The organism is Hafnia alvei (assembly GCF_964063325.1).
Taxonomy (GTDB): Bacteria; Pseudomonadota; Gammaproteobacteria; order Enterobacterales; family Enterobacteriaceae; genus Hafnia; species Hafnia alvei_B.
This window is the reverse complement of sequence record NZ_OZ061315.1, coordinates 1,436,079-1,897,451: the sequence shown is the minus strand read 5'-3', so window position 1 is coordinate 1,897,451 and position 461,373 is coordinate 1,436,079. Positions and strand designations below refer to the sequence as shown.

Annotated in this window: 406 protein-coding genes, 10 tRNA genes, 3 other RNA genes, 7 pseudogenes and 1 other annotated feature (2 of these 427 running past the window's edge); of the genes and pseudogenes, 212 read left to right on the top strand and 214 right to left on the bottom strand. The window is 48.5% G+C overall.

Annotated features, from left to right (window positions below; translation table 11 throughout):
- Positions 1-343: the 3' portion of a universal stress protein gene (locus AB3Y96_RS08940; RefSeq protein WP_072307376.1), read on the top strand. The gene continues 95 nt to the left of window position 1, outside the view; the window shows 343 of its 438 coding nt (coding positions 96-438); its start codon lies beyond the left edge, outside the window; its stop codon occupies positions 341-343.
- Positions 344-440: 97 nt separating this feature from the next.
- Here AB3Y96_RS08940 and AB3Y96_RS08935 read toward each other — a convergent pair whose 3' ends face one another.
- From AB3Y96_RS08935 to AB3Y96_RS08905, 7 genes are all read right to left on the bottom strand, one after another.
- Positions 441-890, bottom strand: a complete 450-nt coding sequence (locus AB3Y96_RS08935) for a DUF1367 family protein (protein WP_072307375.1) — start codon at positions 888-890, stop codon at positions 441-443.
- 3 nt (positions 891-893) lie between these two features.
- Entirely contained in the window at positions 894-1,151 is a 258-nt protein-coding gene (locus AB3Y96_RS08930) for a hypothetical protein (protein ID WP_367298996.1), read from the bottom strand.
- 2 nt (positions 1,152-1,153) lie between these two features.
- Positions 1,154-2,491, bottom strand: coding sequence for a replicative DNA helicase (locus tag AB3Y96_RS08925; protein WP_046360908.1), 1,338 nt, complete (start codon positions 2,489-2,491; stop codon positions 1,154-1,156).
- A complete protein-coding gene (locus AB3Y96_RS08920) occupies positions 2,491-3,546 on the bottom strand; it encodes a replication protein (RefSeq protein ID WP_367298995.1) in 1,056 nt (351 codons plus the stop codon). Before AB3Y96_RS08920 ends, AB3Y96_RS08925 begins: the two co-directional genes overlap by 1 nt.
- Positions 3,539-3,688, bottom strand: coding sequence for a hypothetical protein (locus tag AB3Y96_RS08915; protein ID WP_020303618.1), 150 nt, complete (start codon positions 3,686-3,688; stop codon positions 3,539-3,541). Before AB3Y96_RS08915 ends, AB3Y96_RS08920 begins: the two co-directional genes overlap by 8 nt.
- Before the next feature lie 21 nt (positions 3,689-3,709).
- The gene (locus AB3Y96_RS08910; RefSeq protein WP_046457143.1) at positions 3,710-4,003 is read right to left on the bottom strand and encodes a CII family transcriptional regulator; all 294 of its coding nucleotides are present in this window, start codon (positions 4,001-4,003) and stop codon (positions 3,710-3,712) included.
- 106 nt (positions 4,004-4,109) lie between these two features.
- Positions 4,110-4,337 (bottom strand): AlpA family transcriptional regulator, encoded by a 228-nt coding sequence (locus tag AB3Y96_RS08905; RefSeq protein WP_004092509.1) that lies wholly within the window; start codon positions 4,335-4,337, stop codon positions 4,110-4,112.
- Positions 4,338-4,413: 76 nt separating this feature from the next.
- Between AB3Y96_RS08905 and AB3Y96_RS08900 the strand changes: the two genes are divergently transcribed.
- The 4 genes from AB3Y96_RS08900 to AB3Y96_RS08885 all read left to right on the top strand — a co-directional run bounded on the left by AB3Y96_RS08900 (position 4,414) and on the right by AB3Y96_RS08885 (position 6,439).
- Positions 4,414-5,091 carry a LexA family protein gene (locus tag AB3Y96_RS08900; protein ID WP_367298994.1) on the top strand — a complete coding sequence of 226 codons (678 nt, stop codon included), beginning with the start codon at positions 4,414-4,416 and terminating at the stop codon, positions 5,089-5,091.
- A 256-nt stretch (positions 5,092-5,347) separates the two neighbouring features.
- The gene (locus AB3Y96_RS08895; protein WP_035504242.1) at positions 5,348-5,641 is read left to right on the top strand and encodes a hypothetical protein; all 294 of its coding nucleotides are present in this window, start codon (positions 5,348-5,350) and stop codon (positions 5,639-5,641) included.
- Positions 5,631-6,050, top strand: coding sequence for a helix-turn-helix domain-containing protein (locus AB3Y96_RS08890; protein ID WP_367298993.1), 420 nt, complete (start codon positions 5,631-5,633; stop codon positions 6,048-6,050). Before AB3Y96_RS08895 ends, AB3Y96_RS08890 begins: the two co-directional genes overlap by 11 nt.
- On the top strand, positions 6,041-6,439 hold the full coding sequence (locus AB3Y96_RS08885; RefSeq protein ID WP_367298992.1) for a hypothetical protein: 399 nt from the start codon (positions 6,041-6,043) through the stop codon (positions 6,437-6,439). The genes AB3Y96_RS08890 and AB3Y96_RS08885 overlap by 10 nt, the downstream gene beginning before the upstream one ends.
- A 35-nt stretch (positions 6,440-6,474) precedes the next feature.
- Here the strand turns inward: AB3Y96_RS08885 and AB3Y96_RS08880 are convergent, their stop codons facing one another.
- The gene (locus AB3Y96_RS08880; protein ID WP_367298991.1) at positions 6,475-6,666 is read right to left on the bottom strand and encodes a hypothetical protein; all 192 of its coding nucleotides are present in this window, start codon (positions 6,664-6,666) and stop codon (positions 6,475-6,477) included.
- 352 nt (positions 6,667-7,018) lie between these two features.
- On the opposite strand from AB3Y96_RS08880, the gene AB3Y96_RS08875 reads away from it, so the two are divergent.
- The 21 genes and pseudogenes from AB3Y96_RS08875 to AB3Y96_RS08775 all read left to right on the top strand — a co-directional run bounded on the left by AB3Y96_RS08875 (position 7,019) and on the right by AB3Y96_RS08775 (position 17,695).
- Positions 7,019-7,291, top strand: coding sequence for a hypothetical protein (locus AB3Y96_RS08875; RefSeq protein ID WP_230676563.1), 273 nt, complete (start codon positions 7,019-7,021; stop codon positions 7,289-7,291).
- A gap of 10 nt (positions 7,292-7,301) precedes the next feature.
- Positions 7,302-7,523 (top strand): hypothetical protein, encoded by a 222-nt coding sequence (locus AB3Y96_RS08870; RefSeq protein ID WP_367298990.1) that lies wholly within the window; start codon positions 7,302-7,304, stop codon positions 7,521-7,523.
- 35 nt (positions 7,524-7,558) lie between these two features.
- Complete coding sequence (locus AB3Y96_RS08865; protein WP_367298989.1) at positions 7,559-7,753, top strand: hypothetical protein; 195 nt, start codon at positions 7,559-7,561, stop codon at positions 7,751-7,753.
- Positions 7,754-7,785: 32 nt separating this feature from the next.
- On the top strand, positions 7,786-8,019 hold the full coding sequence (locus tag AB3Y96_RS08860) for a hypothetical protein (protein WP_367298988.1): 234 nt from the start codon (positions 7,786-7,788) through the stop codon (positions 8,017-8,019).
- A 128-nt stretch (positions 8,020-8,147) separates the two neighbouring features.
- Complete coding sequence (locus tag AB3Y96_RS08855) at positions 8,148-8,531, top strand: DUF2528 family protein (RefSeq protein ID WP_367298987.1); 384 nt, start codon at positions 8,148-8,150, stop codon at positions 8,529-8,531.
- 266 nt (positions 8,532-8,797) lie between these two features.
- Positions 8,798-8,932: a protease FtsH-inhibitory lysogeny factor CIII gene (locus AB3Y96_RS08850; protein WP_020303614.1), complete on the top strand. Its 135-nt coding sequence runs from the start codon at positions 8,798-8,800 to the stop codon at positions 8,930-8,932.
- A 109-nt stretch (positions 8,933-9,041) separates the two neighbouring features.
- Positions 9,042-9,320 carry a host nuclease inhibitor GamL gene (gamL, locus tag AB3Y96_RS08845; protein WP_008814380.1) on the top strand — a complete coding sequence of 93 codons (279 nt, stop codon included), beginning with the start codon at positions 9,042-9,044 and terminating at the stop codon, positions 9,318-9,320.
- A pseudogene (locus AB3Y96_RS08840) lies at positions 9,320-10,138 on the top strand (PD-(D/E)XK nuclease-like domain-containing protein); the annotation flags it as partial. The gene gamL and the pseudogene AB3Y96_RS08840, both read left to right, overlap by 1 nt.
- Positions 10,131-10,967, top strand: a complete 837-nt coding sequence (gene recT, locus AB3Y96_RS08835) for a recombination protein RecT (protein ID WP_072307689.1) — start codon at positions 10,131-10,133, stop codon at positions 10,965-10,967. The pseudogene AB3Y96_RS08840 and the gene recT, both read left to right, overlap by 8 nt.
- A gap of 3 nt (positions 10,968-10,970) precedes the next feature.
- Entirely contained in the window at positions 10,971-11,153 is a 183-nt protein-coding gene (locus AB3Y96_RS08830; RefSeq protein WP_072307688.1) for a DUF1317 family protein, read from the top strand.
- 10 nt (positions 11,154-11,163) lie between these two features.
- Complete coding sequence (locus tag AB3Y96_RS08825; protein WP_367298986.1) at positions 11,164-11,562, top strand: hypothetical protein; 399 nt, start codon at positions 11,164-11,166, stop codon at positions 11,560-11,562.
- Positions 11,549-11,941, top strand: coding sequence for a hypothetical protein (locus AB3Y96_RS08820; RefSeq protein ID WP_367298985.1), 393 nt, complete (start codon positions 11,549-11,551; stop codon positions 11,939-11,941). The genes AB3Y96_RS08825 and AB3Y96_RS08820 overlap by 14 nt, the downstream gene beginning before the upstream one ends.
- On the top strand, positions 11,934-12,440 hold the full coding sequence (locus AB3Y96_RS08815; RefSeq protein ID WP_367298984.1) for a hypothetical protein: 507 nt from the start codon (positions 11,934-11,936) through the stop codon (positions 12,438-12,440). The genes AB3Y96_RS08820 and AB3Y96_RS08815 overlap by 8 nt, the downstream gene beginning before the upstream one ends.
- Positions 12,433-13,362 (top strand): hypothetical protein, encoded by a 930-nt coding sequence (locus tag AB3Y96_RS08810; RefSeq protein WP_367298983.1) that lies wholly within the window; start codon positions 12,433-12,435, stop codon positions 13,360-13,362. The genes AB3Y96_RS08815 and AB3Y96_RS08810 overlap by 8 nt, the downstream gene beginning before the upstream one ends.
- Positions 13,362-13,550 (top strand): hypothetical protein, encoded by a 189-nt coding sequence (locus AB3Y96_RS08805; RefSeq protein ID WP_072307685.1) that lies wholly within the window; start codon positions 13,362-13,364, stop codon positions 13,548-13,550. The genes AB3Y96_RS08810 and AB3Y96_RS08805 overlap by 1 nt, the downstream gene beginning before the upstream one ends.
- On the top strand, positions 13,551-13,859 hold the full coding sequence (locus tag AB3Y96_RS08800) for a hypothetical protein (RefSeq protein ID WP_072307684.1): 309 nt from the start codon (positions 13,551-13,553) through the stop codon (positions 13,857-13,859). It begins immediately after the preceding gene.
- A 207-nt stretch (positions 13,860-14,066) separates the two neighbouring features.
- The gene (locus AB3Y96_RS08795) at positions 14,067-14,306 is read left to right on the top strand and encodes a DUF4060 family protein (protein WP_367298982.1); all 240 of its coding nucleotides are present in this window, start codon (positions 14,067-14,069) and stop codon (positions 14,304-14,306) included.
- A 17-nt stretch (positions 14,307-14,323) separates the two neighbouring features.
- A pseudogene (locus AB3Y96_RS08790) lies at positions 14,324-15,500 on the top strand (IS3 family transposase).
- A 63-nt stretch (positions 15,501-15,563) separates the two neighbouring features.
- Positions 15,564-16,106: a phage N-6-adenine-methyltransferase gene (locus AB3Y96_RS08785; RefSeq protein WP_367298981.1), complete on the top strand. Its 543-nt coding sequence runs from the start codon at positions 15,564-15,566 to the stop codon at positions 16,104-16,106.
- A 198-nt stretch (positions 16,107-16,304) separates the two neighbouring features.
- On the top strand, positions 16,305-16,652 hold the full coding sequence (locus AB3Y96_RS08780; protein ID WP_224452600.1) for a helix-turn-helix domain-containing protein: 348 nt from the start codon (positions 16,305-16,307) through the stop codon (positions 16,650-16,652).
- Positions 16,553-17,695, top strand: coding sequence for a site-specific integrase (locus AB3Y96_RS08775; protein ID WP_367300301.1), 1,143 nt, complete (start codon positions 16,553-16,555; stop codon positions 17,693-17,695). The genes AB3Y96_RS08780 and AB3Y96_RS08775 overlap by 100 nt, the downstream gene beginning before the upstream one ends.
- Before the next feature lie 10 nt (positions 17,696-17,705).
- Here the strand turns inward: AB3Y96_RS08775 and AB3Y96_RS08770 are convergent.
- Together AB3Y96_RS08770 and AB3Y96_RS08765 are read right to left on the bottom strand one after the other, a co-directional pair.
- Positions 17,706-17,781, bottom strand: a tRNA-Lys gene (locus tag AB3Y96_RS08770).
- A gap of 111 nt (positions 17,782-17,892) precedes the next feature.
- Entirely contained in the window at positions 17,893-18,561 is a 669-nt protein-coding gene (locus AB3Y96_RS08765; RefSeq protein WP_072307355.1) for a gamma-glutamylcyclotransferase, read from the bottom strand.
- A gap of 611 nt (positions 18,562-19,172) precedes the next feature.
- On the opposite strand from AB3Y96_RS08765, the gene AB3Y96_RS08760 reads away from it, so the two are divergent.
- From AB3Y96_RS08760 to AB3Y96_RS08740, 5 genes are read left to right on the top strand one after another with little or no spacing between them, the layout of a single operon-like run.
- Positions 19,173-19,742 (top strand): spore coat protein U domain-containing protein, encoded by a 570-nt coding sequence (locus AB3Y96_RS08760; protein WP_072307353.1) that lies wholly within the window; start codon positions 19,173-19,175, stop codon positions 19,740-19,742.
- 36 nt (positions 19,743-19,778) lie between these two features.
- Positions 19,779-20,285, top strand: coding sequence for a spore coat U domain-containing protein (locus AB3Y96_RS08755; protein ID WP_072307352.1), 507 nt, complete (start codon positions 19,779-19,781; stop codon positions 20,283-20,285).
- Between the two features lie 15 nt (positions 20,286-20,300).
- The gene (locus AB3Y96_RS08750; protein ID WP_367298980.1) at positions 20,301-21,062 is read left to right on the top strand and encodes a molecular chaperone; all 762 of its coding nucleotides are present in this window, start codon (positions 20,301-20,303) and stop codon (positions 21,060-21,062) included.
- 20 nt (positions 21,063-21,082) lie between these two features.
- On the top strand, positions 21,083-23,485 hold the full coding sequence (locus AB3Y96_RS08745) for a fimbria/pilus outer membrane usher protein (protein WP_367298979.1): 2,403 nt from the start codon (positions 21,083-21,085) through the stop codon (positions 23,483-23,485).
- The gene (locus AB3Y96_RS08740) at positions 23,439-24,461 is read left to right on the top strand and encodes a spore coat U domain-containing protein (RefSeq protein WP_367298978.1); all 1,023 of its coding nucleotides are present in this window, start codon (positions 23,439-23,441) and stop codon (positions 24,459-24,461) included. Before AB3Y96_RS08745 ends, AB3Y96_RS08740 begins: the two co-directional genes overlap by 47 nt.
- 11 nt (positions 24,462-24,472) lie before the next feature.
- Here the strand turns inward: AB3Y96_RS08740 and amyA are convergent, their stop codons facing one another.
- Positions 24,473-25,954, bottom strand: a complete 1,482-nt coding sequence (amyA, locus tag AB3Y96_RS08735; protein WP_367298977.1) for an alpha-amylase — start codon at positions 25,952-25,954, stop codon at positions 24,473-24,475.
- Positions 25,955-26,324: 370 nt separating this feature from the next.
- Between amyA and AB3Y96_RS08730 the strand changes: the two genes are divergently transcribed.
- Both AB3Y96_RS08730 and AB3Y96_RS08725 read left to right on the top strand, forming a co-directional pair.
- Positions 26,325-27,815: an efflux transporter outer membrane subunit gene (locus AB3Y96_RS08730; protein ID WP_367298976.1), complete on the top strand. Its 1,491-nt coding sequence runs from the start codon at positions 26,325-26,327 to the stop codon at positions 27,813-27,815.
- Between the two features lie 174 nt (positions 27,816-27,989).
- A complete protein-coding gene (locus tag AB3Y96_RS08725) occupies positions 27,990-30,374 on the top strand; it encodes a DUF3772 domain-containing protein (protein ID WP_367298975.1) in 2,385 nt (794 codons plus the stop codon).
- 43 nt (positions 30,375-30,417) lie between these two features.
- Here AB3Y96_RS08725 and AB3Y96_RS08720 read toward each other — a convergent pair whose 3' ends face one another.
- From AB3Y96_RS08720 to cbiD, 45 genes are all read right to left on the bottom strand, one after another.
- On the bottom strand, positions 30,418-31,785 hold the full coding sequence (locus AB3Y96_RS08720; RefSeq protein WP_072307345.1) for a VasL domain-containing protein: 1,368 nt from the start codon (positions 31,783-31,785) through the stop codon (positions 30,418-30,420).
- Positions 31,786-31,818: 33 nt separating this feature from the next.
- On the bottom strand, positions 31,819-32,256 hold the full coding sequence (gene tssE / locus AB3Y96_RS08715) for a type VI secretion system baseplate subunit TssE (protein ID WP_040045974.1): 438 nt from the start codon (positions 32,254-32,256) through the stop codon (positions 31,819-31,821).
- Positions 32,257-32,259: 3 nt separating this feature from the next.
- Positions 32,260-32,808 (bottom strand): type VI secretion system lipoprotein TssJ, encoded by a 549-nt coding sequence (tssJ, locus tag AB3Y96_RS08710; protein ID WP_072307344.1) that lies wholly within the window; start codon positions 32,806-32,808, stop codon positions 32,260-32,262.
- Positions 32,789-33,874 (bottom strand): type VI secretion system baseplate subunit TssG, encoded by a 1,086-nt coding sequence (gene tssG, locus AB3Y96_RS08705; RefSeq protein WP_367298974.1) that lies wholly within the window; start codon positions 33,872-33,874, stop codon positions 32,789-32,791. The genes tssJ and tssG overlap by 20 nt, the downstream gene beginning before the upstream one ends.
- Positions 33,838-35,601, bottom strand: coding sequence for a type VI secretion system baseplate subunit TssF (tssF, locus tag AB3Y96_RS08700; protein WP_367298973.1), 1,764 nt, complete (start codon positions 35,599-35,601; stop codon positions 33,838-33,840). Before tssF ends, tssG begins: the two co-directional genes overlap by 37 nt.
- Before the next feature lie 77 nt (positions 35,602-35,678).
- Complete coding sequence (gene tssA / locus AB3Y96_RS08695; RefSeq protein ID WP_072307341.1) at positions 35,679-37,271, bottom strand: type VI secretion system protein TssA; 1,593 nt, start codon at positions 37,269-37,271, stop codon at positions 35,679-35,681.
- 163 nt (positions 37,272-37,434) lie between these two features.
- Positions 37,435-38,481 (bottom strand): DUF6708 domain-containing protein, encoded by a 1,047-nt coding sequence (locus tag AB3Y96_RS08690; RefSeq protein WP_367298972.1) that lies wholly within the window; start codon positions 38,479-38,481, stop codon positions 37,435-37,437.
- 270 nt (positions 38,482-38,751) lie between these two features.
- Positions 38,752-39,735: a putative type VI secretion system effector gene (locus AB3Y96_RS08685; protein WP_367298971.1), complete on the bottom strand. Its 984-nt coding sequence runs from the start codon at positions 39,733-39,735 to the stop codon at positions 38,752-38,754.
- A gap of 37 nt (positions 39,736-39,772) precedes the next feature.
- Entirely contained in the window at positions 39,773-40,756 is a 984-nt protein-coding gene (locus tag AB3Y96_RS08680; RefSeq protein WP_367298970.1) for a putative type VI secretion system effector, read from the bottom strand.
- A complete protein-coding gene (locus AB3Y96_RS08675; RefSeq protein ID WP_367298969.1) occupies positions 40,753-41,019 on the bottom strand; it encodes a hypothetical protein in 267 nt (88 codons plus the stop codon). The genes AB3Y96_RS08680 and AB3Y96_RS08675 overlap by 4 nt, the downstream gene beginning before the upstream one ends.
- A gap of 327 nt (positions 41,020-41,346) precedes the next feature.
- Positions 41,347-42,327, bottom strand: a complete 981-nt coding sequence (locus AB3Y96_RS08670) for a putative type VI secretion system effector (protein ID WP_367298968.1) — start codon at positions 42,325-42,327, stop codon at positions 41,347-41,349.
- Between the two features lie 472 nt (positions 42,328-42,799).
- Positions 42,800-45,880 carry an ImcF-related family protein gene (locus AB3Y96_RS08665; protein WP_367298967.1) on the bottom strand — a complete coding sequence of 1,027 codons (3,081 nt, stop codon included), beginning with the start codon at positions 45,878-45,880 and terminating at the stop codon, positions 42,800-42,802.
- Between the two features lie 283 nt (positions 45,881-46,163).
- Entirely contained in the window at positions 46,164-47,294 is a 1,131-nt protein-coding gene (locus tag AB3Y96_RS08660) for a hypothetical protein (RefSeq protein ID WP_367298966.1), read from the bottom strand.
- Complete coding sequence (locus AB3Y96_RS08655; protein ID WP_046457902.1) at positions 47,291-47,548, bottom strand: PAAR domain-containing protein; 258 nt, start codon at positions 47,546-47,548, stop codon at positions 47,291-47,293. Before AB3Y96_RS08655 ends, AB3Y96_RS08660 begins: the two co-directional genes overlap by 4 nt.
- Before the next feature lie 9 nt (positions 47,549-47,557).
- Positions 47,558-49,900: a DUF2235 domain-containing protein gene (locus tag AB3Y96_RS08650; protein WP_367298965.1), complete on the bottom strand. Its 2,343-nt coding sequence runs from the start codon at positions 49,898-49,900 to the stop codon at positions 47,558-47,560.
- Positions 49,888-50,397 (bottom strand): DUF3304 domain-containing protein, encoded by a 510-nt coding sequence (locus tag AB3Y96_RS08645; RefSeq protein ID WP_367298964.1) that lies wholly within the window; start codon positions 50,395-50,397, stop codon positions 49,888-49,890. The genes AB3Y96_RS08650 and AB3Y96_RS08645 overlap by 13 nt, the downstream gene beginning before the upstream one ends.
- An 81-nt stretch (positions 50,398-50,478) precedes the next feature.
- A complete protein-coding gene (locus AB3Y96_RS08640) occupies positions 50,479-50,985 on the bottom strand; it encodes a DUF3304 domain-containing protein (protein ID WP_367298963.1) in 507 nt (168 codons plus the stop codon).
- Between the two features lie 81 nt (positions 50,986-51,066).
- A complete protein-coding gene (locus AB3Y96_RS08635; protein ID WP_367300300.1) occupies positions 51,067-51,441 on the bottom strand; it encodes a DUF3304 domain-containing protein in 375 nt (124 codons plus the stop codon).
- A gap of 212 nt (positions 51,442-51,653) precedes the next feature.
- The gene (locus AB3Y96_RS08630; RefSeq protein ID WP_367298962.1) at positions 51,654-52,172 is read right to left on the bottom strand and encodes a DUF3304 domain-containing protein; all 519 of its coding nucleotides are present in this window, start codon (positions 52,170-52,172) and stop codon (positions 51,654-51,656) included.
- An 81-nt stretch (positions 52,173-52,253) separates the two neighbouring features.
- On the bottom strand, positions 52,254-52,751 hold the full coding sequence (locus tag AB3Y96_RS08625) for a DUF3304 domain-containing protein (RefSeq protein ID WP_072307328.1): 498 nt from the start codon (positions 52,749-52,751) through the stop codon (positions 52,254-52,256).
- A gap of 34 nt (positions 52,752-52,785) precedes the next feature.
- Positions 52,786-53,547, bottom strand: coding sequence for a DUF4123 domain-containing protein (locus AB3Y96_RS08620; RefSeq protein ID WP_046450039.1), 762 nt, complete (start codon positions 53,545-53,547; stop codon positions 52,786-52,788).
- Between the two features lie 13 nt (positions 53,548-53,560).
- Positions 53,561-55,948: a type VI secretion system Vgr family protein gene (locus AB3Y96_RS08615; protein WP_072307327.1), complete on the bottom strand. Its 2,388-nt coding sequence runs from the start codon at positions 55,946-55,948 to the stop codon at positions 53,561-53,563.
- On the bottom strand, positions 55,942-58,710 hold the full coding sequence (gene tssH, locus AB3Y96_RS08610; RefSeq protein ID WP_367298961.1) for a type VI secretion system ATPase TssH: 2,769 nt from the start codon (positions 58,708-58,710) through the stop codon (positions 55,942-55,944). The genes AB3Y96_RS08615 and tssH overlap by 7 nt, the downstream gene beginning before the upstream one ends.
- A gap of 207 nt (positions 58,711-58,917) precedes the next feature.
- On the bottom strand, positions 58,918-59,409 hold the full coding sequence (locus tag AB3Y96_RS08605) for an Hcp family type VI secretion system effector (RefSeq protein ID WP_025802740.1): 492 nt from the start codon (positions 59,407-59,409) through the stop codon (positions 58,918-58,920).
- An 87-nt stretch (positions 59,410-59,496) separates the two neighbouring features.
- Positions 59,497-61,206, bottom strand: coding sequence for an OmpA family protein (locus AB3Y96_RS08600; RefSeq protein ID WP_367298960.1), 1,710 nt, complete (start codon positions 61,204-61,206; stop codon positions 59,497-59,499).
- A 12-nt stretch (positions 61,207-61,218) separates the two neighbouring features.
- Complete coding sequence (gene tssL / locus AB3Y96_RS08595) at positions 61,219-61,878, bottom strand: type VI secretion system protein TssL, short form (protein WP_072307324.1); 660 nt, start codon at positions 61,876-61,878, stop codon at positions 61,219-61,221.
- The gene (tssK, locus tag AB3Y96_RS08590) at positions 61,875-63,224 is read right to left on the bottom strand and encodes a type VI secretion system baseplate subunit TssK (protein ID WP_367298959.1); all 1,350 of its coding nucleotides are present in this window, start codon (positions 63,222-63,224) and stop codon (positions 61,875-61,877) included. The genes tssL and tssK overlap by 4 nt, the downstream gene beginning before the upstream one ends.
- A gap of 18 nt (positions 63,225-63,242) precedes the next feature.
- The gene (tssC, locus tag AB3Y96_RS08585) at positions 63,243-64,796 is read right to left on the bottom strand and encodes a type VI secretion system contractile sheath large subunit (RefSeq protein WP_072307322.1); all 1,554 of its coding nucleotides are present in this window, start codon (positions 64,794-64,796) and stop codon (positions 63,243-63,245) included.
- Between the two features lie 25 nt (positions 64,797-64,821).
- The gene (gene tssB, locus AB3Y96_RS08580) at positions 64,822-65,322 is read right to left on the bottom strand and encodes a type VI secretion system contractile sheath small subunit (protein ID WP_025802730.1); all 501 of its coding nucleotides are present in this window, start codon (positions 65,320-65,322) and stop codon (positions 64,822-64,824) included.
- Positions 65,323-66,279: 957 nt separating this feature from the next.
- Complete coding sequence (locus tag AB3Y96_RS08575) at positions 66,280-66,924, bottom strand: hypothetical protein (protein ID WP_367298958.1); 645 nt, start codon at positions 66,922-66,924, stop codon at positions 66,280-66,282.
- Positions 66,925-67,533: 609 nt separating this feature from the next.
- Positions 67,534-68,124, bottom strand: coding sequence for a cob(I)yrinic acid a,c-diamide adenosyltransferase (cobO, locus tag AB3Y96_RS08570; protein ID WP_367298957.1), 591 nt, complete (start codon positions 68,122-68,124; stop codon positions 67,534-67,536).
- A gap of 17 nt (positions 68,125-68,141) precedes the next feature.
- On the bottom strand, positions 68,142-69,788 hold the full coding sequence (locus AB3Y96_RS08565) for a fumarate hydratase (protein ID WP_367298956.1): 1,647 nt from the start codon (positions 69,786-69,788) through the stop codon (positions 68,142-68,144).
- Positions 69,789-69,943: 155 nt separating this feature from the next.
- Positions 69,944-70,867, bottom strand: a complete 924-nt coding sequence (locus AB3Y96_RS08560) for a LysR substrate-binding domain-containing protein (protein ID WP_072307318.1) — start codon at positions 70,865-70,867, stop codon at positions 69,944-69,946.
- A gap of 32 nt (positions 70,868-70,899) precedes the next feature.
- On the bottom strand, positions 70,900-71,964 hold the full coding sequence (gene cobT, locus AB3Y96_RS08555; protein ID WP_367298955.1) for a nicotinate-nucleotide--dimethylbenzimidazole phosphoribosyltransferase: 1,065 nt from the start codon (positions 71,962-71,964) through the stop codon (positions 70,900-70,902).
- 59 nt (positions 71,965-72,023) lie between these two features.
- Positions 72,024-72,782: an adenosylcobinamide-GDP ribazoletransferase gene (gene cobS, locus AB3Y96_RS08550; RefSeq protein ID WP_072307316.1), complete on the bottom strand. Its 759-nt coding sequence runs from the start codon at positions 72,780-72,782 to the stop codon at positions 72,024-72,026.
- A gap of 25 nt (positions 72,783-72,807) precedes the next feature.
- A complete protein-coding gene (locus AB3Y96_RS08545; protein ID WP_367298954.1) occupies positions 72,808-74,343 on the bottom strand; it encodes a cobyric acid synthase in 1,536 nt (511 codons plus the stop codon).
- A complete protein-coding gene (locus AB3Y96_RS08540; protein WP_072307608.1) occupies positions 74,340-75,185 on the bottom strand; it encodes an ATP-binding cassette domain-containing protein in 846 nt (281 codons plus the stop codon). The genes AB3Y96_RS08545 and AB3Y96_RS08540 overlap by 4 nt, the downstream gene beginning before the upstream one ends.
- Positions 75,186-75,187: 2 nt before the next feature.
- Positions 75,188-75,865, bottom strand: a complete 678-nt coding sequence (locus AB3Y96_RS08535) for an energy-coupling factor ABC transporter transmembrane protein (RefSeq protein WP_367298953.1) — start codon at positions 75,863-75,865, stop codon at positions 75,188-75,190.
- Positions 75,852-76,133, bottom strand: a complete 282-nt coding sequence (locus tag AB3Y96_RS08530) for an energy-coupling factor ABC transporter substrate-binding protein (RefSeq protein WP_367298952.1) — start codon at positions 76,131-76,133, stop codon at positions 75,852-75,854. Before AB3Y96_RS08530 ends, AB3Y96_RS08535 begins: the two co-directional genes overlap by 14 nt.
- Entirely contained in the window at positions 76,130-76,867 is a 738-nt protein-coding gene (gene cbiM, locus AB3Y96_RS08525; protein ID WP_072307312.1) for a cobalt ECF transporter S component CbiM, read from the bottom strand. Before cbiM ends, AB3Y96_RS08530 begins: the two co-directional genes overlap by 4 nt.
- A 3-nt stretch (positions 76,868-76,870) precedes the next feature.
- On the bottom strand, positions 76,871-77,584 hold the full coding sequence (locus AB3Y96_RS08520; RefSeq protein WP_072307607.1) for a cobalt-factor II C(20)-methyltransferase: 714 nt from the start codon (positions 77,582-77,584) through the stop codon (positions 76,871-76,873).
- A 136-nt stretch (positions 77,585-77,720) separates the two neighbouring features.
- Positions 77,721-78,446: a precorrin-3B C(17)-methyltransferase gene (locus AB3Y96_RS08515; RefSeq protein WP_072307311.1), complete on the bottom strand. Its 726-nt coding sequence runs from the start codon at positions 78,444-78,446 to the stop codon at positions 77,721-77,723.
- A gap of 36 nt (positions 78,447-78,482) precedes the next feature.
- Positions 78,483-79,256, bottom strand: a complete 774-nt coding sequence (locus AB3Y96_RS08510; protein WP_367298951.1) for a cobalt-precorrin-4 methyltransferase — start codon at positions 79,254-79,256, stop codon at positions 78,483-78,485.
- Positions 79,249-79,818: a decarboxylating cobalt-precorrin-6B (C(15))-methyltransferase gene (locus tag AB3Y96_RS08505; protein ID WP_072307309.1), complete on the bottom strand. Its 570-nt coding sequence runs from the start codon at positions 79,816-79,818 to the stop codon at positions 79,249-79,251. The genes AB3Y96_RS08510 and AB3Y96_RS08505 overlap by 8 nt, the downstream gene beginning before the upstream one ends.
- Before the next feature lie 22 nt (positions 79,819-79,840).
- Positions 79,841-80,983, bottom strand: coding sequence for a cobalt-precorrin-5B (C(1))-methyltransferase CbiD (cbiD, locus tag AB3Y96_RS08500; RefSeq protein WP_367298950.1), 1,143 nt, complete (start codon positions 80,981-80,983; stop codon positions 79,841-79,843).
- Between the two features lie 734 nt (positions 80,984-81,717).
- Here cbiD and cobA point away from each other — a divergent pair.
- From cobA to AB3Y96_RS08440, 12 genes and pseudogenes are all read left to right on the top strand, one after another.
- Positions 81,718-82,500, top strand: coding sequence for a uroporphyrinogen-III C-methyltransferase (gene cobA / locus AB3Y96_RS08495; RefSeq protein ID WP_072307307.1), 783 nt, complete (start codon positions 81,718-81,720; stop codon positions 82,498-82,500).
- Positions 82,501-82,587: 87 nt separating this feature from the next.
- On the top strand, positions 82,588-83,448 hold the full coding sequence (locus AB3Y96_RS08490) for a GHMP kinase (protein ID WP_072307306.1): 861 nt from the start codon (positions 82,588-82,590) through the stop codon (positions 83,446-83,448).
- Positions 83,449-84,104: 656 nt separating this feature from the next.
- Entirely contained in the window at positions 84,105-84,551 is a 447-nt protein-coding gene (gene glmS / locus AB3Y96_RS08485) for a methylaspartate mutase subunit S (protein WP_046360770.1), read from the top strand.
- Positions 84,548-85,939: a methylaspartate mutase accessory protein GlmL gene (gene glmL, locus AB3Y96_RS08480; protein ID WP_072307305.1), complete on the top strand. Its 1,392-nt coding sequence runs from the start codon at positions 84,548-84,550 to the stop codon at positions 85,937-85,939. Before glmS ends, glmL begins: the two co-directional genes overlap by 4 nt.
- 14 nt (positions 85,940-85,953) lie before the next feature.
- Positions 85,954-87,399 carry a methylaspartate mutase subunit E gene (locus AB3Y96_RS08475; RefSeq protein ID WP_072307304.1) on the top strand — a complete coding sequence of 482 codons (1,446 nt, stop codon included), beginning with the start codon at positions 85,954-85,956 and terminating at the stop codon, positions 87,397-87,399.
- Positions 87,399-88,643, top strand: coding sequence for a methylaspartate ammonia-lyase (locus tag AB3Y96_RS08470; RefSeq protein WP_367298949.1), 1,245 nt, complete (start codon positions 87,399-87,401; stop codon positions 88,641-88,643). Before AB3Y96_RS08475 ends, AB3Y96_RS08470 begins: the two co-directional genes overlap by 1 nt.
- Before the next feature lies 1 nt (position 88,644).
- Positions 88,645-90,018, top strand: coding sequence for an acyclic terpene utilization AtuA family protein (locus AB3Y96_RS08465; protein ID WP_072307302.1), 1,374 nt, complete (start codon positions 88,645-88,647; stop codon positions 90,016-90,018).
- Complete coding sequence (locus AB3Y96_RS08460; protein WP_072307301.1) at positions 90,015-90,332, top strand: DUF4387 domain-containing protein; 318 nt, start codon at positions 90,015-90,017, stop codon at positions 90,330-90,332. The genes AB3Y96_RS08465 and AB3Y96_RS08460 overlap by 4 nt, the downstream gene beginning before the upstream one ends.
- 276 nt (positions 90,333-90,608) lie before the next feature.
- Entirely contained in the window at positions 90,609-91,925 is a 1,317-nt protein-coding gene (locus AB3Y96_RS08455) for a dicarboxylate/amino acid:cation symporter (RefSeq protein WP_072307300.1), read from the top strand.
- Between the two features lie 229 nt (positions 91,926-92,154).
- Positions 92,155-93,120 carry a glutaminase A gene (gene glsA, locus AB3Y96_RS08450; RefSeq protein WP_367300299.1) on the top strand — a complete coding sequence of 322 codons (966 nt, stop codon included), beginning with the start codon at positions 92,155-92,157 and terminating at the stop codon, positions 93,118-93,120.
- 224 nt (positions 93,121-93,344) lie between these two features.
- Positions 93,345-93,716 (top strand): annotated as a pseudogene (locus tag AB3Y96_RS08445) (tyrosine-type recombinase/integrase); the annotation flags it as partial.
- 238 nt (positions 93,717-93,954) lie between these two features.
- Positions 93,955-94,812: a MerR family transcriptional regulator gene (locus tag AB3Y96_RS08440; RefSeq protein ID WP_367298948.1), complete on the top strand. Its 858-nt coding sequence runs from the start codon at positions 93,955-93,957 to the stop codon at positions 94,810-94,812.
- Between the two features lie 277 nt (positions 94,813-95,089).
- On the opposite strand, the gene AB3Y96_RS08435 is transcribed toward AB3Y96_RS08440, so the two are convergent.
- Positions 95,090-96,267 (bottom strand): IS3 family transposase gene (locus AB3Y96_RS08435; protein ID WP_168780213.1). Its coding sequence is split into 2 segments (ribosomal slippage): positions 95,090-96,009 and positions 96,009-96,267, totalling 1,179 coding nucleotides; the frame shifts between segments, so codons are not numbered across the junction.
- A gap of 72 nt (positions 96,268-96,339) precedes the next feature.
- On the opposite strand from AB3Y96_RS08435, the gene AB3Y96_RS08430 reads away from it, so the two are divergent.
- Complete coding sequence (locus AB3Y96_RS08430; RefSeq protein WP_367298947.1) at positions 96,340-96,675, top strand: PLP-dependent transferase; 336 nt, start codon at positions 96,340-96,342, stop codon at positions 96,673-96,675.
- Between the two features lie 92 nt (positions 96,676-96,767).
- Entirely contained in the window at positions 96,768-98,027 is a 1,260-nt protein-coding gene (locus AB3Y96_RS08425; protein ID WP_081329515.1) for a nitrate/nitrite transporter, read from the top strand.
- 343 nt (positions 98,028-98,370) lie between these two features.
- Here AB3Y96_RS08425 and AB3Y96_RS08420 read toward each other — a convergent pair.
- Positions 98,371-98,458: transfer RNA gene (locus AB3Y96_RS08420), tRNA-Ser, on the bottom strand.
- A 271-nt stretch (positions 98,459-98,729) separates the two neighbouring features.
- Between AB3Y96_RS08420 and yccA the strand changes: the two genes are divergently transcribed.
- Positions 98,730-99,392, top strand: a complete 663-nt coding sequence (gene yccA / locus AB3Y96_RS08415; protein WP_367298946.1) for an FtsH protease modulator YccA — start codon at positions 98,730-98,732, stop codon at positions 99,390-99,392.
- 191 nt (positions 99,393-99,583) lie between these two features.
- Positions 99,584-99,913 carry a sulfurtransferase TusE gene (tusE, locus tag AB3Y96_RS08410; RefSeq protein ID WP_046457935.1) on the top strand — a complete coding sequence of 110 codons (330 nt, stop codon included), beginning with the start codon at positions 99,584-99,586 and terminating at the stop codon, positions 99,911-99,913.
- Here the strand turns inward: tusE and yccX are convergent, their stop codons facing one another.
- Positions 99,914-100,192 carry an acylphosphatase gene (gene yccX / locus AB3Y96_RS08405; protein ID WP_367298945.1) on the bottom strand — a complete coding sequence of 93 codons (279 nt, stop codon included), beginning with the start codon at positions 100,190-100,192 and terminating at the stop codon, positions 99,914-99,916. It lies immediately after the preceding gene.
- A 108-nt stretch (positions 100,193-100,300) separates the two neighbouring features.
- Here yccX and rlmI point away from each other — a divergent pair, with 108 nt between their 5' ends.
- Positions 100,301-101,494 carry a 23S rRNA (cytosine(1962)-C(5))-methyltransferase RlmI gene (gene rlmI, locus AB3Y96_RS08400; protein WP_367298944.1) on the top strand — a complete coding sequence of 398 codons (1,194 nt, stop codon included), beginning with the start codon at positions 100,301-100,303 and terminating at the stop codon, positions 101,492-101,494.
- A gap of 158 nt (positions 101,495-101,652) precedes the next feature.
- Complete coding sequence (gene hspQ / locus AB3Y96_RS08395; RefSeq protein ID WP_025801019.1) at positions 101,653-101,973, top strand: heat shock protein HspQ; 321 nt, start codon at positions 101,653-101,655, stop codon at positions 101,971-101,973.
- 54 nt (positions 101,974-102,027) lie between these two features.
- Here the strand turns inward: hspQ and AB3Y96_RS08390 are convergent, their stop codons facing one another.
- Complete coding sequence (locus tag AB3Y96_RS08390; RefSeq protein WP_367298943.1) at positions 102,028-102,444, bottom strand: CoA-binding protein; 417 nt, start codon at positions 102,442-102,444, stop codon at positions 102,028-102,030.
- Between the two features lie 201 nt (positions 102,445-102,645).
- Between AB3Y96_RS08390 and AB3Y96_RS08385 the strand changes: the two genes are divergently transcribed.
- Both AB3Y96_RS08385 and AB3Y96_RS08380 read left to right on the top strand, forming a co-directional pair.
- A complete protein-coding gene (locus tag AB3Y96_RS08385; protein WP_367298942.1) occupies positions 102,646-103,155 on the top strand; it encodes a DUF2057 family protein in 510 nt (169 codons plus the stop codon).
- Positions 103,156-103,259: 104 nt separating this feature from the next.
- Complete coding sequence (locus tag AB3Y96_RS08380) at positions 103,260-103,718, top strand: methylglyoxal synthase (protein WP_043492573.1); 459 nt, start codon at positions 103,260-103,262, stop codon at positions 103,716-103,718.
- Positions 103,719-103,762: 44 nt separating this feature from the next.
- On the opposite strand, the gene helD is transcribed toward AB3Y96_RS08380, so the two are convergent.
- Positions 103,763-105,817 carry a DNA helicase IV gene (helD, locus tag AB3Y96_RS08375; RefSeq protein ID WP_367298941.1) on the bottom strand — a complete coding sequence of 685 codons (2,055 nt, stop codon included), beginning with the start codon at positions 105,815-105,817 and terminating at the stop codon, positions 103,763-103,765.
- 210 nt (positions 105,818-106,027) lie between these two features.
- On the opposite strand from helD, the gene AB3Y96_RS08370 reads away from it, so the two are divergent.
- Together AB3Y96_RS08370 and yccS are read left to right on the top strand one after the other, a co-directional pair.
- Positions 106,028-106,474 carry a YccF domain-containing protein gene (locus AB3Y96_RS08370; RefSeq protein WP_367298940.1) on the top strand — a complete coding sequence of 149 codons (447 nt, stop codon included), beginning with the start codon at positions 106,028-106,030 and terminating at the stop codon, positions 106,472-106,474.
- A gap of 11 nt (positions 106,475-106,485) precedes the next feature.
- A complete protein-coding gene (gene yccS, locus AB3Y96_RS08365) occupies positions 106,486-108,621 on the top strand; it encodes a YccS family putative transporter (protein WP_072307291.1) in 2,136 nt (711 codons plus the stop codon).
- A 70-nt stretch (positions 108,622-108,691) separates the two neighbouring features.
- Here yccS and AB3Y96_RS08360 read toward each other — a convergent pair whose 3' ends face one another.
- Positions 108,692-109,312, bottom strand: coding sequence for a TfoX/Sxy family protein (locus AB3Y96_RS08360; protein ID WP_168780341.1), 621 nt, complete (start codon positions 109,310-109,312; stop codon positions 108,692-108,694).
- A 221-nt stretch (positions 109,313-109,533) separates the two neighbouring features.
- On the opposite strand from AB3Y96_RS08360, the gene sulA reads away from it, so the two are divergent.
- Positions 109,534-110,043, top strand: coding sequence for an SOS-induced cell division inhibitor SulA (gene sulA / locus AB3Y96_RS08355; RefSeq protein WP_072307290.1), 510 nt, complete (start codon positions 109,534-109,536; stop codon positions 110,041-110,043).
- Positions 110,044-110,400: 357 nt separating this feature from the next.
- A complete protein-coding gene (gene ompA / locus AB3Y96_RS08350) occupies positions 110,401-111,456 on the top strand; it encodes a porin OmpA (RefSeq protein ID WP_072307289.1) in 1,056 nt (351 codons plus the stop codon).
- 122 nt (positions 111,457-111,578) lie between these two features.
- On the opposite strand, the gene matP is transcribed toward ompA, so the two are convergent.
- Positions 111,579-112,037 carry a macrodomain Ter protein MatP gene (gene matP, locus AB3Y96_RS08345; RefSeq protein WP_072307604.1) on the bottom strand — a complete coding sequence of 153 codons (459 nt, stop codon included), beginning with the start codon at positions 112,035-112,037 and terminating at the stop codon, positions 111,579-111,581.
- Positions 112,038-112,245: 208 nt separating this feature from the next.
- Here matP and AB3Y96_RS08340 point away from each other — a divergent pair, with 208 nt between their 5' ends.
- Positions 112,246-113,991, top strand: coding sequence for an AAA family ATPase (locus AB3Y96_RS08340; protein WP_367300298.1), 1,746 nt, complete (start codon positions 112,246-112,248; stop codon positions 113,989-113,991).
- A gap of 68 nt (positions 113,992-114,059) precedes the next feature.
- Positions 114,060-114,578: a bifunctional 3-hydroxydecanoyl-ACP dehydratase/trans-2-decenoyl-ACP isomerase gene (gene fabA / locus AB3Y96_RS08335; protein ID WP_025801007.1), complete on the top strand. Its 519-nt coding sequence runs from the start codon at positions 114,060-114,062 to the stop codon at positions 114,576-114,578.
- Positions 114,579-114,676: 98 nt separating this feature from the next.
- Here fabA and AB3Y96_RS08330 read toward each other — a convergent pair whose 3' ends face one another.
- The 7 genes from AB3Y96_RS08330 to rlmKL form a co-directional block, all read right to left on the bottom strand.
- Positions 114,677-115,618: a LysR family transcriptional regulator gene (locus tag AB3Y96_RS08330; protein WP_072307287.1), complete on the bottom strand. Its 942-nt coding sequence runs from the start codon at positions 115,616-115,618 to the stop codon at positions 114,677-114,679.
- Positions 115,619-115,943: 325 nt separating this feature from the next.
- The gene (rmf, locus tag AB3Y96_RS08325; RefSeq protein ID WP_004095659.1) at positions 115,944-116,111 is read right to left on the bottom strand and encodes a ribosome modulation factor; all 168 of its coding nucleotides are present in this window, start codon (positions 116,109-116,111) and stop codon (positions 115,944-115,946) included.
- A gap of 260 nt (positions 116,112-116,371) precedes the next feature.
- Entirely contained in the window at positions 116,372-116,932 is a 561-nt protein-coding gene (gene pqiC / locus AB3Y96_RS08320) for a membrane integrity-associated transporter subunit PqiC (RefSeq protein WP_072307286.1), read from the bottom strand.
- Positions 116,932-118,572 carry an intermembrane transport protein PqiB gene (gene pqiB, locus AB3Y96_RS08315; RefSeq protein ID WP_367298939.1) on the bottom strand — a complete coding sequence of 547 codons (1,641 nt, stop codon included), beginning with the start codon at positions 118,570-118,572 and terminating at the stop codon, positions 116,932-116,934. The genes pqiC and pqiB overlap by 1 nt, the downstream gene beginning before the upstream one ends.
- On the bottom strand, positions 118,565-119,833 hold the full coding sequence (gene pqiA / locus AB3Y96_RS08310) for a membrane integrity-associated transporter subunit PqiA (RefSeq protein ID WP_367298938.1): 1,269 nt from the start codon (positions 119,831-119,833) through the stop codon (positions 118,565-118,567). The genes pqiB and pqiA overlap by 8 nt, the downstream gene beginning before the upstream one ends.
- 103 nt (positions 119,834-119,936) lie before the next feature.
- A complete protein-coding gene (locus tag AB3Y96_RS08305) occupies positions 119,937-121,841 on the bottom strand; it encodes an ABC transporter ATP-binding protein (protein WP_367298937.1) in 1,905 nt (634 codons plus the stop codon).
- 3 nt (positions 121,842-121,844) lie between these two features.
- The gene (gene rlmKL, locus AB3Y96_RS08300; RefSeq protein WP_072307282.1) at positions 121,845-123,971 is read right to left on the bottom strand and encodes a bifunctional 23S rRNA (guanine(2069)-N(7))-methyltransferase RlmK/23S rRNA (guanine(2445)-N(2))-methyltransferase RlmL; all 2,127 of its coding nucleotides are present in this window, start codon (positions 123,969-123,971) and stop codon (positions 121,845-121,847) included.
- 474 nt (positions 123,972-124,445) lie between these two features.
- Between rlmKL and ydfZ the strand changes: the two genes are divergently transcribed.
- A complete protein-coding gene (gene ydfZ / locus AB3Y96_RS08295; protein ID WP_367300297.1) occupies positions 124,446-124,649 on the top strand; it encodes a putative selenium delivery protein YdfZ in 204 nt (67 codons plus the stop codon).
- A gap of 205 nt (positions 124,650-124,854) precedes the next feature.
- Positions 124,855-125,958 (top strand): YcbX family protein, encoded by a 1,104-nt coding sequence (locus AB3Y96_RS08290; protein WP_367298936.1) that lies wholly within the window; start codon positions 124,855-124,857, stop codon positions 125,956-125,958.
- Positions 125,959-126,028: 70 nt separating this feature from the next.
- Here the strand turns inward: AB3Y96_RS08290 and AB3Y96_RS08285 are convergent, their stop codons facing one another.
- Complete coding sequence (locus AB3Y96_RS08285) at positions 126,029-126,577, bottom strand: cell division protein ZapC (protein WP_072307280.1); 549 nt, start codon at positions 126,575-126,577, stop codon at positions 126,029-126,031.
- A gap of 185 nt (positions 126,578-126,762) precedes the next feature.
- Positions 126,763-127,773 carry a quinone-dependent dihydroorotate dehydrogenase gene (pyrD, locus tag AB3Y96_RS08280; RefSeq protein WP_367298935.1) on the bottom strand — a complete coding sequence of 337 codons (1,011 nt, stop codon included), beginning with the start codon at positions 127,771-127,773 and terminating at the stop codon, positions 126,763-126,765.
- Between the two features lie 294 nt (positions 127,774-128,067).
- Here pyrD and ssuE point away from each other — a divergent pair, with 294 nt between their 5' ends.
- Positions 128,068-128,637 (top strand): NADPH-dependent FMN reductase, encoded by a 570-nt coding sequence (ssuE, locus tag AB3Y96_RS08275; protein WP_072309942.1) that lies wholly within the window; start codon positions 128,068-128,070, stop codon positions 128,635-128,637.
- Positions 128,638-128,692: 55 nt separating this feature from the next.
- Here ssuE and pepN read toward each other — a convergent pair whose 3' ends face one another.
- The gene (gene pepN / locus AB3Y96_RS08270; RefSeq protein ID WP_367298934.1) at positions 128,693-131,311 is read right to left on the bottom strand and encodes an aminopeptidase N; all 2,619 of its coding nucleotides are present in this window, start codon (positions 131,309-131,311) and stop codon (positions 128,693-128,695) included.
- A 474-nt stretch (positions 131,312-131,785) separates the two neighbouring features.
- Here pepN and AB3Y96_RS08265 point away from each other — a divergent pair, with 474 nt between their 5' ends.
- From AB3Y96_RS08265 to AB3Y96_RS08245, 5 genes are all read left to right on the top strand, one after another.
- Entirely contained in the window at positions 131,786-133,516 is a 1,731-nt protein-coding gene (locus AB3Y96_RS08265; RefSeq protein WP_367298933.1) for a GGDEF domain-containing protein, read from the top strand.
- A gap of 219 nt (positions 133,517-133,735) precedes the next feature.
- Entirely contained in the window at positions 133,736-134,941 is a 1,206-nt protein-coding gene (pncB, locus tag AB3Y96_RS08260) for a nicotinate phosphoribosyltransferase (RefSeq protein ID WP_367298932.1), read from the top strand.
- Between the two features lie 265 nt (positions 134,942-135,206).
- Positions 135,207-136,607 carry an asparagine--tRNA ligase gene (gene asnS, locus AB3Y96_RS08255; protein ID WP_072309938.1) on the top strand — a complete coding sequence of 467 codons (1,401 nt, stop codon included), beginning with the start codon at positions 135,207-135,209 and terminating at the stop codon, positions 136,605-136,607.
- A gap of 330 nt (positions 136,608-136,937) precedes the next feature.
- On the top strand, positions 136,938-138,050 hold the full coding sequence (gene ompC, locus AB3Y96_RS08250; RefSeq protein WP_367300296.1) for a porin OmpC: 1,113 nt from the start codon (positions 136,938-136,940) through the stop codon (positions 138,048-138,050).
- 305 nt (positions 138,051-138,355) lie between these two features.
- Positions 138,356-139,549, top strand: a complete 1,194-nt coding sequence (locus tag AB3Y96_RS08245) for an amino acid aminotransferase (RefSeq protein WP_072309936.1) — start codon at positions 138,356-138,358, stop codon at positions 139,547-139,549.
- 72 nt (positions 139,550-139,621) lie between these two features.
- Here the strand turns inward: AB3Y96_RS08245 and AB3Y96_RS08240 are convergent, their stop codons facing one another.
- The 7 genes from AB3Y96_RS08240 to cmoM form a co-directional block, all read right to left on the bottom strand.
- Positions 139,622-140,269, bottom strand: a complete 648-nt coding sequence (locus tag AB3Y96_RS08240) for an MBL fold metallo-hydrolase (RefSeq protein ID WP_367298931.1) — start codon at positions 140,267-140,269, stop codon at positions 139,622-139,624.
- 83 nt (positions 140,270-140,352) lie between these two features.
- Positions 140,353-140,901 (bottom strand): YcbK family protein, encoded by a 549-nt coding sequence (locus tag AB3Y96_RS08235; protein WP_072309934.1) that lies wholly within the window; start codon positions 140,899-140,901, stop codon positions 140,353-140,355.
- 178 nt (positions 140,902-141,079) lie between these two features.
- Entirely contained in the window at positions 141,080-142,813 is a 1,734-nt protein-coding gene (ldtD, locus tag AB3Y96_RS08230) for a L,D-transpeptidase (protein ID WP_367300295.1), read from the bottom strand.
- 310 nt (positions 142,814-143,123) lie between these two features.
- Entirely contained in the window at positions 143,124-147,578 is a 4,455-nt protein-coding gene (gene mukB, locus AB3Y96_RS08225) for a chromosome partition protein MukB (protein WP_367298930.1), read from the bottom strand.
- Complete coding sequence (mukE, locus tag AB3Y96_RS08220) at positions 147,575-148,303, bottom strand: chromosome partition protein MukE (protein ID WP_025800984.1); 729 nt, start codon at positions 148,301-148,303, stop codon at positions 147,575-147,577. Before mukE ends, mukB begins: the two co-directional genes overlap by 4 nt.
- The gene (gene mukF / locus AB3Y96_RS08215; RefSeq protein WP_367298929.1) at positions 148,284-149,606 is read right to left on the bottom strand and encodes a chromosome partition protein MukF; all 1,323 of its coding nucleotides are present in this window, start codon (positions 149,604-149,606) and stop codon (positions 148,284-148,286) included. The genes mukE and mukF overlap by 20 nt, the downstream gene beginning before the upstream one ends.
- A complete protein-coding gene (gene cmoM, locus AB3Y96_RS08210; protein ID WP_367298928.1) occupies positions 149,603-150,400 on the bottom strand; it encodes a tRNA uridine 5-oxyacetic acid(34) methyltransferase CmoM in 798 nt (265 codons plus the stop codon). Before cmoM ends, mukF begins: the two co-directional genes overlap by 4 nt.
- A 164-nt stretch (positions 150,401-150,564) precedes the next feature.
- On the opposite strand from cmoM, the gene elyC reads away from it, so the two are divergent.
- Both elyC and AB3Y96_RS08200 read left to right on the top strand, forming a co-directional pair.
- Complete coding sequence (elyC, locus tag AB3Y96_RS08205; RefSeq protein WP_367298927.1) at positions 150,565-151,335, top strand: envelope biogenesis factor ElyC; 771 nt, start codon at positions 150,565-150,567, stop codon at positions 151,333-151,335.
- The gene (locus tag AB3Y96_RS08200) at positions 151,332-151,595 is read left to right on the top strand and encodes a hypothetical protein (RefSeq protein WP_072309929.1); all 264 of its coding nucleotides are present in this window, start codon (positions 151,332-151,334) and stop codon (positions 151,593-151,595) included. The genes elyC and AB3Y96_RS08200 overlap by 4 nt, the downstream gene beginning before the upstream one ends.
- A gap of 12 nt (positions 151,596-151,607) precedes the next feature.
- On the opposite strand, the gene AB3Y96_RS08195 is transcribed toward AB3Y96_RS08200, so the two are convergent.
- The 6 genes from AB3Y96_RS08195 to AB3Y96_RS08170 form a co-directional block, all read right to left on the bottom strand.
- Complete coding sequence (locus tag AB3Y96_RS08195; RefSeq protein ID WP_367298926.1) at positions 151,608-152,975, bottom strand: 8-oxoguanine deaminase; 1,368 nt, start codon at positions 152,973-152,975, stop codon at positions 151,608-151,610.
- On the bottom strand, positions 152,950-154,431 hold the full coding sequence (locus AB3Y96_RS08190; protein WP_175421626.1) for a uracil-xanthine permease family protein: 1,482 nt from the start codon (positions 154,429-154,431) through the stop codon (positions 152,950-152,952). The genes AB3Y96_RS08195 and AB3Y96_RS08190 overlap by 26 nt, the downstream gene beginning before the upstream one ends.
- Before the next feature lie 115 nt (positions 154,432-154,546).
- A complete protein-coding gene (locus AB3Y96_RS08185; RefSeq protein WP_367298925.1) occupies positions 154,547-155,950 on the bottom strand; it encodes a nucleobase:cation symporter-2 family protein in 1,404 nt (467 codons plus the stop codon).
- Between the two features lie 440 nt (positions 155,951-156,390).
- Positions 156,391-157,284: a YcbJ family phosphotransferase gene (locus AB3Y96_RS08180; RefSeq protein ID WP_072309963.1), complete on the bottom strand. Its 894-nt coding sequence runs from the start codon at positions 157,282-157,284 to the stop codon at positions 156,391-156,393.
- 156 nt (positions 157,285-157,440) lie between these two features.
- Complete coding sequence (kdsB, locus tag AB3Y96_RS08175) at positions 157,441-158,196, bottom strand: 3-deoxy-manno-octulosonate cytidylyltransferase (protein ID WP_367298924.1); 756 nt, start codon at positions 158,194-158,196, stop codon at positions 157,441-157,443.
- A gap of 4 nt (positions 158,197-158,200) precedes the next feature.
- Complete coding sequence (locus tag AB3Y96_RS08170; RefSeq protein ID WP_072309924.1) at positions 158,201-158,377, bottom strand: Trm112 family protein; 177 nt, start codon at positions 158,375-158,377, stop codon at positions 158,201-158,203.
- 458 nt (positions 158,378-158,835) lie between these two features.
- Here AB3Y96_RS08170 and AB3Y96_RS08165 point away from each other — a divergent pair, with 458 nt between their 5' ends.
- On the top strand, positions 158,836-162,060 hold the full coding sequence (locus tag AB3Y96_RS08165) for a molybdopterin cofactor-binding domain-containing protein (RefSeq protein WP_367298923.1): 3,225 nt from the start codon (positions 158,836-158,838) through the stop codon (positions 162,058-162,060).
- Positions 162,061-162,070: 10 nt separating this feature from the next.
- Complete coding sequence (locus AB3Y96_RS08160) at positions 162,071-162,529, top strand: (2Fe-2S)-binding protein (RefSeq protein WP_367298922.1); 459 nt, start codon at positions 162,071-162,073, stop codon at positions 162,527-162,529.
- 261 nt (positions 162,530-162,790) lie between these two features.
- On the opposite strand, the gene AB3Y96_RS08155 is transcribed toward AB3Y96_RS08160, so the two are convergent.
- The 13 genes from AB3Y96_RS08155 to ansB all read right to left on the bottom strand — a co-directional run bounded on the left by AB3Y96_RS08155 (position 162,791) and on the right by ansB (position 178,341).
- Positions 162,791-164,035 carry a winged helix-turn-helix domain-containing protein gene (locus AB3Y96_RS08155; RefSeq protein WP_367298921.1) on the bottom strand — a complete coding sequence of 415 codons (1,245 nt, stop codon included), beginning with the start codon at positions 164,033-164,035 and terminating at the stop codon, positions 162,791-162,793.
- A 137-nt stretch (positions 164,036-164,172) separates the two neighbouring features.
- A complete protein-coding gene (locus AB3Y96_RS08150) occupies positions 164,173-164,382 on the bottom strand; it encodes a cold-shock protein (protein ID WP_004095731.1) in 210 nt (69 codons plus the stop codon).
- Between the two features lie 206 nt (positions 164,383-164,588).
- Entirely contained in the window at positions 164,589-164,798 is a 210-nt protein-coding gene (locus AB3Y96_RS08145; RefSeq protein WP_004095733.1) for a cold shock domain-containing protein, read from the bottom strand.
- Positions 164,799-165,117: 319 nt separating this feature from the next.
- Positions 165,118-166,104 carry a tetraacyldisaccharide 4'-kinase gene (lpxK, locus tag AB3Y96_RS08140; RefSeq protein ID WP_367298920.1) on the bottom strand — a complete coding sequence of 329 codons (987 nt, stop codon included), beginning with the start codon at positions 166,102-166,104 and terminating at the stop codon, positions 165,118-165,120.
- Positions 166,101-167,849, bottom strand: a complete 1,749-nt coding sequence (msbA, locus tag AB3Y96_RS08135) for a lipid A ABC transporter ATP-binding protein/permease MsbA (protein ID WP_367298919.1) — start codon at positions 167,847-167,849, stop codon at positions 166,101-166,103. Before msbA ends, lpxK begins: the two co-directional genes overlap by 4 nt.
- A gap of 36 nt (positions 167,850-167,885) precedes the next feature.
- On the bottom strand, positions 167,886-170,153 hold the full coding sequence (locus AB3Y96_RS08130) for a DNA internalization-related competence protein ComEC/Rec2 (RefSeq protein WP_367298918.1): 2,268 nt from the start codon (positions 170,151-170,153) through the stop codon (positions 167,886-167,888).
- 252 nt (positions 170,154-170,405) lie between these two features.
- Positions 170,406-170,690, bottom strand: coding sequence for an integration host factor subunit beta (ihfB, locus tag AB3Y96_RS08125; RefSeq protein WP_004095742.1), 285 nt, complete (start codon positions 170,688-170,690; stop codon positions 170,406-170,408).
- An 85-nt stretch (positions 170,691-170,775) separates the two neighbouring features.
- The gene (gene rpsA, locus AB3Y96_RS08120) at positions 170,776-172,452 is read right to left on the bottom strand and encodes a 30S ribosomal protein S1 (RefSeq protein ID WP_072309917.1); all 1,677 of its coding nucleotides are present in this window, start codon (positions 172,450-172,452) and stop codon (positions 170,776-170,778) included.
- A gap of 221 nt (positions 172,453-172,673) precedes the next feature.
- On the bottom strand, positions 172,674-173,363 hold the full coding sequence (cmk, locus tag AB3Y96_RS08115; protein WP_025800967.1) for a (d)CMP kinase: 690 nt from the start codon (positions 173,361-173,363) through the stop codon (positions 172,674-172,676).
- A 349-nt stretch (positions 173,364-173,712) separates the two neighbouring features.
- Positions 173,713-174,993: a 3-phosphoshikimate 1-carboxyvinyltransferase gene (aroA, locus tag AB3Y96_RS08110; protein ID WP_367298917.1), complete on the bottom strand. Its 1,281-nt coding sequence runs from the start codon at positions 174,991-174,993 to the stop codon at positions 173,713-173,715.
- Between the two features lie 153 nt (positions 174,994-175,146).
- Complete coding sequence (gene serC / locus AB3Y96_RS08105) at positions 175,147-176,235, bottom strand: 3-phosphoserine/phosphohydroxythreonine transaminase (RefSeq protein WP_367298916.1); 1,089 nt, start codon at positions 176,233-176,235, stop codon at positions 175,147-175,149.
- Between the two features lie 275 nt (positions 176,236-176,510).
- Positions 176,511-177,203, bottom strand: a complete 693-nt coding sequence (locus AB3Y96_RS08100; protein WP_367298915.1) for a DUF421 domain-containing protein — start codon at positions 177,201-177,203, stop codon at positions 176,511-176,513.
- Between the two features lie 91 nt (positions 177,204-177,294).
- The gene (gene ansB / locus AB3Y96_RS08095) at positions 177,295-178,341 is read right to left on the bottom strand and encodes an L-asparaginase 2 (protein ID WP_072309913.1); all 1,047 of its coding nucleotides are present in this window, start codon (positions 178,339-178,341) and stop codon (positions 177,295-177,297) included.
- A 143-nt stretch (positions 178,342-178,484) separates the two neighbouring features.
- Here ansB and ycaO point away from each other — a divergent pair, with 143 nt between their 5' ends.
- The 3 genes from ycaO to pflB all read left to right on the top strand — a co-directional run bounded on the left by ycaO (position 178,485) and on the right by pflB (position 183,965).
- A complete protein-coding gene (gene ycaO / locus AB3Y96_RS08090) occupies positions 178,485-180,245 on the top strand; it encodes a 30S ribosomal protein S12 methylthiotransferase accessory factor YcaO (RefSeq protein WP_367298914.1) in 1,761 nt (586 codons plus the stop codon).
- Between the two features lie 518 nt (positions 180,246-180,763).
- Positions 180,764-181,621: a formate transporter FocA gene (focA, locus tag AB3Y96_RS08085; protein ID WP_025800961.1), complete on the top strand. Its 858-nt coding sequence runs from the start codon at positions 180,764-180,766 to the stop codon at positions 181,619-181,621.
- 61 nt (positions 181,622-181,682) lie between these two features.
- A complete protein-coding gene (gene pflB / locus AB3Y96_RS08080) occupies positions 181,683-183,965 on the top strand; it encodes a formate C-acetyltransferase (RefSeq protein ID WP_072309910.1) in 2,283 nt (760 codons plus the stop codon).
- 720 nt (positions 183,966-184,685) lie between these two features.
- Here the strand turns inward: pflB and AB3Y96_RS08075 are convergent.
- Together AB3Y96_RS08075 and AB3Y96_RS08070 are read right to left on the bottom strand one after the other, a co-directional pair.
- Positions 184,686-189,602, bottom strand: a complete 4,917-nt coding sequence (locus tag AB3Y96_RS08075; protein ID WP_367298913.1) for an Ig-like domain-containing protein — start codon at positions 189,600-189,602, stop codon at positions 184,686-184,688.
- 85 nt (positions 189,603-189,687) lie between these two features.
- Entirely contained in the window at positions 189,688-190,278 is a 591-nt protein-coding gene (locus tag AB3Y96_RS08070) for a helix-turn-helix transcriptional regulator (protein ID WP_367298912.1), read from the bottom strand.
- A gap of 732 nt (positions 190,279-191,010) precedes the next feature.
- Here AB3Y96_RS08070 and AB3Y96_RS08065 point away from each other — a divergent pair.
- The 3 genes and pseudogenes from AB3Y96_RS08065 to AB3Y96_RS08055 all read left to right on the top strand — a co-directional run.
- Positions 191,011-191,213 (top strand): annotated as a pseudogene (locus tag AB3Y96_RS08065) (tyrosine-type recombinase/integrase); the annotation flags it as partial.
- Positions 191,214-191,301: 88 nt separating this feature from the next.
- Positions 191,302-192,042: a pyruvate formate lyase 1-activating protein gene (gene pflA, locus AB3Y96_RS08060; RefSeq protein WP_168780343.1), complete on the top strand. Its 741-nt coding sequence runs from the start codon at positions 191,302-191,304 to the stop codon at positions 192,040-192,042.
- Between the two features lie 538 nt (positions 192,043-192,580).
- Positions 192,581-193,036, top strand: coding sequence for a PTS sugar transporter subunit IIA (locus AB3Y96_RS08055; protein WP_043492328.1), 456 nt, complete (start codon positions 192,581-192,583; stop codon positions 193,034-193,036).
- A gap of 76 nt (positions 193,037-193,112) precedes the next feature.
- Here the strand turns inward: AB3Y96_RS08055 and AB3Y96_RS08050 are convergent, their stop codons facing one another.
- From AB3Y96_RS08050 to lrp, 11 genes are all read right to left on the bottom strand, one after another.
- Positions 193,113-194,252 carry an MFS transporter gene (locus tag AB3Y96_RS08050; RefSeq protein WP_367298911.1) on the bottom strand — a complete coding sequence of 380 codons (1,140 nt, stop codon included), beginning with the start codon at positions 194,250-194,252 and terminating at the stop codon, positions 193,113-193,115.
- A 116-nt stretch (positions 194,253-194,368) separates the two neighbouring features.
- Positions 194,369-194,956: a 4Fe-4S dicluster domain-containing protein gene (locus AB3Y96_RS08045; protein ID WP_367298910.1), complete on the bottom strand. Its 588-nt coding sequence runs from the start codon at positions 194,954-194,956 to the stop codon at positions 194,369-194,371.
- A complete protein-coding gene (gene dmsD, locus AB3Y96_RS08040) occupies positions 194,956-195,570 on the bottom strand; it encodes a Tat proofreading chaperone DmsD (protein WP_367298909.1) in 615 nt (204 codons plus the stop codon). The genes AB3Y96_RS08045 and dmsD overlap by 1 nt, the downstream gene beginning before the upstream one ends.
- Before the next feature lie 113 nt (positions 195,571-195,683).
- Positions 195,684-196,544, bottom strand: coding sequence for a dimethyl sulfoxide reductase anchor subunit family protein (locus tag AB3Y96_RS08035; RefSeq protein ID WP_367298908.1), 861 nt, complete (start codon positions 196,542-196,544; stop codon positions 195,684-195,686).
- Between the two features lies 1 nt (position 196,545).
- Positions 196,546-197,166 (bottom strand): DMSO/selenate family reductase complex B subunit, encoded by a 621-nt coding sequence (locus AB3Y96_RS08030; RefSeq protein ID WP_072309178.1) that lies wholly within the window; start codon positions 197,164-197,166, stop codon positions 196,546-196,548.
- A 10-nt stretch (positions 197,167-197,176) separates the two neighbouring features.
- A complete protein-coding gene (dmsA, locus tag AB3Y96_RS08025; protein ID WP_072309177.1) occupies positions 197,177-199,621 on the bottom strand; it encodes a dimethylsulfoxide reductase subunit A in 2,445 nt (814 codons plus the stop codon).
- Positions 199,622-200,106: 485 nt separating this feature from the next.
- A complete protein-coding gene (gene serS, locus AB3Y96_RS08020; protein ID WP_025800951.1) occupies positions 200,107-201,399 on the bottom strand; it encodes a serine--tRNA ligase in 1,293 nt (430 codons plus the stop codon).
- A 108-nt stretch (positions 201,400-201,507) separates the two neighbouring features.
- Positions 201,508-202,851: a replication-associated recombination protein A gene (locus AB3Y96_RS08015; protein WP_072309176.1), complete on the bottom strand. Its 1,344-nt coding sequence runs from the start codon at positions 202,849-202,851 to the stop codon at positions 201,508-201,510.
- A 26-nt stretch (positions 202,852-202,877) separates the two neighbouring features.
- Positions 202,878-203,489, bottom strand: coding sequence for an outer membrane lipoprotein chaperone LolA (lolA, locus tag AB3Y96_RS08010; RefSeq protein ID WP_072309175.1), 612 nt, complete (start codon positions 203,487-203,489; stop codon positions 202,878-202,880).
- Positions 203,490-203,778: 289 nt separating this feature from the next.
- A complete protein-coding gene (locus AB3Y96_RS08005; RefSeq protein ID WP_367298907.1) occupies positions 203,779-207,555 on the bottom strand; it encodes a DNA translocase FtsK 4TM domain-containing protein in 3,777 nt (1,258 codons plus the stop codon).
- Positions 207,556-207,755: 200 nt separating this feature from the next.
- Positions 207,756-208,250 (bottom strand): leucine-responsive transcriptional regulator Lrp, encoded by a 495-nt coding sequence (lrp, locus tag AB3Y96_RS08000; RefSeq protein ID WP_008812989.1) that lies wholly within the window; start codon positions 208,248-208,250, stop codon positions 207,756-207,758.
- Between the two features lie 793 nt (positions 208,251-209,043).
- On the opposite strand from lrp, the gene trxB reads away from it, so the two are divergent.
- The 5 genes from trxB to infA all read left to right on the top strand — a co-directional run bounded on the left by trxB (position 209,044) and on the right by infA (position 214,879).
- The gene (gene trxB / locus AB3Y96_RS07995; protein WP_072309173.1) at positions 209,044-210,009 is read left to right on the top strand and encodes a thioredoxin-disulfide reductase; all 966 of its coding nucleotides are present in this window, start codon (positions 209,044-209,046) and stop codon (positions 210,007-210,009) included.
- A gap of 267 nt (positions 210,010-210,276) precedes the next feature.
- Positions 210,277-212,049 carry a heme ABC transporter permease/ATP-binding protein CydD gene (cydD, locus tag AB3Y96_RS07990; RefSeq protein ID WP_367298906.1) on the top strand — a complete coding sequence of 591 codons (1,773 nt, stop codon included), beginning with the start codon at positions 210,277-210,279 and terminating at the stop codon, positions 212,047-212,049.
- A 2-nt stretch (positions 212,050-212,051) separates the two neighbouring features.
- Entirely contained in the window at positions 212,052-213,773 is a 1,722-nt protein-coding gene (gene cydC / locus AB3Y96_RS07985) for a heme ABC transporter ATP-binding protein/permease CydC (RefSeq protein WP_367298905.1), read from the top strand.
- A 60-nt stretch (positions 213,774-213,833) separates the two neighbouring features.
- The gene (aat, locus tag AB3Y96_RS07980; protein ID WP_172721411.1) at positions 213,834-214,565 is read left to right on the top strand and encodes a leucyl/phenylalanyl-tRNA--protein transferase; all 732 of its coding nucleotides are present in this window, start codon (positions 213,834-213,836) and stop codon (positions 214,563-214,565) included.
- A 95-nt stretch (positions 214,566-214,660) separates the two neighbouring features.
- Complete coding sequence (gene infA, locus AB3Y96_RS07975; protein ID WP_002211347.1) at positions 214,661-214,879, top strand: translation initiation factor IF-1; 219 nt, start codon at positions 214,661-214,663, stop codon at positions 214,877-214,879.
- A 168-nt stretch (positions 214,880-215,047) separates the two neighbouring features.
- Here infA and clpA read toward each other — a convergent pair whose 3' ends face one another.
- Positions 215,048-217,324: an ATP-dependent Clp protease ATP-binding subunit ClpA gene (gene clpA / locus AB3Y96_RS07970; protein WP_025800943.1), complete on the bottom strand. Its 2,277-nt coding sequence runs from the start codon at positions 217,322-217,324 to the stop codon at positions 215,048-215,050.
- A 26-nt stretch (positions 217,325-217,350) separates the two neighbouring features.
- On the bottom strand, positions 217,351-217,674 hold the full coding sequence (gene clpS, locus AB3Y96_RS07965; protein ID WP_004095820.1) for an ATP-dependent Clp protease adapter ClpS: 324 nt from the start codon (positions 217,672-217,674) through the stop codon (positions 217,351-217,353).
- A 587-nt stretch (positions 217,675-218,261) separates the two neighbouring features.
- Between clpS and cspD the strand changes: the two genes are divergently transcribed.
- Together cspD and AB3Y96_RS07955 are read left to right on the top strand one after the other, a co-directional pair.
- Positions 218,262-218,483: a cold shock-like protein CspD gene (gene cspD / locus AB3Y96_RS07960; protein WP_367298904.1), complete on the top strand. Its 222-nt coding sequence runs from the start codon at positions 218,262-218,264 to the stop codon at positions 218,481-218,483.
- A gap of 363 nt (positions 218,484-218,846) precedes the next feature.
- Positions 218,847-219,797 carry a VirK/YbjX family protein gene (locus AB3Y96_RS07955; RefSeq protein ID WP_367298903.1) on the top strand — a complete coding sequence of 317 codons (951 nt, stop codon included), beginning with the start codon at positions 218,847-218,849 and terminating at the stop codon, positions 219,795-219,797.
- Positions 219,798-219,843: 46 nt separating this feature from the next.
- Here AB3Y96_RS07955 and AB3Y96_RS07950 read toward each other — a convergent pair whose 3' ends face one another.
- The gene (locus AB3Y96_RS07950; RefSeq protein WP_072309166.1) at positions 219,844-221,514 is read right to left on the bottom strand and encodes an ATP-dependent endonuclease; all 1,671 of its coding nucleotides are present in this window, start codon (positions 221,512-221,514) and stop codon (positions 219,844-219,846) included.
- A 223-nt stretch (positions 221,515-221,737) separates the two neighbouring features.
- On the opposite strand from AB3Y96_RS07950, the gene AB3Y96_RS07945 reads away from it, so the two are divergent.
- The 7 genes from AB3Y96_RS07945 to AB3Y96_RS07915 all read left to right on the top strand — a co-directional run bounded on the left by AB3Y96_RS07945 (position 221,738) and on the right by AB3Y96_RS07915 (position 231,893).
- Positions 221,738-222,637, top strand: coding sequence for a lysine exporter LysO family protein (locus AB3Y96_RS07945; protein WP_072309165.1), 900 nt, complete (start codon positions 221,738-221,740; stop codon positions 222,635-222,637).
- Between the two features lie 213 nt (positions 222,638-222,850).
- Positions 222,851-224,503 (top strand): hydroxylamine reductase, encoded by a 1,653-nt coding sequence (hcp, locus tag AB3Y96_RS07940; RefSeq protein WP_367298902.1) that lies wholly within the window; start codon positions 222,851-222,853, stop codon positions 224,501-224,503.
- A 66-nt stretch (positions 224,504-224,569) separates the two neighbouring features.
- A complete protein-coding gene (gene hcr / locus AB3Y96_RS07935) occupies positions 224,570-225,571 on the top strand; it encodes an NADH oxidoreductase (RefSeq protein ID WP_367300294.1) in 1,002 nt (333 codons plus the stop codon).
- Positions 225,572-225,831: 260 nt separating this feature from the next.
- Positions 225,832-227,553 (top strand): ubiquinone-dependent pyruvate dehydrogenase, encoded by a 1,722-nt coding sequence (poxB, locus tag AB3Y96_RS07930; protein ID WP_367298901.1) that lies wholly within the window; start codon positions 225,832-225,834, stop codon positions 227,551-227,553.
- Between the two features lie 246 nt (positions 227,554-227,799).
- The gene (gene ltaE / locus AB3Y96_RS07925; protein ID WP_367298900.1) at positions 227,800-228,852 is read left to right on the top strand and encodes a low-specificity L-threonine aldolase; all 1,053 of its coding nucleotides are present in this window, start codon (positions 227,800-227,802) and stop codon (positions 228,850-228,852) included.
- A 287-nt stretch (positions 228,853-229,139) separates the two neighbouring features.
- Positions 229,140-230,585 carry a DUF2867 domain-containing protein gene (locus AB3Y96_RS07920; protein WP_072309160.1) on the top strand — a complete coding sequence of 482 codons (1,446 nt, stop codon included), beginning with the start codon at positions 229,140-229,142 and terminating at the stop codon, positions 230,583-230,585.
- A 288-nt stretch (positions 230,586-230,873) separates the two neighbouring features.
- Entirely contained in the window at positions 230,874-231,893 is a 1,020-nt protein-coding gene (locus AB3Y96_RS07915) for an NAD(P)-dependent oxidoreductase (protein WP_025800933.1), read from the top strand.
- On the opposite strand, the gene AB3Y96_RS07910 is transcribed toward AB3Y96_RS07915, so the two are convergent.
- On the bottom strand, positions 231,887-232,747 hold the full coding sequence (locus AB3Y96_RS07910) for an N-acetylmuramoyl-L-alanine amidase (protein ID WP_367298899.1): 861 nt from the start codon (positions 232,745-232,747) through the stop codon (positions 231,887-231,889). The two genes, AB3Y96_RS07915 and AB3Y96_RS07910, sit on opposite strands and share 7 nt — an antisense overlap.
- A 174-nt stretch (positions 232,748-232,921) precedes the next feature.
- Here AB3Y96_RS07910 and AB3Y96_RS07905 point away from each other — a divergent pair, with 174 nt between their 5' ends.
- Positions 232,922-233,242 (top strand): heavy metal-binding domain-containing protein, encoded by a 321-nt coding sequence (locus tag AB3Y96_RS07905; protein ID WP_025800931.1) that lies wholly within the window; start codon positions 232,922-232,924, stop codon positions 233,240-233,242.
- A 43-nt stretch (positions 233,243-233,285) separates the two neighbouring features.
- Here the strand turns inward: AB3Y96_RS07905 and AB3Y96_RS07900 are convergent, their stop codons facing one another.
- The 3 genes from AB3Y96_RS07900 to AB3Y96_RS07890 form a co-directional block, all read right to left on the bottom strand.
- Positions 233,286-234,686: a M24 family metallopeptidase gene (locus AB3Y96_RS07900; RefSeq protein ID WP_367298898.1), complete on the bottom strand. Its 1,401-nt coding sequence runs from the start codon at positions 234,684-234,686 to the stop codon at positions 233,286-233,288.
- A 162-nt stretch (positions 234,687-234,848) separates the two neighbouring features.
- Positions 234,849-235,217, bottom strand: a complete 369-nt coding sequence (locus AB3Y96_RS07895) for a helix-turn-helix domain-containing protein (protein WP_072309157.1) — start codon at positions 235,215-235,217, stop codon at positions 234,849-234,851.
- Between the two features lie 25 nt (positions 235,218-235,242).
- Positions 235,243-235,857, bottom strand: coding sequence for an FMN-dependent NADH-azoreductase (locus tag AB3Y96_RS07890; protein WP_367298897.1), 615 nt, complete (start codon positions 235,855-235,857; stop codon positions 235,243-235,245).
- Positions 235,858-235,993: 136 nt separating this feature from the next.
- Here AB3Y96_RS07890 and AB3Y96_RS07885 point away from each other — a divergent pair, with 136 nt between their 5' ends.
- From AB3Y96_RS07885 to AB3Y96_RS07805, 17 genes and pseudogenes are all read left to right on the top strand, one after another.
- Positions 235,994-236,911, top strand: a complete 918-nt coding sequence (locus AB3Y96_RS07885; RefSeq protein WP_072309155.1) for a LysR substrate-binding domain-containing protein — start codon at positions 235,994-235,996, stop codon at positions 236,909-236,911.
- Positions 236,912-237,132: 221 nt separating this feature from the next.
- A complete protein-coding gene (artP, locus tag AB3Y96_RS07880; RefSeq protein WP_025800926.1) occupies positions 237,133-237,861 on the top strand; it encodes an arginine ABC transporter ATP-binding protein ArtP in 729 nt (242 codons plus the stop codon).
- A gap of 68 nt (positions 237,862-237,929) precedes the next feature.
- Entirely contained in the window at positions 237,930-238,661 is a 732-nt protein-coding gene (artJ, locus tag AB3Y96_RS07875; protein ID WP_367298896.1) for an arginine ABC transporter substrate-binding protein, read from the top strand.
- A gap of 167 nt (positions 238,662-238,828) precedes the next feature.
- Positions 238,829-239,545: an arginine ABC transporter permease ArtQ gene (gene artQ / locus AB3Y96_RS07870; RefSeq protein WP_367298895.1), complete on the top strand. Its 717-nt coding sequence runs from the start codon at positions 238,829-238,831 to the stop codon at positions 239,543-239,545.
- Positions 239,545-240,213: an arginine ABC transporter permease ArtM gene (gene artM / locus AB3Y96_RS07865; RefSeq protein ID WP_072309153.1), complete on the top strand. Its 669-nt coding sequence runs from the start codon at positions 239,545-239,547 to the stop codon at positions 240,211-240,213. The genes artQ and artM overlap by 1 nt, the downstream gene beginning before the upstream one ends.
- Positions 240,214-240,443: 230 nt before the next feature.
- A complete protein-coding gene (gene artJ, locus AB3Y96_RS07860; protein ID WP_072309152.1) occupies positions 240,444-241,175 on the top strand; it encodes an arginine ABC transporter substrate-binding protein in 732 nt (243 codons plus the stop codon).
- 511 nt (positions 241,176-241,686) lie between these two features.
- Positions 241,687-244,200 (top strand): type VI secretion system Vgr family protein, encoded by a 2,514-nt coding sequence (locus tag AB3Y96_RS07855; RefSeq protein ID WP_367298894.1) that lies wholly within the window; start codon positions 241,687-241,689, stop codon positions 244,198-244,200.
- Positions 244,197-246,368 (top strand): DUF3274 domain-containing protein, encoded by a 2,172-nt coding sequence (locus AB3Y96_RS07850; protein WP_367298893.1) that lies wholly within the window; start codon positions 244,197-244,199, stop codon positions 246,366-246,368. The genes AB3Y96_RS07855 and AB3Y96_RS07850 overlap by 4 nt, the downstream gene beginning before the upstream one ends.
- On the top strand, positions 246,368-247,093 hold the full coding sequence (locus tag AB3Y96_RS07845) for a hypothetical protein (RefSeq protein ID WP_367298892.1): 726 nt from the start codon (positions 246,368-246,370) through the stop codon (positions 247,091-247,093). Before AB3Y96_RS07850 ends, AB3Y96_RS07845 begins: the two co-directional genes overlap by 1 nt.
- 50 nt (positions 247,094-247,143) lie before the next feature.
- Positions 247,144-247,863: a hypothetical protein gene (locus AB3Y96_RS07840; RefSeq protein ID WP_367298891.1), complete on the top strand. Its 720-nt coding sequence runs from the start codon at positions 247,144-247,146 to the stop codon at positions 247,861-247,863.
- Positions 247,864-247,943: 80 nt separating this feature from the next.
- Positions 247,944-249,121: pseudogene (locus AB3Y96_RS07835) on the top strand (IS3 family transposase).
- Positions 249,066-249,350 (top strand): hypothetical protein, encoded by a 285-nt coding sequence (locus AB3Y96_RS07830; RefSeq protein WP_367298890.1) that lies wholly within the window; start codon positions 249,066-249,068, stop codon positions 249,348-249,350. The pseudogene AB3Y96_RS07835 and the gene AB3Y96_RS07830 overlap by 56 nt, the downstream one beginning before the upstream one ends.
- Positions 249,351-249,400: 50 nt before the next feature.
- Entirely contained in the window at positions 249,401-250,120 is a 720-nt protein-coding gene (locus tag AB3Y96_RS07825) for a hypothetical protein (RefSeq protein WP_367298889.1), read from the top strand.
- Positions 250,121-250,126: 6 nt separating this feature from the next.
- Positions 250,127-250,618 (top strand): hypothetical protein, encoded by a 492-nt coding sequence (locus tag AB3Y96_RS07820; protein WP_072309319.1) that lies wholly within the window; start codon positions 250,127-250,129, stop codon positions 250,616-250,618.
- A gap of 73 nt (positions 250,619-250,691) precedes the next feature.
- Positions 250,692-250,946, top strand: a complete 255-nt coding sequence (locus AB3Y96_RS07815) for a PAAR domain-containing protein (RefSeq protein ID WP_367298888.1) — start codon at positions 250,692-250,694, stop codon at positions 250,944-250,946.
- Complete coding sequence (locus AB3Y96_RS07810; protein WP_367298887.1) at positions 250,946-252,370, top strand: hypothetical protein; 1,425 nt, start codon at positions 250,946-250,948, stop codon at positions 252,368-252,370. The genes AB3Y96_RS07815 and AB3Y96_RS07810 overlap by 1 nt, the downstream gene beginning before the upstream one ends.
- Before the next feature lie 275 nt (positions 252,371-252,645).
- Positions 252,646-253,134, top strand: coding sequence for a methylated-DNA--[protein]-cysteine S-methyltransferase (locus AB3Y96_RS07805; RefSeq protein ID WP_367298886.1), 489 nt, complete (start codon positions 252,646-252,648; stop codon positions 253,132-253,134).
- On the opposite strand, the gene rlmC is transcribed toward AB3Y96_RS07805, so the two are convergent.
- The 7 genes from rlmC to AB3Y96_RS07770 form a co-directional block, all read right to left on the bottom strand.
- Positions 253,122-254,255: a 23S rRNA (uracil(747)-C(5))-methyltransferase RlmC gene (gene rlmC / locus AB3Y96_RS07800; RefSeq protein ID WP_367298885.1), complete on the bottom strand. Its 1,134-nt coding sequence runs from the start codon at positions 254,253-254,255 to the stop codon at positions 253,122-253,124. The two genes, AB3Y96_RS07805 and rlmC, sit on opposite strands and share 13 nt — an antisense overlap.
- Before the next feature lie 101 nt (positions 254,256-254,356).
- Complete coding sequence (locus tag AB3Y96_RS07795; protein WP_072309314.1) at positions 254,357-254,854, bottom strand: YbjO family protein; 498 nt, start codon at positions 254,852-254,854, stop codon at positions 254,357-254,359.
- 152 nt (positions 254,855-255,006) lie between these two features.
- The gene (gene potI / locus AB3Y96_RS07790; protein ID WP_025800918.1) at positions 255,007-255,852 is read right to left on the bottom strand and encodes a putrescine ABC transporter permease PotI; all 846 of its coding nucleotides are present in this window, start codon (positions 255,850-255,852) and stop codon (positions 255,007-255,009) included.
- The gene (gene potH / locus AB3Y96_RS07785) at positions 255,852-256,814 is read right to left on the bottom strand and encodes a putrescine ABC transporter permease PotH (RefSeq protein WP_367298884.1); all 963 of its coding nucleotides are present in this window, start codon (positions 256,812-256,814) and stop codon (positions 255,852-255,854) included. The genes potI and potH overlap by 1 nt, the downstream gene beginning before the upstream one ends.
- A 10-nt stretch (positions 256,815-256,824) precedes the next feature.
- A complete protein-coding gene (potG, locus tag AB3Y96_RS07780; RefSeq protein ID WP_040045867.1) occupies positions 256,825-257,958 on the bottom strand; it encodes a putrescine ABC transporter ATP-binding subunit PotG in 1,134 nt (377 codons plus the stop codon).
- Positions 257,959-258,111: 153 nt separating this feature from the next.
- Positions 258,112-259,218: a spermidine/putrescine ABC transporter substrate-binding protein PotF gene (gene potF / locus AB3Y96_RS07775; protein WP_072309336.1), complete on the bottom strand. Its 1,107-nt coding sequence runs from the start codon at positions 259,216-259,218 to the stop codon at positions 258,112-258,114.
- Positions 259,219-259,618: 400 nt separating this feature from the next.
- Positions 259,619-260,110, bottom strand: a complete 492-nt coding sequence (locus AB3Y96_RS07770) for a YbjN domain-containing protein (RefSeq protein ID WP_072309311.1) — start codon at positions 260,108-260,110, stop codon at positions 259,619-259,621.
- A gap of 142 nt (positions 260,111-260,252) precedes the next feature.
- Between AB3Y96_RS07770 and AB3Y96_RS07765 the strand changes: the two genes are divergently transcribed.
- Complete coding sequence (locus tag AB3Y96_RS07765) at positions 260,253-260,447, top strand: DUF4250 domain-containing protein (RefSeq protein WP_072309310.1); 195 nt, start codon at positions 260,253-260,255, stop codon at positions 260,445-260,447.
- On the opposite strand, the gene rimK is transcribed toward AB3Y96_RS07765, so the two are convergent.
- From rimK to AB3Y96_RS07750, 3 genes are read right to left on the bottom strand one after another with little or no spacing between them, the layout of a single operon-like run.
- Positions 260,444-261,331, bottom strand: a complete 888-nt coding sequence (gene rimK / locus AB3Y96_RS07760) for a 30S ribosomal protein S6--L-glutamate ligase (RefSeq protein WP_367298883.1) — start codon at positions 261,329-261,331, stop codon at positions 260,444-260,446. The two genes, AB3Y96_RS07765 and rimK, sit on opposite strands and share 4 nt — an antisense overlap.
- Before the next feature lie 27 nt (positions 261,332-261,358).
- Positions 261,359-262,081, bottom strand: a complete 723-nt coding sequence (gene nfsA / locus AB3Y96_RS07755) for an oxygen-insensitive NADPH nitroreductase (RefSeq protein ID WP_072309308.1) — start codon at positions 262,079-262,081, stop codon at positions 261,359-261,361.
- Positions 262,065-262,370: a YbjC family protein gene (locus AB3Y96_RS07750; RefSeq protein WP_072309307.1), complete on the bottom strand. Its 306-nt coding sequence runs from the start codon at positions 262,368-262,370 to the stop codon at positions 262,065-262,067. Before AB3Y96_RS07750 ends, nfsA begins: the two co-directional genes overlap by 17 nt.
- A 155-nt stretch (positions 262,371-262,525) precedes the next feature.
- Here AB3Y96_RS07750 and AB3Y96_RS07745 point away from each other — a divergent pair, with 155 nt between their 5' ends.
- Positions 262,526-262,789, top strand: a complete 264-nt coding sequence (locus AB3Y96_RS07745) for a GrxA family glutaredoxin (protein ID WP_004095905.1) — start codon at positions 262,526-262,528, stop codon at positions 262,787-262,789.
- A gap of 73 nt (positions 262,790-262,862) precedes the next feature.
- Here the strand turns inward: AB3Y96_RS07745 and ybjM are convergent, their stop codons facing one another.
- On the bottom strand, positions 262,863-263,255 hold the full coding sequence (gene ybjM / locus AB3Y96_RS07740; protein ID WP_072309306.1) for an inner membrane protein YbjM: 393 nt from the start codon (positions 263,253-263,255) through the stop codon (positions 262,863-262,865).
- Between the two features lie 331 nt (positions 263,256-263,586).
- On the opposite strand from ybjM, the gene AB3Y96_RS07735 reads away from it, so the two are divergent.
- Complete coding sequence (locus AB3Y96_RS07735) at positions 263,587-265,275, top strand: aspartate:alanine antiporter (RefSeq protein WP_072309335.1); 1,689 nt, start codon at positions 263,587-263,589, stop codon at positions 265,273-265,275.
- Between the two features lie 296 nt (positions 265,276-265,571).
- Positions 265,572-265,895 (top strand): annotated as a pseudogene (locus AB3Y96_RS07730) (capsid portal protein); the annotation flags it as partial.
- 1,158 nt (positions 265,896-267,053) lie between these two features.
- On the opposite strand, the gene AB3Y96_RS07725 reads toward AB3Y96_RS07730, so the two are convergent.
- Together AB3Y96_RS07725 and AB3Y96_RS07720 are read right to left on the bottom strand one after the other, a co-directional pair.
- On the bottom strand, positions 267,054-267,440 hold the full coding sequence (locus tag AB3Y96_RS07725; protein WP_367298882.1) for a hypothetical protein: 387 nt from the start codon (positions 267,438-267,440) through the stop codon (positions 267,054-267,056).
- A 533-nt stretch (positions 267,441-267,973) separates the two neighbouring features.
- Positions 267,974-268,318 (bottom strand): hypothetical protein, encoded by a 345-nt coding sequence (locus AB3Y96_RS07720; RefSeq protein WP_367298881.1) that lies wholly within the window; start codon positions 268,316-268,318, stop codon positions 267,974-267,976.
- A gap of 212 nt (positions 268,319-268,530) precedes the next feature.
- Between AB3Y96_RS07720 and AB3Y96_RS07715 the strand changes: the two genes are divergently transcribed.
- The 6 genes from AB3Y96_RS07715 to AB3Y96_RS07690 all read left to right on the top strand — a co-directional run bounded on the left by AB3Y96_RS07715 (position 268,531) and on the right by AB3Y96_RS07690 (position 276,219).
- Positions 268,531-268,809, top strand: coding sequence for a helix-turn-helix transcriptional regulator (locus AB3Y96_RS07715; RefSeq protein ID WP_367298880.1), 279 nt, complete (start codon positions 268,531-268,533; stop codon positions 268,807-268,809).
- A 469-nt stretch (positions 268,810-269,278) separates the two neighbouring features.
- The gene (locus tag AB3Y96_RS07710) at positions 269,279-270,523 is read left to right on the top strand and encodes an MFS transporter (protein WP_367298879.1); all 1,245 of its coding nucleotides are present in this window, start codon (positions 269,279-269,281) and stop codon (positions 270,521-270,523) included.
- A gap of 314 nt (positions 270,524-270,837) precedes the next feature.
- Positions 270,838-271,446 carry an undecaprenyl-diphosphate phosphatase gene (gene ybjG / locus AB3Y96_RS07705; protein ID WP_072309298.1) on the top strand — a complete coding sequence of 203 codons (609 nt, stop codon included), beginning with the start codon at positions 270,838-270,840 and terminating at the stop codon, positions 271,444-271,446.
- A gap of 259 nt (positions 271,447-271,705) precedes the next feature.
- On the top strand, positions 271,706-272,470 hold the full coding sequence (gene deoR, locus AB3Y96_RS07700; protein ID WP_168780212.1) for a DNA-binding transcriptional repressor DeoR: 765 nt from the start codon (positions 271,706-271,708) through the stop codon (positions 272,468-272,470).
- 922 nt (positions 272,471-273,392) lie between these two features.
- Complete coding sequence (locus tag AB3Y96_RS07695) at positions 273,393-274,682, top strand: HAAAP family serine/threonine permease (RefSeq protein WP_072309297.1); 1,290 nt, start codon at positions 273,393-273,395, stop codon at positions 274,680-274,682.
- Between the two features lie 169 nt (positions 274,683-274,851).
- Complete coding sequence (locus AB3Y96_RS07690; RefSeq protein ID WP_072309296.1) at positions 274,852-276,219, top strand: L-serine ammonia-lyase; 1,368 nt, start codon at positions 274,852-274,854, stop codon at positions 276,217-276,219.
- Positions 276,220-276,601: 382 nt separating this feature from the next.
- Here AB3Y96_RS07690 and AB3Y96_RS07685 read toward each other — a convergent pair whose 3' ends face one another.
- Positions 276,602-277,810, bottom strand: coding sequence for a serine hydrolase (locus AB3Y96_RS07685; RefSeq protein ID WP_367298878.1), 1,209 nt, complete (start codon positions 277,808-277,810; stop codon positions 276,602-276,604).
- Between the two features lie 252 nt (positions 277,811-278,062).
- Here AB3Y96_RS07685 and AB3Y96_RS07680 point away from each other — a divergent pair, with 252 nt between their 5' ends.
- From AB3Y96_RS07680 to AB3Y96_RS07670, 3 genes are all read left to right on the top strand, one after another.
- Positions 278,063-279,364, top strand: coding sequence for an FAD-dependent oxidoreductase (locus AB3Y96_RS07680; protein WP_367298877.1), 1,302 nt, complete (start codon positions 278,063-278,065; stop codon positions 279,362-279,364).
- Complete coding sequence (locus AB3Y96_RS07675) at positions 279,361-279,639, top strand: ferredoxin family protein (protein WP_367298876.1); 279 nt, start codon at positions 279,361-279,363, stop codon at positions 279,637-279,639. The genes AB3Y96_RS07680 and AB3Y96_RS07675 overlap by 4 nt, the downstream gene beginning before the upstream one ends.
- A 92-nt stretch (positions 279,640-279,731) precedes the next feature.
- On the top strand, positions 279,732-280,304 hold the full coding sequence (locus tag AB3Y96_RS07670) for a glycerol-3-phosphate responsive antiterminator (RefSeq protein WP_072309293.1): 573 nt from the start codon (positions 279,732-279,734) through the stop codon (positions 280,302-280,304).
- Positions 280,305-280,361: 57 nt separating this feature from the next.
- Here AB3Y96_RS07670 and AB3Y96_RS07665 read toward each other — a convergent pair whose 3' ends face one another.
- From AB3Y96_RS07665 to AB3Y96_RS07645, 5 genes are all read right to left on the bottom strand, one after another.
- A complete protein-coding gene (locus AB3Y96_RS07665; RefSeq protein ID WP_367298875.1) occupies positions 280,362-281,321 on the bottom strand; it encodes an electron transfer flavoprotein subunit alpha/FixB family protein in 960 nt (319 codons plus the stop codon).
- Positions 281,318-282,115 (bottom strand): hypothetical protein, encoded by a 798-nt coding sequence (locus AB3Y96_RS07660; RefSeq protein ID WP_367298874.1) that lies wholly within the window; start codon positions 282,113-282,115, stop codon positions 281,318-281,320. Before AB3Y96_RS07660 ends, AB3Y96_RS07665 begins: the two co-directional genes overlap by 4 nt.
- Positions 282,116-282,127: 12 nt before the next feature.
- Complete coding sequence (locus tag AB3Y96_RS07655) at positions 282,128-283,492, bottom strand: MFS transporter (protein WP_367298873.1); 1,365 nt, start codon at positions 283,490-283,492, stop codon at positions 282,128-282,130.
- 109 nt (positions 283,493-283,601) lie between these two features.
- Positions 283,602-285,056 (bottom strand): FAD-binding oxidoreductase, encoded by a 1,455-nt coding sequence (locus AB3Y96_RS07650; protein ID WP_367298872.1) that lies wholly within the window; start codon positions 285,054-285,056, stop codon positions 283,602-283,604.
- A gap of 120 nt (positions 285,057-285,176) precedes the next feature.
- Complete coding sequence (locus tag AB3Y96_RS07645; protein ID WP_072309288.1) at positions 285,177-285,962, bottom strand: SDR family oxidoreductase; 786 nt, start codon at positions 285,960-285,962, stop codon at positions 285,177-285,179.
- Between the two features lie 415 nt (positions 285,963-286,377).
- On the opposite strand from AB3Y96_RS07645, the gene AB3Y96_RS07640 reads away from it, so the two are divergent.
- From AB3Y96_RS07640 to AB3Y96_RS07625, 4 genes are all read left to right on the top strand, one after another.
- Entirely contained in the window at positions 286,378-287,673 is a 1,296-nt protein-coding gene (locus AB3Y96_RS07640) for a nitrate/nitrite transporter (protein ID WP_367298871.1), read from the top strand.
- 28 nt (positions 287,674-287,701) lie between these two features.
- On the top strand, positions 287,702-289,153 hold the full coding sequence (locus tag AB3Y96_RS07635) for an FGGY-family carbohydrate kinase (RefSeq protein ID WP_367298870.1): 1,452 nt from the start codon (positions 287,702-287,704) through the stop codon (positions 289,151-289,153).
- A gap of 260 nt (positions 289,154-289,413) precedes the next feature.
- Entirely contained in the window at positions 289,414-289,680 is a 267-nt protein-coding gene (locus tag AB3Y96_RS07630; RefSeq protein WP_072309284.1) for a type II toxin-antitoxin system Phd/YefM family antitoxin, read from the top strand.
- Positions 289,677-289,976 carry a type II toxin-antitoxin system RelE/ParE family toxin gene (locus tag AB3Y96_RS07625; protein WP_367298869.1) on the top strand — a complete coding sequence of 100 codons (300 nt, stop codon included), beginning with the start codon at positions 289,677-289,679 and terminating at the stop codon, positions 289,974-289,976. The genes AB3Y96_RS07630 and AB3Y96_RS07625 overlap by 4 nt, the downstream gene beginning before the upstream one ends.
- Before the next feature lie 42 nt (positions 289,977-290,018).
- Here the strand turns inward: AB3Y96_RS07625 and AB3Y96_RS07620 are convergent, their stop codons facing one another.
- From AB3Y96_RS07620 to AB3Y96_RS07605, 4 genes and pseudogenes are all read right to left on the bottom strand, one after another.
- Positions 290,019-291,347 carry a cytochrome c gene (locus AB3Y96_RS07620; RefSeq protein WP_072309282.1) on the bottom strand — a complete coding sequence of 443 codons (1,329 nt, stop codon included), beginning with the start codon at positions 291,345-291,347 and terminating at the stop codon, positions 290,019-290,021.
- A gap of 12 nt (positions 291,348-291,359) precedes the next feature.
- Positions 291,360-293,144: a GMC family oxidoreductase gene (locus tag AB3Y96_RS07615; protein ID WP_025800878.1), complete on the bottom strand. Its 1,785-nt coding sequence runs from the start codon at positions 293,142-293,144 to the stop codon at positions 291,360-291,362.
- Between the two features lie 3 nt (positions 293,145-293,147).
- Positions 293,148-293,885: a gluconate 2-dehydrogenase subunit 3 family protein gene (locus AB3Y96_RS07610; protein ID WP_072309333.1), complete on the bottom strand. Its 738-nt coding sequence runs from the start codon at positions 293,883-293,885 to the stop codon at positions 293,148-293,150.
- A 435-nt stretch (positions 293,886-294,320) separates the two neighbouring features.
- Positions 294,321-294,959: pseudogene (locus AB3Y96_RS07605) on the bottom strand (homoserine/threonine efflux transporter).
- Between the two features lie 224 nt (positions 294,960-295,183).
- On the opposite strand from AB3Y96_RS07605, the gene AB3Y96_RS07600 reads away from it, so the two are divergent.
- The 3 genes from AB3Y96_RS07600 (at position 295,184) to AB3Y96_RS07590 (ending at position 298,661) form a co-directional block, all read left to right on the top strand.
- Positions 295,184-296,077, top strand: a complete 894-nt coding sequence (locus tag AB3Y96_RS07600) for a leucine-rich repeat domain-containing protein (RefSeq protein WP_367298868.1) — start codon at positions 295,184-295,186, stop codon at positions 296,075-296,077.
- 38 nt (positions 296,078-296,115) lie between these two features.
- Positions 296,116-296,934, top strand: a complete 819-nt coding sequence (locus AB3Y96_RS07595) for an MBL fold metallo-hydrolase (protein WP_367298867.1) — start codon at positions 296,116-296,118, stop codon at positions 296,932-296,934.
- A gap of 530 nt (positions 296,935-297,464) precedes the next feature.
- Complete coding sequence (locus tag AB3Y96_RS07590; RefSeq protein WP_367298866.1) at positions 297,465-298,661, top strand: MFS transporter; 1,197 nt, start codon at positions 297,465-297,467, stop codon at positions 298,659-298,661.
- Positions 298,662-298,670: 9 nt separating this feature from the next.
- Here the strand turns inward: AB3Y96_RS07590 and AB3Y96_RS07585 are convergent, their stop codons facing one another.
- Positions 298,671-299,192 (bottom strand): GNAT family N-acetyltransferase, encoded by a 522-nt coding sequence (locus tag AB3Y96_RS07585; protein WP_367298865.1) that lies wholly within the window; start codon positions 299,190-299,192, stop codon positions 298,671-298,673.
- Positions 299,193-299,386: 194 nt separating this feature from the next.
- Between AB3Y96_RS07585 and rimO the strand changes: the two genes are divergently transcribed.
- Positions 299,387-300,703 carry a 30S ribosomal protein S12 methylthiotransferase RimO gene (gene rimO, locus AB3Y96_RS07580; protein ID WP_367298864.1) on the top strand — a complete coding sequence of 439 codons (1,317 nt, stop codon included), beginning with the start codon at positions 299,387-299,389 and terminating at the stop codon, positions 300,701-300,703.
- A 200-nt stretch (positions 300,704-300,903) separates the two neighbouring features.
- Here the strand turns inward: rimO and AB3Y96_RS07575 are convergent, their stop codons facing one another.
- Entirely contained in the window at positions 300,904-301,731 is an 828-nt protein-coding gene (locus tag AB3Y96_RS07575; RefSeq protein WP_367298863.1) for an SDR family oxidoreductase, read from the bottom strand.
- Positions 301,732-302,071: 340 nt separating this feature from the next.
- Here AB3Y96_RS07575 and hisL point away from each other — a divergent pair, with 340 nt between their 5' ends.
- The 16 genes from hisL to AB3Y96_RS07495 all read left to right on the top strand — a co-directional run bounded on the left by hisL (position 302,072) and on the right by AB3Y96_RS07495 (position 318,093).
- Positions 302,072-302,122, top strand: a complete 51-nt coding sequence (gene hisL, locus AB3Y96_RS07570; protein WP_102961614.1) for a his operon leader peptide — start codon at positions 302,072-302,074, stop codon at positions 302,120-302,122.
- Positions 302,098-302,223: a sequence feature (His leader region), on the top strand. It overlaps the preceding gene by 25 nt.
- 56 nt (positions 302,224-302,279) lie before the next feature.
- On the top strand, positions 302,280-303,179 hold the full coding sequence (gene hisG / locus AB3Y96_RS07565; RefSeq protein WP_004095958.1) for an ATP phosphoribosyltransferase: 900 nt from the start codon (positions 302,280-302,282) through the stop codon (positions 303,177-303,179).
- Between the two features lie 5 nt (positions 303,180-303,184).
- Positions 303,185-304,522 (top strand): histidinol dehydrogenase, encoded by a 1,338-nt coding sequence (gene hisD / locus AB3Y96_RS07560; RefSeq protein WP_367300293.1) that lies wholly within the window; start codon positions 303,185-303,187, stop codon positions 304,520-304,522.
- On the top strand, positions 304,522-305,625 hold the full coding sequence (hisC, locus tag AB3Y96_RS07555; protein WP_367298862.1) for a histidinol-phosphate transaminase: 1,104 nt from the start codon (positions 304,522-304,524) through the stop codon (positions 305,623-305,625). Before hisD ends, hisC begins: the two co-directional genes overlap by 1 nt.
- Positions 305,622-306,689 (top strand): bifunctional histidinol-phosphatase/imidazoleglycerol-phosphate dehydratase HisB, encoded by a 1,068-nt coding sequence (gene hisB / locus AB3Y96_RS07550; RefSeq protein ID WP_367298861.1) that lies wholly within the window; start codon positions 305,622-305,624, stop codon positions 306,687-306,689. The genes hisC and hisB overlap by 4 nt, the downstream gene beginning before the upstream one ends.
- A complete protein-coding gene (gene hisH, locus AB3Y96_RS07545) occupies positions 306,689-307,291 on the top strand; it encodes an imidazole glycerol phosphate synthase subunit HisH (protein ID WP_367300292.1) in 603 nt (200 codons plus the stop codon). Before hisB ends, hisH begins: the two co-directional genes overlap by 1 nt.
- A 14-nt stretch (positions 307,292-307,305) precedes the next feature.
- Positions 307,306-308,043 (top strand): 1-(5-phosphoribosyl)-5-[(5-phosphoribosylamino)methylideneamino]imidazole-4-carboxamide isomerase, encoded by a 738-nt coding sequence (gene hisA, locus AB3Y96_RS07540; protein WP_367298860.1) that lies wholly within the window; start codon positions 307,306-307,308, stop codon positions 308,041-308,043.
- On the top strand, positions 308,025-308,801 hold the full coding sequence (gene hisF / locus AB3Y96_RS07535; RefSeq protein ID WP_367298859.1) for an imidazole glycerol phosphate synthase subunit HisF: 777 nt from the start codon (positions 308,025-308,027) through the stop codon (positions 308,799-308,801). Before hisA ends, hisF begins: the two co-directional genes overlap by 19 nt.
- On the top strand, positions 308,795-309,424 hold the full coding sequence (hisIE, locus tag AB3Y96_RS07530; RefSeq protein ID WP_367298858.1) for a bifunctional phosphoribosyl-AMP cyclohydrolase/phosphoribosyl-ATP diphosphatase HisIE: 630 nt from the start codon (positions 308,795-308,797) through the stop codon (positions 309,422-309,424). Before hisF ends, hisIE begins: the two co-directional genes overlap by 7 nt.
- A gap of 361 nt (positions 309,425-309,785) precedes the next feature.
- Positions 309,786-311,057, top strand: coding sequence for an MFS transporter (locus tag AB3Y96_RS07525; protein ID WP_367298857.1), 1,272 nt, complete (start codon positions 309,786-309,788; stop codon positions 311,055-311,057).
- A 9-nt stretch (positions 311,058-311,066) separates the two neighbouring features.
- Positions 311,067-311,822 (top strand): oligogalacturonate-specific porin KdgM family protein, encoded by a 756-nt coding sequence (locus tag AB3Y96_RS07520; protein ID WP_367298856.1) that lies wholly within the window; start codon positions 311,067-311,069, stop codon positions 311,820-311,822.
- A 27-nt stretch (positions 311,823-311,849) separates the two neighbouring features.
- Positions 311,850-313,067 carry an alginate lyase family protein gene (locus tag AB3Y96_RS07515; protein WP_367298855.1) on the top strand — a complete coding sequence of 406 codons (1,218 nt, stop codon included), beginning with the start codon at positions 311,850-311,852 and terminating at the stop codon, positions 313,065-313,067.
- A 15-nt stretch (positions 313,068-313,082) separates the two neighbouring features.
- Complete coding sequence (locus AB3Y96_RS07510; protein ID WP_367298854.1) at positions 313,083-315,137, top strand: heparinase II/III family protein; 2,055 nt, start codon at positions 313,083-313,085, stop codon at positions 315,135-315,137.
- A gap of 291 nt (positions 315,138-315,428) precedes the next feature.
- Entirely contained in the window at positions 315,429-316,319 is an 891-nt protein-coding gene (locus AB3Y96_RS07505) for a glyoxalase (RefSeq protein WP_367298853.1), read from the top strand.
- Between the two features lie 59 nt (positions 316,320-316,378).
- Positions 316,379-317,755, top strand: a complete 1,377-nt coding sequence (locus AB3Y96_RS07500) for an alginate export family protein (RefSeq protein ID WP_367298852.1) — start codon at positions 316,379-316,381, stop codon at positions 317,753-317,755.
- Between the two features lie 71 nt (positions 317,756-317,826).
- Positions 317,827-318,093: a DksA/TraR family C4-type zinc finger protein gene (locus AB3Y96_RS07495; protein ID WP_072309264.1), complete on the top strand. Its 267-nt coding sequence runs from the start codon at positions 317,827-317,829 to the stop codon at positions 318,091-318,093.
- A gap of 27 nt (positions 318,094-318,120) precedes the next feature.
- Here AB3Y96_RS07495 and AB3Y96_RS07490 read toward each other — a convergent pair whose 3' ends face one another.
- The gene (locus AB3Y96_RS07490; protein ID WP_367298851.1) at positions 318,121-319,296 is read right to left on the bottom strand and encodes a M20 aminoacylase family protein; all 1,176 of its coding nucleotides are present in this window, start codon (positions 319,294-319,296) and stop codon (positions 318,121-318,123) included.
- Between the two features lie 364 nt (positions 319,297-319,660).
- Between AB3Y96_RS07490 and AB3Y96_RS07485 the strand changes: the two genes are divergently transcribed.
- Both AB3Y96_RS07485 and torA read left to right on the top strand, forming a co-directional pair.
- Positions 319,661-320,824, top strand: a complete 1,164-nt coding sequence (locus AB3Y96_RS07485) for a NapC/NirT family cytochrome c (RefSeq protein ID WP_072309262.1) — start codon at positions 319,661-319,663, stop codon at positions 320,822-320,824.
- Positions 320,825-320,836: 12 nt separating this feature from the next.
- Positions 320,837-323,353, top strand: coding sequence for a trimethylamine-N-oxide reductase TorA (torA, locus tag AB3Y96_RS07480; protein WP_072309261.1), 2,517 nt, complete (start codon positions 320,837-320,839; stop codon positions 323,351-323,353).
- Between the two features lie 135 nt (positions 323,354-323,488).
- Here the strand turns inward: torA and AB3Y96_RS07475 are convergent, their stop codons facing one another.
- Positions 323,489-323,758 carry a type II toxin-antitoxin system YafQ family toxin gene (locus AB3Y96_RS07475; RefSeq protein ID WP_072309330.1) on the bottom strand — a complete coding sequence of 90 codons (270 nt, stop codon included), beginning with the start codon at positions 323,756-323,758 and terminating at the stop codon, positions 323,489-323,491.
- A gap of 35 nt (positions 323,759-323,793) precedes the next feature.
- On the bottom strand, positions 323,794-324,054 hold the full coding sequence (locus AB3Y96_RS07470) for a type II toxin-antitoxin system RelB/DinJ family antitoxin (protein ID WP_072309329.1): 261 nt from the start codon (positions 324,052-324,054) through the stop codon (positions 323,794-323,796).
- A gap of 336 nt (positions 324,055-324,390) precedes the next feature.
- Here AB3Y96_RS07470 and AB3Y96_RS07465 point away from each other — a divergent pair, with 336 nt between their 5' ends.
- Positions 324,391-325,569, top strand: coding sequence for a sugar efflux transporter (locus tag AB3Y96_RS07465; RefSeq protein WP_367298850.1), 1,179 nt, complete (start codon positions 324,391-324,393; stop codon positions 325,567-325,569).
- A gap of 71 nt (positions 325,570-325,640) precedes the next feature.
- Here the strand turns inward: AB3Y96_RS07465 and AB3Y96_RS07460 are convergent, their stop codons facing one another.
- The 8 genes from AB3Y96_RS07460 to AB3Y96_RS07425 all read right to left on the bottom strand — a co-directional run bounded on the left by AB3Y96_RS07460 (position 325,641) and on the right by AB3Y96_RS07425 (position 333,405).
- Positions 325,641-326,384, bottom strand: a complete 744-nt coding sequence (locus AB3Y96_RS07460) for a 2-dehydro-3-deoxy-phosphogluconate aldolase (RefSeq protein WP_367298849.1) — start codon at positions 326,382-326,384, stop codon at positions 325,641-325,643.
- Positions 326,371-327,495, bottom strand: a complete 1,125-nt coding sequence (locus AB3Y96_RS07455; RefSeq protein ID WP_367298848.1) for a D-glucosaminate-6-phosphate ammonia lyase — start codon at positions 327,493-327,495, stop codon at positions 326,371-326,373. The genes AB3Y96_RS07460 and AB3Y96_RS07455 overlap by 14 nt, the downstream gene beginning before the upstream one ends.
- Before the next feature lie 11 nt (positions 327,496-327,506).
- Positions 327,507-328,373: a PTS system mannose/fructose/sorbose family transporter subunit IID gene (locus AB3Y96_RS07450; RefSeq protein ID WP_025800854.1), complete on the bottom strand. Its 867-nt coding sequence runs from the start codon at positions 328,371-328,373 to the stop codon at positions 327,507-327,509.
- On the bottom strand, positions 328,370-329,122 hold the full coding sequence (locus AB3Y96_RS07445) for a PTS sugar transporter subunit IIC (protein WP_025800853.1): 753 nt from the start codon (positions 329,120-329,122) through the stop codon (positions 328,370-328,372). Before AB3Y96_RS07445 ends, AB3Y96_RS07450 begins: the two co-directional genes overlap by 4 nt.
- Before the next feature lie 58 nt (positions 329,123-329,180).
- The gene (locus AB3Y96_RS07440; RefSeq protein WP_046458054.1) at positions 329,181-329,666 is read right to left on the bottom strand and encodes a PTS system mannose/fructose/N-acetylgalactosamine-transporter subunit IIB; all 486 of its coding nucleotides are present in this window, start codon (positions 329,664-329,666) and stop codon (positions 329,181-329,183) included.
- 48 nt (positions 329,667-329,714) lie between these two features.
- A complete protein-coding gene (locus AB3Y96_RS07435; RefSeq protein ID WP_139130956.1) occupies positions 329,715-330,146 on the bottom strand; it encodes a PTS sugar transporter subunit IIA in 432 nt (143 codons plus the stop codon).
- Between the two features lie 131 nt (positions 330,147-330,277).
- Positions 330,278-333,070, bottom strand: a complete 2,793-nt coding sequence (locus AB3Y96_RS07430; RefSeq protein ID WP_367298847.1) for a transcriptional regulator DagR — start codon at positions 333,068-333,070, stop codon at positions 330,278-330,280.
- A gap of 80 nt (positions 333,071-333,150) precedes the next feature.
- Positions 333,151-333,405, bottom strand: coding sequence for a YkgJ family cysteine cluster protein (locus AB3Y96_RS07425; RefSeq protein WP_061554160.1), 255 nt, complete (start codon positions 333,403-333,405; stop codon positions 333,151-333,153).
- Between the two features lie 301 nt (positions 333,406-333,706).
- On the opposite strand from AB3Y96_RS07425, the gene mtr reads away from it, so the two are divergent.
- Together mtr and yeiP are read left to right on the top strand one after the other, a co-directional pair.
- Entirely contained in the window at positions 333,707-334,957 is a 1,251-nt protein-coding gene (mtr, locus tag AB3Y96_RS07420) for a tryptophan permease (RefSeq protein WP_072309257.1), read from the top strand.
- Positions 334,958-335,114: 157 nt separating this feature from the next.
- Positions 335,115-335,687 carry an elongation factor P-like protein YeiP gene (yeiP, locus tag AB3Y96_RS07415; RefSeq protein ID WP_004096007.1) on the top strand — a complete coding sequence of 191 codons (573 nt, stop codon included), beginning with the start codon at positions 335,115-335,117 and terminating at the stop codon, positions 335,685-335,687.
- Positions 335,688-335,781: 94 nt separating this feature from the next.
- On the opposite strand, the gene uxuA is transcribed toward yeiP, so the two are convergent.
- The gene (gene uxuA / locus AB3Y96_RS07410) at positions 335,782-336,972 is read right to left on the bottom strand and encodes a mannonate dehydratase (protein WP_367298846.1); all 1,191 of its coding nucleotides are present in this window, start codon (positions 336,970-336,972) and stop codon (positions 335,782-335,784) included.
- A gap of 460 nt (positions 336,973-337,432) precedes the next feature.
- On the opposite strand from uxuA, the gene AB3Y96_RS07405 reads away from it, so the two are divergent.
- Positions 337,433-338,899 carry a mannitol dehydrogenase family protein gene (locus tag AB3Y96_RS07405; protein ID WP_367298845.1) on the top strand — a complete coding sequence of 489 codons (1,467 nt, stop codon included), beginning with the start codon at positions 337,433-337,435 and terminating at the stop codon, positions 338,897-338,899.
- Between the two features lie 81 nt (positions 338,900-338,980).
- Here the strand turns inward: AB3Y96_RS07405 and AB3Y96_RS07400 are convergent, their stop codons facing one another.
- The 3 genes from AB3Y96_RS07400 to AB3Y96_RS07390 form a co-directional block, all read right to left on the bottom strand.
- Positions 338,981-340,516, bottom strand: a complete 1,536-nt coding sequence (locus tag AB3Y96_RS07400) for a cyclic diguanylate phosphodiesterase (RefSeq protein ID WP_072309254.1) — start codon at positions 340,514-340,516, stop codon at positions 338,981-338,983.
- 182 nt (positions 340,517-340,698) lie between these two features.
- On the bottom strand, positions 340,699-341,442 hold the full coding sequence (locus tag AB3Y96_RS07395; protein ID WP_367298844.1) for a GntR family transcriptional regulator: 744 nt from the start codon (positions 341,440-341,442) through the stop codon (positions 340,699-340,701).
- Between the two features lie 228 nt (positions 341,443-341,670).
- Positions 341,671-341,994 (bottom strand): hypothetical protein, encoded by a 324-nt coding sequence (locus AB3Y96_RS07390; protein ID WP_072309252.1) that lies wholly within the window; start codon positions 341,992-341,994, stop codon positions 341,671-341,673.
- A 366-nt stretch (positions 341,995-342,360) separates the two neighbouring features.
- On the opposite strand from AB3Y96_RS07390, the gene AB3Y96_RS07385 reads away from it, so the two are divergent.
- The 4 genes from AB3Y96_RS07385 (at position 342,361) to cycA (ending at position 346,922) form a co-directional block, all read left to right on the top strand.
- On the top strand, positions 342,361-343,347 hold the full coding sequence (locus tag AB3Y96_RS07385) for a GTP-binding protein (RefSeq protein WP_367298843.1): 987 nt from the start codon (positions 342,361-342,363) through the stop codon (positions 343,345-343,347).
- A gap of 35 nt (positions 343,348-343,382) precedes the next feature.
- Positions 343,383-344,087 (top strand): phosphatase PAP2 family protein, encoded by a 705-nt coding sequence (locus AB3Y96_RS07380; RefSeq protein ID WP_367298842.1) that lies wholly within the window; start codon positions 343,383-343,385, stop codon positions 344,085-344,087.
- Positions 344,088-344,486: 399 nt separating this feature from the next.
- On the top strand, positions 344,487-345,071 hold the full coding sequence (gene mepS, locus AB3Y96_RS07375; RefSeq protein WP_004096016.1) for a bifunctional murein DD-endopeptidase/murein LD-carboxypeptidase: 585 nt from the start codon (positions 344,487-344,489) through the stop codon (positions 345,069-345,071).
- Positions 345,072-345,518: 447 nt separating this feature from the next.
- Positions 345,519-346,922: a D-serine/D-alanine/glycine transporter gene (gene cycA / locus AB3Y96_RS07370; protein ID WP_072309249.1), complete on the top strand. Its 1,404-nt coding sequence runs from the start codon at positions 345,519-345,521 to the stop codon at positions 346,920-346,922.
- Between the two features lie 117 nt (positions 346,923-347,039).
- Here cycA and wzz(fepE) read toward each other — a convergent pair whose 3' ends face one another.
- The 3 genes from wzz(fepE) to dinG all read right to left on the bottom strand — a co-directional run bounded on the left by wzz(fepE) (position 347,040) and on the right by dinG (position 351,689).
- Entirely contained in the window at positions 347,040-348,155 is a 1,116-nt protein-coding gene (gene wzz(fepE) / locus AB3Y96_RS07365; protein ID WP_072309248.1) for an LPS O-antigen length regulator Wzz(fepE), read from the bottom strand.
- 318 nt (positions 348,156-348,473) lie between these two features.
- Entirely contained in the window at positions 348,474-349,406 is a 933-nt protein-coding gene (gene ybiB / locus AB3Y96_RS07360) for a DNA-binding protein YbiB (protein ID WP_367298841.1), read from the bottom strand.
- Positions 349,407-349,499: 93 nt separating this feature from the next.
- Positions 349,500-351,689, bottom strand: coding sequence for an ATP-dependent DNA helicase DinG (dinG, locus tag AB3Y96_RS07355; protein WP_367298840.1), 2,190 nt, complete (start codon positions 351,687-351,689; stop codon positions 349,500-349,502).
- Between the two features lie 454 nt (positions 351,690-352,143).
- Between dinG and proV the strand changes: the two genes are divergently transcribed.
- From proV to proX, 3 genes are all read left to right on the top strand, one after another.
- Positions 352,144-353,343, top strand: a complete 1,200-nt coding sequence (gene proV / locus AB3Y96_RS07350) for a glycine betaine/L-proline ABC transporter ATP-binding protein ProV (RefSeq protein ID WP_072309245.1) — start codon at positions 352,144-352,146, stop codon at positions 353,341-353,343.
- On the top strand, positions 353,340-354,443 hold the full coding sequence (gene proW / locus AB3Y96_RS07345; protein ID WP_367298839.1) for a glycine betaine/L-proline ABC transporter permease ProW: 1,104 nt from the start codon (positions 353,340-353,342) through the stop codon (positions 354,441-354,443). Before proV ends, proW begins: the two co-directional genes overlap by 4 nt.
- Positions 354,444-354,652: 209 nt before the next feature.
- Positions 354,653-355,648, top strand: coding sequence for a glycine betaine/L-proline ABC transporter substrate-binding protein ProX (gene proX / locus AB3Y96_RS07340; protein ID WP_367300291.1), 996 nt, complete (start codon positions 354,653-354,655; stop codon positions 355,646-355,648).
- A 64-nt stretch (positions 355,649-355,712) separates the two neighbouring features.
- Here the strand turns inward: proX and AB3Y96_RS07335 are convergent, their stop codons facing one another.
- The 9 genes from AB3Y96_RS07335 to AB3Y96_RS07295 all read right to left on the bottom strand — a co-directional run bounded on the left by AB3Y96_RS07335 (position 355,713) and on the right by AB3Y96_RS07295 (position 364,496).
- Entirely contained in the window at positions 355,713-356,798 is a 1,086-nt protein-coding gene (locus AB3Y96_RS07335; RefSeq protein WP_367298838.1) for an aminotransferase class V-fold PLP-dependent enzyme, read from the bottom strand.
- A 55-nt stretch (positions 356,799-356,853) separates the two neighbouring features.
- A complete protein-coding gene (locus tag AB3Y96_RS07330) occupies positions 356,854-358,155 on the bottom strand; it encodes a YhfT family protein (protein ID WP_072309241.1) in 1,302 nt (433 codons plus the stop codon).
- 10 nt (positions 358,156-358,165) lie between these two features.
- On the bottom strand, positions 358,166-358,519 hold the full coding sequence (locus AB3Y96_RS07325; protein WP_072309240.1) for a DUF2620 domain-containing protein: 354 nt from the start codon (positions 358,517-358,519) through the stop codon (positions 358,166-358,168).
- A gap of 9 nt (positions 358,520-358,528) precedes the next feature.
- Complete coding sequence (locus tag AB3Y96_RS07320; protein ID WP_072309239.1) at positions 358,529-359,419, bottom strand: phosphotriesterase-related protein; 891 nt, start codon at positions 359,417-359,419, stop codon at positions 358,529-358,531.
- Positions 359,412-360,647 (bottom strand): phosphopentomutase, encoded by a 1,236-nt coding sequence (locus AB3Y96_RS07315; protein WP_367298837.1) that lies wholly within the window; start codon positions 360,645-360,647, stop codon positions 359,412-359,414. Before AB3Y96_RS07315 ends, AB3Y96_RS07320 begins: the two co-directional genes overlap by 8 nt.
- The gene (locus AB3Y96_RS07310) at positions 360,640-361,815 is read right to left on the bottom strand and encodes a YhfX family PLP-dependent enzyme (protein ID WP_072309237.1); all 1,176 of its coding nucleotides are present in this window, start codon (positions 361,813-361,815) and stop codon (positions 360,640-360,642) included. The genes AB3Y96_RS07315 and AB3Y96_RS07310 overlap by 8 nt, the downstream gene beginning before the upstream one ends.
- Before the next feature lie 96 nt (positions 361,816-361,911).
- On the bottom strand, positions 361,912-362,268 hold the full coding sequence (locus tag AB3Y96_RS07305) for a PRD domain-containing protein (protein ID WP_367300290.1): 357 nt from the start codon (positions 362,266-362,268) through the stop codon (positions 361,912-361,914).
- Between the two features lie 20 nt (positions 362,269-362,288).
- The gene (gene yhfZ, locus AB3Y96_RS07300) at positions 362,289-363,191 is read right to left on the bottom strand and encodes a GntR family transcriptional regulator YhfZ (RefSeq protein ID WP_072309236.1); all 903 of its coding nucleotides are present in this window, start codon (positions 363,189-363,191) and stop codon (positions 362,289-362,291) included.
- Positions 363,192-363,437: 246 nt separating this feature from the next.
- A complete protein-coding gene (locus AB3Y96_RS07295; RefSeq protein ID WP_072309235.1) occupies positions 363,438-364,496 on the bottom strand; it encodes an FUSC family protein in 1,059 nt (352 codons plus the stop codon).
- Between the two features lie 209 nt (positions 364,497-364,705).
- Here AB3Y96_RS07295 and sbcB point away from each other — a divergent pair, with 209 nt between their 5' ends.
- Together sbcB and rarD are read left to right on the top strand one after the other, a co-directional pair.
- Positions 364,706-366,130, top strand: coding sequence for an exodeoxyribonuclease I (sbcB, locus tag AB3Y96_RS07290; RefSeq protein ID WP_367300289.1), 1,425 nt, complete (start codon positions 364,706-364,708; stop codon positions 366,128-366,130).
- Positions 366,131-366,357: 227 nt separating this feature from the next.
- Positions 366,358-367,284: an EamA family transporter RarD gene (rarD, locus tag AB3Y96_RS07285; protein ID WP_072309233.1), complete on the top strand. Its 927-nt coding sequence runs from the start codon at positions 366,358-366,360 to the stop codon at positions 367,282-367,284.
- A 5-nt stretch (positions 367,285-367,289) separates the two neighbouring features.
- On the opposite strand, the gene AB3Y96_RS07280 is transcribed toward rarD, so the two are convergent.
- The 6 genes from AB3Y96_RS07280 to AB3Y96_RS07255 all read right to left on the bottom strand — a co-directional run bounded on the left by AB3Y96_RS07280 (position 367,290) and on the right by AB3Y96_RS07255 (position 372,999).
- Complete coding sequence (locus AB3Y96_RS07280) at positions 367,290-367,619, bottom strand: helix-turn-helix domain-containing protein (protein WP_072309232.1); 330 nt, start codon at positions 367,617-367,619, stop codon at positions 367,290-367,292.
- Positions 367,609-367,998: a type II toxin-antitoxin system RelE/ParE family toxin gene (locus AB3Y96_RS07275; RefSeq protein WP_052123004.1), complete on the bottom strand. Its 390-nt coding sequence runs from the start codon at positions 367,996-367,998 to the stop codon at positions 367,609-367,611. The genes AB3Y96_RS07280 and AB3Y96_RS07275 overlap by 11 nt, the downstream gene beginning before the upstream one ends.
- A 163-nt stretch (positions 367,999-368,161) precedes the next feature.
- The gene (locus AB3Y96_RS07270) at positions 368,162-369,550 is read right to left on the bottom strand and encodes an APC family permease (RefSeq protein ID WP_072309231.1); all 1,389 of its coding nucleotides are present in this window, start codon (positions 369,548-369,550) and stop codon (positions 368,162-368,164) included.
- Positions 369,540-369,761 (bottom strand): ABC transporter permease, encoded by a 222-nt coding sequence (locus AB3Y96_RS07265; protein ID WP_367298836.1) that lies wholly within the window; start codon positions 369,759-369,761, stop codon positions 369,540-369,542. Before AB3Y96_RS07265 ends, AB3Y96_RS07270 begins: the two co-directional genes overlap by 11 nt.
- Before the next feature lie 263 nt (positions 369,762-370,024).
- On the bottom strand, positions 370,025-371,347 hold the full coding sequence (gene gabT, locus AB3Y96_RS07260; protein WP_367298835.1) for a 4-aminobutyrate--2-oxoglutarate transaminase: 1,323 nt from the start codon (positions 371,345-371,347) through the stop codon (positions 370,025-370,027).
- Positions 371,348-371,580: 233 nt separating this feature from the next.
- Positions 371,581-372,999 (bottom strand): glutamine synthetase family protein, encoded by a 1,419-nt coding sequence (locus tag AB3Y96_RS07255; protein WP_025800826.1) that lies wholly within the window; start codon positions 372,997-372,999, stop codon positions 371,581-371,583.
- A gap of 216 nt (positions 373,000-373,215) precedes the next feature.
- On the opposite strand from AB3Y96_RS07255, the gene puuD reads away from it, so the two are divergent.
- From puuD to sanA, 11 genes are all read left to right on the top strand, one after another.
- Positions 373,216-373,998: a gamma-glutamyl-gamma-aminobutyrate hydrolase gene (gene puuD / locus AB3Y96_RS07250; protein ID WP_072309227.1), complete on the top strand. Its 783-nt coding sequence runs from the start codon at positions 373,216-373,218 to the stop codon at positions 373,996-373,998.
- A 12-nt stretch (positions 373,999-374,010) separates the two neighbouring features.
- Positions 374,011-374,568 carry an HTH-type transcriptional regulator PuuR gene (gene puuR / locus AB3Y96_RS07245; RefSeq protein ID WP_025800824.1) on the top strand — a complete coding sequence of 186 codons (558 nt, stop codon included), beginning with the start codon at positions 374,011-374,013 and terminating at the stop codon, positions 374,566-374,568.
- An 82-nt stretch (positions 374,569-374,650) separates the two neighbouring features.
- Complete coding sequence (gene puuC, locus AB3Y96_RS07240) at positions 374,651-376,147, top strand: aldehyde dehydrogenase PuuC (protein WP_367298834.1); 1,497 nt, start codon at positions 374,651-374,653, stop codon at positions 376,145-376,147.
- A gap of 5 nt (positions 376,148-376,152) precedes the next feature.
- Complete coding sequence (locus tag AB3Y96_RS07235; RefSeq protein WP_072309225.1) at positions 376,153-377,433, top strand: FAD-binding oxidoreductase; 1,281 nt, start codon at positions 376,153-376,155, stop codon at positions 377,431-377,433.
- 267 nt (positions 377,434-377,700) lie between these two features.
- Positions 377,701-377,964 carry a hypothetical protein gene (locus tag AB3Y96_RS07230; RefSeq protein WP_367298833.1) on the top strand — a complete coding sequence of 88 codons (264 nt, stop codon included), beginning with the start codon at positions 377,701-377,703 and terminating at the stop codon, positions 377,962-377,964.
- A 250-nt stretch (positions 377,965-378,214) separates the two neighbouring features.
- The gene (locus tag AB3Y96_RS07225) at positions 378,215-379,432 is read left to right on the top strand and encodes an MFS transporter (protein ID WP_367300288.1); all 1,218 of its coding nucleotides are present in this window, start codon (positions 378,215-378,217) and stop codon (positions 379,430-379,432) included.
- A gap of 128 nt (positions 379,433-379,560) precedes the next feature.
- Positions 379,561-379,968, top strand: coding sequence for a CidA/LrgA family protein (locus tag AB3Y96_RS07220; protein ID WP_072309223.1), 408 nt, complete (start codon positions 379,561-379,563; stop codon positions 379,966-379,968).
- Positions 379,968-380,660, top strand: coding sequence for a CidB/LrgB family autolysis modulator (locus tag AB3Y96_RS07215; RefSeq protein WP_072309222.1), 693 nt, complete (start codon positions 379,968-379,970; stop codon positions 380,658-380,660). Before AB3Y96_RS07220 ends, AB3Y96_RS07215 begins: the two co-directional genes overlap by 1 nt.
- A 196-nt stretch (positions 380,661-380,856) precedes the next feature.
- Positions 380,857-381,741, top strand: coding sequence for a cytidine deaminase (gene cdd, locus AB3Y96_RS07210; protein ID WP_367298832.1), 885 nt, complete (start codon positions 380,857-380,859; stop codon positions 381,739-381,741).
- A gap of 294 nt (positions 381,742-382,035) precedes the next feature.
- On the top strand, positions 382,036-383,733 hold the full coding sequence (locus tag AB3Y96_RS07205) for an NAD-dependent malic enzyme (protein WP_072309220.1): 1,698 nt from the start codon (positions 382,036-382,038) through the stop codon (positions 383,731-383,733).
- A gap of 218 nt (positions 383,734-383,951) precedes the next feature.
- Positions 383,952-384,701: an outer membrane permeability protein SanA gene (sanA, locus tag AB3Y96_RS07200; RefSeq protein ID WP_072309219.1), complete on the top strand. Its 750-nt coding sequence runs from the start codon at positions 383,952-383,954 to the stop codon at positions 384,699-384,701.
- A 95-nt stretch (positions 384,702-384,796) separates the two neighbouring features.
- Here sanA and AB3Y96_RS07195 read toward each other — a convergent pair whose 3' ends face one another.
- The 10 genes from AB3Y96_RS07195 to AB3Y96_RS07150 all read right to left on the bottom strand — a co-directional run bounded on the left by AB3Y96_RS07195 (position 384,797) and on the right by AB3Y96_RS07150 (position 399,710).
- On the bottom strand, positions 384,797-386,434 hold the full coding sequence (locus tag AB3Y96_RS07195; RefSeq protein ID WP_367298831.1) for a S8 family serine peptidase: 1,638 nt from the start codon (positions 386,432-386,434) through the stop codon (positions 384,797-384,799).
- Positions 386,435-386,628: 194 nt separating this feature from the next.
- Positions 386,629-388,821 (bottom strand): EAL domain-containing protein, encoded by a 2,193-nt coding sequence (locus AB3Y96_RS07190; RefSeq protein WP_367298830.1) that lies wholly within the window; start codon positions 388,819-388,821, stop codon positions 386,629-386,631.
- A gap of 531 nt (positions 388,822-389,352) precedes the next feature.
- Positions 389,353-390,363 (bottom strand): galactose/methyl galactoside ABC transporter permease MglC, encoded by a 1,011-nt coding sequence (gene mglC / locus AB3Y96_RS07185; protein WP_072309216.1) that lies wholly within the window; start codon positions 390,361-390,363, stop codon positions 389,353-389,355.
- Between the two features lie 45 nt (positions 390,364-390,408).
- The gene (gene mglA, locus AB3Y96_RS07180; RefSeq protein WP_367298829.1) at positions 390,409-392,001 is read right to left on the bottom strand and encodes a galactose/methyl galactoside ABC transporter ATP-binding protein MglA; all 1,593 of its coding nucleotides are present in this window, start codon (positions 391,999-392,001) and stop codon (positions 390,409-390,411) included.
- Between the two features lie 112 nt (positions 392,002-392,113).
- Complete coding sequence (gene mglB, locus AB3Y96_RS07175) at positions 392,114-393,112, bottom strand: galactose/glucose ABC transporter substrate-binding protein MglB (RefSeq protein ID WP_072309214.1); 999 nt, start codon at positions 393,110-393,112, stop codon at positions 392,114-392,116.
- Positions 393,113-393,447: 335 nt separating this feature from the next.
- On the bottom strand, positions 393,448-394,446 hold the full coding sequence (galS, locus tag AB3Y96_RS07170; protein ID WP_367298828.1) for an HTH-type transcriptional regulator GalS: 999 nt from the start codon (positions 394,444-394,446) through the stop codon (positions 393,448-393,450).
- Between the two features lie 257 nt (positions 394,447-394,703).
- A complete protein-coding gene (gene yeiB / locus AB3Y96_RS07165; RefSeq protein ID WP_367300287.1) occupies positions 394,704-395,852 on the bottom strand; it encodes a DUF418 domain-containing protein YeiB in 1,149 nt (382 codons plus the stop codon).
- Positions 395,853-396,128: 276 nt separating this feature from the next.
- Positions 396,129-396,791 carry a GTP cyclohydrolase I FolE gene (folE, locus tag AB3Y96_RS07160; protein ID WP_072309212.1) on the bottom strand — a complete coding sequence of 221 codons (663 nt, stop codon included), beginning with the start codon at positions 396,789-396,791 and terminating at the stop codon, positions 396,129-396,131.
- Positions 396,792-396,952: 161 nt separating this feature from the next.
- Entirely contained in the window at positions 396,953-398,113 is a 1,161-nt protein-coding gene (locus AB3Y96_RS07155) for a YbfB/YjiJ family MFS transporter (RefSeq protein WP_072309211.1), read from the bottom strand.
- A 1,003-nt stretch (positions 398,114-399,116) separates the two neighbouring features.
- Entirely contained in the window at positions 399,117-399,710 is a 594-nt protein-coding gene (locus AB3Y96_RS07150) for a lytic polysaccharide monooxygenase (RefSeq protein ID WP_367298827.1), read from the bottom strand.
- 637 nt (positions 399,711-400,347) lie between these two features.
- Between AB3Y96_RS07150 and AB3Y96_RS07145 the strand changes: the two genes are divergently transcribed.
- The 8 genes from AB3Y96_RS07145 (at position 400,348) to AB3Y96_RS07110 (ending at position 407,881) form a co-directional block, all read left to right on the top strand.
- Complete coding sequence (locus AB3Y96_RS07145; protein ID WP_367298826.1) at positions 400,348-400,845, top strand: transcriptional regulator; 498 nt, start codon at positions 400,348-400,350, stop codon at positions 400,843-400,845.
- Positions 400,846-401,137: 292 nt separating this feature from the next.
- Complete coding sequence (locus AB3Y96_RS07140) at positions 401,138-402,094, top strand: putrescine utilization regulator PtrR (protein ID WP_367298825.1); 957 nt, start codon at positions 401,138-401,140, stop codon at positions 402,092-402,094.
- Positions 402,081-403,205 (top strand): S-(hydroxymethyl)glutathione dehydrogenase/class III alcohol dehydrogenase, encoded by a 1,125-nt coding sequence (locus AB3Y96_RS07135; protein ID WP_367298824.1) that lies wholly within the window; start codon positions 402,081-402,083, stop codon positions 403,203-403,205. Before AB3Y96_RS07140 ends, AB3Y96_RS07135 begins: the two co-directional genes overlap by 14 nt.
- 74 nt (positions 403,206-403,279) lie before the next feature.
- Positions 403,280-404,122: an S-formylglutathione hydrolase gene (gene fghA / locus AB3Y96_RS07130; RefSeq protein WP_367298823.1), complete on the top strand. Its 843-nt coding sequence runs from the start codon at positions 403,280-403,282 to the stop codon at positions 404,120-404,122.
- 214 nt (positions 404,123-404,336) lie between these two features.
- Entirely contained in the window at positions 404,337-405,575 is a 1,239-nt protein-coding gene (gene moeA / locus AB3Y96_RS07125; RefSeq protein WP_367298822.1) for a molybdopterin molybdotransferase MoeA, read from the top strand.
- A 2-nt stretch (positions 405,576-405,577) separates the two neighbouring features.
- The gene (gene moeB / locus AB3Y96_RS07120) at positions 405,578-406,345 is read left to right on the top strand and encodes a molybdopterin-synthase adenylyltransferase MoeB (protein ID WP_367298821.1); all 768 of its coding nucleotides are present in this window, start codon (positions 405,578-405,580) and stop codon (positions 406,343-406,345) included.
- A 137-nt stretch (positions 406,346-406,482) separates the two neighbouring features.
- Positions 406,483-406,881 carry a VOC family protein gene (locus tag AB3Y96_RS07115; RefSeq protein WP_072309203.1) on the top strand — a complete coding sequence of 133 codons (399 nt, stop codon included), beginning with the start codon at positions 406,483-406,485 and terminating at the stop codon, positions 406,879-406,881.
- Between the two features lie 178 nt (positions 406,882-407,059).
- Positions 407,060-407,881, top strand: a complete 822-nt coding sequence (locus AB3Y96_RS07110) for a hypothetical protein (protein ID WP_081329594.1) — start codon at positions 407,060-407,062, stop codon at positions 407,879-407,881.
- A 69-nt stretch (positions 407,882-407,950) separates the two neighbouring features.
- On the opposite strand, the gene mdoH is transcribed toward AB3Y96_RS07110, so the two are convergent.
- The 3 genes from mdoH to AB3Y96_RS07095 form a co-directional block, all read right to left on the bottom strand.
- A complete protein-coding gene (mdoH, locus tag AB3Y96_RS07105; protein ID WP_367298820.1) occupies positions 407,951-410,500 on the bottom strand; it encodes a glucans biosynthesis glucosyltransferase MdoH in 2,550 nt (849 codons plus the stop codon).
- On the bottom strand, positions 410,493-412,061 hold the full coding sequence (locus AB3Y96_RS07100) for a glucan biosynthesis protein G (RefSeq protein WP_175421611.1): 1,569 nt from the start codon (positions 412,059-412,061) through the stop codon (positions 410,493-410,495). The genes mdoH and AB3Y96_RS07100 overlap by 8 nt, the downstream gene beginning before the upstream one ends.
- A gap of 413 nt (positions 412,062-412,474) precedes the next feature.
- Positions 412,475-412,870, bottom strand: coding sequence for a DsrE family protein (locus tag AB3Y96_RS07095; RefSeq protein WP_247650243.1), 396 nt, complete (start codon positions 412,868-412,870; stop codon positions 412,475-412,477).
- Between the two features lie 129 nt (positions 412,871-412,999).
- Between AB3Y96_RS07095 and AB3Y96_RS07090 the strand changes: the two genes are divergently transcribed.
- The 4 genes from AB3Y96_RS07090 (at position 413,000) to AB3Y96_RS07075 (ending at position 416,728) form a co-directional block, all read left to right on the top strand.
- Positions 413,000-413,374: a MysB family protein gene (locus tag AB3Y96_RS07090; protein WP_072309201.1), complete on the top strand. Its 375-nt coding sequence runs from the start codon at positions 413,000-413,002 to the stop codon at positions 413,372-413,374.
- 201 nt (positions 413,375-413,575) lie between these two features.
- Positions 413,576-415,285 carry a LytS/YhcK type 5TM receptor domain-containing protein gene (locus AB3Y96_RS07085; protein WP_367298819.1) on the top strand — a complete coding sequence of 570 codons (1,710 nt, stop codon included), beginning with the start codon at positions 413,576-413,578 and terminating at the stop codon, positions 415,283-415,285.
- The gene (locus AB3Y96_RS07080; RefSeq protein WP_072309199.1) at positions 415,282-416,016 is read left to right on the top strand and encodes a LytTR family DNA-binding domain-containing protein; all 735 of its coding nucleotides are present in this window, start codon (positions 415,282-415,284) and stop codon (positions 416,014-416,016) included. Before AB3Y96_RS07085 ends, AB3Y96_RS07080 begins: the two co-directional genes overlap by 4 nt.
- Before the next feature lie 181 nt (positions 416,017-416,197).
- Positions 416,198-416,728, top strand: a complete 531-nt coding sequence (locus AB3Y96_RS07075; protein ID WP_367298818.1) for an HdeA/HdeB family chaperone — start codon at positions 416,198-416,200, stop codon at positions 416,726-416,728.
- A gap of 88 nt (positions 416,729-416,816) precedes the next feature.
- Here the strand turns inward: AB3Y96_RS07075 and glk are convergent, their stop codons facing one another.
- The 3 genes from glk to AB3Y96_RS07060 all read right to left on the bottom strand — a co-directional run bounded on the left by glk (position 416,817) and on the right by AB3Y96_RS07060 (position 419,178).
- Entirely contained in the window at positions 416,817-417,782 is a 966-nt protein-coding gene (gene glk / locus AB3Y96_RS07070) for a glucokinase (protein ID WP_072309198.1), read from the bottom strand.
- A 166-nt stretch (positions 417,783-417,948) separates the two neighbouring features.
- Entirely contained in the window at positions 417,949-418,653 is a 705-nt protein-coding gene (locus tag AB3Y96_RS07065; RefSeq protein WP_367298817.1) for an aspartate/glutamate racemase family protein, read from the bottom strand.
- A gap of 72 nt (positions 418,654-418,725) precedes the next feature.
- The gene (locus AB3Y96_RS07060) at positions 418,726-419,178 is read right to left on the bottom strand and encodes a multidrug/biocide efflux PACE transporter (RefSeq protein WP_072309196.1); all 453 of its coding nucleotides are present in this window, start codon (positions 419,176-419,178) and stop codon (positions 418,726-418,728) included.
- A 107-nt stretch (positions 419,179-419,285) separates the two neighbouring features.
- Between AB3Y96_RS07060 and AB3Y96_RS07055 the strand changes: the two genes are divergently transcribed.
- Entirely contained in the window at positions 419,286-420,155 is an 870-nt protein-coding gene (locus AB3Y96_RS07055) for a LysR family transcriptional regulator (protein WP_072309195.1), read from the top strand.
- A 15-nt stretch (positions 420,156-420,170) separates the two neighbouring features.
- Here the strand turns inward: AB3Y96_RS07055 and AB3Y96_RS07050 are convergent, their stop codons facing one another.
- Entirely contained in the window at positions 420,171-421,844 is a 1,674-nt protein-coding gene (locus AB3Y96_RS07050; protein ID WP_367298816.1) for an alpha-keto acid decarboxylase family protein, read from the bottom strand.
- Between the two features lie 222 nt (positions 421,845-422,066).
- Here AB3Y96_RS07050 and mgrA point away from each other — a divergent pair, with 222 nt between their 5' ends.
- Entirely contained in the window at positions 422,067-423,056 is a 990-nt protein-coding gene (gene mgrA / locus AB3Y96_RS07045) for an L-glyceraldehyde 3-phosphate reductase (protein ID WP_367298815.1), read from the top strand.
- On the opposite strand, the gene AB3Y96_RS07040 is transcribed toward mgrA, so the two are convergent.
- A complete protein-coding gene (locus tag AB3Y96_RS07040; RefSeq protein ID WP_367300286.1) occupies positions 423,053-423,595 on the bottom strand; it encodes a sugar O-acetyltransferase in 543 nt (180 codons plus the stop codon). The genes mgrA and AB3Y96_RS07040 overlap by 4 nt on opposite strands.
- A 218-nt stretch (positions 423,596-423,813) precedes the next feature.
- Between AB3Y96_RS07040 and AB3Y96_RS07035 the strand changes: the two genes are divergently transcribed.
- The gene (locus AB3Y96_RS07035) at positions 423,814-424,230 is read left to right on the top strand and encodes a DUF2502 domain-containing protein (RefSeq protein ID WP_072309191.1); all 417 of its coding nucleotides are present in this window, start codon (positions 423,814-423,816) and stop codon (positions 424,228-424,230) included.
- A gap of 77 nt (positions 424,231-424,307) precedes the next feature.
- Here the strand turns inward: AB3Y96_RS07035 and AB3Y96_RS07030 are convergent, their stop codons facing one another.
- Positions 424,308-425,543 (bottom strand): Nramp family divalent metal transporter, encoded by a 1,236-nt coding sequence (locus tag AB3Y96_RS07030; RefSeq protein WP_072309190.1) that lies wholly within the window; start codon positions 425,541-425,543, stop codon positions 424,308-424,310.
- Positions 425,544-425,960: 417 nt separating this feature from the next.
- Here AB3Y96_RS07030 and AB3Y96_RS07025 point away from each other — a divergent pair, with 417 nt between their 5' ends.
- Positions 425,961-427,163, top strand: a complete 1,203-nt coding sequence (locus tag AB3Y96_RS07025) for a NupC/NupG family nucleoside CNT transporter (protein ID WP_072309189.1) — start codon at positions 425,961-425,963, stop codon at positions 427,161-427,163.
- 225 nt (positions 427,164-427,388) lie between these two features.
- Here AB3Y96_RS07025 and AB3Y96_RS07020 read toward each other — a convergent pair.
- Together AB3Y96_RS07020 and AB3Y96_RS07015 are read right to left on the bottom strand one after the other, a co-directional pair.
- Positions 427,389-427,464, bottom strand: a tRNA-Ala gene (locus AB3Y96_RS07020).
- Between the two features lie 82 nt (positions 427,465-427,546).
- A tRNA-Ala gene (locus tag AB3Y96_RS07015) sits at positions 427,547-427,622 on the bottom strand.
- 264 nt (positions 427,623-427,886) lie between these two features.
- Here AB3Y96_RS07015 and AB3Y96_RS07010 point away from each other — a divergent pair.
- Genes AB3Y96_RS07010 through AB3Y96_RS07000 form a run of 3 tightly spaced genes read left to right on the top strand, consistent with a single transcriptional unit; the run spans position 427,887 to position 428,623 of the window.
- Positions 427,887-428,285: a DNA-binding protein gene (locus AB3Y96_RS07010; protein ID WP_072309188.1), complete on the top strand. Its 399-nt coding sequence runs from the start codon at positions 427,887-427,889 to the stop codon at positions 428,283-428,285.
- Between the two features lie 25 nt (positions 428,286-428,310).
- The gene (locus AB3Y96_RS07005; protein ID WP_072309187.1) at positions 428,311-428,499 is read left to right on the top strand and encodes a hypothetical protein; all 189 of its coding nucleotides are present in this window, start codon (positions 428,311-428,313) and stop codon (positions 428,497-428,499) included.
- Positions 428,483-428,623: a hypothetical protein gene (locus tag AB3Y96_RS07000; RefSeq protein WP_168780210.1), complete on the top strand. Its 141-nt coding sequence runs from the start codon at positions 428,483-428,485 to the stop codon at positions 428,621-428,623. Before AB3Y96_RS07005 ends, AB3Y96_RS07000 begins: the two co-directional genes overlap by 17 nt.
- A 5-nt stretch (positions 428,624-428,628) precedes the next feature.
- Here AB3Y96_RS07000 and gltX read toward each other — a convergent pair whose 3' ends face one another.
- A complete protein-coding gene (gene gltX / locus AB3Y96_RS06995) occupies positions 428,629-430,044 on the bottom strand; it encodes a glutamate--tRNA ligase (protein WP_063585590.1) in 1,416 nt (471 codons plus the stop codon).
- A 274-nt stretch (positions 430,045-430,318) separates the two neighbouring features.
- Here gltX and AB3Y96_RS06990 point away from each other — a divergent pair.
- From AB3Y96_RS06990 to AB3Y96_RS06950, 9 genes are all read left to right on the top strand, one after another.
- Positions 430,319-430,394: transfer RNA gene (locus AB3Y96_RS06990), tRNA-Val, on the top strand.
- Between the two features lie 55 nt (positions 430,395-430,449).
- Positions 430,450-430,525, top strand: a tRNA-Val gene (locus AB3Y96_RS06985).
- A 67-nt stretch (positions 430,526-430,592) separates the two neighbouring features.
- A tRNA-Val gene (locus AB3Y96_RS06980) sits at positions 430,593-430,668 on the top strand.
- A 47-nt stretch (positions 430,669-430,715) separates the two neighbouring features.
- Positions 430,716-430,791, top strand: a tRNA-Val gene (locus AB3Y96_RS06975).
- A gap of 69 nt (positions 430,792-430,860) precedes the next feature.
- A tRNA-Val gene (locus AB3Y96_RS06970) sits at positions 430,861-430,936 on the top strand.
- 7 nt (positions 430,937-430,943) lie between these two features.
- Positions 430,944-431,019, top strand: a tRNA-Lys gene (locus tag AB3Y96_RS06965).
- Between the two features lie 48 nt (positions 431,020-431,067).
- Positions 431,068-431,191: non-coding RNA, RtT sRNA (locus AB3Y96_RS06960), on the top strand.
- A gap of 48 nt (positions 431,192-431,239) precedes the next feature.
- Positions 431,240-431,363, top strand: a non-coding RNA gene (locus AB3Y96_RS06955) — RtT sRNA.
- A gap of 48 nt (positions 431,364-431,411) precedes the next feature.
- A non-coding RNA gene (locus AB3Y96_RS06950) (RtT sRNA) lies at positions 431,412-431,535 on the top strand.
- A gap of 154 nt (positions 431,536-431,689) precedes the next feature.
- Here AB3Y96_RS06950 and AB3Y96_RS06945 read toward each other — a convergent pair.
- Positions 431,690-432,355, bottom strand: coding sequence for a hypothetical protein (locus AB3Y96_RS06945; RefSeq protein WP_072308117.1), 666 nt, complete (start codon positions 432,353-432,355; stop codon positions 431,690-431,692).
- A 280-nt stretch (positions 432,356-432,635) separates the two neighbouring features.
- Positions 432,636-433,352 (bottom strand): transcriptional regulator, encoded by a 717-nt coding sequence (locus tag AB3Y96_RS06940; protein ID WP_367298814.1) that lies wholly within the window; start codon positions 433,350-433,352, stop codon positions 432,636-432,638.
- Between the two features lie 466 nt (positions 433,353-433,818).
- Between AB3Y96_RS06940 and pgaA the strand changes: the two genes are divergently transcribed.
- The 4 genes from pgaA to AB3Y96_RS06920 are packed head-to-tail and all read left to right on the top strand — an operon-like array spanning position 433,819 to position 439,511.
- Complete coding sequence (pgaA, locus tag AB3Y96_RS06935) at positions 433,819-435,753, top strand: poly-beta-1,6 N-acetyl-D-glucosamine export porin PgaA (protein WP_367298813.1); 1,935 nt, start codon at positions 433,819-433,821, stop codon at positions 435,751-435,753.
- Positions 435,750-437,852 (top strand): poly-beta-1,6-N-acetyl-D-glucosamine N-deacetylase PgaB, encoded by a 2,103-nt coding sequence (pgaB, locus tag AB3Y96_RS06930; RefSeq protein WP_367298812.1) that lies wholly within the window; start codon positions 435,750-435,752, stop codon positions 437,850-437,852. The genes pgaA and pgaB overlap by 4 nt, the downstream gene beginning before the upstream one ends.
- A complete protein-coding gene (pgaC, locus tag AB3Y96_RS06925) occupies positions 437,849-439,150 on the top strand; it encodes a poly-beta-1,6-N-acetyl-D-glucosamine synthase (RefSeq protein WP_072308113.1) in 1,302 nt (433 codons plus the stop codon). Before pgaB ends, pgaC begins: the two co-directional genes overlap by 4 nt.
- Positions 439,107-439,511: a hypothetical protein gene (locus tag AB3Y96_RS06920; protein WP_072308112.1), complete on the top strand. Its 405-nt coding sequence runs from the start codon at positions 439,107-439,109 to the stop codon at positions 439,509-439,511. The genes pgaC and AB3Y96_RS06920 overlap by 44 nt, the downstream gene beginning before the upstream one ends.
- A gap of 49 nt (positions 439,512-439,560) precedes the next feature.
- Here the strand turns inward: AB3Y96_RS06920 and AB3Y96_RS06915 are convergent, their stop codons facing one another.
- The 3 genes from AB3Y96_RS06915 to zipA all read right to left on the bottom strand — a co-directional run bounded on the left by AB3Y96_RS06915 (position 439,561) and on the right by zipA (position 443,003).
- Entirely contained in the window at positions 439,561-439,782 is a 222-nt protein-coding gene (locus AB3Y96_RS06915; protein WP_025800774.1) for a DUF3820 family protein, read from the bottom strand.
- 86 nt (positions 439,783-439,868) lie between these two features.
- Complete coding sequence (ligA, locus tag AB3Y96_RS06910) at positions 439,869-441,905, bottom strand: NAD-dependent DNA ligase LigA (RefSeq protein WP_367298811.1); 2,037 nt, start codon at positions 441,903-441,905, stop codon at positions 439,869-439,871.
- 78 nt (positions 441,906-441,983) lie between these two features.
- Positions 441,984-443,003, bottom strand: coding sequence for a cell division protein ZipA (gene zipA, locus AB3Y96_RS06905; protein WP_072308110.1), 1,020 nt, complete (start codon positions 443,001-443,003; stop codon positions 441,984-441,986).
- A 231-nt stretch (positions 443,004-443,234) separates the two neighbouring features.
- Here zipA and cysZ point away from each other — a divergent pair, with 231 nt between their 5' ends.
- The 6 genes from cysZ to AB3Y96_RS06875 all read left to right on the top strand — a co-directional run bounded on the left by cysZ (position 443,235) and on the right by AB3Y96_RS06875 (position 448,954).
- Positions 443,235-444,020: a sulfate transporter CysZ gene (gene cysZ / locus AB3Y96_RS06900; RefSeq protein ID WP_072308109.1), complete on the top strand. Its 786-nt coding sequence runs from the start codon at positions 443,235-443,237 to the stop codon at positions 444,018-444,020.
- 189 nt (positions 444,021-444,209) lie between these two features.
- A complete protein-coding gene (gene cysK / locus AB3Y96_RS06895) occupies positions 444,210-445,178 on the top strand; it encodes a cysteine synthase A (protein ID WP_072308108.1) in 969 nt (322 codons plus the stop codon).
- Between the two features lie 386 nt (positions 445,179-445,564).
- Positions 445,565-445,822, top strand: coding sequence for a phosphocarrier protein Hpr (gene ptsH / locus AB3Y96_RS06890; protein WP_002441228.1), 258 nt, complete (start codon positions 445,565-445,567; stop codon positions 445,820-445,822).
- A gap of 50 nt (positions 445,823-445,872) precedes the next feature.
- Positions 445,873-447,600 carry a phosphoenolpyruvate-protein phosphotransferase PtsI gene (gene ptsI / locus AB3Y96_RS06885; protein ID WP_072308107.1) on the top strand — a complete coding sequence of 576 codons (1,728 nt, stop codon included), beginning with the start codon at positions 445,873-445,875 and terminating at the stop codon, positions 447,598-447,600.
- A 46-nt stretch (positions 447,601-447,646) separates the two neighbouring features.
- A complete protein-coding gene (gene crr, locus AB3Y96_RS06880) occupies positions 447,647-448,156 on the top strand; it encodes a PTS glucose transporter subunit IIA (RefSeq protein ID WP_025800768.1) in 510 nt (169 codons plus the stop codon).
- Positions 448,157-448,384: 228 nt separating this feature from the next.
- Positions 448,385-448,954 (top strand): protein K, encoded by a 570-nt coding sequence (locus tag AB3Y96_RS06875; protein ID WP_367298810.1) that lies wholly within the window; start codon positions 448,385-448,387, stop codon positions 448,952-448,954.
- 103 nt (positions 448,955-449,057) lie between these two features.
- Here the strand turns inward: AB3Y96_RS06875 and cysM are convergent, their stop codons facing one another.
- The 10 genes from cysM to AB3Y96_RS06825 all read right to left on the bottom strand — a co-directional run bounded on the left by cysM (position 449,058) and on the right by AB3Y96_RS06825 (position 460,108).
- The gene (gene cysM / locus AB3Y96_RS06870) at positions 449,058-449,939 is read right to left on the bottom strand and encodes a cysteine synthase CysM (protein WP_367298809.1); all 882 of its coding nucleotides are present in this window, start codon (positions 449,937-449,939) and stop codon (positions 449,058-449,060) included.
- A gap of 122 nt (positions 449,940-450,061) precedes the next feature.
- The gene (gene cysA / locus AB3Y96_RS06865; RefSeq protein WP_063585598.1) at positions 450,062-451,156 is read right to left on the bottom strand and encodes a sulfate/thiosulfate ABC transporter ATP-binding protein CysA; all 1,095 of its coding nucleotides are present in this window, start codon (positions 451,154-451,156) and stop codon (positions 450,062-450,064) included.
- The gene (cysW, locus tag AB3Y96_RS06860; RefSeq protein WP_046449816.1) at positions 451,153-452,031 is read right to left on the bottom strand and encodes a sulfate/thiosulfate ABC transporter permease CysW; all 879 of its coding nucleotides are present in this window, start codon (positions 452,029-452,031) and stop codon (positions 451,153-451,155) included. Before cysW ends, cysA begins: the two co-directional genes overlap by 4 nt.
- Positions 452,031-452,867 carry a sulfate/thiosulfate ABC transporter permease CysT gene (cysT, locus tag AB3Y96_RS06855; RefSeq protein ID WP_175421593.1) on the bottom strand — a complete coding sequence of 279 codons (837 nt, stop codon included), beginning with the start codon at positions 452,865-452,867 and terminating at the stop codon, positions 452,031-452,033. Before cysT ends, cysW begins: the two co-directional genes overlap by 1 nt.
- 2 nt (positions 452,868-452,869) lie before the next feature.
- A complete protein-coding gene (locus tag AB3Y96_RS06850) occupies positions 452,870-453,874 on the bottom strand; it encodes a sulfate ABC transporter substrate-binding protein (protein WP_367298808.1) in 1,005 nt (334 codons plus the stop codon).
- Between the two features lie 220 nt (positions 453,875-454,094).
- Positions 454,095-454,994 carry a Dyp-type peroxidase gene (locus tag AB3Y96_RS06845; protein WP_046449813.1) on the bottom strand — a complete coding sequence of 300 codons (900 nt, stop codon included), beginning with the start codon at positions 454,992-454,994 and terminating at the stop codon, positions 454,095-454,097.
- Between the two features lie 222 nt (positions 454,995-455,216).
- Positions 455,217-455,801, bottom strand: coding sequence for an RpoE-regulated lipoprotein (locus AB3Y96_RS06840; RefSeq protein WP_367298807.1), 585 nt, complete (start codon positions 455,799-455,801; stop codon positions 455,217-455,219).
- A gap of 128 nt (positions 455,802-455,929) precedes the next feature.
- A complete protein-coding gene (locus tag AB3Y96_RS06835) occupies positions 455,930-456,397 on the bottom strand; it encodes a DUF2919 domain-containing protein (RefSeq protein ID WP_367298806.1) in 468 nt (155 codons plus the stop codon).
- A gap of 77 nt (positions 456,398-456,474) precedes the next feature.
- Complete coding sequence (locus AB3Y96_RS06830) at positions 456,475-456,900, bottom strand: GNAT family acetyltransferase (RefSeq protein WP_025800759.1); 426 nt, start codon at positions 456,898-456,900, stop codon at positions 456,475-456,477.
- Between the two features lie 91 nt (positions 456,901-456,991).
- A complete protein-coding gene (locus tag AB3Y96_RS06825) occupies positions 456,992-460,108 on the bottom strand; it encodes a beta-galactosidase (protein WP_367298805.1) in 3,117 nt (1,038 codons plus the stop codon).
- Between the two features lie 203 nt (positions 460,109-460,311).
- Between AB3Y96_RS06825 and amiA the strand changes: the two genes are divergently transcribed.
- A complete protein-coding gene (gene amiA / locus AB3Y96_RS06820) occupies positions 460,312-461,184 on the top strand; it encodes an N-acetylmuramoyl-L-alanine amidase AmiA (protein ID WP_367298804.1) in 873 nt (290 codons plus the stop codon).
- Positions 461,185-461,304: 120 nt separating this feature from the next.
- Positions 461,305-461,373 carry the beginning of an oxygen-dependent coproporphyrinogen oxidase gene (hemF, locus tag AB3Y96_RS06815; protein WP_367298803.1) on the top strand. The gene runs 849 nt beyond the window's last position, so 69 of the gene's 918 nt are visible here — the first part of the coding sequence; the start codon lies at positions 461,305-461,307; its stop codon lies beyond the right edge, outside the window.

The window sequence follows — 461,373 nt, the reverse complement described above, 5'->3', positions numbered from 1 at the left end:
TGCTCGTATCCATTTTGTTTCAGTAATTCCGTCCTATCAGTACGCTGCAACGTTGAGTTTTGCATTTACAATGGATGCTCTTAATGAGAGCAAAGTGAAAGATATCGCTTTAACGACACTCAAAGGAATTGTTAGCAAATTCAATATTTCTGATGACAGAATTGAACACCATATTATTTCTGGCGGAACTCCAAAAGATCAGATTCTTAAACTTGCAGAGAACCTAAATGCAGATTTGATTGTCATTGGATCCAATCGCCCGAGTATTGCCACATACCTCATAGGGTCTAATGCTGCTGCCATAGTGCGGCATGCAAAGTGTTCAGTGCTCGTAGCTCGCTAGTTAATGGCCCGCTTTATTCAGCGGGCATTTCATATTTGCATATATAACTCCTATACCCGACTAACAGTGCTATCAATTTAGTAAAATTGCCCCTTATCTAGAAGAAGCTCTGTAGCTGATTGAGGATATTTCCGTCTCTCGTTCCGGCGAAAATATGCTTGATGGCTGCGTTAATCATTGCGTTGTAGCAACGTTCGAACTCATCCGTTTCCATGTTCGCGTATGACAAGCTCTTGGCCTCAGTTCGTATCTCACCATTTAGCCTTACTGTCTGCTCGTAAAAACCAGCGAGTATCGTTAGGTCTTTTCGAAACCGATCAAACTGGCTGTGCTCATCCATATGCTCAAGACCTGCATTGTTTGCACTCCAGTGCTGAAAGCAGAATTTGAAGAAGACGAAAATCTTTTTGTGAAATGTCGGATTGCGAGTTAGCTTGAAATCAGCGGTGTAGACTTCACCGTTTTTGAACTTGGTTAGGCGGGGTAAATCGTGTTCGAACATTGGTACAAAAACGCCACCGGCATTTTTAACCATGTCGATTTGCAAATATCACTCCCCCTTAACCTTGATGCCAGCGGCGCGGATCGCTTTAATTGCATCTTCCTTAAAATTGAACACACCATCTGACCAAACATATCTCTCACCGCTATCGATTTGCTTCAGGCTTGGTAGCTCAACCTCCACCGCCTCGCGGCTTGCTTGCCAAGACTCAAGCGCAACAACCCAAACGAGCTTAAAGTATGACTCTTCAAGCAAGCCTGCATATCTGTCTTGAAACCACGCTTCAAACTGTTCACGACTTGTCATGACTATCTCCACTCCGATGCTTGCTTGTTGTCATTCTGATTGGCTGCGTACCGGCGCGCGGCCTCATCCTGTTCAATGTTGACGAAGTGCCCATTCTTCCATCCCATGTAAAAAGTCTTTGGCTGGCCAGAACGATATTTCCCAACGATGATTTCGGCGATCCCCTTCATGTTGCTGTTGTCGTGATAAACCTCATCGCGGTACGGGAAGATAATCACGTCTGCATCCTGCTCTATCGCCCCTGAGTCCTTCAGGTCTGCCAGCGTTGGGCGCTTGTCAGGTCGAGTCTCAACACCACGATTAAGCTGTGAGAGCAAGATAACGGGCACTTTGCTGCGCAGGCTGAACTGCTTGAGCTTCCGTGTAATCTCTCCGATCGCTATGTCGTTACGCTCTGCCTTTGGCTTTTTCATCAGGCCGAGGTAGTCGATAGAAACAAAGCTGAGGCCGCCGTCCATGTTCAACCGTTCGGCATGTGAGATTATTTCATCAACGCTCATCGCCTCATCAAGCACATAGTTTTCTTCGCCCTGAAGCATGCCGGTAGCGGCTGTTAGTCGAGTGAACTGCTCGGGGATCATATCCAGAGGGTTACGCAGTGCGCCGATAGCTAGACCAGAGCGATCGGCAACGTGGCGTTCGACGACCTGCATCTCTGACATCTCCATGGAAATCATTAGGCCGCGGCCTTTCTGGTGACCAATTGAGTTGCCGATGTTGATCGCCAGTTCCGTTTTGCCCATGCCCGGTCGCCCAGCGATGATTATCAGGTCAGTGCGATCGAATCCCCCGTACTCGTTATCCATCGGCTCAATACCGGTTTTGAGATACAAGCCTGACTCAGCGCCTTTCATGCGTTTCTCCAGAACATCCATGTAGTCCGGCAGTAGGTCACCAATCTTGCGCGGCAGCCGGTCATTGGTTTCGAATTGCAGGTTCGACAAAATACCGCTGACTTCGGCGATCCGCTCGTTTAGGTCATGAGTGCCAGCTTCACGAAGCAACGAAGCCGCCTTGGTTAACTCAGCCTCCCCCTTTCGCAACATCCAGCACTGGCGAACACGCTTGGCCCACGCCTTGATGTTTGCAGCAGACTTGCAGCGAGCAGATACGGACAAAACCAGATCCCGAGTTTCACCCGATACCCCTTCCTGAACCGTAAACGGGTCAATCGGTTCGCACTTGTTCAGCAGCGCAACGATAACGCGGTACATGTTCTGCAAGTGGAAGTTCGCAAAGGCCTCGATAGGAAGCTTCCCAGCGATTTCAAGGCAATCAACGTGGTCGCCTTTGATAATCATTGAGCCAATCAGCTGCTCTTCAAAATCGTAACTGTCCATCAGTCCTCCCTACCCAAAACTTCATCGATAATTCGTTGAGTTAACGCTGTTTCGATTCCGTATTTTTTGCCACTTGGATTCTCTCCACAGGCCCATGCACTTGGCTTGTAACCAAACTCGATGTACCCGTTGATGAACGTGTCGATATCGGTTGGCTCTTTGCCAAGTTCTTTGCACTGCTTGAGGTAGGAAGCCCATAGGCGCTTAAGACCGCTCTCCACGGTGACGGTGAAACTACGCATTTTTGGTAATCCGTGTTTCTCCGCTTTGCAGTTCCAAGTGTTCTTGAAACGTTCGCGATCGAATACCTGTGATTTTGAGCGTGGATTTGTTCCCAATGCTCGAGGATTAGTTCCTGCTTGGCGGGGTGTTTTTTTGCTCACATCCAGCAAGCCCACATCGTGGGTTTGGGTATGTTTTAATTCTTGTTTAATAACTTCTTGTTCATGTACTCCGCACTTACCTTCGGCGTTACCTTCTGGTGAATGGCTTAAAGCCGCGCCAGCACTGGGTTTGTTACCTTCGCTATTACCTCCGTATTTACCTCCGGCATCATTACCTCCGGCTATACCGCTTAAAGCCGCGCCAGCACTGGGTTTGTTACCTTCGGCACCATTTTTGTGGTTATTGCCATTTTCTTGATCAGCTATGAGCTGGTAATCGCTATAGTTTGTGATTGATATCACTGTCCCATGGCGGTTACCTGAATAACTCAACATGCCCTGTGATACAAAAAAGTCCAACATTCGGCGAACCTGCTGAGGGCTTTTCTCTTTACCTTCTGCATCGCGTAATTTTCGACACAGTAGGTCATATTTGGTGACCAACTGCCCCGCCGCCAATGACCATTCGACACCGTTAAAACTAACTGTACGGGGTTTGTGAGTGGCTTGACCGATCAGCCTGACCCATAAGGCCAACTTACCAACATCAAGCGCCCAATCAGCGGAGAGGAGACTTCTGAATAGGGCAAAGTGCCCCATCTTCTGGTTCTCCATCCTGATACTCCTGACGACCGTTTTATCAACAAAGTTCGCATAAGCAACGTTACCCATCGTTCTTACCCTCACTGGCCTTCTTCTCTGGTAGCAAAGCCTTTAACTTCTGAATAAAGCCCAAGTTAACCGAGCGTAAAAACTGATCTCTTATGATGCTTTTATGAGTACTTTGCTGGACATATCTCCAGTCTTTTTGCATACTAACCTCCTGTGAATGAGCTCAAAAATTCATAGTGATCTGAGAGTCGTCAGCTGTTCCCGCAGTTGGCGACTTTTTCTTTTGTGGCAATACCGATTCCACAGCCTGACGCGCTACCTCACGAATCAAACTGGTTTCCCATACCTTCTCTAGCAGTACGAACATCGTTGCCATGTCGCGGATATTGAGGCGGCTTACTTTCGATTCGTGCCACCCTGCTTGCTTTGCTAACTCTCGGTTAGTCTTCTGCATCATCCGGCAGCGGAGTTCTGTCTCCACTTCGTTGATGCGCTTGCTATAACTTGCATGTTCCATTGATTAAAATTTCCGTGTTGAATAAATAGTTACACCACCGGTGTAGGTGGTTGGGGTTTCCCCACATTGCGGCAGGGAGGCCATGACTGTTAAAGAGCGGTGTTGCTTAAGCTGCTAGTAAATTTTGTTTACTAATGTCTAAAATTTCAGACGCGCGGTATTTACCACCTGAAATGCTTTCAATTTGTTGTGCGTATTTGGTTTTCCCAAAAAACTCAGTCTTAGGAAGAAAGCCATTTTTGAGCCATTTATAAACGGCTCTTTCGCTAACCCCACAAGCCTTAGCTACTTCAGGAATACCAATACCTTTGATTGGTTCGTCTAGAGTTTGCATAGGTTATCCTTTTCGTACTTTCAGTACAGATTATGATTGAACTGAAAGTTTTTGCAAGTGGTTTACTATCGTACTCATGGTACAAGTCGAGAAAGTGCGTGAAGAGTTTGCCCAGCGGCTAGCGCAGGCCTGTAAAAATGCTGGATTAGATGAACATGGACGCGGGATCGCTATTGCCCGAGCACTAGGTGTTTCATCTAAAGGAGTGAGTAAATGGTTCAATGCTGAGTCTTTACCACGCCAAGCAAAAATGAATGAACTCGCAAAATTCTTGCGAGTCGATGTCATGTGGTTGCAGCATGGAAATCAGGCTCTCGATCGCAACGTTACAAACCCAATCCCTTATTCTCGTGGAAACTTGTACCCAGTCATTAGCTGGGTAAGCGCTGGAGCATGGGCGGATGCTTGTGAACCGTACACAATTGAAGAAATTGATGAATGGTATGAGTCTGATGCAAAAGTTTCTGGCTCTGGATTCTGGCTTCGAGTCCAAGGCGATTCAATGACGGCCCCCACAGGGCTTAGCATTCCAGAAGGAACACTTGTCCTCATCGATACAGGCAGAGAGCCGGGCAATGGGAGCTTAGTTATAGCTAAGTTAACTGATGCAAATGAAGCTACGTTTAAGAAATTGATTATTGATGGCGGGAGTAAATACTTGAAGGGATTAAATCCTGCATGGCCTCTCATACCAATTAACGGTAACTGCAAAATCATTGGCGTAGCCATAGAGACCAAGCTTCGACTGGTTTAGCCCAATGGACTGAAGATACGTTTTAGGGGGTGTAACTAAGTTTGAACTCGCGAGGCATTGTAATCAGCGATGAATCAGCATTTTCTGCCAAACTGGCTTGTATTCTGCAAGTTAATATATATATTAACTCCTAGGTGGTGATAAATTGAAAGGCTCCATACAGGGTGAGTGTCATCGCATAGTGCATTGCAAGGGAGCATTGAAGTCCCTCGGTGAGTCCCTAAAAAGTGTAACTCCTGCAAAGAAGCAGAAAAGTATGCTGATATCTCTCACTCTACAGCTTGAACGACTAGTTTCTGGAAAGAGAACACCTGATTTAAGTGCTCGCAAGGAAGGGGTGTTGCCATCACTGAATGGTAAGCCAGCAAAAAATTTCTGGGCTATAAAAAAGATCCCAATTAGAGGTTATTACTGGGAATCTGACAGACATGATATGACATTCTTCATGAGTCATTATATATACAAAGACTTTGATCGACTTGATGATGCAGACGTTCAAAAGGTAAGAAATAACTGGGAAAGAATCGAGCGAGGCTGTGATGATTGCTAACAATATGTTTAGTGATGAAGATTTTGTTTTTCCTGAGGTTGGAGAGCGAGAGATGGCGTGTGAACGCCTGATTTTCAACACAACCGAGGATCTTCTTTTGGCAATGCAGGATGCGAACATTTCACAGTCAGAACTTGCTAAAAAGATGGGGAAATCTAAAGCCCATGTGTGCCAGTTGCTTGACGGCTCTAGAAATATGACTCTCAAAACTCTTTCTGATATGGCATATGCATTAGGAGCAATTGCAAAAGTTGTCATACTAAGAGGGGGGGTTGATGTTTCACATGTTGTTGCCCCTGAATTAAAACAGCTTGCATGGAACATGAGTGATGTCAGAAAAAATCCTGTACAGACCATCAAGATTACTATTAAAGCCAGTAATGCGGAATACCAAACAAAATGTTACTAAGTGAATTGCAACTTATTGAAGCATCAGTAATTAACAGCTCAATTATGCGCATAGGAGATTCTTATGGCGGAGATGTTACTTTTGAATATGGTAGCCTAAATTTTGAAGCTGGAGGCCATCTGCTTTCCAATCCGGAATTATCGGTGATTGCTGTTAACGCTAGCCCCTACGGATATAGCTATGATTCTGAGAGTTCTGCCAAAGTGTTTTCGTTGAAAATGGATATCAAAATGGTTTACACATATCCAAAAGATGAAAAAATAGATGCAGATTTTCTTATTGATAACACTTGGTATTTCTCATCATTCATGAAAACTTACTTCAAATTCTTTGCCGATACACTGCTTGTACAATCTGGGATTAAAGGAATCTCCCTTCCCATGAATTGACCTATCCCCGCCCCCGAGCGGGGTTTTTATTGCCCTCACTCCTTCATCGCCTCCGCTGCCATTATGTACGTAGCCCTTCTCTTCTCGTCATACTCAATCTGGGCGAAAGATTCCAACATTGAAATGATGTACTCCTTCTTCACCTCTTGCTCGTAAGACACCAGATTTAACGTTGCCTTTCCTACCGCCTCGCATAAGTCGTTGTAACCGATCGCGTTCTTTTCCATATTCCCTCCTGTTTTGCTCACTTTATCACCTACAAACCAAGAAATTCATTAAATCAAAAAAATAAATTTCATTAAGTTTCAAATACTTTACCTAAAAGTACACAAACAAAATCAAATTTCGTACTTATGGTACTTGCTGTTTATGTACTATTGGTTCAATATAATCACATCAACACGGCAGGACGCACTAACCAACAGGAAGTTGGATGCTCTTTAACAATCAGAAGGTATGCCGAGAGGTGTACACCAAAGTTAAGTTGGCTTTGGCGGTGATGTGAATTGCAGGGCTAAGACCCAACCAGAAGATAAGCATCTGGCGCATCACAGCCAAAGCTAACTAACGGAGAAATCCATGAACGCAAAACAACGCTGCAAATTACGCCGTTTAGAACGCCGTAGTGAAGAGAGAAATTCAGCCAATGCAGAGCGCCGGTTGGCACGAAAAATCGCTACCACGCTCTCTGGATGCTCAGAGAGAACAGTAAAAGCACTATCCCTACCGACACCGAGAGCAGCTAAAGAGTTGGTAGAGGTAGAGCATAAGCAGCATCGGGTTGTGTCCGGCGTCAACATTTCAGCGTTCGGGCGTCAGAAGATTCGCGGGAAGAGCATTCCCTTAATTTAGAGAGGTAGGTATGGAGATTGAGTCGAGCAAAATTCATGTTTTGGATATGATTAATATCCATCAGGGATGGAAAGCTGGATGTGGGATTGTAATGGTTAGCGAAGAGCACACTCAAAGCCGCTGCGATGAATTAACCACGGCTGGATTACTGGTAAAAACAGATGATGGGTGGTTCAAGGTTTCGGAAAATGGAAGCCAATATTTAAAGGAATACTACAAGAAGGTCGCTTAGGTGGCCTTTTTTATTGGGTGAACAAGGGGTGTGAGATGGAAGAAGCAAGAAAAGAGTTTGAGCTTTTATGTCCGCTCAACGGATTGAAAAAAGACAACCCAATCATTCTTTCTGCAAATACTGGCGTTGTCTATCGTGATGCCAAAACCCAGCAGGCATGGCGCTTCTTCTTAAAAGGATGGAGAGCCAAATCAAAAGCACTGGCAAAGAATAGTGAACAGGCCGCCTAGCGGTCTTTTTTATACCCAGAATGGAGATAGATATGAAAGGTGATAACGGCGGGCCTGCATTTCCAAATGTTCCAGATGGAGCTGGTGATAAGTGGGCTGATTGGGATAAGGGAATGTTTCTGCGTGATTACATCGCAACCAAGGCCATGCAGGGAGCTATTGCAAACAATAGTTTTGCAGATACAGGCAGTGACCATGAAATTGAGTGGGTTGTAAGACTCTCATACAAATATGCAGACGCAATGCTAAAAGCCCGTGGCGAGTAATGCACCTAGCAGGTATTCACTGAGTATCTGCTGTGAGCAATCCCGCTCATAACTGGAGAATGACTGCTCTGGTTAGCTGACACGTTTTGCCCCTCTCGTTAGGGGCTTTTTTATGGCTGGAGGAAAGTATGCCGAACATAAAACGCTACGAAATTGATTACGACTGGAAGGCTAATGTTACCGTTGAAATTGACCATGACATTGTTACTGATGACGCATTACACGAACTAAACAACTTCTGGAGCAATGCAGAATGGCGTGTTGAGCAGCACGACGGCGTTCTTAATGCAGTACTGAAAATGCTGGCGCGGGAAATCATCTATATCCAGTTTACTGCCGGCTACACCATTGACGGATTGATTAAACAGTTCGATTGGGATTCGGGTAACGGGCAGGAAGGTTGGCCGCCGATGGATGGCAGCCATGGCATCAAAATTATCGACACCGAAGATTTGGACATTGATTACGACGACATGTCGATAAAAGTGAAAACCGTACCACAGGTCGCTTAGGCGGCCTTTTTTATACCCAAATTTCATGCAAAAAAAAGACCTGATACGGATGCAGGATATCAGGTCGAACAAGGCCATATAGCGATATATGACAAGTCAAAGCCCACTTCTGGGGTGGATGTCCATTATATCAGTTTATCCATAGTGATTTTGTGCTTACGCCTGTTGTTCATAAAGCGTTGATATACCCCATCTAAACAAACTAATTCATCGCAAAGCGTAGGCGTTTTGCAATGAAACCAACAATCAATAACTAGGAGTTACCCATGATTTATGCAATCGCGGGTTGCCCGAACATGGGCAACCTCAAACAGTCGCACTTACGTAATTTAATCGAGCGAGCGAAAGATGCCGCCCGCCGTCTTATCGACTTATTGAATCAGCCCGGTAATCCCTTATGAGCTACTCAGTAAAGCTACTTCGAGCATTGGCTATGGAGTCATGCCGGTTACGAGATGGTGTCTTATGGGATATAGCAAGCGACCTAGCAAGGGTTAACGGAGGTGTGAAGTGAACGCATACCAGTTGCAGGATTACATTGAAGATCAGCGAATAAAGCAAAGCGACGCCGAACTTGAGCGTCAGAATTGGATTGATAATCGCGCAGAAGAAATCCTTTCAGAGTACCCAGATGGGCCAGAGTCATTTGCTGGCTTTAACCTTCCTGAATCGGTTCGGATGGGCTTGTATACATCAAAAGCTAAAGATGCATACAACGAGTTCATCACGGTAATGGCATGGGAACGAGCAGAAACCGAATGGAACGATAAGTATGGATGGGCGGCATGATAGAAACAGGCATTTATTATGATATTTCAAACGAAGATTATCATGCTGGTGAAGGGATTAGTAAGTCGCAGCTGGATGATATTGCAGTAAACCCAGCTTTTTATTTATGGCGTAAAAACGCCCCAGTTGATGAAGAGAAGATTAAATCTCTCGACATGGGCTCAGCTCTACATTGCTTGTTACTTGAGCCTGATGAGTTCGACAAGCGATTTATCGTGGCCCCTGAGTTCAATCGCAGAAGCAATGCAGGGAAAGAGGAAGAAAAGGAATTTCTTAAGCAATGCGAAGGATTGAACAAGACAATCATGACCTCTGATGAGGGACGTAAATTAAAGATTATGCGCGAAAGCGCCCTCGCCCACCCTACAGCAAGATGGATGCTTGAAGCTCAAGGGGTTCAGGAGGCGAGCATCTATTGGGAAGATAGTGAGACAGGCGTTTTATGCCGTTGCCGACCTGACAAAATGATAACTGAGTTCAACTGGTGCTTAGACGTTAAGAGCACAGCGGATATGGATAGATTCGGTCGATCATATTACGACTACCGATACCACGTCCAAGACCCGTTCTATTCAGATGGGTATCACAAGCAATTTGGCGAGCATCCTACCTTCGTATTCCTCGCGATCAGCACATCAATAAATTGTGGTCGTTATCCAGTCAAAATCTTCACTTCAGATGCACAGGCTAGACAGGCTGGGCGTGAAGAATATAAGAGAAATCTACGCACCTATTCTGAATGTCTGTCCACAAATGAGTGGCCGGGCATCGAAACATTATCACTCCCTTATTGGGCTAAGGAATTAAGAAATGAGTAGCCAGCCACCAATTGCAACCGCAGACCTGCAGAAGACACAGCAATCCAAACCGCCAGCAGAAAAATCCCCAGAACAAACTCTTGTAGCATTCATGAATCAGCCAGCGATGAAAAATCAGTTGGCAGCCGCGCTACCGCGACATATGACTGCTGATCGGATGATCCGCATCATCACTACCGAAATAAGAAAAAACCCGGAGCTGGCAGGTTGTAATCAGCAGAGCTTTATCGGTTCCGTAGTTCAATGCTCACAACTTGGCCTTGAGCCCGGAAACTCTTTAGGCCACGCATACCTCCTGCCATTCAATAAAAATAAAAAGAATCCATCAACGGGGAAATGGGAAGTCGTTAGCAAGGATGTGCAGTTAATCATTGGGTATCGCGGGATGATTGACCTAGCACGACGGTCTGGTCAGATAGTTAGCATCTCTGCCCGTACAGTTCGTGAAGGGGATGAGTTCAAGTTTGAGTACGGGCTAAATGAAACCCTGACACACATACCGGGCGAGAACGAAGATGCAAAAATCACTCATGTTTATGCTGTAGCAAAGCTGAAAGATGGCGGCGTACAGTTCGAAGTTATGACCTTCAAGCAAGTTGAAAAGGTTCGCAGCCAAAGCAAAGCAGGAAACAGCGGTCCGTGGTCAACCCACTGGGAAGAAATGGCGAAAAAGACCGTCATTCGCCGCCTATTTAAGTATCTTCCAGTCAGTATCGAAATGCAGAAAGCCGTCATTATGGATGAGAAAGCCGAGGCTGGACTTGATCAAGAGAACGCCTCAGTAATTCACGGAGAGTATTCAGTAGTTGATGGAAGTAGCGAGGAATAAGCCTTGTGGCATCCTCACAATGATATCCGAGTGGGGAAAGTAACCATTCCCTACTCAGGAAAAAACAACGGCTGGTTACTCCCCGATAACACCTTCACATCCAATCCAATAAAAGCCCAGCGACTAGCAGAAAAACATAACGCCTTTCTAACGAAACTGGCGCGCGAGCTGCATTGGTCCGCATAGGTAGATATTCATGAACAACCTACCAATCCAGACATACGAATCAGTAGTTCAGCAGCGTGATGCGCTGGCGGCTGAGAATACAGCGATGAAATCAATCATCCAAAGCGTCAAGGAAATGGCGTTTTCTAATCGTCGAAACGCACACAATTGCGGCCCATTCAAAATGACAGATTTGTGTGGTGACTTGATAGCGGAAAGCTCAGTTGTGACACCAGCCACCGACGCATTCACCCGTGAGCTGATGGCAAAAGGTGTTGATGCTTTAGCTGTGAAATACAGAAACATGATTGAAACCATGCATCCAGACACCATCGCATACGGTGCATTAAAGCAGGAGTTTGAGTCAGTAATCAAAGAGGCTAATAAGTTCGCAGCTCAGCTTCGCAAGGGGATTAATGATGCACAGTAACAGCAAAGGGCGCGAGTACTTCATTTTGAGCGTTCATCACTGCTCTCGCGATGATGCATTCATTTTGATGTTTAGAAGCGATGACTCTGGATACGCATTCCGACTTCATGCTGCTGGGCGTTATACAGAGAAACAAGTGATGGAGCGCCCTGATTATTACAACGATGGCGACTGCAATATAGCCGTGCCATGCGATGTGATTGAGTCTTTATCCCCCCCTGCTCCAGATGGTTACTTTGACGATAACGGCGGTGTTGTTGTTCTGAATAATGCAAAGAACTGGCGTAAGGCCATAAAGGACGCCGTAGCCAAACCAAAGTATGAACCAAAGCCAGAATATCCACGCGCACGCAGAAGCAAGGAGCAGAGCAATGACTAAGTTAACGCAAAAGCACACTGATTTACTCTGCCACTCTCTCGGAATCAATGAGCACCAACGCGAGCCGTACCGAAACCACTTCCTCGCTGGCGATGGACATAGCGATAACGCAGTGCTTATAGAGCTTGTCGAAGCTGGATTTATGACCGCTCAAGCAGCGCCAAAAATGTGGGGCGATGGGACTGTTTATGTTGTGACTGAAGTTGGAAAACAAATTGCGATCAATAGTTTGCCGGAACCAAAAAAGCTAACTAAGGCGCAGGCCAGATATCAGCATTACTTAGATGTTGACGACTGCTATCACGACTTTGCGGCGTTTCTTGGCTTTCAACCTCCAGAACGCGAATACGGGTACTCATGGGAGAATCGCGGACTGATTCGCTTTCGAAGTCCACGAGCTACCGGCAAGTGGTGCAAAACAGTTAAAGAAGCAAAAGCAAGCTATAAAGCTGCGATGAAAGCTAATAAAGAATCAGGTAAGGAGTGGTCTTATGTCTAAGTTAACAACTGATCGTTTAGAGACTATCGCTACATGGCGTGAAAAGTACGGGAATGGTGCAAATGTCATGATTCCCGCTGAAGAAGCAGAGTTGATGGCTAGACAGCTTCTGGCATACGAGCAAGCAGCTAAGAATCCTGTGGCGTGGACAGATAGCGATGAGCTGGAGGATGCAAGGAAGGGGTATTCCGCGTACCTGTTTGCGATTGATGGAGAAGCTAATAAATTCGCTGACCCCCACCGAAAAATCATGCTCTATGCAGCACCGGTATTACCTAAACAGCCCGAACTTGTAGATTTGAGTCAGCAGGTGGAAATACTAAATAGAATCTTGAATTGGATATTAAAAGAGCTTCCAGTTCCGACTCAAAAAGCCTCGGCAATGGCTATCCGATTAAGTTCTGTGATTGACATTATTTCAGACCTTGAGATTACAGCACCCGCACAACCTGTAATACCAGAACAGTCAGAACTACGCTACGGCGATAACGTCCTGTGGTTCTTGAATGAGCTTGCGGCTTTTGATGCATCTGACATCGATAGTGATGATTTTGACGTCTACGGCGAGGATCGGAACGGCATGGAAGGTTGCGCCACTATCAGCATTACAGAACTGGCAGCAGATGCCGCTAAGTTGTTATCAGCACAACCTGTAAGCGAGCCTTACAAGTTGCCTCAAGGCTGGAAGCTGGTTCCATGCAAGCTAACGGCAGAGAACGGAGCCAAGTCATGCATGATTGGTGAATTCACTGAGCAGACAGAGATTAGCTGCCCCGAATGCTTTGGTGATGATGAGTGTGAAACTTGTGATGGTAGCGGGATTATCGAGGTTACGGTTCCCGTCCGTTGGACAACCATCAAGGATATTTGGTCTAAAGGGATTGAACACTTTGCCGCAGCCCCTGCGCAGGAGAGCGAATAATGGCAATTCTTAATTATGACCCAGCAGATCCGGACAAAATGAAACTGCCAGTGGGTAAAGCGTGCGGTGATTGCGTACATATTCGGCGTTGTAAAGCCATTTTCGGGCACGCTGAATCGGATACGTATTGCGATTGGTCACCCTCTCGCGCTGCATTTTCAACGCCTACAGCACAGGAGCAGAAATAGATGACCGTCACATTTAACGGATTTTTAGCATTCGAAAAGTATGAGCCGAAGCCAGAAGATGTATGCAATTTCTGCAAAGGAATTTGTGGCAAAGAAAATATGGTTGGTGGGCCTGATGGATTATCAATATGTCTACCATGCATTGAGCTTTGCAATGAAATTGCTCAGGAACGCAAGGCTGCGGAGCGAGAGAAGCAAATCAGCGAAATTACCAGCTTGCTAGATGGATTGCCTGACTCCTGGCAGAACCATGAAGCGGCGGCAGCTCTCTATGATGCTGGCTGGCGTAAGGTTGATAAGCCATGCTGATAGCCGGTTATATCCTTCTAGTCAGCGCCTGCGGATTAGATGCTTGCGATGCCCTCCCCGTTACACCTGAAGTTATGCCAAAAGAAACCTGTGAACAATGGATAAAGCTGATTCATGAGAAGCGGCCTAACCACGTTCTAATGTGCTTACCAGTTAACCAAGATTAATAGCCGCCTAACCAGCGGCTTTTTTATTGCCGGAGGATGCATGCGACACATCATCAAGGGTAATCCAGAGAGTACAGAAAGAGCGGCTATAAAGGCTGCTCTCAATCTCCATCAAGCCAAGTACGGAGACTATGGGCCAACCAAGAAAGGCGTCACGTACACAATCAAAGTTAGCGAAGAGAAATTCTTCATAGAGATTATCAACCGAGAAAAATCATATGTGGTGAAGTGGAATACTAAATCTGGCCACCTGAATAGAGGTGATATCATCGCCTCATAGTCAAAACAGGTGACATTATGACCGGACGTAACAGACGCAATTTTAGCCCCGAGTTTCGCCTCGAAGCTGCCCAGCTTGTACTCGATCAGCACTACAGCGTTGCCGCCGCTGCAACAGCAATGAATGTCGGTAAATCCACGATGGATAAATGGGTTCGCCAGCTTAAAGAAGAACGCGCAGGGAAATCCCCAAAGGCCTCTCCGATGACGCCTGAGCAACTTCGCATTCGTGAATTAGAAAAACGACTACAACGTGTTGAAATGGAAAACGATATATTAAAAAAGGCTACCGCGCTCTTGATGTCAGACTCCCTGAACAATTCTCGTTAGTTGAGAAACTCAGGACGCGGTTTCCTGTTGCCTTTATTTGCAATGTGTTCGGGATCCATCGCAGTAGCTATCGGTACTGGCTAAGCCGACCGCAGAAACCTGATGCAAAACACATCGTTATACTTAGCCTAGTTCGTGAAGTTCATCATGCCAGTAATGGCTCTGCGGGGGCCCGGAGCATTGCCGATATGGTCAGCGCAAAAGGTGTTCCGTTGAGTCGCTGGCGGGCCAGTAAGATAATGAAAGAGCTGAATATTATTAGTTGCCAGCAACCGGAGCATCGCTACAAAAAAGCCACAAAAGAGCATGTGGATATCCCTAATCATCTGGATCGCCAGTTTGCAGTAACGGAACCTAATCAGACCTGGTGCGGCGACGTGACCTACATCTGGACGGGCAAACGCTGGGCTTATCTGGCGGTTGTTCTGGATTTATTTTCTCGCAAGCCAATAGGCTGGGCGATGTCGTTTTCTCCGGACTCAGTTCTGACAGGAAAAGCATTAACGATGGCCTGGGAAACCAGGGAAAACCGGCTGACGTTATGTATCATTCTGACCAGGGAAGTCACTATACCAGCAGGGAATTCAGACGGTTATTGTGGCGTTATCGTATAAAGCAAAGCATGAGTCGACGAGGGAACTGCTGGGACAACAGCCCAATGGAACGATTTTTCCGCAGCCTGAAATCAGAATGGGTCCCGAACTGTGGATACGCTAATTTTAGCGAAGCAAATAGATCAATAACGAATTACATCATTGGTTATTACAGCCAGCTCAGACCCCACCAATATAACGGTGGCTTAACACCCAATGAATCAGAGCGATTGTTCTGGAAAAACTCTAAAACTGTGGCCAGTTTTTGTTGACCACTTCATGGCTACATCGATGATGCGGCCTAGGGATTTATCCAAAGTGTGGGGGAATGCAGCGTGAGTGAATTTGCTAGCAATACGCCGCTAGAACATAAAGACCGGTGGCAGACGCCGATAGAGGTATTCGCCGCGCTTGATGCTGAGTTTGGTTTCTATCTCGACGCGGCAGCCGACCACGGAAACGCCTTGTGTGCCAGATATCTGACAGAGCGCGATGATGCATTGAATAGCGAATGGGTAAGCTACGGCGCTATCTGGTGCAATCCGCCCTACTCCGCAATAACTCCGTGGGTAGAAAAAGCCGCTGAGCAGTGCAAAGCACAAAGCCAGCCGGTTGTGATGTTACTCCCTGCTGATACATCAACCGGTTGGTTTTCTCTGGCGCTCGAGTCTGTTGATGAAGTCCGTCTAATCACTGGTGGTCGATTGTCATTCATCAATGCCGGCACCGGAAAGCCAGGTAAAAACGGAAACAGCAAAGGCAGCCTGTTATTTATCTGGCGCCCATTCATCAAACCACGTTGCCAATTCACAACCGTATCACGCGACGAACTGATCGCAATCGGCAGCAGCATTATGGCGGGAGTGAAAGCGGCGTGACATGACAGCAGAACAAGATAACGCGATAAGAAATGTAGCAAGAACCCTTCTCACCGAACTCCGCAGCAAAAAAACAACCTCACATACCGCCAGTTACTCGATAAGCATTCAGCAAAGATAGCGCCCCTATGCGGCAGTTTTAAGCCGTGGATGGTGCTGTCTTGCTACTGCATGAAAGTGACGGATAAGGATAAATAGATGGAGAAATTCAGTCTCGACACAGATGAGGCATGCGAATTCCTCGGGATATCAAGACCAACATTAACAAGATGGGTAAAAACAGGAAGGCTCATCGCGACACGTAAAAACCCTACCAAAGCTAAATCACCCTACCTCTTCACTCGCCAAGCATGTATTGCCGCACTTCAAGATCCGCTGCACACTGTGGCGGTGAGCGCGGCGGATGCGACAGGAGAAATACCATGTCACTCTTCCGTAGAGGAAAAATATGGTACGCGAGCATCTCTATCCCGGGTGCGAAGCGTATTAAAGAATCACTTGGCACAGAAGACAAGCGGCAAGCTCAGGAGCTGCACGACAAATTAAAGTCTGAGTATTGGCGTGTTGATCGCCTCGGAGAACTGCCAGATATATTGTTCGAAGAGGCATGCCTGCGCTGGATAGAGGAGAAGTCAGATAAGAAGTCACTTGATACCGATAAAAGCCTGATGGGATTTTGGCTGTCACATTTTGAAGGTGTGAAGTTAAAGGATATTACTGAGGCCAAGATATACGCTGCAATTAGCAAAATGACTAACAGGCGTCATGAGGAAAACTGGAAGAATAAACTCGAGGCGTTAGCTAAAAAAGGGAAGGATGCACCTCCATTCAAACCCAAGCCAGCAGCAACAGCGACGAAGGCCGCACACCTATCGTTGATGAAGTCCATAATGCGAGCAGCAGAAAGAGAATGGAAGTGGCTAGATAAGGCACCACTGATAAAGGTTCCACAGCCTAAGAATAAGCGCATACGGTGGCTTGAGCCACATGAGGCTGTTAGGTTAATTGATGAGTGTCCAGAACCACTAAAGTCTGTTGTCCGCTTTGCTTTAGCAACCGGCCTGCGCCGATCAAATGTACTTGATCTCGAGTGGCAGCAGATAGACATGCAAAGGAAGGTAGCTTGGATTAATCCTGAGGAAAGCAAATCAGGGAGAGCGATTGGCGTAGCCTTAAATGATACCGCGGCCAAAGTCTTGCGTGAGCAGATTGGAAAGCACCAAAAATTCGTGTTTGTTCACACGCATGCTGCAAACCGCTCCGATGGGTCTATTACACCGGAGATCAGGAAAATGCGCGTAGATAGTAACAAGGCTTGGAAGTCTGCATTAGTTAGAGCTGGAATTGAAAACTTCCGCTTTCACGACTTGAGGCATACATGGGCGAGCTGGTTAGTTCAAGCTGGAGTGCCGCTTTCAATTTTGCAAGAAATGGGAGGCTGGGAATCTATCGAGATGGTTCGGCGGTATGCACACCTAGCGCCTAATCATTTAACTGAGCACGCCAAGCAAATTGATGTGATATTTGGCGATTGTGTCCCAAATATGTCCCACATTGGAAATATACAGATGGAGGTTAATTCTAAGTGATTGAATTTGTTGGTGGGTCGTGGCGGGTTCGAACCGCCGACCAATTGATTAAGAGTCAACTGCTCTACCAACTGAGCTAACGACCCAACGGCGGTGATTATTCTCTTCTGTGATGTTTGCGTCAATCATCACACAATCCCTGAGCGAACGGTTGGTGTCCGCCTAGGTTTACGAAATGTTTAAGAAACACGCATCATTCACCGCAGTGACTTCGCTTGCTGAATCTGACGCACGCAGCGCGCCAGTTCTGTGATGTTGTGATCGGGCATGCTGTGTTGTTCTAGCGCGGAGTCTAAAGAGAATAAATACTCCGCGTTGGTGCCCAGCACACCGCTTGCCTGAGAAATCAGCGCTGCCACGGTATTCAATGCCGAACAAGATTCATATAGAGGGTGTTCACGGTCGGTGATAAAGGTAATGCCCTTTACTTCTCGGCCATCCGAAAGAGTCAATGAGCACCACTGTGGAGTATAAACTCCTGCTAGCATCTCACGCGTCCAAAGTATCTGCAGTTCGCTACGCGCATTTTCGTCTGATAAGCGAAATGCTAATCCACGCGTCTCGCCTCCCGGTTTTAAACCCAACATACGTCCCGGAGTACATTCAGAGCCACGCCCTGCTAATAGACGAATATTAAAATCACGTTGCCAGCCTTTTAAGAACGCGGGCTGCACCTCGGCAAATTCAAGCAACGGATTCCAAATAAGTGAACCATAGCCAAAAACCCAAATCCCCTGCCCTTCGGGGCAACTCTCAATCACATCATTCAACGACGCATTCAGCTGTGCTGGCGTCCAGAACAGGTTTTCTAATGCTGAGTAGGTTTTGGCATAGTCTTGCGATTCTAATAACTTTCGAGTTAACACGTTAACCTCCCCCGCGCAGAAAACAACGACAGTGAATTTAAACTAATCTATAGATGGTTTTAACTCAACTGTCATCATGCGCCGTGTGGCGGTTGTGAAGTAATCAAATATTTCGAATGATGTATAGGGCGATGGAGGTTTCACAGATAATGATCATAATCGACCAAAACGCCGCCATAAATTGAGATTTGTTTTTAAGAAAAGCATGAAAGGATTGCATAATCTGTTTGCCCATCAGGCGTGACCACTAATGTGTATAACAATGCTACTCCCCCGAAAATATTTCTGCAAATTATCAATTTTAGTTGATAACCCAAAAACTCCCGTCGAATAGTTTTATTCCGTTTCCCATTAACGAATCTCCCTTATATTTTGCCTTTATTTTCTCCTTTATTAGATAACGAGAAGCGTTCTCATCCTTTGTTAATTTATCCCTAAATAACCGTAAATTGTGTTTTGTCACATAGTAGTGGTCATTTTTTATCACTTGGGCTACATTTGTAATATAGGCCTTAAATATAAGAATTATTGAAGCTTTTGCTTTGTTTACGCGTTTCACCAGCTAGGAATTAATTGCTGTTTAGTAGTCTACTTACCATGAGGGACGGATAATGAAGCTACGGTTTATTTTCGCAATCGCAGCTAGCGCTGGCTTGTTTGCCGCACCAGCGATGGCAGCTACGACAACGGGTACCGTTGCCGTAACATTAACACTTACCAACGGCTGTCTAGTCAACGGATCACCTGCGCAAACGGCGGTTAACTTCGGCTCGTTGAACTTTGGAACATCCGTTGCGACCTTTGATACATTAACTGCCACCTTTACCGGTGGAGGCACCGGCGGTAATACGTTTAACGTGCAGTGTACATCTGGCGCAACCTATACCGTCGCGCTCACCAGCAGCCTCAATGCCGCGCCTACTACGGTCTACGGCACTGTCGGCACCCCCGGGCGTTATTTGATCAGCCCAACTGCCACCACGCAAGGTATTGCCTATAGCGTTTATGGAACCTCAGGCATGACAACTGCATTGGCGAACGGCGCCCCGTTAACAGCGGTGAGCACCAGTGGAAACACGAACAGCTATGCGTTATGGGCCAAAATCGTTGGCGTTGCGAACAGCACAAACGTATTAGCAGGTGCTTATGCTGACACGTTAAACATTACCATTACTTATTAATTAGCCGTGAAAAAGCGGGCATGGTGCGCATTAGATATGACGCTTCCACCGCTTTTAGCGGCGACGTTGCTGTGGGGGCTCACGCTGGGGAGCGCCTACGGCATCATCACTGCGCAGTTTAAAGCACAGGCCACCATCGTGGCTGGCTGTGCCGTTTTGGGTACGGGAAGTCTATTTGGCACCTTGAGCTTTGGTACCTATTCCGGCACGGGTACCGGCAGCGTTAGCGGCACTTTTGTGCAAAACACCTCGCTGACGCTGGCGTGTACTCCTGGTGTGTCGCTGAGTATGGCCATCAATGGCGGTTCTAACTTCACGACGGTGCGCAACGTGATGCAAAGCGGAAATAGCCTGCAGTTGCCCTATCGTATTTATTCCAATGCAGCGCACACCAATGAAATCATCGTGAACCAAAACGTTCCACTCAATATTTCCAGCTCCAATAACAATATTATTTTGCCGATTTACGGCGTATTACAACTTAACGGCTTTAGCCCTTCAGGGAGCTACACCGATACATTAACGGTGACGCTTACTTGGTAAATCAAGGAGATAATAATGAGCAACCTCCAGCGCGCTACGCATCATCTTTGTATTATTCTGGGCAGTGCGCTATTAAGCACCATCGTCCCCGTAAATGCCTATGCCGCCACAAATATGTTGATCTGGCCAATCGATCCCGCCTTAGGTGCCAACGATAATGCCACTGAGCTGTGGCTAGAAAATAAAGGTGCCGCGGCCGCCACGATGCAAATTAGAGTTCTTGGCTGGAAACAGGTTGCGGGAGAAGAAAACTATCGGAGCCAACAAGACGTTGTCGCAAGCCCTCCCATTGTGAATATCGGCGCGGGGAAAAAACAATTAATCAGGCTAATCCGTCAATCCCCAACGCCTGCTGGGCAAGAACAAGCGTTCCGTATTCTGATTGATGAAGTCCCCCCTGCCGAGCGCTCTACGGGGTCTCAGGCAGGGGTGTCATTGTTAATGCGCTATTCGCTGCCTTTATTTGTGTACGGCGACGGCGTTAATTTCCAGCGCAATGCGGCAGAACCGGTACATCTTAGCCAAAGCCAACTGAGCTGGAAGATGACCACCAATAATGGTCACCCGGCTATTGAGGTCACCAACCGTGGTACGATTCACGCACGCCTGAGTAAGGTCTCGATTAATGGTAAAACGATGGCCGATGGACTACTCGGCTACGTCCTCGCCGGATCCTATCGGACGTGGCCTTTGCCAGCCGGAGTCACTCGAGGCCAAATGCTAAAGGCTGAAGTAAATAGCGACAGCAATATCTGGCAGTCAGGTCCGGCGCAATAGCCGCCCTTTAAGATGCCGTCGTGAAAGCCATCAGGGTTTGGCGCAGCCACGCTGTGTCACTTATGGTCACATTAAGTTTGCCCGGTATCGCACTGGGCGAATCGGGCAGCAGTGAGCTGCCGCCACCGCCCACAGCCAGCATCGTTAATCAAGACCAGCACTTTCGTTTAGCCTTAGTGATCAACCGGTTCGATACCGGCAAATTGAGTGCTGTTATCCTACGCAACGGTCATTTTTATATTTCATCGTCAGAGCTCATTGGCCTTGGCCTGCCTGCGGATAAATTTCCTGCGCCAGAAACAGATTTAACCGCTGACACAAATATCGAGACGCACTATGACAGCGAAGGTCAGCGTCTGTTACTCCAAGTACCCACTGATTGGCTGCCCAACCAATCGGTATTCACCGGTAATCCAACCCAGCAAACTCAAGCCGTTGCCGGCAGCGGTGCGCTATTCAACTATGACGTTTACACCAGTCGAACATCAGGAGCGGCAACCCTTTCATCGGCATGGAACGAATTCCGTATTTTTACCCCTGCTGCAACGCTGTCCAGCACCGGTATTTTGCGTAAAAGCTTTGGGGGCAACGGTAGCGACGTTGATGAAGGTTATCGACGCTATGACACCACCTTAAGTGGGGTAAACGAAGCGCATGCTTTCAGTTGGCAAGCGGGGGACCTCATCACCGGAGCACTCAGTTGGAGTAACAGCGTACGATTAGGCGGTATCACCGTCGGCCGTGATTTCTCCGTTCGGCCCGACATCATTACCTATCCGCTTCCTGCTTTTAATGGGCAAACAGCGGTGCCCACCACGGCGGATATCTTCATTAACGGCTATCAGTCGGCCAGCACTAATCTTGAGCCAGGGCCGTTCACGCTTACCAACCTGCCTTATGTTAACGGTGCGGGAGAAGCGGTGTTAGTCACTACTGATGCGCTGGGCCGTCGCGTCTCCACCACTCAGCCTTTTTACGTCGCCAGCACCTTATTAAAACCGGGGCTTTCTGACGCGTCACTGTCGCTTGGCGCAATACGCCGCGATTACGGTGAAAAAGATTTCTCCTACGGAAGCGCCGCCGCCAGTGGCTCCTATCGTTACGGTATAAACGATTACCTCACGCTGGAAACTCACGCTGAAGGTGCATCAGAATTAGCACTCGGCGGGCTCGGCTCATTGGTTAAACTGGGCTATCTGGGCGTGCTCAATACCTCGGTAACCACCAGCACCATGTATGGCAAACGCGGAAATCAATATGATTGGGGATACCAATACAGCAATTCGCGTTTCAATATTGGCACTCAGCACAGCCGCCGCGATAAAAACTTTGGCAACCTCGCGCTGTATGACGAACCACAGAGCAATTCCGACCAGTCCTCATATTCACTGAGCAAAAGCAGCGATCAATACTCGGCGGCAATTTCACTAGACCAGCTCGGCAGCTTTGGTTTGGCCTACTTTGATATTCAAAGCTTTGCGGGCGACCGTACCCGACTGCTGAACCTGTCGTGGAATAAAAGTTTATGGGGCAACAGCACCGTTTACGTATCAGCCAGCCGCGATCCCTCGCAGCAAGATTGGGCATTGGCGCTATCGATTCAAATTCCATTCAACGCCTTTGACAACGTCAGCGTTACCACGCAGCGCAATGCGACGGGCGAAAATCAGCAAACCATCGCCTATGACCACGCGATGCCAAGCGACGGTGGATTTAAGTGGAATCTGGCCTACGCCAACCAGTCACAGCAAAGCAACTATCAGCAGGCCACGCTCGGCTGGCGCAATGAACATGTTCAGCTGCAAGGCGGCGTTTATGGCCCATCGGATAATTATACCCAATGGGGAGAGATGATGGGCGCGGTGGTGTATATGGACAACACGCTGCTTACGGCTAACCAGATCAACGACTCCTTTGTGATCGTCAGCACCGATGGCTACCCCAATATTGGCGTCAATTTTGAAAACCAACCTAAAGGCACCACGAACCGTCAGGGATACATGCTGGTGCCGGGTGTCTCCTCGTTTTACCCATCAAAATTCAGCATCGACACCTTAAGTTTACCGGCTGATATTTACGCCGATACCACGGAGCAACGCATTTCTGTACGCCGAAACAGCGGTTACGTGGTGCATTTCCCGGTTCGCGAACGCCGTGCTGCCAGCGTGATCTTGCACGATCAAACCGGAGCCGCGATCCCTCTGTCGAGTACCGTATCGCAGCAGGGAAAACCAGACACCTACGTCGGCTGGGATGGATTGGCCTATCTGGAAAATCTGGATCGTCAAAACACATTGCGCATACGCACACCCAATGGGCAAAACTGTACTGTTAATTTCAGTCTACCCGACCAACATTCACAAAAGCTGAGTACCTATGGGCCATTTGTCTGCCAACTTAGCGCCACTGCGGAGAACCAGTAACATGAGGATCTTGCTCACCGTTATGACCACTTTAGTTGCTAGTTTCTTTTTCTCTCCCACTGCGCATGCTCTTTGTACGCTCACAAAGCCTGTGATAGTGAATTATGGCACTCAAAGCTCTGTCGTGGTCAACGCCACGTCCCAATCGCAGACGATAAATATTCAATTAACCTGCACCACGGTGCTAAACATCGCAGCGCCGGGATTTATCAACGTCAACTTTGCCAGCGCAACGCCCGCAAACACGCCACGAGCGTTGCTAACCAGCGGCACCACAACGGATACCATTCCCGTTCAACTAAACTGCATTCCACGAACGTGTACGCCGGCTAAGGAAATTCAAGTTGCCGATACAGCCGCAGTTTCCAGCGCAACGCTGCTAACACTGTTAAGCAATACCCAGTATAACCTCCCATTTACCATCCAGACTGTCATTGGCCAGTCAGTGGCTGCTGGAACCTATACCGCGTCCCTCAATCTTAATATCAGCTGGAGTATTTGTACCGTCGGCGCAATTGGTATCTGCGCAATCCCCGATCCCGGTTCTGATACCCTGTCTATCCCGATCACCCTTATCGTCGCCAACGACTGCGCCACCATTACCGCGCCCGATATCAATTTCGGCAGTGCGCCAGTGGCGGGTAGCTTTAGCACCCAATCAGGAACTATCACCTTAGTTTGCACCAAGAGCGCAACCTATACCGTGGGAATAAGTGATGGGCAAAATGCCAGCGGTGGCGTACGCAATATGCTTAATGGCGTAGCAAATTTACTCAGCTACGATATCTATCAGTCAACCAGCAATAACCGCTGGGGATCGGTCGGCAGCCAGCGCTGGAGCAGCACTGCAGCCACCACCACCAGCCCTGACACCATGACCAAAACCTATAATTACACGGCTAAAATATTTCCTACCCAGAACACGCCACCAGCCGGCGTTTACAACGATACGCTAATCGTCGACGTGGCCTTTTAAAGCGTGATCGTTCACTCCTGCAAAACCCAAACGCTGACGCTCCCCGCCGATACGGGGAACTCAGCGCTGGCATCATCACCTGCGGTAACCACATCGGCATGGTTGCCGAGAAAATCATAAAACTGCCGCCCGGCCAAACCCTCTGCCAGTTGCACATGCTTAGATGCCACATCGCCATTGGTCATGATCACCACACAGCCCGGGGCTTCCTCGGTGCCGTCGCGCACAAACGCCACGCACTGCGGCGCGTCAAAATAATCGTGCTGCGCGCCGTTGGCAAAACGCTGGCGTGCTTCAATCAATTTTTCAAGCTCAGGAATAACGGGCATGATGATTTCATAATCCTCACCGTCATCGCCTTTATCGGTATAGGTCGCACCAAACAGATCGGGATAAAAAACGCAGGGCACGCCCTGTTCGCGCAGCAGAATTAACGCATACGCCAATGGCTTAAACCACGGTTCCACCGGCGCCTCCAGCGACTGCAACGGCTGAGTATCATGGTTCGCCACCAGCGTTACCGTATTCTCAGGCGCACTCGCCACCAGCGTGTCAGCAAACAGCGTGGAAAGATCGTAATCACTGCCCGATTTAGACGCATGATGAAATTTGGTATGCAGAACAGAATCAAACAGCATCAGTTTGTTTTCTGTTTCTTGCAGATAGTTCTGCAGCGCAGCAACCTCCGGTGACCAATATTCCGCCACGGTAAATAATTCGCGGCCAGAATGCTCACGCAGATGATCGAGCCATTGAGAATAAAACCACGCGGGAATATGCTTCACCGCGTCTAGACGAAATCCATCGCAGGGTACGGAATCCAATAACCAACGCCCCCAGAATTTTAATTCCTCGTTAACCGCCTCATTACGGAATTCAATATCGGCCCCCATGAGATAATCATAATTGCCGTTTTCTTTATCAACATCATCGCTCCAGCCCTCTTCGCCGAAATCGTTCATGATCTTGAAAATGCCGTTTTCATTCGGGTCTTCAATATAGTCCACGCCGCTAAAACAGCGATAATCCCAAACAAACTCAGAGTATTTCCCCTGTCGCCCGGGAAATACGAAACGCGTGTAGGCTAATGCTTCAAAAGAGCTATCGTCGATATCATTGCGGTTATGCTCTTCAACGCGGCGCACATGCACGCGCTCTTTCTCATCCGCCCCCAGTTTGTGATTCAACACGGCGTCAAACAGCACCTGCAGACCGTGCGCTTGCAAACACTGCGCCGCATGTTCTAATCCAGCCCTATCACCGTATTTAGTTGGCACGCTCCCTTTCTGGTCGAACTCGCCGAGATCGAAGAGATCATAAGAGTCATACCCCACAGAGTAGCCGCCGCTGGCCCCCTTATACGCAGGTGGAAGCCAAACGTGGCTTATCCCCAATCGAGAAAGAGACTCGGCTTTATCAGCCACCTCGGGCCACAATTTCCCGCCGTCCGGGTAATACCAGTGAAAGAACTGAAACAGCGTGGTTTTTTTCATCGTGAGTCATCCCTAAAAAGGCCGAACCATAAGCATGGATGAAAAATCCACACTCAACCAAAAATATTCACAGAAAGCATCTAACGACGTGCCACGGTTCGGTTTTCTCTCTGACGGTAGGTTGTATATTTCATTGAGGTATTTTATTAAATAAAAGAAAAATACATTCATTTTAAATATGAATTAAAAACATAATTACTGAGTTGGAATAACTCTACCGCGCTATATTTGTTTTTTAGAAAAAATAACTCATATCCGCACAACTGCATAAAACAAAAATAATAAAAGCCTTTAATGTTCGCGTACTTATTACTTCACCATTAGATTAATAATAAAATTATACCTAATTATTATTAATTCAAGCCAAGCCATGAATAAAACAAATAAAAAAAGCCCGTCTATTATTCCAAGCCACTCGCTATTACGTGCCAGTTTGCTTATCGCTGTATCTTTAGCCATCGGCGGCTGCGCGATGATCCACTCAGATAAAGCACCGCTGCCGCAAACCGACCTCAGCCAAATACACATCAACGATGCCCCCGCTGGGGCACGGCGCGCATGGCCTGGAAGCCACTGGTGGCAAAATTATCATAACCCTCAGCTCAACCAACTGGTTGAGCAAGCGCTTGCCGACTCCCCCACGCTTGCCGTGGTTCGTCAACGCGTAGAAATAGCCAAAGCGCAAACCGATCGAGCACGCGCCGATGATTTACCCATCGTGAATTTCGGTGCCGACGTTGAACGCCAGAAAATGTCGGCTGAAGGTGTGATGGGGCCTTTTGCCCTTGACGATCCGGCCACCGGCACCACGGGACCGTGGTATACCAACGGCACCTTTGGTTTGCAGGCCAGCTACGATCTGGATTTATGGGGGAAAAATCGCGCTCAGGTCCAATCTGCTCTCGGCGTTTACAAAGCACGACAGGCGGAACTGGCTGAGAGTGAACTGCTGGTTTCCTCCGCCGTAACCCAAATCTATTGGGATATTCAAACCGTTAAAGCACTGCAGGCCACGCTCATTGAGGTCAAAGCGCAAGAGGCCATCATCGCCGATACGGATCGCAAGCTTTACGACCAAGGCATTATCTCTTCGCTCGAACAGACCGAGACCGAAACGCAATTTACCAAAATCGATGAACAAATCGATGCATCGCGCGGCAATTTGCTCTTGTTACGGGCAAATTTGCAGGCGCTTGTCGGGCTAAAAACGCCGTTACCGGCGCTTAAAACGGTGCCGTTACCTGACGTCATTAGCACCCTACCGCAGAATTTAAGCTACGAATTACTGGCTCGCCGCCCCGATTTGCAAGCCGCGCACTGGTATATCGACGCGTCATTAAGCCAAGTCGATGCAGCCAAAGCCGCGTTTTATCCGAATATCAACCTGATGGGGTTCTTACAGAACGATGCGCTACACCTCAGCGATCTGTTTCGTGGTTCCGCCCAGCAAATGGGCGGCATATTCGGCTTAACGCTACCTATTTTCGATGGTGGACGCCTTAACGCCAATCTCAGCATTGTACAAAGCGACAGCAACCTGAATATCGCCAGCTACAACAAAGCGGTAGTGAATGCCATTACTGATGTCACCAAGGGCATTACTCAGCTACAAACCCTCGCCGCCCAAAGTGCCCACCAAACCGAAGTGGTGACCGGAGACCAAAAAATCTGGTCGCTCACCCAAATGCGCTTTCAAGCTGGCGTCATCAGCGGGGTTAACGTGGCAAAAGCCAAGCTGCCGCTGCTGGCAGAGCAAACCAAGCAGATCGAACTGCACGGCCGTTGGATAGACGCAGACATCAACCTCATCAAATCACTCGGCGGTGGATACCGAGCCGAAGCCACATCGCGCAAGTCATAAGCAAACACGTCATCAATAAATAGCGGCAACAAAGTCTCTCTTTGCTGCCGCGTATTCGCCCCGTTGCTACCTCACATGTAAACGGGTTCACAAAATGATTCACAAAACGCCTACTATTTTCTCTATAATTAACGAATAGTTATCATAAAAATGCCTAAATGAGATCCTTTGTACATGCTGAAAATGCTAAAAACCTACGCGCTGTTGGTTATGTTGCTAACAACGCCGCTCATGAGCCATGCCGCTAGCAGCAGTACACAGCAGGTTACAGCGAGTACGCATGTAGACAGCGGCGTCTTGCAGAAAAAACTTGATACCATCAAACAACAGGTTGCTAACGCCCAGCACGAAAAACTACTCGGTCAACTCAACAGTGAAACGCTACAACTGGCTGAAGAGGCCGACGCCAAGGCCGCCGAGCTCACCCCAGAAATCGCACAAATACAGGCTCAGCTTGACGTACTCGGCCCCAAATCCGCCGATGAAACGCCAGTGGTTACCCAGCAAAGAACAGCGCTGAACCGCACTAAAACCCAGCTAGATAAACAAATTGAACAAGTTAATACGGTAAAAACCAATGCCGCTAATCTCTCCACCCAAATTAATAACCTGCGCCGCTCGGCGTTAAAATCTCAGATCGCGCTTAATTCAGGCACCATTCTGGGACAAAGCTTTTGGTCTCCGATTCTTTCATCACAGAATCACGATCTAGATAAGTTCAGCGATTTTAATCAACAGCTAGCCAACGCTTGGGACAACGCTTGGCAACCCGGCTGGAAAGCAGGATCGGTGTTTTATATCTTGCTGGCGCTGGCCTTTGGCGTCTTCAGCCATGCCGTGTTGGATAAACCGGTCAGCGCCATGATGCAACGGTGGTTACCCGAAGGGCGCCTACGCCGTAGCGTACTCGCCTTCAGCACCACCGTACTCACCGCCGTGATGCTCGGTACTAGCGCCCACTTCCTGTGCTATCTGTTCATTCGCTTGCCCGACACGTCGCCGATGCTGCTCGAATTTGCGCACACGCTGGTGCGGTTAACCATCTTTTCTAGCCTGATTGCCGGACTGGGTAGCGCATTATTATCCAATCGCCATCCCTCTTGGCGGTTGCCAAACATTTCCGATAACGCGGCCAAAGCCTTAGCGCCTTTTCCGGTCCTTATTGCTACCGCCGTTTTTATTTTCAGCATTCTTGAACAACTCAATAATCTGGTGGGCGCCAGCATCGCCGCCACGGTCTTTTGCAGCGGATTATTATCACTGCTGGTGGCGCTGATTGCGATTTTCATGGCGGTACGCGTCACCCGACTGCGCCACGGACGAAGCACCAATAACGAACAGCCGAGCGCACGTTCGGCGCTGGCCGGATTCATTCATCTGGCGATCAGCGCCACGTCGTTTGCCATTATTATCGCCCTGCTCACAGGCTACATTCTGCTGGCCCGCTTCCTCACCTATGAACTGATCTGGGTATGGCTGGTGTTGGCCTGCTTGTATCTGCTGATTCATCTGATGACTGACCTATGCGAAAGCATATTCACACCCAGCAACCCGTCAGGAAAAATACTCAAAAACACGCTCAGCCTAAGCGACCGCCATCTCTCGCTAGCCGCTACGCTGTTCGCCGCGGTTGGCAAAACGATGTTGGTACTGTTTGCGGTGACCGCGCTGCTGAGCGGAACCTACGGTTCGACCACGCCGCTCGCCCTGCTACAAAAAGTCGTCGAAATTTGGCGCGGCAAAGGGTTAGGCGGCGTCACGATTATCCCAGCACACGCCCTCAATGCCGTGCTGTGCTTGGTTATTGGCTGGTACATTCTACGCACCGCGCGCCGTTGGCTAGATAACGATTTCCTGCCAAAAACCATGATGGACCGCGGCATGCGTGCCTCATTAGTGACGTTGTTCACCAACGTCGGCTACGTGCTGATTATCTTACTCACGCTCTCTACGCTGGGCATTGAGTGGAATAAGCTGGCGTGGATCGTCAGTGCCCTCTCGGTCGGTATCGGTTTTGGTTTGCAGGAGATCGTAAAAAACTTTATCTCCGGCCTGATTTTGCTCACCGAGCGTCCGGTCAAAGTTGGTGATTTAATCAGTATCAGCGGCGTTGAGGGCGATATTCGCCGCATCAACGTCCGTGCCACCGAAATCCAGCTCAGCGATCGTTCCACCGTAATTGTGCCCAACTCCCAGTTGATTTCACAAAACGTTCGCAATGCCACCATGGGTAATGCGCAAGGCGTGGTGACGATTGCGCTCACCTTCCCGTTGGATATCGATCCTGAGCAAACGCGCACGCTGCTGCTCGACGCCTATCACCAGCATGTTGCCATACAGCCGGCGCCCGCGCCGTCGGTGAGCTTCAAAGAATTGGGGCCAAACGGCATTGTGCTCAGCGTCACGGGCTATGTGGCGAGCCCTCGCGTGGTGAGCGGTACCAAGAGTGATTTACTGTATGAGATTTTGAAAAGACTCAGAGCGGCAGGCATCAGTCTGAGTCAAAGCCAGACGATGGTAATTGAAAGAGCGCCATCTGCGGCGCTAACAGAAGAGTAAAAACCACGGGCAACACCGAAAAAAGGCGTTGCCCGCTGAAAACCTACAACGACCTCGGTTCCATCATCAGCAACATATAACGACTTTGCAGCTGTTTAAAACGGTTATCGATCTGCCGAACCAACGCCGGAGAAACTGTTCCGGCGTTTTGCTGTTCAGATAACTGCCGCAGCAGCTCCTCCAACGGCGGTGATTTCACCAGCGGCTGTTGAATAGCAAAAATCGACGATTTCAACTCCGAAACGGTCATATATTTCCCCCGCTGCTCGTCTAATCCATTGAGCTTATTGGCCAGCTGTTGCAAACGGGTTTGCGCCAAATGCCAATCATCAAGCGTATCACTGGCCGCCGCCTGCGCGTTCAAATTGAGCAGCCATCCGGCAGCCAGCTGATCGACCGCCGGCGTTTGCGGCCACAGCGTTTGCGCCTGCTTAACCAGCTGAGAAGCATAGTTCAGCGACCAAAGCGCGGGTAATGAATTAATATTTTCCAACTGCTTTTGCGTTGCCGCCACCATGTCATTGGTCAACGTAGGCAGCTTCTCGGCTTTCTCGGTGCGCAGCGTATTCATCTGCGCAGGCGATAACGGCTGCGGTAACGGTTCTACCGTGGCTAACAACAGATTACGCACGGGCTCCTGATGCCATGCATTCCAGCTCCATAACCCCGCACTGCCCACCAGCGCCATGCAAATTAATCCGGTTGCAAAACCAAGCCAGTGGCTTTTCTGAATACCGCTTGCGGTGTTTTCCACCCGCATGATCACCGGCTTTGCCTCGGCCTGAACCACGTACACCAGCGGTGAATCATCCCGCATTTCAGGCCCAGCAATCGACATCGACGGTCGCGCCGCCAGCGTGCTTCCGCCCTGTATCGCATTATCGCCGTCTAAACTTTCCAACCGAAGCGCGGTGTTATGCATCAGATGATATAACCCATCTAACTGGCTAAGATGCTTCAGCTCCAAACGCGCCAGCACTTCGCTCAGGTGTTCCAGCAGCGTTTCGGTGCGATAAATAATCGGCAAGTCACCATACTTAAACACATAGCCACGCAGCAGTTGCTGCAGGCGCGTGGCGAGCCAACCCAGAATTTCCATGCGCGCATGGGTTTGCGCGGGCCAAAACACCGGCCACTGATGCGTCAATAATCCATCGACAAGCACCAACCCCTCTTCAATGCCCGCCAATCCCGCACGATGCGCGCGTGCCAGCGTATAATAAGCGGTCGTTTGCAGCTCAACCCCGTTTTGGCGAAAAAGTCCCAGACACAGCTGTTCCACTTTTTGCCAATCGACGTCAGGACGCGCAGGGTGTGTAAGCTTACTCAGCTCATCGCGCAGTGCGGTAAATTCGCTCAGCGTGCGCGGATCGCCGCCGGTACGTAAATGTTGTTCGGAGAAAGAAGCCATGCGTAAGTGAAGCTCCGTAAAAAGAAAGAAAAACTAAGCGGAAACAAACTGCTGCTGTTTGAGATGGCGCACCAACACTTTACCCTCGGGTGCAAACTCCGTGCCGAAGCGCACCAGACCCAGTTCTTTTAACTGAGCCTCGAGGGTGTATTCCAAATGACCGCTGCGCGTTTGGGGCAGCAGCGTAATCGACAGGCTTTCAAGGCGCGGTTCATACTTTAATAACGTCGCCGACAGCAGCGAAAGCAGCCCATGCGCTGAGCCCGGCATGCCTTGTAGGATCTGGCTCATATCGGGCAGACCATAGTCGGGCAAATGCGCCAAGGTACCAGCGCGGCTATTAAGAATGCGCTGCATGTTATCGAGCACCGATAAAATCACCTGGTCACGCTCGCTCACCCGCTGCAAATCCAGCTCGCCGCCAAAGTTCAGCGTCAGCATTTCATACAATGAAGGATTTTGAGAGGTCATGGCCTAATCCTTCACCGGTTTAAGGCTAAGGGCGTTATTTCTCAGCTCGATAATTCGTGGATCATCGGGCAACAAATCCTCGCGGTCGATAACCAACCGCCAGCTATTTTTCTGCATATCCGGCATACGGAATAACCCAACAACCGCCACAAACTTGGCGTCTTTTTCCATCGGCATATTCAACGACGCGCCGGTGCCCGGTTTCACCACCACTTCACGCTCGCTGAGCAAATCCGCTTTAAGGCTTGCATCGCCGTCTACCAGCAGGCTTTGATAATCCAGCTGTTCGAACGCTTTGCTATCACGCAATTGATAAACCCGTACCAGCGTCGGCACCGACAGCGCACTCATATCCTTCGCGTCGGTGTTAAGCGCCTCGCGGGCGCTGAAATCCAGATGCAGCGTTTTTATCTTTTTGTAAAATATCGATTTAGTCACCGATGCTGTACCGTCTGCGACGCTCTGCGTCAAGCCGCAACCCGCGAGCAACAACACGGACAACGCCATCGCTGTCGCCTGCAATGTACGGGGCTTAGAAGCGAAAATTGACATGCTTAACCTCTCTGTTCGCCGTATTCGGCTGTAATCCTTGATAATGCCCCAAGTTAACCGTGATCTCGTTGGGTAACGCTAAAGCCGCAGGAGCGACGGCATGCAGGCCTAACAAACCGGTTAAACCAAGCTGAATCGGCGTTTTACCGAGTACCGGCGGCGGCAACATGGTGGTCGGCAGCACCAGCTTCAGCCGTGCATTGCAGCGCCATCCTAGATAAACCCGCAGTAAAACCATCAAATCGGTATGCAGTTGCCCCCCCGGCAGCCAGCCTTTCGCCTCGTTCAAATCCGTGGTGTGCAGCGTGAGCAACAGTTGGGTGTTCACATCGGTACCGGTTGCGCCCAATACGGCACGCTGCGACAAATTAACCCGCTGCGTTTGCCCCAGTCCGGCCGGCTGTTTGAGCACAATTTGCTGGCGATCGTGCGGCGTGACCACCGCCGTGGTTTTCGGCGCCAGCAGTCTCACTAACGCCATCACCCCTTCGGCGGTGCGCGTGGGTAAGCGCATCACGCTCAGCAGCGCCAAAAACCGCGATACCGGCGTGGCAATATGTGAAGAGGTACCGGGTATCCCCAAACCAATCAGCCCCAATAGGCACTGCGAGGTTTCATCCGTTCCGCCCGTTTGAAACGTGGCCGGATAGGAATACTTGCGCCAAATACGATAAAACTGAGTAAAAATGCGGTGATTGAAGATATCCAGAAACGCTTCCAGCGCCTCATGTCCTTCTCGCCTCTGCGCAATATCGTCGAGGTATGAAGTCGGCAGCGGTGAATCAACGCCGTATAGCCCCAAAAACGTAGTACGCACCGTCGGTGGACGCTCGGGATGAAACTCGTCACTTTCCAGCGATTTCAATTCACTGACGGGAAATCCCATACCGGGATGAGGACGAAAACGCACCGGATCGTCATGCGGGCTGGCGGTACTGCCCAGCGCCGGTCTTTCAGGCGCTACCCGCTCCAGCAGCTGACAAAAGCGATAGACGTTAACCTCCGACATGCGCCCTTGCAGCGCCGCCATTAGCCCGGAATGCGCTGACTTTGATTCTCTTTCCATTGCAGACATTTCCCTGAAGGTTGCAGTATCAACGTAAGCTGGTTAAACAGATGAATATCGGCATACAGCGCAAAGAAGCGGCTGAGCATTTCACCAAACAGGCTGATATCCCCCTCGCCGGAAAAACCATTGCTGTCCAGCGTGACCTCAATATCCACGCCGCGCAGCAAAAAGCCCTTCTCAAAGCGCTGGATCAGATGATGTTTCACGTCAACAATCGCCGCTAAGCGACGGCGGTTAAGTTCATCGCCCGTCCAGTCATACAGCGAAAGCGTGCCGCGCAGCACTTCGGCGTTATCCATCATCGGCAGGAAGTTCGAACCAAGGTGGCTTAATACCCGCCAGTGAAAACGATCGCGCGTCGGCGGATAGCACGGCATGGTTGGCGCGCACAGATTTCGCACCGACAGTTTGGTTTGTGTCGACTGCACCACCGTATCCAACAGCGTGCTTTGCAGCGCCTTACGCGGCAGTTGACCGTTGGTACCGGTCAGGCTCAGCGACAGGTTTTCTTCCGCGAGCAGCTTATCGCTGTCGAACGCTTCGCCGCCGAGGATCAGCCACGTATCGTGCAGCCCAGAAGCACCGCGTTTCACTCGGGTATGGAAATAACGCTCCGGCGCGTCGTAGCGCATCATGCCGCCTTTATGTCGGAAGCTGCTGAAAGGCACGTAGGTTTGATGTCCGGTGTGTTTCGACGAGACCACGCTGTCGACCGAATAGATCTCAGTGTGTCCATCCTGCAAGCGCATCGGACGCAGCAAATAGTCGGTCTCCAGCGGCGAAAGGCGCAGCGGGTCAGCCTCTAGCGGGAAGAGATTAATCACCGGAACACAGTGCAAACGCAGGTTTTCAGCGTCAAACGGCATGTCGTACGGCCACAGCTCGTTCAGCACAACCTCGATCTCAAACCACGGCAATTCAGCAGGCAGTTCAAGCTGATCCAGCCCGTTCAATCCCACAAACATGAATTTCTGCCGGAAGGTGAAAAACTCCAACAACAGCTGATAGCCGCTAAAGGCACTTTCCCCTTTCGGCCACAGACCGTCCTGCTCGCCAAACCCCAGCGGCGAAAAATAGCCGTCGATACGCTGACGCTCGGCCCGTTCCGGTAAACGCAGGTACATGGCCTGTGTTTGCAGCGTTAACGCCTGATGCAGCGCGCTCGCCACCGGACTATCCGCGTTCAAATAAAGCGGTACACGGCTAAGATCGACTTGCGCCCAGTCGGCCAGTTCGCTGCATTCAAAGCGGAAACGGATCACCGAACGACCGTCCGGCTCAGTGCTCAGCCCCACCTGAGATAAATTCAACGGCAGCAGATCGAGATCCTGCGTGGTGCTATAGCGACAGCGGGTTTTCTGCTGCCCCACCGGCTGCGACATCACCTCAAAACCGCGAGCCACGCGCTCGCTGTGTTTCATCTGCGACCAGTCCGGCGAGAGCTCCACGATAGAAAGCGACGGAATTGTGCGCAAATAATGCGGCCACAGCAGACTCACTAACCCTTCGGTGAGTTCTGGCAAATCGTCATCCAGCTTTTCGCGCAGTCGCCCCATCAAGAAGGCAAAGCCTTCAAACAGACGTTCCACGTAGGGATCGCGCGCGCCCACCTTATCCAGATTAAGCATGGCCGCGCGGTCAGGATGCGCTTCGGCAAATTCTTTACCTGCTTCACGCAGATAGCGCATTTCTGCTTCAAAATAGCGCAGAGTTAAATCATCCATGCGAATTGTGTTCTCATGAGAAAGGTTAAAAAATAGGGGGAGGTAAAACCAAAATCAGGCCATTGTCTGCGGCAGTATCAGCCACACAGCACGGCGGCTCTCACCGGATCGATGTTCACCAGCCCGGCTAACAAGGTTTCCATACGCCGTGCCAGCGCCGCTTTATCGCTATCATTGCGCTGCGATTTCAACCGTAGCAGTTTCAGCAGACGGGCTTTCACCTCGAAACTCAGCGCCGGCTCCCATTCCGCTAGCGTCAGCTGGGACGGGTTAATATCCAGCTCGGTTAACAGATGCAGCGCCATCTCATTTTTACCGTACTGCTCAGCAATACGCGCCATCAACAGCCGCAACAACCAGCGATTACGCGGGGTATGGATACCCGAGCGGGTGCTTAGCCACGTCAGCGCGGCTTCAACGCCATCGCTATCGGCCTGTGCCAACGCTTCACCTTCCAGCGCCAACACGTCGTCGTCGCCCTGCGGCTGAGTCGACGCCGGCGGCGCAGCCCACTGCTCTTGATTGCCGCTCACATGCTGAGTGATCCAATCGCGGGTCACCTCATCGGCAAACGGTGTACCGTCGTTGTAGGTCATCTCTTCCAAACCCGGCAACCGCTCTAAAAACATGCCCAAATCGCGTTTCACGATATCGCCCCACGCGTCATAAGGATGGCCTTGTTTGCTCAGGCTTTGGCAGGCATACCACTGCAAATCGAGCCAAAAATGATTCACGCCTTCGGCATACATACGCTCAACCTGTTCCAGCAACTCATTCCAACTTTGTTGCATATATAGGCGTTTAAGCTGGGCGCGGTTGTCGGCCCGCGGCGGCGTTAAGCGCGTATTCCCCGAGGCATCCTGCGGCGGCAACTGATGCACCGTATCCCAACGCAGGCTTTTCATCAGCCGACTGCTCGACAGCCAGCCCTGCGGCTGATCGCGCAGGTAACGCGCCAGTTCTCGCGCCTGATCGAGCAAATCACGTCCTGATTGGATCTGCTTGAGCGTGGGTAAGCCCAGCGTCGATCCCGCCTCTTCCTTTTGCCCCGCTGGCGCGCTGTTCTGCGGCACCACGGCGTCTAAACCACCCGCCTGCGCTAAACGTGCATCCAGCGCCGAATAAAGCCCGCCGAGCGATGGACGCTCCTCCTCTGGCCACACCTGCATTGCGCTGTCCAACAGCGCCAACGCGGCCACCGTGCGCTCCACGTCGGCTTTCACCACTTCCGGATAACGCGACAGGCTATCCAGCACTTTGCTGCTGGTCAGCCACTCCATCGCCACCTTGCGGCTATGCGCACGCAGCGGTAACACCGTATCGCTAAAGCGAGACACCACGCCCGCCAGCAGCGTTAAGCCATCGGCAAGCCCGGTTTCTCCATCGCGATGCAGCCGCGCCCAAAGATAATAGGTCGCCACCCGCACGTCTTTGCACACGGCGGTCAACAGCTTTTCGGCTAACTGACAGATAAGATCGGTATCAGCGCCCGACAGGCGGTTAACCTCTTCACGCATGCGCTGAAAATCATCGTCGTAGCCCGGGTCTTCCCCCGCAGGCGCATCGGCGCTAATCGGTAACAGCCATTTGTCCCACAGCGCCACCTGCTCGCCCGCCAATGCCAAAGCATCGCGCCCGTTCATGCTGGCGGCGATTAATCCCTGTAGCATTATTCATTCTCCAGCATAGAGTTATAATTTTACGTCGGTAAGTTAACTTAATATTCGATAACGAAAGGTCGTGTATTTTTGATGGGGTTTAACATGCAACTGCAAAAGGGTCTAAATAAAAAATGTGCTATTTATAAAACTGGCGATTTTACATACTTTAAATTTAATCTTTACGTTCAAGAGTTTTCATTTTCCTTGCCCGCATTTTATCAATACAACGATGCGATTTATCCATTCCCAACATCCAAAGGGCTATAGACTTTGGATTATCGGCCGCACTCATATCGAACGGATCGTTTGGGTCTATAACACAAGCAGCCTCAACTTCTGGTGTCCAAAAAGGACGTCTGCTGGTATACATAGCAAAAACTCGCCCAGGCCAAGCAATAAGAGCCAACACCATCATTATGGGCATAACGACAAGTGGCGCTCCGTAATACACCGTTAATGCATACCAATAGCCGAAAAAAATCCCCTCACGTTTCTTTTCCACCGGTGGACAAAGTTTAATAATGTCAGCAACAGCCTCGGGGCCTTCTTCCATATAACGACGTATAAATTCCCAATAACGATGCAGCGCAACATGATTTGAGGCCGAGGCTGCCAAATTAAATGTTTTCATTACGGTTTTTCCATCTTGGTCGAGAATGTGACCGCGAATATCGTAATTTTTTCTTTTTGTGTATTTATGCGCTAAAACATCCCCCGTTGTAAAAAATATATCATCCCATTTTACGCTGTATATCTCACTCTCTAAACTAAAGACATGCACCAACTTATTTTTACGATCAAAACGAATTGGGTAATGAGTCCTAACAAAGCATTCTTTTTTTAACATAAAAAAGGAAACTAATAGAAATATTAAAAAACCGCCTCCAGCAATAAAACTAAAAACATAATAAACTGTTCCATTATTAAATCCATGCATGACAATATCTATTATTGCCTCCCCCCAAAAAGCAAAGATTGCCCATATCGATAATATAAACATACTCAACATCACACTGGTCAATATTCCCTTGAATTGATAATATTTATCGACTAACTCCATATAGCCAGAAGTTAAGCGGATGACCGACAAATCATCCGCGATACGTTGGCTATTTAAATCAAGAACTACACCTTGCTTAAGTTGGTGATCTCGTTCATCTTGAGTGAGTGTCTGCTCTATGCGCCATTTATAATTAATAATTAAACCATCGTAATCCATCTCAGTGGACGCCCCTTACTAATAATAGTTAGGAAAAATAAAAAATGAAATTATGGTTAAATTTAAAGCACTTATATTAAATGGAGGAGTGCCTTACTTTAATCCAGTCTCAAACCATTACCACCCCTAATTAAAACAGACTACCAACGAACTATAAAAGCAGCTAACAGCCCAAGGTACACTTTATTAAATAATAGCCATTTCAACATATAGAATACATACACCCCTATTTAATCTTCTGTTTAAAAATAGGCTTTAGTCTATAAGTAATTAATAGTAATAGTAGTAATTAACCGTACATTCCCTATCCGGCCAATCCGGCTCATTTTGCTTCGAAGGCATCTCTTTAGACTTTAGTTTTTTCTTCGTTATTTTAATTAAGTCCACTTCTGTCGGCTCCTTGAAGCCTAAAGCCTCAAATATCAATCCAGCTAGGACATAATTCTGTTTCGGGTTTTTTCTTTCCAATCTATCGCTAATAAAATAAATTATTGGCTCAGCGACAATCCAAAATAACACCATATACATCAGTATTCTTAAGGTTAGGGCGCCATTCCAAGCTAGCGGAATGAAAAAGAGAAGAATAATAAATGAGATAACAAACCTGACATACAACCTACAACTTTTAATATAACCATCTAGTCCCTGATCACAGTTGGGTGTGACACTGATAGTTCTTCTATCTGGATGAGTAACAGCATAAATTACGTACTCCCCATTTTTTTCCATTGCGGCCATTTCGACATAATCGCCGACTTGAATATTAGTTTTCCCTAGCCAGCCATAAAATAGCTTTCCGTTTATCTTGCCACGGATAAAATCACAATAGCTTCTCATTCTTATAGAACTTTGGGATGTCACTGCAGAACCTGCGGCATTACCAATCATAGCCAAAAGCAAGGCACCTACCTGTTCATTCTCTTCATGCTTAGCAAATGCTTCCGGATCATATTCTCGCTCTTGAAAATAGCCAACGACTTTCATAACATCAATTTCCTCCACAATACCAGCCACCTTCACCAATCGTTTTCGCGGAGGTAGTTCTGGTGCTGGAGGCGCAGTGGCGAGCAATGCATCCACATCAGGTATATCTTTATTTAACAAACTTTCAATCTGCGCTTCAATTTCCTCACGTTCTTCTGGCACCCGCTCAATTCTTTTATTTTTAACTACAATTTCAGTTTCGATATCTTCTCGGCGTGAAGCAATTTCTTCAAAGTCGATATACTCATCAACATTTCTATGGCGGATCATGCTAGTATTAATCCTAAAAATAATTATGATTTAAGAATCAATAATAATAATTATAATTTATGGTACATTGTTTATCAGGCCAAATGGGGTCATTTCTCTTTGCAGGTATCTCTTCAAACTTTATTTTTTCCTTCGTAATTTTAATTAAGTCTACTTCTGTCGGATTTTTGAAGCCTAAAGTATCAAATATTAATCCTGCAAGAACATAATTTTTTTTAGGGTTTTTTCTTTCTAGCTTAGAACTAATAAAATACATTATTGGCTCCAAAACCCAATACACAATAAAAGAAATAAATAGTATTGGCAATGTCAATCCTCCTGCTATTGCTAGTGGAACCAATATTATTAATGCAACTATAAAGTTAAAAACTCTCACATAGAGCCTAGTGCTTTTTATATATGCATCTAACCCCTGGTCACACCTAGGTGTTACACTAATGGTTCTTCTTTCAGGATGGGCAATAGCATATATTACATACCCTCCATCTTTTTCCATTGCGGCCATTTCAACATAATCACCGACTTGAATATTGGTTTTCCCTAACCAACCGTAAAAGGGCTTACCATTTATCCTTCCGCGGACGAAATCACAGTAGCTTTTCGATCTTACAGAACTTTGTGATGTTACCGCAGAACCTGCAGTATTACCGATCATAGCTAAGATCAAGGCACCTACCTGTTCATTCTCTTCATGCTTAGCAAATGCTTCCGGATCATATTCTCGCTCTTGAAAATAGCCAACGACTTTCATAACATCAATTTCCTCCACAATACCAACTACCTTCATCAATGGCTTTCGGGGAGGCAACTCTGGAGCTGGGGGTCTAGTGGCAATTAAGGCCTCAACCGCTGGAATGTCTTCTTTTAATATTTTTTCAATCTGTGCTTCAATTTCTTTGCGCTCTTCTGGTGCTCTTTTAATTCTTTTTTTCTTTACACCAATATCAATATGTAGTCCACTAAGTTGTAATTCTAAATCGTCGAAATTAATATAATCATCAAACTCCTTATTAAACCTCATAATATTAATCCTATTGACTCTTCAAGTCTTGCTGATTGATCTTCATATATGCTATTTCGTTCACTTTGAGAAACTATCATAAAAGTGCTTTTTAAATTATTATCAGACTCGCTTCCAAACACGCCAGAACGACACCACTTCTGTAAATCATTATCTGTAAAAATAGCGATATATTGTTCAATAGCAAATATTAAAAACATGACTTCCCAACTTCCCGGCGCCGCAACGGTAATATTACCGTCTTTCATAGAAATAGATGCCACGCCACATTCCAAACGCAATTATGTCTTTGCCGTAATAACCACTGAATCCTCTTGGCTAGCAATACTCTTTCGAGGAGGCAACCATGGAGCAAGGGGTCTAGTGGCAATTAAACCCTCAACCACTCGAATGTCTTATTTTAATATTTTTTCGATCTATACTTCAATTTCTTTACGCTCTTCTGGCACTCTTTTAATTCTTTTTTTACGCCAATATAAATATGCAGTCCACTAAGTTGTAACTCCAAATCTTCGAAGTTAATATAATTAGCAAATTTCCTACCAAGACTCATGCTAGTGCTTATCCTAAAAATACTCATATTTTAAAAATCAGTAGTAGTAATAATAATTGACGGTACACGCCCTGTCCGGCCAAGTGGGATCATTTTTCTTAATCATAATATTCTTAGACTTCAATTTTTTCTTAGTAATTTTAATTAAGTCCACTTCTGTCGGGTTCTTGAAACCTAAAGCCTCAAATATCAACCCCGCTAGGACATAATTCTGTTTCGGGTTTTTTCTTTCCAATCTATCACTAATAAAATAGATTATTGGTTCAGCTAGAACCCCAAATAATCCAATATACATCAGCATTCTTAATGTTAGGTCGCCATGCCAAGCTAATGGTATTAAAAATAGAAGGATAAAAAAAATGATAATAAACTGCAAATACAGTCGACAACTTCTAATGTAGCCATTTAGTCCCTGATCACAGTTGGGTGTGACACTGATAGTTCTTCTATCCGGATGAGTTACAGCATAAATTACATATTCCTCATTTTTTTCCATTGCGGCCATTTCGACATAATCACCAGCTTGAATATAGGTTTTTCCTAACCAACCGTAAAAGGGCTTACCATTAATCCTACCGCGGACGAAATCACAGTAGCTTTTCACTCTTACAGAACTTTGTGATGTTACCGCAGAACCTGCAGTATTACCGATCATAGCTAAAACCAAGGCACCGACCTGTTCACTCTCTTCATGCTTTGCAAATGCTTCCGGATCATATTCTCGCTCTTGAAAATAACCCACAACCTTAATGATACTAATTTCATCTATAATACCACTAAGCTTAATCAAAGAACTTGTTGGTGGTAATATGGGTTTGACTGGCTCATTTTCTAAAATTGCTTCAAGTTCAGCAATTCTATTTTCACAGTCTTTAATTTCAGATTGAAGTTTTTTTTGACAACTTGGATATTCACAAATCATCTCATTGCTGACATCTATTTTTATTTTCAATGATAAATATTGATTTTTTAAACTATCATAATCAGTAAACTCATCGAAATATCTATTTTTACTCATAAACAGCTCAAATTATATCTTCAATTTTTTATTGCGGCTCACACTTTAAGTCACGATCCTTTCTAGTTTCTAGTAAGCTAGTGTTTTCTAGTCGCGAATTTTGATCATAACCAAACACACTATTCCGGCGCTATACTTGCAAGTTACTATCAATAAAAACAGCAATATATTCCTCCATAAAATATCGATTGGTAAATAACCTCTACTTTTAGGATCTGCTTTATATACTGGCTTGTCTGGACTTTGAGTGGCTTTCACTGGAGATGTTTTATAATAGTCAGGGTCTTACCAATCTTTCCCCAAAAACATATCGTAAAAATCCAGAAGACTAGATGGATGAAAATAATCTGACATCAGCAATAAAATTTCTAACCTTGTTCCTATTCGATTTTACGTGAGTAGTCTTCTCTATCATCTTCACGAGCTGTATTTATTCTTTTTCTATTCTCCACCTGACAAACACCACTCTAAATTACTCCTCCCCCAACACGCTGTTATTACTGACCATCGCGTCTGACGCGCCCGCGTTCACCACAAAAATTTTGCTCGGCAAACTAAACCCACGCAGTTTAAGCAATGCCAGCGGGCCGCTGCCCAGTTGAGTGCGCAGGATCCACGACAGCGTGAGGCCGTCCGGCGTATCCAGCGCTAAGCGATAGCTGCTTTCATCCAGCTTGGTGACTTTGGCTTTTTCTAGCCAATGGATTAGCCCCCAACTGCCCTGATAGTCGCCGAACAGGCGAGCGCCGCCGTTAACGCTGGTCCACGTCAGCATCACGCCCGGCTGGTAGGTGGCGCCCGGCCAATTGAAACTCTGCCAGCTTTCCATTTGGTTGAAATAGCGCAGACGTTGGCCGTCAATAGCCAGATTGGTTTCCACCACGTTGCGGGCAGGCTGGGCGCGCAGCTCAAAGTGCACGCCTTGGCTGCCGTCGGTGAACAGCACGTCTGCCAGCTGGCTTAGCTGGTTGATGGCCTGTAAAAACTCAGGATTAAACTGAAGCCCCTGACTGTTGATTTGATCCGGCACCCACGTGTTGCCCTCTTTGTGCAGCACGCCCGCCAGCTGACGCGTGAGGAACTGTTCGATTCGCCCAGAGTTCGCGCGAATAAACTGGCCAAGCATCGGCAGAGAAGCGTCGTTACCACTATTGGCAAACGGATAGCGTCCAGCAAAGGCGCTGTTCCAGTTCGCCACAATCGAGGTTTGCCATTGGGTATTTAGGCTGGCGGCAGAAGGTTGCAGCACCGTTTGCCAAGCCTGAGTCAGCGGCTGCACAAACATTTCACGGCCAAAACCGCTCCACTCTTCGCCCAGACTGGCCGCCATCAGGCTGCCGTAATCCTGCGTTTCCGTCAGATCGACCGTTTTACCTTGAAACACCGTCTGCGCCATTTGCTGCGTCATCTGCTGCGGATCGGACGCGTTCGCCACCTGTTGCAGCTTCAGTCGCACCCGCGTAACGCGAGTTAAAAAGGTTTGTAGGCTCAGCGAACTATCAGCATTCATCACGCCGTTCGTGGTAGCGCCCTTGCCCATCAACGAAAGCAAAGGCCCGAAGGTGCTATCCAGCGGCCCCGTCGGCCCGCTGACGCGCTGATCGATCACCGGCGCTTTCTCTTTATGCAGCAGGTTTTGCGCCGATTTCATTAACGAATCCGATAGCGCTTCGCCGCGCTGTCCGGTTTGCCCCTGATAAGCCAACGTATTCAGCAACGCAATCAGCGGAGACTGGCGCACATCGCTCATCAGAGTAAGTTGGTCGGTCACATCAGATAAATTCTGCGCTTTCTTCCAGTGCAGGCTGTTTAAGAAATCCAGCCACGCGCCGCTGAAATCGGTGAAGTAACGCTCGGTGAGGCGCGCTTTGAGCGCGTCAGGAGAGACATCCGCCGAAGCGGGATGTTTGTTATCGCTCAGCACCCAGTCGATCTCTTCACGCCGCGACGACACCGCATCGTCGATGGCTTTCTGCACCTGACCGTCCCACGCCTGGCGCGTAAACATCCCCGGCACCACCTGATCGGTGGTAAACAGCGACTGCGCATCGGTATCACCCACCATCTGCGCCAGCCCCATATCCGCGTAGTTTTGCGCGACGGACTGCAACATGTTTTGATACAGCGTGGCTTCGGCGTTACGCTGCCCAATCTGATTGAGCAACACCTGCCGAACCTGCGCCACCAGCGCGGTATCAGGCTTAATCCGCCACTCAGGATGAGCGGGTAGATTTTCGGCATAAAACGTCCACAGGCTTGGCGCAATTCCCCGCCACAGGCCAGGGGCAACGCCGGTGCGCGTTGGCTCATTGGCGCTCAGCACGCGGGTAAGAAATTCGGCATCGGCTTTGTCTGGATTCGCCATCATCAAATAGGCTTTCAGGCTGTCGTATCCGGCGCGTGCCAGCTTGGCGCGCTTAGGGCTATCGGGCGGCAGCGCGGCCATTTCACTCAGGTTACGATGCAGCTCGGCGGCGGCCTGCTCGCGAATCAACCGCAGACTGGCCGCGTCGTAATGTGGCCACAGCGCGCCTTCTAGCGCGTCATTTTGGCTTAATCCAAACTGTTGATACCACGGCACCGTATGCGCGGCCCGATACTGCAGCTGACCGAGCGTATTGCCAAACAGCTGTAGCGCAACCAGCTGTTCCATCGGTTTAGCATTGGATTTATTCAGCAAATCAACCTGATCGCGCACCGTGGCAATCTGTGAACGATTGGTGAAAAACGACAGAATACTGCCCGCGAACCACAGCAGCGCCAGCGCCATCACGGCATAATAAGCGCTCTGCTCCCAAGAGAACCCGACCCGACGGCCACGCACTGCGCGATCGTTCAACACGCCCTGCCAAGCCGCATCCGGCAGCCAGCCGTGCTGAGCAACGCCGGATTTGGCCGCCAGCGGCAAACTGAACATTAGCCCACGCAGCGACAGCGCCGACGCATATTCGCGCAGCATCGGCGTTAGCGCCTGCTGCCAATGAGCGATGCCCTTACGCTCTAAACGATTTGCCAAACGTAATAAAAAGTCATGGCTGTTTTTCAACAACACCTGCGTCATACCGCGCTGACGCAGCGGCGCGACCAGCTTCTGTAAACTGGCGGCCAGTTTCTCCGGCGAGTTTTTCTCGGGGAACAAACACCCCACCGGCTGGGTAATCCGGTCGTCCTGCTGCCACGCGCTGTCACACACCTGCCACAGATAAACCGGTGCCTGCTGCTTTAAAATCTGCCCACGTTTTTGCAGCTGACGGCAGCCCTGATCGATAACGCCAGCCTGCGCGCTCTGCTGCTCATTCATCACCCACACCACGCCATCCAACGGACGGCGACGGCGCAGCTTACGCAGCCCCAACAGCCACGCCTCATCCGGCTCCGCCTGCACACCACCGCCCCACAGCAATAATGTGCCCTGCCCCTCCAGCCATTGCTGGGTGGTTAACCCCGGCGCGATAGCTTCCGCCGCCGTGTTTTCGCCAACGACTAGCAGGATGCGAATTTTATTGCGCCATAGGAGGCCGTGGCGGGCGCGGAGGTGGGTGATGAGTTGCACCCAATCACCCTCTTTTTTTGTCTCTACACTTTTTTTCGTTTTTATATCTGACAAAACACGCGAACGGGCAAGCTTATCCCAAATAAAAATAAACAAGGGACAAAACCAACTCAGTATAAACCAGCACCCTACACCCCATAATAATAACGTTGGCAAAGATAATTCTGGAAATTTAAAATAGGGTCCAACAAATAAATATAGAAAGATGCCAATAACCACTAATAGGAAAATAACGATTAAATAACCTATAACTAAACGCACCAACGAGCTCGGATTATCTTTTTTATCGGTTGCCATAAGGAACGGTCACTCCAATAACCATTTTATTTTCTGTACACTGACTCATCCAGCCACAAGGCTGCTGTATATCTAGCGTGTGAAGAAGCGACATTGATATCGCTATATAAGGAGATATTTCACCTAGCGCCCCCCAATAAGGGGTAAGAATATGTTCAATGGCCGACCATCCTCCAGGCTGAAATTCAGCCATACTTTTCTGGTCCATCGCGAGGCAACATTCTGGCATATCATCCAAATGGGCATAGCGTTCTAGGTGACGAGCAGCTATACCAGCCTCTACATCCGATGCAACATCGATTTCCTCAGCACGATGTAATAGGGCTTTACCTGCTTGGCTCGCTATCCAAGCAAAACCAGCCTCTCCCGCAGGAATAGCGTCAGCAGATTGAGATAAACTATAAGTGCCTGCACAAAGCATCCATTTATTAGCATCGACACTCTGCTGGAAAACATCAATAACGTGGTCTATATCATCAATGCACTTTAAATCTAATCGTACAAATGAAATATTATTGACCGCAGACTTTATTGTCTCAATAAATACCTGAAAACTTGCCTCATCGCCGAACCAACTAACATAAGCAAGGCTTTGCCATCGTGATTTTATTTCTGGACTATTAATCAACTGCTGAGCCAAATGGCGTGCTAAACCCTGTTCTCGTACCATTGGCATATTTAATAACAGTGGATAACGTAGAGATAACAACGTTGGATTATTGGGAGGAGGTGTTCCCCCTGTCATTATTCCAGAATATAACGATTGCTCGTCACCTAATGGGCCTATTAAGTAAACCTTTTCAATGGCAATACCTAGAGAACGTTCTTGCCACCAATCATTTTGCTCTTGTTCAACAACCTGCTGATAGCTGCTGCGATTCTTCAATCCAATCTGTAGCAGTAGGTAGCGGATAGCAAGTGCAAGTGCCCAAAATAAAGTAGGAAAACCTATGATGAAGAACCAAAAGGCCAAACCGGAGGGAGCTTGCTCTGTTGAGCGTAGAAGTAGTGCCAGAAACGAACCGATTAACCAAATAGCAGCGAGCAATATGCCCCATCGTCGCCAACCAATAGGCCCAGGAGTGATATAATCGGGGTATTCTGGCGGGAATTTCATGGTGCAATATCCATCTGAGCCAACGAGCTAACCAGCGTACAACCACATTCGCAACGGTGGCCGTCCAACGCTACGGCCTTTCCATTAATCGTGCTGCCCGATGCGCCTTGAGCAATGCGGGTTGCGCCATGTTTATTACATACTGCGCTGTCACCCACGCAGGATATCGGCTTGCCAAAGGCGTTATAACTGCCGCCCGTCACTTTGCCACCATATTCTTTCAAGGTGTCACCCACACGAATCACCTTTTTCATTTCACCCCCCTATGCCACTTTAGTCACATCACTGGGTTCATCAATGCCGAGGTAGCTGCTCAGATAATCCATTCTCTGATTGTGCTGAGCGCCTATCGCCTGTCGTTTTTGGCTGCTGGCAAGTGCACCAATATCTTTGGTCGGCGCAAGCAGTTCCATCGCATTCGGGAGCAGTGGCACATCCAATCCGGTTGCTAAATCGACAATTTTATACTCTGCCGACATCACACCGATGGTTCCCGCCACGCCACCGAGCACGTTCTGTACGTTTTTCTGCTTCACCGTATAAATCACGCCACCGACCAACGTTGCCGTACCAACAACTTTGCCTGCAACGGCTATCAGCGACAGATCTTTATTACCTTCACTACCGCTGTAGATCATGCGATAGCGAAAATAGCCTGCCCACATTTCACGTGAATCTAATTCATAGTGCATAAACCACGCGCGTGAGTCGTGAATTTGCTCATCATATAGCGCACAAACCAAGGCCATTTGCGGATCTTTAGTCACGCTTCCCAGTCGATCGATAAACAGTTTGGAATACAGGCTGTTACCAGCCGCTTTCATCTCGTTGTATTCAACTTGCACATCATCGCTATTAATGAGGTATATGGCATATTTTGGGATCGTATCGAGGATCACCTGTGCCACGCTATTTTGCTCACGATTCCAATCGTAATAATCGTGTTCAAACTCACGGGCGGCTTCGCGTAGCTGCTGTTTATCCAGAGTGGGTTCAAAACTTGGAATACCTTGCTTATCTTTATCACCCTGATACTCAGGGTTATCTGGATATTTTCTGGCCATTTCTCGGTCGTTTTTAATACCATTGACATCAGCTGTATACTTGTTCTTTGCGGCTTTCTGCTTCTCATCATCCCACTGCGTGGCATTTGTATAAAAGCCCTGCACCTGATAGCTACCGCGTGCATAACGCCCAATACGCCACGCGGTGATCCACCCCATCTGCTCCGCAATCTTGGTTTCAAGCGAATGGCTTAATAGATGAGGCTCATAGCCCAATACAGTTTTGGTTTCACCACTCTGCTGCGTTTCTTCTTTTCCAGCGAGGATAGTTTCACGCCATGCATTGAACCGCTCAACTAATATTGGAGATACATGAAACTCAGTAAGTGAGTCAGATGACATTGCGAACGACGGCGACTTAGACTTAATCCCCTCTGGGATAAGCTTTGCTGGGACTGACAACGGAGCACCTGCATCAAAAGCGGCCGCATACATATCTTGCAATATAATTTGCGATAGTAATTCGCCATCTCCGCCAAGTGCTTTGCCTTGATCTCCTTTAGGATACCCACCGCCGATATCCGAGTGCATACCCGGGTATATAACCTCTTTTGCATAGCTCGGGTATGTGCCATTTGGCCTGCGAATAGTATCGAGGGGGAAGCTTAAGCGCTGTTCATGGGCGGCCACAAAGTGTTGGCAGCATTTCACATACTCAGGATATTTTTTTTCATCAGGCAGTTGCTGAGTACCATCCGCCCAGCCCATATGCCCAGCGGCAAAAGGCGCAACGTGTGCAATACCCACTGAGGGTACGGTATCCAAAATACCGAGAAACTCGATGCTAAGCGGCAATCCTAAAATAGTTTGCTCCGGCAGTTCAGCGCCCTTCGGAGTTGTAAACATCTCGCTTAGCCAATTTACAAAGGTGCGTGCTTCCGCCGCCCCGCGAGAAAAACCATAAACGAAAAGCTTAATCTCCAATATTTTAGGGGTTGCTGTATTAATTTCACTTCGAAGTGACTCTAACAAATTATTAAGCACGTTGCGGCGATTCACCTCTCCAGTGAGTGGCCAATGGGCGCGCATATCAGCAATTTTTTGCTTAGCGATGGAGTCATCGAATCTTTGCTTAGTAGCTGCAAATGTGAGGGCATCAATGATTCTCAATAGAGCCCAATTGATTCTATCTTCCCCACCTGATGCAAATGCTAACCCTGAACCAGAATAATCTAGTTCACCTATTTTTGGAAAAGGTGTGCCTACACCAGGAATATAATATGACTGGTAGCCATCTTCAGCACCAGTTTGTATTGACGCATGATACAACTTAGCAATATTAGTCGGGTGCACTGGATTAGCTTTTGAATCATTTTCGTCATTATTTCCTGTGCCATCAAAAAACAGACTGATATGCAAACTATGCCTACAGGAAAATCCATTTTTTTTATCTGATGACTTATTGCACTCAAGCAAATATTTTTTCTCTTCTTTTTTTTGCTTAAGATAATTATCTTCAACCTGAAGTTTAGTTATAGGTAGCCGCCCAGCAAGCGGAAATAATGGTGGAGCCCACGCTGCACTTTTATTTATCTCGGACATATTTTTGGCTCCGGCATATTCAATGGTTCTTTTATTGGATACTCAGGGCTACCATATCCCCAGCATGACGTTGTGACTTTAACTTTGTCACAAGGTAAAAAATGGACTGTTAAACCGCATCGTTTAGCTCCATATTGAGGGACATCAACTACAGCTAATTTATTGACGGAATGAGCAGAAATTTTCTGTTTCCATTCTTGAAATTTTTTCTCATCGCCATAACCAGGGAAATCAATATTCTTAGTGTCAACAGATTTCCATTTTACTTGAACCTTCATTCCAGGACGCCATTTATCTGGCAATAAAATACAACACGTATTCCCTCCCACTAAACCTCCATACCCATTCACTGAAAACCGAGAAACTTCTTGCCTAGTATGATTCATCCCTCTTAAGTCGCCACCAGTCATATCATCATCACTGGCGAATGAGCAACCGGTCGTCAATAGCGTCAACAGCACCAGCATGCCACCGCAATTCCTTAATGTTCTATTCATCACCCTCTCCTGTTTGGATTAGCACCATTATGGTTATTTACTTCACACTTTAATAAATAATCATAATGGTACCCACAGTATTTATCTTGGGCATGTTTTCGGCTCCGACATATTTAAAGGTTCTTTTATTGGGTATTCGGGGCTACCATATCCCCAGCATGATGTTGTGGCTTTAATGTTATTGCAGGGCAAAAAATGCACTGTTAGCCCACACCTTTTTTCGCCATATTTCGGTATCTGAACCATCGCACTATGACTTGTATAACGCGATGCATGCTCCGCATAAGCCTTCCTATACTCGTCCGTTCCTAAAGGCGGTAATCGTTCATATGGTTTTGGATCTACACTCCATTTAACCACCGCACTCATACCCGGACTCCACTTATTAGGTAACAAAACACAACATGTATTTCCCCCAACAAAACCTCCGTAATCATTTACTGAAAATCGAGTTATCCCTTGTTTTGTATGATTTACTCCCCTTAAATCCCCACCGGTCATATCATCGTCACTGGCGAATGAGCAACCGGCCGTCAATAACGTCAACAGCACCAGCAGGCCACCGCAATTCCTTAATGTTTTATTCATCACCCTCTCCTATTTGGATTAGCACCATTATGGTTATTTACTCCACATTTTAATAAATAGTCATAATGGTACGCATGATATTTATCTCGGACATGTTTTCGGCTCCGGCATATTCAGTGGTTCTTTTATTGGGTATTCGGGGCTACCATATCCCCAGCATGACGTTGTGACTTTAACGTTATTGCAGGGTAAAAAATGCACTGTTAGCCCACACCTTTTTTCGCCATATTTCGGTATCTGAACCATCGCACTATGACTTGTATAACGCGATGCATGCTCCGCATAAGCCTTCCTATACTCATCCGTTCCTAAAGGCGGTAATCGTTCATATGGTTTTGGATCTACACTCCATTTAACCACCGCACTCATACCCGGATTCCATTTATTAGGTAACAAAACACAACATGTATTTCCTCCAACAAAACCGCCGTAACCATTTACTGAAAATCGAGTTATTCCCTGTTTTGTATGATTTACCCCCTTAAATTTCCACCGGTCATATCATCGTCACTGGCGAATGAGCAGCCCGTTGTCAACAGCGCCAGAAGCACCAGTACACCACCGCAATTCCTTAATGTTTTATTCATTACCCCCTCCCGTTTGGATTAGCACCATTATGGTTATTTACTCCACACTTTAATAAATAGTCATAATGGTACATACAGTATTTATCTTGGGCATGCTTTCGGCTCCGACATATTTAAAGGTTCTTTTATTGGGTAATTTGGATTTCCATATGCCCAGCAAGATGTTGTGGCTTTAACTTTACCGCAGGGTAAAAAATGCACTGTGAGGCCACATCTTTTTTCTCCATATTTAGGGATATCTATAATAGCACTATTATTTTTATAGCTGGCTTCATGCTTAGCCAAAGCTTGTTCATCAAATCCATAGCCTCTCGTTTTTCTTTTTATTTTTATTTTTTCTCGAGGGTTTGGGTCTGAAACCCACTCAACTTGCACCTTCAAACCAGAACGCCAAGTATTGGGTAATAAAATGCAGCATGAATCCCCTCCCACAAAACCGCTATATCCATTGACTGAAAAATTAGTAATTCCTTCTTGTGTATGATTCACTCCCCTTAAATTCCCACCGGTCATATCATCGTCACTGGCGAATGAGCAACCGGTCGTCAATAGCGTCAACAGCACCAGCATGCCACCGCAATTCCTTAATGTTTTATTCATCACCCTCTCCTATTTGGATTAGCACCATTATGGTTATTTACTCCACATTTTAATAAATAGTCATAATGGTACGCATGATATTTATCTCGGACATTTTTTCGGCTCCGGCATATTCAATGGTTCTTTTATTGGGTAGTCCTCTCTACCATATACGGAACATATCGCCGTTGCTTTAACTTGATCGCAAGGTAAAAAATGAATAACTAAATCACATGCTTGGTTATATTTAGGTATATCTATTACCTCACTATGATTTTTATAGTTAGCAGCATGTTTCGCGTAAGAGGTTCTGTATTCATCAGTACCCAGTGGTGGTAGTTTCTCGTTGGGATTGGGGTCTGACATCCATTTAACTTCTACTTTTAGACCCGGCCGCCATTGATCAGGAAGCATTACACAACAGCTATACCCGCCCATTTGCCCCCTATAATCATTGACCATAAAACTGCTAATTCCCTTTTGGGTATGGTTCACTCCGGTTAAATTTGCGCCACTGGAGCTTTCACCAGAAACCACCGTCCCTGAGGTTAATAATGTGGCAAGCATGACCATATTTCTTACCACTATCGTTTTTTTCATTTTATAACGTCCTTGTTGTAAAGATGAGTGAGTATTAGCACTCTAAATGGTGCTGCTCGATAAAATCAGCAATATCGCCAAGAAAACCTTGTTCGGTTATGCGCACTGCCACACGATAGTAATGGGAGAAATTATGTTCCTTGGAAAAGGCGTTATTGCGAAACCGTTCTGAGCTGGCAATATTTTCGGCATCACTCATACAGGCAATTCTCTCAAACTGATTATCATCCAGAGATATCTCAAAATCACTCATGACAAAATTCACTTCTGGATTAAAACTGCCAGCCAGCCAAACAGGTGATTTATCCCTATCCATCCAGCTCCAAAAAAGGGCAATATCCGTTAGCCGTTTCTTTTGTTCAAGATTAAAAACATCCGTTACTAAAAGAGGAAATACGCGGGTATCATAAAAACGCAACAGGCCAAATTGTTCCCCCCATTTAGCGACGGATATTTTTTTCAAATGCTCGCACAACAGATCAAAAGAGAGTGGTGAAACCAGCATTAACAGTCTTGGGGTTCCAGAGAAATGTTCCATTAGCTCAGACAGCCATGCTTTATGCTGCCATATATCCAGTTGAACGCGCATAAGCAAAGGGGCTTGTTCAAGCAGCCCCTCTTCGGGCGTATCATCGAATAACGAAAACCATTTTATTTCTGGTTGCATACGCTGCAAGGACGAGACTATGGGCTGCTGCCAAGCAGCCTGATCGACAAGAATATCGATATAGTTTAAATCCGTCGTCGTACACACTTTTTCGATTTGAGACAGCCAAAGCTGGCGTTTTTCACTCACGTTTTCGTTCCTTCTATTGACGCAATACAAATCCGGCAGCTTCTTCCTGCGCCTTTTTCAAACACTCTTTGCACACCGATTGAGGGAGCTCAGGCAGAGGAAAATCCTCACTCGCAGGCGTATCCCAAACGTGTGTGCCTTTCAAACTTAAACGGCTTGGCCCGTGAATCTCAATCTCACCCTGTGGCGTTAAACGAATATAAGCCCCGCCGCAGCCAATGGTGATACCGTTTTTTGCAGTCAACTGTAGATGCCCTTGCACCGACTGTATGGTAACGTCTTTCAGTGCGGTTAAGGCCATCGTATCAGCATGGGATTCAATGGTTAATGCGCCTTTACCTGAAACTAAACGCATACCTTCCTGCTGAGCCAATAGCGATATTGCCTGACTTGAATTTGCAGAAATACGCTGTGCGCTCGCTAAGTTTATCTCTCCTTGGCTTTGCAGATAGAGCGCTTTGCCGCTTTGTAGCATCACGGTTTCTGGACTGACGGCACCTATTCCCTGTGGTGCACTCATCAGAAGTGCCGCACCGGTTAGCTGCGTTGCTTGTGTCAGATAGTTTTTTAAACTCTCGCTTTCAGGCTGTAAATTGTGATGGGACTGGGTGATGGTTCCCCAATCCGTCATTTGGCTTATGGCTCCCTTGATCAAGCTTACCGCCTGATCCATCTCCAACACCTTCCCACCCGCCTTTGGCTGGCCGTCGGCGCTGATGAAAATCCCCTTCCCCGCCCTTATCGCGCCCCAGTCGTCGGTGCGCAGTTCGAAGCCTTCGCCGCGTTGCTGTTTTTGGCTGTCGACCAAATGGCCGAGGTTGAGCTGGGTTTTGCCGCCGTATTCGGTGCTGAGTTTGATGTGCTCTTTGCCGCGTTCGTCGTCGAGGCGCAGTTTGTTGTTGGCGGGGGTGCGTAACACGTTGCGTTTGTAGTTTTGCAGCGTGACGTGGTCGCCGTGTTTGGAGTCGTGCAGCGCGTAGGCGATGTACGGTCGGTCGGGGTTGCCCTCTTCGAACGCAATCGCCACTTCGGTGCCCGCCAGCAGCGGTGCGTGTAGGCCGTAGGTATCACCGGCATACGGGCGCGCTTGGCGTACCCACAGGCTTTCGCAGCCGGCCTGCCACTCGTCGCGGTCAAAATCAAACGACACGCGGTAGCGGCCATCTTTATCGATGTGGCTGTAGGTGTCATTCACCACGGTGCTGGTGACGCGGGCCGGAATGGTGCCCGCCATCACTGGTTTGGCGCTGGGCTCGGGGCGGAAACAGACGTTTTCAGAATACGGGATGGCGGTGAATTCAACTTCGTAACTTTGGTCACGGCGCGCTTTGCTGCGGATTGCCACGATCACCGCACCTTGGCGGAACGCCTCGGGCGCATCGCCATCCACTTTGAGCTCTTGCCCTGGCGACAGCGCCGCCGAAGTGGTGAAGCCGTGCAGCAGGGTTTGTTGATTTAGATAGCGCTCATGACGCAGGCGCGCATAGAACGCGCCGCTCTCAGGATCAGACTGCGGGCTGTTTTTGTCGCCCGCCGCCAGATAATTATCCGCGTAGTGATAGGCTTCGCCGTAGGTGGTTGTGTCGCCGCGGGTGACGTCAACGTCGCCATCCATCCACGACTGGGCTTGGCGGTAGTTGTAGTCTCGGGTGGTAACGCGATTTTCGACCACCTGATGAGCGCTGGTTAATCCCCATACCGATTCAACGCCAACGTCATTCATGCCCGACGGATTACGCAGCGGCAGGCTGGTGCCGAACTGGTAATGCTGTTGATCGTCATAGAATTCCACGACGTCGATATTAAGTTTAGGGTCAGCGGTGAAACGGAACCAGATGCCGATTTCGGCCAGCAGGCGGCTGATAAATTGCAGATCGTTTTCGCCGTACTGCATCACCAGTTCACGTTTTGGATAGGTGTGCGCCAGCGTGAACAGGAAATCTTGCCCTTTGAAACCGTGGCGATCGCGCAGGATCTTTTCCACGATCTCCGGCACCGAAAGGTTTTGGTAAATCGCGTGCTGATGGCTTTTCGCCAGCAGCGCCAAGCGCGGAACCAAGGTCACTTCGTAGCGGCTTTCGTCACGGGAAGTAGACAGACGCTTGAAGCGCTGGATCACCCCGTGCACCGTGCGCAGCGGCTGCATAACCGGCGGCGTCATCGACAAAGAAGAGGCCAGCACATTCGGCGTGGCGTTCAGGGTGAACGTGGCGTCCTGCATCAGCATCTGCGCGGGCTGGATGTCTTTGGCCGAGCTGGTGAATTCAATGGTGTAGCGATAAGGCTGGCTAAGATGCTCTTCGCCAGTGAACGCCAACACGTCCAGCGGAGCCGTGTTGTCCCAGACCTTCAGCACATGGTGGCTGTGATCGAACATCAGTTGAGCCGCAGTATTTAACATGTCACCCTCGCTTCGGCGGTTATCGCGCCGTCTGAGTTAGCGTTCTTTTTGTCAGCGTTCTTTTCGTTACCGTTCAGCTCATCACCGCGATCTTCGTCACCGTTCTCTTCATCACCAAAATCCAGCGTAATGCCGTCTTCGTCGTTGTAACCCAATGTCAGGCTGTTTGGTTTTCGCTGCTGCGCTAAACGCTGTAATAGCTGCTGGGAAAGCACCGGTAAGATCTGCTGATTGAGCAGGCTGTCGATGTTGCGCGCGCCGGTATCCGGCAGCAGGCAGGCCTCGACCAGCGTGTCCATCAGGCTTTCTTCGATGTGGCAAGTCAGTCCGTAATGACGCTGAAGACGTTTTGCCACCTGCCCTAATTTGATGGCCACAATGCGGCGGAGCGCCACGGCGTCTAGCGGGCGATAAATCAGCGTCTGGAAACGGGCGAGCAAGGCTGGCTGGAAATGATCGCGCAGGATCGGGCGCAGCAGCTCTTGCAGCATACCGTCCGAGGCCTCTGGCTGTTGTTCTAACAGCGCCATCAGCTGATCGCTGCCCAAGTTGGCGGTCATTAAAATCACGGTATTGCGGAAGTCGATCTCGCGCCCTTCGCCGTCGCGCATAAAGCCACGATCGAATACCTGATAGAACAGGTTTAAAACGTCGCGATGCGCCTTCTCAACTTCGTCGAGTAGCACCACGCTGTATGGTCGCTTGCGTACCGCCTCGGTCAAAATCCCGCCCTGACCATAACCCACGTAGCCCGGAGGTGAGCCTTTAAGCTGGGAAACGGTGTGCGCCTCTTGATACTCGGACATATTAATCGTGATCAGCGATTTTTCGCCGCCGAACAGGTCATCGGCCAGCGCCAATGCGCTCTCGGTTTTGCCCACGCCGCTCGGGCCAACCAGCAGGAATACGCCGAGCGGGCCGTTCTCCGAGGTTAAACCGGTTTTAGCGGCGCGTAACCGCTGCGCCAGCGCGCCTAGCGCAGCCGGTTGGCCAATAACGCGCTCGCCCAGCTGATCTTCTAACTGCAGCAGGCTGGTTTGTTCATCTTTCAACAGGCTGCCCAGCGGCACGCCCGTCCAGTCGGCGATCACGTTCGCCACGGTGCGCACGTCAACGTCGAGAGAAAGCAGCGGCTGATTGCCCTGAATTGCGCTCAGCTGCTGTTGAATAGCGGCACGTTCGGACTGGCGGCTGAGATCTTGGCGTACTTCCAGCAGCGTTTGGGTAAGCTCGCGCTCTTGCTGATATTGGGCATCGAGCTGCGCCTGTTGGCTGAGCAATTCGGCGCTCAGTTTTTCAATCGTGCCAAGTCGTTCGCTGTCGGCGCCGCTGCTGAGCACCAAATCTTGCTCGATAGCCAGTTTCTCCATCTCCAGCGATGCTAACTGAGCGTTAATCTGGGTGAGCTGTTCAGGCACGGTATCCAAGCTCATACGCACGCGGGCGCTGGCGGTATCCAGTAAATCCACGCCTTTGTCCGGCAGTTGTCGTCCGGTGATATAACGGCGCGACAGCGTGACCGCCGCTTTCACCGCCGCATCTTGGATATGCACACCGTGGTGGGTGGCGTAGCGCTCTTTCAAGCCGCGCAGCATCAGGCACGCCATCTCATCGTCGGGCTCGTCGACTTTGACCATCTGGAAACGGCGTTCTAACGCGGCGTCACGTTCGAAATACTGTTTGTATTCAGACCACGTAGTAGCCGCAATGGTGCGCAGCTCGCCGCGTGCCAGCGCCGGTTTCAGCAGGTTAGCGGCATCTGCGCCACCGGCCTGATTGCCCGCGCCGATAATGGTGTGTGCTTCGTCAATAAACAGCAGAACCGGTTCGGGCGCTTGCTGTACCGCTTCGATGACGTTTTTCAGTCGCTGCTCGAATTCACCTTTCACGCCTGCGCCTGCCTGTAGCAAACCGAGATCCAGCGTGCGTACGCTCACGGTTTTTAAGCTATCGGGCACATTGCCTTCGGCGATACGCAGCGCTAAACCTTCCACCAGCGCGGTTTTGCCCACGCCGGGTTCGCCCACCAGAATCGGGTTATTTTTGCGACGGCGCGAAAGAATATCGACCATCTGGCGAATTTCCATATCGCGGCCAAATACCGGGTCGATGCTGCCAGAACGCGCTTTTTCGGTGACGTCGAGGGTGAACTTATTGAGCACCGCCAAATGCGCTTCCTGCATCGGTGAAACGCCGCTGGCGTTGGGTTGACCCGAGGCCGATTCAGCATTAGACGTTAGCTGCGGTTCAGTATGTGGCTGCGGGTGTTGCAGCCCAGTTTGCAGCTCAGGGCGTTCTTCCGACTGGGCATCTAGCAGCGGTAGCAAACGGGATAGCTGCGTGGTGCTGATACTCAGCAGCGGCCACACGGCGTCCGTCGCCAGTAAATTAGGTTTATTAATCAGCGCAGCGAGCAGATGTGCAGAACGCACGGCGTCGGTGTTTTCCTGCAACGACGCGTCTAACCACGCATTTTTGATCAGCTGTTGGAGCTTGTCGGAGAGCTGCGGTTTTCCCTGAATGGTATGCGGAAGACTGTCTAAATGATTCAGCAGCCCCTGCCATAGGCCGTCCATGTCCCATTCGTAGCGGCGAGCGATCACCGTAATGTCACCCTCACCCTGCTCTAACAGCTTGAGCAGCCAGTGTTCTACCGTGATTTCCGCATGGGCGCGGGTTTGGCATAAGGTGGCGGCGGCGGCAAGCGCCTGAGCACAATATGGATTTAACCGACGCAGTAAGCTTGCTGAATTATTTCCCATTACATTCTCTCTCCCGTTTATGCCCATTGCCTTATTAGGCACGCTACCGCCCATAGCCGTTTTCCATACTCGGAAGCCAAGGCCCATAAGGTCATCAAATTAAATTGTGTTAAACCCGTTCGTTGTTGTGCTCAGCGTCCGAACAAGACCGTTTTGGCACTGAGCAGAAAAACGAAAAGGCAGACGATTTCTCGTCTGCCTGTGGTATTACGCTGAAGCGCGCTCATTCCAAGAGTCAGAATGAATGATGTTGCCGTCTTTGAAGGTCCAAGTGATCTTCTCGTAACGGAACTCAATCTCTTCCAGATGGTTGTGTTTTTCTTTCGATGGGTCTTTGATATCCCACATTTTTGGCGCAACTTTCACGACTTTGACGTTTTCGAGCTTGGTGTTGAAGTATTCCACTTCTTGACCCGCGTCATCGATCTTGTACCATTTGATTTCGGCAGACTTCAGGGTCTGGCCAGAAGTCACGGCTTTGTAGAGATAAGGGCTAGACGCGTCCACTTCTTTGGTGAAGACCAGAGGAGTATGGATACGAGTACCGGTCAGTTTGCCGGTGTTGTTGTCGGTAGGGATGTACAGAGAGTGTTCCAGCGCCACCATTTCGATGCTGCCTTCACGTTTTTGTACGTCTACTGAACCTTTAATGTCTGCGCCGCCGTCGTCTTTCAGCCACAGATATGCTGGAATTGCCATGTAAAACTCCTTGTTACTGGGGAGGTACTTATCGGTACTTGGGGTACTGATAAGTACGCTGTTGTAAGCCGCCACACTGGCGGCTGGTTAAAAATCTGATGCCTTGGCGGGCAGCTTGCAGGCTCCCGCCTCTGGCACCAGACGAATATCTACCCGTCGATTAGCCGCACGGCCAGCGTCGGTTTCATTGCTGGCGATGGGCTGACTCGCGCCATATCCCTGCACCGCAAAACAGGTCATCGGAATATCACCCATGCTGCGCATCCAATCGCGTACCGCTTCGGCGCGTGCTTGGGAGAGCGTGACATTGCGCTGTGGATTACCGGTTGAATCGGTATGTCCGGCGATCACAATCAGCCAGCCCGGCTGCGCTTTGATGTCGACTAGCGCACTGACCAACACCTTGGTGGAACCCGCTTTTAGCTTCGCGCTGTTGGTATCAAACAGCGACAGGCTGTCTAAGCGCACCGCCTTGGGGATCACCACCTTGGCTTTTTCCTGCACTTTTTCCGGCGGCGGTGGCAAATAGGTGGCAATCGTTGCCAGTAGCGGCTGGCGCAAGCGCTCACCCGGATACAAACCTAGCCCCATGCGCAGCGGAACACCCTGCCGATAGTTGTTATCCAACAGCACTTCGTCTTGGATCAGCACGTCAACCGCGTGTTTTTTCGCCATGTAGTCGGTCATGCGAATCGCGCTGTAGCGCTGGATATCGTCACTCACCTGCCGCAAAAGTTGGCGGTTATGCCACGCGGAGCTGCCTAAGGCGGCAACCGCTGCCAGCGTAAAGAGGCCAATGCCCCATGCCTGCGTGCGGCGCAGCGGCGTAAACCCCGACTGCTGAGGTAACAGGCGTAGTAAGCGATCGGGGAAAGCCAATCCGCCGCTCGTTTCAGCGTGGGTCGTTTCGCCCTTCGCGCCATCGCCGAGCGTGGTTTTACTTTCCAGCCACTGCTGCCAAAGTGAGTTATTGCCCAGCGTTACTGGCAGTGCCGCAATCGGCGAGAGTGCGATCGCAACCGGTCGGCAGGCCGGAGCCGAATGCTCCTGACGCTGGCAGTGTGGTAAAACAAATTCAGCCATCCATTCACGCCAGCTTTTTAGCGTAACCGCGCACTGGAAGCGTTCGGCGCGCTGCGTTTCGTCTTCATCGCTACGATTTGCCGCCAGCCAGTCAGCCAGCGCGCGCGGGGCAGAACGGCCAATACCGACGCTGCTTTCCGCCTGCCCTGCCAGCCACTCAAACCACAGTTCATCGGGCTGATGCGAATTGGCGATCGCCAAATAGCTGGTGAACAGTACCGGCGTGTCTCGGCCACACAGCTTGCTGACGCGTGAAACCTGATAGCAAAACTCGCGCATTTGCCCAGCCAGCACGGCGGCATCGCTTTGCTGCTGTGGGTTAATCACCCGCAAGATGCTGATTTGTTCACTCCAGCCCGCGCGCTGCGCCAGCATAGAATCAACAAAATCCACCAAGCGTAGATCGGGGGGTAAACGCAGATAACAGCCCTGCGGGGTTTCCCGTACGCTAGCGTTGCCAAACAGCGCATCAACGCCGTCGCCGCACACCACCACCACCGGATGACGGAAATGCTCCGGCGGTAAATCAGCGGTAGCTTCCATCACATGAACATCAACACGCCCTGCGCGTCGCCAACCGATAACCACCACCAGCAAGACAATCACGATGGCGATAATTTGTCCCAACAGCGTCAGCGGCAGCCAAACCAGACACAGTAACAGCGCGAGCAATCCGCCCCATGTCCATAAGGCGCGCTTGTAGGTGGTACTCATGTCATCGTCCCTTTATGGCTTAGCGGGTAGCAGCGTGGTAACCAGCGTCGTGAGATAGCTATGGAAGCCCCACCAAACACCGGCCAGAATCACCACCGCAGCGACAACATGAACCCAGCGCGAGTGCAGCCAGCGATAACGACGCGAAGCGGCGGCGTTGACCAGCAGCGGTGCGCTTTGATCAACGTCCAGCGGCGCTACGCGCTGGCTAAGTTCAGCCACCAGCTGCTGACGCTCCGGCGTATCGTTTTCGCCATAGACGCCGCGAAACCCCAGCATCAGCACGCGGTGAAAACAGGTCAGCACGGCCATGTTTGGCGCGGGCTCACGCAGCACTTCACGCATACGCTGATAGAGCAGTTCCCCTGCCTGTAAGGTTTGAAAGAAATGGGCCTGCAAAGGCATCGAGTGCCAGGCAGAGTAGCCATCGTCTTGGGGACGCCCCAACACCGTTTCATCCAGCAAAGCACACTGGGCGTAACGAATATGATCGATGGCGCTCTGGTGCATGCCCGCTTCTTTCAAAGTCTGTTCGGTACGTTCGATATTTTTCGTGCAGTGCTGCCAAAGGGTTTGTCCATGCTCGACCGGAACCCCTTGACGCAGTTGGACCACCAGCAGCCAGGTGTCTTGCAGCAGGTCGTCGATATCAATCACACTCTTTTTACTCATGCTCTCAGCACCGCATACAGTTCAAGTTGCACATCCGATAAGGTTCCCGGTACGTAAAACGCGCACACGCCAGAAGCCAACATCGCCGTCGCCGTTGGATGTTTGAGATCCAAAGCGAAATACTGATTTTCCAGACGTAATGGAATGGCCGCAGGAACATGGCTGAGTGGAATAAGCGGAACGCCGTTGAGGGCAACGTTGATCAAGTTATTGACGTCATCCGGCGCGCCCACTTTGCACAGCAGCGGGAACTGGGTTTGCAGCAGATGAGCCGGCAGCGCAGAGCGTACCGAAAGATAGAAATCTGCCTCTTCGCGCAGACGAGCGTCGTTTAACGCAGCCTGCCACTGGTTTGGACGGACCTTTTCCAGTTCGAGGGCGATCACGCGTGACGGCAGGCTGGCTTCCAGCAACGTGCTAATCAGGCTGAACAACGGCGGGAATACTGAGCCTAAACGCGCGTGGTCATAGGCTGGAATAGCATCCATATCGTGCTCTAACGAAAAAGTGAGCAACGCGCCGGCCAGCTTCACCAGTTCGCGGTAAACCAGTTCGGGATGTAACGCCGGATGGGTGAGGAAATCATTCAGCACCGGCTGATAGCTGTTCAGCGCATTGAGCAACCAAAACAGCGACACATCGGCGACGGCAAAATCGGCCATCCGCTGATTGCTTTCACGGCGCATGCCCATCAGACGTGTGCGTTTGGCATGTAGCTGGGTTAATAGACGATCCAAGTAGCTGAGCAGCGCAGCGTGCGCGCCGAACTGAAGCAGTGGTGGTACAAACTGTGGATCGACGCCCCAAACGCCCTGCACGTCGCGAACTAACCGCACGGCGGGACACGTTAGGTAGTCACCGTTTTCATCACCATCCAGACGCAGCGTAAGCGCATAACGCACCACCGCCATGGACTCGGTATCGTTACCAAAAATGTCCTGCACTGAAGTCCAATCCTGACGGTAACGAATCGGGCGATCGGCTTTGGCATCCGTCGGTAGGCAGTTACCGCCGTTGGCGTGTTCCAGCGGCAGCGCCAGCAGCAGCGTAGCGCTTTGTGCGTCGGCAGGTAACACCTGCGCTAAATCCAGCGCAGGTGGCAAAAGATCTGCTCGTTCACTGTCTAGCAGCGTACCGTCCTGAAAGCGGACGCTAATGCGATCCGCTTTCAGTTTGCCCAGCCGTAATGCGTCCTTGTCGAACTCAGCAGCCATGATCCCCCAAGGGTGAACCAGCGCCAGATGAGCAATACACTCATTGGTGTAAGCCTCCCAGCGTGCCTGCTGTTGGAACTGCTGCGGAGACAGTAATGTCCCTGCAGCCCATAACGGACGGTCAATTTTCATCTTTGCGCTCGGTCCCGATTAGGCTTTGGCTTTAGGCATCTGCGAAACCAGAGACAGGTTCACATCCATTCCTTCAACTTGGAAATGCGGAACAGCAAACAGCTTCACGCGGAAGAAACCAGGGTTATCGTCGATATCTTCAACGGTCACTTTGGCATCGCGCAGCGGATGAGAGGCCTGCAAATCATCTGCCGGATCGGTCATTTCAGTCACCAATCCACGGATCCAGTTGTTTAGCTCTAGCTCCAGCAAACGGCGGTCTTTGGTGGTGCCGATATTTTCGCGCTGGATCAGTTTCAGATAGTGCGCAATACGCGACAGCAGGAAGATGTATGGCAGACGCGCGTTGATGCGGCTGTTTGCCGTAGCATCGTGGGTTTCATACAACGCCGGTTTCTGGGTGGAGTTCGCCGAGAAGAAGCACGCATAGTCGCGGTTTTTGTAGTACGACAGCGGGATAAAGCCCAAGTTAGCGAATTCAAACTCGCGGGTTTCTGGGATCATCACTTCTGACGGGATTTTCACCTGATTGCCGGTGCCCAAATCGTAAAGATGAATCGGCAGATCGGTAACGGCACCGCCGGCCTGCGGGCCACGAATTTGCACACACCAACCGTTGTTGATGAAGCTTTTCACCATGTTGGCGGCGAACGCAAACGAGGCGTTGGTCCACAGATATTTCTCGTGATCCGGGCCCTTCACCTCTTCCACGTAGTTAAAACTACGCACAGGGATGGTGTCTGGACCATATGGCAAGCGGCCTAATACGCGCGGCATCGTCAAACCGATGTAGCGCGCATCGTCGCTTTCACGGAAAGATTTCCACTTCAGGTACTCTGCACGGTCGAAGTAGTTACCGATATCTTTGATAGCAGCCACTTCTTCCATAGTGTCTTTGCCGAAGAACGCTGGCCCAACGGAACCAATGAACGGCATATGCGCAGCGGCGGCTACTTTGGAGATATTGCGCAGCAAAGCGATATCCTGCGGGCCACGACCAAACTCATAGTTTGAGATAGTGGCTGCAATCGGCTCACCGCCTGGGGTGTCGTATTCCTGAATGTAGGTATGGGAATACAGGCCGCTTTGCGCAATTTCAGGGGCGTCTTCAAAATCTTGCGCCAGATGATCTTTGCTTACGTCCAGCAGCTCAATGCGAACGTTCTGGCGGAAATCAGTTTGATCAATCAGCGACTTAACACCGCGCCATGTGGATTCCACGCGTTGAAAATCAGGGTGGTGCATCACGGCATCTAGCTGACTGCTAATCTGAGCATCCAATGCGGCAATATGGCCATCCAATAGGGTTTTATCCAGTTTTTCGACTTTTTGCGCCGACTGCTTCAGCAGATCTAAAAACACGCTCACGGCGGCGGTAACACGCTCGTCGGCGGAGGTTTCTGCTAGCCCTTCGTTATTTTGGAAGATTTCAATACCGGTCAGCGATGAGACCGGGCTGAGATTGATTTTTTCAAACAGCGACGCATAAACGCCCTGCATGATAGGCGCTTCATTTTCCAGCACAGCGGTAGCATTACCCTGCGCATTTTTTTCCTGTACAGACATCAGCATTTCCTTCTCTTATCCAACCCGGTGATTAACAGTCTTGCGGCGCTAATGCCGCCAATTCCGCGCGCAGTTCATCGCTCAAAGCGTCGTCTTTGAGAATATTTTCGAGTTCACGGCGGAACGTTGCGTTGTCGAGCAGGTTTGATTTGAGATCGCGTAGCAGGTTGCGCATGGCGAGCAGAGCACGTAGCTGAGGGATCTGGCGAGCTACCTGTTCAGGTTCGAAATCTTTCATATCGTTGAAAGTTAGAGATACCGCGGTATCTGTGCCGTCACCGGCCAAGGTATCTGGAACCGCCATTTTAATACTTGGCTGGAATTCACCCAGTACGCTATTGAAGTTATTTTTATTAATATCGATTTTGCTACGTTCTGAAAGTGGACGTTGTTCTTTACCGTTGCTGTAGTCGCCCATTACCAGTAATTTCAGCGGCAGTTCAACTTTCTTCTGAGCTCCACCGGTATGCAAATCCAATTTGATATTGACGCGAGCCTTGGGTACTTCATTTTGGAAACTTGATGAAGCCATTTACTGTCCCTTACAACTGAAAATTAAGGATAACTGCCAGTCGTGACAAACATTCCCTGCCTTAAATTAAAGCACCGTTGACAGGTGGATTAATTGCGAATAAACGGCGTAGTCAAAACGTTCATCGATTGGCGATATTTAGTATTTCTAGTACATATTTAATTAATAAGGAAAGATGAGTAAGCAAAATACTCGTGGCTGAGTTTAAGAAGTTTTGGCGTCTATTAAGAAATGGTTAACTGTTACAGGATGTAACGAAAAGATCGTTTTGTGACATAGATCATCTAGTTGAAATGTAAGATATTTCTTACGAGAAAAAGCAATACCCCTTGCGCTGCAAGGGTTTAAGGCATATCGCCTCAGGCTTAATCCTAGTCATTTGTTAGAATGTAAAAATAAGATATTTCCTCTATAGCGAGAACGAAGAAATGGTTATCAGGCCACACTAGGAACTTTGCTATGAAAATATAAAAACAGAATAGGATGGTAAAAATCAATAGTGTCAACGGCATTAATGATTTTGTTTAAATTCGATGAAGATAACCAATATGTCCATATAAATCGGCAGATCCGCCACTATTTACAGAACTGTGATAAATAATTACCAACCATTTAGCCTACGTTTAAAAATAGGAGTTTTCATACTGTTCGTACAGATAATCCGAAATACTCTACTTGAGAGGAGTATTCTCCGTTTATGTCTGATGTATATATCAACCTTATGAATTATCGATAAGTCATTTATATAACCTTTCGCCGTATGCAGACCCATATAGCGACCTTTTCACTGGGTTTGGCATATTTAGCTTAGAAGTAAATAAAATGCATCAAAGCGCGGGATAAAATAGAGATCAAAAAATAGGCAGATTAAAATTTGAGGCAAAAAAATAGCCCCGCGGTCGGCGAGGCTGATATCTCAGGTTGCTGCGATTGACATAATGCGCAGTGGCTTAGTGTCTAAATGCTTTGACGCAGAGGAGAAGCGGTTTCATTGGGACGATTGGGCTCTTTTAGCATGCCAATCAGAAGATCAATCTCTGTTTTGTTCTTGAGCCCCAGCTTCTTCTTGAGATAAGAGCGTCTGTTTAAAATGTTTTTGTAGTCGTTGCCCTTATGTTTCGCCTGCGAACATACCGCATCCCAGTCCATCAATAACGCCGCAAATTTATTGGAGATATGCTTTTGTAAGCCAAGATAAATTTGCGAAGACAGCGTATTCACCAAATACCCGTGTGAGCTGCTCTGAATGATGTCAGATAGCGCTTGTAGGTTGCCGATGCACGATATGTTGAGTTCAGGAAAATCTTGCGGGTAGCGGCGCGCTAGCTGAGCGTCTTTATTGTCAACGATCAGAACGATACGGCTGCGATAGCTCTCATCCGCCAAGCGCTGCAGTAGATACTGAATATCACTGTCGCAGGTTAATACCGTATCAACCAGCAGTAGTTTAGGCCGAATGATCAGCACCGCTACGGCAGTTTGGATGGGATTTTGAAACTTGAAGTTAGGGCTGTTTCGAGAAGAAGCTGAACGACATCCTGTGATGTTCGCGATAGCCGACTGCATGATGTGCGAGCGACTGAATAAGAATATGTCATCCATGATGTCCCCCTAGCAGGGTGCTTCAGCGAAGCATTCACTCAACACCGCATTAACAAGATAGAATATTCACCCATTCTATCAATGGGTATTTCGATAATCAATTTCGATCAAATCTGATCTATTGATCGTCAGCATCAATCACAACCAATCAAAATCGCTCAATTGATCGTCATAATCTATCTTTGATTCTTGCCAATAAAATGCATCTAATTGATTTACAATTAAAAAGTTAATAGCCTTATAAATTGCATGCATAAATTGCTCAACATTAACAATGCTAAGCGTTAGGGATTTATTTTTTTCATCCAGAAAAAACAAAATTTAATACTATTTAGAAAGTTCTTAGGAATAAAAAAAACTATAAGAAAAGTCTAGGTCAAGCAGCTTCAAGGCGGGATAGCAAACCAATCTCTTGCTTTATTGCCGTGCCATACATTGACTATAGTCACTGTGTAGCCAAAGCGGGGAAAATTTGAACATTTCTTTTTGGCGGGGGCGACGCGCTACTTTGCCTGCACGGCGAAATCCATTTCAATGGAAAAAGATTCTAATAGCCAGCAAAAGGCTACGCCCAGCGGCGTGGCCTTTTACTGACGTTTTCCACGTGCATTACCAATCAATACCTGCCTGTGCCTGAATACCGCTGTCAAAGGCGTGTTTCACCGGCCGCAATTCACTGACCGTATCTGCCAACGCAATGATTTCACGGTGGCAGGCTCTTCCTGTGATCACCACATTTTGTTGAGCAGGTCGATTTTCTAGCGCGGTTAACACCTCATTGAGCGGCAAATAGCCATAGGTCAGCATGTAGGTCAGTTCGTCTAAGATAACCAGCCCATAGGTGGGATCGGCCAGCATGCGCTTGCCTTGTTCCCACGCCGTCACCGCAGCCCGGGTATCCGACAGCTTATCTTGGGTATTCCAGGTAAAACCGGTAGCCATAATATGAAACTCAGCCCCGGCGCGTTCGAGTAGATTTCGCTCGCCGCTCTCCCACTCCCCTTTGATAAATTGCACCACGCCCACCTTCATGCCGTGACCGATTGCCCGTGCCGCTGTACCGAACGCCGCCGAGGTTTTGCCTTTGCCATTACCGGTAAAAACAATCACGATCCCACCGCGTTTCGTGGCTGCCGCAACCCGCTGTTCAACGCGCTCTTTGAGCTGTTGCTGACGTTGTTGATAGCGTTCCTCACTCATGACGATGCTCCTATTGGCTATTTCTGACAGCCTGCACATGCCTTCATTTGAATCTGGTCGAAGAATGAGTGGCCTTTGTCATCGACCAAAATAAACGCAGGGAAGTTTTTGACGTTCATTTTCCACACCGCTTCCATGCCCAGTTCGGGATACTCAAGGCACTCCAAGCTTTCAATATATTCCTGCGCCAGAATTGCCGCCGAGCCGCCAATACTGCCCAGATAAAAGCCCCCATGCTGGGCGCAGGCGTCGGTTACCTGCTGGCTACGGTTGCCTTTGGCGAGCATCACTAAACTTCCGCCGTGAGATTGGAAAAGTTCAACGTAGCTATCCATTCGCCCACCGGTGGTTGGCCCCATGGAACCTGACACATGCTCGTCCGGTTTTTTTGCCGGCCCCGCATAGTACACGGGGTGATCTTTCATGTATTGCGGCAACGGTTCACCCCGTTCTAAGCGCTCTTTGAGCTTGGCATGCACGATGTCACGCGCCACAATCAACGGCCCGTTGAGCGACACTCGCGTAGAAACCGGATAGCGTGAAAGCTCTTGCTGGATCTCCGCCATCGGGCGGCTGAGGTCAATATTGACCACCTGCCCTTCTTGCTGCTGGCGCATCGCCTGCGGGATCAGGCGTTCGGGATGGCGCTCTAATTTTTCCAGCCAGATCCCCTGTTTATTGATTTTTGCTTTGATATTACGATCGGACGAGCACGATATAGCCATGCCAATCGGGCAAGATCCACCATGACGTGGCAAACGAATCACACGCACATCATGCGCAAAATATTTGCCGCCAAACTGCGCCCCCAAGCCAAACTCGCGTGATGCCTCAAGCAAGCTCTGTTCTAAGTGCGTATCGCGGAATGCCTGACCATATTCATTGCCACTCACCGGCAGCGCATCGAAATATTTGGTTGAGGCCAACTTGGCTGTTTTTAGCGTTTGTTCCGCCGATAAGCCTCCAATCACAAAGGCTATGTGATACGGCGGGCAGGCTGCCGTGCCCAAACTTTTCATTTTTTCGATCAGAAATGCTTTTAGTTTTTCCGGCTCAAGAATGGCTTTAGTTTCCTGATACAGCGCGGCTTTGTTGGCTGAGCCGCCGCCTTTATTCACGAACAAGAATGAATACTGTGCGCCCGTGGTGGCAAAAATATCAATTTGCCCAGGCAGGTTGGTCGCGGTATTCACTTCGTTGTACATATCCAACGCCGCATTCTGTGAATAGCGCAAATTATCTTGGCGGAAGGTGTTAAAAATGCCGCGCGACAGCGCTTCAACGTCGTCAGTATCGGTCCAAACATACTGGCCTTTCTTTGCGACAATCGTTGATGTTCCCGTATCTTGGCAGTTGGGCAAAATGCCTTTGGCCGAGATTTCAGAATTACGCAGGAGTTGTAAAGCGACATATTTATCGTTTTCACTGGCCTGTGGATCTTGCAAAATAGCCGCTACCTGCTGCTGATGCGCGGGGCGTAGGAAAAATGATGCATCATGAAACGCCTGTTGAGAAACCAGCGTTAACGCCTCGGGTTCTATTTTAAGCACTTCCTTGCCATTAATCGTGAAGGTAGAAACGTATTTATCGGTAAGTAGGTAATATTCCGTTTCGTCTTCAGAAAGAGGAAATATCTCTTGGTAAAAAAAATCATTTTTATGCATTATTTTTACTCAATAAATTGAAAAAAGTGGCAAAGCGTTCTTGCTAGCCATGGGCGCAACAAAAAAGATTGGTTGAAAATTGAAAATATAAAAGCAGTTCCAATTATTATTTTATTAAATTAAAAATCAAATGTTCAATTTTCAACATATAATGCTTAACCGTGAATACGTGTTTTCTTTAACTCTTCATCCTTTGATTTTTCATGAACCCAGTGGCTAAACTTCTGCAAACTACGTAATCCTCGTTTGCCTTCTTTATAGGTTAAAATAAAGTGATTACCTGTACTCATCGGTAAATCACACGGGATCACCATATCGCCATTTTCAAGATCTTTATGAATCGCAAAGCGCGGCAGCAGCGCCACGCCTAAATTAGAACGCACCGCAGAAATCAGCATAGAGAGCAGATCGAAGCGAGGCCCCATACGCACCTGCGGGCTACTCACGCCAGATAACGCAAACCAGTCGTGCCACGAATCTAGCCGTGTAGTCTGATGTAATAACCTATACTCATCCAGCAACTGGTCTGCGCGCATCACTTCTTTATCATCACGCCACAGCATTCGGCTACAGACCGGAACTAATTCCTCTTCAAATAAATGTTCATTTTCGGCCCAGGGGCTACAGAAGTCTTCTCGCATAATCACGGCGTCATAGCGTAGATTTAAAAAATCAGCCGGTGTGGTTAACGCAATTAAGTTAAGCACTATCTCTGGATTATTTTCATGAAAGTCACTGAGGTTAGGAATAAGCCAGTGCGTGCTAAACGTCGGCGTCACCGCTAATTCTAAAATCTGCTGGGTAGACTGATAGGACATAATACTTTGCGTATCACGCTCCATCTGCTCTAACGTATCTCTGACGAGGTCGAGATAATAACGGCCTGCGTCGTTAAGAAAAATGCGCTTACGCACATGATGGAATAAAGACACGTTAAGAAATTCTTCTAATGCGGTTATCTGACGGAATACCGCACTCTGTGTTAACGCTAATTTCTCTGCGGCACGCGTGTAGCTTTCATACTGAGCCACGGCTTCAAACGTCACTAATAGATCGGTCTTAGGAATTTTACAGCGCATTTTGATACACCCATTAATTCATAATTTAAAAATCAGTTACGTAACGGCGACGGCGGCAAAGTAAAACCACTGCTCGTTTGCTGGCCCATATCGCAATACATGGCGCAGGCGGCGCTAATCACTGACATAGCCACTGCGGCGCCGCTGCCTTCCCCCAAACGCAGATCCAGATATAAATACGGAACAAGGTCGAGATGCTTCAGCGCCACCCCTGCCCCTTTTTCAGCCGAAAAATGAGAGGGAATGCAGTAATCTCGCACCTGTGGCGCCAGACGGTACGCGGCAAGCGCCGACGCATAAGAGAGAAAACCATCCAGCACCACCGGTACTCCGGCGGCGGCGGCGCCAAGGATCACCCCGGTCATCCCGACTAAATCAAAGCCACCGATTTTAGCCAGCACGTCTACGGCATCATCGGCACGCGGTTGATTAACGTCGATGGCCCGCCGCACAACGCTTTCTTTATGTGCCACTCGCGCCAGTGGAAGGTTCGCGCCGATACCGACGACGTCATGAGGGTCGGTGTCGGTCAGCACGCTGATCATGGCCGACGCCGGCGTGGTATTGGCAATGCCCAATTCGCCGACGCCAAAGATCGAGATCCCCTGCGCCACGCGCTCCTGCACCAGATTTGCGCTGGCTATCAACAACTGTTCTGCCTGCTGATAGCTCATTGCTGGCCCGCGAGCGATATTTCCACAGCCGCGCGCCAGCTTCAGCGAACGCAGATCGGCGATAGGATCGGCATCAATACCAATATCGATCGGCAGCACGTGCGTATTGCTACTTTTGGCCAGCGCACACACCCCGGTAAGCCCCTTTTGCATGTTTCGAGCCTGGATCGCCGTGACATTTTTAGGCGTTACGGCAACCCCTTCCTCAAACACGCCGTGATCGGCGCACATCACGATAATCTCTTTGTTGAGATTGGCTAAATCCGCAATCCCCGACATGCCTGACAGCTGGATCGACAGCAGCTCCAAGCGCCCCAGACTTCCCGGTGGTTTGGCTAACGCATCCACATATCCCGCAGCCTGCGCCATTTTTCCCTGATCTAAGGGACGGATCATTTGAATAATAGAGTCCAATGTGTTCATGCTTTTTCTCGTTATGGTGGCGCATAAGGCGCAGGTTATTATCCGGTGTTGTGGTGGTGCTAAACCCAAAGCAGCGCTAACAGGAAAATCATTTCGCCCATCTCTTCTGCTGCGCCCAGCGTGTCTCCGGTTTGCCCACCGAGGTGATGGCGGAAATAACCCGCCAGCGCGTAAATAGCCACGAAAGTGATCGCCATCGCCGCCAGCGCCTGACGACCGCCCAGTATTGCCACCAGCAAACAGCCGATGACTAACGTCGTCGCTGCCTCAAAACGCGATATTTTACCGATATAAATATTGCCCATGCCGTCGCCTTGGCGGGCGTAGCGTTGCCCATACATCACCAATACCATCGCGGTTCGCCCCGCCACGCAGGCGCAGCTTAAAAAGCCGAATAATACCCATGGCGATGAATCGGAAAGCGACACCACCGCCAGCGTTTTCGTTACCACGCAGAAAATCAGCGCGAGGCCTCCGTAGGTTCCAAGCCGGCTATCTCGCATAATTTCCAGCATTCGCTCGCGTTGGCGGGCAGAGAAAATGCCATCGCAGGTGTCGGCTAATCCATCCAGATGAAAACCGCCGGTCAGCAACGTCAACGCAAACACGTAACCCAACGCGCCAATAAAAATACCTCCGCCTGATTGGCTGATAGCCAGCGAAACCGCAGCGGCTAGCATTCCCACCATCAGCCCCACGATGGGAAATGCTGGAACGCCACGCCCGTATTGCTGAAAATCTACCCCCTGCGCCCAGCGGCTTGGCACCGGCAAACGAGTAATGAATTGCACCGTGGCCCAGAACATCGTTAGCGTCATTAGATGTTGCTCCCGCAAGCCTGACTCATCGCTGTGGTTCCTGATGCTGGCGCATCAAGGCATAGATGCGGTCGATATCCAAATGCACCCGCATGTTGGATGCCAACGCGTCAAACTGCGTCTCTTTGTGATGCGCATAGTCAAAGTTTTCGCTGTCTAGCGGCGTCAGACCTTTTTTCTGCCTCAGCTGATTGAGCAGCGATCGGGTGAACCGATTTTGTTCAAACAGGCCATGCAAATAGCTGCCTGCTACGCTGCCATCGTGATTTAGCGCCCCGTCGAGCCACTGCTGCGCCTGACCATTCTTAACCTGCATATGCGCAAACGGACGGGCATTTTCACCCAGCGTGGAAACCCCCATATGGATTTCGTAGCCCGTCAGGGGTTGGTCACAGCATTGAGCTAACAGCCCGTTAAGGTGGGAGCCTGAAACGCCAGCCACCTGCGCGGTTTTTTTACTCGGTTCAAAACAGGTATCCACGTCCAGCAAACCTAAACCGCACATATGGCTTAGGCCTGACTCCACCTCATCGAAAATCTGATTACCCAGCATTTGATAACCACCGCAGATCCCCAAAATTGCGGTGCCTGCGCCGTGGGCTTTTTTAATCGCGCGATCCAGCCTTCTCGCTTTTAGCCAACTAAGATCGCCGAGCGTATTTTTACTGCCCGGCAAGATAATCAGATCCGCGCCCATGATTTCCTGTGGGTCGACGGCGTAGCGCAGACGCACATCTGGCTGCACCGAGAGCGGATTAAAATCGGTGAAGTTGGCGATGTGCGGAAACTGAATCACCACCACGTCGAGATCGGCTGCTTTGGCGGAGGAATATTTCCCGACCTGCAGCGCCACGCCGTCTTCATCTTCCAGATCCAGCGATAACCAAGGTAGAACGCCGAGAACCGGAACCTGAGTCAGCGCTTCAATTTGCTTAATGCCGGGCTGCAACAGCGTGATATCACCGCGAAATTTATTGATGATGACGCCAATAACTCGCGCCCTTTCTTCCGGTTTGAGCAACGCTAAGGTGCCATAAATAGAAGCAAATACTCCGCCACGGTCGATATCTGCCACCAGCAATACCGGTGCGCCAGCGGCCTCAGCCATGCCCATATTCACAATGTCTCGATCGCGCAGATTGATTTCTGCCGGGCTGCCCGCCCCTTCCAGCACCATGATGTCGGATTCGCTCGCCAGCTGTTGATAGACGGTTCGAATCTGCTGCTGTAGCTGAGGTTTATAGTGGTGGTATTCCACGGCATCCATGTGACAGGCGACTTTTCCCATCACAATAACCTGCGCTTTGCGATCGCTCGTCGGCTTGAGCAGCACCGGATTCATCCGTACATCGGGCGCAACTCCCGCCGCCTGCGCCTGAAAAATCTGCGCTCGGCCCATTTCATCGCCCTGCGCGGTAATCCCTGAATTCAGCGCCATATTCTGCGATTTGAACGGCTTACAGCGATAGCCATCCTGCATAAAAATCCGGCAAAATCCGGCAACTAAAACGCTCTTTCCCACGTCGGAGGCGGTACCCTGAACCATGAGTGAAATGCTCATTCTTGTTTCTCCTTCCAGTGCCGCAGCACCGCGATCATTTCCTGTTCGGTTTTGCACAGCGGCAAACCCGCCTCGCAGTGCAGTTTCACCAGCCAAGGCTGTTCTAAACCCGCACTTTCCAGCAGCGTTTTATTCACCAAAACCTCCTGCGGCGAGCCGGAACTCAGCACTTCGCCATCCGATAGTAGGTACAGTCCGTCACAGATTTGATAGATGAGATCGATATCGTGGCTCGAAATAATGATGCGTTTGCCCTGCGCCACGATCTGCTCAATGATCTCCAACATCTTGCGTCGCCCCGACGGATCGAGTCCGGCAGTCGGTTCATCCAAGAGTAAATAGTCCGATTGCATGACCAGCGCTCCGGCAATTGCCACCCTTTTTTTCTGCCCGAAGCTCAAGCATTGAACCGGCGTATGGCGAAAATGTTGAGCGTCAACCAAGCGCAAAGCCCAGTCGGTACGGCGCTTAATCTCCGCTTCCTCAATACCCAGATTACGCAGGCTGAAGGCAATATCATTTTCTACATCGCTGTAGAAAATCTGCTGGTCAGGATCTTGAAACACCGTCACCACGCTTTGGCGTAGCGCTCGAAGGCCCTTTTTGCTGTAGACCAACGGCTCATCGTCCCACCACACCTCGCCCTCTTGGGGCTGATAAATACCGGAGAGATTCATAAACAGCGTTGATTTTCCACTGCCGTTCGCGCCGATAATGCCGGTGACGTTGAAGTGGCTGAAATCTAACGTTAGGTGCTTTAAAACCGGCTTATCTTGATAGCTAAAACACAGCGTGCGCGTGGCTAATCCACCGTCGATGTGAGGTTTGGTGTCCGTTTGCATACTCATAGATGAAAATCACCCTGATAAAGCTTGAGTTCGAGCGCCACAGACATTTGCTGGTAGCGGCTCAGCACGCGAGAAAACAGCATCGAAACCAGCATGGCCAAAGACCGATAGCTGCTTCCCAAAGAGCAGTAACCAAAGCGCAGCGTCTGAGCGTTGTGGATCGCCGCCGCCTCTTCAACAAAAATGAAAATGAACCGCCACGTCAGTAATATTTGTTCAATTAACAGATGCGGCACGCGGCAAAACTTCAGCAGCTTAATCAGCTGTTCAAACGGCATGTTCAACATGAACCAAAAGGTGGCGGCCAATGACGCGAGGCTGCGCCAGAACGTCTGATTAGCGGTCTGTATGCCTAAGGCATCAATTCCCCACCAATAGCCTGCGACCGGATACCCCCACAGCAGCGTTTCTGGATGCTGCGTCCCCGTTAGCACTATCGCGAGAACGCCTACGCACAGAAAACCAATGGGGATCAGCAGCCATTTCAGGTAGCGGAGCACGCTAATATGCAATAAATAGCAGGTCAGAGCAGCCAGTCCACACAGCACGCCAATCTGCCCTAACGGCGGTAAAACCATGGCTAGCGCCATAAACACCACGTACATCGCGAACTTGATGCGCGGATCTTTATGGCACCAGCGGCTCTGATAGCTCAGCGTTTCAAGATTCAGCATTTTCGTTGCGGCCACGACGGTAATAGCCCAAGACGTAGAAGATCACCGCCGTTCCCAGACACCCTTGTAAGGTGAAAAGCAGGCTTTCAATCTCGCCGCTTGCCGGTTCATAAATCGACTCAAACCAAGGCTGATAGTGCGGGGAAATCTGTAAGATTTGTGCTTCGGCCTGATCGTCTGAGCCGCCATATTCCCCGCCGTGATCGATAAAAAACGGCATGATAAATAATGCAATCACCAACGCGATCAAGATGTATGTTCTCTTCATTGTGAGAAACTCCATGCGTGGACTAAACGTCTTTTCACCAACTGGTCATAGATAAGAACGGTTAACAGGCCTTCAGCGATGGCAATCGGAACCTGCGTGAAGCAGAAGATCCCCATAAATTTCAATATCGCCGCCGTCATGCCTAGCTGCGGATCGGGGAACGCTACGCCTAACTGAATCGAAGTCACCGCGTAGGTCACAAGATCGGCAAAGAAGGCACAGAGGAAAACGCCCACGTCTTTGCGCAGCCCCGCTTTGCATGAAATTCGCCAGATGAGATATCCCACCATCGGGCCAATGACCGCCATCGACATGGCGTTTGCGCCCAGCGTGGTGACTCCGCCGTGTGCCAGCATCAGCGCTTGGAACAGCAGAACAATGGCGCCCATCACGGCAACCACCGACGGGCCAAATAGGATCACCGCCAGCGCAACGCCGGTTGGATGTGAGCAGCTGCCTGTAACAGAAGGGATTTTTAGGGCCGACAGCACAAAGATAAAGGCGCAGCACAGCGCCAACAGGACCTTTTGGTTACTGTCTTGTTGCACAATATGGCGTAGCCGAACTATTCCGGCCGCTAAAAATGGCAGGAAAATCAACCACCAGCCAATGGCCCACATCGGCGGTAAGAAGCCTTCCATGATGTGCATCGCGAACGCCTCTTGGGGCGCTAAAATCAACAACACCGCAATGACAAAGCCGGTTAGTGAAAATTTCTCTAAGCTCTTTTGCATGACTTACCTCGAAGCATTCCAATTTTTATTCACTAAGATGGTTGAAAAATAAGGCAGTTCGAGCTGTCGGTCGCACTCATCAAGGTGATACCAGCATTGCTGTGTGGGCAGCGTGGCGTCAGACATCATGATGGCGTGGTCGAGTAACCCCATTCGCCCGAGTAAAGTACGTATCGTGGTGAAGCGGCCATACACCTTCATCAGCACCACGCAGTCATGGGTGCGTAAAGCCTGTTCCAGCTCGTTTTCCGGCGACGTGCACGAGAGTACGGCCAGCGTTTGATTCTCCATCGCCAGCGGCATCGCGCTGCTGGCGGCAATCGCGGCGAAAGACGTCACGCCGGGAATAATCTCCAGCCACGGTTGGTGTCCAATACGCGCCAGCAGTGATACCCAGGTGCTAAAAAGCATGGCGTCGCCCAGCGTGATAAACCCAACCTGTTTGCCCTGCGCGACTTCTCGCTGCATGGCGTCGGCAACCCGATCCCAAACCGCCTCTTTTCGCGCCTGTTCGGCTTTCATCAGGAAGTGATAGGTGCGTATTTCGGTGTTTGGGGAGAGGTACTCGGCAACAATGCGGTGCGCTAAACTCTGCGCATCGGCTTTCCCTGCAGGGGTGTAGAGCACATCAAGCTGCGCAAGCGTGCGCGCCCCGCGAACGGTAATCAGATCGCTTGCGCCGGGGCCGACGCCGATGGCGTATAGCTTGCCGGTCATAACGCCACCGCCGCACAGCGTTGCGTCAGTGCAACGGGCTGGTAGCGCCGCGCGTGCATAACCGAACTTATTGGTTTCATAAGAGATGTCCTTTTTTAGCTGGTGTCTGTTCATCTTGATAACAACCTGCGCCGCGCTAGATAACGTACCCGCGCGGCGTAATCATCAATCCATCACTCAGATAGGTTGACTGATTGCCGACGATCACCAGACTGGTCATATCCACCTGTGAGAAATCCATTTGGCTAAAGGTAGTGACCCATTTCTCCTGCTTTTTCCGTCCTGCTGCCTTCACGACCCCCACCGGAGTGGTATCCGTTTTCCACGGCGTCATCAGCTCAAAAGCCTTGGCGAGATGCCCCTCGCGCCCGTGGCTGCGGGGGTTATAGAAACAGATGACGAAATCGGCCTGCGCCGCGGCGATAATTCGTTTCTCAATCACCGGCCACGGGGTGAGCAAATCACTGAGGCTGATATGGCAAAAATCATGCATCAGCGGCGCTCCGAGCAGCGCGGCGCTGGCGATACTGGCCGTGATGCCGGAAACCACGCGCACTTGGACATTCCGGCGTTGTTTGCTGACAAGTTCCAAAATTAGACCCGCCATGCCATAAATGCCGGCATCACCGCTGCATACCATGGCAACATTTTTTCCCTGCTCGGCAAGATCGATAGCTATCTGGCAGCGTTCGATCTCTTTGCACATGCCGGTTTTGATCACCTCTTTGTCGGCGGTCCACTTTTTGACTAAATGGGTGTAGGTTTTGTAACCCACCACGATATCGGCCTCTTGCAAGGCAGCGATGGCTTCTTGGGTCATCATCGCTTCGCTGCCCGGACCTATGCCTATTACGCTCAACATGCGGTTGTTACTCCTGTCATCATGAGGATCATGCTGTTAAGCCTGACGATATTCGTGGCTGAAATCGGCATCGTAGAGCTTTGAATAGTGGAACTGGTCACCGAGAAAAGCGCCGACTAAGATCAGCGCCGTTTTGCCAATTCCGGCGTTATTGACCTTCTCTGAGATATCGGCCAGCGTGCCGCGCACGGTTTGGCTGTCTGCCCAAGTGGCTTTGTAGACCACCGCCACCGGCGTATCGAGGGGATAACCTCCCGCAAACAGCTGGCTGACAACGCCGCTAATGTTTTGCACAGAAAGGAAAATCGCCATCGACGTTTGGTGACGTGCAAAAGCCTGAAGCGTTTCCTTCGGCGGCATCGGCGTGCGCCCTTCAATGCGCGTGATAATCAGACTTTGCGCGATCTCGGGTACGGTATACTCCACGCCCAGCTGAGCGGCGGCGCCTAAAAATGAGCTGACGCCCGGCACTGAGACAAAGCCAACCCCGTGTTGGCTCAGCACCTCGCCCTGTTCACGAATAGATCCATACAAAGAGAGATCGCCGGTCTGTAAACGCACCACCAGCTTTCCGGCGCTAACGCCCGCCAGCATTAGGTTGGTTATTTGTTCTAAGGTGAGCCCTGCGCTGTCATGGCATTGTGCCTCGGCAGGGCAATATTCCAGCAGTTCGGTATTGATCAGAGATCCGGCATAAATCACCACCTGCGCCTGTTGCAACAGTTGGTAGCCTTTGAGGGTTATCAGCGATTTATCACCGGGTCCGGCACCAACAAACCATACTTTTTGGGTATCAAAACGTTCAGGCACAGCCCTTCTCCTTGCGGCAAGAAATGAGGTAAGAGAAATTATTTGGTTTGAAATAGTGACCTTGTCCCAGCGGCGTTAGCGTATTCACCTGAATCTCACGGCAATCGAGGTCTGCGACCGATCGCTGCTGCAGATAGGAAAGTGCCAGGGAGAGGTTTTCTAATAAAATGAAGCTCATCACTAAACGGCCATCCGGCGTTAAGCGCTCCAGCGCCCAGTCAATCAGCTCCCGCAGCATTCCGCCGCTGCCGCCAATGAAGACGGCATCAACCCTCTCGTTTAATGCCATCGGCGCGGTACCGGCCAAAATGCGCAGATTGCCGCAGCCAAAGCGTTGGCTATTTATCGCGATGAGATCCAGCGCATCCACGTTACGTTCAATGGCGATGACGTCTAGATCTGGATAACGTAGAGCGGCCTCTAAACTTATGCTGCCCGTTCCCGCGCCCACGTCGACAAAACGGCGAGCCTCAGCCAGCTCGAGCCTTTCTAGCGCAAGTAATCTCACCGCCTCTTTCGTCATTGGCACACCGCGCTCGCGGATAAATAATTCATCTTTCATCAACACGGCTCCTCATGGGTTCTCATGCCGTTACGTCTGCGGGGAAACGCCGTGAGAAGTCAGCCAAGATGTCATTGACGGGGCGATTTGCACCCAGCATAGGGTTGTCTAAAGAAAATAAGATGGCGTCACATACCGGGCGGTTATGCGAAAACCGCAACATCTCATCGATGCGTTGGCAGATTTTTTTGGCTATTAATTCAAAAACGTTTTGCCAACCGCGCTTGTTAATTAGGTCGATGGCGGCCTCTGTGGTGGCGCACTGCTCTACTGCGTACAGCAATTCAAAAGGCGCGCCGAGCAATGCCAAATTGGCGATCAGCACTTCCCTACCGCAATCGGCAACGTGGCTATGGGTATGGAAAATACCCGCGGCTATCTTGACCAGCTTTCCGGCATAACCGACCAGAACCACATGGCGAAATCCCAGCCGCACACACTCTTGCAGCATGTAGCCAACGAAGTTGCTCATCACCACCGCGTGATGCCCACAGGCGGTGAGGTGTTCTGCAATCAAGCACTCTTCGTCATTGCTGGGAACTAAAATGATCTGCTCTAAGCCCTGCGCTCGTTTGCTCTCCAGCTCAATCGCCAGAGCGCGTTTCCAGCTCTCTTCCGACATCGGGTTTACACTATCGCTAGCGCCGATGATGGAAATTCCACCTTCGATCCCCAAATGCACGTTGTAGGTTTTGCACGCGCGCTTTTCCCCCTCTGGGGCAAAAATAACAATATCCGCACCTCGACCAGAGCCAATCACCTCACGAACCGCCAATTCAATCATTTGGCGCGACGTTTTGTGAATGGCCGCGGTTCCCACGTATAGCCCTAGCCCTGCGCGAGTGATGCGCCCAATGCCTTCACCGCCGTCAATCGTAATAACGCCGCTGTTGTTCAAACTGACCCGCGCATAGATCAGCATGTCGTGGGTGGCATCGATATCGTCACCACCGTCGGTGCATATTGCCGCTGTGGCTTGCTGTCCCTCGATCAAAGGATGCTCTACCGATAAGAACAGCGTGACGCCAGCGGATGTGGTAAGCGAAATTTGTTCAATAATCTGCTGACGCAGGATCATCAAAGCCGCGATACGTGCCGCCGCCGTGGCACATGACCCAGTGGTATAGCCTTTGTGCCAGGTTCTTCCTTTATGCCTCTCCATCATTGAATACCCTCGGCTTATCACGGTGCACAAACACCACTGGCTCATTTATATGTTTTATGTTTCGATTTTTTGGTTTCGACGTTTTCGCTTTACACCCTTTATTTTTATTTCGTCAAACACCCTGGTTGTATTTTCCATGTAAATAAAAGGTGGTAACAATTAATTAACTTAACATTTAATTTAACAAATCAGTTAAAAAACACGCTGACACACGCCAATAAAATTGCAGCGTAATATATATAGAAAGCGTATTTTTATTGCATATTAAGAGCCATTTAAATCTCGGTATTTAAAATACACACTTTCATATTTACAAACATAGCAATTGGTTTTTTTTGTGACCAGCATCTTAATAATAATTAAAGTTCATTAATTGCCACAAAAAATCAAAATTTATAAAACAAAAACATAGCCGAGGACATAGCAGATTTAAATACCCAGTTTGCAAAGTAATTACTTTACTCATAAAACCTTAAAAACTAAATGAACAGTAAATAAATTAACCATTAACTTCAACGAGATATAAACAAAAATCAAGAACCTCAAATAATATAAAGAGATCATTCCGTAAAATGATTAAATATTGCGAGCGGCGTCAAACATATATTTTTTTTAGTCATTAATAATAGCGTCGCATCAGTAAGACCCATGAAAATTTATATAATTATAAATCTAGCGGTAATTTTAATTACCCGAAACTTCAGCCATAAGTTTTAGCCATAAAGGTTTGTCTAATGAGGAAAGGAAAAGTTTTACTAGTGGGCGCTGGACCAGGAGATGCATCACTCATCACGGTTAAAGGATTAATCGCTATTCGTGAGGCTGACGTTATTGTCCACGATCGTTTAGTTAATCTTGATCTGATTGCGCAGGCTGCGTCGAACTGTCAAATTATTAACGTTGGGAAAAAACCTAATAATCATCCGATCCCTCAAGAGAATATCAACCAAATCCTCATTGATCATGCCCTCATGGGAAAAAATGTCGTTCGCCTAAAAGGGGGCGATCCGTATGTTTTTGGGCGCGGCGGCGAGGAAGCAGAAAGTCTGGCGCATTGTGGGATCCCTTTCGAGATTATTCCGGGGATCAGCTCGTCTATCGGCGGGTTAGCCTATGCAGGTATCCCCGTAACGCATCGTGACTATGCCTCCAGTTTTCACGTAGTGACGGGTCATATGTGTCAAGGCAACGAACCGCAAAATTGGCAGGCGCTGGCACAGTTGGAAGGCACGCTGATTGTGCTTATGGGGATGACCCGACAAGAGGAGATTTGCCAGTTGCTGATCGATGCCGGTAAATCTCCCGATACGCCTGCGGCGGCCGTTATGTACGCCAGCCAGCAGAAACAGCAGATGGCGAAAGGCACCTTAACCACCCTCAAGGATGAAATTCAGCGTAAAAATCTGCATGCACCTGCGTTACTGGTTATCGGCCAAGTGGTCAATCTCAGCGAAATTCTGTCATTTGCTTCCAGCCAAGTTGATATCAGCCAAGAATTATTGCTGCAGGCGGTATAGCCAACAACATCCGACGCGAAACTGGCAAAATAAAATCTGTTTAGCCTTGCGAACAGACTGTTAACCATCGGCATCAAGGTGTGATTTATGGCTGAAGCATCCTGTCCGGCCTCTTGTGGTGAACTACTACAGGGGTGGATGGTGGGAGGGGAAAAGCTGATCTCCTGCCCTATCAACTGGTATAGCACCGTTTACGTGAATGAAGGGAAACCGGGTCCGCAAGAGCGCCCGCGAATGCGGCAAATGCTTCAGCAGGTATTGTCCTTTCTCGGTGAATCGCCACGGCTAGCTGAAAGTCTGCGCATTGAGTTTGACTCAACCATTCCAGTAGCCAAAGGTTTAGCGAGCAGCACCGCAGATATCGCCGCCACGGCAGTGGCTACTGCGCGTTTGCTTAACCGTTCGCTAAGCCCCGAACAGCTGGCTGTTCTTTGTGTTGCCATTGAGCCAACGGACAGCACCATCTTTAAAAGCCTCACGCTTTTTGACCATCAGACAGCGCAAACCCAGCAGCATTTTCCGTGGCTGCCTACGCTGGATATTGTGCTGTTAGAAAGCCCGCAGCGCGTCATTACCGAAGAGTTTCACCGTAGAGATCGCCAGGCGCTGTTACTCAATCAGGCGCAAAATTTAGAAAATGCCCTGATCCAGTTTCACCTTGCCAACCATCGCCGCTGTTATTATCGCCTTGGCGAAGCAACCACGCTTAGTGCGATTGCCAGTGAATCTTTATTACCCAAACCTGAATTTAACCAGCTGCGCGATTTGGTCGAACATTGGGGACTTTATGGTTTGAATGTGGCCCACAGCGGGAGCATCGTTGGCTTACTCTGCGATCGGCGTAAACATGATATCGACAAAATAGTCAGTGCATTACAGCAGCGAAAAATAGCGGAAAGCTACCCGAGAATTCATGTCGTTAAAACCGTTGCCGGTGGCGTACTTTAGCGACGTTCTCTAAATAGCAAGTGACTGCATCTCATTTATACCCTTCATTCTTTAAATGAAGTGGTTAAATTTAGGTGTTATTTAAACAGGAATGATCTCTGGTTTAAAATTTCACGCAGCATGGTCTTATCAGTATTGCGAGGTGACGCATTGATAATTATCAATGGTATTTATTCACGGGTGGCAAATTTACGCTTACCTTTTTAATTTTCTTATTTTTTTGAAATTATAAAAACACCCAATAAATATGACAAAGGTCACATTCCACTAAATACTAAGTAGATCACAAAAATGGATAATCATTTAGCACCCTAGCGGGGGGTTATGTATTTTCACAAAAAACAATAAACACGTAATACCATGTTATTTAACGATTTTATTTAATTTTTTTATTTTTAAATAATAATTTATTTATTTTTCAAGAACTCCTGACGAGATATCAATTGTGTTTGAGTGGCGCAAAAAGCACATTGTAATGAACAAATATTCAGCGGTTTTTTTTGAATTTTTATCGTCGCGTTATCGCCAACACTTTATATGCAGCATGTCACAAAAAATAACCTCTGGTGAGTTTCAAACATGATTTTGATCATGGCATTAACTTTCCAGTCACCAAGCTAAATATGGACCGTTATCTAAATAGAGGGCTTATTAACATGCAAAATCCAACAATTGTTATTGGCGTCATCGGTGCTGATTGCCATGCTGTTGGTAACAAAGTATTAGATCGCGTATTCACCATGCACGATTTCAACGTCATTAATCTCGGCGTGATGGTTAGCCAAGATGAGTATATTGATGCGGCCATTGAAACCGGCGCGCAGGCTATCGTCGTTTCCTCTATTTATGGGCACGGTGAAGTGGACTGCATCGGCATGCGGGAAAACTGCATCGAGCGCGGCATCGGCGACATTCTGCTCTATGTGGGCGGTAATCTGGTTATCGGTAAACATGACTTTTGCGATATCGAAGCCAAGTTTAAAGGGATGGGCTTTAACCGGGTCTTCGCCCCTGATACGGATCTGGAGCTGGTTTGCTCGCTGATGAGAAAAGACATTGAGCCCGTTATGCAAAACGAACGTGTTGCAGAGGGCGTGCAATGATCAACGTCTCTATCGATATCGGCTCCACGTGGACGAAAGGAGCAGTGTTCGAGGTGGGAGATAATGACCATATTGAAGTCAAGAACTGTGCATTATCTCCAACAACACCGCACCATCTGGCTGAGGGATTTTTTACCGTTCTGAATAAAATCCTCAACGTTGACGATGCACGTCCGCTCTTGGCGTCGGGAAAAATCAAACTCGATTATTCCTCGTCGGCCAAAGGTGGACTGGCCGTTGCCGCCATCGGTCTGGTGCCCAGCATTACGTTAGAGTCGGCGAAGGTCACGGCGCATTCTGCCGGAGCAAAGGTTTCACAGCATTTTGCTTATAACCTGAACAAAGCAGATCTGCGTGCTTTAGAGACCACGCCGCCCGATATTTTGCTGTTTACCGGAGGCACCGACGGCGGTGACTGCGTGCATGGTTTAGCTAACGCCAAGCTGTTGGCCAAATCTAATCTCGAATGCGCCATTATTTATGCGGGTAATCGCGACCTGCAAGATGAGATTCAAGATCTGCTCGGCGATAAAGATTTAACCATCGTCGATAACGTTTTACCAAGTCTGGATAACCCGAGTCCATTGGGTGCTCGCAGCGCTATTTGCGATATTTTCCTGCATAAAATCGTTAAGGGTAAAGGGCTAGACGTCATTGTCGAGCAAACCGGCGAAGAACCTTTACCGACCCCCTACTCCGTTTTCGAACTGGTGGAGCAGATCCGCCGCCATGTCGTGGGATGGGAAACCTTCATGCTTCTCGATATGGGCGGCGCCACGACCGATATTTACTCGGCGAACCAGAACAGTCTGGCACCGGATACCGTTATGCATGGGCTACCAGAGCCCATCGTCAAACGCACGGTAGAAGGCGATCTGGGGATGCGAGTTTCGGCCATCACGGCAGGTGAAACCGGAGCACCGCTGATTGCTCATTATTTTTCTCATCAAGAAAGCAAAATTGCGGCCTTTCATCATTACCTGAAGCATCTGGTGGCTCATCCGGGCTATCTGCCACGTACCGATGAAGAACGCGTCTTTGATCAACTGCTGGCGGGGATCTGTGTGGGTTATGCAGCCGAACGCCACGCGGGCAAAAAAGTACAGGTCTGCACCTGCGCCGGAAATGTCGACCTGCAAGTGGGCCGAGATCTCAATCCGATCAGAAAAGTGATCGGCACCGGTGGCTGGCTCTCGCGCGCCAATGATTTCGATATTCACCACTGGTTGAAATATCGCGATCTGGACGACAACGGCAAGCAAGTGCTGCTGCCTAGTCAGTTTGAATATTACCGAGATACACAGGGTTTACTTCCGCTACTCGCCAATGTCGCTCGTCGCTTTCCTAAAGCTGCCGCCCAGACTAGCGTTCGTATTTTGAACAAGTAAAAATTGGAGTCATGATGGAACTTCGAAACAAAAAAATTACGTTAGACGATTTTATGACCGAGCGTGCCGGTGTTTTACAAACTTGGCATACCGGAAAGGATGTTGAAAAATTTGAGGACTGCGTCAAATACCAGCAAACAATTCCTGAGTCCAAAAACTTTGCCAAGGCACTGTTTGAAGCCGACAACCAAGGTATTACGCTCAGCCAGCCACGTGCGGGGGTGGCGTTAATTGAAGAGCATATTGCGCTGCTCAAAACGCTGCAAAAAGACTGCGATCTGCTGCCCACCACGATTGATGCTTATACCCGTCTGAATCGTTATGAAGAAGCCGCCATCGGCATTCAGAAATCCATTGAAGCAGGAACGTCAAAGCTTAACGGTCTGCCGGTCGTCAACCACGGCGTAAAAGCCTGCCGCGGCATTACCGAATCACTCGACAAGCCCCTGCAGATCCGTCATGGCACGCCCGATGCTCGCCTGTTAGCCGAGATTGCGATGGCCAGCGGATTTACCAGCTACGAAGGCGGCGGTATCTCCTACAACATTCCGTACGCTAAGCGTGTCACGCTTGAAAAATCCATCCGTGATTGGCAGTACTGCGACCGCTTGATCGGCGTGTATGAAGAGCACGGTATTCGGATCAACCGAGAGCCTTTCGGCCCACTGACCGGCACGCTGATCCCACCGTTTGTTTCCCATGCGGTGGCCATCATTGAAGGGCTGCTCGCGCTGGAGCAAGGCGTTCGCTCTATTACCGTCGGCTACGGTCAGGTCGGTAACATCGTGCAAGACATTGCCGCCATTAAATCACTGCGCGATCTGTCTCATGAATATTTCCGTGCCAACGGCTATGAGAATTATGAGCTGAGCACCGTTTTCCATCAGTGGATGGGCGGTTTCCCTGAGGATGAGTCCCGCGCATTCGCGGTTATCTCGTGGGGTGCTGCGGTTGCCGGCATGGCTGGCGCAACCAAGGTGATTACCAAGAGCCCGCATGAGGCTTATGGCATTCCAACCGCAGAAGCTAATGGGCAAGGGCTACGCGCCTCTAATCAGATGCTGAATATGGTTCGCGATCAGAAATTCCCGCCGTGCCTAGAAGTCGATCGCGAAGTGGAACTTATCAAGCGTGAAGTGCGTGCCGTGATGAACAAAGTGCTGGAGCTGGGCAACGGCGACATCGCAATCGGCACCGTACGCGCCTTTGAAGCCGGTGTACTGGATGTGCCGTTTGCGCCAGCCACCTGCAACTCAGGAAAAATGCTGCCGATCCGCGACAACAACGGGGCGATCCGCGTATTCGATCCGGGCTCAGTGCCGTTGCCTAAAGACGTTTTGACGCTGCACCACGACTTTGTTGCCGAACGCGCCAAGGAAGAAGGCCGCGAGCCCTCTTTCCAAATGATCATTGATGATATTAACGCTGTATCCCATAGCAAATTAATAGGAAGACCATAATGAAAATCAAACACGCACTCTTTACCGCTGGCAATTCATCCTTCTATTTTGACGATCAGCAGGCGATTAAAAATGGCGCTCAGTTAGATGGGTTTATCTATAAAGGGAAGCCGGTCACGCCAGGATTTACCTCGATCCGTCAGGCCGGTGAATGCGTTTCTATCCAATTAATTTTAGAAAACGGCGCGGTGGCCGTGGGTGACTGTGCGGCGGTGCAATACTCTGGCGCTGGCGGTCGCGATCCGCTGTTTGTGGCTGCCAATTTTGTTCCGTTCTTGGAAAAACACATTAAGCCGCTGCTTGAAGGCCGCAGCGTAGATGAGTTTTTGCTTAACGCCCGCTTCTTTGACGACGTGACCATTGAAGGCAAACAGCTGCATACGGCGATCCGCTATGGTCTGTCACAGGCGTTACTGGACGCAACCGCGTTAGCCACCGGTCGTTTAAAAGCCGAAGTTGTCTGCGACGAATGGCATCTGCCGGTGATCGCCAAATCTATCCCTCTGTTTGGCCAGAGCGGTGACGATCGCTACATCGCCGTCGACAAAATGATCGTGAAAGGCGTTGACGTGCTGCCTCACGGCCTGATTAACAACGTGGATGAAAAACTGGGCCGCAACGGTGAGAAACTGCGTGAGTATGTGAGCTGGCTGGCAAAACGTATTGCCGATCTGCGTGTCGATCCTCACTATAAACCGAATCTGCATATTGACGTTTACGGCACCATCGGTCTGATTTTTGATAAAGATCCGATCCGCTGTGCAGAATATATTGCCAGCCTGCAAGAGCAAGCGGGCGATCTGGAACTGTACATTGAAGGTCCAGTTGACGCCGGTAACAAACCCGATCAGATCCGTCTGTTAACCGAGATCACCCATCACCTTAAAAAGCTGGGCTCTAAGGTCAAAATCGTGGCTGATGAATGGTGCAATACCTATCAGGACATCATCGATTTTACCGACGCCGGCAGCTGCCATATGGTTCAGATTAAAACGCCAGATCTGGGCAGTATCCATAACATCGTCGACGCCGTTCTTTACTGTAATAAAAAAGGCATGGAGGCTTATCAGGGCGGTACCTGTAACGAAACCGACGTTAGCGCCCGCACCTGTGTGCACGTTGCCATCGCCTCACGCCCAATGCGTATGCTGATCAAGCCGGGGATGGGCTTTGATGAAGGGATGAATATCGTATTTAACGAGATGTCGCGTACTCTCGCTCAGTTGAATGCAAAGGCGAACTAACATGTCTAAAACGTTTAAGATCTTGTCGCCAACCGCCATTCTGGGATACGGGTTCCCAGAAGAAAGCTTTATGTTGGCGATGGAGGAATCTCCCGATTTGATCGCCGTTGACGCGGGTTCTTCCGATCCGGGTCCGCATTATCTCGGCGCAGGCAAAGCCTTCACCGACCGCGCAGGGGTCAAGCGTGATTTGCGCTATATGATCACCGCCGGTGTTCAGCACAATATTCCGGTGGTGATTGGCACCGCAGGGGGTTCTGGTGCCGCGCCTCACCTTGAGTGGTGTCGCCAAATCATTCTTGAGATTGCCAAAGAAGAAGCGCTCGAGTTTACCATGGCAGTGATCCCTGCCGACGTGGATAAGGCGGTCGTTCACGCAGCACTCGACGCCGGAAAAATTACCGCGCTGGATTTTGTTCCTGAACTGACCCACGAAGCCATCGATGCAACCACCTATATTGTGGCGCAAATGGGTATCGAGCCGTTCCAAGAAGCGCTGGCGGCGGGTGCGCAGGTGGTGCTAGGTGGTCGAGCCTACGATCCTGCCTGCTTTGCAGCCCTGCCTATCATGCAAGGATTCGACGAAGGTTTGGCGTTGCACTGCGGCAAAATACTGGAGTGTGCGGCCATCGCGGCCACGCCGGGATCAGGGTCTGATTGCGCCATGGGCATTTTGGACGAAAGCGGGTTTACCCTGAAAGCGTTCAACAAAAAACGTCAGTTTACCGAGACCTCTGCGGCGGCGCATACGCTGTATGAGAAATCAGATCCTTATTTCTTGCCGGGTCCTGGCGGAGTGTTGAACCTGAAAGCCTGTCAGTTTAAAGATGCTGGCAATGGCCAAGTCCGTGTGACCGGTTCGGTACATGAAGAAACACCTTATACCGTGAAGCTGGAAGGCGCTCGCCCTGTGGGCTATCGCACGCTCAGTATTGCCGGAACCCGTGATCCAATCATGATTGCCAACATTGACGATATCTTGGTGGAAGTGCGTCAAAGCGTAGAGAAGAACTTGAGCATCGCTCCAGACGCGGTGAAGCTGAATTTCAATCTTTACGGCAAAAATGGCGTTATGGGCAAGATGGAGCCCGAGCCGAATACCACCTCTTATGAACTGGGGATTTTACTCGACGTCGTGGCGCCGACTCAGGCAATGGCCGACAGTATTTGCTCTCTCGCCCGCTCCACCCTGCTGCATTATGGCTATTCAGGCCGAATTGCAACCGCGGGTAATTTAGCATTCCCATTCTCTCCGTCAGATATTAAAGGCGGCGTGGTGTATGAATTCTCCATTTATCATCTAATGGAATATACGCCTGAGATTAAATTTAAGTTCCGTTTAGAAAACGTGACGCCTGAAGGAGCGATCGCATGAAACAATCAATCCTAGAGTTGGCTCATGTGGTCAGATCTAAAAATGCGGGTCCTTATGAATTAGTGTTGGATATTTTATTTAAGGATAAAAAAACATATTCCCACATCAAAGAATCAGGACAATTTAAAAAAGAGCTGATTGCTCAGATTTATAAAATAGATCCGAAATCAGTTCATCGCATTGTGTGGTTCGACCCGGCGAATGCCGTTAAGGTGGTAATGCCTCGCAGCATTGTGTCTGGTTCCGTAGGCGATACCGACGTCTATGGCGCTCAGCAGCACGCACCGCTGTTAAAACTTGAATTCGCGGTTTAGCTTTTTAAATATCAAACTGAAACACACGGTGCGAAGCGCTCCGTCGTTCGCTGTGCTTTGCACCGTTTTACCCTGAAAGTACTGTTTTTCTTTACGGCATTTTTTAGCAGCATAACTTTACAACACAACTTTGCACCATGACTTGGCAATAAAGAGGAAATATTTAATACACAAATATGCCGTGGGTAAAAATTTCATTCAATGAAGCACAACATCAGCTCCGTTATTAAATAACGTTAGAGAAATGATACTACCCTACTTATAAATGGAATCATTATGAAATCGAAAAACCTAACCACAATGATCATATTGGGTCTGATAATAGGTGTTATTGCTGGTTTTTTAATAAACGAGTTCTGTAGCCAAGAATTCGCCAAATCCTACGCCTCCGAGATCTCTATTTTTACCGATATTTTCCTGCGTTTAATCAAAATGATTATTGCACCGTTAATCATTTCAACGCTGGTGGTCGGGATCGCGAAAATGGGCGATGCCAAAACCTTAGGGCGTGTTTTTTCTAAGACGCTATTTTTGTTCATCTGCGCGGCGTTCATCTCCATTTTACTGGGTCTGGTCGTGGTGAATCTGCTGAGACCTGGTGATGGTATCAACTTTGTCGCCGCGGGCGCAGGTGTCGTTGATGGCATTGAGCCGGTACCGTTCTCGGCGAAAGTGTTCATTGCTCACGCGATCCCAACCAGCATCGTTGACGCGATGGCGCGTAATGAAATCCTTCAGATCGTGGTGTTCTCTATCTTTATGGGGATCAGCCTTTCCGCCATCGGCGATAAAGCCCAGCCGATCGTCTCCGTGCTTGATTCGTTAGCGCATCTGATGCTGAAACTCACGGGCTACGTCATGCTTTTCGCGCCTCTAACCGTATTCGCCGCCATCTCTGCGATGATCTCAGAGCGCGGTCTTGGGGTATTAGTGAGCGCCGGGATCTTCATGGGCGAGTTTTACTTCACGCTGGCCGGCCTGTGGGTGATTCTGATTGGCTGTTCAGTATTGCTGATTGGCCGCTGTACCCTGCGACTGATCAAAGGTATTTCTGAGCCAGCCCTACTGGCATTCACCACCTCAAGTTCTGAAGCGGCCTTCCCCGGTACGTTAGAAGCGTTGGAAAAATTTGGCGTCAGCAACAAAATTGCCAGCTTCGTGTTGCCGATTGGGTATTCATTTAACCTAGTAGGTTCAATGGCCTACTGCTCGTTTGCCGTTATCTTTATTGCCCAAGCCTGCAATATCCATCTTGGCATGGGCGAGCAAATTACGATGCTGCTGATTTTAATGCTGACATCAAAAGGTATGGCGGGTGTTCCAAGAGCCTCGCTGGTGGTTATCGCAGCCACGTTGAGCCAGTTTAATATCCCTGAAGCGGGCTTGATTCTGCTGATGGGCGTCGATCCTTTCCTCGATATGGGACGTTCAGCCACTAACGTGATGAGTAATGCCGTCGGTGCCGCTTTAGTCGGTCGTTGGGAAGGTGAACATTACGGCGAAGGCTGCCACGGAACCGCTAGGAGCCTCGACAGTATGGTGGATGATAGCCAGCCTTCAGAGCAATTCATCATTGAAGCTGAAGCCAAATAACATTTCATTTGTCATTACCTCAAGGGAGACATGCCGCGGTGTATGTTTCCCTTTTCCTGCCTTACCGTCCCGCAGCAGTTCAGCCTGTTAGGAAACTGATATGAAAACGCTTATGAAAACCAAAGCACTTATGCAAACCAAAGCACTTATGCAAACCAAAGTACTTACGCAAACCAAAATACTTATGAAAAATAAGGTTATTTCAGCCTTTTTTATCACCGTGTGTTTGATGGGAACTGGCTACGCAAAAACGGCGCCGAATGCCGAACCTTCGACCACTAACTATTCAGCCATAGTGCAGAATGCCTACACGCAATTTAAAAATGACAAACGTGGTGACGTAGCCGACTACATTCCCGCCTTGGCGAAATATAGCCCTGATAATTACGCCATCGTTGTCGCCACCGTGGATGGGCAGATTTTTTCCGCAGGCAATAAAGATGCACTTTTTCCACTCGAATCGCTTACCAAAGTATTTACTCTGGCGTTGGTACTGGAGCAGCAAGGGCAAAAGCAGACGCTGAATAAGCTGGGGGCGAATGCGACCGGCCTTCCCTTTAATTCAGGTTTAGCCGTTGAACTGCGTCCAGAACGCCCACAAAATCCGCTGGTGAATGCGGGGGCTATAAGCTCGGTGAGTTTGCTTAACGCCAAGAACGCTGAGGCCAAATGGGAGCAGATTATGGGTAATTTGAATGCCTTTGCCGATAATCAGCTGCACGTTAATCAAGAAGTGTATCAGTCTGAATCAGAAACCAATCAGCATAATCAGGCACTCGCTTTGCTGATGCAGTCGTACGGTAGGCTGTATAGCAATCCACGTGAAGCCGTTGATCTTTATACCCGCCAATGCTCCGTGGATGCCTCTACCCTCGACTTGGCTAAAATGGGGGCGACGCTTGCCAATCATGGGCAGTCACCTTATAGCGGTAAGCGTCTTATCGCCGAGGAGAATGTGCCAAAGATTCTGGCTGAAATGGCGATTGCGGGCCTGTACGACGGCTCGGGCCAGTGGCTGTATAACGTGGGGATCCCAGCAAAAAGCGGCGTTGGCGGCGGAATTTTTGCCGTCGTTCCGGGGAAATATGCGGTTGCGGTCTATTCACCGCCGCTGGATAAAGAAGGAAATAGCGTGCGTGCGCAGGAAGCCATTGAGTACATCGCCCATGCAACTCAGGCGAATGTGTTCCGCTAGGGGGCTTTCCCTCGTGAGATAACGCATTTGGGGTTAGCAAAATACCAAAGCAAAAAGGCCACGCTTAAAAGCGTGGCCTTCGAATTTTGGCGGAGGAGTAGTCCGCCAAATAATGCTCGAAAATATAAGCAATAGTTAATTTTTTCATTAATAAACAATATGTTATAAAAAAAACCATTCGGGGATGTCTTGATACCTCCGAAGAAATCCGACACTTTATGCTGTACCGTATGCCCGGAGATAGAATGAAGGCCGGAAAAGAACACCGTATACCACTGTCTGATACTGCTGTTACCCTATTAAAGGATTTACAATGCTTTAAAGACAATAACAGTGTCTTCCCTGCTCCTCGTGGTGGGAAACTATCAGATATGTCATTGCTAGCTGTCTTGAAACGAATGGGTCATTCAGGTTTAACCCAACACGGCTTCAGTTCCACTTTTCGTGACTGGGCTGGTGAAACAACAGATTATTAACGCGAAGTGATTGAACATGCTCTGGCGCATCAACTTGCAGATAAGGCTGAAGTTGCATATCAATGTGGGGCGTTATGGCCTAAGCGTGTGGCGTTGATGGATGACTGGACAAGGTATTAGTATTAACTCAAGGCCCTCATATGAGCATATGTTAATTCACTGCACCAAAAACAGAACATTTCTAGCCATAGAGTAACTATTTTAAACTCCAATCTCGTTTTTTTTGAAAAGAATTAGACCTCTGTAATTGAAGTGTTTTAAAAAACATGCACCCATGTCAACATCCTGTAAAAAACACATGTTTTATTTATATGTAGAGTATAAAATACAAAAACTATAGTTCTACAGAGAACACGTAATGGCTAGATATTTTTCAATTGGTGAAATGTCAAAGCTTCATATGATAAGCGTACAGGCATTAAGATATTATGATAAAATTGAATTATTCAAACCAGCATATGTTGATAAGGAAAGTAATTATCGATATTACACAATAGAACAATTTTCCGTTCTCGACACTATAAAATACTTGAAGTACTTAGATATACCACTTAAAGAAATTAGAAAGCACTTGACCGATAGTGATGATAAAATATTAGAACTTCTCAAGCGAAAAGTAGAATTTGTTGAGAACAAAATAAGACATCTCGAACTCATTAAAAAGGTTTTAACGACTAAGAAAGAAACCATCCAAAATAGTATATATGCTGAAAATGTAGGGGAAATAACTAGAAAACACATTCCTAGTAGGAGTGTTTTATCCATAGGATATGAGCCAGGATTAAACTACGAAGATGCAATGGGATTTTCGAGAAGAAAAATTGCTAATATTTTAGAGGAAAATATATCTATATTTTATGGAGGTGTTAGTGGAATACTTTCAATAAAAAACATTACAACCAATAAAAAAGTAACCTACGAAAATAGTTTTGTTGTTGTAGAACGTGATCTTTTCAACGAAAAAGCGAAAAAGAAAATCACTGAAATTCCTGACGGCGATTTTATCTGCATAACTTATCGAGGGCCATATAAAGATAATTATAACAGTTTAAAAAAAATAATTAATTACGTTGAATACAAAAGAATTCCTGTAGAGGATAATGTATATGAGATTCCTATAATAGATCCGCTATCAACAGGTATAAATAAGGGCCTATTAACTGAGATACAAATAAGGGTTCAAAAACGCGAAATTGATCTCAGATGTCTTGTGTAAAGGTACAGGTCTTAGGGATTGCCGGTATTACTAATTCATTTCAATGATGAGTAACATTACTCACACCAACACAACAAAAAAAGGCCACCAGCAACAGTTCGTTAACAGTCGTAGTGCAACGAATGAAATTAAATAAGTGTGATGCAGCTCTATTATGCTTCTATTGACTCTATAGCAACTATAGACTTTATAGTTTACCGCATATCAATGCTATTTATCCTACTGAATATAACAAGTTATATAACCTACACATGACTTATATATAAAAATGAAGTGGTCAACAAAAACTGGCCACAGTTTTAGAGTTTTTCCAGAACAATCGCTCTGATTCATTGGGTGTTAAGCCACCGTTATATTGGTGGGGTCTGAGCTGGCTGTAATAACCAATGATGTAATTCGTTATTGATCTATTTGCTTCGCTAAAATTAGCGTATCCACAGTTCGGGACCCATTCTGATTTCAGGCTGCGGAAAAATCGTTCCATTGGGCTGTTGTCCCAGCAGTTCCCTCGTCGACTCATGCTTTGCTTTATACGATAACGCCACAATAACCGTCTGAATTCCCTGCTGGTATAGTGACTTCCCTGGTCAGAATGATACATAACGTCAGCCGGTTTTCCCCTGGTTTCCCAGGCCATCGTTAATGCTTTTCCTGTCAGAACTGAGTCCGGAGAAAACGACATCGCCCAGCCTATTGGCTTGCGAGAAAATAAATCCAGAACAACCGCCAGATAAGCCCAGCGTTTGCCCGTCCAGATGTAGGTCACGTCGCCGCACCAGGTCTGATTAGGTTCCGTTACTGCAAACTGGCGATCCAGATGATTAGGGATATCCACATGCTCTTTTGTGGCTTTTTTGTAGCGATGCTCCGGTTGCTGGCAACTAATAATATTCAGCTCTTTCATTATCTTACTGGCCCGCCAGCGACTCAACGGAACACCTTTTGCGCTGACCATATCGGCAATGCTCCGGGCCCCCGCAGAGCCATTACTGGCATGATGAACTTCACGAACTAGGCTAAGTATAACGATGTGTTTTGCATCAGGTTTCTGCGGTCGGCTTAGCCAGTACCGATAGCTACTGCGATGGATCCCGAACACATTGCAAATAAAGGCAACAGGAAACCGCGTCCTGAGTTTCTCAACTAACGAGAATTGTTCAGGGAGTCTGACATCAAGAGCGCGGTAGCCTTTTTTAATATATCGTTTTCCATTTCAACACGTTGTAGTCGTTTTTCTAATTCACGAATGCGAAGTTGCTCAGGCGTCATCGGAGAGGCCTTTGGGGATTTCCCTGCGCGTTCTTCTTTAAGCTGGCGAACCCATTTATCCATCGTGGATTTACCGACATTCATTGCTGTTGCAGCGGCGGCAACGCTGTAGTGCTGATCGAGTACAAGCTGGGCAGCTTCGAGGCGAAACTCGGGGCTAAAATTGCGTCTGTTACGTCCGGTCATAATGTCACCTGTTTTGACTATGAGGCGATGATATCACCTCTATTCAGGTGGCCAGATTTAGTATTCCACTTCATGGCAGAGTATCTTAGCAATGAGGAGTTCGTTGAAGTTGTTAAATACCCATCACTTATATCACATCCTCAATATGAACTTTGCCAACAACAAATGAATGGTCATGGCGGCGGAGTGGTCTCTTTCAAGCTAAAGGACGGAATAAATGGATATACAAGAGATCAAGCCAGCAGAAAACTTATCAATGCTTTTGAGCTTATCACCATCGCTACCAGTTTAGGCGAAGAGCACACGCTAGTTCAAATGAATGGAGAAAATTTAATTAGAATATCTGTTGGGCTTGAGTCATCAAGAGATATTATTGGTGATATTCATCAAGCGTTAAGTTTTTTTTAACGGGCTTGGATATGCTATAAGAAAATTTTATATCTTATAGCCCCAATAAGTACGCCAATGACTTTTCATATTTAACATATAGAGTTTTAAAAATGAAAATTAAGAATAACTCAAAAAAGCTTATTATTATATTCTTGTTAGCGTTTGGCACAACAGCAATGTATAGCCTTCCATACATGAAGTCATCATTTTATGAACCTATGCAACTAGCTCTTTCACTGTCGCATACTCAAATAGGTAATGCACTCAGTTTGTATGGTTTCATAGGTATGTTTTCATATTTTTTAGGCGGCTGGTTTGCAGATAGATTCTCGGGTCGAAATCTAATTACGTTCTCTTTAGTCTCCTCTGGTGGTCTAGGTTTTTATTACTCAACTTATCCGTCATATAGTATAATATTGTTAATATCAGGTTTATGGGGAATCACAACGATTCTCACTTTTTTTGCAGCATCAATAAAAATTGTCCGAATGCAAGGAACTGAATCAGAGCAGGGCCGCATATTTGGATTTTATGAAGGACTGTCAGGTGTTGCTGGTACATTGATATCTTTTATTGGTTTGTATTTTTTTGGTAAATTCGCTGAAATATCATATGGATTTAAATGTGTAATATGGCTTTACTCATCCGCATCTGTTCTATGTGGCATTTTTCTATTCTTTCTGATTGAAAAAGAAAACTCCACGCAAGATGCCAATGAAAAAAACCGCTTAAGGTCAATATTTAACGTTGTATCAATGCCTAAAGCGTGGCTCATTGGTGCAATCATATTTTCCACTTATATGATCTTCTCCAGCCTAACCTATTTAAGCCCCTATTTATCTGACGTTTATGCTATGCCACTGGCGTTAGTTTCTATAGTTTCAATTATACGAACCTATGTCATCAAGATGGGTGCATCACCCGCTGCTGGTATTGTTACCGACAAAGTTGGTTCTTCCATTAAAGTGTTATTTTTTGGCTTCATTCTCATGTTATTTAGCTGCGCCGCATTTATGCTCATACCTAAACATGAAAGCTTTATGTGGATTGCAGTTGTTAATATGCTTATTCTTAGCATACTTCTATTTGCATTTAGAGGTATCTACTTCGCATCTGTATCCGAGTCTAAGATTCCATTAGAAAAAACTGGTGCTGTTGTTGGCTTCGCTTCCTTCATTGGTTTTTCTCCCGATGCATTCTACTACACTTTGGCAGGAAATTGGCTCGATAAGCATGGTTCTGATGGCTACACTTATATTTTCTTGTTATCAATTGCCTGTACAATACTAGGAATAATTTCTACGTATTTGCTTTATCGAATGAATCAAACACAGAAAAATGATGTTCCAATGAAACTGCAGCAAGCATAAAACGCCAACGCCAGAAAACAGCTTGCCCGTCGTTGGGCTATACAGCAGCGTGGCATAGCGATTGAACCTATACTGCTCAGCAAGGAACAGTTGATTACAATCCTGTAAAGAAGATCTGCAGCAGGGGTGTATCACCCGACTTTACTGTTTAAACGCTATACGGAGCTAATTACCCGTATTGATGGCTACCTTACACGGTAGCCATCAGGTTCACTTGGATAGGTTTTTGATGAAAAACTCAGATTTTAGATACAAAAAAAGCCCGTTATCACGGGCTTTTTTTGTATCACTTCATGCAGGATAAACCAAAAACTCATTGTAAGTTATTGACTTCCCTAAAATCTGGCGGAGGAGTAGAGATTCGAACTCTAGGAGCTGTTACACTCGACGGTTTTCAAGACCGCTGCCTTAAACCACTCAGCCACTCCTCCGCAACGGGACGAACTATAACGGCACAGGAATTTCTTGTAAAGCACGAGAATGTTCGAATGCCGATAAAATCGCCAATTATTAGTTTGTTTGTTTTATTTTTCAGCGCACTGGTGAAAACATCAACGTTATCGCGCTTTTCTTTTGGATAGTTTCCCACTGTAATCAAAGTAAAGAAGGGTAAAACGCCTTTCGTGCGCGCGTGCTCCTCTCTATTATTTTGCTCTAGATCAATAATTTTCCGATCGATTCATTACACAAGAGAAAAATTCTATGGACCGTATTGTTGTTTCCAGCTCATCTTCGCGCGACTCTCTGCTGAGCACGCATAAAGTGTTGCGCAATACTTATTTTCTGCTGGCACTGACGCTGGCGTTCTCCGCATTAACCGCCACGGCTAGCACGGTGCTGATGTTGCCTGCTCCGGGTCTGCTGTTGATGCTGGTTGGTTTCTATGGCCTGATGTTCCTAACCTATCGTTTGGCCGATCGCCCTGCCGGTATTTTGGCGGTGTTCGCGATGACCGGGTTTATGGGCTATACCCTTGGCCCAATTTTAAGTTCCTTTATCGCCAGCGGCGCAGGCGATCTGATTATGCTGGCGCTGGGCGGTACGGCGGCGGTGTTCTTCTGCTGCTCGGCCTACGTGCTGACCACGCGCAAAAATATGTCATTCCTTTCCGGGATGATGATGGCAGGCTTTGTTATTTTGCTGGTTGCCGTGGTTGCTAACCTGTTCTTACAGATCCCAGCGTTGTCGCTGGCGATTAGCGCGCTGTTTATTCTGTTCTCTACGGGTGCCATCCTGTGGGAAACCAGCAATATTATTCATGGCGGCGAAACCAACTACATCCGTGCCACCGTTGGCCTGTATGTTTCCCTGTATAACCTGTTCATCAGCCTGTTGAGCATTTTGGGTTTCGCACGCAGTAACTAATTCAGCCCAGCTGAATATGTAGCACGGTTTTACCCAACAAAATGTTTTACCCAACAAAATGTGCCCCGCCAAAAGCGGGGCTTTCTTGTTTCTGAGCTGCACCCTTCTCCTTCCCTTATTGCTCACTTTGCCGCGCTGCCGCTCCATGAGTTACAATAGCCGCTGATTTGTCGATGAGAGATACAATCCCGATGTTAGAATTTGCTGGCCGCCAGATTGAGACGGATGCGCAGGGTTACTTGCTGAACAGTAGCGATTGGAGCGAAGAGCTGGTGCCTTTGCTGGCGATGGAAGAAGGTATTGAGCTGAGCGAAGCCCACTGGGAAGTGGTGCGTTTTGTGCGTGAATTCTATATGGAGTTCAATACGTCGCCCGCCATTCGCATGCTGGTAAAAGCCATGACACAAAAATATGGCGAGGAAAAAGGAAATAGTCGCTATTTGTATCGTCTATTTCCTAAGGGCCCCGCCAAACAAGCCACCAAGCTTGCGGGTTTGCCAAAGCCGGTGAAATGCATTTAATCAGTATTTGATTTTAAACTGGCTGAAATTCTGTAGCGAACGCGGTTCTGTGAGTACCTGATCGACTCGGGCACCGCGTGGACCGCCCTGCTTTATCCACTCAATCAATTGCTCGACCGCGTCGGCGTCTCCTTCCGCCACCACCTCCACTCGGCCATCATCCATGTTGTAGGCATAGCCGGTAAGATTGAGCGCCCGCGCCTGACGCTGCGTGTTATAGCGAAAACCGACGCCCTGAACGCTACCTGCAACATAAGCCGCCATACTGACTTTTGACATATTGCCTCCCTAAGCTCCGAGTGATTTGGGTATTTGCTTTTCTTGTCCCATAACCGGACAATGTCGCACCTTATTTGTCTGATTCATCATAGATCATAGAAAACTAACATGACCGCACGTTTATTTCTTGCCAAAGGACGCGAAAAGTCCTTACTCCACCGCCATCCATGGGTATTCTCCGGTGCAGTGACCCGCGTTGAGGGTAATGCTGCTTCAGGTGAAACCATCGACGTTTGTGATTTTCAGGGAAAATGGCTGGCCCGTGCCGCTTTTTCGCCTCAGTCTCAAATCCGTGCGCGTGTCTGGACATTTGATCAGCAGGAAGCCGTGGATCGTGACTTTTTCATCAATCGTCTGCAAACCGCTCAGCAGTGGCGTACATGGCTGGCCGAGCGTGATGATTTAACAGGCTATCGCCTGATCGCCGGTGAATCTGACGGCATGCCGGGAATTACCATCGACCGATTCCAAAATTTCATCGTCCTGCAGTTGCTTTCAGCAGGCGCTGAATACCAGCGTGCTAATCTGTTAGCCGCGCTGCAGCATTGCTACCCAGAGTGCTCAATTTACGATCGTTCAGACGTTGCGGTACGTAAAAAAGAGGGGTTACCTTTGGCGCAAGGTTTAGTGCTGGGCGACGAACCCCCCGCCTTATTGCCTATCCGCGAGCACGGCATGCAGATTTTGGTTGATATTAAAGAAGGCCATAAAACTGGCTTTTATCTCGATCAGCGCGACAGCCGACTCGCCGCGCGTCGTTTTTCCGCCAACGCCAAAGTGCTGAACTGCTTCTCTTACACTGGCGCATTCGCGGTGTCCGCGCTGATGGGCGGCTGTGAGCACGTTATTAGCGTAGACACCTCACAGGCGGCGTTAGATGTGGCTCGCCAAAACGTGGAACTCAACCAGCTAGATTTGAGTAAAGCTGAATTCGTCCGTGCCGACGTTTTCCAACTGCTACGCAAATACCGCGATGAAGGTCGTAAATTTGACCTTATCATCATGGACCCGCCAAAGTTTGTAGAAAACAAAAGTCAGCTGGCGGGTGCGTGCCGTGGTTATAAAGATATCAATATGTTGGCAATGAACTTGCTGAACAGCGGTGGCATTTTGCTGAGTTTCTCTTGCTCAGGATTGATGCCAATCGAATTGTTCCAGAAAATTTTAGCCGACGCCGCCATAGATGCTGGACGTGATGTACAATTTATAGAGCAGTATCGTCAGGCGGCCGACCATCCGGTTATCGCATCTTACCCTGAAGGTCTGTATCTGAAAGGCTTTGCTTGCCGTGTAGTCGGTTAATCAAAAAGCGATCGCCGCTGCCATGAACGGTTTCATGCAGCGGCATATACCATGGATAAGGTTGAAACGTTCGTCTCCGCCCACATATTTATAGGTAAACCCTGTTCGTGCGACCCGCAACGACAGGGGAAAGAGCAACGGTTTCTCAGGAGGTCATTATGATTACCAGCAAATTTGGCATCGGACAGCAGGTACGCCACAAACTGTTAGGCTCATTGGGTGTGGTGGTAGATATTGACCCTGAATATTCACTCGAAGTCGCACCTGACGCCGACGAATTAGCCGCAAACGAACATTTGCGTCATATGCCGTGGTATCACGTGGTGATGGAAAATGATGATGGTGAGGCGGTGCATACCTATTTAGCGGAGGCGCAGCTTGATGGCGAAAACAGCGACGCCCATCCTGAACAGCCTTCTATGGATGATTTAGCCGAATCAATCCGTCATCAGCTACAAGCACCGCGGCTGAGAAACTAACGTTCTGAATCTTTCTTTAAAAAGCCCAGTATTCTGGGCTTTTTTGTCTGTGTTTTACGCCTTTTCTAACCCGAAGCGCGGAATATCAATTTTAGGGCAGCGATCCATCACAACCTGTAATCCGGCCTCTGTCGCCAACTGTTCAGCCTGTTCGTTGATGACACCAAGCTGGAGCCACAACACTTTAGCTTTAATCGCAATCGCCTCCTCCGCTACGCCATAAGCCGCTTCCGAATTCCTAAATACGTCCACCATATCAATGGGATGTGGTATTTCAGCCAAGGTTGCATACACTTTCTGGCCTAGCAGGTTTTGCCCTGCCAATTTGGGACTGACGGGCGTAACCTGATAGCCTTGCTCTAGCAGATATGCCATTACCCCATAGCTTGCCCGATGCGGTTTATCGCTCGCACCGACTAACGCTATGTGCTTTACCTGTTGCAGAATAGATTTGATCTGTTGTTCGGTCATGCTGGCTCCATAAGTGGCAAATACAAAGAGTAAGCGAAACGGGTCATTCTTATCACTTTGCTTAGCCTAATTGAGTCGTGGTTGTGGCTCTATTTGATATTCATCGGCTAACATGTAAATAAGTATTAACAACAAAATACTTTGACACACCATGAAGGCTACTGAACAATGTCCTTCGCACAGTCTATAGTTGAGGGTTTCATGAGATATCGCGTTTTACAGACAGGTGCGTTGCTATTTTTGCTCAGCCAGTCCGTTTTTGCTACTACCTTAAAGTTTAGCTCAGAAGTTGAACTTCTGGCCGTTGATGGCCAGCAGCTGCCTAGTGCCCTATTTAAAAGCGCCGATAGTTTGGAACTCAACGGCGGTGTTCATCAAATATTGTTCCGCGTGGAGAAAATGGTTCCCCCTGCGGGACAGCACCAGCGGATGTTCACCTCGGTACCTTTAGTGGTGGTCTTTGACGTATGCGACTACACCTCAATCAGCATTAAAATTCCCAAGCTGCTTAATGAACATGACGTTCGCGCGTTTGAGAAAAACCTCAGCTTCGATTTATTGAATAACCGTGGTATTCCGGTGGAGTATAAATCCGATGTTTTGCATATCAGCCAGCCGCTGTTAGCAAACTATGAACAAGCTATGCAGCGCTATAACCTCTCCGATGCCTCAGCCGCTCTGCCTGCGCTGATCAAAAAAACACAAAAGTGATGAATTAATCGTCAAGCAGCCTTTTTTTTTGCGTCTTGTCTGATTATGGTGAGCAACCTTATTGTATTGTGTGTGAATTCATATGATTGGCTAAAGGTCTAGACATGGAACTCACCACCCGCACTATTGCTAAGAAAAAACATATCGCGCTTGTTGCTCACGATCACTGTAAACAGGCGCTACTGAGCTGGGTGCAAGCAAACCGCGATCAGCTGGCACAGCATCAACTTTCTGCTACCGGTACCACGGGTAATCTTATCCAGCGCGCAACCGGCATTCCTGTAAACAGCATGCTCAGTGGCCCAATGGGCGGCGATCAGCAGGTGGGTTCTCTGATTTCGGAAGGGAAAATCGATATGCTGATTTTCTTCTGGGATCCTCTTAATGCGGTTCCACACGATCCCGATGTCAAAGCGTTGCTGCGCTTGGCTACGGTTTGGAATATTCCCGTCGCTAATAACCGTTCAACAGCCGATTTCCTGATTAGCTCCCCGATGTTTAAAGACGAAGTTGAGATCGCGATCCCCGACTACCAGCGCTATTTAGCCGAGCGTTTGAAGTAAATCTGGGAAATAGATACAAAAATGGGGACTTAAGTCCCCATTTTTTATGGCTTGCGCTGTACCGCTGCGCCCAGCCGCTTGAGCTGTTCAACAAATACCGACGGCTTATCGACATCCTGCATCAGCCACACTTGATGGCGTGCTCGCGTTAACGCAACATAAAGCAATCTACGTTCTTCAGCGTCTGGGAAATCTTCACTCTGTGGCAACAGAACCTGTTCAATGACGGACTCGCCCGTTGTCGCTGGGAAGCCATCTTTGCCCTCTTGTAAGCCTAAAATAATCACATAGTCAGCCTGCTGTCCTTTGCTGGCGTGAATAGTCGTAAATTCCATATTGAGTTTAGGCCAGCGTGTAGCGGCTTTATCTAATACATCCGGTTTGAGATACCGGTAGCGCGCTAGGATCAGGATCCGCTCTTCAGGTTTTACGTAGCCGCTGAGCTTGTTTAGCAGATCCTCTAACCGTTCTTGCGGCAGAATCGTCACCGCTTTCTTCGGCCCTTCAGACAAGCTATTTAGTGCTTTGCGTAGCTGATGAGGGTTTTGCTGGATAAAACCATTGGCTATCTCACCGATCCGGCGGTTAAAGCGATATGTGGTATCGAGTTCACGCCGGTCGCTGTCACCAAAATGCTGAGTAAACGCAGTGGTGAGCGAAAGTTCGGCACCGCTGAAACGATAGATCGCCTGCCAGTCATCTCCAACGGCAAACAGGTTTGTGCGTGAGTTTTGCTTACGCAGCGCTTCAAGCAACCTTGCGCGCTGCGGTGAGATATCCTGAAATTCATCGACCAGAATATGTTTCCACGGGCTAATAAAACGCCCTTTATCCAGCACCGCAATCGCCTGCTGTATCAAACCAGGGAAATCCACTGCGCCTTCATCTTTCAGTGCCGCTTTCCACGCTTTGAGTAACGGAGCCATCAAGCGAATGCGCTTTTGGAATAAATCGCGGATTTCTTCTGGCGCACCTTCAATCATCTGCGCCTGCGAACCACCATGCTCACGCATCAACCCTACCCAGCGCTCCAATTTGGGGGCTAAACGCATCGCCAGCTTTTTGTCCTGCCAGTAATTTTCCTCTTCGACCTGCCAATCCAGATCTTCGGTTAACCATTGGCGCCAGCCCTTGGCCTGCGCTTTTTTGGCCGCACACTCTTGCTGCCAGGTTTTCACCAACAGCTTTTGCCTAGCCTGCGCGTCGCCCTCAAGCTTACTGATGTTGATGGTTTTCTTGCCGGTATGATTGATAATTTGCAGCGCTAAAGCATGAAAGGTTTTGGCCTGAATATCTGCCGTATGCAAACGTTCTTTGATACGATCATTCATCTCTTCTGCGGCTTTACGCCCAAAGGCGAGCAGCAGGATCTGCTCTGGAGTGGCCTCCTTGCGCAGCAATAACCAACCTGCACGCGCCACCAGCACGGATGTTTTTCCACTTCCGGCGCCAGCCAGCACCAGAACGCCATTTTCACCGTTCACCACGGCCTGTGCCTGAGACGGATTTAACGGCTGGCTTTCTACCTGCTCGAAGAAATCGGCGTGCTCTGACAGCATGCGCTTGGTCCATTGTTGATTACGTTCATCAACCATTTTTAAGCCATACTGCAGCCACCTCAGGCAATAGCGGTAGCGTTCACGGCAGCTGTCAAACTCTTCAAGGCGCTGCTGCGGCAAAGGGATGGCTTCGAAACAGCCCTTAATCATGGTGCCAATATCGGTGAGTTCACTGCGTTTGAGCCAGCGATCTTGTTGATTGAGCTGTTCTAGCTCGGCGACCTGCGCAGAAAGTACGTCGGCGCTGATCTGCGCCATTTCATCGCTCCACGTCTGCCAGCTTTGCTGGAGGTGGTGATAAAAGCGCTGGGTTTCTTGCCAATCGGTGCCGTGCAAACGTACCACCTTGGCTTCAGGCAGTTCAAACTCTAATTCGCCCCACACAATGCCTCGTTTGCAATGAATGGCGACCAATTGGTTAAACGGAATAAGGTACTCATGGCGATCGCCGCTCACCTCAACGCCCGCATTCAGCAATCTGACGCGGTTATAAGGATGCTGAGCCAGATGTTGGCCCATTTTGGTTGCTCTCAGTTCCATTGTTTCGCCACTGTATTTTCGTTCTTCAGTATCACTATAGTTTACCTGTGATCCTGCAACATACCTAGAACCTGCGTTATAGGGCTTATCTTTATGAATTTTCCCTCTTTTACGCTGTGGGTATAGCAGATGAATATCAGAGAAACTCAAAACAGGGTAAACTGCGCGGTAAAATGCATATTGTTAATGTTGTTATTTAGGTAAAGATCTATGAGAACTGTACTTAATATTCTTAATTTTGTTCTGGGTGGTTTCTTCACGACTTTGGGGTGGTTATTAGCGACGGCAGTCAGCGTTATTTTAATTTTCACTCTGCCACTAACGCGCTCATGCTGGGAAATAACCAAACTTTCTCTGCTGCCGTTTGGCAATGAAGCCGTTCATGTGGATGACTTATATCCAGAACGTAAAAATGCGCTGCTTTCTACCGGTGGAACCTTGCTGAATATTGTCTGGTTTATTCTCTTCGGCTGGTGGCTGTGCTTGTCACATATTGCCGCGGGTATTGTGCAGTGCGTTACTATCATTGGAATTCCGGTTGGCATTGCCAACTTTAAAATTGCTGCTATTGCATTATGGCCAGTGGGGCGTCGTGTCGTACCCGTTGAAGTTGCGCAGCAGATGCGTATTGCCAATGCAAGTCGTCGTTTTAAATAAAGGGTCACAACGTGCTCTCTTTTGCACCAGGTTTAAGGCGCTATGCGTACAGTAGCGCCCTGCTTTATAACTTTCGTATTTTTATTGCACTTGCAGGAGCCGCTGGCCTGCCGTGGTTCATCGGCGAACCGCGGTTAACCATTCCGCTCACGCTTGGCGTTGTGGCGGCTGCCTTAGCCGATCTTGATGACCGCCTAGTTGGACGACTGCGTAATTTAGCCATTACCCTGACCTGCTTTTTTATTGCATCTGCCTCGATTGAAATTCTTTTCCCTTATCCGTGGCTATTTGCCATTGGGTTGATGGCGTCAACCATCGGATTTATTCTGCTCGGTGCGTTAGGGCAACGCTATGCAACTATCGCATTCGGCGCACTGCTGATCGCGATTTACACCATGCTGGGTACCTCGATGTACCACATTTGGTATCAGCAGCCGTTGCTCTTGGTTGTTGGCGCGGTGTGGTACAACGTCCTGACATTGTTGGGCCATCTAATTTTTCCGATCCGGCCACTGCAAGAAGCCTTGGCTCGTAGCTATGGGCAACTGGCCGTTTATCTCGATGCAAAATCTAATTTGTTCGACCCCGATCAGGAAGGGAACTTCAATCAGCCGCTGATTGACGTCGCAATGGCTAACGGTAATTTGGTCACTACGCTCAACCAGACTAAAGCGTCTCTGCTCACGCGTTTAAAAGGTGACCGAGGTCAGCGCGGCACGCGCCGTACTCTGCATTACTATTTTGTCGCGCAAGATATTCATGAGCGCGCCAGCTCTTCGCATTTTCAATATCAGCAACTGAGTGAGATGTTCCGCTATAGCGATGTTTTGTTTCGCTTCCAGCGGCTTTTGATGCTACAGGCTCAGGCCTGTTCCCAGTTATCACAATCCATTCTGCTTCAGCAGAAATACCAACATGATTTACGCTTCGAACGGGCCTTTACCCATTTAGAGGCGACGCTGCAACGTATCGCCACGCAGCACGGCCATCAGCATATTTTGGTGAAATCGCTGTTTAACCTGTTGCTAAATCTCAAAGCAATAGATGCACAGCTTGCCAATATTGAATCTGAACAGTCTCTGGCTGCCGTGCGAGAAGAGGAAAATACGCTGTCTGACGATCGCATCAGCGGTTGGAATGATATGAAGCTGCGGATCGGTCGGCATCTCACGCCGCAATCGGCCCTCTTTCGCCACGCGGTACGTATGTCGATAGTCTTAGGCGTGGGCTACGGGTTTATTCAATTTACCGGTTTAAATCATGGTTATTGGATCCTGCTGACTAGCTTGTTCGTTTGTCAGCCTAACTACAACGCCACCAAGCGAAGATTAGCGCTGCGTATCATTGGCACGTTGGCTGGCGTGCTATTGGGATTACCAATCCTCTATTTTGTGCCATCACTTGACGGCCAAATGCTGCTAATCGTGATAAGCGGCGTGCTGTTCTTTGCGTTTCGTAATGTGCAATACGCACATGCCACGATGTTTATCACGCTGTTGGTATTGCTATGCTTTAACCTGTTAGGCGAAGGCTTTGAAGTCGCGGGACCGAGAGTTTTCGACACGCTGGTGGGATGCGCTATCGCATGGGCGGCGGTTACCTTTATTTGGCCAGACTGGAAATTCCGCGCATTGCCTGCGGTGGTGCAAAAGACCCTTAACGCAGATTGCCGCTATCTCGACGCTATTCTGGTGCAATACCATCAGGGGAAATCCAACGCGTTGGATTATCGAATCGCGCGGCGTGACGCTCATAACTGCGATGCGGAACTGGCGTCAGTGATTTCAAATATGTCCGCAGAGCCGAAAAATGATGCTCAAACGCAAGAGTCCGCTTTCCGCCTACTGTGCCTAAACCATACGCTGCTTAGCTATATTTCAGCATTAGGCGCACATCGGGAAAAGTTGGATAACGGCGAAGTACTCAGCATGCTTGACGATGCCGCGTGTTATATGGACGATGCGCTCAACTACGATGATAGCATTGCTAAACGTACCGAAGAGGCCATTCAGGGGCTTAAGCAACGTCTGGAAGAGTATGCATCTCCCTCTGATAACGCGGAACAGCTGGTTGTACAGCAGATAAGCCTGATGATGGGCGTGTTACCGGAACTAATGCAGCTCAAGCGTGAACTTATTCCGGCCTAATATCTCTATCCCAATTAACTATCTGACGGGAGCCTAGCTATGGCTCCCTGTTGTTGGGCAAACCCCAGTATTATTTCTGCCAGCGATAGGTATTTTGCTTTAGCCATTCATCCAGCGTGGCTCGCACCTGATATGAGAGCGCCGCTTCATGGCATTTTCTCACCGCCCCCGCCAAATCAAAGAGAAGCCGGTTGTGCAGATTGGCATTCATTTTTTTAAGTCGAATAAATACTTCTGTCTCACCGATGCTAATCAACTGTTCAGGGCTCGTAATGCCTATTTTTCCCAAGAGGCGCTCCATCGTATTGTTAATGTTTGGCAGCGATCGCAACCCTGTGCTTTCTGCCGCCCGCAGCGATTTTTTAAGCATCACCGATTGCTGTAACGACGCATTCGCAAGATGCTGCAAGAAAGCCGGGTCATCCCACATGCTATGTTCAACGCGGTAATAGCTTAAACGTACAGGGATCCCTCGTTTGGTATAGATGAACGCCTTCATACCATAAGTCAGAAATCGAGATTTCAATTCGTTATGCGCCCGTAGATATAGCTCCCCTTCAGAGACCACACCAAACATGGTTTTGTCTAGCCATACACCAAAACCTCCAAACTGCGAGCGCAAAGTCACCGCACCGAGCGAAGAAAAAACTTCATATGCAACGTCGGCCCTTTCAGTCAATAGTCCTTTCATATGTAACTCCCTTAATATGCATTCACAACACTAATAATTACTTTATTTAGCAATAACAGTGAATTAAGAACATAGCGAATTACCGAAAAGCATCCAAACTGAAAGTTAGTTTTCGCTCGTTTTCATCGCAGATTTGCGAAGAGCATTGTAAAAAAGAGGTTGATCTCTGCCGATCACCCATGTACTGTATATTCATACAGTACACACAGCGAGAACATATCATGCGCACACAGTCACTGCATCACTACACCGAACGCTCATCATTTTTAAGCCCGTCAGCGCATCATGAAACTGAAGAGCAAGGGAATGCCTATGCAGGCGTCATCAGTGAATTGGTCTATAGCGAACATCAGCCTATGTTATCTCTCCTTCTGCTGCCGTTACTGCGTCAGCTCGGTAAGCAATCTCGCTGGTTACTCTGGTTAAATCCGCAACATCGGCTAAGCAAACAATGGCTTGCTGACTCCGGCTTACCAGCAAGCAAGGTTATGCAGCTCAATCAGATTGAGCCAATAGAGTCTATCTATGCGATGGAATGCGCACTACGTAGCGGTAACTATAGTGTTGTATTAGGTTGGCTGCCGCCGTTGACCCAAAATGAACGCACAAGATTAAGAAAGGCTGCGCAAGATGGAGAGTGTTTTGGACTGGTTATGCAGCCCGATCTGAATTCGGAACCAGAGCAAGGACAACGAAATCTGCTAAAAATTCAGTCCAAATTGTTTCATTAAGTAAATTTAAGAGAAATCTTATCAGCGCTATTTTTTCACTGCTAATTATTTAATTTTATAGCAGAAACCCGCATTACGCCTGCATTACTGCTCTTTTTTGCGAAAAAAACGACGTTTATTTTTTGAACAAAACGTTAAATGAAGTGTACACGTTAACGGTTTTTTTGTTGAGCTATATCACATCGTACTTGTAAGTTTCTAATCTCGTTGTAGACTTGTTATCGCGAAGGTTGCTCTATAACGCCGAGAAAATTGGCACAGTATTTAATCGAGCGAAAACCTAGCAAAGGATTTTAACCAAGGGCTAATTGTAGCAATCTAGCTCTTTGGCCTATTTGGATGATAACGAGGCGCAAAATGAAAAAGACAGCTATCGCATTAGCAGTGGCACTCGCTGGTTTCGCTACCGTAGCGCAAGCAGCACCTAAAGATGATACTTGGTATGTTGGTGGTAAACTGGGCTGGTCCCACTACTACGACAACAGCATCAACCATTTTGGTAGCACCAACGTACGTCCTGACCAGATGGGTGGCGGTGCGTTCTTCGGTTACCAAGCAAACCCATACCTGGGCTTTGAAATGGGCTACGATTGGTTAGGTCGTATGGAATACCGTGGCGACAACAACGGTGCTTTCAAATCTCAAGGCGTTCAGCTGGCTGCTAAACTGAGCTACCCAATTGCTGACGATCTGGACATCTACACTCGTCTGGGTGGTATGGTATGGCGTGCTGACGGTTCTGCAAACTCTGCAACCAAAGGTCGTTACATCGACAGCAACGACACCGGTGTTTCTCCACTGGCTGCAATCGGTGTTGAATACGCACTGAACAAAGACTGGGCAACCCGTCTTGACTATCAGTTCGTAAGCAACATTGGTGATGCTAACGAAACTGCTGCACGTCCAGACAACACCCTGCTGAGCGTAGGTGTTACCTACCGTTTCGGTCAGGATGAAGCTGCTCCAGTTGTTGCTCCAGCACCAGCTCCAGCTCCAGTTGTTGAAACCAAGCGTTTCACTTTGAAGTCTGACGTTCTGTTCAACTTCAACAAAGCAACTCTGAAACCACAAGGCCAGCAGGCTCTGGATCAGATGTATTCTCAGCTGAGCAACTTGGATCCTAAAGACGGTTCTGTAGTTGTTCTGGGTTACACCGACCGTATCGGTTCTGAACAATACAACCAGAAACTGTCTGAACAGCGCGCACAGAGCGTTGTAGATTACCTGGTATCTAAAGGTATCCCTGCAGACAAAATCTCTGCACGTGGCATGGGCAAAGCTGACCCAGTTACTGGTTCTACCTGTGACAACGTTAAAGCTCGCGCAGCTCTGATCGACTGCCTGGCTCCAGACCGTCGCGTAGAAATCGAAGTTAAAGGCATCAAAGACGTAGTAACTCAGCCACAGGCTTAAGTTAACTCGTTGGTCCTTTAATCAAAAAGCCTCGCATTGCGAGGCTTTTTTTATGCGTTGTTTGTTGGAGTCATTGTTGATACGGGTTCATTGTCACGGTGATTAATGGTAACAAATCAGTGCTATTCTGGGGCCTTACCCAAAAACGACTGCAAATCTTTTTTCAACGATGACATCTTATTCGCATACTGCTCTTTGCGTTCCGCATCCTCAATAAGCTGCACGATAGTTTCAGAAAGCGTACTACCGCGTCGATGCGCCAGCCCTGCCAAACGTTGCCAAACCAGATATTCTAAGTCGATAGACTTCTTACGTGTATGTGTGTGTTCGGCGTTGAAATGACGCTTTCGCCGCGCACGAATGGTTTGTTTCATCTTGTTTTGCAGATCGGGATTCATATGTTCCCTAATCCATTCGTGAACATTAACAGGCTCACTCTCAAGCTTTAACAGCAGATCAACAGCCTGCTGAGCCATACTGGTTTCTAGATAGCGGGTGATCGCTTCCCCTTCTCGGTGTTTCTTCACCAAGTATTTCCACTTCCACCCACTTTCCAGATTTTCAAGCTGTTGGTATTTCATTGAGATATCTGCCAGTGACACGGTAACTTCCCATAAGAATAACAACTTTTTTTAGTTTTGCAGATATTTCATGTTTTATTATTGATTGTTTTTTATTCAGGTCGGCATCGAAATCACTTCCTTTTAACTCTTCTGCCGTTGTTTCCTGTGCAGGGCGGTGGAATCTTGTATAATTGCGGTTTTCCTACTGACAATAAAATTGACGACTTTGAGCAATTATCGACTCGACTGGCAATCGCTACTGCCCGATACGACACCTTATCAGTCTGTTTTCTCTGCGGCGGCACAACAGCCTGCGCTGACGTTCTCAGAATATCAGCCTCGCTTGGAAAACAGCTTGGCCCATTTCTGTCATCCGCAATCGCCTTCACCTTTTATGATCTTGAAGGCAGAGGAGACCTATGAGTATTTGGCAATCCTGCATCGTGCTACCGCAGAGTTATTGCCGGAGCTCAGCCTGCGAGGCAGCCAATATCACATCGATGGTATGCACGTCAGCATCATGCCAGCTGACAATCCTCAGGCGAATTTTGCGGCAACCACAACGTCACTTTTTGCCGACTGGTACGAGGGTGAACAATTGTTTGGCACTGTTCGCCAGTCCAATGGAAAAATCACCCTTGAGCCGGGCATAGTTCATAAGGCAAACGGCGGTGTGTTAATCCTGTCATTGCGTACGATGCTCGCTCAGCCGCTTCTTTGGCTGCGATTGAAACAAATCGTTCTTGGCAGAAAATTCAAATGGTTCTCACCTGATGAGAATAAACCGCTGCCGGTTCATATTCCTGATATGCCGATCGACCTTAAGGTCATTCTGGTCAGCGACCGTGAAGGATTGGCTGATTTTCAGGATATGGAACCTGATTTATGTTTCAACTCAATTTACGGTGAGTTCGAAGCAGACATGTCACTGGTGGATAGCGAGGATATGCAGCGTTGGTGCTCATTGGTAACAACCATTGCCAACGAATACCAACTGCCTCCGATTGCAGAAGATGCATGGCCCATTCTCGTCAATACGGCCATTCGTGCAATTGGTGACCAAGGTGCGTTGCCGCTTAGCCCAACGCTCATCGCTCGTACGCTGCGTGAAGCCGCGCTGCACAGCAATGAGGTTATCGATGCTCAAGCTATCAATGAAACACTCGCCTCTCGCCGCTGGCGTGAGGGCTATCTTGCCGAGCGCATGCATGATGAAATTGAGCTAGGCCAAATTCTGATAGAAACCGAAGGTGAGGTCATTGGCCAAATCAATGGCTTGTCGGTATTAGAGTATCCAGGTCATCCGCTGATGTTTGGCGAGCCCTCGCGTATTACCTGCGCGGTGCATTTGGGCGATGGCGAATTTACTGACGTGGAGCGAAAAGCGGAGCTAGGCGGGAATCTGCATGCCAAGGGCATGATGATTATGCAAGCCTTCCTAATCTCTGAATTAGATTTAGAGCAACAGCTTCCCTTCTCTGCCTCAATTGTTTTTGAGCAATCTTATGGCGAAGTTGATGGTGACAGCGCTTCACTTGCTGAGCTTTGTGCGTTGGTCAGCGCGCTTTCTCTCGCGCCAATCAACCAACAGATCGCAGTCACCGGCTCTGTAGACCAATTTGGCCACGTACAGCCTATTGGCGGCGTTAACGAGAAGATTGAAGGCTTCTTTGAGGCCTGTCAGCGTCGTGGCTTAACGGGCTCTCAGGGCGTGATTATCCCGGCAACCAACGCTCGTCATTTATGCTTAAGCACAGACGTTATCGAAGCAGTTAAAGCTGGAACGTTCCATCTTTGGGCCGTCGAGAATGCAGAAGATGCGTTGCCAATTCTGACCGGCGTAGTATACCGTAGTGAGACTGGGCCTAGCCTAATCGGTGCAATTCAAGATCGAATTGCAGCTATCAGTCCACTGGACAAACGTCAATTGCCTTGGCCATTACGCTGGCTAAACTGGTTCAACCATGGCTGATCGGACTTGTTCAGCGTACACGTGTTAGCTAACATGCACCCTTCATTAAAATAAGGCTTACAAGAATTATGGTAGATAAACGCGAATCTTATACTAAAGAAGACCTTGAAGCGTCTGGACGCGGCGAACTGTTCGGTGCTGGTGGACCACCACTGCCGTCTGGCAACATGCTGATGATGGATCGTGTCGTTAAAATGACCGAAGACGGCGGTAACTACAACAAAGGCTATGTAGAAGCTGAGCTGGATATCAATCCTGACCTATGGTTCTTTGGTTGCCATTTCGTTGGTGATCCCGTGATGCCCGGATGTTTAGGCTTAGATGCCATGTGGCAGTTGGTTGGTTTCTACCTGGGCTGGTTAGGCGGCGAAGGTAAAGGACGTGCACTTGGCGTTGGTGAAGTGAAATTTACCGGTCAGGTTCTGCCTACTGCGAAAAAAGTCACCTACCGTATTCATTTTAAACGTGTTATCAACCGTCGTTTAATCATGGGTATGGCTGATGGTGAAGTATTAGTTGATGGTCAGGTTATTTATAACGCATCTGATCTGAAAGTAGGTTTGTTCAAAGATACCAGCGCATTCTAATGCGTTAGCGTCTGTGGCTATTGCCATTTAACGCATAAGAAAAAGCGCAGCTAGCTGCGCTTTTTCTTTTCTATAGGACCGACATTCCAATATTTACCCTAGCGTAGAACAGAAGTGTTCTGCGTAATAAGAACCTCTTTAACTTTATTCACTAGATCTAATAGCGCCTTATCTTGTTGTGCCTTTTTACTGTAAGACATATAGACTTCATAGGTCCCCAAGTCAGCCTCACAATCTAGGCGCTTAATATTATATATATCTTTAAACTTTTCATACATTGACTCAGGGCAAAAGCCGACATCGTTTGTTTTTTCAATCACGGCTAAAGACGTAATTAATGATGGTGATGCAAAAGACACGGTTCTTTTACCTAAAAGGATATCTATTTTTGTTCTGAACTCATTAATTTTTTTTCTATTTTTGGTAATTGTTGTGTAACGTTCATCCTTTATGCTGCTATTAGTCACTTCACCACTAATTCTTGGGTGGTTTTTAGAACAAACCATCACGATTTTTTCACTATAAATTAGCTCAGACTCAATAGCCGAATTATAGATTGGAACAATATCAAAAATGATGTCCGCTTTATGGTACAGCAGCGCATGCTCTACTTCTATAGGATCCTCAGGCAATAGATTGTGAGCAATTCGACACTTAATCTTTGCCGATGACATAAGGTGACTACAAACATCCGGTATCAATAGCTGTGCTAGATGAGGATCACTCCATATCACCAGATTTCTGATGCTATCCCCCTTATCCGCAAAAATATCAATAATACCGTTTAAGCTTCCCTTTATATTTTCATGCATGCTATCAGCAAAAACCGTAGCAGATATCCCCTTTCCATCCCTAATAAATAGAGGATCAGGAAAATACTGTCTGAGTCTCTGAATACTCTGACTTACCGCTGGAGATGTCATGCCTAAAATATCAGCGGCTTTACTGACGCTTTTATAAAAATAAACAGCTTCAAAAACCGTTAATAAATTTAGATCAAACTTCCTTAATGATTTTAAACTATCCTGATGTTCAAACATCCCTATAACTCCAAATAGCAAACTCCATTTTTGGCGTCATACAATTCATTAAATTAATAATAATTTAAAATATGATAAAGCCAAATTATTCGTCCATGTAATGAATTCACAACCCAATAATAATTCATTCAATAATACATTATCTGATAGGTTACAAAAAATAAAGCCCAATTTAACCTAGGATTAAAAATATAAGAAATTGAATTCTACATATATAAATTTTAAATATTTTCTACATATATTCATAACTCAATTAATTCGCTGAATAAAAACCTCTGCGTTAACAGAGGTTTTTATTACTAATCCGAATTGATAGCGATGACCATCAGGCCATTACCGACCTGTCTTCCATGGCCTGCCGCCAGCCTCCCAACCAATGTGACCTTGCATCTACCGATTGATATGGGCAAAACTCCTTTGAGCGCCCAATAATACCAGCCTGATACCCACGTGATTGAGCCCGTTCTAGGCGATCGCGTTTTTGTCTCTTCATGCCTCGTTTCCCTCATTTTCAGTTCTGCTGGAAAGAAAACAGTGATGACTTTTTCGCCATCACACATAATCAATAGCCGCTTTTAGCCTGAGGGTCAATGCGCAAAATTCATACCAGTGTCACAAATGTGAGCGACAAGACGCCGCTCTACAGCTGTATTTAACGCGATATCTCACAATCGCCTGTTCTACATAAAGAAAACCCCGGTCAGCAAGATTTGCTCTGACCGGGGTTTATTTAGACAATTTTAGTCTAGGGTATCACTGAACCTGACGTGCGATCTGCTGCGCTTCCTGCTGCCAGCCTTCCGCAAGCGTCTTCACCAGCGCATCATAGCCGTCTTGCGGCACAGGAAGCACCAGATTGAACGCTCGCTTAGTCAGTTGACCATTACGCGTTAAAATCCATTCGCCACTGATAACAGCCTTGCCATCATAGCGGCCATGGAAGCCCGTCACGCTGATATTTAGCGTATCCTGAGCATTACCCAACGGCTGAGATGAAACAATCCAGCCCGGCATTGCCACACTCAGATTCGCGACCATCGTTTGTTGAAGCTGCTGCTCCAACGGGCTTGCCCAAAGATTATTGCCGGCGGTGACAAACTGCACGTCGTTAGTTTGATAAACCACGCCGAGGGCACTCAGAAAATCTGCCACGCTAACACGCTCAAGCCATAGCTGGTGCGTGTCGCTGTTGACAGGCGCTTGCACCACCGCCGTACTAGCCACGGGAACAGGAAGCTGATAGTAACTTTTCTGTGGTTGGCTACTACATGCACTCAGCAGTAACGCAGCCGCTCCCACCATCCAGATTTTCATTATTTTGTCCTCTTAGGCTGCGGATCTTTGCCAGCTGGCGCTTCAAACACCAGTGAATTGCTCTTCTCATTGAGCGTACGTAGTACCGGCTGCAGCTCACGTAACACCTGATCCAAACGCTGCATGTCGCCGACCATATTGTTATAGGCTGGAGACCCCGGCTGGAAGCCTTTCACACTTCGATTCAACTCAGTCAACGTTTTCTGCATATCGCCTGGTAATGCTTGCGCTTCTTTGCTTGAAACCAGTTTATTCAACGCATCCAACGTTTTCTGCGTTTCTGCCATCGTTTTCTGGCTGGCCTTCAAAGTATTAGTCGCTTCATTGATCATTGGCTCAATTGGCAACGAGTTGATTTTATCGAGTGTCGCGGTCAGTTTCTGTTGCAGCTGCGCCAAGCCACCACTTACCGTCGGCACGACCGGCCAACCATCAATTTTGCGAGGACCTTTCCAAGGCTTAGCCTGTGGATAGAAGTCCAAATCAATATACAGTGACCCGGTTAGCAAGTTGGCAGATTTAAGTGATGCACGTAACCCTTCACCCACGCCGGAGAACAGATGTTGCTCAACGTTAAAGTTATCGCCCAATTTTTGCTGAATACGGCCTGGCTCGATATTAACCAAGACCGGGATCTGGTAATCGGAGTCCAACTTCTGGCTTAGGCCAGTCACAAAGTAAGGCGCTTCAGCCACAGTACCTAAGCGAATACCGCGGAATTCAACCGGAGCACCAGCCTGCAAACCACGAATAGAATCACTAAAGAACATCAGCACGCTTTTATGTTCTGTGTATAGCGACTCCTGAATGCTGCGCTGGTTATCAAACAGTGCAAACTGAGACTGATTTGCCGCGGGCTTACCTACTGACCAGCCTTGAGGCACATCAAAGCTTACGCCGCCGCTAAATAGCGTGGTCAATGAGCCCATTTCCACACGCATGCCCTGAGCAGACATATCGAATGAAACACCGCTGTCGATCCAGAAGCGAACGTTGTCCGTCACCAAGGTGTCATACGGCGCAGTGATAAAGATCTGATAGTGGATCTGGCGATTTTTGGGATCAAACTGGCTGGTCTCAACGGAACCAACGCGTAAACCACGGAACAATACGGGATCGCCAGGGCTGAGCTGCCCTGCCTGTTCGCTGTCTAACGTGACGCGGATCCCTTTCGCATCCGGCGGCGCTAGCGGCGGCTGATCAAGCAAATTGAACTCATCATGAGCCTCTTTATTTGAGCCCGGCTGCAGCTCAATATATGCGCCTGAGAGCAAGGTTCCGAGCCCTGAAATACCCTCACGACCAATCTGTGGTTTCACTACCCAGAACACGCTGTCTTTACGCAGAAGCTTTTCCATTCCTGAATTCAAGCGTGCTTTTACGATGACCTGCGTCAAATCCTCATTTAACGTAACGGTTTCAACCATTCCCACGTCAACGCTACGACTTTTGATCGCCGTTTTGCCACCCTCAAGCCCTTCTGCGCTAGAAGTAATCAACGTCACTTCCGGTCCTTGGTGGCTAAAATGATAAAAAATCACCCATGCACCGATCAATGCCGTGACGATAGGGACAATCCAGACAGGGGACCAGCGTTTGATTTTTTCAACCTTAGCTACGCCAGTTTCTTGCTCATTCACTTTGAGGCTCCTTGTACGTTAAGCCACGTTCACGATCCCAGATCAATCTAGGATCAAATGTCATCGCTGAGATCATGGTAATAATCACCACCATCGCAAAAAGTAACGCTCCAATATCAGGGTAAATGCTCATCAATTGCCCCATATTTACCAACGCAGAAAGTACCGCGATAACAAACACGTCAATCATTGACCAGCGCCCAACAAATTCCACAATTTCATAAACAAAATGCATACGCTCACTGTCACCGCGCGTGGCATATTTGGCATCCCAGCATAACCACCCTATCGCTAATATTTTTAGCGTGGGAACCATAATACTGGCGATAAAAATAACCATGGCTACGGGGTAAGAGCCTTCGCCCCAAAGCAAAATAACCCCAGCCATAATCGTTGAGGTGAGCTTGGTGCCAAGTGCTTGCGTTACCATAATCGGCAGAACGTTTGCGGGGATATACAACATGATTGCCGTGACGAGTAAAGACATCGTCCATTGCAAACTATTACGACGTCGCGCGTGGCCTCTGCTATGACAGCGGGGGCACGACAGCTGATCGGCGGGTAAAATAGCAGAACAACATGAACAAGAGCGCAGCCCTTGTTGAAGCCCGGTCAGGCCAACACGTAAATTTTCTGGAAGCTGCGGGGCGGGCGCAATATCACGCCATAGAAGTCGTTTATCGATGACTTGGAATACGCGTACCTGCAGGACGCAAAATAGGCAATAAGGCAGGAAACTGGTCCCCACACCGACATCACCATAGGCCATCAGCTTCACGAAGCTAACCAGAACTCCCGCTAAGAAGATTTCAACCATGCACCACGAGCGACATTTGAAGAGGATCTTCGCCATCATGACCTTGAGTTCTGTCGGCATCGGTATCCGCAAATTAAGCAGAATAATCGAAACCATACAAAATGCAGGCACCAACTGGACGAAAATCATAAACAGCGACGCCATGCTGGCATAGTCTTCTGACACCAGCGTCTGTGGGATCTGAATCAGCGTAATGGCATTGCGGATCCCAGCCACCGACATGTTCACAAAGGGGAAAAGGTTGGCTAAGACCAGCATAAACAACGCGCAAATGGCGTACAACACGGGCTGGCGGCGCGGCTCTCGCCACTTCACCATCAAGGTCGTATGACAACGAGGACAGCTACTTTTAGAGCCCTCTGGCAACACGGGCAGCTCCACCAGCATGTCACATTGCGGGCATAATATTTTGTTTTCTGAATCCAGATGATGTTCAGAACACATGATTTTTTCCCACTATTTGGTTGCTACATAAAATGCACAAAAAAGCCTGACACAACACATCACTCCGCGTTAGTCAGGCTTTATTCCGTCTTAGGCAGATCGATTAAGCATTCTTCATTGCTTCTAGCTCTTCCCAACGCTCAAACGCTGTTTCAAGCTGCTGCTCGACTTCAGCCATCTTTTGCAGAACGTTCTGAGTCTCTTCATGAGATTGGTTGAAGAAATCAGGTTTAGCGACTTTTTCCTGCAAAGTAGTCAGCGCGGTTTCCAACTCTTCAAGGCGTGCAGGAAGCTGCTCTAATTCACGTAGCAAATTATAGCTCATCTTATTGCTGCGCTTTTTCACTTCCGCTTTAGGTGTATTTGCACTCGCCTGAGGTTTAGACGCAGCCTGTTGGCTGAAAGAACGCATGTCGGCTTTTTGCTTGTGCGCGTCATAATAGCCACCCACGTAGCTGTTAATGACGCCGTTACCCTCGAAGATCCAGCAATCAGTCACGGAGTTATCGACGAATTGACGATCGTGGCTAACCAGCATAACCGTGCCTTGATAACCATCAACCAGCTCTTCCAGCAATTCCAATGTTTCGATATCTAAATCGTTGGTTGGTTCATCGAGAATCAATAGATTGCTTGGTTTTAGGAACAACTTCGCGAGCAACAATCGGTTACGTTCACCGCCTGACAAGGCGCGTACCGGCGTCATCGCGCGTTTAGGGTGGAACAGGAAGTCCTGCAAATATCCTAAAACATGGCGTGGACGGCCGTTAACCATAACTTCTTGCTTACCTTCAGCCAGATTATCCATCACGGTTTTGTCTGGATCTAACTCTGCGCGATGCTGATCAAAGTAAGCAATTTCTAGCTTGGTCCCGCAACGCACTTTCCCGCTGTCTGGCGGCAATTGGCCCAACATCAGTTTCAGCAGCGTAGTTTTACCACAGCCGTTTGGCCCAACCAGCGCGATCTTATCGCCGCGGTTAACCTGAACGCTGAAATCACGCACCAGCGTTTTACCTGCGACGCTATAATTAACATTCTCCATCTCGAAGACAATTTTGCCGGAGCGCAGCGATTCTTCAACCTGCATCTTGGCATTACCTTGCACACTACGGCGCTCGGCATGTTCGTTACGCATCGCTTTTAACGCGCGAACGCGGCCTTCGTTACGGGTACGACGCGCTTTGATACCTTGGCGGATCCAGACTTCTTCCTGCGCTAATTTGCGATCGAACTCGGCGTTCTGCATTTCTTCAACGCGCAGCGCTTCTTCTTTTGCAATTAAATAGGCGTCATAGTTGCCAGGCCAAGAAACCAGCTTACCGCGATCCAGATCGACGATACGGGTCGCCATGCTGCGAATAAATGAACGGTCATGGGAAATAAATACGATGCTGCCGGTGAATTCCTTCAGGAAATCTTCCAGCCACGTGATCGTTTCGATATCCAAGTGGTTTGTCGGTTCATCCAGCAACAGCACATCGGGCTCACATACCAGCGCACGTGCCAAAGCCGCTTTACGCAGCCAACCACCCGATAGCGCAGACAGGTCGGTATCCGCGTTCAAGCCCAGCTTAGTCAGCACGTCGCTGATGCGGCTATCAATACGCCATAGGCCTTGATGATCCAAAATCTCCTGCAGCGCAGAAAGCTTATTCAGGTTCTGTTCGCTAGGATCGGATTCGACCTTTTTCAGCAAATCATGATAAGCCTTAAGGTGCTGAGCCTGCTCGGCAACGCCTTCTGAGACAAAATCAAAAACCGTTCCACCGATATTACGCGGCGGATCTTGCTGCAAACGCGAGACCACTAAATCTTGCTCATAGATGATACGTCCATCATCTAGCGGTAACTCTTTGCCCAGTACTTTCAGCAAGGTTGATTTGCCTGCGCCATTACGGCCTACCAGACAAACACGTTCATTTGGCTCGATGTGTAATTCGGTGTTATCGAGCAACGGCGCATCACTAAATGAAATCCATGCACCGGAAAGACTAATTAACGACATATCTTACTTTTCCTCGCCAGCATGACGGATCAGCCAGCAGTTATGGATCTGACGGTTACGGGCAAAGTCCTGAGACAACGTCTGAGCGGTAATTTCTTTCGCTTCCAGACCTAATGCACCGAGCGCTTCAAGATCCATTTTAAATCCACGCTTGTTGTTGGAGAACATAATGGTGCCACGGCGACGCAGCATACGTTTAAGGTTGCGCATAATGTCAATATGATCGCGCTGCACATCAAACGTGGCTTCCATACGTTTTGAATTCGAGAACGTCGGTGGATCAATAAAGATCACATCGTATTGTTCATCGCTGTTATGCAAATAAGATAAACAGTCAGCCTGAACCAAACGATGTTGACGTCCGGTTAACCCATTCGCCCGCAGGTTTTTCTCTGCCCACTCAAGGTAAGTGCGTGACATATCCACCGTGGTGGTTGAACGTGCACCGCCTAACCCTGCATGAACGCTCGCCGTTCCGGTATAAGCAAACAGGTTCAGGAAGTCCTTACCGTTGCACATTTCGCCCAACATGCGGCGGGCAATGCGGTGGTCAAGGAACAGACCCGTGTCTAAATAGTCAGTTAAGTTAACCCACAGCTCAGCGTTGTACTCTTTAACCAGCATGAACTCTTCTTTTTGTGCCAGTTTTTCATACTGACTTTTGCCTTTCTGGCGTTCACGGGTTTTCAAGATCAAGCTGTTAGACGGCAAGTTCATCACCGACTGAGTGGCGTTAATCACGTCAAACAGACGCTGACGTGCTTTTTGCGCATCAACGGTTTTCGGCGGCGCATATTCCTGCACCACCACTTTGTCGGCATAGCGATCGACGGCAACGTTGTATTCTGGCAGATCGGCATCATAAACGCGGTAGCATTCAATGCCTTCTTGCTTCGCCCACTTATCAAGCTTCTTCAGATTCTTACGCAGACGGTTCGCATAATCTTCAGCAATTTGGCCTGCTGGCGCACCCAGCGGGTTCTCTGCGAGCTGATAGTTTTTCTGCACACAGTCCAGCGGGCCGTTTTTCGCCTTAAATTGACGCTCTGCACGGAGCTGTAAACAGCTCAGCAGTTCAGGAGATGCACTGAATAAAGAGAGCTGCCAACCGCCAAATGCGCCTTTCATGATGCGACCTAACGCATTGTGCAGCGCAATCAGTGCAGGTTCGCTTTCTAAGCGTTCACCGTATGGCGGGTTGCTTAGCACGGTTCCGGTTGGGCCTTCTGGCAGCGGGTTTTTCAGGTTGCTGACGTCAGCCACGTTGAACGTAATCAGTTCGGAAACACCAGCACGACGGGCGTTAGCACGCGCCATTTCAATCACACGGCGATCGTTATCTGAACCGAAGAAACGTGACTGACCTTCCTGTTCTTGCAGACCACGACGGGCACGCACCTGTGCTTCCGCCATCAGTTCACGCCACAATTCAGGGTTATGACCATTCCACGCGGTGAAGCCCCAGTGCTGACGGGTCAGACCCGGCGCGTGATCGGAGGCCATCATTGCGGCTTCAATCAGTAAAGTACCGGAACCACACATTGGGTCGACCATCGGCGTACCCGCTTTCCAGCCCGAACGCAGCACAATAGCCGAGGCCAACGTTTCTTTAAGCGGTGCCGCACCGGTAAGATCGCGGTAGCCACGCTGATGCAGGCCTTCTCCGCTCAGATCCAACGCCACGCTGGCCGTTTCACGCTGTAGGAAAACGTTAATACGAATATCTGGCGTTTGTTTGGCGACGGTGGGACGCGCATCAATTTTGCGCGTGAAGCTATCCACGATCGCATCTTTGACTTTCAACGCGCCATATTGGCTGTTGCGAATTTCTTCGTTGGTGCCGGTGAAATGCACGGCAAAGGTTTTATCGACGCCAAAAATAGAAGTCCAGTCGATTGCCTGTACACCTAAGTACAGATCCAGATCGCTATAGACTTTAAACTCATTCAGCGGCATCAAAATGCGCGAAGCTAAACGGCTCCAGAGCAGGCTCTGATAGAGCAAACGATCATCCCCTTGAAAATGCACACCGCCTTGAACAATTTGACAGGAGTGCGCACCGAGGGCTTCGAGTTCATTTTTTAACAGTTCTTCTAGACCGCGCGCGGTGCTGGCAAACAGAGATTTCATGTTTTCACTATCACTAAAGAGAATTTACGGAGACTAAAAGCCAGAAAAAGCTTAATAATCAAATGAGTATGCAACTCCATGCATTATAACTAAGCAGCAAGTTGCACCGTTTGCTAGGTTCTGACAAGTGAACATCAGTCAGTTAATTGGCTATTTTAACCTGTAGGACCCTACATTTGATACTTTTCTATGAAAAACCGCCATCCTTCATTTTATCTTTTTGCCATCCCCCTTTTTTGGCCTGTTTTTACGCGATGTCTAATGCATCATTTTTAATCCTTTTTCTTCTGCGAAAAATGTTCAAAATAAACGCCGTTTTAAAATTATAGTTAACGATTTCATAGGGATAAATATTTTTAAAAATTTGATCTAAATCATTTTTTTTGCAAAACGACGATTTTAAAATCTCACACCGAATTCATGATGTACCGATGATATACGATGAAGGAGGAGCTGAAGATGACCCAAGAAAGCGTGATGACATACGATCGCAACCGCAACGCCATTAAAGTTGGCAGCCGCGTCATGGTGAGTGGTACCGGCGAGATTGGTGTAATTACGGCTATTCACGGTGACAACCTACCCTCAGCGCAAATCCGTCGTTCAAAATGCGTAGATATCGATAATCTCAGCGATCGTTACGTTCCGCTCGACCTTGTTCGCTTAGGGATGAACTAATCCTATCTTGCACGTGAATACTCACCGTTAAGTGCCGGTCGCAGACCTCTTGATCGGCACTGCATCTCTTCCCCACCGCTTCTACACCTACTGATAGCTCTGTACCCATAAAAGAAAACGCCGCGCTATCTGTTCAATATGAAGCAGGTGTCATAAAGTGATCGGCTGAAATTCTTTTAAAACGACGGAACGAGGAAGTGCTGAAATGATCACGTTATCAAAGCTATATGTTCATCCGATAAAATCCATGCGTGGCTTACAGCTTTCACAGGCTCAGGTTTTGCCAAGTGGTTTAGCATTCGATCGTGCGTTGATGATAACTGAAACTGACGGCACCTTTATTACCGCTCGCCAAAATCCACGGATGGTGACATTCACCCCCTCCTTATTACCGAACGGTATTGCTCTCGCCGCGCCCGATGGTGAAAGTATTATGGTGTTATGGCAAGACTTTATTAAAGAACAACAGCCTACCGAAGTTTGGGGCAATCACTTTACCGCGCTCATTGCACCTACCCAGATAAACGTATGGCTGAGCCGTTATTTTAAGCGCGACGTTCAGCTTCGTTGGTTAGGCGATGAGCTCAGTCGGCGTGTAAAACATCACCCGGAAATTCCGCTGACGTTTGCCGACGGTTATCCTTTTTTATTAATCAATGAAGCTTCGTTTCAAAATTTACAGCAGCGCAGCCCAAGCGCTATTCGCATTGAGCAGTTTAGACCGAATATTGTCGTTAGCGGCGCTCAGGCTTTTGATGAAGATAGCTGGCAGGTTATTCGCATCGGCGAGATTATTTTTGATTTAGTCAAACCATGCAGCCGCTGTATTCTGACCACGGTGAGCACCGACCGTGGGCGTAAACACCCTGCAGGTGAACCGTTAAAAACCTTGCAGTCATTCCGCACCGCAGACAATGGCGATGTGGATTTCGGCATGAATATGATCGCGCGCAGCGGTGGGGTTATTCGCCAAGGAGATAACGTTGAAATACTCAGCGTTCGCCCTCCTCGTCTTTATTCGGCTGGAGAAACAAACGAATCTCTATCGGTAGCCAATGTCGGTGAAAAAAGCGTCAAAATTGAATATCAAGGAGAGGTATTTACCGGCAATAACCAACAAATACTGTTAGAACAGCTGGAAGCTCAAGGTATCCGAATTCCCTATTCTTGTCGGGCAGGATTATGCGGTGCTTGCAAATTAACGCTAGACGAAGGGGAAGTTACGCCGTTGAAGAAAAGCGCCGTGGGCCCGAATGGCCGCATTCTTAGCTGTAGCTGCATTCCCAAAAGCGATATTAAATTAGCTTAATAACCGTCGCTCTAGAATAGCTATCGTTCTAAATAGTAGAAATATGCGGGATATTCACTGCCCGCATATATTAAACGGCGTAGGCTAAAATATCTTGAGCATCACTAGACGGCTGCACCGCAATTAATCTGTCGTGCATCACTTTAATGGCATCGCCAAGCTGCATCGCTTTGCCTGCAAGTTGCAAATAAGGCTGGGCTAAAAGACATAAACTGGCACTATCTCCAGACTCGACCACCAGCAAACGCGCCTGTTCGGCAGTATTAGAAACCTGCACGGCAACCACTTCACCTAACGCCGGATTCACCGAGCAAGACTGCGGGGCAAAATGCCAACTCTTTGGCATCAGCGGTTTAAGAAAACGCTGCGCAACTAACGCATTGAGTATTAACTCTGCACGTTGTTCTTTTTTTAATCCCGTCTGCCGGCTTCGTTCTTCAAACTGATAATAGAGCGCTGCATCATCAACGCAAAATGAGCTCTCTTCAAAAGCATCTGGAGTCAACATTTTGGCTGCAAAGCGGGATCGAAAGATCATTCCGTTGGCTAAATCCAACATCAAACGATCGTGTTCCTCATCAAAATACCAGCGCCAGTTATCGCCCGGTTTTATATTCATAACATCCCTCTTCTGCATCGACCATCAGGATCGTGATTCGACTGTTGCCCATGTCATTAATACGACCAAATCATGCGTTGATTAAATTAGCGTGATTCGTTTGGACAATTAATTGGCAGAACGGTTGAAATATAGACTACCCCGGAGAAGAAATAAACCCCCGGGGCAAATAGGCAGGCAAATAATTAGATGTAGTTAACGATATCTTTAATCAGACCAGGTCCTTTAAAGATAAAACCTGAATAAATTTGAACCAATGAAGCACCGGCATCTATTTTTTCTCTGGCTGCAATGACGGAATCAATCCCGCCCACACCAATTATCGGTAAACGCCCCTGCAACTCGTTAGATAGCTGGCGGACAATTTCCGTACTGTGCAGCTGTAAAGGACGCCCGCTAAGCCCTCCCATTTGATCACAGTAATTAAACCCGTTAACTAATTTGCGATCTAAAGTGGTGTTCGTGGCAATAACCCCATCTATATTATGGCGAACTAAACTATCAGCAACCTGAATCAATTCCTCATGGGAAAGATCCGGCGCGATCTTCACCGCAATAGGAACATATTTATGGTGTTTCTGTTGTAGCTCGATCTGTTTTGCTTTTATCGCGGTTAATAGATCGTCTAATGCTTCACCATATTGCAACGTTCTTAAACCCGGCGTATTTGGTGAGGAGATATTTATCGCAATGTAACCGGCATAGGAGTAAACCTTTTCCATACAGATTAAATAATCGTCTTTTCCCTGCTCAACCGGCGTATCTTTATTCTTGCCAATATTGATCCCTAGCACTCCGCCAAAATGAGATTTTTTGACGTTCTCGACCAGATTATCGACCCCATGGTTATTAAACCCCATGCGGTTAATTAAGCCTTCAGCTTCAACAAGGCGGAATAAACGCGGCTTATCATTACCTGATTGAGCGCGAGGCGTTACGGTGCCAACTTCGATAAAACCAAAGCCCATTGCGCCTAGCGCATCGATACATTCACCATCTTTGTCTAAACCCGCGGCAAGGCCAAGCGGATTTTTGAAAGATAATCCCATGCATGTTACCGGCTTAGAAGCCACTGACTGACGAACCAGAAACTCCAATGGAGTACCCGTAATACGGCGAAGCTGCTTAAAGGTGAATTCGTGCGCGCGCTCTGGATCGAGCTGGAAAAGTGCCTTTCTAACGAAGGGGTAAAGCATGGTATCTCCTGAATCCCGGTGGCAAGTCGGGGCGGTATTATCCGGTATCTTTCAACAGATTGGAATTGATTAAAGACAAAAAGAACGCATTCAGCGCAAACGATTACTCTTACCCACTCATTTATAGGCACTTAGTGACGTTTAGGTTTTGAGATAGCGGCAAGATATCTGATTGCCTATATAAAATTTTTGAACTTAAAAGAATAAAAAGAAATTTTTAATAACTTATTTTGGCTGTTAGGGTGAAATGGAATTTAGATTTAACATTCTATTTACGCTTACTTGGAGCCTTCTATGGTTATTGTTTCGCTGGCTGGTAGCCCAAAACAGCCATCACGTTCTTCCGCCCTACTGGCAGTTGCTCACCGCTGGCTCGCACGTCATAACGTAGAAATCGTGCATTTTAGCCTGCAAGATTTCGTCGCCGAAGATCTCTTATTCGCCAATTTTAATAGCCCACCAATACTGGCATTGAACCAGGCTTTGAGCCGAGCAGATGGTCTGCTGGTTGCCACACCGGTTTATAAGGCAGCTTATTCTGGCGCATTGAAAAGCATTCTGGATCTCCTTCCCGAGCGTGCACTTGAACATAAAGTCGTGCTTCCGCTTGCTACAGCGGGGTCGTCCAATCATTTTTTAGCGTTGGACTATGCACTCAAACCCGTACTCAGCGCGTTAAAAGCCCAAGAAGTATTACACGGTGTTTTTGCAACCGACGTGCAGATTGATTACACCTCGCGTGAAGCCGCGCTGGACACTGCACTGACTGAACGCCTAGAAGCGTCACTGACCACATTTTATGCCGCCATTCAGCGTAGAGGACTATCTCTGGTCACAAAACAACATGCGACCAGCCATCAATAAAAAAAGCCCCGCGATACATGCTGCGGGGCTCCAATTTAGTGCTTTAAATCAATGGTTATGCATTGAGCGCTTTGGTGATTTTCTCAAACAGATCGCCGGATAGATTTTCCAATCCTTTCAGCTCTTCCAGTGATTTCCGCATCAGAGCCTGACGGCTTTCGTCGTAGCGTTTCAAGCGGATCAGCGGTTCGATCATGCGTGCCGCAACCTGTGGGTTACGGGTATTCAGATCTTTCAAGATCTCTGTTAAGAACGCATAGCCTGAACCATCTGCAGCGTGGAATGCTGACGGATTAGCCTGTGCAAATGCCCCCACCAGCGAGCGAATGCGGTTTGGATTGCTCAGCGTAAATGAACGGTGTTTAAGCAGCGCTTTTACATTGTCTAAAACCAACGCAGACGGGCTGGTCGCTTGCAGCATAAACCACTTGTCCATCACCAAACCATCTTGATGCCAGCGCTCGTCAAATTCTGTCATCAGGCGGTCGCGGCACGGCAGCTCTGCGCCAACGGCAGCCGACAGCGCGGCTAACGAATCGGTCATATTGTTCGCATTTTCATACTGACGCACCACTAACTCATCGGCCAGCACCACGTCTTCGCCAAAGGCTAAATAGCGCAGGCAGACGTTACGCAGCGAACGTTTGGCAATATCAGCATGGTCAATGCGATATTCAGGCGTACGGTTATTGTTGTAAACCGCCAGCCATTCGTCCGCCATTTCTTTCGCCAGTAGACGCGTGATTGCTGCGTATACCGCACCGATCGCTTCAGGATCGATGATGCTAAACAGCTCGGCCATTTCATTCTCAGAAGGCAGCGTCAGAATTTGTGCCGCCAGTGCCGGATCCAACGTTTCATCCAATAGCACCGCACGGGACGCATCAACAACATGCATTGGCAGCGACAAAGGCTGATTCTGTTGGAATTTAGCGACATTAAGGCGCACATATTTTGCCAACAACATTTGAGCCGCATCCCAACGCGAGAAATCATTGCGCGCATGCTGCATTAAGAAACTGAGCTGCTGATCGCTATACGGATACTCTAATTTTACCGGGGCTGAGAACTCACGTAACAAAGAAGGAATAGGCTTATGTGGAACGTTATCAAACGCGAAGCTTTGCTCAGACTCCGTCACATTAAGCACGTTACTCACAGGCTCGCCGTCAATCATCAGCGGGATCACGTTACCCTGCGGATCGTAAAGCTCGATATCCAGCGGGATATGCAACGGCAACTTATCTGTTTGCTCAGAGGTCGGCGGCGTTTGCTGTGTGACGTAGAGACGATATTGCTGATGCTCTGCATCATACTCATCACGCACACTGAGCTCTGGCGTACCCGCTTGGCTATACCAACGGCGGAATAGCGTCAAATCAACGCCAGAAGCATCTTCCATCGCCTGAACAAAATCATCACAGGTTGCTGCGCTGCCGTCATGACGTTCAAAATAGAGCTTCATGCCTTTCTGGAAGTTTTCTTCGCCTAACAGCGTATGCATCATTCGAATAACTTCAGAACCTTTCTCATAGACGGTTAGCGTATAGAAGTTATTCATCTCGATGACTTTATCAGGACGAATTGGATGCGCCATTGGGCTGGCATCCTCTGCAAACTGCGCACCACGCATCACTCGGACATTATCAATGCGGTTTACCGCACGTGAACCTAAATCCGAGCTGAATTCTTGATCGCGGAAGACGGTTAAACCTTCCTTCAAACTCAACTGGAACCAGTCACGACAGGTGACGCGGTTACCGGTCCAGTTATGGAAATACTCGTGGCCAATAACGGCCTCAATGCCCAGATAATCTTTGTCAGTCGCGGTTTCCGCTTTAGCCAGAACATACTTGGAGTTGAATATATTCAGGCCTTTGTTTTCCATCGCGCCCATATTAAAGAAGTCGACGGCGACAACCATATAGATGTCGAGGTCATACTCTAAGCCAAAGCGGGTTTCGTCCCACTTCATTGCATTTTTTAGCGATGTCATCGCCCAGCCAGTACGATCGAGATTACCACGGTCAACGTAGAGCTCTAATGCAACGTCACGGCCGCTTTGGGTAGTAAAGCTATCGCGCAGAACGTCAAAATCACCGGCAACCAGCGCGAACAGATAGCTTGGTTTTGGGAACGGGTCTTCCCATTGCACCCAGTGGCGGCCATCCTGTAACTCGCCTTGCGCAATACGATTACCGTTAGACAGCAGGAATGGATAGCGCGCTTTATCCGCCACGATGCGCGTACGGAAGCGAGCCAGAACATCTGGGCGATCCAGATAATAAGTGATATGGCGGAAACCTTCGGCTTCGCACTGGGTACACAGCGCATCACCCGAAAGATAGAGTCCTTCCAACGCACTGTTTTTAGCCGGATAAATTTCATTCACAATTGTCAACGTGAATGCTTCCGGCAGGTTTTCAAGAATGAGCTGATTCTCTGACTCGCGGTAGTGCTCCCAAGGAGCATCATTCACACTGACGCTCTTTAGGGTGAGATCTTCACCGTTGAGAATTAGAGGTGCCTGCGCAGCGCCTTGACGTTTAACCTGACTGACTGCGGTAACCGTAGTTACCTCTGCGTCTAAATCAAAATCCAGAGCCAGATCGGTGATCGTATAATCTGGCGCCTGATAGTCGTGACGATACTTGGCTTGAGGTTGTTGTGTCATAAATACCCTTATAGGATTCGCCGAAAATATGTGCCCTAAATAATTCAAGCTGCAGGAAGGCGGTATCGCGGTAGACCGCGCCATTGCTGAATAGCCACTGACTAAAAATCAGCACCCTAACCAACCATTAACTAAACTGTATCACACCGATCGAAAAACCGAAGCTCTGCCTAGAAACTCCGGTGCGTTTGCCTGTTATTCACGCAAGTGGCATCAAAAGCGCGCCAAGCAAAACTGAATCAGAACCGAGTGCAGCGCAATGCTTAAGTCATAAAAGGTAAAGGCTAGCTAAACATTCGCCATAATGGAGCAAGATTATTCTCAGTCCTAAATACTTACTCTGAGTGCCGATATTCTGACATAATGATCATAGTTACCTTATCGTTCGACGTTTCTTGTTCATTACGCCCGCTTTGGCGGCCAGTAATATATTCAATGAGCTCCTCGAAGTTCTAAAACCAGAAAACAGCGTGCATGAAGCTAAAAAACCTTATCTACATTTTCACCACGGCATTGGTGTTCTTTTTTGGTATTTTTATCTATAGCTCATTGCATAAAGCACATATCGATTTCGCGCAAAACCAGCAAAACCTCTACAAAGTAAAACGACTACGCGAGCTCACTGAAGTTTTCCAATCTGCACTGTTAGTTCATCGCTTAAAGCGTATCAGTTTCATGAGCGATTCCATTACGCAAAATGAGATCCTTGACGCAGAAAAACAGGTCAGGCTCGACTCTGAAGCACTGGTTCTTCCTCCTACTGACAAGTCAGCGACAGAATTAGAACAACAGACTCATGAGATGTTTAGCCAAGCAAAATCTCTCGTCTACAGACTGACGGCCAACGATAATCAAGAATTATCCGCAGCCGGCCCTCTAATGCAGGCTCAGCTTGATGTGAAGAGCAATTATTTTATCACCGAACTTAATAAGCTCTATTTCCTGTATGTCTATAACACGACGTTATCCGACACTCATTCCTACAAATTTATCGAGAGCGTCCGCTTAAATAACCGCTTAACGTTAACGGCAACCGAGCTTATTGATCAGTTAGTCGATATCAAAACGGATGAAGTGAAGCGCAATCAATCTTATCTACGTTCGATAGAGTTGATTGGCGTGCTGGACTCTTTACGCTCGCGGGTAGATTTTATTATTGCAACCGCGCCTGGTGGAGCACATCCATCGGCAAACATTGACGAACTATTAAACAAACTCAGCAAAGACAGCATGCAGCATCTGACTGCCGACCTTACCAGCGTGATGCAGAGTCGCTCATCCAATGCATTTGACGGCTTCTACCGCTACATCATCAGCATTGATAAAGCCTCTGCTCTCTTCGTAAATAACAGCTATAACCTTGAGTTGCATGAGCTAGAAAAGAAGATAAGTATCAGCCGAGTTCAGCTTTACGGCATGATTTCACTGTGCTGGCTGCTAGCGTTATATATCGTGATGCCAATCTTGGTTTTTTCATCCAAAATTAGTCTGTGGCTGACGCTCACTAATAAAAATATCATGAAGTTATCTCAAGGCGACCTCAACATATATCCAGATAACTCGATCATGACCGGAGAACTGTCGGCAATATCCGATGCTATTAATCAGCTACGCCAAAATCAAATAGAAAAGCACCTGTTAGAAACTGAAAAGCAAGAGCTTATCAATGAGCTGCTCGAAGCATCTTCAACCGATCCGCTGACCAATATTTATAATCGTCGCAAATTCTTCAATCAGTGCAGCCAAATTACCGAGAAAGACTACCCTCTCGCCTTCTGTCTGATTGATATCGATAATTTTAAAAGACTAAACGACCGCTATGGCCATGACGTTGGAGATTTAGCGCTTATCGCCTTTAGCCAAATGCTGGAACAGTCGCTGCCGAAAAGTACGGTTTATTGTCGCTACGGTGGGGAAGAGTTCGCTATTTTAATTAAATATGAAGATATGCATCAATCAATGAAGATTATTGATGTGGTTCGCCATCGTACCGAAATGCTACGTATTGCTATCCCGAATAAGCCTAGCGTTGGCTTCACCATTAGCTGTGGATTGGCGCGTCTTGATGACTATCAAAATATTAACCACTCTATAAAGCAAGCCGATGAAGCGCTCTATTACTCAAAGAAACGCGGTAAAAACCAAGTCAGTTTTTATTCGCCAAGTGGATTCATTAGCTTTGATGCTAACAATGAAAATGCGTGATATTTGTTCAGGAAACGAGACTGGGATCAAGGTATGAATATTGTACAATTGCACAGTAACTTAATCGGTGCTACTGCAAATGGCACGTTTAATCCTCGACCTATCAAATGTCATATGATGTTATGAGGCTTCAATCTCGGGATAAACTAGGTATACTCCTCCGACTTTGCCGACTATCCCGAACGTGGAATATCCCTGACGAGGATGCAGTAACGCGCCATGACTCAACATGCTTCCCCGATATTAACTTCATTATTGGATACTGACGCCTATAAGCTGCACATGCAGCAGGCGGTGTATCATCGTTACCGCAATCTCTCCGTAGCGGCTGAATTTCGTTGCCGTGGCGACGAGTTACTGGGCAGTTATGCCAACGAAATTATTCAGCAGGTTGCTTTGATGGGCGATCTTGCGCTGACAGATGAAGAATATAACTATCTCAGCACTCTGCCTTTCTTCAAAAAAGATTATCTGGACTGGTTGCGCGATTTTCGCTTTAACCCGCAACAGGTCGATATCCGTGACGAAGATGGCCACCTCAATATCCGCATCACTGGCCCTTGGCGTGAAGTGATTATGTGGGAAGTCCCACTGCTCGCCGTTATCAGTGAAGTGGTACACCGCGCCCGCTCACCGCTGGCAACGCCAGAAATGGCCGTGGCACAGTTGCGTAAAAAGCTCGATTCATTTAAGCAACTGAGCGCAGATATCGATCTTTCTGGCTTCAAGCTGATGGATTTCGGCACCCGCCGTCGTTTCTCACACGATGTCCAACGTGCCATTATTGAAACGCTGAAAACGGATTTCCCACATTTGGTCGGCACCAGCAACTATAAGTTTGCCCAGCTGCTAGACCTTGCACCGATGGGGACTCAGGCTCATGAGTGGTTCCAAGCCCACCAACAGATTTGCCCGGTATTAGCAAACAGCCAACGGGCAGCCCTTCAGGCGTGGCTAGATGAATACCCCGATCAGCTTGGCATTGCCCTCACCGACTGCATCACGATGGATGCTTTCCTACGCGATTTTGGCCCGCAGTTTGCCAATCGCTATCAAGGTCTGCGTCATGATTCCGGTGAACCGGTTGAATGGGGAGAGAAAGCCATCGCCCATTACCAAAAACTGGGCATTGATCCGATGACAAAAACGCTGGTGTTTTCCGATAACCTCGATCTCGAAAAAGCCTTAGAGCTGTATCGTCATTTCCATAACCGCATTAATCTTGGCTTCGGTATCGGCACCCGTTTAACCTGCGATATTCCAGAGGTTAAACCACTAAACATTGTGATTAAGCTGGTTGAGTGTAACGGTAAGCCCGTCGCCAAACTGTCTGATAGCCCGGGTAAAACCATTTGCCATGACAAAGCTTTCGTTAAAGCGCTGCGCAAAGCCTTTGATTTACCGCTGGTAAAAAAAGCCAGTTAAATTATTTGGTTTAATCGTTCGCACAACAAATATTATGAGGGTGTATGCTACGCCCTCTTTTTTTGCCTAAAAAACGCCAATTTTTACTGATAAAATCGATTATTCTCCTTTTTTTCATTCAATCCCCCAATATCTCGTCAAGTTCTTGCGATTTGTCTGCGATTTCTTCTTGTGTCTGTTTGCATGACAAGTAACATAGCAACATGCCCGTATTATCTGGGCTGTAGGTTATTTATCATCCAAGATCAATAAAAGAGAGAAATCTATGAGCGTAGTGCCTGTAGTCGACGTACTGCAAGGTCGTGCCGCGGTAGACACTGAAGTCACCGTGCGCGGTTGGGTACGTACCCGGAGAGATTCTAAAGCTGGTATCTCCTTCCTCGCCGTTTATGACGGCTCCTGCTTTAATCCGTTACAGGCCGTCGTTAATAATTCTCTACCGAATTATGAAAGTGATGTTTTGCGCCTGACCACGGGCTGTTCGCTGGAAGTCACCGGTAAAGTTGTTGCTTCTCCGGGTGAAGGCCAGAGTTTCGAACTGCAAGCCACGGAAGTTAAAGTCGTGGGTTGGGTTGAAGATCCAGACACTTATCCAATGGCGGCAAAGCGCCACAGCATCGAATATCTGCGCGAAGTGGCTCACCTACGCCCACGTACCAATATTATCGGTGCGGTGGCTCGTGTTCGTCATACGCTGGCACAGGCTATTCATCGTTACTTCCATGAAAACGGCTATTTCTGGGTTTCAACCCCGCTGATTACCGCTTCTGATACCGAAGGCGCTGGTGAAATGTTCCGCGTTTCAACGTTGGATATGGAAAACCTGCCGCGTACCGATGAAGGTAAAGTCGATTTCGGTGAAGACTTCTTTGGTCGTGAAGCGTTCCTGACCGTATCCGGCCAGCTGAACGGCGAGACCTACGCCTGCGCGCTGTCTAAGGTTTATACCTTTGGCCCAACGTTCCGCGCGGAAAACTCGAACACCAGCCGCCATCTGGCTGAATTCTGGATGGTTGAGCCTGAAGTTGCATTTGCGGATCTCGACGATATCGCCGGCGTTGCCGAAGGAATGCTGAAATACGTCTTCCAAGCCGTGCTTGATGAACGTGCCGATGACATGGAGTTCTTCGCTCAGCGCGTAGATAAAGACGCCATCGATCGCCTGAAGCGTTTTGTCACCTCCGATTTTGCTCAGGTGGATTACACCGACGCGGTTGATATTCTGCTTAAGTGCGGTAAGACCTTTGAAAACCCAGTCTACTGGGGCGTCGATTTGTCTTCTGAGCATGAACGTTATTTAGCAGAACAGCACTTTAAAGCACCGGTGGTAGTGAAAAACTATCCAAAAGACATCAAAGCGTTCTACATGCGCATGAACGAAGATGGCAAAACCGTTGCTGCAATGGACGTGTTAGCACCTGGCATTGGTGAAATTATCGGCGGTTCTCAGCGTGAAGAGCGCTTAGACGTTCTCGATGCACGTTTAGAAGAAATGGGTCTGAACAAAGAAGATTATTGGTGGTATCGCGATCTTCGTCGTTACGGCACCGTTCCTCACTCTGGTTTTGGCCTCGGATTTGAACGTTTAATCGCCTATGTGACCGGCGTACAAAACGTTCGTGACGTGATCCCGTTCCCACGCACACCAAGAAACGCAACCTTCTAATTAAGTAATAAAACAACATTTCAACGTTTTGATCACAAAAAAGGGGCCAGCAATGCTGGCCCCTCTCTTTTTTAAACTTAGACCCCTGTCACAAAGTTCCCAAAATTTTACATTTTGAAACACATTCTTGCGTTCTGTTACTCGAATTATAGTTTTGTATCATTTTCGATGTAGATTATCGCTCTAGTGAATGGAACACTGCGATGCAGACACAGGAAGACACCATACTTTCTCTTTTAGTTCCGTAAGTGATGAAATAGTTCCGCGCAGAATTAAATTAGGCAGTGGCAGGTGTCAAAAAAAAAATAACTCCTTTAGAGGGTAACAATGATGAAACGCAATATTCTTGCAGTAGTGATCCCAGCGCTGTTAGCAGCCGGTGCAGCAAACGCAGCTGAAGTCTATAACAAAGACGGTAACAAGCTGGATCTGTACGGTAAAGTTGACGGTCTGCACTACTTCTCTGACGACAAAGGTTCAGACGGCGACCAGTCTTACGCTCGTTTCGGCTTCAAAGGCGAAACTCAGATCAACGACCAACTGGCTGGTTACGGTCAGTGGGAATACAACATCAAAGTAAACAACACCGAAAGCAATGGCTCTTCTAAAAACGCAACCCGTCTGGGCTTTGCGGGCCTGAAATTCGGTGATTACGGTTCATTAGACTACGGCCGTAACTACGGCGTAATCTACGACGTTGAAGCATGGACCGATATGCTGCCAGAATTCGGTGGTGACTCTTACACCAACACCGACAACTTCATGACTGGCCGTACCAACGGCGTTGCGACCTATCGTAACAACAACTTCTTCGGTCTGGTTGACGGCCTGAGCATCGCCGCTCAGTACCAAGGCAAAAATGGCAACGCGACCGAAAGCAACAACGGCCGTGGCTACCAGCAGCAGAACGGTGACGGCTACGGTCTGTCTACCTCTTACGATTTCGGTATGGGCATCAGCGCTGGTGCAGCGTACTCTTCATCTGACCGTACCAACGAGCAAGTTACTCGTGGTCGCGTAGCTAACAGTAACGTTGCTGGCGGCGATAAAGCTGACGCATGGACCACTGGTCTGAAATACGACGCTAACAACGTATACTTGGCAGCTATGTATGCAGAAACTCGCAACATGACTCCATACGGTTCTACCGGTGTTGCTAACAAAACTCAGAACTTTGAAGTTGTTGCACAGTACCAGTTCGACTTCGGTCTGCGTCCATCCGTTGCTTACCTGCAGTCTAAAGGTAAAGACCTGAACACCAACGTAGATGGCAAAAAAGATCTGGTTAAATACGTTGATGTCGGCGCGACTTACTACTTCAACAAAAACATGTCTACCTACGTTGATTACAAAATCAACCTGCTTGATGACAACGATTTCACCAAAGCTAACAGCATCGCAACTGATGATATCGTAGCTCTGGGTCTGGTATACCAGTTCTAATCTGACGGCAACCTCGCGGTTGTAGCAGAACAGAATCAAAGGCAGAGCTTCGGCTCTGCTTTTTGTTATCTAGGGTTTGGCTCCACTCATCACGAGTTATTTATCTCCCCTACTTTTAGTCCGTGTTCTACCGCCCTATTTTCTGCCTAATTTTCTGGTTTTCTTCTTATTTTTGGTGCTTTTATCGGCATTGAAGCATTCAGGTAACAACTTTGTATTCTTTTTGTGGCAAACGGTTGGCAAGCTCGCGGCGTAGCGGTAACCTGATGGTTCTCTGGCTCAATCCCACACATGGAAGCTCTTACATGTTTGAAAATATCCCAGCCGCACCAGCGGATCCGATTTTAGGTCTTGCCGATTTATTCCGTGCCGATGCCCGTACCAACAAAATCAATTTAGGTATTGGCGTCTATAAAGATGAAACAGGTAAAACACCGGTTCTGACCAGCGTTAAAAAAGCTGAGCAGTATCTGCTGGAAAACGAAACCACGAAAAACTATCTGAGCATCGATGGTATTCCTGCTTTCGCTACCTGCACGCTGGAATTACTGTTTGGTAAAGAAAGCCCAATCATTCAGGACAAACGTGCTCATGCGGCTCAAACCCCAGGTGGGACTGGTGCTCTGCGCGTAGCTGCTGATTTTATTGCCAATAAAACCTCAGCCAAGCGCGTATGGGTGAGCAACCCTAGCTGGCCTAACCATAAAAGCGTATTTAACGCCGCAGGGCTTGAGGTACGCGAATATGATTACTACGACGCGGCAAATCATCAGTTAGACTTTGCAGCGCTCCAGAACAGCTTAGAGCAAGCAGAAGCCGGTGATGTGGTTCTATTCCACGGTTGCTGTCATAACCCAACCGGTATTGACCCAACACCAGAACAATGGGAAGCGCTGGCAGAAATGTCTGTTGCGAAAGGTTGGTTACCGCTGTTTGACTTCGCCTACCAAGGCTTTGCCAAGGGTTTAGAAGAAGATGCACAGGGCCTGCGCATTTTTGCCGCTAAGCATGATGAATTGCTGGTTGCGAGTTCATATTCCAAAAACTTCGGCCTCTACAACGAGCGCGTTGGTGCTTGCACGTTAGTTGCCGCTGATAGTGAAACCGCCGATAAAGCATTTAGCCAGATTAAAGCCACTATCCGCGCAAACTACTCCAACCCACCAGCACACGGTGGTTCGGTGGTAGCGACTATTCTGGGTAATGAAGCCCTGCGTACTATTTGGGAGCAAGAACTCACAGACATGCGCCAACGTATTCAGCGTATGCGTCAGTTGTTCGTTAACACCCTGCAGGAAAAAGGCGCTGAGCAGGACTTCAGCTTCATCATCAAGCAGAATGGTATGTTCTCATTCAGTGGACTCACCAAAGATCAGGTGATCCGCCTGCGCGATGAATTCGGCGTCTATGCCGTAAACTCTGGCCGCGTCAACGTAGCCGGAATGACGCCAGACAATATGGCACCGCTGTGTGAAGCCATTGTTGCCGTATTGAAATAAATACGCGCATTGAAACGACAAAAGGAGCCGAATGGCTCCTTTTTTGTTCTGCAAACAACATTTACAACGACGCTACCAAACCGCAGGTTCATCGCGAACAAATGGGTTGGTCTGGCGCTCTTGACCGAAAGTCGACATTGGGCCGTGTCCTGGAATAAACGCAACATCATTACCCAGAGGCCAAAGCTTAGTTTTAATTGAGTTAATCAATGCCTGATGGTCTCCACGGGGAAAATCGCTACGCCCGACACCGCCACTGAATAACACATCGCCTACCTGTGCCAAACGTGATTTTTCACTAAAGAAAATCACATGGCCTGGCGTATGACCAGGGCAATGGAAAACCTGCAGCGTCTCATTACCTACCGACAAGGTTTCGCCGTCGTTTAACCAACGGGTAGGCACCAAGGGATCACAATCGCCAAGGCCAAACATTTTGCTCTGAGCTGGCAGCCCCTCCAGCCAAAACTGATCTTCTTCCTGCGGGCCATAGATCGGCACATTTAAGGTTTTCGCCAAGCTGCCAGCGGCTCCCACGTGGTCTAAATGTCCGTGGGTCAGCAGAATTTGAGTGACCGTTAAACCCAGTGCTTCAACTTCACGCTGAATTTTGGCTGCTTCACCGCCCGGATCGACGATCGCGGCCTGAAGCGTATCCTCACACCATAAAACAGTACAATTCTGCTGAAATGCAGTGACGGGAATGATTTTATATTTCATGTTTGCCCCAATATAAAAAACGCCGGCAAAGGCCGACGTTTAGGATCTCTTTGACTACCTAATAATACCGTCTTAAAGCGCCATTACCAATTTCTAACGGGGCCGGTATCAATATGCACGAAATTACTACGCGGATAATATCCAACGCCACCCGCTCGCATTTTCAATGCAGCTTTACGAATATTGGCTAGCTGGACACCTTCAATATGGAAATCCATCGCCTGCCCTAGCGTATGGTAGCTATGTTTCGCCACACCGCTGCCGCGCTCGCGTAATTCATTATTGGTGCGCGGGGAACGATAACCGGAAATAAGTTGAATCGGTTTACGTGTGCCAATCATCGCCTGCAAACGAAAAATTTGATCGAATAAGCGAGGGTCGATACTTTTTACTTTATTCGCGCGGTAGTCGCGGAACAAATGATTCAGGCGAACTAATTCTTCCTGAATATAGTTTTTTCCGTCGAAGAACTCAGCCTTAAGTTGTTCGCCGGTATTTAAATTATTGAGTAACAAAATACGAGGACGTGGTGTAGAAAGCGTTGCTAACGCTTGCCCTGGTAGCATTGCCATTCCCATAGCAACGCCACCTAAAGCCAACCACTTGCGACGATGAATATTAACTGGATCCATGAGATATGTTTTACTCGGCAAAATGTCTGAAAATCACGCACCAAAGCGCACCGTCAGGCACCATAACCGCCATGGAAGATCGAGTCAACCCGCTACCCGCCAAGGTTGGCGGGTTATCACAGAATTTTATGGCTATTATTTACAACATTACAAAAACTATGGTTTTGCTAACTGCTTGCTAGAGTTGAAAAAGCCGCTCGGCTTGCGCAGCAATTTTTGCCCCTGAACGTACAGTGTCATCATAATTGTAAATATCTGTGCGGAACTGCGGCTTGCCATCTTCAGAAACCCATGCAGTCAAATAATAGAGGCGAACAGGAATGCGATGACGTATCGGAACATATTTCGTATTCCCCTCTTTCAACGCAGACGAAACCCGCGCGTCGTTCCAACCAGCATCTTGAAGTAGCATATTTGCCAGCGTCGAAGCCTTATTCACGCGAACACAACCTGAACTTAGCGCACGAATATCTTTTTCAAATAATCCGTGGTTTGGAGTGTCATGCAGATAAATAGCATCTTGGCTTGGCATATTAAACTTATATCGACCTAGCGAATTATTCGCGCCCGGTGCTTGCTGAATTCGATACGGGAAATTACGCGGCGACACAGACGCCCAGTCGATCATATAAGGATTGACCGCTTCGGCATCGTTGCTCCATCCAGAAAACAGGCGATATCCGTGGCGTTCGAAATAGCCCGGATCGTGCATAGCTTTCGGAACAATATCTTCACGAATCAGCGTTGTTGGCACGTTCCACGGTGGATTAACTACCACGTTATTCAATTCACTATTCATCAGCGGCGTTTTACGCGATGGGCGCCCCACAATCACTCGAGATGAAAGTACTTCAGCGCCGTTCTGGTAATAAATCAGCGAGTAGTTAGGAATATTAACCATAATGCCGGTATTTACTTCTCCCGGCAAAATACGCAAGCGTTGAATATTCAAGGCCAGCAGTGTAGCGCGCGTTTGCGGCGATACGTTCAGCCACTCGCGCGTGCGCTTGCCAATCACCCCGTCACTGGCTAAACCTTGCCACTGCTGGAAACGTTTCACTGCCTCAACAAGCTCAGGCGTATAACGGTTATCGATCACCGAAACGGACGCCGCTTTTGCTGGCTCAGCCTCTGGTGATGGTTGTTGCTTGGTCAAATCAGTAACCGCAGTGGTTGATGGACTGATGACCGCATTAGGATCCTGACTCGCAGGAGATTGCAACGGCTGCGCCTCAGGCACCGGCGTTGGCTTCACACTGGAATCGCCTTCCAACATTCCTGTACGCTGCAACACTTCACGCAGCGCTGGCATATCCGCGCTCAGGTCACCCGGTTTTAAACTCGGGCCGTCGCTCACCACGGGCCAAGGGCGCGCATCCGCTAACAGATTTTTTAACGCCTTATGCATCGCGGCATACTGAGGATGCGCAGGTTCCAACGATTTAACAAAAGTATTCAAGCGCCCATCACGAATCGACAGCTGCCAGTTATTCACCAGCGTTGCCGGCGGCTCTGCCATTGCATAAGGCACCGAGCTGTATAGCCAACTGCCTTTGGTTGCGCTCACGCCAGAGACAAATTGCAAATAGCCCAGCATCGCGTCAGATAAAACGGCGTCACGCGCCATGCCACTAACATCTGGATTAGTCAGCGCCTGAACCCATTGGGTGAACTGAGGCTGAACACCAGAGAGTGCAACTTCAGCGAGCTGCTGTTGAAATTGCTGAACGGCTGTACGATCTTGCCACATTGGCTGCATGTGGTTAGCGGCGTAGAGCGCAGAAAGTTGGTTCAAATAACGCAGCGAAACGCCCTGTGGAAACTGCGACAACAGCGCCGAACGCGATTGAGGTACACTCATGGTCGCCACTGAAACCACGGGTTGATTAGCAACTTCTGCATAGGCTGTCATGATGCTCAGCGCCAATGCACCCATTGCTATTGAACCACCGACAACCATATGGCTTAGACGGAATCTGTTATTCAGCACCATCCCTTGCTCCCTAGTTAGCTCACAGGCACCGAATTTCGGAACCTTAGCTTAATTATACAAATAGAAATGACATTTTGCCGTTTCAGTGTCGGTTGGTGCGTCAACGACCCAGACATTGCACGTTAATTATATGATGATACGTCACTGGCTATATTCTGCCAAAAAAAACGGCCTTATATGAAGGCCGTTTGCGTTAATAATGATTTCAGTATGCGGAATTTACAAGAAATTATGTTTCAGATTCTTCTTGAGCCACTGATTCTATAGGGCTTTTCTCAGGAGCAAAGCCTCTCAATCCCACGACATGAACATGTTCAGTGTTATTGAACACTTTACGCACCAGTTTATAGGTAGTGCCTTTTTCTGGGCTGATGTTTTCTGGTGCCGCAATAATTAACTGCATTTCCAGACGTTCACACAGCTCAAACAGCGTCGCGATTGATTTCGCATCCAGACGCGCTGCTTCATCAAGGAATAGCAGTCGGCATGGCGAAATATCTTTACCGCGCAGGCGGCGAGATTCTTCTTCCCAACTCTGAACCACCATCACCAGAATGGACATACCGGTACCGATAGCTTCGCCCGTTGACAGCGCCCCACTTTCAGCACGCAGCCAACCGTCTGAGCCACGGTTAACCTCTACTTCCATTTCTAGGTAATTACGATAATCCAGCAGCTCTTCGCCGATGGTTTGTGGCGTACGCTGCCCCATATCAATCTGTGGATTGAGGCGCTGATAGAGTTTTGCTAGCGCTTCAGAGAACGTCAGTCGATTGCTGTTAAACAGATCCTGATGTTGCTCTTGCTGTTCTGACAACACCGTCAGCAACGTTGAATGCGCTTCACGCACGTTAACATTCAAACGCACGCTATTCACCTGACCGAAGGCCACCGTCTGTAGGCCTTGGTTTAGCATACGAATACGGTTTTGTTCGCGCTGAATTGTTTTGCGAATAATATTCGCCACGCTCTTCGAACTGATCGCCAGTTTTTGTTCGCGTGATGTCAGCTCTTCGGTCAAACGCGCCAGCTCAATTTCCATCTGTTCGATGGCATCGACAGGATCGTCGCTGCGGATAATATCCTGACGAATACGCTCGCGTAGATGTTGGTAAACCGCAATGTAGAACTGAATTTTACGTTCTGGACGTTTAGGATCTTCTGACAGACGCAGCACATCGCGCAGATGTTCGTTGTCCGCTACGGCCAGCCGTAACGCACCCAGCGCCTTATCCGACATAGAACGCAATTCATCCGCATCCATATAGGCAAGCTCACGACGATGCAGACGTCGTTCAACGCCGTTGTCTTTCACCAAACGCATTACCGCACACCAGCCCGCTTTCGCGGTGGTCACTTGTTCGCGGATCTGGTGGTAATCGCGTTCGACCTTACGCAGGCGCTTTTGCAGATTATCCATTTCAGATTCACAGAACATGATCTGTTTTTCGAGCTGATTGCGACGCGCACGGTTGTTGCTCAGCGCGGTATGCAGCTCATCACGACGGATACGTGCACGCTCTTCCGCATTAGGATCGGCCTGAACCCCGATATCTTGCAACTCTTGCGACAGCTCTTTGAGCATGTCACGTTTAGCTTCAAACGAACTTTTTAGCGAAGCTAATACCTGATGATACTGGGCCAGCTGTGCCTGCTGTTGACGAAGCTGCTCACGCGTACGGCTGCGATCGGCTTCGGCATGCTCTAAACGCTGGCGCAATTTATCGTTGAGATCGGAGTTCTCGGTCAGCATACCGGCAGAATCGCTGTAGCTGAAGTGGGCACGACGCTGCACCACTTCTGTTAACGCGAACGCCTGTTGCTTAGCCGTACGCTGATTCTGCTGAGCCTGCTGATAATCCTGACGTAGCTGCTCATGCTGTTCTGGATCGCTTTGCAATACGGAAAGCATCGGCTCTAGCTTAGTCAGATTGGTGCCGTGCTGTTGCAGATAGCGCGCGGCTTCCTGCGCCTCTTCGAGCTCTTCACGGATCTCTTCTACGCGATCTTGCAGGGTTTCATCAGCCAACAAACCGATATGCGGCGTGAGCTTATGCAACAGCGCGACACTCTCTTTGGCCTGTGACAACTGCTGGCGCTGCTGTTGCGTCACGTTATCCTGATTATTGAACTCACGTTCTATCTCAGTACGACGGCTGTTGATTTGACGTAATTCAGCTTCTGGGTCCTGCTCAAAGGCCACCGCTAAGTGATTGCCAATAAAACGGCTAAACGCTTGATGTAAACGCTGCGTTTTTTGCACATCAAACGACAGGTTCGCATAACGCTCTGCCAGCTCATCGCGCTGTGCATACAGCGTTTCTAAGCGGCTTTCACGCGCGGCGCGACCAAACAGCGGCACCTCAGGGAAACGGGAGTAGCGCCATTGACGATCGGCAGTTTTCACCACCACGGCGCGTTCCAGTTCATCGGCGGCAAATACGCTGTCATCAAACGACTGCGGATCCCCTTCGATCAGATAGAGATCTTCTGGACAGTCTTCTAATCCCGCCAGATGCTCGCGCACCAAGGAAAGATCGGGAACAACAATCGCGTGTCGTGCTGGACCATATAACGCCGAGAAATACGGCGCATCGTCGATGGTGACGTCATCGTAGATTTCAGACAGCAGCACGCCGCCAAAACGTTCAGCTAACGCAATCAGACGCCCATCTTCGGCACCGCTTGGCTGGCTTAAACGCTCGATTTGGCTTTCAATTTCACGTTTTTGATGAGCAACTTCGTCGCGTTCAACGGTAGATTCACGTTCACGCTCCAGCAATTGCTGCATCTGCTCAGTGACCTGACGACTGTCTGACAGCTCTTCACCGCATTGTTCGCTCAGCTGACTCAGCGCTTCCTGCGCCGCAAGCCACACTGGGGCTTTCGTGGTCAAATCCTTCGCTTTCGCCGTGATTTGCTCAAGCTCTTGGCGCAGCACCATACGGCGCTCGCTGGCTTCAGCCACATCAATCGTCAGCGTTTCAATGCGTTCTTCCATCTCACGCTGGGCGTCATCCAGTTCTTCTGGCTGATACTGCTGCCCGGTGCGTTTGCAGAAGTCTTGCAACAGACGTTCGGCATCTTGTTGCGAACGCAAGCGCTGCTCCAGTTCGGCCAAACGCATGCGTAATGGTTGCACACGCTCCGACTGATGCTGAAGCGAAGACCAGTCGCGCAATAAATCACGCCCCGCCTGCCATGCTTCGCTACGGCTCACTTCGCCCACCAGCTTAACCACCAGCTGATAAGCATTTTCGAACTGTGAATGCGCTGCGCTTGCCACATTCATTTTCTGCTCAAGCTGCATCAGGATTTCAGTTGCTTCCTGCTCGCGCGCACTGAACGTTTCTAACCACTCTTCGCTATTATCCGCATTGAGGTCGGACAACTGACACACTTGGCGTGCACGTTCTAGCGCCTGTAGCGCCTGCTGGTATTGAATTGCACGAGTTTGCTGAACGTCCAAAGCTTGCTGATAATCAGCCAGCTGGCTTTTTAGTTCATCCACTTCGGCTTCAGCGGCTTCTGAGCGGGCTTCATAATCAGCATGCAGATCGCTCGCTTCAGCCACCACTTCATTCTGTTCTTCTAAACGGTAGGTCAGCTCTTCCAGATCGCCCTGATAGCGCTCGATCTTTTCCTGCTGGCGCATTGCAGTTTGCACCAGATTTAAATGATCGCTTGCCGCCTGATAATCGGTTTCGAGATCGGATTCCGACCCGCTTTGCTCGGCTAATTCACGCGACATTTCCACGTGGCGATACTGTTCGGCCAGCAGCTGTTTACGGCCTCCCAGCAATTCACGGCGCAGCAATAATGCCTGATCGAGGTGTATGCGCCGCTCATTGGCATGGCGCATATAGTCAGCAGAAACGTAGGACGTTGCTTCGGTGATCAGATGCTTAAACAGATCGCGGTCAGACTGCGTAACGCGAATCGCTTCCAGCGTCATGCGGTTTTCACGCAAAGCCGCTTCCATATCTTGGAAAGCTTTACGTACGCCGCTGTTTTCTGGCAGCAGATAGTCGCGCAGGGAACGGGTAATCGCACTCGAAATACCGCCGTAAAGCGACGCTTCAATCAGGCGATAAAACTTGCTGCGATCCGATGCCGAACGTAAACGGCGTGGGATCACACCCAAATCAAACATCAGGGAGTGGTAGTCGGTAATCGAGTTAAACTGTTTGAACTGCACGCCTTCAATGGCTTCCACGCGCTCTTTCAGCTCGTTTAACGGCAGCACACGAGCCTGACGCTCCCCCACGGTTTGCGTTAGGATTTCCGTTGGCTGGAATGAGGTTGGCAAGCCTTGAATGGTGAACGGCTTGATATCCACTTTTCGATCGCGCCCGGCAACCTGCTGTAGACGGACACCGACTAACACGCGCTGATGGCGTGAGTTAACCACGTCGAGGGTGGCATAACAGACACCAGCGCGTAACTTTCCGTGCAAGCCTTTGTCGCGTGACCCTGAAGTCGCACCGGCTTCTGTGGTATTACGAAAATGCAGCAGCGTTAAGTCAGGGATCAGCGCCGTAACAAACGCCGCCATGGTGGTGGATTTACCTGCACCGTTACCGCCGGACAGCGTTGTCACCAATTCATCCAGATCAAAAGTTCGGGCAAAGAAACCGTTCCAGTTAACCAATGTCAGCGAGCGAAACTTTCCGCGTTCAATCATTCCTGTTCATCCTCCGCGTTGTCCGCGCTACCGTCCGCACTGGATTCGTTTTCTTCGTTTTCATCATTCAGTGATAACGTGTTTTCTAACGGCATGGCTTCGCCGTCACGGATCATTCTCAACTGGGATTCACGTGGATCGTCACCGCTACGCACATCTGCACCAAAGCGGAACACCGCTTCGGTGATGCGGAATTTTGTGCTGTCATTCCCCATGAAATAGACCATGCCCAAACGGCGTAGACGATTTAATGAGGTACGCACTTTCTCCTGCAGTTTCTGGCGGTCGAGATCCGAGCCAGTTGAACGCTGGTTAACGTATTTCAGCAGCTTGTTTTCATCGGCCAAAGACAGTAACTCATCATAGAGTTCTTGCTGGCTGAAAATGCCTTCATGCGCCAAACGCTCAGGGCTAAGGTAGAGATAACACAGGATTTTTCCGACCATCATATCCAGTTCAGACAGCACCGAACGTGGGATCAATGTGGTCGAACGCGGCCTGAGATAGAAGAAACCTTCAGGAGCGCGGATGAGCTCAACGTTATAACGGCTATAAAATAATTCAAGCTCGTCCTGGAAATCCATCAGGAAAGCATGGTTATCTAGCTCATCAATGCCGATGTGACGTCCGGATCGCAGTTGGCTATCCAGTGCAGGGAATAGCGGGTTAAACACCGCTAGCGCCAGTTTAGCTGGCATCATATTTTCAGTATTTGTCGATGACATGGGCCTGTACCTTGGCTCCGTAACCATTGATTGCCTGCCATTGAGCAGGTAATCCGGTGAAATCAGCTTCAGCCACACCTAAGCGAACCGCTTGGTCGACCAAAATTCTTGCCAAATCGAAATGACGTTGACGCGGATACTGGGTTAGGTATTCGCGCAAAACCGCGCCTAAATCCAATGGACGCTGTTCTTTTTGATAAATCTTCAACTCTTGCTCAATCATTGCTGCCAGCTGCTCACGGATCTCAGAGAACTCTTCATACTCCATATCCGGAGGCAGTTCGCCGGTGACCTCTTCGTTCAGCAACGCGAGCTCTTCATCACGCATATCGAACAGACGATCGGCATTGGCAATGGTCAGTGCCCACGGGTTATCAAAGTAGTTCTGTACTGATTGGCGTAAACGCTGAGCAAAGACTCGGTTTTTATCCATATCGATCGCGGTACGGATAAACTTATGCACGTGTCTGTCGTAGCCGATCCACAGATCGATGGTCAACTGGCCCCAACTGATAATGCGGTCTAACTTGTTTTGCAGATCAAACACCAGTTTGTCAACGAATGCCAAATCAGGGTTATTCAGGTTGGCGTCTTGGATTCGCAGCAGGTTTGCCTGCAGCTTATCACCCGCCGCTTCAAGCGTATCTTGCAATTCGCGCAAGGTGCCTGAAGTTTCCGAGAGCAGAACTTCACAGCTTGAGATAGCAGCACGCCAGTCTTTATTCAGCAACGCCGCAATATCTGCTTTAACGCCCTGCTGCTGTTCATCCATGATGCGCTGGGTTAAATCGATACTATCGAAAATCTCAGCAACAGAGTATTTCAGCGGGGCAAACACATTACGATGCCAGTGATACTCATCACCACCCTCTTCTGCCGCTTCGGCTGCGCTGCGTAGCTCTTGCGCTACGATAGACAGCTGCATAGATAGGCGCAGCGTTGAGAACTCTCGCTGACGAATGTAGTAATCCGTAATGCCAATGCCTAACGGCGTCAAACGATAGATTGCATTTCCATCGGCTAACTCGCTGGTAAAGCGGTTTAGCAGGCGCTGCTTAACGAGATCGTTAATCGCATTATTGGCACGGATGGCTACCGTTTCATGTGTTTGTTCAAAAGCTTTGCTGACGTGTCGGAATGCATCGATCAGTTCACCTTCACTCATCTCACCGTCAAGTCGTTCGCTGTTCAAAGTGGCAATAGCCAAAATGAACGCCAAACGTTCGGTGGGAAGTGAAATTGAAAAGTCATTTTTCCGCGCCCAGGCAACCAGCTCCGGTACAGTCTGGGAGAAATCACTCATAGTTGGTCCTTCGTGTCGGGTTTGTGCGCCATCACATGGATGTAGCGCCCCAAACTCACAAAAGGCTCCTGACGACAATAACGCTGCTCCAGCGCTAATAGATCATCAAAAGCCTCAATTTGTTGCGTCTTCTCTCGTAGGTAATCATGGAATACCCGCACGCCCGTTTTACCGGAAATTGTCAGCCCAATGTCTTCAAGCCAGCCGTACACCTTTTGTGGATCCAACGGATGGTCAGGTGACAACGTGCGTGTCTTACGTTTTTGCATCCCTTGATTGACGTATGCCGTATTGCCAATGATCACATTTCGCATTAACAGGCCATTGTAGTTATAGAACATTAACGACAATGCGCCGCCCGGCGTTAAACACTTTATCAAAGATGCCAACGTTTCTTGAGGTTCAGCAACCCATTCCAAAACCGCATGGAACAATATCAGATCAACCGGCTGTTCTAAATGCTGATGCATCTCTTGCGCTGGACTTTGCACAAAACGCATGTGTTGGATCACACCTTTCTCTTCGGCATAAGCCTGTGCGCGCTTGAGCATTTCACCCGAGATGTCACAGAGCGTGATCTGATGACCGCGTGCGGCAAGCTCACAGGATACCTGCCCAAGCCCACCGCCTGCATCAAGAATGTGTAAGGATCTTTGCGGGAGCTGTGTCAGCAACTGTTCCAGATCCTGCCATAACACTGCCTGACGGATTTTTCCTTTGGTCGTGCCGTAAATGTTGCGCGCAAATTTTTCAGCGATATTGTCAAAATTACGATCTTGCGTACCTCGACTCATGAATATGTCGGCTCCTGAATATTTGCACAGCGCACCACCAGAAAAATCTCCCCGTGAGGGACGCTTTAAACCTGCTATTTTGACACAGGCTGGCTTAGAATGAATCTTATCGGCCATATATTCTATCTAGATGTCGTTTTTTCATTCAGAAAGGCACCTGATTCATGCTGTTTACGCTAAAAAAGTTTATCGGCGGGCTACTTTTGCCTCTTCCTCTGTTGCTGCTGATCGTCGCGGTAGGCCTGATTTTTATCTGCTGGACGCGCTGGCTACGGCTAGGAAAAATCTGCATTTCTCTCGGTTGGCTTGGGATCTTGCTGCTAAGCCTACAACCTGTCGCCGATCGAATACTGGCTCCGCTTGAAAATAGCTATCCTACATTAAACCAAACGAGCAACGCAGATTACATCGTGGTGCTCGGTGGCGGTTATACTTTTAACCCTGATTGGGCGCCCAGCTCAAACCTAATTAACAACAGTTTGCCGCGCGTCACAGAAGGGATCCGCCAGCTTGAAATGAATCCCAATGCCAAAATTATTTTCACCGGCGCTGCGGCTATCGGCAACCCGGTGAGCAGCGCACGCGTTGCTGCTAACGTGGCAGAAAGTTTAGGCGTTCCTACGGATAAAATTATTGTGCTTGATAAGCCGCGCGATACGCAGCAAGAGGCTAAAGAGGTGGCTAAAATCACAGACCAGCAGAAAGTCTTGCTGGTCACGTCGGCAAACCATTTGACTCGCGCATTACGCTTTTTTAAGGCCGAGGGGCTTAGTCCGATCCCCGTTCCAGCCAATCAATTAGCTATTTCGTCGCCGTTAAATCCTTGGGAACGTTGGCTACCTTCGCCGCTTTATCTTGGTCATAGCGAACGGGCATGGTATGAAACTTTGGGGAGTTGGTGGCAGGCAATTATCACGACAAAGGGTGAAAAATGAGACTCCGACTGATTAGCCTTTTTACGGCGATTATCGTATTTGAAATGCAGGTAGTTTTACTCGACTTACTTTCTAAAGCTGAAAATATGCCCGTAAGCTTCAATCCGCTCAATGCTATTAGCGCAGTGGGATTTGTACTCGGATGGACGACGGGACTAAACACCGTGATGGCGCTGATCGCAGCGGCAGTTGCTCTTTTACTTATCCCCATTGGCGTCTATTGTCTTTGCCATGCTTGGCTTAGACAAAGACGCCGCTGAAGGTGATATCAATTACAGCCGATGTCTATTCACTAATAAGCATGCTAAACGATTGTGATGTTGCACAACCGAAGGTAAGTCAATGGTCTGCAATGTCCCTTCACGGATGACAACTTGCCCATTAATCACGCTGAAAGCCACATTCCCTGGCGTACAGAAAACTAACGCCGCCAGCGGATCGTGTTTAGCCCCTGCAAGATTCAAAGTATTGAGATCAAACGCGACAAAATCAGCGGCCATACCCGTGGCTAAATAGCCAATATCGTCTCGGTTAAGTACTTTCGCACCACCACGCGTCGCGATCTCTAAAGCCTGCCTTGCATTCATGGCATCAGGGCCGAAGCCAACCCGCTGCAATAGCAGCGCCTGCCGCGCTTCTGCGATCATGTTTCCTGCATCGTTAGATGCTGAACCGTCAACGCCAAGGCCAACAGACACACCTTCATCAAGCATAGTGCGAATAGGAGCAATGCCTGATGCCAATCTCATATTTGAACATGGGCAATGCGCCACACCGGTTCCGGTTCTCGCAAACAACGAAATCCCAGCCCTATCCAGTTTGACACAGTGTGCATGCCAAACATCGGTTCCAACCCATCCTAAATCTTCGGCGTACTGCGCTGGCGTCATGCCAAAGTGCGCCTGACTGTAGCTTACATCGCTGTCATTTTCAGCTAAATGGGTATGAAGTGAAACACCATGTTCGCGCGCCATCTGCGCTGTTTTCACCATTAACTCGCGGCTAACAGAAAAAGGCGAGCAAGGAGCCAACGCGATACGTAACATGCTATAGCGCTGGGCGTCGTGGTAGCTATAAATTAAGCGCAATGAGTCTTCTAAAATAGCCTGTTCATTTTCGACTAATTCATCTGGCGGTAAGCCTCCTTTACTGCGCCCTACGCTCATACTTCCTCGGCAAGCATGGAAGCGCATGCCTATTTCACGAGCTCCATCAATGCTGTCGTCTAAACGACAACCGTTTGGATAAACATAGAGATGATCGCTGGAAGTGGTACACCCCGAAAGCATCAGCTCAGCCATCGCGGTTTGAGTCGAAACCCGGATCATCTCTGGGGTGAGTCCAGCCCAAATGGGATAAAGATTATTTAGCCAGTCAAAAAGCTCACCGTCCTGCGCATCAGGTATCACACGCGTCAAAGACTGAAACATATGATGATGTGTATTGATCAGTCCAGGAATAACGATATGTCCACGCAGGTCTATTTCTTCATCTGCCGGTGCAGCACAAAGCTCGTCACCACCAACGGCAACGATGCGATTTCCCTCCACCAGCAGGCAACCACCTCTAATTTCTCGTCGTTCGTCATCCATCGTGACGAGTAATTCCGCGTTCTTAAAGAGCAGCGTTCTTTTGTGCATTTTGTCTCTTCCTCCGCATAGCGATATATTCGCGCGTCGTGCTAAAGACCTCTCGAGCCGCCGTGCTGTTTACATTGACCTCTTGCAGCTCGCACTCTTTGCACCCAGGGATTTTTGCTTGTCTATCGCGGCCATTCAGGATCAAATTAGCGCCTATTGCCACAACGGTACCAATGGTAATCCCGCTGTGTAGGAACATCTCTGCGGCCTGTGGCATTTGTTGAAATAACTGAGGAACCATCACCGGTAACATGCCAAGACCGAGCGTTAACGCTACAACCATCCCATTATTGTTATTACGATAATCAACCTGTCCCAACGTTCGAATTCCTGACACAGCAACCATGCCAAACATAACGATCCCTGCGCCGCCAAGCACTGGCTTCGGCACAGCGACAACAAAGGCCGCGAGTTTTGGGAACAGACCAAGAGTAATAAGAATGCAGCCTGCTACTCCAACAATGAAACGGCTGCGAACACCGGTCATGCTGACAAGCCCTACGTTTTGAGCAAAGGCTGCATAAGGGAACATATTAAAAAAGCCGCCAAACAACGTTGCAGACCCACAGGCGTACAGGCCACGTTTTAAGGTTTTTTGATCTGCTGGGCGATCAACGATTTCCCCCATGGCCATCATCGAAGACATGGTTTCTACCATGACAACGACCATCACCATACACATCAACACGGCAGGAAAGAGATGAAATTCAGGAACCGCAAAGCGCATTGGGTATGGGAATGTCATCCAACTGGTCGATGCCACTTGGGAAAGATCGAGTTTTCCCATGAAGTAATATCCCAGTGTGCCAATGATAATTCCCACCAGCACAGCCACATTCTTCAACATGCCTTTGCCAAAGGTATAAATTAGCATCACTACGGCCAACGTAAATAAGGCCATCAGCAGCGAACCGTAGCTGCCGAAACTTACTGCATCGAGATCTCCACCGCCGATCCATCCTCCTGCGACCGGTAAGATCGACAGACCAATAAGCGTCACTATCGTGCCCATAACGGCTTTAGGGAAAAAGCGGACAAGTTTGCATACAAAAGGAGCACACAGTAGCGTAAATACCCCGGCAACAATAACCGCGCCTGAAATACCGCCAATGCCATACTGTTGGCCGATAAGCGTCATCGGAATAAGCGCAGCGAAGGTGCACCCCTGAACAATTGGGAGTTTGCTACCAATAATATTCAATAAGCCTATTGACTGCAGGATCGTACCGCAGCCACATATAAAGAGATCGGTGCTGATTAAAAATATAATTTGTTCCGGCGTAAACCCAACCGCCTTACCAATAATTAAAGGAACCGCAATGGCACCGGCATACATGACTAATACGTGCTGAAAACCGTAAACCAACATTTGTCCAATCGGCAATATTTCATCGACAGGATCGACATCTGCTTTCTTTTGAGGGGAGGTTTGGCTCTCCTGTAAATAATTTTCCATACGATTAATCGCTTTCACAATAACGCCCTCTATCTGCGAGTATTATTTATACATTTCATTTGATGGCATGTAGAACATGGCCCCTCTCCATGATCGACATCTCGGTTAAATCTGTTTATTCAGTTATTTCTTGTGCAGCTTCATTTTCAACGTTATTGCTATCTGATTCCTTATCTGGATGATAGCCATTGAAATAGAGATTGAGGCTTACCGCGCATACGGTAGCTAATAAAATACCGCTATGCAGTAATGGCTGAATTGCCGCTGGTAGCTGGCTAAAAAAATCATGTGACACGGTAGGTATCATGCCGATACCAATACTGATAGCAACGATGTAAAGGTTGTAGCGATTGGTGCTGTAGTTAGCACGTGAAAGAATACGGATCCCGGTTGCCAGAACCATTCCAAACATCACTATACCGGCACCGCCCAACACGAACTGTGGAATAGAGGCAACGATAAGCGCCATTTTAGGGATCAAGCCGAAGAGAATTAAAATCCCGCCCGACATAACACAAACCCAACGGCTGGAAATACCCGTTACGCTAACCAAACCAACGTTCTGTGAAAAAGAAGTATGTGGAAAACTATTAAATAGTCCGCCAATAACGGTGCCGATTCCATCTACTCGTAAACCACGAATAATATCGGCTTGTTTAGTTGGTCTTCCCACAATATCGCCAAGGGCAAGAAACATCCCCATCGATTCGATGAAGGTAATTAGCATAATAATGGTGAGCGTAAGAATACTGACAGGTTCAAATGTAGGCATACCAAATGCAAATGGCTTTATAGGAGCAAACCATGCGGCGTTATCTAATCCAACGAAATTCACCTTCCCCATAGAATAAGCAATGGCAAAACCAAAAAGAATGCCGAGCAGTACAGAAATATTACACAAGAAACCTTTAGCAAAACGGGTCACTAGCAGAATAAAAACCAGCACTAAGAGCGAGGTACCAATATATATTGGGCTACCGTAATCAGGATTACCTTTTCCACCGGCGGCCCAATCAATACCCACCTGCATAATGCTAATACCGATAGAGGTAATAACTACGCCGGTCACAACCGTCGGAAACAATGGCATAAGTCGCCCAATCACGGGAACGAGTAATGTTGCAATAATCCCTGATGCTATTGTGGCACCGAATATTCCCGTCAGCCCTATATTAGGATCTGCGCCAATCGCCAACATCGGGGTTACCGCGGCGAATGTGACAGACATGATAACGGGGAGTCGGATACCTGCGAAACGGCCAATACCCAAACATTGCAACAGCGTCACTACGCCGCAGCAGAAAAGGTCTGAACTAATTAAAAAAGCGATTTGGTCTTTTGGTAAACCTAGGCTGCCCCCGATAACCAGAGGCACAGCAACGGCACCAGCATACATAACAAGAACATGTTGCAAACCTAACGTGAACAGCTGCGCAATTGGTAGCCTGCGCTCAACGGCATCGTCTAGCGGCATGCTTTTACTGTGCTCTATTTTTAGATGCGGATTTATCACGCTCATGGACACATCACTCCTTACGGCTCGGCTAATATGGTGGATAACCAGCTACGATTCGAGAACCTTTGCTCCCCTATTTACGGATGTACAGCGTTTTCATCAGCGCAAATGTTTTTAAGGTTGATAGAACACATCAGTTATTTGCGCACATGCCAACTATGCACAGAGCATGCGAACTTTTATTTATGAGAGGAAAAATAGGGAGATAAACGAAATAATTGCGGGCGGTATCACATTTGATACTTAATAAGACGTTATATTTCAGCGAAATTAGCGAGAAAAAGCATCAAGGGAAAATGAGGTAGGTAGTTTGTTTAACCAAGAAAAATATCAAAGTGGTAGCGGTTTGTATCATTATCAGATTATCACCTCTCATAGTGATTGATAATTAACCAGCAAATCGATATGACTTGCCGGCTCTCATACTTAAATTCAGTCAATCATTATCCCAACCAAGGAAGCAGTTGCTGAGCTGCGCGTTCGACAACAGGACGATCTACCACGCCAGTATGTAAATAGCGTCCAATCGACTCCCATAGAACATATAGCCAGCGGCGTACCATAAAATCATCGCTCACGGGTGCTTTCTGCAAATAGGAGTAAAGCAATTCGGTAGCCATCCCGTCCTCGCTCAGGCGGAATAGATCGTACTCACGCGGTGCCCAGAGCATCATACCGGGGTTAAGCATGGCAAGCAGTTGATCGCTTTTGGGATCTTTTAGCATGCTTCTTAGGGTTAAGTTGCCATGAACCAGCACGCAGCTATCGTCGAAACCCGCAAACAGCTCAGGCAATTGTTCTTTACTGCGAAACAAAATACGGCGAGCTTCAATACTTAAATCAGGCGTTGGCATATTACCAAGCGTGGCCCAGATGACTTCTAAACGCTGTGCGTACCAGTGCGCCCAGCGATTTTCCTGCACGCTGTCAACGTTACCGACACAACCGTGGCTATCAATGCGGTGCCAAGAGAGGATCCCTTCTGCAATTTGGTCTTTTAAGCACGACCAACGCTGTGGCGTTCGAGTCGGTGCTTCGACGGAAACGCCACGTAATCGTTCAATTAATAGAACTTCTTTGAATGGCGCCTGATGGGTTGTCAGAACGCCATAAACCGTTGGTAAGCGGATATCGCCCTGCCGTGCAAGCATCGACAGCTTGTAAGCTTCCTGTTGGGCAATTCCTTGGCATAAAAAGGTCTTAGCCACCAAGGGTAAAGGCGTGCCCTGCTGATTATAAAGGGCAAAAAGGCTGGCATATGGCTGTTCACTGATCTGCTCTAAGCGGCCAATTGACTCACCAAGAACAACGCTAAGCTCGGCTTTTAAATGATCCATATTGTGATACAGGTTTTGCTGCATTGCGCGGTACCTTTTTTCACCAGATAGAGAGCCATCATGGCGGATTTATCAAGGTATTGTATTCGACTAGATCAAAAGAGCGTGCACTTGCACGCTCTTAATTTAAACCTAAATGCCTTGCGATAAACCGACCTATTGAGCCGCCGCAAAAATAGCGCGCACTGTTTCCAAGTCTTCAATGGTGTCAACGCCTGGGCTTGGCGCGGTTTTAGCAACATCCACATGAATTTTTTCGCCGTACCAAAGCACTCGCAGCTGCTCAAGCATTTCAATCTGCTCAAGATCGCTAGGTGCCCAAGTGACATAACGACGAATAAAACCAGCACGATAAGCGTAAATGCCAATGTGGCGCAGGAAAACATGACCAATTTCATCACGAGATATCGCAAAACGATCGCGGTCCCATGGGATTGTCGCGCGTGAGAAATAGAGCGCATAGCCATTTTTATCACAAACGACTTTTACCGCATTTGGATTAAATGCTTCTTCGCTAGTAGTAATCGGTACCGCCAGTGTCGCCATGCCCGCTTCACTAGCGGCCAAATTCTGCGCCACCTGACGGATAATTGCCGGCGGGATCAGCGGCTCATCGCCTTGAATATTGACGATAATTTCATCGTCTGCAAAGCCACACTTCTCAATCACTTCAGCCAAACGTTCGGTGCCAGAATGATGATCGGCTCGCGTCATGCAGACTTCACCGCCCGCCGCTTCTACGGCTTTTTTAACATCTGCATGATCGGTAGCCACGATAACGCGCGCAGCGCCAGACTCCAGCGCTCTTTCCATAACATGCACAACCATCGGTTTGCCGCCAATATCGGCTAAAGGCTTACCCGGTAGGCGTGTCGAAGAGTAGCGAGCAGGGATAATAGCAATAAAACTCATCAGATTATTTCTCATCCACTGGAAGTATGCGGGCTTCATTCTCGAGCAATACTGGAATGCCATCACGCAGCGGATAGCCAAGACGATCCGCTTTGCACACTAATTCCTGATTTTCTTTATTGAAGTAGAGTTTTCCATTACAGACGGGGCAAGCAATAATTTCGAGTAAGCGATGATCCATGATTGTTCCTAAACGAGTTCTTGTATCAGCGAAAAAGCATGGTGTAAGGATAACTCGCAACAGCAAAATTATCACGGCTTGTATGACCATACGGTTAAAAACCGTTTAATGAACCGCTCTACCTATCAGATTGATAACACAACATCTCATTATGACGTTTATTTGTGTTTCAGCCGTTTTACCTCTAGAAACGCACAAATCCAAACTGTTCAAAAACCGTACCAAGTCACCGCTATCATACGGCTGTTATGCGAGATAAATCACATATTAAACGTACCGTTGGACCATTTTTCCGTTGTGGCACAAGTGTTGAATCTAATTCAATCAGCCATGGATAGCGTCGAGCATTTCCCCCTCAAACTCGCCACTTTTCATTACTTTTAATCACTGTTAACTCTGATGGCCAGCCATAACAATCTGGTTCGTAATAGCGTTACGTAATACGTAAGGAGATACCCATGAGTGCGCCTAGCACCTCATCATCAATCCGTCGCGTCGATGGACTGGCAAAAGTCACTGGAACAGCCGTCTACGGCAATGACATAACCCTACCCGGAATGTTGTATGGCGTGTGTCGCTATGCCGATATTGCCGCTGGAAGAATTGATAACCTCGATCTTAGTGAAGCACTAGCGGTGCCAGGCGTTGTCAAGATCGCAACGTATCAAGATATCCCCGGCGAACCCGTCGTTGGCATCATGGTGAAAGACTACCTTCCTATTATTAAAGATGAAGTCGTTTTTCACGGTGATGTAATTGCGGTTATTGCCGCAGAAACCTACGAAGCCGCCTGTCTGGCAGCAGATAAAATTCATATTTCTTATACACCTTACGCGCCCATTACCGACGTTGAGCATGCGCTAAAACCCGACGCGCGGCTTATTCATCCGGAGAAAGGGGATAATATCGCGGCGCATCATCACACGATTAAAGGCGACATCTCAGCGGGATTTTCGGCCAGCGCACATATTCTTGAGCGCGAATATGAAGTCGGTTTTCAAGAGCATGCTTACATTGAACCTGAAGTGGTGCTCACTTGGCTCGATCCCACTGAGCGCCATTTGATTATCTCTGGCTCCATTCAAAACCCACACCGCGTACGTAGCTTTGTCGCTAGATTCATGGGCTGCCCGCAGGGGCATATCAACATTAAACGCGCGGTGATGGGCGGCTCATTTGGCGGTAAAGACGATATTATCGATCATCTTGCCTGTCGCTCTGCGCTACTGACAACGCTAACCGGCAGGCCGGTCAAATTTTGTTATACCCGCGAGCATTCTATTTTAGAAAGTTGTAAGCGACATCCCTATAAAATGAAATATAAGGTCGGACTGGATGATTCTGGCCAGATCTTAGCCATGAAGGTCGATATCCTCGCCGACAGTGGAGGGTATGCGGCTTCAACGCCTTTCGTTACCTGGCGAAGCTCAGTTCAGGCTGCGGGGCCTTATCGTATCCCCAATATTCGCATCGACGTGACCGGCGTATACACTAACAACAGCTACACCTCTGCCATGCGAGGCTTTGGCTCACCGCAGGTGGTATATGCCAACGAATCATTAATGGACGAAATCGCCGAGTATTTAAAGATATCTCCCGTCGAAATTCGTCAAATTAACGCATTAAAACAAGGTGATGCTTCGATCACCGGACAAGTTTTTGACAAACATACCGTATCCGCCCTTGAGGTTTTAAGCAAAGCAGTCACCTCAGCTGAATTTGATAGCAAGCGCCAGCATTATGCTCAACTCAATCAACAAGGTGGCGTTTATCGCTATGGCATCGGTCTCGCCCTCAGTTACCGCGGGTGCTCTATTGGCGCCGAAGGTGTCGATACGTCAACCGCGCTGGTGCAGGTTAACGAAGACGGCAGCGTGAATATTGCCACTTCCGTATCCGAAAATGGCCAAGGGCTACAGACAACGATGTCGCTCATCGCCGCAGAGGCTTTTGGCATTCCACTATCCGAAATAATGTTTAGCGAGCCACCGACCTCAGTGATTGGTGATGGTGGCTCTACTGCCGCCACACGCGGAACACTCGTTGGCGGCGGCGCGATCCTTGATGCGGCGGTTAAAATTAAACAACGTATTTTAGGCGTTGTGTGCGACGTGCTGGGCACGAAAGAATTAGATAATACGCTGTGGCAAAACGGGTTTATCAGCAACAAAAATAACCCATCACAAACGATAGATTTCAAAACCGCCGTCAACAAAACCAAATGGGCAAGCGTGAGCCTGACCGAATATGGCTGGTTTGTACCACCGCCAATTCACTGGGACGAGGAAAAAGGAACCGGCAGCCCCTACTTCACGTGGGTTTATGGCTGTCAAATTGCCGAGGTGCGCGTCAACACCAGCACAGGGAAAACGGATCTTATTCACGTTACGGCAGCACACGATGTGGGCCATATTATTAATCCTGTGGGTTTCAATGGGCAGGTCAGCGGCGGAATAGCTCAAGGATTTGGCTATGCGCTACTCGAAGATTTCAACATTGAAAACGGACAGGTAAAATCAGAAAACTTCGATACCTATCTACTACCAACTATTAAAGATATCCCTGAAATCACCATTATTGGTGTAGAAAACCCCGATCAGGCAGGCCCTCTCGGCGCTAAAGGTATCGGTGAACCCGCCACTGAGTTAGCCGCAGCGGCTATTAACAACGCCCTTAGCTTTGCCTTGAACGCACGTTTCAACAAACTACCACTTACTCTTGAGCAGGTTATTTTAGGTTATAACCTCAAAAAACCAGCTCGGCAAAGCGAGTTAATGGTTGAAACCGATAACAAAAAACAGGTTTTACGTTTAACCGATGTCACGGTGACAAGAGCCCAAACGGTACCAGAAGCCTTAACGTTGCTTGCTCAGGATAACGTTAGCATTATTGCTGGCGGCACCGATGTCATTGTTCAAGGGCGATTGCAGACCAAGGCCATGAACCTCATTGATATATCGCGCATACCTGAACTGACGCAGATTACCGAAGATAACGGAGCTGTCGTCATTGGCGCCGCGGTAACATTTAACCGTATCGTCGAACACGAATTGGTTAGAGAGCGTTATCCCCTGCTCGCTCAAGCGTGTAAAACGGTTGGCTCAAACCAAATTCGTAACCGTGCAACTATCGGCGGCAATATGGTTAACGCTGCGCCCTGCGGCGACTCACTACCGCCCTCAATTATCTATGATGCCCAAATTGAGCTGCAATCGCTTGATGGCGCACGGCGCATGCCGCTGTGCGAATTCTTACAGTCGGGATATAAAACACAGCGTAAGCCTAATGAACTGATGACAAAGGTCATATTGCCACCGCCACCAAACCCAAGGCCACACGCTTTCTATCACCAATTGGGGCGCCGAAATGCGCTGAACATTACCCGCCAGAGCTTAACCTGTCTGATTTCTTGCGATCCCGATGGCACAGTGAACTATTGCCGTTTAGTCGATGGGGCGCTGTTTAGTAAACCGCAGCGACTTCTCGATATCGAACGCTGTTTACTGGGCCACCGACTCACACAGGAAACAATCGATCTCGCCTGCCAGCTGTTAGAAAAGCTGATTTATGCCGCTATCGGCAAACGCTGGTCAGCTGCCTATAAACAACCTGTGTTTATTAATATGTTCCGCGACATGATGGTGGAAGCCGCTGGTTCTCTCTATCAATCAGAGCTGGCATAAGGAGTTAATGATGAGCAATATCAAAGTGAAGATAAACGGCAAACTGATTGATGCGCAGGTGACAGGGCAAATGCGCTTGCTAGATTTCGTACGAGATAAATTAAGCTTAACGGCAACAAAGGAAGGGTGTGCCGTTGGTGAGTGCGGCGCTTGCACCGTTATCATGGATGGAAACGCAGTTTGCTCGTGTTTGGTTTTAGCTGAACAATGCGATGGTGCCGACATTACCACGCTCGAAGGGCTACGTGATGATCCGATAACCAAAAAACTTCAAAATGCGTTTATTGAGCATGGCGGCGTGCAGTGCGGCTTCTGTACCCCTGGCGTTCTTGTTAGCACATCGGCATTACTGGCCAAGCACCCTAACCCCAGCGATGAGCAACTCATGGATGCACTTGAAGGTAATATTTGCCGCTGTACGGGTTATCAACCGATTATCCAGTCAATTCATGCCGCGCTGAAAGACTAAAGATCGTCTTGATGTGCCAAAGTAAAAATCGGCCTAGTGCCGATTTTTACTTTTATTAACATTAAACACTCATAAACAAAACATGTTGCAGTTGGTTTTGCAGAGGAGTAAATTACCTAACGTGATGTATATCACAATTTCCTGCAAAAACTAGAAAGTAAGATACATATGAAACTGCTGCATAAAATCATCGCAATGTTCGCCAACTACAGTAACTAATTGGCCGAAGGGCAATGGAAACGACCATTGCCCTTTTTGCATTTAAGCCTGTGTAGATACCCCATCCAGCAACCAACCGTCCCCCCAAAAATACCGCCAATCATCGGGCTGATACTGAATTTTAACTTCGGTCGCCTGCTGCCAAGCGGCAAAAAGAGTAATAGCAGCTTTCAGCTCAGCCCTCTTTTTCTCCGTAAACCGTACACCTTTTTCTTGATGACACGATTTCAGCTCCAGCACCTTTTCTTTGCGATGCATTTTGGCATCGATCCGACCAACTAGAGCGCCACGCTGAAGTATCGGTAGCGAAAAGTAGCCAAAGTTTCTTTTAGCTTCAGGGGTATAGCATTCTAAGCGGTAGTCAAAACCAAATAATTCAGATGCACGCTTTCGGTCCCATACAACAGGATCAAAAGGAGAAAGCAGCGTAGTATGCGTCGCTTTTATTTCATTGTTTTGTGCCTTTGCTAATAAATGCGCAAGGCTATGATGAATATAGTAGAGCTCTTGGGTTTCCCTTTGCCGTACCCCAATAATCTCTTGGCTGTCCAACATGTTATGTATCATCTTTTTGGTATCAATTTTCTTAAGACGATAATAATCAGCTAGCCACTGCGCTTTAAATACGCCTAGGCTGCGAGCACTGTTTGCCATCATTTGTTGTTGAGCAAGCGCTGAGCTAATACTGTTTGCATCATCATTCCACTCTGGAATGACGCGTTCAGGCAAGTCGTATACGCGGTGAAAATTAATTCGCTCTTTCACCATCAACTGGCCACAGGAAAATAGCGTTTCCAAATGTCGTTTCTCTGGTTTCCACTCCCACCAGCCGCTGGTTTTTTTATTCTTTGCACTAAAGTCAGTGGCTTTAACAGGCCCATTGTGGCGGATATGAGTGAGCAGTTTGCTAATGTCGTCATGATGTTTCTGATGCCACTCAGGGGAATACTTCCATCCCATATTTTCCGGGGCCATCATCTGTGGACGAACCAGCCGATAATCCTCTTTTGGGATAAAACATGCCTCATGCGCCCAATATTCAAAGATATCACCGTTGCGTAAAGCCTCATCTAGCCACCGCTCTGAATACAAACCCAGACGTGAAAACAACACCAGATAGGGACTACGAGCGACAACGTTGATTGTATCAATCTGTAGCAGACTCATTTGGCGTATACACGCAATCACATCAAGGGGCGTTGCTTTGTGCCTGCGCGGTTTATCTAAACCTTGAGCATGAAGATGAAGGTTTCTAAGCGCACTTAAGGATAGGGATATTTCAGCCATCGTAGCCAGACGAACCTCATGATGAGAAAGCCGGAGAGATGATTATACGCGAAGCTTATCGAGTTGCAGCAGGGAAGGGAAAACAGTTCAGCCAGCGTGAAGATGCGTAGGGAATAACGCTGGCTGATACGATGTCATCAGTAGGCGATGACGTCTTCTGCGGTGAGACCGCGACTACCTAGGTAAGTTGAAAATTCAACGCGCTGACCTTCTGTCAGTAATTTTTTGCGTGAATTAGCAATGCCTGAACGATTAACGTAGATATCATTTCCACCATCCAGTGGAGAGATAATACCGAAGCCTTCAGACTGGCTATACCATTTTACGAGACCCATTTTCAGTGTCATATTTTTTTACCTTATATTTACATCCCTCTAAATTCTAGTTCAGATTAGGATGTGTAGCTCATATTCAAGTTATCGTTAAGAACCTCTTCGAGCGGATTATTAAAAACAAAAGCCCGCCAATGGCGGGCTTTCTGGTCTTGTTACTGACTCCGCAGAACGCGCTGCGATAACGATCAGTTCAGTATCAAAACAAGTTCTCTGTAATCTTACAGAGCAACAACATTCGCAGCAGCCGGCCCGCGCGGGCTGTCCTGAATGGTGTATTCTACACGCTGGCCTTCGGCCAGAGTTTTGAAACCTTCGCTAGCGATAGCAGAGAAATGTACGAATACATCTTTACCGCCGTCGTGCTGTTCGATGAAACCGAAGCCTTTGCTTTCGTTAAACCATTTTACCTGACCGGTCTTCTTAGTCATTTGTATTACCTTTATAACTGATATCACTTAAAAATTTGCCCTAAGGCGTAGAGGCCGAGCTCAGAAGATTACTTATGGATGGCACTAAGAAGATGGTTCGTCTAACAAGCGGAATCGGAAGATAACGTCTTAAGGAGGAACTGCTTTATCTCATGTCGTGCATAAATAGGTCTATATCACAGGCCGCAGTCATTTACTCATAAAGGTGATTGATGAGCAAGTTTTTCTTTTAAAAAAATGACGCTACGGAAGTATTTAAACGTAAAACTATATGCATTCGAAGATAAAAGAAGCTGATTCATTTATTATCATTTGAAAATTAAGGATTAATTTTAATCAAGCTCGTAATTTTTGCTAACAATTCATTCCCTTGTTCAGCCGGAATTTCTGCATTAACTGGCAGATACCACCAATTAGGTTGAGCAAATTTGCGACATTTTACTGCGTCTTTTTCAGTCATTAACAACGGCTGCCCTTTCGGTGTCAACGCACTTAATGTCTTCAGATCATATTCTTGGTGATCGGCAAACGCGACTGTGTTGACTACTTGCGTACCCAATTGGCTCAGCGTGGCAAAAAAGCGAGGAGGATGCCCTATTCCCGCCATTGCAACAGCCGGAGCTAAACCATCGGCAGCACAGCGTTCACCAGTATGTATATTCACTAAAATACGTCCAGCCAGCGTCATGGGTATTTCGCCAACGGCAGCCTTCCCACCATTAGTGATAACCGCATCTACGCGCCGCAAACGCCCTACTCTCTCTCGCATAGGCCCTGCAGGTAACCACCAACCATTGCCAAAACGACGAACGCCATCCACAACAACCAGCTCAACATCACGCGCAAGCGCGTAATGCTGTAGGCCGTCATCGGTGATGATGACGTCTACTGGGGCATGCTGAAGTAAAGCTTTTACTGCATCGCTACGCTTAGGAGCAACGGCAACTGAAGCCCCCGTTCGTTGATAGATGAGAACAGGTTCGTCTCCCGCTTGCGCCGTTGACGTTTCACTATTCAATAATAGAGGGTAATGATCCGAGCGCCCACCATAGCCACGCGACACGACACCCACGCGAAAACCACGGGTCTGTAACTGTTCAACCAACCAAATAACCACGGGGGTTTTACCGTTGCCACCCGCAGTTAAGTTACCGACCACAACAACTGGGCAAGGTGCTTTCCAGCTTTTTAACCAGCCTATGCGATAAAATAATTGGCGGATACCGCTCACTAAGCCATACAGCCAAGAGAGCGGTAACAGGAGCAGGTATAAAGGCGATTGCCCAGACCAGATGCGCTCAATCATTGCCCGAATTGCAACCTATGCAACTGAGCATACGCCCCATTCTTCGCCAATAGCGTTGCATGATCGCCACGCTCGGCGATATACCCATCTTCAACCACGATAATTTCATCGGCTTTTTCGATAGTTGATAAGCGGTGAGCAATAACCAACGAAGTACGGTTTTTCTGTAATTCATCTAGCGCGGACTGAATCGCACGTTCAGACTCGGTATCTAGCGCGGATGTAGCTTCATCCAAAATAAGAACCGGACTATCGCGCAGCAACGCACGAGCAATAGCGATACGCTGACGCTGCCCACCCGACAGCAATACGCCGTTTTCGCCAATGACGGTGTCTAAACCGTTGTCCATTTTATCAATGAAGTCCATCGCATATGCCATACGAGCTGCTTCTTCGATTTGCTCACGGCTATAAACTTCATTACGTGCATAGGCGATATTGTTCGCAATGGTATCGTTGAAGAGGTGAACATTTTGCGAAACCAAGCCAACCTGATTACGTAGAGAACTCAGCGTATATTCACGTAGGTCATGCCCATCCAGCAGGATCTCGCCCTCTTGAATGTCATAAAAACGCGTCAACAGATTTGCAATCGTTGATTTGCCGGAACCTGAACGCCCAACGAGGGCCACGGTTTTATTGGCAGGAATTTTAAAGCTCACGTTTTTCAGCGCAGGGGCGCCTTTATTGTTATAGCTGAAAGTAACATCACGGAACTCAACATCACCTTTAGCACGTTTAACTTCCAGCTTACCGGTGTCTTTTTCCTGTTCGAGATCCAAAATCGCAAACAGCGTTTGACATGCTGCCATACCGCGTTGGAACTTAGCGTTGACGTTCGTCAGGGACTTCAGTGGACGCATTAATGCAATCATCGAAGAGAACACTACGGTAATTGTACCAGCAGACAGTGTATCCATTACCGATGGGATGCTTGCTGCATACAGCACGAAAGCAAGGGCAAAGGAGGCAATCAACTGAATAATGGGATCTGAAACAGAAGACGCAGCGACCATCTTCATATTCTGCTGACGCATCCAGTTACTGGTTTTGTCAAAACGCTTGCTCTCAACTTCCTGCCCACCAAAGATCAGTACTTCTTTATGACCTTTTAGCATCTGTTCCGCGCTAGTGGTCAGTGTGCCCATTGTGTTTTGCATATTCTTACTGATGTTACGAAAACGCTTTGACACCATGCGAATCGCGATTGAAACCACAGGAGCAATAACAATCAGAATCAGAGAGAGCTGCCAGCTGTAATAAAACATCATACAGAACAATGCAATAATTGAAGCACCTTCACGCACAACCGTAATCAATGCATCCGATGACGAAGAGGCAACCTGCTCAGAGTCATAGGTGATTCGTGATAGCAGCGTACCGGTCGACTGTTGGTCAAAGAAGGAAACCGGCATTCCCATCATATGGCTGAACAAGCGACGACGCATATTCATTACCACCTTGCCGGCCACCCAAGAGACGCAATAGCTGGAGATGAAACCAGAAATCCCGCGTACGATCATCAATCCAATAACGACGAATGGCATCCATTTCAGAATATCGGACCCTGTCTTGCCAAAACCATCATCCAATAATGGCTTTAACAAGGAGAGCATGTAGGCATCGCTACCCGCGTTAATTACGAGTGCGACTGACGCAACAATCAGTCCTGCCTTGAAAGGAGAGATCGATGGCCATAAGCGACGAAATGTTTGCCAGGTCGAAAGATCTTTGTCATTCAGCATTTAGTTAACCAGCTTAGGATGAAATAGCGGATCATTTTACTCATTATGACTCCTTACGCCAAACCAACCGTGATACCAACGTGGATTTAATTGCGTTTTTAGTTCACTTATTCGCCAATTATCTGTTTTTGCCGTCATTATGACCTCTCCAGCGTGTGCTGTATCATGCCAATGAATACTTTGATTGCGATAACGCGCAGTCACTTTAGGTGAAGGAAAATGCCACGGAGAAAATCGAGCCGAGGAACTTATCGCTTCTTTTGGCTCAACCGTACGCAGTAAAAGGCTACTCGACGAGGTATTGCTGCCATGATGTGGCACCTGCAAAAGATCGGCTTTAAGCTGCTTTTTCCATCGCTGTACCAGTTGAGTTTCCGCTTCAGTTTCAATATCGCCAGTGAGCAGAATTTTACGCGCCCCCACTACAACCATGACGACACAAGAGTCATTATTTTTCGGGGCAGCAATCTGACGAGGTGGCCAAAGCACGGTAAAACGCACGCCTTGCCAGACCCAATCGCTGCCAATATGGCAGGAAAAATCGCGAGGATCCGGGCTTCGCACCCAAGCGAGTGGAAACGCATGACTGAGAGAATACCGCCCACCGCTATGGTCTGAGTCGCTATGGCTAATAACCATGCCATCCAGCACCAACCCATGCCACCGCAAGTAAGGAATAATTTCACTGGTGGCAATATCTCCGCCATCCCATTTATTACCCACATCATACAAAATTGCATTACCGCGACGTTCGATAAGCACCGCCAGCCCGTGCCCGACATCCAGCATATGAACGCGCAGGTCAACATCATCACTTTCTTTAGCACCGAATATCCAAAGATAACACGCGGCTTGAACAGCACACCAAAGCGGCAGCCCTGCTTTAGAAAAAGAAAAGTTAATAACAAACAGGGTCAAGAGACTCAAGCTTACCCAGAGCCCGCCAGTGCTAATATCTGCCCAGAACGAGGGCCCGCTTGATAATCCCCATTGCATCATATCTAGCAGATATCCTGCTGCGTGCCATGCACCTAACGGGTCGTTCCACCAACAGGAACCAATGCCCACTAAAATCAGCGGTACAACAAGATAAGTCACCAAAGGCACGGAAAAAAAATTGGCCCACAGCGCACTCCCGCTAATGCCATGAAACAAATAAATTTGTACGGGCATCAGGCACACAGCGATACCAAATTGCAGATGTAATAACCTGAGCCAAAAGAATCGCTTTTGTATTTGTAATGATGAGGGCAATGGCGCAAGCCAATACCAAAACAGAAGGCTTGAAACTACAATAACAGATAGCCAAAAGCTGTCAGACAGCAACACAAGTGGATCCCAAACCACCATGAGACAGACCACATTCAGCAGATATTTCTTGGGGGGGATAAATTTTCCCCAAACGCCATAACCAGCGATAAGTATCATCGCAACGCCAACCCGAATGGCTGGAGGATTGGCGCCTGCAAGCCATACATAACCCCAGCCAACACCCATCATCATTGCCATTGGAAAATAGGGATTAATCCAACGGAGAGGAAAACATAGCTGTATCGCCCTTGCAGCACACCAGCCCAGCATCGCCGCCAAAGCGATGTGCAGCCCCGAAATGGCGAGCAAATGAGACAAACCATTTAAGCGAAAAAGTGAATTCTGCTCACGCGTGAGCAGCGCTCTTTCACCAAAAGCCAATGCGACGAGAATGGGTTTAGATGATGAGTCCGGTATCGCTTTTATCGATCTGCTTATAATCTGTTGTCGCCAATCACACCCACTAGACAAACGTTGATAAGCCGTCGGCATGCCTTGCAAAACGACATGATGACTCACTGATGTTCGTTGTGCATCGTACCCACCCAGGTTAAGACGCCCATGAACGGGCCGCAGGGCAACGGTTAGCGTCCACCGTTGCCCTGCACAAAATGGATAACGCTCTGAGTTCCAATATAAGGTGATATTGAATCTATCTTTCACATTTTGGCTATTAACCTTAGAAACGCGGAACATTACCTTATCCTGTGGCGAAACGACGCCAAGCGTTACGCTAACGACGTCTCCCGTTATTTTGACGGTCCGAGAAATATCATCGTCCAAAGGTGCTAATACACTCTCAGCACAAATGATCCCCCATGCCAGTCCCAGCATAACAAATGCGATTTTTCGAAAACGCCCAGAGCAAACATAGAAAAACACCAGTGCAATAGACAAGACCCCATAGGCTACATATTTAGCGGGCAAGCTCGGCAGAAACATTAACGGCAAGCAACCTAACGCAACACAATGAATATGCTCATCCCATGTCATTCTCACCTGTGATACCTCTCACTGAGCAGATACAGAATGTTGACTTAACTCAGTGGAAGCAAAAACTGGCTATATCGAATAATGCATAAGAGATTGAAAGGAATCGTAGCAACAGCGTTCAGCTCAACTTTTTATTGCGAACAGCATCGCTAGTTTTAGCAGGAGAAGATTAAAAACAAGGAGGATATATGGATGAATTTTAGATATGAAAACGGCACCCGAAGGTGCCGTTTTAGACTCTAAGCAGGTTGCTTAAGCGTAGATGTTCGCCCGGTCACGTAGTTCTTTGCCAGGTTTAAAATGGGGAACGTATTTACCTTCCAGTTCCACTTTATCGCCAGTTTTAGGATTACGACCGACGCGAGGCGCACGGTAGTGAAGTGAAAAACTGCCGAATCCACGGATCTCAATGCGTTCACCGTCAGCAAGCGTTGTTGCCATATGCTCAAGCATTTCTTTCACTGCATCCTCAACCGCCTTTGCAGGCAGATGTGGTTGCTGGCTAGCAAGTCTTTCAATAAGTTCGGACTTGGTCATATTTCCTCCAAGCTATTTCCCCTCATTGGGGAACGCACTTTGCAGCTTAACTACCGTTACAGGGCGGCCGAAACCGCCCTCATCATTATTCGCCTTTAGCTGCTTTAAATGCTTCAGCCATAGCGTTAGAGAAGTTTGGTGCATCTTCCTGCTTGTTGTTAACAACAGCAATTGCATCTTTCTCATCAGCTTCGTCTTTAGCACGTACAGACAGGCTTACAACGCGATTCTTGCGGTCTACGCCAGTGAATTTAGCTTCAACTTCGTCGCCTACGCTCAGAACCAGAGTGGCATCTTCAACGCGGTCACGGGAAGCTTCAGAAGCACGCAGATAGCCTTCTACGCCATCAGCTAATTCAACTGTAGCACCTTTAGCGTCAACTGCAGTTACTTTACCAGTAACAATTACACCTTTCTTATTCATAGAGATGTAGTTGTTGAATGGATCTTCTGCCAGTTGTTTAACACCAAGGGAGATACGCTCGCGCTCTGCATCAACCTGCAGAACAACTGCTGCGATTTCGTCGCCTTTCTTGTATTCACGTACTGCTTCTTCGCCTGCAACGTTCCAGGAGATGTCAGACAGGTGAACCAGGCCATCGATGCCACCGTCCAGGCCGATGAAGATACCGAAGTCAGTGATAGACTTGATTTTACCTTCAACCCGGTCGCCCTTGTTGTGGGTTTCTGCGAACAGCTGCCATGGGTTAGATTTACACTGCTTCAGACCCAGGGAGATACGACGACGTTCTTCGTCGATATCCAGAACCATAACTTCCACAACATCACCAACGTTAACAACTTTGGATGGGTGGATGTTTTTGTTGGTCCAATCCATTTCGGAAACGTGAACCAGACCTTCAACGCCTTCTTCGATTTCTACGAAGCAGCCGTAATCAGTCAGGTTAGTCACGCGACCAGTCAGTTTGGTACCTTCTGGATAACGCTTAGCAATAGCTACCCATGGATCTTCGCCCAGCTGTTTCAGGCCCAGAGATACACGAGTACGTTCGCGGTCGAACTTCAGCACTTTAACAGTGATTTCGTCGCCCACATTCACGATTTCGCTTGGGTGCTTAACGCGTTTCCAAGCCATATCAGTGATGTGCAGCAGGCCGTCAACACCGCCCAGATCAACGAATGCGCCGTAGTCAGTCAGGTTCTTAACGATACCCTTAACTTCCATACCTTCTTGCAGGTTTTCCAGCAGCTGATCGCGTTCTGCGCTGTTCTCAGATTCGATAACGGCACGACGAGAAACAACAACGTTGTTGCGTTTCTGGTCCAGCTTAATGACTTTAAACTCAAGCTCTTTGCCTTCGAGGTGCAGAGTGTCACGTACCGGACGAACGTCTACCAGAGAACCTGGCAGGAATGCACGGATACCGTTCAGCTCGACAGTGAAGCCACCCTTAACTTTACCGTTGATAACGCCGGTAACAGTTGCAGCTTCTTCGTAAGCTTTTTCCAACGTGATCCAAGCTTCATGACGCTTAGCTTTCTCACGGGACAGCTGAGTTTCACCGAAGCCGTCTTCAACTGCATCCAGAGCAACATCAACTTCGTCGCCTACCTGAATTTCCAGTTCGCCCTGTGCGTTTTTGAACTGTTCTGCTGGAATTGCAGACTCAGATTTCAGACCAGCGTCAACCAGTACGATATCTTTGTCGATAGCAACAACAACGCCACGAACGATGGAACCCGGGCGGGTTTCGATTGTTTTTAAGGATTCTTCAAAGAGTTGAGCAAAAGATTCAGTCATATTGATAATCTTCAGGGTTCTTTATTTTAACGTCCATCAGGCATCCTGCTAGATGGGGTTGTTTAACATGCCCCGCGACAATCCATAGCGGCAGGGAGGGTAATATTATACATCGTTCAGCAATATTAGCTGAACAAATTTATCAATAACAACAATAGCCATAATGTAGTTTAACATTATGGCTATCGGCTTATCCTTAACGGTAAGCTTTCCTTTCCACCCTACTCGGCAGAAAGTTGTAATGTCTGCTTGGCATAAGCCAGTGCTTTTTCAATCACTTGTTCAATCGACATCTGGGTTGAATCCAGCATGAGCGCGTCCTGCGCAGGAACAAGCGGAGCCACTGAACGATTACGATCGCGATAGTCGCGTTCTTTTATTTCGTCCAAAAGGCGTTCAAAGTTAACACTAAAGCCCTTCTCCTGCAACTGAAGCATGCGTCTACGAGCACGCTCTTCCGAGCTCGCGTCGAGAAAAATCTTAACTGGCGCATCTGGGAAAACCACGGTACCCATATCACGGCCATCGGCGATGAGACCGGGAAATTCACGGAACGCACGCTGACGACGCAATAACGCTTCTCTTACACGCGGAAATGCGGCGGCCTGAGAGGCTGTGCTGCCCACAGATTCGGTTCGAATTTCATTACTCACATCTTCGCCTTCAAGGATGACTTGTAACTGCCCATCCTGTGCGACGAAACGGACGTCAAGATGTGCAGCCAATGGCACCAAGGCCTCTTCTGACGTGATATCGACTTGGTGATGCAACGCAGCCAGGGCAAGAACGCGATAAATCGCGCCGGAGTCTAAAAGACACCAGCCCAAAGATTCAGCCAACGCTTTACACAAAGTCCCTTTACCCGCACCACTCGGCCCGTCAACGGTAATTACCGGAGCTATTGCCGTCATTTTTCTCTCCTTTCTGGGGGAAACAACTGCCCGCATAGACTCTGTCTACGAAGACTTGGGTGTGCTCTGCTATGGCGAGACGATATATTTGCATCTAGGCAGAATGACCATAGCAGGACACACACATCGAACGGCGCGCATTATACGCCGATCAACGACTCACTGTTACCCTCAGCGATGCTGGTTGCTGGAAAAACTCGCACCCACTAACAAACGCTGGTTCCATAGTTTAGGCGAAAGCGATGTAACGAGACGCGAAAAATCCTAGCTAATCGGTTGCGGAAGCTTTATGTGGCAAAGTACAAAAAAGAAAGGGCCTACAGTAAGTAGACCCTTTTTAGGATTTGGACTACTGGCTTAACCGAGCGAACTGCTGGAAATAATCTGGGAAGGTTTTCGCCGTACACTTAGGATCGAGGATCGTTACCGGCGTATCCGACAACGCGACCAATGAGAAGCACATCGCCATGCGATGATCGTTATAGGTACCAATCTCAGCGGCTTTCAAATGTGCGGGAGGCACAACGCGAATAAAATCTTCGCCCTCTTCAACTTCAGCGCCCACTTTGCGCAACTCAGTGGCCATCGCGGATAGGCGGTCGGTCTCTTTTACACGCCAGTTATAGATGTTACGGATAGTGGTCGGGGCATCGGCAAACAGCGCGGTGGTGGCAATGGTCATGGCCGCATCGGGAATATGGTTCATATCCATATCAATGCCATGCAGTTCACCGCGAGAGCATTCAATAAAATCATCACCCCAAGTGATTTTTGCGCCCATTTCTTCCAGAACATCAGCGAAACGAATATCACCTTGCACACTATTTTTGCCAATTCCGGTCACACGTACAGTGCCGCCTTTAATCGCAGCCGCGGCGAGGAAATAGGATGCAGACGACGCATCCCCTTCAACGAGATAGTTACCCGGAGAAATATAGTGTTGCCCACCAGCAATACGGAAAACCTGATAATTATCGTTCTCAACGCTAACGCCAAAACTGTGCATCAACGCCAGCGTAATATCGATATAGGGTTTCGAAACTAAATCCCCTTTAATGGAGATAACGGTATCTCGCGTGGCCAGCGGTGCCATCATCAATAACGCAGTCAAAAACTGGCTGGAGACCGAACCATCAACCTCAATGTCGCCGCCGGTATACCCACCGCGCAGGCGCAGAGGTGGATAGTTTTCTTGTTCCAGATAATCGATCTGGGCTCCACCTTGACGCAACGCGTCAACCAGATGCCCAATCGGACGCTCTTTCATACGCGGCTCGCCGGTGAGGATCACATCCCCATCACCCAAACATAACGCGGCTGCAAGTGGGCGCATGGCCGTTCCTGCGTTACCTAAAAATAGTTCAAGCGCGCTTTGCGCTTTTAGGGCACCCGCGTTGCCCGTAATTTCGCAGCGGGTATGCCCATCGGATAATTGGAAATGAATGCCCAGTTGCTTTAACGCAGTTAGCATATGGCGAACATCATCGCTATCAAGCAAGTTATGTAAACATGTTGTTCCACTCGCAAGAGCCGAGAGCAGTAACGCACGGTTAGATACGCTCTTGGAACCCGGTAAATTTATTTCACCAGAAAAATGTGCAATAGGTTGTAAAATCAGGGAATCCCGCATCAAATTCACTCCAAATATTCAGTTAATGCAGCGAATCCCGTCACTGCAAATAAATCATTACATTGTTGTACCGTTTTTCGTGACGGCTGTCATCTTTCTTATACACAAACAAAAAACCCCGGCATGCCGGGGTTTAAAACCGATTCAGCCTAATTATCCATGACGGCGTTCAAAATCAGCCATAAAGTCGGTCAGCGCTTTAACACCTTCAATCGACATCGCATTATAAATCGACGCTCTCATTCCCCCCGCCACGCGGTGGCCTTTCAAAGCGACTAAGCCAATGGCCTTCGCTTCCTGTAAGAACAACGGGTCTAATGCAGGATTTGCCATCTGGAACGGCACGTTCATACGTGAACGATTTTGTAATGCCACGCCATTACGATAAAAATCACTGCGATCGATAGCGCTATAAAGAAGGTCAGCTTTAGCTTTATTGCGTTTTTCCATCTCAATCAGGCCGCCCTGCTCTTTCAGCCATTTGAATACCATGCCTGAGAGATACCATGCAAAAGTCGGTGGTGTGTTGAACATAGAATCGTTTTCAGCCAAAACGGTGTAATCGAGAATCGATGGTAGTTCTTGGCGAGCTTTGCCCAGCAAATCTTCACGCACAATAACCACGGTGATCCCCGCGGGACCGATGTTTTTTTGCGCTCCGGCATAAATCACGCCATAACGGCTAACATCAATTGGGCGAGAAAGAATGGTGGAAGAGAGATCGGCAACAACGATTTTATCGCCAAAATCAGGCTCTTCATCGATGGCAATGCCATCAATGGTTTCGTTTGGGCAATAATGCACATAGGCAGCATTGTCGCTCAGCGTCCAATCATGCATCGGCTTGATCGCTTGGAGGCCATTATCGTCGGTGGTCTTAATATCAACAACATTCGGCGTGCAGTATTTCTGTGCTTCATTAATCGCGCTATGTGCCCAGTAACCACCGTCCATATAATCAGCTGAGTTGCTATCGCCCAGCAGATTTAACGGAACCGCGGCAAATTGCGCACGCGCACCGCCGTGGCAGAATAAGATTTTATAGTTATCAGGAACTTTCAGCAGAGAACGCAAATCTTGTTCAGCCTGCGCCGCGACCTGCATAAACTCTTTACCGCGGTGGCTGATTTCCATGACCGAAGTACCCAGGCCATTCCAGTTACACAGTTCTTGTTCAGCACGACGCAATACTTCTACCGGCATCATTGCTGGGCCAGCACTAAAATTGTACACCTGTGTCATTTCGCCTCACCGCTTTCGTTACGTTTAGTCAATTGTTTACATGTCGGCAAAACCCTAGACATGAGGATTATCAGCCCACATTAATATCGAATTTATTCACATCTGATTTACTTTATCATTTGGTTTTATCATTCACGCGCTCAGGCTGCAACGGTTATTGGTGACTGTCCCCAATGCGCTGAACCCTGCGCCACCAGGCTACTATAGGCGTTTTAAAAATAAAGTCCTGTATCAAGACGGGAGCAAAAAACTTTCATACTTTTTTGTATTTATTTTCAGTTTACCCGACTGTTATTTTTGGCCTCTACCCAGCATTGATTTCCACAGCGCGGGCAGACCGGCGAACACCCCGCAACTTGATGTTCAATCAAGCTGCATTCGCTGCACGCGTATGTGCCTATATCTAAAATCTTATCTACTTTTTTAATGCAGCTGTTTGGCAACACAGGAAGTCCGTATCGAACGCTGTCGTTATCAAAAAAGTAGACGCTGATAGAACCATTAACTTCCAGAATGGCCAACCGCACTTGTCCCAAGTGTTCAACGCCCTCTTGCCTCAACTCCATAAAAAATTCATCGTGAGTAATATTTTCGCGGTTTAAGGTTTCCCAGATAAACGTACCGTCACGGATAATGACCAACGGTTTACCTTCCATCCAAGTCTGAATTCTTTCACTTTTAGACATCAAGAACGTTGAAAAACGATAAAGCAGCATGATGCAAATAAAGACGGTAAAAACCGGCAGCATAGGGACATCGTCATAAAACGCTACATCACCCGCCGCAGATCCTAACGTTAAGATGACCACCACTTCAAACAGCGACATTTGCCGCACGCCGCGGCGCCCCGTCATTTTGAGAAAGATAAATACCAAAAAGAATGTAAATAAGCAGCGCACCGCAACTTCCGCAAGAAAATCTGGCGGCACCTTATCGAAGGCCATACGTTTCAAATCAAAGGATTGCATCGGAATGGATGTCCATTTGCCTTAAGTGATGAATATAGCTTAGTCGGCAAAAGACAAAGGGGAGCCGGAACGCTCCCCTTTTAGGTAGAACTTAGTACTGGTTAAACATCTGCTGGATCTGTTTTGGATCTTTAGTTTGTGTCAGAGCTAATTGAAGCAAGATGCGTGCTTTTTGTGGATTGAGCGTGCCTGATGCTACAAAACCATATTTCACGTCATCAATTTCAGCGTCTTCCGTGGTTGACCCAGAAGGAACGCGTGATGAACGCACCACGGCTACGCCGTTATGTGCCGCAGTAGCTAAAGTATCAAAAATAGATTTGTACAGATTGCCGTTGCCAACCCCCGCACTCACAATCCCTTGATAGCCTGCTTCAAGCAGCGCCTTAGCTGGCAGATCCGACGCGTTGGCGTAGTTGTACACGATGCCAACTTTCGGCAATGAGGTTAACTTGCTCACGTCAAATGGCGTTTGCGTGGTGTGTTTACGCTCAGGCGAACGCTGGTAGTCAACTTTGCCATTATGAATGTATCCCAATGGGCCGTAGTTAACCGCTTGGAATGTTTGTACACCGGTGGTGTTCGTTTTGGTCACATCACGACCATCCAGCACCGTATCGTTCATCGCAACCAAAACACCGCGTTTGGCAGAAGCCGGATCTGCGGCGGTCACAACGGCGTTATACAGGTTGAAGGGGCCATCGGCGCTCATGGCGGTTGATGGGCGCATCGCGCCAACCATCACCACAGGTTTGTCGCATTTTACGGTTAAATCGAGGAAGTAAGCCGTCTCTTCCATGGTATCCGTGCCGTGGGTAATCACGAAGCCATCGGTTTTATTGCAATCAGCGTTGATTTTTTTGGCAAGTTTCAGCCACACATCGTCATTCATATCCTGCGAACCGATGCTGACTACCTGCTCACCTTTGATGTTTGCGATATCTTTAAGCTGAGGCACCGCATCAACCAAAGACTCTACGCCCACTTTCCCGGCGGTATAATTTGATTTTGTTGCTGAGTCACCGCCCCCGGCGATAGTGCCGCCCGTTGCCAAAATGGTGATATTAGGCAACGCAAAAGCCGCGCCGCTAAACCCTGAAACCAACAGCGCCAGCAAACTTACTTTAACCAACTTCATTCGATTTCTCCTATTAGATAACTGCATGAATTATCTTTTATATCCATAAAAAAAATGTGACATTCCCTATGGATATGGAATTCATGGAGGAATAGGCTAAAAAAACGTATCATGCCGTTTTTTGCAGCTAACAAGTGACTCAAATGACGCAGACCTATATTCCCGGCAAAGATGCCGCGCTGGAAGATTCTATTGCACGCTTCCAACAGCAATTGACCGACCTTGGGTTCAATATTGAAGAAGCCTCTTGGCTAAACCCTGTTCCGCATGTTTGGTCTGTACACATCCGCGACCGTGATTGCCCGCTTTGTTTTACCAACGGCAAAGGCGCTAGCAAAAAAGCCGCGCTGGCCTCGGCGTTAGGTGAATATTTTGAGCGCTTGTCGACTAACTATTTCTTCGCTGATTTCTACCTTGGCCGTGAAATTGCGCAAGGGGACTTCGTCCACTATCCAAATGAGAAGTGGTTCCCTGTTCCCGCCGACGACAGCCTGCCTGAAGGCATCTTAGATGAGCGTTTGCATGCGTTTTACAATCCAGAAGGTGATGTAGGCGCGCAGGATCTTATCGATCTGCAATCCGGCAACGTCGATCGCGGCATCTGCGCGCTGCCTTTTACCCGCCAGTCCGATCAGCAAACTGTTTATATTCCAATGAACATCATTGGCAACCTGTACGTTTCAAACGGCATGTCTGCGGGCAACACGCGCAACGAAGCCCGCGTGCAAGGTTTGTCTGAAGTTTTCGAACGCTACGTGAAAAACCGTATCATCGCGGAGTCTATCAGCCTGCCAGAGATCCCTGCCGACGTTTTAAACCGCTATCCAGAAGTGGTTGAAGCGATTGCAAAACTAGAACAGGAAGGCTTCCCTATTCTGTCCTACGATGCTTCACTTGGGGGACAATATCCGGTTATCTGCGTTGTGCTGTTTAACCCAGCCAACGGCACCTGTTTTGCCTCTTTCGGCGCCCACCCTGACTTTGGCGTGGCTTTAGAACGTACGGTAACAGAGCTGCTGCAAGGCCGAAGCCTGAAAGATCTCGACGTCTTCACCGCACCGACCTTCGATGACGAAGAAGTCGGCGAGCATGCCAACCTCGAAACTCACTTCATCGATTCTAGCGGTTTGATTTCTTGGGATATGTTTAAGCAAGACGCTGATTATGCCTTTGCCGATTGGTCGTTTAAAGGTACCACCGAAGAAGAGTTCAGCACGTTGATGAGCATCTTCGAACAAGAAGATAAAGAAGTTTACATCGCGGATTATGAACACCTTGATGTCTATGCCTGCCGCATCATCGTTCCGGGTATGTCCGATATCTATCCTGCCGAAGATTTGCTCTTAGCCAATAACAGCATGGGCGCGCACTTACGCACTCAGTTACTTCAGCTGCCAGCGTCCAATCTGACGAAAGAAGAGTATTTACAGATCATCGAACAGCTCGATGACGAAGGCCTTGACGACTTCACTCGTGTGCGCGAGCTGTTAGGTATCGCAACGGGTAAAGACAACGGCTGGTATACCCTGCGTGTAGGTGAATTGAAAGCTATGCTGGCATTAGCGGGCGGCGATCTGGAGCAAGCGCTGATATGGACCGAATGGACTCAGGACTTCAATGCCTCAGTATTCAGCCCAGAACGCGCCAATTTCTATCGCTGCCTACAAACCTTGCTGCTGCTAAGCATGGAAGAAGAGCGCGACCCTGCTCAGTACTACCATGCGTTCAGCCGCATGTATGGCGCCGAAACGCTTGAAGCCGCTTCGGCAATTATCGCTGGAGAAGAGCGTTTCTATGGTCTTCCTGCAATTGACGACGATTTGAAAGCCCTCCCTGCGCATCAAGCGCTGCTACAGGCGTATCAAAAACTTCAGGCAGCAAAACGCCGTTATTGGTCTAAATAATAGGCTTGTTGATCTAAGCGAACGTCTGCACGCGTGCACCGGTGCAGACGTTTTTGATCAATAAACACGCAAACCTGCCGAATCCCACCTCCAAACGCATTTATCATCACGGTAAAAATGACACAACGACTATCATAGTCGTATGTCCTTATGCGGTAAGTTTAAAAGGTGGGCTTTTCTACTATATGTATGAATCTCTATAGCCGTCATTCAGATGTAATTTAATTGTTGTATATAAGTAATGTTATTGCTGACATTGAAAAATAATATCTTCAATTTGATCGAATTCTTAAGTTATTTATTTACCTTTTACACTTTCTGTTAGCGTGCTCATTCAACTTAGCGTGTAAAATTTAAAAAATATTTTTCCTTTTGAATTCAACGAGTTTATTATTTAACTTACTGTTTTTAGGGGTATTTTGGGTAGGCTAGTTCTGCGCATCATGATCCAGATCAATTTTTGCCGTATACTGCTTTGTTAGTATCTCAACGCTGATTAATATTAAGAGAGAGTTAGTGTGAAAGCTGACAACCCCTTTGATCTACTACTACCAGCAGCAATGGCCAAAGTGGCCGAAGATGCTGGCGTTTATAAAGCCACTAAGCACCCGCTGAAGACTTTTTATTTAGCGATCACGGCTGGTGTCTTCATTTCTATTGCTTTCGTTTTCTACATTACCGCGACAACCGGCACTGCTGGTGTACCTTTTGGCTTTGCCAAGCTGGTTGGTGGTATCTGTTTCTCTCTTGGCCTGATGCTTGTTGTGGTTTGCGGGGCTGACCTGTTTACTTCAACCGTATTAATTGTCGTTGCCAAGGCCAGTGGGCGCATTACCTGGAGACAGTTAGGCCTCAACTGGTTAAATGTTTATGTAGGCAACCTGATTGGTGCACTTTTCTTTGTGGCACTGATGTGGTTTGCCGGCGAGCACATGACAGCGAATGGCGCGTGGGGTCTCAATGTGCTGCAAACAGCCGATCACAAATTGCATCATACGTTTGTTGAAGCCGTTTGCCTGGGGATCTTGGCCAACTTGATGGTTTGTCTTGCAGTTTGGATGAGCTATTCCGGCCGTAGCCTGATGGACAAAATGTTTGCAATGGTTTTACCAGTGGCCATGTTTGTGGCGAGCGGTTTTGAACATAGCATTGCAAATATGTTCATGATCCCATTAGGGATTGTGATTAAGAATTTCGCAGCGCCGGAGTTTTGGCAAGCCATTGGTGCTGCACCAGAACAGTTCTCAAACTTGACCGTTAGCCACTTCATTACCGATAACCTGATCCCTGTCACGATCGGGAACATCATCGGCGGTGGCTTACTGGTAGGTCTGACATACTGGGTTATTTATCTGCGCGGTGGCGATAAGCACTAATTATGTGCTTTACCACAGCGCCGGGTTTACAAAGAAATCCACACTAGAAGGTAGGTGTTAAATGTCCGAGCTTAATGAAAAACAAGCAGCCGCATGGGAAGGTTTCACTAAAGGCGACTGGCAGAATGAAGTCAACGTTCGTGATTTCATCCAGAAAAACTACACCCCGTACGAAGGTGACGAATCCTTCCTGGCTGGCGCTACTCAAGCGACGACCAACCTGTGGGATAAAGTCATGGACGGTATCAAAATTGAAAACCGTACCCATGCGCCGGTTGATTTCGATACCAACGTAGCTGCAACCATCACCTCTCATGATGCTGGCTACATCAGCAAAGACCTCGAACAAATCGTTGGTCTGCAAACTGATGCGCCTCTGAAACGTGCTCTGATTCCGTTCGGCGGCATCAAGATGGTTGAAGGTTCATGTAAAGTTTACGGTCGTGAACTTGATCCAATGATCAAGAAAATCTTCACCGAATACCGTAAAACTCACAACCAGGGCGTGTTTGACGTTTACACCAAAGACATCCTGAACTGCCGTAAATCTGGTGTTCTGACTGGTCTGCCAGATGCGTATGGCCGTGGTCGTATCATCGGTGACTACCGTCGTATCGCCGTTTACGGTATCGACTTCCTGATGAAAGACAAATTCGCTCAGTTCCAATCACTGCAGACCAAACTGGAAAACGGTGAAGATCTGGAAGCGACTATTCGTCTGCGTGAAGAAATTGCTGACCAGCATCGCGCTCTGGGCCAGATCAAAGAAATGGCTGCCAAATATGGTTGCGATATCTCTGCTCCAGCTAAAAACGCAAAAGAAGCTGTACAGTGGACTTACTTCGGCTACCTGGCTGCGGTTAAATCTCAGAACGGTGCTGCAATGTCCTTCGGTCGTGTATCCAGCTTCCTGGATATCTACATCGAACGTGATCTGCAAGAAGGCAAACTGACTGAAGAAGAAGCTCAGGAACTGATTGACCATCTGGTTATGAAACTGCGTATGGTTCGTTTCCTGCGTACTCCAGAATATGATGAACTGTTCTCTGGTGACCCAATCTGGGCAACAGAATCCCTGGCTGGTATGGGTCTGGACGGTCGTACTCTGGTTACCAAAAACAGCTTCCGTTTCCTGAACACCCTGTACACCATGGGTCCATCTCCAGAGCCAAACATGACCATCCTGTGGTCTGAAAAACTGCCTCTGCCGTTCAAGAAATTTGCTGCTAAAGTTTCCATCGATACCTCATCTGTACAGTATGAGAACGATGACCTGATGCGCCCTGACTTCAACAATGATGACTACGCAATTGCTTGCTGCGTAAGCCCAATGATTGTTGGTAAACAAATGCAGTTCTTCGGTGCTCGTGCAAACTTGGCTAAAACCATGCTGTACGCAATCAACGGCGGCGTTGATGAAAAACTGAAAATGCAGGTTGGCCCGAAAGAAGCTCCAATGATGGATACCGTACTGGACTATGACAAAGTCATGGAACGTATGGATCACTTCATGGATTGGCTGGCTAAACAGTATGTCACCGCGCTGAACATCATCCATTACATGCATGACAAGTACAGCTACGAAGCATCCCTGATGGCTCTGCATGACCGTGACGTATATCGTACTATGGCATGTGGTATCGCAGGTCTGTCTGTTGCTGCTGACTCCCTGTCTGCAATCAAATATGCGAAAGTTTCTACTATTCGTGACGAAGACGGCCTGGCTGTTGACTTCGACATCGAAGGTGAATACCCGCAGTTTGGTAACAACGACCCACGCGTCGATGATATCGCTTGTGACCTGGTAGAACGTTTCATGAAGAAAATTCAGAAACTGACTACTTACCGCAACGCGGTTCCTACTCAGTCTGTTCTGACCATCACCTCTAACGTGGTTTATGGTAAGAAAACAGGTAACACCCCAGATGGTCGTCGTGCTGGCGCTCCATTCGGTCCAGGTGCTAACCCAATGCACGGCCGTGACCAGAAAGGTGCTGTTGCCTCTCTGACCTCCGTTGCTAAACTGCCGTTTGCTTATGCTAAAGATGGTATTTCTTATACCTTCTCTATCGTTCCTAACGCTCTGGGTAAAGACGACGAAGTTCGTAAAGCTAACTTGGCTGGCCTGATGGATGGTTACTTCCACCACGAAGCTAGCATCGAAGGTGGTCAACACCTGAACGTTAACGTTATGAACCGCGAAATGCTGTTAGACGCGATGGAAAATCCTGAGAAATATCCTCAGCTGACCATCCGTGTATCTGGCTACGCTGTACGCTTCAACTCTTTGACCAAAGAACAGCAGCAGGACGTAATTACTCGTACTTTCACTCAGTCCATGTAATTACCTGCCAGCTTAAAATGGCATAAAATAGAGGCTCCACTTAGGTGGGGCCTTTTTATTTTTGATAGCTCTCGCAATCTGATGCTGTAGTGTAGGCTTTACCTTCGGTGAGCCATCATCGTTAGTAGACCGCAGCGATATTCTCGACCACCCCAAGTGCATCAACAACGTAAATAGTTTGCACCGCCAGTCAATTTTGCATAGTTGGCGCAAAGCCTACGCGTAATCATTCACCACAGCTCACCGATTTAGGTGAAGCGCAACATTCACGCCGGCACTTTGCCCCCCACTTCTTCTTTGCTCAGTCAGCATGAGTTTAGCCGCTACTAGCTCGACTATCTGGTCTTTGAAAATATCTTTTGAGAGAAGCGTTTTAATCAGCTTGGGGAGGTCATGTGACTGGAGTGCTCACCGGCAAAATATATCTGCCAAGACTTTGAAGAGGATGTTTACCGGTTCATGGAATCATTCAAGCAGTTACGTTCGGTGATCCACTTAATTGAGCCGGATATTAATCAGGAGCTGTCCGGCTTGCCGGAATATATGAGTTCGCTCAACTCGGCATAGCTGAAGATATCAGCCACCTGCCCAGCCACACGTCTTCCAGAACGGTGCTCACAGCTTACATCATGTATGACACTGACGCAGCGCAGAGCAATATCGAATCAGTGCCTGTAACCAAAAAACCTCTACTTGCGTAGAGGCTTTTTGGTCGTCGGGTTATGTACCTTTAGCAAATATCATCGGGGTTTCACCGCTTGGATTATTCTGGAAGTATGATTCTCCAATCGCATCAAGCGGGATAGTTCTGGCACCAAATGAAGAGCTCTTTGACTGAATGTTTGTTCTTACCTCACCATTTTGATCGGTAACTCCCGTAATGGCTGAAAAATTAAACTGAGAGGTATAAGACCCAAGCGCCCAACGGATCTCATAGCCAGGTACGGGGAAACCATTTTTATCCACGGCCTTCGCAACGGCTGTATTAGGTGCGTTAATACCTTTACCGTCCTGAGTTATTGTAATAACAATTGCCGTAGCAAGAGATTGAGTAAAATTCACAGGAGCATTGGCAGAGACATTGTTCTCTAGGGTGGCCGTCGCGGTTACGGTTTCGACTACAGCATCTGTAATATTAATCAAAAGTGTTCCATTGCCGCTAGTTGTAGATGAAGTCACACCTGAGGTGGACTGCAGCTGTGCTGACCCTGTAACACTCAGGTGGACATTTGCTCCATTCACAGGTTTACCAAATCGATCCTGCACGAAGAGCCTGAGCACTGTCGAATCGTTAATAGCTGCGCCACTTGCTGCATAAAACTGCGAAATTTTTAGCCCCGCAATATCAATAATGAACTCACTTGTTTGGCTAAGAGTACTGCCATTACTTAAGGATGACGTCAGTTGCAGCGTCTCAGCCGTTGTATCCGTGAAACGAACCGTTGCCTGACCTGTACTATCTGTAGGTCCATTAGCTGTCACAGTCACAGTAGGTTTATCTGCACTCCAATTTACAACCATCCCTGGGAGCGGATTTCCGTTTGCGTCGCTGACCATAGCTGTCGCGGTGTTTGCTGTAGAATCATCGGCAGGGCTACGGTCTTTGGTAATTATCAAACTATCTACTTTTGCTGTAGAAGCATCCGCTACAAACGAACTCCGTTTAAACTGGCTAGACCCATTCACGGTGGCGGTGATATTCACCGTTTCAGCTTTCAGGTCGGTAAACGTCACGGTAGTTTGGCCATTGCCGTCGGTTTTGGCCGAAGTGCCCACGACGGCGGTGCCATCCTGCGACCATGTAACAACCTGATCCGGCAGCGGGTTATTTTTTCCATCCAGCACGGTGACCGTGGCTTGGTTGGTGGCCGTGCCGTTGGCGACTGCACCGCTGGTGACGGTTAAATCATTGACTTTGGCGGTGCTGCTGTCGGCCACAAAGGTACTCGGCTTGGACTGACTTGTACTATTCACGGTGGCGGTGATGTTCACCGTTTCAGCTTTCAGGTCGGTAAACGTCACCGTAGTTTGGCCGTTACCGTCGGTTTTGGCTGAAGTGCCCACGACAGCGGTGCCATCCTGCGACCATGTCACAACCTGATCCGGCAGCGGGTTACTGTTCCCATCCAGCACGGTGACCGTGGCTTGGTTGGTGGCCGTGCCGTTGGCGACTGCGCCGCTGGTGACGGTTAAATCACTGACTTTGGCGGTACTTGTATCGGCCACAAAGGTACTCGGCTTGAACTGGCTCGAACCATTCACGGTGGCGGTGATATTCACCGTTTCGGCTTTCAGGTCGGTAAACGTCACCGTAGCTTGGCCGTTGCTGTCGGTTTTGGCCGAGGTGCCCACGACTGCAGTGCCATCCTGCGTCCATGTCACAACCTGATCCGGCTGCGGGTTACTGTTCCCATCCACCACGGTCACCGTCGCTTGGTTGGTGGCGGTGCCGTTGGCGACCGCGCCGCTGGTGACGGTTAAATCACTGACTTTGGCGGTGCTGCTGTCGGCAATAAAGCTACTCGGTTTAGACTGACTTGTACTATTCACGGTGGCGGTGATGTTCACCGTTTCCGCTTTCAGGTCGGTAAACGTCACGGTAGTTTGGCCGTTGCTGTCGGTTTTGCCCGAAGTGCCCACAACGGCGGTGCCATCCTGCGTCCATGTCACAACCTGATCCGGCTGCGGGTTATTATTCGCGTCCACCACGGTCACCGTGGCTTGGTTGGTTGCCGTGCCGTTGGCGACTGCGCCGCTGGTGACGGTTAAATCACTCACTTTGGCGGTACTGCTGTCGGCCACAAACGAGCTCGGCTTGAACTGGCTCGAACCATTCACGGTGGCGGCGATGTTCACCGTTTCAGCTTTCAGGTCGGTAAAGGTCACCGTAGTTTGGCCGTTGCTGTCGGTTTTGGCCGAGGTGCCCACGACGGCGGTGCCATCCTGCGACCATGTAACAACCTGATCCGGCAGCGGGTTATTTTTTCCATCCAGCACGGTGACCGTGGCTTGGTTGGTTGCGGTGCCGTTGGCCAGTGCGCCGCTGGTGACGGTTAAAGCACTGACTTTGGCGGTGCTGCTGTCGGCCACAAAGGTACTCGGCTTGGACTGGCTTGAGCCATTGACGGTGGCGGCGATGTTCACCGTTTCCGCTTTCAGGTCGGTAAACGTCACGGTAGCTTGGCCGTTGCTGTCGGTTTTGGCCGAGGTGCCCACGACGGCGGTGCCATCCTGCGACCACGTCACAACCTGATCCGGCTGCGGGTTACTGTTGGCATCCACCACGGTCACCGTGGCTTGGTTAGTGGCGGTGCCGTTGGCGACTGCGCCGCTGGTGACAGTTAAAGCACTGACTTTGGCGGTGCTGCTGTCGGCCACAAAGGTACTCGGCTTGGACTGGCTGCTGCCATTCACGGTGGCGGTGATGTTCACCGTTTGCGCTTTCAGGTCGGTAAACGTCACGGTAGTTTGGCCGTTGCTGTCGGTTTTGGCCGAGGTGCCCACAACGGCGGTGCCATCCTGCGTCCATGTCACAACCTGATCCGGCAGCGGGTTATTTTTCCCATCCACCACGGTGACCGTCGCTTGGTTGGTGGCGGTGCCGTTGGCGACCGCGCCGCTGGTGACGGTTAAATCACTGACTTTGGCGGTGCTGCTGTCGGCAATAAAGCTTGATGATACGGCCTTAGTATTGCCGTTATCCAACGTGGCAGTGAGTTGGGCTGTTTCCGCAACGGTATCGGTGAAGCCTATGGTTAACGAACCCTGAGCATCGGTCTGGAAGGTTTTTGCGGATTTAGCTTTAGCTTGCTGGGAGACACCAAAGTTCACCGTTGATTTATCTGCACTCAACGACACGTTGGCGTTGCTGACCGGGATGCCATTATCGTCTTTGACGGTGATATTGACCGTATTTTCCGTGGTCCCGTTCGCCGTGCTGTTATCTTTGGTTATCACCATCGTGTCGATAATGTTGCTCGCTGAATTGGCAGCAAAGTGCCCTTGCTGCGAAGCGCTCTTCTCGCCCGATGTGACCGTCAGCGTGTAAACGCCGGCTGTCGTTGACGTAAAGCCGGTTGTCACCTGACCGCTGGCGTTAGTCATCGTCTGGGTATTTTTCAATAAAGCGGGTGCGTCGAGACCCCACGCAACTTTAGTATTGGCGATAGGATGATTATTGATATCTGTGATTGTCGCCAGTGCTTGGTTGGCTGTTTTCCCATCCGCCACGCTATTATCTTGGGTGATTTTCAGTGTGACGTTGCTGACGGTCGCTGCATTAAACTGACTATTTTGGGTGGCCGTAGCCACACCACTCTTGGCCGTGATTTGTACGGCTTCTGGCTGGGTGTTAGTGAAATTGACGGATGCCAGACCACTGTTATTGGTCACCGATGTGCTGGTCGCCAGTTTTGCCGTACCACTCGTTGACCAAACAATAGGAGCATTGCGGACTGGCTGACCGTCTTTGTCTGTGGCAAACACCTGTGCCGTGTTCGGGGTCAAGCCATCAGAAGGACTGTTATCGACGATCACCTGTAAATTAAGATTACTTACGCTCTGTTGGTCTTTTTTCTGATATTGCAAAACAATCTGGTTATTACGCTCAACCAAATCGTAACGGCTACCGGCTAAGCTACGCTCAAGGCGCACGCTCTCTGGGTCAAGCTGATAGGTCAGTGGACGACCCAGATCGTAGCGGAAGTTGATTTGAAACTGGGTATCATCCATTGAGTCTTGGCCACGTTTATAGTTAACGGCCAGTTGGACTAACGGAATGGGGGTATAGCTCACCCCTGTCGTGACGGCTGATGGGTTACTTTTCAGATGATCGGTATCGAACAGGGCGACTTTATCACCGTAGTATTGTTCGTACATCAGCTTAGCACCCAGCTGCGGGTAGGCTGGCAGGTAGCCTTCTGCACGCACGTCGTATCCATCTGCGGGCTTTTCATTGTAATCGTCAAAATCACGCGACTGGTGCCAATCGGTGGTTCCCACATAGGTATTAGCGGAAAGTTTTAAATTGTTAGTCCATGCTTCAGCGCCAAATCCGACGCGGCGGTTTTTTCCCGTAAAGTCGTCGTCGAGAAATACGTTGCCGCCAAACATCCAGTTCTCAACATAAAAAGTACGCACCCCCATCCCCATATTTCCAGTAATACGACCATCAGGTGCGCGTAAACCTAATTGGGTAAAAAGCATGGATTTTTTGTTGTCATAAAGCGGGGCGAGAAAATCAATAGCACTGTCATCCCAATTCCCATTGTCATCCACGTTGAGCTGAACACGCGCCGTACCAAATTGGCTTAGCCACTGTTGTGCCGAGGAGGAGGCATAGCCTGTTGCCGCGGATTTGGCGCTGTTGGCTACACCGTCTGCGCCATTAGATGAAAGTGAAGTCGCAAGACTTCCCATCGTGTCGGCGTAGGGTAATATGGTGCTATCTTTTGTCGTCGAATTCGTATTTCGGTCAACGGCAAAAGGCGATAAATTAGTGCTACTTGTCGGTATACCCTGAGCTAGCGCGTTATGAGACACCATTGATACTAGAGGGAAAAGAACTTGTAATAGTATTTGTAGCCATGCAAAGAAACGAAATAACGTGCTTTTCTTTGGCGAAATATTTTGCCTCATCATCATGATCCAGATAGTTTTTATGCGTTGTTTGTCAACTGTAGTTGCTATTTAATGAATTGCTATAATTGAAAGAGTTTCTTTTTTATAAGTATGAAAGTATTTGTTGGAAACACTTGGCATTCACGTAATCAAGTAGCTGTGGCGTATGGTGAGCACCGAGCTTTCGCATAACGCTACGCTTATAGGTGCTGGCTGTTTTTCTATGTATTTCTGCGGTTTTGGCAAATTCATTTTGAGTTTGAGCCATTCTTAGGGCATTCAAAAAGCTTTTTTCTGTATACGTTAATAGCGGTTTATGTTTGTTTTCAAAAGAGATAACCCCTTTTCTTGTTTCAGAGGAAGTATTAAGAAAAACTAACCATTCATTGAGCTTGGTTTTACTACTTTGAACAAACAATCTACATCTTTCTCGAATAAAACGTGTTATGACTTCAATCGGCACCACATCAGAAATGACTAGAATAATGTCATCCGGTTTAAAACCGTTATAGGTTGAAAGCTTCATTAAACTTTCTGATGGGGACTTATCATTAAATAAAATAATATAATCAAGCATCGTTCCCGCTAATCCAGCACTTATACCCGCCTCACCTTGAAGTTCTTTTTCTGTGGAAAATAAATAACGAACTGCGCTATTAAGATAAAAATCATCTGTATAAGAAATAATATTCATTGTCAGTTCCCAGTGTGCTGACGGCCAAAGAAAAATCTGCAGTGAGTTAATATCCGTGAATGACGCAATGAGAGGAACGCATGAGAAACCATTTCGCCATTTAATTGATTCCAAACAATGATGGGATTTTTTTGCTCATGGGAAACGTAAGTAGCACTTAAAATTAAATTAGAACAATCTTACTTGTCCAAAATTGGGAACGATACCTGAAAGTTTATCTGATTTAGTAAAAATGTATGATTTACCAATAAAATCAATGCAATCTTTTGCACTTTAGCATAAGCACGCCAATAATTCCGTTGGTATATTTTAATATACTAGAGCAAATACATTTCAATAAATAATAATTTAAATAAAAAACACTCAATTCATGAATGTATTAATTGACATAATTATCGTCGAAAATATCATGACAGTAATTAACATCATAAGCTCCACGAACTTGCTGACAATAAGCAGTTAAGTTGCGCGAGTTTCATAGACATCATTTGCATCTCAATACGCAGCGTTGATACCAATGACTTTCGCACATCATGGCTGATGTATTCACTGCGTGGAGCACTGACGCCGCCTCTACAGGCTAATATGGAGAGGAAAGCTTAAAACCAGCGAGAAGCGATCCATTCCTATATTTGATCCGCTCGCAAGGTACATCAAGGCTAAATCAACGAGCTTATCGTTTGCCGCAAGCTATGATTATGTTCATGATACATTGAAAAAACACTAGCATGGCAAGCCGCTCACGCTCTACGGCACACTTTCGCCACTCATTTCATGATGAACGGGGGTAATATCGTTACACTACAATGCATACTCGGACACTCAACAGTTCAACAGTTCAACAGACGATGACTTATGCGCATTTTGCTCCCGACTTCCTCCAAGATGCTGTAACATTGAACCCTATAAGTAGAATGTCCATAAATTGTCCATAATTGAGCGCTAAATAGCGCTATTTAGAGCGATATGAATAATATAACTGATTGTTTTGATGATAAAACCCCGGCAGCAGAGGGGGCTGAGATGCAGCTTAAAGGTCGCATCCACTCTTTCGAATCCTGTGGTACCGTAGACGGCCCAGGGATCCGCTTTATCACCTTCTTCCAAGGCTGCCTTATGCGCTGCCTGTATTGCCATAACCGAGATACTTGGGATACACATGGTGGTACTGAAATTACCGTTGAAGATTTAATGAAGGACGTGGTGACCTATCGTCACTTCATGAATGCTTCAGGTGGCGGCGTAACAGCTTCCGGCGGTGAAGCTATCCTTCAGGCCGAATTTGTACGCGACTGGTTCCGCGCCTGCAAAGAAGAAGGTATTCACACCTGTTTAGACACTAACGGCTTTGTACGCCGCTATGACCCAGTGATTGACGAACTCCTCGACGTTACCGATCTTGTCATGTTGGATCTCAAGCAGATGAACGATGATATTCACCAGAATCTGGTGGGGGTTTCAAATCATCGTACGCTGGAATTTGCCCGCTATTTGGCAAAGCGTAACCAGAAAACGTGGATCCGCTATGTTGTTGTCCCTGGCTGGTCAGACGATGATGCTTCTGCCCACTTGCTCGGGGACTTCACTAAAGACATGAAAAATGTTGAGAAGATTGAGCTATTGCCTTACCACGAATTAGGCAAGCATAAATGGGAAGCCATGGGTGAGGAATACAAATTAGGTGGCGTGAAACCACCAACTCACGAAATCATGGAACGCGTAAAAAATATTCTCGAAAGTTATGGGCATAAAGTCATTTATTAATGATTTATGTCTTTTGGGCTGGTAAAAATACCAGCCCAATTAATTATTCCGCCCGTGATAATTTCTTTAGGTTCCCAATCCAATTGCTTCCCAGCGCTCTTCATTTTGATATCCATTATTATTTACAACCTTCCCCGCTGAATACAAACACACAAAAATACGCATAATCCGCTTCGAAAGTCATTTTTTATGAATATTTAACATTCAGAGTTTTATACTACTTAATACGCGCCGAGCTAAATTATTTTCCTAATATTCATTACGGAATTTAAGTAATGTGATGAGATGGCGTGGATTATTAGACTTTCTTCTAAGCAGTGACTTCCCTGATTTGCCCCGATACACTGCCCATACACCCGCAAATGATAGGCTTTTAATTTCAGTCTATTGCGGAGTTGTGAATACTTTTTTTCATACTGACTTGTGCCTGCACATTGCTGCAAACACCAGAGGTGGATGAATCAAATAAACACTATGGATAGCCTTTATTTAATTTTTCAGGCGCCCCATTTACAGGTGCAATGTTACCGGAGGTTTTATGTCAATTGATGCAATTCTCGACCAACGCTGGCAGTACTGCCACCAGCCGCTGAGCTGGCGCCACGCGATCCATTTAGCCTGCCAACCGCTAATTAGCGAAAGCAAGGTGAATGCCAGCTACCCGCTGCATATCATCGATGCGCTTAAACAGGACAAACAGGATTTCGTGGTTAGCGAAGGTGTATTACTGGTGTTTGCCCAACCTGAAAACGGGGTAATCAGTAAACGTGGAGAAGCATCAGTGCTGAAGTGCGATAAACCGGTTGTGCTGCAAAATGGCAGTGAAGTTAGCCTGATTATCGTGCTCTCTGCGGGAACGCAAGCCGAGATGAACACTCTTCATCAGCAAATTGAAGGCTGGTTAGAGATGAATAACTGCCGTGAACACCTGATGCAGGCGACCAGCCAGAATATGCTAGGCTCTCGCATCCAAGCAGGAAGCCGCATGCACTAATTGCAGGCTTAAATGCAAATACAAAAAACGCTCGTCTCGGGCGTTTTTTTATGACTTTTTTATGAGCGCTGAAAACTCATGCAGCAGGAAGTGCATGATGATGATCGGTCTTCTTCATCAACATAAGCAAATAGACCAACGCGATACCTGCAATCATCACAAACAGCACGTTATCAGAGTATTGCTGCATCAAGGCAGCAACCGTCGCGGGGCCTGCAAGGCTTCCAATGGTGTAGCTCATCAGCAAAGCCTGATTCATCGCGACCAATTCATGCGCTGCTGCGGTTTCACAAGCCCACGACATTGCCACCGGATACAGGGTAAACCCTGCACATCCCAGCGTAAATAAGGCTGGCACTATGCCGTAGTTACCCAGCATCGCCACGCTGCCGAGAATAACCAAACTCACCTGCACGCGCAGCACTGCCAAACGCCCAAAGCGATCGGCTAAGCGGCCAACGGGCCACTGCCCCATGATGCCAGCGCTGACCAACAATGCCATCCAAAGCCCGACGTTCGCATCGCTCATGCCTTTATGGGCCAGATACAAAGGCAATAGACCATATAAAGAACCCAGCACCGCACCTGATATAATACAGCCATGGATACCTAAGCGCGCGCTACGACGACGTAACATCGCCCACATCGGCACTGAGGTATGCGCTTCTGGCCGCGTAAAGCGAGCAAACAGCAGCGGCAGCATAGCTAATACCATCAGCGACGTTGCCCATGGCAACACTTGCAATACGGCGGTCGGCACAACGCCCAGCATCAGCTGTCCCAGCACAGTGCCCAAATAGTAAACCGTCATATAAGCAGCCAGCAGTTGGCTACGATTAGCGTTCGTTCCACTACGCAGTAATGCGCTTTCAACAATCACCCACACCATTGCACAGCCAACACCGGCGAAGAAACGCAGGGCCAACCAGCTCCAGATATCGGTTGAAAAGCTCAGTGCAGCGGTCGAAATCGCAAAAATGGCACAGGCATAATGATAGCTTCGGTTAAATCCTGAGTGCATGATCACCGAACCAGCAACCAGCGTCCCGACCAGATTCCCCATAAAATACGAGGAACTCACCAGACCGACTTGCCAAGTCGGCAGTTGCTCATGGCTCAGCCACAATGGAACTAAAGTATTTAAAACCGCCATAGCAACGGTCAGCAGCAGGAGCCCGCAGAGCAATAAAAGCACTGGGCGAGAATATGAAAACATGTGAATTTAAAACCGAACCGCATTGAGAAGTGGCGGCATCATGCCACTGGTGAATTAAAAGTCAATCGCCCATAGATTAGACATAGCACGATTTGTTAATACGCAGGCGAACAAATTTATCTTTCTGACAAATTGGCTAATTTTGGACTTCCTGCCACCAGCAAAATATGCCCATGATAACAGGCTGTTTTACACTGGCCACAGCCGTCACAACAGGCCTCTTCAAAGTTTGGCTGATGGTATCCATCAAACTTAATTGCCTGTGAAGGACACGCGCGAACACATAAACGACAGTCGTCATTTCCCCGCCCAATGCAACCTTTGGCGACAACGGGCCTTAATGCCGTATCCGATGGAATTAATGAAGAGAGCGCCCCCGTTTTGCACGCCGCAGTACAATAGTTGCACTTAGCGGTATCACAGGATGAAAAATCAATCTGTACCGCCGCCGCACCCTCTTTTATTTCAACTAAGCCGTAGGGACATGCACCCACGCAGTCCCCACACGCGCTACATAATGCAAGAAAAAGACTTTCTGCTACCGCCTGCGGCGGGCGACCAACAGCCCGTTGCACCGTTTCTTGCGCAGCCTGCAACTGAGCTTGCTTGCCTGCCCCCAACAAACCACGGAAAAGCCCGCGTCGGCTAACGGTACGATGAGACATCCAAGCGCGGTAGTAGTCTTGATCCTTTTGCTCACTCATTAGCGATAAAGCTCACTCACGGCAGGCACAATCGCGAGCTGTTGCTGCCAAGCAGAGAGCGTTAACAACGCAAGCTCTGCTAGCCCTTGATAAAACGGATGCTGGGCATCTTGTATCATGAGAGTCAAATAGCGTGAGCTCCATGGCAAAAGGTGAACAGATAAAAACTCACCGAGCGCCTGAGGCTGTGTCTCAGCTAGCCATGCAGCCATCATCAACATTAAACCGAACTGATCTTCTGGCTCCTGTTGCTCACTTTGCCCTTCAATATGATGAAGACGCATCCACTGGCGTAGCGCCAGCGTTGAATCGCCAAAAAGAACGCTCTCTTTGTCCAGATAAACCGAGCCCCAAGGAGGAGCGGGTAACGCATGCGGTCCGATAAATAAGCGTTGGTACGCATCTTCCAGAGGTTCATTCGTAGCAGTGGTCAGCAGAGCCACACATTGCTCTAACTGCTGTTCCGATCCATAGGGCCATTCACTGCGCCATTCGGACGAAGAGAAGATTTCCACCAGCGGCGTACAGGCTTCGCTTTCCGGAGGGTAGTAAAAAAGTGCGCCTAAGGAGCGAGCCGAAATGGCAATATCTTGAAGCTGTTGTGGTTGTAGCATGAGGATACCAAATCAATTTTATCGCGATGCGAATAACAATTCTAATAACATAGCAAATGCGAGCCGACAGATAGCGGGGCTCTATACGGAGCCCCGCTCAGCGACAACCGCATTTATCCTGCGATTGCCATGCCTACGGTCATATGCAAACCATAGAACATACCGCGACCAATCAGCTCACTGGCGACAACCAGCAAGAAACCAATCACCAGCCATGCAACAGATGGCGCTCGGCCTTTAATCATTGGGCAAATCCAGCAGCCCAATCCAAGCACTAGCAGCGCCAAACGCCATGCCAGCAACGCCCCAAACGATGGAATAAGCGCGGAGGCCTGTTGAACTGAACTATGAATTTCAGCCAAACCAAAACCTTGCATCGCCACAGAGGCAACGCTGATAAGCACCGCCAACCCGCTAATTACAGGCAAAATACGCATTGCACAACCGCACACACCGGCAGCTCTCAGCAGCAGGAAGCCGAGCAATGGCCCACCAATAAACATCGTTAGTACGAAGCCCAGCGTGGTGTAGCCGTTATGCCACGTAGGTACAGTATCAATCTGATATACACGACACATGGCGTAAACAAAGAACAGGCCTAACACCATGGTCACGGCAAGCCAAAGCTTACCTAGCGCCGCCGACATTTTGTTTAACACCGCCAAAAGCCAGTAGATACCCCCTACGGCAAAGAACACCGAGCCGCTGGCAATTTCGTTACTCAGCGCGGATTCTCCGATGCGGTTAAGCGAATTGAACGCCCTCATTGGTGAACCCAAATGCATCACCGAGGCGATAAACGCTATTCCCATCAGCACCCAGAGAAAAAACATACTCAGATGAACGCGTCGCGTGCGATCGTTATCCAAACGCCCAGATATTAATGCCAGCGCCAGTACGATGAAACCACCGACAACACACTGCCCTAAGACCGTAAAAATCATTAACGGCCATTCATGCCATCCCATACCCATCTCAGACCTCCTTCGGATTTGCCAGATAACCGGTGGTATCTCCGACCGGGCGGCTGTTGGCGTTAGGTTTTAATACGATATTCGGCTTCGTAAAGTGCGCAGCAGGAAGCGGAGCAATTTCAGCTAAATCACCGTATTTGGCGCGCAGCTCATCAATGGGCGCTAAATCCAATGCACGCAGTGGGCAAGATTCAACGCAGATCGGTTTTTTGCCTGCTTCGACTCGCTCATAGCAGCCATCACACTTGGTCATATGCCCTTTCTCCTCATTGTATTGAGGAGCGCCATACGGACAGGCCATGTGGCAATAGCGACAACCGATGCACACTTCTTCGTTGACGACGACAAAGCCATCTTTCTCGCGCTTGTGCATCGCACCGCTTGGACACACTTTGGTACAAGCCGGATCGCTACAGTGGTTACACGAGATCGACAGGTAATAAGCAAACACGTTTTGGTGGTAAACACCGTTGTCCTCTTGCCAATCACCACCTGCATATTCATAAATGCGGCGGAAACTCACATCAGGCGTCAAATTTTTAAAATCTTTGCAGGCCAGCTCGCAGGTTTTGCAGCCGGTGCAACGACTAGAGTCGATATAAAAGCCGTATTGCGTTGTCATCAGCTACTCCTTATGCCTTGGTGACTTGAACAAGATTCGAATGCGACGGATTCCCTTTCGCCAACGGCGATGGGCGCTGAGTGGTCAACACGTTAATTGAGCCAGCATGATCGACACGGTTTGCGTCAGGGCTATACCATGCTCCCTCACCCAGCGCGACAACGCCCGGCATCATGCGAGGTGTCACCTTAGCGTTGATGCGAACCTCACCGCGATCGTTGAAAATGCGCACGATATCACCGTTGGTAATACCGCGTTTTTTCGCATCCATCGGGTTAATCCACATCTCTTGACGACACGCAGCCTTCAGCAGATCAACGTTGCCATAGGTAGAATGCGCACGTGCTTTGTAGTGGAAACCCGTTAGCTGCAGTGGGAATTTCTCAACCAGCGGATCTTCATAGCTTTCAAAACCAGCGCTGTAGATTGGCAGAGGATCGATAACATCATCCTTGGCTAATTCCCATGTCGCCGCCTTTTCAGCCAATTGAGCAGAGTAAATCTCGATTTTGCCTGATGGTGTGGTTAACGGATTAGCCGCAGGATCTTCACGGAACGCTTTGTAGGCCACATGGTGCCCTTCAGGATCGCGCTGCTTGTAAATCCCCTGCTGACGAAACTCTTCAAACGACGGTAGGCCTGGCATAGCTTGCTGAGACTGTTTATATAGATGACGCAGCCACTCTTCCTGATTACGCCCTTCGGTAAACTGAGCCTCCACGCCCATGCGCTTGGCTAATTCACTAGTCATCTCGTAAATATTTTTGCATTCAAAGCGTGGCTTAATCACCTGATCGGCAAAAATGACGTATGACATGTTGCCCGCTGATGCATCTAGGCAAAAATCCATCTGCTCTGATGCCGTGCAGTCCGGCAGTAAAATATCGGCATACTTCGCCGATGCGGTCATGTGGTTATCGATCACCACAATCATTTCGCACTGCTTATCGTCTTGCAGAATTTCATGCGTACGGTTGATTTCAGAATGCTGGTTGACCAAGCAGTTACCTGCGTAGTTCCAGATCATTTTGATTGGCACATCCAGCTTTTCTTTACCGCGTACACCATCACGCGTCGCCGTCATTTCAGGGCCGCGTACGATGGCATCGGTCCATAAGAACATAGAAATACTGGTCTGAACGGGGTTTTCAAGCGTTGGCATACGCACGAAATCAAGATCGTAGGAGCCTTCGCGCGCGCCGCTATTTCCGCCGTTGATCCCAACGTTACCCGTTAGGATGGCCAGCATAGAAATAGCGCGTGAGGCTAATTCACCGTTTGAATGGCGCTGTGGCCCCCAGCCCTGTGAAATATAGGCAGGCTTTGCTGCACCGATTTCACGGCCAAGTTTAATAATTTTATCAGCTGGAATTCCGGTAATCGTTGAAGCCCATGCAGGCGTTTTAGCAATGCCGTCAGCGCCTTCGCCTAAGATGTAGGCTTTATAGTGGCCGTTGGCTGGCGCACCGGCAGGCATGGTTTTTTCGTCGTAGCCAACGCAGTATTTATCGAGGAATGGCTGATCAACTAAATCTTCTTTGATCATCACATAGGCTAGCGCCGAGGCCAACGCCGCATCGGTTCCCGGACGAATAGGTACCCACTCATCTTCACGACCAGCGCCCGTATCGTTATAACGCGGATCGATAATGATCATACGCGCATCAGATTTCTGGCGAGCCTGTTCCAGATAGTAAGTCACCCCGCCGCCGCTCATTCGCGTTTCACCTGGGTTATTGCCAAACAGCACGACCAGTTTGCTGTTTTCAATATCTGACGGGCTGTTACCATCGGCCCAACCGCCGTAGGTGTAATTTAGCCCTTCGGCTATTTGCGCCGTGCTGTAGTCGCCATAATGATTCAGGTAACCACCGCAGCAGTTCATCAGACGGGCTATCAGGGTTGATCCCGGTGGCCAAGAGCGAGTCATGGTGCCACCCAGCGTCCCGGTGCCGTAGTTAAGATAGATAGCTTCATTGCCATAATCTTTGATGATGTGCTGCATACTCGCCGCGATGGTATCGAAGGCTTCTTCCCAGCTAATACGCTTGAATTTGCCTTCGCCACGCGCACCAACTCGCTTCATCGGATATTTCAAACGGTCAGCGTTATAAACACGACGGCGCATTGATCGCCCACGTAAACAGGCTCGAACCTGATGCAGGCCTTCGTAATTGTCATCACCGGTATTATCGGTTTCAACATACTTAATTTCGCCATCGACAACATGCATGCGCAATGGGCAACGGCTGCCACAGTTTACGGTGCATGCACTCCAGATAACTTTTTCATTGGCGTTAGCAGATGCTGTGTTTGATTGGGCCACTGCCTTGCGGGCAAACGGCAAAGATAATCCGCCGCTTGCCGCAACTAAACCACCAATAGCACTGGATTTAACCAGTTTGCGGCGGCTTACCTGCGCAGACAATAAGCCTGTCTCTTTCGTATTTTTCATACAATACCCACTCAGTTTGCTTTCAAAATCAAAAATGTGACCACGAAAAGCACAGGCAAAAATCCGTGTTTTTCTTTAGTCAGCAAAAAAGAAAGTGGCCTATTACGTCATTGATCATCCAACGTGTGCTCAAAACACTAAGGAAAATAGTCAACTCGCAATTAATTAGAATGAAATGATATGGAATGGAAGGTCATTAAATATCAGCGTCCACTTTCTCAAATGGATAATACTTCTTTGGGAGTAACCCATATTGTTTGATGTCAATAAAGGCACGCGCGAGCGGGGCGCTGGCGACTTATGTGATGCAATTTGCAACTTATCAAAATCAAAAACTTACGATTGAGAATAGCTATCAGTCAACTTAAATGCTTCTAAACTGAATTAATACAACCGCAACAATATTAAAAATAGGATCTGAATTTATATTTGAGTTTATAAACGAAAAAAGCGCCCGTAGGCGCTTTTATTAAAAATATTGGGAGTTAACCAATATATTCTAAACCATTCATATACGGACGCAGAACTTCTGGCACCTGAATTCGACCATCAGCTTGCTGATAGTTTTCTAATACGGCAACCAGAGTACGACCCACCGCCAAACCAGAACCATTCAGTGTATGCACCAAACGCGGTTTTTTGTCGGTTTTATTACGACAGCGAGCCTGCATACGACGAGCCTGGAAGTCCCACATGTTTGAACATGAAGAGATTTCGCGGTAAGTGTTCTGCGCAGGAACCCAAACTTCCAGATCGTAGGTTTTGCTTGAGCCAAAGCCCATATCGCCGGTGCACAACAGCACTTTACGGTATGGCAGATTCAGCAGCTGCAGCACTTTCTCGGCGTGACCGGTCAGTTCTTCCAGAGCATCCATTGAATCTTCTGGACGAACAATCTGAACCAGCTCAACTTTATCAAACTGGTGCATACGAATCAGACCGCGTGTATCACGACCATAAGAGCCCGCTTCGGAACGGAAACATGGCGTATGTGCAGTCATTTTCAACGGCAGAGATTCTTCTTCCAGAATTTCGCCACGCACCAAGTTGGTGACTGGGACTTCTGCCGTTGGGATCAGCGCATAGCTGCTAGAATCGGCTTCTTCTTCCAGTGGACGTGTGTGGAACAGATCGCCGCCAAATTTAGGCAACTGACCAGTACCGTACAGCGTGTCATGGTTAACCAAATAAGGAACGTAGGTTTCGAGATAGCCATGCTGCTCGGTGTGCAGATCAAGCATGAACTGAGCCAATGCACGATGCATACGCGCCATTTGGCCTTTCATCACAACGAAACGCGCACCGGTCAATTTAACTGCGGCAGCAAAATCCAGCCCGCCAGTCATTTCGCCCAGAGTCACGTGATCGCGAACTTCGAAATCGTACGTACGAGGCTCGCCCCAGCGGCTAACTTCCAGATTGTCGTTTTCGTCTCTACCTACCGGCACAGAATCATCTGGCATGTTAGGAATGGACAACGCCAAATCGCGGATATCATTTAGCAACTGATCCAGCTCTGACTTGGCCGCATCCAGCTTTTCGCCCAATTCGTTGACTTCAAGACGCAGTGGCTCAATATCTTCCCCACGCGCTTTAGCCGCACCGATGGATTTGGATCGCGAGTTACGCTCTGCTTGCAGGCTTTCAGTTTCAACTTGCAGCACTTTGCGGCGTTCTTCCTGCTGACGCAAAGTGTCAACATCCAGTTTAAAGCCTCGACGAGCCAGCTTTTCGGCGACTGCGTCTAGCTCATTACGCAGTAGATTGGGATCTAGCATGCTAATCCTGTGATTATATTGAGGGAGTTTTAATGAGCAATACATTGAGCACAAGGCGCTCAATGTAAAGCGTATTTTATCAGGGATAACCTTACCGCAATGGGAATATTAGCGGTAGCGTTTTGTCGGGCTATTTTGATCCTGCTCAGCCAACCATGCCAGTTTTTCACCAATTTTGCCCTCTAAACCACGGTTAGTGGGCACATAATATCGGGTTTGTGACATTTCAGGCGGGAAGTACACTTCGCCCGCGGCGTAAGCATTAGTTTCATCATGCGCATAGCGATACTCAGCCCCCAGCCCCATTTCCTTCATGAGTTTGGTTGGCGCATTACGCAGATGATCGGGAACATCATAGTCAGGGCGCTCTTTGGCATCACGCACCGCGGCTTTAAACGCGGTATACACGGCATTACTTTTCGGCGCACAGGCCAAGTAGACAATGGCTTGCGCAATCGCACGTTCGCCCTCAGCAGGCCCGACACGGGTAAAGCAATCCCATGCTGAAATCGCGACCTGCATGCCGCGCGGATCGGCATTACCCACATCCTCGGAGGCAATCGCCAGTAAACGTCGTGCGACATAAAGCGGATCGCCACCGGCGGTGATAATGCGCGCATACCAATACAGCGCGGCATCCGGTGCTGAGCCGCGTACTGATTTATGCAATGCTGAAATCAGGTCGTAAAAGCGATCGCCTTTATTATCAAAGCGCGCGCTGCGTTCGCCTGAAACTTCCTTCAGCAGATTCGCGCTTAAAACACGCTGACCACTGGCGTCCACCTCCGCCATATCAGCCATCATTTCTAACGTATTTAGCGCGCGGCGGGCATCGCCCCCCACCAGCTCAGCGATCATGTCGCGCGTGTCATCAGGCAAAACAATATTTTGTCCGCCATATCCGCGCTCTTTATCGGCCATCGCCTGATTGAGCACTTCAACGATATCTTCGCTGGTTAGCGCCTTGAGCAAGTAAACTCTAGCCCGTGAAAGCAGCGCAGAATTAAGCTCAAATGAGGGGTTTTCCGTGGTAGCACCGATGAAAGTAATGGTGCCGTCTTCAATATGCGGAAGGAAAGCGTCTTGCTGGCTTTTGTTAAAACGATGGACTTCATCTACAAACAAAATGGTTCGACGGCCCGCATCACGGTTATTACGCGCTCGTTCAATCGCTTCACGGATCTCTTTGATCCCAGAAGTTACCGCCGAAATACGTTCAACGTCAGCATTGCCGTAGCGGCCAATCAGTTCAGCCAGCGTGGTTTTCCCTGTCCCTGGCGGCCCCCACAAAATCATTGAATGCAGATGTCCAGCCTCAATCGCTCGCGGCAGAGGCTTGCCCTCAGCCAGCAAATGGCGCTGTCCGATGTACTGCTTCAATGTTTCTGGCCGCATACGCGCGGCCAGTGGTTGAAATTCATTCTGCGAGAAGTCGAGGGACAGATTACTCACTGGCTTTTCCCATTAATCTATTTTGGCTATTGGCGTTGATCGTCCACCGTCACGCCTTTAGGCGGTGTGAACTGGAATTTGCTGGCATCAACAACGCCGCTTTGCTGGCTTTTCAGTTTATATGCGCTGCTTTGTCCGTCTTGTTCAACGGCGGTAAAGCCATTGATCGTACCCGTTGGCGATACGTTAATCGTAAATTTCTTCAGATTATTTTTCTGGCTTTTCGGGGTCAGATCAAACGTATCACCGGTTTGCTTCACATTATACTGGCTCCACTCTTTCGCATCGTTACGCGTAATCAGCATAAATGGCGTATTGCTGGTGGCGCTATCTAGCCAAGTCGCGGTTACCTGCTCCACAAACGGGTTATAGAACCACAGCGTTTTACCATCAGAAACTAAAACGCTCTCATCGGGGGAGGTCATATGCCAGTTGAACAAGTTAGGACGTTTTACCCAAAGCTCACCCTCGCCCTGCTGTACCGCAGCGCCATCGGCTGTTGTTACGGTTTGAGTAAAGCTTGAATGGAAACTATTGACCTTATTCAGACGACTCTGCAAGTCACTGCTTGGCGTCGCCAGCGCGGCGGTCGATGCAAAACCAGTCATTAAACAGCACGCTAATAACAGCTTTTTCATTATTTTCTATACCTTTTGTCGGTCATGGTTAGCTGTAAAAACAGATAACCTCGGCTGATTTTTATCATCTGGTCAGCGGCGCGTTCGCCGCTACACCACGCTTTATATTGAACAATATAATACGCTAACTTTAGCCAATAGACATGGAGTTATCATCGGTAACATTCTGAATGACGGTGATTTACACATCTTTTCGCTGGCAGACATTCGTACGTATTCACATCTCATCGATAAATAAAACGGGCGGTGAAATCACCGCCCGCAAACATGGCATCATGCAATGACGAAATTACATATCATGCGATGGCGGCGCTAATACCTCGCGGTTACCATTATTACCCGGTGAGCTCACGATCCCCTGAGCTTCCATCTGCTCAACGATACGCGCAGCGCGGTTGTAACCAATACGGAACTGGCGTTGAACGCCTGAAATTGACGCTCGGCGCTTATCAACCACGAAAGCAACGGCTTGGTCAAATAACGGATCGAGTTCTTCGTCGCTATCTAGCCCAAATCCACCTTCACCCTCTTCAGAAGCGCTCAAGATGCTATCGATATACTGTGGACGTCCACGCGCTTTCCAATCCTGAACCACCGCATGCACTTCCTCATCACGAACGAATGCGCCATGCACACGAACCGGCATTGACGAGTTAGGTGGCATATACAGCATATCCCCCATCCCCAGCAACGATTCCGCACCGCCTTGGTCCAGGATAGTACGGGAGTCGATTTTGCTCGAAACGGTAAACGCGATACGCGTCGGAATGTTCGCCTTAATCAAGCCGGTGATAACGTCAACCGATGGACGCTGAGTCGCCAGAACCAAATGGATACCCGCCGCACGCGCTTTTTGAGCTAAGCGTGCAATCAACTCTTCCACTTTTTTACCGACGGCCATCATCAGATCGGCAAACTCATCGACCAACACCACGATATAAGGCAGTTTTTCCAATACCGGCGGCGTCATATCCATGCTGTCACCCGGTTTCCAGAACGGATCTGGAATTGGACGTCCCATGGCAATCGCCTGCTCAACGCGTTCGTTGTAGCCAGCAAGGTTACGCACGCCTAATGCTGACATTAGCTTATAGCGACGCTCCATCTCACCCACACACCAACGCAGCGCATTAGCTGCATCTTTCATGTCGGTAACCACTTCGGTCAGCAAATGTGGGATCCCTTCGTAAACCGAAAGCTCCAGCATTTTAGGGTCAATCATGATGAAGCGAACTTCATCCGGCGTCGCCTTATACAGCATACTGAGGATCATGGCGTTCACGCCAACCGACTTACCGGAACCCGTGGTACCCGCCACCAACAGATGTGGCATTTTTGCCAGATCGGCAATCACAGGCTGACCAGCAATATCTTTACCCAGCACGATGGTCAGCGGAGAAGGGCTTTCGCGGAACTTAGTGCAGTCCAAAACCTCTCGCAGATAAACCGTTTGGCGATGCTTATTTGGCAACTCCAATCCTACATAAGGTTTACCCGGGATAACTTCGACCACACGCACCGCAACCGCAGACAGTGAACGAGCCAAGTCACGCGACAGGTTAGAGATTCGCGCAGCTTTAACGCCTGGTGCCAAATCTAACTCAAAGCGGGTGATCACCGGACCCGGAGAAATCCCGACAACTTCGGCTTTGACCCGATAATCAGCCAAACGTGATTCGACCAGATTCCCCACTTGCTCCAATGCAAACATATCAACCGGCTCGGAGTTAGCAGGAGGCTCGGTGAGCAGATCCAACGTTGGCAACGGCGTGGTTGGCTTTTCCAGCGGCTGCTCGTGACCACGCATCAAGAATGGATGAATCAAACCATCCATCGCTGGGTGCTGGCCTGCTGGCTGTTGGGTCACTGCTGGCTGCTGCACTGGGGCAGTTGGAGCTGCAAACTGTGGCGCAACAGGCTGCTGCACGCTCGGTGCTAGCTGGCTATATTGGCTATTATGCTGGCTATATTGAGATTGAGGCGCTTGCGGCACAGATGGCTGCTGCACCGGCGCAAAACGTGGATCTTGCTGACGCGAATCATACTGCACAGGTTGTTCTGGTTCATCATAACGACCAAACGGAACATCGTACGCATCATCGTCACGTGCAGCGCTCTCTTCCTGCTCAGGCGTAATAGTGAATAATGGCTCGGAAGGACCGTCATCCACTAAGTCTGAAACAGGAGTAAAGCTGAACGCATTATGATTGGAAGCCGCGGCTTCGCTCAATGCCTTCGCAGGTGAGAAGTCCATTAAGTCATTGCGAGAAGCGGTCACACCGCTTAATGCCGATGAATTCTCGTCTGCGGCAGGTTGTGGCTGGTAACGCTGCTGTTGCTGAGCAGAAAACTCGCTCTGCAACCGCGCCATTTCAGCAGCCTGTTCATCTTCGGCCTGATGCGCATACTGCTGCTCACCGTAGCGCTGCTGCTGTCGTTCGGCAAACGCCTGACGCAGTGCAAGGCTTTCCTCATCCATCGGCTGAGTAACGTTCTGTTCCGGCTTTGGAGACGCTTCAATTTGCTGGCGTTGGGCTTCCGCTTCTTTCTTCGCCTGCTCTTCAGCCATTCGCTGTGAAGGAAGTTTAATGCCTAAAGAGGCTAACTCACGGCGAGTTGGAATACGCACAGGATTTGGACGCGGCAGTTCAGGTCCAACGCCCTGTTTCACCTGTAAACTGCTGTCTTCGGTTGCGCTAAACGCAGGCATAAACATCGAGCCAGCGGCGGCTGCAGTCGATACGGTTGCAGGAACGACATCGTTACGCGAGGCCGCGCCAAACGGAACCGTATCCACAGATAAACCCGGATTAATGTATGGCGTTGCTGGCGATTCATCGTGTTCAAAATGCGAGGCGGAGAAATTCATCCCCGATGAAGACGAGCCCGCTTGTGGCGCAGGCGTTTCAGGCTCAAAACTGCCTAGACGTGGGCCTTCATCATCCCAAGCAGAGCGCGTTGGGCGCGATGAGTGATTAGCCACGTTAGACGGTCTATCTTCAGGTACTTCAAAAGAGTAAAGCGGAGGCATGCTCGGCTTGATTTCCGCGACAGGCTCTGGCTCTGAAGCGCTGAAAGTCATAGGCTGAGTTGCAGCAGAAACCACCGGCTGAGCGGCGGCAACCGCAGCGCCAACGGCAGATACCGCGGCGGTTGGGGCCACCGTCGGTGTAACCGCGGGCTGGGCCACATCATTTAGCGAACTTTCAGCCTCGTGCAACGGACGAAGTTTACCCAATAAAGGATCGTCGTCTTCAGCATCTACATCAGCAAAAGGCGCTTCAACAGGCTGTTTTACGGGTTTAGCCAAGAGAATATCGTCATCGTCTTCAACGGCGGAGGTATTAAGCAGCACATCATCTGCGCCCTCACCTGCTGAACGCTCACGCTCAGCAGCAACCACTTCTCGGCTATCATCTTCATAGTCGTAGTCATCCTCCCGATCGCGGCGTGAACGATTGCTCATAAACGTCATGCCACCGAGAAGAACACCGCCGATTTTTTCGGCAATCGTCAGCCAAGACCAGCCGGTAAATAACGTCAGCCCTACCGCCCAAACGCCCAACAGAAGCAGTGTTCCGCCAACGCTACCCAACAAAGGAATAACGCCGTTGGCGAGAAGGCTACCAATCACGCCGCCGGAGGCGAAATAGTAAAGATCGTCGACGTTCAGCGATGCTAAGCCACACGATGCCAGCACCAATGCCAACATACCGATAAGCTTGAGCGAAATAGAGAAATAATCGACATAGCCGCTGTCGTCGCGTTTGCGATAGGCAAACCAGCACAAAACGATGATGACGGGAGGAATGGCATAACCCATCACTCCGAAAACGAAGAATAAGGTATCAGCCAGCCATGCTCCTGCGCCGCCGCCGATATTATTGATTGGTTCGTGCCATGCCGTTTGCGACCAGCTCGGATCCGAGGGGTCAAAGCTCAGCAACGAAACCATAAGATAAATAGAAAACAACGCTACTACGATGAGTAACGCCTCGTATAACCGACGTCCACTGCTCATTCGTTTGAGAGTAACGTCCTTCTCTTCTGTGTATTCCTGGCTCAAGAAAGGCTCTCCAGGTTCCTGTTTTTCACCATAGCACTATTATTGCCTATTGCCGCTTTAGAACAACGCATTGCCACGTAATTTTTTATTTCAGTAAGACTCATACCAATAACAACGCCGAGAGAGTCTGCCCTCGGCGTTGAAACTGTATAGATACACAGGAGTGTAACCAAATTAATCAGGTTTTGCACCTGCTACCGTTATCGTGTCTTGATAACCAAGCGATTGCTCTGTTTGACTTCTTCCATAACCACATAGGTACGGGTGTCATTAACGCCAGGTAGGCGTAACAGGGTTTCACCAAGCAATTTACGATAAGCGGACATGTCAGGCACACGTGTTTTCAACAGATAGTCGAAATCACCTGAAACCAGATGACACTCCTGAATTTCTTCCAGTTTCTGAACAGCCGTATTGAACTGTTCAAACACGTCTGGCGCTCCACGATTTAAGGTAATTTCTACAAATACCAGTAAGGATGCATCCAGATAGTGCGGGTTCAACAACGCAGTGTAACCTTGAATAAAACCTTGACGTTCAAGGCGACGCACACGTTCTAAACATGGAGTTGGTGATAAACCAACTCGCTTTGAAAGCTCAACGTTCGAAATTCGTCCATCCTTCTGCAACTCATTCAGGATGTTACGGTCGATACGGTCGAGATCTTTACCGGGGCGCTTTTTATTGTCTGCCATCTTATTGTCTCTCTTATATCCTTCCCTGCTCGCCATCCCCTCAACAAGTTCAATTTGTTAAGGATTTGTCCCAAACGAAAACCCCATGCCTGCAGTCAATCAGCAATTCCCATTGCTCATGATGACGAAAACAACCGGATAAATCCGCTGAAGATAAGTTTCAACTTCATCTGTTTCCGCCGATTGCGCTTAATTCACATGCGAGGGCTCGCATAATTGCTTTGCTCTGATTTCAAATCAATGCACATTGAGGTTATATCGCAAGACCACGATCCCTAGCGCCACTCATTGAAGCCAATCTAAGCACTACACATTTCTTTTCGTATACACGGTATTTCTTATATCAGGAGAAGAAAGCGTTGTTTTAGGTCAATAGGCTATTTGTTGCCTTCAAGCAGATAAAAATTCTGCTAAATGCCTTTCAAGCCACAAAAACCAAAGACAAGTTCTTCCCTACATCCATGTTTTCGCAAATGCACAGGCGATTGTCAAAGCAAAAGAAGCAAAATCAGACGAACATGCCAACTATTCTAAAGAAGGCTTTCGAGACAACAACAAAATAAACCGTCAAAACAGACGAATAAGCGTCGCCGAGAAGCGCTATTAGGGGGCTTTCTCGGCAAGAATGTTATCGGAATAGGTTTAAAAAAAATTATCTGCTGCCATGATTATTACTAATCGATAGCTAGCTACTATCAAACAAATTGATAACATTTTTTTTGCACACTTTTTTTCAGGCGCTAACTTCCCTACAATCGAGCTATTGTCCGGTAAAATTGGAAAAGAGGAATTCATGGGCACAGTCAAACACAGCAAACTCCTGATCTTGGGTTCAGGCCCTGCGGGATATACCGCGGCGGTCTACGCGGCACGCGCTAACTTGAACCCGGTATTAATTACCGGCGTTGAAAAAGGCGGTCAGCTCACCACCACGACAGAAGTCGAAAACTGGCCAGGCGATCCAGAAGGGCTTACCGGTCCTCTGCTGATGGAACGTATGAACGAACATGCGGCCAAATTTAATACCGAGATTATCTTTGACCACATTCAGCGTGTCGATTTACAAAGCCGTCCATTCCGCCTGTTTGGCGATTCTCAGGAATACACCTGCGACGCTCTGATTATTGCGACCGGCGCTTCCGCGCAGTATCTCGGCCTGCCTTCTGAAGAAGAGTTCAAAGGCCGCGGCGTATCTGCCTGCGCGACCTGCGATGGTTTCTTCTATCGCCAACAAGAAGTCGCGGTGATCGGCGGCGGCAATACCGCAGTTGAAGAAGCGCTTTATTTGTCTAATATCGCTTCCAAGGTTCACTTGATACACCGTCGTGATACTTTCCGCGCCGAAAAAATCTTGATTGGACGCATGATGGATAAAGTGGAAAGCGGCAACATCGTGCTGCACACCAACCGCACGCTTGATGAAGTTCAAGGCGATGCAATGGGTGTAAACGGATTACGTTTAAAAGCCACCGACAGCGATACCGTTGAAGAGCTGAGCGTGACGGGCTTGTTTGTGGCTATCGGGCACAAACCAAACACGGCGATTTTTGAAGGTCAGCTCGCACTGGAAAATGGCTACATCAAAGTGCAGTCTGGCCTGAGCGGCAACGCGACCCAAACCAGCATTCCCGGCGTTTTCGCCGCGGGTGACGTTATGGACCATATCTATCGTCAAGCCATTACCTCGGCGGGCACCGGCTGTATGGCTGCGCTTGATGCTGAGCGTTATTTGGATGGGCTGTCTGCCGCCAATCAATAAGTTGACTCCGGTTCAAATCATAAGGGCTGCTTCGGTAGCCCTTATTTACTGGTAACCTCCGTATTTTTCACCTATTTGTGCTCAAATTGTCACTTGTTATCTGAACTCCCCCACAGTTGTTAACAGAATTTACCTTCCTTTGGTTTCATGTCCCCGCAGGCCGTTGTAATATCAGCGCTTACGCGTGAGCCGGTGAGTAAAGATAAAATAGGCCGGTCATCAGCACTCTTTTCGACGCTTCATCTGCTTTAGAAACCATCGCAACACATGAATAAAAACAGGCAACGAGAATTAACCCAATGGCTCAAACAGCGCAGTTCGCTGGCCCGCCGTTGGCTTCGAATTTCTATGATCCTCGGTTTGATATCTGGACTTCTGATCGTCGCTCAGTCGTGGATCTTGGCAAAACTGCTGCACGATTTGATCATTGAGCAGGTACCACGCCAATCCCTCCTGCTGCCTTTTGGCCTATTGATTGCCGCCATTGTGCTTCGTTCAGCCTTAAGCTGGCTGCGTGAGCGCGTCGGTTTTAAGTGTGGCCAAGTGGTACGAGTACAAATTAGAAACTTGGTGCTCAATCGACTCGACGAACTGGGCCCTGCATGGATACAAGGAAAACCAGCCGGACATTGGGCAACGTTAATTCTTGAACAAATTGAAGACATGCAGGAGTTTTACTCTCGCTATTTGCCACAGATGTATCTGGCAACCATGATCCCGCTGTTGATTCTAATCACCGTATTCCCGATCAACTGGGCCGCAGGCATGATCCTGCTGGTCACCGCGCCGCTGATCCCGCTGTTTATGGCGCTGGTTGGTATGGGCGCCGCCGATGCCAACCGCCGAAACTTCTTGGCATTAGGACGTTTAAGCGGCAACTTCCTCGACCGCTTACGTGGATTAGATACGCTACGTCTGTTTAACCGCGCCGCTGCCGAAACCGACAATATCCGTCGTTCATCGGAAGATTTCCGCAGCCGCACCATGGAAGTTTTGCGCATGGCATTTCTTTCCTCTGCGGTGCTTGAGTTCTTTACTTCCATCTCCATCGCCGTGGTGGCGGTCTATTTTGGTTTTTCCTATCTCGGTGAACTCAATTTTGGTAGCTATGGCACCAGCGTGACGCTTTTTGCTGGTTTTCTGGTGCTTATTCTGGCGCCGGAATTCTTCCAACCGCTGCGTGATTTAGGCACCTTTTACCACGCCAAAGCACAGGCGGTGGGCGCGGCTGAATCACTGGTGACTTTTTTAGCTGAAGATGCCGAAAGCCCAACGCAGGGCCAAGGCCAAGAACAGTTAACAGGTACGCATCCCGTTAGCATTGTGGCTTCAGAGTTAGAAGTATTATCTCCGCAGGGAAAAGTACTGGCAGGGCCACTCACGTTTAGCATTGATGCCGGACAGAGAATCGCGCTGGTGGGCTTCAGCGGCGCGGGCAAAAGTTCGTTGATTAACGTGTTGCTCGGCTTCCTGCCCTACCGCGGTTCGCTCTTGGTTGACGGGAAAGAGCTGCGTGAATTAGCGCCAGCGAGCTGGCGTCAGCTCCTCGGCTGGATTGGGCAAAACCCTAATCTGCCAGAAACCACGCTGCGCGCTAATGTGCTACTGGGCGCTCCTCATGCCACTGAGACACAGCTAACCACCGCGTTAGAGCGTGCGCATGTTACCGAATTTTTACCCCTGCTAAATGATGGCGTTGATACGGAAATCGGTGAAGGTGCGGCTCGCCTCTCGGTAGGCCAAGCTCAGCGTGTTGCCGTGGCGCGCGCCCTGCTTCGTCCATGTCGCCTTTTGTTGCTAGATGAACCCACCGCCAGCTTGGATGCACACAGCGAACAGCTTGTCATGCAGGCATTGTCTGAAGCTTCACATCAGCAAACCACGCTGATGGTGACTCATCAGTTAGACGATGTGAGTACCTACGACCAAATTTGGGTGATGGATAATGGCAAGCTGGTTCAGCGCGGCGCTTATGCCGAGCTCAGCCAGCAAAAAGGGCCTTTTGCCGATCTGCTTGCAACCCGTAGTAAGGAGCTATAACCATGCGCGTACTATTGCCGTTTTTAGCACTCTATCGCCGCCACTGGTTCCTTATCTCTCTGGGCGTGGTTCTGGCTATCGTTACCCTTCTCGCCAGCATTGGGCTTTTGATGCTTTCGGGCTGGTTCCTTGCAGCATCGGCGCTGGCTGGGCTTGCGGGGCTGATGACATTTAACTATATGCTGCCAGCGGCTGGCGTACGCGGCGCGGCGATAATCCGCACCGCAGGACGTTACGCCGAGCGCGTTGTCAGCCATGATGCAACGTTTCGCGTGCTTTCCCATCTGCGCGTATTTACCTTTAGTAAAATACTGCCGCTGTCGCCGGGAGCCATTGCGCGTTTTCGTCAGGCGGAGTTACTCAACCGTTTGGTTGCCGACGTAGACACTCTCGATCATCTCTATCTGCGCGTCATATCTCCGCTGATTAGCGCCATCGTGGTGATCGTGGTCGTTACGGCTGGTTTGTCTTGGTTCGATCCCACGCTAGCAATCACGCTAGGCGGCATCATGCTGATGTTGCTGTTTTGCCTGCCGCTGGGTTTTTATCAAGCAGGAAAGCCCGTAGGGATTGCGCTAACTGAACTCCGTGCCGACTACCGCACTTTATTAATTACGTGGGTCGCAGGGCAAGCAGAACTCGCCATCTATGGCGCCGCCGATCGTTTCCGTCAGGCGCTGGATGCCAAAGAACGCGAATGGCAACAGCAGCAACAGAAACAGGCGTCCTTAACCGGCGCCGCGCAGGCTTTAATGATTTTGGCGTCGGGGCTAACGTTCACCTTAATGCTCTGGCTCGCCGCCAGTGGCGTTGGGCACGATGCTCAGCCGGGGGCGCTGATAGCGCTGTTTGTTTTCTCCTCACTGGCCGCGTTTGAAGCCTTAGCACCGGTTGCAGGCGCCTTCCAGCATTTGGGGCAGGTCACGGCATCAGCGACGCGTGTAGCGCAAATGATCGACCAAAAACCCGAGGTGACATTCCCTCTATCAGGCCCCGCACTGAGCGAACAGATTGCCGTTAACATTAACCACGTTAGCTTCAGCTATCCAAACCAGCCGGTTTCAGTACTTAACGATATTTCCCTTTCGGTGCGACCTGGAGAGAAAATTGCCCTGCTCGGACGTACCGGCTGTGGCAAATCGACCCTGTTACAGTTGATAACACGCGCATGGGACTGCTCTCAGGGCGAGATTCGCCTGAATGACATACCGCTGCCTACCTTTGATGAAGCAACGCTGCGACAAGCCACTGGTGTCGTCAGCCAGCGCGTACATGTTTTCAGTTCAACCCTGCGTGATAATTTAAAAATCGCCAATGACCACGCTACCGATCTTGAACTAAAAACCGTATTGGAACAGGTAGGTCTGGGCAAACTGTTAGAAGACACAGGACTGAATGCATGGCTCGGCGACGGCGGCCGACCACTCTCTGGCGGTGAGCAACGTCGCTTAGGCATTGCTCGCGCGTTGCTGCATCGCTCACCGCTGTTGCTGCTGGATGAGCCCACTGAAGGCTTGGACGCTGACACCGAGAAACAGATCCTTGAGCTCATCATGCAGCATTGCCAACACAAGACGCTGATCCTAATTACGCATCGCCTACAAGGCTTGGATAAAATGGATCGTGTCTGTGTGATGGAAAATGGCCAGATCGTCGAACAAGGTCATCACGCTAAACTTCTTGACGCAAAAGGCCGATATTATCAACTGTGCCAACGGCTATAGTTATTAAGAACGGTAGTAAACAAGGCCAATGATGTTTTTCATTCAGATTGGAATATTTTGATGCGCATCATGCAACTGGATCGGCAATCAACGTTGTTTCCCCCAACGGATCTCGCACTGCGTGAACCGAATGGGCTACTGGCTATTGGCGGGGATTTGCGCCCTGCCCGTTTACTTGCCGCCTACGGCGCGGGGATATTCCCTTGGTTCACCCCAGGGGACATCATTCTCTGGTGGTCGCCCGATCCACGTGCGGTTTTATTCCCGCATGAGTTGCACATTAGCCGCAGCATGGCGAAATTTTTACGTAAGCACGATTTTGAAGTCACGATTAATCAGGCGTTTGCCGATGTCATTCGTGAATGCGCCGATCAACGCGAAGAAGGCACATGGATTGGTGAAGACGTGCAGCAAGCTTATTTAAAGCTGCACGAGCAGGGCTATGCGCACTCCGTCGAGGTCTGGCAGGAAAATCGGCTCGTAGGCGGCCTGTATGGCGTGTTACAAGGTTCTCTCTTTTGCGGCGAGTCGATGTTCAGCCGCGCAACAAACGCCTCCAAAACGGCACTGATTGCGTTTTGTGAGCATTTTGTGTCGTTTGGGGGAACATTAATTGACTGTCAGGTGCTTAACGCGCACACTGAGTCGTTAGGTGCGCGTAATATCCCGCGCAGTGATTATTTACACCACTTACGGATTGACCAGAATAAGGTAATTAATCCCGCCTGCTGGAAACCCCAAACTATTATTTCACGCGAGTTTGCGATAAAACCCCATCAAAATTGCCCGTAATGGATGAAGAACAACCGACACTCCTTTACATAATCGGGGTTTTTCGGCATTATCTTGCCGATTAAAAAATATGGTACTCATACCTAGAGGATTCGATGGCCAAAGAAGACAATATTGAAATGCAAGGTACCGTACTTGATACGTTACCAAACACGATGTTCCGCGTTGAATTAGAAAACGGACACGTCGTTACCGCTCACATCTCCGGTAAAATGCGTAAAAACTACATCCGCATTCTGACGGGCGACAAAGTCACTGTAGAGCTGACCCCGTACGACCTGAGCAAAGGCCGCATTGTCTTCCGTAGCCGCTGATAGGCTCACCCTGCGCACCTGCGTTCACGCATCTGCGGCATAAATTATACTCGCGGTGATATGACGTCTGACGAGACACATAAATATCACTGTGAGTTAGCTGAAAAACTTAAGTTTCAGCCATAAAAAAGAGCGCCTTTTGGCGCTCTTTTACTTTTTCAGCTTCGGTTAATGCAGGGCGTCTTCAGCTTTACGCTTCTGTGCGCTGCAAAATTCATACGTTAACTGCTGCTTATCTTCGCTCAAATCAACGGTGACCGAGCCGCCATCCACCAACGAACCAAACAGCAATTCGTTCGCCAACGGTTTTTTCAGATTTTCCTGCACCACACGCACCATCGGACGAGCGCCCATCGCGTGATCGTAGCCTTTCTCTGCCAGCCACAAACGCGCTGCTTCGCTCACTTCCAACGAAACGCCTTTAGCATCTAGCTGAGCCTGCAGTTCGACGATGAACTTATCCACTACCTGCTGAATAATGTCAGTCGACAGATGGTTAAACCAAATGATGTTATCCAGACGGTTACGGAACTCTGGCGTGAACACCTTCTTGATCTCTTCCATCGCATCGGTGCTGTTGTCCTGCTGCGCAAAACCAATTGATTTACGCTGAGTTTCACGCACGCCGGCGTTGGTCGTCATCACCAAAATCACGTTACGGAAATCGGCTTTACGGCCGTTATTGTCGGTTAAGGTGCCGTTGTCCATCACCTGCAGCAACAGGTTGAAGACGTCAGGGTGCGCTTTTTCGATTTCATCCAGCAGCAGAACCGCGTGAGGATGTTTAATAACCGCATCCGTCAGCAAACCACCTTGATCAAAACCGACGTATCCCGGAGGCGCACCAATCAAACGGCTAACGGTATGACGTTCCATATATTCGGACATATCAAAACGCAGCAGTTCAATATCCAAGGCTTTCGCCAATTGAACGGTGACTTCGGTTTTACCTACGCCCGTTGGGCCTGCAAACAAGAACGAACCGACCGGTTTATGATCTTGTCCTAGACCTGCACGACTCATTTTGATCGCTTCGGTCAGCGCACTGATGGCTTTATCCTGTCCAAACACCAACATTTTCAGGCGATCGCCCAAGCTTTTCAGCACATCGCGATCGCTGGCTGATACGGTTTTCTCTGGAATACGCGCAATGCGAGCAACCACAGATTCAATATCAGCGACGTTGACGGTTTTCTTACGCTTGCTCACCGGCATTAAACGGCTACGAGCACCCGCTTCATCAATAACGTCAATGGCTTTATCTGGCAAATGACGGTCATTGATGTATTTAACCGACAGCTCAACCGCCGCGCGAATCGCTTTCGCGGTATAGCGCACGTCGTGGTGAGCTTCATATTTTGGTTTCAGACCATTAAGGATCTGAACCGTTTCATCTGGGGTTGGCTCAGTAATATCGATCTTCTGGAAACGACGCGCTAAGGCACGATCTTTTTCAAAGATATTGCTGAACTCTTGATAGGTCGTCGATCCGATCACGCGGATCTTGCCGCTAGACAGCAGCGGTTTGATCAGGTTAGCCGCATCAACCTGCCCACCAGACGCCGCCCCCGCACCGATGATGGTATGAATTTCATCGATAAACAGAATGCTATCGGTATCTTGCTCAAGCTGCTTGAGCAACGCTTTGAAGCGCTTCTCAAAGTCGCCGCGGTATTTTGTACCTGCCAGCAATGAACCAATATCCAGTGAATACAGGGTGCAATCCGCCATCACCTCTGGCACGTCGCCCTGCACGATTCGCCAAGCTAGTCCTTCCGCAATCGCGGTTTTACCGACGCCGGATTCCCCAACCAATAGCGGGTTGTTTTTACGACGACGGCACAGAACCTGAATCGCACGCTCCAGCTCTTTATCGCGACCAATCAACGGATCGATACCACCGACGCGTGCAAGCTGGTTTAAGTTCGTGGTGAAGTTCTCCATGCGATCTTCACCGCTAGCAGGCTCTTCCGGTGCTGGATTTTCGGCATTCGGTGCCTGTCCAGTTTCGTCTTTGCGTGTGCCATGCGAGATAAAGTTCACGATGTCCAAGCGGCTCACGTCGTGCTTACGCAACAAATACGCGGCCTGCGACTCCTGCTCGCTGAAAATCGCGACCAGTACGTTGGCACCGCTGACTTCATTGCGGCCTGAGGACTGAACATGGAAAACAGCACGCTGCAGAACGCGTTGGAAACTCAGCGTAGGCTGAGTATCACGTTCCGCTTCACCGTTAGGTAACGTGGGTGTGGTTTGTTCAATAAAGGTTTCGAGTTCTTGACGCAAAGCGGCTAGATCAACAGAGCAAGCCTCAAGCGCTTCACGCGCAGCAGGGTTACTAAGCAGTGCCAGCAGCAGGTGCTCCACGGTCATAAACTCATGGCGATGCTCGCGCGCTCTGGCGAACGCCATGTTGAGACTGAGTTCCAGTTCTTGATTGAGCATAGGCACCTCCCCCATTTAAGCGGCCGTTAACCGGCCTTTTCTAACGTACACAACAGTGGATGCTCGTTCTCCCGCGCATACCGATTGACGTGAGCGACTTTAGTTTCCGCCACCTCAGCGGTGAAAACACCGCAAATCGCTTTTCCTTTATAATGCACAGTAAGCATCAACTGCGTTGCACGTTCAATATCATATGAAAAAAACTTTTGCAGGACGTCAATCACAAATTCCATCGGTGTGTAGTCGTCATTGTTAAGTATAACTTTATACATTGACGGCGGTTTTACCTCATCGATTTGTTTGCTGTCGGCTAATTGTTCGAAATTCAGCCAGTCGTTTTGGTTTGCCATGTCCTGCCCATTCTCTGTTAACCATTATGCGATACAGACCACGATCGCATAACCACATGTCTTTCTTGCTAGTGACTTAACTGTGACACAAATCTTCACAGTTGTGTTATTTGCGTTGCATTAAGTGATTAAATTTTACCCGGTTCGTATAAATAGCGTTATCTGCTTCAAACTTTCATCACAATACACTGTGTTAAAAATAGCCATTGCTTGACGAACTAGCGGCATACACTAGAGTGTAAATTTGTAAGCTGGTGACGATTCATACAAATCGATGCCGTTTCGACCGATAAGTTCCTGTTTCAAACTGAAGATATTAATCGCTTGATTAACAGATCTTTTCGGCACCCGTAGGGGGAGTTCCTAAGCTGTTCAGTACCACCATGTGGTGCGTTAATCGAACATCTTAAGAACACGTCCTGTATCTGCCCTAACAGCATCAATCGTTGGTTCGTGTTAACCGAAACCAACGGTATGAAGAATGAAGGGCATCAATCTTATCTCATAACATACATAGTGAGTTTTGCCGATGACTCTAGGTCAATCGTACAAATCTCTTATCACAGCATGGCGAGGGTTGTATAAGCATGGAGACGGGTACCGTTAAATGGTTCAATAATGCAAAAGGTTTTGGCTTTATCTGTCCTGTGAACGGTGGCGAAGACATTTTTGCACACTATTCCTCAATTCAGATGGAGGGTTACCGCACACTGAAAGCCGGGCAACAAGTCCAATTTAATGTGCAAGAAGGCCCTAAGGGTAACCACGCCAACACCATCGTTCCCATCGAAGTAGAGATGACGGCCTAACATCTTCTCTGCGCTCGAAGTAACGACATCAGATCCATGCCAGCCCCGCGCTGGCATTGTTCATCATAAACGCGTCTCATCATGGCAATACGTTATCTGCCTCTTTGTTAGATAGTGGCATTTCCCTTTTTTTCAAGGCCAAGACGCCGCCCTCTCCCTCACAATTAATTAACTTTCTAATAATTAACATGAATTGTTATTTATTCGTTCACATTGGCCACTCAGTAAATAAATCATCAACGGAAATAAGATAATTATTTAAAATACGTTCAGCTAGCACGCTGATTTAATTGCTGTTGAGGTTTGGCCTGTTTAACTATTTGGTAGAAATTAAAAACAGCAACGTTCTATCAGGTATATCGTATGTCTCAAATCAGCGTCGAACGCACAGCAGATCCATCCATGACGGGTTTCCAGCTTTTTAACTCTCTGGTGAAAGGAGACTTAAAGCCGGGGCGTCTTTGGCATGCGAAAAATTACCGCGCGAAATTTGCGCTCAGAACGCTGTTAGCCCCGCTGACAACCATAAAGTTGCTGGAAAACATTGCTGCAATTCCAACCTGCCAGGACGTGCTTTTAGCTCAGCCTCGCCTGCCGTGTAAACTTCATCACCCCTATCTGAATGTTCACTTCAAGCGCCAAGACACCGTCAAAGCCATTGGCGAACATTACCAGATGATGGATGACGCGCTGCCGCACAGCGTTTTGCGCAAAATATATAATGCCAAGCCGTATTATCTGTGTGAAATAATTGGGAAAAATGGCCAGTTATTCCGCATAGGGATAAGCCCTATAGATAGTCTGAATAAAGAAGGCGAGCTATCGTTATTATTTTATAACGATGAAGGCACCATGCTGTCTGAATGCACATTTACCCTGCTAACCTATTTGGATAAAAAAACGTTATTCGTCGGTGGATTACAGGGACCAAAACGATCTGTCCCTCATGAGCTTATTCAGACCGCAACCAAAGAATGCCATGGCTTATTCCCTAAGCGCCTTTTGATGCAGGCACTTTGCTTATTTGCCAAGAGTGTGGGGTGCGAACAGATATTAGCCGTCGGCAATGACACCCATATCTATAAAAACTGGCGCTACAACAAAAAGAAAAGCAGCAGGATGATGTCTGACTACGACAGCTTCTGGCTCTCAATCGGCGCAGAAACAACGCAGGAAGGTTATTTCCGCCTACCATTAACGATTGCCAGAAAATCGTTGGAAGAGATCGCCAGCAAAAAACGCGCCGAATATCGCCGCCGCTACCAGTTGCTGGACGACCTTGAATTAGCCGCTCACGCAGCGCTGAGTCGTTAACCTCACACAGAAGCCGCCATTCTTAATATGGATGGCGGCTCTAATTTCACTCCGCTTTTCCTCTTGCTAACCAAATCACACGTGAAAACATCCCTTTGATTAGCGCGGGCACGGAATCTCTACCCCAAATTTCAGCCTGTGCTGCCACAGAAATGGCTAAATCAGGTTTAGATGAGCGATGTATCGCTTTGGTAATCACCTTACGCGCTGAAAGTGGTACGTTGCTCGGTAGGCCTGCGATATCGTGATACACCGACGCAAACCCCTCACGGTACATGTAATGCTCCATATCCGGCGCGGGTAGTGCTGTAAGACGATCGCGTTCATTCTCTTTGGCATGCTCGGTCAGCGCACGTACCGCCGCGGCATATTTACGTCCCGCATCGTCGCCGTCAACCAGCACGTGCCACTCTAATCCCATATGGCGCGCAAATTTCACCAGCGGGCGAATACCGCACTGCGCAAACTCAATGACTTTGATCCCTTCGGTTTCGAAATGATAGCCGCACTGCCGCGCGAGCTCATTGAGCAACCAAACCTCCGTCTCCCCCTCAACCAACAGCCAGCAACGGGCAAACAGCGTCGACGCCCGATTAAATCGAATATGGAAGGCAATCCGTCGGCTATCTTCAGGTGACATCCCCTGCGGGCCAATACGATAGGTTGCGACACGATTTGACTGACGCACCAAACGGCATACGCGATCAACCGGTACCAATGAAAGTAATTCGCCAGAGTTGGTGGTGGTGATTTTTTGCAGCGGTAGCTGATTGAGTAGCCCCCACGCCACCGACAACATGATCGGATGCAGGCGAGTTTCAGGATCTTCCACCAGCAGCAGAGGACGCGCATGGGGATCGAGCGTGATCGCGCCTTTAGCCTGCAATAGCGTTGAAAATAGCCCCAGCAAAATCAACCGCATGTTTCGACTGCCGGATTCAGCCACCATTTGATTCATATTTTCGAGCGAACGCCACGCCTGACGTCCGTGTACTTCATCACTATGACGTCTGCGACGACGCGAGTTCTGTGGCTGTTGCCCCTGCTCGGCAAAATAGTGTTCCAACAGCAGCTGCATGGCATTCAGGCCCTGACGCAGTTCGCTATTGCTCAGCTTTTGCGGGTTACGCACCATTTCACGCGTCAGATCGTCTAGCTGCTGGGTAATTTCAGCCTGATCGGGGATCTGGCGTTCTGCCAACGGGTTAGGGCGCAATCGGCGAATAAAGCGCGCATCGCGCAGGCGCAGTACCGGATGCAACCGAACAATCTCACGCGCCAGCTTATCGACGTGATGCAGTTTTAGCGGTTCGCCATTTTGATCGAGAAAAGAACGCCACGTACACACCGTTCCATCATCACACAGCTCGCCTTCCTGACGAAAATAGATACGTTGAAACCGATCGTTACCCTCCTGCCATAGGGAGGAAAGTGGTCGATAACGGGGCGCGTTGTGGTGCCCAACATCTGATTCACAGAACACGAAGACAATTTGCAGGTAACGCTCTTTTGCGCTTTCATCGCCGGGAGGGAAATAGAAATCTTGCGATTCGAAGTGATACAGATCGGCGTTAGGTGAAAGACACAGCGTTAGCGCATCCAAAAGACTGGATTTCCCCCACGCATTTTCACCGATCAGAACCGTATTCTCATCCAGCGTCAAAGAGAGGCGGTTTATCCCTCTGAAACCGACAATTTCGATCCGTTCTAGATACATTGATACTCTCCCTTACGGATGCATTCATCTGAGAATGAAAAAAAAACGCTGTCTGGTCAAGCACTCACTGAGATGTGGTGCCCGATTTTCTTCTGCCTATTCATATCGTGAAGAGTAAAACGCCAAACCATTCAGCTTGTTTTATCAATTCCTCTGCCAAGCTTTACTCACCAAACCCTTTTGGGTAGCGTATCGCCATTATTCTCCGCAATTTAGGTTTTCCATGTACTCGGGACTGCTCATTATCTTGGTGCCGCTTCTGCTCGGCTACCTAATCCCTCTACGCCAAAAGAGCTTAGTGGTATTAATCAACCGTCTGCTTAGCTGGATGGTTTACGTCATTCTGTTTTTCATGGGCATCAGCCTCGCGTTTCTCGATAATCTCAGTGAAAACCTGTGGCTTATTTTTCAGTATGCTTCGGTATTCTTTATTTGCATCATCGTTGCCAATCTTATTGCATTACTGCTACTTGAAAAAAAGCGCCCTTGGGTTGTACCTCATAAACAGGAAGAACTTCCTTCACGTCTTCACATGGCGCTAGAGTCGCTCAAGCTGTGCGGCGTGGTGGTCGGTGGTTTTGCGCTCGGCCTAACGCAGTGGCCATGGCTCAGCTACGCCTCTCACGGCAGTGAATATGCACTGATTTTCCTGCTGTTGCTGGTCGGGTTGCAGCTGCGTAATAGCGGAATGTCACTCAAACAAATCATCCTCAACCGCCGCGGTATGATTATCGCCGTGCTGGTGTGTGTGAGCGCACTGGTAGGCGGCGCCGTCGCTGCCCTGTTGCTGGGACTGCCGATAAAAACAGGCTTAGCCATTGCGTCTGCCTACGGCTGGTATTCCCTTTCGGGGATCATGATGACCGATGCGTTTGGCCCGGTAATCGGCAGCGCGGCCTTCTTCAACGATCTGGCGCGTGAATTATTTGCCATTATGATGATCCCAACGCTGGTACAGCGCAGCCGCTCATCCGCGTTAGGCCTGTGCGGTGCTACCTCCATGGACTTCACGTTGCCTGTTCTACAACGCAGCGGTGGCTTAGAATTAGTGCCCGCCGCTATCGTTCATGGCTTTGCCTTAAGCCTGATCGCACCGGTTCTGATGGCCGTTTTCTCCTCATAATTTCCGTCTCAAAAAAGTATGCCATGGGGTGAATAACCTCATGACATACCTATAAAGTTTTAGCATTTCCCCGCTGAATAATTCTCACTTACAACTTAACTTGCGCTATATCAAACAAAGCTAAAGTTGCCTTAAAAATTCCTTTTTTACCTCACTGGACCGGACTACTCTTAAAACAAGCATAATAAATGCAACTTTAAAAGGAAGCCCAGAATGTACTGTGTCCAATGTGAACAAACCATCCGAACGCCTGCGGGTAATGGCTGTTCTTTCGCCCAAGGTATGTGTGGCAAAACTGCTGAAACGTCTGATCTACAAGATCTGCTGGTTGCAGCCTTACAAGGCCTGTCTGCATGGGCACTGAAAGCACGTGAGCTGGGCATTATCGACCACAATATTGATAACTTCGTGCCTCGCGCCTTCTTCTCAACGCTAACTAACGTTAACTTCGATTCAGAACGTATCGTCGGTTATGCCCGTGAAGCGTTGGAAATGCGCGATGCGCTGATGGTTGCCTGCCGCGCGGTTGACGCTAACGCACAGGTTGATCATCCATTAGCTGATATACAGCTGGCGGGTACAGACCTTGCCACGCTGCGCAAACAGGCTGAAGAATTCGCGCTCAATAACGATAAAGCAGAAATCGGCGACGACGTTCACGGCCTGCGCATGCTAAACCTGTATGGCTTGAAAGGCGCAGCGGCCTATATGGAACATGCCCACGTTCTCGGCCAATACAGCGACGATATTTATGCTGAATTCCACGCTTATATGGCATGGCTAGGTACTCAGCCGCGCGACGTTGATACCCTGCTGAATAATGCCATGGGCATCGGCAAAATGAACTTCAACGTGATGGCGATTCTGGACAAAGGCGAAACCGACGCTTACGGTCACCCAACGCCAACCTCCGTTAACGTTCGCCCTGTTGCAGGCAAAGCCATTCTGATTTCAGGCCACGACCTGAAAGATCTGCGCATGCTGCTGGAACAAACCGAAGGCACCGGCGTAAACATCTATACCCACGGTGAAATGTTACCCGCGCATGGCTACCCTGAACTGAAAAAATTCAAACACTTGGTCGGTAACTACGGCAGCGGCTGGCAGAACCAGCAAACTGAATTCGCCAAGTTCCCAGGCCCAATTCTGATGACCTCCAACTGCATTATTGATCCAAACGTCGGTAACTATACCGACCGTATTTGGACGCGTAGCATCGTCGGCTGGCCAGGCGCGCGTCATTTAGAAGGTGACGACTTCAGCCAGATCATCGCTCAGGCGCAGGTGTGTGAAGGCTTCCCATACAACGAAATCGAACACATGATCACCGTCGGTTTTGGTCGCCAGACCTTGCTGAACGCGGCAGATACCGTGATCGATTTAGTGTCACAGAAAAAACTGCGCCACGTATTCTTAGTGGGCGGCTGTGACGGTAGCCGCGCTGAACGTAGCTATTTCACCGATTTCGCCCGCGCCGTGCCTCAAGACTGCCTGATCTTGACCTTAGCCTGCGGTAAATATCGTTTCAACAAGCTGGACTTCGGTACTCTGGAAGGCTTGCCACGCTTGCTGGATGTCGGTCAGTGTAACGATGCCTACGGCGCAATCATGCTGGCGGTGAAACTGGCTGAAACACTAGGCTGCGGTGTGAACGATTTGCCGCTGAGCTTAGTTCTGTCTTGGTTTGAGCAGAAAGCCATCGTGATCCTACTGACCTTACTGTCTCTGGGTGTGAAGAATATCTACACCGGCCCAACGGCTCCGGGCTTCTTGACCGACAACCTGCTGGCCATTCTGAATGAAAAATTCGGCATGCGTTCCATCTCTACGGTTGAAGCGGATATGACCGAAATTCTGGGCGCGTAATCGCACTTGATGTCACCTTAAAGCCGCAGCCCTTCGGGTCTGCGGCTTTCGAATTGAGAAAACATGATGACAATGCCAACTCCCCTCTGCCCTAATCAGATGCAGGTGCATTCCATTCATCAGGAAACGCCGGACGTCTGGACAATTTCGCTTATTTGCCACGATTTCTACCCTTATCATCCGGGGCAATATGCGCTGGTGAGCATTCGTGATAGCGAAGAAACGCTGCGCGCTTACACGCTGTCTTCGTCTCCGGGGCAAAGTAAATTCATTACGATCAGCGTGCGTTGCTTACCCGACGGCGAGGGTTCGCGCTGGCTCACGCAGGAAGTTCATCCGGGGCAACAGCTGTGGCTCTCCGATGCGCAAGGCGAATTCACCTGCGCCAATGCACCTGCCGATCGCTACCTGATGCTTGCCGCTGGCTGTGGTGTGACGCCAATCATGTCTATGACCCGCTGGCTATTGGCGAATCGCCCAGAAGCTCACGTGCAGGTGATTTTCAATGTGCGAACCCCACGCGACGTGATTTTTGCCAATGAGTGGCGCGATCTTGATGCGCGTTATTCACAGCTGAAGCTAACGCTGATGGCTGAAAGCGACGCTAGCGCCGAGTTTTTGACCGGCAGAATTACGCGTGAAACGCTGGAACAGATTTGCCCTGATATTGCCAATCGCACCGTGATGACCTGCGGCCCGGCGCCTTACATGAAAGCGGTAAAACAGCTCGCACTCGATCTGGGCGTTCCAGCACAAAACTTCTATCAAGAACAGTTCCAAGTGGTTGCCGATAACGACGCCGATGGCGCAACGCTCAGGCTCACCACCAACACCCCGTTGCACACCTATCACGCACCGGTTGGCGCAACACTGCTTTTCGCGATGGAACAGAACAAGCTTCCTATTCAGGCGGCCTGCCGTGCAGGGGTTTGTGGTTGCTGTAAAACCCGCATTCTTAGCGGTGACTACACCACCAGCAGTACCATGACGCTGACGCCGGACGAAATCGCGCAAGGGTATGTACTCGCCTGCTCTTGCCAGCTAAACAGCGATGTGGTTATTGCTTAAAGCCATTGTCTAACAAGTAGGGTCGTCCTGTTTCCATAATCAACTGATGACCCGCTTATTTCCCCCGCCTCCGCCATACCAATATCTTTCAGTAATGCCTCATTGCTATAACATTTCTACAATATTTATAATACAAAATGTATAGTGGTCTTCTCGATGGCAGACAATGCACTCGGCATTGCCGACAGCGCCATGACTTTCACTCGCTCACTGAAAGTATCAATGAGCGAGCTACCTGAATTCATTCAAGGGAGGTGTTCATGAAGCAAACTGTTGCAACCCTAGTCGCTAAAACACTCGATCAGGCTGGCGTAAAACGTATTTGGGGCGTCACTGGCGACTCCCTAAACGGCCTCAGCGACAGCCTATTAAGAATGGGAACCATACGGTGGATTGGCACGCGCCATGAAGAAGTCGCAGCCTTTGCCGCAGGTGCCGAAGCACAGCTCACCGGACAGCTCGCCGTCTGCGCGGGGTCCTGTGGGCCGGGTAACCTTCATCTGATCAATGGCCTGTTTGACTGTCACCGCAACCACGTTCCGGTACTCGCCATCGCGGCACATATTCCTTCCAGCGAAATCGGCAGCGGCTATTTTCAAGAAACACATCCACAAGAACTGTTTCGTGAATGCAGCCATTACTGTGAATTAATTTCCAATCCAGAACAGCTACCTCAAGCGCTTGAAGTGGCGATGCGTCAGGCCATTCTCAAGAAAGGCGTTTCGGTCATTGTGCTGCCGGGCGATGTTGCACTGCGTCCCGCCCCTGAGGATGCCAACCTCGTTTGGCACACGCCTTTGCTGCCTCGCGTTTTGCCACCGGAAAGCGAGCTGGAAGCCTTTAAAAACATTTTGGAAAGCGGCAAAAAAATCACTCTACTGTGCGGCAGCGGTTGTGAAGGCGCCCACGACGAGCTGATTCAGTTTGCCGAAAAGATAAAAGCGCCGATTGTTCACGCGCTGCGCGGCAAAGAACACGTTGAGTGGGATAACCCTTATGATGTTGGGATGACTGGACTTATCGGCTTCTCCTCCGGCTACCATGCCATGATGAACGCCGACACCCTGATTTTGCTCGGCACCCAATTCCCCTACCGTGCGTTTTACCCGACTAAGGCAACCATCGTTCAGGTTGATACCAATGCGGCCAGCATCGGTTCACACTGCGCCGTCAATTTACCGTTGCTCGGCGATGTGAAATCAACGCTCCAAGCGCTGCTGCCTAAACTTGAAACCCGCAGCGATCGCCAGTTCTTGGATCAAGCGTTAGAGCACTACCACAAAGCACGTAAAGATCTGGATGCACTGGCGACGTCCAACGACGACCAGCCGATCCATCCACAATATTTGGCGCAGCAAATCAGCGAACTGGCTAACGAAGACGCAATATTTACCTGCGACGTTGGCACACCAACCGTATGGGCCGCGCGTTATCTCAAAATGAACGGCAAACGCCGTTTACTGGGCTCGTTTAATCATGGTTCCATGGCTAACGCGATGCCACAGGCCCTAGGCGCACAGGGAAGCTATCCTGACCGTCAGGTTATCGCCCTATGCGGTGACGGTGGATTTACCATGTTAATGGGCGATTTCCTCACGCTAGCGCAGCAAAAATTGCCGGTCAAAATCGTGATTTTCAATAATAGCGTGCTGGGATTTGTAGCAATGGAAATGAAGGCCGGTGGCTATCTTACTGATGGTACCGACCTGCATAATCCTGATTTTGCCGCCATTGCGAATGCCGCAGGGATCAAGGGCATTCGCGTAGAAAAAGCCTCTGAGGTAAACAGCGCACTGGCTGAAGCTTTCGCCCACGATGGACCGGTCGTCGTCGACGTGGTTACCGCCAAGCAAGAGCTCGCTATGCCGCCACAGATTAAATTTGAGCAGGCAAAAGGCTTCAGCCTTTATATGCTACGCGCCATTATTAACGGTCGTGGAGACGAAGTGGTGGAGTTAGCCAAAACCAACTGGCTACGCTAACCCCGCGCGTTCTTATCTTTCGAGCTCACTAACGCGGCGCAGAAATCCTGCGCCGTTTTTTTCATCTAATTTGCGGTCATCGCCGCAGATCGTTCGCTATCTATCATTTTCAATTTTGAGTCTACAAACGCGCATGCTACAAAGAATAAGGTTTATAAAAATCCTATTCCAATCACTTAATAATCTACCCCCCACGTTGAAGCCAAGCGTCAGCCAGCGCCAAACCGAGGGATTAAGGAGCAGTACGTGATCGACCTTCGTAGTGATACCGTTACTCGTCCAAGTGACGCCATGCGTTTAGCCATGTCTCGTGCCGAAGTCGGCGATGATGTTTATGGTGACGATCCCAGCGTTAACCTGCTTGAACAAGAAGCCGCTGAGCTTACAGGTAAAGAAGCCGCACTGTTTTTGCCAACGGGTACACAAGCAAATTTGGTGGCGCTGCTGACACATTGCCAACGTGGCGAAGAGTATATCGTTGGGCAAAAGGCGCATAACTATCTGTTTGAGGCCGGCGGCGCTGCGGTTCTCGGCAGTATCCAACCGCAGCCGATTGATGCCGCAGCCGATGGCACTTTGCCGCTCGACGTCGTCGCCAGCGTTATCAAACCCGATGATGTTCATTTTGCGCGCACCAAGCTGCTGTGCATCGAAAATACCCATAACGGCAAAGTCTTACCGCTCAACTATCTGCAGCAGGCATGGATATTCACACGTGAAAAAGGCCTTGCTCTGCACGTTGACGGCGCGCGTATTATGAATGCCACGGTGGCGCTTAACGTACCGTTGTCGACGCTGACACAGTACTGCGACACGCTGACTATTTGCCTTTCCAAAGGATTAGGCGCGCCAATTGGTTCGCTGTTGTGCGGCAGCGCTGAATACATTAAGCAGGCACGTCGCTGGCGCAAAATGGTCGGTGGCGGCATGCGTCAGGCCGGTATTTTGGCCGAAGCGGCACGCTATGCGCTGCTCAACAACGTTGAACGTCTACGAGAAGATCATGATAACGCACAGTGGCTGGCTAATGCGCTAAGCGCCATTGGCGTCGAAGTTATGGCTCCGGGGGCACAAACCAATATGCTGTTCCTCAAAGTCCCCGCGCATGAAGCCGCTCAATTAGGCGGATGGATGAAAGAGCGCGGCGTGCTGATGAGCGCAGGTCCTGTCACGCGTATTGTGACCCATCTCGACGTCTCACGTTCAGATCTCGAAAAACTGGTTTCCTTATGGAAAGAGTTTAAACAATCTATCAATACTCAGAGCAGCACCACAGCCAGCAAAGCTATTTACGGCTAACATAAGTCATAGCCCGCACGCTTATCCCAGCGATGCGGGCAGCATCCTAAAATAATAAAATATATCCAAAATAATTCGAGTTGCATTGAGGCGGCAAGTGAGTGAGTCCCGATGAGCTTACTCAAGTAAGTGATTACTCGGCCCATCCATGGGCCTCGCCCCTAAAGGGTCGTAGTAAACTACGCTTAAATCTGCTCCAAGCAGATTTATCGGGTTCGCGAACGCAGCCAACAAAAATGCGGCTTGAAGTATGACGGATATACATTCTCATCTGCTTAGGTTTAACTATGACCCCACAAAGGATTTTAGTGCTGGGTGCCAGCGGCTATATCGGGCAACACCTGATCCCCAAATTAGTTGAAGAAGGCCATTCAGTCAGAGCCGCCGCACGCCGAATTGACTGGCTACGTGAACAGGCTTGGCCGCGCGTTGAATGCCAGTACGTCGATCTTCATAAACCAGAAACCCTGCCCGCCGCCGTGGCTGATATTGATGTCGTTTATTATCTGGTTCACGGCATGGGTGATAGTCATGATTTCGTGACCGGTGAAATTAACGCAGCCAAAAACACCTGCGAAGCACTGCGCGATTCAGGCGTGAAACAAATTATTTTTCTCGGCGCGCTTCAGCCCACCGGAGACTCATCACGCCATTTAGTGGCACGCAAAGAAACCGGTGACGCACTTCGCGCCAGCGGAATTCCTGTGACGGAACTACGGGCAAGCATCATCATCGGGCCAGGCTCCGCCGCTTTTGAAGTGATGCGTGATATGGTTTATAACCTGCCGATCCTCACGCCGCCACGCTGGGTGCGTTCGAAAACATCGCCGATAGCGCTTGAGAATCTGTTGACCTACCTCACCGAGTTACTGAACCATCCCGCCATCGGCAACCGCGTGTTTGACGTCGCAGGCCCCGAATACATCAGCTATCAAACGATGTTTGAGCGGTTCATTGCCTTGAGCGGCAAAAAGCGTTGGATGATCCCATTGCCGATCCCAACCCGTTGGGTCTCCGTCTATTTTCTCAGTATGATCACGTCGGTTCCAACCACCATTTCCCGTGCGTTGATCGAAGGTTTGAAGCACGATCTTCCGGCGCACAGCACCGCCATTGAGCGACTCATTCCCCAAACGCTGATCAAATTCGATCAGGCGGTGCAAGACACGTTGGATAAAGAGGCCGAAGTCGTCAACTCCGCTGACTGGGGTTACGATCCTGAAGCCCGTGAGCGCTGGCGGCCGGGCTATGGTTTCTATCCAAAACACGCCGGATATGAACAAGAAACCAGTGCCTCGCCTGAGGCCTTATGGCACGTGGTTCAGCAAATCGGCGGCAAAGAGGGCTATTTTTATGCCAATATTCTCTGGGCTATCCGCGCCAGAATGGACGATATGATCGGCAATAAAGTGGTCTATGGCCGACCTGATAGCGATTCTCTTGCGCTGGGCGATTTGGTCGACGGCTGGAAGGTGATTACGGTAAAACCCCTGCGCCAGTTAGCCATGATGTTTGGTATGAAAGCCCCCGGCCTTGGTCGTCTAACCTTCACCATTGAAGACAAAGGTGACAAACGCGTTCTGGATGTGCGTGCCTGGTGGCATCCCGCAGGATTCAGCGGCCTGTTGTATTGGTTTGCCATGATGCCCGCTCATCTGTTTATTTTCCGTGGCATGAGCAAAAAAATAACCAAGCTTGCCGAAGCCTACGATCGTGAAAATAAGCAACGATAGTTAACCTCGCCTCAGTATGGCTTGGCATAATAAATCCATGCTGAGGTTACGGTACGCATCTATCATAAAATGCGCACCCTGTGAGCAACTAAACAATTGTTACGTTCTCTCTCCGTAATCTGATTGCATGTAAAGTAAATTCACGGAAGAATGGCACCCTTGTTGCTAGGAGCGGTCAAATTAGCGATGAGAGCGCCCTTTCCATTTGAGTAAGGGCAATGAACTAGCTGGCTGAAATCAGCCATAAAACGCCTATTAACCTAGGCACACTGCGGATTCGGATAAGTTATGAAAGTATTGGTGACCGGTGCAACCAGCGGTCTCGGACGTAATGCGGTTGAGTTTTTACGTCAGAAAGGGATTAGCGTTCGCGCTACTGGGCAAAATCAGGCCATGGGCGACCTATTGAAAAAAATGGGCGCGGAATTTATTCATGCCGATCTCACCAATCTCGTATCATCACAGGCCAAGGCCATGCTGAACGACGTGGATACGCTGTGGCATTGCGATGGTTTTACCTCACCGTGGGGCTCGGAAGAACTCTTTGAGAAGGCCAACGTACGCTCAACCCGCCGCCTTGGCGAATGGGCTGCCGCCTACGGGGTACGCAACTTTATCCACATCTCCTCGCCCGCAGTCTATTTTGATTACCGCCATCACCGCGATATCAAAGAAGATTTTGTGCCAAACCGCTACGCCAATTACTACGCACGCAGCAAAGCGGCCGGTGAAGACGTTATTCAGAATCTGGCGTTATCTAATCCACAAACACATTTCACCATTCTGCGTCCACAAGGGCTGTTTGGCCCACACGACAAAGTATTACTACCGCGCTTGCTTAACGCAATGCGTAAGCATGGCACCTTGCTGCTGCCGCGCGGCGGCGATGCGTTAGTGGATATGACCTATGAAGAAAATGCGGTGCATGCCATGTGGTTGGCCACGCAGATCGAAAGCACACCGTCGGGCAGAACCTTTAATATTTCAAACCATCAGCCACGTCATCTGCACACCTTGTTGCAGCATTTAATCGACGAGCTAGGTGTGAAATGCAAAATCCGCTCAATTCCTTATCCTATGTTGGATATGATGGCACGCGGAATGGAAAAAATTGGCGCCAATAGCCCTAAAGAACCTGCGCTCACACACTATGGCGTCGCAAAACTCAACTTCGATATGACGCTCGATACCACGCGTGCGCAGCTTGAATTAGGCTATCATCCGATTGTCTCGATTGATGAAGGCATTATTCGCACAGCGCATTGGCTTAAAGATCACGGGCGTCTGCAAAACCGCGATCGTCATTGATCCACGCTGCCATATTTCTCGATGAGCGCATCAATAATCGCCTCTGTTTCAGCATCCGGCTCGCCCTGATAGTTTGCGGGTCTGAAGTGCATTTGAAACGCGGCGATCGCGTTGCGCGAGGCTGAATCATTATTGCCGCTGGGCGCTATATCATAGCCGTAAGCGGCCAGCTTCTTCTGCAGCGTTAACACATCCACCGGTGCCGTTTTCGCTCTGCCCGCCAAATAATAATCTACCCTGTTTTGATCCGGCCACGCGCCAACCCCCTGTTCAGCCAGCTGCTGCCATGGAAATAACGGTCCCGGATCGAGCTTGCGTTGCGGAGCAATATCCATATGCCCCACCACATTTTGTGGCGCAATCGCGTAACGCTGCACAATGTCTTTACTAAGCGCAGCCACCAGCTCAATTTGCTGTGGCGTATAAGGTGCCCAAATCTTGCCTAGCATGCCTTGCTGGTAGCCTTTGTTCACGATTTCGATACCAATCGATGTGTCATTCAGGCTCGTCCGTCCGCGCCAAGAACTGGCTCCCGCATGCCATGCCCGCTGCGATTCCGGTACTAACTGCCACACCACGTATTTGCCGTTCTCCGCAGGCGGATGCGCGGGCACCAGATAATGCGCGCTCACGTGTTCATCGGTTAGGGTTTTTAACGATGAATGGAAGTCTTCCGCCGTGTAGTGCAACACTAAAAATCGGATGCGCTGATCGACCCCCTGAGCCTGATGGCGATCTTCAACCAGATAGGTGCCTCGATTGACCAGTTGGTGCTGCGACGGCGAGCTTTGGCACCCAGCTAAGCCGATTGCCAACAATATCACCATCGCTGCGAACCCAATCCGTTTTGGCATGTCTTAAACTCCAGTATGCAATTTCATTTAATTTTAAAGGGACTATACCCAAAATAATTGGAGTTGCATCAAGGCGGCAAGCGAATGAATCCCAATGAGCTTACTCAAGTAAGTGATTTGGGTGAAAGAGCGCAGCCAACGCAGCGGCAACTTCAAGTATGAAGGGTATATTTCATGCGTAATAGCACAACTCCATCCCTAGAAGGCCTTACTATCGTTGACTACTGCGGCGTTGTCACCGGAGAGGCGATCCTTGGTGCCAATATTTTCAAAGATTTCTTCGCTGGCATTCGCGATATTGTCGGTGGCCGTTCTGGCGCTTATGAAAAAGAGCTGCGCAAAGCACGGGAAATAGCCTTTGCTGAAATGAACGATCAAGCCAAATCACTTGGCGCCAATGCGGTCGTCGGCATTGATATTGATTACGAAACCGTAGGAAAAGACGGCAGTATGTTAATGGTTAGCGTGAGTGGTACCGCGGTGAAGGTGAAGTAATTAATTTGTAAGGGCTGAATCATTCAGCCCTTACGCGTTCTCATCACTCGCAGCAAAGACTCATGTCTTTATTCAGCAAGTAAGGCCGTAAATAGCCCACCAAATTGGATAACGGCAGAATATCCTCGCCTAATGCAATGTTGAGATGCTCAATAATATAGGCTCTGCGCTGTTGAATACGCTGCCAAACCTGAGGATATTCACCCGCAATCTGCTCGCGAAGTTCAGCATTAGCAATAGCCACACACTCTTCGGCGCTGGCACCGGCGTAGCCCGCAACCGAGGGAATAATATCGATTTGCAGCAGCATTCCGCTGTGTATTTTAGCCTGTGAACCCGAATAGATTGGCGAACTCATCCACTCTTCATCGGCAACCAGATGGCCCGGGTTAAGATGCCAGCCGTATTGCGCTTTAGGTAACACCGTCTCGATGCGTTGATAAACATCATCCCCTTTCACGCCAATTGCCATGTATTCAAGCCATGCAACAACGGCGCGGTAATAAGGTTTTGCTACGGCGTTGACATAATTCTGCTGGTCATGCGGCAAATCATTTTGCTCATAGGCAACGTAGCCGCCACGGCTGGATAAACCGCCTTTGTAGCTGGTCGTCAACGAGGCACGATCTGACAACGTAATACGATTCTCACCCGGATATAAACGCGCATTTTTAAACCGCTGGCCAAACGCGGCAATAGTCACCACGTTATTTGGCTGCCCATCCGCCGTGAGATAATGCCCAATCTCTTTTTCGGTTTTATTCAGCTCTATGGCGTTCATCGCCTGTAACATACAGCTTGAGGCTAAATTTGCGCCATATTCATAATGGGCAATTTCGTTGGCCGAATTGATGACTCGCGCCCCGCTGTCTCCGCCAATAAATAAATGCGTCGCGTTGCAGATCTGAGCTTGAGGAGAAACGACGCGCTGAATAGCGTTCATCATGAAATAAGGCAGATCAAAAATCTGCTCGTTATTTTCTGTTGGGCTGGTGAACATTTTCCACCCCACAATGCCCACGGAAGACGCGTGATGAATTCCGGTATCTTTCAGCGCCTGAGCCAACGTCATTGGGTTATCCATCGGCTGATTAGGCAGCGAGAAATGAGGTACACAGATGGCCTGATTGGCAATTCGCGCATGCTGGGACATTTTCATGTTTTCATTGCCCAACAATAAAAAAGCGTCCCCTGACGCAGCAAGAACTAATAACGCTTCTTCAAATCGAGGGATAAACCCCGTCAGATATTCAAAATTAGCCCCGTGCTCTTTGTCGGCATAAATCACCAGATAGTCATGCCCTGATGCCTTCATACGCGCCAACACACGATCTAGGCGAAGCTGAAGGGTTTCATCCAGCAGCTCTACCTGTTGAGCATCTGGAAATACCTGTGGCTGAGGTACAGACTTTAAAACAATACTCTTCTCTTTCAGTGGATCCATGCTGACTCTCCCTTTAGCTCGCGCAGTCATCATCTAAGTCACAACAATAACCGCGATAATAGCGGAATTAAGTCAGGGAGAGAGAACGCTGTTCTGAATAGCTGAGCTCGCCTGCAAAAATCATCGTGGTTCGAATAATTGTTTTCTTTGCGTTTAATTTATCTAGATTGGGTAGGTGAAATTCTGAGCAGAGGCATCAGCGCTTGCGCGATATGACCCTGGCGCAATACCAAATCGTTTGCGGAACATACGGGTAAATGTCTGCTGATTATCAAACCCACAGGACAACGCAATATCCAACACCCGACGATCGGTTTTACGCAACGCCAGCGCCGCGCGCGTAAGCTTGCGGTTGCGAATATAGCTAGCAATGGTTTTGCCAGTGACGGCTTTAAATTTGCGCTGAATATGCCATTTGGAATAACCCGACTGGCGTGAAACATCATCAATCAGCAATTTGTCGTCGATATGGCTTTCAATCCAATTCACTAGATCGGTCACAATGAGATGGTCGTATTGTTGTGTTGTCATTATTCTCTCCCTTTTGAATTCAGCCTTAATCGATACAAACGGTATTTTTTATCTCTTCCAATGCCATACGTTGCGCCTCCGAGCGACCTGGATGCGTTTTATCGACGCCCTCGGCGCGAATAATTTTGACGTTTTTTAACCCCATCAAAGATAGCGCCGAAACTAAATAAGGCTCCTGAAAATCCATCGCTCGGTGAGCATCGTCGGCGTAGATACCGCCTCGCGTTGAGGCAATAAATACCGGCTTATCCGCAATCAGCCCTTGTGCTCCTTGTGAGGTAAAAGCAAAGGTTTTCCCCGCCTGACAGACCTGATCGATCCAAGCTTTGAGATTAGTCACGATGGAGTGATTAAACATGGGCGCGCCAATCACCAGCGCATCGCACGTTTTGAGCTCTGTAATAGCCTGATTGGCAGCATCAACCGCCAGAATAACCTCGTCGCTGCATCCCACGATGCCATTACGCATCGCGTTGAATACGGCTTCGGTTAAATGTGGCGGCGGCGTTAATCCAACATCTCGGTAGATGACGGATTGAATACGATGATTTTCCTGTAGCTGTGCAACGATCGCGGCGCTCAGCACGCGCGAGGTCGATTGGGTGATAAACGGGCTTGAGTCGATATGCAGCAGTTTCATTCTGATCCCTAAAGATATTCTGTTTTTAAAACATAATTTTTTTAAACAAAAATTAGCTGCTGTTAGATTAATGGTTGCAATTACAGAGCGAAATATCTAATTTCTGGAAACATTGTTGCAAAAACGAGACAATAAAATGAAATGCGATCTCAACGATATGCTCTATTTCGTTCATGCCGTCGATCATCAGGGCTATACCGCAGCGGCTAAAGCGCTCGGTGTATCGAAATCTTTGCTAAGCCGCCGCATCGCGTCGTTGGAAGACAGCCTTGGCGTGCGCCTACTGCAACGCTCCACCCGCAGCTTTAACGTCACAGATTTAGGGCTTAAGTTTGCCGAGCAGTGCCGTTTGGCGGTGCAGCAGGCTCAACTGGCCGAAGATTTGGTGAGTAATGCGTTGGCTTATCCAAGCGGTAAACTAAAAATTGCCGCGCCGGTGATGATGACGGAAGAGTTTATGGCTCCGGTGGTGTGCCGCTTCATCCAAAAATATCCCGATGTGGAAATTGAGCTGTTAGCGATGAACCGAGACGTTGATTTAACCACCGAAGGTATCGATATTGCGATTCGCCCAGAGCCGCTCCCGCTGCGCGACTCTAGCCTGCACGTAAAAACCCTGTGCATTGAGCACCAAATCTTGGTGTGTAGCCCAGATTATATCGCGCGTTTTGGCATGCCCAGCGATGTTTCAGAGCTCACGCAGCATGCAACAATAATCAAAAAAAGCGATGACAATAGCCGCCAATGGCGTTTGATTAATCTGCATAAAGAAAAAGTGACCCTTAACGTCACTCCACGCCTGATAACCAACAATATGCGCGCGGTAGTTTATGCGGCCATTAACGGCGTCGGAATTACCTGTCTGCCGCGGTTTATCTGCTTAGATCTGATTGATTCCGGTGAGCTGGTACACGTTTTACCCGAGTGGACTAACGAACCTCACTCAATCCATGCCTTATATGAGTCTAAACGCGGTCAAACGCTGCTGTTCAAAACCTTTTTAGACTATCTAAGTCAGGCTCTGAATGAAGTGCGCCGTATCAACAAAACCTGATACCCTCGTTTGTTGAAGCTGAATTCATTCACTTTGTATGCATTCAGCCAAGCGGATTTAGTCGAGTCTGGGCAAATGCGCCAGTTTTCCGGTAAAAAGGTGATATTGTGCTAATCTTAAGCGATTAAGAGGTGCGGTAATAAATTTTAACGCACAAAGATTGCATAAGTATTCTGTGGAAGTTAACATTTGCATCATCAATGGCTATTCAGTAAACGCGCATGAGTATTCAAATAAACGGCATTAATTGCTTTTACGGCGCACATCAAGCGCTGTTCGACATCACTCTGGAATGTCCTGCGGGCGAAACCTTGGTATTACTGGGGCCGAGCGGTGCAGGTAAAAGTTCTCTCCTGCGGGTATTAAACCTGCTTGAGATGCCTCGTTCCGGACAACTTTCTATTGCGGGTAATCAATTCGATTTCAGCCAAACACCGGGTGAAAAAGAGATCCGCGAGCTACGTCGTAACGTCGGGATGGTGTTCCAACAGTACAATCTGTGGCCACATCTGACCGTGATGCAAAACCTGATTGAAGCACCGTGCAAAGTTTTGGGGCTGAGCAAAGCTCAGGCCGTGGAACGCGCGCAAAAATTGCTGCAACGCCTGCGTCTAACAGACTATGTAGATCGTTTCCCGCTGCATCTTTCTGGTGGTCAACAGCAGCGCGTGGCCATCGCTCGTGCTCTGATGATGGAACCTCAGGTTTTACTGTTCGATGAGCCAACCGCGGCGCTTGACCCAGAAATTACCGCTCAGATCGTTAGCATTATTCGCGAGCTATCTGAAACCGGCATCACACAGGTTATCGTGACTCACGAAGTAGAAGTGGCACGTAAGACCGCCAGCCGCGTGGTGTATATGGAACAAGGCAGAGTGATTGAGCACGGCGACGCCAGCCATTTTGCTCACCCACAAACCGAAGCGTTTGCTGGTTACCTGTCTCACTAACGGCTAGATTGACGCTTTAACAGGGTCGTTTTGACCAAACTATTAGCTAACAGAAGTTGGAGTCTGCGATGAAAAAAATCATAATTGCCACAGTATTAGCCGGTATCAGCGTCTCTGCATCAGCGGCGGAAACCATTCGTTTTGCTGCCGAAGCTTCTTATCCTCCCTTTGAATTCATGGACGCAAATAACCAGATGCAAGGGTTTGATATCGATCTGGCCAATGCCATCTGTAAACAGATGAAAGCGACCTGTACTTTCACCAATCAGTCTTTCGATAGCTTGATCCCAAGTCTGAAATTCAAACGTATCGATGCGGTTATTTCCGGTATGGATATCACCCCAGAGCGTCAGAAACAGGTGGCGTTCACCGCGCCATACTATGACAACTCTGCGCTGTTCATCGCTGAGAAAGGCAAAGTTGCCGACATCGCCGCGCTGAAAGGTAAACGCGTTGGCATGCAAAACGGTTCAACTCACCAGAAATACCTGCAGGAAAAACACCCTGAAATTACGCCAGTTCCGTATGACAGCTACCAAAACGCCATTCTGGATCTGAAAAATGGCCGTCTGGATGCGGTATTCGGTGACACCGCGGTGGTGAACGAATGGCTGAAGCAGAATGCGACCTTGTCCGCCGTGGGCGACAAAGTGACCGATCCGAACTACTTCGGCACCGGTTTGGGCATTGCCGTGCGCCAGAACAACACGGAACTGTTGAATCAATTTAACACCGCGCTGAACCAGCTGAAGCAAGATGGCACCTATAAAACCATCTATAGCAAATGGTTCCAGCAGTAATATCTCTGATATCTTTGGCGCTGTTGCTAGGCTAACCGCCTCCATGCAGCGCCAATGAACGGGGATATATACCCTGCACTGTGAACGGGTATAGTGCCTATCTTTGTAGGCGTAATAAAAAGTATCATTTAGGCGTGTATAGCGCTTGATGGGATAGGCTCCAAGCAATGATTGAATTTCAACCTTTATTAAGCGCGGCGGGTATGACCGTTGGCCTCGCGCTTTGTGCATTAGTTCTTGGGCTGATATTAGCCATGATTTTCGCCGTATGGGAATCGTCAACCATTAAACCTGTGGCTTGGCTGGGCACCGCGTGGGTAACGCTGGTGCGCGGACTCCCTGAAATTCTCGTCGTGCTGTTTATCTATTTTGGTTCAGCGCAGTTGCTGATGGTGCTTTCAGACGGTTTTAATCTGAATCTGGGTTTTATCCAGGTCCCTATCCAGCTGAATATCGAAAACTTTGAGGTGAGCCCCTTCATTTGCGGCGTTATTGCGCTGGCGATGTTGTATGCGGCCTATGCCTCTCAAACCCTGCGTGGCGCACTGAAAGCCGTTCCTGAAGGACAGCGCGAAGCCGGTCAGGCATTAGGATTAAGCAAAAGCGCCATTTTCTTCCGTTTGGTCATGCCGCAGATGTGGCGTCATGCGCTGCCGGGATTGGGTAACCAATGGCTGGTACTGCTGAAAGATACCGCTCTGGTTTCATTGATCAGTGTGAATGATTTAATGTTGCAAACCAAAAGCATTGCTACCCGAACTCAAGAGCCGTTTACGTGGTATATGGTTGCCGCGGCGATTTATTTGATTATCACCCTTTTCAGCCAATATATTCTGAAACGAATCGAACTGCGTACCACACGCTTTGAGCGGGGGAACGCCTAATGTTTGAATACATTCCCGATATTATTCAAGGATTACCGACCAGCCTGACGCTGACCGTGGTTTCCTTGTTGGTAGCTTTGGTACTGGCTTTGCTGTTTACCATCGTGTTGACCCTACGCCCAATCGTACTGACTCAGCTAGTGCAGGGCTATATCACGCTGTTTACCGGCACTCCGCTGCTGGTGCAAATCTTCCTGATCTACTATGGCCCAGGCCAGTTTGACTGGATAAAGCAGACGCCATGGCTGTGGAATATGCTGTCGCAGCCTTGGCTGTGCGCAATGGTTGCCTTGGCGCTGAACAGCGCGGCGTATACAACTCAGCTGTTCTACGGCGCGGTGAGGGCCATTCCATCGGGTCAATGGCAATCCTGCGAAGCTCTCGGTATGTCACGCAGTCAGACGCTACGTATTTTGCTGCCGTTCGCGTTTAAACGTGCACTGTCGTCCTATTCCAACGAAGTGGTGTTAATTTTCAAAAGTACGTCTTTGGCATACACCATCACCTTGATGGAAGTTATGGGCTACAGCCAGCAGATGTATGGTCGCACTTACGACGTGATGGTGTTCGGCGCAGCGGGCGTGATTTACCTGTGCGTAAATGGTTTACTCACGTTAATTATGCGTATGGTTGAACGTCGCGCCTTGGCCTTCGAACGCAGAAATTAACTTAATTATCTAGAATACCTACTAAAAGCCAGCCATCGCGCTGGCTTTTTTTGTATCGATAAAAGTGAGCATTAAATATTTAACCAAATATATTGCATATAAATTCACTTAATGGCAAAGTCAATTCTGTTCACTTAGCCGTCATTTCGCATGAACGTCGTTCCGTTCGCGCGAATACCTCAAAACAAAGACGGTCGCCTAAAGATACTATTTCAGACAGGAGTTCTACGATGAAAAAGCTGATGGTTTGTGCATTACTGGCAGGAATGAGCGCTACCGCAACCGCAGCGGAAACTATCCGCTTTGCCTCTTCTGCCACCTATCCACCGTTTGAATCCATGGATTCAAACAACCAGATCGTTGGCTTTGACATGGATTTGGCCAAGGCGCTGTGCAAACAGATGCAGGCAACCTGCACATTCACCAATCAGGCCTTCGACAGCCTGATCCCAGCGCTGAAATTCAAACGTTATGACGCCGTGATTTCGGGCATGGATATCACGCCGGAGCGCCAAAAGCAGGTCACCTTTACCCAGCCCTATTACGCTAACTCCGCCATTATCATTGCAGACAAAGGCAAATATAAAACCTTCGCTGATATGAAAGGCCTACGCGTGGGGATGGAAAATGGCACCACCCATCAGAAATATTTGCAGGATAAGCATCCTGAAATTAAAACCGTGGCCTATGACAGCTATCAAAACGCGATTCTAGATCTGAAAAGTGGCCGTTTAGACGGCGTATTTGGCGATACTGCGGTCGTCAATGAATGGCTGAAAAACAATCCTAATCTCGCCGCCGTGGGCGATCACGTGACCGATGCGCAATATTTCGGTACCGGCTTAGGGATTGCCGTTCGTCCTGAAAATACGGCTCTGCTGGCGCAGCTCAATAAAGCGCTGGACGATATCAAAGCCAATGGGACGTACAAAAAAATTAACGACCAGTGGTTTCCGCAATAACACGGTTGTTTGGTCATTCTAACCAATCACGTTAGGAAGCCATACCCATACAAGTGACTTAAACTACGTCAAACGTATAGCACGCTGTTCGGATAGATAGACAACGCTGAGAGCGCCGGTTCAGCACCGGCGAGCTCTTAGATAAATATGAAAACCAATCTGCAGGCTCTTGCTGTTCATTTCACAAACTAAAAAATACTTTTATTATTCACTCAATTAGGCGTTGCCTCTAGCAAGGGCTGTGCGCTGATCCTCTTACCTGCCCCAACGAAAGCGGCATTACATCTTAAGCGCTATCACGTCTTCGCTTCATTTGGACTCCAAAATCCTAAAAACAATAATTAAAGCCTTCTAACTGTCAGGGATCACAAGTTAATACGTTTTACTCTCACTTTCAGAATTAAACCCTTTCATTAGTAAGGCTAATCATTTATATAAGAAACGTTAACCGATCCGACATCAACGTTAGCTTATCGCGGAGCGGTATTGGCATTAAATATGGAGATTTATTTTGGCCAGCCATTCCCCCAAAGAAACGCTAAACCGTTATTTGCTTGAGATATTACATAGCAATGTGATGACTGACGTTGAGTCATTCACCGGTCATGAAGCACTCAGTACCCCCTATCGCTATACCATCCGGTTCACCTCCCCCACAAAAGACATATCGCCCAAAGATATCCTAAATCAACAGGCCACATTGTTGATGCGTGCGCCGAATACCGCATGGTCGAGCTATCTTGAAAGCAGTGAAAAGTGGCTGGAGACACGGCGAATTGAAGGTGTTTTCACGGCTTTTGAGCGCATTAGCACCTCGGCTGATGAGTCACTTTATGAGGTTGAACTCTCACACCCTTTAGCGCTGTTGGAAAGAACACGGCGCCACGCGATTTATCTCGATACAACCGTTCCAGAGTTAGTGAAACAAATCCTCAAAAGCCATAATTTTGAAGGGTATGAAATTGATTTTGATAACCTGTCATGTCGCTACCCGCATCGGGAAATGATTACCCAGTGGGGCGAAACCGATTTGCAGTTTATTCGACGCCTGCTGTCCGAGGTCGGGATTTGGTTCCGCTTTGAGGCTCACCCTGAACATGCGTTTATCATTGTGATGGTCTTTGCTGATAACCAGCAGCGCTATATCTTCGATCATAAAATCAACCACATTAATACGAGTGGCTTATCGAGTAACAGCTACGCAGTTCACAGCTTAAAAGCGCGTCATTGTATTGTACCGGCTGAAGTCGTCGTCAGAAATTATGATTACCGGCTAGGTGGCGCGCAAACGTTGGAAACACAGGCAGATATTGCGCGTCAAGACACGACAACCTACGGCAGTGAATACCACTACGCCGATATTCACCACGCACCCGGCGATCGATGGCAGCAAGATCAAGACGCAGAAACAACGTGGTTCTATGCCCGTATTCGCCATGAATATTTACTCAACCAACAGACTCAGCTTTCGGCAACGGCTGACAGCCCAAATGTCACGCCAGGGATGGAATTAACGATTGCCGGAGATATACCTGAAGCCTTTGCATCAGGATTTATTGTGACCTCCATGGTCGCTAAAGCGTCTCGCAAAAATGCATATTGTGTTGAACTCAGCGGTATTCCCTACAGCGAAGAGATCTGTTTCCGTCCAGAGCGACTTCCTCGACCTTGCATCAGCGGTACCGTTCCAGCACGCGTGTCATCGCTGACGGCAAACGATCGCTATGCCCATCTCGATGCCAAAGGACGTTACTGGGTTAAATTTGATTTTGACCGACAGGATGAAGAAAAGGGCCATGAAAGTATGTTGGTTCGTTTGGCTCGTCCTTATGCAGGCGATACCTACGGCCATCACTTTCCGCTGTTAGACAATACGGAAGTCGGCATTGCCTTTGAAGGCGGCGATCCAGAGCGCCCCTACATTGCCTACGCCATGCACGATGAGCACAATCCCGATGTGGTGACTCATCGAAACAATACGCGCAATGTGATCCGTACCCCTGCGAATAACAAAATTCGCCTTGAGGATAAGCGCGGAGAAGAGCATATCAAGGTCGCCACCGAGCTGGGGAAAACCCAGCTCAATATGGGGCATTTAGTCAACGCGGAGCATGCGCTACGAGGAGAAGGGTTTGAGGTCAGAACCGATAAAAAGGGAACGCTGCGCGCCGCCGAAGGGATCTTAGTTACCACAGAGCCTCAAACTCGCGCCCAAGGCAAGCAGCTGGATATGTCTGCGACCATACGCCAGCTCGAGCAGGCGCTAACGCTGGCAAAAACTTTGCAGCAGAGCGCCAGTATCGCACAGGCAACGCCGGTTGATGCCACCAAACAGCAACAGCTGCAACAAGCACTCAATGGCCTCTCTCAACCGGGGATGTTGCACTACGCCGATGCGGGGATAGCACAGGTGACCCCCGCTTCCCTCCAGCTCTCGGCGGGCGAAGATGTGGTGTTAACCGCAGGGAACAGCAGCAGCATTAACGTCCTCAAAAACCTATCCGTGGCCGTAGGGCAAGGGATCTCCGCCTTTGCGCGCAAATTAGGCATTAAGCTTATTGCCGCTTCCGGCGATGTCACGATGCAGGCACAAAAAGGGGCCATCGGCATTCTTGCTGACCAACAGTTTAGTATAACCAGTGTTAATGGGCAGATGGTTTTGAGTGCCAAAAAAGGTCTACAGCTGGTATGCGGCGGCGGTGGATTACGCGTGAATACGGATGGTTCTGTCGAGATATTCTCGCCCACCAAGATTTCACAAAAAGCCCCGGTGCTGGTGTACCAAGATGGCGAAAGTGTCAAAACCATGGCTCCCGCCTTTGAGTCCGGTACGTTCGCCCGTCGTTTTGCTTTACATGCCGATGGCGATCCTAAACAGGTGATTGCCCACCAGAAGTTCCGCTTAACTAAATCCAACGGTGAAGCCGTGGAGGGGATCACGGATGCACAAGGATGCTCTCCCCTACTCGACATGACTGACTTAGAACAGGTGACAATGGAACTGCTCCATGGAGAAACCGCATGAATACCCCGTCGTCAAAAAATAGCAAACCTAGTCCTTACAATCCCACTATCGTGGCCAAAAATGAACTTGGGGTAGATGCTAAAACCGGTGGCGCAATGACCACCTGCTATGTCGGTCTCAAACGCCCGATGCCCTGTATCGTTATTCTGGTGCATGGCGTAAATGACGTGGGCGAGGCGTACCAAAACCAAGAGTCCGGTATGATTGCGGGCCTCAACCAGCGGTTGGGCAGAGACGATTTGTATCCGCATGAGTGGAAGGATTACGCCCTTGAGGAGGAGACGCCGCAAATGCGCGTTTGTGGTCCGGGCCGTTCACCGGTGATCCCATTTTATTGGGGGTACAAACCGGTCGATCACGCAACATGGGAAGCGGACCAACGCGAATATCGTGCGGCGATGAAAAAGAGCAAGAACAGCGCAGAGACCCCGCTGCCGTATGATGCTTATCAGGAAAATAATCCTGATAAATTAAAAAAATACGGTAACGACAATAACAGCCGATTCGCTAATGACTGTTTTGGTAATGTGCTGGACTCCACCGCGGCGAAAGGCGGCGGCACGTTTGCTAATGCCACCACGTCATTACCCGATATGCTTGGGCCCGGTGCCGGAGGGGTGGTCATGGCGGCCATTGGCTTTATGTCGAGGACCAACTGGATAAACGACGGTGATTTTACGCATCCCATCTATGACAATCCCCATCGTATCTACCAGTTCTTTGCCGCTCAGCGACTAGCTGATTTGATACTGACGATTAGACAAAATAAGCCCACCGAGCACGATACGATTAATATCGTGGCACACAGTCAAGGCACGCTGATCACCATGCTGGCCAATATGTTGGTTAAACAGGAAGGTGCCGATCCCGCCGACTGCGTGATCCTCAACCACTCTCCCTACGCGCTAGCCAATACAGTGATGGAAGGCGTGCAAGATGGCCATCACCAAACAGACAAAGCACGTCAGGAGACATTCAAGCACTTCTGCCAGCTGATGGCGACCAACCCGCACGCCAGTGCCGACGGGCAACACTCGGCTGCCGATACCCAAAGATTAAAAGACCGTGTGTGTTTACCGCGAGAATCTCATTGGGATACCGATCCTCGTTACAGCCGAAATAACTTTGGCAAGGTTTACAACTACTTTTGCCCAAACGATGGCACCGTATCTCTCAGAAGCGTGCAAGGCTTTGGCTGGCGAGGCATTCCTGATGCAATAGCAAACAGCATTCCGAATCTGCGCCAGCGGGTGTTTTATCAAAATTATCCGGTTGGGGGAGCGCCAGCGTCCACGCCGTTCAGAAAACCACCCGCTGGCAGCGGTGACTACGCTTATTCCGGCAAAACTAACCAGCCCTACAGCTATTCCGATGTCACTCCTAACGGCGAGGCTCTGCCAAAGGTATTCAGCTTCAGCTTACAAGGCCAATATAACGACGAGAAGGTGAATAAAAAGTATCAGCACAACATCGAAAAGGGCAGTCAGGACGAAAATATATCCTATTCCGCCCGCGCCAATGCGCTAAAACGCGCGGCCCCGCCTAAAGTGGTGAATTTACCTTACAGCCTGCGTTATCAAACTATCGGACATGTGCTTACCCCCAGTGAACTGGCCGTGGTGAGTGTTGATCAGCCAACGCCGGTGATCAGTGGGCGAGTTGTGGGCACTAACGACGCGAATAAAATGCTGGAACTGCGCTGTGAAAAAACCAAACAGCAGCTTGAAGATGAGTGGCGAAAAAGCGATCCGGTCACCTACAGCCAGCACTCTTCCATTGTCGCCAACCCCGAGGTGCCTAAAATGGCGATGGCCTACGATTTAGCCATCGGACAATGTCTGGCGTTTGAACTGCAGGGTGGCCAGTTTTGGAACAGCCTGCTATGGCGCGCAGATTGGCGAAATAAGAACAACCCCAATATACCGGCTAAAAAATACTACCAGACAGGAATATTGCCAAAAATTGATACTAAGAAATATATGAATAAGGCGGATGAAGTTCTGCCAACGGGGGATTTTGGTGTCGTGAATGCATTTTACAATGCCAGTAAAGTTATTCCCGCTCGATACCCTGAAGTTGAGAATAAAGAGGTAGCTCGGCTGCAATGGGAAATGCCTAAACCAGCAGACTATGGCGAAGTTCCTTATCAATACGGCGAGGATGCCTAATGAATACCAATATCGCTCTGATAGGCAGTCTGCTCTCGACAGTACTCATGGCGGGATGTCAGGCCAAAAAAAGTGAAATTCCAACGCAGGTTATTTACCGTTTTGATGACCATCGGTATTTGGAACTCAAAGGCTACTACTGTGAAGGGGCACTTTGGTATGTCGATACCCAACGAGGCATTAAGTCAGAGGTTATGGACAAATTCTATCGCGCATTTGGTGGGAAATATGTTCATCCCTCAGAACGATATATTGCTATCACTGATTGGGATATTAGCGGTTTTATGGTTTCGAAAGATTATGGTCAGACTTGGCGTAATGCACATTACGCCTCGGTTCCCTATGGCGTAGAACCCGGCGGCGGAACCAGTCCCGATCGTGAAAACGTGGTGTCTTTCACCGTCGTGAATGACCAAGGTTTTTTGCTCACCAAGCAAGGCCACCTCTATGTCAGCTCTAAACCCTTCGATGACCCTAGAGTCCTCCCTGGAGGACCCGGTATCGATTACACCTTCACCTACGATGGCAAAATAGGCACAGGACGGATCGATCCCCGCTCACCAGGACAAAAATGGGGAATGTCATACATTGAACTCAGCACGCTGAAAGGCCAGACGAATGAAGAAAAAGCCGAATGGCAAGGGCTACCCACCAAAGTCCCTGAGGTAAAAAACTATACCGGTTGGGATCATATGCAATGCGATCCTGATTTGGGGTTGGAATAGGTATGAGGCTAGTTAGGGGCGGTTCCGTATCAATACGGCGAGGATGCCTAATGAACATAAATATCGCTCTGATAGGCGTTCTGCTCTCAGCAGCATTAGCCACAGGTTGTCAGGCCAAAAAAAGTGAAATTCCAACGCAGGTTATTTATCGTTTTGATGACCATCGGTATTTGGAACTCAAAGGCTACTACTGTGAAGGGGCACTTTGGTATGTCGATACCCAACGAGGCATTAAGTCAGAGGTTATGGACAAATTCTATCGCGCATTTGGTGGGAAATATGTTCACCCTTCAGAACGCTATATTGCTATCACTGATTGGGATATTAGCGGTTTTATGGTTTCGAAAGATTATGGTCAGACTTGGCGTAATGCGCATTACGCCTCGGTTGGCTTTGGCGTAGAACCCGGCGGTGGAACCAGTCCCGATCGTGAAAACGTGGTGTCTTTCACCGTGGTGAATGACCAAGGTTTTTTGCTCACCAAGCAAGGCCACCTCTATCTCAGTTCTAAACCCTTCGATGACCCAAGAGTCCTCTCTGGAGGCACCGGTATCGATTATACGAACCCCTATGATGGATCTCCCGAACATATATCGCCTCAATCTCCGGGCCCCAAATGGGGATTAGACTATGTTGAGCGGAGCTCCATCGGTCAATTGACGTCGCAGTACCACACAAACTATCAAGGCTTACCCACCAAAGTCCCTGAGATAAAAAACTATACCGGATGGGATCATATGCAATGCGATCCTGATTTGGGGTTGGAATAGGCATGAGTGAAGTGGAATACTAAATCTGGCCACCTGAATAGAGGTGATATCATCGCCTCATAGTCAAAACAGGTGACATTATGACCGGACGTAACAGACGCAATTTTAGCCCCGAGTTTCGCCTCGAAGCTGCCCAGCTTGTACTCGATCAGCACTACAGCGTTGCCGCCGCTGCAACAGCAATGAATGTCGGTAAATCCACGATGGATAAATGGGTTCGCCAGCTTAAAGAAGAACGCGCAGGGAAATCCCCAAAGGCCTCTCCGATGACGCCTGAGCAACTTCGCATTCGTGAATTAGAAAAACGACTACAACGTGTTGAAATGGAAAACGATATATTAAAAAAGGCTACCGCGCTCTTGATGTCAGACTCCCTGAACAATTCTCGTTAGTTGAGAAACTCAGGACGCGGTTTCCTGTTGCCTTTATTTGCAATGTGTTCGGGATCCATCGCAGTAGCTATCGGTACTGGCTAAGCCGACCGCAGAAACCTGATGCAAAACACATCGTTATACTTAGCCTTAGTTCGTGAAGTTCATCATGCCAGTAATGGCTCTGCGGGGGCCCGGAGCATTGCCGATATGGTCAGCGCAAAAGGTGTTCCGTTGAGTCGCTGGCGGGCCAGTAAGATAATGAAAGAGCTGAATATTATTAGTTGCCAGCAACCGGAGCATCGCTACAAAAAAGCCACAAAAGAGCATGTGGATATCCCTAATCATCTGGATCGCCAGTTTGCAGTAACGGAACCTAATCAGACCTGGTGCGGCGACGTGACCTACATCTGGACGGGCAAACGCTGGGCTTATCTGGCGGTTGTTCTGGATTTATTTTCTCGCAAGCCAATAGGCTGGGCGATGTCGTTTTCTCCGGACTCAGTTCTGACAGGAAAAGCATTAACGATGGCCTGGGAAACCAGGGAAAACCGGCTGACGTTATGTATCATTCTGACCAGGGAAGTCACTATACCAGCAGGGAATTCAGACGGTTATTGTGGCGTTATCGTATAAAGCAAAGCATGAGTCGACGAGGGAACTGCTGGGACAACAGCCCAATGGAACGATTTTTCCGCAGCCTGAAATCAGAATGGGTCCCGAACTGTGGATACGTTAATTTTAGCGAAGCAAATAGATCAATAACGAATTACATCATTGGTTATTACAGCCAGCTCAGACCCCACCAATATAACGGTGGCTTAACACCCAATGAATCAGAGCGATTGTTCTGGAAAAACTCTAAAACTGTGGCCAGTTTTTGTTGACCACTTCAATTACACCTTCACCTACGATGGCAAAATTGGCACAGGACGGATCGATCCTCAGTTCCCAGGGGAAAAATGGGGAACGTCATACATTGAACTGAGCACGCTGAAAGGCCAGACGAATGAAGAAAAAGCCGAATGGCAAGGGCTACCCACTAAAGTCCCTGAGGTAAAAAACTATACCGGTTGGGATCATATGCAATGCGATCCTGATTTGGGGTTGGAATAGGCATGAGGCTGGTTAGAGGCGGTTCCGTATCAATGCGGCGAGGATGCTTAATGAACACCAATATATCTCTGGTAGGCGTTCTGCTCTCGACAGTATTCATGGCGGGATGTCAGGCCAAAAAAAATGAAATTCCAACGCAGGTTATTTATCGTTTTGATGACCATCGGTATCTGGAACTTAAAGGCTACTACTGCCAAGGAGCACTTTGGTATGTAGATAACCAACAAGGTATCAGATCAGAGATTATGGATAAGTTTTACCGTGCATTTGCTGGTAAATTTCAACATCCATCGGAACGCTATATGGCTATTCCTGACTGGGATGTAGATGGATTTGCTGTTTCAAAAGACTATGGAAGAACATGGAAAATAGCCACCTACGCCTCTGTCGCCTATGGCGTCGAACCTGATGGTACAACTAGCCCCAAGCGTGAAAACGTGGTGTCTTTCACCGTGGTGAATGACCAAGGTTTTTTGCTCACCAAGCAAGGCCACCTCTATCTCAGTTCTAAACCCTTCGATGACCCAAGAGTCCTCCCTGGAGGTCCGGGTATCGATTACACCTTCACCTACGATGGCAAAATTGGCACAGGACGGATCGATCCTCAGTTCCCAGGGGAAAAATGGGGAACGTCATACATTGAACTGAGCACGCTGAAAGGCCAGACGAATGAAGAAAAATCCGAATGGCAAGGGCTAACCACCAAAGTCCCTGAGGTAAAAAACTATACCGGTTGGGATCATATGCAATGCGATCCAGATAAGGAGTAAAACAGAATGAATGGAAATATTAGATTACTAACACTTATGGCTACGGTAATGCTTTTTGCAGGATGCGCAAATAGCCAGCATGATGCATTACAAAAAGCGTCAACCACGACTTCAGCAAACACATCAGAAACTGAAACTACGTCTGAATGCCCAGATTTTTCAGGAACCTATAAAGTTGAAGGCGGAAAATCACGTTTCTACGTTGAAAAAACGACCTCCTCAACGTATCTCTTTACGATTGAAACTCCCTATGACCCACCAATAACGCAATCAGCGTCGGTGAAACGTTCTAATAAAGAACAATCCACATTCTGTACTCTAGACATTGATGGATTTGGAACAATATCACCATGGGAAAAGGGGAGTATTTATCATATTACGTTTGACTCGAGAGATTTCGAGAAAGTTATCAATACGGATTACATATTAAAACTCAAAAACCTTCGCCCAGTGCAATATGGCGTTGATTTTGGTGTATATGGACTCACTAAAAAATAAGTTATAGCGAATGAATAGCCTGAATACAGAAAGCTAATTATTTAATTAATACTCCTTCAATAAAGGTTAATGAATGAAAGGTGTTATTCGCTTGGGTGATCCACTCAGCAATGGCGGAACAGTGATCAGTGCATCCGGGCCAGACTTTATGGGAAAAAATGTGATGTTACTCGGGGACATGGTGAGTTGTTCGCTACATGGACAAAAAACAGCGGCGCAATGTCATCCAACTTGGATGATAAATGGTAAAGCGGTGGTCGTTGACGGGTGTAAAGCTCAATGTGGGTGCTCCATAAACACAACCTTACCCAATGCAGGAGTGGAATAATGCGCTGGAATATTCCCCCCGCCAACCCCATGCCTAGGCCAACGCGCTATCCTTGGCTGGTGGTTTCTCTGATATTTATTGCCCTCGTTATTATTTTTTTTGTGGCTACCCTACTCAATTGGCCAACAGGAAAACTTGTTGATAACAGTTTCATCCATCGAGCATTCTTACTTCCCGCATCAGTGGGTTTTCTCATCGCAGGAATCGTTCTCTTCGTCAAAGTCTCGGAAAACTTCGCATGGCATACACGGAATTACCTCTATGGCTGCCTGAAACAACGATGGAAATATTGGGGACGGAGCCATCTCCTACTCCATGAACATGCTTCACTGTCTTCTCTTGACGATCTTGCTTTAAAAATACTGCGCCTAGAAGGTGAATTCCCTACCGCACCGGCCACGCCACTTGAAATCGATAATGACAGTGGCGAGCAATTTGAGTCAACGAGACTACAGCTAATTCTCACATCAATACTGAAACCGCTTGAGAAAACGCTCTCGTTCCAAGGCAGCGACTTGAGCCTATGGCTTTATGTTCATGGCGGAAGTGAGGATAACGTTGATGAATTAAAAACAGTGCTCAAAGAGCTATCCATCCCAGCCATAGAGAAACATAAAATCCATTGGCTATCAGAGTGTCCCGACCTTGCGCTATTAAATACATGGATAGATACGCCATTCTCTGAGCGCCGGCTGTTGATCGTTGTTGACCTCCACACAGAAGACAAAGCATCCTTTTGCGAAAATGCGCAGGCATTCCTCTTCACACACCCTGATGCACATAACAAAGGGTTTTATTCCGTACAAAAGCCCAGTGAAACGCCTCTCTATTGGTTTCGTACTCTAGAGAGCTCAGCCTATAAACTGGCTGAAGATAGCCGTACCTATCTCGCTGTCGAGCATATTGCAGATGGAACAGGACAACACTTATGGCACAGCGGCTTAGATAAGCAGGAAAAATACGGTTTATATGCGGCATTGGATGGCATCGAGAGCAGTGCATCAGGACAAAACCGTCATGATGTCAATTTTAGCCTAGGCGACCACTCTGATGGGCAAATTTGGCTAGCATCGGCTCTGGCCGCAGACGCCGCGCGTTACGGACAAGGTAGCCAACTCGTATCTGGCACCAAAGCAGATAGTTTTCAGCTTGGTTTGTTATCGATTCGTCCGCCAAAGGAAACCTTTACGCCTGAAAATCACAGCCCAATACTTGATTCCGTCCTATGCAGCAGCGTGGCCTATTTGCCTCTTATGGGGCTTATTTTCGAAGTGGGATATATAGCCAATAATAACAACGCAAAACTAGACAGCATCTATATCTGGCTCATTATTGGGGGATTCATTTCATTTTTCGTTATGGGCATTGTGACTCGATTCATCATCGAACGTGGAATTGAAGAAGAGATAGGTATGTATTTATAGCTAGCACTAAATGATAAACGTTCTTAAATTCCAGATAGCATCAGAATACTTAAATATCGCTCAAAGCGGATTTTTTGCTGACTGTTTTATTCATATTCCACATTCATGCTTCCACTAAAATTACACCGCTTTCACCTAAAGCCTCTCCCGCATCGGGAGAGGGGTCGCTGAAATTCCGAATCTCATCCCTTATCCTTCATGGTAATACCCTCCCTCGCCGCGTTTTGCTACCTTAGCGCAATTAACGTGGACTAAACCAAACTCAGGGAGATTTCATGTACCACGCACTTTATTCCTCGCCCGTTGGCATGCTCAGGCTAGTTTCGGATGAACAAGGGCTGCGCCAGCTGTGGCTGCCCAATGAGATTGAAGAAAAGATCTGCCCTTCCGAGTGGGTTGAAGATGGGGGTTTCTGCATCAATCGCCAGATCCGCGACTGTTTAGATGCCTATTTTGCGGGGGAAAAACGACGCTTTGATAACCTGCCGCTGGCGCCCGTCGGTACGCCGTTCCAACAGTCGGTATGGCAGGCATTACTCACCATCCCATACGGCACCATCAGCCACTACTCGGTGATTGCCAATGCGTTAAACAATCCGAAAGCCGTGCGGGCCGTGGGCGGCGCAGTGGGAAGAAACCCTATTTCGATTCTGATACCCTGCCATCGCGTGCTCGGCAAAGATCTCTCTTTGACCGGTTATTCGGGCGGATTGCCAATCAAAAAAGCCTTGCTCGAGCTTGAGAAAATCAGCTATCGATCCTGACGAACTAACATGGTTAACACTTCGTAGTGTGCCGTGTGCGGGAACATATCGAAGAGCTGTACTTGTTCGATGCGGTAATTTCCCAAGCGTGCAATATCCACAGCCATCGTCTGCGCATTACAGCTTGAATAGAGAATGTAGTGCGGAGACATGGCGCTGAGATAAGCGCAAAGCTCAGCCCCAATTCCACGGCGCGGCGGATTAACTAACACCAGTTCGGGTACTTCGCCTTCGGCAGTGGCAAAGCGCGTTGAATCCAGTGCGGCAAACTGGACGTTATGCAGGCCAATTTGCTGCGCAGAGCGCGTGGCGCAGGCGATGGCTTCCGCGCTAATCTCAATGCCGGTGAGTTTCATCTCCGGCGTTGCACAGTGCAATCCAAAGCCCCCCACGCCACAGAACAGATCCCACATGCTGCCGACATTCAGCTCACGCACCCAGTCACGCGCGGTGGCATACAGCGCTGCGGCAACCTGAGGATTAGTTTGGAAAAAACTCTGTGGCCGAATATACAGCGGGATTTGGTTAAACGACTCTTCCAGCGCCTGCTGTTCGGTAAGAAAGACTTCTGTCTCCCCTTCCAAAATAGCCATATGCACCGGTTGAATATTGGCCGTGATCACCGCGAGCTGAGGCAGTTGCTGCTGCAACCAAGGCAACGCCTGCCGTAGCTGCGCTAACTTAGTTTCCGAGCGCAATACAAAGCGCAGCATAAGCTGGCCATTTTTTTGGCTTTCAGTAAGCAGCAAATATTTTAGCTCGCCGCGTTTACGTTCTACGTTGTAAGGCGTTAATCCTGCACGAGCGATAAACACTTTGAGCGCATCGAACACCGCTGCAAAGGCGTCGGGATAAAGCGGGCATTCGCATAAATCAACCGCCGTGCCATCACGATGCAGCATGCCTAGCAGCGGGCGTTCTACGCTGCCGCTGACAACCATCTTAGCTTTATTACGAAATGCCTGTTCTGCACTGCTAACAACCGGTAGCCAACGTCCGACCGGCAAGGCAGACATCAGCGCTTCTAGCTGCTGCTGTTTCTGGGTGATTTGTTGGGCGTATGGCGTTTCAAGCCACTGACAAGAGCGACAGGTTCCCGACTGGTACAGGGCACAGTGCATATCACAAAGACTCTATTGAATAAGAAAAGATGGGGTTACGACGGCGCGGATTGTAGCATAAAGGCATAGGTTCAGGCGAAACACCGACGGTAAATAACGCGTTAGCTTACCCTGCGGCGGTTTTGCAAACCAAAATAACGGCGGCTAGTAAGAGGAACAAACAGCAGAGCTAAAATCATGAGCTCAGGGATTTTTAAACGCACCAGCTCAGCAAAAATTTCACTGCCGGTTTCTCCGTTTACGCTGAACATTTCAGGATGGAACCAACCAAGGGAGGCCAGCAACATATAGCCTATTACCGTAATCTGACAGCCCAAATACCCCCAGCGCCCCCAGTTCTTTCCCTGGATGACGGCCAGTCCACAGGCAATCTCAATGCTCAGCACCATAATGCTGGCGATACAAAGCAGCATAGAATCCCAGTTTTGTACGCTATCTGAAATAAACGCGCTTAAACCGTCAAAGCCCAGCTCATGGAGTAACAGCAAAAATCCAAGCGTATGGATACCGATCATTGCCGTGCCGGCAATTAATACAGGTACCGGGGCCAAAGCCCATTTTTTCAGCATTTCATGCCGGTTACGCAGTATTTCTGACATCTTATTCCATAAGCTAGCCTGAAAAACTCATAATAGGACAAATTATGTTATTCAGGCTAGCGGTTTATGATCTTTATGTTTCAAATTAACGCGTTACAGACCCTGTTTATTCACACGTTCACTGATTAAATCTGCGGGAATAATAACCATAGTTAGCCGCCTGCCGCTTTTCTGATCTCTTTCAACCGCTGTTTTTCCGTTCTGGCCATAAACCACCACGCAATCAGCCCAATCACTCCAACCACCAGCAGAATAATACTGGCCAGCGCGTTAATTTCAGGGTTAACGCCCATACGCACGCTGGCAAACACCAGCATTGGTAACGTCGTTGAGCCCGGCCCCGCCACAAAACTGGCAATAACCAGATCGTCGAGCGACAGCGTAAATGCCAACAGCCAGCCGGAAACCAGCGCGGGGGCAATCATGGGAATGGTGATCACAAAGAACACCTTCAGCGGCGTTGCGCCAAGATCCATCGCCGCCTCTTCCAACGATTTATCCAACTCACGCAAGCGCGAGCTGACCACCACGGTGACATAGGCCGTACAAAAGGTCACATGCGCCATCCAGATCGTCAGCATACCGCGTTCTGCAGGCCAGCCGATCAGGTGTCCCATTGCCACAAACAGCAGTAGCAATGAGAGCCCAGTGATCACATCGGGCATCACCAGCGGCGCTGTCAGCATGAATGCAAACCCGTTTGATCCGCGAAAGCGGCCAAAACGAACCATCACCACCGCCGCCATGGTGCCAAGAATTGTCGCCATCGTAGCCGCAGCAGCGGCAATCGTTAGGCTTAATCCCACCGCGCTAATCATCACTGAATCATGGAATAACACGCTGTACCAGCGCGTTGACCACCCTGCCCACACCGTGACCAGTTTAGAGCTGTTGAAGGAGTAGATGACCAACAGCAGCATCGGGGCGTACAGGAAGAAAAAGCAAACCACCAAAATCACAATACGCCACGGCGAGCGCACAACCGGTAAAGTATTCATTAGTGCGCCCCCAGTTCTTTATTCTGATATTTGTGGAACAGCATGATCGGCACGATCAACAGTAACAACATCAAGATCGCCACTGCCGAAGCCACTGGCCAATCGCGGTTGTTAAAGAACTCCTGCCACAGCACGCGCCCAATCATTATGCTATCCGGCCCGCCTAGCAGTTCAGGAATAACAAACTCCCCCACGGCGGGAATAAAGACCAGCATCGAGCCCGCGATAATTCCGCCTTTGGTTAAAGGAACGATAATTTTAAAGAAGGTTTTCATTGGCCTAGCGCCGAGATCTAGCGCCGCTTCCACCAACGAGTAATCAATACGCGTTAGCGCGGTGTAAATAGGCAGCACCATAAAAGGCAGATAGGAGTACACCACACCGATGTATACCGCCGTGTTGGTGTGCAGAATAATCAATGGATGATCGATAACGCCGAGCCACAGCAGCACGTTATTCAGCACGCCGTTTTCTTTGAGTATTCCCATCCATGCATACACGCGGATCAGAAACGACGTCCAAGACGGTAAGATCACCAGCAGCAGCAAAATATTGCGCGTCGATGAACTGCTGTGCGCTACCGCCCACGCCAGCGGATAGCCAATGATTAAACAGCATATCGTTGAGACAGCGGCGATTTGCAGCGATTGAAGGTAAGCATCTATATAAAGCGGATCGTCAAACAGCTGGAAATAGTTGGCAAAATTCAGCGCAATATCTAGCTTGTCGTCCGCCCAAGTCATTAAATCGGTGAACGGCGGGATGGCGCGTGCCATTTCGGCCAGACTGATTTTAAACACCGTCAGAAACGGCAGTAAAAATAAGCAGATCAGCCATAGATAGGGCAAGGCAATAACCAGTTTGCGGCCATGCACACCGCGTAAACGGTAGAGCCACGCAGTGAATTTCCCCACCCGTTGAACCGGAGGGCGATCGCTGCGACTTGTAAACAGTGTAGACATCGCTACCTCCTCAGACGGTGAGAACTACGCAGCTATCGGCATCCCAACACAGCTTGATTTGGTCACCCCAGGTTGGCATGCCTTTACGGAAACGGTGACCGTTCTGTAACTGGGCGCTTATCATTTGCCCACTGAGCAGCTTAACGTGATAAATAGACAAATCACCAAGATAGGCAATGTGCACCACTTCTCCCGTTGCATAGTTGCAGCCGTCTTCCGGCGGCTCTTCGCACAGCAGAATTTTCTCTGGGCGCAAAGCAATCTGCACCGGAACGCCCTCAACCACGGCCGCATCGAGATCCACTTTGAGTGGATTCAATAAGCCAGGACTTTGGATCAGCAGCGCATCGTCTAACTGTTCTTTTAAGATGCCGTCAAAGACATTAACCGAACCGATAAACTCGGCGCTGTAGCGGCTATTCGGGTGCTCATAAATCTCCTCAGGTTCGCCGATTTGCACGAATTTCCCACGATTCATAATGGCAATTCGCCCCGCCATCGTCATCGCCTCTTCCTGATCGTGCGTCACCATTACGCAGGTCACGCCCACGCGCTCTAAGATATCTGCCACTTCCAGCTGCATGCGCTCACGCAGTTTTTTGTCTAATGCTCCCATGGGCTCATCCAGCAGCAGCAATTTTGGCCGTTTGGCCAAACTGCGCGCCAACGCAACACGCTGGCGCTGCCCGCCTGAAAGCTGATGCGGCTTACGTTTCGCATATTCTTGCATATGCACCAGCGACAGCATTTCTTCCACGCGCTGGCTGATTTCACCGCGGCTCAAGCGATCTTGCTTCAAACCAAAGGCAATGTTTTGCTCCACGCTCATGTGGGGGAAAAGCGCATAAGACTGGAACATCATATTGATGGGGCGCTGGTAGGGAGGCACGTGGGCTAAATCCTGCCCATCGAGGACAATTTGCCCGCTGGTAGGCATTTCGAAACCGGCAAGCATGCGCAGTAACGTGGATTTTCCACAGCCGGATGCGCCAAGCAGCGCAAAAATTTCGCCTTTATAAATCGTGAGATTGACGTCATCGACGGCAAGTTGCCCGTCAAAGGTTTTACTGAGATTGCGAATTTCCAACAGCGGCGTAAACGCTTTATGCACCTTAGGTGCCTGACGGGGGATAATATCATTCATTCGGGACGTCCTCGCTCTCGTACCTGATACAGACCCGGCTGCATCGACACATACCGCTCAACGAGCAGTGTAAAAGCACACAGGCAAAGAGGTTTTCTCTGCCTGTGTATTCAGCGTAGCCACATTATTTGTCTACGTAACTGTTTCGCTGATTTATTTTCCGGTTTTCACTTTGGTCCAAGCTCGGGTGATCACGCGGTCAATTTTTGGCGATTGCACTTTAAGCGTGAACATTTTTGCTCTCACGTCCGGCGGAGGATAAATTCCCGGATTATCCCGCACCTCTGGATTTACCAGCGGTGTCGCCGCTTTATTGGCGTTAGCGTAATAAACATGGTTGCTGATATTTGCGATCACTTCAGGGCGTAATAAGTAGTTGAGGAACTGATATGCCTCAGGGGTGTTTTTAGCATCAGCGGGCATCGCAAACACATCGAAGAAGATCAGTGCGCCTTCTTTCGGAATACTGTAGGCAATATCCACGCCGTTTTTGGCTTCTTTGGCACGATTGGCGGCCTGCATCACGTCGCCCGACCAGCCGACCGCGACGCAAATATCACCGTTGGCTAAGTCATTGATGTACTGAGAGGAATGGAAATAACGAATATTTGGACGAAGTTTTAACAGCAGATCGTTCGCCGCGCCGTTGTAGTCGTTGGCATCAGAGCTGTTAGGGTCTTTACCAATGTAATTAAGTACGGTGGCATAAATTTCAGCGGGTGCATCAAGGAATGACACGCCGCAGCTTTTCAATTTCTCCAGATTCTCAGGTTTCAACACCAGATCCCAGCTATTCACCGGTGCATCTTTACCCAATGCCGCTTTCACTTTCTCGACGTTGTAACCAATCCCCGTGGTCGCAAAGGTGTACGGAATCGCATATTTATTGTCTGGATCGTGCTTAGCCACCAGCTGTAACAGCTCAGGATCGAGGTTTTTATAATTACTCAGCTGGCTTTTATCTAAGGGTTTAAATACGCCCGCACCGACCTGACGCTCGAGGAAACTGGCGGAAGGCACAACCAAATCAAAACCGGTACTGCCGGCCATCAGTTTGCCTTCCAGCACTTCATTAGAATCGAAAACGTCGTAAACCACCTTGATACCGGTTTCTTTGGTGAAATTCGCCAAGGTGTCTGGCGCGATATAGTCAGACCAGTTGTAAATATGCAGCGTTTTCTGATCGGCTGCCGTTGCCCCGGCAGCCATTAAAGCCCCTGAAATGGCACCTACCAGCCACTTTTTATTCCCGTTGATCATCATCAATCCCTCCAAATAATGTAGAAACGGCGCGCACTAGCCCGTTTACCAGCAGTGATGGCATGCGACAGCAGATCGTTATGCATATAAAATCAGAAAAAACGGTTATTTCTTCATTTAAATGTTGGGTAATAATATGAGGAAAATCTGAGCTGTACGCTGCAAATCAAGCATAACTGCAGATAGCCTATCCAGCCACCGAGCGGTGGAAAAAACGTCAATTATCGATTTTCTATGCAATTGCATCTATGTCGTGCGCCATTCATGCCTCTAATGGCGTCAGATATCGGGGAGATTGATTAGTTTGCAGAATATTTATGAGGTTTTTATACAAAAACTAACGGCACCATAACGGTGCCGTTGAACCATGTCAGCGCAGTGACTGTCAGTGGCGTTATCACTAATGCAGCAGAGGTCCGCTCATGGCGTCTGGGTCGTAATCGGCGTCGCTTTCTTCACCTTCGCCGAGAAACAACATGCCATTGGCGCGCGTCTCCATCATGATCATCGAAAGCTGTTCTTCGCCCTGTTTCATGAACTCAGCAAACTGCTCAAGCGTCACGCCAACGCTGCCGTTCAATGAAAGACAGGCAATCAGCTTCGGTAAATTGTCATCCTGAATATCAACAAAGACTTTCACTGCCAACGTGCTGGCGTTCATTTGACTGAGATCGGCAACCAACGGGATCAGCGAGGTTGGGCGTATTTCAGCCAGTGCGCTGAACAAAATCGTTTTATCGATCATATCGACTTTGGCATCAAATACACCGTCAAAATTCTGCATATGTGGCAGATGTAGCGCTTGGCAGGAGTCACACTCAAAAAAGGTGATGCCCAGTTGATCCAGCCAGCGTCGTAAAAGATCCAGATCCGGGACGATTAGCGAATCCATAGTGGCCTACCTTACAAAAATGATAAAACAGGAGATAATAAGCACAGACGTAGAAAAGGGGCATAGCTTACGGAAAATTGCCCGTTTTATCTATGCTCAAAGACAATTAATTCATCAATCTTGGCGGAAAGAGGAGTACACAATGTCGCTGACGCGCTATGCCACCATGGACCCATTGATGCTGATGAGCATCGTCAACATGAAACTCCGCGACGAGTGCCCATCGCTAGAAGATTTGACCCGCCGTTATGATATTTCAATCAGCGGATTACAGGAACGATTGGCGCAGGCGGGATATCACTACCAGCCTGCAACCAACCAGTTTGTGCAGGTTTAGTGCTTTTTGCGCGCAATCGTGCGCTCAATGTAGTCGATCATCATGTCTGCGATATCTTTCCCGGTGGTAGTTTCAATGCCTTCCAACCCCGGCGAAGCGTTGACCTCCATCACCAACGGGCCTCGTTCGGAACGTAGGATATCAACGCCTGCCACGCATAAACCCAGCGTGGCAACGGCTTTCAGCGCCACCTCGCGTTCTTGCTCGGTGATAACCACCCGTTTGGCGGTACCGCCGCGATGCAGGTTAGAACGAAACTCACCGGGTTTAGCCTGCCGTTCGATAGCCGCTATCACGCGTTTGCCGATCACGAGACAACGTATATCCGCACCCTGAGCCTCTTTGATGTATTCCTGCACCAGAATGTGCGCATTCAAACCACGAAAAGCATCAATAACACTTTCCGCAGCCTGACGCGTTTCAGCAAGAACCACGCCGATCCCCTGCGTTCCTTCAACCAGCTTAACCACCAGCGGAGCACCGCCGACCATTTCAATCAAATCGCTAGTATCGTCAGGACGGTGCGCGAATCCCGTGATAGGCAAATCGATGCCCTGTTGAGCCAATAGCTGTAATGAGTGCAACTTGTCACGGGCTTTGGCTATCGAAGCGGCGTTGTTCAGCGGAAAACTACCCAACATTTCAAACTGCCGCAAAACCGCCGTGCCGTAAAAGGTGATCGCCGATCCAATGCGTGGGATAACGGCGTCATAGCGCTCTAACTGGCGCCCTTTTTCATGCACGCTGGGGGCCGCGCAGTTGATGTTCATATAACACGAAAGCGGATCAACAATATCAATGTGGTGACCACGTCGCAGCGCCGCCTCTTTCAAGCGTTTACATGAATAAAGGGAGCCATCACGGGAAAGTATGACGATATTCACAGCCAACCTCTTAAACCAGTAGGCAAACTATCTTAGGATCCAACCTTGTTTATGCAGATATTCCAGCATAAACGGGCGGCTCTCTTTCGCCAGCGTGCGCTTAATCTGCTCGCTCCAAGTATCGCTACGTGTATTGCTTCCGCGGCTTTGATAGTAGGCGCAAATATGGGCGTCGTATTGCGCGAGAAGTTCGCGATCGAGCGGCTGATAGTAATTTTCATGTACCACCATCGCCTGAGGTAAACGCGGTTTTTGCGCAGGGTTGGTCGCCGGATACCCAAGGCACAATCCCATCAGCGGCAGCACATTTTGTGGCAGCTTTAATAACTGGGTGACTTCCTCAATATTATTACGTAGCCCGCCAATATAGACACCGCCTAGTCCCAACGATTCAGCCGCAGTAAAAGCGTTCTGCGCCATCAGCGAAGTATCAACGGTACCCAACAGCAGTTGCTCGGCCAGACCTAATTGAGCTTCAGGAAAAATTTCTTTATGACGATTGAAATCAGCGCAGAAAACCCAGAACTCTGCAGCATCGGCCACATGCTGTTGGCCTCCGGTTAACTCAACCAGTTGCTCACGTAGTGAAGGATCGGTAATACGAATAATAGAGCTGCACTGCAAGAAGCTTGAGCTCGACGTTGCACGTGCCGCAGCAAAAATTGCCTCCCGCTCTGCGTCACCGATAGGCTGTGGCGTAAACGCACGGACAGATCGATGTGAACACAGAAGATCAATGGTTGGCGTCATTTTTATGCTCCTCAGATTTTGTTTCAGGTTTTGCCGCCGACGCATCTTGCTTTGGCGTTAAACTAAACAGCGGTGTTTTGCTGTGCGTCAAACTCCAAATCAGCGCCACGGCAGCCGGTATCATCAATGCAACACCGGCAAAAATCATCATGACCGCCGCAAGCGGTGTCGCAAGCAGATCGGGTAGATGAATATAATCGTGAATGCTGAGATAGGCTACCACCAGCAGTACCATTCCCAGCGCTTCACAGATTAAAACAGGTCTAGGCAAATCCCCTAAAGCCTTCATGCGGACTCCCTAAATAGGTAAAATTTATCAAAGTAACAGGCAAATCCTACTTTTTTTTAACTGCCGTAGCAGGCATAGTAAACGCAGTTAAAGTGAGTCGGCGCTAAACATTATCAAGATTTAGTGAATAAGCTCAAATCAATCAAGGAGTTCTCATGTTTGCAGTAATTTTTGGGCGTCCGGGCTGCCCGTATTGTGTCCGTGCTAAAGAGTTGGCTGAGAAACTGACCGAAGAACGCGATGATTTCAACTTCCGTTATATTGATATCCACGCAGAAGGTATCACTAAAGCCGATCTGGAAAAAACCGTCGGTAAACCGGTTGAAACCGTTCCACAGATTTTCATCGATCAGAAACACATTGGCGGATGCACTGACTTTGAAGCCTATGCCAAAGAAAATCTGGCTCTGTTCCAGTAATCGTTTTCTGCTTCGAAAAAAGGGCATCCATTTGGATGCCCTTTTATTTTATCTATCCGAATGTCATGAGTTTTTAGCGATAGCGCTCAACGCCAAGAGAGCGCTTCTTCTGCCAGGTGAGCGCAACAAACCAAAAAAGAAACGCGCCTGACGTCGACCAGAAAAGCGCACTGGTTCCATACGCAAACATCTGTAATCCGTTACGGAGCTCTGTTCCATAAAACAGGTGAATCAATGTTGAAGCCAGCACGGCACAAAGGGTGCCAAGAAAAGGATAAAAAATGCGGCCGCTCACAGAAGCATAGCTCGCTATAAATCCTGGAATAACAAACCACAGCAGGCTGATTTCACCTTTCATTACAATATTGGGGCCGTCTGCGTGATCCCACGGTTTTAATGCCATGAAGAGCAAGCTGACCAAGATAAAAGCAACTATCGCGCCCAACCAACGCCGATACATTGTCATCAAAAATCCCTCTTTCCTTAGAAGCGATATTCAATACACCCACAGTAACCTGCTATTTTCACCGCCCTTGGCGAAACAGATAGCCCTGTGAGCCCACGCATTCCCTAGCGCGATAACGTGCAAAAGACGCATTCCCACATGTTTCGGCTTTTTGTTGGCCGAACACACAAGTCGCGTCTAAAATAGCTGCCAATACATCGTTCGTATTGGGGTTTCATCTATTACTGCGGATCTCCGAGTTAAAGATGAAATTTATTATTTTGTATGGTTGAATGTATCTCCAATAGTCAATCATATCAAGCGCAAGCTAGTTAACGATAAGTTATTCGCCGTGAACATTGATGTCGCAAGTTTGTTAACAGGAAATTACATCCTGCTGTTGTTCGTTGTCTTGGCGCTGGGGCTATGCCTCGGTAAATTACGTCTGGGTTCCGTTCAGCTCGGTAACTCCATTGGCGTTTTGGTTGTCTCTCTTCTACTCGGACAACAGCATTTTGCCATCAACACGGAAGCACTGAATCTCGGCTTTATGCTGTTTATATTCTGTGTGGGCGTAGAGGCCGGTCCCAATTTCTTCTCTATCTTTTTCCGCGATGGGAAAAACTATCTCATGCTGGCCCTTGTGATGGTTGGCAGTGCGTTAGTGATGGCTTTGGGCTTTGGTAAACTTTTCCATTGGGATATCGGCTTAACCGCTGGGATGTTGGCAGGCTCAATGACCTCCACGCCGGTGCTGGTAGGTGCGGGCGATACACTGCGTCAAACCATGACTAACAATCCTAATCTCGCCCATCTGCAAGACAACCTAAGCCTTGGCTATGCTCTGACCTATCTCATTGGTTTAGTCAGCCTGATTTTTGGCGCGCGTTATTTACCTAAACTCCAACACCAAGATTTGCCAACATCAGCGCAGCAGATTGCGCGCGAACGTGGATTAGATAATGAAGTGCAGCGCAAAGTTTTTCTGCCAGTTATTCGCGCTTACCGCGTTGGCCCAGAGCTGGTTTCTTGGGCTGATGGCAAAAACCTACGCGAGCTGGGTATTTATCGCCAAACCGGTTGTTACATCGAACGTATCCGCCGTAACGGCATCTTGGCCACGCCAGACGGTGATGCGGTTTTACAGGTCGGCGATGAGATTTCGCTGGTGGGCTACCCTGATGCCCATGCCCGCTTAGACCCAAGCTTCCGTAATGGGAAAGAAGTTTTCGACCGCGATTTGCTGGATATGCGCATCGTGACCGAAGAGATTGTGGTCAAAAACAACAATGCAGTGGGTAAACGCCTTAGCCAAATCAAACTGACTGACCACGGTTGCTTCCTAAACCGTGTGATACGCAGCCAGATTGAAATGCCTATTGATGACAACATCGTGCTCAACAAAGGCGACGTACTTCAGGTGAGTGGCGATGCACGCCGCGTTAAAAGTGTGGCAGAACGCATTGGATTTATTTCAATCCACAGTCAGGTTACTGACCTTTTAGCCTTCTGCGCCTTCTTTATCGTTGGCTTGATGATTGGCTTGATTACCTTCAAGTTCAGTAATTTCTCCTTTGGTATCGGCAACGCAGCTGGATTACTGTTCTCCGGCATCATGCTTGGGTTCCTGCGTGCCAACCACCCTACTTTCGGCTATATCCCGCAAGGGGCGCTGAACATGGTGAAAGAGTTTGGCTTGATGGTGTTTATGGCCGGTGTTGGCCTAAGCGCAGGTGCGGGTATGAACCACGGCCTAGGACAAATCGGTGGGCAAATGTTGCTCTCCGGCTTGGTCGTCAGCTTGCTGCCCGTTGTCATTTGCTTCCTGTTTGGTGCCTACGTGCTGCGCATGAACCGCGCCCTGCTATTTGGCGCCATTATGGGGGCCAGAACCTGTGCTCCCGCGATGGAAATCATCAGCGATGCCTCACGCAGCAACATCCCTGCACTAGGCTATGCGGGCACTTATGCCATAGCCAACGTACTGCTCACGCTCGCGGGGACACTTATTGTCATCATATGGCCAGGCGTCGGCGGATAATAAAACCTTATAATTCAAACAAAAAGGAAAAAGCTGTGATTTTTTTCACTTTGTCTGAAACTTTCTAGCCGCGATAAAGTCTTAATTAGTGCCACTGCTTTTCTTTGATGTTCCCCATATTGAGGAGCCCGATAGTCCCGCCTTCTTAGGTTCAAGACTACCGGGTTTTTTATTGCCTGAAATTTAAGTCTATATAAAACAATATGTTAAAAGTTACTCTTTAGACCGATGGCAGCAAAGTGGCAGCAGAGAAAAATCACTACTCCCCAGATATAAAAAACCGCCCGAAAAGTGAACTGGACCGCCGCGAACTATTGGATTATCTGGAATGCTCCCGCGTCGAACAGTGGCATGAACCGCCGATTAGTCTGGATGGGCTGGCGTGCACGTTCCGTGCAGCAACACACCACAGCTCGGCCATTTACGTAAAACGTAATATTCTGACCAGCACCTTCATTCCGTATAAGTTGCTTAGCCAGCAGGCATTCAGCCGCTTTGCGCTAGATTATCTGGTGTTCGGCAACGCCTATCTGGAAAAGCGTAGAAACCGACTCGGTGGCACACTCACGCTAGAGCCTACGCTGGCAAAATACATGCGCCGAGGCGTCGATCTCGATACTTTACGATCTAGATCCTTTTTCTTTCATGCAGATCCATGCATAACTAGCTGCTTAACACATGATGAGAAAACTAACATCACATAGTCTCCCACCAACAGAAGATCACTCTTCACCGTTTACACTTGCGTAGAATATTCATTTTTTAATTACCACAAAATAGAAAGCAAGTGATGATATATATGCGATAAAGCTAATTATAGTTACAATTACTTTATGTTTTATCCACCTTGTTTGCTCTCTAGGGAGGGATTTTATAAATCGTACCTCATTTACATCCATGTCACGCGTGTAGAACCCATTTTCTTTTGCTAGTAGCGCGATTATGAAGAATGAGTCCCGCATGAAAGAAAAAAAGAATCCACCATCCCTATACAACAATACTTGATTTGGAAGTTTATTGAATCTATTCATAAAAGAATTACATGTTTCTTGAAAATTTCTTTTTGAAAGAAAATATTGAATAAAGCAAAGTAATGTCGATAGCGCTGATATGGCCGCAAGTACGGCCATAATGAGTTCTTCAGTTGTACTAAAGATATTATTTACCATAAGTTTCATATACCTTATCACCCAACAATTCACCACCGGAACTACCAAGTTCATGTCCTACATGCTTAACAACGCCTATGCCAATAGTCTCATCACATAAATACTTTTATTTTATGAAGATAGTAAAAGCGAGATAGTTAACAATAAGTGATATAAATCCAAATATCAAAATTAAAAACTTAGCTTTAATCCAAAATATTTTTTTGGATGGTTGTTTTTTTATAAAAGAATATATGTTTTTATCTAAATTCCTAACAAAAAAGCTATCATCATTGAATATTGCGGCCATAAGGAAAAAAATATCCTTTTGGAATGTAAATAGGATACCAGAACTTTGATAGGCCAAGACATCTGCGGGTATGTAGTGATACTGTTCAAGGAACTCATTACATAGTTCCTTGTGTTTATTATTTTTTAATTCTGAATAAATGAAGGCTATCACTATGACAGCAAAACTGAAAAGTGATGAAAACATAATTAATGATTTCAATTACTCACCTCTCGATTCATATATATACTCTCCAAAGCCGTCTCCTAAATAAGAGTCTGTTTCTCCACCAACATTCCTACACTCTAGTATAACTCCGTAAGTTAGGTCTCTGACGCTACTCAGCTCATTGTTAATAATCTGTAGGAAATGTATGAAATTAGCATTAATATTATGCTAACAGAGAATAGTATATATTTTATTTTTATCCATAGCGTTATTTCACTAGGTAGCGATCTAATGAAGTTGTAGTGTTCAGACTTCATGTCTCTAACTATAAAATTACCTTCAGAAACTATTAGTGGGAATAAAAAGAAAAGATCTTTTTGAAAGGTTAGGAAAACGCCACCCGCTTGAGCGAGTATAATCCCCCCAGGTAAAAAACCAAACTCTTTAATAAATAAGGAGCATAAAGATTTATGTTTTTTGTTATTAATGACTGAATAAATAATGGTAGCAAAAAAAACCAAGAAGGATATAACTCCTAATGTCATAGTAATTAAATCCATTTTACTCACCAATCACCTCATGTGTTTTTTGAATCATTCGTCAAATTAACCACTTTCATCTTATATCAAAACCTGTTGTATTACCACATAAACAGCATCCTCTTCAGAGTAATATTTATTCATTAACCTTCCCTGACTTTACACAAATTACATATTATCACCCTAGTTGAAAACTATATCTGTGTTTTATATTTAAATACCAAATAAGCCTAGTGATTTCAAAATAAAAATATTTAGAGTTATAGAAGTAAAAGCCACCGATAACTCTAGTGGCTTTTTTCTATCTCACCTTTTAAAAATAAGAAGAATTAAAGCGATGGAGATAAAATACCCAAAAAATGCAGCGTTCGTAAGTGCGTCAAAACTTATAGTTAAATCATCAATTACGGCATTACATCGAACAGCTGTAATCTGTTCATGAGGTTCTATACCTACATATTTTAGGGTAGTGTAATACCCCAAAACAAGCCCAAATAAAAACACACTATAAATTACCGTAATGAGAGAAATACTCCCCCCATCGAATTAAGCCCTTAATCGACATTATATGATCCACCTAGAATACCGTCTACTGTGCCACCAGAGTACCCACTCAATGAACCGGCTTCGGACATAGAGCCTGTACCAGCATGTAAGAATTTGCCTCTTGTCGTATCCTCTATTTCAGACATGGCCGTAATATTTTCATATTTACTTTTGAATTTGGAGGTGACTTCTAAAACGTTCATGGAACTGAGGGAGTGACTCATTTTCTCAAGAAAGTTTTGCAGTGAAATAGGTATTGAAAAATCCTCTTCACCTTCAATAGGGAACTGCGTGGTCATTGGTGTATAACTAGTCCCAAATATTTTACTGCCCGCTTGTCGTAGAACGGTCACTGAACCACCATTTCTAATTGATTAACAATTGGAATAATATACCAATTAAACCATACCAAAAATGAGTGAATGTTCAGATTTTCTTATAATTCAGAGTTTGCCAATACCGCCTATACGGGACCTATTTTCTTTCCTTCTCATTAGCCAGTGCAGCCAGATACTTACGATCACCCAAGACAATCTTCAACGAAAAAGCTCACACGGTGTGACTTATGGATTTAACGAATGGCGGGCGTGGCACAATTGAACGAATGGTTCAGGCGTATGGTTTCAAGACTCGACAACAACTTTGCGATCAGCTTGGTGTGTCTAAAAGCACATTAGCAACGCGCTATATGCGTAACTCTTTCCCTTCAGATTGGGTAATTCAGTGCGCGCTAGAAACAGGATTGCCTTTACACTGGATCGCATTTGGTGCAGGCCCACAGCAAGACGTGGGTGACATTGATGTTTCTACGATGTTTCTACGCTTCCAAAATCAAAACTCATAAATGGGAAGTTACAGGAAGATGGCTTTTATCTATTCGATAGTCTTTTCTTCCTGAAAAACTGCAGAACCCTATCGTTATTGTTGAGCAGGATGCAGAGCATATCTGTGAACGCCAGTTTGAAGATGTTCGGATGGTAGTAACTTACTGATTTTAAAGACTCAGTCTCATAACCGGGTTTTTATAGCCTGAAATAAATACCCGCATTAAATCAAATAGTTAAACCATCACTGGTATTTATACTTGATGGCGAATTTCATTCAATAACTCCCCTCGCCCTTAATGTTGGCTTAAGCAACTCGCTATACCCTAAGCCTGTTCTGTCATTCAGATCGCCAAGCTGGTTGCTTTTTTGCATCGAGGCAGATTTGAACCCATAGTAATTTTAAAGCCGTTCTCATGATGAGTCGGATTGAGGCCATCTTCTATCAAGGTGGTGCCTAATGGACTTTCACTCATTATTGGTAATGCTATGAAGACTCAAAATAAAATTATCTCAATCCCTCTGTATGCAAACTCCCGCGACCTGATCATGGGCCAGTCGCTATTTAGCGGTGCGTTTTATCTTGTTATCCCTTTCCTTGTGCTATTTATGCATGACTCACTGCGGTTATCTGGAGAGATCATCGGGTTCGTCGTTGGGCTGCGCTTTTTTGCTCAGCAAATGATGTATATGAAGAGTGACCAACTTGCTCACGCTATTGGTGGGAAAAATCTTTTGCTACTTGGGTGTATGACGCAGGCGAGTGGTTTTTTGTGTTTAGCATTCGCGAGTCAGCCCAACCTGCTCATCGCTGGAGTATTACTCACTGGGATTGGTGGCGCGTTATTTGCGCCGGCCAAAAGCCTGCTGCTGAATGAAGCGGGCGAAGGCGATCATAAGCTGAAATCTGGCAAGGTTTTGGAACTTGGGAATTCAGTGGCCATAGCGGGCGAACTAGGCGCTATTGTTGGGCCTTTACTGGGTTTTTGGTTAGTCGACCTGGGTTTTCATGCCTTAGCATGGGGCGGCGTTTTGGTGTTTGTTGCTGCAATGATTTGGTTAGCGCAAAAACTGCCTGCCAGTTTCTATTACCCAGAGTTGCCCAAGCAAAAAGGCAGCTGGCAGAACGTGTTACAAAATCGCCGCTTCTTAGTGTTTGTATTAGCCTACAGCAGCTATTTGCTCAGCTACAGCCAGCTATTTTTAGCTCTTCCTCTGACGCTGCGTCATTTGGGCGGCGAGAGTGAGTATATTGGCCTGTTGTTTGCGTTTTCCGTGCTGATTTCAGCGCTGGTCCAAAAAGGTCTACGCAGTTTTACTAACAGAAAAGAGAGCCAGCTATTAGTGATGGGATTTTCAACCCTGTCGCTCGCCTTCATCTATATGGCATTTATTGCGATACGCCACCAGACCACCGGCTGGCACGGCTATTTGCCGCTGTTGATGTTTGTATTCCTCATCAACTGTGGGCAGATTCTGATTGTGCCAACGGCCAAGCGCCTTGTGAGCTATTTTGCAAATGGCAATGATACAGCGCCGTATTATCAGGCACTGGCGCTGAGCGGTGGCTTTGCGGTTTTAGTTGGCAGCCCAATCATCGGGGAACTGATGGAGGCCACTCGTCATAGTCTGACGCTCGCGGGCCTACCTTGGTTTGTGATGGCGTTATTCCCTGCACTTAGCGCCATGGCTATCGGGCTAATGTTCCCGACCACGCCAGCAAGAGCTTACTAATCATTCAAAAAATCATTCATAAACCGAATGGTGCATCGCCCCTTAATGTTCCCTTAAGCTGTGATTGTTAAGGTAATGACATGGGGTGAGGCACCCTATTTGCTTCAAATTCTGAATACCACACTTTTTGCTAATTTTCAGATTACTGGCCTTTACTCCCGCGATGCTGACTTTTATTGTATGCGCTCTTTTGCCGTTACTGATGTGGGCCAATGTGGTCTTTCTGCTCGGCTTTGTTTGGGTGTCATTCGATAAAATAGCTGTTATTTCATTGAGATGCCTATTTTGGGTTTGTTAGAAGAGTAAGACGTTATATGGAACAGTTTAACCAAGCGTTCTTTATACTTGTGAACGCCACACCAAATTCTCCGGCTTGGCTCATTGCATTAGCTAAGTTTTTTGCCAACGATTTGATCGCCATTGTGCCGATACTGATCGTGAGTTTTTGGCTATGGGGACCACGTAAAGCCATGGCCGAGAATCGCACTCTTGCAACCAAAGCCACCTTCGCACTCATTTTCGCCCTGCTCGCCTCGCGCGTCATTGGCATGATATTCCCCCATGCTCGACCGTTTGTAGATGGCATCGGTTATCAATTTATCCCGCATGCGCCCGACAACTCTTTCCCTAGCGATCATGGTACCGGCATCTTTACCTTCGCCTTGGCATTTTTGTTCTGGTATCGCCATCTGTTATTCGGTGTGATTTTATTAGCATTGGGCATTTGCATTGCTTGGTCACGCGTCTATCTTGGCGTGCATTGGCCGCTAGATATGGTTGGCGGGCTGCTCGTAGGACTCATGAGCTGTGCGGTAACGCAGCTGCTTTGGGGCATGATTGGCCAAAGCATCGTGAGTCGCTTACACCAGATTTACGCCTTCAGTTTTGCGCTGCCGATTCGACGAGGATGGGTGAGACAATAAGCCCAATGAGATAATCAGCCCGTTTTTGCGGGCTTTTTTGTATTTGCTAGACTACAGTCACTCAATCACCAATTTGCGCCTCAGCAGGCACAGAGGTAAGATGAAAGGCCTCGCGAACGATTGAATTCGTTGAAAGTAGTCGCATTTATCTCATCCAACACCACGTTGGAACGTTGTTCCTTCTCCGGAATCTCATGGGAAAAGGCATCCCGATTATTCTTGCCCGGCTTAAGTACCGGCCACTTTACTGAGAGAAATTATGGAAACCCGGCGTTACGATCGTATTAACCGCTTGTCACAGGCGCTCAAACGAACAGATAAACTACATCTTAAAGATGCTGCCGAGTTACTTAATGTCTCAGAAATGACGGTGCGCCGCGATTTAGCCTCACAAAGTAGCGATGTGGTTTTGCTGGGTGGTTACGTGGTGTTAGATCCTAAAATCCATCAAAGCGCTCGTTACTTCGTGACCGACCAGCAGGAAAAACGTGTCAAAGAAAAACGCCACATCGGCACACTGGCCGCGCAACTGGTGCAAGAAGATGACGTGGTCTTTTTTGACTGCGGTACCACGGTTCCTTTCATCATTGATGCTCTTGATGAATCTCTCAGCTTTACCGGCGTCTGTTACTCATTAAATACCTTCATGGCATTGCGAACCAAACCAAACTGCCGCGTAATCTTGTGCGGTGGGTCATTTAATCCAGACAGCGCCATTTTCGTTGCCAACGGGCTCTGTAGCGAGTTGGATAATCTTTGCCCCACGCTGGCCTTTATTTCTGCTGCAGGCATCACCCCCAAACAGGGCGCGACCTGCTTTAATCTTGACGAGATAGCACTTAAACAAAAAGCGATTCAGCGTGCACGGCGCTCGGTGCTCATCGCTGATGCCAGCAAATTTGGTGAGGTCAAACCCGCTTGGATTGCGCCACTTTCCGAGTTTTCCATGCTAATCACCGATCAAGCACCAAGAACGGAAATTTGTCAGTTCTTGATCTTAAAAAACGTACAACTTTTGTGCTAATCGCTATTTAATAATCATTATCACTTTGATAAACCTATTTATAAACTACAGTTTCAAGATAATTGGAGCTGTAGTCATTTCACCATTATAGTCGTTTGTTTATTTACCAATCCTTTCTTCCCTATTCACCATTTCCTTTCTCACCAATAAGTTAATTAATCATACTTAATTGCCAATTCCACTCTTCGAAGTCAATATTGTTTATTAGTTACGCTCAAGGAATAATCAGTTTCAATCTAATTTTTCGGTTAAAACACATATATTTTCGTCATACAAAAAACAATAAACCAACATAAATAAATTCATATAAAACAGTTAGTTAAAATATCATCACTTATAATACACATGTTGACTATAACCAAAGTGATAAGAATCTTTGTTTTTTTGAATTCAGTTAAATCGTGTTTTTTATTTCACATAAGAAACGAATTTTTACTAATTTTCCTAATGCTGTTAATTAGCATGAATTTCCTTGTTAATTTTGTGTGTTTATTTTAGCCTAAAAATCAGAAAAAACGCGATAAAATCGAGTGAATATCGCAATTGAGAGCCGGATCACGGACGTTTTAACTGTAAAAATATATCTTTGCCGCCGAAAACAGCTGCAACTCACCAACAATTAAAAAGAGCATTTTATGAACGGACTATTATTTGTTCGCTTTTTTTATTTTGGCTGAGCAGGACAAAAGCAAGCTCCATGAAAAAGTAAGCTTAATGCGTTCCTTTTATACACTGTTGGTTTTATACACTGTTGTATAGTGCAGCCGCTTTATTTAATGGAATGAATCCATTTTTATAACCAGGTAATTAGCAACACACGCAGTACGTTGAATTGAATAAAGTTCTTTCGTAGTACATCACGACTGAACAAAGAATTGTTTTGATAAGAAACTGTTTTAAACGTGTTCACTTCGGAGACCCTATGGACACTACTCAGACTAGTACTATTACTTCTACTTCTGGTTCCGCAACGGCCTGGCGCAAGTCAGATACCATGTGGATGCTGGGCCTGTACGGCACAGCGATTGGTGCAGGCGTACTGTTCCTGCCAATCAACGCCGGCGTCGGTGGTTTAATTCCACTGATCATCATGGCAATCATCGCTTTCCCTATGACTTTCTTTGCGCACCGCGGCCTGACCCGTTTCGTGCTGTCTGGTAAAAATCCAGGCGAAGACATCACTGAAGTTGTAGAAGAACACTTTGGCGTTGGCGCAGGTAAACTGATCACCCTGCTGTACTTCTTCGCTATTTACCCGATTTTGTTGGTATACAGCGTTGCTATCACCAACACCGTTGATAGCTTCATTACTCACCAGCTGGGTATGTCTTCACCTCCACGCGCCATTCTGTCTCTGATCCTGATTCTGGGTCTGATGACTATCGTTCGCCTGGGTGAACAGTTCATCGTTAAAGCAATGAGCATCTTGGTATTCCCGTTTGTTGCAGTACTGATGATTCTGGCTCTGTACCTGATCCCTAACTGGAACAGTGCTATCTTCGAAACTTCAGCTATGACTCAGTCAATGAGCGGCAGCGGCCTGTGGATGACTCTGTGGCTGGTAATTCCAGTTATGGTGTTCTCTTTCAACCACTCACCAATCATCTCTGCGTTCGCCGTTGCGAAACGTGAAGAGTACGGTGTAGACGCTGAGAAGAAGTGTTCTAAGATCCTAGCTTATGCACACATCATGATGGTTCTGACCGTTATGTTCTTCGTGTTCAGCTGCGTATTGAGCCTGTCTCCAGCGGATCTGGCTGAAGCTAAAGCACAGAACATCTCTATTCTGTCTTACTTGGCTAACCACTTTAATACTCCAGTTATCGCATACATGGCGCCAGTTATTGCCTTCATCGCGATCACTAAATCCTTCTTGGGTCACTATCTGGGTGCTCGTGAAGGCTTCAACGGTATGGTTATCAAGTCTCTGCGTGGCAAAGGCAAAACTATTGAAACCAGCAAACTGAACAAAATTACTGCGCTGTTCATGCTGCTGACCACTTGGGCTGTTGCAACGCTGAACCCAAGCATTCTGGGTATGATCGAAACCTTGGGTGGCCCAGTTATCGCGATGATCCTGTTCCTGATGCCAATGTACGCCATCCATAAAGTTCCAGCGATGCGCAAATACAGCGGCCACATCAGCAACGCATTCGTAGTCATCATGGGTCTGATTGCAATCTCTGCAATTCTGTACACCCTGTTTGGTTAATCGCTGTAAGAGTTAATGCTCTACCGGCCAGCGCACTCTTCTCTTGCGCTGGCCGTATCACCCCCCTTCTCTGGCAGCACCATTCTTTATATCCACAGTAATTGGAATTGCAGCACGGTAGCAGCTTCAAGTACGAAGGATATAGCCCTGTTTAACGTACGGAGGCGACATGATTAGCGTATTTGATATTTATAAAATTGGCATTGGCCCATCCAGCTCCCACACCGTGGGCCCAATGAAAGCCGGTAAAGAATTCTCTGACGATTTAATTGAAAAAGGCATCCTGAGCGATGTCACCCGCGTCGTTGTTGACGTTTACGGTTCGCTCTCACTGACCGGTAAAGGCCACCACACCGATCTCGCTATCATTATGGGTCTGGCGGGCAACATGCCTGACAGCGTTGATATCGATATGATCCCCGGTTTTATTAAAGACGTGGAACAGCGTGGACGCCTGTTGTTGGCCAAAGGCCAGCACGAAGTGGATTTCCCGCTGGAAACCAGCATGAACTTCCACCAAGACAACCTGTCGCTGCACGAGAACGGCATGCGTATTACTGCGCTGGCTGGCGACACCGTCGTTCATAGCAAAACCTATTACTCTATCGGCGGCGGCTTTATCGTTGACGAAGAAAACTTTGGCAAACAGTCTGAAAACGCAGTGCAGGTGCCTTATCCATTCAAGAGCGCCGCAGATTTGCAGGAACATTGCAAAGCATCTGGGCTATCTCTGTCTGGGTTGGTGATGCAAAACGAACTCGCTTTGCATAGCAAAGAAGAGATCGAAGCCCACTTCACGCGCGTTTGGGATGTCATGCGTAGCGGCATCGAGCGCGGAATGAATACCGAAGGCATTTTGCCGGGGCCGTTGCGCGTTCCACGTCGTGCATCAGCGCTGCGTCGCATGCTGGTGACCCACGATAAAATGAGCGTTGACCCAATGGCCGTGGTTGACTGGATCAACATGTACGCCTTTGCCGTGAACGAAGAGAATGCGGCCGGTGGTCGAGTGGTCACCGCACCAACCAACGGCGCATGCGGGATTATCCCTGCGGTATTGGCCTACTACGATAAATTCATTCGTGAAGTTAATACTAACTCGTACTCTCGTTACTTCTTAGCCTCTGGGGTTATTGGCGCACTGTACAAAATGAATGCGTCGATCTCCGGTGCTGAAGTTGGGTGCCAAGGTGAAGTTGGGGTTGCCTGTTCAATGGCCGCAGCGGGTCTGACTGAGCTGATGGGCGGAAGCCCTGCGCAGGTTTGTATGGCCGCTGAAATCGCCATGGAACACAACCTTGGTTTAACTTGTGATCCAGTTGCAGGCCAGGTTCAGGTTCCTTGTATCGAACGTAACGCTATCGCCGCCGTGAAAGCGGTCAACGCTTCTCGTATGGCAATGCGCCGTACCAGCGACCCACGCGTTTGCCTAGATAAAGTGATCGAAACCATGTACGAAACAGGCAAAGATATGAATGCCAAATACCGTGAAACTTCACGCGGTGGCTTGGCACTCAAGGTTCTGACCTGCGGTTAATAAGTGCTTAGTATGGGTGCTTAGTGGCTGATGCTAACACCACAAGATTGAGCCTCACTTCGATTTATAGTCGGGTGGGGCTTTTTTCTATCTGCTTTCAGCTAATGCATATACCCAAAATAGTTCGAGCGGCATTGAGGCGGCAAATGAGTGAATCCCGATGAGCTTACTCAAGTAAGTGATTCGGGTGAACGAAAGCGGCCAACAAAAATGCAGCTTGAAATATGAAGGGTATAAAGCAGACAGCCCTAAGCACCCGCAGCCAAACTAACGGTGATTTTTCGGTGAGAAAAGCGGTATTTCATACTGCGATGAAGACTTGCGAAGAGAATTGCATAAAGCATGAATCAGCGTGCATGTTGCACGCTGATTGTTGGAAGTATTAGCCAAACCACGAACCGAACAACTGATGAATTTTCATCATCACAAAGTCGATGATACGACCAAAGAAGCCGGCCTCTTTCACTTCGTTGAGCACCACCAGCGGACGCTGCTCAATAGTTTTGCCGTTCAATTGAAAATCTATCGTCCCGACCACTTGCCCTTTGGCCAATGGTGCTTCCAACTGAGGCTGGTTGAGGGTAAAGCTAGCCTTCAGGTTTTTCAGCTGCCCGCGCGGAATGGTGACACCGGCGTTTTTGTCGACGCCCAGTTCCACTTCGCTCTTATCACCAAACCACACTTTTTCAGTGGTAAATGCCTGTCCAACTTTAATTGGCGTAACGGTTTCATAGAAGCGGAAGCCCCACGTCAGCAGCTTTTTACTCTCTTCGAAACGAATTCGATCCGTTGGCGCGCCCAGCACAACCGAGATCAAACGCATTGGACCATCGGTCGCCGAGGAGACTAAGTTATGGCCTGCACCTGAGGTAAACCCGGTTTTAATCCCATCCACGTTCAGGCTGCTATCCCACAGCAGACGGTTGCGGTTAATCTGACGGATTTTATTAAAGGTGAATTCTTTCTCTTTGTGTAACGCATACTCATCAGGTACATCAGCAATCAGACGCTGGCTGATCAACGCCATATCGCGCGCCGAGCTGTATTGCCCTTCAGAATCTAATCCGTGAACCGTTTTGAATGAGGTGTTTTTCAGTCCCCAAGCTTCAACGTATTTGTTCATCAGGCTGACGAACGCATCCTGACTGCCAGCAACATAATCGGCAAGCGCGATACTCGCGTCGTTACCCGATTGAATAACCACGCCTTTATTTAGCTCAGAAACCGGAACCCGATCGCCAGGTTTAAGGAACATCAGCGACGAACCGCGCAAAACGGGGTTACCCGTCGCCCAAGCATCTTTACCGACCACGACCATATCGTTAGGTGTGATTTTACCGGCCTTAATTGACTGACCGATCACATAGCTCGCCATGATCTTCGTCAAGCTGGCGGGGTCCAAGCGCTCATCGGCATTGGCCTCGGTGAGGATTCTCCCGCTGCCGTAATCCATCAGCACATAGGCTTTGGCATTGATTTGTGGGGCCGCCGGAGCAGCCTCATCAGCATAGGTCATCGGGATTGCCATTAACGTCAGGCCAGCCCCGAGAGTGATTTTTTTTATTAACGTAGTGAGTGCGATTTTCTTCATGATGATGCCAGCGTATCCATTCAGATAAATAAAAATTAATCTTTACCTTCGCAAAGGGCGTGTACACCCTGCTTGGAACCATAACGGCTTTAACTTAAAGAATAAACCCTAGATTATTAACCCTTTAAATATAATCCAACCTCACAAACTCGCTAATCAATTTTTTGCTTAATCATTGTGCTGTGCTGGGTCAAGTTTGCAGCAGTGTGGGGTGATATGCTGTTTCCTTCCATTGAAGGAGGATTGACATCGATGAGTAACAAGCCTTTAGATGAAAAATTTGATGTCATCATTATTGGTGCTGGGATCGCGGGAAGTAGTTGCGCATTGCTACTTGCCAGAGCAGGAATGAACGTTCTTCTATTAGAGCGCTCGTCGCAGGCCGGCGGGAAAAACATGTCCGGTGGACGACTGTATAGCTATAGCCTTAGCCGCTTGATCCCCGATTTTGCCTCCAGCGCCCCGCTAGAACGCCTAATAACTCAAGAGCGAATATCATTACTCAGCGATACAAGCGCCGTCACACTAGACTATCGCCACCCGCCTGAGGCATCACAAACAGCCTCCTATTCAGTGCTTCGCTCCCGTTTTGACCCTTGGCTATTGGCACAGGCTGAGGCCGCAGGTGCTCAATGCTTACTTGGCGTAAACGTAGACGCCCTTATTGATCGGTCAGGTAGCATTTGCGGCGTAAAAATAGGTGAGGAATCGCTCTATGCACATTGGGTGATCGTTGCTGAAGGCGCAAACACCCTGCTGGCAGAGAAGCATCAACTGGTTGCAAAACCGTTACCTCATACGATGGCCGTTGGCGTAAAAGAAATTCTCGCTTTGCCAGCAGAAACAGTAGAAGACCGCTTCACGCTGCTCCCTCAACAAGGCTGCGCTTGGATGTTTGCGGGCGCTTGTACCCAAGGAAAAGTTGGAGGGGGATTCATCTATACCAACCGCAGCTCGCTATCGCTTGGCGTGGTCTGCAACCTCTCGGCGCTCAACGATGCAAAACAGAGCCTGCCACAGCTTATGGAGAGTTTTCGCCAGCATCCGGTCATCGCGCCGATAATCAAAAATAGTGAACGGCTCGAATATAGCGCGCACCTCATTCCCGAAGAGATTACCCACAAGCCACGCTCAGTTTATGGCGCAGGCTACTTGCTAGTAGGCGATACCGCTGGCTACTGCGTTAATACCGGCTATACCGTACGAGGAATGGACTTGGCCATTCTCTCCGCTCAGGCCGCAGCCAAAACGATAATTTCCGCATGGCAAAAGCAAGATTTTAGCCCATCATCGCTAAGCGAATATCACGCCGCACTCAAAGAAACCTCGTTATTGTCTCTGATGCATCGCTATCGCCATGTACCAGAAATGCAACTCAAGATGCCCCGTTTGTTCGAGCACTACCCGCAACTAGCGGCCAATTTCATGCAGGATCTTTTTTCCATCAATGAAACTCCGCCACCGCCGCTAAGAACGTTGCTGTGGAAATATGCTAAACGCAGCGGGCTCACTCAATTGCTCAAAGACCTTGTGCGAGGGGGGAAAAGTTTATGAATACTCACGACAGGCTGGCGAAAAACCACTTTCAGTCTTCACCTGATATACCCGCGCATATCGTTTTATCTGCGGATATCGATCCGCAAACGGCTCAAGTATTGATTCATGGCTGCCCTGCCGGGCTTTATCAATTAGACGCCCAAAGCAATCTGATATTCGATCACCTAGGCTGTTTAGAGTGCGGCACCTGTCGAATTTTATGCGACAGCGCGGTTTTTTCGCGGTGGCAATATCCTCCCGCAGGCGCTGGGATCTTATTCAGATATGGATAATGGCGTGCTGTGAAGTATCTCCGCATACGTTGTGCGGCGGAGTGATATGTTATGTTCAGAATCTTTCATTAACATCATGCTGGAGAGCGCCCGTGTCAATTTTGCAACTTCTACGCCACCATCCCGTTATCGCCGCGGTGAAAGATACTGAAAGTTTAAATGTTGCATTGCAGTCAGACTGCAAGATTATTTCGGTGCTATACGGCAATATTTGCAACATCGGTGCGATTGTCCAGCGCATTAAAAACGCAGATAAATACGCCTTTATTCATGTTGATCTGCTTGATGGCACCTCGAATAAAGAAATCGTGATTAACTTCCTTAAAATAGTTACCGCCGCCGACGGCATCATCAGTACCAAAGCGTCTATGATTAAGGCCGCCCGAGCCCAAGGGTTTTACGGTATACACCGACTCTTTTTGCTCGACTCCATTTCATTTCACAGTATTGATAAGCAGGTTGCGCAGTCGAATCCAGACTGTATTGAAATTCTGCCCGGCTGTATGCCAAAAGTGCTGAAGTGGGTAACGGAGAAAATTGATCTGCCGATTATTGCCGGTGGCCTCGTGTGCGACGCTGAAGATGCTAATAATGCACTCGATGCAGGAGCCACCGCCATTTCCACCACCAATACCGGCGTGTGGAAACTCTCCTTTGACCAATAACGAAATCTAATTAACCACAGGACATCTTCAGCGGTCCTGTGGCTGAGTGTTCTGTGGCTAAGTGTTCTGTTGCACGCAAACCACTAATGCTTCCAGCACCGGATACATATCATCAACGATGGCGACATCAGCGTGAGCAAAAATAGCCGCCTGAGGATCGTTATTTATTGCCACAATAAATTGGCTGTGGCATATACCTGCAGAAAACGCCGCTGCTCCAGATACGCCTGCCGCAATGCAAATATCAGGCGCAACAATCGCGCCAGAGATGCCCACCAAGCTCGACATATCGCTCCACGCATTCATCACAACAGGGCGACTTGCGCCAAGTTTTGCCCCCAGCTGTTGCGCGATATCTTGCATTTTCTGGAAGCCTGCACCACTGCCCACGCCGTACCCCACCGCCAAGACACTGCGTGCCTCATTGAGCGGGAAAATATTCTCATTACGTTCAACCTCCGCCGAAAGTAGCCATTCACACTGGGGCGCTGGCTCCAGAATGTCTATTTGTGTAACCCGAGCAGCGGATGCAACGTCGATCGTCCCTCCACCACTCTGCGCTACAGATATACAGTACGGCGGTATAGGCAGCGAAAACTGAGCCAGCAGATGTTGTTCATAAACGGCTTTATAGGCCGTGCAGCTTGATGAAGAGAGCAAAACGGATCGCGCAGAAGCTATTGCACTTCCATGTAGCCGCATCCCTAGTCGAGCAGCCAGCTCGTTTCCCCACTGCCCACTACTGCACAGTATGGCGTCAGGCTGATACTCGGCGTAGGCCGCTTCGAGCCTAGATAAACAGGCTTCAACCTGTATCGGCTCAGGCACCGAAAACCCTATAATTTCAGAGGGTGATAAATCGAGCAACGGAAGCTCACTCGGCTTATTTTGATGATAAAACAGCCAAAAAGTGAAAGTAGCATTCTCGATTTGGCTATCTTGTAAAAACCGCCACATCTCACTGGCATGGCGCAAAAATACAGGCGAATTGGTATCAAAAATTAACGCAATTTTCATACATTTATTCTCTCTCGTAGATACAAATCATAGAGTTTGAGCGCTTTCTCTTGCGGCGTTTTTCCTTCAAGCCACTGCGTTTTTCTCTGTTTGCCAATAGAGGTTAGGCTTTCTAAAACCGGTGAACTAACCTGTTCTACCGGGCAAAACTCAGGTGCTACTGCTGCAATATTTGCTCTGCTGGCCGCCAATTTTTGCTTTAGCGTAGGTATTCGAAGCGCTGCTGCCTGAGTTGAGTTACCCACGGCCAAAACGGCTGGCAATGTTATCGTGAAGTGCTGAACTTCCGTCTCCATCGTTCGACTAACTCGAATCGAATTAGCCGTTGGCAATAATGTGAAATCACTTACCTGATTCAAATGTGGCCATCCCAGTATTTCAGCCAGCATCGCCGCCGTTTGCCCATCGTCAGCATCACCAAACTGCATCCCAAGCACGACCAAAGAATAGTGTTCGTGCTGCAGATAGTTCGCCAATATTGTCGCATTAGCCAATGGGTTAAAGGAGAGCTCGCCGGCGGGAACCATCAGCCGTGATGCCCGCTCAAAACCAAGTGCCAACAGTAGCTTAAGGTGATATTCAACCATGCTGTCATTAAAGGCTAGGGCTTCTAGCTTCAGGCTTTTATCTGCCGTCTGAGCTCTTAATAAAAGTTCAGCGGCGGTTTCATCAAAACAGCTCAGCGTTGAACGCACGTGGTCGATATTTAGCTGTCGCTGCTCATTAGGGATCCAGTCATGCTCGGATAACATGCTGAGATCGGGAAGAGGCTTAAACGTAAGTAATGCTTTCACGAAGATTGCTCCTTACAGAGGTTCAGAAGGCGTCAGTACCGTATGGGGTTCTTTTTTCCTTACCTGAGATGCGCCAACCAAGGTCGCCCCCTTGGTTTCTGGCGCCCATAGCAGGGAAACCCACGCGCCCAGTAGAAGCACTAAAGCCAGAATTAACGTGGTTGTGCGTATCCCCAGCTCTAACACCGACAGCGGCAGCAATCCCGTCCCCATTGCCGACCCCAACCGACTCATCGAAGTAACAAACCCCACCCCGAGCGAGCGAATGTCTGTGGGAAAACTTTCTGCCGGAAATACCCCAACCAAATTACTCACCGCCGAGATAGTCAATGTGAACATGCCAAACAGCCCTAACATCACGCTGACTTGCTGATATGGCGTGAATGCAAGGACCACAAGGCAAAAGACCAGCACGATAAATGAGCCAATTAAAAACCGTCGTCGCGAGCAATATTGGGTTAAGACCAAACCCAATAATGCGCCGACGATCAGCAGCCCATGCAGCAGCATATCTGTCGCAAAACCAGCATCGATGTTTAGCAGGATCAGCATGGAGGGCAGATAGGTGTAAATAGCAAAATACGGGATAACCAAACAGACAAAAAACAGGCTATTAAATGCCGTTCTACGCCAATAACGTGCTGAAAATAAAGTGCGAATGTGGTGGGAGGTTTCAACCGGTATTTCATCGTTAAGGATCACATTGCGCCCCAGATATAAACGAACTACCTGATGCGCTTCCTCAATTCGCCCCTTCCGCATCAGCCAACGCGGCGATTCTGGCGTTCCCCATCGCAGTAACATAATGCACAACGCCGGTATCGAGGCCGACCCGAGCAGCCAACGCCATGTATCCGGCCCTGAATCTGTAAACCAATGCCCCATCAGGCTGGCGAGCACGTAGCCAATCGTCCAAATCACGCTGAAAGCACCGAGCAGTACGCCTCGGTACTTGCGGGGGGCAAATTCAGCCAGCATGGTGTGACCAACCGCATAGTCTCCACCGAGCCCAATGCCAACCAAAACCCGTAGCCAAAAGAGCTGTTCGGGAGAGGTTACAAAAAACTGTAAAAAAGAGGCCAGCGTGATAAGCACAAAACTCAGGGTGAAAATCTTTTGTCGGCCAATATGGTCGGATAGCCAGCCTAATGTCAGGCTGCCAATAAATAGGCCGAATAATGCAGAACTGCCAATCAGCCCTTCCCAAGCGGGAGAAAGCCCCATTTGTGGCTTAATCTGCACTAGCGCGAAACCAATCACGCCAAGCACATAACCATCCGTTAGATGCGCGCCAAACGTTAAACCCGCAATACGAAAATGAAAACGGCTTAACGGAATATCATCCATCCGTACCTGCTGAGGGCGTTGTTGTAACATTCTGATCCTCATGCGCAGTCACTTGTCTCAATGCGCATACTCAGATCAATAGACCTGAGTATGCTTCATCGTGCTTTTAAACAGAAACCCTACCGCTAAAAAATAGTTTCTATTTTTCAATCGGATAAATGGTTCCCATATTCATGATGCCGTTGGGGTCATACACGTCTTTTAACGCTTTGAGGATATAATAAGCCGAACCATGCTCGTCTTTTGTCCAGTGCACGCGGTGTTTACCAATGCCGTGGTGATGCACCATTGAGCCGCCCTGCTTAATCGTTTCTTCCACTATGATTTTATTCAGCGGGTTATGGTACTTGTTGATTTCTTCCTCTGGCTTGCAGTCCACAACGTTATAGTCATAGACGAAATACATATTGGTACCGTTGATATAGCTATGCGACGAATGACCTCCCAGCATGGTGATATCGTCGGCGTGTGGAAATTCATTGCGAATACGGTGAATAACATTTTCATATATTTTATTAATGCTTCCCCAGTCTCCCGATACTTCCGTAGTGAAGCCCATATTGTTAGTTTTCATTATCTGAACACGCTCAGCGGCCACTTTATCTGGCCCCCAGTTCAGATGGTTAAACCATGTTTCGATCAGTTTGCTATCAACATGGCGACATTCAGGATAGTGAGCAACGATTTCTTCAATGCCAGAGCCAATCGCCTGTGCCATTTTTTGGCTTCCTTCCGCCATGAAAATCAGCACACATTTTCCATCGGCAAAATGGGTAAAGTGCTGAGTGCCATCTTCCGCATCATAAAGGCGAGCAATCGAAGGACGATATCCTTCCACCATGACATCACGCAAAACCTTAAAGCCGGTCTGCATATTATCGAGGATATAGCCATAGAACAGATTATTCTCTGGCTGATATTTAAAGATTTTAACTGTAACTTCAGTGATATAGCACAACGCGCCTTCGTTACCGATAATCACGTGGCGAATATCAGGCCCAGCGGCTCTGCGCGGTACGTTTTTAATTCGGGTGATAGTGCCATTCGGGAAAACAGCTTCTAACCCCACGACCATATCTTCAATTGCGCCATACAACGTTGAAAATTGGCCAATGCTGCGCGTTGCCACCAATCCCCCCATCTGCGCAAGAGGCTTGGACTGTGGCGAATGACCAGTGGTATAACCTTTGCTACGCAGTTGGTTTTCTAGCACTTCTAATGGGACACCACACTGTGCCGTTGCCTGCATGTTTTCAATATCAATCTTGATAACTTTATTTAATCCCGAGCCATCTAACACCACCGAGTTTTCAACCACGGTTTCCAGACCACCTTCGGTCGCTGATGCGCCAGTACGCGGCACACAATTAACTTGGTGTTTATTTAAAAATGCTAGAATATCTGAAACCTGCTGGGTATTTTCTAACATCACGACTGCAGCTGGCAGCGGTAACGTAAATACGCCATGAATATCGGCATATTTTCTGAAGCGATCGATACTATTTTTCTGTAATACAGCTTTGTCGGTAATCACGCGGGCTGGGCCAACAATTTCTTTCAAATTTTCAACAATTTCTTCTCGTGTTAACGGCATAGTCAATCCTTATCATTTTTGATAATTAAAATTTAGCTTTCAGCAAATAAACCCGTGCTAAAACAACATAAAATAAAAAAGGAACCACCCTTTATGATTGAAGATTTATTTTATATTTACCTACCTCACTAAATACCCCCCATCGACAACCAACAAGTGACCGTTAACATAATTTGACGCTCTACTCGCTAAATAAACCATTGCCCCCATTAAATCCTGAGTCTCACCCCAACGATTGGCGGGAATATGGTCTAATACACGTTGATTAGTTTCTGGGTTTTTACGCGTCTCTGTCGTAATTTCGGTTGCATAGTATCCAGGTGCAATACCATTAACCTGAATATTATATTGCCCCAACTCATCACAGTAGGCCTTGGTAAATCCAGCCAGCGCGTGTTTTGTTGCAGAATAAGCCGGTGACCATTGCCCGCCCAAATAAGAGAATAACGAGCATATATTAATTATTTTCCCACTTTTCTGTGGGATCATAAATTTTGCTGCTTCATAGCTAAGTTCAAATGCCGCAGTAAGATTGATATCAATCATCGGGTCCCAATCTTTACGGCCAAAATCGAGCACTTTATTAAGCTTACAGATGCCGGCATTGTTAACTAAAATATCCACAGAGCCAAACCGCTCTACGCACTGAGCAATAACCTTGGCCGGCGCACCTTTTTCGGTGATATCAATCTGTAAAAACTCAACCTGTACACCCTGCTGTTCAATAAGTTCGCGGGTTTCACCCTTATCCATAATGAAGCTGGGAATAAATAGATTTGCGCCTGCTTTGGCTAAAGCCACCGCAAAAGCCTGCCCTAGCCCGCTATTCCCACCGGTGACGATCGCGTTTTTTCCTTTTAACGAGAAAAAGTCGAGATTAAATTCATTTAATGCGCTTAATGACATGATATATCCTTTGTTCATAATAAAAGAGCAAAAAAAAAGAGAAAAGCAAACTCCCCGCTTAGCAGGAAGTTACTTTTCTCTTTATCTCGAGTAACTGATAAGATTAGTATCATGATTACCTTGGCAACTTCCGTGACCACAATCACATAAATATAACTAAGACAGATTAAAAATCCCCTTATAAAAAACATGACTTTATTTTTCTACATAAAACTATTAACTATCTTATTTAAAGGACTTTATATTTAACTATTGTTTATTAACCAAAATTAGAATTGTGACAATTCTCACGAAATTAATTCAACCAGCATGCTATTAATCTCAGTCGTTACTGGAGACTAAGAGAAAAGTAACTTCCCTTGCGGGGAGTTTACTTTTCTCTTTTTTTTTGCCATGTGCTTACTGAGAAACTATTATGGATAAAGATAATTTCCGTCGTTGGGTAACACTTGCAATAATAAGCATTAGTGGTGGCGTGAGTTTTGACCTTGCCTACCTACGCTATATTTATCAAATCCCCATGGCAAAGTTCATGGGTTTTTCAAATACCGAAATTGGGCTCATTATGAGTACTTTTGGTATTACGGCTATTATTCTTTATGCCCCAAGCGGCGTTATTGCCGATAAGTTTTCACATAAGAAAATGATGTCATTTTCTATGATTGCCACCGGACTCCTTGGTCTGCTGATGATGATTTATCCGCCTTTTTGGGTCATGATCTTCATTCAGGTTGCATTTGCTATTACCACGATCCTTTTGCTCTGGTCTGTTTCAATTAAAGCCGCTTCGTTGTTGGGCTCACATGATGAACAGGGAAAAATCATGGGCTGGATGGAAGGCTTACGCGGCGTTGGCGTTATGGCCCTCGCCGTATTCACCATGTGGGTGTTCTCACTATTCTCTCCCAACGATCCCAATAGCTTAAAAGCTGTTATTTTGATTTATAGCGGTGTCTACATTCTGCTAGGTATTCTTTGCTGGTTTTTTGTTAAAGACGGCTTCAGCCAACGCGGCGAAACAACCTCTCCAGCATTCCACCTCAGCGATATCCTCTCTGTACTCAAAATTAGTACCACTTGGTATTGCAGCATGATTATTTTTGGCGTGTACACCATCTACGCCATTCTCAGCTACTCGACTAATTATCTCACCGAAATGTATGCCATGGATCTCGTTGCGGCCAGCTACATGGGGATCGTGATCAACAAGATCTTCCGTGCCATGTGTGGGCCTCTGGGCGGTTTAATCACGACCTATAGTCGTTTCAAATCCCCCACTCGCGTCATACAGTTTTTAGCCGTCATCAGCGTTATCACATTAGTTGCGCTGCTCATTACTAACCAAAATCCACGCTCTGTTGCGATCGGGATAGGTTTAATCCTGTTGCTTGCCTTTGTGTGTTACGCCTCTCGTGGACTCTATTTTGCCTGCATTGGCGAGGCACGAACCCCCGCCTACATAATGGGAACCACCGTTGGTATTTGCTCGGTGATTGGCTTTCTCCCTGATGTCTTTGTCTATCCCATTATCGGTCATTGGCAAGACACGTTACCTGCGGCGCAGGCCTATCGAAATATGTGGCTAATGGGGCTTGCCGCAACCGGCCTGGTTATCGTGTTTACCTACCTGCTGGCTCAAAACATGCGACGAGCAACGCATCGTAACTCAGATACGGTTCAGTCATCCGCCGAATCACAAACCAATCATTAATCCTAAGTTCTAGAGCGAGGCCTTACAGATGAAAAATCAATATCTTATGGGTGTGGATGTGGGTACCCAAAGTGCAAAAGTGGTTATTTTTGACGTGGATGGGCAAGTTATTTGTGAAGGGAAACAAGCATTACGGAAAATGGATATTCCCGCGCCGCTCTTGGCCGAACATCCTGATGACGATCTGTGGGATGCCCTACAAATTGCCTTCCGCGCTGCAATGCAAAAATTCCATCAGCAAGGGCGCCGTGCAGACGATATTCTGGCTATGGGCGTGTGTATCATTCGCTGTTGCCGTGTGCTGCTCAAAGCCAATGGAGAACTGGCTTACCCCGTGATTAACTGGATGGATAAGCGTTTAAATAAACCTTATGAATATATAGACGCCTACCAAGGCGTTCGCTATGTCACGACAACTTCCGGTTATATTACCCATCGGCTGACGGGGGAGTTTAAAGATACCTGCGCAAATTACATTGGCTGGTGGCCAATGGACAACGATACGTTGGATTGGAGCACCGATCCCACTGCCTGGCAGAGCTGTAATCTCACTCGCGAACAGGTGTTTGATGTTGTGCGTCCGGGAGAAATTCTGGGCCAAATTACCGCTAGCGTGGCAAAAAAACTTGGCATTCCCGCCGGTATTCCGGTTATTGCTACCGCTCATGATAAAGCCGTTGAAGCCTTGGGCGCAGGCTCTCTTGACGAAGGCGTTGCTCTGATTTCGTTGGGCACTTACATTGGCGCGATGGTTCACGGGCACGAAAATGTCAAAGAGGCTAAAAATTTCTGGCCATTCCAAGCGTCAATTCCAAATCATTATCTCTATGAATGCATGGGTGTTCGCCGCGGAATGTGGACTATCAGCTGGTTTCGCGATCAGTTTGGCGCAGCGGCTTTAGCAGAAGCGTGTGACCAAGGTGAAAGTATTGAGGAATTGCTCAATCGTGAAGCTGAAAAAATACCGGCGGGATGTGAAGGCTTACTCACCATTCATGACTGGGCTCCCCCATCAGAGGCTGAATTCCGCAAAGGGGCAATGATTGGCTTTGATGGCCGCCACACCCGTGGCCACATGTATCGTTCCGTGCTGGAAGGCATCGCATTCACCATGAAAAATCATATGGATAAGATGGCGACCGAGCTAAAGACCCCGTTCAAAAGCCTAATCATCTCTGGCGGCGGTGCTAACAGCGATGTCTTCATGCAGATATTCGCCGATATATTTGGTATTCCCACTAGCCGAAACATCATGAAAGGATCGGCCGCCATTGGGTGCGCCATTAACGCAGGTATGGCCGTGGGCGCTTTTAATAACTATGAACAAGCGACACAGAAAATGGTGCGAATGGGCGATACATTTATGCCTAACCCAAAAAACCATAACCTGTATAACGCGTTAAATCAGCAGGTTTACCGTCAGGTGAACCAATATCTTGATCCCCTATTCCAGCGTCTAAGCCCTTTAGTTGATGCGTAAAAAATAATGCGAACGACTATACAGTTTGCGATTTGCAAACCCAGGTAAATACAGCCATAGGGATGAAATCGCTCGCAAATTCTGCATCAGACAGCTAAAAACCTCAGCAGTCCCTATCGATTTTATTGATACTGCCCACGGCAACGCCCGTGGGCATTTTTATATTGGTTTATGCAAAACAATTTTAAGCCAAAGCGTATCGCGCAAATCGTTCGATTCGTGTTATTTTTTGCATACATTCTCACCACCGAAGCGAAGCCATGAAAACCTATACCGCCAACCAAGCAAAAACCCAGTTTGGAGAGTTATTAATGAGCGTTCAGGCAGAACCGATTCAAATCAGCAAAAACGGCAAAACCGTAGCCGTAGTCATGTCTTATGAAAACTATCTGGCCGTGGAAGAGATTAAAGCAGCCCATCTGCAGCACTGTTTTGAACAGGCACAAAGCGATATCGTCAACGGGCAAACCATTGATGGCGAAGTTTTTATGCAGGATCTTCTTGCAGGTAAACACGATAAGAAATGATGGCTTATCATTTATCGCTGGCGGCAAAGCAGCATCTGCTCACGATCCGAGCCTTCAGCGTTGAACATTGGGGTATCGAGCAGGCGGATAATTATCTCTCCGGGCTCAGGAAGCAGCTACAGCTTCTGGCTAGAACGCCACGGATGGGCATCCGTTGTAACAACATGGCCGGAGAGTCATTCTATTTCCCCTACAAGAGCCATGTGATTTATTACATCATCAGCGATGAACGTTTAGTGATTGCCGCCGTCTTGCATCAACGACAGGCTCCACAAGAACATCTCATTCGGCTTTAGAGAACATGCCGCTCGCTTAAACGAACGGCATGCAGATTTGTGCTATTGCTGTGTGGCCTGTAATTTTTCAATTTCAGGACTGCCTAACAATTTCGGATCGGGAATAATGTCCTTATTCTCGCGCACTTTGGCAACGTCTTTCGCCGTAATTTCTGGGGCCTTGTTCCCCCAGCTAGTGCGAATAAAGTTAACTACATCAGCTACCTGCTGATCGTTCAAGCGCCAGCCAAATGCAGGCATGGTGATCGAGGATGGAGCCCCTTTCACGCCCGGTAGCGTATTCCCGGTTAATACTACATGGATAAGCGAAGTAGCATCATCGGTCATCACCACCGGATTACCACGCAGTTCAGGGAAGAAACGCGTGTAACCACTACCGTCAGTTCGGTGACAAGCCGCACAGTTATCAACGTATACCGCTGCGCCTTTCTTGCTGTCATCGCCCTTCCACAGCGCATTAGCGACGGTTTTATCTTCTTTAAAGGCCTGCTGATCTTTATCTTTTGCCGGCAGTGACTTCAGATACCGCGCAATTGCCGTGGCATCCTCTGGCGTTAAGTACTGCAAACTATGCTCAACCACATCGGTCATGCCACCAAACACGGCAGTACGATCGTTTCGCCCCGTTCGCAGGAACTCAGTCAGATCTTTTTCACTCCAACTACCTAAACCGTCTTTGTTATCACCGCGCAGATTTGAAGCAATCCAGCCATCAATTGGCGCGCTGCCGGAAAGGTAAACATCACCTTGCGCATTATTCAGCGCTTTTTCCTGCATGGTAATACTGCGCGGTGTATGGCAAGCACCGCAGTGCCCTAAACCTTCCACCAGATAGCGGCCACGTGCCAGCACCGGATCTTCACCCTGTGTGGGTTTGAAATCCTGCACGTCCGGCGCAAACATCCCGCGCCAGATAGACAACGGCCAACGCATCGACAACGGCCAAGGAATATCACTGTCTTTATTTGCCTGATCGACCGGTTTTACGCCCTGCATGAAATAGGCATAAAGCGCGCGCATATCCGGTTCGGTTACAACGGCATAGGAAGGATATGGCATCGCGGGATATAGCGTACTGCCGTTCTTAGCCACGCCGTGTCGCACCGCTTGATCAAAATCCTCAAAAGAGTATTCGCCAATGCCGTGCTTCTTATCAGGCGTGATATTGGTACTGTAAATAGTGCCGATTGGCGTTGCCATCGGTAATCCACCCGCGAATGGGGTTCCACCTTTACTGGTATGACAGGCCACGCAGTCTCCGGCACGGGCCAGATATTCGCCGCGCTTGATCAAATCTACGCCGCTCGTTTCCTGTGCCAGTGCGCTCATGCTAAACGCGCCAAATACCAGCACTGAGAGTATTTTTTTCATGTTCTGGTTTCCTTAAGCCTGCACCAACGGTCCTGGATTTTTCAAATACTGTTCGCGAATTGCACGAGCAGACCAGTAAGTCAGAGCCGCCAAGGTTCCAGTCGGATTGTAGCCCAAGCCCTGCGGGAATGCTGATGCTCCCGGTACAAACACGTTTGGCACATCCCAGCTTTGTAGATAGCGATTGATGGCGCTGGTTTTCGGATCGTCGCCCATAATCGCCCCGCCGTTCATATGCGTGGTTTGGTAGACGGTGGTATCGAAATGCGTCCCTTCACTTTTAGGCGAACCGCTAATCACCGTTGGGTTCATCGCCTCGGCGATTTTATGCATACGCCCATGCATAAACTGCGACATTTTGATGTCATTTTCCTGCCAGTCGAACGTCATGCGCAGCAATGGCTGACCATAAACATCTTTATAATTAGGGTCTAAGTCCAGATAGTTGGCACGATAAGACTGGTGCGCACCGTGCGCATCCATAGAGACATGATGCGGATAAACATCAGCCACTTCGGCCTTCCACTTGCTTCCCCACGCTGGAGTTCCTGGGCGCGTTGGTAAACCAGAAATTGGTTTAGTCCCCGCTTGGTTCACCCAGAACGGCGATCCACCGACGAAGCCATATTTGGCGTGATCAAAGTTATCAGCGTTAAAGTCATCCACGCCCACACCAGCACCACCGGCACCAATGAAGGTATTAGTGAAGATATCTTTATTGAAGAAGGCCTTAATCGTCGAAATGTTCTGGTAAGCAAAGTTACGCCCGACCACCCCTTCATTCGTTATCGGGTTGTAAGGCTGGCCAATGCCAGACAACAGCATCAGATGCACGTTATGGAATTGGAATGCGGCCAAAATAACTAAATCAGCAGGTTGCTCAACCTGACGCCCCTGCGCATCCACATAGGTCACACCGGTGGCGCGCTTTTTATCATCGGTCAGATTAACGCGCAGTACATGTGAGTTGGTACGCAGCTCGAATTTAGGCTCTTGGCGTAAAGCTGGCCACACGTTAACGTTTGGCGAGGCTTTAGAATACATATAGCAGGCGTAACCACTGCAGAATCCGCAGAAGTTACATGGCCCCATCTGAGCACCATAGGTATTAGTGTACGGGCCTGAGGTGTTTGCCGAAGGTAAATCATAAGGATGATAGCCCACAGACTCCGCTGCTTGAGCAAACATCTGTGCAGAGAAGGTGCGTTTCTGAGCCGGTAACGGGAAATTGTCAGAGCGATCTGGCGCAAACGGATTTCCCCCTTTGCCCTGACCAATCACTTTCCCCTTCACGCTCCACGGAGTCCCTGAAGTACCAAAGACTTTCTCAGCCTTATCAAAATACGGCTCAAGCTCTTCATAGGTCACGCCGAAATCCTGAATCGTCATCCCTTCAGGAATAAAATTTTTGCCATAGCGTTCTTCATAATGGCTGCGCATGCGCAACTCCATCGGGTCGATACGGAAATGCACCCCAGACCAGTGCAAGCCTGCGCCACCGGTACCGGTTCCCGGTAAAAATGCCGCTAGCTGACGATAAGGCAGCGCGGTTTGAGAGACGTTATGGCGGATAGTCACGGTGCTTTTGGATAAGTCCTGAAACAGCTTACGTCGGGTGTTATAGGTTAATTCATCAATCACCTGCGGATAGGCACCATCAGGATAGGTATCGCGATGCGGACCACGCTCTAGCACCACCACATTTAAACCGGCTTCGGTGAGTTCTTTCGCCATAATGGAACCCGCCCAACCGAATCCCACTACAACCGCATCAACTTTCTTCATTGTATTCGCCATGATTTATCCTCTTTCTCCGCGAATAGACACCGGAGGGAACGGATAACGTTCACCGCGCTCTACCCAGTCCATAAAATCTGCACGTGCGCCAGGGAAGTTGATTAGCGTCCAGCCCACCATGCCTTGGTTGCCACCATGGATGGGATCGCTAAAGAAACCTTCACGGGTGTTTTGCAGTAAGAAAGAGAAGAAGACCTTGGCCGGTACCTGAGTAAACTCCGCTTTCCCGCCTTCCATTTGGCTTAACAGATCGTCCTGCTTGTCCTGCGGTAATTCAGCAAAGATTTTGCCTGCCTGCTTTTTTGCGTAGTCATTGGCTTCGGCCACGCCTAAACGATAAATCTGCTGCGGCGTTAACGGCAGCTGATAGCCAAAATCATGTTCTGCATCAGGATTAAATGGCCCTTGCATATACCACTGTGAACCTGTGGCATACGGGGTATTCATTTGGCGATCGATGAACTCGGGTACGCCCGCTTCTAACGCGCCAGGACCACGATCGTCATTCGGGATCAAGCGTGCAGCGGCCGCTTGCACAAACGCATATTCTTCAGGAGTAAAAAAGGTAGGGTTGTAATCACGCGCCGTATGCTTTTCTGGCGCTTTAGGTTCAGTTGCATGAGCAACTATTGGAGCAGCCAGTGAACCAATACCTGTTCCACCGATAGCCACTGCGGGTACTAATGTTATTGTTTTTAGAAGGAAATCTCTTCTTGAGCTTCCAGATTTTTCTTTTGCCATGACATTGCCCATCTACAAAATGTTATCAGTTATTTAACACCATTTCCTTGCTGAATGTGTTGTTGTGAAATATTTGCTTACGTTACGCTACGTTTGGAAATGGCAGATTTGGCGTGAATAAACCGAATTGTTACGGGTAACTTACTGATTAGGGAGGAAAACGAGCGATAGACTCTTGTGACTGAGTAAGTGTGACGGATCGCACAAAATGTTGATTATTTGGTTAAATAATCCACCATAAATCTAACAATTTTGCATACAACTCAAAAAAGCGATCGTCCTTGTTGGCTAAAATGCTATCGATATGAACAAGCAACGCTCTCAGGCCCAGATTGAATTAATCATACTTATAAGACCGCAACACATCTGTTTTTCACCCAATAACAGCATAGTTGAAATATCGATTAGTGCTGCGGCTTATCCCTACGATGCGGGTCAGCGGCTGAGCTCGCGGCTACCTTCGTAAATGAGCCGTAACGCAAATGCCCCTACCACGGCACCGATCACCTTACTGATTACGCGTTGAATACGCGAATAACCACGGCGTACTACTGATAGGGAAAAAGCCTGACTCAGGAAAATGCGCCAAATAACTGAACTCATCACAATGCCAAACCATGTCAATAATTTGGCCCAAGTCGGCGTATCAGCACTCAGCGTCACCGAAAAAATACTGATAAAAAACAGTACGGTTTGCGGATTAGAGAGATCGGTAATCAGTCCACGACGAAAAAAAACCGCACCTTCACCGGGCACCAGCGTATGCAACGCGCCAATTTGTATATCATTTTGATTTTTCACTACGCCGTAGGCGTACCAAAGCAAATAGAGACCGCCTGCGATTTTGATGATTGAGAACAGGCTTTCAAACTAGGTCATCAAGGCCACCATACCGAATAGGCCAAGACCGGAATAAATCGCATCGCCTAGCGCCACGCCTAATCCCGTATGCACACCGGCGCGGCGCCCGGAAGATAAGCTAGTTTGAACCACCACAAAGAGGTTCGCCCCCGGATTAAAAAAGGTGAGGACAAACAGCCCAACGGTCACCCAAACCGCATGTAATGGTTCCATTATTCTTCCCGAGTTAGTCAACGTTAGTAACATGATGATTAAGAGCATTATGAGAAGCTATTTAGCGTAACAACGTGCGCCAACTCACTGTTTATAAACAACACGCCATAGGATTTATTTTATCCTTGTGAGCCCTCAGTTTTGCTCCCCTTTTCTTCCCATCTCTAGGCAAACTGGCTAAAGTGATCTCCTCGCTGTCAGCCTCACTCACTGGATTCATCCCTATGCTATTACACCAACGCTCAATAACATCAACAGAACAGCATAATGCGCCGTTTCTAAATCTTGATAATCAACAGTTGGAGCAGCTTGATAACATTAAACTGGATGAAGGGCTGACCGGGTTTAGCGCTTATAACAACCAACTTAGCGACTATCCCGAGCAGATTGATAGCTTAACCAAGCTACAGGTGCTCAATATTTCCTGTAATCAGATCGCACATATTCCCGATTCTATTGGGCAGCTTCGCGCGCTGGAAATGCTCGATCTTGGGCATAATAAATTATCCGAATTACCCAACACGCTTGGTCAGCTAACTGAATTGGTCTATCTCTATTTGAGCAATAACCAGCTCAGCGATATTCCATCAACGTTGTCAGCGTTACATAAGCTGCGTTATCTGAATATTACGGATAACCATCTTACAAACATCCCTGAAACCGTTTTTGCCATGCGTGGCTTAGAAGAGCTGCGCTTATACAATAATAAGATATCGTCGTTTGCTGAAAAGATTGGTGAGCTTAAAAACCTCAAAGAGCTGCATTTAATGAATAATCATCTCAGCCAGTTCCCGGCCGAAATCAATCAGCTAACTCTGCTACGCGTGCTAGATATATCGGGTAATCGCATTAAATCGATACCCGATGCCTTAACGCAATTAAGCCACCTGCAGGATCTTAATTTTAGATTCAATAATCTGTCTGAATTACCAGAAAGCATCGCCGCACTGACTGGGTTACAAACGCTGGATTTGCGGGCAAATAACCTCACTTCATTGCCAGACAGTATCTACACCCTCAAGAATCTTAAACGGCTCGATCTGCGTTGGAATTCATTTAGCCAATATCCGGCACAGCTAGCTCAGCTTGAAGAAAATGGCTGTCTGATTCATATCTAGTTTGGCTAGTCATTATCAACTGTTCGGACAAATAACAAATGTCGCTTAAGATTACGGTTCTGCTAGAAAATGATACCCGTCACGCTGATTTAAACAGCGGTGTAGGATTAAGTTTATGGCTGGATGATGGCGAACAGCGGATTTTATTTGATACAGGGCAGGATCAGCGCTTTTGTCATAACGCGCAACGCTTAGGAATAGATTTAAGCACCATCTCTTGCGTGGTGCTTTCACACGGGCATTACGATCACTTTGGTGGACTTCCCTATCTGATTCCTTACACACCGCACAAGCCTGAGGTCATTTGTCACCCCGATGTGTTTCTCACACGCTACGCGGGGGGATTTATTGGCTCGCGCGCCATTAAAATTAAAAAAATATCCCCTGAGAATAACAAAGCTCAGTTACAAACCCATTTCCCCTTTCAGCTTTCACGCCAACCGGTGAACATCGGTAAGCGCTTTATTTTTGCCGGAGAAATCCCCCGCAGCAATCCCAATAAACGCTTCGGATTAATTGAAAATAATATGGGCTATGAAACTGATTACGTCAGAGACGATAGCTGTTTGATCTGGCGTGGAAGCCAAGGCTTAGTGGTCATTGTTGGCTGCTCGCATTCAGGTATCTGCGATATCATTGAATATGCCAAGCAAATCGCTGGCGTAGAAAAAGTCAGCGCCGTTATCGGCGGTCTGCATTTGCGTAGCGCAGGTCTGTCAGAGATGCTCCGCACCCGACGCTATTTCCAACAGCAAAATATTAATCTTATCTATGGTTGCCACTGCACCGGTGGCTGGGGACGCTTATGGTTAAACGCTCACCCCTTAAATACCGGCGATATTCTTAATCTAGAGTAGCTATCAAAAGATCGCGATTTGCCCAATTCATATCCCACAGATATAATCCGCACCTAATCTAAAGAGAATTTATCTCTTGGTATCGAGTGTATTTCATGGTTTGCAGCTACTTCAAAAAATCCGTCACCAGACGCAGCTCCGCGCAATCGAAAGATGAAGCGTTGTTCGGAGCCTAATCAGCAGCCACCCGCTGCTTAAACTCTTCATCAGCCAGCTCGTTATCGGTCGTTTAATTACGTCGTTTTCGGCTAGCTGAAATTAAGGGTTGTACCCAAAATAATTCAAGTTGCTTGAAGGCGGCAAGCCCGTGAATCCTCAGGAGCTTACTCAAGTAAGTGACTGGGGTGAGCGGGAGTAGCCAACGCGTAAGCAGCTTGAAGTATGACGGGTTTGAGTCTCTCGCCACGCTTTATCTGTGGCCTTGATGTTGCAAAACATCCGTGACGGATTGTTGAAATAGACAATCTTTAAGCCGGGCCGCCAGCAGTGCGAACCGGCTTTTTTATTGAAAAAACTTGAGTATCAATACCATGACGCAACAACTTCATTGGAAAAAGGACATCGTCCTTTTCCTCTCAGCCCAAACAGTGACTCTGCTTGGTTCATCCATTGTGCAATACGCCATTATTTGGTACATCACGCTGACGACGTCTTCAGGGTTGATGATCACCATTTCGACGCTGTGCGGTTTTTTGCCTCAGCTCGTTATTTCGCTGTTTGCCGGTGTATGGGTAGATCGCTATAACCGCAAGTATGTCAGTATGATTTCAGACGCGGTTATCGCGCTGGTAACGCTGTTGTTGGCTGTTGCATTTATCTTAGGATACAAGCCGCTATGGTTGATTTTTGCCGTATTGGCCGTTCGTTCTTTTGGCACGGGGATTCAAACACCAACGGTGAATGCGATCATTCCTCAACTGGTGCCGAAAGATCATTTGATAAAGATAAATGGAATCAACAGCACATTAAGTTCGCTAAATATGCTGATTGCTCCGGCGGCCAGCGGCGTTCTGTATGCTTATTTCTCCATCGAGAAAATCTTCTTCGCCGACGTCATTACCGCCGCGATTGGCTTAGTGTTTATGTCGATGTTAAAGATCACCAAACTCACAAACGGCAATCTTGACGGTAAATCGACTATCAAGGCTATCGGTGAAGGCTTCCACTACCTTCGACAAAATCCGTTTATCCGCTATCTGATTATGTTCTTGATTGCCATGATGATCTTAATAAGCCCTGCGGCATTTATGACGCCCCTGATGGTCAGTCGTTCGTTTGGCCCAGAGGCATGGCGTTTAGCCATCAATGAAATGGCCTTTAGCAGCGGGGCCATTGCAGGCGGAATATTGATTGCGATGTGGGGAGGATTTACCAGCCGCCTACGCACGACCTTATTCGCTGGCGGAGCCTATGGCTTTTTCATGATTGCACTTGGCTGCGCGCCCCTATTCAGCATTTATCTGGTTTTTAATTTCCTGATAGGGATCACCATGCCGTGCTTTAACGCACCGGTGACTTCTCTTCTGCAGGAGAAAGTGATACCGGAAATGCACGGTAGAATTTTCAGCTTGGTACAGGTCGCCAACTGCTGTGCTTTGCCGCTGGGTATGGTGCTATTTGGCCCACTTGCCGATCATTTTCGCATCGAGCATTTACTGGTTATCGCCGGAGTATTGGTGCTTCTTCTTTGTGCCCAGCTCTTTGTGAAGAGGAAATTAGCTGAATAATAAATCGAATCATAGCAGGGGTTCGCCCCTGCTATATTCTTCGGCCAACAAGCCGAATACCCAGTCATCATGCCATTTTCCCTGTAGAAAATAATTCTGCCGCAAGCAACCTTCCTGCTGAAAACCGCCGTGCAATAATAATCCCCGCGATGCCTCATTACCTGAAGTCACCACCGCCTTTAGCTTGTGATAGCCACATTGTGAAAACGCAAAATCAATCAGCGCAGCGAGAGATTCTTTGCCATAGCCTTTGCGTTGAAATTTAGGGGGAATGATGAAACCAACTTCAGCCATACGATGTGGCAGCCATTCAGAAACAAAACCGGTCAATCCCACTCGCTGGCCAGAGTCTCGATCAATCATGACCAAACACAACCATTGGGGCAGTTCTTTACGCCATTCAGGCAAACGACAATCAAAAGCAGCCAAAATTTGCTGCTCTGTTTGGGTGTCTGCAATCAGCGCCATAGCTTGTTCATCACGGTAAAGAACGCTGAAAAATGCCCAGTCTGATTCATTTATTTGCCGCATGATTAGTCTTTGAGTTTCTAGTATCACCACCTATGCATCCTTAAAAATCGTTCACTCCGCAGCCATATTTCTGACAATATCACTACGAATTGACCTAGCCTAGGCACCCGCCATGATAAAAACTAGAGGCGGAATAAATTCCCGTGTAAAATCGCAGCCGTTTTTATTCTTTGAACATTTTGTGAGCGTAATATATGCACCAACCGCGTATTGGTTTTGTGTCTTTGGGTTGCCCGAAAAACCTAGTGGACTCCGAACGTATTCTGACCGAACTGCGCACCGAAGGTTATGATGTAGTCCCCCGCTACGATGACGCCGAACTCGTTATCGTGAACACCTGCGGTTTTATCGACAGCGCCGTGCAAGAATCGTTAGAGGCTATCGGTGAAGCGCTCAACGAAAATGGAAAAGTGATTGTTACCGGCTGTTTAGGGGCAAAAGAGAACCAGATCCGCGAGGTTCACCCTAAAGTTTTGGAAATCACTGGGCCACACAGCTACGAAGCCGTACTCGAGCACGTACACCAGTATGTGCCGAAACCAACGCATAATCCGTTTACCAGCTTGGTGCCGGAACAGGGTGTCAAACTCACGCCCAAACATTACGCTTACCTGAAGATATCCGAAGGCTGTAATCATCGCTGTACGTTCTGCATCATTCCATCCATGCGTGGCGATCTGGATAGCCGCCCGATTGGTTCCGTATTGGATGAGGCAAAACGTTTGGTTGATGCGGGCGTAAAAGAGCTGCTGGTTATTTCGCAGGATACCTCGGCCTACGGCGTTGACGTCAAACACCGCACCGGATTCTGGAACGGTCAGCCGGTGAAAACCAGCATGATCGGCCTGTGTGAACAGCTCTCCTCACTGGGTGTTTGGATCCGCCTGCATTACGTTTACCCCTATCCGCACGTGGATGACGTCATTCCATTGATGGCGGAAGGCAAAGTATTGCCGTATCTGGATATTCCGCTTCAGCACGCCAGTCCAAAAATCCTTAAACTGATGAAGCGCCCTGGCGCAGTTGAACGCACCCTTGAGCGCATCAAGCGCTGGCGCGAAATCTGCCCGCAGCTCACGTTGCGCTCGACGTTCATCGTTGGATTCCCTGGCGAAACCGAAGAAGACTTCCAGATGTTGCTCGATTTTCTGAGTGAAGCGAAACTCGACCGCGTTGGCTGTTTCAAATTCAGCCCGGTTGAAGGTGCCACCGCCAATGAGTTGGCTGACCAAGTGCCGGAAGAGGTGAAGGAAGAACGTTTCCACCGCTTTATGCAGCTGCAGCAGCAAATTTCAGCCCAGCGTCTGAAAGACAAAATTGGCCTGACAATTCCCGTTATCATTGATGAAGTGGACGAAGAAGGCGCTATTGGCCGCAGCATGGCTGATGCACCTGAAATCGACGGCGCAGTTTATCTCAACGGCGCAACCGCGCTGAAGATTGGCGACGTGGTTAACGTCACCATCGAAAACGTTGATGAATACGATATGTGGGGCAGCGTTAGCGCCTAAAAGCGGCGCTGATTTCTGCAACAAAAAGCCTGTTAGATGACTGATGCTGATCGTTTAAGAGATCGAGATACACGGGGCTAGCACACCGCGGGGCGCTCCGGCAGCTAAAGCTGCTACGACCCCATCGGTGTACTTCCCCTAAAATCACGCTTAAGTGGCCAGCATTAGTCGAATGACTGGTTTTTTACGTTAACCGCATATCAATTCAATGGCATCAACGTCGGATTCGAATACTGATACTCGAAGCCTAATTCTTTGCTGATTAAGCTACCATCCACCAGCTTTCCCTGCGAAGGCTTATCTTCATCGGCAAACTGCGGTGGTTCCAGTCCTAAAGCTCGCGCCAAAGGCGGATAAAAATCGGCTTTAGTCGGATGGATCGGCGCACACAGGTTATACACATGCCCACCCTGCGGCAGTTTGAGCAGCATCTGAATAGCCGCAATCACGTCGTCCTGATGCACCAGATTCACGCCGCTGTTGGCACCAGAAATACCTGTTTTTCCCGCAAGAAAACGGCCTGGATTACGCCCTGCGCCAACCAATCCTGCCAAGCGCAAAATATCAACCGAGGTATTTGGCAAATCGTGCAGCCACGTTTCTAGCTCAGCTAAGGTGCGGCCAGCACTGGTATTAGGCTGCAGCTCAGAGCGTTCATTGACGGTGCCAACGGCGTCGCCATAAACCGAGGTAGAGCTTAGGAAGATAATCCGTGGAACGTTGTGCGCCAAAGCGCTATCCACCAAAAGCTGAACCGCATGCAAATAGCGCTCGCCCTCTTCTGGCTTGCGGCTGGCTGGCAGCGTAATCACTAAAGCATCGGCATCAAGCAGCTGCTCTAGATCGTCTTGCTCACACTCGAGCTCGGGCGTCATCACCAACGGATAACATTCGATCCCGCTCATACGTGCAGCTTCAACGCCGTCGGAGGTGGTTTTACTGCCAACCACCTGATAGCCACGCCCCAGCAGAGATAGGGCCAACGGCATACCAACCCAGCCAAGTCCTACTATTGATATTTTTTTCATTGCGGCCCTCTCAATACGCATGACCTGCGACCTAGTCGCACTATTTATTTCAATGAATTATGCATGGAAAACAATTTATTCATATAAATCAGGCTACGCCACTCTCTCTGTTTATACAATTTCCACGCTATATCGTGCAGTAAAGTATTGTCAGTAATAATCAATCATGCTGGGTAAATGAAACAAAAACGAAATATTAAACTTTTCTCGCCATGATGCGGCAATAGATAAAATAAAAAATGACCACAAAAAAGGGGTTGCCATCCCCCCTGTATTTGGTTTAGGTTAATTTACAGTTAACGCAGACAATTGTGTCTGCCAAATTATTGGATTACAAAAAATGCTTACTCGCGTTCAGTTCAGCCACCATCATCACCATCATCCTGACTAGTCTGACAGGCCGATGAGTGCTGGAAGACGGTTAACAATCTTCCAGTGGCGCAGAACGCAAAAGAGAGCCCTCGGAAGATTATCTTCCGAGGGCTTTTTTGTTGCCCAAAGATCGCTAAATGACACCACAGAATTTAAAAAATATTAAGGGAAGCCACATGTTAGACAAAACTCGTTTACGTATCGCCATGCAAAAATCCGGTCGCCTGAGCGAAGACTCTCAGGAGCTTCTGGCACGCTGCGGCATTAAAATTAATCTTCAGCAGCAACGTTTGATCGCCTTCGCCGAAAACATGCCTATCGATATTCTGCGCGTTCGCGATGACGATATCCCCGGATTGGTGATGGATGGCGTTGTCGATTTAGGCATCATTGGCGAGAACGTTTTGGAAGAAGAGCTGCTGAGCCGTCGCGCTCAGGGCGAAGATCCGCGCTACTTCACCCTGCGCCGCTTGGATTTCGGCAGCTGTCGTTTATCACTGGCGATGCCGCTAGACGTTCCTTACGACGGCCCGCAGTGTTTGCAAGATTCCCGCATCGCGACCTCCTACCCACACCTGCTAAAGCAATACCTCGATAAACAAAATATCCGCTTTAAATCGTGCCTGCTGAACGGCTCGGTGGAAGTTGCGCCACGCGCGGGCCTTTCCGATGCGATCTGCGATTTGGTGTCTACCGGCGCAACGTTAGAAGCTAACGGCCTGCGTGAAGTTGAGGTGATTTATCGCTCCAAAGCCTGTCTGATCCAGCGCGATGGCGAAATGCCAGCGGCTAAGCAAGAGCTGATCGACAAGCTGATGACCCGTATTCAAGGCGTGATCCAAGCTCGCGAATCCAAATACATCATGCTGCACGCGCCAAGCGACAAGCTGGAACAAATTATTCAGCTGTTGCCGGGGGCTGAACGTCCAACGTTACTTCCGCTGGCCGGCGACCAAAACCGTGTCGCCATGCACATGGTGAGCAGCGAAACCCTGTTCTGGGAAACCATGGAAAAACTGAAGTCTCTGGGTGCTAGCTCGATTCTGGTTCTGCCAATCGAAAAAATGATGGAGTAATGGCGATGATTGCTGCTGATAAGAAAACGAGCTTTAACAACATCACTTTCTGGAACGAATGCGATGCGCAGCAGCAACAAGCGCTGTTGCAACGTCCTGCGGTCGCCGCGTCTGACTCCATAAGCGCCAGCGTGGCAGATATTTTACGGCAGGTTAAATCCGGCGGCGATGCGGCACTGCGTGAGCTGAGCGCCAAATTCGATAAAGTCGATATTGCTACTTTGCGCGTCAGCGTGAGCGATATCGATCAGGCAGCCTCTCGCTTAGACGCAGAAATCAAAGCGGCTATGCAGCAGGCTGCCCAAAATATCGAAAAATTCCACGTCGCCCAGATTTTGCCTGTGGTGGATATCGAAACCCAGCCCGGCGTACGTTGCCAGCAGGTCACCCGCCCGCTGGCGTCGGTCGGTTTATACATTCCGGGCGGCACTGCGCCGCTGCTGTCCACCGTATTAATGCTCGGTATTCCGGCGCGCGTCGCTGGCTGTCAGCGAGTCGTGTTGTGTTCGCCACCGCCGATTGCCAACGAAATCCTCTATGCCGCCTCACTGTGTGGCATCACTGAGGTATTTCAGGTCGGCGGTGCACAGGCTATTGCGGCACTTGCCTTTGGCAGCGAGTCTATCCCTAAAGTGGATAAAATTTTTGGGCCGGGCAATGCTTACGTCACCGAAGCCAAACGTCAGGTAAGCCAAAGCATCGACGGCGCAGCCATCGACATGCCTGCTGGCCCGTCTGAAGTTCTGGTGATTGCCGATGAAAAAGCCACGCCGGCATTTATCGCCGCCGATTTGCTCTCTCAGGCCGAACACGGTCCTGATTCACAGGTCATTTTGCTCACGCCCGATGCCGAAATAGCCAAACGCGTCGCCGTTGAAGTGGAAGCACAGCTCGCAACCCTGTCACGTGCCGACATCGCCCGTCAGGCGCTGGACTCAAGCCGTTTGATTGTCACTTCGTCATTAGCGGAGTGCATCGATATCAGCAACCGTTATGGTCCTGAGCACCTGATTATCCAGACCCGCGAACCACGCCAATGGATTGACAAAATCACTAGCGCAGGTTCGGTGTTTCTTGGCGACTGGTCGCCCGAATCTGCGGGCGACTACGCGTCTGGCACTAACCACGTGCTGCCAACCTACGGCTACACCGCAACCCACTCCAGCCTCGGTTTAGCGGATTTTGAAAAACGCATGACCGTTCAACAAATTAGCGCCGATGGCCTACTCGGCTTAGCGCCGGTGATTGAAGCAATGGCGGCGGCAGAGCTGCTGACCGCCCACAAAAATGCCGTCACCCTGCGCGTTGCTGCGCTCCAGTCTCAGCAGAAGGAGAAAAACTAATGAGCTCCAGCATTGAAGAATTGGCCCGCGCCAACGTGCGCAAATTAGTCCCTTATCAATCTGCTCGCCGTCTGGGCGGTAAAGGCGACGTGTGGTTAAACGCCAACGAATATCCGATTGGCACGGCTTATCAGCTCAGCGCCGATACTTTTAACCGTTATCCAGAATGTCAGCCACAGGCCGTAATTAATAACTATGCGTCCTACGCGGGCGTCAACGCCGATCAGGTTTTAGTTAGCCGTGGCGCAGATGAAGGCATTGAGCTTCTGATCCGTGCATTCTGTGAGCCGGGCCAGGATGCGGTGCTGTATTGCCCACCGACATACGGTATGTACGGCGTAAGCGCTGAAACCTTTGGCGTTGAACGCCGCACGGTAGCATTACGTGAAGACTGGCAGTTGGATTTACCGGCCATTGAACAAAATCTGGCTGGCGTGAAGCTGATTTACGTCTGTAGCCCTAATAACCCAACCGGCAACTTGCTTAGCCCAACTGATTTACGCCAGCTGTTAGCGCTGACCGCAGGAAAAGCCATCGTGGCCGTTGATGAGGCCTATATCGAGTTCGCACCGCACGCTACGCTGGTGCCTTGGCTGGCTGAGTTTCCGCACATGGTCGTATTGCGTACCCTGTCTAAAGCATTCGCTTTGGCGGGTTTGCGCTGTGGCTTCACGCTCGGCAGTCCTGAAATGATCACTTTGCTATTGAAAGTCATTGCACCTTATCCACTTTCAACGCCGGTTGCCGATATCGCCGCACAGGCGCTCTCGCCAGACGGTGTGGCAGCGATGCGCCAGCGGGTGCAAACCATTCTAGAAAACCGCGCGCTGCTGGTAAAAGCACTAACCGAATGCGACTGCGTCGAGGCCGTCTATCCCGGCGAAGGCAACTATTTAGTCTTCCGCTGTTCAGCCGCCGCTGCGGTGTTTAAATCGCTCTGGGATCAAGGCATTATCTTACGAGATCAAAGCAAACAACCCAGTCTGTCGAACTGCTTAAGGATCACCATAGGCACACAGGCAGAAAACAACCAAGTGATTGCAGCCCTGCGCGCGTTCCCTAATGCCGTAGCCGCTAAAGAATTCAGCAAGGAGGCCGTGTGAGCCAGAAGTTTCTTTTTATCGACCGTGACGGAACCCTAATTAGCGAACCACCGGTTGATTTTCAGGTCGACCGCTTGGACAAATTGGCGTTTGAACCTGCCGTTATCCCTGCGCTGCTGAAGCTACAGCAGGCGGGTTATCGTCTGGTGATGATCACCAATCAAGACGGCTTAGGCACAGCCAGCTTTCCGCAGACCGATTTTGACGGCCCGCATAACTTGATGATGCAGATTTTTACGTCGCAAGGCGTGGTCTTCGATGACGTGCTGATCTGTCCGCACCTGCCCGCCGACAACTGCACCTGCCGTAAGCCAAAAACCGAGCTGGTGCAGGCATACCTGAACCCTGAAGTGATGGACTATGCCGCCTCACGCGTCATCGGTGACCGTGAAACAGACGTTCAGCTGGCAGAAAACATGGGCATCGCCGGTATTCGCTACAACGCAGAAAATAGCGGTTGGGCACACATCGCCGATGAGTTAACTAAACGCGACCGCCACGCACAGGTGAACCGCGTTACGCGTGAAACCGCAATCAACGTTGACGTGTGGCTCGACCGTGAAGGTGAAAGCCACATTCGCACCGGCGTCGGCTTCTTTGATCACATGCTCGATCAAATTGCCACCCACGGTGGTTTCCGCATGAACATCGAGGTTAAGGGCGATCTGTATATCGACGATCACCACACCGTGGAAGATACCGCGCTGGCATTGGGCGAAGCGTTGAAAAAAGCGCTGGGCGATAAACGCGGCATTTCTCGTTTTGGCTTTGTGCTGCCGATGGATGAATGCTTGGCGCGCTGCGCGTTGGATATCTCTGGCCGCCCTTATCTGGTTTATAAGGCCGAGTTTACCCACCAGCGGGTGGGCGATCTCAGCACCGAAATGGTTGAGCACTTTTTCCAATCTCTGGCCTATGCCATGGGGATCACCTTGCACTTGAAAACCAAAGGGAAAAACGATCACCACCGCGTAGAGAGCTTATTTAAGGTCTTTGGCCGCACGCTGCGTCAGGCCATTCGCGTTGAGGGCGATACTCTGCCAAGCTCGAAAGGGGTTTTATGATGGCCGACACTAACGTTGTGATTCTGGACACCGGCTGCGCCAACTTATCCTCGGTGAAATATGCCATTCAGCGGCTGGGCTATGAGCCAAAAATCAGCCGCGAACCCGACGTGGTGCTCACCGCTGATAAGCTATTTCTTCCGGGCGTGGGAACGTCGCAAGCCGCGATGCAACAGCTGCGCGAGCGTAATCTGATTGAGCTGATTAAAGCCTGTACTCAGCCCGTTTTGGGGATCTGCCTCGGTATGCAGCTGCTGGCTAGCCGCAGCGATGAAGGCAATACCGACACATTAGGCATCATCGATACCCCCGTCGAAACCATGAAGGATTATGGGCTGCCATTGCCGCACATGGGCTGGAACCAGGTGTCATCCCTCGCGGGTCATCGCCTTTTTCAAGGGTTGGAAGACGGCGCCTATTTCTATTTTGTGCACGGTTATGCCTATCCGGTGTGCGAAAACACCATCGCGCAGGCGAACTATGGCGCGCCATTTAGCGCTGCGGTGCAAAAAGATAATTTCTTCGGTGTGCAATTCCACCCTGAGCGCTCCGGTGCCGCCGGTGCTCAGCTGTTAAAAAACTTTCTGGAATTGTCACTTTAAGGAGCAGCACGCTAATGATTATCCCCGCATTAGATCTTATCGATGGAAAAGTAGTGCGTCTGCATCAGGGCGATTACGGCCAGCAACGCGATTATGGCAATGACCCGTTACCACGCCTGCAAGATTATCAGCAGCAAGGCGGTGAAGTTCTGCACTTGGTTGATTTAACCGGCGCTAAAGATCCGGCGGCGCGCCAGATCCCATTGCTGCGCAAACTGCTGGCCGGCGTTTCCGTTCCCGTGCAGGTTGGTGGTGGCATTCGCAGTGAAGACGACGTAGCGGCTCTGCTTGAAGCGGGCGCTGCACGCGTTGTCATCGGCTCAACGGCGGTGCGTCAGCCTGATGTCGTGAAACAGTGGTTTACCCGTTTTGGCGCCGATGCGCTGGTTCTGGCGCTCGACGTGCGAATTACCACCGACGGCAGCAAAAATATTGCGGTCAGCGGCTGGCAGGAAGATTCCGGCGTCACGCTTGAGCAAATCGTCGATGCGTTTCTGCCTTATGGCCTTAAGCATGTGCTCTGCACCGATATTTCGCGCGATGGAACGCTTAGCGGCTCCAACGTGGCGCTGTATCAAGAAGTGTGTGCGCGTTATCCGCAGGTGGCATTCCAGTCATCCGGCGGCATTGGTAGCCTAGAGGATATAGCCGCCCTACGCGGCAGCGGCGTTCAAGGCGTCATTGTGGGGCGTGCCCTACTCGAAGGAAAATTCACCGTGAAGGAGGCTATCGCATGCTGGCAAAACGCATAATTCCTTGTTTGGACGTTCGCGATGGTCAAGTGGTCAAAGGCGTTCAGTTTCGTAACCACGAAATTATCGGCGATATCGTACCGCTCGCTCAGCGCTACGCGCAGGAAGGAGCCGATGAGCTGGTGTTTTATGACATCACCGCGTCATCCGATGGACGCGTGGTGGATAAAAGCTGGGTATCACGCGTGGCAGAAGTGATTGATATTCCCTTCTGCGTCGCTGGCGGAATCAAAAGCATCGAAGATGCCTCGCAAATTTTAACCTTTGGCGCCGATAAAATTTCTATTAACTCCCCTGCGCTGGCCGATCCTGATTTGATTTCTCGCCTCGCCGACCGATTCGGCGTGCAGTGCATCGTAGTGGGTATCGATACGTGGTTTGATGCCGAAACCGATAGCTATCAGGTGTATCAATTTACCGGTGACGAACAACGCACCAAAGCCACCACGTGGCAAACGGTTGATTGGGTTAAAGAAGTGCAAAAGCGCGGTGCCGGTGAGATCGTGTTAAACATGATGAACCAAGACGGTGTACGCAACGGTTACGATCTTCGCCAGTTGAAACTGATCCGCGAGGTATGCCATGTGCCGCTGATCGCCTCCGGCGGAGCGGGCACACCAGAGCATTTCCTAGAAGCATTCCGCGACGCCGACGTTGATGGCGCGCTAGCCGCCTCGGTGTTTCACAAACAAATTATCAATATTGGCGATTTGAAACGTTATCTGTCGCAACAAGGTGTGGAGATCCGCTTGTGTTAAAAGAATCCTTTTTATCAGAACAACAAAAAGAACAATTAGATTGGAATAAAGTCGATAACCTAATGCCTGCAATCGTACAACATGCGGTATCCGGCGAAGTACTCATGCTGGGCTATATGACGCCTGAAGCTCTCGATGAAACCAATCGTAGCCGCCACGTAACGTTTTACTCGCGCACCAAACAGCGCCTGTGGACCAAAGGTGAAAGTTCAGGCCACTTCCTCTGCGTTGTGAGCATCACGCCTGACTGCGATAACGATACGTTGCTGGTATTAGCGGAGCCTCAAGGGCCAACCTGTCACAAAGGCACCAGCAGCTGTTTCTCTCCTGCCGCCTCCGACTGGGCATTTTTGTTCCAGTTAGAACAGTTGCTGGCAGAGCGTAAAAATGCCGATCCGAAAAGCTCTTATACCGCAAGCCTGTACGCCAGCGGCACCAAACGCATCGCACAGAAAGTGGGTGAAGAAGGCGTGGAAACCGCACTAGCCGCGACGGTGCACGATCGCGATGAGTTAGTGAATGAAGCCTCAGACCTGATGTACCACCTGATGGTATTGCTACAGGATCAAGATCTGGACCTCAGCGCGGTGATTAATAATTTACGCCAACGGCATGAGAAATAGCCGCTGAATTTAGCCTCTTCTTATTTAACGCCATCCGCGACTTTTTGGGTGGCGTTCCCCACTCTCCGCGACGTTTTCCATTCGCCACAAATTAAATAAGCCGCTATTTGTAGTAATAACTTATTTATTAGCTCCGGCTAAAAAACACCAATCTATTGAGTTCCTTCCCGTTTATTTCAAACAAAAATACTTCTTCTCACGATTATAAAATTAAATGATCGATAGCAATAATATGTCCCAAAAAATCATTCATGAAAAAAATGCAACAATATCAATATATTGATCATCGATCACAATAAAAAAAACATTAAATCTGTTTTAATAAAACATCGTTTCATAAAATAGAAAAGGTGGATAACGGATGAAAGTTAAAGGATTACGTTGGTGGATAATTGCGCTCGTTACCGTAGGGACAATCACCAACTATTTATCTCGCAGCGCATTAGGAATTGCCGCGCCAACCTTAATTAAAGAACTTGGCATCACTCAGCAACAATATTCATACGTCGTCAGTGCATTTCAAGCAACCTACGCGCTGGCTGCGCCGGTGGTGGGATACGTCATCGATATCATCGGTGTTAAGTGGGGAATTGCCATTTTTGCTATCGGTTGGTCTGTTGCCAATATTGCGCATGGCACGGCTGGCGGCTGGCAGTCTCTCGCATTTTGGCGAGGTACCATGGGCGTTACTGAATCTTCGGCAAATCCTGCCGGTATGAAAGTAGTGGCTGAATGGTTTCCCGCTAAAGAGCGCGGCTTGGCCTGCGGGATCTACAGTATGGGAACGTCCCTCGGCGCAATGCTGGCGCCTCCCTTGGTAGTTTGGGCAATACTCGAATATAACTGGGAAATGTCCTTTATTATCACCGGTGCGGTTGGTCTCATCTGGGTGGTTCTATGGCTATTTTTTTATCAGTCACCAGAAAAAAATCCGGCGTTGTCAGATGAAGAGCGTATTTTGATCGCCGATGGGCAGGTGAAATCTACGGAGAACGTCCAGCGAGTTAAACTCAAGGATATGCTCACTAATCGCAATTTATGGGGCATTTCCCTGCCGCGTTTTATGGCCGATCCCGCATGGGGAACGTTGCATTATTGGATGCCTCTTTATTTAGTCACCGAACGTCATCTCGATATGGCTCATGTGGCTATGTTTACCTGGCTCCCTTTTTTAACCTCAGATTTAGGCTGTATTTTCTCAGGAATAATGGCGCGCTATTTAAATAATCGCGGCATCACCATTATTAATTCACGCCGTATTACCTACACCTTTGCGGCCTGTCTCATGGTCAGCATGGCGTTTATCTGCCACGTCGAAAATATCTATTTGGCTGTCGCACTATTTTGCATTGCTGGTTTTGCACATCAATGTCTCTCTATTACCGTTATCACCATGTCGTCAGATTTATTTAATAAATCCGAAGTGGCAACGGCGACCGGTTTCGCCGCGCTCAGCGGGGGAACGGGAAACTTTCTTTTCTCAATGTTCTTAGGCGCGTCCGTCGCCGTGATTGGTTACAACTTCTTCTTTGTCGGCTTAGGGTTCTTTGATCTTATTGGTGCTGCCTTCTTATGGACCTTGGTCAAAGAGAAAAAAACGCATAACACCACGCAGCAAACTGCTTTCATATAAGGGAATAACATGAAAAAACAGATTATTTCTGTAATCAGTTTACTGATTGCAGCGACCCCCCTCATCTCTCATGCGCTTACCTTCGACGTACGTGGCGGATATCGAGCAGGAAGCCACAGCTATGAGTCCCGCTTTAAAGTCAGCGAAAGCTGGAAAAATGGCTGGTGGGCCAGTATGGAGACCGATAATAAAAACAACAAAAACAATGGAAAAGGGCCTAACGGCGCCGATCAAAGCGATAGTGCCCATTCGTTGGGAGATATTACTTCGGACTATAACGAAATCGAGACCAACTATACCTACACATTAACCGATAAATGGAGTCTTCAGCCCGGTGGCATTTTACACTGGAGCAGTAAAGGCACACAGATTCGGCCTTATTTCAGGATCAACTATAAGATAACACCCGAACTCAGCACCAGCCTACGCTATCGTTATGATTACAATGCTTATGAAACGACAAATGATAATGGCGAATATCATCGCGATAGCGTTAATCGCTTAGATTTATATCTTGGTTATAAAATAAATAAACAGTGGAGCGTATTATATCAAGGCACGGTCTATAAACATGCCAGCGATAAGTATGAATATAAAAATGGGAAAACCTGGTCTACGGAAAATGCTTTCACACTGCGCTATAAGTGGAACGATTGGTTTAGCCCATACATCGAATATGATTATTTAGATAAACAAGGATATTACGACGGCGAAGGAAATATTCCTGAATCACGCTATCGTATTGGCATGACATTTACCTTGTAACCCAAAAAACAAATTTGAATAGGAAAAATGATGAAGATTAAATTACTCGTCAGCATTATTTCATGCGTGTTATTCAGCTCTATAGCATCAAGCCATGCGGCCGAGTCTCGCTATTTTACTTACTCGCCAGAAGCATTAGCCGCGAGTAAACAACAACTGACGCAGCCAGCATCTGCGTTGCAGCCGGCTTTCGAGCAACTCATCACCGAGGCAAACATCGCGCTTAAACACGCCAATTACAGCGTGGTCGATAAAAGCCTTTCTCCCGCATCGAATAATAAACATGACTACTATAGTTTTGGTACTTATTGGTGGCCAAATCCCAATACACCCAATCACCTCCCCTATATTCGCCAAGATGGAAAAACCAATCCAGATACCAAAACTGACGCTACAGACAGTGAACGCATGGCGCATTTCGCCAAAGATATGAAAAGGCTAGGGCTGGCTTATTACTTCACGGGCAAAGCTGTTTATGCCCAAAAGGCAGCAGAGCTCGCCAGCGCGTGGTTTGTGACACCTAAAACAAAGATGAACCCGAGTTTGGCTTATGCTCAGGCGATTCCGGGAATTGTTGATGGACGAGGAATAGGTATTATCGATAGCCGAGCCTTAATCGACGTCATGGACAGTATTGAGCTGATTCGCCCAGCAAATACGCTGAGCGAGAAAAATTATCAAGCCATTAAGAACTGGTATAAGCAGTTTAACCAATGGTTATTGACCAGTGAAAATGGATTTGAAGAAAGCAACTGGCACAATAACCACGGCACATTTTTTGATACTCAGGTCGTTGCTTTTTCGTTATTTACCGATCAGCCTGAAGTCGCTCGCCGCCAATTAAAAATTGCCCAACTGCGTCATTTAGCGGCTCAAATAGATAACAAGGGATTGCTCACCGAAGAAATAGAGAGAACGCGTTCATGGCACTACACCAATTTCTCTCTTTCAGCTTTTATGCGCCTAGCGCGATATGGCGAACTAACGGGTATAGATATGTGGCATTTCGATTTAGACGATCACAATCTTAAACAAGCATTACTCGTCGTGGCTCAACAAATCGACAATCCTGCACCGTGGCCGTTCCCTGAATTAAAATTCGATGAAAACGAGGCCGTAGGCAATATTTTAGCCGCTGAAAGAGCCTACCCTGACGCAATCTTCAAAGAAAAAGCGGCTTATCTCGAAAAGAGAGATCCGAAAAATATCAATTTACTCACCGTAAGTGCGTCACTGGTACCCTAAAAGGAAGCGGTAAGAATGAAACAATTCAATCCCCGTGAAATCGCCATTATTCGCCAGCGCGCACAGCGCTGGCCTGAGTGGATTGACACACTCATTGCCGATAACGCTACGGTGTTAAATCATCCGTTAAAAGTGCCCACGTCTGGAATTGCAACTTGGAACCATTACTATTATTGCCCCGATCACGGGGTGCGGCTCAATTGGGATTATCATCATGAACACCAGCATCGCTGCCCAGTAGATAATAAAATTTTTAGCGGTGAACCCTACGATGGCGCATGGTGGCGCTGGATGAATGGCTTGAATGCCAAAGCCTGCTACGAGGTTGGTTTATTATGGCAAGTTACCGCAAACAAGGAGTATTTCCAGCGCGTTCGCGATCTATTGCTGACTTATGCCGCCTATTATCCAGACTATCAGGAGCATGGCGGTATCCCTTATAACGCTAACGGAAAAATTAATGCGCAGGCATTGTGTGAAGCCAATTGCCTGCTTGATTTCGCACGCGGCTACGACTTGATTTGCGATAATTTATCCACTGACGAAAAAAACGTTATCCGGCAACAATTATTACAGCCCGGCGCTGAATTCTTGATGCAACAGCGACACGACCAAATTCATAATCATGAGGTGAAAATTAACAGTGCGATTGCCGTCATTGGACTCATTCTAGAAAAAGAGCCTTATCTAAATTTTGCCTTAAATACACGCTATGGATTGCGCTATCAGCTAGAGCATTCGTTAATTAATGGTCAGCTATGGTTTGAAGGCTCATTGCATTATCATCTGTATGCATTACAAGGATTTTTTGCCTTCGAGAAAGTTGCCAAAGGAACCAAATACAGCCTATTAGATCTCCCCTATTATCCTCGCATGCTCCGTGTACCATTGTCATTGCTGATGCCAAATGGCTGTTTCCCTCGCCTCAACGATTGCGTATTTGGTCAGGAGAAACTCATCCATTCCGATCTGTATGAATTAGCCTACAGCTATTATGCCGACCCGTGCTATTTAGAAGCATTAGATATTATTTACAGCCGAAAAAGTGATATCAACACCGATTTTATATTGTATGGCAACGATCGTACACCACGGAAAAAAAACCTCCCTAGCCAAAGTACCCCTAACGAAATCCCGCCTGGCTTAACGTTATTTCAACGGCCAGAGACACAAAGCACAATACTGATAAAACATCTGCCCTACGGTGGAGAACACGATCACGGCGATAGCCTTGGCATTATTATTTTTCATCAAGGCAAAGAACTGGTGAAAGACTTAGGGACGACCGGTTATAGCACCAGTTTACACCGCGATTATTATAAGAAAACCGCTTCACATAGCACGCTTACGATCAATCTGGCTAACCAGCCACCGGTGAGTCCGGTAGTTAATTCCTGTCTAAAGACGAATATGTATCACTATATTGACGTGATGGCGGATTGGGCAAAAAAGGCTGACAAGCCCGATAGTTTTTACATTATCAATTGGGATGAAAAGGCTTACCAGCAGGTTAGCTTTAGACGTCGAGTGATGCTTATCGATAACCTTGTTATTGATATTTCAACAATTAAAAACCCACGTAGACAATGCGCTGATTTAAACTGGATGATCAATGGCAGCTTGCCAGCTCCCGAGCAACACGATGATGTGCAAAATGAAAAGATGTTATGTCATATAAACCCAATCTGGATAAAACCGGGTACCGGTATGCAAAAAACATTAGCGAGGACAACCAGCTCAACGGTAGCTATCTATACTCAAATAATGCCTCAGTTAACGACAGAACAACCTTCAGAACGAAATTTGCTCATTGCCAGCAGTGCGCCGGATAACCCTAACACTCAGCATATTAGCCAACTGACGCTACGTTCACATGAATCAGAAATAACCTATTTGACCCTATTTGATTTAGCTAACTGCCTGACAGGGGCTGAATTTTCACTATGTGATAATACGCCTACGGGAAAGCTTCGCCTTAGCATGCACGCTGCTCAATGCACCACTGAAATTTTGTTTGATGATGAGGGGACGTCCATACAGCCCATTATTAAAAGGTATTTACATCATTAACTCTTAATAAAAACTCAACTTTAAGACATAAGAAAAAATATTTTCTTAGTACTATTCCTAGACCGTCATTCTGCTAAAACCAGAGTGACGGATATTTTCAACTACGCAGTCATCACTCACTCTTTAACCGCACTATTTACAACTTTCTTTTACCCTAGTTATTTTAAATAAAACGTTAAAAATTACTGCCTATCCTTCATTTATCTTCTCCGTATTATGCATTTTATCAAATAGCCCATCGACAGCGAGCTTAACCGATGGCATCGAATGTTTAATGTTAAGGAGACTGAAATGAATCAAACAGCGCGAATTTCTATCTACTTCGCCGTCGCTTCTGCGCTAACAGTGGCTGCATCGACAGGCAGTTGGGCTGCGGATATTGGCGTAGGTCCCCAGTACGATACCACCCACGTTTATGTCGAACCTGGAAAAATGGATCCCTTCGTCGACAGTATTCTGAAAACTTTTGGCGGAAGTACTACCCAGCGGGTTTTAGCTGATGTGACGCCTACACCGAGTCAAACCTATTCTCAGTTGATCTTAACGCCATCGGGCAGTTTTTCCGTATTTGATTTCCAGACACCAGCGCCTTATCCATTTGGCAACGAGCGTAATGGTTTCTTAGTCACCAATATGGATACTGCAATAGCGAATGCCAAAAAAGCCGGTGCCGACGTTATCGTTGAGCCATTTAACGATCCTATCGGACGTGACGCAGTGGTTCAGTGGCCGGGCGGCGTGAATATGCAGCTGTATTGGCATACCAAAGCGCCTAACTACCAGCCACTCAGTTTTATTCCTGAAAACCGTATTTATCTTTCACGCTATCGCGTTGATGATTTCATCAAAAGCTATCAGAAATTCTCAAACGGCAAAATAATCGATGATGCACAGCAAAGCGCTACCGTGATTGGCGGTGAGAAAAATAACGCTATTCGCGTAGTGAATTTGTCCTCGGCCTTCGGCAAAACCCGCATCTTTGTCACCGATGGGCATTTGAACTATCCATTCGGTCAGGAACGTACCGGCTATGGCGTCGCCAGTCTGAGTGAAACCCTCGGCAAAGCAACGGCCAGCGGGGCGAAAATCCTGTGGCAGTCGGTTGCAGGGGAAAAACGCGCTAGCGCCGTGGTGCAATTCCCTGGCGGTTACATCGCCGAAATCCATCAAGACACTAAATAATTTTTATCTTATCGCGATGCCAGCCTCGTTTGGCATCGCGACATCGGCAAGCGATCCCCATGCAACAATCTCATAAACAACAATCTCATAAACAACGATTTCATAAATTACGCTCCCAACGCTGGCTGCCCACATTCATTGCAGCTACCGCACTGTCGACAAGCGTTCACTCACCTAATGCACACGCAGAAACGGCACCCGCATGGAAGCAAATCGCCTTAACTGACAATGCGACACTTTCCTTCGACGGTTCGCTGCGTGAACGCTATGAATGGAGCGACCAACGTGATTTGGCTGCTCACGGCGGAGGGCGAGATAGCACTTTCATGCAGCGTTTTCTGCTGGGTTCCAAACTCGACTACGGCCATTATTTCTCAACTTATGTTCAGCTTGGTTCTTCAATCGCCACTCCGCGCGATCAGGGGCGTAAGCCAACGGATGACGATCACGCCTACGTAGGGCAAGGATACATCGATTTAAAATTACCCACCGATGCGGGTCTCGGTACGCTGCGGGTGGGACGGCAAGAGATCCCACTGGGTTCACTGCATTTGATGGGAACGCGTGACGGAGCAAACGTGCGCCGCTCGTTCGATGCCGTTCGCGCCAGTTGGGCAACGTCCAAAAATCGTGTGGATGCATTTATTGGTCATCCGGTGAGCATTAAAAAAGGCAGTTTTGACGACGACACCGACAATAGCCAAAAAATATGGGGGCTGTATGCCACTACGCCGGTAGCCCCTCTCGCCTCTTCTATCGATCTCTATACCTTTGGCTTCGAAAACAACGATTCCACCTACATACAAGGCAGCGGCAGTGAACGTCGCTATACCGTTGGCAGCCGAGTTTTCGGCGCCGCCGGGGGGTTTGATTGGGATAATGAGGCAGCCTATCAATTTGGTGAGTTTTCCCCCAATGGGGCGTCACATACTATTCGGGCGTGGTCCGCATCGGCGCACGCAGGCTATACCGTTTCTACATGGATCTGGCGACCACGTTTCGGCGGTAAAATAGGGATGGCGAGCGGTGATAAAAATCCGCACGACGGCGAGCTGAATACCTTTAATGCCATGTATCCAAAATTGCCTTATCTGACCGAGAACGGGCTGGTAGCGCCGGCTAATCTGATCGACATTCACCCGTCAGTCACGTTAACACCAACGGATACTCTCACCGTCGATCTTAGCTGGGATGCCATGTGGCGACAGCAAAAACAGGACGGATTTTATCTTGGCCCGATGAAGCCGGTTAAAAACAGCACTCAAGGCAGCCGTTTTATTGGTAATCAATACCAGATTTCAACCCAATGGACACCTGAAAAATGGCTGCAGTTTAAATTCGCCTATGCCTATTTTGATGTTGGCCATAGCTTAGAGAAACATGCCAATTTAAAGGATATGAATTTCATTATGACATCTGCAACGCTGAGTTTTTAAGCCGTGGTTGATCCTGAGCCCGAAACCCCCATCTATACTTAAATAGCCTGAAAAATAACCGGAGATAGATGATGGCCAGTGGTTGGGCAAATGATGGGGCGGTTCAGGATCAAATTGACGCGACGGTTGATGACGCCGTTGCACGTGCACGTAGCCAGCTAAGTCACGGTGAAAGCGCCCATGTTTGTGAAGAGTGTGGTGCAGAAATCCCCGAGGCGCGACGCAAAGCGCTGCCTGGAGTGCAGCTTTGCGTGAACTGTCAGGCGGAAATCGATAAAAAACAGCAGGCCACCAGCGGATACAACCGCCGAGGAAGTAAAGATAGTCAGTTGAGGTAGGCAAACTACCCCAACCCACTCACGCCGTTATGCCAAATAGGATTGGGTCAACGCCACCCAGTATGCTGCGCCCACGCTCAGATTACGGTCGTCAAAATCGTACTGTGGATGATGCAACATCGGCGAGTCACCGTTGCCAATAATGCAATAGCAGCCGGGTTTATGCTTGAGCATAAACGCGAAATCCTCGCTGCCCATAAACGTATTAGGCATATCAACAACCTTCTCGCTGCCAAGTAACTCAACCGCGACCTGCTTAGCAAACGCTGTTTCATGCGGCGTATTCATCAATACTACACCCGCCACTGCGCTTTCGATGGAGGCCGTAACGCCATAGCATACGGCCTGCGCTTCGGTAATCGTCCGAATCCGTTGCAGCACGTTTTTACGCACGCCTTCATCGGTGGAGCGAATGCTTAATCTCAACACCGCCTCCTGCGGGATCACGTTTCCTGCGTCACCGGCCTGAAAAGCACCGACGCTGACCACGGCCTGATCCTGTGCAGCAATATTACGCGAAACAATCGTTTGTAATGCCATCACCAATGAGGCACCGGCAACGATCGGATCGATACTTTTTTCAGGCGTTGAGCCATGACTGCCTTTACCGGTCAGGGTGATGGTCAAGCTATCCACCGCCGCCATCGTCGCGCCTTCTTTAAATGCCATATGTCCTTGTGGGTATCCGGGCATATTATGCATACCGTAAACGGCATCTACGGGGAATCGTGTGAACAAACCATCGTCAATCATGGCCTGCGCGCCACGCATATCTTCTTCTGAAGGCTGAAAAATCAAACGAACGGTACCGTTGAAGTCTGCGCTATCGCTCGCCAACCATTGCGCCGCGCCCAGCAGCATTGACGTATGGCCGTCATGGCCACAGGCATGCATCTTTCCTGAACAGGCGCTTTGATATTTCACACCGCTGGCTTCATGAATAGGCAATGCATCCATATCAGCGCGCAAACCGATTGATTTTGTCCCCGTCCCTTTGGTTAAACTTGCAACAATGCCGGTTCCACCGATACCTGTGACAACGTCGTAGCCCCATTCATTGAGCAGTTTAGATACTTTGCTAGACGTATTCGTTTCGTGAAAACCCAACTCAGGGTTGGCATGAAATTCATGGCGGATACTTTCCAACTGAGCCTGAGAGCGTTGTAGCTGGGAGACAAGTGTTGCGGAGTCAAAATTCTTCATTAATTAAACCTTTGAGGATTTCAAACAGCCAATGCCGGAACCTAACGGTCAAATGACATTCGCAAACAATTCAAGAGATTCGATATAACCATCGCGGTATTTATAACCCTAAATGTACCCGTAGAACGTCATATGTTGTTAACGAAATGTGTTACTGACTGCAAACGCTTCAGGTCACCATCTCCAGCGCCCAAAACTCGACAAAAAAAGCTCTCAATTTTGCTACTTCTTTTTAGGTAATTTGCTCAAAAGTTTTCTATACTTAGCAAATTCTTGATTCCTATGACATTGAAAATAAATCAATTCATTCGATTCAGAAATAATATGGCAAGAAAACTATATTAATAATTATATGGAATAAACTATGAGCAATCGATATCAGACTCCCGGCAAGCGCCGGAGCAGAGCCTGGCTGTGGCTTTTGTTGTTGGGGATCATCATCGGCGCGGCCCTGCTGGCAGGAACCGCCACCGTTATGCATAAAACCAGTGACACAGAATTCTGTATTTCATGTCACACCATGGAACAGCCTCTCGCCGAATATCAGGGCAGTATTCACTTCCAAAACACCAAAGGCATCCGGGCCGAATGCGCCGACTGCCACGTTCCACACCAACCTATCGATTATCTACTCACCAAAGTTGCCGCATTGAAAGACGTCTATGGCGAAGTGACAGGTAAAATCGATACGCCTGAAAAATATGAGGCGCATAAGCTCGCCATGGCGCAAAGCGTGTGGGATACGTTGAAGAAAAACGACTCCGCAACCTGCCGCTCATGTCATAGCTACGACGCGATGGACGTTATCGCACAGAAACCAGAAGCTCGTCAGCAGCATCCGGTTGCCATTAAAAATGGTGAAACGTGTATCGATTGCCACAAAGGCGTTGCTCATATCCTGCCAGACATGAGCGGATTAGCCGCCGCCGGTGCCAGCGAGTTGGCCAGCGCCGCAGCGAAAACGCCAGACAGCGCCACCACGCTGTACACCATCGCTACCGAACCATTCTATTTGAGCGCTGAGGAAACCCAGCACAACGCCGGTAACCTGATGCCATCCACCGAAGTGAAAGTGGTGAAACGTCAAGGCGATCGCGTATTAGCCGACGTTGCCGGCTGGCAACAGGATGGGGTAACTGAAGTGTTTTACGCCGCACAAGGTAAACGTATCCTTAGCGTTTTAGTGGGCGAAGATGCACGTAAACAACTGAAAACCCTAAGCACGGTTAAAGACGCTGAAACCGGGCTGGTTTGGCATCAGGTTGCATTGCAGGTGTGGTTGCCGAAAAAACAGCTGGTTGATGACCAACAAAAAATTTGGCATTACGCTTCTGACATGATGTCTGCCAACTGCACCGGCTGCCATGGTTTAACGGCACTTGACCGCTTCAACGCCAACCAATGGATCGGCGTAGTCAAAGGCATGGCTCCACGTACTTCTCTGACGCAGGAACAGCTGCGCGTTCTGACACAATACGTTCAGAAACACGCCAGCGATATGCCTGCCAATCAGTCGAATAAGATTTAAGGAGCCATAACAATGAAAAAAAATCTGAACTCCCACGTTGAAAACGTCAGTGATTTCGAACAGAAGCCGCTGCAGGTCAGCCGCCGTCGCTTTCTGACCGGCGCAGGTGCCGTATTGAGCGTGCCATTGATGGCTGGTTTGTGGCCTAAATCGGCATTAGCACAGGCCATCAGCCAAGCGTTGCCACAGTTTACCGCCCTACGTCAGGCACAAACCGGCATACTCACCGCTGCACACTGGGGCGCTTTCGAGGCCATCGTGAAAGACGGCAAAATGGTGGATGTTAAGGCCATTAGTGACGATCCGTATCCGAATGAACTCATCACCATGGCACCGTATCAGGTACATGCAGAAAACCGCATTAAGTACCCGATGGTACGTAAAGGCTGGCTAGAAGGCGGCCCTGCCAATAGCCAACCAGAACTGCGCGGCCGCGACGAATGGGTGCGAGTAAGCTGGGATAAAGCCCTGACGTTAGTGAGCGATCAAATCGCACGCCTGCAAAAAGAGCATGGCCCACAGTCTATATATGCAGGCTCTTACGGCTGGAAGAGCGTGGGTATGCTCCACAATAGCCGTACACTGCTGCAACGTATGATGAACCTAAGCGGCGGTTTCTTAGGCTATGCGGGTGACTACTCGACCGGAGCCGCACAGGTCATCATGTCTCATGTGGTTGGTTCAATGGAAGTTTATGAACAACAAACCGCATGGCCAAACGTTATCGAGAATAGCCAGTTAGTGATTCTGTGGGGATGTAACCCTATGATCACATTAAAAAACAGCTGGAACGTGCCTGATCACGTCGGCCAAACTGGCTTTGAGGCGCTGAAGAAAAAAGGGACACGGATCATCAGCATCGATCCGGTACACAACGACAGCGCAAAATTCGTGAATGCTCAGTGGATTGCACCGCGTCCGTACACCGATACCGCCATGCTGATTGGTATTGCCCACACGCTGCTGGCAGAAAAACTGCATAACCCTGATTTCCTGAAAACCTATACCGTTGGCTTTGATAAATTCGAAGCTTATCTTATGGGTCAGGACGATGGCATCGTCAAAGATGCTAACTGGGCAGCCGAAGTTAGCGGCGTTGATGCCGACGTGCTTCGCCAGCTAGCGCGTGATATGGCGAAGAATCGCACCATGATTATGGGTGGTTGGGGCATTCAGCGTCAGCACCACGGCGAACAGCAACACTGGATGCTGGTGACCGTTGCCGCCATGTTGGGACAAATTGGTCTGCCGGGCGGTGGTTTTGGCTTTAGCTATCACTACTCTTCAGGCGGCAGTCCTACGGCTAAAGGCGGGATCTTGGCGGGTATTTCGGCTGGAAACTCACCGAAAAATACGCCTACGCCAATTCCCGTTGCGCGTATTGCCGAATGCTTAATGAATCCAGGCAAAACCATTAATTTTAATGGCGCTCAGGTTACCTATCCTGAAGTGAAAATGGTTTACGTCGCTGGCGGTAACACCTTCCACCAACATCAAGATACAAACTCGCTGGTGAAAGCTTTCCAAAAACCTGAAACCATTGTAGTCAACGAACCTTATTGGACGGCAACGGCCAAGCATGCGGATATCGTATTCCCCACCACCACCAGCTACGAGCGAAACGATCTGGAAATGGGCGGTGACTATTCTCAGCTGTATGTATTCCCTATGCATCAGTGCGTACCACCGCAGTTCGAATCGCGTAGCGATTTCGATATCTTTGCTGGTCTGTCAGAAAAACTAGGGGTTCAGGATGCCTTTACCGAAGGCAAAGACGAAACCCAGTGGCTGAAAAGCATGTATGACGACATGAAAACACAGGCTCGCGCAGCTCGTGTGGCATTGCCGCCGTTCGACATGTTCTGGGAATCAAACAACTATGTTCGCTTCCCGGTACCTGAAGAGAATAAACAGTGGGTACGTTTCGCTGACTATCGCGAAAACCCACTGTTAAATCCATTAGGTACACCGTCCGGTAAAATCGAAATCTACTCTGACGCCATTGAGAAAATGGGCTACGAAGACTGCAAAGGTATTCCAACATGGATGCCGCCGCATGAATGGTATAAAGGGCCAGAAGCCGCAAAATATCCTTTGTCTCTGAATACTGCACATCCGATCAACCGCCTGCATTCCCAGCTAGACAATACGCCGCTGCGTAAAAAATATGCGGTAGCCGATCGCGAGGCCATTCTAATCCATCCGGCTGATGCTAAAACTCGCGGTATCAGCAACGGTGACTTAGTTCGTGCCTTTAACGATCGCGGTCAGATCTTAGTTGGCGCAGTGGTCACTGAAGATGTGCGTCAGGGTGTGATCCGCATCAGCGAAGGCGCATGGTTCGATCCGGCAGATCCAGCAACGCCAGGATCGCTGTGTAAAAACGGCAACGTGAACTGCCTGACGTTTGATATTGGCTCATCCAGCTTGGCGCAAGGTAACTGCGGCCAAATGGCGCAGGTTGAGATCGAAAAATATCAGGGTCCTGCACTCACTAACACCGCACATGCGGTACCGACTGGCGCATAGTGTCTCACTCTGCACTTTAGCCGTATCATCAACGGGGCTTCGGCCCCGTTTTTTATCACATTGTTGTGATCAACCATGCTGAATCAAGCAAAGCTAATTAAACAAAGTTAATTAAACAAAGCTAATTAAACAAAGCTAATCAAATAGCTCTGCATGGCTCCCCACGCGATATAGCCTTAACTCAGTTTCGGTACGCTGATAGATCAAGAGAAGATCGGGCATTCCATGGCATTCAAGATAGCCAATATAGTTCCCGACCAACTTATGTTCTCGGTACCGTTCCGGCAACGGCTCCCCTGACTGTAGCAAAGCCACGGTTCGCAGAATGATGCTCTGAACAGCTAGGTTACCCATAAAGCGTTTAGCATCTTTTTTAAAACGATGCTGATAAACAATCATTAACATGATGAGCAATCCTTGCATCATGGTTTCCCAACGAACTACCAGCCGAGATCTGCCTTCAATTCATCAATATCGCTGGCGCGATGCACATCAATACCGGCTTCCAGATCGCGAATCGCCTTCAACGTTTTTGCATTCGGTTTAAGTAATTCTGCGGGTACCTCACCCGTCACAGCAATCTGATTAACTAATAACCGAATGATCGTTGAAAGATCGGTTCCTAACGCACTGGCATTTTCCATTGCGGCTGCTTTAACCGCTGGGGAAACTCTTGCCCTCACCACATCACTTTTCGTCATAATATCGCTCCATAGACTGAGTGTTTTATGACCATAAATGTAGCCACATCGTAGCCACAAGGCAAGTGAATTCATCGTTCTTCCTCCGTAATTATGACTACCGCAATTATTACGTTTTACAGACAAAAGTCAGAACTGAGGAAAAATAGTGGAATGCTCTTCGCAAACTATTTTTCAGCTAGTTATCCATTCATTATCACGCATTATCTATCCCACATCTTTTGTATGACTTTCTTACAGTCCAGTGGCTGAAACAGCTTTTCATTTTTAACATTCGAGCGTAACATGCCCGCCCTGAAGTTCCCCGTTCACCTCTGACTGATCCCTGATAAACCTATGCGCATGTATTCGACCGCACTCCGCCGTCTGCCCGATTTAACCTCCACCTCATTCTTGATTGTGGCTTTTTTGACCGGTATCGCAGGCGCATTACAAACACCAACGCTCAGCCTGTTCCTCTCCACCGAAGTGGTTAAAAGCCCGTTCATGGTTGGACTGTTCTATACCGGCAGCGCAGTGATTGGAATTATTGTTAGTCAGTTTCTCGCCGCACGTTCAGACCGCTCTGGCGATCGAAAAAAGCTGATTTTATTGTGCTGCATCCTTGGCGCTGCGGGCTGTTTGCTGTTCGCCTATAACCGTAACTACTATTTATTGCTCGTCGTCGGCGTCATGCTCACCAGTTTTGGTTCCACCGCCAACCCACAGATGTTTGCTCTAGCTCGTGAATATGCAGATAAAACCGGTAAAGAAGCGGTGATGTTCAGCTCAATTTTGCGTGCACAAGTTTCTCTGGCGTGGGTGATTGGGCCACCGATTTCGTTCGCACTAGCGCTCGGCTTTGGTTTTCCGTTTATGTATCTGGCGGCGATGACGACGTTTTTAATATGCGGTTTAATTGTTTGGTACACGCTGCCCTCGATGCCAAAAGCGGTCGTACGCACAACAGACGTGCTGGATGCGCCACGCCGTAATCGCCGCGATACTCTTCTGCTCTTTGCCGCCTGCACGTTGATGTGGACCTGCAACAGCATGTATCTCATCAATATGCCGTTGTATATCATTCATGAACTGCATTTGCCGGACAAACTGGCCGGCGTAATGATGGGCACCGCCGCAGGCCTAGAAATTCCTACCATGCTAATTGCAGGCTATTACGCTAAGCGTTTCGGTAAACGCTTTTTAATGATGGTTGCGCTTGCCGCAGGCTTGGCTTTTTATGCTGGCCTACTCTTCTTTACCGCACCTTGGGCACTGCTAGCATTACAGCTGCTCAACGCCGTTTTTATCGGCATTCTGGCGGGAATTGGTATGCTGTATTTTCAGGATTTAATGCCGGGGCAAGCGGGTGCAGCCACCACCTTATTTAGCACTGCGGGGCGTACTGGTTGGATATTTGCAGGCTCTGTGGCTGGTTTTATTGCGGAATTTTGGAACTACTACGCTGTCTTTTTTGTTTCGCTGGTTTTGTTGATTGCCGGCGTGGCCTGTATGTGGAAAATAAAAGAAGCGTAACCTCTACGGTTGACTATGAATGGGAACGCTAGAAATAAGATCCCAGCGTCCCTTCTGCTACAGAGCATTATCTACACAATGGCTTTGATCATATCCATCAGCTGTTTGATATCTTCTGGACGTGTCTCACCACTTTGCGGATCGACGATCGAGGTATAGACATGTGGCATTACCCGCGCCACACCGGCCTGCAAACAGGTTTGTAAAATTACGCCAAAGTTGTCTAAATCAATACCGCCCGTCGGTTCTATCAGGGTCATGCCGTTACGCGCCGCGCTTTCCGCCAAGGCTTTTAGCTCAGCTAAGCTACGCTCCCCGCCCATTGGGAAAAATTTCGCCGCGTGTGCGCCCATATCCAACATCATATTCACCGCGCTATCGCAGGAAACAATGGCTTTATCTCCTTTGGCACTGCGCTCGCCGGTTGAAATTTGTACTTGCCCCATCTTTCCCGTTGGGCTCACTAACGCATTGATATGCGTATGCGACTGCCCAGCCTGAGCCAACGCGCCTGCGGCAAAGCCGCATCCGGTGAAGGTTTGGTTAACATGCGCCGCGCCGGTGGCGGCGGCAATCATCGCGGCTTTATAAAATTGAGCAGGATCGCCTGCCCCCAATCCCACTGAAATCGAAGGCACCTGAAGCTGCCAGCGTTTAACCTCTTCAATCCCCTGCTCCACGCTGTCGAACTGTGCTGACAACACACCAATGACGGCATGTCCTTCAGCGGCGTCATACACCGCTCGCGCATTTTCAATATTTTTGGCTAGCACGTTGATGGCAACGCGTCCTTGGTAAAAATTAATGCTTTGCATAATGCTTTTCCTGTTCGCCTGCGATCTGTGCCAGTCTTTCAACGATCGTGGTTAAATCATGTTGATCTAATGTGCGGGGATCGATACTGAAAACGCCTTGATGCAGGAAGTATCGACGCGTGTAGATAGCAATTTCACCGGTTCGCAGCATCGCCTCAATCTGTCGCGCATCTAACCCCAAAACATCAGAGTGAACGCGTACCTGAACACGCCAAATCTCACGTCCCGCTTCGTCTTGCTCAATCTCGGCGCTAAACCCGCGCAGTGCTGATATCGCCTCGACCGTGGAGGTCAGTTTATCTGGCGTCATATTGGCGATGCCTTCGCCATAAAGCTCCAGCGCTTTCACCAAGCCAACCATGTTTTCTTTGCCGATTTTCATGGCTCGCGCAATTCCGTGATGCTGAGCTTTGCAGCAGCGGATCCACTCACGCCCGCCCGTAATAAATCCTGACGTTGGCGCATTGAAGGCTTTGGCTCCGCTGTAAATAACCATATCAGCACCGTGCGAAATATATTGGCGCAAATCTTCTTCGGCGGCGGCATCAACAATGAGCGGCAGCTGGAACTGTTTGGCGACAGCCACAAAATCTTCAATCGTGAGCATCCCTTTTTGCACGCTGTGGTGAGATTTCACAAACAGCAGCGCCGCCGTGCGTTCGCTGACCGCTTTCTCAAGCTGCCAGCGCGCAGCCAAGTTACTCTGTCCCACTTCAACAACGCGTCCACCGCCCAAACGAATGGCGCTGGTGATTGGCGCGCCATAATCAATATTGTGACCGCGCAAGATGAGAATTTCGTTGGCCATGCCAGTGCTGTCCGGCATCAATGCCACACGGTCTGGCTCACCGCGAGTGATTACCGCCGCCACTGCGATAGCAATCCCCGCCGACGCGCACGAAGTAATGTAGCTATCCTGCGCACCGGTGTGTTCTGATACCAGCTCGCCGGTGCGATCGACCAGAGCATCAATTTCCACAAACGCTCCGGCAGCCTCTGCCGTGGCAGCCATCACTTCGGGTGATACCGCAGAAACACCCAGAATGGTCATTTTTCCGCAGGCGTTAATCACTCGTTTTAGCCCTAGGCGTTGGTAAATATTTTGACTCATTGCAACTCTCCTTACAGCACACCAAGCAGCGAACACACCACGCTAATCACCACCACCGAAAGCAAAATTGTGGTGTAACGCGGGCCTTTTTTGGTGAGATAGAAGTAGATAGAGAACACCGCGGCCAGTGGCAAAAGCCCAGGCGCGATGGAATCTAATATCTGCTGCACAACAATTTCAGAACCTTCAAGCGCGCTGATTTTGAGCGGTGACGTTATCTTGACGTAGCTTGCCGATAGCGCGCCCATCATGATTAACCCCAGCACGTTGGCACCGTAAATCAGCTCTTTGATTCGCCCACCTTGCAGCAAGGTAATGATGGAATCGCGCCCAAGGGTATAGCCTTTATGTACCAGTCCGTAGCTGACCGCCAGCGTAATACCGGTGTAGAGCACCAGCGGTAAAATCCCGCCGAATGCGCTTCCTTTGGCAGCAAATGGAATGAAGATCGCGATCAGCAAAGGCATTACCGCCGCCCAAATCACCGAGTCACCGATACCTGCCAGCGGCCCCATCAACCCCGTTTTGATCCCGGTGATCGATGCATCAGAAATGGGTTCACCGCGCGTCTTCTGCTCTTCCATGGCAATAGCCACGCCTTGGATCACCGCACCAAACGTTTGTTCAGTGTTGAAGAAGTTCAAATGGCGCTTTAACGCTTCGGCTCTCTCTTCTTTTTCGGGATAGAGCTTTTTGATAATCGGCGTCATCGAGGCGCAGAAAATCAAGCTTTGTAGACGTTCATAGGAGCTGGAAACCTCGGCACCTAGCCAATAAATAAACCATGCTTTGGTAATATCGCCTTTGGTGAGCGCCGAACTCTGGCGAGCACGCTCCACTAATTCGTGCTGCATGATGTCTGGGGTTGATTCACTCATGATGATGCTCCTTCATTCTTTGCCAAACCTTTCACCAAAAATGCTACGCAGGTGCCGAAAATAGCCATCGCCATGATGTCGACTTTGAGATAAAGCACCGCGAAGAAACCACCGATAAACCAAGGCAGCAGGCTTTTCTTGCCGATCACCATAATCGTGATGGCAAACCCGAGCGCAGGAAGAATGCCGCCCATAATTTCAAACGAATGCGTTAACCAATGCGGCATCAGGGCGAGGAACTTCTCGACCACGCTCTGGCCGAAATAGTTGGCACCAAATACCACTGGGAAACGTAGTACCAACCCCAGCAGCGCAGGATATAAAAATGCGCAACGCATAATACCGCCGGTATTGGCTTCTTCGGCGTATTTATCCGCCATGTGTACCCACGCCGCATTCAGCGTACGACGTAGCTGGTCGAGGAACACGCCGATCACACCAAACGGAATCGCCAGCGCAATGGCTAAGTTAGGCTCCATATGAGCCTGAACGGCAATCGGGATCGCGATACAGGCCGCAAGAGCCGGATCGGAAGGCACATTACCGCCCGGCGTTGATGTAACGCCGAGATACACCAACTGCATGCCAGCCCCAATAATCATTGAGGTTTGCATATCGCCCAAAATCACCCCAACGAACACGGCAATAACAATCGGCTGAACCAGCATGCCTGAAAAGGTGTACCCAAGGCGTAAACGGGCAAACCAGTAATACAGCCCCATGCTGATAGCAATAAACAAGGTATCCATAGTGATTTCCTCTGGTCAAAATCCATGGTCAACAGTCAAAATTGGCACGCAAAGACAATTAGTATTTTTTTAGAATGTCTTCTAACGACTGCGGCTTATCTTCTGGGATGGTTTGGAAGAACACCTTAATACCGTGATCTTTCAGATCGCCCAAAATGCCCACGTCTTTATCGTCTAGCGTAATGTTTTGGAAAACAGCTTTGCGGCTTGGGCCGCCGCCTAACCCACCGACCTGAATATTCTGCACATCAAAGCCTTGATGCACGGCATCTTGTACCGCCGTCAGCGATGGGAACAGCACCAGCACTTTTCCTTCACCCAGCTGATTCTCTTTCCACGCCGCAGCAAAACTGCTGTTGCTATAGCAATCTACTTTGATGCTTGGCGGTGCCGCCATCAGATAGATATTTTTCATAAACGGATCGGCGTCTAACTCGTCGCTGACCACCGCAATGCGGTTTGCTTGAGATTGCCCAACCCACTTAGTGACAACCTGACCATGAATTAAACGACTGTCGATACGACATAAAACGATACTAGCCATGTGATTTTCCTTTTTCGTTATTCGGTTTTATATTTCGGATTTAATGGGTTACGCGTTGTTCTGAAGGTTATTGATATGCGCCACCACGTCGAGGCAGCTATCACGCCCTGCTTCAACCAGTTCTTCGACGCACTCGGTCAACAATCCGGTTTCACGCAGCTCTAGAGCCTGTAGCAGCAGCGACGCATTCAGGCCGCAAATCACGCCGATGGGATAATCCACGCTCAGCCGAGCCGCTACGTTTGACGTGGTTCCACCGATAAAATCAGTCAGGATTAGCGACCCTTTCGGCATGGCGATCACGGCTTGTTCAACGCGTTGGAAAAACTCGCTAAAGGTATCTACCGGCATTAGCGCAATTTCGGTCACGCCTTGAATATCTCCGGCAACCATTCGCAGACTGGCGCAGAGCTGGCTGCCCCAGCCGCCGTGAGTCAGCAGTAAAATCTGTGGTAGAGAATGTGAAGCGGTGGTAGACAAAATGAGCCTCCTGGCATTCAGTCAAAGAAATAAAAGGTTTCTATGGCTGATATAGCAACGCCCGTGCCAGCATTGTGTCACGGCGCGTTTTTTATCGAGGAGTCGTGCGGAGAAAGCCCGCTGAATACGGGCTAGCGGTAGAGAAGCTCGTAAATATAAATAAATTCTGCGTCAGATAACCGAATGGCATACGCCTCCTCAATGGGGGCAAATGCCTGTTTGATGACACTCATGGCGGTTGCATCAATATCTTGCTGAGTTTCCAGCGCCATCTGTAACGGTTTGCGGCTAATAACGATACGCTCCACCATGCAACAGCAGTGGATAAGGAAGCGTAGTGTCACCTGTCGGCTCGGTTTGAGGTCTGAGGCCTGACAGATCCGCAGTAAAACGCTTTCCATTTCCTGCAAGATGCGCCGAGGGTTCAGAATCGAAATCTGATTAATGATACTTTCGAGCGTTAGCGCACTGATAAACCGCATTGAACTACGCTCAACTTCCAACCGACGTTCCTGAGTGCTGAGATCGGGGTTCAATAAGCTAAGCAGCAGCTCTGGGCCTTGCTCAGAAAACATCTCTTCCAGCGAGATAAAGGGAATATCCGGCAATCCCGGTTGGAACGTGCCAACAATGCCCACCAGCCGCTCATGGGGAGCCAGAACCTGCTGAATACGGTCTAGGCTTCGTACCTCGTTGTAATCCAGAATTAATAAGCGCGTATCCTGCGCCATCAGTTCACCAAAGCTTTCTGACAATACCTTATGGATTTTCTCTGCGGTTCCCATACCCGTAATGCAAGACACTACCAACACTTTCCCCGCTCCGTCCTGTTCAGGTGAACACCAATGACACGGAATTTGTTTCTCCTGCATTAGCGCACTCAGCGCGGCGAAATCGCTAGATTCATAGGTCAGATCCAGACCAATCTCCAGCAGGCTGGTTAGCGTCATGTTTGGCAACAGCAATACTTCAAACTGAAACAGTTTGCTGATGGCGCTGCCAAAATGGACCAGCGAACCGATATCGACCATCAGGATCACACGCCGGTAGCCACGGCTACGGATCAGGTTGGTAAGTACTTCCAAGGTGTCATGCACTGACTGCTCGAACGGCATATCAATAGCGGTCAGCAGTTCACGCTCTAAAACCTGATTCACATACTGCGCCATACTGGTGGCCGTCGTGGCACCGTGGGCAATAAAAATAACCCCAAGCTCAGGGCTATCGTCAATCTCACAGCGGTGTTGGCGACACTCTTTCAGGAACATGCACAGATACACCACTTCGGTCGCAGGACATTGAATATTAAATATTTCGTCGACGCGGCGACATAGCTGCATCGCGTTATCGTACTCGTCTTTGCAGTGATCCAATATCAGGCTTGAAGAGTAAAGCTGAGGAATCAATCCGCGCTGGACATAGCTCAGCAAGGTAAGGAAGTGCTTACGCAGATGGTTAACCATGTTTTCTGGCAGAGTAAACCCAACCACCTGCTCAACGTAGCCAATCAGCAGCGCTAAACGCTGTTCAAGCTGGCCGCTGTAGCCTACCGTCGCGGTGTCACGGCTGTACAAACCATATTCAAATATCGAGCGCAGTTTGTTTTTGAGGATAGCCAGCGTTTCCTGCGGCGGCACGTTGCTGTTGCGAAGGTTGACATATTCACGCGTCAGAAAACGGTAAAACAGGTCACTGTCTTCTTGCCCAACGGCGGCGCCCAACGAGGGTTTCAGCGCAGACAGGGTATCTGCACTGATATCCAGCCATTGTTGTTGACCAAATATGCTATCGACCAGTAAGCGTTGATCCGCACTCGGCATCACCGATTGCTCCACCAGCTTTTTATCCAAGGTCAACACGTCGTGTTGCTGTCCCATACCCGCCGCCCAGCCCTGAGCACACAAGAACTGGATGTCACTTTTCAATTGGCCGATATTGCCTTCCAACGGTTTTTCTAGCAGCCACAGCAGCAGCGCTTTCTCTACCCGAATGGTGCGGCTGATTTTTCGACTTTCTTGATGCAGGAATCCAGTAATCAGCTCAATTTGCTCTTCCATTGAACGTTCACGTAAGGCGGGAAGATCGATACTGACCTGTATACGGCGCTGGAAAGTGCGTAGCAACGTGGAATTCACCGGTTCCGTGGTGGCGCAGATTAAGCGCACACTCACCGCTCGCGCCTTATGGCTTGAGCCTAACGCCCGAAATTCACCTTTATCTAATAAGGCAAATAGCTTTTCTTGCCCTTCATAAGGAAGGCGATGAATTTCATCCAACAGCAGATACCCGCCGTCAGCCTGTTCGATGAGCCCAGCTTTATCACTGGTTGCGCCGGTAAAAGCGCCCTGCCGATGACCAAAAAGATGAGAAGAGAGTAGCTCGGGGTTGTGCGCATATTCAGCACAGTTGAAATAGACCATCGGCAGCGCGTTATTAGCGCTTTGCTGACTGGCAAACTGATGCATCAGCTCGGCAAAATAGGTTTTACCCACGCCTGAGGGGCCGGTCAATAAAACATGCAGGCCACTGGGATAGAGTACCGCCGCCTTCCCTTTTTCCACCGCCAGTTTAAGACTGCGGTCGAAACCAATCAGCGCGGCAAAAGGGTCGCTGGCGATAAGTGGGTCTTCACTTGGCAATAATTCGCTGACAAAACGAACCTCTGTGAGGTGGTCTGGTAAAACATGACCAATCAGCGTTTCTACTACCTCGCGGTGTAAAAAATAAACCGGACGGGTTTTTACCTTAATGACCCGTTGCTCACCCCACAGTTGGTTAAGATCTTTGCTGACTGAATTACGCGCGAGGCCAAGATTAAAACCAATACTTTCAGCGGTGAAAGCAACGTCGTTTTGCAAATCGGTCTGGTTCAGACCCAATGTTAAGCGTTCTAATTCCTGGCAAATTCTGTCTATACGTTTCATGCTGAGATCTAACCCGTCTCTTAAGTCGCGATTTTTGAACATAGCATAAACCGCGAAAACTTAATGTGCGGGAACCAGCATCAAGGCGCAGTGGCTATCTCAAGCTGAATTAAATAGCTCAAGGCTTGATCTCGGTGACTGAAACACATATCCGCAGCGGCCTGAAGCCCCCCACACACGGCGGGTCTTAGAGGGGATAAAAAGATTTTACAGCGCATGTCATCATCAAGCTGAACACAGCGCGTATTAGCCGGTTTGCCGTTTGGCATACCGGGGATCGGGCTAGAAATCGAGGGAGCAATACAGCAAGCTCCGCAATCGGAACGGCAGTCCATGGAAGTACTCCGGTGGGCTATCTGAAATGAGCTGCGACAGAGTCAGCGCGCGGGAAAATCCGCTCTTCACTTATACAGGGTTTTCATCTTTTCTGCTGTAAAAGCGCGTAGTAGAAACACCGATAAATCGGCATCAACCGGCCGTTAAACGCGTAACTTTCTGCCCCATCGCGACTTTCTCGCACAAAATCTGGCAAATTCTTTTACCTCGCTCGTCATTACTCTGTTTACTTCTCATTAAACAACACGTACCATTGCGCTAGTACATAAGAATTAGCATGCCGCTAATCAGGAGCACAGCATGACGATGGAGAATACCTTGACTCAAACGATACGCCGCCCGTCAGTCCTTGGGGGCGCGATGATTATTGCCGGAACCGCCGTTGGTGCGGGGATGTTTTCTATTCCGGTTGTCACCGCTGGGGTCTGGTTTACCGGTTCCGTCTTGCTGCTGATTTATACCTGGGCCTGCATGTATATCTCTGGCCTAATGATTTTAGAAGCCAATCTAAATTATCCGGCAGGCGCTAGCTTCCACACCATGGTAGGCGACCTACTGGGCAAGGGCTGGAACTCATTAAATGGGCTTTCCATTACCTTTGTTCTCTACATTCTGACCTATGCCTATATTTCTGCCGGTGGTTCGATTATCACTCACACGCTGGAGCCCTATTTTGGCGTTGGGCAAACCGCCGCAGGCTTGGTATTCGCCATTGTCGTTGCTTTTATTGTCTGGTTATCGACGCGCGCGGTTGATCGCTTAAGCACCATCTTAATTGGTGGCATGGTGATTACCTTCTTGCTTTCGACCGGTGATATGTTTACCCATGTCGATCCCGCAGTGCTGTTTAATACCGGTGAAGACAAGCCGAGTTATTTGCCTTATGCACTGGCTTCGCTTCCTTATCTGTTAACGTCCTTTGGCTATCACGGTAACGTTCCGGGGCTGGTGAAGTATTACCATAAAGACGCTAAGTCAGTGGTTCGCAGTCTGTTTATCGGTACAATTATCGCGCTGACGATCTATATCTTCTGGCAGTATGTGATCCAAGGGAATATCACCCGTGCGGCGTTCCAGCAGATCATCGCAGAAGGCGGTAACATTGGTAGTTTGTTAAAACAGATGGGCAACGTTGCCAGCAGCAGCATTGTTAACCAACTGCTCAATGCGTTCTCTTATATGGCGTTGGCAAGTTCGTTTCTGGGCGTTTCTCTGGGGCTGTTCGACTTTATCTCTGACTTCTTTAAGTTTGATGATAGCCGTGCAGGCCGAACCAAAGCCGCATTGGTCACCTTTGTGCCGCCAACGATTGGCGCACTGGCATTCCCAGACGGCTTCCTTTATGCCATCGGTTTTGCAGGTTTAGCCGCCACCATTTGGGCAGTTATCGTGCCGGCCATGATGGCACGTGCAAGCCGTAAGCGTTTCCCACAGGCGACCTATCGCGCACCGGGTGGTTCAGCAATGATTCTGTTTATTATCGCCTTTGGTTTGATTAACGCCGTGGCGCATATTCTCTCGCTGATGAACTTGTTACCTATTTATCAATAACTCGTCAAAAACTGTGATGCCGGAGCGCTAGCTCCGGCTTTTTGCGTCAAATTTATCTGCTTTTTTATCTTCCCCTCTTGCCTAGAAAACGCCGCGCGGGTAACGTGTCGCCACACGCTAAAGACTGAATTTGCAAACTCATTAACAAGGTTTTTTTATGCCAAGAGCTAACGAAATTAAACGCGGTATGGCGGTCACTTTAAACGGCAAACTGCTGCTGGTTCGCGATATCGATGTACAAAGCCCAAGCGCTCGTGGCGCGAGCACGCTGTACAAAATGCGTTTCTCAGATATCCGTACCGGTCTGAAAGTTGAAGAACGTTTTAAGGGCGATGACATTCTGGAAGAGATCTCTCTGAGCCGTCGTCAGGTCAACTTCTCGTATATTGACGGTGATGAATACGTCTTTATGGACAACGAAGACTACACGCCATATACCTTCAAAAAAGATCAGATCGAAGAAGAACTGCTGTTTATTCCTGAAGGTGGAATGCCAGGCATTCAGGTATTAACCATGGATGGCCAGGTGTTGGCACTCGAGCTGCCACAGACCGTTGATATGGAAATCGTTGAAACCAGCCCAAGCATCAAAGGCGGTTCTGCCAGCGCACGTACTAAGCCAGCGGTAATGAGCACCGGTCTAACGATTCAGGTTCCTGAATATCTGAGCAGCGGTGAAAAAATTCGCATCCATATTGAAGAACGTCGCTTTATGGGCCGTGCTGACTGATTACGGTTCTGCACAGCAAGCAGCAAAAAGGGACGCGATGGCGTCCCTTTTTTTATCATCAGCAATTTATCTTCAGCAATACATTACAAGATAATTATTTCATTTCAGGGAACAGCGCACGCTTAAGCGCAAGTTCAACCCCGCGTACTTCCGCCAAACCTTTCAAACGGCCAATCGCAGAATAGCCTGGATTCGTTTTCTTCTTCAGATCGTCCAGCATCTGGTGACCATGATCGGGACGCATAGGAATTGGACGCATATCCCCTGCTTTCTGGCGACGTTGCTCTTCGGTCAGAATCGCTTTCACCACGGAATACATATCGACATCGCCCTGCAAATGCGCACCTTCATGGAAGGTTTTCGGATTCTGTTCACGGCAGGTCGAACGTAAGTGCGTGAAATGAATACGATCGCCGAAGGTTTCAATCATCTTAACCAGATCGTTATCGCCACGAACGCCGTATGAACCGGTGCACATGGTGAAGCCGTTGTAGATGCTATCAACGGTTTCTTTCAGCCATTGCATATCTTCAATAGTGGAAACAATGCGTGGCAGGCCCAGAATTGGACGCGGTGGATCATCTGGATGAACCGCCAGCTTCAAGCCGCACGCTTCGGCAACGGGCACGATCTCTTTCAAGAAGTAACCCATGTGCTCGCGCAGCTTAGCCTTATCAATACCGTCGTACTCGGCTAAACGAGCGCGGAATTGATCCAGCGTGTAGCCCTCTTCCGCACCGGGTAACCCCGCAATGATATTGCCAGTTAACTTAGCAATATCGGCTGCGCTCATGGCATCAAAATAGGCTTTAGCCTGAGTCTGTTCTTCTGCCGTGTAATCCGCTTCTGCATTTGGGCGTTTTAAAATATGCAGTTCAAACGCCGCAAACGCAATTTGGTCGAAGCGCAGCGCTTTAGAACCATCTGGCAATTCGTATTCAAGATCGGTACGCGTCCAATCCAGAACGGGCATAAAGTTGTAGCAAACGGTATCAATGCCACAGGCCGCGAGATTTTGCAGAGACAGTTTGTAGTTGTCGATGTGCTGTTGATAGTTGCCGGTGTGCGTTTTGATCTCTTCGTGAACCGGAACGCTTTCAACCACGGACCATGTCAGCCCTTTTGCCGCCAAAATAGCCTTACGCTTCTCAATTTCTTCAACTGTCCAAACTTCTCCGTTAGGAATATGGTGCAACGCGGTGACAACACCGGTTGCTCCTGCCTGACGAATATCATCCAAAGAAACCGGATCGTTCGGGCCATACCAACGCCAAGTTTGTTCCATCTGTCTCTACCTTCTGCGGGTGAAAATACGAATTATCATGATTAAGGGAATTATCCTGTGACCGGTTTGGCAGCTATTTCTCGATAATCTCAACAAAATAGTGAGTCAAAAGCTCAAGCTGTTATACCAAATACCACAGATATCATTTAGCTTTTACCTTACTCTTTGCTGGTTTTCTGTCAAAACCCAATCCACTATTGGTTGATCCACTTCACGAATATTTCAGAATTTTGGACTAACCAATTTCATTTTCTGTCATATGACTTTAGACTGCAAGCCACTTTAGCGATCTTAGAAGATGTCAGACCGCCTCAATACTCAGGGCATAAACTCACTTTTATGTCGAAACATCTCACTGCGCCTAGGCGAGACAAAGTGGTCTAACATCTTTTGCTTTACCGTTCTGATGCTGACAGACCTTTGCCCGTCTGCCACGTTCATCTTCTCAATGGAGTTCAGCATGAAAAACCTAGCCAACCATTCTTTGCCAGACGGTGTAAAACAGCCCACTTATGACCGTAGCCTCTTAAAAAGCCGTATCGTTCACCTCGGTTTTGGTGCTTTTCATCGCGCCCATCAGGCATTGCTTACTGACCGAGTGCTGAATCAGCAAGGTGGAGATTGGGGTTATTGCGAAGTTAACCTGTTCGGCGGCGAAAAACTGATTGAACAGCTGCGTGAGCAAAATCATCTGTACACCGTGCTGGAAAAAGGCGCTGAACATAATCAGGCCGTAGTTGTTGGTTCTGTGCACGAGTCGCTGCACTCGGAAATCGACGGCATTCAGGCCGTTATCGAGAAAATGGCGGAGCCACAGGTCGCGATTGTGTCATTGACCGTCACCGAAAAAGGTTACTGCATTGAACCTGGCAGCGGAAAACTGGATCTCAATAACGCCCTGATCCAACGTGATTTAGCGGCTCCGCAGGCGCCAACGTCGGCACCTGGCGTGATTGTTGAGGCCTTGCGTTTACGCCACGAACGCAATCTTGCGCCGTTTACCGTTTTATCTTGCGACAACATCCCAGAAAACGGTCACGTGGTTAAAAATGCAGTTCTCGGGTTAGCCAAAGCACGTGATGAAAATCTGGCCGCATGGATTGAATCCAACGTCACCTTCCCAAGCACCATGGTTGACCGCATTGTGCCGGCGGCCACGGAAGAAACACTGGCTGAGGTCGCTCAGGCCGTTGGCGTTGAAGATCCTTGCGGGATTGCCTGCGAACCTTTCATTCAGTGGGTTGTAGAAGATAATTTTGTCGCGGGTCGCCCGCAGTGGGAAATTGCCGGCGCAGAGCTGGTGAGTGACGTTCTGCCCTACGAAGAAATGAAGCTGCGTATGCTGAACGGCAGCCATTCATTCCTCGCGTATCTGGGATATCTGGCTGGCTATCAGCACATAAATGATTGCATGGAAGATCAGGCCTATCGCATCGCGGCACACCGTTTAATGCTGCAAGAACAGGCTCCGACGCTGCGCGTAACCGGCGTTGATTTAGCTCAGTATGCCGACCGTCTGATCGAGCGCTACAGTAATCCATCGCTCAAACATCGCACTTGGCAAATTGCGATGGATGGCACCCAGAAACTGCCTCAGCGTATGCTGGACTCCATTCGCTGGCACCTTGCCCACGATAGCGCTTTCCCATGTTTGGCGCTGGGTGTAGCGGGTTGGATGCGTTATGTTGGCGGCGTAGACGATCATCAGCAAAACATTGATATTCGTGATCCGATGGTGGAAACATTAAAGACGGTGGTTGCTGAAAGCCAAGAAGGCGAAGCTCGCGTTCAAGCATTGCTGGGTATCAAAGCGGTATTTGGTGATGAGCTACCAAAACAAACTGCGTTTGTAGAGGCGGTAACGAATGCTTATTTATCTTTAGTGAAAAATGGCGCGGCTCAAACTTGCGCAGCACTGGTTAAATAATTCACGTCAATTGGCTATCCCGCGCGGGATAGCCAATTTCATAAATTTCGTCTTATAACACTACCGATATATTAAGGCCTTCTATAACAACCATTTATCGCTAAAGACTTTGAGATCTTCCGGGCGTCCGAACAAATACCCCTGCAAAAAATCAATATTATATTGCTTAAGATGCTCCGCCTGCTCCGGCGTTTCCACCCCTTCCGCTACCGTCACCATTTGCAGACGTTTAGCTAAATCAATCACGTTATCTACAATATGCCCTGATAGCGCATCAGACCCAATCATGCGGATAAAACTCTGGTCAATTTTAAGAATATCAATATGAAATTCACGCAGATAAGCCAAGCTAGAGTGGCCAGTGCCAAAGTCGTCTAGCGCAATGAACACGCCAAGCTCATGTAACTCATGGAATATGCGGTGTGTCATCTCACTTGGTACAATCAACTGGCGCTCGGTCAGCTCTAATACCATCTGAATTTTGTAGCCTTCAAAGGCGGCAAGAAATTGGCGACAGTCTTCAACCAGACTGAGATCCTTAAAATGGCTCGCGCTAATATTGATTCCGAAATGGAAATTATAGGGAAGACGCTCAGCCAGCGGTGCAAAATAGTCTCTCACCTGCGCCATTAAATCCTGAGTCATTGGTACGATCAGCCCAGACTCTTCAGCTAAAGGAATAAACTGGTTAGGTGCAATCATCCCCATCTGCGGATGACGCCAGCGCATCAGCACTTCACATCCGGTAAGATCATTGGTATGACCGCTTACAACGGGCTGTATAAACGGAATAAACTCATGGTTTCTCAAGCCACTTTTCAGCTCGGATAAAGGAGAATTCACCCGCCCCAGTGTGCGATAGGTGACGAAACCCAACAAGATGGCTAAGAGTGGAAATAAAATAATGCTGCCTGAAGAGTACTCCCAAACGTACTCCCAATGGGTGCTAGTGGGAATTTCGGTCTCAACAGAGTAAGGAAAGCGGGTGGATTTCTGAGTATAGCGGGTGCCGTGAGGTTTGATTTTATCATCAGATACATGGCCTGAGCTGTCCATCCGGCTGGTGCCAACCAATAAGTGAATTTCCGTTGGTATCTGCAATAATTCCAAAACATTCTTTAGATAATATCCATCAATACCCACCAAAACGCTGTGCTCACCGTAGGATTTACGAAATGCAATAAGCGAACGGTTGGGCGTTACCGGATTACCGTTCAGCATCAACAGCATCCCATTGACGTATTTACTGGTGCTAACTCCGGTAGAATATTTCCCCGCCAAGGATGAGCAGTAAACATTATCACCCGTAGCCAGATTAACAGTACGGATATCTGGAACAACGGTAACCTGATAACGCAAAGCATCCTGCGTTTCAGGACTACAGCTCTTACCTAAATAATCATGTATTGCATTAGCAGCGGTTTCCGCATTTTGTAGTGTCGCATCAAATTGCGATATAGCTCGCTGCAAGCGCTGCTCAATATCACGCTCCATTCCACGCGAGATCTGCCATGAAATAGTCAATACGGCGATAATAAGAATTAAAATAACGACCAGTAGAGAGACGATAAGTCTTGCTACAGGACGGAAACTCGCGGTGCGGAAAAGTTGTGTCATATATCAGTTACCGGCAATTCACGACGGGTATTATTTTTATTATGTCGAATAACGGCCATAAATAGCTAATCTATTGCGCAATATTAGGAACTTACCGCACAAGCTTAGGCAAAGAACCCCACGGCGAACTGCTACTGCTAGCGTTCAATTAACGTAGTCATTCACTCATAAAAGTATAATCCCTACTCGCTCTGTAACACCGGCGTTGATTCAAATAAAAAACCATCGAAACTTGGATCTTCAGGGTCGGAGATTTCCAACAGCTTAGTTTTTACGTTTTCCAAATGCTGCCACATCGTCTGTTTCGCAGATTTGGCATCACGGCGTAAAACGGCATGCAGAATTTTTTGGTGATCGTCTAACCAGTTCCAACGATAGCTGAAGTCACTGGTATGCACGTGCAGCCCACTCCACATGGGATTATGTTTTCTCGCCTGCCAAGCGTCGTGAACCATGCTGGCCAACACGCTGTTTTGCGTAGATTGCGCAAGCAGGCAGTGGAAGAGTTCATCAGCGCTTTCATCGATGGTGCCTAATGACAATGACTGACGCTCTTGCTCAATGGCTTTCCGCATCTTCATGATGTCAGCTTTGGTTGCCTGAACGGCTGCAAACGCCGCAATCTCACTTTCCAACAGTTGCCTTGCCTGAAGTAATTCAAAAGGACCATAGGTATTTTCGTCAAGATCGGTCACCGCTGCACGTAGCTGACTTTGCGGCAAAGCAACAACATACACACCAGAACCTTTACGAACATCAATCAGCTTTTCCAGTTCGAGCATGATGAGCGCTTCACGAACAACGCTGCGGCTCACGCTAAATTGTTCCGCAATATCACGCTCAGGGGGTAAACGCTCGCCAATTGGATACTCACCTTGCGCGATGAGCTCACGCAGAGTATTGCCCACTTCTTGATACAATCTCATATTGCTACCTTTTATACCGATAACGTGGGTGAATATCGCCTAACCTAACGATTGGCCAGACCAAATCCCCAAATGATAGGAGCACTTGCCTAATTTGGTCTGATTATATCACAGCAGAAAAATGACCTTGGCAGAATACATCAATAACAGGGCCTGGATAACCATAATCCAAACCCCATGTGAACCCACCAACGTCGACAGTATTGAGAAAAAAATTAAGAAAGGAAGCTAATGATAATTAATTGTTAACACACCTACAGTATGTTTGGAATTAATCCAATTTAATTGACTGGTTCCCACTGAAATAGGGAGATCGACGGGAGACGTACCTATTTGGCTAATTGGGCGACTGACCGTTGCAGTTCGGCCACCGTTGTCACAGCGGGTTTTTATACGACGATTATCAACGCCGACGATACAAGCATCTTCGACAATCGAGCCAATAAAACGAATAACGCCTACATTTCCAGCCTGAGCTTCAGGCATCAATCCTGCTAAAAAAGGCAATCCCAAGCCGACAGCGAAAAGCATTGATAACCAAACCTTATTCATGGTCACCTCTTGAATTTTCACACAAATACACGCTAGCCGGTAAATACATCAATCCATGCAAATCCTTTGCCTAGACCGTGTTTTAAAGGTAGCAGCCTGTGAAAAACACAACGGCACCAAAACAGCAAACCTTAAGAAAAAATGTCGTTCAAGCGATATACAGCAGGTAACAATACGATAGAGAAAATTATTAGCGTTTAATAACGCTAAACTGGCAGGTTAAAAGTTGGTAATGGACGCGAATATTTTTGCGCCATTTTCCTTTTCGTTTAACTTTGGTTTAAGGTCGCAGCACTTTCTCTTCCCTGAGATAATGTGTAATTATGGTAATATTCTGGTCGAAAAGCAGGTAAATCGGGGCGTTAAATGACTAAAGTAAATCTCATCACCGGATTTTTGGGTAGCGGCAAAACCACCACGTTGCGCCACCTATTAGCAAACAAACCCGAAAATGAAAAATGGGCTGTTTTGGTAAACGAATTTGGTGAAATTGGCATTGATGGTGCGTTGCTGGCAGATACAGGAGCCGTGTTAAAAGAGATCCCCGGTGGATGTATGTGCTGCGTTAACGGTCTTCCTATGCAGGTTGGATTGAATATGTTGTTGCAGCAAGCCAAACCCGATCGCTTGCTGATTGAGCCGACCGGGCTCGGGCATCCGAAACAAATACTGAACCTGCTGACATCAGACAACTATCAAGCTTGGCTAGAGCTAAAAGCCACGCTTTGTGTACTTGATGCCCGCCAGCTTAGCGATGACAAATACACCAGCAATGAGAACTTCCGCGATCAGCTTGCCGCGGCGGATATCATTGTGGCAAATAAGGACGATACCTATAGCGATAACGATCGTGAGAAACTTGACGACTGGTATCAGCAAGCAGGCTCAGAACGCCGCTTGGTATCGACGCAGCATGGGCAACTTGATGTCGCATTACTCGACAGCGCACGTGAAAATATTGCCGAACTACCTAATGCTAAACACCATCACCACGGTAAAACAATCGCATCAGGCATTGCCGCACTGCGCCTACCTGAAGGTCAAAACTGGCGTCGCTCGCTGAATCAGGGCCAAGGCTATTTTAGCTGCGGATGGGTATTCAGCGCAGAGACCTGTTTCGACACCGTCGCTTTGCTGGAATGGGTGCGCCTCGCACCGGTTGTTCGCGTGAAAGGAAGCTTGCAGATCCCAGAGGGAACCTTGATCGTTAATCGACAAGGCGCTGATTTCCATATTGAAACACAGCAGACAACGCCGTTGGACAGCCGCATTGAGTTAATTCATGACGCTGAAACCGACTGGAACACATTACAAAGTGCGCTCTTAAAAGCACGTATTAAAACAACGTCTTAAACAGAAATTTTTATTTTACAGGTTAGGCTTAGCACATGACTCGTCGTAATCTGCCGTGGATTATTTTGTGTAATCTCGCAGGCATCGCTTTATTCTTTTCTTGGTATTTGGCTCCAAATCATGGATTTTGGTTCCCGATTGACTCGTCGATCTTTTTCTTTTTTAACGATCACCTAGTCACCAACCGCGCCTTTCTCTATTTAGTGGCCTATACCAATAATCGAGCATTCGACGCCATAGCGTTACTGAGTATGGGGCTGCTCTATCTTTCGTTTTTTATCAAACAAGATGGTTACGGCAAGCGCCGGATGCTAATTTTGGGCATTGTGATATTACTGACTGCGGTGGTCTTAAATCAGTTAGGCCATATTCTTCCCGTTAAACGCGCGAGCCCAACTAACTACTTTTCCCACATTCATCGCGTGGGCGAGTTGACTGGGATTAATACCAAAGACAGTTCAAGCGATAGCTTCCCTGGCGACCATGGCATGATGCTGATTATTTTTGCTGTATTCATGCTGCGTTACTTTACGCTTCGCTCTTTTATTATTGCGCTGGCGATCTTCGTGATATTTATTCTGCCGCGTATCATGATTGGCGCGCATTGGTTCAGTGACATCGCCGTCGGCTCTCTCAGCGTCGTACTGGTTGGCCTAAGCTGGTGGCTACTAACGCCTGCATCAGATGCCTTATTGAACTTGTTGGACCGGCATATGCCCGGCAAACATCGTCCGCAATAATCCATCGCATCCCCCTGAATTCGCCTAAGGGATTAAGGGGGATAAATAAGAGATTGCATAAGTTCTCATTCAGATAATTCCTATACCATCTAGCTTTTCTTTTTTCCTTTTCATCCCACGCACATCTTTTTTAATAATCTTTAAATATTACATATTATTACAACAGCTTCTTATTCTTCAAAATGAGCAAAAAGTCTCGCCAAACCTATTTCGATCCGGTAGTCTTTCAACGTTTGTGCATAGATTCTGAGTTTTTGAGAATAATAGCGATAAAAATGTGCTCCACCGCACAGAATTCATGTGTAAACATTGTCACATGAGGATCCTATTATTAGTCTCTTGAATGGCATTTATAGATAGCGACTCCGTCGTTAAGGACAAAAAGGAAAATCTTCTACAATGGTCAAGTCTCAACCGATTCTGAGATATATCTTGCGATTAGCACCTGCTATCGCCGCCGCAGTACTTCTGTCGGCATGTAGTGCAAACCATTCTTCATCTGATAGATACGCACAAACTGATACGCATGCAGTTAAAGACAAAGACGGTCTTTTACTTCAAGCTTCTCAGGATGAATTTGAAGCAATGGTTCGTAATGTGGATATTAAATCCAAAATTATGGATCAGTACGCAACCTGGAAAGGCGTACGTTATCGCCTCGGTGGCGACAGTAAGCGTGGCATTGATTGTTCAGCATTTGTTCAACGTACTTTCCGTGAACAATTTGGTTTGGACCTTCCTCGCTCTACATCAGAACAACAAGATACTGGCCGCCAAATTCAGCGTACTAAGCTGCGTATCGGTGACTTAGTGCTGTTCCGTGCAGGCTCAACAGGGCGCCACGTCGGTATCTATTTAGGTAATGATCAATTCGTTCATGCTTCCACCAGCAGCGGTGTGACCATTTCAAGCCTGAATGACAGTTACTGGAAAGGCCGTTATCGCGAAGCTCGTCGAGTATTGACCAACCCGGCGCATAGCTAATCCAGACGCACAAACACCTGATTGTCCTAAATGCCAAATAAAACGCGACTTCGGTTGCGTTTTTTTATGCCTGCAAGCCATCAGATCCACCTCATCGGTGACTTCACAATATTCTGTAATCCTTCTTTGAAGTTAACTGATTCTCTCGGTAATTTTGTGATCGGACGGATGTTTTATCCAGCTCAGCTTGAAATACATCACAAATCACTGTGGATCGAGATCTATAAAAAAACAAAAAATTAACATTAAGTTAATCTATTTGTATTCAATTCTGATTTTCTTCCCTAATATCTTGGATGTTCTGCGAATCGGTCGTTCTCTTTCGCAATGCACTCATAGATAAAGGCCATCAGAGCCTATGCCTAAAACGACATGCCTAAATTTTTAGACTGCGAAACATCAGCTAATGGCATGCAACTTACAGACAGGTAAAAGGAAGAAGACATAATGGTAGAGCAGGTAAAAGTTGAGGCCGCGAGCCCTGCAAAAGGGGAAGAGCATCTACGGCGCAATCTCACCAATCGGCATATTCAGCTCATTGCTATTGGTGGTGCCATCGGTACCGGCCTCTTTATGGGATCCGGCAAAACAATCAGCCTTGCAGGCCCTTCGATCATTTTCGTCTATATGATCATCGGCTTTATGCTGTTCTTCGTGATGCGCGCGATGGGCGAGCTACTTTTATCCAATCTTGAATATAAATCCTTCAGCGACTTTGCTGCTGATTTGCTTGGCCCGTGGGCTGGATATTTTACCGGTTGGACATACTGGTTCTGCTGGGTTGTCACTGGCATAGCCGACGTCGTCGCGATAACGGCCTATGCACAGTTCTGGTTCCCTGGGCTATCTGATTGGGTCGCCTCGCTTGCCGTGGTGCTTTTACTGCTAGGGCTGAATCTGGCGACGGTCAAAATGTTCGGCGAAATGGAGTTCTGGTTTGCGATGATTAAAATCGTCGCCATCGTTGCATTGATTTTGATTGGGCTAGGCATGGTGTTAATGCACTTCGAATCACCAACCGGCAGCGTGGCTTCGTTTAGTAATCTCTGGAACGATGGCGGCTGGTTCCCGAAAGGCCTAAGTGGTTTCTTTGCGGGCTTCCAAATTGCGGTATTTGCCTTTGTTGGCATTGAGCTGGTAGGAACCACTGCAGCAGAAACGAAAGATCCTGAGAAATCATTGCCGCGCGCCATTAACTCGATCCCTATCCGCATCATCATGTTCTATGTATTTGCGCTGATCATGATTATGTCCGTGACGCCGTGGGGCTCTGTAGTTCCGGATAAAAGCCCGTTCGTTGAGCTGTTTGTGTTAGCCGGTTTACCTGCTGCTGCCAGCATCATTAACTTTGTGGTGCTGACCTCTGCGGCCTCTTCTGCCAACAGCGGCGTCTTTTCAACTAGCCGCATGCTTTATGGCTTAGCGCAGGATGGCGTAGCGCCTAAGCGCTTTGCGCTGCTATCTAAGCGCGCAGTGCCATCATCTGGCCTAACGTTCTCCTGCGTTTGTCTGCTGGGCGGCGTGGTGCTTATCTATTTAATCCCTAACGTTGTCACCGTTTTCACGATGGTCACTACGGTGTCAGCCATCTTGTTCATGTTTGTTTGGTCGATCATTCTGTGCTCATACATGGTTTACCGTAAACAGCGCCCTCACCTGCATGCAAAATCAATCTACAAGATGCCTTTTGGCAAGCTGATGTGTTGGGTGTGTCTCGCCTTCTTTGCGTTTGTTATTGTGCTGCTCACGCTGCAAGCTGATACACGCCAAGCACTGATGGTGACGCCGCTCTGGTTCGTGATTCTGGGGCTGGGGTGGATGTTCATACGCAAACGTCGTAGTACCCAATAGATATCGGCCGCACTCAGCAACAGTGACCAACAAAAAACGGGCCATAAGGCCCGTTTTTTATATCTCTGATAGCTGATATTTCTACCAAACTACTAAGATGCTAAATTAACACATTCACTACTTACGGTTTTTAATCACATGACGCAACGTGACTAAACCTACTGAAGTAATCACACCTAGAATAAGAGCCAGCAACACAATCATTGCCGTTTTAGGGCTGTCTTTTTTCACCGGCTCATTAGGTTTCATCATGTATTTGTACGCGGTGAAATTGATATCCGCTAACTTCAGTTCACGCAGCTTGCTGATAATCATCTTGCTGTCCTGCAAACCGGAGTTCAACTGAGCCAGATCGGTTATTGATTTCTCAATTTCTAGCTTACGTTTTAAACCGTCAGAACCCAGTGCAATAGAAAAATCAGGGTCATCTTTAATCGCGGTACCATTGCTATACAGTGGGCGTTTTACACCGGCCGCATCCGCAATCGACAATGAATACCCCAGACGATTGATATTTACTTCTTGCGCATTCTTTAAACGAGCAAGCGCCATATCATATTTTGCTTCTTCACTGCTCAGGTTAATATCGATCAAACGCTGGATCTTACCGGCAATAAACTTTTCTACCGAGGCGTTAACGGCTGCGATATAGCCTGCCAACGTTTTCTGCGCATCTTCGCTGGTATCAGCGGTGAATGACAACTTGTAGTAAGAATAAGCCGTATCCGCAGGTGTTTTACTCAGATCGCTACTGAAAGAGGCAAAAGACTTGGTCGCCAAGCTGTCAAGTATCTGACGTTTAGTCAATTCGTCGTTAGGAGCCACTTTCTCGACGAGTCGCTTATAATAATCTGTTGTAACAAGATATTCTCGACGCAAAATCTGAGAGTCATAGTCACGTACAAAGAGGCTTAGCAGGTCTTTTTCACCCACGCTAAAATCGATGCCCAGAATAGCCAGCTGCGGCTTCAATTCATCCAGAGATGTCAGTTCCTCACTCTGCGGAGCAACGATAACAGTATCACTCGTCCACTTTTGAGGCAGAATTTTAGCAATCCCGTAACCGAATAAACCAAAACAGAACGTTATAATTAAAATTGTTTTATATGATTTAATTGCAATAAGTAACCATTCAATCAGGTCAATTTCATCATCACGTGGGAATGGAGGCTGGAATTTGCGGTTTGAGCTGTCTAAAACAGCATCATTATTTTCATGATGTATAATAGTCATAATGTTACAAGCAAGTCACACTTTGTTATGCACAGTTGAATATGGGTACGATGGAATTGTCCAGAAAAGGATACTGGATAACTTTTTTGATAGATACAACTTAAATAGAGATCTTAAAAATAAAAATATAAGCTTAGCGAGAACCAAAAAAACAAATAAAGACCCTAAATCCATAATACTTTAAGGATTAAATCCTGATTTAAAGAATTTTCTTAGTGTTTTATTTATGTACGCAAGATTTTCACCCGATTAAATTCGCATAAAAAAACGCCTATAAATAGACGTTTAGTGTGGCTAAATAAATAAAATGACTTTAAGTTAATTCCTTGTGCCCTTTTTCCCCTCACTGACGACATTCAAGCAAGCATCAACCTGAAGCTTGATACTCAGAGGAATTGGGAGCTCGCCACAGAGATAACGTTTCGTCCAGCGCACGGTTTCTTCTATTGTTTTTGCCTCGGCTAATTCGGGCTTATCCCCCTCTCCCATTTCGCGCGTCACTAGCGTACTCATTTCCCCCTCACGACATAAATGCATCTGCGGGCAGCGTAGAGGATTGGCATACGCCTCCCCTTCCGTTCCATGCAATAGCAGCGCAGTCGAGAGTGTTTGGTTGAATAGCCGCGCCATTCTCTGGATATATTCAGGGTGGGAAACGCTGGCAATGCGCAAAGCGTCACCGACAAAAGGGTTAATCATTTTAATCAATGTATGCGCGCTGTTACGCACGCCCATTCGCCATCGTAATGACAGAACTTGATGCATTTCTGGTGCTAAATGTTCCACGCCGATAAAAACGGGCTTACCGGTTTTCCAATCGATGTTTTGCAAATCACATGTTGGTGCAACACCCAGCGCCTGGAATATTTCAGCGCTGGTGACCCGATTAGGATCTTGGCTAACCCCATGCACTAAAACGGGAACGCCTTCCCTTGCTAGCAGCATGGCTAATAACGGCGTCAAGTTAGCTTGCTTACGTGCCCCGTTATAGCTTGGGATCACAATGGGCATTGGCATACCGGTAGGCAGTTCGAGGCTGGCGGAACGCTGCTGCATTGAACGATAAAAGCCGAGCATCTCCTGCTCGGACTCACCTTTAATGCGCAAAGCAATCAGAATGCCGCCAAGTTCCAGCTCTGGAATACGCCCAGCCAGCATATCGCTAAACAACGTTTCGGCCAGTTCGGCACTGATATCACGCGCGTGATTCTTCCCTCGCCCAACTTCTTTAATAATTTGTGCATAATCCACGGCAACACCTCGTACTCATCCAATTTACATTTACATCATACTAGGGATAGTACGTGGCATTATTTGCCCTGACAATTGTGCTGCTCACTAACCTTAGCTGCGACGGCGAGAGCCACGCTTGCCGCGCGAGCCGCTGGCTGATTTTTTATCGCTCTTCGGCGTAGGAAGTGCGGGAAGGTCGCCCTCCGGCATTGGGCGTTGTTCGATGGGAAATACCGGCAATGCGCCCAGCAAACGCGCACCGTAGCTTTTGCTCAGCAAGCGTCGATCATAAATAATGATCTCACCTTTACATTCATGGCTTCGGATTAAGCGTCCGACCTGTTGGATCAGGGTGAACGACGCGCCGGGCAAGCTCTGTACTTCGAACGGATAACGCTTGAGCGTTTTCAGCCATTCACCTTCGGTAAGGATCACCGGGCTATCAATAGGTGGGAAAGCAACTTTGTGGATGTGCACCTGGGTGAGCAATTCCCCTTTGAGATCTAACCCTTCAGCAAATGACTGTAAGCCAACTAAAGCACTTTGCTGACCTTTACGTACGCGGCGGCAATGCTCTTCAACCAAGCGGTAACGTGGTTGATCGCCTTGAACCAGCAATCCCAAGCGCAATGCAGGAACGAAGCTGAGAAACGTTTGCATCGCTCTCTGACTGGCAAACAGCACTAGCATGCCAGTGTGCTTTCCACTTTCCCATTCATGACGGAAAAAATGCGCCATTTGGCGTAAATGCTCCGCCTCCTGTGCCATCGCAGGTTCAAGTGTCATTTGCGGGATCACCAAACGTCCCTGCTCTGGGTGGTTAAACGGGGAATCTAAAGCAACAAAACGATCTCCCGCTTTTTCATTTAATCCAGATAGCTCACTGATCCGGTTAAAACTATTCAGGGATCGCAGCGTAGCTGAAGTGACTATCGCATGAGGAATCTTTCGCCAGAGCATTTTCTCGAGCTGATCGCAGACGCGGATCCCAACGCAGTGCATATAGATGTGCTGCACATTGTCAAAAACGTCACGCGTTAGCCATTTCGAAATTGGCGCATTGGACGCTTTCTCCATTGCCGCCAAACGCCACAGCTTCGTCATCGCTTCTAAATAACTGAAACTACGGCTCATCTGCAAAATAGCCTTGTGCAACCGCATAATATCGTGGCTGCCAGTTTTCTCCTGCAAATCATTCATCATGAATTCAGCCAAGCCGCGCAGCCCGTCCGTCAATTTATATAAACGAACGGCAATATCCACCATCGGTTCAGGCAATACGCCCATTTCGAAACGATAGTTTGGCTCACTGCTTCCCGCAGGAAGTAGTGACGTCGCCATGCGGTCAAAATCCGTGGTTAACTGCCGCATCTCTTCACAATGGGCTTTTAAACGCTCGCTATCCATCAGCTTCGGGCGGTTTTTGGGGCTGTACTGCGCACCGCACTGCTCAATGTGCCGCGCGATCCCTTCCACCTGGCTGTTAACAAAAATAGCGGTAATCTCGCCATCAATTTCTAACGCATCCCGCGCCACATCGGGTAAATGATGACCTTCATCTAGCACCAGCAGCAAATCTTTGGCATTCGGGAGAACCGACTCATTCTCCAACGCGGCCATGACTAACGCATGGTTTGCAACCACCACGTCAGCGCTCTCAATTTCGCGTCGAGCAATAAAGAAAGGGCATTCGCGAAAATACATGCAGTTGCGGGCCAAGCAGTTAGCACGGTCAGTGCTTAATTTCGCCCACAGTGCATCATCAATATTTTCATCAAGATGATCGCGCAGGCCATCCCAACGATAGCCGCTAAGCTGCTTGCTGATTTTTTGACATAGCGCTTTTTCTTCGGCGCTGCTGGGCTGTAAATCATCTTCAATAAACAGTTTAAGATCGCCCTGCATGCCTTCAGCGCTCGCCATCGCGGCCAAATTACGCGGACAGATGTAGCGGCCACGGCCAAAAGCCGCGGTAAACTTTAAATCGGGGATAATCTTGCGCAGCAGTGGAAGATCTTTGCTGTAAATCTGATCCTGCAAGGCAACGTTGGCCGTACTCACCACCAGAGGTTTCTCTTGATCGCGGCTAACCGCAATCCCAGGGATCAGATACGACAGCGTTTTACCAACACCCGTTGGTGCTTCGATGGCCAAATGACGAGCGTCATCGCCGGCTAGCGTTTTCGCGACTTCCGCAATCATCGTGCGCTGCTGAGGACGTGGGATAAAATCAGGGATATGCTCAGAAAGGGCTTTATACCATTGAGTAATTTGATTTTTAGTTGCGGAAGAAAGCGCCATTGATACTCGATACAGAAAGAAACAGAGGTCTATTTTCTCATATTCATCATCAAAAATCAGCCTGATATTCTGCTATGCACGGGTAATCGTAGCTAATAATAATGTTTACATAAAAAGATTAAAGCCAATGAATATTAGGAGCATTCTTAACAAATAATATGATTTTGATTATGAATATTCGCGGAATAATTATGCTTCATTGAAGGGGGCTAACAGCACAAATAACTTAAAAATTAGATGAAATTAAAATCAGGTCGAAAGCGCAGCAGCATTTTACCATAACGAATATTTATGGTTATGTAAACCCCAATTACGGCATTAATCTGAATTTAGGGGTTGTCTCATCATCTCATTATGTTAGGGTATTAAACGATTTCGCTCATAATATTTGGATTATTTGATTTAAATAATCTGTGAACTATTTCTCATTATATATAGGACACTCTATTATTGCATGACTATTAAAATAGAAATTAAGAACCTTTACAAAATATTCGGGGAACATCCCGACCGCGCATTTAAACTTATTGAATCAGGTCTGCATAAAGACCAAATATTTGCAAAAACAGGTCTGACCGTTGGCGTTAAAAATGCCAGTCTGGCCATTGAAGAAGGCGAGATATTTGTCATCATGGGACTCTCAGGTTCCGGCAAGTCCACCATGGTACGCCTTCTCAATCGTCTGATTAAACCGACCCGTGGCCAAGTCATGATTGACGGTGAAGATATTGCACAGGTCTCTGAAGAGAAGCTGCGTAATATTCGCCGCAGTAAAATCAGTATGGTTTTTCAATCATTTGCGCTTATGCCTCATTTGAACGTGCTCGATAATACCGCCTTTGGGCTAGAACTATCGGGTGTGCCTCAGGCTGAGCGCCATCAAAAAGCATTAGATGCCTTGCGTCAGGTTGGATTAGAAAATCACGCCAACTCTTATCCTGATGAATTATCTGGGGGTATGCGTCAGCGCGTTGGTTTAGCACGCGCCATGGCAATTAATCCCGATATTTTATTAATGGATGAAGCGTTCTCCGCACTAGACCCTTTAATTCGTACGGAAATGCAGGATGAGCTAATTAGACTTCAGTCTCAGCAACAAAGAACCATTGTATTTATTTCACATGATTTGGATGAAGCTATGCGTATTGGCGACCGTATTGCCATTATGCAAGGCGGTGAAGTTATACAGGTGGGAACGCCTGAAGAAATATTGAATAATCCGGCCAATGATTATGTTAAGACCTTCTTCAAAGGCGTTGATATTAGTCAGGTCTTTAGTGCGAAAGATATTGCTCGCCGTAAACATCTTTCATTGATCCGAAAAACGCCAGGATTTGGGCCTCGTGCTGCATTGAAATTATTGCAGGATGAAGATCATGATTATGGCTATGTGGTAGAACGAGGCCAAAAATATATTGGTATCGTTTCTGTTGAATCATTAAAACAAGCGCTCTCTCAAGGCCAGTCTTTAGATTCTGCCCTGCTGTCAGCACCCGAAGCCGTTGATGCAGATACCTCGCTCAACGAATTAATTTCGCAGGTTGCCCAATCACCTTGTGGTGTTCCGGTGACATCCGCTGACGGTATTTTTATCGGCATTATCAATAAAGGCACGCTACTACAAGCACTGGACAAAGAGGGCCCTAGCCAATGAGTGACGCAACGAGTAATCCATGGGCAACCGCACCCGCAGAATCAGCCGCCAGCGCATCATCCGCGTCGCAAGGCGCAGACGCATGGTCTTCATCACCGGCCACGACTGATGCAGCAAGCAACCATGCTGCTCAAGGCAGCGATTGGCTTAGCAGCGCACCCGCACCGGAGCCAGAGCATTTTAATCTGATGGATCCGTTCCATCATACTTGGGTGCCCTTTGATACATGGGTCACACATGGCATCGACTGGTTGGTCAGCCACGGTCGCCCTGTTTTTCAAGGCATCCGTATGCCAGTGGACTTCGTCCTCAGCGGATTTCAAAACATCTTGCTGGGCATGCCCGCGCCTATCGCGATTTTAGTATTTGCCTTAATTGCATGGCAGTGTGCCGGTCTTGGCATGGGAGCTGCAACGTTGATTGGCTTAATCGCCATCGGTGCCATTGGCGCTTGGTCGCAGGCGATGGTCACGCTGGCGCTGGTACTGACATCGCTGTTCTTCTGCATGCTCATCGGCTTGCCCTTAGGGATCTGGCTGGCACGCAGTAAAAGCGCTGCACGCGTGATTAGACCGTTACTGGATGCCATGCAAACCACGCCGGCATTTGTCTATTTGGTGCCTATCGTGATGCTGTTTGGTATCGGTAACGTTCCTGGCGTGGTCGTCACCATTATCTTTGCGCTGCCGCCGATCGTGCGTTTAACCAGCTTGGGGATTCAGCAGGTTCCCGCTGATCTGATTGAGGCCGCTGAATCCTTTGGCTCAAGTCCGCGCCAGATGCTATTTAAAGTGCAGCTACCGCTAGCAATGCCAACCATTATGGCCGGTGTTAACCAGACTCTGATGCTAGCGCTCTCGATGGTGGTTATCGCCTCAATGATTGCGGTGGGTGGCTTAGGCCAGATGGTATTGCGCGGTATCGGTCGACTCGATATGGGTCTGGCCTCTATCGGCGGGGTTGGTATCGTGATTTTAGCGATTATCCTCGACCGCTTAACTCAGTCCGTAGGGCGCGATCGTCGTAGCCGCGGTGTGCAGGGTTGGTATATGACCGGCCCAATAGGCTTAGTGGCGCGTCTTTTTGTTAAGCGCGGCTAACACCTCTTTGCCTCCTCCTTGCTGGGGGAGGTACATCGCACTTCCCTTCGGGTCTTAAATCCTCCCAAAGAGAATGCGGATAGCCCTATTTCCCATCTATACCCTGAATCATTGGCACTACGCCAATAATCACAGGGATAAAACAAACAGGAATATTCATGACATCACAAACAAAACAATATAACCAAACTCAACAACGTATCGCATCTATGCTTGCCGTTACCGCTCTGGCCTTCGGTACGCTTTCCATCTCCTTCTCCACTCAGGCAGCAGAATTGCCGGGCAAAGGCGTGTCTGTACAGCCAATTCAGAGCAGTATTGCCGAAGAGACTTTCCAGACCCAACTGGTGAGCAAGGCGCTAGCAAAATTAGGCTATGACGTACAGCCAACCAAAGAAGTGGATTACAACGTGGCGTACACCTCCGTTGCGGCGGGTGATGCCACCTTCCTCGCGGTGAATTGGGATCAGCTTCACTCTGATATGTACAACGGCGCCGGTGGCGATAAAAAATTCTACCGTGAAGGCCAGTACGTAACAGGGGCGGCACAGGGATATTTGATCGACAAAAAAACCGCCGATCAGTATCACATCACCAATATTGAGCAGCTCAAAGATCCCAAAATTGCCAAGCTGTTTGATACCAACAACGACGGCAAAGCAGATTTAGCCGGTTGTACGCCGGGTTGGGGATGTGAAGCCTCAATCAACTATCAGCTCAAAGCCTACGGTTTGAATGATACGGTTGAACATAATCAAGGCAACTATTCAGCATTGATTGCCGACACCATGACTCGCTTTAAAGAAGGCAAACCGGTATTTTACTACACATGGACGCCGTATTGGGTGAGCGACGTGCTCAAACCTGGGCGTGATGTTGTTTGGCTACAGGTGCCGTTCTCAGCCTTACCGGGCAGCCTGAAAGATGTTGATACCAAGCTGCCAAACGGTGCTAACTACGGTTTCCCAGTTAATAATATGCAGATCGTGGCCAATAAAACCTTCGCCGAGAAAAACCCAGCGGCGGCAAAATTATTTGCTGAAATGAAATTGCCAATTGCTGACGTCAATGCGCAAAACCTGCGTATGCATCAAGGTGAAAACTCAGAAGCGGATATTGAGCGCCATATAAACGGCTGGATTAAAGCCCATCAGGCCACGTTTGATGGCTGGATCGATGCCGCACAGCAGGCTGCAAAACACTAGGTTTGCACTAAAAAGCGCGTATCTGGCGCCCGATGGATAAACGCATCGGGCGTTTTACTACGCTCTATAACAAGCGACAGCTTTCCTGCAAAATACGCAAAACCGTCTGTGCCCCGCTGCGGTTTGGATTAATACGGATCATGCGTTGTTGAAGCGTCGGATCAGACAGAAGAAAAGTGCCAGACACTCGATAAAACAGCGGCGGAATTTCGTACTTAGACTCTGCGCCAACCGGATACGGCAACGCGCCTAGTTTTTTCGCACCCGCCAGCACTTTTTCCGCAATTGGTTCATGAAACTCCACCAGCAAAACTTTGGACTGCGCATTAGCAATAAACGCCTGTTTCACCTGTGGGATTGCCCCGCTTTGCAGCTCAGCCACCAGACGATCATTCACCTGCGCCTGCACCGCGTGCATCACTGGCGCAAAAACTAAACCTCGCAACGCCTCCATCGCCTGTATCCCTTGTATCTGGCTACCGCCGGAGTACATGCTTTTACGCACTGCATTCACCGCGTTCTCATCACCGACCACAACCCCAACGCCGGCAGGGCCAAAGAGTTTAAAACACGAAAAAGTTGACAAGGTCGCACCGCATTCACAGCCAATATTCTCGACCTTCATTACCGCGTAATTATCGTCAGTAAGCGAAGACAATCCGTAGTGATTAAAACAGGCGATGACTTCGCGCAGGGAGTAAGAATCATCTATTTTCTGACGGGTGTGTTGGATAAGTGCCGCCTGCGGGCGATGCTGCTCAATCGCACGGGCAACTTCATCAAGCTGATTGAAATCGGCACGAACAAGCAGCAAGCCCATTTGCTCGGCAATAACCGCCGTGGTGGGATAAAGCGGCGCATCATGAATAAGAAGCGTGTCGCCTGCCCGCAATACAGCGGCCAGACCGCTGCGAATTGCCCCGGTCCCCGCCCCCTGCACTAAAACAGCCTTCGGTGCGGCAAAAAAATCAGCGAGAACGGCTTCCACCCGTTGCGTCATTTGTGGCTGATTCAGACCTGGAACCAGACCTAAATCACCCGCGTTGAGAAAGTCACTGCCGGGAAAGTGGCGACAGATAATATCCACCAGCCGGAACTGCTTATTCTGCGCCTGCTCCATCGTCAGGCTCTGCAAAGGCCAGGTTTTCACACTGTGTTCTCCATCAAAGCCTGCCGCAAACGTCGCGGCAGGCAAGAGCAAGGGATCAGACCGGAACGAACAGGCCGCAATAGAAGAGAATGTTTAACACAATACCGGTTATCAGCACCGCCACGACGGGGGAAGCCATTTTTTGCACCGGACGACCCAACGACTCGTTGAGGAAATAAAGCGCAGCCGCGATGGTAAAACCGGTGTAGCCCGCCATTTTGATCGCGGCGAAGATCGAGCCAACCAGCAACGCCATTTCCATCAACATATTCATTGCATTACGGATGTTATCCGAAGCATTACGCACCGAAGGGTAACGCCCCAACCACTTACCAATAGACCGCAGCAACAGCACTTCAGCGGAAATCACCAGCGCCCCCGCTACAAAGGCAATTAATGGGTTAGAGATCAGGTACCCAACGGCAAACACGAAGGTGAAACCGGCTACCGCATACACGCCGGTCGCCAATGCCGTGGTGGCAATCATCGGCACAAAGCCCAGCCCGCGCATAAACTCCGCCAACGCCGCCTGATTAATCAGCGTCTGTGACTGCGCAGGATCTAGACCCGCGTGATACGCCTTCTCAAGCGTAAAGATCGACACCTCTGAACCGGCAAAAATCTTCATGCTGGCAACGGCGGCAATCAGCCCACCGACAATCGCAATATAGGGTAGGTTTTTGATAATACGCGAAGTGCGCTCCTCAAAAACCGACTGCCCATCGTCATCCGAACGCTCCCCGCGAGTACGGTGATCCAGAGTAATCGCGATGCCCAGCAGCATTATCATACCGACAAAAATTTCGATAGATTCTGGGTTCAGATGCGGGAAGTAACGCACGATGATAACCCGCGTCATCAGCACCACAACCGCAGCGAGCAGGCTACTCTTCCAGCCAAACTGATAAAAAATAGCCACCAGAGGGAACAGGGCAAAAGCAGAAACCACCGGAGAGCTTAGTTCGCCCAGCGAGCCCAGTACATCCACTGGCAGCGCCGTCAGCAGATGGTTTACCGGCAGCAGGCAGGTGAGAATCAAAATGCCCCATATCGCCCCTAGCCCAAATGCCATAACACCATTAAAAGCCAACACGCCGAGAATATCCGTCGGTAAAAACAGCAGCCAGCTGTTGAGCAAACCGGTTTTCAAGGTGAACGAAATACCCACCGATGCGACAAAGCCAATGCTGAGACCAAAGGCAATGCTCCCCGCCTCACGACGGTTCATATTCCCCTCAATCAGCTGAGGCAAAATCGGTCGAATCCCGTCGTGGAAGACGGCTGCTGACTTGTGCGCCAGCAGCGCCGTCATCCCTGTCAGACAGGCGACCACGACTATTTGAATATAAAAATCCATAGCGCTGCCTTTATTTTAAATGAGCAATCAACATCGGGATGGCATGTTCGATATGTTCAACCGACAGGCCAAAGGCGATTTTGCCGTCCGCAACCATTTTGGCGACCTGCTCTTCCTTCGCCTTAATGCCCGGTTTAGCAATTGTGCAGCTTTTGTTATAACCAATCACCGCAATGGCAATGGACAACGCCGCTCCGGCACCGGTATTACAAGCGCCAATGTAGTAATCAAGCTGGCCGGATTTCACCTTCATCGCAGCTTCCATGTCGTTATAGATAAATACTTCAAAGCAGCCTGGTGCGGCGGTTTCGATAGTTTTTTTCATGAGTTCACGCTGTAAGCCAGCAACACCGATCTTTTTCATGGGAAATCCTTATTTAAAGAAGACAGAGGGGTTGTCACGTAACATCAAATCAACGTCGGCCTGAGTGAAGCCAGCCTCCTGCAACAAAGGCACAAACGTTGTCAGCAAATAGTCAAAACCAAGACCACCGTTCGCTTTCAGGTGGGAACGGCGAGTGATGTCCATGGAAAGCATCACGTGGTCGAGCAGTCCGCGTTTGGCAATTTCTTGCAGCATTGCCACGCGCTTCTCGTCTGGGTAATAGCTGTTTTTTCCGATGGTATCGAACTGGACATAAGCACCCTGTTCGATCATGCGTAGAATGTTGTCGAGATTGTCTTTCAGATCACAATGGCCGACGACAACGCGCGAAAGGTCTACGCCATGGTTTTTTAGCAGCGTTAGTTGCTCAAGGCCCATAGTGCTAAACGAGGTATGGGTAGAGATCGGGCGCCCCGTTTCACGATGGGCTATCGCGGCAGCGGCAAAAACTTTAGCTTCAACGTCGGTTATCACGTCAACGCTGGAACCGATTTCCGCGATAATTCCCGCTTTCAATTCAGTGCCGTCAATACCGATTTCGATTTCGTCGATCATCTCTTTCGCCAGCTTTTCTGCGCTGGTGATAGCAACATGAGCGGGGAAAAAATCATGCTGGTAATAACCGGTACAGGCCATGACGTTCATCCCCGTATCTCGCATGATATCCAGCATAAATTGCGGATTACGCCCCATGTATCGATTAGTCATTTCGATGATATTGCGTACACCCTGCCCATAGAGCGATTTCATCTCCGCACAAATCAGATCGTACTGATCCAAGCGGCAATCAATGTTGTTTTTAAACGCCGATAGGTCGATATGCAGATGCTCGTGGGCATAGGTGTAGCCCGATGCATCGATGCGTTTTTGCTCAGTCATGGTTGCCTCGATTATCATTGGTATGTAGCAACGAAAGGAATGAAGTGCCGTTCTGTGGCGCAGCTGCATTGAAGTAGTCGCACGCGGTCGCCCCAACATCAGAGAGGGTTTCTCTGGCCCCCAGCTGCGCCGGGACAATGCCCGGCTGCCAGACCAGCAACGGAACGTTTTCACGCGTATGTTTGCTGTGGCCAATCGTCGGGTCGTTGCCGTGATCCGCCATCACGACCAGACAGTCTCCTTGATCCATGACTTGCATCAGGCGTTCAAGATTTTTATCTACCAGTTGTAACTGCTCGGCATAGCGCTCAACGTCCTGAGCATGTCCAGCAAGGTCCGTTTCCTGAATGTTAGTACAGATAAACGCACTCCCCGGCTTGCTCACTTCCGCCAAAGTGATATCCATTATTTGCTGGCTATCCACCAAGTTCTGATAGCTCACACCGTGCGGGTTGAGGACAATATCGGCCACTTTGCCCACCAGCACGGTCTTAATGCCTGCATCATGCAGTTTTTTCGGCACCTGAACGCTAGCGTCCACGCCAAATCCCATATGCGCGACTTGAAAACCACGGTGATAAGCACCTGAGCGTGGAGCATTAATGCCGATAAACTGGCCCTGTTTTTCTTCGGCGGCATCCAAAATTTGCTGACTACTTTCCAGCAAACCGCCAAAGGCAATCACGCGCCCCACTTGCACGCAGCGGCGTACGATTTTGCCAATAGAACACACCGCGTCGAACGAGATAGCTGAAAGATTGGCACTTATGTTGAATACCTGCCCGAGATCGGCTTCGAGATTGTCGCCAATGGCCGCCGCTTGATTCACCCACAGATATTGCAAACCATCGCCGATACGTTCGACCTGCCAACCATCGGCGATTAGCGCCTGCTCGACATCATCGATAACCGCCGAGAAAGGCATGCGTAACGGGGCCTTAGGGTGCGTACCGAGAATTTCCTGATGCCCCATGAAAGTGTCGCCCCCCTCATGCTGCAAAGCCGCCGTGCCGTAAACGGCTTCCGTTGACGGCTTCATCGCGCCCACTTGATAGCCAAGTGCGTTAATCAAACCCAGTTTTTCCAGCGTAGGTAACTGAAGCTGCGGAAAATGCTGCAAAATATGCCCGCAGGTGTTAGCTCCGATATCCTGTGGCCTGACCTGCGACACGTCGTCCATCGCGCCCACGCCAAAACTGTCTATTACCACAACCACAAACTTATTCATGTGGGCCTCCAGGGACCGGGTTGCCGAGGCTGTCATACAGCGCTTCGAGCACTGGCATACCGCGAGAAATGCCCGATACCAACGCAACGTCGCTGCGCGTAACAAATATCTGCGTGCGAAAACACATCACTACCGGACTACCAACCGGAAACTCACCTGCCAGCGGAATGTGGTAATCAATGCTGCTGTCATCGATAGGCAAAAGTTTTGCTGGCAGCGCGTGATCGCTTAGTGGCGGGTAAACCAGCGCATGTTGAGCATGACCACGGCGGTAGTAACCACCGCCAAAGCAGTAACTGTTGCCCTGAAATTGATGAGAAACCTCAGTGAGATAGAGCATCGCGATGCGCTCAGGCTCAGTGCCATGTTGGTTTGCAGGAATAGTGCCGGTTAGCGCGTGTCCCGGCTCTGCATGGGTGACACCGAAACCGGCGAGCAAGGGTAAAGTGCTGCAGCTTGAAGCCGATGGCGCATTGATTTGAGTAATATCAATGCCGTGCTTGCGCAGTCGATCGCGAGCATGCAACAACGTATGCAAATTGGGCGTTGGCAATGTCTGCTGCTGTTCTTCATCCCACAGCAGGCAAGGAAAATGTGTTAGACCGGTGAGTTTTACCCCTGAAAGCGACCCAATCGCCTCAACAACGTCATCAAGTGCAGAAAGAGGAAAGCCAGCCTCTTGCCCGGGGTATAACTTATCGTCGTCGGCAAAAACTTTGAGCATAATGGGCTGGACACGCCCAATTTGAAGCGCGGCAGCAGATATTTCACGAGCCTTCTCAAGCGAAAATACAGTGATCATCTCTGTATTTAAATTCACGCTTTCAAACACTTGGCACTTAGGCAACTGAACCAAATGACCGACATGGGAAACCTGCGCCTCGGCATGGCGCAACATACGAGCTTCTTTAAAATCCACGGCCACGGTGCCATGAAAGCCGAGCTCGATCAGTTTTTTCGCCAGCCACGGATTGCGTCCAAGCTGTTTGGTCATCAGATAGAGAGTCATGCCGTGCCTAGATGCCGCTTCAAGCAATAGACGGCCGTTCTCCATGACCTGATCGACATCGACAACCCAGGTATCTGGCAAAATAACGCCTTGCTGCCATAGCTCACGAGCGGCCTGAATCAGTGCCGGGTTTTGTGCCTTGAGTGCTCCAATAAACATGCCCTTGCCTCTCAATTCCATGCTGATGATAAAAAAACTTAAATCATCATTTTTTTGAATATTTAAGTTATAGACACTTCACGTTAGCTACGCCTGCTAGCCCCTGCTCACCATCCATAGACTGAACAAATTGGCCAACAGATATCCCTCTTCATTCGGATGGAGCTGGACATCGAATGGAGCCAGCATCGCTTTATGAATTGGCTGTAGCTGCGGCCAGGTTTCCGAGCTCACCATTTCGTCCATTAGGTCGGGGTCCAAAGGACCGATCTCTTCACCACGACGACTACGCATCAGCGCGTTCGCCATATGCGTGATCGCCATTGCGCCCTGTTCATTGCGAACGGGTATTGACCACTCGGTTTCAAGCTGCACGACGACGCTCAGCAGACCGTCACAAATATCCTTATCAATGATTCCTGCCTGACACAGCAGATTTAGCCGCTCTTCCATACTGCCCTCTTGAGATAGCATCAATAACTCGGTTCCTGAACACCTGCCAGCACACGCTGTTGATGGGCAAGCAGCTCTTTTTTATCCACCACGGTACGCAGCAGTTGTTGAATAGGAATATCATCTGCCCGCGTTAACACCACGGCCTCTGAAGCCTCGGTGAAACGAGGATCGCCTGCCAACGGTTTGGCTACTAGGCCATATGCCGCTAAATCCGCATCGTTGGTGACGTTCCAGATCACCGCGTCAATATCACCTTTAGCGATACGCGTCAGACATTCGTGGTAAGGCACATCAAGTATTTCAACCGGCTGACCCACAAAGTAAGCATCCGTCATGATGCGCTGATCGGCTGAGCGAGGGTCCAGACCCACACGCTGAATCGGTGGGTTACCCGCTCGGCAAATCAATTTGTGCTCACCCACATACGTATGTGGGCCAAGCTCCAACACCATCCGCACATCGTCTTTTTCAAGATAGCTTTGCGCGGCTAATCGGGAGACAACCGCTAAATCATAAACTCCGTTCAGTAAACACTCGACGCGGACGTCAGAACCGCGCATGTGGGCGTAATAAAACGGAATTCCATCGAACTGCGCTTTTAGCCCACTGGCTAAGCCTTCATAGAGCCGCGTGTAAGGTAGTGGCATCGCACAGACGACGTTACCAATATCAGCAAAAGCCAATAAGGCTTTGTTATCCATGCTGACGAGATAGCTGCCATTGCGCCCACGACGCTCCACCGCTACCGCACCGGCTTTCTCAAGAGTCTTTAACGCCGCCTGTATCAACCCCACGGAAAAGCCACACTCGCTAGCGAGCTCATCGATGGTTTTCAAACGGTTACCGGATTTTTCACCCAATAAGTAACGCGCTAAACTGCTCTGCGCGACGCCCTCTTTCTTGATAAAACTACGGCTCATAATTAATCTTCATTTTCTTGAATGTTTATATATTCATTAAATTGAAAATTACTGGCAAGCACCAATAAGCTAAAAAGCGAATAGAGTCACAAAATGAAAAAATATTGTAGAGGAAAGGCGTTAGCGGGATGGCGGGAACCGTAAAATCTGACACCCACTTCACGATCGAATCTTGCTATCAAATCTTACTATCAAATGTTACTACCCAAACTACAGACGATCCCCCGTTCTGAGGGATCGTCACAATTATTTCCTTAACACCATACCGATCAAGTCTTTAAGCTCATCGAGCTGTTTCGCCAGTTCAATATTAAGCCAAACATAACCATAGATAGGGGCCTCAATATTTTCACACGCTTTAGCATTTTCCATTAAGGCTTTAAGCTCACCAGAAACTGCAACCATTTCAGGCAGATCGCTTAAATTGCCTTCAATGCTTCCGCTGAGCAGCGCATTGGAAAGTGCATTCAGCGTATTGATCGACAGCTTTTGGAATTCACGCAGTTTTGTCGCATTCAGCATAATAAAATGGCTTTCACGCGTTGCCCAATAGGCATCGGTCAACAGCTCAAGCGTGGAAACTAAATTGCGGCTCATCACCTGAATAGCATTAAATACATCTTTATCAATGCGAGTTTCACGCACGCACGGTGAAATTAGCGTGCGTATTTTAACGAGTTCATTCAGGATCTGCTGGTGCTTATTGGTTAAATGAGGCCGTTCTAACACGTTCGGAGACATATGAGCGCTGTAAAAACTGCTCATATTTTTGAGCTCTTTGCTCATCATTAAACGCCAGTGAACAAATGCTTTTTGGGTGAATATCGACGTAAAAAGCAGTGCTAATAACGAACCAATAATCACATCCCCGCTTCGCCACAATGCGGTATTCATGTCACCAGGCCCTGCACCGCAAACCACGGCTAGAGTAATCCCGATTAAAAGCCCCATATAGGGCCGTTTGCCTAATGCCAGCACGCCGCACACAAACATGACGACCGCACACCACACCAGCATCAGCGGCATGGAAAAAACTTCAATATAAAGCGCCACTAAACCTGATGCGGCACCAAAAACCGTGCCCATGATACGCTGCAGCGCGCGGGTAATTACGTTTCCCCAAAACGAAATTGGCCCCATCACCACCACCATCGTGATCAGCGGCCACGTGGCTTCAGGTACGTGCAATAGACGAATCGCCAAGAAGGTGATGACAAACGCAATCGCCATACGTATTCCGTGGATGGCTTTGTAGTGACCATAAATCACATGTTCGAGGGGAGAAATTGCTCTATTGAGACGCACAAGCGATACCTTAAGGATAACAGCGCATGAAAATACCTATCTTTGCTAAGTGTACCCAATATCGAAAAAATAATTAAACAACAAACGCCGTTTAGCACAACCAGATAAATAATTAATGCGATGTTTCCCGCGTGTTTTGTCCCAGCCTTTGGGTTTCATCAATTTCGCGGTTACACTAGTCGCCACTTTGTTTTCTGATAAGAGATGTTATTTTGAGCAAGGCCGCGCCCACGTTCCTCATCCACGACTACGAAACCTTTGGTCAACATCCGGCATTAGATCGCCCTGCCCAGTTTGCTGGCGTGCGGACAGACGCTGATTTCAACATCATTGAAGAACCTTTGGTGATCTATTGTCGCCCTGCCGACGATTATCTTCCTCAGCCAGAAGCCGTCATGATCACCGGCATCACACCTCAGGTTGCGTTAGAGCGTGGCGTTAGCGAGGCCGAGTTTGCCCGGCAAATAAACCAGATGTTCAGCGTGCCCGGCACCTGCATTATGGGCTACAACAACATTCGTTTTGATGATGAAGTCAGCCGGAATATCTTTTATCGTAACTTTTATGATCCTTATGGGTACAGCTGGCAAAACGGCAATTCACGCTGGGATTTGCTCGATGTTTTGCGCACATGCTTCGCACTGCGCCCTGAGGGGATTAACTGGCCGGAAAACGATGAAGGTTTGCCAAGTTTTAAATTGGAGCATTTATCGAAAGCCAACGGTATAGAACATGAAAATGCCCATGACGCTATGGCCGACGTTTATGCCACCATCGCACTGGCCAAGTTAGTGAAACAAGCACAGCCTAAGCTGTTTGATTATTTGTTCCAACTGAGAAATAAGCACAAAGTTTCAGCGCTGATTGATATCGCCAACATGAAGCCGTTAGTGCATATTTCCGGCATGTTTGGCGCTCTGCGCGGCAACACGAGCTTAGTCGCACCGCTGGCATGGCATCCTGACAATAAAAATGCGGTGATCATGTGCGATCTGGCTGGAGATATGTCTCCGCTGCTGGAACTGGATACCGATGCCCTGCGTGAACGGCTCTATACTCGTCGCAGCGAACTTGGCACCGCGTCGCCTGTTCCTTTAAAACTCGTGCATATCAACAAATGTCCGGTACTTGCACCAGACCAAACGTTGCGCCCTGAGAATGCCGAACGCTTGGGTCTTGATCGCCAACATTGCATGGATAATTTACTACTTCTGCGCAACCATCCTGAGCTGCGAGACAAAGTTGTCGCGGTATTTGCAGAGGCCGAGCCTTTCAAAGCCTCAGAAGACGTTGACGCCCAGCTGTATGATGGTTTCTTTAGCGATGCAGACAGAACGGCAATGCAAATTATTAGAGAAACCCTGCCACAAAATCTTCCGGCTCTCGATCTGACGTTCAACGATAAACGCGTTCAACCTTTGCTGTTCCGCTATCGCGCACGTAACTTCCCAGCGACGCTTACCGATGATGAACAGCGTCGCTGGCAATTACATCGTCAGGCAGCACTGACGCCTGAACGCGTTCAAACCTACATTCATCAGTTGGAAGAGCTGTATAACCGCCACGAAGACAATCCAGAAAAACTGGCCCAGCTTAAAGAACTGTATGAATATGCAAAGCAGTTAGTCGGTTAACATTCATAAGATTTATCATTGAGGGTGAGCTACATCACCCTCGGTTTTCTTACCAACGGTTAAAGTAGGTCGCGAAGACGTATTTTCTTTATTTTACAATATACATACCCAAAATAATTCGAGTTACATTGAGGCGGACAGTGAGTGCTTAGGATGATTAGGCGCGGCCAACAAAATGCAGCTTGAAGTATGGCGGGTATAGATTTTATTCAAAACAGGTCGTAAATATGTGGCTGAAAAACGGGCCAGTCTTGGCCGTTCTCGCGTTTATCTTGTGGGGCATTACACCGCTATTCTATAAAATGCTGCCAGATGCCAACGTGCTTGAGTTACTGGCGCAACGCCTGTTTTGGTCTATTCCTCTGCTGCTTCTGCTACGTCTGTTATTTAAAAACCGAACGTCATGGCAGCAGGTTTGGCAAGATAAACGCTCTCTGTTCTGTTGCCTGTTAGGTGGCCTGATCATGAGCGTCTCGTGGACAACGTTTATCTATGCGCTCACCCATAATCTGGTGCTTGATGCCAGCCTTGGTTACTTCACCAACCCGCTATTTTCTATTGCGTTAGGCGTTGTGTTTCTGCACGACAAACTCAGCCGCTTTCAGCGTATCGCCGTAGTGCTCGCCATCACGGGTTTGGTCTATCAGGTCATTTTGCTTGGCCACGTTCCACTTCTCGCCCTAGCAATGGGCAGCACGTTTGCATTTTATGGGTTGGTGCGTAAATTTATTCGCTACGACATCATGACCGCACTAACGTTAGAAACCCTGTGGATGCTACCGCTGGCGATTGCCATCACCCTTTGGCTGCATGCCACCGGTGGCAGCATTCTGGCAGGCTCCGGCACAAAAACCTATATCCTGTATGCTCTGACGGCACCGGTCACCTTCGCCCCTCTGCTGCTGTTCGCCGCAGCCATTAAACGTACCTCGCTGACGGTGATTGGTCTTGCACAATATGTTGAGCCATCTCTCCAATTCTTACTGGCGGTGCTCGCCTTCGGAGAGCCTATCAATATGCCGAAGATGATTAGCTTCTCCCTCATCTGGCTAGGGTTGGCATTTTGCGTCTACGAATTGTTCCAACAGCACTGGCGCTATCGTCATTTAGCTACCGATATGGTGCGCGGAAAAAGAAACCATCCGGGCCATTAATGCACTTAGCTCACTGATACGGTTAAGTGCCCGCGAGTTGTTTTGAGCCGTGGCTTTTTAACCTGAATGTTAATTTGGCCGCCCAAACACATCAGGCATGACAGCATTTTAAACTCACTAATGCCGCGAAACTGCCCACGTAGCAAATTAGATAATTTGGGCTGAGTCATTCCCAGTATCGCAGCCGCTTCCGTTTGAGAAAGATCTCGCTCCTGTAGCAACTCAGCAATAATGGCTGCCAGCTGCGCCTTTACCTGCATCTCTTGAGCGTTGGTGTACTGAAGATCTTCATAGACGCTATCGCCACCGGCTTCGATCTCTAGATTATTTTTCATAGTGATTTTCCTTTGCATGTTGTTGAGCCGCTTTTAAACGCTCTTTGACCTTTTCCATATCGGTTTGCGGCGTCGAAATCCCAGAAGATGATTTCTTTTGAAACGCATGCAACACATAAACCGCGTGTTTGAATTGAACACAGTAAACAGCGCGATACGTTCCACACCCATCATCATCAACGATCTCTAATACCCCCGCGCCATGAAAACCCTTTAATGGCTTTGCCTGCGGGTGCTTGCGCCCAATTTGAGCAAGATACAATGCATAGCCCATCGTATCTTTCACCTCATCCGGCAACTGCTGTAGATCTTTTTTACACCCAGCGATCCAAAAGATAGGTCTGCGGTAAAGCCTTGCCATTCGTTCAATTATATCCATTTGGGTATAAAACTCCATATTATTTTTGCTGTTTAAATGACCTTTTTATTGAGGGGAAAACTAGCATGGCGATGGGGAGATGTCAGAGCATAACCAAAGGATTGGAAAGGGCTTCGCAAAAAATTCGGGGAGCTTTCGCTCCCCGACATAACTGTTTAGATCTTTATTCCGCCTGCGGTTGGCTTTCGAACTGCGGCGGTGGTTTGCGGAAACGTCGGGTGAGGAACACCAGATAGCCAAACCCAAGCGCAGCCCAAATCAGCCCCATGGTTAGCGAGCTTTTCTCCAGATTCAACCAAAGTACGGCAACCGTAAGTGCGCCAATCATCGGCAAAATCAAGAAGTGGAAACGCTCCTTCCACGTTTTGTTGCGCCCTTCACGAACATAAAAATGGCTAATCACTGAGATATTCACAAACGTGAACGCCACCAGCGCACCAAAGTTTATTAACGCGGTCGCCGTCACCAGATCAAACGAGATAGCCGACAGAGCAACCATCCCCACCATCACCACATTCAGCGCTGGCGTGCGCCATTTAGGATGCACATAGCCAAAGATTTTTTCAGGGAACACGTTGTCGCGTCCCATGACATACAGCAAGCGCGAAACGCTCGCGTGTGATGCCAAACCCGAGGCCAGCGTATTCACAAACGTGGTGCACAGGAAGATCGACTGGAACAGTTTCCCCCCCACGTAGAGTGCAATTTCTGGCAACGCTTCATCCGGCTGTTTAAACCTTGAGATATCAGGGAAAAACAGCTGAATAAAGAACGATACCGAGATAAAGATAATGCCCCCGTACAGCGCGGTGAGAAATATCGCCCGCGGGATCGTTTTGGCTGCATCCTTGGTTTCTTCAGACAGCGTCGTTACCGCATCAAAACCGAGGAAGGAGAAGCACACGATGGTAGCGCCGGTGATAATCGGCAGCAAATGCGCATTCTCGCTAACAAATGGCTGGAGGCTCCATACTTTGCCTACCCCCTCGCCTTTATGCAGGCCTTGCACAACCAAAAAGATAAACACCACAATGATTGAGATCTGCACCAAAACAAAAACGGTATTGAAATTGGCTACCAGACTCACGCTTTTCAAGTTCGCCGCGGTCATGATCGCCACAAAACCGACCACCCAAATCCACTGGGGAACCTCTGGGAACATCGCCGTGAGATAGATTTTCGCCAACAGCACGTTAATCATCGGCAGGAAAAGATAGTCCAGCAACGATGACCAGCCCACCAAAAAGCCCACGTGCGGGTTAATGGCTTTTTGTGCATAGGTATAGGCCGAACCCGCCGTCGGGAACTGGCGTACCAACTTGCCATAGCTAATCGCCGTAAATAGCACGCCGGCCAAAGCAAAAAGATACGACATCGGCACATGACCATTGCTGATACCCGACACAATGCCAAAGGTATCAAACACGGTCATTGGGGTCAGATAGGCCAAGCCCATCATGACAATCTGCCAAAGCTTTAATGATTTACGTAGTTGAGGCTTACCCGCTTCATGCGCGCTAGCCTGAGCAACAGGAGGAGGGCTAATCGCCATGACTGTTTCCCCCTTTGTCCTCTACTGGTAACAAATTAACGTCATTCAGAGAGGCCGCGGGGAAACGTCGTATTAGGCGGCGGGATAATCGACTACAGATATAGGTTTGTTCATTTAGCAAAGCGCCAATAAAACAGTGAGCTGGCCCGTATTCGCTGCGGCTCAGGCGTTCGCCCAAGCGCGGCGGATAAACATAAACATGCACCATCATTATATCCTCTAGACGTATCCCGATACGTCATCATAGTAAACCGCTACCGCCTGAACGCTCCGTGGTCCGGTAGTGGAAAACAGCCGCGAGAACTACTTTTGCTCTGGCTATTGCGCGAATCTTCCGACCGCGCTCTGTATTTGGAGCCTGCGCCGTGAATACATGGGCAGGCTCATCGTTTGTTCACGTGCGTAGACTCGAAGTCGTTACGCCATAGTGATAAAAAAAAGATAACCGACAGTAAACTACCGGTTATCTTTATGTCATGCATTTTGCACTGTTTTTGTCACAACAGAAAGTGCTGAAGCCAACTTTTCCATACCTTCTTTTATAACTTCTTTTTCGGCCGTTAACGGTGCTAAGAATCGAATGACATTACCGCGCACGCCGCAGGAGAGCAGAATCAGCCCTTGCTTACCGGCCTCTTTCACTAACGCAGAAGTTATCGCCTTATTGGGTTTAGTGGCATCGCGATTTTCCACCAACTCCATCGCTACCATCGCGCCAACGGCACGAATATCACCGATGCAATCGAAACGCTCAGCCAACGCATGTAGCTCGGTCGTAATCTGCTCACCAACCTGATTAGCTTTTTGGTTCAGCTGTTCTTCTTTAATCAAATCCGTCACCGCCAGCGCCGCGGCGATAGCCACCGGAGAACCTGCGTAGGTGCCGCCTAAACCGCCGGGCAACGCTTTTTCCATCAGGCGCTTTTTGCCCACCAGCGCAGACAGCGGGAAGCCGCCCGCCAGGCTTTTCGCCATAGTGATCAGATCGGGTTCAACGCCGGTATGTTCGATAGCAAAGGTTTTACCCGTACGGCAGAAGCCGCTCTGGATTTCATCCGCAATCAAAACAATGCCGTGCTGATCGCAAATTTCACGTAACGATTTCAGGAAACCCGCCGGAGCGGCATAGAAACCACCTTCACCCTGTACTGGTTCAATAATGATTGCGGCGACTTCGCTCGGTGCGATGTCCGCTGCAAAAATGGAATCAAGCGCATCTAACGCGTGCTGTTCCGTGATGCCAAGGTAAGAAGAAGGATATGGTGCATGATAAATGCCCGATGGGAACGGGCCGTATCCTTGTTTATACGGAGCAACTTTGCCGGTCAGCGCCATCCCCATTAAGGTACGTCCGTGGAAACCGCCGCGGAACGCAATCACACCGCTGCGACCGGTGGCGATACGCGCCACTTTCACCGCGTTTTCAACCGCTTCAGCGCCGGTGGTGAGCAACAGCGTTTGCGTGGCTTCTTTAATCGGCACCAACGCATTCAGACGCTCCGCCAGCTCAACGTATTCTGGATAAGGCGTAACTTGGAAACACGGGTGCGTAAAGCGCGTCAGCTGTTCCTGAACGGCCGCGATCACTTTAGGGTGGTTATGACCGGTATTCAGCACGGCAATCCCTGCTGCAAAATCAATATAACGATTGCCTTCAATATCCCACAGCTCAGCGTTGCGTGCTTTATGAATGAACGCTGGCAGTAATGTTGAAACTCCGCCCGCCACCGCCTCTTCACGGCGTTTCTGCCATGACTGGTTGGAGGCATTCCCGGACAGATTTTGATTCTCAGACATGATGTACTCCGTAATTGAATTTGAATTTCAAATTTCGAACCCCCACCCTGTGCGTTTCCTTCCCTGACAAAAGAAGAATGAGGATGGAGTTACAACATTTTTCCGGCCAATACCCAAAAGATTTCAGATTGTAGAAAGGCGGCAACTGAATGAATCCCCAGGAGCTTACTCTAGTAAGTGACTGGGGGGATTGAAGGCAGCCAACGCATCTACAATTTGAAAGATAAAGGGTATTAGGCGTTCTTCAACATCCAGTCAATCTCAGTGTCAGTCACCATGCGTTCAAACTGAATAAGCTCATCGGTTTTACAGGCATGGTAAACATGGCTGAAACGCTCTCCGAGCAGCGAGCGCAACGCTTGCTGTTCTTCAAATTCATACAGAGCATCACTTTGGCGGATTGGGAATGGCAGGCCGTCCTGCTCAATGCCGTTGCCGGTGATCGGTTCTGCCAGCGTAAGCGTGTTGTCTAAACCGTGCAGAATGCCCGCAAGCACCGTTGCCATTACCAGATACGGGTTAGCATCCGCGCCTGCAACACGATATTCAACACGGTGGCTGTCGCGATCGCCACAGGGAATGCGCAATGCAACGGTACGGTTGTTGTGGCCCCAAGAAGCCTGAGTCGGTACATACATGCCCGGCTGGAAGCGGCGGAAAGCATTGACGTTTGGCGCCAACAGCGCCATCGACGCAGGCATCAGTTCCATCATGCCCGCCAGCGCTTTCTTCAATAATGCAGAGTCTTCACCATCGTCGTCGGCAAAAACGTTTTGGCCTTTACTATCGAGCATACTGATATGAATATGCATACCGCTGCCCGCATACTCTTCATAAGGCTTCGCCATGAAGGTGGCGTGCATATCGTGATTTTCAGCCACCATGCGCACCAGTCTCTTTAACGAGAGCGCGTGGTCACAGGCCAGTAAAACGTTATCGGTATGGTTTAGGTTAACTTCGAACTGCCCCGGAGACGCTTCGGCTACCGCGCCATCGGCTGGGATTTGTTGTAACTTCGCCAGTTCATCAATATCGCTTAACACATCAGCAAAGTGATTCAGGTTATCAACTGAATACACCTGACTTTGGGTATTTCGCTCCTGAGTACCGGGCGCGCATGGCGGCTGAAGATAGCCTTCGGCGTCGCGTTGGCGATCGATGAGATAGAACTCCAGCTCTACCGCTACCACGGGGAATAATCCGCGCTGGCGTAGCTGCTGCCAGACATTATTCAGCACGTTACGTGGCTCAACGTCAAAGGGAGTACCATCTTCATCCAGCATGGTCAGTAGAACCTGACCGATAAATTCAGGGTCAGCCGCCGATGGCGTTAACGATCCCAGTACCGGGATACAGGTACGATCGGGCTCACCGAGCTCTTGCCCTAACCCAGCCTCTTCAACCACGTTGCCCAAAATATCCATCGCAAACACCGACGCAGGGAAATAGCAGCCCTTCTCAAGCTTTTTCAGCCCAGCAACAGGAATACGCTTTCCACGGAAGCAACCATTAAGGTCGGTAAGGAGTACATCGACGTGCTGCGTGGAGGGATAGCGTTCCAAGTAATTTTTTACTTCGCGTTGGAACGCGCTACTTCGTCTCTCTTCACTGTGCTGAACAAAGTTTTCAACTTCTACGATATTGGTTTGCATGATTCACCCGCCATTGTTTGAAGACCGTGGATCTGACCGTTTGGACTGCTCGATATAATGTCCACAATTGAAATGTAGATGCAAACAAAATGTTTCGCAAGTGTTGCAATTAGTTTGAATATTACGCTTACCACTGCTAGATTGAGAAAATATTGAACGGAAAGGCGCTGTATGGAAGCAATGTGTTCATAATTTAGACCAAGCGGAGAGGGTGGTATGGGCAATATATTTAACAGGCCGGTGATTGGCGTTGTCATGTGTAGGAACAGGGTGCACGGGCACCTAACGCAAACCTTGCAAGAAAAGTACCTAAATGCCGTATTGAATGCAGGTGGACTTCCGGTGGCCCTGCCACATGCGCTGTCTGAACCTGAGCTATTAGAATCGCTTCTCCCCCATCTGGACGGCATTATGCTGCCGGGCAGCCCAAGCAATGTGCAGCCGCACCTATATGGTGAAAACGGCGATGAGCCTGACGCCGATCCAGGGCGTGATAGTTTGAGTATGGCGCTGATTAGCCTCGCACTCGAAAGGCGCATTCCCCTTTTCGCCATCTGCCGAGGGTTACAGGAAATGGTGGTGGCAACCGGTGGCACGCTGTATCGCCGCCTGTATGAACAGCCGGAGTTACTGGAGCATCGCGAAGATCCAGAACTTCCGCTGGAGCAACAATATGCCCCCTCTCATGAAGTACTGGTACAGGCAGGGGGTTTACTTTCTCAATTAGTACCGGGTTGCAACAAGTTCTGGGTTAACTCATTGCATGGTCAAGGCGCCAAAACGCTGGGGCCACGTCTACGCATCGAAGCTAAGGCATCCGATGGCTTAGTGGAAGCGGTTAGCGTCCACGATCACCCATTCGCCTTGGGCGTGCAGTGGCATCCTGAATGGAATAGCGATGAATACGCCCTATCCCGCTTGTTGTTTGAAGGTTTTATCACCGCTTGTCAGAACGCCAGTGCTGAAAAAAACAGCCAGCCTGATAAGAACTATCAATAAGGAAATATGCATATGAGCGATGTCAGCTTGGCGCCAGGAAAACGCCTGTCACATATCCGTCAACAATTGGGATTGTCACAGCGCAGGGCAGCTGAACTGTCTGGATTAACGCACAGTGCTATTAGCACCATCGAACAAGATAAAGTCAGCCCAGCCATTAGCACCTTGCAAAAACTGCTCAAGGTCTATGGGTTGTCACTGTCGGAGTTTTTTGCCGAACAGGAAAAGCCAGATGAACCACAGGTTGTGATTAACGCCGAGGACTTGATTGAAATTGGCAGCCAAGGGGTTTCCATGAAGCTCATTCACAACGGCAACCCTAACCGCACGCTAGCCATGATGATCGAAACTTATGAGCCAGGCACCACAACCGGTGAGCGCATAAAACATCAGGGTGAAGAGATAGGCACCCTGCTGGAAGGGGAAGTGATGCTGACGGTCAATGGCCAGATTTATCACCTAGAAGCCGGACAAAGTTATGCCATTAACACCGGCATTCCGCATAGCTTCAGCAATACGTCGGCGCGTATATGTCGAATTATCAGCGCCCATACACCCACAACATTCTGACGCCTATGTCGAGATATAGATAAAACCCAACGCCGTTGGCATTGCCCTGCAATGCCATGTCGAAGGGAATTAAGGGGAACGCATGGACTTTCACGATTTGCAGTACTGGCAGCAACGGGCTCGCGCCCTAGAGATTGAGAACCGACTGTTTATTAATGGCCGTTATCAGCAGGCCGCCGATGGCGCACAGTTTGCCGTGGAAGATCCGGCGGGTCAGCGTGAGCTGGTTCGCGTCGCTCAGGGAGATGAGCACGATGTGAATCAGGCCGTTAGCGCAGCGCGTGAAGTCTTTGAGCGGGGGGATTGGTCGCGCTCCCCACCGGCAAAACGCAAAGCTACGCTAATGAAGCTGGCTGATTTAATGGAACAGCATCACGAGGAGCTGGCGCTGCTGGAAACACTGGATACCGGCAAGCCTATTCGCCATAGCCTACGTGATGATATTCCCGGAGCTATCCGCTCTCTGCGTTGGTATGCCGAAGCCATTGACAAAGTGTATGGCGAAATTGCGCCAACGGCTCAAGATGCCCTTGCGTTAATTGAACGTGAGCCCGTTGGCGTTGTGGCCGCCATCGTGCCTTGGAACTTCCCTCTCCTGCTAGCCTGCTGGAAACTCGGGCCAGCCTTAGCCGCGGGTAACAGCGTTATTTTAAAACCGTCGGAAAAATCACCGTTAACCGCTCTACGTGTCGCTGGTTTAGCCAAAGAAGCTGGGTTACCCGACGGCGTATTGAGCGTGATTTCAGGTTTTGGCCAAGGCGCAGGACAAGCTCTCTCTCGCCACCCGGACGTCGACGTACTGACATTTACCGGATCCACGCGCACCGCCAAACAGCTGTTGAAAGACTCGGGCGATTCCAATATGAAGCGCGTTTGGCTCGAAGCCGGCGGCAAAAGCGCCAATATAATTTTCGCCGACTGCCCCGATCTGCAAAAAGCAGCGGCTAATGCGGCGGCGGGTATTTTCTACAATCAAGGCCAAGTGTGTATCGCAGGCACGCGTTTATTGGTGGAAGAAAGTATCAAAGACGAGTTCCTCAGTATTCTGCGCGAACAGGCTCAGGCCTTCAGACCGGGTAACCCACTCGATCCTGAAACCGTGATGGGCACGCTTATCGATGCCGATCATTGCGAAAAAGTGAATGAATATATCGCAGCAGGGCTTGCTGAAGGTGCGAACCTGTATCTGGATGGCCGCGATCACCCACAAGGTGAACATGGCAGCTATCTCGGTCCCACTATTTTTACCGACGTTCACAATTCAATGCGCATTGCACGTGAAGAAATTTTTGGCCCGGTACTCGCCGTTACGACCTTCACCACCGAACAAGAAGCGCTCACGCTGGCAAACGACAGTGACTATGGCTTAGGCGCAGCCATCTGGACCCGCGATCTCTCCAAAGCCCATCGCATGTCGCGCCGCCTGAAAGCGGGCTCAGTATTCGTCAACAACTACAACGATGGCGATATGACCGTGCCGTTTGGTGGCTATAAGCAGAGCGGTAACGGCCGCGATAAGTCACTGCACGCCCTAGAAAAATTCACCGAATTGAAAACTATCTGGATCTCGCTGGAGTAAACATCATGACTGAACATGTAAATAGCTACTATGCCGCCAGCGCGAATCCACACGCGCCTTACCCACAGCTGACCGAATCCGTTCAATGCGACGTGTGTATCGTCGGCGGTGGTTATACCGGCCTTTCTTCCGCACTGCACCTAGTTGAAGCGGGATATGACGTCGTTTTGCTAGAATCAGCGCGCATTGGCTTTGGCGCCAGCGGACGTAACGGTGGTCAGTTGGTCAACTCCTACAGCCGCGATATTGACGTGATTGAACAACGCTACGGGATGGACACCGCAAAAATGCTGGGCAGTATGATGTTTGAAGGCGCTGAAATTATTCGCCAGCGCATCAAACGTTACGCCATCGACTGTGATTACAAACCCGGCGGCATTTTCGTTGCGCTCAATAACAAGCAATACCACACGCTCATCGAACAAAAAGCCCATTGGGAACGCTATGGCAATACTCAGCTTGAACTTTTAGATTCAGACCGCGTGCGTGAAGAGATCGCCTCCGATCGCTACGTTGGAGGATTATTAGATCACAGCGGTGGTCACATTCATCCTCTTAATTTAGCGCTAGGTGAGGCAGAGGCGATCCGCATGCAAGGTGGGCGGATCTTCGAGCAATCTCCGGTTGTTAAAATTAAGCATGGCACACCTGCCACGGTTGTTACTGAAAAAGGTCAAGTGCAGGCGAAATACGTTATCGTCGCGGGGAATGCCTATCTGGGAAATAAAGTCGAACCGGAATTAGCGCGCCGCAGCATGCCGTGTGGTACTCAAATTGTAACAACGGAGCCTCTACAAGCCGACGTGGCTGCCTCATTAATTCCGAAAGACTACTGCGTTGAAGATTGTAATTATCTTTTAGACTACTACCGTGTAACCGGCGATAACCGTTTGCTGTATGGCGGCGGCGTAGTTTACGGTGCTCGTGACCCAGACGATATTGATAATCTCATCGTGCCAAAATTGCTGAAAACTTTCCCACAATTGAAAGGCGTGAAAATTGATTATCGCTGGACTGGTAATTTCTTGCTGACCCTATCACGCATGCCACAGTTTGGTCGGTTGGAGAATAATATTTACTACATGCAAGGCTATAGCGGGCATGGCGTTACCTGTACTCATCTAGCCGGGAAACTGATTTCAGAAGTGCTGCGTGGCGACGCCGAACGTTTTGATGCCTTTGCTAAACTTCCTCATCTTCCTTTCTTTGGTGGACGAAATTTACAAATTCCATTCACCGCTATCGGTGCCGCCTATTATACAATCCGCGATCGGTTAGGCGTGTAATTACGCCATTACCCACCGAAATACAAGAGTCTATAAGACTCTTGTATTTTTCCATTAAACTTACTTTTATCGCCATTAATTATGCTACCAAAAGTAAGGAATAACTTTTCAGAGTTTTCCATTTGTATTCATTTCATTTGATTTTTAAACACTATTATTACCGGCTAGTATCAGCGATACGAAATTAATGAAAATAGCGCTGGTATTTAGGCGCTTAAAAAAACAAAATATAAAGCTGCATTTATATATTTAAAAGAGAGGAATATTATGCAGCTAATATATAATTATGATGAATATTACAAATGGGTCATTAGCTCTTTCCTATATGACCTCGACGCCAATTCAGATCCTTTAGTCGATGAAAGTGAGCTACTTGATTTTGCTAAAAAATCACAGCCAGAAAGCTACCCATGTCTGGTTTATATCGCGGTGAACAGTCCATTAGAGCCCTTTCCTTCCATCAAATTTATCTATACAAAACAGCTCCACGCATGGTCTGAACAAGCCAGACTCGTTGCCGAGCACCCATAAGCCACATAGTGAACAATGGTAATGGATTGCCATTGAATCTTTTACAAACATTTATTTTTCACTTCAGTATTTTCTTTACGATTTCTGGTTTGTGGCAGTCATTGATCGCTAAACGAGTCATAAATTATAAATAACTTACTGAATTTATTGTTTAGACTAGCCGACTCCGTTTTTTCTAATACACTCAGTAGCTATCGTTCGCCCCTTTACCATGCGTAAACTGCACCTAATAAGATGTCAATATATGAGGCTGAAAGGATTCCCACCACTAATTACCCTGCTATTAATTTCATCGCTCATATTAACTATAGGGCGCGCCATTACGCTGCCTTTTATTACCATCTATATGACTGAGCATTTTCATCTTGAACCTGAGAGCGTGGGGTTAGTCTTAGGTGTCAGTCTTGCTCTTGGTATTGTCGCCAGCTTTTACGGTGGTTATCTGGTTGATAAATTCGATAAACACCGTTTGATGATTATCAGCATTGCCCTATTTGCTTTGACGTTTTGTATTATGCCATGGCTTAACGACGTGCTCTGGATGGTGCCCGTATTGGCGCTACTGCACGCCGCTTATTCTATTTTCAGCATTGCCATTAAAGCCTGCTTTGCCGAATGGTTGCCGGTGAGTGAACGCATTCGCGGCTTTTCTATGAATTACACCTTGGTCAAGGTTGGCTGGGCCGTTGGTCCAGCGCTCGGCGTTTTCGCAGCGTCATTCTATCCTATGCTGCCGTTTTTGCTCTCTGGCCTACTGGCCTTTCTCGTTGGACTCACCCTTTGGCTACGCTTAGACGGTTACGGGCTTCCGCCGACGAACGGCGATGCGGTGTTTACCGAGCAGCGGCTCAGTTTTCGAGCCACCTTTAAAGTCTTAAGCCACGACCGGCGGCTGATCTTTTTCACCCTTGGCAGCACCATGGGTGCAGTGGTTGCAGGGCAGTTTACTGGCTACTTGTCCCAGTATCTCATTACCGTCAGCAATGCGCAGTTTGCTTATCAAGTGATTGGTTCGGTAATGACGGTGAACGCAACCGTCGTCATCGGCTTGCAGTATTTGCTCAGCCGCAAAATGAATAAAGAAAATCTGTTGCGCTGGCTAATGCTTGGCACGCTCTTTTTCTGTCTTGGGCTCATTGGGTTTGCGTTGGCTGAGCGTTCCATTCCTATTTGGATGGTCGCCATGGCGATCTTCACCCTCGGTGAAGTGATTGTGATCCCGGTTGAATACTTGTTTATCGATTTTATTGCGCCACCTCACTTGAAAGGCAGCTATTATGGGGTACAAAACTTAGGCAATTTAGGCGGCGCGGTAAACCCTATACTGTGTGGCTTTTTGCTGTCTTTCGCGCCACCGACTACGCTTTTCTACGTACTGGCAGTGATATCACTTTTTGGTCTAGCATTTTTCTGGTACGGCTATAGACTGTCGGGCGCATCCAACCATGCTTCCGAAGATCTCATCTGATACGGGCTCCTGACTGAAAACCTTCACAAACGGCATATTTGCGATAACTTGTTTTCATGATGTGATCGGTAGCACATTCCTGATTTTAATTGTATGATGAATGCGTTTTCTTTCTTAGGTATTCACTGATGTCAAAAGCATTTTCAGTTTGCTGGCAGTATTTGAGAGCTTTCATATTAATTTACCTGTGCTTATTTGCAGGGAATGCCATCTCAACGCTGCTACCAATCACAATTCCAGGCAGCATTATTGGCATGCTGATCCTATTTGCCCTGCTGGCGTCACAAATCATGCCGGCAAAATGGGTGAAGCCCGGGTGTAATATCTTAATCCGCTACATGGCGCTGTTGTTTGTCCCTATCGGCGTTGGCGTGATGCAGTACTACGACGTTCTGACCAAGCAGTTTGGGCCTATCGTCGTATCGTGCCTAGTGAGTACTTTGATTATTATGGTTGTCGTTGCTTATAGCTCTCATATGGTGCATCGCGAACGCATCATCGGTGAGGCTACCGACGGCAGCGAGGAGAAAAAATAATGGCTTATATTTGGTGGTCCTTACCACTCACACTATTAGTCTTTTTTGGGGCGCGACGTATTGCCCAAAAGCTAAATATGCCGTTATTGAATCCGTTGCTCGTATCAATGGTAATTATTATTCCATTGCTATTACTGCTCAAAATTCCTTACGAGCATTACTTTGCTGGCAGTTCAACGCTCAACAGTTTGCTGCAACCCGCCGTGGTCGCATTAGCATTTCCACTGTATGAGCAGATCCACCAGATCCGCGCACGCTGGAAATCCATTATCACTATCTGCTTTATCGGTAGCGCCACAGCCATGATTTCAGGTACCGCAATTGCTCTGTGGATGGGCGCTTCGCCAGAAATCGCTGCTTCAGTGATGCCGAAATCAGTGACCACGCCAATTGCGATGGCCGTGTCACAGTCGATTGGTGGCATCCCAGCAATCAGTGCGGTATGCGTTATTTTCGTTGGGATCCTGGGGGCTGTATTTGGCCATACCCTATTGAACTTGATGAAAATTAGCACCAAGGCCTCGCGTGGTTTGGCGATGGGTACCGCTTCGCATGCCCTTGGGACCGCACGCTGCGCCGAGATGGATTTTCAGGAAGGCGCATTCAGCTCGCTGGCACTGGTTATCTGCGGGATTATTACTTCATTGTTAGCGCCATTCCTTTTCCCTGTGATGTTGCATTTATTTAGCTAAGATCACTTCCTATCCCTCCCCTAAATGGGGAGGTTCATGAAGCGGCAGCAAGAAACAGAAATCACAAAAACCCGCGATACATCTCACACTTCTTTCATTTGTTACATTAATTACATCAAAATAGTGATAATAATCACATAATAAAGCCAATCGGTTGCCTAGAATACTCTCCCGTAACTAACTAAGAGGCTCCCCCATGCACGCACGATACGACGCGGCATTCAGCCAACTGCCAGCCGCTTTGCAGGCGGCGCTCTCACCGATTATCAATCATGCTGATTTCCAAGCGGTTATCACCGCTTCTCAAGTCGAGGTTCTGAAACAAGCTACCGGCATGAGCGACAGCGAATTAGCATTTGCCCTGCTCCCTATGGCCGCCGCCTGCTCACTGGCAGCAATCTCCAATTTTTACGTCGGTGCCGTTGCACGCGGCGTTAGCGGCAACCTGTATTTCGGTGCCAATATGGAGTTTCTGGGTGCGCCAATGCAGCAAACTATTCACGCAGAACAGTGTGCGGTAACGCACGCATGGTTGCGCGGCGAAAAAGCCCTCGCCTCCATCACGGTTAACTACACGCCTTGTGGTCACTGCCGCCAGTTTATGAATGAACTCAATAGCGGAACCAAGCTGGCCATCAACCTGCCAGGTCGTCAGGCCGCCACGCTGGGTGATTACCTGCCGGATGCTTTTGGCCCACGCGATCTTGAAATCAAAACGCTGTTGATGGATGAAGAGAACCATAACCTCAGCTTAGCGAATGCAGATGAACTGACTTTAGCAGCATTAGATGCAGCCAACCGCAGCCATGCGCCTTATAGCCATGCCTATAGCGGCGTTGCCTTGGAAGCCGATGATGGCACCGTTTATAGCGGACGTTATGCTGAAAATGCGGCATTCAACCCAAGCTTACCGCCGTTGCAGGCTGCACTGATTCTGATGAACGTTTCAGGAAAAGATGTGCTGCGTACACGCCGCGCGGTATTGGTTGAAACAGAAGACGCCGTGTTCTCCCAGTGGGATGCAACCCAAGCAACGCTTCATGCATTAGGCTGCACTCAAGTAGAACAGGTTCAGATTTAAGCTACTTTAACGCAGGGTCATTCGGCCCTGCGTTTCCGTTCGTTCCTCGCCAAATCCTGTAAAAAAGTGTTACTTAGCTCGCACTTTCCCTGCTAAATGTCATCTTTCTATAACAAGCATTGAACAACTTATTAGTATCTCTTAGGATCGCTGGGATGACGTATTAAAATCTCTGATAATCTGATCACTATACCCAAATAATTCGAGTTGCATTGATGCGTTCAGTGAGCACAGCCAACAAAAATGCAGCTTGAAATATGATGGGTATACCGCCCGACATAAAGAGTGCTATTCATGGAACTGGAATACGAAAGTAAACGCCCGTTGTACATCCCCTACGCAGGCCCGATCCTGCTGGAATTCCCCCTGCTGAACAAAGGCAGCGCCTTTAGCGAAGAAGAACGCAGCAACTTCAACCTGCATGGCCTGTTACCTGAAGCCGTCGAAACGATTGAAGAACAGACCGAGCGCGCCTATCGCCAGTATCTCGATTTCAAAACTGATAACGATAAACATATCTACCTACGTAATATCCAAGACACCAACGAAACCCTATTCTATCGCATGCTTGATGCCCATCTGAGTGAAATGATGCCGATCATTTACACCCCGACGGTGGGCGAAGCCTGTGAACATTTCTCTGATATTTACCGTCGCGCGCGTGGCCTGTTCATCTCCTATCCGAACCGCGACCGCATCGACGACATGTTGCAAAACGCCACCAAACAAAACGTGAAAGTTATCGTCGTAACCGACGGTGAACGTATCCTTGGGCTAGGCGATCAAGGCATCGGCGGCATGGGGATCCCTATCGGTAAACTGTCACTGTACACCGCGTGCGGCGGCATCAGCCCTGCTTATACGCTGCCGGTTGTGTTAGATGTCGGCACCAACAATCCACAGCGCTTAAACGATCCGCTGTATATGGGATGGCGTCACCCACGTATTTCCGGTGACGAGTATTATGCCTTTGTTGACGAATTCATTCAGGCGGTGAAGCGCCGCTGGCCAAATGTGCTATTGCAATTCGAAGACTTCGCGCAGAAAAACGCCACCCCACTGCTCAACCGTTATCGTGACGAACTGTGCTGTTTCAACGATGATATTCAAGGCACTGCGGCCGTCACGCTGGGTAGTCTGATTGCTGCCAGCCGTGCTGCCGGTAGCCAGCTGCGCGATCAAACCATTACGTTCTTAGGGGCAGGCTCTGCTGGTTGTGGTATCGCCGAGCAAATTATTGCCCAGATGAAATCCGAAGGCTTGAGCGATGAAGAGGCACGCCAACGCGTCTTTATGGTCGATCGCTTTGGCTTGCTCACAGACAAACTGCCAAACCTGTTAGAGTTCCAAAGTAAGCTGGTGCAAAAAAGTGCATCGTTGTCGAACTGGAAAGTAGAAAGCGATGCCATTTCACTGTTGGAAGTGGTGCGTAACGCTAAGCCTACCGTTCTCATCGGCGTTTCGGGTCAGCCTGGCTTATTTACCGAAGAAATCATTCGCGAAATGCACAGCCACTGCGCGCGCCCTATCGTTATGCCGCTGTCGAACCCAACGTCACGCGTTGAAGCACGTCCAGAAGATATTATTAACTGGACCGATGGCGCGGCGCTGGTCGCTACCGGCAGCCCGTTCGGGCCGGTAAGCTATAAAGATCAGGTCTTCCCAATCGCGCAATGTAATAACTCCTACATCTTCCCTGGTATTGGGCTCGGTGTTCTGGCCTCAGGGGCAAAGCGCGTCACAGACGGCATGCTCATGGCCGCCAGCCGCGCCTTAGCAGATTGCTCACCGCTGGCACAGCAAGGTACTGGAGCACTGCTACCCGATATTAAAGATATCCAGCAGGTATCGCGCTCCATTGCGTTCCAAGTGGCCAAAGAAGCACAGCTACAAGGCGTGGCCGTATTAACCTCTGATGAAGCGTTATTACAAGCGATCGATAACAACTTCTGGCAGCCTCAGTACCGTATCTACAAGCGAACTTCATTCTAAGCTGTCGTGAAAGTCGCTGAGTAAAATACAACCAGAACTCTCCCCCAAGCGTGGCGTAACAACCACGCTTTATTTTTAATAATGCGCCCTCATCGTCTAAAAAATCATCAAGTTAGGAAAATCATACTCAGATTGCTTGCGTCGCCTGAGCGGGTAAAGTAGCCTCGTAGGCATAAGTACATCCAGACATAAATCTAACCGACACAGCAGGCACCATCATGTGGAGACGACTGATATACGGTATTTTAACCGTCGCTATTTTACTGGCGGTGACTGCTATTGGTCTGGATCGCTGGATTAGCTGGAAAACTGCGCCGTATATTTACGAAGATGTGCAGGATTTACCGCATCGTCAGGTGGGTGTGGTTTTAGGTACGGCCAAATATGTCAGTACTGGGACCATCAATCAGTATTACCGTTATCGCATCCAAGGCGCGCTTAACGCTTACAACAGCAACAAAGTGAATTACTTATTGTTGAGCGGCGACAACGCGCTCCAGAGCTACAATGAGCCGGTAACGATGCGCCGTGACCTCATCAATGCCGGTGTGCCTAACGGCGATATTGTGCTCGACTATGCAGGATTCAGAACGCTGGATTCCATTGTTCGCACCCGCAGAGTATTCGATACCAACGACTTCACCATCATTACTCAACGTTTCCACTGTGAGCGTGCTCTGTTTATTGCGCTTCACATGGGTATACAGGCGCAATGCTTGGCGGTACCGTCGCCAAAAAATATGATGATGATAAGAGTAAGGGAAATTGGCGCACGCCTAGGGGCGTTAACCGATCTCTATATACTTAAGCGTGAACCTCGTTTTCTGGGCCCGATGATCCCCATTCCGGCAGTGCATAAAGTTCCAGCCGATGCACAAAGCTATCCAGCGGTATCTCCAGAGCAATTGCAAGAACTTGAGCAGGTTTTAAAACAAGAAAAAGCCGCTGAAAAACCAGCGGCTAAATAGATATTATCTCGCGGCTAGCCTAAGCTTCACCTATTCAGAACTCAGTGCTTTACCTTAAATCGCCTGTGACGCCAGTTAATCTATTTTTATTAAAATCATTCTGAAGTTTGCAGCAAAGTATCAATATACTTCATCGCTGCGACGATATTCGGGCGATAGCCAATTCCATCAACAACCCCTTCATTGCCTCCCGTCTTCACAATAAAATCACGCATTTGATGAGCATTGAAATAAACGCCATAGTTATTTTTGGCATAAGATTGAATTAATGCTAAGGCCCCACTCACCAACGGCGTTGCACTTGATGTGCCAGAGAAATCATCACAGTATGAACGTTCATTTTCAGCCATTTGCAATGAGCCATACCCTGTTGAAGTCACTGACCAGTCCCCCCAAGAATTCACCAAAGATGTAGAATGGGAATAATTTGAAAAATAACAAGAACGCCCAGTGTCATGCTCACAAGCACCCACTAGCATGCTGCCGTTATCACCGTAGTCATCAAACTCAGCAAGATTTCGTAAGTCACCACCGCCATTTCCCGCAGCTAGAATGACAACCACACCACGATTAACAAGAGCATTAATTTTATCCCACCATGATTTGTTAGTAGTGACAGGCACATAAGTGCCATTAATAGAAAATTGGACGTTGAGACTCACAATATCGCCGGGTAATGCATCCTTAACAATCAAATCTAAATAATCTGTGTCGTAAAAATAAAACTTAGCGCCATGAGCAATGCCTGTCACACCTAAAGTATTTTTTACAGCGGCAATAATACCTGTTGAGGCTGTACCGTGGTTACAATCGTCAGACTCTGATCGGCTAGCAACGACGGTAATATTGCCTTTGAGATCTTCATGATTATGATAAACGCCAAAATCAAGATGGCGAATATTTACATTAGACCCCGTATTCTCCAGAGCCCATGCCGCTCTAACATTCATTCCATAGCCAGCATCAAGGTAGGTTTGTTTGGCTGAAAAATCAGGGGTTGCGGTAGGGGGTGTGAGTGATCTAACCCGATGTGATCTTGATGAATCGTTAAAGGGTGGCTGTGTAACCGGAGTCAGATTATCGGTAACGGGAACCACTGCGCAATATTCAACATAATCAAGTTTTTCAATTTGTTCTGATATTTTATCTAATAGACCAAAGCTTGCCGTAGCGTTAATTTTATATAAATTATCTAGTGAATCATAGCCACGTTTATTACTTATTGCGGATGCGAAAACATTTAGCAATGAAATATCATTAATATTTAGATCCGTATTCTTAATCAGCATTCTGGTAAAGCTTGAAAAATGTGAAACTCCATCAACGTTTTCGTGTTTGAATTTCTTATCACCTCCAGCTTTAAATTTAATCTCAAGAAAATAATCAACAACACCATCAATGATATGATTTTTCCCTTTTAGTTTTCTTTCTATCGTCTGCACTGATTTGGTTTGTGAAAAAAGCCGTCTGTTCTTTGCGTGAATAGTTGGCGAGGAAACATCAATAATATTCTGATCCTGCGCCGTAACAGTAGCAATTACCGTGTAGTCTCCTTCGTCTACCCCTGCAAAAAAAATTGTTTCACTGACATCTACACTCTCTTTCTCTGCAACAACAACGTCATTACTGCATAGCTTATAGCGAACATTATCGATCGGTTCTGATGTATTAAAATCAATATAGATAAAACCATCAAAGTTAACACTACAATATATATTAAGCTCATTTTTCATGTTAGTTTCTCATCAATTTCACAGTTAAAAATACAATCGCCACTACATAACACATGAAAAATATAAGTAACAAAAAATTATTAATATAAAAAACAATTCTTTTAATTTAAATTAAAATTTAAAAACAAGAAGACAGAGATAAAAAATAATGAACACCACATCAATAGGACGTGGTGTTCATTGAACATAAAATTTTAGAAAGAGCTTAGCGGCTTAGGTTCTCCAAGTAAAAAACCCTGCAAATATTGCACACCTAATTGCTGTAGCATTTCCAGCTGCTCTTGAGACTCAACATATTCAGCAACGACCTGCAGTTTCTTTTCTCGAGCAATATCGCAAATCGACTTAATAATCAGCTGGTCGAGCGAGTTATTGACAATATCTTTTACGAATATCCCATCGATTTTCACGACATCCGCATTTAAGGATTTCAAACGCTGATAGTTAGAAAATCCGGTGCCAAAGTCATCAATTGCAATTTTGAAATGGTAGTCGCGTAGCGCTTTAATCGTCGAGTGCTCGATATTCTCATTAACAAGATGCTGTTCTTCGGTGATTTCAAAAATGATCGCTTCAGGACGGACTTGGTAATGCTCAAAGATTTCAATAATGCGTGGCGCAGTATCACGCTGCATCAAGGTAAGTGGCATCAGATTAACCGAGAAACAGGTATTACTGGTGTCTAATTTCGCTTCACTAATGTGCTTCATCACATTTTCAACCATCAGCAAATCAAACTGCGCGCACAAATTAAACTCAGAAATAAGTGGAATAAATTTACTCGGCGGGATCACATCACCGTTATCCAGGAGACGAGCTAATATCTCGTAATAACTCTTTCCTCCCGAATGCACGATAGGCTGAGCATATAGCTCGAGACGGTTTTCAAGCAACGCCGTCGTAATTTTCCGCAACCACACCACTCGCTCGCTCACTTCTTCCCTAATCGACTGCGCATTTTCCTCTAAACAGGTAACCTCATTTTCGAGGCTAGCGCGCTCTGAAAGATGATGGAGTTTACCTACGCTGGTATAAAGTGACTCTTCCTCAGCATCAAACTGAGTATAAGCAATGCCGTAGCGCAAAATCACCGGATTGTCTTTCCAACTGAGTTGAGCAGCACACAGGCGCTGACGAATCAGATGAATGCGGTTAACGTTATCCGTCGTATCAAGATAAAGCAGCAGTTCGCAGCCTGGCAGTTGGTAGATATCTTCACCCGGTTTAAGCAGCGGCTTAATCACCGCGGCAATACGCCTTTTGGTATCAACCCGCATCATCATGCCATGATAGCGGCTCAAGGCTTCTAAATTTGTTAAACGAAGAAAACAAAGCGTACCCTGCGGATGCTTATCGATATACAAATTCAATGAACGAATATTTGCCAAACCCACCATCGGATCGACACGGGCAAGATGCATATAAACCCGTTTCATCACTTCGCTGCGTTTAAACATCACGGCCATATAAAAAATTGAGACCGTAAAAGCAATCAATGAAGCCGATAAAAATGCAATCTGATAACTACTATTGAGCTCAACAGAGAAATTTGAGTTAAAAACAAATAAGCATAGGGCCGTAAATGACCACATAAGTAAAATAACTCTATGCCCGAACCTAAATATTCCGTAGGTAAACAAAATAAATAACAATGGGATAAAGTAGCTGACGTTGAAATTTTCCTGCGCGGGGAAACAAATAGCAAATAGCGCCCCCAATAAAATCCCTAGCCAAATGAATGTCACACAATGTTTTTCTCTTGAAAAAGCATTACGCAAACATTGGTTAAAAAATTTCTTTGCATAGTTTCCGTTAAGCAACATTCGCAAAGTATAATAATAGGCGGGCGAAATTGCGATTGAAGACAAAACCAGCGCCTCAACGTTAACCACCGCGAACATATCTAGCTTGTACGAAAAATAGCGTTCCATTACTGGAGACATATCTAACACGGAACCAAACGCGAGCATCATGCCTTTACAGGCTAGCGGATAAAGCAACCCAAATACGCACATACGAATGCCTAATGCACGACTGCTCATGCTATCAATATCGTAACGCCAACGAGCGCCTACCATACGATTCATGATGCAGAAACTTCCCCATAGCGGCAGTCCGTAACACAGTGAAAGCACTACGGCTTCGGTCAAGCTCATGATATTTAAAGTTGAATAATAAAACGTATAAACGATAAACAGCGGAATGAATCCTTTCATGCCAAATAACATGACAACTGAAATCGCTAAAGCCAACGGAAGATAAAGTAAAAAAATTGCGTTCCCTTGAATGTTCGCCATAGGCGATAATTCACGCGATAAAGGCAGCAATACGATGCAAATAAGCATCGGAACAATCATTTCTTGCAGCCTGATAATGGTGTTTCTCATTGTATCGATATGCTTCTTTGGAAAGAAAAAATATCAGAGATAGAAAACAAACAATGAAACCTCATGTTTGCCCATTTCGTAAGTTATGGATTTATAATTTAAGAAATGTCTATTCTCGTAGAAAAATCCGTTTAGTACTGCTCACTTCCTTGATATGTAGTTAGCAAGAGACATAATTTCTTTATGTTACTAGCTCAATACCTCAAGTATTAAACCTGATGGGAGATTATTACATATTGAGGACTAAGAAATGTAGAATTATTATTGCAATCAAGAATGTTCCTAGATAAAAATTAACCAAGCACATTCTTTTTTTATTATTAGGTTAATAATGTGATTATATTTAACAAATAGAAAATTCACTTTTGAAGTGTACGCATGTTAATAACTCTGATTTGTTTTTATTAAAAGTTTAATTTGAAATACATGAATTTTTATCATCATAAATTTATTATACAGAGGATTACACCGAGAAATATCTTATGCCATAAAAAAAGCCGAACCTAAGTCCGGCTTTTTTATTTTTAATAATTATTTTTTCTTCGCATACTTCAGCGAGTCAAGAGCTACGGCAAAGATGATAATTGCACCCTTGATAATATACTGCCAATAGGGATTAACGCCAATGTAGGTCAGGCCATAGTTGATCACCGTAAAAATAATGACCCCAGTCACCACACCGATAACGGTTCCTACGCCACCGCTAAATGACACGCCGCCGACGACGCAGGCTGCGATAGCATCCAATTCATACATAAAGCCAAGGTTATTCGTTGCGCTACCGATACGCCCCGCTTCAAGCATCCCACCAAATGCGTAGAACACGCCAGACAGTGCATACACCATGATCAAATTTAACGGTACGTTTACCCCAGAAACTTTCGCCGCTTCAGGGTTACCACCAATAGCAAAGATATTTTTACCGAACCGCGTTTTGTTCCACAGCACCCAGACGAAAGCGACCGCGATCAGTGCATAAAACGTAATATAAGAGAGTTTAAAATCACCGAAACGCAAAAAACCCTGTGCAAAATTCGAGAAATTCGGTGCAAAGCCCGCTACAGGTGAAGCCCCTACGTAGTCGTAATACAGCGAGTTAATACCGTAGACAATAATCATGGTACCAAGGGTGGTAATAAACGGCGTTACGTTGAGATAGGCGATAATTAAACCGTTCACTAAACCAATCACAGCCCCCACCGCGCACACCACGAGAATGACTAATGGAATAGGCACGGTGTCTAAGTTTGGAAACACCTTATTGACGTTATCCATAGACTGTAAAAGCGTTGCAGCAACCACGGCAGCCAACCCCACCTGACGGCCGGCAGATAAATCCGTACCCTGTGTCACAATCAGCCCCGCCACACCGAGCGCAATAATAATACGCACCGATGACTGAGTCAGAATATTACTCAGGTTCATTAGGCTTAGAAATGTCGGATCCTGAAAAATAATAATCGCTAACAGCACTAATAAAACAACATAAATCCCGCCCTCTTTAAAATAGGTAAACAGGCTTTTTTTATTTAATACGCTCATATTCGGACCCTTAAAATATCAGGTGCAACATTACCGATGCAGAATTTATAGATGCAAAGAAGCCAATCTCAGAATTTCATTCTGTGATGTTCTTTTGGTTTCAACAATACCGGCAACTTGGCCATTACTCATGACTAATATGCGATCGGTAATACCCAGTAGTTCAGGCATTTCTGATGAAATAATAATGATGCCTTTGCCTTTTTTCGCCAGCTCGGTCATCAATTGATAGATTTCGAATTTAGCCCCCACATCAATACCGCGAGTGGGTTCATCCAGCATCAGTATCTCTGGCTGAGTCAGTAACCAACGACCAATAATTACCTTCTGCTGATTACCGCCAGACAGCGAGCCAATCGATGTATGATGCCCTGGTGTTTTTACCCGCATAGCATCAATAACCCACTGGGTATCGCTTTTCATCCGCCGATTATCCAGCAAGCCCACTTTATTTTTATACTTACGAATATTCGAAATCAGCGAGTTAAAACCAATATCGAGATAAGCATAAATACCGGTAGAGCGGCGCTCTTCAGTGACTAAGGCAAAGCCATGGTTTATCGCTTCATTCGCGCTATGGTTGTTAATCGCTTTACCATGCAAGCGAATCGTACCTTTTACCTTTTCACGAATGCCGAATAAGGTCTCCACAATATCCGTTCGCTTCGCACCCACCAGCCCCGCGATACCTAAGATCTCGCCTTCATGCAAATCGAATGAAACATCACGGATTGAAGGCTGGCGCAGCGACGTCAGCTCACGGACTTCCAAGATGACCTTACCCGGCGTATTAACCCGATCGGGAAAACGCTGGGTTAGCGAACGTCCCACCATCATTGAAATGATCTGGTCCATACTCATGCCATCTAACGTTTGGGTCGCAATCCACTGCCCATCACGCAGGATCGTGATTTCATCGCAGAGCTTAAATATCTCTTCCATTTTATGGGAGATATAAACAATGCCGCATCCACGATCTTTTAATTTACGGATAATAGTAAAAAGATGATTAACTTCTTTTTCTGTTAAAGATGAGGTGGGTTCATCCATGATGACAATTTTGGCGTTATATGAAAATGCCTTAGCAATTTCGATCATCTGCATTTGGGATACCGACAATCCAGCGACTTTTTCACGCGGATCGATATCAATATCGAGCTCATCGAATATCGCTTTAGTATCTTGATACATTTTATCTTGATCGACAAAAATCCCTTTCATCGGATAACGACCAAGCCACATATTATCCATTACGCTACGCTGCAGAACTAAGTTTAGTTCTTGATGAACCATCGAAACGCCGTGCTCCAATGCTTCTTTCGCGCTCTTGAAATTAATCTCTTTTCCCTGAAAAAGAATACGTCCTGAATCTTTTTGATAAATACCAAACAAACATTTTAATAGCGTGGATTTCCCAGCACCATTCTCCCCCATCAATGCATGGATAGAGTGTGGCCGCACACGCAGATTGACATTATCCAGCGCTTTGACGCCAGGAAATGACTTATTGATATTATCCATTTCCAATAAAAACGCGTCATCATCATGTTTTATCGATGCGTTCTCTTGATTAGAAATCTGATCTTTTGCCAAAGAGCTATCTGTCAACGAGTTACCCATCAAAGAGTTATCTGGCATAACATCCACCTGAAAATGACATAAAGAATAAGCCCGATAACCTCTGGTTGAACCATCAATCAATATCGGGCTTAAAACTTAAAAGTTATTGTTATATAGGCTTAGGTGAAGCTTATTTTTTAATAAACTGAGACAGATTGTCCTGATCGACGCCGACATACGGAACGCGAACAATTTTATTTTCAATTTTCCAGTTGGTGCCTTCACCCGCTGGCTTGCCTTCGGCTAGATTTTTGGTCAAATCGAAGGTTGCTTTAGCTTGGTTATTGGCATCGTTCAATACCGTACCGGCCATTGCGCCTGATTTAACTAATGCCAGCGCTTCTGGCAACGCATCGACACCAAATACGGGAATCGAGGTTTTGTTGTGTGCTTTCAGTGCTTCAACGGCGCCCATCGCCATGGCATCGTTATTAGCGATAACCACTTCAATCTTGTTCGCATTTGGGCCAGACAACCATGCATCCATCTTATCTTTGGCCTGTGCGGTATCCCACATTGCCGTATCTAACTGCAATTGCTGAGTTTTAATACCTTGATCGTTGAGACTTTTCACTACATAAGTGGTACGAGCTTCGGCATCTGGGTGGCCCGGTTCGCCTTTCAGCAATACGAACTGAATCACGCCGTCTTTGTTCAGGTCCCAATTAGGATTGGCTTTCCAATGCTTACCAATCAGTTGGCCCTGAATAATGCCGGACTCTTTGGAGTCGGTACCTACGTAATACGCTTTGTCATAGCTATCCAGCGCCTTACGAGAGGGTTCTTTGTTGAAGAACACGACCGGAACATCGTTTGCCTTCGCTTTATCAATAATCGTTGGCGCAGCCGCAGGATCGACGAGGTTAATCGCCAGCCCTTTCACGCCACGCGCCATCAATACATCAACCTGATCGTTTTGTTTGGACTGATCGTTTTGTGAGTCATTCATCAGCAATTTGACGCTTGGATCTGCCTTAGCATCGTTTTCTAATGCCTTACGTACCACGGACATAAAGTTGTCGTCGTACTTATAGATGGTGACCCCAATATTGGTGGTTGCCGCCTGTGCCGCGACGCCAAACATCATGCTGGCCGCCAAAGTTGCTAAGGTAAACGTCTTCTTATTCATGTGAAGCTCCGATTGGATGTAGGGTATTTCAGCATGGATGTCCGATTTTTCAGACGCCCTTGTTTATCGTTTCCACTATCGCTGCGGCAAGAAAGCAAATACCAACGTGAACCGTTTAAAATACACATATCGTTTACATTTAGAATATCCCAGCCACTCTAGGTTTGACGCCCGAAAAACCTAGAGTATCAGGGCGATTTACACGTATGGCTGATATTTGTGATAGCGAAAACGCCACAAGAATAGACACGATTATGTTAATAATCTGTGAATGAACTCACAGATTGAAAACGGTTACATGGGCCAATCTGCTGACAAAGTGAGCTACGCCACAATTATCGAGAACCCACGCTCCAGCGCTGCACCAAGGTAGGCATAAAACAATGACCGTTGGCAGAGAGAGGCGTCTGATGAACGGACTTAAGCGCCAGCTCAGAGGCTAAAATAGCCATAGAAACAATAGGATAACGGACCGTGGTCAGTTTAGGGCTGGTATAGCGTGCAATAGGGATATCGTCGAAACCCACGATAGAGAATTGTTCAGGGATAGAAATACCATTTTCTTTTAACACGGCTAAGGCGCCGGCGGCCATAGCATCGTTATAGGCAAAAACAGCACTCAGCTGCTGATTGCGACCAAGGAGTTCCACCATCGCGGCCTCCCCGCCTTGCAGATCGGGCGAAGCATAGGCGTACCACGCTTTACCAATTTCGATATCCGCGAGTTGCATGGCGGTTTCGTATCCTTTCTGCCGCATCATTTGATCTTCAATCGGATGGTTCGAGCCTAAAAATCCAATCCGCCGGTGACCTTTATCCAGCAACAATTGCGTCGCCATTTGTCCGCCCGCCAAGTTATTCAGGCCCACACAGCGGTGTTCATAGCCAGGCACGATACGGTTGATCAACACCATACCCGGCACCTGATGCATAAACGCCACTAGCTCATCGTCTGATAGCATTTTTGCATGCACAATCAATGCATTGCAGCGCTGGCGAATCAACATTTCTATCGCTTTTCGCTCTTTGTCTGCATCGTGATAGCTGTTAGCAATCAGCAAGTTTTTGCGTTCTCGCTGGGCAACTTCATCAACGCCTTTAACTAAAGCGCCAAAGAAAGGGTCGGAAACATCCATCACCACCACACCCAACATATCGCTGCTTTGCGTGGCTAGCGCCTGCGCGTTGGCGTTCGGGCGGTAGCCGAGCTCGGCCACGGCGCTCTGTACCACCGCTTTCGTTTCAGGCGTGGTGATCGCCGTATTGTTCAAAACACGGGATACGGTAGCTACGGAAACGCCGGCCAGCCGTGCAACATCACGAATAGTGATCATGCGCGACGCTCACGGTGGCAAAGAAAAGCATAAAAATAAACACGGAATAGTGCAGGACAGCGAATGGTATTCATAGTGATCCCTGAGTCGAAAGCACGTACGTGATATGACCGCGCTATGCTACCCAGTTTTTCATCATTGCTGCGTGAAATATGTCACAGGAAAGAAAACGTTTTCATACATTTCATTAACCTTTAGCTTAACTCACGCTTTCTATCCCTATTTTTAGCGTCAAAATTCACTTGAACCGTTTTGGCTTAATCTCTGGTTTGAGCGCCAAGCGCCGTTAGTTTACGCCAAAGCCACTCAACAGGCCCCTGCTTAAAGTGACGCAGCCAAAGCACCGAGAAAACAATATTGACCAGCCATACCGCCGGAACAACCCAAAGCAATGCCGCTCTTGACCAGTGATTAAACATAGCAAATTGATAGAACAGCGTGGTGCACAGCAGCGTTTGCAACAAATAATTCGTCAACGCCATGCGTCCAACCTGCCGCAGCGCGAAGGCAAGTTTTAGCCGTGAGATTTGTGGCAAGAAGGCATAAATCAGCGAAACATAACCGATCATCATTAGCGGGACAGACAGTTCAGCAGGCACCTGAAGCAGATAGCCGCTAACGTGATATTCCCAACCATTTTGCCACTGCGCTAAGGTTGTCGGTACCTGAATGCCTAACCCCACTACCAGCGACCAAAGTGCGGTTCGCCGATAATGTCGCTGGCTGAAACTGCCGCTTAGCCAGCCGCTGCGCATTAATGCCGCACCGGCCAGCATCAGCCCCGCGAGCTGCCAACCATATTGCACCGCCAGTGCCATCAGATTTGCGCTGAGCAAATCGCTGCGATTACGCCATGCTTCCCAACCACCGTGTATTTTCCAAATGCCTTCGTACTGAATGGCGGCATATCCCGGCAGCCAAAATGCGCTCGGCTCAGGCCCTGCAATCAGCCCCAGCAACAGTAACAGCCCTAATCCAATGACATACAGCACAAGGCCGGTGCGCAGTAGCTGAAGGGTTGAAGTCGCATCGCGGATCATTCGCCAACTGATTAACCCAATCAGGCCATAGGCCAATAAAATGTCGCCATCCCAAAAGAAAATGGCATGAATTAGTCCGAATAAAACCAGCCAAGATAAACGCGCACGCAGCCAGTGTTTGCCTTTGGGCAACAATAGCTGAAGCCCTGCCCCAAACAGCAGCGCAAACATGGCTAAAAATTTGCCTTGCACGAAGATATGTAACAGACCCCACGTCAGCGTATCTGCACCATCGGGGAGGCCGTTATAAGCAGGGTTAAGATAGGCCGCTTTAGGTAAACCAAAGCCGGTGATATTCATTAAAAGAATACAAAGAATCGCCAGCCCGCGTACAAAATCCAGCGTACCAATGCGTGTTTTCAGCATGGTGGGTTTTGTTACCGCTTCGGGTTGAGAGTTTTGCAAACGCTGCAGCATAACGGCGATCCCTATAGACAGTACTTTAACGATACCCAAAATAATTCAAGTTGCTTGAAGGCGGCAAACCTGCAAATTCCCAGAAGCTTACTCCAGTAAGTGGCTGTGGTGAGCGGGTGCAGCCAACGCGTAAGCAGCTTGAAGTATGACGGGTATAGACAAAAACGCCGGCACATGGCCGGCGCTGTATCACTTCGAGTCAATCACCCGATTATTCCCACTCAATTAGCCGTGATGGCGTACCGCGCGCAAAAACTCCTGACGGGTATTCTGGCTCGATTTAAACAGCCCACCGAGCGAGGTTGTGGTTGTGGCACTGGTGGCGTCACGCACACCGCGTGCTTTCACACAATAATGGGTGGCATCAATAGATACCGCAACGTTATTGGTTCCCAACAGAGTTTGTAACGCCACCAAAATTTGCTGCGTCAAACGCTCTTGTACCTGCGGGCGCTGCGCAAAGAATTGCACGATGCGATTAATCTTCGACAGGCCAATAACGCACTCTTTAGGAATATAGGCCACCGTCGCTTTGCCATCGATGGTCACAAAATGGTGCTCACAGGTGCTGGTTAACGTGATATCCCGCACCGTGACCATCTCATCAACCTTCATCTTATTTTCAATGACGGTTATCTTGGGAAAATTCGCGTAGTCTAAGCCAGAGAAAATCTCATCAACGTACATTTTGGCAATACGGTGTGGCGTTTCCGCCAAGCTATCGTCAGACAAATCAAGATTGAGCAACTGCATGATTTCCGTCATGTGCTCTTTGATGCGCTGTTTACGTGTTTCACGATCTAACACTTCCCCTCGCAGGGGAGTTTCTAGGCCGCGAGCTTCTAGCGCCGTATGAACCAAAACTGCTTCTTTACTTAGCGATGACATCAATTCTCTCCTGCAGGTAATCTTAATTCTGAGCACAATTTGATGGTGATCACATCAGAATTTTGTCATCACTTTAGTGGAGTGCGAACGCTTTATCCAGTGATACTCTTTCAGCTATACATGAAAAACCGTCATTTGTTTAATGCATATAAAGTGTGCGGTTATCCATCAGTGCGCTCTGTTTGTGGTCTGCGCACGGGCTGGGTGCGAAAAACCAAGCCCCCCGCAACGAGTAAACCTATTGCAGCAATATACAGCGCAGGCTCTAAACGATGCGTTAGCGCCGTTGAAATAGCCGAAAGCATAGGGCCCACTAATTGGCCAACGGCGTAACCGGTGGTCAGCAACCCTGCCATATAACGAATGTGCGAAGGAGCCAACTCACGGCCATATTGCAGCGAAAGTTGAACTACGCATAAGAATCCGCCGCCGGTCAGTAATGCTCCTAATACCAACCCACTGACTCCAGGGATCGTTTCCGTGAACAAAATGCCTAATGCTTGGATCCACAGTACGATCGCTAAGCGTTGCTGAGTCAGCAGCCAGCGACGCGTCAAAATCCCCAAACCAATCCCCACCACGGCGGCAAAGCCAAATACTGGCCAAACAAACTGGGCAAATAGGCTATCGGGAAAACGGGCATGAGCCATTTGTGATAAAAACGTCGCCGGTAAAATATAGCCGAATCCAGCCAGACTGTAGCTCCACACAAGTCGTTTAAGTGCTGGCGTTAATACTAAAGGCTGAGCAGGCACGTCAGGGCGATGCAGCTCCCCTGCTCTTGGTAAGAAACGGGCGATAAAACCGATGAGCACCAGCGCTAACACACCATAAACCAGCCACGCCTGAGCCGCATCGAGATTGAGCGCGCTAATTCCGACCGATAGCATTCCACTGATAAAAATACCGGCGCCGGGGCCGGCAAACACCGCGGCAGCAAGATTTGGTTTTCCGAAATGAGCCAAACGTTCATTCGTCCATGCGGCCACCAACACCATTGCCCATCCGCTCGCCCAGCCAACCATAAAACGAATTAAGCTATGCCACCAAAAACCGCTTACGCAGGCTGAAAGCAGAGTTAAAAACACCGCTCCCCAGAGCCCAAGCTGTAGCCGCCGTTCAACCTGTCTGCTCGCACGCATGGCATCAAAAGCACCGGCCAAATAGCCCAGATAGTTAAGCGCAGCCACTAGGCCCGCCCCTGTCAGTGAAAACTGATGCTCCGCAATCATCAATGGAACTTGGGGCGTGAAAGCAAACCGCCCGATTCCCATTGCCACGACCAAGGCTAAAAAACCGCTTAATGCGATACGCACTGCCATTGCAGGATCTCCATCCCTATCACGCTTGATGATAGGTAATTGTTAAATAATTTGTTGCTATATTGCCTTGCCAAGCAAGTCTCAAAAAGTGAATAATTATAATTAAGTTATTCACGATAAGAGAATAATTATGAATCTTAACCAACTCCGCATGCTCTGTAGCGTAGTTGAAACTGGCTCAGTTGGTTCAATCAAGATAGATAAGAATTTTTTGGAAGATGAGATATTTTAAGTTGAGGCGCTCTAGGTAAAATGTTAGATGGCTTCATCATTGTCCGAATAAAAATAGCCTTACAACGGTACGCACGATTGTAAATACGCAGCATGTAATAAGGCTAAAAAGTAATTCCCATCGCTATTTATTCATATTTTGATGACTGTTTTTAATAGCGCTGGTTGGATAACCTTATTTTCATTATCCGTTATTTTAACGCTGAAGAAAAAACGCTGGTGTAGTCACCAGAGGCTTTTGATTAGGGTTACCGCTAGTGAATAGATCAACATAACCCTAAGAGGAAGGGTCATCACGATTGAATGACCACATGCCAATAAAGCTCATACCATTTACTTTACAAAGTTGGATAGGGTTTTAGCATCGGCTAATGAGAACATCGCATTGGTATCACCATTTAGGCCAATCATGGGGGGCAATGGCCGTTCTAGCGTAAAGCTCAGAGGCAGTCACCCCACACAGCATTCACGATAACATCAACATAGGGAGTAATAATCTTCGACATAATAGTATCCTGTTTAAATTAAAAATATTATTTCCGCCATATCTCATGACGGTACCGTTAGCGTTTATGCGCCAAATAATTCAATTCACATTGAAGCGAAAAGCGACCACATCCCTATAATATTAATTCAAATAAGTGATTCGACTGTAAAAATACAGGCAACAAAAATACAACTTGAAATATGACAATTATATTACTCAATTCTTAGAGGCAGATTAGCAGTCTCTAAAAAAACACATATCGAATCACTTTAAGTAGAGTTTTAATTAATCAGTAATGTTTACATCAATTGCTTGATAAAATGCATTGGTAGTATCTTCAATATTCCAAACAGCCAGAATAACTTGATAGCCCGTATTACCTGTTGGAATAGTACACTTATGGGTCACAGTCTGATCAGGCATGGCACCATTATCATTAAACTGACAAAACGGCTTGAGATTGAAATCCGCACGTGTCAGTGGCTTCGCATTATTCCAGCCTGGCTTGGTTAGATAATATTTCCAGCTTGAGGTTTTATGCTGTGCGGTTAGATTCCATACAAACGTATTATCCCCGCTTTTAATTGAGGTTTTTACCCAACGGGTTGGGCTTTGACTATCTAAGTCGCCAAAGTTGTCTTTACCGCCACTAGCCAGGTGACCATCAGCAGGTCCGCCAGAAGGAAATTGCCCCTGTCCTTCAATACTTTGTGGTTCATATTGGACTGAGCCACAATCATGATTAACACCTTGTTGGCACTGATAGGCTCGACTTGGTGGAGAAGTCACATACCCATGAGCATAAGAACCTTGGCAATACAGCATAATACCGGCAGCCAGCACTGAAGTTGAAATTAACGCGTGTAATTTCTTGTTCATATTTTTTTCCTTATTAACTGAGTAACTTATTTGATGTGAAAAATAGAATTATTTCGCACAACCCCAGTTAACAATAAAAACACACCAAGAAAAATAAAATTTAATATATTAAAATTTAAAAACAATTTAACGCTTCAATATTAATATTTTTAAAATATTAATAATTTTATTTTAATTAAATAATTCACTACCAAAGATATTTAAATAAACATAATTTTAAAATTAAATACATGAATTTTTCGTTAATCATGCATCATTACCTGACGCCCACATTCACACACTAAACATATGGATATTAGAGGGGGATGTTGTTGCCGCTGTATCCACGCAGAAATAGCCAAAAAGTTAATTAATCACGTCTCCTGTAAAGAATATTTTTTGTCTATTATCATAGTGATATCGTTATTTTAACATTATCAATAACACGAGTGAATATTTTACTGCTAATGATCTTTTGCATGTATGTATAAACAAAATATAAATTATTATGTGACAATTCACTTGAGATATTCACAATAAATAAAGTAAGATTTTTAGTACATTCACAGAAAGAGACAAATCATGAAAGTTCAAAAAAATAATACCCAATGCCATAACAAGCATCTATTTTACGTGTTCTATACCTGAGAGGTAGATTATGTTAATGCTAAACGAAAGATGCCACATTGATCTTAGCAATCAATGTATATGCTATGACGATAGCTATATTCATTTATCTTATATGGAAATCATGCTGCTAAAACTCTTGATTAAACATGCTGATAAAATATTAACGAAGGAAGAGGTTATTGCTGAGCTATGGCCTGACGATGCTGAAAACCACGAATACATAGATAATTTATCACAATTAATTCATAGAGTTAGACGAGTACTTGCTATTTGTGGGTTAAAAAACACCATATTAACAGTAAGAAATAAGGGATATCGTTTTTCGCTTACCTCCTGTAAAGACATAGCCATGGGAAAACAGGAAGATATACAGCTGTTGCTCCCCTCTTCAGAGGAAAAGCATGGTTATAATAGAAGCGAATTAATAATAAATATCATGCAACAACAGTACGATATAAGGTTTATATGCTATTTTAATATCGTTTTATTCATTACCGTCATAAGCCATTATTTTTCTTTACTTTGATAACTATTTTATTATTTAAAATACAATAAGAAAAAAACAGCCAACACCTAATAACTATCTTTATCATAACTAGATTTACGAAATGTGTTTTATAAGCCCCAACGATACCGTGTACATGATCACCATCTTCCGCACCATTACACTTTTAATCTTATATTGTCATATCCGCTATCAGCTGGGTTTGTCACCCCCCTGCAACGTCAATAAATTTGATTTCATACAAACTCTGCTTGCAAAAGCATCATGAAAAGTGAATATTTTATATAAAATTATTCACGTTAAGAGAACGAGTATGGATCTTACCCAACTCCGCATGTTCTGTAGCGTAGCTGAAACTGGCTCGGTTGCTCGCGCAGCGGAGCTACTTCATCGCGTTCCTTCTAACCTGACCACCCGTTTACGTCAGCTAGAGCAAGAGCTGGGCACCGATCTGTTCATTCGAGAAAAACAGCGCTTACGCCTTTCACCGATGGGGCATAACTTTCTCAACTATGCCAAGCGAATTCTGGCGCTCAGCGATGAAGCAATGAGCATCACCCATGCCGGAGAACCGGCGGGGAGCTTTGCGTTAGGCTCAATGGAAAGCACCGCTGCAACGCGTTTACCGACGTTATTGGCGGCCTATCACCAACGTTATCCTCAGGTGGCACTCTCGTTGGTGACGGGGACTTCGGGGGAGATTACGGAGAAAGTGCGTGCGGGAACACTTACCGCAGGATTAGTCGACGGTCCGCTCAATCATGATGAGTTGAACGGCTGCATCGCTTTTCGTGAAGAGATGGTCGTTATTTCCAGCCTTGAACACCCACCGATTACGCGCGCTAAAGACGCCGCCAATGAAACGCTGTTTGCCTTTCGGCCTAGCTGCTCGTATCGCCTGCGCTTTGAGTCGTGGTTTCAGCAAGATGGCGCCGTACCCGGTGCAATTATGGAAATTCAGTCTTACCACGCCATGTTGGCCTGCGCCGCCAGCGGTGCCGGTATTGCGATGATCCCACGCTCGGTTCTATCCCTTTTACCCGGTCATGAACGCGTGGCCGTACACGCATTGCCTGATGATATCGCTCAAACCGCCACATGGCTTATCTGGCGACGCGATGCGTTTAATCCCAATATCCGTGCGCTTAAAATGCAAATCATTGAGCAAGAGCGCGTAGCAGAACAGTCAGTGACTATTGATATTCCCGCGTCAGAGCACGCCATCGTCTTACATCAAAAAGAACCAGGAGCACACCATGCAAATGATTAAAACTCGCGCCGCCGTCGCTTGGGGGCCAAATCAGCCATTAACCATCGAAGAAGTTGATTTGATGCCGCCTCAAAAAGGCGAGGTTTTGGTTCGCATTGTCGCCAGCGGAGTGTGCCATACCGACGCGTATACCCTATCAGGGAAAGACCCGGAAGGCGTGTTCCCTGCGATCTTGGGCCATGAAGGTGCGGGCATCGTTGAGGCCGTGGGCGAAGGCGTGACCACCGTCGCCGTGGGCGATCATGTGATCCCGCTCTATACGCCGGAATGTGGCAAATGTAAGTTCTGCCTGTCAGGCAAAACTAATCTGTGCCAAGCCATTCGTGAAACTCAGGGCAAAGGCTTGATGCCAGACGGCACAACGCGTTTCTCCAAGGACGGCAAGCCAATTTTCCACTATATGGGCACATCGACGTTCTCTGAATACACCGTTGTGCCAGAAATTTCCTTGGCTAAAATCAGCAAGGAAGCTCCGCTGGAAGAAGTTTGTTTACTGGGCTGCGGCGTAACCACCGGTATGGGCGCCGTCGTCAACACCGCTAAAGTTAAGCCTGGCGACAGCGTGGCGATCTTTGGTCTGGGCGGTATCGGTCTGTCTGCCATCATTGGTGCCAAAATGGCAGGCGCGGGACGTATCATCGGTGTCGATATCAACACGGACAAATTTGAACTGGCTCGCAAGTTAGGCACAACCGACGTCATTAATCCAAAAGATTACGATAAACCAATTCAGCAAGTTATCGTCGAACTGACCGATGGCGGCGTCGATTTCTCCTTTGAGTGTATCGGCAACGTAGACGTAATGCGCTCTGCGCTTGAATGCTGCCATAAAGGTTGGGGCGAGTCGGTTATTATCGGCGTTGCGGGCGCGGGCGAAGAGATCTCGACCCGTCCATTCCAACTGGTGACCGGTCGCGTATGGCGCGGTTCCGCATTCGGCGGCGTTAAAGGCCGCACTCAGTTGCCGGGTATCGTACAGCGCTATATGGACGGCGAGTTTGCCCTCAACGATTTCATTACCCACACCATGAGCTTGGATGACATTAACCAAGCCTTTGATCTTATGCATGAAGGTAAGTCGATTCGTACCGTCATTCACTTTGACCGCTAGTCAAAGCGAATAACGGATATACCCAAAATAATGGGCGCGATGCTTACGCCCATTATCTCGGATAGGAGAACGTCGTGAATTCACTGGAACTGTTAGAAGAGCATCGTCTGTTTAATGGCTGGCAGCAACGCTATCGCCACGCATCTGATGCACTCAACTGTCTAATGACATTTAGCATCTATTTGCCTCCCACAGCCGACGACGCACCGCCGCCGGTACTGTATTGGCTGTCAGGCTTAACCTGCAATGACGAAAATTTCTCCACTAAGGCGGGCGCACAGCGCATTGCGTCTGAGCTAGGTTTAGCATTAGTGATCCCAGATACCAGCCCGCGCGGCGATGAAGTGCCTAACGATGCGGGTTACGATCTGGGACAAGGGGCTGGTTTTTATCTCAACGCCACGCAGGCGCCGTGGAATAGCCACTATCGAATGGATGACTACATCACGCAGGAGCTACCAACGCTTATTCGTGAACATTTCAACGTCAGTGATAAACAGTCCATCAGCGGTCACTCGATGGGCGGACATGGCGCTCTGACGTTGGCATTACGTAATCCACATCAGTATTCGTCGGTGTCTGCCTTTGCGCCTATCGTTAACCCAACGCAGGTACCTTGGGGACGCAAAGCCTTCGCGGCCTACTTGGGCGACGATCGGTCGCTTTGGCAGCGCTATGACAGCTGTTGCCTGATTGCGCAGCAAAAGCCAACGTTCCCGATCCTCATCGATCAGGGTGATGACGATCAGTTTTTAGCGGATCAATTACAACCCGCCAAACTTGCCGAATTAGCTCGTCAGCACGAATGGTCGCTCCGATTACGGATCCAACCGGGCTATGACCATAGCTACTTTACTATCGCGACGTTTATTGAAGATCATCTACGCTTCCATGCCGAACACCTTGGCTTAGCGTAATGTGGGTGAGATTTCATTCACGCTGAATTTCATGGCCGCACCTGCGGCCATTTTTAATGATGACTATCGATATATCCTTCTGAACCTACCTACGCGGACTATAAGCGGGCTACGCGGGCGTTCTCCCCTTCTTCGATTTCTGCCATAATAGCCGCATTATTTATTCCCTCCTGAGCTGAGATCGGCTGTCGGGAACCCTGCACGGAGCCAACCGATGGATTGTTACAACACCTCTGATTTGATTTCTATTGAGCAAGCGCTGGAAAAACTGCTTTCACAAACATCAGCCATTTCCGATGTTGAAGACGTGGCGCTGACCGATGCCGCTGGCCGTATCACTGCGCTTCCCATTATTTCTCCGTTAAATGTTCCTCCGTTTGCTAACTCGGCGATGGACGGATACGCGGTTCGTTTGCAAGACATCACGCCAGACGCCGTGCTTCCTGTTGCAGGCAAAGCTTTTGCAGGCAGCCCGTTCAGCGGTGAATGGCCAGCAGGCAGCGTCATTCGTATTATGACAGGCGCGCCCGTACCGGCTGGAGCCGATGCGGTTATCATGCAAGAGCAGGCTGAACTCAGCGAACAAGGCGTGCGTTTTACAGCGATGCCAGTGCAGGGGCAAAATATCCGTTTGGCCGGGGAAGATATTCGCCAAGGCGCTGAAGTATTAGCTGCCGGCGTACGTTTAGGCACCGCCGAACTTCCTCTATTGGCATCTTTGGGTATTGCTCAAATTAAGGTCGTACGTAAGCTGAAAGTCGCTCTGTTTTCAACCGGCGACGAATTACAGCCGGTGGGAACCCCACTGCAAGAAGGCCAGATTTACGACACTAACCGCTTTGCCGTGCGTTTAATGCTTGAGCAAATGCACTGCGAGATTATCGATCTCGGCATTATCCGCGACGATCCACAGGCGCTGCGCGAGGCCTTCAAAGCGGGCGATCTGCATGCTGATTTATTGATTAGCAGCGGCGGTGTTTCCGTTGGCGAAGCCGATTTCACTAAGCAAATTTTAGATGAAGTCGGGAAAATCAGTTTCTGGAAACTGGCCATGAAGCCGGGTAAACCGTTCGCTTTTGGCCAACTTAATCGCGCACTGTTCTGCGGCCTGCCGGGCAACCCCGTTTCAGCCGTAGTGACGTTCTATCAGCTGGTGCAACCGCTGATTGCGCATCTTTCTGGCGATACCCACTGGCAGCCACCGGCGCGCTTAAAAGCCAAGGCGATAACTCCGCTGAAAAAATCACCGGGGCGTTTAGATTTCCAGCGCGGCATCGTCAGCGCAAATGCTCAGGGCGAGCTAGAGGTGCGTACCACCGGACATCAGGGTTCACACGTCTTCAGCTCATTTACCCTTGGCAATGCTTTCATTGTTTTAGAGCGCGAGCGCGGCTCGGTCAAAGCTGGTGAGTTAGTCGATGTCGAACTATTTAATCCGCTGCTGAGATTTTAAGCATGAGCAAAGAGATCCCCGAAGAGCTTAGCGATGCTGAGATGATGCGATATAACCGCCAGATCGTGCTGCGCGGTTTTGATTTCGACGGGCAGGAAAAGCTAAAAACATCGCATGCGCTAATTATTGGCTTGGGTGGTTTAGGCTGCCCTGCAAGCCAATATCTGGCGGCGGCTGGCGTGGGTACCCTGACGCTTGTCGACTTCGATACGGTATCTCTTTCTAACTTGCAACGCCAAATCTTGCACCGCGATTCACGAATCGGGATGCCAAAAGTCGAGTCGGCACGTTTGTCGCTCCAAGAGATTAACCCTCATACGCAGATACACATCGTTGATGCCGTGCTAGAGGATAGCGGTCTCACCGCGCTTATCGCACAGGCTGACGTTGTTCTCGACTGTACGGATAACGTGGAGATTCGCGATCGTCTTAATCGCTTGTGCTTCAATTTGCATAAGCCGTTGGTATCCGGTGCCGCTATCCGCATGGAAGGGCAAGTCAGCGTATTTACCTATCAAGACGATGAGCCTTGCTATCGTTGTTTAAGCCGCTTATTTGGTGCTAACGCCCTCACCTGTGTGGAAGCGGGTGTAATGTCGCCATTGGTCGGGATTATTGGGGCTACGCAGGCGATGGAAGCCATTAAGCTATTGGCTCATTTCGGCACGGTTCCCTGTGGGCGGCTGATGATGTACGACGCCATGAGCTCTCAGTGGCGTTCGATGACGCTACCTAAAAACCCTGCCTGCGAAGTGTGCGGTCACGCATAACCGATCTGGTCTGTGCTCCTATCTGTTGCGTAAATGTTGAATAACATCAGAGTAAAACGTTATGGTGGCTGAATAACGTTTTATTCTTCGATATCGTTTTCACTCATATTCGCATCATTTTTTGGAGCCGCCTGCCCATGCTTAAACTCTCCGCGCTGGATCATTTAGTCCTCACCGTTGCTAATATCGATAAATCCGTACAGTTTTATCAGCAGGTTCTGGGGATGGGCGTTGAAACCTTTGGCAGCGAAGGCCGTACGGCGCTCACGTTTGGTGAGCAAAAAATCAATCTTCACGCGGCTAAATCCCCTTTTCGTCCACATGCTAAACATCCAACGCCGGGCAGCGCCGATCTCTGCTTTATTACGGCGCAGCCATTGCAGGAAGTGGTTTTATGGGTGATTGGCTGCGGCGTCGAGATTATTGAAGGGCCAGTAACCCGCACCGGCGCCACCGGGAAAATTAGTTCTATTTATTTGCGCGACCCAGACGGCAATCTGATTGAAATCGCGAATCGACTATCAACACCTCAATAATTATCGCTCAGGGCCGTGAATTCCTACCGCATAGCCCATTCAGTCCCTCTTCTATTTCTAGCCTAGTGTATGATTAATTAAGACACGTTTGCATCACTGATAGTCACGATAAATTGTGCCTGACGACGATTTTCTCTAGGCGCGATTTAGCTAAATCATACCGCAACAAGGAGCATGAATGCGGCCCCCAGAGACTTTACTCGCTGCTGCAACGCTACTCGCCGTTGTGTTATTACCGTCTGGCGCGATAGCGGCTCCACCGATTATTGGCAATTCTCACATTGTGCGTTCCAACAATATTATCTTGATGGAAGGCGATATCGTTGGCCCAGCCAAAAGCTATCATCAATACGTTATCGGTCCAGAGAGCCAAGATACGCTGCGCGATATCAGCATCGAGTTTGCTCGTAACGGACAAATCGAGGCCGCCAGCCAAAGCTACGGTCCCAACCCCGTTTGGGAAAGTCGCTTAATGCTGGATGATATTGGTTGGATGAGTCGCAGCGTAGTGATGGTCCAAACCAGCAATGAGCAAGATGTTTCGCAGCTCATCAGCGCCTATAAAATGGACGATCGTGGCCGGATTGTGAAGGTGACCGAAGTTGAAGCTGGCGACAACACTATCGGCATTACTAATCAGTACTATTTTTACACGCCTGACGATCAGGTGCGTTTCTACGTTGCCGTTGGCCGTAATCCTGGATTTGGTATGTATCTGTATCGTCCCGATGGACGATTAGAGAAAGTCGTGAAAAACGACAATGACACCCTTTCAACCTTTACCGATAACGGCAAGGATCTCAGCTCTATCACCAAAACGCCTCATGTTACCTATATCACCGAGTGCCAAAAATGGGATAACAGCGGGAACTGTATACTGTCAGAGAAACAGGAAATCATCAGCTTTGATTACCAAGGCGAGCTTAAAAGCATCACATCACGTTTTATGCTCCAGCAAGACATCTTGTACTACCCGCCCCATCGCGCCGCTCATCCTTAGTCGCGAGACAAAAAAAGGGTGTTTGCTTTTTGGCAAACACCCTTTTCTCATTTTAGCTTAGCTAAGCGGTTAAGCCACTGGCTTCAGCGCCTGATAAGCCTGAGTCCACTGTGGATAGCGTTCTGGCGTGCTCCACACTAACTGATGCAGACGAGCCAACGTAACAGGATCGCTCAGCAGCGCCAAACGCTCGTCTCGGCTAAGCTCCTGAGGCCCCGTGCTCAACGCTTTTTCTACGCGCTCTTCACGCGCTTTTGCAATTGCAGCATGCGCATGATGACGAGAAGTTGCCATCGCGGTAGCCAGTGCATTGTACGCAGGATCAAACACCGCACGCAGGAAGCCATGATCGAGTTCACGCTTGTTGTTAAGCTCAACGTAACGCTCGGTCGCCACCATCTCAACCGGAGGAGAATACTCTTCAGGGATCAAGAAGATCTTGGCTCGTTTGCACTTCACGCCCAGCGTGCGACGGCTAGTAATAACCGACACCACTGGCGAAAGGATCAACGACACCACGATCGGTGACAGCCACCAGAGGAAACGCAGATCCAACACCGCAACGCCACCCGCCCAGATAAGGCCGAGTAAACACTGCGAACCGTGGCGACGGAAAGCTTCACTCCATGGCGTCGCATCATCATCACGCTGCGGTGACTGCCAGGTGATTGACCAGCCAAGGAACGCGCTCACCACAAATACGGTATGGAAAATCATACGTACCGGTGCCAGCAGCACAGAGAACAACATCTCCAGCAACATAGAAATTAGCAGGCGGAACGAACCACCGTACTCTTTCGCACCCTTAGCCCAAATCAGCACCACTGACAGCAGTTTTGGCAGGAATAACAGCACCAAGGTGGTTGAGAACAGCGCAATCGCCAGTTCAGGACGCCACTGCGGCCAAACAGGGAATAGCTGCCGCGGCTGCAGGAAGTACTGCGGCTCCATCAGCGTATGCACCACCTGCAGCGCCGTTGAAAGCACCAAGAACATAAACCATAGCGGTGCCGACAGATATGACATCACGCCCGTCAGGAACACCGCACGGTGAACCGGGTGCATCCCTTTCACCAAGAAGAGGCGGAAGTTCATCAGGTTACCCTGGCACCAACGACGGTCACGCTTAAGCTCATCTAGCAGGTTCGGTGGTAATTCCTCGTAGGAACCCGGCAGGTCATAGGCAATCCACACCCCCCAACCAGCACGACGCATCAATGCGGCTTCCACAAAGTCATGTGACAAAATGGAACCAGCAAAGGTACCGCTGCCCGGCAACGGTGCCAACGCACAGTGTTCGATAAACGGCTTCACTCGAATAATGGCGTTGTGGCCCCAATAATGGGATTCACCTAACTGCCAGAAATGCAGACCTGCGGTAAATAATGGCCCGTATACACGCGTTGCAAACTGCTGAATACGCGCATACATAGTGTCCATACCGGTTGCCTTCGGCGCAGATTGAATAATCCCCGCGCTTGGGTTGGCTTCCATCAGACGAACCAAATTGGTTAAGCAATCGCCGCTCATCACGCTATCGGCATCAAGAATAACCATGTAGCTGTATTCTCCGCCCCAACGACGGCAGAAGTCATCGATGTTACCGGATTTACGTTTCACACGACGACGACGACGGCGATAGAAAATACGCCCTTCACCGCCGACTTCTTTGCAAATCTCCATCCATGCTTTTTGCTCAGCTACGCAAATATCAGGGTCGTAGCTGTCGCTCAGCACAAAGATGTCAAAATGCTCGATTTGTCCTGTCGCCACCACCGATTCGTAGGTCGCACGCAGCCCTGCAAATACGCGGGATACGTCTTCGTTACAAATAGGCATGATAAGTGCGGTGCGATGCTTCGGATTGAGCGCTTCGTCCCCGACCGTCGTGGCCGAAATACTGTATTTATCGCGGCCAATCAAGAGCTGAAGGAAGCCCATCAGCGCCGTCCAGAAACCGGCCGACACCCAACAGAAGAGAATGGCAAACAGCACCAATATTCCAAACTGAAGAACATAGGGCAGCAGCTCCATCACCGACTGCATGATCGGTTTCTCCAGCATTGAGGCTGGATCGATCCACTCCCACCCTTGATACGGCAGAATGGTTTTCATGTACCACGTGGCAATCACTGTCTGGGTTAGCATCAGGATCAGCAAAATCCAGCGGCGCATTGAGCCCACTTTACGCCAGCGTTTATCAGCCTCGGCCTCTGCCGCGGTTTTAAACTGGTGTTTCGGCGGCTGCGTTCTACCTAGTAGGCCATCCCACATGCGGCCAACCGGATTGGTACGCCACTTTTCAGGAAACATCGACGTACGTTTGATGGTTGGCATTGCTTTGATCGCAGTTCGTCCTGCCGCATCTTTTGTCAGCAATGCTTTTTCTTCCAGCGTATCCGACCAGCCCATTTCAAGACGTGATTCAACTGAACAAAGAGGCGCATCGAGCGCCTCTAAATCCGACAGTTGAACATCGTCTGAGGCCAGCGACCTATGCACCGCATCCACAGAAACTTCCTGTGATGCGGTCATTTGCTGCCTGAGCGCGGCTTCTTGCTCCGCACTCATCGCCAATGCCTTTAGATAGGCATCGGCATTCTCAGTAGACTTATTCATTGGCAGGTAACTGATAGCTCCAGATTTCACTCAGCGGTTTATCTTCTTTAATGAGATAAGCGCGCATCTCAACCGGTTTTTTGTTGTCGATAACGTTGAAGCGTAGCGTCAGACGCCAGCCGCCGGTTACCGGGTTGTAACGTAAATCGTTCTGCACCAGTTTAGTGTTGTCATCCGTTGTCACCTGAGTGGTTACAGGCGCATCAGGCGTCAACGCTTTCAGTGCTGGACCAACAAAGTCAACAATCAGCGCAGTTGTGCCGTCAGGCTCACGAATCAGGTTAGACTGCTTCACATCACCGGTTGAACGCATAGTCTGCTTAACCCACGCTAACGCAGGGTCATGCAATTTTGCTTCATCACGAGTGAAGTGTAGACGGTAATCCAGATTAATAGGTTTTCCGACGTCTGGCAGGCTTGCTGGGATCCAGAATGCAACGATGTTATCGTTGGTTTCATCGGCGGTTGGAATTTCCACCAGCTGAACTTTACCTTTACCCCAAACACCGCGTGGTTCAACCCAAGCGCCCGGACGCAGATCGTAACGATCGTCTAGGTCTTCGTACTGAGAGAAATCACGAGTACGCTGCAGCAGGCCAAAACCTTTCGGGTTTTCAACGCTGAAAGTGCTCACGGACAGATGTTTAGGATTGTTCAGTGGACGCCAAATCCATTCGCCGTTACCTGCATGAATCGACAGGCCTTCAGAGTCGTGCAGCTGTGGTCGATAATTAGTGTTAGTAGATGGCTGGTTTGAACCAAACAGATACATGCTGGTTAACGGCGCCATGCCCAGCACGCCCACTTTATCGCGCAGGTAAACACGAGACTGCACATCAACCACGGTGTCAGTACCCGGAGTCACAATCATGCGGTATGCGCCAGTCGCACGTGGAGAATCCAACAGCGCGTAAATCACCAAGTGTTTATCTTTTGCTTTCGGGCGCTCAATCCAGAATTCGCGGAAGCGCGGGAACTCCTCACCAGACGGCAGTGCGGTATCGATAGCCAAACCACGCGCAGAAAGACCATAGACTTGGCCTTTACCCACAACGCGGAAATAGCTTGCGCCCAACATGCTCATGATTTCATCGTTTTTACCCGCCTGATTGATCGGATAAACCACTTTGAAACCCGCAAAGCCCAGATCTTTCACGGCCTCTGGGTCGTGTTTCACTGAGCCAAAATTAAAGTAGTCTGGGTTATATTTGATCTGACGAACCGATGTTGCCGTCACTTCATTGATCTTAACCGGCGTATCGAAATACATACCCTGATGGTAGAACTCTAATTTGAATGGAGTTTTAAGGTTATTCCAATAGGGTTTGTCATGATTGAATTGGATTTGCTGATAGTCAGCAAACTTCATCTCACGAAACTCTGAAGGCAGATTGCTTTTAGGTGCCTTGAAAGACTCCCCTGCCAGAGATTGTGCTTTTTTTGCAACATCATCTAGCGAAAACGCCCATGCCTGTGTTGTTGCGAGCATCAGAAATACTGATGCAGCCAGCCCTGTTAAAGCGCGAAACTTGGGCCGGGTGGTTAATAAATGTGTTAGCACATACCCCCCTGATGGTGCTCTACGAAACGAAGAACTCAGTAATAAATTGGTTTGTTGGAAGCATAGTAATTGATTACTCACCCCGTCGACAACAACCTAATAAGGGTTGCAACCCAATAGGATTGAATTTAATTATACCCAACGTCAATCAGAATTAAATTAGCATTTAAAATCAAAATGTTACATTAAGTGTTTTTTAGGAAGATCCCTAATAAAGGCTTGATTGTGCAAGATAAAAATTTCACTGAATAAATTTAGACCAGCCAGCCATAGCGCCGCCATTAATAGAAAAAAGCTGCTTTTTTATCCACAATTCTGATTGACCAATTCATTAATTAAGAAAGTAAAAGCGATATAAACACGATTGCTTAAGTGACGTAACGTTTATCCGCGTCGCCGAATAGAAGTATCCGCTAAGGTTTGATGTAAAAATAACCTTCTTGCTGATGTTCCACCAGCGCCAATATTCCTGCAGAAACTGAGTTCACCCCCATCAGTAACCGGTCCAGTGTGATGCTATTCGCCCGCATCGCATTCTCGCAGGCCAGTAAAATAACGTTGGCCTGCTGCAACGTCTCCCAATTTGGCGACTCATCACTGTCAGCAATCAACGTGCTGATGGCTGAACCGGTAAACACAATATGAATATCGGTATATTTGCCGTTGCGCGCTTTCAACAGATTCGTTGCGCTGTTAAACGCTGGAATGCAGTGCGTTGATTCTGAAACATGGAATACAACTTTCATTTTAGTCATCATTTTTTCTGTAAAAGAGGCTTGAACCATAGCAGCCAGAGAAGTCAAAGTCATGATTGAGCACATATCTTGCCAACAGGGTGCACAAAAAAATCTTGCCGTTTTCTTGCACCTTTGCAGAAATTATCAACAATTGATATTTGAACTCAAACTTCATAACCACCACCAATAGCGAGAAACATCATGGACATGTATCTAACCTTAGATGAAGCTATCGACGCCGCCCGCGAAGCCTATTTAGCCGATCACGAAAACAGCGATGACGCCTCCCAGGTCGCACAGCTCAATTTGCAAAAATATGTCATGCAAGACGGTGAAATCATGTGGCTAGCTGAATTCCACGCCACCGAAGATGAAGGCGGAGATGGAGTGCCGCTCTTTAACGGCGAAGCGGCTCAGGCCATTTTTGATAATGACTATGATGAAGTAGAGATTCGTGAAGAGTGGATTACTGAGAATACGCTCTACGAATGGGATGAAGACGACTTCCAGTACGAACCGCCGTTAGACACCGAAGAAGGTGAAACCGCCTCAGACGAGTGGGAAGAGCAAAATTAACCCCGCTTTGCTATCGACAAAACAGTTCCCCCGCTATCGCAGAGCGCATCTGCGATAGATTGATTTTCGCCTATAGGCGAGCGCCCTCCCCGCTTCTCATTACGGTAATCGGTATCACCGCCCAGGTTGATTATCATCACGTGGGCTTTATGGCTATAATCGCCATACATCAATACCCTGAATTATTCGGTTTATAATATTTTGCAAGAAAACTTCAATATGCTGCTAGCGGTGTTTGAACGCGCCGCTCTGATGCTGATCTGCATCTTTTTTCTGACACGCATTCGCCTGTTCCGCCAACTGCTGCAAAAAGAGCAGCATACGCGGGTTGAACTCGCCGCCGTCACCGCGATTTTTACCATCTTCGCCCTATTTAGTACCTATAACGGTATCAGCGTTGAAGGGGCGTTAATCAACGTACGCATTATCGCGGTTATTTCCGGTGGGATACTTTTTGGCCCTTGGGTGGGGATCACCACCGGCCTCATCGCGGGCGTACATCGCTATTTGATCGATATGGATGGCGTCACCGCGATCCCATGTTTAATCAGCAGCATTATTGCTGGGATTATTTCAGCGTGGATCCATCAGCGCGTGGCGAAAGAAAAACGCTGGAGCGCGGGTATCTTAGCGGGCATGTTGTGCGAAAGCCTGACGATGGTGTTGATTATCGTCTTTATCGACTCTAAACCACTAGGGATCGATATCGTTGAACACATCGGTTTACCGATGATCCTCGGCGCGGGCTGCATCGGTTTGATCGTGCTGTTGGTACAAAGCGTTGAAGATGAAAAAGAGGTTATTGCGGCTCGTCAGGCGAAACTGGCTCTCGATATCGCCAACAAAACGCTGCCGTACTTCCGCAATATCAATAGTGAGTCGCTGATGACTATTTGCCGGATCATCCGCGAAGATATCAACGCCGATGCCGTGGCCATCACCAACACCGAAAATATTCTCGCCTACGTCGGCGTGGGCGAAGATCAATACAATATCGGCGAAGAGCTGATTAGCGATGTCACTCGCCAAACGATTCAGCGCGGTGACATCACGGTAAATAACAACGATGAAGCTCATCGCACGCCGCAGATCCATTCGCAAATTATCATCCCGCTGCGCGAAAAAGGCGAAGTCACCGGTACGCTAAAAATCTATTATTGCCACGCGCACAAAATCACCTATTCATTGAAGGTGATGGCCGTCGGCCTATCGCAGATTATCTCGACGCAAATTGAAGTTTCGCGCATTGAACAGCTGCGCGAAATGGCAGACAAAGCCGAACTACGCGCGCTGCAAAGCAAGATTAACCCTCATTTCCTCTTTAATGCGCTCAACGCGATTTCCTCCTCTATTCGCACCAATCCAGATACCGCGCGCCAGCTGATCATTAATTTGGCCAGCTATCTGCGCTTTAATCTAGAACTCAACGATGAGCACATCGATATTAAGCGCGAGCTACACCAAATCCAGGATTATGTGGCGATTGAAAAAGCGCGTTTCGGCAGTAAGTTGACGGTTATTTTTGACATCGACGACGTCGATTTAACCATTCCTAGCCTGCTTATTCAGCCGTTAGTTGAAAACGCAATCGTGCACGGGATCCAGCCGTGTCGCGGCAAGGGCGTGGTAGCGATTGCGGTTAAAAAGAAAGATAACCGGATAAGGATCTCTATCAAAGACACCGGTAACGGGATCAGTCAGGAAACCATTGATCGGGTGACGCAAGGCGATATGCCAAATAATAAAATTGGCCTGCTCAACGTACATCAGCGCGTCAAGCTGCTGTATGGCGATGGTCTGCATATCCGCCGCCTTGAACCCGGCACCGAGATCTATTTTTACATTACCCCAAGCGTTCCTACGCACAACGAACTCACGGTGCGAGAACCCAAGGAGGTTAATACGCTATGAAAGCGATTATTGTAGAAGACGAGTTTTTAGCGCAGGAAGAGTTAAGCTACCTGATCCGAACTCACAGCAAAATTCAGATTGTGGGCACCTTCGATGATGGTCTGGATGTGCTGAAATACCTACAGCATAACGAAGTGGACGCTATTTTTCTCGACATCAATATCCCTTCGTTGGACGGCGTTCTGCTGGCACAAAATCTCAGCAAATTCGCTCGTAAGCCGCAGATTATTTTTATCACCGCTTATAAAGAACATGCGGTAGAAGCCTTCGAGCTAGAGGCTTTTGATTACATTCTTAAGCCCTATCACGAGTCACGCATCATCACCATGTTGCAAAAACTAGAGGCCAGCCACCAGCGCGAGCAGGAGTTAACCAACAACAACACCGTAGCGCGACCGGCCCCTAAAACCATTAACCTGATAAAAGACGAACGCATCATCGTCACCGAGTGCAACGATATTTATTATGCAGCGGCGGATGAAAAGGTCACCCGAGTCTATACCCGCCGCGAAGAGTTTGTGATGCCTATGAACATTACTGAATTCTGTAACCGATTGCCTGAAGAGAAGTTTTTCCGCTGTCATCGTTCGTACTGCGTCAATCTGTCTAAAATCCGAGAGATCGTACCGTGGTTTAACAACACCTACGTACTGCGCCTCACCGATCTTGAGTTTGAAGTTCCAGTAAGTCGTGGAAAAATAAAAGCATTCCGCCAACTCATGCGGTTATAGCATCGAATAGAATCAAGTCTATTTTTCGTCAATCGCCCTACCAATGGATCTCATCACGAGATCCATTGTCGACCAAACTCATGTTAAAAGCACTAATCAGCACATAGCAAACAGACCAAAAAACTATATTTATAGAGCTAATATCTAAATCTAACATTTCACAAAGTGCTATATACTATTTGTGTTACAAAACACTTCCGCTCGTTATGACAGATATCAACGGAAATGGCACTTTTATGATGTATTTATGAGCGGTTTGCTCTGTTGGATCGAAGAGAGAATAGCGATGATGAATTACAAAACCTTTTCAATAGCGCTTTTAACCACGCTTCTGGCAACCACCTGCACCTACGCAGCATCGGTTCAAAACAGTGATTCACAAATCAATAATGCGCAGAACAACGCAGTCTTAACGTTAGACGCTCCGGCCGCAACAACCAACGCCACCGGTTCAAAATCCAAAGAATCTAAAACCACACCCATTCACATGTCCTGTGAAGATTTTTTGGCGCTTGATACACAGGCACAAACACCGGTTGTATTTTGGGTAAGCAATTTAGATACCCACTATAAAGGCGGCGATTACGTTGATGAGCAGCAGGTCGACGAGTTTGTCACTCCGATGGTAATTGAAGAGTGCAATAAGGCACCAGCAACCAAGCTTATTGATTTGAAGAGTAAAATGGAGCAATACGTCAAAAAACATTTTTAATGCATTTTGCTGATGCTCACAAAAAAGCCTGCTCAGTCTCCTGCGCAGGCTTTTAGTTTTTTATTTTCAGTGAGCTTTGGGAATCGAGCTAGATTTTCATCCCTAATTCTTGACGCAGATGCGCGCCCGCGCCCAGCAATCCTGGGAAGTCATGCACGATAAGATAAACTGGAATATCATGTACATAGTCCTTAAATCGCCCTTTATCTTCAAACGCCGCACGAAACCCTGACGCCTTAAAAAACTCAAGAAAACGAGGCACAATCCCACCCGCAATATACACGCCGCCGAAGGTTGCCATATTTAACGCCAAGTTGCCGCCAAAGCGCCCCATAATCACGCAAAACAGCGAGAGCGCACGGCGGCAATCGGTGCAAGAATCCGCCAGTGCCCGCTCGGTAACGTCTTTAGGCGCAAGGTTTTCCGGCAGACGATTATCCGATTTCACAATGGCGTGATAAAGGTTAACCAATCCCGGACCCGATAAAATACGCTCGGCGGAAACGTGCCCCAGCTCTGGACGCAACACTTCAAGGATCAGATCTTCTTCTTCACTGTTAGCGGCAAAATCGACGTGCCCGCCTTCGCCCGGTAGGCTGATCCAGCGATCGGCGGCATGAATAAGATGCGCTACGCCTAACCCCGTGCCGGCACCGTAGATAGCAATCGGCTTATCCTTCAGCGGCGCTTTACCGCCAAACTGCATCAGATGCTCAGGCTTGAGCATAGGAACCGCCATGGAAACCGCCGTGAAATCATTAATCACTTCCAGCTTTTCCAGCGCCAGATTTTTTTTCATCTCAGCAATAGAGAACGCCCACGTGTGGTTGGTCATCGCCACCCAGTCTTCTGTCACGGGGCAGGCGATGGCAATACAGGCTTCTTTAACGGAAACATTATGCTCTTGCAGGTAAGTACGAATAGTGGCTTCTAAACTGTCAAACTCCAGCCCTGAATAGGTCTTTGCCTGCGAGATTTCACCGTTCTCCAGCGAGCAAAGAGCCAATCGCGCGTTAGTACCACCCACATCCCCGACCAGTGCGTGCGTTGTCATACTGCCTTCTCCCAAAAAATGCTGCCTGAACCACCGAAAAAATACTGGCCGTATCTAAACACAGCCGCATCAGCCCCCACAACGGGCACTCCGCACTACGGCACGCAATAGTGAAACCGATCACAAAAATCGTTTCAGCAAGGCGCTGTTTACACCCGTTCTACGCTTAAACGTCTTCGTTACCTAACGCCCAGTGCGCAGCATACTCAGCATGAATTTGCGCGGTATCAAACAGGGGAACGTCAGCATCGGTTTGGTCGACCAGCAATGCAATTTCGGTGCATCCCAAAATAATGCCCTGCGCACCTTGTTCAGCTAAACGCTGCATAATCTCGCGGTATTGTTGGCGTGATTCAGGACGGATTTGGCCTAAGCACAGTTCCTGATAAATAATGCGGTGGATAATTTCGCGGTCGGATTCGTTGGGAACGATGACTTCAATGCCAAAGGTGTCGGTGAGTCGGCCACGGTAGAAATCTTGTTCCATCGTGAAACGCGTGCCTAATAGGCCAATACGCGTTAAGCCTTTAGCCTGAATACGTGCCGCGGTAGCATCGGCAATATGTAACAACGGCAAACCGCTGCGTGATTGGATCTGCTCGGCCACTTTGTGCATGGTGTTGGTGCACACCACGATGCCCTCTGCACCCGCAGCGTGTAGACGTTGCGCAGCGTCTGCCAAAAGCTCACCGGCCTTCTGCCATTCGCCCTGCATCTGTAAATGTTCAACTTCGGCAAAATCGACGCTGTATAAAACCAGCCGAGCGGAATGGAGCCCACCCAGCTGGTTTTTTACGGTCTCGTTGATAATTCGATAGTAAGGAACCGTGGATTCCCAACTCATTCCGCCAAGTAAGCCTAGTGTTTTCATGCTGTTGCTCCTGTTAACCCGCTATTCTCTATAGGAGTTAACATAACGCAGGCGGGCAGAATGAGTACAGCATTAGCGTAGGGTTGACGCCATATTACGAGCCGCACGACGTGCAACAATGCGCTCACGCAGCGTGTCATACACCCAGTTATAAACCATGGTGTATGGCAGGAAGAACAGGATGATACCCAATTCCAATATAAACGCCTGTAGCATCGAGATGCCTAACACATACGCGGCAATATTAACGCCGATAACGATAAACCCGCACTCAAAGCCAAGCGCGTGGAAAATACGGACTTTTACATTACGCACCACCCGACTTACCGGCCATAAGCGATCGAATATCGCGTTATAGATGATATTCCAGATCATCGCAGCGGTAGCCAGAATAATCGTCAGGCCGCCCATCTCCCATACTGAGCGCTGCATCAAATACGCGCCAACGGGCGCACAGATAAGAGTCGCAATGGCCTCAAAAGTGACGGCGTGGAACACGCGTTCCATCAAAGATTTACGTTGCATACGGAATAAAACCTCAAATTAATCCTCTGAGTCATGTCAGAGAAGGTGATTATCCTCAGGTTTATCGCTATATTAAAATTAGGTTCCATCGATAAAATAGATACTTTATGCGTTACTCTCCCGAAGCACTCAATGCCTTTGTCGAAACCGTTTCTGCCGGTTCATTCTCCGCCGCCGCACGCCGTTTGCATAAAAGTCAGTCCACCATCAGCACCGCGATTGCCAATTTAGAAGATGATTTGGGCGTAACGCTGTTTGACCGTTCGGCTCGTCATCCGGTTCTAACCGAACAGGGACAGCGGGTTTTGATTCACGTGAAGGAAATTTTGGCCGCCAGCGAGCGCCTAGACCAGCTAGCCGTACGTTTGATGGATAACATTGAGCCTCGCCTGACGTTTGTGCTTTCCGATACCTTCCACCCCAGCGCGTTAGAAGCCTTGCTACAACAATTCGACCAGCGTTATCCCGATACTGAATTTGAATGTCTGATTGGCGAAGATGAAGACGTTATCGATCTGCTGCAAAAAAACCGCGCCCACATTGGGCTGATAGAAGCGCGCAAGTATTATCCGCCGGATATTGGCGTTGCGCGGTTAAGCAAACAAACCCAGATGGCAATTTATACCGCCCCTTCACATCCGCTCGCGCTGCGCGAACGTATTCGTCCAGAAGAACTCAATGCCGTGCGCGAACTGCGTTTAAGCACCTATCTCGAGCGCGATCAAAGCCAAATGCATGGGCTGATTTGGTCTGCACCTAACTATTTGTTGTTGCTGAGCATGGCGGTTCAAGGATTTGGCTGGAGCGTACTACCGTGCGCGTTGGTGGAGGAGTTTTGCCATCAACAAGAATTGGTGCCCCTGTCAGTGCCCGGCTGGCCAAAATCCATTTCTGTCGACGTGGTGTGGTCAAAAAACTCCCCGCCGGGACCGGCAGGGAGCTGGATTAAAGACTATCTACTGGATATGCCCGCTTGAGACTTATTCAGCCGACTATTGATGCGATGCGTTACGTTCGGCAATCGCTTTGCTCAGCGTCGCCAGATATTCAGGCACATCCATTTTTGGCAGCATAACTTCAATCAGCGTCAGCGCTTTTGGCGTTTTGCTTGCGTCAAAGGCCTTTTGCAGAGATTGCCCGCTGTCGGCATGGTAGGTAACCGCGTTGCCGTTCACCGAAAGTGCGGCCGGAATTTGAGTCCAATTCCATGCGGCAATATCGTTGTAGACCTCTTCAGGGCCGTGGATCGCTCGCTCGACGGTATAGCCATCGTTGTTGACTAAAATAATCACCGGTTTTAGCCCGTGCCGCAGCAGCGTACCCAATTCTTGAATCGTAAGCTGAGCCGAACCATCGCCAATCAGCAGCACTACGCGGCGCTGTGGCTGCGCCAGTTGGGCACCCAACACCGCAGGCAACGTGTAGCCAATCGACCCCCACAGTGGCTGAACGATAAAGCTAACGTCTTGAGGCAAGCGCAACGTGGCAGAGCCAAAACTCGAGGTTCCCTGATCGGCAATCACAATATCGCCAGTGCGTAAAAATCGCTGTACCTGCTGCCAAAACGTATGTTGATCAAGCTGATTGCCGTGACCTTCAGGTAAATTGTCACGCTGAGCATCGGGAGATTGCCACTCCACGCATAGCTCGCGCGCCAGCGCCATCAACGCAGCTAATGCATCGTTCATCGGTAATTGACTAAATACGCGCCCTGCCACGCTGGCTGAAAACGGCTGAATATCGATAGTTTTATTCACTGCAAGCTGATGGGTGAAGCCTGCCGTCACGCTGTCGGTTAACCTCACTCCCACGCTTATCAACGCATCCGCATTTTCAATCGCGGCCTTTACGCAGGGTTGGCTGGCGCCTCCAGCATAGGTGCCAACAAAGTTTGGCTGGCTTTCGTCGAGAACGCCTTTCCCCATCAGCAGCGTTGCACTGGCAACGCCGGGTAAATCAGCCAACTGCTGAACGGCCTGTTTTTGACCAAAACGATCGGCCAGAAAATCAGCCAATAATGCCACCTTACGCACCGGTTTAAGTAGCTCACGTGCCGCCTGAACAAATTCATTTAGCCCTATGATCTCATCCTGTCGCGTGGCTAAGGGATAGAGCTCGGTACGAATCGGCTCATCACACACATCGCTTGACAATAAAAGGTAGCCTGGCCGACGGTGATAGAGCACGTCGTTGAGAACGCGATCGATTTCTACCGCCGCATTTTCTGGCGTCAATACGGCCTGCGAGCAGGTCACTTCCGCCGCCATACGGTAGAAATGACCATAATCACCATCGCCTAACGTATGGTGTAGCAACTCCCCTTTTTGCTGAGAGCGCCTATTCGGTGCCCCCACAATATGAATAACCGGTAAATACTCAGCATAGCTGCCTGCGGTACCGTTAATCGCACTTAGCTCCCCCACCCCAAACGTGGTAACCAGCGCAGCAGCAGGCGCGCAGCGCGCATATCCATCGGCGGCATAGGCGGCGTTGAGTTCGTTGGCGCATCCCACCCATTCAAGATCGGCGTGAGCCGTAACAAAATCGAGAAAACGCAGATTGTAATCTCCGGGAACGCCGAACACGTGCTGGATACCCGCCTGTGAAAGTCGGTCGAGGAGGTATTCGGATACGCTATACACCGTGCTATTTGCAGTCTTGCTCATTGCGATGCTCCCAATGGACATTTCAGGGCAGTAAGCACTGAAAAAACGAGTAGTTAGTTCACGTTTAAAAGTATAGGGGGCTCTTTTTGATGGCGTTGAAACCGGCTCAGGAGCATGATGGAAAGCTAGATTTACGCAATGAACACGCACGCTACCTAGTAACAACAGGCGGCGCACTGTGTGTTTGTCGTCTTTTTTCATGTCATCGTGTAAGGAAGATCAATGAGTTATCTGGCAAATCCCAAACGCTATCAATCGATGGAATACCGACGTTGCGGTAACAGCGGTTTACAGCTACCGGCTATCTCGCTGGGGTTGTGGCATAACTTTGGTGATACCACCCTTTTCGATAACAGCCGCGATATGTTGTTGCGCGCTTTCGATTTAGGCATCACCCATTTTGATCTCGCGAACAACTATGGTCCCCCTCCCGGCTCGGCAGAGACCAATTTTGGCCGTGTTCTACAACACGATCTTCTGCCCTATCGCGATGAAATGGTGATTTCAAGCAAGGCGGGATACACCATGTGGGAAGGGCCTTACGGCGACTGGGGCAGCAAAAAATACTTAGTGGCTAGCCTTAATCAAAGCCTGAAACGCATGGGCCTCGACTATGTAGATGTTTTCTATCACCACCGCCCCGATCCTAATACGCCGCTCGAAGAAACCATGGGCGCTCTCGATCTCATCGTGCGTCAGGGTAAAGCCTTGTACGTTGGGCTATCTAACTATCCCGCGGAAACGGCTCGCCAAGCGATTGCGATCCTGCGCGATCTCGGAACGCCCTGCTTGATCCATCAGCCTAAATATTCAATGTTTGAACGTTGGGTTGAAGGCGGCTTGTTGGATGTCTTGCAAGAAGAAGGCGTTGGTTCGATTGCGTTTTCCCCGCTGGCGGGAGGGCTGCTGACAGACCGTTATCTGCATGGAATACCTGAAGATTCACGCGCAGCACATAGCCAGTTCTTAAAACCAGAAGCCATTACTGAGCAGAAACTGGGTAAAATTAAGCAGCTTAATGAGATGGCGCTGGCGCGAGGGCAAAAACTGTCGCAAATGGCGCTGGCATGGGTGTTACGAGGCGATCGCGTGACATCGGTACTGATCGGCGCAAGCCGTATCAGCCAAATTGAAGATGCCGTTGGCATGCTAGAAAACCGACATTTTAGCGCCGAAGAACTCAGCGCTATCGAAGAAATTCTGGCCAGCTAGTCTTCATCGACCGAACGCAGTACACGACATGGGTTTCCCGCTGCAACAACGCGCGGCGGGATATCTTTCGTTACCACGCTGCCAGCACCAATCACGGAACCGTCACCGATGGTGACGCCCGGACACACAATCACCCCACCGCCAATCCACACTTTGTTGCCAATCGTGATCGGCTTACCAAACTCAATGCCTGAAATTCGCTGTTCAGGATGGGTGGGATGTGCCGCGGTATACAGCTGTACATGGGGGGCAAACATCACATCATCGCCGATAGTCACGGGCGCGATGTCCAAAATGGTCAGATCCGTATTAGCGTAAAATCGCTGCCCAATTTTAATGTTGTAGCCGTAGTCGCAAAAGAACGGCCCGGTGATCTCAGCCTGCTTATCCACATTCGGCAACAGCGCTTGCAGCAGCTCTTTGCGTGCCTGCTGCTGCGACGGCAACGTGTGGTTAAAGCGGAAGCATAAATCAATCGCGCGTAGTCGATCGGCCACTAGCTCAGGATCCGATGAGTAGTAGTTTTCACCCTCAATCATCTTCTGTTTTTCACTTTTGCTCACGTCTACTGCTCCTTAACTTGGCGAGGCCGCCAGAATAATCTCAAACGTCGCGATTAACCGAGGATTCCCCCATTTCTCCACATTGTAATCACATTCACAATGCTAATATCAGTTCACATAAAGGAATGGTGGCGTTATGTGTTGTTCATTGAAGATGATGCCAACCAACGTCCTTCCCCGTAAAGGAGAAAAACATGAACCTGCGTATAGCTGCCGTTATTTTCGCTTTTTGTAGCCTGATGCCTCTGGGCGTTGCACAGGCCACATCAGCAGATATCGATTTACTTCCCGGCGTGAGCTTGCACCTTGGTGACCGCGATCAGCGTGGGAATTACTGGGATGGCTATGACTGGCGCGATCAAAACTGGTGGCGCAATCATCAAGGCCGTTGGGTCGGTGACCGCAGCCCACGCGGCTATTACTGGGATGGTGGTCGCTGGCGTGACCACAACTGGTGGCAGAAAAACTACTATTCACGCGGCGGGAAATATTACCGCTATGACCATAAAAACAAACATAAGCACCATGACCGTGGCAACCATTATGGCCACTATAAAAACCACGATCGTCATGACCATGACAACCGTGGCAACGGGCATGGCCATCACTAATGACTAAATAAAAAAAGCAGGTTCACAAAAATGAGCCTGCTTTTCTATAAATTTTCTAAAAACAAATCTTCTAAGCCCTAAAACAACATGCTCACCAACAGGTAGACGTTTAGTCCGACCACCACCACCACAATGATTTTACCCAGAGCCTGAACGGTACGTCCGTTCACCATGTCGCCCATCAGTTCTTTATCGCCGGTGAAGCGCAGCAGCGGCACCAGCGCCAAAGCAATACCAAAGCTCAAGAGTACCTGGCTTAACAATAGGATGCGGGTTGCATCCAGCCCAGCCATGATCACGATGAAAGAAGGCAACATGGTCACAACTCTACGCACCCAGAGTGGGATGTAAAAGCGTACAAAACCCTGCATGACGACTTGTCCTGCCAGCGTTCCGACCACGGTGGAAGACAATCCGGCGGCCACTAAGCTCAAACCAAAAATAGTGGCAGCGGCATTACCTAGCAGCGGTTTTAGCGTTAAATAAGCCTGATCCAACTCTGCAATCCCACTGTGACCGCTAAAATGAAACGCCGCCGCTGCGGTTGCCATCATCGCAAGGTTAACAAAGCCGGCGATGGTCATTGCAATGGCAACGTCGAGTTTAGTCGAAGAGTAGCGCTCGGCCTTGGTTCCCAAGGATGCAGAAGTTTGCGTCAGAGACGAATGCAGGTAAATAACATGCGGCATGATCGTTGCACCCAACACGCCGGCAGCCAAAAAGACCGCTTCGTGAGTGGGTAAATCAGGCACCAGCATCCCGTGCGCCAGCTGAGCAATGCTCGGTTGAGAAAACACCAGCTCCACGATGTAGGCCGCAGCAACGAAGAGCAGCAAGCCGCCGATAACTAACTCAAGCGGTTTCTGCCCACGGCGTTGTAACGTCAAGATCAGGAAAGTCGCAATGCCGGTTAAAACCGCCCCTTCTAGCAACGTACAGCCCAGTAATAATTTAAAGCCGATGGCTGCCCCAATAAACTCAGCTAAGTCGGTGGCCATGGCAATGATTTCAGCCTGCACCCAATAGGCCCAAACCGCCGGACGTGGAAAGCGATCGCGAATATGTTCCGCTAAGTTTTTACCGGTAGCGATGCCAAGTTTTGCGGAAAGGAGTTGGATAAGCATGGCCATGAAGTTGGCCCATACCACGACCCACAGCAGCTTGTAGCCGTAAGACGCACCGGCCTGGATATTAGTCGCAAAGTTACCGGGATCGATATAACCGATGGCGGCGATAAAGGCGGGTCCCATCAGCGAAAGTTTTATCTTCCGCGACGCAGGAGGAGTTGTTTCTGCAACACGTGAATCAAGCATACCAGCCACCTTAACACCTATAGTCACACTAACGATTTGTGACCTAAACTTCGTGATTAACTCCATTATTGTATAAGTGATAATGATTATCAATATCAACTTAAACGATACTTCCTATCTGTTCGATAGGCCGTTTGCTTGTGGAGTCTGACAAGGCGCTTTCAGCTCTTAAACACGTTACCACCACCGCTTCTGAGATTTCTTCCAAAAAAGCGAACTATGGTGTTTAATAATAATATCACAACTTTTCAAACTTTCATCAACATGGTCCATGGGGGCTTTTTGTTACTTTTCTAACTTTTTTCTTGATTTACGTTATAACAATTTCAATATTTGCAATCCAAGTCTCGTTTTTACCTGTGCCGTTACATAGAATGTGCTGCGAAATTTAGCCTGCCTCATAATTTGGAGCACTGTATGTCCCCTATTTTGCATTTTGTTTTAGCCCTTGCGGTGGTAGCGGTACTTGCCCTGCTCGTTAGCCGCGATCGCAAAAGCATTCGCGTGCGCTTCATTGTTCAGCTGTTAGTCGTTGAACTCCTGCTGGCATACTTCTTCCTGAACTCCAACATTGGTTTGGGCTTCGTGAAGGGTTTCTCTGGGTTCTTCGAAACGCTGCTCAAATATGCGGCAGAAGGTACCAACTTCGTCTTCGGTAACATGAGTGACAAAGGTCTGGCCTTCTTCTTCCTGAACGTACTGTGCCCAATCGTCTTTATCTCTGCTCTAATTGGTATTCTTCAGCACATCCGCGTATTGCCGGTTATCATCCGCGCAATTGGTACCGTGCTGTCTAAAATCAACGGCATGGGTAAACTGGAATCTTTTAACGCCGTAAGCTCGCTGATTCTGGGTCAGTCTGAGAACTTCATTGCGTACAAAGATGTTCTGGGCAAAATGTCTGAAAAACGTATGTACACCATGGCAGCAACGGCAATGTCTACCGTTTCTATGTCCATCGTGGGTGCATACATGACCATGCTGGATGCCAAATTTGTGGTAGCCGCATTAGTGTTAAACATGTTCAGCACCTTTATCGTGCTGTCACTGATTAACCCTTATTCTGTGGAAGGTGAGGCTGACATCCAGCTGAAAAACACCCACGAAGGTCAGAGCTTCTTTGAAATGCTGGGCGAATATATCTTGGCCGGTTTCAAAGTTGCGATCATCGTTTCCGCTATGTTGATTGGTTTCATCGCGCTGATTGCTGCGTTGAACGGCCTGACCGAATGGGTCTTCGCGCTGTTCCACGTTGACGGCATGACGTTCCAGAGACTGCTGGGCTATGTCTTCTATCCATTTGCATGGGTAATGGGCGTACCAGCCCACGAAGCGCTGAACGTTGGCAGCATCATGGCAACCAAACTGGTTTCTAACGAATTCGTTGCCATGATTGACCTGCAGAAAATTGCGACCGAACTGTCTCCTCGTTCACTGGGCATTCTGTCTGTGTTCTTGGTTTCCTTCGCGAACTTCTCTTCTATCGGTATCGTTGCAGGCGCTATCAAAGGCTTGAACGAACACCAAGGAAACGTGGTTGCTCGCTTCGGTCTGAAACTGGTTTATGGTTCTACGTTGGTGAGTATTTTGTCTGCGTCAATTGCGGGTCTGTTCCTGTAATACGCTGGATAAAATCTGATTGGCTAAAAGGCGCTTAGGCGCCTTTTTTAATGTCTGCTAGCCAACGGGGTCTTTTTTTACAGAAAAGCCCGTAACGGTGCTTACAGAGCTATTAAGCAGGGTGTTTACTGAATTGATAGCGAAAGAGTTGAAATAAAAGAAAAGAGTTTCAGTACGAGATACAGAAAAGCAAAAAGCCGACATTTCTGTCGGCTTTTCAAATTTTGGTGGAGCTAAGCGGGATCGAACCGCTGACCTCTTGCATGCCATGCAAGCGCTCTCCCAGCTGAGCTATAGCCCCACAGCGTAAACTACGAGAAGTGGTGTACTTCTTTTAAGCTTATTTTAAAGCTTTTATACTTCCAACCAATCTGAGAAAAGGTTGGTGGAGCTAAGCGGGATCGAACCGCTGACCTCTTGCATGCCATGCAAGCGCTCTCCCAGCTGAGCTATAGCCCCAACGCTGACGCTAAATCGCGTTAACGGGGCGCATAATATGAAACCTCACAAATACTGTCAACGGCTAAATGTTTTTCTTGTTCTAAACGCTGAAAAAGCCGCCAACTCAACGAAATTTATCGACAAATTGTAGCTCAGAACAATTCAATCTTTAGAAATGCTAAAGCTATTTTATGGCTTCACTCTCTGTATTCTATTAGCGAGATATGTAACTATTTTGAGTAATAAATACGGCAGTATTTTTAAGCAAGAAAAGGAAGATATATGAACAAGGAATGGTATGCAGCAAAAGAGCTGGTTGGGGTCGCAGGCTTTCCTACTACGCCACAAGCCATCAACCAAAGAGCAAAATCTGAAGGATGGCGTAAACAAAAGCGTAGTGGCGTTCAAGGTAAAGCACTCGAATACCACATCAGCAGTTTCCCCGATGAAGTTGTTTCCGCGTTACTCGCTAATGAAGAATCATCATTTTATATGGCTGATCTTCCTAAAGCAGAAAAAGCGTGGAGTGCTATTTATTATCAGTTGACTGAAGATGAACGTGAGCAGCTAACGCGTTTTATCATGCGTCGAGGCATTAACGCATTATTGGGATGCTTAGAGTCTCAGCATTCACAGCCTTGTCTTCACGCTCAAAATGACACCACCAGCTCAGCATCATAAACCACTAGACCGATAGGATATTATAATGAAAAAAAAGGACTGGTTTACCGCCAAAGAAGTGATTAAAAGCTCCGCTATTACCTCTTCTCCGGATAAAGCATGGCTAAGTATCTTTAATCAGATGAACCAAGATGAGCAAATATTCCTCACCGATTTTACTATGCGCGAGGGGATCAATACTCTGCTGCAATGCTTGCATGCCAACGACAGCTGAAGATTTAGAAATCGAAATGGCTCTTACAGTTCGTGGTATAGAAAAAGATGTGAATGACAAAGTGCTTACTCTAGATAAAGAAAAACCGGCATCAGCCGGTTCTTCTTTTATAAGCATAAGCTAATAAGCTTATTGCTGCGCTTCACGCTCGGCAATAAAGGCCAAAGCCATATCAATACGCTTAAGTGAACGCTGCTGACCAACCGCATGTACGGTTACATCAACGCCAGGTGACTGGCCTGCACCAGTGACAGCCACACGCAATGGCATACCGACTTTACCCATACCGACTTCCAACTCATCCGCGGTGCCTTGAATAGCATGGTGGATATTTTCAGCGGTCCAGTCAGTAATCGCTGCCAGCTTAGAACGTACCAGCTCTAACGGCTGACGCGCGACAGGGCGCAGATGTTTTTTCGCCGCATCAGCATCAAACTCAGCAAAATCCTCATAGAAGTAACGCGCCTGAGCAGCCATTTCTTTCAGCGTCTTGCAGCGTTCAGCCAACAACTTAACGATTTCAACCAGCTGTGGACCATTACGCGTTTCATAACCCGCTTCATGGATGTGCCATGCCAGATGAATAGCCACATATTCTGGAGCCATGGTGTTGATATAGTGATGATTCAGCCACTGTAGTTTCTCAGTGTTGAACGCGCTTGCTGACTTGCTGATGTCATCAAGCGTGAAGAACTCTTTCATCTCATCAATGCTGAAGATTTCTTGGTCACCGTGGGACCAGCCCAAGCGTACCAAATAGTTCAGCAACGCTTCTGGCAAATAACCATCGTCGCGGTACTGCATCACACCGACCGCACCGTGGCGCTTAGACAGTTTTTTACCGTCATCGCCCAGAATCATCGACACATGTGCGTATTCAGGAACTGGAGCACCCAACGCTTTCAGAATGTTGATCTGACGCGGCGTGTTATTGATGTGATCTTCACCACGGATAACGTGGGTGATTTCCATATCCCAGTCATCGATAACAACGCAGAAGTTATAGGTCGGAGAACCGTCGGTACGACGAATAATCAAATCGTCCAGTTCTTGGTTGCTGAACTCAATTGGGCCACGAATCTTATCGTCAAAGATCACTGAACCTTCTTGAGGGTTCAGGAAACGCACAACGTGCGGCTCGTCGTCGGCGTGATGTTCATGGCTATGGCGGCAACGGCCATCGTAGCGAGGCTTATCACCGTTAGCCATTTGCGTTTCACGCAGCTCTTCCAGACGTTCTTTGGAGCAGTAGCATTTATACGCGGTGCCCTGCTCTAACATCTGATCGATCACATGGTTATAACGATCAAAACGTTTGGTCTGGTAGTACGGGCCCTCATCCCAATCGAGATTCAGCCAGTTCATACCATCCATGATGGCGTCGATCGCTTCCTGCGTTGAACGCTCAAGATCGGTATCTTCAATACGAAGAACAAATTCACCGCCGGCGTGGCGGGCGAACAACCAAGAATAAAGTGCGGTACGCGCACCACCTACGTGCAGGTAGCCAGTTGGGCTAGGTGCAAAACGGGTTTTGATTTTCATGTGAAACGTGGCCTTTATTACGCAATGACCCACATTATAGGAATGTGGCCTGCTTTCTATTACTAATAAGTAGGCAGCATTCTACCATTACGCCTCAATTCCTCAACGCCGTTACGACTATAGTTCGAGTGCTTATTGCAAAAAGTGCTTAAAAAATTATCATTGCTGCCTATGTATAAGACATCTTGACTATTTTTCCAACGAACAGCATTTTTTCTTGAAAAAAGCGTTGACCATTTTCGGGCGCTCCCTATAATGCGACTCCACACAGCGGGGGTGATTAGCTCAGCTGGGAGAGCACCTCCCTTACAAGGAGGGGGTCGGCGGTTCGATCCCGTCATCACCCACCACTCTTTTGAGTGTTCCCGCAGTGTGAAGTACATGAGTAACGACAGGTTTCAGACTGGGTGATTAGCTCAGCTGGGAGAGCACCTCCCTTACAAGGAGGGGGTCGGCGGTTCGATCCCGTCATCACCCACCACTCATTTAGAGTGACCAGTGAGCCTGAAGTGATTGATGTATAGCAGTAAAGCGACAGACTTCCGATTGGGTGATTAGCTCAGCTGGGAGAGCACCTCCCTTACAAGGAGGGGGTCGGCGGTTCGATCCCGTCATCACCCACCACTCTTTAAGAGTCAATTGGGCTGTCGTGAAATTCGGTATTTAGAAGTGGGTGATTAGCTCAGCTGGGAGAGCACCTCCCTTACAAGGAGGGGGTCGGCGGTTCGATCCCGTCATCACCCACCACTTCTAACCAGCTGGTACCGAATTAACAATGAGTATCTGAAGTAGCGCAGAAAATAGTAGTTCAGAAGTGGGTGATTAGCTCAGCTGGGAGAGCACCTCCCTTACAAGGAGGGGGTCGGCGGTTCGATCCCGTCATCACCCACCACTTCTGCGGGTCGTTAGCTCAGTTGGTAGAGCAGTTGACTTTTAATCAATTGGTCGCAGGTTCGAATCCCGCACGACCCACCATTTCAGATAAAACATTAAGCGCCGAGAGGCGTTTTTTTGTTTTTGTACTCCGCATAAAATTCGTGTGGGATGAGAACCTGCCGCAGGTTCGAGTCGAACGAAGTGAGACAACGTTGCGTAAGCAACGGCCCGAAGGGCGAGGCAAAGCCGAGTAATCCCGCACGACCCACCATTTCAGATAAAACATTAAGCGCCGAGAGGCGTTTTTTTGTTTTTGTACTCCGCATAAAATTCGTGTGGGATGAGAACCTGCCGCAGGTTCGAGTCGAACGAAGTGAGACAACGTTGCGTAAGCAACGGCCCGAAGGGCGAGGCAAAGCCGAGTAATCCCGCACGACCCACCATTTCAGATAAAACATTAAGCGCCGAGAGGCGTTTTTTTGTTTTTGTACTCCGCATAAAATTCGTGTGGGATGAGAACCTGCCGCAGGTTCGAGTCGAACGAAGTGAGACAACGTTGCGTAAGCAACGGCCCGAAGGGCGAGGCAAAGCCGAGTAATCCCGCACGACCCACCATTTCAGATAAAACATTAAGCGCCGAGAGGCGTTTTTTTTGTTTTTGTACTCCGCATAAATTCGTGTGGGATGAGAACCTGCCGCAGGTTCGAGTCGAACGAAGATACTTATCCCCTCTCCATCTTTCCTAAACTCTCCGTTTCATAGCTTCATATCACCATATCCATATCATCACCCCCAATAAAACGAGAATTCCTACAAACATAACCCAGCCTGACGAGCGCGCAGGCGTACGCATTCCCGTAGGCAACCATTCTTGCGGGATAATGCCAAACAGTGGCTTAGGATCGATTACCGAGGTTATTTTGTTATCAGACTCGTCAGGCTTCACATTCACAACCGGGTTTTGCGCTGCCACCGCTAAATAGTTCTCTAAAGGGGAGCGAACCACGTCTGAAGTTTGAGAAGCTGGAGCCAAATTCCCTAATGCTTTATCCAATACTTGATTGACCTGTATCGCATGCTGGATTTCACTTTTACTCATCAGCGCCTTGGCCGTATCGCCAATGACAACCGGTTGATTGCTCTGGATTACCGTCGCCGTCCGCGCAGCCGTGGCCACATCAGGGCGCGTGTTTGGTACCTGATCCACTGGCGGCGTATTTTTTGCACCAGAAGCAAGCTGGCTGAGCAGAGTTCGTTCCTGCTGTAGCGATGTTAATGTTCGAATCAATGTCTCACGCTGTTGAGGCGAAATATCTTTACGCTCAAGTAAGTTAAGAAGCTGATCAATTTTAACCGTCAGCATCTCCGCGGTGAGTTTTTCTCCCCGCGGAGTCGGTAAGGCGTCAGACCGTGCATTCACCGGAGGTATATTCATTATGCCTGCTTGAGCTTTTCTACGTTGAGCTTTACTAGGGTTTGTTTAGACCTCGAAGAAGTCTCCCTAAACGATTTTACAACAACCATCGTGCTGCTTTATATACATATACGGCAAAATGTGGGCATAACTTTAATCATATTCTCTATCATTAAATTCAATTTCACTTAGGAAAATTAAAATAGAATTTTTCATCCTCACTGAAAGTGTAATTTCACATATATTGGGATGAATCTTATTGCAAAGAAATAAACAAATAGCATCGATTACATAATAATAGCTACCTTGATGGCGTATTACTTTCGGGTAATTCAACCTTAGTACAAACTAAAGCGAATTGTGATTCATCATGCCATGAGTACTTACAAACAAATCTATAATTATCATAGAGCAGCGTACTGTCTTTACCCGATGTCACGGTTGAAATTAATGAATTGGAGATTTCTTCACGTCCTTTGGTTTTCGTCAGTAAAGGAAATGAGGGTGCCATTCCATGCCAAAGCACGCCACAGATAAAACAGAGTATGCCAATTGCTACCATCATCCCCCAACGTTTTACGCTGTGATTTTCATTAATAACCGGCAGAGTAGTTTGAACGTTGTCCCTTTTACTTTCATAGTGAGATTGTGTGTTTAATTGCTGGTCTTCACGGCTATCATCATGAATTACTTGTTCATGATTAACTGCCGGTTCTAAGGAAAAGAGCTCGGGATGCTCTATTTGATACCCCATCCTAGGTATAGTCTGTATCAGTGTGAAATCTTTATCTCCTAATTTGCGCCGTATCGATTTCATTGTTTGGTTGATCGTCGCATCTGCGCTGTACGTCCCACTCCATACGTGTGAAATGATTTCACGTCGTGTCACACATAACGGCGCGCGTTCTAAAAGCAGGCATAGCATCTGATATTCTTTGCTACGTAATGTGTGTTCTTCGCCATCAGCGGTAACAATTTTATGTGTTATCGTATTGATGGTTATTTTCCCTTGTGCCATATAAAACTCCCGAAAACTCCTCGCATTTTCAATATCTATACATGCAAGATAATTCCTATTTCTGCTGAAGGAAATTTTGTGATTATTTTATTGAATTCATCATATAAAAATAAAACCACATCACTGACCATGCTCATTAAACCATTCAGATTTCCATTATTATTTTACGCAGATAACGTTTTATAACAAGAGAGCAAATGGTCGCTAAACATTAACATCACATGATTATACTTTTTTTCACTCTACTATTAATTCATTGCATGGAATCATTACGCCCATTCCCTCGTTATAGAACAATTAGCTACAGTTAAAGTTTAGAGAATATTCCTAAATGAGCATTTTTGTTACTTACCCAATTCATTTTCCTAAGATTTTATTTATCTATAAATAGCTTAATGATGAAGTGCTTACTTTATTTCTGCCTCCATCGCACCGTAATCAAGTAACAACCGAAAAGGTGTCGTTTGTGATTTATTTAAGACCTCGTTGGGAATACACGATGTTTGCAGCCTATCTCATATTATCGCCCTCCCTGTGTATGGCCGACACGGAAGAAATATCGGCAGACACATTGATGTCATTAGGCGCGCCTACTCTCGCTTGGGAAAAGATCCTCATGACCCAGCCTCAAGAGAATGGATTACAAACAGCCACGATTGCTCAACATCGGCTCAGCCTTTTACTACGTTGGGGCATTGATGAAAGCCGAAACGATAACGGCTCCTTGCGTCTTGTGCCATTAAACAAGGCATTAGTTGAAGAACAGCGCTTTTTGGTCACTCATGGGCAGTCAAACAGCGCTAATCGCGTGCAACAGCAGGTCCTCGGCGATCAGATTGTTGCGCTAAGCGCAAAAGGTGACGCGAAAAACGCGATCATCCGCGCCCATCAGCTAGAACAACTCACTCCCCTTCCAGCCTATGTGAGCGCAGCACGTGGCGACGCATTCATGCAGCTAGAACAGCCAGAAAAAGCGGTAGCCAGCTATGAATATGCATTGGCTCATGCAACGCCGGGAGAAATTGAGCCGATCCCCACGCAGGAAATGCTGTTCTATGCCCTTTTAGACTGCGGGCGCTATGAGCAAGCAGAAGCCTTGCTGGCAAAATTAGAACCCAATACGCCGCAGTGGGTCAGGCTCAGTGCCACGCCGGGATTGGTGAATCAAGATTACGCCACGGTTAAAAAAATGCGCGCTCAGTACACCCTGTACAGTGGAAATGTCACGCAGGGACAGCGGCAAATAGACGCATTGGTCCATACGGCACCGATGAATGATGACCTGCGAACCACTCAGGCTCAGGCTTATTTGCTGCGTGATTTACCCACACACTCTGCCCAAGCCTATCGAATTGCCCTAAACCAAGCACCAGACAGCCTTGAGGCTCGCGCGGGTCTTGCCGAAGCGTCGCTTGCCCGACGAGATTTTGCACTTAGCCATGAGATCTACCAGCAAGTCTCTCAGGGATTTGAAGACGACAATTCTGTAACTCAATTCGTGAGTAATTATCGCTATGAGCAACTGCCTTATTTCACCACCGATGCCAGCGGCGGTCGCGGTAACGGCACGCTCAGCGATTATGATTGGCAAATAGATAGCCAACTTTACTCTTCACCTATTCATCAGAATTGGCGGCTGTTTGCGCACCAATTTACCGGCCAGGGGAAAACAGACGAAGGCGCGCCAAGACGTATACGTAACGGCGCCGGCGTCGATTTTCGTGCCGTTGAGTGGCTCGGTTCGATGGAAATCAACCGCAGCAATGGCAATGCGGCGAAAACAGGCTTAGCGGCGCAGGTTAGCTATCTTCCTTCAGACCATTGGCAGTTCGACCTAGGCTACGATAACAGCAGCAACGAGCTTGCTTGGAAGGCCTACGACAGCGGCATAAGCGCTAAGCAAGCCAGTGCCGCGCTGCGCTATCAAACCGACAGCACCGCCTCCACTGAGCTGGCCTATCAAAATCAACGGCTGAGCGATGGAAACCTTAGCCAAACGTGGCAGGCCTCAGCCACAAAACTGTTATGGACACGCCCACGCCAGCAGCTTGATGCCACGCTGTCGCTTTCCACCAGCAGCAATAGCTTACCCGATGCGGAATATTTCAGCCCTGAACGCGACTATTCGGCAGGTGTCACCCTGCTGCATCAGTGGACACCATGGCAATCAGCGCGGCGTCACTTCACCCAGCGAACCTATCTCACCGCTGGCGAATACCAACAGCGCCATTTTGGCTCAAGCCTCTTTGCTGAACTGAGATTCGAGCACCAGTGGGCGCTGAGTGCCCACTCAGAATTAATTTACGGTATTGGACTGAATAGCCATCGCTACGATGAATCACGCGAAAACCGGACTCTCTTTTATCTGTCACTGACTTTGCCTCTAGGAAGCACGCTATGACGTCTATTTTTCGTTCAATCTTAATTTTTGCTTTCAGCCTACTGTTGCTTCAAGGGGCATTCGCTGCCGGGCAGCCGTTACCGGCTATTGATATTCAACCTCCGGCCGATCCCGACGATGGCCTGACTTTTCGCGTATTGGCATTCCACGATGTACGCGACGATCTGCGTGCCAGCTTTGCCACTTATCCAGATGCCACCGCCATTGATACTAAAACGCTAGCCTCGCTGTTTGCTTGGCTGAAGGAAAATGGCTACCACATGGTATCGGTCGATCAAATCATTGCTGCCCGCCAAGGTGGCAAAAAGCTGCCGCCGCGTTCGGTGCTGCTGAGCTTCGACGATGGATATCGCAGTTTCTATACCCGCGTGTTCCCCCTACTCAAAGCCTATAGATATCCAGCAGTGCAGGCGCTGATCACTGATTGGGTCAATCACCCAGCGAATGAAAAAATAAAAATTAGCGCCACGGTAGAATTACCCGGTGATTATTTCCTTAATTGGCGTGAAGTTGCCGAAATGCAGCGTTCTGGCTTAGTTGAATTCGCTTCTCATACCCACAACCTGCACCACGGAATGTTAGCAAATCCACAGGGAAGCGAATTTCCCGCGGCTGCCGCATTACAGTATTTGGCGGATCAGAAACGTTATGAAACCGAGGCTGAATATCAAATCAGAGTCAAAGAGGATTTGGCCCATAGCTCACGGCTCATTCAGCAGTATACCGGCCACGCCCCGCGCATCATGGTTTGGCCTTATGGCGCATACCATCAGCCCGTTCAGGATATAGCCCGCCAGCTCGGCATGCCTATCATGCTGACGCTGGATTCCGGTTCGAATCCGCCCTCGCAGCCGCTGTCAAAAATCACCCGAATTCTGATCGGCTACGATACTACGACCAGCGTGCTCAAGCAGGAACTCAGAGCACCAGCCAGCTACAGTGGCGATATCTATCCGGTTGAACGCGTGGTTCAGGTCGATTTAGATTACGTTTATGACGCCGATCCTCAGCAGCAAGATAAGAATCTATCCTGCCTGTTAGATCGCATTAAAGATCTCGCCCCGACCACCATTTACTTACAGGCCTTTGCCGATCCCGACGGCAGCGGCCTAGTAAAAGAAGTTTATTTTCCTAACAGCGTATTACCAATGCGCGCCGATCTTTTCAGCCGTGTCTCATGGCAACTACAAACGCGCACCGGCGTAAAAGTGTTCGCTTGGATGCCCGTGCTTAGCATCGCTCTGCCCAAAGATAATCCAGCGGCGGATATGTGGATCACCTCAACCCACAGCGGCGCGCAGCCCAGCACATTTCCCTACCCACGCCTCAGCCCTTTTGAACCCGATGTGCGGGCGGCCGTCACTCAGCTCTACCACGATCTTTCTCGCTACACCCCGTTTCAGGGCATTTTATTTCATGACGATGCCGTGCTGAGCGACGACGAAGACACTCGCCCCGCCGCCTTAGCGCAATACCAAGCGTGGGGATTGCCGGGCGATGTGGATAAAATTCGCGCAAATCCTGAGTTATTGCGCAAGTGGACAGACAAAAAAATCGATTTTCTTATTAACTTCACCCACCAACTGGCCACCGAAGTGCAGAAAAATCAGTTTGCCTCCGCAACGCAAATGACCGCCCGTAATCTCTACGCCCAGCCCGTTATGGATCCTCAGGCTGAGCAGTGGTATGCGCAAAGTCTACCCAAATTCTTAGCAAACTATGATTACACCGCGTTGATGGCGATGCCCTTTATGGAATCGTCCACTATGCCCGATCGTTGGCTCACCGACCTATATGAAAAAGTGGCAGCTCAGCCATTAGGTATCCAAAAAACTATTTTTGAACTCCAAAGCTACGATTGGGAGAAAAAACGCCCCGTCGACAACGACGTGCTGCTACACCAACTAACGTTGCTGCGCGCGCTCGGTGCCCGTCATTTGGGCTATTACCCAGACGACTTCATCAACAACCAGCCGGATAGCGAAGTGATCCGCCCACTCATGTCGGCACAAAGCAACGTAATCGAACGGAAACCCTTGCCTAAATGCGATAACCGCATGGTGCGCGAAAAACCAAAGCAGTGGAGCACTCAACAATGAGCCACTTTTTTAGCATTGATATTCCAACGCTGCTGTTTGGTTTTGTTTTCTATTACCCCTTCTTTATGGCTTGGCTGTGGATGCTCGGGGGGCTGATCTATTTTGTCGTCTACGAACGTCACGATGATTTCACCCATCCTGATTTCACGCAGGCAGAAACGCCGCGCATTTCCATTATCGTGCCCTGCTATAACGAAGAACCCAACGTGCGCGAAGTGATTGCGCATCTGCAAAACTTAAATTATCCCAACTATGAAGTGCTGGCCGTAAACGATGGCAGCCACGATCGCACCGGCGAAATCCTTAATGAACTGGTCGAGAAATATCCTAGCCTGATGGCTATTCATCAGGATAAAAACCAAGGCAAAGCCGTAGGGTTAAATACCGCGGCGCAGTTGGCTACCGGCGATTTTATTCTTTGCATGGACGGTGACGCACTTCTCGATCCTAACGCGCTGCATTTTTTGGTTAGCCATTTTATTGATAACCCGCAAATGGCCGCGGTAACCGGAAACCCACGTATCCGCAATCGCACTTCATTGCTTGGGCGCATGCAGGTGGGAGAATTCTCTTCAACGGTGGGCTTGATCAAACGCTGCCAGCAGGTCTTTGGTCGGCTATTTACCGTATCTGGCGTTATCGCCTTATTCCGTAAAAGTGCGCTCGAGGAAGTGGGTTATTGGAGCGTCGATATGCTAACCGAAGATATTGATATCAGCTGGAAATTGCAGACACACGGCTGGGAAATACGCTACGAGCCGCGCGCACTCACGTGGATATTAACGCCGGAAACGTTGATTGGGCTTTATCGTCAGCGGCTTCGCTGGTCCAAAGGCGGAGTACAAACCGTATTCAAATATTTTCCCGCCATGTTCACACCGCGCAACCGCATGATGCTGCCTCTGTTTTGCGAATACGTGGTGAGTATTTTCTGGGCCTATTGCATGGCCTTTGCCTTTGTCTTGATGTTTGCCGATCTCTTTTTCACGCTGCCCATCAAGTGGCAAATTTCGGTTGTTCCGGTCTGGAATGGCATGGTGCTCGGTGTGACCTGTCTATTGCAGCTATTAGTCAGCTGTCTTATCGACCGACGCTATGACCGAGGGATTATGAAGTGCTATCTCTGGACGATTTGGTATCCATTGATGTTTTGGTTAATTAACGTGGTAACCAGTCTGGTTGCCGTTCCGTCCGTATTGCTTCGCCGACAAGGCGCACGAGCGGTATGGGTTAGTCCTGACAGGGGTATTCAACATGGAAAATCCGATCATCGAAATATCAGCAAAAAGCTTCCTTAACGCCTCCGCGGTGAATAAGCGCCAGCGCATGCTGCTCTACATTTGGTTTGGTTTCGGGCAACCGTTATTGATTATCGGGGTGTGGCTCGCGATTGTCTTTTTCCTCTATCGCTACATGCTTAACAGCCATGACTTGTTAAGCAATCTTAATCGGCTGGGCGATTACAGCCTGATCATCATATCGATGGGGATCATTCTGGCGCTATGGTTTGCACTGCGTTATTTATGGCGGGCATTGATGCTGATGCGTAAACATGAACTGCACCAACGCATGGCAGAAACACATCCCGAACAGGCGCACCGAATTGTCAAAGTGCTCCATGATGAAGCGGGCAACATCACGCATATTCAGCCTCAGTAAATAAGCATAAGGGCAGTATTTTACTGCCCTTATCGCCGCTGTGCTGCGCTTAACTACGTTGACGCTTGAGCGGCTTAACTAAGCCTTCAAGACCTTCAATTTTGATAGCGAGGGTGATCTGCATTAGTTCACCCAGTTTTCCCTGCGGGAACTCATCCTTGCGGGCGAACCACAAAAGATACTCTTCCGGTAAATCAATCAATACGCGACCTTTGTACTTGCCAAACGGCATCACCATATTGGCAATTTCAATCAGGTTTTCTTTTTCCATTACATTTCTGTCCGTCATCTAGCTCCCCTCGATTAAGAGGAGCCGATCGCGTTTTTGTCATTGAAGGTTATCGCAGCGAATACGCATTACAGCCCGAGCAGCCGGATCATCTCGGCTTCATCAATCACTGGGATCCCCAACTCCTGCGCCTTAGCCAGCTTAGAGCCTGCGGCTTCTCCCGCGATAACCATATCGGTTTTCTTAGAAACACTGCCGCTGACTTTGGCGCCCAACGCCGCAAGACGATCTTTCGCTTCATCACGCGGCATCAAGCTCAGCGATCCGGTCAGAACCACGGTTTTACCGGCAAACGGACTGTCGATCTCTTCAGCCACCACCACCTGCGGCGCAGGCCAGTGAATACCAATCTCTGGGCTGATCAGTTCCTCGATCACTTTCTGATTGTGCTCTTCGCTCAGGAAATGGCGCACATGCTTCGCCACCACTTCACCCACGTCCTGCACGGCCTTCAACGCCTCGACGTCGGCCTCGCGCAAAGCGTCCAATGAGCCAAAATGCGCAGCCAGATTCGCCGCGGTCGCCTCACCGACTTCACGAATGCCCAGCGCATACAGGAATCGAGCCAGCGTAGTCTCTTTAGATTTTTCTAACGCATTGACCAAATTCGTTGCTGACTTCGGCCCCATGCGATCAAGCCCAGCTAAAATAGTTTCATTTAAGCGATAAAGACCGGCTGGCGTTTTCACATACTCTTTTTCGACCAGCTGTTCGATGATCTTATCGCCCATACCGTCAACGTCCATCGCACGGCGGGAAACAAAATGCTTGAGCGACTCTTTGCGCTGCGCACCGCAGATTAATCCACCGGTACAGCGCGCCACGGCTTCGCCTTCCACGCGCTCAACGTCGGAACCACAGACCGGACACTGCAACGGGAAGACGATCTCCTGGGCATTCTCAGGCCGCTCTGCTTCGACCACGCCCACCACCTGGGGAATAACGTCACCGGCGCGGCGCACAATCACGGTATCACCGATACGCAGACCCAGACGGTCGATTTCATCGGCGTTATGCAGCGTCGCATTACTCACGATAACACCGGCAACCAGCACCGGTTCTAAACGCGCCACAGGCGTAATAGCGCCTGTACGCCCAACCTGAAACTCAACGCCGTTAACCGTGGTCATCTGCTCTTGCGCAGGGAATTTAAACGCCGTGGCCCAACGAGGTGCACGCGCCACAAAACCAAGCTGTTCTTGGATCGCGATACTATCAACTTTAATCACCACGCCATCGATATCAAAACCAAGCGTTGGTCGATCCTGCTCAACCTTGCGGTAAAATTTCAAGACCTCTTCACTGCCGGTGCACAGTTTCACACGATCGCTGACCGGCAATCCCCACGCTTTAAACTGCTGTAAGCGACCATAGTGGCTGGCTGACAGCTCACCGCCATCCATCAGGCCCACGCCATAGCAGAAGAACGTCAGCGGGCGTTTAGCGGTGATGCGTGGATCGAGCTGACGCAGCGATCCCGCTGCGGCATTGCGCGGATTGGCAAAAACTTTGCCATCTTTACGGCGCGCTTCTTCGTTCATGGCTTCAAAACCAGCCAACGGCATAAACACCTCACCGCGTACTTCAACACGGCGCGGGATATTATCGCCCTGCAAACGCAGAGGGATCGCGCGGATCGTTTTTACGTTAGCCGTAATATCTTCGCCGGTCGTACCATCACCGCGAGTAGCCCCGCGAACCAATACGCCATCTTCATACAGAAGGCTAACGGCTAAACCATCAAGTTTAAGCTCACAGCAAAAAGTGAGTGGCTCTGCGGTTTTTAAACGGTCATGAACGCGCTTGTCGAAAGCCAAGTAGCTCTCATCGTCAAAGACGTTATCCAGAGAGAGCATCGGAACTTCATGACGAACCTGACTAAACGCAGAGAGCGGAGCCGCCCCCACGCGCTGGGTCGGCGAATCGGGCGTGATAAGTTCAGGGTGTTGCTCTTCCAGCGCACGAAGCTCGCGCATCAGGCGATCGTATTCGGCGTCTGGAACTTCAGGGGCATCAAGTACGTGATACTGATACTCATGATGGCGCAACGCGGCTCTAAGCTGTTCGAGTTGTTGTTGGAGTTGGGGTCCAGTCGTTGAGGTCATAATCCACCATGATTGATTAATGATAAAAAACCCCCGATATACGGGGGTTTCATTTTATTCGATTCTATCGCCGTTGCGCTATTTCGCGGTGTTATCCAAAACTTCACGGATACGCGCTTTGTAAATCTCTAGCTTCTGCGGCGTCATCATACGGCGTTCATCATCCAGCACCACACCACCGACATCATCAGCGATTCGCTGAGCAGATTGCAGCATCAGCTTAAAGTTCTGATTCGCATCGCCATAAGAAGGCACCATCATAAAGAAGGAGATCCCCGGCGTAGTGAAATCAGACATGTTGTCAGGATCGAAGTTACCCGGCTTAACCATATTTGCCATGCTAAATAACACGGGGCCACTGCCGGCTGGGTTCAGGTGACGATGGAAAATATTCATCGCACCGAATTGGAAGCCCGATTGCAACACGCTTTGCAGCAGCACTTCACCGCCAATCACGCTGCCGTGGTGTGCAGCAACATGCAGAACCAACACGGTTTCGGTAATTTTCTCAGGCTCAGGCACCACCTCAGAAACTACCTGCGGAGCTTCATCCTCATAGTCATCATCATAAGACGATGCTACGTGAGGAGCTTCAGGCTCATTCTGTTCTTCAGCGTAATGAGCAGGCTGCGGCTTCGGCTGAATAGCAGGCTCTGTAGGCTGAGAGTGACGAACCGGTTTAGTCGGACGACGATAATCATCTTCGTCATCGTCACCGAACAAGGCATCACCCAGTAACGGATCGCTATGTTCACGCTGTTCTGGAACGACAGAGCTTGGTTGCGCTGCAGGGCGTGAAGGTGCACGAGCCGTATCCAACGGATCCGGACGTTCATCCTGTGACGCGCTGAACTGACCAAATGCCGGCTCAACCGGTTTCTGCACGGGGCTGCTAGAACGCTGTACCCGAACTTCGCCCACGCCTTCATCTAGATCAGCCAGAGGCTGTTCGTCACGCTGTTTCTTTGTTTTTTTTGCTGGACGATCGCGAAATAGCGAAGAACGTTCTTTACGACTGGTCCACAAGCCGTGCAGTAACAACGCTATAATGGCGACCGCACCAACAACAATTAATATCAGACGCAAATCCTGCATCATCGCAATCTCTGTTGTTTTAATACTATTGCCGTAATGGCAAACCCTTAACGCATAACTCTATTTGGCTGTTGGTACAAGTGCAAGTCTGGACTGAAATTTACCTTAAGAAAGATGATTTTTCGCACTTTTTTGCTGATTTTTCGGTCGATTCTGAACTGGAAAGCGAATTAACTCATAGTTATGATAGCTGAGATTTTTTTTATTATAACTAACACAGCTAAAAGAGCAGTTATGAAAAACACCCCTATCGGGTCAAATGAAAGAAATATCCCTGCAAAAACCAATGGCGTTCACTACTTTTCTGAAGGCTGGCGTTTAGTTCGTCTGCCGGGAATTAAGCGTTATGTCGTTATGCCATTGTTGGTGAACATCGTTTTGATGGGCTTAGCGTTCTGGTGGCTGTTCCATCAGCTAGGCGCTTGGATCCCAAGTTTGATGAGTTACGTCCCTGACTGGCTACAGTGGCTCAGTTATTTACTCTGGCCGCTGGCCGTTATCTCGATCGTTTTGGTGTTCAGTTATTTATTCAGCACCATTGCTAACTGGATAGCCGCGCCGTTTAACGGCCTACTGGCTGAACAGTTAGAAGGCGTATTAACCGGTAAACCGCTGCCGGATACCAGCATTTGGAGCGTGGTAAAAGACGTACCGAGAATTATGGCGCGTGAATGGAAAAAGCTGGCTTACTATCTGCCACGCGCTATCGTCTTGCTGATTTTGTATTTTATTCCGGGCGTAGGTCAAACCGTTGCGCCTGTGCTGTGGTTTCTGTTCAGCGCATGGATGATGTCTATTCAGTACTGCGATTACCCGTTTGATAACCACAAGGTGAGCTTCCCAGACATGCGCGACGCTCTGCGCCGCAATAAAGTCGATAACCTACAGTTTGGCGCATTGACCAGCCTGTTTACCATGATCCCTGTTTTAAACCTAGTGATCATGCCGGTTGCCGTCTGTGGCGCGACCGCCATGTGGGTTGATCGTTACCGCGCGGAGTATTCACGCATCCAGCCGTAACCACCGCCACACTCCCCCCAAGAGCAGCTCCGGCTGCTCTGCTTGTTTCTTGCCTCAGCTGAAGTTCAACTTCGTGAAACCTAATCGCATATTGAAATAAGCATATATGATTTCTTTACTTCCCAACGGGTTGTATTCGCGTATGCTCAATTAATGTTCCCTGTATTTCATAGAGTTAAAGGACGTGCTATGAGCAAGATTTTTGAAGACAACTCCCTGACAATCGGTCATTCACCGCTTGTTCGTCTGAATCGTATCGGCAATGGTCGTATTTTGGCGAAAGTGGAATCTCGTAACCCAAGTTTTAGCGTCAAAGACCGCATCGGCGCCAATATGATCTGGGATGCTGAAAAACGTGGCATTTTAAAACCGGGCATTGAGTTGGTTGAACCTACCAGTGGTAACACCGGCATTGCATTGGCCTTTGTGGCCGCCGCACGCGGTTATAAGTTAACGCTCACTATGCCAGAAACCATGAGCCTTGAACGTCGCAAACTGCTCAAAGCCTTAGGCGCTAATCTGGTTCTGACCGAAGGCGCCAAAGGCATGAAGGGCGCGATTGCCAAAGCCGAAGAAATTGTGGCAAGCGATCCAAAACGCTTCGTTCTGCTCCAGCAGTTTAGCAACCCTGCTAACCCAGAAATCCATGAAAAAACCACCGGCCCAGAGATTTGGGAAGATACCGATGGTCAAGTCGATGTGCTGATTTCCGGCGTCGGCACCGGCGGTACCTTAACCGGCACCAGCCGTTATCTGAAAAATACCCAAGGCAAAAAAATCATCACCGTTGCCGTTGAACCGGAAAGCTCGCCGGTTATCACTCAGGCGCTGGCGGGCGAAGAAATCAAGCCGGGCCCACATAAAATTCAAGGCATCGGCGCTGGCTTCATTCCTGAAAACCTCGATTTAAATCTGGTTGACCGCGTGGCGCTGGTTGGCAACGACGAAGCCATTGCGATGGCTCGTCGTCTGATGGAAGAAGAAGGCATCTTGGCTGGGATTTCTTCCGGTGCGGCAGTTGTTGCAGCAGAAAAACTTGCTAACGATCCAGACTTTACTGACAAAACAATTGTGGTTATTCTGCCTTCCTCGGGTGAACGCTATTTAAGCACGGCATTGTTCGCAGATCTGTTCACTGAACAAGAATTGCAGCAGTGATGCTAATGTTCTAATCATGCTAAAAAAGCACCCGATTGGGTGCTTTTTTGTGGCGCAGTTCAAAGTTTTTACCTGCCCAAACTTGCTTTTCCTGCCCGGGTCTAGTATTTAACCAAGCAATTATTTTGAAGCGCGAAATAAAGCGGAGTGTTGCGTCAAGTCAGCTGAATCGATTTACTGATTTGTCCTGAGCATCACGATAGCGGCATAATACGGAAGTTATTGGCGAACGTATTCACGATAGTTTCTATCTTGAACACATTTCCCATAACGCTCAAACTGCTACTGCTCCACGAGTTAGGCGCTAACTGAAAACAGGCTGAAGTTCAGCATTTAAGCTAAACTTTAGCCCCACAACATTAATTCAAAAATAGTTGGGGAAACCTATGTTCCAGCAAGAAGTTACGATTACCGCTCCGAATGGTCTGCACACCCGCCCTGCTGCTCAGTTCGTTAAAGAAGCAAAAGGCTTCACTTCTGACATCACTGTGACCTCTAACGGTAAAAGCGCAAGCGCTAAGAGCCTGTTTAAACTGCAGACTCTGGGTCTGACCCAAGGCACCGTAGTGACTATCGCCGCTGAAGGTGAAGATGAGCAGAAAGCCGTTGAACATTTGGTAAAACTGATGGCAGAACTTGAGTAATCCTCAGGTCCAATCCGTTTAGTTTAACCAGTCAACAGTAAGGTAGGGTTATGATTTCAGGTATCTTAGTATCGCCGGGCATTGCTTTTGGTAAGGCACTCTTACTGAAAGAAGATGAGATTATCATCAACCGGAAAAAAATCGCTGCTGAAGAAGTAGAGCAGGAGATCGCTCGTTTTAAATCTGGTCGTGATAAAGCATCTGTACAGCTTGAAGCCATCAGAGTAAAAGCAAGCGAGACCTTTGGCGAAGAGAAAGCCGCCATCTTCGAAGGCCACATCATGTTATTGGAAGACGAAGAGCTTGAGCAGGAAATCATAGCCCTCATTAAAGACAGCAAAATGACCGCAGACGCTGCGGCTCACGAAGTTGTCGAAGGTCAAGCGAAGGCTCTGGAAGAGCTAGACGACGAATATCTGAAAGAGCGTGCGGCTGACGTACGTGATATCGGTAAACGTCTGCTGATGAACATCCTTGGCATGACTATCGTTGATTTAAGCGCAATCCAGGACGAAGTTATTCTGGTTGCCACCGACCTGACTCCGTCAGAAACCGCACAGCTGAACCTGAACAAGGTTCTCGGCTTCATCACCGATCTGGGCGGCCGTACTTCCCACACCTCTATCATGGCGCGTTCTCTGGAACTGCCAGCGATTGTGGGCACTTCTGACGTGACCAAACAAGTCAAAAACGGCGATTTCCTGATCCTTGACGCCGTTAACAACAAAATCTACGTCAACCCGACGGCAGAAATCGTTGAAGAATTGAAAGCGGTACAGAACCAGTATGTGTCTGAAAAGAACGAACTGGTGAAACTGAAAGATCTGCCAGCCATCACGCTGGACGGACATCAGGTTGAAGTCTGTGCCAACATCGGTACCGTGCGCGATATCGCCGGTGCTGAGCGTAACGGCGCTGAAGGCGTTGGTTTATACCGTACTGAATTCCTGTTCATGGACCGCGATGCGTTCCCAACAGAAGAAGAACAGTTCCAGGCTTATAAAGCCGTAGCTGAAGGTATGGGTTCTCAGGCGGTCATCGTGCGTACGATGGACATCGGCGGCGACAAAGATCTGCCGTATATGGACCTGCCAAAAGAAGAAAACCCATTCTTGGGCTGGCGTGCAATTCGTATCTGTTTAGATCGTAAAGAGATCCTGCATGCTCAGCTGCGCGCTATCCTGCGTGCTTCTGCATTCGGCAAACTGCGCATCATGTTCCCAATGGTTATTTCCGTTGAAGAAGTACGTGAGCTGAAAGCAGAGTTAGAAATGCTGAAAACCCAGCTGCGCGAAGAAGGCAAAGCCTTCGACGAAACCATTGAAGTCGGCGTTATGGTTGAAACTCCAGCAGCTGCCACCATCGCACGTCACTTAGCGAAGGAAGTTGACTTCTTTAGTATTGGGACAAATGACTTAACCCAGTATACTCTAGCAGTAGATCGCGGAAACGAGCTGATTTCTCATCTCTACAACCCTATGGCTCCATCAGTGTTGACCCTAATCAAACAGGTCATCGACGCGTCTCACGCGGAAGGTAAGTGGACCGGTATGTGCGGCGAGCTTGCTGGTGATGAACGTGCTACACTGCTTCTTTTGGGCATGGGGCTGGATGAGTTCAGCATGAGTTCTATCTCTATCCCTCGCATCAAAAAAATCATTCGTAATTCGAATTTTGAAGATGTGAAGGCACTGGCAGATGAAGCTCTGAACCAGCCAACAGCAGAAGATTTAATGAACGTGGTTAACAAGTTCATTGAAGAAAAAACCATCTGCTAATTCATGCGCTGGGCGCCGCCCAACATTACTTGCTTAGGAGAAGATCATGGGTTTGTTTGATAAACTGAAATCTCTGGTTTCAGACGACAAGAAAGACACGAGCAGCATTGAGATTTTTGCTCCGTTGTCTGGTGAAATTGTCAACATTGAAGATGTGCCGGACGTTGTATTTGCAGAGAAGATCGTTGGTGATGGCATCGCTATCAAACCAACAGGCAACAAAATGGTTGCTCCCGTTGATGGAACCATTGGCAAAATCTTTGAAACAAACCATGCATTCTCAATCGAGTCAGATAGCGGCATTGAGCTGTTTGTTCACTTTGGTATCGACACCGTTGAACTGAAAGGCGAAGGCTTCAAACGCATCGCTGAAGAAGGCCAGCGTGTTAAGAAAGGCGACGTTGTGATCGAGTTCGATCTGGCGCTGCTGGAAGAAAAAGCCAAGTCTACCCTGACTCCGGTTGTTATCTCTAACATGGACGAAATCAAAGAGCTGACTAAGCTTTCTGGTACCGTTGTTGTTGGCGAAACCCCTGTTATTCGCATTAAAAAATAATGTGATTTAGCATGAAAAAACGGAGCCTTAGGCTCCGTTTTTTTTTGGAACTTTCTTGCTTGAAATCGCTCTTACAGAACAGGGATCAACCGAACAAGCAGCAAATATGTAGTCCAATTGCTTAAACCGCGCTGCTCCTCTTTTCAGGCGTACCTTCCCTATGGCATGGATTTTTTATGTCTAACGGTTTGTATACAGTAGCAAAAACGTAGTGATGGAATACTAAAGATGATGAAAAAGGCAATGCTCGCTATGCTCGTTCCAGCCGTTCTTTTCATTGGAGGGTGTGATGACTCGTCAAAAGAAAAGGCCGATCTCGCTGTCAAACAATCCAATGAGCATAGTGCGGCAACTCAACCAAACGCTGAGAAAGGGCAAGCAACTGATGATGTTGATAATGCCCTAAAAGAAATAGAAGAACGGTCTACGCCAGAAAAAATTGAACAATTCAATAAATTACCAGACAACGACTCCAGCAATCTGAGAGAGATTGTTGTTACGGAAATGAAGAAAAAACTGCCGCTCTTGATTGACGAAGCGACTTTAATGTCTGATGTTTCATTAGATGGAAATACATTCAGCTATAAATACGTCATAAAAGGGATTCCAGCCAACGTGATTGAAGGCGATCAATGGAAAAACAATATGCAGAAAAGCATTGTAAATCGTTACTGCTCTAACAATGCTCAAGTGACGATGTTTAGAGATTTATTTCCTGAAGGCGTCATTTACAACTATTACGTAAGCGAAAAATTGGTATACACATACAAAGCGGTTCCGTCGGTTTGCAACCAATAACCCTCTATAAAATCTGATATAGAAGCCGCTGGAATCCTCATCAGGGCATCTCAACTGCCCTGAATTTGATTTGTTTGTAACTCCATCCAGACGGTCACATCCATTAGCCAAACACGCCTGTCGATAAATAGCGGTCGCCTCGGTCACAAATAATCGCTACCACTTTGCTCCCCGGATTTTCCTGCGCTACACGCAGCGCTCCAGCGACAGCACCACCCGAACTCACGCCGCAAAACAGCCCTTCTTCGCGCGCCAAGCGTTTCATGGTTTCTTCCGCCAGCTGCTGTGACATATCCATCACCTCATCCACCAGTTCTGGGCGATAAATTCCCGGCAGATATTCCTGCGGCCAACGGCGGATCCCCGGAATGCTTGAGCCTTCAGAAGGCTGTAGACCGACGATTTTCACCGTATCGCTCTGCTGCTTTAAGAAATGGCCAACGCCGGTAATTGTGCCCGTAGTGCCCATACTCGACACGAAATGCGTCACCTTACCCTGCATCTGCTGCCAAATCTCAGGCCCGGTGGTGGTAAAATGCGCCAGCGGGTTATCCGCATTATTAAACTGATCGAGGATCATACCTTCACCGCGATCGGCCATTTGCTGGGCCAGATCGCGAGCGCCCTCAATGCCCTGTTCACGGCTAACTAAAATCAGCTCGGCACCGTATGCACGCATCGACGCCTGTCGCTCTTGGCTCATATTCTCCGGCATCAGCAGTTTCATCCGATAGCCTTTCAGCGCTGCAATCATCGCTAACGCAATACCGGTATTACCGCTGGTTGCCTCAATCAGGGTATCGCCCGGTTTAATCTCGCCGCGCAGTTCAGCCTGTTGAATCATTGACAGCGCCGCGCGATCCTTCACCGAGCCAGCCGGATTATTACCTTCCAGTTTGACCCAGACCTCACTCCCCGTGCCCGCAGCCATCCGCTGCAGCTGCACTAAAGGCGTGTTTCCAATACAAGATTCCAGAGAACTCACGGGCGGTTACCTATTTAGCCAAAAAGATGAGAAGTTTAGTGTAATGCAAAAGCAGAGATGTTGAAGGGGCATAATCTAAATCCCCGCCCTTCGAAGAAAAGGACGGGGAGAGGCCAAAGGGTCTAAGCACTTTTAGCCAGCGCTACCGGTTGCAAGGGCGTATCGCCCGCATACAAGCGCGCATTCAGCCCACCCACAAAATATCGACCACCGCGTTTGGGCGCCTGTGTACCATTGCCTTCCAGCATCACCACGCTGATAGGTTCAGGATGCCAGCCCTGCGGCTGCACGGTAAGCTGCCAATAGTGTCCGCGTGGACTCACTTCCAAGACCTGAACGGGTAACGGACAACGTGCATTAGCCTGCAAGCTGACTTCCATTTCCCACGGGCGCAGGAACATATCGACTTTGCCTTGATGCAACGGCGAAAAGGCCAAAGGCCAATGATGTTCACCGATGTAAATCTGCGAACCACGAATTTCGCCATCGACTTTATTCACTTCGCCTAAAAACTCCAGCACAAATCGGCTGGCAGGTTCACGCCACACGTCGTCAGGCGAGCCAATTTGCTCAATATTCCCTTGGCTCATCACCACGATCTGATCCGCCACTTCCATGGCTTCTTCCTGATCGTGAGTCACAAACACGCTGGTGAATTTCAGCTCTTCATGTAACTGACGTAACCAGCGGCGCAGCTCTTTACGCACCTGTGCATCCAGTGCGCCAAACGGTTCATCCAACAGCAAAATTTCAGGCTCAACGGCTAACGCGCGCGCCAGAGCAACGCGCTGCTTTTGTCCACCGGAGAGCTGGGAAGGAAAACGATCGGCCAGATGGGCAAGCTGAACCATTTCCAGCAACTGTTCCACTTTCTGTTTAATCGCCGCCGTTGACGGACGCTCGCGGCGCGGCAGCACCGTTAAGCCAAAGGCTACGTTATCAAACACGCTCATATGACGAAACAGGGCGTAATGCTGGAAGACAAAACCCACACGGCGATCGCGCGCATGCAGACGGCTTACGTCATTACCGTTAAAGCTGAGCTGTCCGCCGCTCTGCCCTTCTAAGCCGGCAATAATTCGCAGCAGCGTGGTTTTACCCGACCCCGATGGGCCAAGCAGCGCCACCATCTGGCCAGACGGAATGGTCAGAGAAATGTCGTTCAGGACTTTGGTACGGCCAAAGTATTTGTTGACCTGTTTAATCTCAATGCTCATTTCACGTCCTCCCGCGCAGCGTGAACCACCTGTCGGTTCAAGCGCCATTGCAGCATATTTTTCAAGAACAACGTTACAATCGCCATCAGCGTCAACAGCGCAGCGGCGGTAAACGCCCCGGCGGTGTTGTAATCCTGATGCAGCAATTCAACCTGTAGCGGCAGCGTATAAGTTTCACCACGTATCGAACCTGAAACCACCGACACCGCACCAAATTCACCAATCGCACGCGCGTTAGTCAGCACCACGCCATACAACAGCGCCCAACGGATATTCGGCAGCGTCACACGGCGAAACATCTGCCAGCCAGAAGCCCCCAGCAGCACCGCCGCTTCATCTTCGTGACTCCCTTGGCTCATCATCACCGGCACCAGCTCGCGAACCACAAACGGACAGGTTACAAATACCGTGACTAACACCATGCCCGGCCACGAGAACATCAGTTGAATGTCATGCGCATCCAACCAGCCACCCAATGGACCGTTCGATCCGTAAAACAGTAAATAGAGCAGCCCCGCCACCACCGGCGAAACCGCAAAAGGAATATCAATCAACGTCAGCAACAGCTGGCGACCAGGAAACACAAAGCGCGTGCACAGCCATGCCAGCAGCGTACCAAACACCAGATTGACCGGAACCGTAATCAACGCCACCAGCACCGTAAGCCAAATCGCATGCAGCATGTCGGGATCGCTGAGATTCTTCCACACCACGCCAGCGCCTTCAGAAAACGCCAAAGCAAAGATTGAAATCATCGGCACCAGCAACAACAGCACCGAAAGCAGCACGCCGCTGCCGATCAAAAACCATTTCAACCAGTCGATCTTGGGGCGCAGTTGTTGGCTGTTGCCTTGCCATGCAGATAAGTCAGCCATTAATGCCCCCCAATACGTTTGCCGAAGCGGCTTTGCAACGTGTTAATGCTAAACAGCAGCAGCAGCGATGCCGCTAAGATAACCGAGGCAATCGCGCTCGCCGCCGGATAATCAAATTCTTGCAGGCGGATAAAAATCATCAGCGACGTCACTTCCGTCTTCCATGCAATATTGCCCGCAATGAAAATCACCGCGCCAAACTCACCGAGGCTACGGGTGAACGACAGCGCGGTTCCCGCTAACAGCGCAGGCGCTACTTCGGGAAACACCACTTTGCGGAAGCTCTGCCAGCGTGAAGCGCCTAGCGTCTGCGCGGCCTCTTCATACTCAGGCCCGAGTTCTTCCAGCACAGGCTGCACGGTACGCACCACAAACGGAATGCTGGTAAAGGCCATCGCGACGGCAATGCCGAGCCATGTGAAAGCGACTTTAATATCAATCATCGCCAGCCATTGCCCATACCAACCCGTAGTCGAAAATAAACCTGCCAGCGTTAACCCGGCCACCGCCGTTGGCAAAGCAAACGGCAGATCCATCAGCCCGTCCAACAGGGTTTTCCCAGGGAACTCGTAGCGCGTCAGGATCCATGCCATCAGCATGCCAAATATCGCGTTGAATACGCTGGCAACGCCCGCCGCCAGCAAAGTCACTTTATAGGCGGCCACCACCTGTGGGTTGGTGATCACATCCCAATACTGCTGCCACGTCATCTGCGCGAGCTGCATAACCAGCGCGCTTAACGGCAACAACAAAATTAAACAGGTATACAGCAGGCTACTGCCCAGACTCAGGGTAAAGCCGGGCAAAACCCTTTTCGGTGCAGCGCGAGACAACAACATTACCGGTGCCCTTCTGCTAACAGTTGGTCAAGCTCACCGCCGGTGGCGAAGTGCGTTTGCATCACTTTCGGCCAACTACCAAACTGATCCTCAACGCGGAACAGCTTGGTTTCAGGGAACTGCCCTTTGGCCGCAGCCATCGCCTGTTTGTCATACACGCGGTAGTTGAAGCTGGTGATAATTTTTTGTGCCTCAGGCGAATAGAGATAGTTCAAATAGGCCTTAGCGGCTTTTTCGGTACCGTTACGCTCAACATTTTTATCCACCCACGCAACGGGGAATTCCGCCAGAATATCGACCGGAGGAACTATCACCTCATAGCCCGCGTCACCGTACTGTTTTTGAATGTTTTTCACTTCCGATTCAAAGCTAATCAGCACGTCGCCCAAATTACGTTCTACAAACGTCGTCGTGGCACCCCGGCCGCCGGTGTCAAAAACTTCTACGTTGCCAAGAAAACGTTTCATCCACTCGCGGCTTTTGGCCTGATCGCCACCATCGCTCAAATTCGCTGCGCCCCATGCGGCAAGATAGGTATAACGCCCGTTACCCGAGGTTTTTGGATTAGGGAAGATCAGTTTCACATCGCTGCGCACCAGATCGTTCCAATCATGGATCTGCTTCGGGTTTCCCTTACGCACTAAGAACGCCATGGTGGAATAGAACGGTGAGCTGTTATTCGGCAGGCGTGCCTGCCAGTCTGCGGGGATCAGATTGCCGCGATCGTGCAGGATCTGCACATCGGTCACCTGATTGTAGGTCACAACATCCGCACGTAGCCCCTGCAAGATAGCCAAAGCCTGTTTAGACGAACCCGCATGAGACTGCTTGATGGTCAGCGCAGGATTTCCCTCTTTCTGCCATTGCGTTTCAAAAGCCGGATTAAGTGCGGTAAACAGCTCGCGAGAAACATCATAAGAGCTATTCAGCAGTTCAGCCGCCGGCGCTCCGCCAGAAATCAGCAACGTCGCCAGCGTCCATCCTTTGAGCTTATTCAGTTTCATCGTTCACCTTCAGTCAGTCTGTGAAAACGACCACGCATGTCGTCTTTATGACTGTTAGTGTATTTATAACTAGAGGCTAACCTGTAACGGTTTTATATATCGTTTGGGACTCAGAAAGCATCAAACGCTATAAGGCATTTTAGAATGGCGGTGTGAGGGAGAAATTAAGGATGAATGTGAGAAAAATAACCGCCCGCGGAAGCAGGCGGTTTGATATGGATTACAGCGACATCAAGCGATCTAACGACGGCGCAAAGTAGTAGCTACCGGTTACCGCTTTACTGAAGCGCAACAGCTGATCGCGCTTGCCGTCTAAGTCACCAAACATGCTCAGCAGCTGTTTTTCGATATTATGCAAACGGCCACAATACGCGATAAACATCAAACCATGTGCGCCGCTTGCGGTGCCGTATGGCAGGCTTTGACGCAAAATTTTCAGGCCTTTGCCATCTTCGCTCAGGTCAACACGGCTAACGTGTGAGGTATCTGGGCGTGATTCTGGATCGAGCTCTTCGCTGTCGTGCTTAGTACGACCGATAATCTGCTCTTGTTGCTCAGTGCTGAAACGACCCCATTGCTTAAGGTTGTGCTCCCAGCGCTGCACAAATACGTAGCTACCGCCCGCATCGGCGTCGTCATTGCCGATAACGCCCACGATAGGACGCTGCTCGTCTTTCGGGTTTTCGGTGCCGTCAATAAAGCCGCTCAAATCGCGCTCTTCAACCCAGCGGAAACCGTGCACTTCTTCTTCAACGTGAATGCTGTTACCAAAGGCAGCCAGCGCGGCCTGAGCTAAAGAGAAGTTAATATCATGGCGTAAAGACTGAATGTGGATCAGCAGGTCACGCTGGGTTGCCGGAGCTAAACCTTTGCCGAGTGGGGTAAAAGGTTTCAGATCTGGAGCGCCAACGCCTGCGGAAAGATCGCGCCAAACATCGTTACCGAAAGCGATAACCGCGCCTAAACGTTCCTGAGGATATTGCGCTTGCAGCTCTTCCAAGCTTTTGACAAAGGCTTTGCATCCCTGACGTACTGCATCAAGATCGCCTTGCACCATGGCTTCAATAAAAATACCAAAACGACAATGCTCTAATAAAATACCGCTTTGTGGCTGAGACATTAAACGTCATCTCCCTTTTTGACTGATTTGCCGCACTCAAAGCTAACGTCGTTCACTTCAGCGCGATTTAATTGCGCGTAGTTTACGCTATGCCGAGGGCGTTGCCTTGCTAAAAAGCAAGAATTCAGAACAAAAAAGAGGTATTTAGTCAGGAAAAGCGCCGGTTTTAAACATTCAAATCGGCGCTTTCAAAAGGCAGGCTGTCACGTAGAACGAAAGAATTTAGATCGCGTTGGCGTGCCAAACAATCTGCGTAATCTTCCAATTTTTCAGCGTATCGTCAGACGGCATTAAGCCTTCTGGCCCATGCCATTCACCGCTGAACAGATAGCTCACGTGGCGGCTCTCTTTGGCCACGCATTCCACGTCATTGGCGTTATCGCCCTGACCTTTCTGGCACACGCCATAGGCTTTCTCATAAAGATCGCTAAACGGCGTGCCTATTTTTACGCCCCATGCCGTTTTAATCGCGTCGTTTTCAACGTTAACGCGTTTCACGGTGCCTTTGTCGTCGCCGCTGATGGTCATCACCAGCGTGTCGCCGTCCAGCGCCTGATAAAACGAGGTGACGGTTCCGTTACGCGTGCCCATACCAGAACGCAGGCGATAATCATTATCTAACGCCTTATTGATATCGGCTTCGTTTAGCGGCGTGCTGGCATTGATACCTGCAACGCCCATGTCGCTCACCTCTACCGAGCTACCAAACCAGTTTAGCGGTGACAAGCTGGACCATGACATATGACTCATCGTAGAGCAGCCCGTTAATAACAACGGAACTGCCAACAACAGAGGACGAAAATTCATGCGAATGCTCCTTGGTATCGAGTCGTGGTCAGCACGCCCGAAAAAGTTTATCTGGCTGGTTGGAGTGCACATCGAGGAAAAAGTGCCGAAAACTTTTCCCTAATTTCACCTAAACGCGTCATCCGCGCCTAGGTCTCGGGTTTAAATGATTCGCTGATCTTGAAACTATCACTCAGACGGGAATTAAACAGCAAATAGGCCACCGCCAGCAGATCCAACAATAAAATAGCTAAAGAGAGCAACGTGACATCATTGCTGTTGGTCCAGAAAGGCACGGCCTGTAGCCCCATTTGCGCCAGCGTAGTGAGGATTAAAATCCAACGCCAGCTTTTCCAAAGGCCTTTCCATAAATGACGTCGCCCGCTCAATAAAAAGCCCAAAGCGGCCGGAAGACCAACCAGCATTCCACTCCAAAATAAACCGCGATCGGGGTAAAACAGCGCCAACAAATCGGCGCCTTGCTGGCGCGATGACCCCGCTACCACAAACAAAAACCAGGTTTTAGCCTGTAATATCAAAACCAGCCAAAACGCCCACGGTAAGCGCAACATGCCGTGGGTATTAAAATCATCAGGGGAATAGGTGCGATGGAGCATAGCCACTCATAAGAAATAAACTAGACGTTTCAGCTCGTTATCGTGTTTTAGCAAAATAACGAGCCCAGCAAGCGCGATCAGTATTCGTGATCTTCAATCAGTCTTTTGCTCAGACACAGCGTGTCCTGCGTTTCGTAGTCCAGCTTCTCATACATGCCGATAACCGCATCATTTTCTTCACTGACCAAGATTTGAATCTTTGGACAGCCGCGGGCGATCAACTTTTTCTCTAGGCGACTAATCAGCGCATTGGCAATGCCACGGCCGCGAAAATCAGGGTGAACGCCCAAATAATACGCCGTGCCACGGTGGCCGTCATAACCGCCCATGACGGTCCCCACCACCTCACCGCCGACCTCTGCGACGAGAAACAAATCCGCGTCGTGATTGAGCTTACGCTCAATATCCGTTTCCGGATCGTTCCACGGGCGCAGCAGATCGCAGCGCTCCCATAGAGTAGTAACTTCTTCAAAATCAGCTTGTTTAAAAACGCGGATTTCCATGATTCTGACCGTAATTATTTGTATTAATACCTAATTATCGCCGGAATCCTTCGATACGCAACGAAAAAGTTATCTTACTGTTTCCATGGGCTTATCCAACGGATGCTGGCATATCGGCGAACCAAACCAGCGAATAGCAATAATGCGGATCGCTGAGCAGGAAATCTGGGCTCACGCTGGGGCTCCATGAATCATCCCCGCCAACGCCCATATGAAAGCCATCAATGTTAACCCATACGCCCTGTTCTTCATGTAATCGGTGCTGATGAGAGGTTTCCATCAGCTGTCTCTGGCTGAATCGACTCAGGCTAAAATGGAAATTTCCCAGCCATTGCCAGTTGCCAAATTCCAGCTGGCGCGTATGACAGCGCAGTCCATTTTCGCTAGGGAAAATATAAGGGGTATGCAGTTCAGCAAGCGGTAACGTCCAGCGCCCGTGCTGCGCGGCAAGCTGCCGATCAGGGTAGTTTTCGTGTGGGCCAAGCCCCAGCCATGTGGCATCTGCCACCACTTCAGCGACCTGACAGCTTAAGCCAATGCGTGCAGGTGCGGGTATGCCGTGGGCCACATCCACCTTCACGGTGATATGCAGCTTGCCCTGACGATCGACAAGATAAGTTTTTCGACTGATAAACAACACCGCTTGCTGGCTATGGTAAGCATGCTCTGTCGTGATTTGAATGCCTTGAGAAACTACATCCGCAGTCAATTGCAACAACTGAACGTCCAATGCGTACATGCCCGCTTTCTTCCAGCGTTCAACCCACGCGTTGGGATCGATGCGCGCCACTTCACTCACGCCAATATCGTTATCCAACGGCGCACGCGTAAAGTTGTCTTGCAGCGGTGTTAACAGCGTGGCTTTGCCAGCCTGCCACCACTGTTCAAGAAAACCGGTTTGGCGGTTAAACTGCCAGCGCTGATCCTGCCAAATAACGCAATACTCATCGCCAGACATCTCCAAGCGAGGCGCTATGCCGCACGCTTCATCAGCCGTAGGAAGAGCGAGTGGCTGCGTCAACCGCCACTGATCCCACGCGCAGCGGTGATTTTCCTCAGACCACGGCGTTGCTTCACGCTGACGTACTTCTACGTTAAGCCACAGTTCACCTGAAGACGTTACCTCAGGCATCTCGCCTAACACGATGTGCTGCGAAGCCTCCGCCAACAGATTGAGCGCGATACAGCCCGTCGCCAGAATATTTCCATCCTGCGCGACGTTCCAAAATAGCTGTTCGTTATCGCTGGTTCGAAACAGATATTCGCTGGTGATTTCTACGCTGAGCGGGTTTTGTTCGACCAACCGGAACTGGAAAAATTGCTGCGCACGCTGGGCTTCAAACAACGCTGGATGCGGCGTTCTGTCGGGGAACACTAAACCATTCAGACAAAACTGGCGATCGTTTGGCGTATCACCAAAGTCTCCCCCGTAGGCCCAATACGCTTCGCCTTTTTCATCCACTTTAGTCAACGCCTGATCGACCCAATCCCACACGAAGCCACCCTGCAAACGCGGATACTTACGAAATGCCTGCCAATAGCGATCAAATCCACCCAAGCTGTTACCCATCGCGTGGGCATATTCACACAGGATCAGCGGACGCGCTTCGTCCGGCAGCCCCACCCACTTTTTAATTGACCATTTGGGTACGGTTGGGTGCGGCTGATCCTGCTCCACACGCGCATACATCGGGCAAAGAATATCGGTGGCGGCAGTATTGGCACCCCCACCTTCATATTGAACGGGCCGAGTCGGGTCGTTACTTTTTACCCAGCGATAAAGCGCATCATGATGACAGCCGTGGCCAGATTCGTTCCCTAGCGACCAGATAATTATCGATGGATGGTTACGATCGCGCTGCACCATACGCGTCACGCGTTCGCTCATCGCATTAAACCAAACCGGATCGTCACTTAACCGATTCATCGGGATCATGCCGTGCGTTTCGATATTGGCCTCATCCACCACGTACAATCCATATTGGTCACACAGCCGATACCACCGCGGATGATTGGGATAATGGGAACAGCGCACTGCATTAAAATTGTGCTGCTTGAGCAAAATAATATCGCGGCGCATGGTTTCTTCATCCATCACCTGTCCCTGCTCAGGATGGTGCTCATGACGATTGGCGCCGCGTATCAGCAAGGGCTTACCGTTCAGTTTGAGCTGCCCATGGCTGATTTCTATCTGCCGAAACCCAACGTCATAGGCTTCAACGTCAACAACGCCGCCCTGCTCGTCACAGAGTGAAACCACCGCACGATAGAGATGAGGTTCTTCCGCACTCCACAACAGAGGTTTTTTCACTCGCAAACGCAGCGTGGTGCGATCGTTATAGGCTCCACGCTCATCCACAACATCACTGCCGATAGCCTGCTGATGTTCGGCAACGCAGCGATCGTTTCGCCATAGCTGTACGCGGGCATAATAGCTCGGTTCAGGACGATTCAGCCGCACCAAAACCTCAAGATCGGCGTGATAAAAGCCGGCTCCCAAATGCGTACTAATCTGAACATCGCACAGGTGTGTGGCAGGTTTATGCAGCAGCGTCACATCACGAAAAATACCGCTCATGCGCCACATATCCTGATCTTCAAGATAGGTACCGTCGCTCCAACGTAGCACCAACACCGCCAGCCGGTTTTCCCCGGTATGCAATGCATGGGTGAGATCAAACTCGGCGGGCAGGCGGCTATCCTGCGAATAGCCAATCCATTGACCATTACACCAAAGATAAAAAGCAGAATTTACGCCGTCAAAAATAACCCGTGTTTGCCCCTGCTTCAGCCACGCGTCATCCACGCTAAACGCAAGCGAATAACACCCCGTTGGGTTTTGCTGTGGCACAAACGGAGGATTGACCGGGATCGGATAGGTGATGTTGGTATAGATAGGTGCATCATAGCCCGCCATTTGCCAGTTAGACGGCACCTGTAACGCATCAGCCTCGTCTAAATCCGCATGCAGCCAAGACTCTGGCACCTGTTCAGGTTGGTTAAAATAGCTAAATGCCCAGACGCCATTCAGTGAAATCCGCTGCAACGAAGGCCGATCGTTTTGCGCATCCTGCGTGTTGCGCCAGCTATTAAAAGGCGGATGGGCCGGTAAACGTCGATATTGCGTGCAAACAGGGTTTTCCCAGTCACGACGAGAAAGAACAACAGACAGCGAGTTAACAGCGTTATCAGCAGAATTAGATTTCATCGCGATGGCCTATGCATCTTCAATATCGAATAGAACATCAAAATGAATAACAAACACAGCGCTGTAAAGCAGTAAAGTACCGTTCTATGAACAGCCTCAAACAAGGTAACAGTTCGAAATAGTTCTCAACTCGATCATTGCGGCTGCGACGCGTTACTATTCAGCCTCTGTTTGTTATCAATGGCTAATGAATCATTCATCACATGAAGAATTTCTCCCACTTCCGTTTATTGCCTAAATATACTTCCCGTCGTCAGTTCCTCCTGTCTGGATTGGCGGCAATGGCGCTGGCGGGAAGTAAAGTCGACACGGCCTCCGCCAGCAGCACAGCCTTGACGGCAAAACCGGCAAAAAAAGCACCGGGCGCACGCAAGGTCATCATGCTTGATCCGGGTCACGGCGGTATCGACCCTGGAGCGGTGGGGCATCAAGGAGCCAAAGAGAAACATGTGGTGTTAGAGATTGCCCACTACGTGCGCGACCATCTGCGCGAACATGGCAATATTGACGTTAAAATGACGCGTGAAGATGATTTCTTTATTCCGCTATATAAGCGGGTAGAAATTGCCCATCAGCATCAGGCCGATCTGTTCGTCTCTATCCACGCCGATGGATTCACCAGCCCAACCGCATCGGGCGCATCGGTGTTTGCCCTCTCCAACCGCGGCGCAAGCAGCACGATGGCAAAATATATGTCGCAGCGTGAAAACGATGCCGACAAAGTGGCAGGGGCTAAATACGCCGATGAAGATAATAATTATCTTCAGCAGGTGTTATTCGATTTAGTGCAAACCGACACCATCAAGAATAGCCTCACGTTAGGCCGTCACCTGTTAGACCATATTAAACCGGTGCACCATCTGCACAGCCAGCATACCGAACAGGCCGCATTTGCAGTTTTAAAATCACCGTCGATCCCCTCTGTGTTGGTTGAAACTTCGTTTATCACCAATCATCAGGAAGAACAGCTATTAACCTCAACGGCCTTCCGCCAGCAGATTTCGCAGGCTATCGCTAACGGCATCATGAAATACCTCGACTATTTCGATGCCCACGAGCGTCGGCGCCCGAGTTAATTTGGCAAGATAACGTGGGAAGTTAATCCCACAGAGAAGCCCCGTTTTCCGCTATACTGGCGCCCTTATTTGCATCATTAGATGCATTTTATTTCATTGAGCAATGTAGCGGAAAACGTCATGAGCAAGCCTTCTTCTGCGCAGGTAAAAGCTTTTTTGCTGAACCTGCAGGATTCTCTTTGTCAGCAA

Excerpts from the sequence above, each read along its gene's own strand:
- AB3Y96_RS08465 (WP_072307302.1), top strand. The coding sequence starts at position 88,645 with ATGTCTAAAACGTTTAAGATCTTGTCGCCAACCGCCATTCTGGGATAC.
- AB3Y96_RS08855 (WP_367298987.1), top strand. The coding sequence starts at position 8,148 with ATGCCGAACATAAAACGCTACGAAATTGATTACGACTGGAAGGCTAAT.
- crr (WP_025800768.1), top strand. The coding sequence starts at position 447,647 with ATGGGTTTGTTTGATAAACTGAAATCTCTGGTTTCAGACGACAAGAAA.
- AB3Y96_RS07820 (WP_072309319.1), top strand. The coding sequence starts at position 250,127 with ATGAATGGAAATATTAGATTACTAACACTTATGGCTACGGTAATGCTT.
- uxuA (WP_367298846.1), bottom strand. The coding sequence starts at position 336,972 with ATGGAACAAACTTGGCGTTGGTATGGCCCGAACGATCCGGTTTCTTTG.
- cydC (WP_367298905.1), top strand. The coding sequence starts at position 212,052 with ATGCGCGTACTATTGCCGTTTTTAGCACTCTATCGCCGCCACTGGTTC.
- mepS (WP_004096016.1), top strand. The coding sequence starts at position 344,487 with ATGGTCAAGTCTCAACCGATTCTGAGATATATCTTGCGATTAGCACCT.
- mukE (WP_025800984.1), bottom strand. The coding sequence starts at position 148,303 with ATGTCATCGACAAATACTGAAAATATGATGCCAGCTAAACTGGCGCTA.
- AB3Y96_RS07915 (WP_025800933.1), top strand. The coding sequence starts at position 230,874 with ATGAAAGTATTGGTGACCGGTGCAACCAGCGGTCTCGGACGTAATGCG.
- AB3Y96_RS07385 (WP_367298843.1), top strand. The coding sequence starts at position 342,361 with ATGACTAAAGTAAATCTCATCACCGGATTTTTGGGTAGCGGCAAAACC.
- AB3Y96_RS07270 (WP_072309231.1), bottom strand. The coding sequence starts at position 369,550 with ATGGCGATTAGCCCTCCTCCTGTTGCTCAGGCTAGCGCGCATGAAGCG.
- AB3Y96_RS08560 (WP_072307318.1), bottom strand. The coding sequence starts at position 70,867 with ATGCGCTGTAAAATTCCTAAGACCGATCTATTAGTGACGTTTGAAGCC.
- rlmKL (WP_072307282.1), bottom strand. The coding sequence starts at position 123,971 with ATGAAATCTCTGTTTGCCAGCACCGCGCGCGGTCTAGAAGAACTGTTA.
- AB3Y96_RS07590 (WP_367298866.1), top strand. The coding sequence starts at position 297,465 with ATGACGCAACAACTTCATTGGAAAAAGGACATCGTCCTTTTCCTCTCA.
- AB3Y96_RS08155 (WP_367298921.1), bottom strand. The coding sequence starts at position 164,035 with ATGGCTGAAATATCCCTATCCTTAAGTGCGCTTAGAAACCTTCATCTT.
- tssA (WP_072307341.1), bottom strand. The coding sequence starts at position 37,271 with ATGCTACAGGGATTAATCGCCGCCAGCATGAACGGGCGCGATGCTTTG.
- AB3Y96_RS07380 (WP_367298842.1), top strand. The coding sequence starts at position 343,383 with ATGACTCGTCGTAATCTGCCGTGGATTATTTTGTGTAATCTCGCAGGC.
- AB3Y96_RS07945 (WP_072309165.1), top strand. The coding sequence starts at position 221,738 with ATGTACTCGGGACTGCTCATTATCTTGGTGCCGCTTCTGCTCGGCTAC.
- AB3Y96_RS08920 (WP_367298995.1), bottom strand. The coding sequence starts at position 3,546 with ATGGGTAACGTTGCTTATGCGAACTTTGTTGATAAAACGGTCGTCAGG.
- ompC (WP_367300296.1), top strand. The coding sequence starts at position 136,938 with ATGAAACGCAATATTCTTGCAGTAGTGATCCCAGCGCTGTTAGCAGCC.
- AB3Y96_RS07525 (WP_367298857.1), top strand. The coding sequence starts at position 309,786 with ATGAAAGTTAAAGGATTACGTTGGTGGATAATTGCGCTCGTTACCGTA.
- ybjM (WP_072309306.1), bottom strand. The coding sequence starts at position 263,255 with ATGACAATGTATCGGCGTTGGTTGGGCGCGATAGTTGCTTTTATCTTG.
- AB3Y96_RS07845 (WP_367298892.1), top strand. The coding sequence starts at position 246,368 with ATGAATACCAATATCGCTCTGATAGGCAGTCTGCTCTCGACAGTACTC.
- AB3Y96_RS08475 (WP_072307304.1), top strand. The coding sequence starts at position 85,954 with ATGGAACTTCGAAACAAAAAAATTACGTTAGACGATTTTATGACCGAG.
- ihfB (WP_004095742.1), bottom strand. The coding sequence starts at position 170,690 with ATGACCAAGTCCGAACTTATTGAAAGACTTGCTAGCCAGCAACCACAT.
- AB3Y96_RS07650 (WP_367298872.1), bottom strand. The coding sequence starts at position 285,056 with ATGCCGTTAACACGAGAAGAAATTGTTGAAAATTTGAAAGAAATTGTT.
- AB3Y96_RS07205 (WP_072309220.1), top strand. The coding sequence starts at position 382,036 with ATGGAACTGGAATACGAAAGTAAACGCCCGTTGTACATCCCCTACGCA.
- AB3Y96_RS06825 (WP_367298805.1), bottom strand. The coding sequence starts at position 460,108 with ATGAAATCTAATTCTGCTGATAACGCTGTTAACTCGCTGTCTGTTGTT.
- hisD (WP_367300293.1), top strand. The coding sequence starts at position 303,185 with ATGATTGCTGCTGATAAGAAAACGAGCTTTAACAACATCACTTTCTGG.
- AB3Y96_RS08615 (WP_072307327.1), bottom strand. The coding sequence starts at position 55,948 with ATGTTAAATACTGCGGCTCAACTGATGTTCGATCACAGCCACCATGTG.
- AB3Y96_RS08195 (WP_367298926.1), bottom strand. The coding sequence starts at position 152,975 with ATGCACAAAAGAACGCTGCTCTTTAAGAACGCGGAATTACTCGTCACG.
- puuD (WP_072309227.1), top strand. The coding sequence starts at position 373,216 with ATGGGCAATATATTTAACAGGCCGGTGATTGGCGTTGTCATGTGTAGG.
- AB3Y96_RS08240 (WP_367298931.1), bottom strand. The coding sequence starts at position 140,269 with ATGAAATATAAAATCATTCCCGTCACTGCATTTCAGCAGAATTGTACT.
- AB3Y96_RS07275 (WP_052123004.1), bottom strand. The coding sequence starts at position 367,998 with ATGGATATAATTGAACGAATGGCAAGGCTTTACCGCAGACCTATCTTT.
- AB3Y96_RS08070 (WP_367298912.1), bottom strand. The coding sequence starts at position 190,278 with ATGAATATTATTTCTTATACAGATGATTTTTATCTTAATAGCGCAGTT.
- AB3Y96_RS08440 (WP_367298948.1), top strand. The coding sequence starts at position 93,955 with ATGGCTAGATATTTTTCAATTGGTGAAATGTCAAAGCTTCATATGATA.
- AB3Y96_RS08850 (WP_020303614.1), top strand. The coding sequence starts at position 8,798 with ATGATTTATGCAATCGCGGGTTGCCCGAACATGGGCAACCTCAAACAG.
- AB3Y96_RS07905 (WP_025800931.1), top strand. The coding sequence starts at position 232,922 with ATGCGTAATAGCACAACTCCATCCCTAGAAGGCCTTACTATCGTTGAC.
- AB3Y96_RS08895 (WP_035504242.1), top strand. The coding sequence starts at position 5,348 with ATGCTGATATCTCTCACTCTACAGCTTGAACGACTAGTTTCTGGAAAG.
- AB3Y96_RS07040 (WP_367300286.1), bottom strand. The coding sequence starts at position 423,595 with ATGATTGAGGGTGAAAACTACTACTCATCGGATCCTGAGCTAGTGGCC.
- AB3Y96_RS07665 (WP_367298875.1), bottom strand. The coding sequence starts at position 281,321 with ATGAAAATTGCGTTAATTTTTGATACCAATTCGCCTGTATTTTTGCGC.
- AB3Y96_RS07000 (WP_168780210.1), top strand. The coding sequence starts at position 428,483 with ATGCCAACGACAGCTGAAGATTTAGAAATCGAAATGGCTCTTACAGTT.
- AB3Y96_RS07280 (WP_072309232.1), bottom strand. The coding sequence starts at position 367,619 with ATGAAAAATAATCTAGAGATCGAAGCCGGTGGCGATAGCGTCTATGAA.
- hisC (WP_367298862.1), top strand. The coding sequence starts at position 304,522 with ATGAGCTCCAGCATTGAAGAATTGGCCCGCGCCAACGTGCGCAAATTA.
- potG (WP_040045867.1), bottom strand. The coding sequence starts at position 257,958 with ATGAATGATATTATCCCCCGTCAGGCACCTAAGGTGCATAAAGCGTTT.
- AB3Y96_RS08685 (WP_367298971.1), bottom strand. The coding sequence starts at position 39,735 with ATGATCCGCCATAGAAATGTTGATGAGTATATCGACTTTGAAGAAATT.
- dmsA (WP_072309177.1), bottom strand. The coding sequence starts at position 199,621 with ATGAAAAATACGAAAGAGACAGGCTTATTGTCTGCGCAGGTAAGCCGC.
- AB3Y96_RS08145 (WP_004095733.1), bottom strand. The coding sequence starts at position 164,798 with ATGACTAAGAAGACCGGTCAGGTAAAATGGTTTAACGAAAGCAAAGGC.
- AB3Y96_RS07390 (WP_072309252.1), bottom strand. The coding sequence starts at position 341,994 with ATGAATAAGGTTTGGTTATCAATGCTTTTCGCTGTCGGCTTGGGATTG.
- AB3Y96_RS07640 (WP_367298871.1), top strand. The coding sequence starts at position 286,378 with ATGGATAAAGATAATTTCCGTCGTTGGGTAACACTTGCAATAATAAGC.
- nfsA (WP_072309308.1), bottom strand. The coding sequence starts at position 262,081 with ATGACGCCAACCATTGATCTTCTGTGTTCACATCGATCTGTCCGTGCG.
- ligA (WP_367298811.1), bottom strand. The coding sequence starts at position 441,905 with ATGACCTCAACGACTGGACCCCAACTCCAACAACAACTCGAACAGCTT.
- AB3Y96_RS08130 (WP_367298918.1), bottom strand. The coding sequence starts at position 170,153 with ATGACATGGGATGAGCATATTCATTGTGTTGCGTTAGGTTGCTTGCCG.
- lrp (WP_008812989.1), bottom strand. The coding sequence starts at position 208,250 with ATGGCAGACAATAAAAAGCGCCCCGGTAAAGATCTCGACCGTATCGAC.
- AB3Y96_RS06840 (WP_367298807.1), bottom strand. The coding sequence starts at position 455,801 with ATGAATTTTCGTCCTCTGTTGTTGGCAGTTCCGTTGTTATTAACGGGC.
- rpsA (WP_072309917.1), bottom strand. The coding sequence starts at position 172,452 with ATGACTGAATCTTTTGCTCAACTCTTTGAAGAATCCTTAAAAACAATC.
- AB3Y96_RS07145 (WP_367298826.1), top strand. The coding sequence starts at position 400,348 with ATGTTAATGCTAAACGAAAGATGCCACATTGATCTTAGCAATCAATGT.
- glmS (WP_046360770.1), top strand. The coding sequence starts at position 84,105 with ATGCAAAATCCAACAATTGTTATTGGCGTCATCGGTGCTGATTGCCAT.
- AB3Y96_RS08860 (WP_367298988.1), top strand. The coding sequence starts at position 7,786 with ATGAAAGGTGATAACGGCGGGCCTGCATTTCCAAATGTTCCAGATGGA.
- AB3Y96_RS07425 (WP_061554160.1), bottom strand. The coding sequence starts at position 333,405 with ATGGACTGCCGTTCCGATTGCGGAGCTTGCTGTATTGCTCCCTCGATT.
- AB3Y96_RS07520 (WP_367298856.1), top strand. The coding sequence starts at position 311,067 with ATGAAAAAACAGATTATTTCTGTAATCAGTTTACTGATTGCAGCGACC.
- AB3Y96_RS08730 (WP_367298976.1), top strand. The coding sequence starts at position 26,325 with ATGAATAAAACAAATAAAAAAAGCCCGTCTATTATTCCAAGCCACTCG.
- serS (WP_025800951.1), bottom strand. The coding sequence starts at position 201,399 with ATGCTAGATCCCAATCTACTGCGTAATGAGCTAGACGCAGTCGCCGAA.
- AB3Y96_RS07910 (WP_367298899.1), bottom strand. The coding sequence starts at position 232,747 with ATGCCAAAACGGATTGGGTTCGCAGCGATGGTGATATTGTTGGCAATC.
- AB3Y96_RS07470 (WP_072309329.1), bottom strand. The coding sequence starts at position 324,054 with ATGACGAAAAGTGATGTGGTGAGGGCAAGAGTTTCCCCAGCGGTTAAA.
- AB3Y96_RS06915 (WP_025800774.1), bottom strand. The coding sequence starts at position 439,782 with ATGGAAAAAGAAAACCTGATTGAAATTGCCAATATGGTGATGCCGTTT.
- AB3Y96_RS07135 (WP_367298824.1), top strand. The coding sequence starts at position 402,081 with ATGCAAATGATTAAAACTCGCGCCGCCGTCGCTTGGGGGCCAAATCAG.
- AB3Y96_RS07035 (WP_072309191.1), top strand. The coding sequence starts at position 423,814 with ATGAACCTGCGTATAGCTGCCGTTATTTTCGCTTTTTGTAGCCTGATG.
- AB3Y96_RS07690 (WP_072309296.1), top strand. The coding sequence starts at position 274,852 with ATGATTAGCGTATTTGATATTTATAAAATTGGCATTGGCCCATCCAGC.
- AB3Y96_RS07885 (WP_072309155.1), top strand. The coding sequence starts at position 235,994 with ATGAAATGCGATCTCAACGATATGCTCTATTTCGTTCATGCCGTCGAT.
- AB3Y96_RS08880 (WP_367298991.1), bottom strand. The coding sequence starts at position 6,666 with ATGGAAAAGAACGCGATCGGTTACAACGACTTATGCGAGGCGGTAGGA.
- AB3Y96_RS08805 (WP_072307685.1), top strand. The coding sequence starts at position 13,362 with ATGGCAATTCTTAATTATGACCCAGCAGATCCGGACAAAATGAAACTG.
- AB3Y96_RS08810 (WP_367298983.1), top strand. The coding sequence starts at position 12,433 with ATGTCTAAGTTAACAACTGATCGTTTAGAGACTATCGCTACATGGCGT.
- AB3Y96_RS08605 (WP_025802740.1), bottom strand. The coding sequence starts at position 59,409 with ATGGCAATTCCAGCATATCTGTGGCTGAAAGACGACGGCGGCGCAGAC.
- AB3Y96_RS07475 (WP_072309330.1), bottom strand. The coding sequence starts at position 323,758 with ATGTTAATGATTGTTTATCAGCATCGTTTTAAAAAAGATGCTAAACGC.
- AB3Y96_RS08625 (WP_072307328.1), bottom strand. The coding sequence starts at position 52,751 with ATGAAAAAAACGATAGTGGTAAGAAATATGGTCATGCTTGCCACATTA.
- lpxK (WP_367298920.1), bottom strand. The coding sequence starts at position 166,104 with ATGATTGAGCGCATCTGGTCTGGGCAATCGCCTTTATACCTGCTCCTG.
- AB3Y96_RS07890 (WP_367298897.1), bottom strand. The coding sequence starts at position 235,857 with ATGAAACTGCTGCATATCGACTCAAGCCCGTTTATCACCCAATCGACC.
- pqiC (WP_072307286.1), bottom strand. The coding sequence starts at position 116,932 with ATGAAAATCTGGATGGTGGGAGCGGCTGCGTTACTGCTGAGTGCATGT.
- artJ (WP_367298896.1), top strand. The coding sequence starts at position 237,930 with ATGAAAAAAATCATAATTGCCACAGTATTAGCCGGTATCAGCGTCTCT.
- potI (WP_025800918.1), bottom strand. The coding sequence starts at position 255,852 with ATGAATACTTTACCGGTTGTGCGCTCGCCGTGGCGTATTGTGATTTTG.
- tssL (WP_072307324.1), bottom strand. The coding sequence starts at position 61,878 with ATGAGTAAAAAGAGTGTGATTGATATCGACGACCTGCTGCAAGACACC.
- cobT (WP_367298955.1), bottom strand. The coding sequence starts at position 71,964 with ATGAACACATTGGACTCTATTATTCAAATGATCCGTCCCTTAGATCAG.
- cmoM (WP_367298928.1), bottom strand. The coding sequence starts at position 150,400 with ATGAGTCGAGGTACGCAAGATCGTAATTTTGACAATATCGCTGAAAAA.
- rarD (WP_072309233.1), top strand. The coding sequence starts at position 366,358 with ATGTGGCTGAAAAACGGGCCAGTCTTGGCCGTTCTCGCGTTTATCTTG.
- pflB (WP_072309910.1), top strand. The coding sequence starts at position 181,683 with ATGTCCGAGCTTAATGAAAAACAAGCAGCCGCATGGGAAGGTTTCACT.
- pepN (WP_367298934.1), bottom strand. The coding sequence starts at position 131,311 with ATGACACAACAACCTCAAGCCAAGTATCGTCACGACTATCAGGCGCCA.
- AB3Y96_RS07455 (WP_367298848.1), bottom strand. The coding sequence starts at position 327,495 with ATGAGTCAAAATATTTACCAACGCCTAGGGCTAAAACGAGTGATTAAC.
- AB3Y96_RS08820 (WP_367298985.1), top strand. The coding sequence starts at position 11,549 with ATGATGCACAGTAACAGCAAAGGGCGCGAGTACTTCATTTTGAGCGTT.
- tssB (WP_025802730.1), bottom strand. The coding sequence starts at position 65,322 with ATGGCTTCATCAAGTTTCCAAAATGAAGTACCCAAGGCTCGCGTCAAT.
- AB3Y96_RS07400 (WP_072309254.1), bottom strand. The coding sequence starts at position 340,516 with ATGACACAACTTTTCCGCACCGCGAGTTTCCGTCCTGTAGCAAGACTT.
- hisG (WP_004095958.1), top strand. The coding sequence starts at position 302,280 with ATGTTAGACAAAACTCGTTTACGTATCGCCATGCAAAAATCCGGTCGC.
- AB3Y96_RS07215 (WP_072309222.1), top strand. The coding sequence starts at position 379,968 with ATGGCTTATATTTGGTGGTCCTTACCACTCACACTATTAGTCTTTTTT.
- AB3Y96_RS07895 (WP_072309157.1), bottom strand. The coding sequence starts at position 235,217 with ATGACAACACAACAATACGACCATCTCATTGTGACCGATCTAGTGAAT.
- AB3Y96_RS06940 (WP_367298814.1), bottom strand. The coding sequence starts at position 433,352 with ATGGCACAAGGGAAAATAACCATCAATACGATAACACATAAAATTGTT.
- ssuE (WP_072309942.1), top strand. The coding sequence starts at position 128,068 with ATGGTTATTGTTTCGCTGGCTGGTAGCCCAAAACAGCCATCACGTTCT.
- AB3Y96_RS07500 (WP_367298852.1), top strand. The coding sequence starts at position 316,379 with ATGCAACAATCTCATAAACAACAATCTCATAAACAACGATTTCATAAA.
- cysK (WP_072308108.1), top strand. The coding sequence starts at position 444,210 with ATGAGCAAGATTTTTGAAGACAACTCCCTGACAATCGGTCATTCACCG.
- AB3Y96_RS07195 (WP_367298831.1), bottom strand. The coding sequence starts at position 386,434 with ATGAAAAATGAGCTTAATATATATTGTAGTGTTAACTTTGATGGTTTT.
- AB3Y96_RS08180 (WP_072309963.1), bottom strand. The coding sequence starts at position 157,284 with ATGGATCATTTAAAAGCCGAGCTTAGCGTTGTTCTTGGTGAGTCAATT.
- AB3Y96_RS08160 (WP_367298922.1), top strand. The coding sequence starts at position 162,071 with ATGAGCAATATCAAAGTGAAGATAAACGGCAAACTGATTGATGCGCAG.
- yccA (WP_367298946.1), top strand. The coding sequence starts at position 98,730 with ATGGACCGTATTGTTGTTTCCAGCTCATCTTCGCGCGACTCTCTGCTG.
- AB3Y96_RS07635 (WP_367298870.1), top strand. The coding sequence starts at position 287,702 with ATGAAAAATCAATATCTTATGGGTGTGGATGTGGGTACCCAAAGTGCA.
- AB3Y96_RS07115 (WP_072309203.1), top strand. The coding sequence starts at position 406,483 with ATGCTTAAACTCTCCGCGCTGGATCATTTAGTCCTCACCGTTGCTAAT.
- pqiA (WP_367298938.1), bottom strand. The coding sequence starts at position 119,833 with ATGTGTTCTGAACATCATCTGGATTCAGAAAACAAAATATTATGCCCG.
- cycA (WP_072309249.1), top strand. The coding sequence starts at position 345,519 with ATGGTAGAGCAGGTAAAAGTTGAGGCCGCGAGCCCTGCAAAAGGGGAA.
- pyrD (WP_367298935.1), bottom strand. The coding sequence starts at position 127,773 with ATGCTTTACCCCTTCGTTAGAAAGGCACTTTTCCAGCTCGATCCAGAG.
- AB3Y96_RS08535 (WP_367298953.1), bottom strand. The coding sequence starts at position 75,865 with ATGCTGAATCTTGAAACGCTGAGCTATCAGAGCCGCTGGTGCCATAAA.
- AB3Y96_RS08565 (WP_367298956.1), bottom strand. The coding sequence starts at position 69,788 with ATGCATAAAAATGATTTTTTTTACCAAGAGATATTTCCTCTTTCTGAA.
- cspD (WP_367298904.1), top strand. The coding sequence starts at position 218,262 with ATGGAGACGGGTACCGTTAAATGGTTCAATAATGCAAAAGGTTTTGGC.
- tssH (WP_367298961.1), bottom strand. The coding sequence starts at position 58,710 with ATGGGAAATAATTCAGCAAGCTTACTGCGTCGGTTAAATCCATATTGT.
- puuR (WP_025800824.1), top strand. The coding sequence starts at position 374,011 with ATGAGCGATGTCAGCTTGGCGCCAGGAAAACGCCTGTCACATATCCGT.
- cobS (WP_072307316.1), bottom strand. The coding sequence starts at position 72,782 with ATGACGCTAACGATGTTCTGGGCCACGGTGCAATTCATTACTCGTTTG.
- AB3Y96_RS07810 (WP_367298887.1), top strand. The coding sequence starts at position 250,946 with ATGCGCTGGAATATTCCCCCCGCCAACCCCATGCCTAGGCCAACGCGC.
- clpA (WP_025800943.1), bottom strand. The coding sequence starts at position 217,324 with ATGCTCAATCAAGAACTGGAACTCAGTCTCAACATGGCGTTCGCCAGA.
- AB3Y96_RS08390 (WP_367298943.1), bottom strand. The coding sequence starts at position 102,444 with ATGACCGAACAACAGATCAAATCTATTCTGCAACAGGTAAAGCACATA.
- AB3Y96_RS07320 (WP_072309239.1), bottom strand. The coding sequence starts at position 359,419 with ATGACTGAGCAAAAACGCATCGATGCATCGGGCTACACCTATGCCCAC.
- moeB (WP_367298821.1), top strand. The coding sequence starts at position 405,578 with ATGAGCAAAGAGATCCCCGAAGAGCTTAGCGATGCTGAGATGATGCGA.
- AB3Y96_RS07900 (WP_367298898.1), bottom strand. The coding sequence starts at position 234,686 with ATGGATCCACTGAAAGAGAAGAGTATTGTTTTAAAGTCTGTACCTCAG.
- mgrA (WP_367298815.1), top strand. The coding sequence starts at position 422,067 with ATGAGTTATCTGGCAAATCCCAAACGCTATCAATCGATGGAATACCGA.
- AB3Y96_RS08285 (WP_072307280.1), bottom strand. The coding sequence starts at position 126,577 with ATGAATATAAAACCGGGCGATAACTGGCGCTGGTATTTTGATGAGGAA.
- AB3Y96_RS07305 (WP_367300290.1), bottom strand. The coding sequence starts at position 362,268 with ATGGAAGAGCGGCTAAATCTGCTGTGTCAGGCAGGAATCATTGATAAG.
- infA (WP_002211347.1), top strand. The coding sequence starts at position 214,661 with ATGGCCAAAGAAGACAATATTGAAATGCAAGGTACCGTACTTGATACG.
- AB3Y96_RS08740 (WP_367298978.1), top strand. The coding sequence starts at position 23,439 with ATGGGCCATTTGTCTGCCAACTTAGCGCCACTGCGGAGAACCAGTAAC.
- AB3Y96_RS07025 (WP_072309189.1), top strand. The coding sequence starts at position 425,961 with ATGTCCCCTATTTTGCATTTTGTTTTAGCCCTTGCGGTGGTAGCGGTA.
- tssF (WP_367298973.1), bottom strand. The coding sequence starts at position 35,601 with ATGGATGATTTAACTCTGCGCTATTTTGAAGCAGAAATGCGCTATCTG.
- AB3Y96_RS07485 (WP_072309262.1), top strand. The coding sequence starts at position 319,661 with ATGAGCAATCGATATCAGACTCCCGGCAAGCGCCGGAGCAGAGCCTGG.
- lolA (WP_072309175.1), bottom strand. The coding sequence starts at position 203,489 with ATGAAAAAGCTGTTATTAGCGTGCTGTTTAATGACTGGTTTTGCATCG.
- AB3Y96_RS07395 (WP_367298844.1), bottom strand. The coding sequence starts at position 341,442 with ATGAGATTGTATCAAGAAGTGGGCAATACTCTGCGTGAGCTCATCGCG.
- pflA (WP_168780343.1), top strand. The coding sequence starts at position 191,302 with ATGCAGCTTAAAGGTCGCATCCACTCTTTCGAATCCTGTGGTACCGTA.
- mdoH (WP_367298820.1), bottom strand. The coding sequence starts at position 410,500 with ATGAATAAGTCTACTGAGAATGCCGATGCCTATCTAAAGGCATTGGCG.
- AB3Y96_RS08755 (WP_072307352.1), top strand. The coding sequence starts at position 19,779 with ATGACGCTTCCACCGCTTTTAGCGGCGACGTTGCTGTGGGGGCTCACG.
- AB3Y96_RS07325 (WP_072309240.1), bottom strand. The coding sequence starts at position 358,519 with ATGAAAAAGATCGGTGTTGCTGGCTTACAGCGTGAACTCATGAAAAAA.
- AB3Y96_RS08470 (WP_367298949.1), top strand. The coding sequence starts at position 87,399 with ATGAAAATCAAACACGCACTCTTTACCGCTGGCAATTCATCCTTCTAT.
- zipA (WP_072308110.1), bottom strand. The coding sequence starts at position 443,003 with ATGATGCAGGATTTGCGTCTGATATTAATTGTTGTTGGTGCGGTCGCC.
- AB3Y96_RS08370 (WP_367298940.1), top strand. The coding sequence starts at position 106,028 with ATGAGAACTGTACTTAATATTCTTAATTTTGTTCTGGGTGGTTTCTTC.
- AB3Y96_RS08650 (WP_367298965.1), bottom strand. The coding sequence starts at position 49,900 with ATGTCCGAGATAAATAAAAGTGCAGCGTGGGCTCCACCATTATTTCCG.
- tssC (WP_072307322.1), bottom strand. The coding sequence starts at position 64,796 with ATGCTGATGTCTGTACAGGAAAAAAATGCGCAGGGTAATGCTACCGCT.
- dinG (WP_367298840.1), bottom strand. The coding sequence starts at position 351,689 with ATGGCGCTTTCTTCCGCAACTAAAAATCAAATTACTCAATGGTATAAA.
- AB3Y96_RS08100 (WP_367298915.1), bottom strand. The coding sequence starts at position 177,203 with ATGCAATCCTTTGATTTGAAACGTATGGCCTTCGATAAGGTGCCGCCA.
- tssG (WP_367298974.1), bottom strand. The coding sequence starts at position 33,874 with ATGGAAAGAGAATCAAAGTCAGCGCATTCCGGGCTAATGGCGGCGCTG.
- AB3Y96_RS07065 (WP_367298817.1), bottom strand. The coding sequence starts at position 418,653 with ATGAAAACACTAGGCTTACTTGGCGGAATGAGTTGGGAATCCACGGTT.
- AB3Y96_RS08640 (WP_367298963.1), bottom strand. The coding sequence starts at position 50,985 with ATGAATAAAACATTAAGGAATTGCGGTGGCCTGCTGGTGCTGTTGACG.
- ycaO (WP_367298914.1), top strand. The coding sequence starts at position 178,485 with ATGACGCAGACCTATATTCCCGGCAAAGATGCCGCGCTGGAAGATTCT.
- AB3Y96_RS07095 (WP_247650243.1), bottom strand. The coding sequence starts at position 412,870 with ATGACTTTGACTTCTCTGGCTGCTATGGTTCAAGCCTCTTTTACAGAA.
- AB3Y96_RS07680 (WP_367298877.1), top strand. The coding sequence starts at position 278,063 with ATGAGTAACAAGCCTTTAGATGAAAAATTTGATGTCATCATTATTGGT.
- AB3Y96_RS08925 (WP_046360908.1), bottom strand. The coding sequence starts at position 2,491 with ATGGACAGTTACGATTTTGAAGAGCAGCTGATTGGCTCAATGATTATC.
- AB3Y96_RS08750 (WP_367298980.1), top strand. The coding sequence starts at position 20,301 with ATGAGCAACCTCCAGCGCGCTACGCATCATCTTTGTATTATTCTGGGC.
- AB3Y96_RS08150 (WP_004095731.1), bottom strand. The coding sequence starts at position 164,382 with ATGACACTGAAAATGGGTCTCGTAAAATGGTATAGCCAGTCTGAAGGC.
- cydD (WP_367298906.1), top strand. The coding sequence starts at position 210,277 with ATGAATAAAAACAGGCAACGAGAATTAACCCAATGGCTCAAACAGCGC.
- rlmC (WP_367298885.1), bottom strand. The coding sequence starts at position 254,255 with ATGCACTGTGCCCTGTACCAGTCGGGAACCTGTCGCTCTTGTCAGTGG.
- elyC (WP_367298927.1), top strand. The coding sequence starts at position 150,565 with ATGCTGTTTACGCTAAAAAAGTTTATCGGCGGGCTACTTTTGCCTCTT.
- AB3Y96_RS08815 (WP_367298984.1), top strand. The coding sequence starts at position 11,934 with ATGACTAAGTTAACGCAAAAGCACACTGATTTACTCTGCCACTCTCTC.
- AB3Y96_RS08655 (WP_046457902.1), bottom strand. The coding sequence starts at position 47,548 with ATGAAAAAGGTGATTCGTGTGGGTGACACCTTGAAAGAATATGGTGGC.
- AB3Y96_RS07450 (WP_025800854.1), bottom strand. The coding sequence starts at position 328,373 with ATGAGTGAATCAACCCCAGACATCATGCAGCACGAATTAGTGGAGCGT.
- AB3Y96_RS07060 (WP_072309196.1), bottom strand. The coding sequence starts at position 419,178 with ATGCAACGTAAATCTTTGATGGAACGCGTGTTCCACGCCGTCACTTTT.
- AB3Y96_RS08780 (WP_224452600.1), top strand. The coding sequence starts at position 16,305 with ATGGAGAAATTCAGTCTCGACACAGATGAGGCATGCGAATTCCTCGGG.
- AB3Y96_RS08900 (WP_367298994.1), top strand. The coding sequence starts at position 4,414 with ATGGTACAAGTCGAGAAAGTGCGTGAAGAGTTTGCCCAGCGGCTAGCG.
- mtr (WP_072309257.1), top strand. The coding sequence starts at position 333,707 with ATGACGATGGAGAATACCTTGACTCAAACGATACGCCGCCCGTCAGTC.
- AB3Y96_RS07460 (WP_367298849.1), bottom strand. The coding sequence starts at position 326,384 with ATGCAAAGCATTAATTTTTACCAAGGACGCGTTGCCATCAACGTGCTA.
- ansB (WP_072309913.1), bottom strand. The coding sequence starts at position 178,341 with ATGAAGTTGGTTAAAGTAAGTTTGCTGGCGCTGTTGGTTTCAGGGTTT.
- trxB (WP_072309173.1), top strand. The coding sequence starts at position 209,044 with ATGGGCACAGTCAAACACAGCAAACTCCTGATCTTGGGTTCAGGCCCT.
- AB3Y96_RS07795 (WP_072309314.1), bottom strand. The coding sequence starts at position 254,854 with ATGTCAGAAATACTGCGTAACCGGCATGAAATGCTGAAAAAATGGGCT.
- cobO (WP_367298957.1), bottom strand. The coding sequence starts at position 68,124 with ATGAGTGAGGAACGCTATCAACAACGTCAGCAACAGCTCAAAGAGCGC.
- AB3Y96_RS08680 (WP_367298970.1), bottom strand. The coding sequence starts at position 40,756 with ATGAGGTTTAATAAGGAGTTTGATGATTATATTAATTTCGACGATTTA.
- fabA (WP_025801007.1), top strand. The coding sequence starts at position 114,060 with ATGGTAGATAAACGCGAATCTTATACTAAAGAAGACCTTGAAGCGTCT.
- AB3Y96_RS08380 (WP_043492573.1), top strand. The coding sequence starts at position 103,260 with ATGGAACTCACCACCCGCACTATTGCTAAGAAAAAACATATCGCGCTT.
- AB3Y96_RS08905 (WP_004092509.1), bottom strand. The coding sequence starts at position 4,337 with ATGCAAACTCTAGACGAACCAATCAAAGGTATTGGTATTCCTGAAGTA.
- AB3Y96_RS07030 (WP_072309190.1), bottom strand. The coding sequence starts at position 425,543 with ATGCTTGATTCACGTGTTGCAGAAACAACTCCTCCTGCGTCGCGGAAG.
- AB3Y96_RS07055 (WP_072309195.1), top strand. The coding sequence starts at position 419,286 with ATGCGTTACTCTCCCGAAGCACTCAATGCCTTTGTCGAAACCGTTTCT.
- AB3Y96_RS07625 (WP_367298869.1), top strand. The coding sequence starts at position 289,677 with ATGATGGCTTATCATTTATCGCTGGCGGCAAAGCAGCATCTGCTCACG.
- mukB (WP_367298930.1), bottom strand. The coding sequence starts at position 147,578 with ATGATTGAACGCGGAAAGTTTCGCTCGCTGACATTGGTTAACTGGAAC.
- ybjG (WP_072309298.1), top strand. The coding sequence starts at position 270,838 with ATGGAACAGTTTAACCAAGCGTTCTTTATACTTGTGAACGCCACACCA.
- AB3Y96_RS07610 (WP_072309333.1), bottom strand. The coding sequence starts at position 293,885 with ATGGCAAAAGAAAAATCTGGAAGCTCAAGAAGAGATTTCCTTCTAAAA.
- artM (WP_072309153.1), top strand. The coding sequence starts at position 239,545 with ATGTTTGAATACATTCCCGATATTATTCAAGGATTACCGACCAGCCTG.
- AB3Y96_RS07495 (WP_072309264.1), top strand. The coding sequence starts at position 317,827 with ATGGCCAGTGGTTGGGCAAATGATGGGGCGGTTCAGGATCAAATTGAC.
- AB3Y96_RS07825 (WP_367298889.1), top strand. The coding sequence starts at position 249,401 with ATGAACACCAATATATCTCTGGTAGGCGTTCTGCTCTCGACAGTATTC.
- AB3Y96_RS07850 (WP_367298893.1), top strand. The coding sequence starts at position 244,197 with ATGAATACCCCGTCGTCAAAAAATAGCAAACCTAGTCCTTACAATCCC.
- torA (WP_072309261.1), top strand. The coding sequence starts at position 320,837 with ATGAAAAAAAATCTGAACTCCCACGTTGAAAACGTCAGTGATTTCGAA.
- AB3Y96_RS08185 (WP_367298925.1), bottom strand. The coding sequence starts at position 155,950 with ATGAGCGTGATAAATCCGCATCTAAAAATAGAGCACAGTAAAAGCATG.
- AB3Y96_RS07805 (WP_367298886.1), top strand. The coding sequence starts at position 252,646 with ATGTACCACGCACTTTATTCCTCGCCCGTTGGCATGCTCAGGCTAGTT.
- AB3Y96_RS08870 (WP_367298990.1), top strand. The coding sequence starts at position 7,302 with ATGGAGATTGAGTCGAGCAAAATTCATGTTTTGGATATGATTAATATC.
- cbiD (WP_367298950.1), bottom strand. The coding sequence starts at position 80,983 with ATGATGGAGAGGCATAAAGGAAGAACCTGGCACAAAGGCTATACCACT.
- puuC (WP_367298834.1), top strand. The coding sequence starts at position 374,651 with ATGGACTTTCACGATTTGCAGTACTGGCAGCAACGGGCTCGCGCCCTA.
- helD (WP_367298941.1), bottom strand. The coding sequence starts at position 105,817 with ATGGAACTGAGAGCAACCAAAATGGGCCAACATCTGGCTCAGCATCCT.
- tssK (WP_367298959.1), bottom strand. The coding sequence starts at position 63,224 with ATGAAAATTGACCGTCCGTTATGGGCTGCAGGGACATTACTGTCTCCG.
- gabT (WP_367298835.1), bottom strand. The coding sequence starts at position 371,347 with ATGTCTGAGAATCAAAATCTGTCCGGGAATGCCTCCAACCAGTCATGG.
- AB3Y96_RS07950 (WP_072309166.1), bottom strand. The coding sequence starts at position 221,514 with ATGTATCTAGAACGGATCGAAATTGTCGGTTTCAGAGGGATAAACCGC.
- AB3Y96_RS06830 (WP_025800759.1), bottom strand. The coding sequence starts at position 456,900 with ATGGAAATCCGCGTTTTTAAACAAGCTGATTTTGAAGAAGTTACTACT.
- AB3Y96_RS08455 (WP_072307300.1), top strand. The coding sequence starts at position 90,609 with ATGAAATCGAAAAACCTAACCACAATGATCATATTGGGTCTGATAATA.
- cysZ (WP_072308109.1), top strand. The coding sequence starts at position 443,235 with ATGAAAAACACCCCTATCGGGTCAAATGAAAGAAATATCCCTGCAAAA.
- AB3Y96_RS07715 (WP_367298880.1), top strand. The coding sequence starts at position 268,531 with ATGGATTTAACGAATGGCGGGCGTGGCACAATTGAACGAATGGTTCAG.
- AB3Y96_RS07315 (WP_367298837.1), bottom strand. The coding sequence starts at position 360,647 with ATGAATAAGTTTGTGGTTGTGGTAATAGACAGTTTTGGCGTGGGCGCG.
- AB3Y96_RS08630 (WP_367298962.1), bottom strand. The coding sequence starts at position 52,172 with ATGAATAAAACATTAAGGAATTGCGGTGGCATGCTGGTGCTGTTGACG.
- AB3Y96_RS08520 (WP_072307607.1), bottom strand. The coding sequence starts at position 77,584 with ATGACCGGCAAGCTATACGCCATCGGCGTCGGCCCCGGCGCAAGCGAT.
- mukF (WP_367298929.1), bottom strand. The coding sequence starts at position 149,606 with ATGAGTGATTTCTCCCAGACTGTACCGGAGCTGGTTGCCTGGGCGCGG.
- AB3Y96_RS07675 (WP_367298876.1), top strand. The coding sequence starts at position 279,361 with ATGAATACTCACGACAGGCTGGCGAAAAACCACTTTCAGTCTTCACCT.
- AB3Y96_RS08795 (WP_367298982.1), top strand. The coding sequence starts at position 14,067 with ATGCGACACATCATCAAGGGTAATCCAGAGAGTACAGAAAGAGCGGCT.
- AB3Y96_RS08425 (WP_081329515.1), top strand. The coding sequence starts at position 96,768 with ATGAAAATTAAGAATAACTCAAAAAAGCTTATTATTATATTCTTGTTA.
- AB3Y96_RS07600 (WP_367298868.1), top strand. The coding sequence starts at position 295,184 with ATGCTATTACACCAACGCTCAATAACATCAACAGAACAGCATAATGCG.
- ptsI (WP_072308107.1), top strand. The coding sequence starts at position 445,873 with ATGATTTCAGGTATCTTAGTATCGCCGGGCATTGCTTTTGGTAAGGCA.
- hisF (WP_367298859.1), top strand. The coding sequence starts at position 308,025 with ATGCTGGCAAAACGCATAATTCCTTGTTTGGACGTTCGCGATGGTCAA.
- AB3Y96_RS06875 (WP_367298810.1), top strand. The coding sequence starts at position 448,385 with ATGATGAAAAAGGCAATGCTCGCTATGCTCGTTCCAGCCGTTCTTTTC.
- AB3Y96_RS08540 (WP_072307608.1), bottom strand. The coding sequence starts at position 75,185 with ATGCAAACGGACACCAAACCTCACATCGACGGTGGATTAGCCACGCGC.
- ldtD (WP_367300295.1), bottom strand. The coding sequence starts at position 142,813 with ATGACAGCCTATGCAGAAGTTGCTAATCAACCCGTGGTTTCAGTGGCG.
- hcp (WP_367298902.1), top strand. The coding sequence starts at position 222,851 with ATGTACTGTGTCCAATGTGAACAAACCATCCGAACGCCTGCGGGTAAT.
- AB3Y96_RS07440 (WP_046458054.1), bottom strand. The coding sequence starts at position 329,666 with ATGGCTAGTATCGTTTTATGTCGTATCGACAGTCGTTTAATTCATGGT.
- glmL (WP_072307305.1), top strand. The coding sequence starts at position 84,548 with ATGATCAACGTCTCTATCGATATCGGCTCCACGTGGACGAAAGGAGCA.
- hspQ (WP_025801019.1), top strand. The coding sequence starts at position 101,653 with ATGATTACCAGCAAATTTGGCATCGGACAGCAGGTACGCCACAAACTG.
- proX (WP_367300291.1), top strand. The coding sequence starts at position 354,653 with ATGCTTGCCGTTACCGCTCTGGCCTTCGGTACGCTTTCCATCTCCTTC.
- AB3Y96_RS08720 (WP_072307345.1), bottom strand. The coding sequence starts at position 31,785 with ATGGCTTCTTTCTCCGAACAACATTTACGTACCGGCGGCGATCCGCGC.
- amyA (WP_367298977.1), bottom strand. The coding sequence starts at position 25,954 with ATGAAAAAAACCACGCTGTTTCAGTTCTTTCACTGGTATTACCCGGAC.
- AB3Y96_RS07920 (WP_072309160.1), top strand. The coding sequence starts at position 229,140 with ATGACCCCACAAAGGATTTTAGTGCTGGGTGCCAGCGGCTATATCGGG.
- AB3Y96_RS08055 (WP_043492328.1), top strand. The coding sequence starts at position 192,581 with ATGTCAATTGATGCAATTCTCGACCAACGCTGGCAGTACTGCCACCAG.
- AB3Y96_RS08530 (WP_367298952.1), bottom strand. The coding sequence starts at position 76,133 with ATGAAGAGAACATACATCTTGATCGCGTTGGTGATTGCATTATTTATC.
- kdsB (WP_367298924.1), bottom strand. The coding sequence starts at position 158,196 with ATGAGTTTTATTGCTATTATCCCTGCTCGCTACTCTTCGACACGCCTA.
- AB3Y96_RS07230 (WP_367298833.1), top strand. The coding sequence starts at position 377,701 with ATGCAGCTAATATATAATTATGATGAATATTACAAATGGGTCATTAGC.
- AB3Y96_RS08165 (WP_367298923.1), top strand. The coding sequence starts at position 158,836 with ATGAGTGCGCCTAGCACCTCATCATCAATCCGTCGCGTCGATGGACTG.
- yhfZ (WP_072309236.1), bottom strand. The coding sequence starts at position 363,191 with ATGAGCCGTAGTTTTATCAAGAAAGAGGGCGTCGCGCAGAGCAGTTTA.
- AB3Y96_RS06850 (WP_367298808.1), bottom strand. The coding sequence starts at position 453,874 with ATGAAACTGAATAAGCTCAAAGGATGGACGCTGGCGACGTTGCTGATT.
- AB3Y96_RS08575 (WP_367298958.1), bottom strand. The coding sequence starts at position 66,924 with ATGGATGACATATTCTTATTCAGTCGCTCGCACATCATGCAGTCGGCT.
- AB3Y96_RS08875 (WP_230676563.1), top strand. The coding sequence starts at position 7,019 with ATGAACGCAAAACAACGCTGCAAATTACGCCGTTTAGAACGCCGTAGT.
- sulA (WP_072307290.1), top strand. The coding sequence starts at position 109,534 with ATGCGCACACAGTCACTGCATCACTACACCGAACGCTCATCATTTTTA.
- AB3Y96_RS08505 (WP_072307309.1), bottom strand. The coding sequence starts at position 79,818 with ATGAAAGATGAATTATTTATCCGCGAGCGCGGTGTGCCAATGACGAAA.
- AB3Y96_RS07655 (WP_367298873.1), bottom strand. The coding sequence starts at position 283,492 with ATGTTACAACAACGCCCTCAGCAGGTACGGATGGATGATATTCCGTTA.
- AB3Y96_RS07620 (WP_072309282.1), bottom strand. The coding sequence starts at position 291,347 with ATGAAAAAAATACTCTCAGTGCTGGTATTTGGCGCGTTTAGCATGAGC.
- AB3Y96_RS07505 (WP_367298853.1), top strand. The coding sequence starts at position 315,429 with ATGAATCAAACAGCGCGAATTTCTATCTACTTCGCCGTCGCTTCTGCG.
- AB3Y96_RS07685 (WP_367298878.1), bottom strand. The coding sequence starts at position 277,810 with ATGAAGAAAATCGCACTCACTACGTTAATAAAAAAAATCACTCTCGGG.
- AB3Y96_RS07645 (WP_072309288.1), bottom strand. The coding sequence starts at position 285,962 with ATGTCATTAAGCGCATTAAATGAATTTAATCTCGACTTTTTCTCGTTA.
- potH (WP_367298884.1), bottom strand. The coding sequence starts at position 256,814 with ATGTCTACACTGTTTACAAGTCGCAGCGATCGCCCTCCGGTTCAACGG.
- AB3Y96_RS07695 (WP_072309297.1), top strand. The coding sequence starts at position 273,393 with ATGGACACTACTCAGACTAGTACTATTACTTCTACTTCTGGTTCCGCA.
- AB3Y96_RS07220 (WP_072309223.1), top strand. The coding sequence starts at position 379,561 with ATGTCAAAAGCATTTTCAGTTTGCTGGCAGTATTTGAGAGCTTTCATA.
- AB3Y96_RS07725 (WP_367298882.1), bottom strand. The coding sequence starts at position 267,440 with ATGGATTTAATTACTATGACATTAGGAGTTATATCCTTCTTGGTTTTT.
- clpS (WP_004095820.1), bottom strand. The coding sequence starts at position 217,674 with ATGGCAAACCAAAACGACTGGCTGAATTTCGAACAATTAGCCGACAGC.
- AB3Y96_RS08200 (WP_072309929.1), top strand. The coding sequence starts at position 151,332 with ATGAGACTCCGACTGATTAGCCTTTTTACGGCGATTATCGTATTTGAA.
- ompA (WP_072307289.1), top strand. The coding sequence starts at position 110,401 with ATGAAAAAGACAGCTATCGCATTAGCAGTGGCACTCGCTGGTTTCGCT.
- AB3Y96_RS08825 (WP_367298986.1), top strand. The coding sequence starts at position 11,164 with ATGAACAACCTACCAATCCAGACATACGAATCAGTAGTTCAGCAGCGT.
- AB3Y96_RS08645 (WP_367298964.1), bottom strand. The coding sequence starts at position 50,397 with ATGAATAGAACATTAAGGAATTGCGGTGGCATGCTGGTGCTGTTGACG.
- AB3Y96_RS07050 (WP_367298816.1), bottom strand. The coding sequence starts at position 421,844 with ATGAGCAAGACTGCAAATAGCACGGTGTATAGCGTATCCGAATACCTC.
- galS (WP_367298828.1), bottom strand. The coding sequence starts at position 394,446 with ATGATCACTATTCGTGATGTTGCACGGCTGGCCGGCGTTTCCGTAGCT.
- AB3Y96_RS08385 (WP_367298942.1), top strand. The coding sequence starts at position 102,646 with ATGAGATATCGCGTTTTACAGACAGGTGCGTTGCTATTTTTGCTCAGC.
- AB3Y96_RS07770 (WP_072309311.1), bottom strand. The coding sequence starts at position 260,110 with ATGGATTCGCTAATCGTCCCGGATCTGGATCTTTTACGACGCTGGCTG.
- rimO (WP_367298864.1), top strand. The coding sequence starts at position 299,387 with ATGCACCAACCGCGTATTGGTTTTGTGTCTTTGGGTTGCCCGAAAAAC.
- AB3Y96_RS08460 (WP_072307301.1), top strand. The coding sequence starts at position 90,015 with ATGAAACAATCAATCCTAGAGTTGGCTCATGTGGTCAGATCTAAAAAT.
- artJ (WP_072309152.1), top strand. The coding sequence starts at position 240,444 with ATGAAAAAGCTGATGGTTTGTGCATTACTGGCAGGAATGAGCGCTACC.
- AB3Y96_RS07430 (WP_367298847.1), bottom strand. The coding sequence starts at position 333,070 with ATGAAACGTATAGACAGAATTTGCCAGGAATTAGAACGCTTAACATTG.
- AB3Y96_RS07255 (WP_025800826.1), bottom strand. The coding sequence starts at position 372,999 with ATGCAAACCAATATCGTAGAAGTTGAAAACTTTGTTCAGCACAGTGAA.
- yeiP (WP_004096007.1), top strand. The coding sequence starts at position 335,115 with ATGCCAAGAGCTAACGAAATTAAACGCGGTATGGCGGTCACTTTAAAC.
- cysW (WP_046449816.1), bottom strand. The coding sequence starts at position 452,031 with ATGGCTGACTTATCTGCATGGCAAGGCAACAGCCAACAACTGCGCCCC.
- ptsH (WP_002441228.1), top strand. The coding sequence starts at position 445,565 with ATGTTCCAGCAAGAAGTTACGATTACCGCTCCGAATGGTCTGCACACC.
- rmf (WP_004095659.1), bottom strand. The coding sequence starts at position 116,111 with ATGAAGAGACAAAAACGCGATCGCCTAGAACGGGCTCAATCACGTGGG.
- proW (WP_367298839.1), top strand. The coding sequence starts at position 353,340 with ATGAGTGACGCAACGAGTAATCCATGGGCAACCGCACCCGCAGAATCA.
- AB3Y96_RS08050 (WP_367298911.1), bottom strand. The coding sequence starts at position 194,252 with ATGTTTTCATATTCTCGCCCAGTGCTTTTATTGCTCTGCGGGCTCCTG.
- AB3Y96_RS07150 (WP_367298827.1), bottom strand. The coding sequence starts at position 399,710 with ATGAACAAGAAATTACACGCGTTAATTTCAACTTCAGTGCTGGCTGCC.
- dmsD (WP_367298909.1), bottom strand. The coding sequence starts at position 195,570 with ATGCTACAACCACAACAGCTTCAAGATATTGCCATTTCGGCTCGCTCC.
- aat (WP_172721411.1), top strand. The coding sequence starts at position 213,834 with ATGCGCATCATGCAACTGGATCGGCAATCAACGTTGTTTCCCCCAACG.
- artQ (WP_367298895.1), top strand. The coding sequence starts at position 238,829 with ATGATTGAATTTCAACCTTTATTAAGCGCGGCGGGTATGACCGTTGGC.
- sanA (WP_072309219.1), top strand. The coding sequence starts at position 383,952 with ATGTGGAGACGACTGATATACGGTATTTTAACCGTCGCTATTTTACTG.
- AB3Y96_RS07575 (WP_367298863.1), bottom strand. The coding sequence starts at position 301,731 with ATGAAAAAAATATCAATAGTAGGACTTGGCTGGGTTGGTATGCCGTTG.
- AB3Y96_RS08360 (WP_168780341.1), bottom strand. The coding sequence starts at position 109,312 with ATGAAAGGACTATTGACTGAAAGGGCCGACGTTGCATATGAAGTTTTT.
- asnS (WP_072309938.1), top strand. The coding sequence starts at position 135,207 with ATGAGCGTAGTGCCTGTAGTCGACGTACTGCAAGGTCGTGCCGCGGTA.
- AB3Y96_RS07080 (WP_072309199.1), top strand. The coding sequence starts at position 415,282 with ATGAAAGCGATTATTGTAGAAGACGAGTTTTTAGCGCAGGAAGAGTTA.
- AB3Y96_RS08075 (WP_367298913.1), bottom strand. The coding sequence starts at position 189,602 with ATGAGGCAAAATATTTCGCCAAAGAAAAGCACGTTATTTCGTTTCTTT.
- AB3Y96_RS07110 (WP_081329594.1), top strand. The coding sequence starts at position 407,060 with ATGCGGCCCCCAGAGACTTTACTCGCTGCTGCAACGCTACTCGCCGTT.
- cbiM (WP_072307312.1), bottom strand. The coding sequence starts at position 76,867 with ATGCAAAAGAGCTTAGAGAAATTTTCACTAACCGGCTTTGTCATTGCG.
- AB3Y96_RS08235 (WP_072309934.1), bottom strand. The coding sequence starts at position 140,901 with ATGGATCCAGTTAATATTCATCGTCGCAAGTGGTTGGCTTTAGGTGGC.
- AB3Y96_RS07765 (WP_072309310.1), top strand. The coding sequence starts at position 260,253 with ATGTCGCTGACGCGCTATGCCACCATGGACCCATTGATGCTGATGAGC.
- amiA (WP_367298804.1), top strand. The coding sequence starts at position 460,312 with ATGAAGAATTTCTCCCACTTCCGTTTATTGCCTAAATATACTTCCCGT.
- AB3Y96_RS07745 (WP_004095905.1), top strand. The coding sequence starts at position 262,526 with ATGTTTGCAGTAATTTTTGGGCGTCCGGGCTGCCCGTATTGTGTCCGT.
- AB3Y96_RS08545 (WP_367298954.1), bottom strand. The coding sequence starts at position 74,343 with ATGAGCATTTCACTCATGGTTCAGGGTACCGCCTCCGACGTGGGAAAG.
- AB3Y96_RS07005 (WP_072309187.1), top strand. The coding sequence starts at position 428,311 with ATGAAAAAAAAGGACTGGTTTACCGCCAAAGAAGTGATTAAAAGCTCC.
- AB3Y96_RS07445 (WP_025800853.1), bottom strand. The coding sequence starts at position 329,122 with ATGGATACCTTGTTTATTGCTATCAGCATGGGGCTGTATTACTGGTTT.
- AB3Y96_RS08490 (WP_072307306.1), top strand. The coding sequence starts at position 82,588 with ATGGCTGAAGCATCCTGTCCGGCCTCTTGTGGTGAACTACTACAGGGG.
- AB3Y96_RS08430 (WP_367298947.1), top strand. The coding sequence starts at position 96,340 with ATGGCAGAGTATCTTAGCAATGAGGAGTTCGTTGAAGTTGTTAAATAC.
- AB3Y96_RS07955 (WP_367298903.1), top strand. The coding sequence starts at position 218,847 with ATGTCTCAAATCAGCGTCGAACGCACAGCAGATCCATCCATGACGGGT.
- yeiB (WP_367300287.1), bottom strand. The coding sequence starts at position 395,852 with ATGCTGAAAACACGCATTGGTACGCTGGATTTTGTACGCGGGCTGGCG.
- AB3Y96_RS07190 (WP_367298830.1), bottom strand. The coding sequence starts at position 388,821 with ATGAGAAACACCATTATCAGGCTGCAAGAAATGATTGTTCCGATGCTT.
- mglA (WP_367298829.1), bottom strand. The coding sequence starts at position 392,001 with ATGCCAGATAACTCTTTGATGGGTAACTCGTTGACAGATAGCTCTTTG.
- AB3Y96_RS06835 (WP_367298806.1), bottom strand. The coding sequence starts at position 456,397 with ATGCTCCATCGCACCTATTCCCCTGATGATTTTAATACCCACGGCATG.
- AB3Y96_RS08660 (WP_367298966.1), bottom strand. The coding sequence starts at position 47,294 with ATGAAATTCCCGCCAGAATACCCCGATTATATCACTCCTGGGCCTATT.
- AB3Y96_RS08600 (WP_367298960.1), bottom strand. The coding sequence starts at position 61,206 with ATGAGTACCACCTACAAGCGCGCCTTATGGACATGGGGCGGATTGCTC.
- AB3Y96_RS07310 (WP_072309237.1), bottom strand. The coding sequence starts at position 361,815 with ATGTTTATTGGAGCACTCAAGGCACAAAACCCGGCACTGATTCAGGCC.
- AB3Y96_RS07830 (WP_367298890.1), top strand. The coding sequence starts at position 249,066 with ATGAATCAGAGCGATTGTTCTGGAAAAACTCTAAAACTGTGGCCAGTT.
- AB3Y96_RS07630 (WP_072309284.1), top strand. The coding sequence starts at position 289,414 with ATGAAAACCTATACCGCCAACCAAGCAAAAACCCAGTTTGGAGAGTTA.
- serC (WP_367298916.1), bottom strand. The coding sequence starts at position 176,235 with ATGACACAGGTGTACAATTTTAGTGCTGGCCCAGCAATGATGCCGGTA.
- AB3Y96_RS08670 (WP_367298968.1), bottom strand. The coding sequence starts at position 42,327 with ATGAGTAAAAATAGATATTTCGATGAGTTTACTGATTATGATAGTTTA.
- AB3Y96_RS07140 (WP_367298825.1), top strand. The coding sequence starts at position 401,138 with ATGGATCTTACCCAACTCCGCATGTTCTGTAGCGTAGCTGAAACTGGC.
- AB3Y96_RS06845 (WP_046449813.1), bottom strand. The coding sequence starts at position 454,994 with ATGTCTCAGCCACAAAGCGGTATTTTATTAGAGCATTGTCGTTTTGGT.
- matP (WP_072307604.1), bottom strand. The coding sequence starts at position 112,037 with ATGAAATACCAACAGCTTGAAAATCTGGAAAGTGGGTGGAAGTGGAAA.
- AB3Y96_RS08760 (WP_072307353.1), top strand. The coding sequence starts at position 19,173 with ATGAAGCTACGGTTTATTTTCGCAATCGCAGCTAGCGCTGGCTTGTTT.
- AB3Y96_RS08290 (WP_367298936.1), top strand. The coding sequence starts at position 124,855 with ATGATCACGTTATCAAAGCTATATGTTCATCCGATAAAATCCATGCGT.
- AB3Y96_RS08865 (WP_367298989.1), top strand. The coding sequence starts at position 7,559 with ATGGAAGAAGCAAGAAAAGAGTTTGAGCTTTTATGTCCGCTCAACGGA.
- AB3Y96_RS08885 (WP_367298992.1), top strand. The coding sequence starts at position 6,041 with ATGTTACTAAGTGAATTGCAACTTATTGAAGCATCAGTAATTAACAGC.
- glk (WP_072309198.1), bottom strand. The coding sequence starts at position 417,782 with ATGACAACGCACGCACTGGTCGGGGATGTGGGTGGTACTAACGCGCGA.
- AB3Y96_RS07750 (WP_072309307.1), bottom strand. The coding sequence starts at position 262,370 with ATGAAGGCTTTAGGGGATTTGCCTAGACCTGTTTTAATCTGTGAAGCG.
- recT (WP_072307689.1), top strand. The coding sequence starts at position 10,131 with ATGAGTAGCCAGCCACCAATTGCAACCGCAGACCTGCAGAAGACACAG.
- pgaB (WP_367298812.1), top strand. The coding sequence starts at position 435,750 with ATGACGTCTATTTTTCGTTCAATCTTAATTTTTGCTTTCAGCCTACTG.
- hcr (WP_367300294.1), top strand. The coding sequence starts at position 224,570 with ATGACAATGCCAACTCCCCTCTGCCCTAATCAGATGCAGGTGCATTCC.
- AB3Y96_RS07330 (WP_072309241.1), bottom strand. The coding sequence starts at position 358,155 with ATGGATTTTTATATTCAAATAGTCGTGGTCGCCTGTCTGACAGGGATG.
- cobA (WP_072307307.1), top strand. The coding sequence starts at position 81,718 with ATGAGGAAAGGAAAAGTTTTACTAGTGGGCGCTGGACCAGGAGATGCA.
- moeA (WP_367298822.1), top strand. The coding sequence starts at position 404,337 with ATGGATTGTTACAACACCTCTGATTTGATTTCTATTGAGCAAGCGCTG.
- AB3Y96_RS08725 (WP_367298975.1), top strand. The coding sequence starts at position 27,990 with ATGCTGAAAATGCTAAAAACCTACGCGCTGTTGGTTATGTTGCTAACA.
- poxB (WP_367298901.1), top strand. The coding sequence starts at position 225,832 with ATGAAGCAAACTGTTGCAACCCTAGTCGCTAAAACACTCGATCAGGCT.
- proV (WP_072309245.1), top strand. The coding sequence starts at position 352,144 with ATGACTATTAAAATAGAAATTAAGAACCTTTACAAAATATTCGGGGAA.
- AB3Y96_RS07595 (WP_367298867.1), top strand. The coding sequence starts at position 296,116 with ATGTCGCTTAAGATTACGGTTCTGCTAGAAAATGATACCCGTCACGCT.
- AB3Y96_RS08330 (WP_072307287.1), bottom strand. The coding sequence starts at position 115,618 with ATGTTTGAACATCAGGATAGTTTAAAATCATTAAGGAAGTTTGATCTA.
- glsA (WP_367300299.1), top strand. The coding sequence starts at position 92,155 with ATGGGAACTGGCTACGCAAAAACGGCGCCGAATGCCGAACCTTCGACC.
- AB3Y96_RS07615 (WP_025800878.1), bottom strand. The coding sequence starts at position 293,144 with ATGGCGAATACAATGAAGAAAGTTGATGCGGTTGTAGTGGGATTCGGT.
- AB3Y96_RS07235 (WP_072309225.1), top strand. The coding sequence starts at position 376,153 with ATGACTGAACATGTAAATAGCTACTATGCCGCCAGCGCGAATCCACAC.
- AB3Y96_RS08190 (WP_175421626.1), bottom strand. The coding sequence starts at position 154,431 with ATGGAAAATTATTTACAGGAGAGCCAAACCTCCCCTCAAAAGAAAGCA.
- AB3Y96_RS08515 (WP_072307311.1), bottom strand. The coding sequence starts at position 78,446 with ATGTTGAGCGTAATAGGCATAGGTCCGGGCAGCGAAGCGATGATGACC.
- mglC (WP_072309216.1), bottom strand. The coding sequence starts at position 390,363 with ATGAGCGTATTAAATAAAAAAAGCCTGTTTACCTATTTTAAAGAGGGC.
- AB3Y96_RS08800 (WP_072307684.1), top strand. The coding sequence starts at position 13,551 with ATGACCGTCACATTTAACGGATTTTTAGCATTCGAAAAGTATGAGCCG.
- AB3Y96_RS08035 (WP_367298908.1), bottom strand. The coding sequence starts at position 196,544 with ATGGGTATGGGATGGCATGAATGGCCGTTAATGATTTTTACGGTCTTA.
- cysA (WP_063585598.1), bottom strand. The coding sequence starts at position 451,156 with ATGAGCATTGAGATTAAACAGGTCAACAAATACTTTGGCCGTACCAAA.
- AB3Y96_RS07490 (WP_367298851.1), bottom strand. The coding sequence starts at position 319,296 with ATGAAGAATTTTGACTCCGCAACACTTGTCTCCCAGCTACAACGCTCT.
- AB3Y96_RS07815 (WP_367298888.1), top strand. The coding sequence starts at position 250,692 with ATGAAAGGTGTTATTCGCTTGGGTGATCCACTCAGCAATGGCGGAACA.
- folE (WP_072309212.1), bottom strand. The coding sequence starts at position 396,791 with ATGTCATCGCTAAGTAAAGAAGCAGTTTTGGTTCATACGGCGCTAGAA.
- AB3Y96_RS07710 (WP_367298879.1), top strand. The coding sequence starts at position 269,279 with ATGAAGACTCAAAATAAAATTATCTCAATCCCTCTGTATGCAAACTCC.
- aroA (WP_367298917.1), bottom strand. The coding sequence starts at position 174,993 with ATGCGGGATTCCCTGATTTTACAACCTATTGCACATTTTTCTGGTGAA.
- AB3Y96_RS08170 (WP_072309924.1), bottom strand. The coding sequence starts at position 158,377 with ATGGATCATCGCTTACTCGAAATTATTGCTTGCCCCGTCTGTAATGGA.
- AB3Y96_RS08690 (WP_367298972.1), bottom strand. The coding sequence starts at position 38,481 with ATGGATTACGATGGTTTAATTATTAATTATAAATGGCGCATAGAGCAG.
- tssE (WP_040045974.1), bottom strand. The coding sequence starts at position 32,256 with ATGACCTCTCAAAATCCTTCATTGTATGAAATGCTGACGCTGAACTTT.
- AB3Y96_RS08930 (WP_367298996.1), bottom strand. The coding sequence starts at position 1,151 with ATGACAAGTCGTGAACAGTTTGAAGCGTGGTTTCAAGACAGATATGCA.
- AB3Y96_RS08265 (WP_367298933.1), top strand. The coding sequence starts at position 131,786 with ATGAAGCTAAAAAACCTTATCTACATTTTCACCACGGCATTGGTGTTC.
- pgaC (WP_072308113.1), top strand. The coding sequence starts at position 437,849 with ATGAGCCACTTTTTTAGCATTGATATTCCAACGCTGCTGTTTGGTTTT.
- rlmI (WP_367298944.1), top strand. The coding sequence starts at position 100,301 with ATGACCGCACGTTTATTTCTTGCCAAAGGACGCGAAAAGTCCTTACTC.
- AB3Y96_RS08245 (WP_072309936.1), top strand. The coding sequence starts at position 138,356 with ATGTTTGAAAATATCCCAGCCGCACCAGCGGATCCGATTTTAGGTCTT.
- AB3Y96_RS08030 (WP_072309178.1), bottom strand. The coding sequence starts at position 197,166 with ATGACAACGCAATACGGCTTTTATATCGACTCTAGTCGTTGCACCGGC.
- AB3Y96_RS07465 (WP_367298850.1), top strand. The coding sequence starts at position 324,391 with ATGCGCATGTATTCGACCGCACTCCGCCGTCTGCCCGATTTAACCTCC.
- tusE (WP_046457935.1), top strand. The coding sequence starts at position 99,584 with ATGTTAGAATTTGCTGGCCGCCAGATTGAGACGGATGCGCAGGGTTAC.
- msbA (WP_367298919.1), bottom strand. The coding sequence starts at position 167,849 with ATGCTGAATGACAAAGATCTTTCGACCTGGCAAACATTTCGTCGCTTA.
- AB3Y96_RS07090 (WP_072309201.1), top strand. The coding sequence starts at position 413,000 with ATGGACATGTATCTAACCTTAGATGAAGCTATCGACGCCGCCCGCGAA.
- potF (WP_072309336.1), bottom strand. The coding sequence starts at position 259,218 with ATGATCAACGGGAATAAAAAGTGGCTGGTAGGTGCCATTTCAGGGGCT.
- AB3Y96_RS08045 (WP_367298910.1), bottom strand. The coding sequence starts at position 194,956 with ATGAGTGAGCAAAAGGATCAAGACTACTACCGCGCTTGGATGTCTCAT.
- AB3Y96_RS07405 (WP_367298845.1), top strand. The coding sequence starts at position 337,433 with ATGAAAAACCTAGCCAACCATTCTTTGCCAGACGGTGTAAAACAGCCC.
- AB3Y96_RS07155 (WP_072309211.1), bottom strand. The coding sequence starts at position 398,113 with ATGGCAGTGCGTATCGCATTAAGCGGTTTTTTAGCCTTGGTCGTGGCA.
- AB3Y96_RS08915 (WP_020303618.1), bottom strand. The coding sequence starts at position 3,688 with ATGCAAAAAGACTGGAGATATGTCCAGCAAAGTACTCATAAAAGCATC.
- hisA (WP_367298860.1), top strand. The coding sequence starts at position 307,306 with ATGATTATCCCCGCATTAGATCTTATCGATGGAAAAGTAGTGCGTCTG.
- artP (WP_025800926.1), top strand. The coding sequence starts at position 237,133 with ATGAGTATTCAAATAAACGGCATTAATTGCTTTTACGGCGCACATCAA.
- AB3Y96_RS07840 (WP_367298891.1), top strand. The coding sequence starts at position 247,144 with ATGAACATAAATATCGCTCTGATAGGCGTTCTGCTCTCAGCAGCATTA.
- AB3Y96_RS08910 (WP_046457143.1), bottom strand. The coding sequence starts at position 4,003 with ATGGAACATGCAAGTTATAGCAAGCGCATCAACGAAGTGGAGACAGAA.
- AB3Y96_RS07515 (WP_367298855.1), top strand. The coding sequence starts at position 311,850 with ATGATGAAGATTAAATTACTCGTCAGCATTATTTCATGCGTGTTATTC.
- hisH (WP_367300292.1), top strand. The coding sequence starts at position 306,689 with ATGGCCGACACTAACGTTGTGATTCTGGACACCGGCTGCGCCAACTTA.
- AB3Y96_RS07010 (WP_072309188.1), top strand. The coding sequence starts at position 427,887 with ATGAACAAGGAATGGTATGCAGCAAAAGAGCTGGTTGGGGTCGCAGGC.
- AB3Y96_RS06920 (WP_072308112.1), top strand. The coding sequence starts at position 439,107 with ATGGAAAATCCGATCATCGAAATATCAGCAAAAAGCTTCCTTAACGCC.
- AB3Y96_RS07265 (WP_367298836.1), bottom strand. The coding sequence starts at position 369,761 with ATGATGGTGCATGTTTATGTTTATCCGCCGCGCTTGGGCGAACGCCTG.
- AB3Y96_RS07510 (WP_367298854.1), top strand. The coding sequence starts at position 313,083 with ATGAAACAATTCAATCCCCGTGAAATCGCCATTATTCGCCAGCGCGCA.
- AB3Y96_RS08305 (WP_367298937.1), bottom strand. The coding sequence starts at position 121,841 with ATGTCGTTAATTAGTCTTTCCGGTGCATGGATTTCATTTAGTGATGCG.
- mglB (WP_072309214.1), bottom strand. The coding sequence starts at position 393,112 with ATGAATAAGAAGACGTTTACCTTAGCAACTTTGGCGGCCAGCATGATG.
- cdd (WP_367298832.1), top strand. The coding sequence starts at position 380,857 with ATGCACGCACGATACGACGCGGCATTCAGCCAACTGCCAGCCGCTTTG.
- gltX (WP_063585590.1), bottom strand. The coding sequence starts at position 430,044 with ATGAAAATCAAAACCCGTTTTGCACCTAGCCCAACTGGCTACCTGCAC.
- yccX (WP_367298945.1), bottom strand. The coding sequence starts at position 100,192 with ATGTCAAAAGTCAGTATGGCGGCTTATGTTGCAGGTAGCGTTCAGGGC.
- AB3Y96_RS07585 (WP_367298865.1), bottom strand. The coding sequence starts at position 299,192 with ATGCGGCAAATAAATGAATCAGACTGGGCATTTTTCAGCGTTCTTTAC.
- AB3Y96_RS06945 (WP_072308117.1), bottom strand. The coding sequence starts at position 432,355 with ATGAATATACCTCCGGTGAATGCACGGTCTGACGCCTTACCGACTCCG.
- pncB (WP_367298932.1), top strand. The coding sequence starts at position 133,736 with ATGACTCAACATGCTTCCCCGATATTAACTTCATTATTGGATACTGAC.
- tssJ (WP_072307344.1), bottom strand. The coding sequence starts at position 32,808 with ATGTCAATTTTCGCTTCTAAGCCCCGTACATTGCAGGCGACAGCGATG.
- cmk (WP_025800967.1), bottom strand. The coding sequence starts at position 173,363 with ATGACGGCAATAGCTCCGGTAATTACCGTTGACGGGCCGAGTGGTGCG.
- AB3Y96_RS08890 (WP_367298993.1), top strand. The coding sequence starts at position 5,631 with ATGATTGCTAACAATATGTTTAGTGATGAAGATTTTGTTTTTCCTGAG.
- deoR (WP_168780212.1), top strand. The coding sequence starts at position 271,706 with ATGGAAACCCGGCGTTACGATCGTATTAACCGCTTGTCACAGGCGCTC.